Here is a 409,891-nt window from a genome sequence, read left to right as displayed (position 1 = left end):
AGCATGAAGGAAGGCCCCGGGAGCGATCCCGGGGCCTTCCGCTTTCCGGAACGGGGCGGGGGCGGAGCCGTTCAGCCTCCAGCAAATCTGGAGGATCCCATGCGACGCGCGCTGACCGGCCTGGCCCTGTGCTCACCCCTGCTGCTCGGCGCGTGCGCGTCGACGGGCGACGATTATGCGTCCCGATGCGAGCGCGACTACTGGGAGAACCGCCAGTACGCGACGGCGTCGGGCGCCGCTCTGGGGGCCATCGCGGGCGCGGCGATCGCCGGCGAGGGGAACCGGGAGCAGGGCGCCGCCATCGGGGCCATCGCCGGCGGCCTGATCGGCAATCAGCTGTCGGAGCGCGACGACCCCTGCGGTTACGGGTTCGGCGGCTACAACCGCGACGGGCGCTATGGCTATGAGCGCGTCCCGCGCCGGGGCGACTACGGCCATTATCGCCGCTGATCCGCGGGCCCGCCGAGGACGCCGGTCGGGCGCCGCGTCGTGGTGCGGGGGCCGATTGCGGCGCGCGGGACAGGAACCGTCGAACGGCGCGAGACGCGCCTGAGGCGTGGGACGCCGGTCCGCAGGCGCGCCCTAGCGGAATTCGACGGTCACGCCCGGCCGCACGGCGGCCGCCAGCTGCTCGGCGTCCCAGTTGGTCAGGCGGACGCAGCCGTTCGACGCCGTCTTCGCCACCTTCGACGGGTCCGGCGTGCCGTGAATGCCGTAGCTCTCCGCGGAGAGGTCGATCCACACCGTGCCGACCGGATTGTTCGGCCCCGCCGGCACGACCACTTTGCGATCGCCCCGGTCGTAGCTCAATTTCCTCGGGTCGTAGGTGTAGTCGGGCCGCGGGGCGACGCCCAGCACCCTCAGCGTGCCCGAGGGCGCGGGCCGTTCGGTCGATCCGATTGTCGCGGGGTAGAAGGCGACGAGCTGGCCGTCCACGTCGAAGGCGCGCAAGGACGTCTCCGACTTGTCCACCACGATGCGCGCGACCTCGGGCAGAGGGGCGTCGGACAAGGCGGGGACCACGAGCTCCACGCCCGCACGGCGGAAATCGACGACCGGGTTGAGGGCCTGCAGCAGGTCTTCGGTGACGTGGAAGCGCTCGGCCAGACGCTCGCGCGCGCTGGTGAAGCCCACGCCGTTCCGCGCCGTCTCCGAGAGGTTTTCGGACGCGGGCGGATCGAAGGGGCCCGCGACGTCCGCCTCGGTCAGGACGATCCGGCGCAGCACCGGCCCGCCATGGGCGCGGGTCAGGGCCTCGATCATGGCGGCGTCCGGAGCGTCGCCGTCCAGGGCGTGGGCGGCGCGCCACGCCGCCACGGCGCGGCGCGTGTTGTCGCCCGGCAGGCCATCGACGACGCCCGGCGAGAAGGCGGAACGGTCGAGCAGGATCTGCAGCCGGATCAAGCCGGGATCGGGGTGCGCGGACGACGCGTCCGCCGACGGAGGCGGCGCGTTCCAGACGCCCGCCGGCGGAACGGCGCGCTCCACGCCGGCGACGTCCAGACCCTGGGCCGTCGGTCCCGGCGCCGGGGCGGGCTCGACGGGGGCGGGATCCGGAGCGCCGCAGGCGGCGAGGGCGAGCGCGAGGGCGGAGGCGGCGCAGACGAAGCGGAACATGGGGAACCTAACCCGGTGATCCGGCGCGGCGTTCCCCGGAAGAACGAAGCACGCGGTTAATCCGCCGCCCGTGCGGGGTGACGGCTTGCGCGGAACCCGGGCGTCTGGCCTGACGTTGGCGATCGGCTCATTAGGAATTCGTCAACCATGATGAAGGCGCTGCGCCTCGGCCTGTTCATCGGCACCCTGATCGGGGCCAGCGCGTGCGCCATGGCGCCCTCGGCCGGGGGCGAGGGCGGCTGGTACGGCTCCGGCGACGTCGGACGGTCGGACCGGGACTGACCGCCTGCAGGAATCCGTGGCGCGACGCGCCGTTCGCCCCTATCATCTCGCCCGCGGACGCCGACCGTCGCGCCGCGCCGGGTTCCTCCCCCTAGATGTTAGCCGTCGCCATCGTCGTCGTTCTGCTCCTCGTGGTGCTCAACGGCCTGTTCGCCATGACCGAGCTCGCGGTCGTGTCTTCCCGCAAGTCGAAGCTGCAAAGCCGGGCCGAGAAGGGCGACCGCGGCGCGCGGGCCGCGCTGAAGCTGGCCGAGGAGCCGACCCATTTCCTCTCCGCCGTCCAGGTGGGCATCACCCTGATCGGCATCCTGGCCGGCGCCTACGGCCAGGCGGCCATCGCGGGCGAGCTGAACCGCATGATCGAGGCGGCCTTCCCCGCCGCCGCCGCCTGGTCCGAGATCGCGTCGACTGCCCTCGTGGTCATCCTGATCACCTATGTGTCGCTGATCGTCGGCGAACTGGTTCCGAAGCGTCTCGCGCTGATCTTTCCGGAATCCATCGCGGCCAAGATGGCGGCGCCGATCTCGACGCTGGCGATCGTCCTGCACCCCTTCGTCACCCTGCTGACGGCGTCGACGTCGGGCATCCTGAAGCTTCTCGGGGTCAAGGATCGCGACGGGTCCGACGTGACCCAGGAGGAGGTGGAGACCATGATCGCGGAGGGCACCTCCGCTGGTCTGATCGAGCCGGAAGAACAGGAGATGATCGAGGAGATCCTGACCCTGGGAGACCGGCCGATCCGCGTGGCCATGACGCCGCGCCACGAGGTCTTCTGGGTCGCCCTGGACGACACCGAGGCGCAGCTCAGGGAAGAGGTTCGCACCTGTCCCTACTCCCGCATCGTGGTGGCCAAGGAGAACGACGTCGACAACCCGCTGGGGGTGGTTCACAAAAAAGATCTGCTGGACAGTCTGTTGGACAACGGCGAGTTCAACATCGAGAAACACGTCCAGATTCCCGCCTTCATCCCCCAGTCGACCAGCGTGCTGAAGGCGCTGGAGATCATGAAGTCGTCCAGGGTCCACATGGCGTTCCTGGTCGACGAGTTCGGCGCCTTCGAGGGCGTGGTGACCGCCACCGACCTGCTGGAGATGATCGCCGGCGACTTCGACGAGGGACACGACGAAGTCGACGACATGATCCGCCGACGCGAGGACGGGACCTGGCTGGTCGACGGCCAGACGGATCTGGAGGAGCTGGCCGACGAACTGGGCGAGGATTTCGGCGAGGCCGAGGGATTCCACACCGTCGCCGGTCTGGTCCTGCACCAGCTGTCGCGCGTGCCGGACGAGGGCGAGGTTCTGCAGCTGGGCCGGTTCGAGGTCGAGGTCATCGACATGGACGACCGCCGCATCGACAAGTTGCTGTTCAGGCAGGTCGTGAGGCCGGAGGACGAGGCGCGCGCGGTCGCGGAACATCAGGAATGAGCCGCACGAAGCGCGCCCTTCGCCCTTGAAATGGCGGGCGGGGTGGGGCATAGCCCCCCGTCTGGCGAAGACCGCACCCGATCCGTCGGGACGGCGCGATTTGTCTAGGAGTTTAGCTCAGCTGGTAGAGCACCGGTCTCCAAAACCGGGGGTCGTGGGTTCGAGTCCCCCAACTCCTGCCATTCCCCCTGTTCCCGCAGCCTGGGCCTCCCCATCTGCGGGGACAGGCTCCAGCGTTCGAGAAAGACTGAACTCCAGATGGCGAAACCCAAGTTCCCCGGCCGACGCACCGGCAACCCCGCCGCAGGCGCCAAGGCCTCGGCCGGCGCGTCCGCCGCGACCGTGACCGTCGAGCCGGCGACGCCGAAGGTCCGCACCTCGCCCGTGCAGTTCTTCAGCCAGGTGCGCGCCGAGGGGCGCAAGATCGTGTGGCCGTCCCGCAAGGAGACCTGGATCACCTCGGTGATGGTCTTCATCATGGTGGCGATCGCCGCGGCCTTCTTCTGGATCGTCGACCTGCTGCTGGGCATGGGCTTCGAACGCATCATCTCCTTCGGATCATAAGAAGAAACGCCGCCATGACCGACGCCGCGCCCGAAGCCGCCGCCAATCCGCGGCACAAGTGGTACATCGTCCACGCCTATTCGAACTTCGAGAAGAAGGTCGCCGAGCAGCTGCGCGAGCAGGCCGCGCGCCAGGGTCTCGCCGAGAACTTCTCCGAAATCCTGGTCCCGACCGAGGACGTCGTGGAGGTCCGCCGCGGCCGCAAGGTGAATTCCGAGCGGAAATTCTTCCCCGGCTACGTGCTGGTGAAGATGGAGATGACGGACGACGCCTATCACCTGGTCAAGAACACGCCGAAGGTGACCGGCTTTCTGGGCGCCGCGGGCGGCACCAAGCCCCTGCCGGTGTCCGAGCGCGAAGTGAAGAACATCATCGGTCAGGTGGAAGAGGGCGTGGAGCGTCCTAAGCCCACCATCCGCTTCGACATCGGCGAGACGGTCAAGGTCGTCGACGGTCCGTTCGCCAGCTTCGACGGCCAGGTCGAGAGCGTCGACGAGGACAACGCCCGTCTGCGCGTGGCGGTGTCCATCTTCGGTCGTCCGACCCCGGTCGATCTGGAGTACGGCCAGGTGGAGAAGGTCTCCGGCTAGGGGGCTCGCCTTCCGGTAGAACCGTGCTAGGCATGCCTTCATGCGGAGGTGGATCGGCGCAGCGGCGGTCGGACTGACGGCGGTCCTCGCCTCGCCCACGCTCGCCCAGGACGCCGAAACGCCCACCCGTGTTGACGACGTCGTCGTCGAGGGGCGCCCGCTGGAGTCCGTCGCGCGGTCCTTCGTCGAAGAGGTCTCCGCTCCGGCGCGCACGCGGGGTCTGGCCCGGTGGGACGGCGTCGTCTGCATCGGCGTGGTCAACTTCGAGGCCGAGGCGGCCCATCTCATCATCGACCGCATGTCCGACGTGGCGCGCGATCTGGGCGTGGACCTGGGCGAACCGGGTTGCGATCCCAACCTGGTCGTCGCCGGGACGACCGACGGCCGGGGAATGGCTGAGTCCATGGTCAGCCGGCACCGGCAGCAATTCTTCCGTTTCGGCTACACCCGGTCCAACGCAGGCTCCGGGGCTCTGGAGCGCTTCCGGACCTCGGATGCGGCGGTGCGCTGGTGGCATGTCAGCCTGCCCATCGTCGTCACGACGGGGGAGGTCGCGGTCAGGCTGCCGGGCCGCGGCCCGTGGGCGCCGCCTCCCGAATGCACATCGCGCCGGCACGGTCTGGACTTCCGGGGTTGCGACCTGATCAGCGACCGGCTCATGCGGCTGATCATCATCGTCGACGTCGACGCGCTCCCCTCACTGACCTACGCGCAGCTGGCCGACTACCTGACCATGATCGGCCTCGCCCAGATCGACGACCAGGGTGAATGGGACCGTTTCGACACCGTCCTGAACGTCCTCGAGGATCCCTCCGGCGTGTCGGGTCTCACGACCTGGGATCTGGCCTATCTGGACGGGCTGTATTCGGGCGAGGACGAACGCATCAGCGCCCGCGATCAGGCCGATCGGCTGGTGACGCGACTGCGCTGACCGCGTGTTTGCCTTCCCCGACGCCTTCCTCTATACGCCCGCCTTCGCGTCACGGGACCCGTCCCGCGGCGCGCAAATCCGTGGAAGGCAGCCATGCCGCACCACGGCTCATCCGTTCCGATTGAGTTCGGGGCTTCACAGGAGAGACCAATGGCCAAGAAGATTCTCGGCTACATCAAGCTGCAGGTGCCCGCCGGCTCCGCGACCCCGTCGCCGCCGATCGGCCCGGCCCTGGGTCAGCGCGGCGTCAACATCATGGGCTTCTGCAAGGAGTTCAACGCGCGGACCGAAAAGGAAGGCAAGGGCACCCCCCTGCCGACCGTGATCACCGTCTACCAGGACAAGAGCTTCACCTTCATCACCAAGACGCCGCCGGCGACCTGGTACCTGAAGCAGGCCACGGGGCTGAAGTCGGGCTCGGCCAAGACCGGCCGCGAGACCGCCGGCAAGATCAAGCGCAGCCAGCTGCGCGAGATCGCCGAGAAGAAGATGAAGGATCTGAACGCCAACGATCTCGATCAGGCGACCAAGATCATCGAAGGCTCGGCCCGCGCGATGGGCCTGAACGTGGTGGAGGGCTGATCACATGGCCAAGCAAGCCAAGCGCATCCAGGCCTGGACCGGCGATCGTGAGACGCCGATGGCCTACGCCGACGCCATCAAGGCGGTGAAGGACAACGCCAAGGCCAAGTTCGACGAGTCGATCGAGATCGCCGTCAACCTGGGCGTCGACCCGCGTCACGCCGACCAGCAGGTCCGCGGCGTGGTCAACCTGCCGTCGGGCACGGGCCGCGACGTCCGCGTCGCCGTCTTCGCCAAGGACGCCAAGGCCGCCGAGGCCACCGCGGCCGGCGCCGACATCGTGGGGGCCGAAGATCTGTTCGAGAAGATCAACGGCGGCTTCATGGACTTCGACCGGGTCATCGCGACGCCGGACCTGATGGGTCTGGTGGGCCGTCTGGGCAAGGTGCTGGGCCCCCGCGGCCTGATGCCGAACCCCAAGGTCGGCACCGTGACCCCCAACGTCGGCCAAGCCGTCAAGGACGCCAAGGGCGGCGCCGTGGAGTTCCGCGTCGAGAAGGCTGGCATCGTCCACGCCGGCATCGGCAAGGCCTCGTTCGACCAGGCCGCCCTGGAAGCCAACGTCAAGGCGATCGTCGACGCCCTGGTCAAGGCCAAGCCGTCGGGCGCCAAGGGCACCTACGTGAAGAAGATCAGCCTGTCGTCCACCATGGGCCCGGGCTTCAAGGTGGACCCGGCCTCGCTGGGCGCCTGATCGGTCTTCGGATCGTGACCGGGGAAGCGGCGGCTCCATGAGGGGCCGCCGTTTTCGTTTGGGGCGTGGCCGAACCCTGCTTGTCCAGCTCCGCGAGGGGCGACACAATGTTCCCCGGAGGGTCGTTCCATGCGCATCATCTTGATTCTGGCCGCCACGTTGACGGCTCTCATCGCCTCCGCAGAGCCGGCCTCGGCGCAGGACAGGGAGCTGCTGCGACGGACGGAGCTGGCCGAGCGATACGTTCGCCTGTCGTTCGGCGACGACCTTCGTCCGATGATCGAAGCGATCATCGAAGAGCAGTTGGCCGGCGACATGAGCATGACGACGGAACAGCGGGCCTGGTACCGGAACAACGTGCCGGTCTTCTTCGACGGCTTCATGGACACGCTGATCGACCTGATCGTTCCTCGCTACGTGGCCAGCATGACCGACGAGGAGCTCAATGCGGGCATTGAGTTCTACAGTTCCCCTATCGGGCGGTCTCTCGCGCGAAAGGAAGTCGCGCTGCAGATCGACATGAACGACGAATTGTACGCCGCCGCCGACGCCATGGCGGCGGACATGGAAACCAAATACTGCGCCGCCTTCGACTGCCCGGACCTTTCCGTCATCGTGCCCTCCGGTAAATGACGCCGCGCCCTTGAGTTTCCAGGCACGCCTGTGTATGCAGCGCGCCTTGCCGTGACGGGTCCGCCCGTGACGGTCCTGTCCGAGAACTTCGGGGCGTGGGGGCCACCCACGCCGTAAATGTCGGGGAGCCCCCCGGCGCCGTGGGGAGATGGGTCGCAGACGATCCCCTTCGCCTTCGTGCGGAGAGGGCGTGAGCTTCCTTCGGACATCGCTACCGGCTTGAACGTCTCGCGGCGACGCGCGGCGCTTTGGCCAATCGGCGCCGGGAATAAGCCCGGCCTCGAACCTTAAGACTGGAGACCGCAATGGACCGCGCACAAAAGGCCGAGTCGATCGAGACGCTGAAGGGCGTCTTCGCCGACGCCGGCGCCGTGGTCGTGACCCACAACCTGGGTCTGACCGTTGCGGAAATGGAAGACCTGCGTGGCCGGCTGCGTACCGCCGGCGGCGCGTTCAAGGTGGTCAAGAACCGCCTGGCGCTGAAGGCGCTCGAAGCCGAAGAGGGCAGCGATTACCACGGCCTGTTCAAGGGCCCGGTGGGCATCGCCTACGCCAACGACGCGGTGACGGCCGCCAAGGTGACCGCCGAGTTCGCCAAGGGCAACGACAAGTTCGTGGTCCAGGGCGGGTTCATGGGCGACAAGGTGCTGGACGCCAAGGGTGTCGAAACCCTGTCCAAGCTGCCGTCGCTGGACCAGATCCGCGCCTCGCTGCTGGGTCTGCTGAACGCCCCCGCGACCAGGATCGCCGGCGTCGTCCAGGCCCCGGCCGGCCAGCTGGCCCGGGTGTTCAACGCCTACGCCACCAAGGACGCGGCGTAAGCCGCCCCTCCATCTCCGCATCTCCTCAAACCAACATCCTCCGAAGGAACTGAAAAAATGGCCGATCTCGCCAAAATCGTCGAAAACCTGTCGTCCCTGACCGTCCTGGAAGCCGCCGAGCTGTCCAAGCTGCTGGAAGAAAAGTGGGGCGTCTCCGCCGCCGCTCCGGTGGCCATGGCCATGCCCACGGGCGGCGCCTCGGGCGGCGAAGCCGCTCCGGCCGGCGAAGAGCAGACCGAGTTCACCGTCGTCCTGGTCGACGGCGGCGACAAGAAGATCAACGTGATCAAGGAAGTCCGCGGCGTCCGTTCGGACCTGGGTCTGAAGGAAGCCAAGGACCTGGTCGAAGGCGCTCCGCAGAACGTCGTCGAAAACGTCTCGAAGCAGCAGGCCGACGAAATCGCCAAGAAGCTGACCGAGGCCGGCGCCAAGGTCCAGATCAAGTAAGATCCGACTTCTCGCGAAGACACGGACGGGCCGGGGAGCGATCCCCGGCCCGTTTCGTTTGCGCGTTGCCTGCGCGCTGCGTAGCGTTGGCGCGGGAGGGCCTTCCATGATCCGGACCATTCTCGCCGCCGCGCTGCTGTCCGTCGCAGCCTGCGACCAGGGCGTGGAGACGCCCGATCCGGCGGCCGTCGAGGTTCCGAAACGGGCGCCCCTGCCCGAGCCGCCGATGACCTCGGCAAAGGCGATCCAGGTGCTGGACGGCCTGCCGCTGCAGTGCAGGGCGATGGCCGTCGTCCTGTTCGACATGAGCCGGTGTCTGGACAAGACCCCCGAAGGCCTGCCGGACGACCGGAAGCTGATCGACGACCTGATCGCCCTGCGCGCGGAGCTGGAGGCGCTGGATCCCGACGTCGTCGAAACGACCTGTTCGACCCGCTACGCCGAGCTGGAATCGACTCCCATGCCCCGGCAGTGTTGGCCCAAATAGGCCCGCGTCAGTCCGCTCGGGGCGTCAGGATCTCCGTCAGGCGATCGCGCGTGCCGGGGATGCGTTCCAGACGGGGGTAGCGCAGACCGTCGTGGTAGTCGAACTGCACGGTGCGCTCCCGCTGACCGTTGCGGACGACCACGCTGATCGGCTGGCGGTTCCCCTTCGACGCCGTGATCGCGGCGGCGAGGTTGGCGGCGTTGCCGGGCTGGCCGTTGACGCTGACCAGGCTCCAGCCCGCGCCGATGCCCGCTTCCCACGCCGGGCCGCCCCACTGCACGCCGGTGACCCGCGCGCCCGACAGATTGAAGCCCAGCGAATACTGGAAGTCGCCGCCGCCCGAGCCGTTGACGTACTGCTCCACCTCCGTGGGCGCGTCCGTCCAGACCAGCCGCCATCCGGCGCGCTCCAGTCCGCCCAGCGGGGCTTCCGCCTCCGGTCCTGCGGCGTCCAGCCGCTGGCGCAAAAAGCCGGTCCAGTCGTAGGGCGCCACCTCGTTCAGCGCCTCGACCAGGCCGTTGAACGTATAGGGCGTCGCCTCCCAAACCCCGTCCTGGATGCCGAAGAAGCCCTTGGCGAAGTCGTCCAGGGAGCGGCGGTCGCCCGTCAGCTCGCGAATCTTCGTGTCCACGTCCAGCCAGATCAGCAAGGATTCGCGGTAGTAGTCGCCCGTCCCGCGCATCCACGACCCCCACGGGTTCGTCGTGCGGTAGCCCAGCAGGTTGTGGTTGGTCGTGTCCTGAAGCGGCCGCCAGCCGCGGCCGGCCTGGGCGTCGTAGAAGCCGGCGATGCCGGCGATGTTGACGATCGTCTCCTCCGGCGTGACCAGCCCGGCTCGGGTGGCCAGGACCTCGCCCCAGTATTCCGTCTGGCCTTCATAGACCCACAACAGGGTGTTCTGGACCGGCGTGTTCAGGTTCGGCGTCATCTGGTCAGCCGGGCGGCGGAACTTGCCGTTCCAGCTGTGCACGTACTCGTGCGGCAGCAGGGTGCGGGCGCCGTGATAGGCCTGCCAGTTCCGGAAGAAGTCGGCGGGCACCGCGTTCTCGCTGGACCGGTGATGCTCCAGCCCGATGCCGCCCAGCTGGTTCGAGTTCGCCAGCAGGAAGTCGTACCTGTCGAAGTGGCGCGATCCGAACAGGAGGTCGGCCTGCCTCACCATGTTGCGGAAGCCCGCCAGCTGGTCGTCGGTGATGGCGATCGCCTCCGCCGTGTCCCCGACGATGTGCAGGCGCACGGGCGAGCGGCCGCCCGGATCCAGATCCTCGACGCGGTGATGGCGCCCGGCGAACATCGGACTGTCTGCCAGCATCTCCAGGTCGATCGGTTCGAACACAGCGACGCCGTCCTCGAACGACCGGGTGTCCAGCGCGACGCCATAGTTCCAGCCCTCGGGCAGCTTCACGGTGGTCTGGACCATGATGCCGGAGTGCCGATAGCCGGCGGGATACAGGATGGCCTTCTCGAACTGCAGGTTCGACACGTCGGGCGTCATGACCACGCGCCAGGTCGCGTTGTCGGGCTGGGTCAGCCACTGGAACTCGACCTCCATTTCGCGGACGCCGGCCGGGACGTCGACGTGGAAGGCATAGGGGTCGAGCGTGTCGCGAAGCCACTCGATGCGCTGCCCGTTTCCGGTGACGGTCAGGCCACCGATCAACTGGATGGGGCCTGTCGGGGCGTGGTTGCCGGGCAGGAATTTGGGGTACAGCAGCGTCATCGGTCCGGACGCGGGCACGGGGATGGTCTGCTTCACCCAGACGATCTTGCGGTCCAGATCCGTGGCGTCGACCTCGTGCCGGATCACGCCCGGGAAAGCGTCGGCGGTCGGGGCCGGAATGGCGGGAAGGTCGCGCGGCAGGCTCTGTATGCCCGCCTGGGCCCAGACCGGCCCGGCGACGCAGGCGGTCAGAAGGGCGGCGGCGCAGGCGGCGGCCATGCGGGCATGGGGGCGGACGCGCGACATCGGATCACTCTCGGACTGGGAAAGGGGCAGGGCGGCGACCTTCACCGCGCCCGTCCGGAGCGTCAAGCTTGACCGGAAATCAGTCGGGGCGGACCACCTGGCAGGTGACGTTGCGGGCGTCCAGCGCGGCGCAGGCGGCGCGGGCCGCCTCCTCGGTCATGCCGGTGAAGCGCGAGCGGAACCAGCCGGAGGCGTTCATGACCCGACGATCGGCGCCCCTGAAGTGGGCCCGGAAGCGGCGATCGACTTCGTCCAGCCAGTCGCGGGCGACGGATTCGTCGCGGAAGGCGCCGACCTGAACCGACCAGAGGCCGGCGGGAACGGGCGGGGCGGTGCGTCGGGTCGACGGCGCGGGCGCGGACGGCTGGCGGTTGAGCTCGCCGGTTCGGTCGGACCGCGGCGCCGGCGCCGAGACGAGGCGCACGTCGGAATCTTCCGGCTCGGCGCGGCTGCCGGCGGCGGCGTCGCCGGGCAGCGACGCATACATCACGCCGCTCTCGCCGGTGTCCGGGCCGATGCCGAAACCGCGCTGTTCGAAGAACGTCTGGGCCACCTCGATGCGTTCGCCGCCGCGGCGGCGCGCGGCGACCTCGAAGCCCGTGCTCATCAGTTCGGCCACGTGCTCGTTGCGCGTGGCGGTGGAGCGCCCGCCCAGCACGACGGTGATGATCCGCCGGCCGTCGCGCACGGCCGAGGCGGCCAGATTATAGCCTGAGGCGTTGGTGAAGCCGGTCTTGATCCCGTCGTACCCCTGGCCCGTCGACAGCAGGCCGTTGGTGTTCCGGTACTCGCGGCCGCCGTAGAACCAGCTGTTCACGCCGAAATAGCGGTAGTGCTGGGGGAAGTCGCGCAGAAGGGACCGGCACAGCACGGCGAGGTCGCGCGCGCTGGTCAACTGGCGGCTGTCGGGCAGGCCGTTGGCGTTGGCGTAGCGGGTCTGGGTCATGCCCAGCTCCTCGGCCTTCAGCGTCATCATGGCGGTGAAGCGCGATTCCGAACCGGCCACATGCTCCGCAAGCGCTACGGCCATGTCGTTGGCCGAGCGGATGGCGGTGGCGTGGATGGCGTCCTGCACCGTGATGGTCTGGCCCGCGGCGAGGCCCAGTTTGGACGGCGGCTGGCTGGCGGCGTGGGGCGAGACGCGGATCACGTCGTCCAGCTTGATCTTGCCCTGCTCCAGCGCCTCGAAGACCAGATACAGCGTCATCACCTTGGTGATGGACGCGGGATAGCGACGGGCGTCCGCGTGGCGGGCGAACATCACCTCGCCGGACTCGGCGTCGATCACGATCGCGGCGTAGCGCAGGTTCTCCTGGGCGACCACCGGCGTGGCGGCCGGCGCGGCCGTCAGCGAGAGGGTCAGCAGAATGGAAAAGACCGCCAGCGTCCGACGCAGGATCAAAGCCATCGCAAACTCACTATCAGTTGCTTCCGGTCGCCCGGACGCCCCCCGGCCACGTGAGGCCTAACATGATCCGGGGCAGTTTCGCGGTCGTTAACGCCGCGTCAACGGAGAATTGAACGACTTCGCCGGGGGCGCGATTGTGCGGTGCACAAAATCCCTTGACCTTTGTTCGCACATGCACCATATGAGCCCCGCGAGCGGGTTTGCCCCGTTCGGAACCTCATCAGCGGCGATCAACGCCGCACCCGCCGTTCAGGAGAGATCGTCATGGCCGACGCCGCCGAAACCATCACCGCCGCCGCCAAGAAGAACGTCGAGACCGCCACCGCCCAGGTCAAGGCCAACGCCGAAAAGGCGCAGGCCCAGGCCGAGAAGTTTCAGGCCGCCGGCGCCCAGGCGTTCCGCGAAGGCGTCGACAAGTCGGTCGCCTCGCTGACCGAGATCAACGCCCAGGGCAAGAAGAACCTGGAGGCCATGGTCGAGTCGGCCACCGCCGCCCAGAAGGGCGCCGAAGCCCTTTCGCAGAACGCCTTCGCCTACGGCAAGAAGACCTGGGAAGACGGCGTGGCCGCCGCCCAGTCGATGGCCCAGGCCCGTTCGGTGCAGGAGCTGATCGAGCTGCAGACCAACTGGGCCAAGTCGGCCACCGAGGCCTATCTGTCGGAAGTCACCAAGGCTACCGACCTCTTCACCGCCTCGGTGAAGGACAGCTTCAAGCCGATCAACGAGCGCGTCACCGCCTCGGTCGAGAAGTTCCAGGCCGCCCGCTGATCTCCAGCGACGCCTGAAGACGACGAAGGGCCCCGGCGGAGACGCCGGGGCCCTTTCCGTTTGCGCGCAAAAACCTGTGACTTGCCGCGTCTTCAAATCAGGCCATCATTCCCCATCTAGTCCATCGACTCCCCACCGGACGACGAATGCCCACCAGACGTTCAGGAGAGACGGGAAGCGGCCAGGGCGTCGCCACCGTCACCGAGACGAAGCCGAAGCTTCAGAAGCCCTCGCTGTACCGGGTGCTGATCCTGAACGACGACTACACGCCCATGGAATTCGTCGTCTACGTGCTGGAGCGGTTCTTCCAGAAGGACCGCGAGGCGGCCACCCGCATCATGCTGCATGTGCACCAGCATGGCGTCGGAGTGTGCGGCGTCTTCACCTACGAGGTGGCCGAAACCAAGGTCGCCCAGGTGATCGAGACGGCAAGGCGCCACCAGCACCCCCTGCAATGCACGATGGAAAAGGACTGAGCGGCCCATGCCCTCGTTTTCGCGTCCTCTCGAAGAGACCCTGCACCGGGCGGTCCATTACGCGAACGCCCGCCGCCACGAATATGCCACGCTGGAGCACCTGCTGCTCGCGCTGATCGACGACCCGGACGCCGCCAACGTCATGGGCGCCTGCAACGTCGATCTGGACGCCCTGAAGGCGGCGTTGACCCTTTACGTCGACAATGACCTGGCCGCGTTGGCCACGGCCGACGGCGACGACGCCAAGCCGACCGCCGGCTTCCAGCGCGTGATCCAGCGCGCGGTGATCCACGTGCAGTCGTCGGGCCGCGAGGAGGTGACAGGCGCCAACGTGCTGGTCGCCATCTTCAGCGAGCGCGAAAGCCACGCCGCCTATTTCCTGCAGGAGCAGGACATGACGCGGTACGACGCGGTCAATTTCATCGCCCACGGCATCGCCAAGAAGGCGGGCTCGGGCGAGACGCGACCCGCGCGCGCCGCCGGACAAAGCCCTGAGGACGCCGAGGACGCCGCCGCCGCCAAGACGGGAGGCGAGGCTCTGGAGGCCTACTGCGTCGACCTGAACGAGAAGGCCAAGAACGGAAAGGTCGACCCGCTGATCGGCCGTCAGGCCGAGGTCGAGCGGTCCATCCAGATCCTGTGCCGGCGCACCAAGAACAACCCGCTGCTGGTCGGCGACCCGGGTGTCGGCAAGACCGCCATCGCCGAAGGCCTGGCCCGCAAGATCGTCAAGGGCGAGGTGCCGGACGTGCTGAAAGGCGCGACCATCTATTCGCTGGACATGGGCGCCCTGCTGGCCGGCACCCGCTACCGCGGCGACTTCGAGGAGCGGCTGAAGCAGGTCGTCAAGGAACTGGAGACGCACGAGGACGCGATCCTGTTCATCGACGAGATCCATACGGTGATCGGCGCCGGCGCGACCTCGGGCGGGGCCATGGACGCCTCCAACCTGCTGAAGCCGGCGCTGGCCTCAGGCACGCTGCGGTGCATGGGCTCCACGACCTACAAGGAGTACCGCCAGCATTTCGAGAAGGACCGCGCCCTGGTCCGCCGGTTCCAGAAGATCGACGTCAACGAGCCGACGGTCGAGGACACGGTGAAGATCCTGAAGGGGCTGAAGACCAGCTACGAAGGGCACCACAAGCTGCGTTACACCGACGCCGCCATCCGCACCGCGGTGGAGCTGTCGGCGCGCTACATGACCGACCGCAAGCTTCCGGACAAGGCCATCGACGTGATCGACGAGGCGGGGGCGTCACAGATGCTGCTGCCTGAGTCCAGGCGGAAGAAGGTGATCGGCCAGAAGGAGGTCGAGGCCGTCATCGCCAGGATGGCCCGGATCCCCCCGAAGTCGGTCTCCAAGTCCGACACGGAGAGCCTCAAGGAGCTGCAGACCGACTTGAACCGCGTGGTCTTCGGCCAGTCTGCGGCGATCGAACAGGTGTCGGCGGCGATGAAGCTGGCGCGCGCCGGTCTCCGCGATCCGCAGAAGCCGATCGGCTGCTTCCTGTTCTCCGGTCCCACGGGCGTCGGCAAGACCGAGGTCGCCAAGCAGCTGGCGGCGACGCTGGGGATCGAGATGCTGCGCTTCGACATGTCGGAATACATGGAGCGCCACACCGTCAGCCGTCTGATCGGCGCCCCTCCCGGCTACGTCGGGCATGACCAGGGCGGCCTGCTGACCGATGCGGTCGACCAGCATCCGCACGCCGTCGTCCTGCTGGACGAAATCGAGAAGGCGCACCCCGACGTCTACAACATCCTGTTGCAGGTGATGGACAACGGCATGCTGACCGACGCGGTCGGGAAGAAGGTCGATTTCCGCAACGTCGTCCTGATCATGACCACGAACGCGGGGGCCGCCGACAACGCCCGGGCCGCCATCGGCTTCGGCCGCGGCAAGGTGGAGGGCGAGGACGACAAGGCCATCCAGCGCCTGTTCGCGCCGGAGTTCCGCAACCGCCTGGACGCCATCGTGGCCTTCAAGGCGCTGGACTCCGAGACGATCAAGTCGGTGGTGACCAAGTTCATCCTGCAGCTGGAAGCGCAGCTGGCGGACCGCAACATCACCATCGAACTGACTGACGAGGCGGCCGACTGGCTGGCCAAGAACGGCTTCGACGAACTGTACGGCGCGCGTCCGCTGGCGCGGGTCATTCAGGAGAACATCAAGAAGCCGCTGGCCGACGACATCCTGTTCGGCCGACTGACCAAGGGCGGGCACGTGAAGGTGGAGCTGAAGGACGGCAAGATCGCCTTCGACGTCGCGCCCCTGACCGGCGTCGTCGCCAAGGCGGCCGAGAAGGCCGACGAAGCGGCCGACTGACGTTCTCTATCGCTCAAGCAAGAAGGAGGCCCGGACGGCGACGTCCGGGCCTTCGTCGTTCCGGGGCGGGCCGGTCAGTGGCGGCGGCGACCCAGGCCGCCCAGCACGATCGCCAGACCGGCCACGATGCCGGTGGTCAGCAGCGGCTTGCGGCGGGCGAAGTCGATGCCCTTGCGGCCGTACTCGCGATATTCCGCCGGGGCCTTGGCCACCAGGCCGTCCAGACCGTCGACCACGCGGCCATAGGCGTCGCGCGCCTTGCCCTTGTACTCGTCGAAACGGCCGTCGAACTGCAGCTTCGCATCGCCGGTCAGCTTGCCGAGGCCCGTCCTGGCCTTGCCGCCGAACTGATCGGCCGCGCCCTGGATGCGTTGATCGGTCATGAGAAATCTCCTGATGCGAGGGGAATGGGGGAGGAGACCGTGAAGCGCTTCCGACCCGGTCGAGGTTCCCGCGCACGGCCCACTTGGGTTAGGGCTGCGGCATGACGGACACGTCGCCCCGTATCGGACTGGCGCCGCTGTTCCTGAAGTTCCTGGGCTTCGGCTGCCTGGCCTTCGGCGGGCCGGTCGCGCAGATCGCCATGATCCGCCGCGAACTGGTGGAGCGCGAGGGCTGGACGACGGGCGCGCGGTTCAACCGCCTGCTGGCCGTGATGCAGATCCTTCCGGGGCCGGAGGCGCATGAGCTGTGCGTGCATCTGGGCGTCGGCGCGCGGGGCCGGATCGGCGGCCTGCTGGCCGGGCTGGGGTTCATGCTGCCGGGCACGATGCTGATGTTGGGGCTGGCGTGGCTCTACGTCCGCTTCGGCGTCGGGTACGCGTGGGCCCCGGCGTTTCTGGGCGTGCAGATCGTGGTGCTGGCCCTGATCGCGCGGGGGGGCGAGCGGATCGGGCGGCACCTGCTGGAGACCCGCCTGCTGGCGGCGGTGGGCGGCATCGCCTTCCTGGCCTCGATCGTGGGCGTCCCGTTCTGGATCGTCCTGCCCGTCGCGGGCCTGTTCGTCGCGATGTGGGGGCGGCGGCGGCCGGCCGCATGGCTTGGGCTCGGCCTCGGTGTCGCGGTCGCCGTCGCTCATCAGGCATGGGCCGGGCCTGAACCGGGCATGGCGCCACCCCTCGCTCCGACCGGTGTTGCGGAATGGCCGTGGCTGCTGCTCGCCGGGCTGAAGGCCGGGCTGCTGACCTTCGGCGGAGCCTATGCGGCCATCCCGTTCGCCCGGCAGGATCTGGTGGGCAGAGGTTGGGTCGAGGATGGGGCCTTCCTGGACGGCGTCGCTTTCGCAGGAATGCTGCCGGCGCCGCTGATCATCTTCTGCACCTTCGCCGGCTATGTCGCTGGGGGGCTGCCGGGCGCCCTCGCGATCACCCTCGGCGTCTTCCTGCCCGCCTTCGCTTTCTCCCTGCTGTTCTACGAGCGGCTGGAGCGCTGGGTCGAAACGCCGGGTCTGCACGCCCTGCTGGCCGGTGTCGGCGCGGCCGTCGTGGGCCTCATCGGCGCCACCCTGATCGGGCTGGGCCGCGCCGTGGCGGGATCGGTCGGGACCGGAGATCGCGTCGTCGCCCTGCTGATGTTCGCCGCCGCCCTCGCCTTCGTCTGGACCTTGAAGGGCCGCTGGGTCGCGCCAGCCGCGGTGGTTCCGGGCGGTCTGGCCGGATGGGCGGCGTTCGGCTAGCGTCGTCTGATGCCCGCCGCCGGCCTGACCGAACGCCAGAGGAAATGGTTCGCCTCCGTGCAGGCCAGCCTGGAGGCCGGCACGGGCCGTTCGCTGGCGCAGTGGCGCGAGGTGATGAAGGGCTGTCCGGAGACTAGGCATCGGGCCCGTCTGGGCTGGCTGAAGGCCGAGCACGGCGTCGGCGTGAACTACGGCTCGACCATCCTGGCCGCCTGCGCGCCGGACGGTGAGCCCGGCTGGGACGACCCCGAGGCTCTGCGGGCCGCGCTGTGGAAGGACGCCGGGTCGCTGGCGATCCTGGATGCCGTCGAGCGAGCCACGGCGGGCGTCGGAGGCGTCGTGCCGACCCAGCGCAAGGGCTATACCGCCTTCTCTCGCGCGGTTCAGTTCGCGGCCATGCGACCGCTGAAGGGCGGGAAGGCGTTGCTGGGACTGAGGCTCGGTCCGGCGGCCTCGCCCCGCCTGTCGCCGTCGGTGCGGCGCGAGAGCTGGTCCGAGCGGCTGATTGCCGTGGTCGAACTGTCCGGGCCGGCCGACGTGGACGGCGAGATCGCGCGTCTGTTCGCCGACGCCGCCGAGAACGGCTAGGCCGTCGATCCCGCGATCAGCGCCGCGCGCTCGTCAGGCGTCAGCATCCGCCACCGGCCTTCCGGCAGGTCGCCGAGATTCAGCGGGCCGATGCGGATGCGGAGCAGATCCGCGACGTCCAGCCCGACCAGATCGCACATGCGCCGGATCTGGCGCTTGCGGCCTTCCTTCAGGACGAAACGAAGCCGCTGGGGCTCGACCTGGGTGACCCGGGCCGGCTTCAACGTGCGGCCGTCCAGCTCCAGCCCGTGGCGCAGCCGGGTCAGGGCGGATTCGGTGATCCGGCCATCGACCAGCACCAGATATTCCTTGTCCAGTTCCGACCCCGGACCGATCACCGCCCTGGCGACCACCCCGTCGGACGACAGCAGCAGTAGACCGCGGGAATCCTCGTCGAGCCGCCCGATGGGGGGCAGGGAGGCATCGCGCGCGGGAACCTCGCCCTCGCCGACCCGGTTCGCCGCCGTCAGCAAGCGCACGGCCGGGGTCTTGCCCGGCTCGGGCTGACCGGAGACGTAGCCCACGGGCTTGTTCATCACGATCGTCAGGCCCTCGGCCAGCACCGCCTGGGCTTTGCCGCCCAGCGTCAGGGTCTGGCCCGGCTGGATCTTGCGGCCGGCGTCGGTGACCGTCTCGCCGTCGATCGCGACCAGCCCTTCGGCGATCAGGGCGTCCGCCTCGCGCCGCGAGCACAGGCCGGCCTGGCCCATGAATTTGTTCAGCCGAACCGCCTCCGGTCCGTCGTGGGTGCGCGAGACGCTCACGGCCATGCCCGGAACAGCAGCATGAGATTGTTCGCCGGCATGGCCTTTCGCAGGGTGAAGGCCAGCCCGTGCCGGCGCGCCGCCTCGATCACCGAGTCACGGTCGCGGATGCCCCAGTCCGGATCCCGGGCCTTCAGGCTCTCGTCGAACGCGAGGTTGCCCGGCGCCGTCTGGACGTCCGCTTCCAGGAACGGGCCGTACAGCGCCAACAGGCCGCCCGGTCGTGTCAAAATCCGGCCCGCCAGCCGCATCAGAGCCTCGGTCGCGGCAGCCGGGGCGATGTGGATCATGTTGGCGCAGAACAGGGCCTTGAACCCGGTTTCGGGCCACGTCGTCTCGTCCAGCACGTCCAGCGGCAGGCAAGCTTTGAGGTTGGCCGGTCCGCGCGCGCGCCACGCCTCGACGCTGGCGCGCGCCTCGGTCGACGGGTCGCTGGGCGTCCAGTCGACGCCGGGCAGGGCGGCGGCGAAGGCGGCGGCGTGCTGGCCCGTGCCCGACGCCACCTCCAGCACCGGCCCGGAAGCCGGCAGATGGGCGCGAAGGACCTCCAGAATGGGCTCCAGGTTGCGTCCGGCGGCGGGCGAGGTGCGGGCGCCGTCGGGACTCGGCAGGGCGGGATCGAGGGTGTGCACGGGGGTGAGATAGCGCGCCCGACCGCGCTCCGCGACGGCCGAATTGCACGTCCGATCCTCCGGCCGCCTCGCGCAAGGTTGAAACGTGCGGCGGTTGACGTCGCGTCGCCTCCCGTGTTCCTCCTGCCTGAAACATTGCGTGAAGAGCGCATCGAGGAGGCGCCCGAGGCGACGCAGAGCGTCCGGGCCGTTCAGGAGAGTAGCATGACGTTTCCCGTTCCCGGCCTGCACCCGGCCCCGACCGCGCACGCCGGCCTGGTGGCCTGGGTCGACCAGATCGCCGCCCTCACCAAGCCGGCCCGCGTTCATTGGTGCGAAGGATCCGAAGCCGAGAAGCAGGCCATCACCGCCGACCTGATCGCCAGGGGCACCCTGCGCGCCCTAGACCCCGTGAAGCGCCCGGGCAGCTTCTACGCCGCTTCGGATCCCAAGGACGTGGCGCGCGTCGAGAGCCGCACCTTCATCTGCTCGGGCAACGAGAGCGACGCCGGACCGACCAACAACTGGGCGGATCCGGTGGAGATGCGCACTCGTCTAAACGGCCTCTTCGACGGCTGCATGGCCGGCCGCACCATGTACGTCGTGCCCTTCTCGATGGGCCCCCTGGGCTCGAAGATCAGCGCCCTGGGCGTTGAGATCACCGACAGCGGCTACGTCGCCGTGTCGATGGGCATCATGACCCGCATGGGCAAGGCGGCGCTGGAGGTCCTCGGTTCGGACGGCGACTTCGTGCCCTGCGTCCACACCCTCGGCGCCCCGCTGGCCGAGGGACAGGCCGACGTGCCGTGGCCCTGCAACGAGGAGAAGTGGATCGTCCACTATCCCGAGACGCGCGAGATCTGGTCGTACGGTTCGGGCTACGGCGGCAACGCCCTGTTGGGCAAGAAATGCTACGCCCTGCGCATCGCCTCGGTGATGGCCCGCGACGAAGGCTGGCTGGCCGAGCACATGCTGATCCTGAAGCTGACCCCGCCCCGGGGACAGCCGAAGTACGTGGCCGCGGCCTTCCCCTCGGCCTGCGGCAAGACCAACCTCGCCATGCTGCAGCCGACGCTGCCCGGCTGGAAGGCCGAGACCGTGGGCGACGACATCGCCTGGATGCGCTTCGGCGACGACGGTCGCCTGTACGCCGTCAACCCCGAAGCCGGCTTCTTCGGCGTGGCTCCGGGCACCAGCCGCAACACGAACCTCAACGCGCTGGAGACGCTGGCGAAGAACACCGTCTTCACCAACGTCGCCCTGACCGAAGACGGCGACGTATGGTGGGAGGGCCTGACGAAGGACGCTCCACCCAATCTGACCACCTGGACGGGCGAGCGCCACGATCCGGCGTCCGGCAAGCCCGCGGCCCACCCCAATGCCCGCTTCGCCGCGCCGGCTCACCAGTGCCCGACCATCGCGCCGGAATGGGAGGATCCGAAGGGCGTGCCGATCGACGCCATCCTGTTCGGCGGCCGCCGCGCCTCGGCCGTGCCGCTGGTCACCGAGGCCTTCGATTGGGAGCACGGGGTCTTCATGGGCTCGACGGTCGCCTCCGAAGGCACCGCCGCGGCCGAGAACGCGATCGGCGAGCTTCGCCGCGATCCCTTCGCCATGCTGCCGTTCTGCGGTTACAACATGGGCGACTACTTCGCCCATTGGCTGCGGATGGGCGAAGGCCGCGACGCGTCCAAACTGCCCCGCATGTTCTTCGTCAATTGGTTCCGCAAGGATCAGGACGGCAAGTTCGTGTGGCCCGGATTCGGCGACAACGCCCGCGTCCTGAAGTGGATCGTGGAGCGGCTGGAGGGCACGGCCTCGGCCGTCGACACGCCGGTGGGCCGGTTGCCCACGGCGGAGTCCCTCGACCTGACCGGCCTGGCCCTTACCGAGGACCAGCTGACCACCCTGCTGGACGTCGACCCCGACGTCTGGGCTGAAGAAGCCTCGATGATCCCGGCCTTTTACGAGAAGTTCGGCGATCGTCTGCCGAAGGCTCTCTGGAACCAGCACGCCGCCCTGACCGCGCGTCTGGAGGAGACCCGCGCCGCCGCGGTCGCGGCGGAGTAGGGCGGACGCCTTGCAAATGGACCACGGGCGGTCGATCTGACCGCCCGTGAGCCTCTCTTCGGACGTCATCGTGATCGGAGCCGGCGTTTTGGGGCTCGCCTCGGCCGCCGAGCTGTCAGCGCGCGGCCTTTCGGTGATCGTGATCGATGCGGGCGGTCCAAACGCTTCGTCCGTCGCGGCGGGCATGATCGCGCCGGCGATGGAGTCCGCGCTTGACGATCCACCCGCCGAGACCGTCGAACTTCTCAAGACCGCCCGCGCGCTGTGGCCCGCGTTCGCCGCTCGTCACGGCCTGACGCTGATCGAGGACGGCGCCGGCTGGCGTGGTCCGGACGCCGAGGGCATCGAGGCTCGTCTTCGTGCGCACGGGTTCCGGACGGTTCGAACGAAAAATGGCCTCCGCGCGCCCGACGACGCCCGGATCGACGCCGTCGCCGCTCTGGAAGCCCTCGGTCACGGCTCGAGGCGAGTCCCGTCCCGCGCGCGGTCGGTGATCCGCGTCGACGGCGGCTGGGTCGTGACGACGGAGGACGGCCGGGAGACGACGGGCCGTCGTCTGGTGCTGGCGACGGGCGCGGGACGAGCGCTCGGCGGCCTGCCGGCCCGCGTCGCCGGGTTGATCCGTGCCGTGACCCCGGTTCGCGGCCAACTGGCCTTCGTCCCCGGCGCCGCCCCCGACGTTCCGACGCGGACTCGAGCCGGCTACGCGGTGCCTGTCGCGGGCGGCATGCTGATCGGGGCGAGCATGGAGGCGGGCCGCCGCGACCTCACGCCCGACCCGGCCGCCGCGCGATCGCGGATCCGTGCCGTCTGCGAGGTGCTGGAGCTGCCGGCCGGGGACGCCGAGCCCCGCGTGGGGATTCGCGGCGCCCTGCCGGATGGTCTGCCGGCCGCAGGAGAGCTCGACGGCGTCGTCGTGGCGCTGGCGCCGCGACGAAACGGATGGCTGCTCGCACCCCTCGTCGCGGGCGTCGTCGCCGACGCGGTCCAGGGGACGCCGCCCGGTCCCCATGCGGCGTCCCTGGACCCGACCCGGCCGGGGCTTATCGCTCCGGCAGGGTGAAGCGCAGGGTGACGTTCACCCGCGCGCCCTCCACGGCCCGTCCGTCGACGGTCCGGGGGGACATCCGGAAATCGCGCGAGAGTCTCAGGGCGGCCCGGCCGAAGCCCTGACCGCCCGGCGACTCCTCCGCCACGGCGCAACCCGTCAGCGTGCCGTCGACCCGCACCACGCAGTTCAGCCGCACCGAGCCGGTGATCCCTGCGTTCAGCGCCCGGTCGGGGTAGGCGTTCATGAGGGCTTGCCCGGACGGCTTGCGGATCCAGTCGGGGTTGGTGACGACGCCCAGAGGCGCTGGCTGCGCGACTTCCACCGCCCCGGTTCCGTCCGGTGACGCCTCCGGGAGCGGCTTCAGGGTGATCGGGCCCGTGGGGGCCTCGGTGACTTCCCCGGGCACGAAGGTGATGATCTCCGTCGGCGTGCGGGGAACGGGAGTCTCGTTCAACGGCGTCTGTTGGGCGGGCTTGGCCTCGCTCGGCTCCGCCGGTTTCGGCGGGGGCGGCTTGGGCCGTTCGAAGAAGACGTCGATCACCTCGGGATCCGGATCCTGGATCACTAGGGGCGGCGTCCACCTCTGGCTCATCAGCCAGACCCCGGCCCCCACGTGCGCGCCGATCGACAGAGCCGCCGCCGCCCAGACCCAGGCCGGAAGCCTGGGGCCTCGGGCCTCCCGGGTCCAAACGGGCGCAGGGGCTCCTCCCGCCGTCCGCATCATCATCATGGCCGTCACTCCCTGTCAGAAGCGCCCCCGGCCTTTCCCCAGGAAAGAGTGCGCGCTCACCTTGCGGCAAGTTTGCGGCGGGGAACCGGGGGCGTCGGCCCATCGTCATGTCGCGTCAGGAATTTCGGCGCCGGCGCCACACCCCCGGCGCGAGCGTGACGTCGGCAAACGTAAATTCCATCCAAAGGCCCGATGCGTTCGTTAAGGTCTCGTTAACCGCGTTCTTCGACGCTCAGATCGTGACCTTGTCCGCGATTCGAGCATCCGGAGGCGTGGAGGCGGCTATCCGCCGCGCGTCGGATTCCACCGGGGTGGACTTCGATTTTCTGATGCGCACGGCGCGCCGCGAAAGCGGCATGAACCCCGCGGCCAAGGCTCCGACCTCATCGGCCTCCGGCCTGTTCCAGTTCATCGAACAGACCTGGCTCGGCACGCTGAAGGAGCATGGCCGCAAGCACGGCTACGGCCAGTATGCCGATCTCATCTTCCGCGGAGACGACGGACGCTGGCACGTCAGCGGCTCTGCCCGGAACGTGGTGCTGGACCTGCGCTTCGATCCGGTCGCGGCCTCGACCATGGCCGCGGAACTGACGGCGTCGAATGCCGCCTATTTGCGCGGCCGGACGGGCAGGGAGCCGACGGCCACCGACCTGTACGCCGCCCACTTCCTCGGCCCCGCGGGCGCCGCCTCCCTGATGCAGGCTCTGGATCGGAGGCCGGGCTCCAGCGCCGTGGCGCTGTTTCCGCAGGCGGCCGCGGCCAATCGCACCATCTTCTACCGGGACGGCCGCCCGGCGACGGTCGAGGAACTCTACGCCAATCTGGGCAAGCACGCGGGGGGAGGGGCGCCCGCCTCGGGGGTCGACGCCGGCAGCGCGGGCTTCGTCCGCGACGCGCGCGGGGATCTGGACGCTCTGACTCTCGGACGGATGGAGCAGAATCGCGCTTTGTTGGCGCTGTTGCTGGGGCAGGGCGACGAGGACGGTCAGGACGCCTTTCGCGCCGCGTTCGGAGGCCTGGATCGCGCCGCCTCATAACCACGGTAAACCGGCCGTTAAGCCTGTCGGAGCACCTTGCCCAGCATGACCGCCATCCGCTCCCGCCTGACCGAAGCCGACGTCCGGCGCCTGGTGAAATCCACCGACGAGGACGAGCGCGCCGCGGCCGCCCACAAGCTGTGTCGCAGCATGGATCGCGGCGAACTTTCGCCACTGGATCGTGAGGCGGCGCAGAAGATCTTGCGCCTGATGGCCCAGGACGCCGCCGAGATGGTGCGCCGCGCAATGGCGGTCACTCTGAAGGCCTCCGATCTGATTCCGCATGACGTCGCCCGCCAGTTGGCCGCCGACGTGGATGGCGTGGCCTTGCCGATGATCGGCTTCTCTCCCGCCTTCACCGACGAGGATCTGGTCGAGATCGTCCGCGCCGGTTCGGCCGTCCGGCAGGTGGCGGTGGCCGCCCGCCCGTTCGTGTCGCGCGACGTCGCCGAAGCCGTCGCCGAGGTCGCCTGCGAGGAGGCCGTCAGGACGCTGGCCGCCAATGACGACGCCGATCTGAGCGAACGCGGGCTCAACCGGATCGTGGACCGGTTCGGCGCCTCTCCGGACACGGTCGCCGCGGTCGCCTACCGGCAGGCCCTTCCGTTGTCGGTGACGGAGCGTCTGATCGAGCTGGCGTCCGACGCCGTGCGCGAGCACCTGATCTCCCGCCATTCGCTGGCCCCGGAGACGGCGATCCGGCTCGCGGCCCACGCCCGCGAGCGGGCCACGGTCGACCTGATCGACCAGGCCGAGAGGGAGCCTGATCTGGCCCAGTTCTGCGCCCGCCTTAATGCGCGCAAGGCGCTTACGGCGTCGCTGCTTCTGCGCGGATTGGCGAGGGGGCAGATGACCTTCCTCGAGCACGGCCTCGCGGAACTGGCAGGGGCCACGCCGGCGCGCGCCGCATTGATGGTCCACGACGCCGGGCCGTTGGGGCTGAAGGCGCTCTATGATCGCGCCGGCCTGCCGCCGCGCCTGTTCCATGCCTTCCGCGCGGGCGTCGACACCTTCCGGGGCATGCAGGCCGAGGGCAGCGACACCACCGGCGAAGACTTCCGCCAGCGCATGCTGGAGCGGTTCCTGACCCAGCGTCCCGGCGCGCCGCGCGATGATCTGGCGTATCTCATGGAACGCCTCGACCGGGCGCCGGAAACGCATCAGGCGGCTCGCGCCGCCTGATCCTTCGTTTCGCGATGACGACGCCTCAGGCCAGGTGCTCTGCCGTGCGGGCTTCCAGTTCCTCGACCAGAGCCTTGCCGACGGGGTGATCGTCGGTCTGAATCCGGTCGCGCACCACCGCCTTGATGGCGTCGATGTGGGCGTCGACCAGCACCATGGGCGCGTGCAGGCGCTTCTCGGCGTCGTCCAGCAGCTTGCACAGCGAGCCGGCGATGCGCGTCACCAGCGGATATTGATACGTGCCGCCCAAGCCCTTCAGGTCGTGGGCCCGAAAGTACAGAGCCTCTCCCGTCTCGGGGTTCAGGCCGTTCGCGCGCACGGCCAGCCGCGCGGCTTCCAGCTTGTCCAGCTCGTCCTGCAGCCACTGGCTGAACTGTCCGGCCATGGCCGCGAGGGCCTGTTCGGCCTTGGCGATCGCGCTGGCGTCGATGGCGCCCAGTCCGCCGCCCACCTTCAGGCGCAGGGTGTTGGGCGGTTGGATGACCTGGGCGGGGTTGCTCACGCGGAACTCCTCACGACGTTCACGCCAAGCCTGCCTGCCCGGCGTTAAGAACCCGTGTGCGCGGCGAACGTCTCCGTCAGGCGGCGAACTGCTCCGCCAGCACCCGCTCCTCGAACGAGCGTCCGGCGTCGAACAACATCGTCAGGGCGACGTCCCGGCGCTCCCGGATTTCCACACGCGTCACGCGGCGGACCTCGAACCCGTCCGCCGTGGCGCTGACGGGCCGCTTCTCCGGTTCCAGCACTTCGAACGCGACCTTGGACTTGTGCGGCACCAGGGCCCCCCGCCACCGCCGGGGACGGAACGCGCTGATGGGCGTCAGGGCCAGAACGTTGGCGTCCAGGGGAATGATCGGTCCGTGGGCCGACAGGTTGTAGGCTGTCGATCCGGCGGGCGTGGCCAGCAGGCAGCCGTCGCAGGACAGCTCCTCCATCCTCACCCGGCCGTCCACCTCGATGCGCAGCTTGGCGCTTTGACGCGTCTGGCGCAGCAGGGACACCTCGTTGATCGCGAGACCGGAGTGAACCCGCCCGTCCTCGGTCCAAGCGTCCATCTGCAAGGGATGGATCACCGTGGCCACCGCCTGCGCCACCCGCTTCGGCAGGTCGTCCTCGACGTAGTCGTTCAGCAGGAAGCCGACGGAGCCCCGGTTCATCCCGTAGACGGGCGTGCGCCGCTCCAGATTGCGGTGCAGGGTTTCGAGCATCAGGCCGTCGCCGCCCAACGCCACGATCACGTCGGCGCGCGCCTCGTCGACCTGTCCGTAGCGCGCCGTCAGGCGGGCCAGGGCCGTCTGGGCCTCGGGGCGGTCGCTGGCGGAAAAGGCGAGGACGGGAAGGACGGTCACGCCTCAGGCAAGCCGCAGCGACGCAAGGTTGTCAAACGGCTGCCTTGCCGGGCGCGCGCAACAGGGTGCGGAAGGCGCGCTGGGCCGCCGGCGCCGGCATGGCGGGGCCGCGGTTCCACACCTCGCCGCCCGCGTGGCCGGGCAACCCGCCGTTCAGCTGACGGATCTCGTGGATCAGGGCGGGGAAGACGGCACGGTCGATTCCGACCGAGACGCAGGCGCAATACAGGGCCTCAGGCGAATCGTGCCGCAGGGCGGCGTCGACTTCGGAAACCGTGAAGCCGCTCAGGGTCGCGAGGGCGTGTCGGAACAGGGACAGCCGCTTCTCGCGCGCCGCACGGACCAGGAAGCCGGCCCGCAGCTGGCCGGAGGCGTGCAGCTTGTCGACCAGTCGCCGCTCCATCTCGTCGCGCTCGGCGTTCAGCGGCTCGCCCGTCACCGCGCCCTTGGGGTGTCCGGGGATGACGGCCGTGGCGGCTTCCTCGACGGCGGCGGCCAGTCGGGTCTCGTCCACTTCGAACCGCTCGCCGATGGCCTGACGCAGGGCCGAGCCGACCCACATGTACATCTGCGTGGCCAGCGCCTCGTTCATGCGGGGGTGGCGGGTCAAGGGCAGACGCAGAGCCGCGATGCGGCGCGAATGGTCCACCAGCCGCCGCATGCCCTCGACGCTCACGTCCGCCGTTGAGTTTCCGGCGAGGGCCGTCAGGGTGGCCGGCTCTCCGCGTTCTATGATGACGTCGCTGACGCGGCCGCTCAGGCGCGGGCGTCGCGCCACCTCCACCTGATGCTCCAGACTGGCCTCGACCAGCAGCCGGATGAGGTCGTCGTCCTTGAGCAACGGGCTTCCGGCGATGACCGGGCGGGCGATCTCGACCTCGTCGAGGGCCAGCATGTGCACCAGCGCCGCCGGCGCCCAGTCCGCCACCGCGAGGCGCGTCGAAAGGACCTGGCGCATGTCGCGCTCGGCCTGCCGCGCGAGCGTAAGGAAGATCTCCTCCAGCACCGGGGACAGGCCTTCGGGCGGATTGGTCTCGCACAGCGACAGGACGCCCAGCAGAAGGCGCTGGCGATCGTCGACCGCCCGGCTGTGCGCCAAAGCCATGAGTTCCGTTGCGGACGGGGCGGACGACGGGGCAGGGGCGATCCGGGCGACGGCGGTCACGGCGAACTCCGCATCTGGCCAAGGCTTGGCCGTTCGCGTCGCATCAAATGCATTTACGGTGAAGACCGGGTTAACCAGACCTTTCCGGCCCCCGGGGCGGACGCTTGACGCCTCGCCCTCCCGGCGCGACGGTCGCCGCCCGGTCAGCTCAGGAGGTCGTCATGGCCGACGGTCACGCCCAGTCCCTGAAATCGCGCGTCTCGGAGGCCGAATGGCAGGTGCGGGTCGATCTGGCCGCCCTGTACCGGCTGGTCGCGCTCCACGGCTGGGACGACATGATCTTCACCCACATCTCTGCGCGCGTTCCCGGTCCCGAGCACCATTTCCTGATCAACCCGTACGGCTGGTATTTCGAGGAGATCACCGCCTCTTCGCTGGTGAAGGTGGATCTGGACGGGAACATCGTCCAGGACACGACCAGCTTCATCAATCCGGCGGGGTTCACGATCCACTCGGCGATCCACGGCGCGCGCGAGGACGCGCACTTCGTCATCCATCTGCACACCGTCGCCGGCGTTGGCGTGGCGGCCCAACAGGAAGGGCTTTTGCCGATCGGCCAGAACGCCTGTCTGCTGCAGCATCAGGTCGCCTACCATGGCTATGAAGGTCTGGCGTTGAACCACGACGAACGCGAACGTCTGGTGGCGGATCTGGGCGACAAGCCGCTGATGCTTCTCAGGAACCACGGCACGTTGGCGGTCGGACAGACCGCCGCTGCGGCCTGGGTCGGCATGTTCTTCCTCGAACGGGCCTGCGCCCAGCAGGTGGCCGCCCTGTCCGGCGGGCGCGAGCACGTGCTGATCGCCCCCGAGGCGGCCCAGGCGGAGACGCGGGAGCAGGGCAAGGGCATCGGCTTCATTTCCGGCCTGGCGTGGCCGGGCGCCCTGCGGCTGCTGGACCGCAAGTCGCCGGGTTACGACGCGTGAGGGCGGTTCCCGGCCTGATCGTGGCCGGGGCCTTCACCCTGGCCGGGCTTCCCGCCTGCGCCCAGGCCTGGGTCACGCCGCGCGGCGATGGCCAGCTCATCCTGAAATTCGAGGCGATGCGCGCGGACGAGGGCTTCGATCCCGTCGGGGACAGGGCGCCGCTCCCGGCCGCACGGCGCGACGAAGCCGCTTCCCTCTTCGCCGAGTACGGCGTCGCCGACCGGTTCGCCGTCCTGTTCAAGGGCGACTGGCAATCCGGCGAGGACGCCTTCGTCGACTATGACGGCCGGGGACCGCTGGAGTTGGGCGTCCGCTGGCAGGTCTGGCGCGACGAGCGCGGCGCCGTCTCGCTGCAGGCGTCGGTCGCCGACGGCGGCGAGGGGCGCAACGCCGGCTATGCCGCGCCGGGCGAGGGAGAGCGAGACTGGGAGGTCCGATTGGCGGCGGGCCGAAACTTCAGCGTGACGGGCCGCCCCGTCTTCGTCGAGGTGCAGTCTGCCCGCCGCATGCGCGAGGGCCTGCCGGACGAGACCCGCGCCGACCTGACCGTGGGCATCCGTCACGGCAGGAACTGGACGCTGCTCGCCCAGGTCTTCGGCGGCGCTGCCGACGACGACGGCCCGCGATGGGTCAATCTCGAGACGTCGCTGGTCCGCGGCTGGGACGACTGGAGCCTGCAGCTCGGCTGGCGCACGGCCGTCTGGGGTCGCGAGACGCCCGCGTCCTCCGGTCCGGTCGTGGGGATATGGCGCCGCTTCTGACACACAGGTTGTGACGAAATGGCGCGACGGGATTCGCCTGTCGCAGCGTTAAGTGGACATCCGGCGCGAGATGGCCCAGTCGTGCGCGCCGTTTTCGGCATGACTCCAATCGCCCGAGGCTCCGCCGCGTGTTCAAGCGCCACTTTTTTCTCGTCGCCGCCGCAGTTCTGGTGGGATTGATGGCGATAGCCGCCGTCATGCGCATCGCCTTCGCCGAGGAGGGCGGCGGCGGCGGACCCGGCGGTCCGGGCGGCGGGCGCGGCGGCGGCCAGGCGGTGGCCGTGGCGGTCGTCGGTCCGCGGGAGTTTTCGGATCAGATCCGCGTCCTCGGCGTCGCCCGGGGGCTGCGCTCCGTCAACATCACCGCCCCGGCAAGCGAACTGATCACGCGCGTCATGTTCCGGGATGGTCAGTACGTCCGCGCCGGTCAGCCTCTCGTCGAGCTGCAGGCCCGCGAGGAGGACGCCGACATCATCGACGCCCGCGCCCGCCTCGCTCAGGCCGAACGCGACTACGAGCGGACGAAGACTCTCGCGGACCGCGGGATCGCTCCGCGCGTGCTTGCGGAACAGGCCGAGGCCGACCTCGAGGTGGCCCGCGCCGGTCTTCAGGCGGCGCAGGCGCGACTGGGCGACCGCGTGATCCGGGCCCCGTTCAGTGGTTTCCTCGGGCTGACCACAGTCACGGCGGGAACCCTCGTCGGGCCCAACACCGTCATCACCACGCTGGACGACGTCTCGACGGTACGGGTCGATTTCCCGATCCCGGAGCGTTTCGTCGGCGTGCTCCGTCCCGGCACGGCCATCACGGCTCGATCTGACGCCTTCGGGCAGGAGACTTTCGGGGGGCGCATCGCCCTGCTCGACACGCGCGTCGACGAGACCACACGGGCGGTGATCGCCCGGGCCGAGATTCCGAACCCCGGCGGTCGGATCCGTCCCGGCATGTCGATGAACGTCTCGGTGGCGCAGGGCGTCCGCACCAACCTCGCCGTGCCCGAGGCGGCCGTCCAGTACGAGGGCGAGAACGCCTACGTCTTCCGCATCGCCCAAGGCGAGCGGGGCGCGACGGCCCAGCGCGTGGCCGTGGAGACCGGCGCGGTCGAGGGCGGCTTCGTGGAAATCCTTTCCGGCATCGACGCCGGCGACCGACTGGTCGGCTCGGGCCTGAACCGCATTCAGCCGGGCGCTCCGGTTCGCCCGGTCGGGCAGGCCGGCGCCGCGCCGGCCGCAGCCCCCGCCCGGAAGGCCGCCCGCTGATGATGCTGTCAGACGTCGCCGTCCGCCGCCCCGTCTTCGCCGCCGTGGCGGCGATCGTCCTGTGCGTCGTCGGCGCCGCCGCCTTCTTCTTCCTGCCGGTGCGCGAGCTGCCGGACGTCGACCCGCCGATCGTCTCGGTTTCGACCAGCTACGCCGGCGCCTCGGCCGAGGTGATCGAGAGCCGGATCACCGAGCCGATCGAGCAGCAGGTCGCCGGCATTCCCGGCATCGAGCGCATCACCTCGACCAGCCGCGACGGTCGCTCCAACGTGTCGATGGAGTTCAGCCTCGACCGGAACATCGACGACGCCGCCAACGACGTGCGCGACCGCGTCTCCCGCGTGCTCGGGCGGCTGCCGGATCAGGCGCAGCCGCCCGAGGTGTCCAAAGCCGATTCGGACAGCCAGCCCGTCATCATCCTGTTCCTCCGTTCGTCGACGATGGATCGGCTGGAGCTGACCGACTACGCCGACCGCTATCTGCTCGACCGCCTCGCCACCGTGCCCGGCGTCGCCCAGGTCCAGATCTACGGCGAGCAGCGCTACGCCATGCGCATCTGGCTGGACCCCGCCGCGCTGAGCGCGCGCGGGCTTACCGTCACGGACGTCGAATCCGCCCTGACGACGCAGAACGTCGAACTGCCCGCGGGCGCGCTGGAGTCCGGCGAGAAGGACTACACGGTCCGCGTCGCCCGCAACTACGCGACCCCCGAGGAATTCGCCCAGATGCCGATCGGCGTGGCAGGCTCGGCGTCCCAGCCGGGGTCGACCAATGCGGTCCTGGGGCCGGCGACCTACGTCACCCGCCTTGGCGACGTGGCCCGGATCGAGGAAGGACCGACTGAGGACCGCCGCATGTTCCGCGGCAACGGCCTCGACCAGATCGGGCTGGCTGTGACCCGACAGGCCCAGTCGAACGACCTCGAAATCTCCAAGGGCGTGCAGGACATGATCGAGCAGGTCCGCTCGAGCCTGCCGCCGGGCACCGAACTGGTGGTGGGATCGGACAACTCGGTCTTCACCAAGCACGCCATCGAGGAGGTCTGGATCACCATCGGCATCTCGCTGGTGCTGGTCGCCCTGGTGAACTTCGTCTTCCTCGGCAGCTTCCGGGCCGCCCTCATCCCCACCGTCGTCGCGCCGATCTGCCTGCTGGCGACGTTCATCGTGCTGGCTCCTCTGGGCTTTTCGCTGAACCTGCTGACCTTGCTGGCGCTGGTGCTCGCCATCGGTCTGGTGGTCGACGACGCTATCGTGGTGACCGAAAACATTCAGCGGCGACTGGACCACGGCGAGCCGCCGCTGGTCGCCGCCGAAAGGGGGGCGCGCCAGGTCTTCTTCGCCGTGGTCGCCACGACCGTCGTGCTGCTGGCGGTGTTCGCGCCGCTCCTTTTCCTGCCCGGCTACGTCGGCCGCCTGTTCGTCGAGCTGGCCGCCGCCATCGCCGCGGCCGTGGCCTTCTCGGCCTTCCTGGCCCTGAGCCTGTCGCCGATGCTGGCGTCCAAGATCCTGCGGCCCGCCACCTCATCCGGCTGGTTCGTGCGCAAGGTGGACGGAGCCATGGACGCTCTGCGTCGGTCCTACGAGCGGTCGCTGAACGCGCTCGTCGGCCGCCACGTGGCGGCGATCGGGGTCGGCGTGCTCGTCGTGGGCGTGGGCCTCGGCGCTTTCCTCATGTTCAAGAGCTTGCCGAACGAACTGGTGCCTGACGAGGACCGCGGCCGCGTCACCATTCGCGTCCAGGGCCCCGAGGGCGCGGGCTTCGACTACACCCGCCGCATCATGCTGGGCCTGGAGCCGACGCTGGCGGAGTACCGCGCGGGCGGCGAGGTGGATTCCTACCTGATCTCGGCACCCGGCTTCGGCGGGGGCAGTTTCAACTCCGGCAACGCCGTGCTCGTCCTCAAGGACTGGAGCGAGCGTGATCGCGCGGCGGACGAGATCGCCCAGGAGCTGAACGGCAAGCTGCGCGGCCAGACCGACGCCCAGGTCAACGCCTCGGTGCCGGGCGGCTTCCAGCGCGGCGCGGGCAATTCCAACTCGATCGAGATGGTCGTGACCGGGTCCGATTACGGCGACATCTTCGCCTGGCTGCAGCCCATCCTGGCGGCGGCCCAGCAGAACCCGGGCTTCTCGCGTCCGCGTCTCAACTACGAGCCGAACGCCCCGCGCCTGCTGGTCGACGTCGATCCCGAGAAGGCGGCGGCGCTCGGGGTTTCCGCCCAGCAGATCGGCCGCACGCTGGAGACCATGTTCGGTTCCCGTCGTTCGACCACCTACATCAAGGGCGGTCAGGAGTATGACGTGATCCTCCAGACGAGGCGCGACGAGCGCCGCTCCGTCACCGATCTGGAGTCTCTCTATGTGAAGACGGGTTCGGGCGCGCTGGTGCCCTTGTCCGCGGTGGTGCGGACCCAGACCTCGGGCGACACGCCGGATCGTCGGCGTCTCGATCGCCAGCGCGCCATCACCCTGTCGGCGGATCTCAATCCCGGCACGACGTTGGCCGACGCAATGGCCTTCCTCGAGGCCGAGGTCGCGAAACAGCCTACCGGCGTGGGCGCGGTCCAGTGGGGCGGCGCGGCGCGCGACCAGAACGAGGCGGGCGGCGCCGTGGCCGCGGCCTTCGGCTTGGCCCTCCTCCTGGTCTTCCTGGTGCTGGCGGCCCAGTTCGAGAGCTGGATCACGCCCGCCGTCATCATGCTGACCGTGCCGTTGGCCGCGGCCGGCGGCCTGTTCGGCCTCGTCATGGCGGGCTCAAGCCTCAACATCTATTCCCAGATCGGCCTGATCATCCTCATCGGCGTGGCGGCCAAGAACGGCATCCTGATCGTGGAATTCGCCAACCAACTGCGGGATCAGGGCCGATCGGTGCGCGAGGCCATCGTCGAGGCGTCGGCCCTGCGCCTGCGCCCCATCATCATGACCTCGATCGCCACATCGTTCGGGGCGCTGCCGCTGGTGCTGTGGCAGGGGGCCGGCGCCGGAAGCCGCCAGACGATCGGCGTGGTCATCTTCGCCGGGGCGCTGTTCGCCACCGTCCTGACGCTCTTCGTGGTGCCGGTGATCTATGGCCTGCTGGCGCGCTTCACCCGTTCGCCCGAGTATACCGCCCGCAAGATCGAGGAGTGGGAGGCGAAGGAGGTCACGGCCAACGACGCCGTGCCGCAGGCGGCGGAATAGGCCGTCAGGCGGCGGGCGGCGGCGCCGTCTCGACCATCAGCCAGGCGATCAGGTCGCGGCGGTCCGTCGGGTCCGGCACGCCCGCGAAGCTCATCTTGTTGCCCGGCAGGAACTGCTTCGGGTTCTCCAGCCAGTGGTCCAGCCGCTCTCCGTCCCAGGCGAAGTCGGCGGCCTTCAGGGCGTTGGAATAGTTGTAGCCGCCCTTGCCGCCCGACTTGCGGCCGAACACGCCGTGCAGGTTCGGCCCCGTCATGTTCGGGCCTCCGGGCGTGAAGGTGTGGCAGGAGCGACAGCGCGCGGCCGCGCGACGGCCGTTGTCCAGATCCGCCGCGGACCAGGGCGCGGGCAGGCTCTCGAAGACGGCGACCTTCTGGGCCTCGGTCAGCGGCGGGGGAGGGGGCGCTTCGGCCTCGCCCGAGGCCCCGTCGCTTCCTGATGAGCAGCCGCCCAGCAGGGCGGCGGACGCGGCGAACAGGACGGCGGTGCGGATCATGTCGGTCTCCCGGGATGCGCCTGTGATGGCCCGGTCCGCAGCCGCGGGCAAGGGTGCTGGACGCCGCGCCGCTGCGGCTGTTACCCGGATGCATGGCCTTCATTACGGCGCTGGATCCCGTCGTCGTCGCCGCCCTTCTGGGTGGAACGGGACTGATCGTCGGCAGCTTCCTGGCGCTGGCCTCCGTGCGGTTGCCGGAGGGCGAGGGCGTGGTCGCCGGCCGCTCGCGTTGCCGGTCCTGCGCTGCGCCGGTCCGGCCGCGGCATCTGATCCCGGTGATCTCATGGTTGACGTTGCGGGGCCGCTGCGCCGATTGCGGCGCCGCGATCTCACCGCGCCATCCGCTGATCGAGCTCGCCGCCGCCGGTCTCGGCGTCTGGGCGGGCCTGGCCGCGCCCGGCCCGACGCTGGCGCTCGCCGGGGCCGTGCTCGGCTGGCAGCTGCTGCTGATCGCGGCGATCGACGCCGAGCGGTTCCAGATGTTCGACGTGCTGCTGATTCCCCTGATCCTGACCGGCCTGCTGCAGGGGGCGTCGCAGGGTTGGGACGTTGCGGCGCTGCGCCTTCTGGGCGCGACCCTCGGCTTCGGTCTGCTGTGGGGGATAGCCTTCCTCTATGCCCGCCTGCGGGGGCGGACGGGCTTGGGGGACGGCGATCCCATTCTTCTGGCCGGCTCGGGCGCCTGGGTCGGAGCCGTCGGCCTGCCCTCCGTGCTGCTCTGGGCCGCGTTGGCGGGGCTCAGCGTGGTGGCGGCCCGGCTGATGCTGCGAAAGGCCGTGCGCGGCGACGACCGCATGCCGTTCGGGGTCTTCCTCGCCGTCGGGACGTGGCTGGTCTGGCTGCACGGCCCCATCGGGCTCTAGCGTCCCGTCGTCAGGCGCACCACCATGTGGGCCGTGGTGTCCAGAATGGCCGTGTCGTCGTCGGCCCGGCGCAGCAGTCCGAATCCCGCGCCGACCGATTCCACCAGGCTGACGACTTCATAGCTGGCCAGCCGCGGCTCCAGGCCCGCGGGGTGAAATCCCGCCGCGCGCGCGCGGGCGATGCGCCGCTCCAGCGCGAGGTGCAGCCGCCGGAGGCGTCGGATGCGGCTTTCGGCGAAGGCGGCGTCGCCCCGATCGGCCATCAGACGTTCGACCCGCAGTGCCGCCCCGTGCACCCTCCAGACCTCGGCCATGGCCTCCACGAAGGCGCGGCAGGCGCGAAACGCCTCATCCCCCGACCAGTCGCCTTCCAGAAGGGTCGCCAGCGCTTCCGTGTCCGGGGCCGCGGCCTCGCAGAGCGCCAGCGCGGCCTCGTCCACGGTCCTGAAATAGGTGTAGACGCTGGGCGCGGAGACGCCGGCGCGCTGGGCGACGTCGGCGATCCGGACGGCGCCCGGCCCCCGCTCCTCAAGCAACTCCCTCACCGCCGCCAGCAGCGCCTCACGAGTCCGCGCGCCGCGTCTGCGGATCCTGTGACCCAGCTTGTTGGTCAGCGGTTCTGACATGCGGCCCCGGGGGAGCGGAGGGAAGCTGGTGCCGGCTGCAGGGATCGAACCCGCGACATCCAGTTTACAAAACTGGCGCTCTACCAACTGAGCTAAGCCGGCCCGGGAAAGGCGTGCCGCCTTATGCCGAGCGCTGCGCCCTCAGTCCATGGCCGCCGCGATGCGTCCCGCCAGCGCCTTCAGCGTCTCCGCATCGGCCATGGGCGCGTGGCCGTGCCCCTTGAGGGCCCGGTCGGCCCACCGGGGCACGACGTGGAAATGCAGGTGGAAGACCGTCTGGCCGCCGGCGTCGCCGTTGTACTGCATGACCGAGATCCCGTCCGGCGTCAGGGCCCTCGCGGCGGCCCGGGCGGTGCGCCTGACGCCCTCCGCCAGTTCGGCCAACACCGCCGGCTCCACCTCCAGCAGGTTGCGCGCCGTCGAGACCTTCGAAACCAGCAGCACGTGCCCTTCCGACTGCGGGAACACGTCCATGAAGGCCAGCACGCGGTCGTCCTCCCACACCTTCACGCAGGGCAGATCGCCCCTCAGAATCTTCGCGAAGACGTTGTCGGGGTCATAGGCGCCGGTCAGGCTCATGGGCGTCTCCTTCGTCGTCCTGCGTAGCAAAGTCCGCGCGGGGAGGGGAGCGGAAGCCGGTCTCATGCGCTATCGGAAGCGTGACCGTATCGGAGGACCGCCCATGATCCGCTTCATCGTCCAGGCCCTTGTGACCATGCTCGGCCTGTGGCTGTCGGCGCAGGTCGTGCCGGGCGTCGGCTTCACCTCGACCGGCAGCCTGATCGCCGCCGCCGTCATACTCGGGCTGGTCAACGCCGTGGTGCGGCCGATCCTGGTCGTCGTGACCTTTCCGATCACCGTGATCACCCTCGGGCTGTTCCTGCTGGTCGTGAACGCCGCCATGATCGGGCTGACCGCCATGTTCCTGGGCGGATTCGCCGTCGACGGCCTGTGGGCGGGGATCGGCGCGGCGATCGTCACCGGCGTGGTCAGCTGGCTGGCAGGCGCCTTCATCCCGGACGGCGCGAAACGGGACTGAGCTGGACGGCGGGGTTCGTGCGGTCCAGCGTGGCCGCATGACCGACTCGACGCCGCGGCCGCCCGGACGCTTCACCCTCATCGGCCCCGGCATCGTCGTGGCCGCGACGGGCGTGGGGGCCGGCGACCTCGTCGCGACCCTGGTGGCCGGGTCCCGCTTCGGCCACGTCCTCCTGTGGGCGGCGATCCTCGGGACGGTGCTGAAGATCGCGCTTGCCGAAGGCGTCGGACGGTTCACGCTGACGTCGGGCAGGACGATGTTCGAGGGATGGTCGGACCTGCCGGGCCCGCGCTTCGGTCGGGTGAACTGGGCCGGCGGTTATTTCGGCCTCTATGTCGTCGTCTGGGGCTTCGTCTACGGCGCGGCGGCGATGACGGCGTCGGCGCTGCCGTTGACCGCGCTCTTTCCCGTGATGGATCTCAAGTCCTGGGGCATGGCCATGGGCGTGCTGGGGCTGGGCCTGACCTTCCTCGGCGGCTACGGCCTGTTCGAGAAGATCATGGCCGGACTGGTCGGGATCATGTTCGTGACGGTGGTGGGGCTGGCCCTGATCGTGGCGCCCGACGTGCCGCGCCTGCTGACCGGGCTGTGGCCGACGTTGCCGGCCGGCTCCGGCTTCTACGTGCTGGGTCTGATCGGCGGCGTGGGGGGCACCATCACCACCGCCGCCTACGGCTACTGGCTGGCGGCGAAGGGCTGGCGCGGACCGGAGTTCGTCCGGACCATGCGGATCGACAACCGCGTCGCCTACGGCATGACGGGGCTCTTCGTGGTCGCCATGCTGGTCGTCGGCGCGGAGTTGCTGCACGCCTCGGGAACGGCCCTTCAGAGCGGCGACCGGGGCCTGCTGGACCTCGCTCAGGTGCTTGAGGACCGCTTCAACCGCCCCGTCGCCATCGCCTTCCTGATCGGGTTCTGGGCGACGGCCTTCTCCAGCCTGATCGGAGTCTGGCAGGGCGTCAGCCTGATGTTCGCCGACTTCGTCGCCCACCTCGCGGAGCGGTCCGACGACCCGGCGGCGAGGGGATCGCGCAGTCCTGCGTTTCGGGCCTATGCCTTGTGGCTGACCTTCCCGCCGATGGCCTTGCTGTTCCTCGAGCGTCCCTATGCCCTGATCATCGCCTACGGCGTGCTGGGAAGCCTGTTCATGCCGTTTCTCGCGGGCACGCTGATCTGGCTCCTGAATTCGGTCCGGACCCCGGCCGAATGGCGCTCCGGCCTCGTGTCGAACGCCCTTCTCATCCTCTCCGCGATCCTGTTCGCCGTGCTGGCGGTCAGGGAGATCGTGGGTCTGGCATGACGATTTCTGTGGGTATTGCCCGGCCGCGACGATCCGCCTAGGGAGCGCCCGACATGAACCGGTTACAGGGGGCTTCATGACGACCGCATTTCTCTTCCCGGGCCAAGGCAGCCAGGCCGTCGGCATGGGCGCGGCGCTGGCCGACGCCTTTCCGGCCGCCCGCGAGGTCTTCGCCGAGGTCGACGACGCCCTGGACCAGCGCCTGTCGCTGCTGATGCGCGAGGGGCCGGAGGATCAGCTGACCCTGACCGAGAACGCACAGCCCGCGCTGATGGCGGTCTCCGTCGCCGTCATGCGGGCGCTGAAGGCCGAGTTCGACGTGGCCGTGACTTCGGCCTCCTTCGTCGCCGGGCATTCGCTGGGCGAGTACTCCGCGCTCTGCGCCGCCGGAACCCTGTCTCTGGCCGACGCCGCCCGCCTTCTGAAGCTTCGGGGGCAGGCCATGCAGCGCGCCGTGCCGGTCGGCCGGGGCGCCATGGCCTCGCTGATCGGGCCGAAGACCGATCTGGCCCTTGCCGAGGCCGCCGCGGCGGCCGGCGCCGAGGTCGGCGTCTGCGTCGTGGCCAACGACAACAATGCCGGCAACGTCGTGATCTCGGGCGAGAAGGCCGCCGTCGATCGCGCCATCGAGAAGGCCAAGGAGCTGGGAGCCCGCGCCATTCCGCTGAACGTCTCGGCGCCCTTCCACTGCCCTCTGATGGCGCCTGCGGCGGAAGAGATGGCCGCCGCCCTCGCCGGGGCGGCCCTGAACGCGCCCGTCGTGCCGGTGGTCGCCAACGTCACCGCCCGGCCTGAGACCGATCGGGAGACGGTCCGCCGCCTTCTGGTCGAGCAGGTCACCGGCCGCGTTCGCTGGCGCGAGTCGATGGAGTGGATGGCCGGCGAAGGCGGCGTGACCCGCTTCGTCGAGGTCGGCTCGGGCAAGGTGCTGGTCGGCATGGCGAAGCGCATCGCCCCCGACGCCGAGAGCCTGTCCCTGAACGGGCCCACCGATCTTGAGGCCTTCATTCGCGTCTGAAATCGCAGCGTTTCCGCATCTGTCCGTGTAGTCAGTGAGTTCGAAAGTTGAGCGCACGCGTCACCACCCATTCCGCCGCCGTGACCTGGGGCTGGGCCCGTTGGTTCGTCTTCGCCGGTCTGATCGCCGCCGCCCTGTGGGTCGGCGGCTGGTTCCATGACGGGAACCCGCTGGATCATCTGCTGTCCGGTGCCACGGGCGCCGTCGTCGCCGTCGCCGCCGCCTTCGCCTTCCCCCGCTGCCCGCGCTGCAACCACCATCTGTTCGGCCGGAACGAGGACGGCTCGCGCCGTTTCCTTCGGCCCCGCCAGCGGTGCGGAAAGTGCAATCTGGACCTGACGCGCTACGCGCCCGGCGATCCGCGCGCGAAGAAGGAGTGATCTCCGGTTTGCCCCGCGCCGCTCACGGGCGGTAAGGACGGGATCGACATCTGCGGAGACTCTCATGTTCGACCTTTCCGGCAAGACCGCCCTCGTGACCGGAGCGACCGGCGGCATCGGCGGCGCGATCGCGCGTGCCCTGCACGCCCGGGGAGCCGCCGTGGTCCTTTCCGGCACGCGTGAGGCGGTTCTGGCCGATCTGGCGAAATCGCTGGGGGACCGCGCCTTCGTGGCTCCCGCCAACCTTTCGGACCCCGAATCGGTCGACGGCCTGATCGGTCGGGCGGAAGAGGCGGCGGGCGCGCCGCTGGACATTCTCGTCGCCAACGCCGGCATCACGAAGGACGGCCTTCTGATGAGGATGAAGGACGAGGACTTCGCCGAGGTGCTGAAGGTCAATCTGGAAAGTTACTTCCGGCTCTCCCGCGCCGCCATGAAGGGCATGATGAAGCGCCGGGCCGGCCGCATCATCGGCATCACCTCCGTGGTCGGCGTCACCGGCAATCCCGGCCAGACCAACTACGCGGCCTCGAAGGCCGGCATGATCGGCTTCTCGAAGTCGCTGGCGCAGGAAGTCGGCAGCCGCGGCATCACGGTGAACTGCATCGCCCCGGGCTTCATCGCCTCGCCCATGACGGACGTGCTCAACGACCAGCAGCGCGAGACGATCCTGCGCAACATTCCGGCGGGCCGTCTGGGCACGGGAGACGAAATCGCCGCCGCCGCCGTCTTCCTGGCGTCGGACGAGGCCGCCTACGTGACGGGGCAGACGCTGCATGTGAACGGCGGCATGGCGATGATCTGATCACGGCCTGCAACAGGCTGTTTCCACCTTTGCAGCCTGTGCTAAACCCAATCCGAGCTTCGGCGTTGAGTCCCCGACGGACTTGCGCCGTCGTCGCCGTCGTGAGACGGCAGGCCTGACCGAAGACCCCGCCGCTCGCGGCGCTTAGAGAACAGAGACACCCATGTCCGACACCCTGGAACGCGTCCGCAAGATCGTGATCGACCACCTGGACGCCGACCCCGACAAGGTCACCGAGAAGGCCTCCTTCATCGACGATCTCGGCGCCGACTCGCTCGACAACGTCGAGCTGGTCATGGCCTTCGAAGAGGCCTTCGACATCGAGATCCCCGACGACGCGGCCGAGCACATCCAGACGGTCGGCGACGCGGTGAAGTTCATCGACGAGAAGCTGGCGGGCTGATCCGCCCGTCACTGACGGCTTGATGGCCGCCGCGGCGCGTCCCTGTAGGGCGGGTCCGGCGGCCATCGGCGTTTCTGCCGTTTCGCTTTCGACAGGAGTTTTCGCATGCGCCGCGTCGTCGTCACCGGACTGGGCCTGCTCACCCCGCACGGCGCGGGGGTGGAGCACGCTTGGAAGAGCATTCTGGACGGCAAGTCCGCCATCCGGCCGATCACCGCCTTCGACGCGGAAGGCTTCGCCTGCTCGATCGCCGGCGAGGTGCCCCAGGTCGACGGCCGCGGCCATGGCGCGCCGGGGCAGCCGGGCGTCTTCGATCCCGAGGCCGTCATGTCGGCCAAGGACCGCAAGCGCGTCGACGACTTCATCGTCTACGCCATCGCCGCCGCCGACGAAGCCTTGGCCGACGCCGGCTGGAAGCCGGAAAGCGAAGAGGACAAGTGCGCCACGGGGGTCATGATCGGCTCCGGCATCGGCGGCCTCGGCCCCATCGCGGCGACGGCGCTGGAGATGCAGGAGAAGGGTCCACGGCGCGTCAGCCCCTTCTTCATCCCCATGTCGCTGATCAACCTCGCCTCGGGCCAGGTGTCGATCCGTCACGGCCTGAAGGGACCGAACCACTCCGTCGTCACCGCGTGCGCCACGGGCGCCCACGCCATCGGCGACGCGGCCCGGATGATCGCGCTCGGCGATGCGGACGTCATGGTGGCGGGCGGGGCCGAGAGCTCGGTCGTGCCCATCGGCATCGCCGGTTTCCTTGCCTGCCGTGCGCTCTGCACCGACTTCCAGGACCAGCCCGAGAAGGCCAGCCGACCCTACGACAAGGACCACGCCGGATTCGTCATGGGCGAGGGCGCGGGCATCATGGTGCTGGAGGAGCTGGAGCACGCAAAGGCGCGCGGGGCTAAGATCTATGCCGAGGTCGTGGGTTACGGGATGTCCGGCGACGCCCACCACATCACCGCGCCGAGCGAGGACGGGGAGGGCGGCTATCGCGCCATGCAGGCGGCCCTGAAGCGCGCCGGCCTGCAGCCTTCGGACGTCGACTACGTCAACGCCCACGGCACCTCCACCATGGCGGACTGGATCGAGGCCAAGGCGGTCGAGCGCCTGATGGGCGACCACGCGCCCAAGGTGGCCCTCTCGTCCACAAAGTCGATGATCGGCCATCTGCTCGGCGCCGCGGGGGCGGTGGAGTGCGTCTACTGCGTGCTCGCCATCCGCGACCAGATCGCGCCGCCGACCATCAATCTCGAGAACCCGGAGCAGGAAACGGCCCTGAACATGGTCAAGGACAAGGGCGAGCCGATGAGGATCGACGTCGCCATGTCCAACTCTTTCGGCTTCGGCGGCACCAACGCGACCGTCGTCTTCCGCAAGGTGGACTGAGGTGCGGCTTCCCCGGTTCGGCGGCGGCGACCGCAAGCCCTTCGCCATCGCCATGCTGGCGGCAACGGCGACGTTCAGCGTCTTTCTGATCGGCCTGCTGGCGGTGGTCTGGAGCGTCTTCTACGCGCCCGGCCCTTCGGCCCGCACGGGGGACGCCACCATCGTGACCCTGCCGTCCGGCGCGGGCGTCTCGGCAATCGCCCAGCAGCTCAAGCAGGCGGGCGTCATCCGCTCCACCGACATGTTCAAGGCGGCGGTGACCCTGACGGGGGCCGACCGGCGCCTGCGTGCAGGCGAATATGAGGTGCCCAGCCGGGCCTCCCTGCGCTCGGTGGTGAGCCTCCTCGTTTCCGGCCGCGTCGTCCGCCACTACGTGACCCTGCCGGAGGGCTGGTCCTCCGCCCAGGCCGTCGACATCCTGATGCGCAACCCGCTGCTGACCGGCGAGGTCGAGACCCCGCCCGAGGGCAGTCTGTGGCCCGACACCTACGAGATCAGCAGGGGCGAGACGCGGGATTCGGTCATCCGGCGCATGCGCCTGGCCCACGACCGGAACCTCGCCGAGCTGTGGGCCCAGCGGGGGCCCAACAGCGTCGTCTCGTCGCCCGAAGAGGCGGTCATCCTGGCCTCGATCGTGGAAAAGGAGACCGGCGTGGCCGCCGAGCGACCGCGGGTGGCCGCCGTCTTTTCCAACCGCCTCCGCATCGGCATGCGGCTGGAGAGCGATCCGACCATCGTCTACGGCATCACCCAGGGGCGTCCGCTGGGCCGCGGTCTGCGTCGCTCCGAGATCGACGCGCCGACGCGCTGGAACACCTACCAGATCGACGGCCTCCCCCCCACGCCCATCGCCAACCCGGGCGGAGAAGCGATCAAGGCGGTGCTGAACCCTCCGGTGACGCAGGATCTGTTCTTCGTGGCCGACGGAACGGGGGGGCACGTCTTCGCGCCGACCTACGAGCAGCATCTTGAGAACGTCGCTCGCTGGCGGGCCATCGAGCGTCGCCGCGCCGGTCTGCCGCCGGAGCGCGCGCCCGAGGCGGCCGTCGGTGAGGCGGCCTCGGCCCCGACCGGCGAGATGGCGCCGGACGCCGGCGCCGAGGTCACCATCCTGCCGCCCGGGCAGGCCCCGCGATGAGCGCGGACCGGCAGTTCTCCGGCATGACCGGCTTCGGCCGCGCGGAAGGCGCGGGTCACGGCTGGACGTGGTCGGTGGAGGCCCGCTCGGTCAACGGGCGGAACCTTGAAGTCCGCCTCCGGGGGCCCTCCGGCTTCGACGATCTGGAACGGCTGACCAAGGCGGCCGCGCAGGGGCGCTTCGCGCGCGGGCAGGTTTCGCTGACGGTGCAGGCCCGACCTGAAGCCGGGGCCGTTTCCGTAGGCGTCGATTCCGCGGCGCTCGACCGCTATCTGACGTTGGCCCGTCAGCTCGTCGAGGCCGGTGCCGCCCCGCCCACGGCCGACGGACTGCTGGCGCTGCGCGGCGTGATCGCGGCGGACGAGGCCGGCGTCGACCCGGACGTGCAGCAGACCGTCCAGGCGGACATGGCCGCGACGGTGGACGAGGCGCTGGACGCGCTCCAGGCGTCGCGTCGGCACGAGGGCGAACAGCTCCTCCCCGTCCTGGGAGGCCTGATCGACCGCATCGAGGGATTGGTCGGCGATGCGGAGCGCGAGGCCGCCGCGCAGGTCGATGCCGTCCGCGACCGCTTCACCCGTCGGATGGCCGATCTGGCCCCAGACGCTCCGGGGCTGGAGGAACGGGTTTTTCTGGAAGCGGCGTCTCTGGCCGCGAAGGCGGACGTGCGTGAGGAGCTGGACCGGCTGACGGCCCACGTCGCCTCCGCTCGCAAACTGCTGACCACGCCTCCCGCGGGCCGCAAACTGGACTTTCTGATGCAGGAGTTCATGCGCGAAGCGAACACCCTTTGTTCCAAGTCCGCGACCGTCCCCCTGACCGCAGTCGGGCTGGACCTGAAGGCCGCGGTCGAACAGCTGAGAGAACAGGTTCAGAATGTCGAATGAGCGTACCCCGCGCCGGGGCGTCCTGCTGATCGTGGCCAGCCCGTCGGGGGCCGGCAAGACCAGCCTGTGCCGCCGTCTGATGGCCGATCATGGGGCGCTGGAGCTGTCGGTGTCCGTCACCACCCGCGGCATTCGCCCCGGGGAAGTGGCCGATCGCGACTACCACTTCGTCGACCACGCCGAGTTCCAGCGCCTCATCGACGACGACGCCTTCCTCGAATGGGCCGACGTGCACGGCAACCGGTACGGCTCCCTGCGCGGTCCGGTGGACAAGGCTCTGGCCGAGGGCAGGGACGTGCTGTTCGACATCGACTGGCAGGGTGCGGCCGAGGTGGCCCGGAAATGTCCCGACGACGCCGTGCGGGTCTTCATCCTGCCTCCCAGCCTTGCGGAGCTGCGCCGCCGGCTGGTCACCCGCAGCCAGGACGACGAGGACGTGATCGAGCGCCGCATCCAGAACGCCAAGGGCGAGATCGAGCACTGCGACGCCTTCGACTACGTCTTCGTCAACGACGACTTCGACCGCAGCTACGCCGAGCTGGCGCACATCTACCACGCGGAACGCAGCAAGCGTCGCCGCAACCTCTGGGTCTCGGCATACCAGAAGGCCCTGCTGGACGAGGTCGTCTGACGGCCCCTTGCGCCGGTCGGCGTGCTTCCCACATCGGACTCATCGTCGAAACAGCGAAAGGAGGTGGTCGAATGTCTCATTGTCTCACGCCCTCAGCGGCCCTGACGCACGCGACCTCCGCCCTCCCGGGGGCGCGCGCCTGAACGGCCGTCAAGGCTGAACAATGGAAGGGCCGTCCCACCGGGGCGGCCCTTCGTCGTTTCAGGACCGCTTGCGCCGCGCCAGCGTCGGGCCTTCGGGCGTCTCTGGCGGCGTCGGCCGCGCCTGACCCACCGTCGCGCGCGCCAGTCTCAGGAACCCGGCCAGGTCGATCACCTCGGCCCGGTCCTCGGGATTGATCCCCGCCTCGTCGCACAGGCGTGCCCCGCCAAGCTGCTTCAGGCTCGAACGGAGCATCTTCCTGCGCTGGCCGAACGCCGCCGCCGTCACCCGTTCCAGCGCCTTCAGCAAAGGCTTCTCCGGCCGGTCCGAGCGCGGGACCAGGTGGACCACGGCGCTGGCCACCTTGGGCGGCGGAGTGAAGGCCGCGGCGGGCAGGTGCATCACCAGCCTCGCCTCCGCCACGGCCTGGGCGATCACCGCCAGGCGGCCATAGGCGTCCTCGCCCGGCCTCGCGACGACGCGCTCCGCCACCTCCTTCTGGAACATCAGCGTCAGGGCATGCGGGGTCCATGGCCCCGTCAGCCACTTGATCAGCAGCGGGGTGCCGACGTTGTAGGGCAGGTTCGACACCAGATGCGCCGGTCCCTCGACCAGCTGATCCTCGCGCACGTTCAGCGCGTCGCCCTCGACGATCGTCAGTCGCCCCGACCCGTCATCCAGGTCCGACAGAAGAGGGACGAACCGGGGATCTTTCTCGACGAGAACGACCCGCCCCGCGTCGCTTTCCAGCAGCGCCCGGGTCAAGCCGCCCGGACCGGGGCCGACCTCGATCACCGGCCGCCCCTCGAAAGGCCCGGCCAGCCGTACGATCTTCCGCGTGACGTTCAGATCGAGCAGGAAATGCTGGCCGAAGCTCTTCTTCGCCGACAGCCCGTGGGCGTCCAGCTGTTCACGCAGGGAGGGAAGTTCGTCGGTCACGCCCGGTCATAGCGGCGTCGGAGCCGCGAGGGGAGGGGCGTCAGTGCGCCTTCTCTCCGGGCCTGAGCGTCAGCACCCGCACGCCGGTCGCCGTCACCGCCACCGTGTGCTCGAACTGGGCCGACAGTTTTCCGTCCTCGGTGACCACCGTCCAGCCGTCTTCGAGGGTCACGGTGCGCGCCCGGCCCTCGTTGATCATCGGTTCGATGGTGAAGGTCATCCCTTCCTTCAGCTTCAAGCCCATGCCCGGCTTGCCGAAGTGCAGCACCTGCGGCGCCTCATGCATCTCGCGCCCGATCCCGTGGCCGCAGAAGTCACGAACGACGGAATAGCCGGCCTTCTTCGCATGGCGCTCGATCGCATGGCCGACGTCGCCCAGCGTCGCGCCCGGCCGGACCGCGCGAATGCCTTTCCACATCGCTTCCTGCGTCGTGCGCACCAGCCGACGGGCGTGCGGCGGCACGTCGCCGATGAGATACGTCTTGCTGGAGTCGGCGATCCAGCCGTTCTTCTCCAGGGTCACGTCCAGGTTCAGGATGTCGCCGTCGCGCACGATCTCGTCTGCGCTGGGCACGCCATGACAGACGACTTCGTTGCGCGAGCAGTTCAGAACGAAACCGTAGTCGTACTGACCCTTGCTGGCGGGCCGCGCCTTCAGGTCCTCGACGATGAAGCGCTCGACTTCGTCGTTGATTTCCAGCGTGCTCATCCCGCCCAGCGTCAGTCCGTCCAGGTGAGTGAACACCGACGCCAGCAGCCGGCCGGATTCGGCCATCGCGTCGATCTCCGCGGGGGTTTTCGTCACCTTGCCGACGTCCTCACTTCAGACCGCGCCGCCTGGCGGCCATTTCCGCGCCCAGCCGGATCGCGGCGATCAGGCTGTCTGCGCGGGCGACGCCCTTGCCGGCGATCTCGAACCCCGTGCCATGGTCGGGCGACGTCCGCACCACCGGCAGGCCCAGGGTGACGTTGACCCCTCCCCAGAAGTCGATCGTCTTGACCGGGATCAGCGCCTGATCGTGATACAGGCAGATCGCGGCGTCGTAGGCCGCCCGCGCTTCTTCATGGAACAGGGTGTCGGCGGCCAGCGGATCCGTGATCTCGATCCCCTCCGCGCGCAGGGCGGCGGCCGAGGGGCCCAGCACCTCCACCTCCTCCAGACCAAGGGATCCGCCCTCGCCCGCGTGGGGGTTCAGGCCCGCCAGCGCCAGCCGGGGCCGGGCCACGCCGAAGTCGCGGCGAAGGGTCTCGTGCACCACGCGCGCGGTGCGGATGACCCGATCCGCAGTGATCAGTTCCGGGACCTCGGCGAGGGGCGTGTGGATCGTGACCAGCGCCACCTTCAGGTCGCGCGCCGTCAGCATCATCACCGGCCCGCGCGTGCCGTCGTACGGCAGATCCCCCGTCAGGTCGGCGATGAACTCGGTGTGCCCGGGGAAGGGAAATCCCGCCGCATACAGGGGCGCCTTGGCGATCGGAGCGGTCACGACTCCCGCGGCGCTGCCGTCCATGGCCAGATCGACCGCGCGGGCGATCCAGTCGGCGACGCAGCCGGCATTGGCCGGATCGGGGCGCCCCGGCGTCGCCGGAACCGCCGTCGGCAGGTCGATCACGGGCACGGCGCGAGGAAAGGCCGACCTCGCCTCCGCGGGGTCGAAGACGGCGGCGACGGGCGCCCCGCCGGCCTCGACCAGCCGCGCGTCCCCGATCACCACGAAGGTGGGGCCGCCGTCTCTGAGGGCCGCCCATGCCCTGGCGACGATCTCGGGCCCTATGCCCGCCGGCTCTCCCAGCGAGAGGGCCAGCGGCGGAGTCATTTCTGTTCGATCAGGGCGTCCGCGCGCAGGTCGCGGATGTAGCGCCGCTCCAGCATGGCCAGTTGCGAGCGCTGCAGCCGCGACTCGACCTCGTCGCGCGACGGCAGGGCGGCCGAGCCCACGCGCCGGCCGCAGACCCCGACCAGGTGCACGCCCAGCGGGGTGCGGACCGGGCCGACGATCGCGCCGTCGGGCGCCTGGGCCACGGCTTCCTGGAATTGCGGAATGACGCTCTGCAGGTCGCCCTCGCCCAGATCGGTGCCCAGCAGGCCCGTCTCGGACGTGGCGCGCGTCAGCATGTTGTCGCAGGTCAGTTCGGGCTGCAGGGCGGTCAACCGCTGGCCCGCGGCCGTCACGGCGGCGGCGTCGGCGGTCTCGGGCAACTCGACCATGATCTGGCGCAGGCTGATCAGTTGCGTGGCCGAGCCCTGGCGCTTGTCGCGCATGTAGATGATGTAGACGCCGCCCTCGACCACGATGGGATTCGACAGCTGGCCGACCTCGAGGTTGTCCATGGCCTGCTGCAGCGCCGGAGAGACCGTCCCCTCGACCACCCAGCCGGCGTCGCCGCCGCGGACGGCCGACGGCGCGTCGGAGAACTGCTGCGCCACGGCCTGGAAAGGCGCCCCCTGGATCATCTGGCGGATCAACTGCTGGGCGCCGTTGACCGCGCCCTGCATGCCGCCCTGGGTCTGGGCCGCCTCGATGTAGATTTCGCCGATCAGGTACTGGCGCTTGCTCGCGGCCTCCTCGGCCTGCCGGATGGCCTGATCGACCTGGGCCTTGGAAACCCGCGCACGGCTGGCGAAACGCCCGCCCACCAGGCGGCGCCAGCCGATGGAGACGCGCACCTGTTCGCGCACGGTGTGGGCCTGGATGCCGACCTGCGAGAGGATGTTGAGATAGGCCTCACCCGTGGTCCGCAGCTCGGCCGCCATGGCCTCGATCTCCTGGTTCACCTCCTGGTCGGTGACTTTCAGATCGGGATAGCGGGCGATCTCCTGCGCCTTCAGGCGGTCGTCGATCAGGCTGTCCAGCGCCTGTCGCTCGATCTGGGGAAGGTCTTCGGGCGTGGGCTCGACCTCGCTCATGGCGATGATCATCAGCATGCGCTGCCGCAGATCGAAGCCGGTGATGATCTGGTCGTTGACGGTGGCCACCACGCCGTCTGCGATCTGGAACTCGGCCCGCTCCAGCATCCGCGGCTCCCGGCGCACCTGGGTCGGCTGCAGGGTGCCGGCCGCCGTGGCGCTCTGGGCCGGCGGGTCCTGCCGCGTCGGCGCCGTCTGGGCCGTCGCGGTACCGGCCATCAGCGCGGTCATGGCCGCGGCCGTCGCAAAACGCATCACTCGCATCGTTCGTCCTGAACCCTCATGCGGCCTGGCCGCTCGCCGATCACGGAGAATCGGCCGGTCGCGCCCCTCACCGGCGCCGGTCGCCCCGCTATTAGCGTGTACCGCCGAAAGTGGCGAGCGTTAGGCGGACATAGGCGCCTTCGGACGCGCCGCTGGGCCTCACGCGCGTGTTGTCGCGCCGATAGCCGATCTCGAACCGTACGCAGTCGTCGTCGAACAGCAGACCGACCTCCGACCGCACGAACAGGTCGCGGTCGAGATCGTAGACCCCCCGGCCCACCACGCCCCAGTCGTCGACGATGAACTGCTGCACCGAACTTTCCACGAAAGCGTAGTTCCGGTTCAGCGGTCCTTCGACCGGATTGCTGTCATCCATGACGTAGATCAGCGAGCCGGCGTTGCGGCGGCCCCAGCGCCCCTCGACGGCCGCTTCGGCCCGCCGGACCTCGCCGGAACCGTCGATGGTGGCGCGACCCCAGGCCCGCACGCCGTCGTGCGGCTCGAACGTGCCCTGCACCACCCAGTCCGAAGTCTCGTCGGCCAGTCCGGTCGCGTCGTACAGGACCGAGGGCATGTCCGCCGACGCCGTCAGCAGACCCGGCTCGGCGTCGGAGCGCCAGCTGCGGCCGACGAAGAGCGACGCCTCCCGCCCTTCGTCCCAACGCAGCGTGGCCCGCGCCCCGCCGGTCAACCTCAGCCCGCCCTCGTACAGGTCGAGACCCGGGAAACGGTCGATGCGGAACAGGCTGGTTTCGTCCAGGTCCAGCACCTGGCTGTCCTCATTGGGCACCCGCGGGTCCAGATCGGCGTCGGTCGAGGCCGAGATCTGGCCCATCGGCTCCAGAACCAGATCGGCGCCGCCCGAAAGGGGGCGGATCAGCGGCCAGCTGACGTCGAGCCCGGCCGTGAACCGCCCGCGCGTCACCGTTTGTTCGGCTTCCAGTCCCGGCGCGGGAAGATCCGAAATCGAATAGAGGTCCACGCGGCCGTCGACGAAAGGCGCCCACCGCACCCCGGCCGGCGAAATCATCGTCCGGCGCCATTCGGCCCGGCCTGTCACCCGGCGGCCATCCACGCCCTGCGTCGGCGCAGGGCCGACGGGCAGCACCTCGGGGCGCAACACCGGCGCGCCGGCGAACTCCTCGCGGTACAGGGCGACGGCCGACCCCGTCAGCCTCAGGCGGCCGCCGAACACCGGCCCGTCGGGCTCCCAGCGTCCTTCGACGATCGGCGCGGCGACGGGCAGGGCGCCGTCGCTCTCGAACACATTGAGACCCGGCGCCGTGTCGTTGAACTGAACGACCCGAAGGCTCTGGATGGCGAAGGCTCCGAACGACAGATACGACCGCTTCGTCTGCCGCTCGGCATAGACCTGACTGATCAGGCGGCGCTCGTCGCCGTGATACAGGCCGTTGTCGGCATAGGGGTCCCGCACGTCGTAGCGGTCGAACAGGGTCTTGTCCGACGTCCGCTCGGCCGTGAAGCCCCAGCGCCACGGTCCCGTGGGATCGAAGGTTCCGTGGGCGAGCAGATAGCTCCGGTGTTCGCGGTCCAGCGGCTGGGGCACGTCGTCCACGCCGTCGTCGTCCGCGTCGAAGTCCCCGAAGTTCCGGGCGTAGGTGTAGCCGCCCCTCGCCACCACCGTCCCGTCGGCGAACCGCCGCCGCCACTGCAGGTTCAGGAGCGGCTCGACCTCGCTGTTGAACTGCGGGCTGATCAGCCAGTCCTCGGACGGCGAGACCACGATCAGATAGGGCTGTTCCCAGCTCAGTCCCCGTTCCTGGTCGAAGCCGATCTCCGGCACCAGGAACCCGGAGGCCCGCTCCACCGTGGGATCCGGGTGGGCGAAGAAGGGGAGGTAGAGGACCGGGACGCCCTTCACCTTGAAGACGGCGTTCCGGTACAGGACGGCGCGCAGGTTCTCGTCCTGGATCACCCGCTGGGCCTGGATCGAGACCGTCGGTTCCTTCGGGCCGTCCTCGTCGCAGATGGGGCAGGGCGTGAAGATCGCGTAGTTCAGTTCGTTGACGGTCTCCGACCGGCGAACGGCGGTCGCGGCCATCAGGCTGGAGCCGTCTTCCAGCCGCGTCGCGAAATTCACCGCCACCCCGGTCTGGGCGCCGTCCGTCAGTTCCAGATAGTCGGCGAACACGGTGCTGCCGTCCGGCGCGGTCAGTTCGACCTCACCGTCGGCCGTGGCGATGCCGGTCGCCAAGTCGTACGTCAGGCGCCGCGTGCGCAGGGCGTGATCCTGGAACCGGGCGTAGAGGCGATCTCCCTGTTCGCGTGACGCTTCCAGCCGGTCGCCGATCCGCGCGACTTCCGCGGCGTCCAGATACAGCGCCCGCTCCTCCAGGCCGTCGTCGACGGGCGGCGTCGCCTCCTGCGCCTGCGCGGCTCCAGCCGCCAGCAGGCAGGCCCCGGCGCCCGCCAGGAGCAGCGACTTGAGGGTCCGGATGTGGAGTGGGCCGGCGCGCATCTGGGTGGTCTGGTCCGTAATCCTGTCCGCGTCGCCCCCTCGGCTTCCCTAAGCGGTGTTGCGACGCGGCGCTAGCCGTCCTCGGTGTAGACCAGCAGGGTCAGGGCCGCGAGCAGGGCCAGCAGCGGCGGCAGCCAGGCCGCCACCCAGGGCGCGATCACTTCCGCCGAGCCGAATGCGGCCGACATCTGGTTGACGAAGAAGAAGGCGAAACCCAGCACCACGGCGGCCGCGCTCATGCGCGCGAGGTCGCCCAGCCGCATCAGGCGGAGCGAGAAGGCCGCCGCGAGAATCGACATCGCAGCCAGCACCAGGGGCGTCGCCACCAGCTGGTGCAGTCTCAGCCGGTAGGCGGTGGTGGAGAAGCCCGCGGCCTCCACCCGTGCGATCTGGGCGGGCAGCGACCAGATCGGCGTCGACTGCGGACGGGCGAAGCGGTCGAACGCCTCCTCGTCGGCCAGACTGGACCGCAGGTCCAGGGTCGCGTAGCGCACGCCGCGCTCTCCGATCCGCGCTCCGACGGCGTCGACCAGCCGCCAGCTGCCGGCGCTCAGGCTGGCGGAGGCCGCGTCGATGCGCTCGGCGAAACGTCGGCCGCCGCGGGGATCATTGGTGTAGATGAAGAAGCTCACGCCCAGCAGTCGCCCGCCCGCCCGGTCCTGCCGGTCGGCACGAATGATGATCTGGCGCTGGTCGTCGCCTTCCCGCAGCCACACGGCTTCCGGGGCGCCGACGCCGACGGCCTCGCCCGACAGCCGGGTCCGCTCGCGCTGGAACACCCCGTCGGCATAGGACGCCAGCGGGCTCAAGGCCGCCACGATCACCACGCCCGAAACCAGCGACATCAGCGCTGCGGGCAACACGAACCGCCACGCCGACACCCCGGCCGCCCGCATCGCAACCAGTTCGCTCCGTCGGTTCAGCGCGACGTAGGCCCCCAAGGTGCCGAACAGGAAAACGAACGGCGTCAGTTGCAGGATCACGGCCGGCGACTTCAGCAGCATCAGCCCCAGGATGCGGACGCCCGAAAGGTCGACGTCCGATCCCACGCCGCGCGAGATCTCGACGAAGTCGATCAGCATGATCAACGCCGAAATGACGCCCAGCGCCGTCAGCAGCGAGCGGGCCTGCTGGGTCAGCACGTACCGCTCGATGCGGCCCACCCTCAGTCGCGACGGAGCGGTCATGTGCCTGCGCCCGCGGTCACGGCGATCCGGCGCGCCTTGCGGCGCCGGGGCTTGAGGGCCCGGAACAGCAGCCTCAGCGCCACCGCGGAGGCGATCAGCGGCAGGAGATACTGCAACACGTTGACCCAGGGATTCCACGCGCTCGCCGCGACCACCCCGTACCCGACGATCCGGACCGTCAGGAATGCGCCGGCGGCCTTGGCGACTCGCAGTCCGTAGCCCGTGCGGCTGAAGGCCCCGCCGAGAATGGCGGTCAGGGCCATGGCCATGGCCATCACCGCATAGAGCGGCGAGGACAGGCGCGAATGTCCTTCCGCCAGCAGCTCTCCGCGGGTCCCGGCCGTCTCCAGCATCTGCGGCGTCGGGTCGAACAGTTGATGCAGGTACAGATCGGAAGGCTTGTAACGGACCGCCTGATCCGCCTCGTCCATGAAGCCGGCCAGAGGAAAGGCATGGTTGTCGAACGACAGGTAGTTGAGCACGCCGTCCGAGGAATAGCGCTGCCACGACCCCTGACCCAGCAGCAGGTAGGGCTCGCCGGCGATGCGGCTGAACCGGGCCTCCGCCGCGTCCCAGGTGGAAACCGACTTGCCGTCGTCGATGTGGACGAACAGGTTCGTCATCAGCCCGTTCTGCTGGATTTCCTGGACGTAGACCGTCAGACCGTTCGGCCCCTTCTGGAACCGCCCTTCCTCAACCAGCAGCGCCGCAAGGTCGGATCGCACGGCGAAGGCCTCGTCGCGCGCCGCGCGCTGGGCCCAAGGCTGCACCGCCACGTTGATGACCAGCGTCAGGCCGGCGACGATCAAGGCCAGAAGCGCCGCTGGTCGGATGGCCGCCCAGCGCGTCATGCCTCCCGCGAAGGCCGCGATGAGCTCCTGCTCCCGCTGGAGCCGGGTCAAGGCGATCAGCGCGCCGACGAACAGGCCTATGGGCAGGATGACCGCCAGCAGCTGCGGCACGGCGAGGCTGGTCAGCTTGACCATCACCCACAGACTGGCGCCGCGCTCGACCACGAATTCCAGCTGCTCCAGCGATTGGCTGAGGATGCCGATTCCGGCCAGAGCCGCGCACGCCCCGACGACGGGACGGGCGATCTGTCGGAAAAGATAGCCTTGAATCAGCGTCATGGACGAAAGGAAATCGCCCCGTTGCGGGCGGCGTGGGGATCGCCCTAATACATGGCCATCGTTTCCCGCGACAGTCCGCGGGCCGTGTCGCATCAAAGCCGGGCGTGTTTTTCCGGCAGGAGTATCCGATGAAGATCGAGTTCGCCGCGTCCGCGGGCGCCGCTCCGGTTCTGGCCGTGCTGGCGCACGAGGGCCGCAGTCTCGCCGGCGCCGGCGTGCAGCTGGATGCGGCCACCGGCGGCGCCCTGTCGCGCGCCATGAACGCGGGCCGCTTCACGGGCGCGAAGAACTCGACCCAGCTGGTCGCCGGCGTCTCGGGCTGCGACGCCGCCACGATAGTGATCACGGGGGCGGGCGAGGCCGGACAGGTCGACGACCTGGCGCTGGAGGCCGCCGCCGGCGCCGCCTATCACGCGGTCAAGATGTCGGGCGCGGACGCCTTGGCCATCGACGTCTCGCACCTGTCGGCCGAACAGGCCGCCCGCGCCGCCTTCGCGGCCCGTCTGGCCGGCTACCGCTTCCTCAAATACCGCACCACGCTGAAGCCCGAGAAGACGCCGTCGATCCAGACGATCCGCATCGTCGCGGCCGACCCGAAGGCGGCGCAGAAACTGTACGACGCCGAGTTCGCTCCGGTCGCCGAGGCCGTCGAATTCAGCCGCGACCTGGTCGCCGAACCGGCCAACGTGCTCTACCCGGAAGAATACGCCCGGCGGGTCAAGGGCTTGGAGAAGCTGGGCCTCGAGGTCGAGGTCATCGGCGAAAAGGAACTCGCCAGACTTGGTTTCCGCACCCTGCTGGCCGTCGGCCAGGGCAGCGTGCGCGACAGCCAGGTCGTGGTCATGAAGTGGAACGGCGGGGCCAAGGGCGCCCAGCCGCTCGCCTTCGTCGGCAAGGGCGTCTGCTTCGACACCGGCGGCATCTCGATCAAGCCCGCTGAGGGCATGGAGGAGATGAAGTGGGACATGGGCGGCTCAGCCGCCGTCGTCGGCCTCATGCACGCCCTCGCCGGGCGCAAGGCCAGGGCCAACGTCGTCGGCGTCATCGGTCTGGTCGAGAACATGCCCGACGGCGCCGCGACCCGTCCGGGCGACGTCGTCGAAACGCTGTCGGGTCAGACTGTCGAGATCCTGAACACCGACGCCGAGGGCCGCCTCGTCCTCGCCGACTGCCTCTGGTACACGCAGGAGCGGTTCAAGCCGAAGTTCATGGTCGATCTGGCCACCTTGACGGGCGCCATGATCATCTCGCTGGGCCTGGAATACGCTGGCGTCTTCTCCAACTCGGATGAACTGGCCGGGAACATCGGCAAGGCCGCGCCCAAGGTCGGCGAGAACGTCTGGCGGATGCCGATCCCGGAGATCTACGAGCGCCACATCGACAGCCCGATCGCCGATGTGAAGAACATGGGCAACGGCCGCGCCGGCGGATCCATCACCGCCGCCCTGTTTCTGCAGCGCTTCACCAACGGCGTGCCGTGGGCCCACATCGACATCGCGCCGACGGCGTGGGTCAAGGATTCGAAGAACCCGACCGTGCCCGACGGCGCCGTGGGCTGGGGCGTGCGCACCCTCGATCGCATGATCCGGGATTCCTACGAGGCCTGAAGGCAGGCCGCGACGGCGTCAGTCCTCCAGGGTCGCCGAGATGCGGAGGACGGCGTCGGGGGCGGGGTGCGGCTGTTTCGCGCCGACCCAGACGTCGTACCGCCCTGCCGGCGGCCGATGGATCACGATGCCCGGATTCGGATCTCCCTCGCCCCCGTCGTCGTTGCACGCCCATGACCCGTCCGGAAAATTGAGCAGCAGCGTCGTATCCGCCCGTGAGGTCGCCGTGATGATCAGCGGCGCCTCGCCCGGCGTGTAGTTGAAGACGAAGTCGGGGTAGTCAGCGACCATTCCCACGCAGCCCCGGCCCACCCGGCTGGCGTCTTCATGGCCTCCGGCCTTGAGTTCGATCCGGTGGTCGTCCGCCGCCGAAAGGTCGGCGCTGCCATAGGCCGGCTCAAATCCCGGCTGCTGGGCCAGGGCCGGCCCGGACGAGGCAAGCAGCGCCACCACGGCGCCGGCGGCGATTCTGAGCATGTCTTTCTCTCCTGTTTCAGGTCCGACGCTTGTCCGTCCGCCTTGTGCTGACCAAGTCTCGATTCCTGACGTTCGCATGTGGCTGCCCGGACGTCAGGCGTAGTTGAAGCTGATCGAGATCCGCTCGGTCCTCGCGGCGTTGGGCGGCACCTCGTGCCGCAGCCAGCTTTCCCACATCAGCACCGTTCCAGGGCGCGGGGTCAGATAGACGAACGGCCGCTCCGCCTCCGGCGCGTCGGGCCGCACGCCCGGCCGGGCCATCATCATGGGCAGCCGGGGATCCTCCAGCTTGAGGGCCGAGGCGCCGTCCGGCACCTCGACGTAGACCGTGCCGCTCAGGAAGGCGTGCGGGTGGATGTGGCCCGAGTGCGCGCCGCCGGGCTTCAGAAGGTTGACCCAGAGATTGTCGAGACGCGGCTTGCGCGCCAGATCAAAATTCAACGCGCTGGCATAGGCTTGTGCGTGTTTGTCGAGGCGGCGCTTCAGCTCCGCGAACTCCGGCAGCCGTTGCGGCAGGTCGTTCAGGGATCCGTAGGAGGTGTAACCGCGATAGCCATGGTTCCGGCACCACGCGCGGCCGGCTGCGTCCTCGGCCGCCAGCATGCGGCAGGCGTGCGCCAGCTCCGCGTTGAAGACGTCGAATCCGGCGGCGCCCGCCAGGCTGGCCTCATAGACATGGGTGATGAACAGCGGGCGCAGGGTCATGGCCCCTCCCTTACCGCGCCCCGCTCACCGGCGCGACAGGGTCCGCCGTCTCTCGTCATAGGGTCGCTGCGAGGCGTTACGCCGCTTCCACGGCCGCCAGGAGTCCGCCGGGGACCGCGGATCGCCCAGCTGCCACTCCGCGATCAGGCGCTCCACGGCTGACGGCGGCGTGGCGCCCAGCGACGACATCCGCCCCTGGTTCAGTTTCTCGATCGCCTTGCCCATCGAGCCGAACAGCGCCTCCGCCGCCGCGAATGCCTCTGCGTCCACGCCCAGAAAATGGGCGATCGAGCGATGCCGGAACGCCTCGATCGCCGCGCGGCCGTCGGCCGTGTCCGGCTCCAGAGACAGGTCGCACTCGGTGTCGAAACCCATGGACCGGTTGTTCAGATTGGCCGATCCGATCCGCAGCAGCACGTCGTCGATCACAGTCACCTTGGCGTGCACGATGATGCTGTCGCCCCGCCGCGTGTTCGGACTGAAGGCGTAGAACCGGTCGTGAGCGTCAGCCTGCTCCAACCGGTACAGGACCTCCGACCTTGCCGTGTCCATGGTGATGCCGTCGAACCAGCTGGGGCTGGACCCGGTCGACACCACGACGATCTCCGGCCCGTCGGGCTCCTTCAGCCGTTCGGCGAGGGCGGCCGCGATGGCCGGGGAGGTGAAGTACTGGTTCTCGAAATAGATGCGCCGCTCCGCGCTGCGGATCGCCTCCAGATGCAGGGCCTCCACCTCGCGCGCCTCGCCGCGCCCGCCCCATTTCGGCTCGGTGCGCGAGACGCCGACCGGCACGTCGCGGAACTGGGGCTCGACGCCGTCCGGCCAGGGATCCGAGACTCCCTCGGGGTCGGGCAGGGTCCGCTCCCAGGTCGCGCGGAACCAGCGTTCCCGCGCGAGATCGCCCAGCGCCCGGGCTGCGGGGCCCTCGACCACGCACATGGTCTCGTGCCGCGCGGGCGCGAGGGCGCCGTTGGGCTGCACCCGTCGCGGGTCGGCGTCCCTGTGATCCTGCGTGTCCCAGCGATCGGGGCCCAGATCGCCGCTCCCGCAGTAGGCGACGGCGTCGTCGATCACCACCATCTTCTGGTGGTGACAGGCGCCGAGGGGCCCCGGCCGGTCGAGGCGAAACTCCACGAACCGCTTGCGGAACCAACGTTGGGCGCGATGAGGGAAGAAGCCCTGCGAGGCGGCGATCAGGATCGGCGAGTTCCAGATCAACAGGCGCACGTCGAGGTCCGGCCGCGACTTCACCATCATGCGCAGCTGGTGCCCGATCTCCGCATGCCGGTCGCCGTGACGGCTTTCCGCATCCAGCCGCGTGCGCGGGTCGAACTGCCACCCGAGGATCACCACCGAGCGTCGGGCTTTCTCAAGCGACGAGGAAAGAGCGTCGAACCAGGCCTGGCCGTCGATCAGGGTCGCGGCCCGCGTCGCATGCGTCGTGCGCCAGCACAGCCCCGGACGGGCGAGAAGGGGGGCGTCGTCGGCGGGCACGGGTTCAGTGGTCATGGCTGCGCCTAACGGCCCGAAGGGGGATTCGTGCCGTGTCCTGCGTCACACAAGCGAACGGCGATCGTCAATCGTGACGCATTGTTCATTGCGGCGGCGATTGTTCGGCGGCCTGAAAAGGCGCATAACGCCGCTCGCAGTCAGGGGAGAAGGTCGGCGAATGCACGCGCTGATCGAGTTCATCGCAAGCATCGTCGCCGCCCTCGCCATGGCGGCGCTGTCGCAGTTCGGCGTCGAACTGCGCGACCAGCGCGCGGACGAGCCCGAGGTGCGGCGCGTCAAGGACGACTGCCCGCCCAAGCCGTCCGGAACCATCCTGATCTCCGCCGCGTCGCGGAAGTGCTGAATCGCGGATTCGACCGCCTTCGCCTTTTCGGTGAACGGATGACGCTCTAGGGTCTCGCGTCCGCGACCCAGAGCCTGAAATCCGCATCCGATGAAGAACCGCCAACGGCCGCCGCTCAACCTCACCGCTCCCGAAGCGGAGACGGCCGCAGAAGCGCCCGCGGCGGAAGAGGTCGCCTCGGAGGCCGCGCCTCAGCTGGAACCCGCGTCTGCGTCTCCGGAGCGTCCCATGTCGGAGCGACGTCGGCGCCGTCTTGCGGAGGAAGCCGCCCGTCGAGAGGCGGATGAGGCCGAGCGCGCCCGCACCGCCGAAGCGCGCGCCGAGGTCGCCGTGGACGCCGGCCGGCCGCCGGCGCCGGTCGAACCCATGCCGATCCAGCCCGCGGCGCCTCCGCCCGCCGTCGCTTCGACGCCGGCCGCCACGCGTCCCACTGCGGCCCCGTACTGGATCGCCGGCGTCGCCTCCGCCCTGTGGGCCGCGGGGGTCGCCGCTCTCGTCGCCTATGAGACCGGCTTCGGCACGGTGCAGCTGGAGCCACTGCGCCTCGCCGTCTACGCCCTTATCGCCGTGGCGCCCGCCGGACTGGCTCTGCTGCTGGCTCGATCGCTCACGGATTCCGCGCGCCTCGCCGCAGAGACCCGCCGCGCCCGCGACCTGTCCGAGGCCCTTCTGGCGCCCACGGCGCTGGCCGCACAGGAGGCGGGCGGCGTGCTGAGCCTGTTGCGTCAGGACGTCGATCAGGCCGCGCTGGCGGCCGAGCGCGCCCGTCGCGACATGACCCTGTTGCGCGAGGCCTTGTCGGAAGAGACGCAGCGCCTGAACGTCGCGGCCGAGACGGCCGCCGCCACCGCCCGCCGGCTGTCCGAAGCCCTGTCGCAGGAGCGGCAGGCCATGGACCAACTGAACCAGAAGCTGGACGGTCAGGCCTTGGTGGTCGTCGAGGCGGTCGAGCGCCAGTCGCGCATGGTCATGGACGCTTCCGACCTCGCCCAGACCCAGCTGCGCGAGGCCGAGGCCGCGCTGGCCGCCCGCGCCGCGGATCTGGCCGCGGCCGCGGGTGAGGCCCAGGACGCCGCCCGCGCCGCCGCCGACGACCTGTCGCGTCAGACGATCCGGCTGGAGAACGCCGGGGCCGGCGTCGCCGAACAGATCCAGTCGGTGGAGGAGGGATTGGGTCAGCAGCGCGCCGCCCTGGTCACCGCCGCCTATGCCTTGCGCACCGATCAGGAGGATTTCTCCGCCCAGGTCGAAAGCCAGCGGGCCCAACTGGTCGAGCAGCTGTCGGCCGCCCGCGCCGCCGGCGGCGAACTGTCCGAGACTTCGGCCGGCGCCGTGGAAACGGTGCGCGATCTGATCGAGGCGGCCACCGACCAGTTCCGCGCCCTGATCGAGATGTCCCAGCGTGAGGCCGACGGCTTCGACGCGGCGACCAAGGTCGCGCTCGACAGGTTCGAGGCCCTGGCCGCCGAGGCCCGGGACGTTCAGATCGAGGAGACCCGCCGCGCTCTGGAGGCACTGCAGGCCACGGCCGAAGCCGCCCGCACGACCGCCCGGACCGCCGCCGAGGAAGCCCAGCACCGCGCGGACCGTCTGGGCGAGGCCCTCTTCGCCGCCGCCCAGCAGGCCGACGAGGCGGCCGACGCCCGGATCGAGGGTGCCCGCCGGCTCGTCACGGAAAGCGCCGGCCTCGTCGACGAGGCCGGTCAGAGGGCCCAGGAGAGGCTGGAAGCCCTCGCCGACCGCCTTGGCCTCATGCTGGAACAGGTCGAGGGCGCACTGGTCGAACTGGACGGAAAGGCGGCCGAACTGCCCGAGGCCGCCCGCCAGCGCGCGGAATCCGTGCGCGCCGTGGTGGAGGACGGGCTGAAGGCTCTGTCGGACGCCTCGCGCAAGGCCGCCGAGGACACCGAAGCCCTCGACGCCGCCTTCCAGGAGCGCGTCCGCCGCAACTACGAGATGCTGACCGAGGCGGTGCGCCTCATGGGCGTCGTCTCCGGCGACGCGCAGGGCCGCCGCCGCGAGCCCGAACCGCCGCGGCCTGCGCCGCCGGTCGCCGAAGCTCCGCCGGCCGATCCGGCCGCGCCGCCGGCCGGCCGCACCTTCGGCCTGCGTCGGCTGCAGCTGAACGCCGGCAAGGCCGCGCCGCCCGCTCCCGCCGCGCCGCTGGACTGGGCCGATCTGGAAGGCGACGCGCCACTGGATCTCGACACGCCGATGATGCCGGCCGCCGAGGCCGAGGGTCTGGCCGCGCGCATCGTCGACTCCATCCGACGAATGGGCGTGGATCCCAACGCCCTCCTGCCGCGGGCGAGGATCGAGGAGGCGGCGCTCGCCATCGGCCGCGGCGATCCCGCCGCCGCGCGCGCCGTGGTGCGTCGCGTGGCGCCCGCCGCCGTGCGCAGCGTCTCGCGGCGCGTCATGAGCGATCCCGCCCTGCGCGTCGACGCCGAGGCCTATGTGCGCGAGACCGCGCGACTGCTTCAGGACCACGCCCGCTCCGGCGACCCGGCGGTGGTCCTGAATCGGCTCGCGTCCGACGCCGGACGCGCCTTCATGTTGCTGGACGCGGCGGTGGGCGACCTCGCCTGAGCGGGGAAACGTGCGCGGCTTTGGCCGCTTCGGACCGTTTCCCGCTTGACGGCGGAGGGGACGGCGGGAGAGGGTCCGGCTCGCCGTCACACAACCGTCATGGTCCGCGCCCATGCCCGACCTCTCGTCCGACGCCCGTCCGGAGATCGTCGTCTGCGTCTGCGATCCGGAAGTGGACGCCGCGCTTGGAGCCGCGTCCGCGCTCACCGACGGCCTCGCTTCGGCCCGCGCCCGCCGCGTCGAGGCGACCGAGCCCGAGGCGATCGCGAGCGAACTGGAGGGCCGCCTGCGTGATCCTGCCTGTCGCGCCCTGCTGATCCTGGGACGCGCGCGGGCAGACGGCTTCCGCGTCCAGACCCGGGCCGAGAACCGAACCCTGAACGGCAAGGGCCGCTTCGCCCCGACCGGACCCGGCGTGGTCCGCGCGACCGCTTCTGCGCAGGAGATCGTCCGTGCCCTGACGGATGCCGGCCAGTCCGCCGAAATCTCATCCCAGTCGGACGGGGACGCGGCGAGCTACATGTTGTTCCGGGCCATGTGCGGCCTGCCGGACGGCATCGACGCGCCTGCCGTGGCCCTGCTCCGTGTGCCCTCGGACCCTGCGCGGGCCGGCGCCGGACTGGAAGCGGCGATGGGCGCCATCGCCCGCCACCTTTCGCCGGCGGCGCGCGGGTCGGCTCACTGAGCCGTCAGGCCGGCGCCCGGCGTCGCATCACCAGAGCAACGAGCCCGCCACTCAGAGCCAGTGCCGTCATCGCCCAATAGCCCTGCGCACCGTGCGCGTCGTAGAGCGGACCCGACACCAGCGTCGCCACACCGATCACCACGCCCGACGACAGGGCCGAAGACAGCGTCTGCGCCGCCGTGTGCGACTCCGGCGGGCTGAACCGGTCCACCAACTCCAGCCCGGCCAGATAGGAGGCGGCGAAGCTGAGCGCATGCAGCGCTTGCAGCGCCACCAGCCAGCCAAGGCCCGGCTCGGTCGTGAGAGCCGCCCATCGCACGGCGCCTGCGCCCGCCGCGATCAGGATCAGGGTCCAGGGACTGACGCCCAGACGTCGTCGCCAGGGTTCGATCACCCACATGAAGGCGATCTCCATCACGACGGCGAAGCCCCACAGCGCGCCGGTGACCGTCGCGCTCAGACCTTGCGCGGTCCAGAGCACGGCCGAGAAGGCGTAGTAGAAGGCGTGCGACGCGTGCAGGGCCGCCGTCGCGGCCACGGCACCCACGAAAGGGGCGGACGCCAACAGCGCCCCCAGTCCTCTGAACCTGTCCCGTGCGCGGGTTCTCGGCCCGTCCCCCACGGCTTCGTCGGGCAGGCCGGCGAGGGCGAAGACCGCCAGCAGCGCGGCGCCGCATGCGATCCACACGCCGACGGCCTGCGACGACGTCCGCGTCAGGATCGCCCCCATGACGACGTTGGCGGCGACGAAGGCGGCCGATCCGAAGCCGCGGGGCAGGGCGAAGGTGAAGCCGCTGCGCCGCGCCAGCCTGAGGGTCAGCACGTCGCTGAGCGGCAGCAGGGCCGCCGCAGCGGTCGCGCCCACGAACCAGCAGACCATCCACGGTCCGAAGCCGTCGACGAACAGCGCGCCGCCGTATCCAAGGGCGGCCGCCGCCGCCAGCAGGGCGATCGGCGTGCGTCGGTGCGCGAAGCCGTCCGCCCAGACGGCCAGCGCCGGCCCGGTGATCAACCGCGCCAGCATCGGGGCGGCCAGCAGGATGCCGATCTCGGCCCCTGACAGACCGCGGTCCCGCATCCACAGGCCGGCGTAGGGCAGGCTCACCCCGGTGACGCCGAACAGCAACACATAGCCGATCGAAAGCCTAAGCTGAGCCGTTCTTGCGGTTGGGGCGGGAGACTCGGCCATGAGGGCCGGTCTAGCGTGGCCTCGGGTCGTCGTCGCGGGCCGATTCCGTTTCCGAACGGGCCGGCCGCCCGCGCGTTGGGCCCATGTCGGTCACATCGCGTTAACCGTGGCCGCGCGACAGGTAGGAAAAATCAGGATCTCCATGGCCTTCCCCGCTTCCGACCCTCCCCGCCGCGACCTGTACCCAGAGCTTGAGCCCTATGCGTCGGGCTGGATGTCCACGGGCGGCCCGCATGAGGTCTGGTACGAGGAATCCGGCAATCCGCAGGGACGTCCCGTCGTGGTCCTGCACGGGGGCCCCGGGGGAGCGGTCAATCCCGGCATGCGGCGCTTCTTCGACCCGAGGAAGTGGCGGATCGTCATGTTCGACCAGCGCGGCTGCGGCAAGTCGAAGCCCAACGCTTCCCTAGAGGACAACACCACCTGGACCCTGATCGAGGACATCGAGCGACTGCGGGAAATGCTGGGCATCGACCGGTGGGCCGTGTTCGGCGGCAGCTGGGGCTCCACCCTGGCCATGGCGTACGCCATCACCCACCCGGAGCGGGTGCGGTCCCTGCTCCTGCGCGGCATCTTCCTGCTCACCCGGCCTGAGCTGCGCTGGTTCTACCAGGAAGGGGCGTCGAACATCTTCCCGGACGCCTGGGAGCGCTTCGTCGCTCCCATTCCGGAGGACGAGCGCCATGACCTGATGGGCGCCTACTACAAACGCCTCACGGGCGCAGACAAGGCCGAGCGCGAGCGCTGCGCGGTCGCCTGGTCCAGCTGGGAAGGCGAGACCGTCAGCGTCCAGGGGCCCGACGCCCGCCCCGACAAGTTCGCCGATCCGGAATTCGCCCTCGCCTTCGCCCGCATCGAATGCTGGTATTTCATGAACGGCGGCTTCTTCCCGGAGGAGAACTGGATCCTGCGCAACGTTTCGCGCATCCGGCACATTCCGGCGTGGATCGCCCAGGGCCGTTTCGACGTCGTCACGCCGATGTCGGGGGCCTGGTCGCTGCACCGCGCCTGGCCCGAGGCGAGGCTGGACGTCGTCGCCGACGCAGGCCATGCCTCCACCGAACCCGGGATCGTCGACAGCCTGGTGCGCGCCACCGACTGGGCGGCGGAGCTCTGAGGCGGCGATGGCCCGGCTGAAGGTTTTCAGCTGGTCCAACGGCTTTCACCGCTTCACCGTGGCCACGACGTCGAAGCCGAAGGCGCTCGAGGCCTGGGGTTTGTCGCAGGACATCTTCAAGACGGGGCTCGCCGCCGAGGCTCCGGACTCCCCTGACGCCGACGCCGCCGTCGCCCGGCCCGGCAAGGTCATCCAGCGGGGCGAGGCGATCGAGGTGGGCAAGGTCGCCGCGGCGCCGCGGGAGGCGAAGACCGCGAAGCCGCCGAAGCCCAAGGGGCCGTCACCCGCCGACCGCAAGCGCGTCGCGAAGCTTGAAGCGGAGCTCGAAGCGCTGGACGCCCGGCACCAGACGGCGTTGGCCGACGTCGAACGGAAGCGCGCGGCGCTCGAGGACGGGGCCGCGTCGCTGCGCGAGGCGCACCGAACGGCACGCGCGGAGCTGAGGAAGAAGCTTGAGGCCGCCCGTGCCCGGCTATGACTTTCTGGCCTTGGCCCGGGGCCTGGGATTGGTCTTCTGCACCAGTTCCGACAGTTGGAAGCCGATGCGGCGCGCCTCGCGCTCCTCGGGCTTCCTTGTGGAACTCAGGGTCACGTTCAGCGCCGCGTAGTGCTGGATCACCCGCACGGGTTTGCCGTCCGCGTTCTTGCCGCTGAACAGCAGCAGGTCCGGGGCCCAGAAGCCCACCTCGTCGAACTTCAGCGTCGCGTCGCCGGGCAGGCCGACGATGGTCGCGCCGATCTCCTCGTCCCGGTCCAGACCCTTCTCGAAGTCCTCGATGAGTTTGGACAGGCGCACGAAGGCCCATTCCGCGGGGCTCTCGCGCATGCTGACGCCGTCCGTCATGGCCTTCAGCCGGTCGGGCGGAGCTCCCGGCATTACCGGCTCGGGGCAGGGCTTGTCCGCGCAGTCGTCGAACATGTCGGGCGGCGCCACGATGGGGGCGGTCTCGGTCATGCTCAGAAAAGCCCGTGGCCCTTGGGCAGTTCCGAATAGCGGTGCACGCGCGTCGACAGCACCAGGCCGAAGCCGAACATGATCGTCATCATCGAGGAGCCGCCGTACGACAGCAGCGGCATCGGCACGCCCACGACCGGCGCCAGTCCCATCACCATCGCTCCATTGATCAGCACGAACAGGGCGAAGAAGGCCACCATGCCGCTGGCCGCGATGCGCCCGAAATGGCTGTGCGACAGGCTGGCGATGCGCAGGCCGATCAAGATGATGGCGGCATAGCAGATCAGCAGCGAGAACGAGCCGACGAAGCCGAATTCCTCGGCGACCGTCGAGAAGATGAAGTCCGTCTGCCGCTCCGGCAGGAACTCCAGTTGGCTCTGACTGCCCAGCCCGTAGCCGCGGCCCAGAAACCCGCCGGATCCGAGCGCGATCTTGGACTGGATGATGTTGTACCCCGTCCCCGACGGATCCTTGGTCGGGTCGAGGAAGGTCAGCACGCGGTTACGCTGATACTCGTGCATGCCGAAGATGACGAACAGGGGCGTGCCGACGGCGGCCAGAACGCCCGTAGGCACGATGATCTTCCAGCTCAGACCGGCCACGAACATCACCGCCGCGCCCGTCAGGCCGATGATCATCGCCGACCCCAGGTCCGGCTGCTTGGCCACCAGCAGGAAGGGGAGGCCGATCATCGCCGCCGGGATCAGCAGCTTCCAGCTGAGCCGCGCCTCCTGCGCCGTGTGGTTGTGGTACCAGCGGGCAAGGGCCAGCACGAGACCCAGCTTCATGAACTCGGCCGGCTGAATCCGGATGAAGCCGAGGTTCAGCCAGTTCCGCGCACCGCCGGCCACGTACCCCAGCGGCGTGAACTCGATCATCAGCACCAGCACCAGCAGCACACCGTACATCGGATAGGCGGCGCGGAACCACCACTTGGGGTGCACCAGCGCGAGGACCAGGGCCATCACCAGCACGGCGCTGTAGCGCACCAGTTGATCCGCCGCCCACGGCTGCCACTCGCCGCCCGCGATCGAGTACAGCATGGCGACCCCGACGCCGGCGACGACCGAGAGGAGCACCACCAGGGTCCAGTCGATCTCGCGCACCTTGACCGACAGGCGGTCGCGTTCGCCGGGACGGGTCAGGGCGGAGGCGGTCATTGCGGGGCCTCCGACGTGGAGGCGGGCTGCGCGCCGGCGGCCGGCGGGGCCTCTTCCGTCGCCGGTGCGGGGGCGCCTTGAGGCCCCGCGGCGCCCAGGGCGTTGGCCTCGTGCGAGCCGGGGTCCTCCGTGTCGGCGAAACCGGACTGTTCGATGCGCCGACGGATGTCCGGATCCTTCAGAAGGGCGACCTTCATGACCTCGCGCGCCCGCGGGGCGCCGGCCGTGCCGCCGCCCATTCCCCCGTGTTGCACGATCACCGAAACGGCGTAACGCGGCTCGTCGATCGGGGCGTAGGCGATGAACAGGTTGTGGTCCTTCTGGGACCAGACGTTCGACTTGCGAGATCCCGTTCCATAGTTCCGGACCTGGGCCGTGCCGGTCTTGCCCGCCATCCGCACGGCGCCCAGACCCAGCTGGCTGTTGCGGAAGCCCGTGCCGCCAACGTCGGTCACCCGGTTCATGCCCTCGCGGAGGATGGCCAGCAAGGCCGGGTCATACGGAAGGTCCCGGACGTCGCCCGCGGGCGGCTGCTCCCTGCCGCCGATCGACTTGATCAGGCGCGGCTGGATCGCCTTGCGACCGTTCGCCAGGCGCGAGGTGTAGACCGCCAGCTGGAGGGCGTTCACCGTCAACGCGCCCTGGCCGATCGCATAGCTCGGCGTCTCCCCCGGATACCATTTGCCGTCGCCGCGCACGGGATTGCGTCGACGCCAGCCCGTGTCGGGAACCAGTCCCGGGTTCTGGTTGCCGATGCCCAGATCGAACGTCTGGCCGAATCCCATGGTGCGCGCGACTTCGGCGATGGCGTCGGGGCCCATCTCGACCGCCAGCTGCATGAAATAGACGTTGCACGAGTTCTTGATCGCGTCCCGCATGTCCTGCGAGCCGTGCGTGGCGTGGCAGGCGAAGCGTCGACCCAGGTAGAAGCCGCCGGTGCACGTGATGCGGCGGTCGGGGTTGGCCCCGCGGACCAGGGCGGCCAGACCCGTGACCGGCTTGAACGTGGAGCCGGGCGCAAACACGCCGTTGATCGCCTTGTCGGTCAGGGGGCGCCGCTCATAGTCGGCCCAGGCGCGGTACACGGACGTGGGCACGCCGCTGACGAAAAGGTTCGGGTCGAACGAAGGCGCCGAAACCATGCACAGGACGTCGCCGTTGCGCACGTCCATGACCACGCAGCTGCCCGCTTCCTCGCCGAACACCTCCAGCGCCTTGTTCTGGATGTCGGCGTCCAGCGTCAGAACGACTTCTTCGCCAGGAACCGGCGGTCTGGAGTTTTCCGCGTCCTCGCCCACGACCCGACCGCGCGCGTCGACCTCGACCCGATTGCCGCCGGGCTCGCCCCTCAACCGATCCTCCAGCGATCGCTCAATGCCTTGGCGGCCGATGCGGAAGCTGGGATTGAACAGCAGGGTGGGCACCTCTTCGCCCGCCTCGCGATAGGCCTCCACGTCGCGCGCATTGGGTTTGGCGACGTATCCGACCACGTGGGCGAAGGCGCCGCCGTGCGGATAGAACCGCGCCTCGTGCATGTCGGCCATCACGCCGGGCAGCTCGTTGGCGTAGAGGTTGACCCGGGCGAACTCATCCCAGGTCAGGTCGCTCTTGACCGGCACGGGGGTGAACCGGGGCGCCGCGTTGACGTCGCGGATGATGCCCCGTCGCCGCTCCAGCGTGTCCGGCAACAGTCGGCCCAGCAGGTCCAGCGTGCCGTCCAGGTCCTTGGTTTCGTCGCGCACGACCAGCACGCGGAAGCTTGGCCGGTTTCCGGCGATGACGACGCCGTTGCGATCCTTGATGAGTCCGCGCGGAGGCGGCACGAGGCGGAAGTTGAACTGGTTCTCGGCCGCCAGGGTGGCGAACTCCCGGGCCTGGACCACCTGCAGCTGGCCCAGTCGCAGTCCGAGACCCATCACGCCGAGGGCCGTCAGCCCGCCGACGACGAGCGTGCGGCGCAGGAACGAGCCCTGTCGCTCGTTCGGGTCGCTGAAGAAGATGGAGGGCTCGGAACTCATCTGTAGCGGACGTCGACGTCGTCGAAGCGCTGGATCAGGGCGTTCGACAGGGGAAACAGAAGCAGGGTGGGGACCACCTGTCCCAGCAGGGCCAGAAGACTGGGCGGCCGCCCTCCCGTCAGTGTGACGATCAGATAGGCCAGAAGGAAGGCGGCGGCGCTGGTCAGACTGAACCAGAAGAACAGCACCCGCGTCTCCTGTCCGGCCAGAAACGACCGCGACACCAGCACCACGCCATAGGGCGCCAGCAGACACAGCGGCCACAGGCCCAACGGAGCATAGAGCATCACGTCCAGCAGGAGCCCGAGGGCGAACAGCACTGCGGGCGCCATCAGCGACGGCCGGATCAGCGGCCAGGCGAAAGCCAGCAGCAGGGGCAGGATGGGCTCCGGCAACTGAAGGCCGAACAGCTCGACCGGCGTGGCGAGGATCAGGGTTCCGGCGGCCGCCGCCAGCGCTGGCCACCCGATCCACTGCATGGCCCCGCCGGTGCGCACGGTGACCGCGGCGCGTCTCACTCCGTCGCCCCCCGGGCCGGCTGATCCGCCGGCTGCGCGGCCGCCGGCGGCGGGGTCGCGGGTTCGGGCGGGCGGGCGGCGGGATTGGTGTCCAGAGCGGCCAGCGGGGGCGCGTTCAGCGCCTCCGGCGCGACCAGCTGGCCGAAGTCCTCGAACTTCAGCACGCGGACGTAGTCGATCGCGCCGCGGTCGCTGAACAGCTTGACCCGCCAGGATCCGTCGACGCCGCGCGCGACGACTCCGACCGGCATGCCGCGCGGCATGCCGCCGCCGTCGCCCGAGCTCAAGACCCGGTCGCCGACCTTCAGCGCGTCCTCGCCGCGCACGTATTCCAGCCTCGGATTGCCGCTGCCGTCTCCGCTCAGGATCGCGCGGGCGTCCGAGCGGTCGATCAGCACCGGCACCTGACTGGCCGCGTCGGTCAGCAGGACCACGCGCGAGACGTTGGGCGAGGTCCCGGCGACGCGCCCGACCAGTCCGTGCTCGTTGATGACGGGATTGCCGATCTTCACACCCTGTCGTGAGCCGACGTCGATCAGCCGGGCATTGGCGAAGGGGCCGCGCGCGTCCGAGATCGACCGTGCCGACGCCATCGGCACCGGGGGTTGGGTTCGGATCCCCAGCAGCGCCTCATAGCGACGGTTGACGTTCGTCAGGGCGATGTTGGCGTCGCGCACGGCCTGCAGCTCGGCGATCTCCGCCTTGAGCTTGCGGTTCTCCGAGACGGCGAAGAAATAGCCGCCGATCCAGTCGCTGACGTGGCCGACCCAACGCACGGGATAGGCAAGGACGCCGTTGATGGGCCCCAGCGTCGCCTCCGCGCCCGCCCGAACCGGCGTCAGGGGGCTGGCCTCGGCCCGACGATCGGTCACCAGCAGCAGGATCGCGGCGACGACGGCGGCGATCACGGCGACGCCGGCGCCCAGCATCGCCGGCACCCTGAGATTTTCGAACGGTCCGTCGCGAAACGCCACGGCGCGCCTTCCGGAAAAGGGGTTTGAGAATCGACGGACCGACGCCGCCGATCCGTCCAGCCTATCGCAAAATCCGTGCCGCGTGGGAACCGCCGGAACGGTTCAAATCAGAGCGCGGAATCCAGCACGCCCTTCATCCAGCGAGGGTGCTCCAGCACGCGGCCGCAGCCGATGGCCACGCAGCTCAGCGGATCGTCGGCGACCGACACCGGCAGGCCGGTGTGATCGCGGATTTCCGCATCCAGACCGCGGAGCAGCGCGCCGCCGCCGGTCAACATGATGCCCTTGTCGGCGATGTCGGCGGCCAGTTCCGGCGGAGTGGCCTCCAGCGCGACCTTCACGGCCTCGATGATCTGGCTGACCGGTTCGGCCAGGGCTTCGGCGGCCTGGCGCTCGCTCATGCGAACCTCGCGCGGCACGCCCTGCATGAGGTCGCGACCCTTCACTTCGATCGACAGGCCTTCGCCGTCGGCCGGGATGCGGGCGGTGCCGATGTCCTTCTTGATGCGCTCGGCCGTGGTTTCGCCGATCAGCAGGTTGTGGTTGCGGCGCATGTAGCTGATGATCGCCTCGTCCATCTTGTCGCCGCCCACGCGCACCGAGCGTGAATAGACGATGCCCGACAGCGACAGCACGGCCACCTCGGTGGTGCCCCCGCCGATGTCGACGACCATCGAACCGGTCGGCTCGTGGATCGGCAGGCCGGCGCCGATCGCGGCGGCCATCGGCTCGTCGATCAGGCCCACGCGGCGGGCCGAGGCGTTCAGGCAGGAGTCGTTGATGGCGCGGCGCTCGACCGCCGTGGCCCCCGACGGCACGCACACGATCACCTTCGGGTTCACGAAGCCCTTGCGGTTGTGAACCTTGCGGATGAAGTGCTTGATCATCTCCTCGGCGACTTCGAAGTCGGCGATGACGCCGTCGCGCATGGGGCGGATGGCCTCCATGTGGCCCGGCGTGCGGCCCAGCATCTGCTTGGCCTCGATGCCCACCGCGTGCACGATCTTGCGCCCGCCCACGTTCCTCAGCGCCACGACGGAAGGCTCGTTCAGGACGATCCCCTTGCCCTTCATGTAGATCAGGGTGTTCGCCGTCCCGAGGTCGATGGCGATGTCGTTCGAAATCATGCCGAAAAGGTGCATGGGCGTGGGATACCGTTCGGATTGGGGCCTTTGAGGGGCGGACAGCGAAACCGGCCCGCTGCGACGACGCCCCGTCCCGCACGCATCCCCTCGCGCGATCCGTTCCTGATCGATTTCGTCGAGCCGACCTGCGGCCCGTTTGCCCGTGTGCGCCGGGGATTACAACCCCCGACGCACCGCGCTTCCGCCGACCCGCGGCCGTTGGGCCTAGACGGGCTGCAGACCCTCGACGGTCAGCATCTTCTTCACGGCGTCGCGCGACTGCACGAGGTCGAGATGAGCGTTCAGTTTGGGGTAGCGCGCCTTGTCCAGCAGGCCCGCCTGACGCGCCCAGCGCTCGAACACCATCAGGTAGCCGTCGGACAGCGTCCACGTCTCGCCGAACACCCACGGCCCTTCGACGAGATGCTGTTCCGCCAGGTCCAGCTTGCCCAGCGCGAACTCGACCGCGTGCGCCCTCGCTTCGCCTTCCAGGGCCGGCCGGCTGAACAGCACCTTGCCCAGCGCCGGATGCAGCGACGACGAGAGCCAGCCGTTGAAGGCGTTGAACCGCGCGTACTCGAACGGATCGTCGACCGGGGCCAGGTCCCGTTCGCGGAAGGTTTCCGCGACCCAGCCGAGGATGGCGGCGTTCTGGGTGATCACGCCCCTGTCCGTCCGCAGCGCCGGCGTCGATCCGGCCGGATTCACCGACAGATACTCCGGCGTCCGCTGCTCGCCCTTCTTCAGATCGACGACCGTGGTCTCGTGTGGCGCGCCGGCTTCCAGCAGGGCGACGTGCGAAGCCATGGCGCAGGCGCCGGGCGAGATGAACAGGGTGGTGGTCATTGCGGGCCTCCTTGCCGGTTGAACGGCCCGCATGTGGGACAGGTTGCGCCTTAATGCAACCGACCTAGTTGCGATTCGATTCCCGTCGCTTCACCCACTCGCGCACCAGCAGCATGACGCCCAGCCAGACCACCGCCACACCCGCGAGGATCAGGCTCGTCCACGTCCCGTCGCCGCTCGCCGCCGCCGCCACCGCCCCGCCGAAGAAGGCCACCAGCGCCGTCTTGGGCAGGACGCCCAGCGCGCAGCCGATCAGAAACGACCAGAAGTTCGCTCGCGTGGCCCCGAACGCCATGTTGACGACGATGAAGGGCGCCGACGGCACGTTCCGGATCATGAAGCTGGCATAGAAGGCGTTCTTGCCCACGAAGCGCTTCAGCCGCGCCGCCGTGGAGCCGCCCAGCCGCTCCAGCGTGCGTGCGGTCGGGCCACGCCCCAGCCAATAGGTCACGCCCGCGGAGATCACCGTCGCGGCCCAGCTGTACCAGAACCCCAGAGACGGCCCGAACGCCACCACGCAGGCGGCGATCAGAATGAACTGCGGCGCGCCGACGAAGGCCGCGACCACAAAAAGTGCCATCGTCGCCGCAAACGCCCAGGGACTGCCCGCATACCCCTCCAGCCAGTGACGCAGCTTCTCTTCGGCGTGCAGCCCCAGCGCCTGCTTGCCCAGCAGGAACAGTCCCACGACCGCCAGCAGCAGCACTGTCGTGGCCGCCACGGCGCGCCATCGCGCCGCCTCCATGTTCAGGACGAAGTCGAGGACGCGGCGGATCATCCCCCCATTTGCCCTCACGCCCCCCCGCCCGTAAACAGCCGGGGCCTCCCCGCACGCATGAGATCGCCGACATGAGCCAGCTTCAGTCCTCAGCCCTCGCACGCGTGAAGCCGTCGGCGACGCTGGCGGTCACGGCGCGGGCGCGTGAGCTGAAACGCGAGGGGCGCGACGTGATCGGCCTCGGCGCGGGCGAGCCGGACTTCGACACGCCGGAGAACGTCAAGCGCGCCGCCATCGACGCCATCACGCGCGGCGAGACGAAGTACACCGATGTGGACGGCATCCCCGAACTGAAGGCCGCCGTCGTCGCCAAGTTCGCGCGCGAGAATGGTCTGGCCTACGAGACGAACCAGATCCACGTCGCCCCGGGCGGCAAGGCGGTGCTCTACAACGCCCTGGCGGCCACTCTGTCGCCCGGCGACGAGGTCATCGTGCCCGCGCCCTATTGGGTCAGCTACCCCGACATGGTCCTGCTGGCGGGCGGCGAACCTGTGACGGTCGTCGGGCACGAGGTCGACGGCTTCAAGCTGCGGCCTGAGGCGCTCGAGGCGGCGATCACGTCGCGGACGAAGTGGCTGATCCTCAACAGCCCGTCGAATCCCACCGGCGCCGCCTACACCGGGCCGGAGCTGGAAGCCCTGGCCGCCGTCGTCCGCCGTCACCCGCACGTCTGGGTGATGACCGACGACATGTACGAGCATCTGATCTACGGCGACTTCGACTATCTGACCTTCGCCCAGGTCGCGCCCGACCTGATCGACCGCACCCTGACGGTGAACGGCGTAAGCAAGGCCTATGCGATGACCGGCTGGCGCATCGGCTACGCGGGCGGACCCAGGCCGCTGATCGACCTGATGCGCAAGGTCGCCGGGCAGACCACGTCGAACCCGTCGTCGATCAGCCAGTGGGCGGCCGTGGAGGCCCTGAACGGCCCGCAGGACTTCATCAGGGAGCGCGCCGCCGCCTTCGAACGCCGCCGCGACCTCGTCGTGTCCATGCTGAACCAGGCCACCGGCCTGCGCTGCCCGACGCCTGAGGGCGCCTTCTACGTCTATCCGTCGGTCGAAGGCCTGATCGGCAAGACCGCGCCGGACGGCTCGGTGATCGATTCCGACGACGCCTTCGTCTCGGCCCTGCTCGACGCCGAGGGCGTGGCGGTGGTCCAGGGCTCGGCCTTCGGCCTGAGCCCCTATTTCCGGATCAGCTATGCGACGTCCGAGGACGTGCTGGAGGAGGGCTGCCGCCGCATCCAGCGGTTCTGCGCCAGCCTGCGTTAAGCCGCCCGGCTGACGGCGAAGTCGGCCAGGTCTTCCAGTGCGACCCGCCAGTCGGACGCGGGCAGGGCGCCCAGCGCCGCCTTGGCCCGGTCGGCGAAGGCGCCGGCCTCGTCCAAGGTCGCGCCCAGCGCGCCCGTGCCGATCACCAGCTCGCGCGCACGGCGGAAGTCGTCCTCGGTCCGCTCGCCTTTCGTGATGGTGCGCTCCCAGAAGGCGTCCTCGCGACCCCTCGTGCGTGCGGCCGCCAGCAGCAGGGGCAGGGTGGCCTTGCCCTCGCGGAAGTCGTCGCCGGCGTTCTTGCCCAGAGCTTCGGCCGTGCCGCCGTAGTCAAGAGCGTCGTCCGCCAACTGGAAGGCCAGCCCCAGCGCCATGCCGTAGTCGCGCAGCGCCGCCGATGCCTCGCCCGACGCGCCCGCGCCGACGGCACCCGATTCCGCGGCGGCGGCGAACAGCTCGGCGGTCTTGGCGCCGATGATCTTCAGGTAGGTGTCGCGGTCCAGGTTCAGGTCATGCGCCCGAGTCAGCTGCAGCACCTCGCCTTCCGAAATCACCGACGAGGCCTTGGCGAGGATGCCCAGCGCCCGCATGTCGTCGGTTTCGACCATCAGTTCGAAGGCGCGCGCGAACAGGAAGTCGCCGACCAGCACGCTGGACGGAGCCCCCCAGATCAGGTGCGCCGCCACCTTGCCCCGCCGCAGTTCCGACACGTCCACCACGTCGTCGTGCAACAGCGTGGCGGTGTGGATGAACTCCACCGCCGCCGCCAGCTTCAGCGGCGCATTCAGTGGACCGTCGGCGCCCGCCGCGCGCGCCGCCGCGACGGTCAGCAGGGGGCGCAGTCGTTTTCCGCCGGCGCCGACCAGATGCTCGGCAAGCATCGGAATCACCGGCACGTCGGACTGCATCCGGTCGATGATCAGGGCGTCGACCGCCGCCATGTCCGGCCCGGCCATCCGCACCAGGTCGTCGACCTGTCCGGCGGGGCGGTGAAGGGGCGCGGTGACGGCGTCCAAAGGCGGCACTTTCAGGCGTGAGGGCGGGGAAACACGGACGCCGCCTTGCCTCATGACGACGCGGCGCACAATGGTGACCGCCCATGAACGGGTCAAGCGCGTGACCGTCGCACCTGAGGTCGAGGAAACCCCGCTGCTCAACGGCCGCGTCCGGCTGTTGCAGCCGCGCGACGGCTATCGCGCGGGGATGGACGCCGCGATTCTGGCGGCCGCGATCGCCGCGGCGCCGGGAGACACGGTGCTGGAGGCGGGGTGCGGGGCGGGCGCGGTCCTGTGTCAGGTCGGCGTCCGTCGGCCCGGCGTCCGCCTGCTGGGCGTCGAGCGCGACGCGCCGACGGCCGTCCTCGCCATGCGAAACCTCGCGCTCAACCGGCTTGACGGCGAGGTGCGGGAATTCGACGTGGCCGCAGGCTTCACGGCGCTCGAGCGTCCACGCGCCGACTGGGCCGTCAGCAATCCGCCCTTCTTCGACGACGCCTCGGCGCTGCGCGCCCCGTCGCCGGGCAAGCGGGCGGCGTGGATGGCCGACGCCGGGCTGGAGGCGTGGACCGAATTCCTGTTGGCCGGGGTCCGGGACGGAGGCACGATCCTGTTGATCCACCGGGCCGACCGGCTGGCCGATCTGCTGTCTCTCCTGGGCCGCAAGGCGGGCTCCTTCCGCATCCTGCCCATTCATCCGTATGCGGATCGGCCGGCCAAGCGCGTGCTCGTGAAGGCGGTGCGGCTCGGCAGGGCGCCTCTGGTGCTGCTGCCCCCGTTGGTGCTGCATGATCAGGGCGGCGCACATTCGCCGCGCTCCGAGGCGATCCTCCGCGGTGCGGCCCACCTCGATCTCGGCTAGCCGTCGACCTCGAAATCGAACGCCAGCGGCAGGTGGTCGGAGGCCATTCGGGCAAGCGGGGAGAAGGGGGCGTGCGCGCCCGTCACCCGAATCTCGCGGCTGACGAAGGCATGGTCGATGCGGATCGCCGGATAGGCGGAGGGGAAGGTCTTCACCGAAGGCCTGACGCCCAGTTTGCGCTGGGCGTCCTCCAGACCCGTTCCGCAAAGGGTCCGATAGGGCCGGGTCATCGACGTGGCGTTGAAGTCGCCGCACAGGATGGTCGGGCCCACGCACAGGTCCGACCCCAGCCAATCCCTGCCCGCCAATGCCGCCGTCTGCAGCCTCTGCTCGCGCGGCACGAGGCCCAAATGGGTGTTGATCACGTTCACTGTCGCCGCGCCCATGTCGATCTGGGCCCAGAGGGCCCCGCGGGGTTCCAGCCCCGGCACGTTCGGGAGCGTGGGCAGAGGGCCGGCGCGGACCAGCCGCTCGGGGTGGGGCGTCAGGATGGCGTCGCCGTAAAGCTCCGCCTCCACGCGCATGGCCGGATGAAAGCGGACCGCCATGGCCAGCTTGTCGGCGATTGATTGGGCCTGATCGACGTGGCCCGTCCGCGCCCGACCGACGTCCAGCTCCTGCAGGCAGACCACGTCCGGCTCCAGCTCGGCGATGACCGCGACGACGCGGTCGACGTCGAGCCGGCGGTCGACTCCGACGCATCGATGGACGTTGTAGGTGACGAGACGGGGCATGAGGCATGCGTCGCCTAAAGGCCGATCATGGCCGTCAGGGGGCGCTCAGATCTCCACGAGCCGGTCGGGCACTTCGTTCGGATTGGCCGGGCGCGGCGGGAAGTGTTCCGCCAGCACGCCTCCGCACAGCTCCACGGCCCGGACGAATCCGTCCGCAGGCGCCTTGCGCTTCATCCCCGCGACCAGCGCCGCGGCCGCGTCGGCCCAGACGTCCTCCGGCACCTTCTCGTGGATGCCCTTGTCGGCGATCACCTCGACGCGATGGTCGGCGTCGGCGGCGAAGATCAGCACGCCGGTCCTGGCTTCGGTCACGTGCAGCCCATGGGCCAGAAACTGGTTCAGCGCCGCGCGCCGCACCCGGTCGCGGCGTATGGCCGACGGCGTCAGCCAGCGGCGCACCGCGGGGATCAGGCCGAGCAGCAGCACCGCTACGAAGGTCGCCAGCTGCAGCACCGCGTGAACCGCGATCGCCGTTCCGGCTTCGGATCCGGCGGCCGCCGCATGTCCCACGCTCCAGCCGTGAGCGAAGCTGGGCAGGTCGCTCGGATCCAGGCCCAGCGGAATCGCCAGCAGGGGCAGGATCAGCGCCGCCGCGGCCGCCCAGCCGAGCAGCACGTCCCAGTAGCCGGACACCCTGCGGGCGAAGACGCAGAAAATCTCGCCGCTGGTGGCCTTCTCCGCTTCGGCGATGGCCGCCGCCACGCGGGCGTGATCGTCGGGGGTCATCTTCATCACCAGCCTCCCGAGGCGCCGCCGCCGCCGAAGCTGCCGCCTCCGCCCCCGAATCCTCCGCCCCCGAATCCTCCGCCGCCCCAGCCCCCGCCGCGTCCCCCCCGCGCAGCGCCGCTCAGGGCCTCGGCCGCCGCCCAGATCAGGATCGGCGTCATGCCGTCCCCGTCGTCGTCCTTGCCGCCGCGCCCCTTGCGCCGTCGGCCGGCGCGCGACACGGCGCTGACGAAGCTGATGAAGACCATGAAGACGACGAACAGGATGAACAGGATGATGGCGACCGGCACCTCGGCGTCGGGCGATTCCGCCGCCGCGGCGCGCGCCTGGGCCTCCTCCGGATCCAGCCGCAGCTGGCTCTCGATCGCCTCCACCCCGTTGGTGATCCCGCGCTCGTAGCCGCCCTCGCGGAAGGCGGGCAGGATCCGTTCGTGGATGATCAGGGCCGACAGGGCGTCGGTCAGGATCGGCTCCAGTCCGTAACCGACCTCGATACGCACCTTTCGTTCGTTCGGCGCGACGATCAACAGGACGCCGTTGTTCTCTTCGGACTGCCCGATGCCCCAGGCCCGGCCCAGCTGATAGCCGTAGTCGGCGATGTCGCGGTCCTGCAGGCTGTCGACCGTGACCACGACCAGCTGGTCGGACGTGTCCCGCTCCAGCGTCTCCAGCCGGGTCGCCAGCTCGGCTTCTTTCGCCGGCGACAGCAGGTTGGCCTGATCGACCACCCGCCCCGTCAGGGCGGGGAACTGCAGCTCCTGCGCGACCCCGGGGACGGCGGCGCACAGCCAGGCGAGGGCGACGACCAGCGCCGCTCCCGCCGCTCTCGGCGAGCGGATCACCGGGCCGGGGTCGGCGCCGGCGGGGCCGAGCCGGGAGCTGCCCCCGGCGCGACGTCGAAGGTGACCGTCGGCGCGCTCTGCGCCGCCTCATTGGCCTGGAACGGCTGCATCGGCCCCGAGCCCGCATGGATCGTGTTGGCCCAGATCACCGTCGGGAAGGTCCGCAGCGCCGTGTTGTGCGCGCGCACGGCCTCGTTGTAATCGCGCCGCGCGATGTTGATGCGGTTCTCCGTGCCTTCCAGCTGGCTCTGCAGGGCGATGAAGTTCTGGTTCGACTGGATCTGCGGATACTGCTCCACCACCAGCATGAGCCGGCTCAGGGCCTGCGTCAGCTCTCCCTGCGCGGCCTGATACCGCTGCATCGCCGCCGGATCGTTCAGCATCTCGGGCGTCAGCTGGATCGACGTGGCCCGCGACCGCGCCTCGATGACCTGCGTCAGCGTGGTCCGCTCGGCGATGGCGGCCGCCTGCACCGTGGCCACGAGGTTGGGGATCAGGTCGGCGCGTCGCTGGTAGGCCGCCTGCACGTCGGCCCACTTGGCCCTCGCGTTCTCCTCGTTCGTCGGAATGGCGTTCACGCCGCAGCCGGACACAGCCGGCGCCAGCACGACGACCGCCGCGACCGCGGCGAGACGGGGGTTAACACGCATCATCGAGACAGCCCTTCCCGAACGCGGCCGGATCGCCGCTTCCTTGATATATCAGCCCTTCATGACGCCGCTTCAAGCGTCCAGCGGCTCGGCCTCCACGCCTGCCGCCGCGCACGCGGCCGCATAGGTGTTGGCCAGCAGCACGGCGATGGTCATCGGGCCGACTCCGCCCGGCACCGGCGTGATCGCGCCGGCCACCGCCGCCGCCTCGTCGAACGCCACGTCGCCGACCACGCGGGTCTTCCCTTCCGCAGCCCTCGCAGGTTCCTTCGAGGGCACGCGGTTGATGCCCACGTCGATCACCGTCGCGCCGGGCTTGATCCAGTCACCGCGGACCATCTCCGGTCGCCCGACGGCCGCGACCAGAATGTCCGCGCGGCGGCACACCTCCGGCAGATCGCGCGTCCGGGAATGCGCCACCGTGACCGTGCAGCTCTCGCCCAGCAGCAGCTGGACCATCGGTTTGCCGACGATGTTGGAGCGCCCCACGACAACGGCCTCCAGCCCGGACAGGTCCCCCAGCTCATGCTTCAGAAGCATCAGGCACCCCAGCGGCGTGCAGGGGACCAGCCCGCGCCCGCCCGTGGCCAGCCGCCCGGCGTTGACCACATGAAAGCCGTCCACGTCCTTGTCCGGATCGATCGCCGCCAGCACGGCGTCGGCGCCGATTTGCGGCGGCAGCGGCAGCTGCACCAGAATGCCGTGGATCGCCCTATCTCCGTTCAGCCGCTCGACGACCGCCAGCAGTTCGGCCTGCGTCGTTTCCTCGGGCAGGCGCACGGTCTCGGAGTGGAAGCCCGCCGCTTCGGCCCGTTCGCCCTTCGACTTCACATAGATGCGGCTGGCCGGATCGTCGCCGACGATCACCGCCGCCAGCCCCGGCCGCACGCCGGTCTTCCCGCGGAGCCGCTCCGCCGCGGCGGCAACGCGGTCCACCAGCCCCGAGGCGAACGCCTTGCCGTCGATGATGCGCGCGGGAACGGAGTCGGACATGAGCCGGGCCTCGGGGGAAAGTCGCTTGGGGGACGGCGCGCGATTTACAGGGCGGGGGGGCTGGCGTCTATGATCGGGACCGTCTCGGGGAGAAGTCCGCCATGAACCGTCTTCAAACGCTCGCGGGGGTCGCCCTTTCCGGCCTGCTGCTGGCCGCGACGCCCGCTGCGGCCCAGGAGGCCCTTTCCTTCGGCCGCGTCGCGTCCGGCGAGTTGACGGCCGAAGACGCACGCGTCGAGGACGGCGGGTATCGCTACGACGCCTGGAGGTTCACCACCCGGGAGGGCCAGCGGGTCGAGCTGACCCTGACCTCCACGGCTTTCGACGCCTACCTTGAGGTCTGGCCGGCCGACGGCGAAGCCGACGGGCCCGAATGGTCCGACGACGATTCGCTGTCCGGCACCGACGCCCGCCTGCGGTTCACCGCCCCGGCCGGCGACTGGATCGTGCGTGCCCGTGGCTTCGAGAGCGAGGCGCTGGGACCCTATTCGCTCGCACTGACCGAGCGCCCGCCGGCTCCGCGCGCGCCGCGCCCGACCGGGGCGCGCATCGGACGGTCGGTGAACGGCGACCTGTCAGACCGTGACCCGGAGACCGAGGACGGCGTCCGCTACGATGCGTACTCGCTGCGCCTGCGGGAAGGCGAGCGCGTCCTCATCACCTTGAGGTCCGATGCCTTCGACCCGATGCTCCAGGTGGGGCAGGGCACTGGCGGGGACTTCGTCGAACTGGCCGTCAACGACGACGACGGTCAGGGACTGAACTCGCGTCTGGTGTTCCAGGCCCCGTCGTTCGGCGAGTTCCTGATCCGCGTCACGCCGGTCGGAAATGACGACGGCGCCTATGTCCTGACCCTGGCCGAGGCCCCGCCCGTGGCTCCCGCCGTCGCTCTGGACTGGGGCGCGACCGTCCAGGGCGACCTCGCCCTGACCGACGGCGTCAACGCCGACGGCACCGTGGTCGACGTGTACCGATTCTCGGGCGCGAGCGGTCAGCGCGCGCAGATCGACGTGACCTCGTCGGCCTTCGACGCCTACGTCGAGCTGCGGGCGGAGACCGACCCGTCGCAGGTCCTTGCCGAGGACGACGACGGCGGACCGGAGGGAACGGATTCCCGCCTGCTCTTCACCCTTCCTGCCGACGGCGATTACCGCGTCGAGGTCCGCGCCTTCGCCCCGGGCGGCGTGGGCGCCTATTCGGTGTCGCTGACCGAGGCCGCGCCCGAGCGGCCGGCCGTGCCTCTGGCCTTCGGCGCGCGGATCGAGGGGGAGATAGACGACTCGGATTCCCGCGACGCCGAGAACCGAGGCTACGATTCCTACGTCTTCTCCGGACTGGAGGGGCAGCGCGTCCAGGCGATCCTCCGCTCCGGCGACTTCGACGCCTTCCTGCGCATCGGCTCCGCGGAGGGCGAGTTCACCGACCTGGCTTCCGACGACGACGGGCTCGGAGAAGGCACGGACTCCCGTCTCAACTTCTCACTTCCGGCCGACGGCGACTACATCCTTCGCGTGTCGCCGCTCGGGCCCGAGGCGGACGGGCTTTACGCCGTCGAGCTGATCGACCGGGGCCCCAAGCCCGAGCCCGGCAGCTTGCTGGTCGGCGCCTCGGTGCGCGGCGCCCTGTCCGAGAACGACGACGCGGCGGCCGACGGAAGCTGGTTCGACAGCTATCGCGTCCACGCCAAGGCAGGCGAGCCGCTGCGCATCGAACTGGCGTCCAACGCCTTCGACGCCTTCGTCATGATCGGGCGCGAGAAGGACGACGGCGGATTCGAAGTCCTCGGCAGCGACGACGACTCCCTCTCGGACACTCACGCCCGTCTCGACTGGGAAGCGCCCGAGGACGGCGACTACGTGATCCGCGCCGGCAGCTTCGGCGCCCAGGAGGCCGGCCGCTACGTGCTGACGGTCAGGCCGCAGCCCAAACCCTGATCGCCCGTCAGGCGGCGTCAGATGACGGAGTGATGCGGACGATGTAGCGTCCCTCCATGGCCGCTTCCGGCCGGGGGAATCTCAAGCATATGCGCCGCAACGCTCTCTTCGCCGCCGTCTCGCTGACGGCCGTCCTCGCCGCCGGCGCCGCTTCGGCGCAGTCGATCTCGGTCGGCCAGACCGTTCGCGGGACGATCGCCGCGTCCGACCCTGCCCTGGACGACGGCAGCCATTACGACTGCTGGGTCTTCAACGCGCCGGCCGGCGTCTACACGGTCGATTACGGTTCCGAGGACTTCGACGCCTATCTGGTCGTCGGCAAGGGGCGCGACTGCCAAGGCGCCACGCACGTCAGCAACGACGACTGGGGCGACGGCCTGAATTCGCACGCCGAGTTCCGCACCGACGGCGGGCCCTGGTTCATCCGGGCCAACACGCTGGGCGGCGGCGAGACCGGCGCATACACCCTGACGCTGGTTTCCGGGGGTGACCCGTCGGTGATGGATGACTTCGACGACGACCATCACGACGACGGCGGTGACGAGGAGCTGGATCTGGCCTGGCTGGACGAGCTGGAAGGGCGCGACGGCGGCGAAGAGCACCTGATGAACGTCCTGTGCGCGGCGGTCGACACCCTCGATCTGATCGTGACCATGGAGAACATGACCGACGAACAGCTCGAGGCCCGGATGGCCGAGGGCATGCAATTCACCGAGCGGTCCTACGTGACGGGCGCCGCCCTGGGCTTCAGCCAGGACGAGGTCGAGACCCAGGTCGCCGAGCTCGGCGTCACCCTGCTGATGGACCCGGAGAGTTCCGGCGATTTCGCGGACGCGCGCCGGGAATGCATGTCCATGCTCTGACCTGACGGCTCAGGTCAGCAGATCTCCGACGAACGGCCGCCACCGCCCCTCACGGACGGTGGCGGTCGCGCGCGCTATGTCGGGCGCGAAATAATGGTCCTCGGCGTACTCCGCCGCCGCCTCGCGGACGACGGCCCATGCCCGTTCCAGCGGCTCCGACGACCTCAGCGGGCGCTGGAAGTCGATGCCCTGCGCCGCGGCGAGCAGTTCGATCCCGACCACCGTCGCGGCGTTCTCCGCCATGTCCAGCAGGCGCCGGGCTCCGTGGGTGGCCATCGACACGTGATCTTCCTGATTGGCGCTGGTCGGCACCGTGTCGACGCTGGCCGGATGGCTGAGCATGCGGTTCTCCGCCACCAGGGCCGCGGCCGTCACCTGGGCGATCATGAAACCGGAGTTCAGCCCGCTTTCGCGCACGAGAAAGGCCGGCAAGCCGCTCATCTTGGGGTCGACCAGGATCGACGTCCGCCTTTCGGAGATGTTGCCGATCTCGCAGAGAACCAGGGCGATCTGATCCGCTGCGAAAGCGACGGGCTCCGCATGGAAGTTCCCTCCGGAAATGACGTCGCCCTCGGCGAAGAAGACCAGCGGATTGTCCGTCACCGCATTGGCCTCGCGCACCAGGGTGGCCGCCGCGGCGCGCAGCACGTCCAGCCCGGCGCCCATCACTTGCGGCTGGCACCGGAGGGAGTAGGGATCCTGCACCTTCTCGCAGTCGTCGCGGTGGCTGTCCCGGATCGCCGACCCGGACAGCAGTTCGCGCAGCACCCGCGCCACCTCGATCTGACCCGGCTGGCCGCGCAGGGCGTGGATGCGCGGATCGAACGGCGCGTCCGACCCCTTCAGCGCGTCGACCGACAGCGCCCCGGCCACCAGCCCCGCCGCGAACGCGTCCTCCGCCGCGAACAGCCCCGCCAGCGCCAGCGCCGTGGAACACTGCGTCCCGTTCAGCAGCGCCAGCCCCTCCTTGGGCCCCAGCACGACGGGCTCGCGACCGACGCTCGCCAGCGCCTCGACCGCCGCCACGACGCGACCGCCGACGACGGCCTCGCCGACGCCGATCAGCACGCAGCTCATGTGCGCCAGAGGCGCCAGGTCGCCCGACGCCCCCACCGACCCCTTGGCCGGGATGACCGGCAGAACCTCGCCGTTCACCAGGTCGATCAGCGCCTGCAGCGTGTCGCGCCGCACCCCCGACGCCCCTTTCGACAGGCTGGCGATCTTCAGCGCCATCAGCAGCCGGGTCACGCCCGGCGACAGCCGATCGCCGACCCCGCAGGCATGGCTCAGCACCAGATTTTTCTGCAGCGTCTCAAGGTCTTCCGCCGCGATCCGGGTGTTGGCCAGCAGGCCGAAGCCGGTGTTGATGCCATAGACCGTCCGGCCCTTGGCCAGAATGTCCGCCACCGTCGCAGCCCCCGCGTCGACGTCGGCCCAGGCCGCATCGGTCAGGGAAAGCGTCACCGGCCCTTCCAGGGCGGCACGCAACTGGGACAGGGTCAGGGGGGATCGACCGATCTGGATGTGGGTCATCGTCAGCGTTCCACGCTCGGCAGGTTGAGCCCGTTTTTGCGCGCCGCATCCTTCGCGATCTCATAGCCCGCGTCGGCATGGCGCATGACGCCCGTCGCCGGGTCGTTCCACAGCACCCGCTCCAGCCGCTTCGCCGCCTCGGGCGTGCCGTCGGCCACGATCACGACGCCTGAGTGCTGGGAATAGCCCATGCCGACCCCACCCCCGTGGTGCAGCGACACCCAGCTGGCCCCCGAGGCCGTGTTCAGCAGGGCGTTCAGCAGCGGCCAGTCCGACACCGCGTCCGAACCGTCCATCATCGCCTCCGTCTCGCGGTTCGGGCTCGCCACCGAGCCGGAGTCCAGATGATCCCGCCCGATCACGATCGGCCCCGACAGCTCGCCCGACGCCACCATCTCGTTGAACATCAGACCCGCCCGGTGCCGGTCGCCCAGACCGATCCAGCAGATGCGCGCCGGCAGGCCCTGGAAGGCGATCCGCTCGCCCGCCATGTCCAGCCAGCGATGCAGTCCCGTGTTTTCCGGAAACAGCCGCTTCATCGCCGCATCGGTCTTGCGGATGTCCTCAGGATCTCCCGTCAGCGCCGCCCAGCGGAACGGCCCGATTCCGCGGCAGAACAGCGGACGGATGTACGCCGGCACGAACCCCGGGAAGGCGAAGGCGTCGCTCACGCCCTCGTCGAAGGCCACCTGCCGGATGTTGTTGCCGTAGTCGGTCGTCGGCACGCCCGCAGCGTGGAAGTCCAGCATGGCCTGAACGTGCACGGCCATCGACGCCCGCGCCGCGGCCTCGACCGCCGCAGGATCGCTCTCGCGCTTCTCCTCCCACTCCCCCACGGTCCAGCCCGCGGGCAGATAGCCGTTCACCGGGTCGTGGGCGCTGGTCTGATCGGTCACGAGGTCGGGCCGGACGCCACGCCTCACCAGTTCAGGCAGAACCTCCGCCGCGTTCCCCAAGAGCCCGATCGAAAGCGGCTTTCCTTCCGTGAGCGACCGCTCCAGCAGCTTCAGCGCCTCGTCCACGCTCTCGGCCATGACGTCCAGGTAGCGGGTGCGGATGCGGAACTCGATCCGGCTGCGCTGGCACTCCACGGCGATGCACGAGGCGCCGGCCATGGTCGCCGCCAGCGGCTGGGCCCCGCCCATGCCGCCCAGCCCGGCGGTCAGGATCCACTTGCCCGACCAGTCGCCGCCGTGGTGCTGGCGCCCGGCCTCCATGAAGGTTTCATAGGTGCCCTGAACGATGCCCTGGGTGCCGATGTAGATCCACGACCCGGCGGTCATCTGGCCGTACATGGCCAGGCCCTTGCGATCCAGCTCGTGGAAATGCTCCCAGGTGGCCCATTTGGGCACCAGATTGCTGTTGGCGATCAGCACGCGCGGCGCGTCGGTGTGGGTGCGGAACACCCCCACCGGTTTGCCCGACTGCACCAGCAGGCTCTCGTCCTCGCCCAGTTCGCGCAGGCTCTGCACGATCCGGTCGAAGCTGGCCCAGTCCCGTGCCGCCTTGCCAATTCCGCCATAGACGACCAGGTCCTGCGGCCGCTCGGCCACCTCCGGGTCCAGATTGTTCATCAGCATCCGCAGCGCGCCCTCGGCGGCCCAGGTGCGGCAGGTCTTCTCCGGTCCGCGCGGGGCGCGGACGATGCGGGCGTTGGTCATCTGTTGTTCGCTCATGTCCGCGTCTCTACGCTGGCGACCCATGAGCATGGAAGCCTCCGAAGCCCTGTCCTGGCGCTCCGTCGCCGACCTGGTCGGCGATCACCCGGACGCGCGCGCCGCGCTCATCGGCGCGCCGCTGAACGAACGCTCCCTGACGCCAGGCCGCTGCGACCTCGCGCCCAAGGCCCTGCGCGCCGTGCTGCCGCGCTTTTCGACCTACGACGTCGAGACGGGGCTGGACTTGACGACGGCCGTCCACGACGCCGGCGACGTCCCGCTCAGGGCCGTCTCGCCGTCCGACGCCTTCGCACCCCTCCGCGACGCCGTCGCCGCGCAAGCTCGTCGCGACCTGACCGTCCTGATCGGCGGCAACAACGCGGTCACCCGCCCCGGCGTCCATGCGCTGGGCCTCGACAGCGTCGGCGTGCTGACGCTGGACGCCCATTTCGACCTGCGCGACACGGATCAGGGCCTGACAAACGGGAATCCCATCCAGGCCCTGCTGGACGACGGAGTGGACGGGCGCCGCATCAGTCAGGTCGGCCTCGCCCCCTTCGCCAACACCCGCCGCGCGCATGAGAAGGCCAAAGTCGCCGGCATCTCCGTCCGCACCGCCGCCGAATGCCGCCGACTGGGCCTCGCCGCCGCCGTCGCTCAGGAGCTGGACCGCCTCTCCGCCCTTTGCGACGTCATCTACGTCGACTTCGACATCGACGTCATCGACCGCGGCCAGTGGCCCGCCAGCCCCGGCGCCCGCCCGGGCGGCGTCCCGGTCCAGGATTTCTTCCAGGCCACGCGCGTCGTCGGCGCCCACCCCAAGGTCCGCGCGGTCGACCTGACCGAATACGACCCCTCTCTCGAAATCGGCGACCTCGGCTCCCTCACGGCGGGTCGCTGGTTCTGCGAATTGCTGGCGGGATTTGAAGCGCGTGGCTGACCGCTTCGATCTGCTGATCGCCGACTGCCGTCTCGCCACCATGGCGGAGGGCGGCCTGGCCTACGGCGCCGTCGAGGACGGCGCGCTTCTGGTCCGCGACGGCCGCCTCGCCTGGGTCGGTCCGCGCGCCGAACTGCCCGCGCACGACGCGGAGCGGACCCAGCGCCTGGGCGGCCGGTGGGTCACGCCCGGCCTGATCGACTGCCACACCCATCTGGTGTTCGGCGGCAACCGCTCGCACGAGTTCGAGCGCCGCCTGGCCGGGGTGCCCTATGAGCAGATCGCGCGCGAGGGCGGCGGCATCGTCTCGACCATGACCGCCACCCGCGCCGCCGACGAGGACGCCCTGGTCGCCTCGGCTCTCCACCGCCTGCGTGGCCTCACGGACAGCGGCGTCACCACGGTGGAGATCAAGTCCGGCTACGGCCTCGACGCCGACAACGAGCTGAAGATGCTGCGCGCCGCCCGCCGCGTCGGCGTCGAGGGCCGCGTGCGCGTCTCGACCAGCTTCCTGGGCCTGCACGCCCTGCCGCCCGAGCATCGTCAGAATCGCACCGCCTACCTCGACCTGATGATCGATCAGGTCCTGCCCGCCGCGCACGCGCAAGGCCTGGTCGACATGGTCGACGCCTACTGCGAGCCCATCGCCTTCACCGCGGACGAAATCGCCCGCCTGTTCGAGCGCGCCCGCGACCTCGGTCTGCCGGTCAAGCTGCACGCCGACCAGCTTTCGAACGGGGGGGGAGGGAGTCTGGCCGCCGCGCACGGCGCCCTGTCGGCAGACCACGTCGAGCATGTGGACGAAGCGGGCGTCGTCGCCATGGCCGCCGCCGGGACCGTCGCGGTGCTTTTGCCCGGGGCCTACCTCATGCTGCGAGAAACGACGCCGCCGCCGATCGACCTCTTCCGTCGCCACGGCGTGCGCATGGCCGTGGCCACGGACTGCAATCCCGGCACCTCGCCGGTCGCCAGCTTGACCGCCGCCCTCAACCTCGCCTGCGTACAGTTCCGCCTGACGCCGGAGGAGGCCCTGACGGGCGCCACGCGCCATGCCGCGGCCGCACTTGGCCTTTCGTCGGAGATTGGCACGCTCGAGCCCGGCAAGGTCGCCGACATCGCGGTCTGGAACGTCGAACGCCCTGCGGAGCTTTGCTATTGGCTGGGCGCCCCGCTGCTGCACCAGCGATGGGTCGGCGGCTACCCAAAGTAGGCGTGAAACAACCAAAGATTGGGACCTGCCCGAATCGTGACATCCTCGACGATCCCGGAGGATGCCATGCCGCGCCGCCCCAGCCGCACCGAGCTCGTCATGGTCGCCGCCCTGGCCTTCTGCACGCTCGCCCAGATCGGCCTGACCGTGCTGGACCTGCTGTCCGCCTGATCCCGCCGTGCTAGACGCGCTTCCGAAAGGGAGCGTCCATGGCCGCCATCGAAACCGACGTCGTCATCCTCGGTGGGGGCCACAACGGGCTTGTCTGCGCCTTCTATCTGGCGCGGGCGGGACTGAAGGTGACCGTGCTGGAGCGTCGATCCGTCGTCGGCGGCGCCGCGGTGACGGAGGAGTTTCAACCCGGCTTCCGCAACTCCACCGCCAGCTACACGGTCAGCCTGCTCAACCCGCAAGTCATCGCCGACATGGACCTGCGCCGTCACGGACTGCAGGTCGTGCTGCGCAAGGTCGCCAATTTCCTGCCCCTGCCGGGGGGCGACCGGCTGCTGGCCGGGGAGGGGATCACGCAGCGCGAGGTCGCCCGGTTCTCGCAAAAAGACGCCGACCGTCTGCCGGAATACGAGCGCCGGCTCGAGGTCGTGGCCGACGTCCTGCGCGACTGGATTCTGCGTCCGCCGCCCAACATGACCCCAGGCGGCTGGCTGCACGCCCTGCCGGACCTGCTCTCGGCCGGGGCCCTGGGGCGTCAGGCGGCGGCTCTGGACGTCCAGGGCCGCCGCGACCTGCTGGACCTCTTCACCAAGTCCGCCGGCGACTGGCTGGACGGCTGGTTCGACAGCGAGCCGATCAAGGCCCTGTTCGGCTTCGATGGCGTGGTCGGCAACTACGCCGGCCCCTACACGCCGGGCAGCGCCTATGTCCTGCTGCACCACGTCTTCGGCGAGGTGAACGGCAAACGCGGCGCCTGGGGGCACGCCGTCGGCGGCATGGGCGCGATCACCCAGGCCATGGCCCGGGCCTGCGCCGAGCGCGGCGTCGACGTCCGCCTCGACGCGCCCGTGGTCGAGGTGCTGACGGAAAAGGGCAGGGCGGTCGGCGCGGTGACCGAGGCGGGCGACGTGTTCCGCGCCCGGGCGGTCGTCTCCAACCTGCACCCGCGCCTGCTGTTCGACCGGCTGGTCGATCCGGCCGCCGTGCCCCACGACTTCCGCGAGCGGATGACGCGCTACGCCTCCGGATCCGGCACTTTCCGCATGAACGTGGCGCTCAGCGAACTGCCGCGCTTCACCGCCATGCCCGAACCCGGCGACCACCTGACCGCCGGCATCATCATGGCGCCTTCGCTCGCCTATATGGAGCGAGCCCACGCCTCGGCCCGGCTGGACGGCTGGTCGCGCGAGCCGATCATCGAGATGCTGATCCCGTCGACGCTGGACGACACGCTCGCCCCGCCGGGCCGGCATGTCGCCAGCCTGTTCTGCCAGCACGTCTCGCCCGACCTTTCCGACGACGACCGCGAGACCGTCGCCGACCTGATGATCGAGACCGTCGACCGCTGGGCGCCGGGCTTCAAGGCCTCGGTGCTCGGCCGTCTGGCGCTGGGGCCGCGCGATCTGGAGCGGCGCTTCGGCCTTGTCGGCGGCGACATCTTTCACGGCCGCCTGACGCTGGATCAGCTGTTCAGCGCCCGTCCGGTGCTCGGCCACGCCGATCACCGCATGCCCGTGCCCGGCCTCTACCTGTGCGGCTCCGGCGCCCACCCGGGCGGCGGCGTCACCGGCGCTCCGGGTCACAACGCGGCGAAGATCGTGCTTAAGGATATGCGCTGATCCCCAGCCCTCGGACCGGTCACGCTTGAACGCGTACGGTTCCGGACCACATACTTCCGCGAAGGCCGCCACAAGGCGGGTCGAGTCGAAACGGTCGGGCCCCTTGCCCCCCACGCCGGCGCGACGGGTCCGGGATCAACCCGGACTCCAGGAAGTTCGCATCATGTCCGAGTCCAAAGTCCTCCCCGTCCTGCCGCTCCGGGACATCGTCGTGTTCCCGCACATGGTCGTGCCGTTGTTCGTCGGCCGCGAGAAATCCGTGCGCGCGCTCGACGAGATCATGAAGGGCGAGAAGCAGATCCTGCTGGCGACCCAGAAGAACAGCGTCGACGACGATCCCGCCGCCGAAGCCATCTATCCGATCGGCGTGCTGGCGACCGTTCTGCAGCTGCTTAAACTGCCCGACGGCACGGTGAAGGTGCTGGTCGAGGGCAAGCGCCGTGCCCGCCTGACCCGCTTCACCGACCAGACCGAGTATTTCGAGGCAGAGGCCGTCGTGCTCGACGACGAGATCGCCGATCCGGCGCGCGCCGAGGCCCTGTCGCGCGCGGTGATCGAGCATTTCGAACACTATGTGAAGCTGAACAAGAAGGTCCCGCCCGAGGCGCTCAGTTCCATCCCCCAGATCACGGACGCGTCCAAGCTCGCCGACAGCGTCGCCGCCCACCTGTCGGTCAAGATCGCCGACAAGCAGAAGCTGCTGGAGACGTTCGACGTCGCGGGCCGCCTCGAGCAGGTCTATGGCCTGATGGAGGGCGAGATTTCCGTCCTGCAGGTCGAGAAGAAGATCCGCTCGCGCGTCAAGCGCCAGATGGAGAAGACTCAGCGGGAATACTACCTGAACGAGCAGATGAAGGCGATCCAGCGCGAGCTGGGCGAGACCGACGACAGCCGTGACGAGATCATGGAGCTGGAGAAGCGCATCCGGAAGACGAAGCTGTCGAAGGAGGCGCGCGCCAAGGCGGACGCCGAGGTCAAGAAGCTGCGGAACATGTCGCCGATGTCGGCCGAGAGCACGGTGGTGCGGAACTATCTCGACTGGCTGCTGTCGATTCCGTGGGGCAAGGCGCGACAGAAGCCCATCGACCTGCAGAAGGCCGAGGACATCCTCGAGGAGGATCACTACGGCCTGGAGAAGGTGAAGGAGCGCATCGTCGAATACCTGGCCGTCCAGGCCCGGACCGGTTCGCTGAAGGGCCCGATCCTGTGCCTCGTGGGACCTCCTGGCGTGGGCAAGACCTCTCTGGCCAAGTCGATCGCCAAGGCCACCGGGCGTGAGTACGTCCGCATGTCGCTGGGCGGCGTGCGGGACGAGGCCGAAATCCGCGGCCACCGCCGCACCTACATCGGCTCCATGCCGGGCAAGATCATCCAGTCGATGAAGAAGGCGAAGACCACCAACGCCTTCATCCTGCTGGACGAGATCGACAAGCTGGGCGCCGACTGGCGCGGCGACCCGTCCTCGGCCCTGCTGGAGGTGCTGGACCCGGCCCAGAACTCGACCTTCGGGGACCACTATCTGGAGGTGGACTACGACCTGTCGAACATCATGTTCGTGACCACGGCCAACAGCATGAACATGCCGCAGCCGCTGCTCGACCGGATGGAGGTCATCCGCGTCAGCGGCTACACCGAGGACGAGAAGGTCGAGATCGCCAAGCGTCACGTCCTGCCGAAGCTGCTGGTCGACCACGGCCTCAAGGACGGCGAACTGGTCGTGCCCGACGCCATGCTCCGGGACCTGATCCGTTACTACACTCGCGAAGCCGGCGTTCGCTCGCTGGAGCGGGCGCTGGGCGGTCTGGCGCGCAAGGCCGTGCGCGAGATGGCGAAGACGGACGTCGCCTCCATCACCATCGACGCGGCCAAGCTGGCCGAATACGCCGGGGTGAAGAAGTACCGGTACGGGGAGACCGACGAGACCGATCAGGTCGGCATCGTCACCGGCCTTGCCTGGACCGAGTTCGGCGGCGACATCCTGACCATCGAGGCCATCAAGATGCCGGGCCGCGGCCGCATGACCGTGACCGGCAACCTGAAGGAGGTGATGAAGGAGTCGATCTCCGCCGCCGCCTCCTACGTCCGGGCGCGGTCTCTGGCCTTCGGCGTCAAGCCGCCGGTGTTCGAGAAGACCGACATCCACGTGCACGTGCCGGACGGCGCCACGCCCAAGGACGGCCCGTCCGCCGGCGTCGCCATGACGGTGGCCATGGTCTCGGTCCTGACCGGCGTGCCGATCCGCAAGGACATCGCCATGACCGGCGAGATCACCCTGCGCGGCCGCGTCACCGCCATCGGCGGCCTGAAGGAGAAGCTGCTGGCGGCCCTGCGCTCCGGCATCAAGACGGTGCTGATCCCGCAGGAGAACGAGAAGGACCTGGCCGACGTGCCCGAGAACGTGAAGTCGGCGCTCGAGATCGTCCCCATCTCGACCGCGGACGAGGCGCTGAAGTGGGCCCTGACCGGCACGCTGACGCCGGTCGAGTGGGACGAGGCCGCCGAGCCCCTCCCCGCCGCCGCGCCGCCGGCCGACGGCGCCACGGCGACGGTCAGCCACTGATCCGGACGGGTCGTCGCCCTTGCGGCGGCGGCCCGCGCCCGGCAAGGGGAACAGGCGGGCAGGGCGGCTAGCTCAGCTGGTCAGAGCACCTCGTTTACACCGAGGGGGTCGGGGGTTCGAACCCCTCGCCGCCCACCGCCCGACGGCTGCACATCCCTGGACAATCCCATGGAAACTCCTTGGAGAATCCCTGGAGAGGGTCCGGGAACGACCGGACACGAAAAAGGGGCCGCCGGATCGTCCGGCGGCCCCTTCTCGTCTTTCGGATCGTGGGCCCGGTCCTAGAACCGGAAGCTGGCCCGCAGCAGCAGCATGTAGCGGACGTAGTCCTCGATCAGTTCGGCGTCCGCGCTGACCGACAGCATGCCCAGCTCGTTGCCGACGTTCAGACGGAATCCGACGATCGGGCCGCCGCCCTCGATGCCGTCCGGCGCGATGGCGAAGTCCGGGCCGCCGCCGACGAACCGGCCCATGGTCACGCCCGGATCGACCGAGATGTTCTGGCGCCAGCCGATGCGGAATTCCGGCTTCAGCCAGCTGTTCTGGCCCATGCCCATGGCGATGTTCATGGCCGCCGTCGCCGAGAACATGTGGCCCTCGCGCTCGTCGATCTCGAGGTCGAAGCCCTGGCCGCCCCCCGCCTCGACGTGGGCGTCCTCGCTCAGCGAGAAATACTCGGCGTAGATTTCCGGACGAATGGTGAAGCGGCCGTAGGTGCGCTCGTACGAAGCGCCGCCGGCCAGGGCCACGGTCCAGCCGTTCCAGCTGGAGGTGTTCGACAGATTCAGGCCCGAGCCCACCAGGCGCCGGGTGGAGTCGAAGGTGGCGTAGCCCCCCGCGGCCCGCGCCCAGGTCGTCCAGTACTGGCCCTGGGCCCGCCAGTAGAGGCCCAGTTCGATCAGATTGGCGGAAATGACCTCCTCGGCCTCGGACTCCGGATCCTCGAGGTCCGACGAGGTGAAGGCCAGGCTGACGCCCAGGTTGCCGTAATCGGTGCCCATCTCGAAGCCGCCGGCCACTCCGAAGCCTTCGGAGCGGAAGCCGTAGGTGTCGGTCTTGTCCTTGTCGGCGTAGAAGGTGATCTCCTGCAGCCAGGCGCTGCCCTGACCGGGGGCCGCCGAGGCGTTGCGGCCGACCAGGGCGCGGGTCACGGCGTCCACGCCGCCCGACAGCGACAGGAGCGGCCCGCCCGAGTGCTCGGGCAGGAGTTGCTCGTACAGATTGATGAAATCTTCGCGCCCCGTCTGGCTGATGAAGGCGTCCAGCAGGTTCGGGTTCGACCCCAGGGCGCCGTAGAAGGCGTCGAAGATGCCGGCTTCCGCGGAGATCAGCCCCGCCTCCTCAGCCGTGCGGCGCCGCACGTCGAGATAAACCTCGCCCGCCGCGGCGTCGGCCGAGGCGTCCACACGGAAGAGGTAGGGCGAGTTGGATTCGGTCGCCTCGAAGTCGACGTTGCCCAGCGTGAGGGTGTTGGCGTCTATGACCGTGAAGCGCGTCGGCGCGGCGATCAGGGAGGTGAAGCGCACCCCGAGCTGGGATCCGTCCTGCAGGTTCGCCGTTCCCGACACCGCATAGCCGCCGGCCGTGCCCGCGGCTCCGTCGACCGTGAAGATGAGGCGGCCGTCCCCGCCGACGGTCAGGTCGGTGACGCCCAGCGTAGAGGTCTGACGCCCGTCAAGGGTGCCGTCCTGAACGTCGATCGTCAGTTGCCCGTCGGAGTCGGCCAGGCGGCCGGTGACGGTCGCCCCGCCGGTGATCGACAGGCTGTCCGCTCCGGCCCCGAAGTCGATCGCGCCCGTGATCGTGCCATTGCGCACGTCGACGACGTCGGCTCCCGACCCCAGCAGGACGTCTCCGAAGATGGAGGGTTCGGACGCGTCGGCGACGCCGTCGCCGTCTGAGTCCGGATTGCCGTCGCCGGGCGCCGGGTCGGCCGGGTCGGCGTCCTGGATGAAGACGACGCCCGTCGTGTTCGCGCGAAGGTCGACGGCGGCGGACGTGCCCGTGACCGGGTCGCCGTCGGCGTTGGGCGTCAGATTGGCCTCGATCACGCCCATGTTGGTGAAGGAGGTCAGCGTGCCGCTCAGATCGCGGACGGCGGTGACGTCGGCCGTGCCGCCGCCGCTGGTCGCGAGAATCGTCCCCCGGTTGGTGAACGTCGCGACGTCGGCGCCGGCTTCGAACAGGATCGTCGTGACTTCGCCTCCGGCGTCGCTGGCGCTGGCCGCGGTCACGAAGCCGGTGTTGGTGAAGCGCGGGGTCGTCACTCCGGCGCCGAAGCGGAAGGCGACGGCGTCGGCGTCGTAGGCGAGCACCGACACGGGTCCGGCGTTCAGCACGCCGCCGTCGATCGTGACGGCGCCGCCCCCGTCCACGCCGAATCGGACCGCCTGGGCGTTCACGCCGTCCAGAATGCCCTGGGCGTTGACCGTGCCGCGATTGATGAAGCCGTAGTTCAGATCGCCGGTTCCGACGGCGCCGAGGGTGATGTCCTGGGTCGTCGAGCCGACCAGGATGGCCGGCGCCGAGCCGAAGGTGGACACGCGCGACGCGGTCTCTTCCGAGTCCGTCACGCCGTCGCCGTCGTCGTCCGTGCTGTTCGAATCGGACTCGGTCGGCAGGACGTCGAACAGAACGCCGCCCGCGACGTTCCCGGCGATGATGACGGCGGGCCCGCCCTCAAGACGATCGTCGGCATCGATGTCGTCGATCACGTCCTGGGCGGGGCGCGAGCGGTAGCGGAACCCGGTCGCGGCGATGTCGCCCTGGAAGATCAGGCGGCCCGTGACGTCGCCCTCGACCACCACGGCCGAGGCGTCCTCGCCCGTCGAGTCGATCGAGCCGCCGATGTAGGCGTTGCCGTCCAGGAGGCCGGCCAGCCGAACCGCCACGCTCCGGTCGCCCAGGGTGCGGATCTCGGCCTGGCTTCGGAAGTTTCCGGTCAGGCCGTCGTCGATCGAGATGCCGAAAGAGTCGTTGCCTTCGACCTGGATGAAGCCGGATCGGTTCAGCAGCAGATCGCCCGTGACCGGACCGGCCAGACGGACCCCGTAGCGTCCCGACCCCGTCGCCCACGGGCCATCCGGGTCCAGGTCGTCGTCCGGATTGGGCTGGGCGCCCAGGGAATCGCCGATGACGATCCGGTCGTTGATGGTGATCGTGGTGTTGACGCCGCCGTTCACCAGAACGCCCGTCGCGCCGTCGGCGGCGTTGGTGAAGGTGATCGCCCCGCCGGTCGACAGGGTGAAGGTGTTGTTCGAATCGACCGTCACGGCGGTGCCGGAGGTCAGATTGATCGCCCCGCCGGACGCGATCTGGACGTCGGCCGCGGCGCCGTTGTTGGCGTTGGACGTCAGGATCGGCGTCGTGCGCGCCGTGTTGATCACGACCTGGGCCTGGGCGCCGGCGGCGAAGAGCAAGGGCGCGAGCGCCGCAGCGGTCGCATAGAAAAGACGCATAACCGGGATCACCCCTCGACGGCGCACGAGACGAATTTGGGGGCCGTTTAGCAGCCCCGTCGGACGTTTGTCCCAAGTTTCCCGAATTTGAGGCGAATGCAAGGCCGCACGCCCGGATCCGGCCTTGCATGTGGCGATCACAAAGTGATATCACTTCGACATCGACACAGGGGGTTTTCATGACGGAAAAGAGAGAACGATCCACCGAGCGGGCGGCCAGGGCCGCGGGCGGCATACCGATCCTGCTGGTTTCGCTGGCGATGGTGATCGGCGGCCCGGTGCTGGTGGCCCAGAATCCCGACGCCTGGCCGTTCCTGGCCGGCGGCGCCGGACTGGCCGTCGTCGGCCTGTTCCTGATGTGCGGCTTCTACGCCCTGCAGCCCAACGAGGCGGCCGCCATCCTGCTGTTCGGCGACTATCGAGGCACCGACCGGACGACCGGTCTGCGCTGGGTGCTGCCCTGGTACACGCGCAAGAAGATCAGCCTCCGGGCCCGCAACCTGACCAGCGACAAGCTGAAGGTGAACGACAAGCGCGGCAATCCGATCGAGATCGCCGCCAACGTGGTCTGGCGCGTCGAGGACTCGGCACAGGCGCTGTTCGACGTCGACGACTACCAGGCCTTCGTGAACATCCAGGTCGACACGGGCCTGCGCGACCTGACCTCGCACTACGCCTACGACCACGGCGAGGAGCACGAATTGACCCTGCGGGCCGACGCCGAGGACGTGGCGGATCGGCTGCGTCAGGAGCTGGCTTCCCGCGTGGCGGTCGCCGGCGTCGTCGTCGACGAGGCGCGGCTGGCGCACCTTGCCTATGCTCCGGAAATCGCCCAGGCGATGCTGAAGCGTCAGCAGGCCGAGGCCGTGCTGGCCGCCCGTCGCCTCATCGTGAAGGGCGCCGTGGGCATGGTCGAGAACGCCCTGACCGATCTGGGCGAACGCGGGGTGGTCGATCTGGACGAGGACCGCAAGGCGGCGATGGTCTCGAACCTGCTCGTCGTGCTGTGCGCGGACCGCGAGGCACAGCCCGTGGTCAACACCGGCACCCTCTACGGCTGATGGCGGGCAAGGCGAAGAAAGCCTTCCTGCTGCGGGCCTCGCCCGAGGTGATGGCGGCGGTCGAGCGATTGGCCGCCGCCGAGCTGCGCTCGGTGAACGCCCAGGTCGAGATGCTGCTGCGCGAGGCCCTGTCCCGACGCGGCCGGGCCGTTCCGGAATCCCGTCCGTCGGGCGGCGGCGTCGACGACGCTTGAGCTTGATCGCGGGCGGCGCTACGGCGCGGCATGGTCAAGTCGCACATGTCGAGGGTCCGCAAGGCCCGGCGCATCCAGAAGAAGGTCCGCAAGGGCCGCATCGGCGTGAGCGCGGCCGAGCGCGAACTGGTCAGCCTGGCCGGGCTTGAGGTGCAGGAAGGCGAGCTCCGCCTCTTTCCCGGCTGGGACGAGGAGGTCTCGGACACCCTGCGCGCCGCCCGGGCGGCGTCGGAGGATCCGAGGCCCCGCATGGTGGACACCACCATGCTGTATGCGCCGAAGTCGGGCGGGGTGAAGCGGTATCTTCTGTCCAAGAAGGCCTGGCTTGAGGCCCATCGTCCGGAGGTCGCCCACACCCTGGTCGTGCCGGGTCCGCACCATAAGGCGGGCGAGGACGGCATCGTGCACCTGCACGCGACCAAGCTGCCGTTCGGCGACGGCTACCGCTGGCCGCAGTCGGTGCGCCGCTGGGCCGCGTGGGTCGCCTCTCTGGAGCCCGACCTGATCGAGGCGGGCGACCCCTACACGCCCGGCCAGGGCGCCCTGGAGGCCGGGCAGCGGGTCGGATGCCCCGTCGTGGGCTTCTGCCACTCCGATCCGGCGGGCCTGGCCGCCCTGCATTTCGGAGAATGGGCCAAGAAGCCGGTCGAGAAACGCTGGGCCCAGCTGTTCGGCCAGTTCGACCGCGTCGTCTCGCCGAGCCGCTACATCGCGCGGCGGCTTGAAGAGGCCGGCATCCGCGACATCGTCATCCAGCCGCTTGGCGTGGAGGTCGAGACCTTCCGCCCCGACCGGCGCGACCGCGACTGGCTGCTCAAGCGGCTGGGCCTGCCCGCGTCGGCGCGGCTGCTGTGCTTCGCCGGCCGTCCGGCCCGCGAAAAGAACATCGACGTGCTGATCGAGGCGGTCCAGAAGCTGGGCGATCCCTATCATCTGGTCCTGGTGGGCGCCGGGCAGGGACTTCCGCATGAAGACCGCGTGATTTCCATGCCTTATGAGGCGAACCCGAAGACGGTGGCGAAGATCATCGCCAGCTGCGACGCCTTCGTGCACGCCAACGACAAGGAGCCCTTCGGCCTGATCGTGCTGGAGGCCATGGCCTGTGGTCGGCCGGTCGTCGGCATCAATGCCGGCGGGGTGAAGGAGACGGTCGATCCGACCGTGGGTCAGCTGGCCGACCGGGCCGATCCCGCGGCCTATGCGGCGGCGGTCGAGGCCCTTTTCGCGCGCGACGTCGAGGCGGTCGGCGCCGCGGCGCGGGCCAAGGCGGTGGACCGCTTCGCCTGGGATCGGGTGTTCGAAAGCCTGTGCGAGACCTATGCTGACGTCAGCGGCAAGGCCGAGTTCCGGTCGGCTCGGGGAGGGGACGGATGAGTGCGTTGATGAGGGCCGCGCTGGCGGCCGGGCTCTGGGCTCTGGCTTCCGCGGCCTCGGCCCAGACCGTGGTTCTGGTTCGGCATGCGGAGAAGGCGGACGCCTCGCGCGATCCGGTGCTGTCGGAGGCGGGGACGCAGCGGGCTCAGGCGCTGGCGGCGATCTTCGGACGGGAGGGACCTGATCTGGTGCTGGTCAGCCCGCTGCAGCGCACCGGACTGACGGCGGCCCCGACGGTCGCCGAGTTCGGCGCCCCGGTGCGGGCGTTCGCCCTGGACGCGGGAGTCGAGGCGCACGTCGGCGCGATCGTGGCCGAGATCGCTGCCCAGCCTGAGGACGCCGTGATCCTGGTGGTCGGCCACAGCAACACCGTTCCGCTGATCGCCCGGGCGCTGGGCGTCGATTCCGACGACATGCCCGAGTGCGAGTATGACCGCCTGACCCGCGTCGACCTGAGGTCCTTCGTCCCGCATGCCGCAGTGAGCCGCTACGGCGCGGCCTCGACCTGCTGAGCTGAGCCGTTCGGAACGGGCTCCGCGCCCGGCGCATTGCCCCTGCGAAGACCGCAGGAGGCAGACATGGACGACCGCTTCGATCCCCGCGCCGAAAAGGTGGCGGACCACGAGCGCGAGGTGCAGGCGCGCATCGACGCCAAGGACGCGAAATCGGGCGACGGGGTCGACGACGGCGCGGTGCAGGCGGGCGCCCGCCGCTATCCGGAGCCGCCGTTCCCGAAGCAGCACCAGACCAAGCCGGGCGACGAGGCCGCGCTGGATCCGGCGCCGATGTACGACGCGCCGTTCTGGCAGGGCTCGGGCAAGCTGGCGGGCTTCGCGGCGCTGGTGACCGGGGGCGACTCCGGCATCGGCCGGGCCGTGGCCGTCCTGTTCGCGCGCGAGGGCGCCGACGTCGCCATCTGCCACTTGGACGAGGAGCGCGACGCCGAAGACGCGAAGGCTGCGGTCGAGGCCGAGGGACGCAGGGCGATCGTGCTGAAGGGCGACGTCGCCGATCCCGAGTTCGCCAGGGCGGCGGTGAAGGCGACGCTGGACGCCTTCGGCCGGCTGGACGTGGTGGTGCCCAACGCCGCCTTCCAGGAGCATGTGCAGGCCTTCGAGGATCTGAAGTTCGACCACTTCGACCGGACGCTGAAGACCAACCTCTACGGCTACTTCAACATCTGTCAGGCGGCCGTGCCGCACATGCAGGCCGGCGGGTCGATCGTCATGACCGGGTCGGTGACCGGGATCATGGGCAACAAGGACCTGCTGGACTATTCGCTGACCAAGGGCGGCATTCACGCCTTCGCCCGGTCGCTGGGCACGCATCTGGCGCCCAGGGGCATCCGCGTGAACGTGGTGGCGCCGGGGCCGGTCTGGACCCCGCTGAACCCGGCGGACAAGGACGCGGAGAAGACGTCGAAGTTCGGCTCCGACACCGTGATGAAGCGCCCGGCCCAGCCGGAGGAGATCGCGCCCGCCTTCGTCTTCCTGGCGTCGCCGCAGATGTCCAGCTACATCACCGGCGAGGTGCTGCCGATAATCGGCGGCTACTCGGGCGGGTGATGAAGGGGGGATGGGCGGTGGCCATTCCGACGTCCGTCAGGAATGGCGCGAGTGACGGGGCTCGAACCCGCGACCTCCGGCGTGACAGGCCGGCACTCTAACCAACTGAGCTACACCCGCACATCCCGGCCGAAGCGCTGGTGCGCCGCGGCGAGGGGCGTCGTTTAGGCGGGGGCCGCGCGCCCGTCAAGCGCGGCCCCGACGCTTTTTTCGTCGGCTATCGGGCGGCCGCCTGGGGCCCGGTCGTTTCGCCGGCGATGCCCCCCTCGACGGGGGGCTGGGCGGCCACCGCGGGCGGCGGCGGCTCGTAGTGAACGCCCACGCCCGGGCCCAGAGGAAGATCCAGCGCCACCCACATCGCCACCATGACCAGACCCGAGATCAGGAACACGCCCGCATAGGGCAGCATGGTCGACATGAGACTGCCCAGGCCGAACTTCGGATCCCAACGCTGGGCGAAGGTCAGGATGAGCGGGAAGTAGCTCATCAGCGGGGTCGCGATGTTCGTCACCGAATCGCCCATGCGGTAGGCGGCGGTGGTCATCTCCGGACTGATCCCCAGCAGCATGAACATGGGCACCACGATGGGCGCCAGCGCCGACCATTTGGCCGAAGCCGAGCCGATGAACAGGTCGAAGAAGCAGGACACGAGCACGACCGCGATCAGCAGCAACGGCGCGGGCAGGGCGATGGTCTTCAGATACTCCGCCCCGCTGACGGCGAGGATCGGTCCCAGCCCGGACCAGTTGAACATGGCCACGAAGTGCGCGGCGAAGAAGGCCAGCACGACGTAGGGCGCCATCTGGGCGATGCCGTCGCGCATCATGACGACCAGGTCGCGGTGGCTCTTCACCGAGCCCGCGCCGACGCCGTAGGCCGCCCCGGCGAGAAAGAACAGGATGGCGAAGAAGGCGACCAGCGACTGGTACAGCGGGTTGAACCGCTGGTTCGGCTCCGCCTCGGCGTCGATGAAGGGCGAACCGGGCAAGGCGACGATCAGGGCCCACAGGGCGATCATGGCCAGAAGAGTCAGGCCCGCGAAGGCCAGACCCCGCTTCTCGGCCGAGGTCAGCGGCGTCTTCTCGTCGGCCTTGGGCCCCTCGATGTTCAGAGGCGCGCGGGTCTTCAGCCGGGGTTCGATGACCACGTCGGTCAGGAACCAGATGATCGGCGTGAACACCACGACCATGCCGATGGAGAAGAACCAGTTGCCGGCGATGGTGACGCTGTAGCTGGGGTCGATCAGCTGCGCGGCCGGCTCCGTGATGCCCAGGATCAGGGCGTCCGAGGCGCCCGGGAACAGGTTGCCGGCGAAGCCGCCGGACACCGCCGCGAAGCCCGCGGCCAGACCCGCCAGCGGATGGCGTCCCGCCGCGGCGAAGATCACCGCGGCCAGCGGAATGACCACGACGTACGACGCGTCCGACGCATGGTGAGAGACCATCCCGGTCACCGCCACGGCCGGCGTCAGGATGTAGCGGGGCGCGTTCAGGAGCATGCCCCGGAAGGCGGTGGTGAACAGGCCCGCCCGCTCGGCCACCGCCGCGCCGTAGACGACGGTCAGCACGATCCCCAGCGGGGGGAACGCGGCCAGGGTCTTCGGCATGTCGATGAAGAGCTTCTCCAGATTCGCCGGGGCCAGCAGGCTCTGGGCCTGCAGCACGTCGCCCGTGACCGGGTTGACGCTTTGCCAGCCGAGCCCCGCGCCCACCATGCTCAGGACGATGAGGGCGAGGATGAACCACAAGAACAGGAAGACCGGGTCGGGCAGCTTGTTGCCGACCCTTTCCACGGCGTCGAGGACGCGGGCGCCGAGCTTCATCGAGGGACTCCGGATGTGACAGGATCGCGCAGGGGAGACGGTCGCGGTCGATCACGCAATGCGACATCTCGTAACCTGCGAACGACTCGCAGAAAATCCCCTCCTCACGGGGTTTGAACGCGAGGGGGAGTGCGTCTAGAAAGCCGCGATTCCGCCCGGCTCCTCGCGGGCGACCGAGGTCCTCTCTCGATGAATGAATTCCTTCTGGAATACCTGCCGGCCGTCATCTTCCTGGCGCTCGGCGGCGTGATCGGCATCCTGTTCACGGTGGCTGCCCTGGTGGTCGCGCCGAAGAACCCGGACAGCGAGAAGCTGGCGGCGTACGAATGCGGTTTCAACGCCTTCGACGACGCGCGCATGAAGTTCGACGTGCGCTTCTATCTGGTGTCGATCCTGTTCATCATCTTCGACCTCGAGGTCGCCTTCCTGTTTCCGTGGGCCGTGTCCCTGTTCGATCTGTCGAAGGGCGGCATGATCTTCGCCTTCTGGTCGATGATGGTGTTTCTGGGGGTGCTGACCGTCGGCTTCATCTACGAGTGGAAGAAGGGAGCCCTGGAATGGGAGTGATCGTTCCCGGCGCGACCCCGCCGGCCCCCTCCAGCCCCTACGGCCTGTCGGCCCGCTCGTCGGTCGAGGGCTATGATCCCGCGCTCCACGACAAGTTCTTCGAACAGGTCAACATGGAGCTGGGCGAGCGCGGCTTCCTGACCGCCTCGCTGGACGATGTCATCACCTGGGCCCGCACCGGCTCGCTGATGTGGATGACGTTCGGTCTGGCCTGCTGCGCCGTGGAGATGATCCAGGCGTCGATGCCGCGCTATGATCTGGAGCGCTTCGGCATGGCCCCGCGGGCCAGCCCGCGCCAGTCGGACCTGATGATCGTGGCCGGCACCCTGACCAACAAGATGGCCCCCGCCCTGCGCCGGGTCTACGACCAGATGCCGGACCCCCGCTACGTGCTGTCCATGGGCAGCTGCGCCAACGGCGGCGGATATTACCACTACAGCTATTCCGTCGTTCGCGGCTGCGACCGCGTGGTGCCGGTGGACGTCTACGTGCCGGGGTGCCCGCCGACGGCGGAGGCGCTGGTCTACGGCCTGCTGCAGCTGCAGAAGAAGATCCGCCGCACGGGGACCATCGACCGATGAGCGCGCTGGACGTGATCGCGGCGACGGAAGCCGCCCTGACGCCGCTGGGCGCCGAGATGGTGGCCGAGCTGGACGTGGCCGCCGAGGTCGCCTTCGGAGAGCTTACGCTGGTCGCCGAGCGGGAGAGGATCGTCCAGGTCCTGACCGACCTGCGCGACCGCTTCGGCTTCCAGCAGCTGCTGGACGTCTGCGGCGCCGACTACCCCGACCGCGAGGAGCGGTTCGAGGTGATCTACCACCTGCTGTCGATGACCAGGAACGTGCGCGTGCGGGTCAAGGTGGCGACCGACGAGGTCCAGCCGGTGCCCAGCGTGATCGAGGTATACCCGTCCGCCGGCTGGTTCGAGCGCGAGGCGTTCGACATGTACGGCATGCTGTTCTCGGGCCACCCCGACATGCGCCGCCTGCTGACCGACTATGGCTTCGAGGGGCATCCGCTGCGCAAGGACTTCCCCATGACCGGGCACGTCGAGGTGCGCTGGGACGAGGAGCAGCGCCGGGTGGTGTATGAGCCGGTCCGCCTGCAGCAGGAGTTCCGCAACTTCGACTTCCTGTCGCCCTGGGAGGGCGCGGAGTATCCGGCGCCGGTCCTGCCCGGCGACGAGAAGGTGAAGGGCTGATCATGGCCGACGGAACCCACACCCCGGCGCCCAAGCCGACCGCCGTCCTGGGCACGGACGTGTTCGACGATCCGAACGACGGCCGCACCGCGCACGCGCGCGAGATGGACGACCGCAAGTTCACCATCAACTTCGGCCCCCAGCACCCCGCCGCGCACGGCGTGCTGCGTCTGGTGCTGGAGCTGGACGGCGAGCTGGTCACCCGCGTCGACCCGCACATCGGCCTGCTGCACCGCGGCACCGAGAAGCTGATGGAGGCGCGCACCTATCTCCAGAACGTGCCGTATCTGGACCGGCTGGATTACGTCTCGCCGATGAATCAGGAGCACGCCTTCTGCCTTGCCATCGAGCGGCTGCTGGGCATCGAGGTTCCGTACCGCGCCCAGCTGATCCGGGTGCTGTACTCCGAGATCGGCCGCATCCTGTCGCACATGCTGAACGTGACGACCCAGGCGATGGACGTGGGCGCCCTGACGCCGCCGCTGTGGGGCTTCGAGCAGCGCGAGAAGCTGATGGTGTTCTACGAACGCGCCTCGGGCGCGCGCCTGCATGCCAACTACTTCCGCCCGGGCGGCGTTCACCAGGACCTGCCGGGCGAACTGATCGACGACATCGCCCGCTGGTGCCAGGAGTTCCCGGCGGCGATGAAGGACATCGACGCCCTCGTCACCGAGAACCGCATCTTCAAGCAGCGCAACGTCGACATCGGCGTGGTCTCGAAGCAGCAGGCCCTCGACTGGGGCTTCACCGGCGTGATGCTGCGCGGCTCGGACATCGCCTGGGACCTGCGCAAGAACCAGCCGTACGAGTGCTACGCCGAACTGGAGTTCGACATTCCCGTCGGCAAGAACGGCGACTGCTGGGACCGTTATCTGTGCCGCATGGAAGAGATGCGCCAGTCGGCGCGGATCATGGAGCAGTGCATCCACCGTCTGCGCAACTGCCCCGGCGCGCCGGTGATGATCGAGGACAACAAGATCGCCCCGCCGCGCCGCGGCGAGATGAAGCGGTCGATGGAAGCTCTGATCCATCACTTCAAACTGTACACCGAGGGCTTCCGCACCCCGGTGGGCGAGGTCTACGCCGCCGTCGAGGCGCCCAAGGGCGAGTTCGGCATCTATCTGGTCTCGGACGGCACCAACAAGCCGTACCGGGTCAAGATCTCGGCGCCCGGCTTCCGGCACCTGCAGGCGATGGACTGGATGAACCGCGGCCACATGCTGGCCGACGTGTCGGCCATCCTCGGCTCCCTGGACATCGTCTTCGGCGAGGTCGACCGCTGATGCTGTTCGACTGCGATCCGGTGGAAGTGGTGGAGCGCCAGTTGCAGGCCTTTCAGGCCGGCGACCTGAACGCGTTCGTCGCCATGTACGCCCCGGACGCGGTCGTTTCGAACTTTCCGGGCACGCCGGTGATGACCGGCCACGACGAGATGCGGGCGGGCTACGCCTCCAGCTTCGAGGACCGGCAGTTCACCCTGACCCTGGGCGAGCGGATCGCCAACGGCCAGTTCGTCATCGACGAGGAGGTCATCGCCGTCGGCGCCGCCGAGGTGATGCGCGCGGTGGTGATCTATCAGGTCGAGGGCTGCACCATCGCGCGGTCGTGGATTCTGCCTGACGCGGGGGAGGGGCAATGAGCGCCTTCGTCGTCGAGCCGGTGTTCACCCAGCTGCAGCTGCTGGCCTTCGCCGGGCTGCTGGCGTTCGGGCTGGCCATCGAGTTCGCCTTTTCGCCGCGCCGCCGCGAACGGCTGGGCGCCGGGGGCTTCCTCCTCGGAGCCGGCCTGATGCAGGCCCCGGCCGTCGCCGGCGTGACGCTGGTGCGCGGCGCGTACCGGCTGGGCTATCTCGAAGACGGTCGCGGCTTCCTCGAAGCCAACCTGCGCAGCATCCCGTGGATGATCGGCGCGATCGTCCTCGGTCGGCTGGCCGTGCGCCGCCTGCCGCCGTTTTCGTTCGCCACCGGCGCCCTGATCCGCGCCGACCGGGCGATCTGGTCCGAGCGTCTGGGTCGCTGGTTCGGGGGGCGCCGATGATCGCCGCCGCCCTGGTCTCCGCGCTGACCGTCTGCGAGCCGGGCGCCGTGACGCGCACGCCGGTCGAGGCGGTCGACGCCTTCGTGGCCGCCTACAACGCCCGCGACCTCGAGGCCGTGGGAGCCGTGCTGGCCCCGCAGGCCCGGGTGTTCGACGGTCAGGGCGACCTGACCGGGGCGCAGGTGATCGCCAACTACCGCACCCGCATCTTCGTCATCGAGCCTCCCTACGTCATGCGCCCGCTGCAGCGCCTGGCCGCCGGCGACATGGTGGCCCAGACCGAGGCCTACACGGGCGGCGAACTGGGCACCTTCGACGGCCTGACCGTCTATCGCGTCGAGGGCGGCTGCATCGTCGAGATGAGCGTGAACCGATGACCGATCGCGCGCTCACCGCATGGCTCTCGCAGGGGTGGGAGCTGGAAAACTATTCGGCCACGGCGCCCTATGGCGAGACCGTGCATCACTGCTTCCTGCTGCGCCGGCATGGCCAGAGGAAGATCGTCAGCATCAGGAAGAAGATGATGGGCAAGGGCGTCGTGGTCACGGAGATGGACGTCTGATGGGGGTGCGTCGTCTCGCCAAGGTCCAGCCGGAATCCTTCGCCTTTTCAGAGGAGACGAAGGAGAAGGCGTACTGGTGGATCAACAAGTATCCGGGCGACCGTCGGCAGTCGGCGGTGATCCCGATCCTTTGGCTGGTCCAGAAGCAGGACGGCTGGATCTCCGAGCCCGCGATGCGCGCCATCGCCGAGCTGCTGGGCATGCCGGTCATCCGCGTGCTGGAGGTCGCGACCTTCTACACCATGTTCATGCTGGAGCCGGTCGGGAAGACCGCCCTGATCCAGGTGTGCGGCACCACGCCGTGCATGCTGCGCGGCTCGGGCGATCTGATGAAGGTCTGCGAGAAGAAGATCGGCCCGAAGGACAAGCTGAGCGCCGACGGCCGCTTCACCTGGCAGGAGGTCGAGTGCCTGGGCGCCTGCGCCAACGCGCCGATGGCCCAGATCAACGACTACTACTTCGAAGACCTGACCGCGAAGGACATGGAGCGGATCATCGACGACTTCGCCGCCGGCAAGTCGCCGGAGCCGGGACCGCGCGTGGACCGCGTAAACTCGGCGCCCGAGGGCGGCGCGCTGACCCTGACCGATCCCGCGCTCTATGACGGCTCGGCCGCGAAGCCGATCAGGACGCTGCCGAACTCCCAGCCGGTGAAGGCATGACCAGGCCGGACTTCAGCACCGACGCGGGCGTGGCCGCCTATCGGGCCGAGCTGCGCGCCGTCGCGCGCAAGCCGCGCCTGATCGGCTTCGCCCTGGTCGTGCTGGGGGCGATCGCCGTCTACGCATCGCCGCAGGCCGGCGGCGCGGCGCAGGCGGTGCAGTGGATCGGCTATGCGGCCCTGGCCGGCGGCTGGGCGCTGATGCTGGCCGCCATCTTCATCCGCACCCGCCATCACCGCCGCCGCATGCGGGAGGAGGGGTGATGGCCGAACCGCAAAAGACCGAAGGCTGGCGCGTCATCATGTTGGTGGGCATCGGCGACGTCGTGCTTGGCGCCGGCCTTGCCCTGGGGGGGCACATGGGCTGGCTCGGACCGGATCTCGGCATCCTGGTCCCCGTCGGCGGACTGGTGGCGCTGGCGGGCGCAGGCATGGCCCTCTGGGCGAAGAACAAGATGAACGCGGCCGAGAGCCGCCGCGGGGACCTGAACTGACCATGGTCGGAATCCTGGAAGACAAGGATCGCATCTTCACCAACCTCTACGGGCTCCAGGACTGGACGCTCGAGGGGGCGAAGACGCGCGGCGCGTGGAACGCCACCAAGGACATGCTCGACCTCGGTCGGGACTGGATCATCGCCAACGTCAAGAATTCGGGCCTGCGCGGCCGCGGCGGGGCCGGATTCTCGACGGGGCTGAAGTGGTCCTTCATGCCCAAGGAAGTCCGCCCGGACCGGCCGCACTATCTGGTCGTCAACGCCGACGAGTCGGAACCCGGCACCGCCAAGGACCGGGAGATCATGCGCCACGATCCGCAGCTGCTGATCGAAGGCTGCCTGATCGCCAGCTTCGCCATGCAGGCGCACGCCTGCTACATCTATCTGCGCGGCGAATACGTCTTCGAGCGCGAGCGGATGGAGGCGGCGGTCGCCCAGGCCTATGAGGCCAGGCTGATCGGCAAGAACAACGTCCACGGCTGGGACTTCGACGTCTACATCCACCATGGCGCCGGCGCGTACATCTGCGGCGAGGAGACGGCCCTGCTGGAGTCGCTGGAGGGCAAGAAGGGCCAGCCGCGCCTGAAGCCGCCGTTCCCGGCCGGCGCCGGCCTGTACGGCTGCCCCACCACGGTGAACAACGTCGAGTCGATCGCGGTGGTCGGCACCATCCTGCGCCGCGGGGCGGACTGGTTCGCGGGCTTCGGCCGGCCGAACAACACCGGCACCAAGCTGATGACGATCTCGGGTCACGTGAACCGCCCGTGCAACGTCGAGGAGGCGATGTCGATTCCGCTGAAGCAGCTGCTGGAAGAGCACTGCGGCGGCGTGCGCGGCGGCTGGGACAACCTGAAGGCCGTGATTCCGGGCGGCTCGTCCGTTCCGCTGATCACCCGAGAGATGTCGGAAGTCGCCCTGATGGACTTCGACAGCCTGCGCGACATGCGCTCGGGCCTGGGCACGGCGGCGGTCATCGTCATGGACCAGTCGACCGATCTGGTGAAGGCGATCGCCCGCATCAGCTATTTCTACAAGCACGAGAGCTGCGGCCAGTGCACGCCGTGCCGCGAGGGCACCGGCTGGATGTGGCGCGTGCTGGAGCGGATGGCCGTGGGCGAGGCCGATCCGTCGGAGATCGACCTGCTGCTGGACGTCGCCGGTCAGGTCGAGGGCCACACCATCTGCGCCCTGGGCGACGCCGCGGCGTGGCCGGTGCAGGGCCTGATCCGTCACTTCCGCCACGAGATCGAGGACCGCATCTCGTCGTACCGGACACGCCGCGCGAACTTCGCCGGCCACGCCGTGGCGGCCGAATGATGCGCGCGCTTCCCCTCATCCTGCTGGCGTCGCTGACGCTGGCCGCCTGCGGGCGGGACGAGAAGGCCGAGGCGCCGCCGCCCTCGCCGCCGCCGCCGGCCAAGGACGGCACGGCGCCGGCGCCCGTGGCGCTCACCGAGGCGCGCCTTCGTCAAGTCTGCCGCGCCGGCGTCGCCGCGATCCATGGCCAGCAGATGGAGGCCGTGACCATCGCCGGCGTGCGCGACGGCATCGTCGACGCCACCTGGCGCGCCCCGGTCGACGGCGGCGAGCGCCGCGCCCAGTGCCGCGTGGACGGCGACATGATCATCTGGAAGCCGCTGGACCGCCCGGAAGAGGCGCAGAACCGCTGGATGAACCAGGCCGGGGATCCGCTGGTGCGCTTCGTCGTCACCGCGCGCGAGATCACCGTCACGACGACCCTGCCCGACGGCGCCGTCTCCGCCGAGACCTTCCCCGTCGCCGCCGAACCCGAAGAAGAGGCCGCCTGATGCCCGTCGCCAAGGTCAATGGCATCGAGACCGAGTTCGAGCCCGGCATGACCGTGCTCCAGGTCGCCGAGCGCGCGGGGCACGAGATCCCGCGCTTCTGCTACCATGAGCGGCTGTCGATCGCCGGCAACTGCCGCATGTGCCTGGTCGAGGTGAAGCCCGGACCGCCGAAGCCGCAGGCCTCGTGCGCCCTGCCGGCGGCCGAGGGACAGGAGATCTTCACCGACACGCCGATGGTGAAGAAGGCCCGCGAAGGGGTGATGGAGTTCCTGCTCATCAACCACCCGCTGGACTGCCCGATCTGCGACCAGGGCGGCGAATGCGACCTGCAGGACCAGGCCATGGGCTATGGCCGCGACGGCTCCCGCTACGCCGAGAACAAGCGGGCCGTCGAAGAGAAGTACATGGGCCCGACCATCAAGACCTTCATGACGCGGTGCATCCAGTGCACCCGCTGCGTGAGGTTCATCACCGAGGTGGCCGGCGTTCCCGACATCGGCATGATCTCGCGCGGCGAGGACGCCGAGATCACGACCTATCTGGAGAAGGCGGTCGACAGCGAGCTGTCGGGCAACGTCAACGACCTGTGCCCGGTCGGCGCCCTGACCCACCGGCCGTGGCAGTACCAGTATCGCCCGTGGGAACTGCGCAAGACCGAGACCGTCGACGTCATGGACGGCCTGGGCTCGGCCATCCGCATCGACGCCAAGGGCGCCGAGGTGATGCGCGCCCTGCCGCGGGTGCATGAAGGCATCAACGAGGAGTGGCTTTCGGACGCCTCGCGCTACGCCGTCGACGGGCTGAAGCACCGCCGGCTGGACCGTCCGTGGGTGCGTCGTGACGGCAAGCTGGTCGCCGCGACGTGGGACGAGGCGCTGGACGCCGCGGCCCAGGCGATCACGGCCGCCGCCGCGGAGCGTATCGGCGTGATCGCCGGCGACCTTCAGGACGCGGAGTCGATGAAGGCGGCGCTGGACCTGTTCCGCGCCCTGGGCTCAGCCAACACGGACTGCCGTCAGGACGGCTCGGCGCTGGGCCACGGTCCGCGCGAGGGCTGGCTGTTCAATTCGGGCATCGCCGGGATCGAGGCGGCCGACGCCGTGGTGCTGATCGGCACGGATCCGCGCGTCGAAGCGCCCATCCTGAACGCGCGGCTGCGCAAGTCGTGGCTGAACGGGTCTTCGCAGATCGCCGTGGTCGGCGAGACCGGCGACCTGACCTATGAGGTGGAGCGTCTCGGCGCCTCGGCGGCGACGCTGGCGAAACTGCCCAGGGCGGCGACGGACGCCCTGTCGAAGGCGGAACGTCCGGCCTTCGTGATCGGCGCGGGCGCTCTGGCGGGCGAGCAGGGGCCGGCGGTGCTGAACGCGCTCGGCGCGCTGGCGAAGAAGCTGGGCGTCGTGAAGGACGGCTGGAACGGCTTCAACGTCCTGCACCACGCCGCCGCGCGCGTGGGCGGCCTCGACATGGGCTTCGTGCCCGGTCAGGGCGGCCTGTCGGCGACCGACATGGTCAAGAAGGGCGCGCTGGACGTGCTCTTCCTGCTGGGCGCCGACGAGATCGACGCCTCCGCGACCGATGCCTTCAAGATCTATCTGGGCAGCCACGGGGACCGCGGCGCGCACGGCGCCGACGTGATCCTGCCGGGCGCGGCCTTCACCGAGAAGTCGGGCCTCTACGTCAACACCGAGGGTCGGGTCCAGATCGCCGAGCGCGCGGTCTTCCCGAAGGGCGAGGCCAAGGAGGACTGGGCCATCCTGCGCGCCCTGTCGGAGCGCGTGGGCCAGACCCTGCCGTACGACAGCCTGACGCAGCTGCGCGACAAGCTGATCGCCGAGCGTCCGACCTTCGGTCAGATCGGCTGGCGCCCGACGCCGGCGCCGTTCGATCCGTCGGCGCTGGGCAAGAAGGGCGAGCTGTCGGCCGCGCCCCTGCGCTCGCTGGTGCGCGACCCCTACCTGGCCAATCCCATCGGCCGCGCCAGCCCGACCATGGCCGATCTGTCCGACCGCCGGGTCGGCGGCAAGCTGGCCCTGGCGGCGGAGTGAGAGCATGACCGAGTTCTGGACCTCTCCCCTCGGCTGGACCCTGGCCACCGTCGGCGCGATCCTGCTGGTGACGGTCGGCGTGCTGCTGGCCGTGGCCTTCCTGCTGCTGGCCGACCGCAAGATCTGGGCGGGCGTGCAGATGCGCAAGGGCCCGAACGTGGTCGGCCCCTTCGGCCTGCTTCAGTCCTTCGCCGACTTCTTCAAATTCGTGCTGAAGGAAGTCGTCGTTCCGGCCGGCTCGGACAAGGCGGTGTTCCTGCTGGCCCCGGTGCTGACCGTGATCGTGGCCTTCGGCGCCTGGGCGGTGATGCCGTTCGCGCCGGGCTGGGTCATCTCCGACCTGAACGTCGGCATCCTGTACGTCTTCGCCATCAGCTCCCTGGGCGTCTACGGCATCATCATGGGCGGCTGGGCGTCGAACTCGAAGTATCCGTTCCTCGGCTCGCTGCGGTCCGCGGCGCAGATGGTGTCCTATGAGGTGTCCATCGGCCTGGTGATCATCAACGTGATCCTGCTGGCCGGCACCATGAACCTGACGACCATCGTCACCGAGCAGGAAGGCTGGATCTGGAACTGGTTCGCCTTCGGCGGCGGCGCGGGCACCTGGCCCACCGTCCTGATCATGTTCCCGATGGCGATCGTCTTCTTCGTCTCGGCCCTGGCCGAGACCAACCGCCCGCCGTTCGACCTGCCCGAGGCGGAGTCGGAGCTCGTGGCCGGCTATCAGGTCGAGTACTCGTCGACGCCGTACCTGCTCTTCATGATGGGCGAGTACGTCAACATCGTCTTCATGTGCGCCATGATCAGCCTGCTGTTCTTCGGCGGCTGGAACCCCGGATTCGACGTCGCCCTGATCGGCCTGCCGGACTGGCCGCAGTGGCTGGCCAACCTGTTCTATCTTCTGGTCTTCTCGGCCAAGATCGTCTTCTGGTTCTTCATGTTCGCCATGGTGAAGGCCTTCGTGCCCCGCTATCGCTACGACCAGCTGATGCGTCTGGGCTGGAAGATCTTCCTGCCGACCTCTCTGGTCGCCGTCGCCGGCGTCTCGGCGTGGCGCGTGTTCATGGTGGGGGCGTGATGCGCGCGATCCTGATCCTGACGCTGGCGCTGACGTCCGCCGCGTGCAACTGGACGCGGCCGATCCAGCCGAACCCGAACGAGACCGCCCAGCAGCGGGTGGAGCGCGCCGACCGCCAGGCCGAGCAGGACCGACGCTGTCAGGCCGCCGCCAACCGCAACGCCGACCGCGACTATGACCGCGACATGCAAGCCTGCCCGCGGAACTGACCATGTTGACGATGACCCCGATGACCCGAGGATCGACCCGATGATCGCCCGCATGAGCCAGACCCTGCGCGGCGCCCTGCTGGTCGACGTCGTGGGCGCCTTCTTCCTGACGTTCAAGCACCTGCTGCGTCCGAAGATGACGGTGAACTATCCGTTCGAGCGCAATCCGCAGTCGCCGCGTTTCCGCGGAGAGCACGCCCTGCGCCGCTATCCGAACGGGGAAGAGCGCTGCATCGCCTGCAAGCTGTGCGAGGCCATCTGCCCGGCCCAGGCCATCACCATCGAGGCCGAGCCTCGCGAGGACGGCAGCCGCCGCACGACCCGCTACGACATCGACATGGTGAAGTGCATCTACTGCGGCCTGTGCCAGGAGGCCTGTCCGGTCGACGCGATCGTCGAGGGGCCGAACAGCGAGTTCGCCACCGAGACGCGCGAGGAGCTGTACTACGACAAGGCCCGCCTGCTGGACAACGGCGATCGCTGGGAACGGCAGATCGCGAAGAATCTGGAGATGGACGCGTCGTGGCGCTGATCGTCTCCGTCAACCTTGTCGCCGCCGAAGGCGCAGGTCTAGAAGGGCGCCGCGCTGCGTCGGGTGACTCGTGCGCGCAGTCCGCAACCTGGGGAGCCCGCGCGTGATCGCTGCCGTCGCCTTCTATGTGCTGGCCGCCGTGACGGTGGTTTCGGCCCTGCTGGTCGTCACCGCGCGCAACCCCGTGCACTCGGTTCTGTGGCTGATCATGGCCTTCTTCTCGGCCGCGGGGCTGTTCGTTCTGCTGGGCGCCGAGTTCCTGGCGATGCTCCTGGTCGTGGTCTACGTCGGCGCCGTCGCCGTGCTGTTCCTGTTCGTCGTCATGATGCTGGACGTCGACTTCGTGAAGCTGCGCGAGGGCTTCGCCCGCTATCTTCCCATCGCGATCATCGTGGCCGGGGTGCTGCTGGCCGAGATGATCATGATCACCGTCGCCGTGGCCAACGGCGGCGCGGCGGCCGACGCCGTCGGGCCCGCGGCGGCGACGGCCGACAAGACCAACATCGAGGCCATCGGCCGGGTGCTCTACACGGACTACGTCTACTTCTTCCAGGCCGCCGGCATCGTGCTGCTGATCGCCATGATCGGCGCCATCACCCTGACGCTGCGCCACAAGCCGGGCATCAAGCGTCAGGACGTCGGCGTCCAGGTGGGTCGCAATGCGAAGACCGCCATGGAGCTGAAGTCCATCGAGACCGGCGCCGGCCTGAACCCCGAGGATCTGCGCTGATGGTCGTGACCCTGGCCCACTATCTGGCGGTCGCCGCCATGCTGTTCACCATCGGCGTGTTCGGCATCTTCGTGAACCGCAAGAACGTCATCATCATCCTGATGTCGGTCGAGCTGATCCTGCTGGCCGTGAACATCAACTTCGTCGCCTTCTCGACCCACCTGAACGAGGTGTCGGGTCAGATCATGGCCATGTTCGTGCTGACCGTCGCCGCGGCCGAGGCCGCCGTCGGCCTGGCCATCCTGGTGACCTTCTTCCGCAATCGCGGCGACATCGCCGTGGACGACGCCTCGGTGATGAAGGGCTGACCGTGGACATCCAGCTTCTCGTCACCCTGGGCGTCTTCGCCCCCCTGCTGGGCGCCGCGATCGCGGGACTGTTCGGCCGGCGCATCGGAAACTTCGCCTCGCAGGCCGTCACCACGGGCCTGCTGTTCTTCTCGTGCTTCGTCGCCTGGACGGTCTTCATCCAGCACACCTGGGGGCACATGGAGGCCTTCACGGTCCAGATCGCGCCCTTCATCAACGTGGGCGACTTCCAGTCGAACTGGGCCATCCGCATCGACGCCCTCTCCGCCGTGATGCTGATCGTGGTCACCAGCGTGTCGTCGCTGGTCCACCTGTATTCCTGGGGCTACATGGCCGAGGACGACAGCCGGCCGCGCTTCTTCGCCTATCTGTCGCTGTTCACCTTCGCCATGCTGGCGCTGGTCACCGCCGCCGACTTCATGCAGCTGTTCTTCGGCTGGGAAGGGGTGGGCCTGGCGTCCTATCTGCTGATCGGTTTCTGGTACAAGAAGCCCACGGCCTCGGCCGCCGCCATCAAGGCCTTCGTCGTCAACCGCGTCGGCGACTTCGGCTTCGCCCTCGGGATCATCACCGTCTTCTGGATGTTCGGCACGATCCAGTTCGCCGAGCTGTTCCCCATGATCGCCGACCGCGCGGGCACGGGCTGGGAGTTCCTGGGCCACACCTGGTCGGCGCTGGACCTGGCGGGCGCCCTGCTGTTCGTCGGCGCCATGGGCAAGTCGGCGCAGTTCTTCCTGCACACCTGGCTTCCCGACGCCATGGAGGGCCCGACGCCGGTGTCGGCCCTGATCCACGCGGCGACCATGGTGACCGCCGGGGTCTACATGGTCTGCCTGCTGAGCCCGATCTACGAGTACGCGCCGACGGCGTCGTTGCTCATCGCCATCACGGGCGCGGTCACGGCCCTGTTCGCCGCGACGGTCGGCCTGATGCAGAACGACATCAAGCGGGTGATCGCCTATTCGACCTGTTCGCAGCTGGGCTACATGTTCTTCGCGGCGGGCGTGGGCGTCTACGAATCCGCCATGTTCCACCTGTTCACCCACGCCTTCTTCAAGGCGCTGCTGTTCCTCGGCGCGGGTTCCGTGATCCACGGCATGCACCACGAGCAGGACATGCGGAAGATGGGCGGCCTGTGGAAGCTGCTGCCCGTGACCTATGCGGTCATGTTGATCGGCACCATCGCGATCACCGGCCTGGGCATCCCGGAGATCGGCGGCTTCGCCGGCTTCTATTCCAAGGACTCGATCATCGAGAGCGCGTACGCCGCGGCAACCACGGGGCACTCGGCGGCCGGGTACTTCGCCTTCATCGTCGGCCTGCTGGCCGCCGCCCTGACCAGCTACTACTCGTGGCGTCTGATCTTCATGACCTTCCACAACAAGCCGCAGTGGACCGAAGAGGCCCACGCCGCCCACGCGCACGGTCATGACGATCACGCGACCGACGCCCAGCTTGAGACCCACTCCGAGCCCCTGCCGGACGCCCACGACGATCACGCCCACGACCACCACGGCCCCCTGCACCCGCACGAGAGCCCGTGGGTGATGCTGGTCCCGCTGATCCTGCTGTCGGTGGGCGCGGTGGCGGCCGGTTTCATCTTCGCGCCGCACTTCATCGGCCACCACGAGAACGAGTTCTGGCGCGGGGCCATCTTCTCCGGCGCGGGCAACCACGTGCTGCACGACAGCCACGAAGTGCCGAAGTGGGTGAAGTGGGCGCCGCTGGTCGTCACCCTGATCGGCGCCGCCTTCGCCCTCTACTACTACGTGCTGCGCGAGGGGCTGGCGAAGCGGATGGCCGAGGCGAAGGGACCGCTGTGGACCTTCCTCTACAACAAGTGGTTCTTCGACGAGCTGTACGACGTGGTCTTCGTGCGCGGCGCCAGGGCGCTGGGCGACCTGTTCTGGAAGGTCGGCGACGTGAAGATCATCGACGGCCTCGGTCCCAACGGCGCGGCCTGGGCCTCGCTGAAGTCGGCCGCGCGGCTGGGCAAGATCCAGTCCGGCTACGTCTACCACTATGCCTTCGTGATGCTCCTGGGCGTGGCGGGCCTGCTGGCCTTCGTCATCGCGACCTTCGGAGCCTGAGCCCATGGCCGTGACCGATCACATCCTCAGCCTCGTCACCTTCCTGCCGCTGGTCGGCGCCGCCGCGATCCTGCTCGCGCGCTTCGTCGCGAAGGGTGAGGGGGCCGCGAACGCCGCGCGCTGGATCGCGCTGGGCACGACCCTGGCCACCCTGGGCGTCGCCGCCTGGCTGACGGCGGTCTTCGATCCGTCGCAGGTCGGCTACCAGTTCGTCGAACGCTACGAATGGTTCCGCGCGGCCCAGTATCATCTGGGCGTCGACGGGGTCTCGATCCTGTTCGTCCTGCTGACGGCCTTCCTGATGCCGCTGTGCATCGCGGCCAGCTGGACCACGATCAAGGACCGCGTCGTCGACTACATGATCGCCTTCCTGGTGCTGGAGACGCTGGTCATCGGCGTGTTCACGTCGCTGGACCTGTTCCTGTTCTACATCTTCTTCGAAGGCACCCTGGTGCCGATGTTCATCATCATCGGCGTCTGGGGCGGACAGAACCGGATCTACGCGGCCTACAAGTTCTTCCTCTACACCCTGCTCGGGTCCGTCCTTATGCTGCTGGCCATGCTGTGGATGGCCTTCGAGGCGGGCACCACCAGCATTCCGGCGCTCAAGGAATATGCGTTCAGCGCCCAGGCCCAGCCGTTGCTGTGGCTGGCGTTCTTCGCCTCGTTCGCGGTGAAGATGCCGATGTGGCCCGTGCACACCTGGCTGCCCGACGCCCACGTGCAGGCGCCGACGGCGGGATCGGTGATCCTGGCCGGCATCCTGCTGAAGCTGGGCGGCTACGGCTTCATCCTGTTCAACCTGCCCATGTTCCCGCAGGCCTCGCAGCAGTTCGCGCCGCTGGTCTTCGCCCTGTCGGTGATCGCCATCGTCTACACCTCGCTGGTCGCCTTCCGGCAGACCGACATCAAGAAGCTGATCGCCTATTCGTCGGTGGCGCACATGGGGTTCGTCACCATGGGCATCTTCGCCGGCAACGAGCAGGGCGTGCAGGGCGCGGTGTTCCAGATGCTGAGCCACGGCCTGATCTCGGGCGCGCTCTTCCTCTGCGTCGGCGTGGTCTACGACCGCATGCACACGCGGGAGATCGCCTTCTACGGCGGCCTGACGTCGAAGATGCCGTGGTTCGCCGCCATCTTCCTCATGTTCACCATGGCCAACGTCGGCCTGCCGGGCACCAGCGGCTTCATCGGCGAGATCCTGACCATGACGGCGGTCTATGAGGTCTCGACCTGGGCCGCCCTGTTCGCCGCCTCGGGCGTGATCTTCTCGGCGGTCTACGCCCTGACGCTGTACCGCAACGTCATGTTCGGCGAGATCACCAACCCCGCCCTGAAGACGATCACCGACATCGACCTGCGCGAGCTGGCGATCTTCGTGCCGCTGATCGTCGGCACCCTGTGGCTGGGCGTCCAGCCCGGCCTCGTTCTGGACGTGACCGCCGCGTCGGTCGAAGGCGTGACCACCGCCTATCGCGCCGCGATCGGGGGCTGAGATGATGATGGACCTTACGGGCGCGCTGCAGATCGCGGCTTCCGAACTGACCCTGGCCGTCGGCGCCATGGTGCTGCTGATGCTGGGCGCCTTCATGGGCGAGAAGTCGGCGCGGCTGATCTCGATCCTGTCGGTCGGCCTGCTGATCGGCGCCTCGGCCGTCGCCGCCACCTCGCCGCTGGGCGTCGCCTTCGACGGCGCCTTCGTGTCGGACCGGCTGGCCGTGTTCGCCAAGGTCGCCATCTTCCTGTGCTCGGCCGTGGCCATCGTGCTGGCCGACGGCTGGATGCACCGACAGCGCATCGCCCGGTTCGAGCTGCCGATCCTGATCGTCCTGGCCTCGGTCGGCATGGCCATGATGGCCTCGTCCGGCGACCTGATCTCGCTCTACGTCGGCATCGAGCTGCACTCGCTGGCGCTCTACGTTCTCGCCGCCTTCCACCGCGACGACCTGAAGGCGTCGGAGGCGGGCCTGAAGTATTTCGTTCTGGGCGCCCTGTCTTCAGGGCTCCTGCTGTACGGCGCCAGCCTGGTCTACGGCTTCACCGGCTCCATGCGGTTCGACGACATCGCGGCGGTGGCCTCGGCCGACCCGGGTCCGGGCCTCATCTTCGGTCTGGTGTTCCTGATCTGCGGTCTGGCTTTCAAGGTTTCCGCGGCGCCGTTCCACATGTGGACGCCCGACGTCTACGAGGGCGCGCCCACGCCGGTGGTGGCCCTGTTCGCCACGGCCCCCAAGCTGGCCGCAATGGTGCTGATCGCCCGCGCTCTGGACCAGGGCTTCGGCGGCATCCACGACCAGTGGGCCCAGGTTCTGGTGCTGATCTCGCTCATCTCGTTCGCCGTCGGCGCCTTCGGCGGTCTGGTGCAGAGGGACCTGCAGCGGCTGCTGGCCTATTCGTCGATCGCCAACATCGGCTACGCCCTGCTGGGCCTGACCGCCGGCACCACGGCGGGCGTGCAGGCGATGCTGATGTTCATGACGCTGTACGTCATCGACCAGTTCGGCTTCTTCGCCATCCTGCTGAGCCTGTCGCGCGGCGGCCGTCCCATCCGGCGCATCGCCGATCTGGCGGGGCTGAAGAAGGACAGGCCGCTGACGGCCATCGCCCTGACGGTGCTGTCGCTGTCGGTGCTGGGCATGCCGCCGTTCTCGGGCTTCTGGGGCAAGTACTACGTCTTCGGCGCGGCCGCCGACGCCGGCTACTGGCAGGTCGCCGCGGCCGGTCTGGTCGCCTCGGTCGTGGCCGCCTTCTACTATCTGCGCATCATCAAGCTGATGTGGTTCGACCCGGCGCCCGAGGGCGTGGAGGCCACGGACAGGGCCCCGATCGAGGCGAAGACCGTCGCCCTGGCCAGCGCCGCCTTCGCCTTCCCGCTGGTGATCGTCGGCCTGACCTGGCTTGAGCCCCTGACCCGGATCGCCGCGACCGGCTACGGCGCGGGATGACCGCGGCGCAGGTCGAGATCCTGCGTCTCGACGAGGTCGACTCCACCAATGCCGAGGCGCGTCGTCTGGCCGAGGCCGGGCGCCTGGCGCCGGTCTGGATCACCGCGCGTCGCCAGACCGCGGGGCGGGGACGGCGCGGCCGGGCCTGGTCCAGCGAGACGGGCGACCTGGCCGCGACGCTGCTGGCCGTCACGCGCCGCCCGCCGGCCGAGGCGGCGCAGGTCACCTTCGTGGCGGCGCTGGCCGCGCATGAGCTGATCGCCGCCTTCGTCGAGCCGGAGCGCGTCCGCATCAAATGGCCCAACGACGTCATGATCGACGGGAAGAAGGCGAGCGGAATTCTGCTGGAGAGCGGGGCGCATCCGGCGGGCGGCCTTTGGCTCGCGGTCGGGATCGGCGTGAACCTGACGCATGCGCCCGACGACGTGGAACGTCCGGCGGTCGCCGTCGCGCAGGCACTTCGGCCCGACGTGGCCTATTCCCCGTCGCCGGGCGCGGCTCTGGACCTTCTGGCCCAGGCCTTCGACGCCTGGTGGGAGCGGTGGGAGCGTTACGGCTTCGCGCCGATCCGCGACGCCTGGGCCGCGCGGGCGCAGGGACTGGGCGGGCCGGCGGTCGCGCGGCTGGGGCATGAGACGGTCGAAGGCATCGCGGAGGGGCTGGCCGACGACGGCGCGCTGCGGCTGCGGCTGGCGGACGGGACCCTGCGCCTGATATCTGCGGGCGACGTCTTCTTCGGAGAGGCCGGCTGATGCTTCTGGCGATCGAGCAAGGCAACACCAACACGCTGTTCGCCGTGCATGACGGCAAGGACTGGATCGCCCAGTGGCGCACGGCGACCGAAAGCACGCGGACGGCCGACGAGTACGCCGTCTGGCTGGCCCAGCTGCTGGGCATGCGCGGACTGGCGCTGAAGGCGCTGAACGCCTGCATCATCTCGTCCGTGGTGCCGCAGTCGATCTTCAACCTGCGCAACCTGTCGCGGCGCTGGCTGAACGCCGAGCCGCTGGTCATCGGCGATCCCGGCGTCGACCTGGGCATCCAGGCGCGGATCCTCAAGCCGACAGAGGCGGGCGCGGACCGGCTGGTCAATGCGGTCGGCGCGCATCTGAAGTATCCCGGCGACCTGATCGTCATCGACAGCGGCACGGCGACCACGTTCGACGTGGTCGCCGCCGACGGCGCCTTCGAGGGCGGGGTCATCGCGCCGGGCATCAACCTGAGCCTTCAGGCCCTGCACGAGGCGGCGGCGATGCTGCCGCGCATCGCCATCCAGAAGCCCGACCGCGTGATCGGCAAGGACACGGTTTCGAACATGCAGTCCGGCGTCTTCTGGGGCTACGTCGCGCTGATCGAGGGGCTCACGGCGCGCATCAAGGCCGAGTGGGGCAAGCCCATGACCGTCATCGGAACCGGCGGCGTCGCCAGCCTGTTCGAAGGCGCGACGCCGGCCATCGACGTCTTCGATTCCGACCTCACCATCCGCGGGCTGCTCGAAATTCACCGCCGCAACACCCACATGGGCGCATGACGAAAAACAAGAACGACGAGCTCGTCTTCCTGCCGCTGGGCGGGTCCAACGAGATCGGAATGAATTTCAACGCCTACGGCTTCGGCCCGGCGCACGGCCGCAAATGGATCATCGTCGACGTCGGCGTGACCTTCGGCGACCTGACCACGCCCGGCGTGGACATCATCGTGCCGGACCCGACCGCGCTGGAAGGCGAGACCATTCTGGGCATCGTGGTCACCCACGCGCACGAAGATCACATCGGCGGTCTGCCGTGGCTGTGGCCGCGTCTGCAGGCGCCGATCTACGCCACGCCGTTCACCGCCTATCTGGTGCGGGAGAAGCTGCGCGACGCGGGGATAGACGATGCGCCGATCCATCTGGTCGACGTCGGCGGCACGGTCGACCTGGGCCCGTTCCACATCGAGATGGTCACCATGACCCACTCGATCGCCGAGCCCAGCGGGCTGGCGATCAGGACGCCCTTGGGCACCGTCTTCCACACCGGGGACTGGAAGTTGGACGACGACCCCGTGCTGGGGTCGAACACCGACGTCGAGGCGCTGAAGCGGCTGGGCGACGACGGCGTGCTCGCCATGGTCTGCGACTCCACCAACGTCTTCCAGGACGGCGTCGCAGGGTCCGAAGGCGAGGTCCGCACCGCCCTGGCGGCATTGATCTCGGACCTGAAGGGCAAGGTGGCCGTCGGCTGCTTCGCCTCCAACGTCGCGCGCATGGACAGCGTCATCCACGCGGCGGAACAGGCCGGCCGCCGGGTGGCTCTGGCGGGGCGGTCGATGCATCGCATCACGGCGGCGGCGAAGTCGGTCGGCATGCTGGCCGACGTGAAGCCTTTCCTGACCGAGCAGGAGGCGCGCATCTGGCCCGCCGACGAGATCCTGTATCTGTGCACCGGGAGCCAGGGCGAGGCGCGCGCCGCCCTGTCGCGCGTGGCCGACGGCAGCCATCCCTTCATCAAACTGGGCCCGGGGGACCACTGCATCTTCTCGTCGCGGATCATCCCCGGCAACGAGGTGCCGATCGGCCGCCTGCAGGACCGCCTGTCCGAGCGCGGCGTGCGCATCTACACGGACAAGGACCACCCGGGCATCCACGTCTCCGGCCACCCGTGCCGGGACGAGTTGAAGCTCATGTACCAGTGGGTGCGCCCGCAGATCGCGGTGCCGACCCACGGCATGCGCCGCCACATCGCCGAGCACGCCTTGCTGGCCAAGGACATGCAGGTCCCGCAGGCCATCACCCCCCGTGACGGCGACCTGGTGCGCCTGGCCCCCGGCCCGGCGGTCATCATCGACGAAGTGCCGTCCGCGCGCCTGTTCGTCGACGGCGGCATGCTGGTCGAGGAGGCGGGCGAGGCGCTGCGCGAGCGCAGGCACGCGTCGAACAACGGCGTCCTGATCGTCAGCTTCGCCCTCGACAGGCGCGGCAAGATCGTCAGCGACATCGACGTGCGCGGCCTGGGCCTGCCCGGCGACGCGGACCGCCCCTTGGGCGACATCCTGGACGACATGGCCGAGCGCGTCGAACAGACGGTGCGAAAGCTGAAGGGCGAGGCGCTGGAGGACGAGATGGTCGTCGAGCAGGCCGTCGCGCGCACCCTGAAGAAGGCCAGCCAGCACATCTGGGACCGCCGTCCGATCGTCGAGACGATCGTGCTGCGGCTATGACTTCCGCTCATCCCGGCGAAAGCCGGGATCCAGTGCTTTGACCCCACGGCCGTTGACGATGTGCCGCCCTGACATTCGTCAGCGGCTGTGCTTCTAGGACAGGACTGGATCCCGGCTTTCGCCGGGATGAGCGGAGTTTTCTGGTTCGATGATCGGACGCCTGAATCACGTCGGGGTCGCCACCCCCTCCATCGAGGCCTCGGTGGCCCTGTACCGCGACCTGCTTGGGGCGACGAGGGCGCACGCGCCGTTCGACCTGCCGGCGCAGGGCGTGCGGGTCTGTTTCGTCGACCTTCCCAACAGCCAGATCGAACTGATCGAGCCGCTGGGCGAGGACAGCCCGATCCACGGCTTTCTGGCGAAGAACCCGAAGGGCGGCCAGCACCACGTCTGTTTCGAGGTCGAGGACGTCCTGGCCGCGCGCGACGCCCTGAGGGCCAGGGGCGCGACCATCCTGGGCACGGGCGAGCCCCGCATCGGCGCCCACGGCACGCCGATCATCTTCGTGCACCCCAGGGACATGGGCGGGGTGCTGGTCGAACTGATGGAAAGCCCGAAGGAGGGCGCGCACTGATGGACTTTCCGATCGGCCCGATCACCATGACGGCGATCTACATCACGTGCTGGTGGACCGTGCTGTTCGCCGTCCTGCCGCTGGGCATGAACCAGAGCGATCAGGAGCGTCCGACCGACGGCGGCCAGTGGGGCGCGCCGGCCAATCCGAACCTGAAGAAGAAATTCCTCACCACCACCTGGGTTTCGGCCATCGTCTGGGCGTTCATCATGGTCCTGATCGGCACGGGCTGGCTGCCGCTGCCCAACCTGCGGTGACGGCGGCCTAGCTTTCGCCCCGCCGACCCGGCTAAAGCTGGCGGCCCACCTCCCGCCTGCCCGGATTCCCAGACCATGCGCCTGTCGCGCTATTTCCTGCCCACGCTGAAAGAGGCGCCTTCGGACGCCCAGATCGTCTCGCACCAGCTGATGCTCCGCGCCGGCCTGATCAAACAGGAGGCCGCGGGCATCTACGCCTGGCTGCCGCTGGGCCTGCGGGTGCTGAAGAAGATCGAGCAGATCGTCCGTGAGGAGCAGGTCCGGGCCGGCGCCGTCGAGCTTCTGATGCCGACGCTGCAGCTGGCCGATCTGTGGCGCGAGAGCGGCCGCTACGACGCTTATGGCCCGGAAATGCTGCGCATCACCGACCGGCACGAGCGCGAGCTGCTGTACGGCCCCACCAACGAGGAGATGATCACCGACATCTTCCGGGCCTATGTGAAGAGCTACAAGGCGCTGCCGCTCAACCTCTTCCACATCCAGTGGAAGTTCCGCGACGAGCGCCGCCCGCGCTTCGGCGTCATGCGCGGCCGCGAGTTCCTGATGAAGGACGCCTATTCGTTCGACATTGACGAGGCCTCGGCCCGCAAGGCCTACAACCGCATGTTCGTGGCCTATCTGAACACCTTCGCCCGCATGGGCCTGAAGGCCGTGCCGATGCGGGCGGACACCGGGCCGATCGGCGGCGACCTGAGCCACGAGTTCATCGTTCTGGCCGACACCGGCGAAAGCCAGGTGTTCTGCGACCGCAAGCTGGTCGAGATGCCGGCACCCGGCGCCGACGTGGACTGGGACGACCTGCAGGCCCTCGTCGACGGCCGCACCTCGCTGTACGCCGCCACCGAGGAAATGCATGACGCCGCCGCCTTCGAAGCCCAGACGGCCGAGGCCGACCGCCTGACCGCGCGCGGCATCGAGGTGGGCCACATCTTCTACTTCGGGACCAAATACTCGGCGCCGATGAAGGCGAAGGTCGCGGGGCCCGACGGCGCCGACACGGAAGTCCACATGGGCAGCTACGGCGTCGGCGTGTCGCGGCTGCTGGGGGCCATCATCGAGGCCAGCCATGACGAGGGCGGCATCATCTGGCCCGACGCGGTCGCGCCGTTCGACGTCGTCGTCATCAATCTGCGCGCCAATGACTCGGCCTGCTCCGCCGCCTGCGAAGACGCGGTGAAGCAGCTGGAATCGCTGGGCAAGGACGTGCTCTACGACGACACCGACGAACGGCCGGGCGGCAAGTTCGCCACCGCCGATCTGATCGGTGTGCCCTGGCAGTTGACCATCGGGCCCAAGGGGCTGGCCGACGGCGTGGTCGAGCTGAAGCGCCGGGCCACCGGCGAGAAGGTCTCCGTGCCGCTGGCCGGGGCGATCGAAAGGCTGACCGCGTGAAGGGCGCGGGTCCCTTCTCCGCCTGGGAGATCGGCCTGGCGCTGCGCTACCTCCGCGCCAAGCGGAAGGAGGGGGGCGTCGCCCTGATCGCCTGGATCAGCTTCGTCGGCATCATGCTGGCCGTCACCGTGCTGATCTCGGTGATGAGCATCATGGCCGGCTTCCGGTCGGAGCTGCTCAGCCGCATGCTCAGCTTCAACGGCCATCTCTACGTCCACGGTCAGGTTCTCACCGCCGACGACCGCGAGCAGCGGCTGGCCTCGCTGGACGCCTTGCCGCAGGTGGTCAGCGTGACCCCCCTGATCGAGAGCCCGGCCATGTTCCGCGCCGGCGGTCAGATCACCGGCGGGCTGGTGCGCGGCATCCGGCCGGGGGACCTGGATTCCATGCGTTTCGTCTTCGCCAGCCTGGACGATCAGGCCAAGGCCACCTTCGGCCAGGGCGACTGGGGCGGCGACCGGGTGCTGGTCGGCAAGGCGCTGGCCCAGCAGCTGGGACTGGGCGTCGGATCGCCCATCACCCTGTACTCGCCCACCGGCGCCGACAGCGCCTTCGGCAATCTGGGCGGTCAGGAAAAGACCTACGTGGTCGGCGGGATATTCTCTTCCGGCGCCGCGGACTTCGATCGGGCCTACGTCTTCATGCCGCTGGAACAGGCCCAGCTCTTCTTCGGCAAGGAGGGCCTGTGGGACGTGGTCGAGCTGAAGGTCACGGAGCCCGACAGGGTCGAGCGGATCCTGCCGGCCGTGCGCGAAGCCGCGGGGCCCGGCACGCTGGTCACCGACTGGCGCCAGAGCCTGGCCGCCTTCTGGGGCGCCCTGCAGGTCGAGCGCGTCGCGATGAGCATCATCCTGGGCATGCTGGTCGTCATCGCCACCCTGAACATCATCAGCGGCATCGTCATGCTGGTGAAGAACAAGACGCGCGACATCGCCGTGCTGCGGACGGTGGGGGCCAGTCCGTCGTCCATGCTGCGCGTCTTCTTCATCGCCGGAGCCACGATCGGCATCGCGGGCACCGCGGCGGGGATCACGCTGGGCCTGCTGTTCTGCCTGAACATCGCGGCGATCCAGCACTTCCTCGAGGGCCTGCTCGGCGTGCAGCTGTTCAACGCCGAGGTCTACATGCTGGACGCCGTGCCGGCCCTGGTCGACATGGGCGACGTCTTCTGGGTGGCCGTGCTGGCCGTCGGCGCCTCGTGCCTCGCGGCCTTCCTGCCCTCGTGGCGGGCCAGCCGGCTCGATCCGGTGGAGGCGCTTCGCTATGAGTGAACCCGTCCTCTCGGTCCGTAACCTGACGCGCACCTACGTCACCGGCTCGGGCGGCCTGACTGTGCTGAAGGGCGTCGATCTGGACGTCATGCCCGGTGAGATCGTCGGCCTCATCGGTCCGTCGGGCTCGGGCAAGTCGTCCCTGTTGCATGCCGCCGGCCTGCTGGAGAAGCCCACCGAGGGCTCCATCGCCATCGACGGAGAGGACGTCGGCGGGCTGGACGAGCGGGCCCGGACGAAGCTGCGCCTGTTCAAGATCGGCTTCGTCTACCAGTTCCACCATCTGCTGCCGGAGTTCGACGCCCGCGACAACGTCGCCCTGCCGATGCGCATCGCCGGCGTGGGCGAGGCGGAAGCCCGCCGGCGCGCCGAGGAGACCCTGACCTCGCTGGGCCTCGGCGAACGGCTGACCCACCAGCCGGCCCAGATGTCGGGCGGCGAGCAGCAGCGCGTCGCCATCGCCCGCGCGCTCGGCAATGCGCCTCGTCTGCTGCTGGCCGACGAGCCGACCGGAAACCTGGACCCCACCACCAGCCAGGCCGTCTTCGACGACCTTCGCGCCCGGGTGAAGGCCACCGGCGTCGCCGCCCTCATCGCCACCCACAACATGGAACTGGCGGGCCACATGGATCGCGTCTTCGCCCTGAAGGATGGCCATCTGGAAGAGCGCCCGGCGGAGAGCCACGCCTACTGAGGCCCGCCGGCCCGCCGGCGCGGGGAGGGCGGGACGCCTACCGCTTGCCGGGCGGCTGGGTGAACGGCGAGGTTCCCACCTGGATCGCCGGCTTCGGCTTCTCCGCCTTGGGTTTGCGGACTTCCTTGTTCTTCCGAACCTGCCCTTTGGCCATGGCCGGGCTCCTGGCGACGCCTGTCGCCGGGTCGGCGGGTGCTGGTCGGCGCGCCGCTCTTTCTGCCAGAGGTCGCCGGCGGACGCGAGCGATTGCTTGGTGACGGCCTTGACGGGAACAAAGCGACAACATAGAACATTACCGGAACATCATTTCTGGGGACGGTCCTATGGCTCGGTGGATGCGGGAGGCGATGGCGCTGGCGTCGTGCGGCGGTTTCGTCTGGATGGTGTGGCAGGTGGCGTTGAGCGCGCACGGGGTCTGACGGAGACCGAGTGGGAGTAATGGGAGTCTTTTTTCCGGACTCTCACTCTCATGCCGACGTCGTGGACCGGCCGGGCGAGTCGCGGTCTGATCGAGCCATGAAGCGGGTGACGGCGTGAGCGAGGCGGCGACGGGTTCGGGGTTCGTGCACCTTAGGGTGCGGTCGGCCTATTCGCTTCTGGAAGGCGCGCTGAAGGCCGGGAAGATCCCCAAGATGGCGGCCGAGGCCGGCATGCCCGCCGTGTGCGTGGCCGACCGGGCCAACCTGTTCGGCGCGCTGGAGTTCAGCCAGGCCGCGCGCGACGCCGGCGTGCAGCCGCTGATCGCCTGCGCCTTGCCGGTCAGCGGCATCGGCGGCCAGGTGAACGCCCGCTGGGCCCGGTGCGCCACCGTGGTGCTGATCGCCCAGGACGAGACCGGGTGGCTGAACCTGTGCGACCTGTCCTCCGCCGCCTACCTCAGCGCCGACGACGCGGTCGAGCCCTGTGTGCCGTGGTCGCGCGTCGTGGAGCGCAACGCCGGGCTGATCCTGCTGTCCGGCGGCCCCGACGGCCCGATCGATCCCCTGTTCGTGCAGGGCCGCGACGCCGACGCCCATGCCGCCCTGGCCGAGATGTCCCGCGTCTTCGGGGACCGCTTCTACGTCGAGCTTCAGCGCCACGGCCGCCCGGAGGAGTCCCAGGCCGAGGCCGGTCTGGTCGCCTGGGCCTATGCGAACGACGTGCCCCTCGTCGCCACCAACGACGTCCACTACGCCAAGGCCACGCAGGCGCGCAGCCACGACGCCCTGCTGTGCATCGCCGACGGCGCCTTCGTGGGTCAGGAGGACCGCCGCCGCATCACCGACCAGCACTGGTTCAAGCCGCCCGCGGCCATGCGCCAGCTGTTCGCCGACCTGCCCGAGGCCTGCGACTCCACGCTGGAGATCGCCCGCCGCTGCGCGTTCCTGGTCAAGACCCGCGCCCCCATCCTGCCGCGCTTCGACACGGGCGACGGCCGCACCGAACCCGATGAGCTGATGCATCAGGCCCGCGAGGGGCTGAAGGCGCGGCTGAAGCAGGTCGTCCCCGCCGCCCCGGAGGAGGACTACTGGGGCCGGCTGGAGTGGGAGGTCGGGATCATCACGCAGATGGGCTTTCCCGGCTACTTCCTGATCGTGGCCGACTTCATCAAATGGGCCAAGGCGCACGGCATCCCCGTGGGTCCGGGACGGGGGTCGGGCGCGGGCTCTCTGGTGGCCTGGGCCCTGACCATCACCGACCTCGACCCCCTCCGGTTCGGGCTGCTGTTCGAGCGCTTCCTGAACCCCGAGCGGGTCTCCATGCCCGACTTCGACATCGACTTCTGCCAGGAGCGGCGGGAGGAGGTCATCGCCTATGTGCAGGAGCACTACGGTCAGGACCGTGTGGCCCAGATCATCACCTTCGGCACCCTGCAGGCGCGCGCCGTGCTGCGCGACGTCGGCCGCGTGCTGCAGATGCCGCTGGGCCAGGTCGACCGCCTCTGCAAGATGGTCCCGAACAACCCGGCCAATCCGACCACGCTGGAACAGGCGATCGAGATCGAGCCGCGCCTGAAGGAGGCGCGCGACGCCGAGCCCGCCGTCGCCAACCTGCTGTCCGTCTCGCTGGAGCTGGAGGGCCTGTACCGTAACGCTTCCACCCACGCCGCCGGCATCGTCATCGGCGACCGGCCGCTGACCGAACTGGTGCCGCTCTACAAGGACCCGCGCTCCGACATTCCGGCCACCCAGTTCAACATGAAGTGGGTCGAGCCGGCCGGTCTGGTGAAGTTCGACTTCCTGGGCCTGAAGACCCTGACGGTGCTGGACCGCGCGCGCCAGTTCCTGGAGCGGCGCGGGGCGGCGCCGGACTGGAACGGCCTGCCGCTGGACGACGCCCCGACCTATGAGCTGATGGCCTCGGGTCAGACGGTCGGGGTGTTCCAGCTGGAATCCCAGGGCATGCGCGACACCCTGCGCAAGATGCGCTGCGGCTCCATCGAGGAGATCACGGCCCTGATCTCCCTCTATCGGCCGGGGCCGATGGAGATGATCGACACCTACATCGACCGCAAGTTCGGGCGGCAGGAGGTCGACTACCTGCACCCCACGCTGCAGGAGACGCTCAGCGAGACCTACGGCGTCATCATCTACCAGGAGCAGGTGATGAAGATCGCCCAGATCCTGGCGGGCTACAGCCTGGGCGAGGCCGACCTGCTGCGTCGCGCCATGGGCAAGAAGAAGAAGGAGGAGATGGACTTCCAGCGGGCCCGCTTCATCGCGGGCGCGTCGGAAAAGGGCGTGCCGGAGGCCCAGTCCGGCGGCATCTTCGACCTGGTGGCCAAGTTCGCCGGCTACGGATTCAACAAGTCGCACGCCGCCGCCTATGCCCTGATCAGCTTCCAGACCGGCTGGCTGAAGGCCAACCACCCGGTCGAGTTCATGGCCGCGTCCATGAGCCTGGACCTGTCCAACACCGACAAGCTGGCCGTCTTCTACCAGGACGCCCGGCGCTTCGGCGTGAAGGTCGAGCGGCCCGACGTGAACCGCTCTTCCGCCGACTTCGACGTGGCGTGGACGGACGGGGAGGGCGCGGTGCTCTACGCGCTGGGCGCCGTGCGCAACGTCGGTCTGGAGGCCATGCGCCACGTGGTCGAGGTGCGCGAGGCAGGCGGCCGGTTCTCCGACATCTTCGACTTCCTGGAACGCGTCGATCCGCGCGCGGTGAACAAGCGCGCGCTGGAGAACCTGGCCCGCGCCGGCGCCTTCGACGGCATCCATCCGAACCGTCGTCAGCTGGTCGAACAGGCCGACGTCCTGATCGCCTATTGCCAGTCGGTGGCCGCCGAGCGCGCCTCGAGCCAGGTCAGCCTGTTCGGCGCGGATCAGGCCCACGCCGCTCGCCCCCGACTGAAGGCCGTCGAGCCCTGGAGCGGGCCGGACGCGCTGGATCAGGAGCTGGCCGCCGTCGGCTTCTACCTGTCCGGCCACCCTCTGGAGGACATGGCCTCGGCCCTGAAGCGCCGCCGCGTCACCTTCGCCGCCGAGGTGCAGGCCCTGGCGGAAAGCGGCCATGAGGCCTTCCAGATGGCCGGCGTCGTCCGCCGCCGTCAGGAGCGGGCCAGCGCCCGGACCGGCGAGAAGTTCGCCTTCGTCACCTTCTCCGATCCGACGGGCGAGTTCGAATGCCTGTTCCCGCCCGAACAGCTGCGCAAATGCCGCGACAGGCTGGAGACGGGGGCCACCGTGCTGGTCAAGGTCCGCGCCAAGGCCGCGGACGGAGAGGTGCGCTACTTCGGCGACGACGTCTCGCCGCTGGACCGGATCATCGACGACGCGGCGGCGGGCCTGCGCGTGCACGTCTCGTCCCGCGCCGCCGACGCCGAGGCTTTGAAGGCCCGGCTGGACCGCGCCCGCGCCGACGACCGGGGCGGCGAAGTATGCATCGTCGCAGCGCTGGAGGGCCGCCGCGAGGTCGAGATCCGCCTGCCCGGCCGCTATCGCCTCGACGCCGCCGTCCGCGGCGCGCTGAAGACCGCGCCGGGGGTCACCCTGCTGGAGGACGCGTGATGCCTCTTCGGAGGTGGTGGCTGTTCTGGTCTGGCCTCGGCCTGACGGGCCTGTGCGCCTTTCTCGGCTTCACGCCGACGGTCTGGATTCTGGAAGGCCGTCCGGACGAGAGCTACCCGGAGCTGTTCTTCGCGTTCATCGCCCTGCCGGCGGCCTTGCTGGTGGCGGTGGTGGGGCTGGTCATGGCCCTGCGATCCGGCCGGGGCGAACGGAAGAAGGGGACGGACCGATGACGGCCACCCACACGGGCTCCTGCCACTGCGGCGCGATCGCCTTCGAGGTCGAGAGCGATCTGAAGGACGTGATGGAGTGCAACTGCAGCCACTGCTTTCGCACCGGCGTCTGGCTGACCTTCGTGCCCACCGACAAGTTCCGGATCACGAAGGGCGAGGGGGTGGCGCAGGAGTACCTGTTCAACACCCGCAAGATCCGTCACTTCATCTGCCCCACCTGCGGGGTCGAGACGCACGGCTTCGGCGCCGGGCCGGACGGGGTCGAGAACGCCGCGGTCAACGTCCGCTGCCTGACCGACGTGGAGCCGTTCAGCGTGACGCCGACCATGCGGTTCGACGGCCTGCACAAGCTCTGACGGTCAGGTCTCCGGCGCCGGCGGTGTGGCCTGCAACAGGCGGCCGTAGCTGTCGGTCAGGCTGGAATAGGTCGGCACAAAGATGACGCCCAGGTCGTCGGAGCCCGACACCACCGGCGCCTTGATCTCGAAATGCAGGTGGATGGTCGTGGCCGAACCGCCGAAGTCGTCGGACACCCGGCCGATGCGCTGGCCGCGCGTGACCCGCTGACCCTCGGTCAGGATGGTGACGACGTGCGCCCGATCCATGTGCAGGTAGCGGTACAGCCGTCCGCTGTCGCCACGGATGAAGACGGAGTAGCTGCCGATCGAGGTGACGACGCCGTTCTCCGCCGCCACGACCCAGTGCACCTTCTTGACGCAGGTGGCCGGGCGGATGTCCTGGCCCTGATGGCCTTTCCCGGCCGGGCACATGCCGTTGGTCCACGACCGCGTCTCACAGAAGTTGTCGCGCCACGGATAGGCGTAGTTGCGGGCGTCGCACTGGCCACCCGGCCCCGGGGCCATGAAGCCTCCGTAGCCGTAGACCTGCGAGTTGGCGTAGGCGGGGGCCGCCTCCATCGGGAAGCGCATGCCCGGCGCCCAGATGGTCGGGTCCGTCGCGCCGGAGCCCGAGCCCGGGTACAGCGACCCGCCCGGTTCGTGGGGCCAGCTGACGGGTTCGGGCGCCGGCGGCTCCGGCTCCGTCGGAGGCGAGGGCTCGCCGGGCGGCACGACCTCTCCGGGGGGAACCGGGTCAGTCCCGTCCGGCCCGGCGTCGGCGGGCGTGCAGCCGGAAGGCGAGCAGGCGGTGAGCAGCAGCAGGCCCAGCAGGGGCAGGGCGCGTCTCATTGCCCGTCTCCCAGCAGCACCATCGACGCGGCGAAGGCGATGGCCCGAGCCTCGGTGCAGTTGCCGCCCCCCGGGGCGCCGCAGATGAAGCTGACGTTGTAGGCCGCGCCGAAGCGGCCGAAGCTCACGTCGACGCCGTACTCGGTCCTCTCGGCCCTGACCTGGTCCAGCCCGGCCTGGCCGGCCTGCGTCAGCGACCGCTCCAGCGCCGTCGGCCCGCGCGTGGCGGTGCGCGCCTGCGGCGGCGTCATCGGCGGGGGGAGGGGGCCGGCCGCCGGGCTGCGCAGGGCACGCGTCGTGCCGTAGATCTCGATGACGTCGTCGCCGTCGCGCACCACGAGCGTGTACTGGCGGTCTCCCGGATGGAACCGGGCGGTCGCCAGCAGGGTCGGATCGGAGGGACCCAGAACCGGCACGGTCGAGGCCTGGATCTCCGGCGCCTCCGCCCGGGCGGGGCTCCGGGCCAGAACGCCGCGCAGGCGCGTCGCCAGCGGGTCCTGCCGGGCCCGGGCCAGAGCGGCCGCCTCGGCGCGGTCGGGCGTCAGGACCACGGCCGCCGGCACGGGCGGCGCATTCGGCTCGGCGGGCGGTTGCGGCCGAGTCTGGGTCAGGGCCGTCCCCGCCAGCAGGCCCGCCGCCAGCAGGCCCACGCCCACGATCAAGGATTTCCGCATCGTCGCCCTCCCCGGACCGACCGAGCGTTCCACATATCACCGGTCGGCGGATCGCGCGACCTCGCCCTTGCCATCGGCGCCGGTTTCCCCTACACGCGCGCCCACTTCACACGCAGGCGTGGCGCGTGCCGGGAGACATCCGGTCCGCTCCGTTCCGAGGCTTCGGCTTTAAAGCGCCTGCGGCGGATCAATCGGATAAAGGACTGAACGCAGATGGCTCTGCCTGAATTCTCCATGCGCACCCTGCTCGAAGCGGGCGCCCACTTCGGTCACCAGACGCACCGCTGGAACCCGAAGATGGAGCGCTACATCTTCGGTTCGCGCTCGAACATCCACATCATCGACCTGTCGCAGTCGATCCCGCTGCTGCACCAGGCGCTGGTCGCCGTGCGCGACGTGGCGGCCAAGGGCGGCCGCGTGCTGTTCGTCGGCACCAAGCGTCAGGCCTCCGAGCCGATCGCCGAGGCCGCCAAGCGCTCGGCCCAGTACTACATGAACAACCGCTGGCTGGGCGGCACGCTGACCAACTGGAAGACCGTGTCGGGCTCCATCGCCCGCCTGCGCGAGCTGGACTCGCTGCTGGAGTCGGGCGGCGAGGGCCGGGTCAAGAAGGAACTGCTGACCCTGCAGCGCGAGCGCGACAAGCTGGAGCTGTCGCTGGGCGGCATCAAGGACATGGGCGGCCTGCCGGACATCATGTTCGTGATCGACACCAACAAGGAAGCGATCGCGATCCAGGAAGCCCGCAAGCTGAACATCCCGGTCATCGCCATCCTGGACACCAACTGCGATCCGGACGGCATCACCTATCCGATCCCGGGCAATGACGACGCCGCCCGCGCCATCCAGACCTACTGCGACCTGATCGCCGACGCCGTCCTGGACGGCCTGGCTTCGGGCGCCTCGGCCTCGGGCGTGGATCTGGGCGCTTCGGAAGCCCCGGTCGAGCCGATGCTGCGCGAAGCCAAGGCCGTCCCGGCCGAGGCCGAAGCCGCTCCGGCCGGCACGGAAGACGTGGCCGCCGAGATGGAGGCCGCCGCCGAAGCTGCGCCGACCGCCGACGCCGAGGCCCAGGCCGCGACGACCGAGGCCCTGGACGCCGTCGAAACCGAGAAGGCCACGGGCTGATCGCCCGGCGGTCTTCGCCCGAAGGCCGCGCCTGACGCCTGAGCGCGGCCGGGCCCTCCAGGGGTCCGGCCGTTCCCGCATACGAAGACCCAAGGAGACTGAACATGGCCGAGATCACCGCCGCCCTCGTCAAGGAACTGCGCGAGCGCTCCGGCGTCGGCATGATGGACTGCAAGAAGGCCCTGCAGGAGAACGACGGCAACATCGAAGCCGCGATCGACTGGCTGCGCGCCAAGGGCCTGTCCAAGGCCGCCAAGAAGGCCGACCGGGTCGCCGCCGAGGGCCTGGTCGCCGTCGCGTCGAAGGAAGTGGGCGCCGGCGAGGTGGCCTCGGCCATCGAGTTCAACGCCGAGACCGACTTCGTCGCGCGCAACGACCTGTTCCAGAACGCCGCCAAGCGCTTCGCCGAGCTGGGGCTGGAGCATGCGACCGTCGAGGGCCTGCACGGCGCCGAGCTGGAGTCGGGCAAGACCGTCCAGGACGAAGTCACCAACATGATCGCCACCATCGGCGAGAACATGCAGCTGCGCCGCGCCGCCCGCCTGTCGGTCGACGAAGGCGTCGTGGCCACCTACGTGCACAACGCGGTGTCGCCGGGCGTCGGCCGCATCGGCGTGCTGGTCGCCCTGCATGGCGCGGGCGACAAGGCCAAGCTGCGCGAGCTGGGCCGCAAGATCGCCATGCACGTGGCCGCCACCAGCCCGCTTTCGCTGAACACGGACGACCTGGACCCGGCCGCGATCGAGAAGGAACGCGCCGTGCTGATCGAGAAGGCCAAGGAAGAAGGCCGTCCCGAGAACATGATCGAGAAGATCGTCGAGGGGCAGATCAACAAGTTCCAGAAGGACGTGGTGCTGACCAAGCAGCCGTTCGTCATGAACCCCGACCAGACCATCGAGCAGCTGGTCGCCGAGGAGGGCAAGGCTCTGGGCAACCCCGGCCTGCACATCGGCGGCTTCGTCCGTCTGGCGCTGGGTGAAGGCGTCGAGAAGGTCGAGGGCCCTGACTTCGCCGACGAAGTCGCCTCGATGATGAAGGGCTGATCGGCCGAAAAGCCGAACGCCGAGGGCGCGCCGGGCTTTGAAGCCGGGCGCGCCCTTCGTCTATAAGGGACCGCCGATTCCGGCGTCTCTCCGCCCACCGATGGATTTCCCATGCCAGACGCGCCCAGCGAGTTCCGATACAAGCGCGTCCTGCTGAAGGTCTCCGGCGAGGTCCTGATGGGGGACCAGGGCTACGGCATCGACATGGCGACGGTCGCCGAGGTGGCCCAGGCCGTGGCCGAGGTGGCGCGCGAGGGCGTCGAGATCTGCCTGGTCATCGGCGGCGGCAACATCTTCCGCGGGCTGTCCAAGGCGGCCGGCGACATGGACCGCGCCTCGGCCGACTATATGGGCATGCTGGCCACCGTCATGAACGCCTTGGCCATGCAGGCGGCGCTGGAGAAGATCGGCGTCCAGACGCGGGTGCAGAGCGCCCTGGTCATGAACGCCGTGGCCGAGCCCTATGTGCGTCGTCGCGCCCTGCGGCACCTCGAGAAGGGCCGCGTGGTGATCTTCGCCGCCGGCGTCGGCGCGCCCTTCTTCACGACCGACTCGGGCGCCGCCCTGCGCGCCGCCGAGATGGGCTGCGACGCCCTGTTGAAGGGCACCAGCGTGGACGGGGTCTACACGGCCGATCCCAAGAAGGACCCGACGGCGACCCGCTACGACGAGCTGACCTATCACGACGTCCTCGCGCGCGACCTGAAGGTCATGGACGCCTCGGCGGTCGCCCTGATGCGTGACTCCGGCATCCCGATCGTGGTGTTCTCCATCCGCGAGAAGGGTTCGTTCCGGCGGACCCTCCGGGGCGAGGGCGCGTTCACCGTCATCCACAACGCCAAGACCGCCTGACAAGATCAAGAAGACTCGAGAGAAGTTTCCATGGCCAAGCCAGACCTCAAGACCTATCGCGACCGCATGGACAAGGCGGTGGACGCGCTGAAGAGCGAGTTCAACGGCCTGCGCACCGGCCGGGCCAACGCGGGGCTGCTGGATCCCGTCATGGTGGAGGCCTACGGCTCCACCTCGCCGCTGAACGCCGTCGCGGCGATCAGCGTGCCGGAGCCGCGCATGATCTCCGTCAACGTGTGGGACAAGGGCATGGTGGTGTCGGTCGAGAAGGCCATCCGCGCCGCCGGTCTGGGCCTGAATCCGGTGGTCGACGGCCAGACCCTGCGCATCCCGATCCCGCCGCTGACCGAGGAACGTCGCCGCGATCTGGCCAAGCTGGCCGGGAAGTACGCCGAGCAACAGAAGATCGCCGTGCGCAACGTGCGCCGTGACGCCAACGACGACCTCAAGAAGGCCGAGAAGGCCTCGGACATCAGCCAGGACGAACAGAAGAAGATGGAGACGGAGGTCCAGAAGGACACCGACGCCGCCATCAAGCGCATCGACGAGGCCCTGAAGGCCAAGGAAGCGGAGATCATGCAGGTCTGAGCCGACCGCATCCGCGCATGAGCGATCCTGACCCCGACCAGGCCCCCGGGCCCCGCCACGTGGCGATCATCATGGACGGCAACGGCCGCTGGGCCGCGCGCCGGGGCCTGCCGCGCGCCGTCGGCCACCGTGAGGGCGTGCAGGCGCTCAAACGCACGATTCAGTCGGCGCCGAAGCTGGGCGTCCGCTGCCTGACGGTGTTCGGCTTCTCGACCGAGAACTGGAACCGCTCGGCGGAGGAGGTGTCCGACCTGATGGGCCTGGTCCGCGCCTACGTCGGCAGCGATCTCGCGCGGTTGAAGAGGGAAGGGGTGAAGGTCCGCATCCTGGGCCGTCGCGAGGGTCTGCCGCCCGACATCGCCGACATCGTGGCCCGGACGGAGCGCGAGACGGCCGGCAACGAGCAGTTCCGGCTGCAGGTGGCCTTCAACTACGGCGGCCGGGCCGACATCGTCGACGCGGCGCGCAAACTGGCCGCCTCGGGCGAAGCGATCGACGAGGACGCGTTCGGGCGCGCCCTGTCGACGGGCGACGGCCCGCCCGTCGACCTGATCGTGCGCACCTCGGGCGAGACGCGGCTGTCCAACTTCCTGCTGTGGGAGGCCGCCTACGCCGAGTTCGTCTTCCAGGACGTGCTTTGGCCCGACTACGGCGAGGCGCATCTGGCCGAGGCGGTGAACGCCTTCCGCAGCCGCGACCGACGTTACGGCGGGCGCCCCGCGGTGCCCGCCTGATGGCGTCGCTGAAGGATCTGGGCCTGCGGGCCGTCTCGGCCCTGGTGCTGGCGCCCCTGGCCGTCCTCGCCATCTGGGCCGGCGAGAGCTGGTTCCTCGCCATCATGCTGGCGGCCTGCGTCCTGCTGGCGCGAGAATGGGCCCAGATGAGCGCGCCGACGCGCGCGACCCCGATCGCCTGGGCCGTCGGCGCGGCCCTGTTCGCGGTGACGGTGACCGCCCACGTCGGCGCCATGTCGCCGGCGCTGGTCCTGCTGGTCTTCGCCGCGGCCGCGGCGGGCGTGTTCGCCAGGCGCGTCGGTCAGGAAGGCGTCGACGCCGCCTATGGCGTCCTCTACCTCGGCTGGCCGGCCATCCTGCTGATCTGGCTGCGCGACGGGAACTCGAGCCTCGGTCTGAGCTGGACCATCCTGGTCTTCGTCGTGGCCTGGGCGTCGGACGTCATGGCCTTCGTGGTCGGCAGCCTGCTCAAGGGGCCCAAGCTGTGGCCCCGCTACTCGCCCAACAAGACCTGGTCCGGCTTCATCGGGGGCCTGGTCGCAGGGGCGCTGGCGGGGTGGGTCATCGCCGCCTTCATCCCCGGCGGGCTGGGAGTTCCGGACCCGATCTGGGGCCTGGCGCTGGGTCTGGCGGGGGCATCGGCGACCATGGCGGGCGACCTGTGGGAATCGGCCCTGAAGCGCCGTTTCGGCGTGAAGGACGCCGGCGGACTGATCCCGGGCCACGGCGGCCTGCTGGACCGGGTCGACGGCCTGATGTTCGCCGCCGTGGTGCTGGCCGGATGCCGCCTTCTGACGATGTCGCTGGCGGTCCCATGATCCGGCGCAAGGTCACCGTTCTGGGGTCGACCGGATCGGTCGGCGTGTCCACGCTGGACCTGATGGCGCAGACGCAGGCGGCGGGCGCGGCGGTCTATGAGGTCGAGGCCCTGACGGGCGGCGCCAACGTCGCCCTGCTGGCGGAACAGGCGCGACGCTGGAAGGCGAAGGTGGCGGTCACCGCCCACGAGGACCGGCTGGCCGAGCTGCGGTCGGCGCTGGCCGGGTCCGGCGTGGAGGCTGCGGCCGGCGAGGGGGCGCTGGCGGAGGCGGCGGGGCGTTCCTCCGACTGGACCATGGCGGCGATCGTCGGCGCCGCGGGGCTCCGCTCGGCCTGGGCCGCGGCCGGCCGCGGCGGGGTGCTGGCTCTCGCCAACAAGGAAAGCCTGGTCTGCTGCGGCCGCGCCCTGATCGACCGCGTCCGGGCCGCCGGCGGGCGGCTGATTCCGGTCGATTCCGAGCATTCCGCCATCTTTCAGGTGTTCGACGCGGTCCGTCCCGAGGGCGTGGAGCGGCTGGTGCTGACCGCCTCGGGCGGGCCCTTCCGGGGGCGGCGCCGTGAGGATCTGGCCGGCATCACGCCAGAACAGGCCGTGGCGCACCCGAAATGGTCCATGGGGGCCAAGATTTCGGTCGACAGCGCCACCCTGGCGAACAAGGGGCTGGAGACGATCGAGGCGGCCTATCTGTTCGACATGCCCGCCGACCGCATCGACGTGGTGGTGCATCCGGAGTCCATCGTGCACAGCCTGGTGGAGCACCGGGACGGCTCAACCCTGGCCCAGCTCGGGCCGCCGGACATGCGGACGCCGATCGCTGTGGCCCTGGCCTGGCCCGAGCGGCTGCCGTGGCCGGCGCCAAAGCTGGACCTCGCCGCGCTGGGACGCCTGACGTTCGAGGCGCCGGATTTGGAGACGTTTCCGGCGCTGGGGCTGGCGCGGGACGCGCTGAAGGCGGGCGGTGCGGCGCCCACGGTGTTCAACGCCGCGAACGAGGTGGCCGCGCTGGCCTTCCTTGACCGCCGACTGGCGTTTCTCAATATTGCCGCAGTCGTCGCCGAAACGCTCGAGGCGGCGACGACGGGGGGCCTGCTCACCGCCGGCGGCGACTGCGACGGGGCGCTGGCCGTGGACGGCGAGGCGCGACGCCTGGCCCGGACGGTCGTCGACCGTCTTTCGGCCTGAGCGGCGGAGGAGCGATGAACGCCATTCTGGACCTGCTCGGCGCGTTCCTGCTGCACATCGTGCCGTTCGTGCTGGTGCTGAGCCTGATCGTGACGATCCACGAACTGGGCCATTTTCTGGTGGCCCGGGCCTTCGGCGTGAAGATCGACCAGTTTTCGCTGGGCTTCGGCAAGCGCCTGTGGGGCCGCACGGACCGGCACGGCGTCGAATGGCGCGTCGGCGCGCTGCCGCTGGGCGGCTACGTCAAATTCTCCGGCGATCTGGACGCCTCCAGCGTGCCCGACCAGGCCGGTCTGGCCGAGCTGAAGTCGCGACTGATCGCGGAGCACGGCCCGGGCGCCGAGCGCGACTATTTCCACTTCAAGCCGATCTGGCAGCGGGCCCTGATCGTCGCGGCCGGTCCGGCGGCGAACTTCATCCTGGCGGCGGTCCTGTTCACCGTCCTGTTCTCGGTGGTCGGGGAGCAGATCGCGGCGCCCCGCGTGGCCCAGGTGACGCCGGGCACCCCCGCGGCAGAGGCGGGCTTCCGGCGGGGCGACCTGATCACCTCGATCAACGGCCGGCCGGTCGTGGAGGCGTCGGAGGTGACGCAGAAGGTGGTGCTCAGCGCCAACGAACCCCTGACCTTCGGTGTCCGGCGCGGCGAGCAGACCCTGACCCTGACCGCCACCCCCCAGCGGGTGATCGAGCAGGACCGGATCGCAGGACGGGTCCGCATCTCCCGCATCGGCATGGGCCTGGCCCCGCTGAGCGCGGCGGATTTCAGCTACCGGCCGTTGAACCCTCTGGAAGCGCTCGGGCGCGGGGTCGCCGCGATCGGCGACACGCTCGAGACGACGACGACCTATCTGGGCCGCATCTTCGCGGGACGGGAGTCCGGCGACTTGCTGAGCGGCCCCCTCGGCATCGCCAAGGCCGCCGGCGGGGTCACCCAGCAGGCTCTGGAGGGCGACGGCGACGTCGGTCTCAAGAGCGCGAACCTCGCGCTGACGCTTCTTCAGTTCGCCGCCTTAGTTTCGATCGGAATTGGCTTTGTAAATCTGCTTCCGATTCCGGTTCTCGATGGGGGGCACCTGGTGTTCTACGCCTATGAAGCTGTGGCCCGGCGGCCAGTCCCCGCGCGCGTTCAGGAGGCGGGGTTCCGCGTCGGTCTTGCCTTGCTCGCGGGATTGATGTTGTTCGCGACCTGGAACGATCTGCAGAAACAGAACCTCTTCGCCTTCCTCGGCGGGCTCGCATCGTGAGCCGACGCCAGCCCCCGACGGTAAAAAGCATGACCCCTACCCAAGTTCGCGGCCCCTTCCGACCGCTCGGCCGCGCCAGCGCCCTGGCCCTGGTGGTCGCGGCCGGGCTGGCCGGACCGGCCTTCGCCCAGCAGACGCCGCCCGCGCCCGCCATCCAGCCCGCCCCGATCCAGACGCAGGATCCCACGGGCCAGGAGCGCGTGCAGATCACGCGCATCGAAGTGCGCGGCGCTAACCAGCGGATCGAGGACGCCACCGTCCTGTCCTACCTCCCCATCCGGCCCGGCGACGTCGTCGATCCGGTGGTTCTGGACGTGGCCGTGCAGGCCCTGTCGCGCACGGGCCTGTTCGCCGACGTGCAGATGGGCGTGCAAAACGGCGTGCTGATCGTCGAAGTGGTCGAGAATCCGATCGTCAATCAGGTGATCTTCGAAGGGAACGGCGCGGTCGGCGACGACAAGCTGCGCGAAGAAGTCACCATCCGGCCGCGCGGCATCTACACCGCGGCGCGCGTGCAGGAGGACGTCGGCAAGATCGTCGAACTGTATCGTCTGTCGGGCCGCATCTCGGCGACCGTCTCGCCCAAGATCGTGCGTCTCGAACAGAACCGCGTCGACGTGGTGTTCGAGATCGACGAGGGCCCGGAAACCGGGCTGCAGTCGATCACCTTCCTGGGCAACAAGGCGTTTTCCGACAGCGACCTGCGCGAGGTGATGGTCACCAAGCAGTCGGTCTGGTGGCGCATCTTCACCCAGAACGACAACTACGACCCCAACCGCCTGGATTACGACCGGGAGCAGCTGCGCGACTTCTACACCAACCGCGGCTATTACGACTTCCGGGTGGTGTCGGCGGTGGCCGAGCTGACGCCGGGCGGCGACGCCTTCGCCATCACCCTGACCGTCGACGAGGGGGACAAGTACACTTTCGGCGAGGTCAAGGTCGTCACCGAGAACGACAAGCTGAACGCCGACCTGCTGACGCGCATCCTGCCGTTCCGCTCGGGCAGCCTGTACGAGAGCGACAAGATCGAGGCGGCGACCGACTCCCTGACCTACGCCGCGGGATCGGCCGGCTACGCCTTCGTCGAGATCGAGCCGACGTTCGCGGTGAACCCGGACACCGACACCGTCGACGTGACCTTCAACGTCCGCGAAGGAGAGCGGGTCTACGTCGAGCGCATCAACGTCATCGGCAACACGCGCACGATCGACCCCGTGATCCGGCGCGAGTTGGTCCTGACCGAGGGCGACGCCTTCAACCGTCAGCTCCTCGAGCGGTCGCGCAACAACCTTCGCGGCCTCGGCTTCTTCAAGGAGGTGACGGTGGAGGAGGTGCGGGGATCCGAACCCGACCGCTCGATCGTCAACGTCACCGTCGAGGAGCAGCCGACCGGCGAGCTGTCGGTCGGGGCGGGCTTCAGCTCCTACGATTCCTTCGTGCTGAACCTCGGCATCTCCGAGAGCAACTTCCGCGGCCGCGGCCAGAACCTGGTCGCGCGGGCGGAATGGGGCTCGCTGCGCCAGAACATCGACTTCCGTTTCACCGAGCCGAAGTTCCTCGGCCGCGACCTGCGGGCGGGCTTCGACCTGTTCCACTCGCGCTATGACCTGAGCGAGTACTCCAGCTACGACTACCGGTCGACGGGCGCCGGCCTGCGGATCTCCTATCCGCTGAACGGCTACACCGCGATCAGCGCCCGCTATTTCCTGCGCGAGGACGAGATCATCGTGCCGTTCGGCTTCTGCGGCACCGCGGCGGGCGGCACGTCGGCCCTGTGCGACCAGATCGGCGCCTTCGTGAACTCGTCCATCGGCTACACCCTGCTGGTGGACCGCCGGAACGATCCGATCCGCCCGACGCGCGGCTGGACGGGCACGCTGCGGCAGGATCTGGCCGGCGTCGGCGGCGACGTGAACTATCTGAAGACCGAGGGCGAGATCTCGGCCTTCCACGGCTTCGCGCCGGAGTGGGTGGTGACGACGCGGCTGGAGGCGGGCTACGTCACCGGTTGGGCCGGCGACCCCATCCGCATCAACGACCGTTTCTTCAAGGGCGGCAACAGCTTCCGCGGCTTCGAAACCGCCGGCATGGGGCCGCGCGACCTGCTGACCACGGACGCCCTCGGCGGCAATTTCTACGTCGTCGGCACGGTCGAGCTGACCATTCCGAACGGCCTGCCGGAAGAGTACGGCATCCGGACCTCGGCTTTCGTGGACGTGGGCACCCTCGGGATGCTGGACGATCGCTACACCACCGATCCGGCGACGGGCCTGCCCAGCACCCGGATCAACGACGAGCTGGACTTCCGCGGCGCCGTCGGCGTCAGCATCCACTGGCGCTCGCCGATGGGGCCGATCCGCTTCGACCTGGCCCAGCCGTTCTCCGAAATGCCGTTCGACAAGACCGAGAACTTCCGCTTCTCGACCTCCACCCAGTTCTAACTCCCCTCGACAGGGGGCGTACCAAAGGCTGAATGACATGAAGACCCTCGCTTACGGCGCCTTCGCCCTGACTCTCCTGTTCGCCGGCCAGGCCGCCGCCCAGGCCCAGGGTCCCGCCAACCCCGGCCCGGTGATCCCCGGCGTCTGCGTGTTCCACAACGAGCGCCTGCTGGCTCAGTCCACCGTCGGCCAGTCGGTGCAGACGGGCATGCGGACCCTTTCCCAGCAGGTTTCGGGTGAACTCGAGCCCTACGCCCAGTCGATCCAGGCCGAAATCACGGCTCTGGAGCAGGGCCGCGGCACCATCCCGGAGCAGGAATTCGCCCAGCGTTCGCAGGCCCTGCAGCAGCGCATCGCCGAAGCCCGGCAGCTGGAGGCCCAGCGCCAGCAGGAGCTGGAGTACACGCTGAACATGCAGCTCCGCGCCATCGCGCAGGCGACCGACCCGATCCTGGTCGCCGTCTATCAGGAGCGCGGCTGCGGCCTGCTGCTGTCCCGCGAAGCGGTCATCGAGATGAACCCCGCCATGGACATCACCGACGTGGTGATCCAGCGCCTGAACGCGGCCCTGCCGTCGCTCAGCTTCTCGCGCATGACCCCGCCGGTTCAGGTTCCGAACCAGTAAGGACGCCGTTGCCGGATCTCCGCTTCTTCGAGGCCCTGCCGCCGCGCTCCGTGCAGGAGCTGGCCGAACTGGTCGGCGGCGAGGTCCTGAGGGGCGGGGACCGGATGGTCTCCGGCGTCGCGCCGCTGGCGTCGGCCGATCGGGACGCCGCGACCTTCCTGTCCGACCGCAAGCTGAAGGCCGCCTTGGCGCAAACCCGCGCCGGGGCGGTTTTCGTGCGGGCCGAGGCGGCGGACGACGCCCCCGCCGACGCGGCCGTCATCGTGACGCGCACGCCGCACGCCGCCTGGTCGCGGGCGGCCGACGTACTGGTGCGGGCGCGAGCCTTCCGCGCCGTCGACCCTGCCGCGGCGGTCGAGGACGCGACGGTCGAGCTCTCGCCCGGCGTCGTGGTCGGAGACGGGGCGCGCATCGGCCGCGGCACGCGCATCGGGCCCAACACCGTGATCGGCCCCGGCGTGCAGATCGGCCGCGACTGCGTGATCGGCGCCAACGTCAGCGTCTTCTTCGCCCTGATCGGGGACCAGGCGAAGCTGTCGGCGGGCGTGCGCATCGGCGAAGCCGGCTTCGGCGCGGCCGTCTCGGCGGACGGGCCTGTGGACGTGCCCCAGCTGGGCCGGGTGATCATCCAGGATCGCGTCACCATCGGCGCCAACTCGTGCGTCGACCGCGGCGCCTTCGACGACACGGTGGTGGGTGAGGGCACCAAGATCGACAATCTGGTCATGATCGCCCACAACTGCGTGATCGGCCGCAACTGCCTGATGGCCGGTTTCACAGGCATCTCCGGCTCGGTGAAGGTGGGCGACGGAGCCGTCTTCGGCGGCCGCGCCGGCGTCGGCGACCACATCACCATCGGCGAAGGCGCCCGGATCGCGGCCGGCGCCGGCATCCTGAAGGACGTGCCGCCGGGGGAGACCTGGTCCGGCTATCCGGCCAAGCCGCTGCGGGAATCCTTGCGCGAAGCGGTCTGGCTGGCCAAACAGGCCTCGGGAAAGGCACGCGGGAAAACGGACGGATGAGCGACGAGGCGACCATCGACTATGCCGAGGTGATGCGGCGCCTGCCGCACCGCTATCCCTTCCTGCTGGTCGACAAGGCCGAGGATTTCGTGCCCGCGACCTCGATCACCGGCATCAAGAACGTCACGCACAACGAGCCCTTCTTCCCGGGCCACTTCCCGATCGATCCGGTCATGCCGGGCGTGCTGATCGTCGAGGCGATGGCCCAGACCGGCGCCCTGCTGATGTCCAAGACCATGGACGTCGCGGTGGCCGACAAGGTCATCATGTTCATGTCGATCGACGGCGTGCGCTTCCGCAGGCCGGCGCGCCCGGGCGACCAGCTGCGGATGGAGGTCAAGGTCACCCGCGCGCGCGGCGACGCCTACAAGTTCCGCGGCGAGACCTACATCGACGGCAGGCTGGCGGCCGAGGCGGAGTTCATGGCCATGGTCGTGACCGTGGATCAGCCGGCGACCTGATGGCCATCCATCCGACAGCCCAGGTGGACGCCTCGGCGCGACTGGCCGACGGCGTCGAGATCGGCGCCTGGTCCATCGTCGGCCCGGGCGTGACGCTGGCCGCCGGCGTGCGCGTGGCCAGCCATGTGGTGATCCAGCAGGACACCTCCGTGGGCGCGGGCACCACGATCCACCCGTTCTGCGTGATGGGCGGCGACCCGCAGCATGGCGGCTACAAGGGCGAGCCCGTCGCGCTGGAGATCGGCGCGAACTGCACCATCCGCGAGCATTCGACCTTCAACCGCGGCACGCCGGGCGACCGCAAGCTGACCACCGTAGGCGACGGCTGCCTTTTCATGACGGGCGCGCATGTGGGCCACGACTGCGTGGTCGGCAGCCACGTCACCTTCGCCAACAATGCGACGCTGGGAGGACATGCGCGGATCGGCGACAGGGTGTTTCTGGGCGGCCTCTGCGCAGTCCATCAGTTCGGTCGGGTGGGGCAGGGCGCGATCGTCGGCGGACTGTCGGCGGTGACGCGCGACGTCATCCCGTACGGTTCGGCCTGGGGCAACCACGTGCGGCTGCACGGGCTGAACCTGATCGGGTTGAAGCGGAAGGGCTACGGCAAGGCCGAGGTGCGGCGGCTGCTGGCGGCCTATCGCGACATCTTCGAGGCTCCGGGTCTGTTTTCCGAGCGTCTGGACGCGGCGCAGGCGGCCTATGCCGACCTGCCGGAGATCCAGGAGATCATCGCCTTCATCCGCGAGGACACGCGGCGGCCCGTCGCGCTGCCGGGCGAATGACCGGGCCGAAGCTGGCCCTGATCGCGGGCGGAGGCGACCTGCCGCTGGCCGTGGCCGCGCGGTGCGAGGCCGAGGACCGCCCGCTGTTCGTCGTCCGGCTGGCGGGCTTCGCCGATCCGGCGCTGGAGGCGTGGGACGGCGTCGACATGGGCATGGCCCGGATCGGCGGCATCCTGTCGGCGATGAAGAAGGCGGGATGCGGGGCCGTGTGCCTGGCGGGCACCGTCAGCCGCCCTGACTTCAAGAACCTGAAGCCCGATCTGAAGGGCGCGACCCTCTTGCCGGGGATCGTCAAGGCGGCCAGCCAGGGCGACGACGCCCTGCTGCGCAAGATCCTGTCCGTGTTCGAGGCCGAGGGCTACGTCGTGGAGGGGGCGGACGACATCCTGGGCGGGGACACCCTGACGGCCGGGGCGCTGGGACGGGTGACGCCGGATCCGGCGCAGCTGGCGGACCTGCGCAAGGCGCTGCACGTCGCCGAGAAGTCGGGCGAACTGGACGTGGGACAGGGGGCGGTCGTGTGCGACGGCCTGGTGCTGGCGGTCGAGGCGCAGGAGGGGACGGACGCCATGCTGACGCGCGTCGCCGGTCTGCCCGCCGACCTGCGCGGGGCGCCGGGCGCGCCGAAGGGCGCGCTGGGCAAGGCGCCCAAGCCGATCCAGGACCTGCGGGTGGACATGCCGGTGATCGGGGCGCGGACGATCGAACTGGCGGCGGCGGCGGGGCTGGCGGGCGTCGGCGGCAAGGCGGGACGGCTGATCCTGATCGACCGGGCGGCGATCGTGGAGGCCGCGGACCGGCTGGGCCTGTACGTCTGGGGCGAAGCGTGAGCCGGCCGCTGAAGGTGATGCTGGTGGCGGCCGAGGCGTCGGGCGACGCGCTGGGCGCGGGGCTGGCCCGGGCTCTGAAGGCGCGGCTGGGGCCGGACGTGACCTTCGTCGGCGTGGGCGGGGCCGCCATGGCGGCCGAGGGCGTGGCCAGCCCGTTCGACATCGCCGAGCTGTCGATCCTGGGCTGGCTGGAGGGGCTGAAGGCCTACGGCACGGTCAAGCGTCGGGTGGCGGACACCGTGGCGCTGGCGCAGGCGGAGCGGCCGGACGCCGTGGTGCTGATCGACAGCTGGGGCTTCACCATCCGCGTGGCCAAGGCGATCCGGCAGGTCCTGCCGGACGTGCCGCTGATCAAGTACGTCGGCCCGCAGGTTTGGGCGTCGCGGCCGGGGCGGGCGAAGACGCTGGCGGGAGCGGTGGATCATCTGCTGGCGTTGTATGCCTTCGACGCGCCCTGGTTCGAGCGGGAGGGCCTGGCGACGACCGTGGTCGGGTCGCAGGCCCTGCACGTCGACATGGCCGGGGCCGATCCGGCGGCATTCCGGGCGGCGCGGGGGATCGGGGCGGAGGCGCCGTTGCTGCTGGTCCTGCCGGGCAGCCGGCCCAGCGAGATCCGGCTGATGACGCCGGTCTACGGCGAGGCGGTCGAGCGGCTCAAGGCGGCGCGGCCGGAGCTGGAGGTCGCCGTCGCGGTCGCCGGGACCGTGGCGGAGCTCGTGCGGGACGAGCTGGCCGGCTGGAGCGTGCCCGTCCACGAGGTGGACGAGGCGGAGAAGTACGCCGTGATGAAGGCCGCGACGGTGGCGATGGCGACCAGCGGGACGGTGTCGACCGAGCTGGCGCTGGCCGGGGCGCCGATGGTCATCGGCTACCGGTTCCAGCCGCTGAGCTATGCGATCATGCGGCCGTTCTTCACCGGGAAGTACGCGACGCTGTTCAATCACGCCGCCGACGAGGAGATCGCCCGCGAGCTGATCCAGAAGGACGCGACGCCGGAGGCCTTCGCCGCCGAGGTCGGGCGGCTGCTGGACGATCCGGCGGCGCGGGCCGATCAGGCGGCGCGGCAGACGGCGGCGCTGGATCTGATGGGCCGGGGCGGCCGCGACCCGTCGGAGATCGCGGCCGAGGCCGTGCTGAGGGTCATCGTCGAGCGCAACGGCTGACCCTCAGCGTTCAAGCTTAACCCACCACCGCCGCGATGCCGGTCAGGGTCTCCTTCAGGCCGCGCAGGCGCTTGGCCGTCTGGTCCGTGCCGCGCGGCGAGATGGCGTCGGCCAGACCGCGCAGGCGGGCGGCGACGGCCGGATCCTTGCGGCCGGCGTCCATCAGCGGCTGGGCCTGATCCAGGGCGGCCGTGATCTGGGCCATCTGGGTCGCGTCCATGCCGCCGTCGCGGGCGAACTGGTCCAGATAGGCGCGGGCCACGACCGGGTGGGCCGGCCAGCGGACCGGATACTGCTGCTGCGGGTTCACCGTGCCGCCCTCGTCGGCCATCTGGGCCGCCGCGATCTCGTTGGCGGTCAGATGCTCGCTGGGGGTCAGGGCGAAGACGTCCAGACCGCGACCGATCTCCGAGCCGTAGATCTTGCCGTTGTACCAGTAGACCGACCAGTAGCCGCCCGAGCCCTGACGCTCGGCGTTCACCGGGCCGCGGTCGAAGTAGGCGATCTCGTGGGCGTTGGACGAGTCGGTGAAGTCGCTGATCGACAGGCCGCCCTGGTACCAGGCCTGGACGAACAGGTCGCGGCCGGGGACGGGGATCAGCGAGCCGTTGTGAGCCACGCAGTTCTCGAGGTCGGTCTGGGCGGCCGGCAGCTTGTAGTAGCCGCGGTGAACCAGCTTGCCGTCGACGATGTCGTAGATGGCGTTGGCGCCCCAGGTCATCGGGTCCTGGACGCGGCAGCGCGGGCGTCCGCCGCCGCCCCACTCGTCGGTGAACAGCACCTTGTCGCCGTCGTTGTTGAACGTGGCCGAGTGCCAGTAGGCGAAGCCCGCGTCCGTCACGGCGTCGATCCGCTTCGGCGCGCGCGGGTCCGAGATGTCGAACAGGATGCCGTTGCCGGAGCAGGCCCCGCCCGCGATGTTGCGGGTCGGGAACAGGGTGATGTCGTGGCAGTGGTTGGTCTGGGCCGTGGTCTGGGTGCCCGGGCCGTGATCCCCGCCCGCCCACAGGCCCGCGACCGCGCCGGTGCCTTCGTCGGCGAAGACCGTCGGGCTGTCGATGATGCGCGAGCGCGACGGGTCCGCCAGCGGGATCTCGATCACGTCGACGCGGAACAGGGCCGTGCGCGGGTCGCCCGGGGCGCCGGTGACGCAGCCGGCCAGCTCCTCCTCGGCGCGGACGCCGGCGGTGCCCGAGTTGTAGACGATCAGGCGGTCGGCGTCGGCGGAGACCACCGAGTGGGTGTGCGAGCCGCGGCAGGTCTGGACCTGGCCCACCTGGACCGGGCGGACCGGGTCGGAGATGTCGAAGATGCGCAGGCCGCGGAAGCGCTCGGCGCTGGGCTCGGGGCCGACGCCCTCGCGTCCGCAGTCGACGCGGCCCTGCGTCGATTCCACCGACATAAGCATCAGGTTTCCGACGATCGACACGTCGCCCTGGCCGCCCGGGCAGACGATGGAGCTGATCAGGGTCGGGGCCGGATCGTCGCCGATCCGGTACAGGTTGATGCCGTGGTAGTTGCCGACCGCCAGCAGGTCGCCCTGGAAGGCCATGTCGGTGTTGGAGAAGCTGAGGAAGGGCGCGCGGCGGCCGACGTCCTCGCCGGCACGGGGCGGCAGACCCTCGGGATTGGTCGGATCGAAGAAGCCGGTCGGCTTGGGCAGGCTGGCCAGCAGGGTCATGTTGGACGCGGCCTCTTCCGCGTCGCGGAAGCCGGCGCGAAGATTGGTGCGCGGGTCCGGCGAGGCGGCGCGGGCCAGCGCCGTCATGCGGTTGATCTCGGCCTGCTGCTCGTTGGTCACGTCGTTGACGAAGCGGAACAGGACCGGGTCGTAGGCCGAGCCGCCGCGCGACAGCAGGTCCGACACCATGGTGACGGCGCCTTCGTGGTGGCGGATCATCAGCTGCAGGAACAGGCGGTCGAACTCGGCGCCCCGGGCGGCGGCCAGTTGGGCCATCTGCTCGGGCGAGGCCATGCCGGGCATGCCGGCGTGCCCGGCGCCGTGGGCCGAATGGTCCATGCCGGCGTGGCCGGCGTGGTCGCCCGCGGTCGGCATGGGCATGGGCGCCTCTTCGCCGCGCTCGGTGAGCCAGCCGCGCATGAAGGCGATCTCGTCCTCCTGCGAGGCGTCGATGCGGCCGGCGAGGGCGACGATCTGCGGGTTGTTGGTCCGCGTCGGAACCAGCGCGGCCATCTCCAGCGCCTGGCCGTGGTGCAGGATCATGCCCTGCATGAAGGCGACGTCGGCGTCGGAATAGCGGTTGTCGGCGATGCGCGCGGCCTCGCGGCCTTCCAGCGTCCGGCTGGCCTGACCGGGCGCGCCGGGCTGGATCAGCGGCGCCTCCTGGGCCCAGGCCCCGGCGGCGAACAGGACGACGCCGAGGGCGGCCGAGCCCCCCAGCAGCTTGCGGATCGACGGGGCGTTCTGACGCACGGGCTCACTCCGGACAATGTAACGGGTGCGGATGGCTAACATGCGAGCCCCCGTGCCGTAAGCCCATTGTGCGAGAACCGGCGCCCGCCGGACACGGCAGAGCCCTCCGCCGCGTGACGACGGAGTTGGAAACGGCGGGCGGAGCGCCGGGCGCGGAGCCCGGAGGCTGTGAGGTTTGACCGTTTCGGCTTCGCGACGACGCTCCGCGCGGTCCGTCTGATCGAAAGCCGTCCGGAATGACCCGCAGGTCGCCGCATGGGGCCGCTGCTTCGCGACTGACGGACGCGCCTTCGGCGGGCGGGCGGGAGACTTGCGAACCCCGGCCCCGGACCCTGTCCTTCCCGTGAACCGGCATGACCGCCGCGTCCCCCGACCCGCCCGAAGACGGGGCCGCGCGACGCCCGACGCCTCGCCGCCCCCCGGTCCGGCGAGACGCCCCTCGTCCCGCGACGGAGCCGCCCCGAGGTTGGCACGGGATCGGACCGGTTGGGAAATCCGGCGCGGGTCGTCGCAATCGGGCGGGGTCGGCCGCCACGTCTTGCGCGGCGGGCCGCGCTTTTCAGACCCGCCTCATGTCCCGCTCATGGCGGTCACGGAGAGAGGGGGGGAAGGTGCGGCCTGGACATGGAGGCGCCGCGCGATGGTGGATCTGATCCTGCCCGGGAGGGGACGGCCCCTGGTGCGGCTTCTGGCGGCGCGACGCGGCCGGGCCACGACGTTGCGGCTGGCCGACGGGCGCGAGCTGACGGCCTACAACTGCGTGTGGGGGAGAGGCTGGGGCGCGGAATGGGAGCACCTGACCCTCAACCTCTCGCCGCGCGTGCCCGGAGCCGAGGTGCGCACGGTCTCGGCGGACGAGGTGGAGGAAGCGCGCGACGCGGACGGCCGGCTGCTGCACCGGCGGGCGGCGCATGAAAAAGGGGCGCGACCTGCGCCGCGCCCCCTGATCTTCAGTCCGGCCTGCCGGCTCAGCCGCGCTGGCTGATCGGCACATAGTCGCGCTCGGTCGGGCCGGTGTAGAGCTGACGCGGGCGACCGATCTTCTGGGACGGATCCTCCATCATCTCCTGCCACTGGGCGATCCAGCCGACGGTGCGGGCAAGCGCGAACAGGACGGTGAACATGGTGGTGGGGAAGCCCATCGCCGACAGGGTGATGCCCGAATAGAAGTCCACGTTCGGGAACAGCTTGCGCTCGATGAAGTACTCGTCGTTCAGGGCGACCTTCTCCAGCTCCTTGGCGACCTGGAACAGCGGGTCGTTGATGCGGCCGGTGGCGGCCAACACCTCGTCGGCGCTCTCCTTCATAACGCGGGCGCGCGGGTCGTAGTTCTTGTACACCCGGTGACCGAAGCCCATCAGCTTGTGACGGCGGTCCTTCACCCCGGCGATGAAGTCCGGAATGTTCTCGGGCGTGCCGATCTCCTTGAGCATGTTCAGCGCCTCCTCGTTGGCGCCGCCATGCGAGGGGCCCCACAGGCAGGCGATGCCCGCGGCGATGCAGGCGAAGGGATTGGCGCCCGACGAGCCGGCCAGACGGACGGTCGAGGTCGAGGCGTTCTGCTCGTGGTCGGCGTGCAGGATCAGGATGCGGTCCATGGCGCGGGCCAGGGCGGGGTCGATGACGTAGTCCTCGGCCGGTACGGCGAAGCACATGCGCAGGAAGTTCTCGGCGTAGTTCAGGTCGTTGCGCGGCGACACGAAGGGCTGGCCGACGTGGTACTTGTAGGCGCGCGCCGCGATGGTCGGCATCTTGGCGATCAGGCGGATGGCCGAGATGTTGCGCTGGACCGGGTCATGGATGTCCAGGCTGTCGTGGTAGAAGGCCGACAGGGCGCCGACGGTGCCGACCATGATCGCCATGGGGTGGGCGTCGCGGCGGAAGCCCTCGAAGAAGCGGTCGAACTGCGAGTGCAGCATGGTGTGCATGGTCACGCTGCGCTCGAAGCTCTCGAACTCGGACGCGCTGGGAAGTTCGCCATGCAGCAGCAGATGGCAGACCTCGACGAAGGTCGACTTCGACGCCAGCTGGTCGATCGGATAACCGCGGTGCAGCAGAATCCCCTCGTCCCCGTCGATGTAGGTCAGGGCGCTTTCGCACGAGGCGGTCGAGGTGAAGCCCGGGTCGAAGGTGAAGGCGCCCGTGGCGCCGTACATCTTGCGGATGTCGACGACGTCGGGACCGGTCGAACCGGACAGCACCGGAAGCTCCACGCTCTTGTCGCCGAGGGTCAGGGTGGCGGTTCCGGCGGTCTTGGGAGCTTCGGTCATGTGCGGCCTTTTTCCGTACGCCTCACCGCGGCGCGAGACGCGCCGGCGGGAAGCGAAAGCTTGAGGTGAACGTCATTTAGTCTGTTGCAGCGCATCATCCAAGCGCCCGAGGGCCTCTTCCCGCCCCAAAGCCGCCAGGGTGCGGGCGATGTCGGGCGAAACGCCGTCGCCGGTCAGGGCGGCGCGGACGGCGGGTCCGACCTTGCCGAAACCGACCGCCTCCTCCTCGACGAAGGCCTTCAGCTCGGCCTCGAGCGCGAAGACGTCCCAGCTTTCGAACAGACGCAGGCGGTCGCGCAGGCGGCCGATGCGCTCGCCCGACTCTCCGGCCAGCATCGGCAGGGCCTTGTCGTAGACGACGAGCGGGCGGCGGCGCAGGACGAAGGCGGTCTGGTCGGCGAGTTCGAGCAACGTCTTCGCCCGGTCCTTCACGAAGGGAATCGCGCGGGTCAGGCGGGCCTCGTCGCCCTCGGCCAGGACGTGGCCGCGCGACAGGTGCACGTCGAGCGCCGCCTTGGCCAGGCGGTCGTCGTCGGCCAGCCGGATCCAGTGGGCGTTGACGTGGGCCAGCTTGTCGAAGTCCAGCCGGGCCGGGGCCTTGCCGATGCCGTCGAGGTCGAACCAGGCGATGGCCTGTTCGTCGGAGAACAGTTCGTCGTCGCCGTGGGCCCAGCCGAGACGGGCCAGATAGTTGCGCATCGCCTCGGGCAGGTAGCCCATCGCCGCGTATTCGTGCACCGCCTGGGCGCCGTGCCGCTTGGACAGCTTGGCGCCGTCGGGGCCGTGGATCAGCGGGATGTGGGCGAAGGTCGGTCGGGACCAGCCCAGGGCGTCGTAGATCAGCGACTGGCGCGCGGCGTTGTTCAGGTGGTCGTCGCCGCGAATGACGTGGGTCACGCCCATGTCGTGGTCGTCGACCACCACCGCCAGATTGTAGGTCGGAGCCCCGTCGGAGCGCAGGATGACCAGGTCGTCCAGCGCGGCGGTGTCCCAGCGGACCTCGCCCTGCACGGCGTCGGCGACGACCACGGGGGCCTCTCTGGGCCGCCTGAAGCGGACCGTGTGCGGCTTCATCAGGTCGTCGACGGACGGCTCGCGGTCGCGCCATGGGCTTTCGAAGGTCCGGCCCTCGGCCTTGGCCGCGTCGCGCAGGGCGCCGGTCTCTTCGGCCGAGAGGAAATCGCGGTAGGCGTGGCCGCCCGCCAGCAGCTGGTCGACCACCTCGCGATGGCGCCCGGCGCGGCTGAACTGGAAGACGGGCTCCTCGTCCGGGAACAGGCCGAGCCAGCTCAGGCCGTCGAAGATGGCCTTCACGGCCGCCTCGGTCGAGCGCTCGCGATCGGTGTCCTCGACGCGGACGAGGAACTTTCCGTTGTGGCGTCGTGCAAACAGCCAGTTGAAAAGCGCCGTTCTTCCACCGCCTATGTGCAGGGAGCCGGTGGGCGAGGGGGCGAAGCGGGTGACGACGGGGCCGGAAGGCGGGGTCGAGGAGGTCATGGGGGCGGGGTCCAGCAAGGCCGCCCTTATAGCGTCCGTCGCGGCCAAGCCCAGCCTGCGCGAGCGGGCCGCGACCTTCCTGCACGATCAGGCCGCGGCGCAGGCCCTGAGATGGGGGCTGTGGGCCCCCGTGGCGTTCGGCGGCGGATGCGCGGCATACTTCATGCTGAAGGTCGAGCCGCCGGCGTGGCCGCCGGTGCTGGCGGCGGTCGTCCTGACGGGCGCATGGCTGGCCATCAGGCGGCGGGCGGTCGGGAGGAAGGCGACCTGGCCGCTGATGCTGCTGGCCTTCTTCGCCCTGGGCACGGCGAACGCCAAGCTGAGGAGCGACCGGGCGGCCGCGCCCGTCGCCCCGGCCATGGCCGGGCCCGCGCGGATCACCGGCTGGGTCACGGACGTGGAATCGCCGGGCGGGAGCGGCGGGGCGCGGGTGATGGTGGCGCCGGTGCGCGTCGACGGGCTGCCGCCCGAAGAGACGCCGCTGCGGGTGCGGGCGACGTTGCGCGGCTCCGCGCCGATCGCTCCGGGCACGCCGGTCGACCTGTTCGCCCTGCTGAACCCGCCGCCGGCGCCGGCCTCGCCGGGAGCGTACGACTTCGGACGAGGCGCCTGGTTCCAGCGCATGGGCGGCGTGGCCTTCGTGCTGACCGATCCGCGACCCGCCCGGCTGGATCGGCCGCCGTGGAGGCTGCGGTTGACGATGGCGGTCAACGCGGTCCGAGTCGATCTGGCGCGGCGCATCGTGGAACGGCTGGGCCCCCGGACCGGCGGCATCGCGGCGGCCATGACCACGGGGGTGGAGGCCTGGCTGGACCCGGACGAGGTCGAGCGGATGCGCGATTCGGGGCTGGCGCACATCCTGTCCATATCGGGCCTGCACATGGCGGTGGTCGGCGGGTTCGCCTTCTTCGCCGCGCGGCTGGGGATCGCGCTGGTCCCGCCGCTGGCGCTGAGGATCAACGGCAAGAAGGCGGCGGCGTGGACGGGGCTGGTCGCGGTGGGGGTCTACCTGGTGATCTCGGGCGCGCCGCCGCCGGCGGTGCGCGCGGCGGTGACGGCGTCTATCGCCTTCCTCGCCGTCCTGATGGACCGGCCGGCGATCACCATGCACGGGCTGGCGGTGGCGGCCTTGGTCGTGCTGGCGATCCAGCCGGAGGCGATCGTCACGCCGGGCTTCCAGATGTCGTTCGCGGCGACCGCGGCGCTGGTCGCGCTGGTCGAGGCGTGGCCGCACCGGCCGCGCGAGATCCAGGCGCCGGCGGTGATCCTGGCGGTGCAGCAGACGGGGCAGTGGATCGCGCTGGCCGCGCTGGCCAGTCTGGTGGCCGGGGCCGCGACGGCGCCCTTCGCCATGCAGCATTTCAACCGAGCGGCCATGTACGGGCTGGTCTCGAACATGACCGTGGCCCCGATCAGCGACTTCCTGATCATGCCGACGCTGGCCTTGGGTGCGCTGCTGGAGCCGGTCGGGCTGGGCGGGCCGTTCCTGTGGCTGGCGGGGCTCGGGATCGAGGCGATGCTGGCGGTGGGCGCGTGGACGGCCGGGCTGCCGGGCGCGGTGAGGACCTGGGCCAGCGCGCCGACGGCGGCGCTGCCGGTCGCCTTTCTGGGGGTGATGATCTGCTGCCTGGTGCGGGGGCCGCTGAGGTGGATCGGCCTGCCGCTGGCGTGCGCCGTGCTGGTCTGGCCGAGGGGGCCGGCGCCGGACGTGTGGATCGGCGACGGGGGCGCGAAGGCGGCGACGGTCGCGGGCGGTCGCGCGACCGTGGTGCGCGGCGGGCTTGAGGACTTCGGCGTCGAGGTGTGGAGCCGGCGGCGGGGGCTTACGGTCGAGGCGCGGTCGGAAGAGGGCTGGACCTGCGGCCGGACGGACTGTCGACCGGAGGCGGAGGCGCTGGGGCCGGCGCTGCTGTGGGGGCGGCGCGCGCCGGAGATCGGGCGGCTGGCGGCGGCGTGCGCGACGGCGGAGGTGGTGGCGGTGCGGGCGGTCGTGGACGAACTGCCGCCGGAGTGCGCCTCGCGGCTGGTGCTGGACGGGCGGGACTTCGCCGAGAAGGGCGCGGTGGAGCTGTGGCGCGAGGGCGACGGCTGGCGCGCGCTGTGGGTCGCGGACCTGCGCGGCGACCGCCCGTGGGCGCGGTACGGGGAGGGGGAGTGACCCCCTCCGCCGCCGTCAGTGGTAGCGGCGGATCAGGCCGACCAGCTTGCCCTGCACCTCGACCTGGTCGGGGCCGAAGATGCGGGTCTCGTAGTTGCGGTTGGCGGGCTCCAGGGCGATGGAGGCACCCTTCTTGCGGAGACGCTTGAGGGTCGCCTCCTCGCCCTCGACCAGGGCCACGACGATGTCGCCGGACGTGGCGGTGTCGCTGGATTTGATGATGACCAGGTCGCCGTTCAGGATGCCGGCCTCGATCATGGAGTCGCCCTCGATCTCCAGCAGATAGTGCTCGCCGGAGCCCAGCATGGCCTCGGGCACGGGATACCGGGCGGTCTCGTGCTCGATGGCGGCGATGGGCGTGCCGGCGGCGATCTTGCCCATCAGGGACAGTTCGCGCGTGTCGTTGGCGGGTTCCGCGGCGATGGGGCGGCCGCCCCCCTGCACCACCTGCGGCTTGAAGGCCCGTCCGCCGGGCGCGGCGGCGTCGGGCAGCTTGGTCACCTCCAGCGCGCGGGCGCGGTGGGCCAAGCGGCGGATGAAGCCGCGCTCCTCCAGCGCCGTGATCAGGCGGTGGATGCCGGACTTGGACGCCAGATCCAGCGCCTCCTTCATCTCGTCGAACGAGGGGGAGACGCCCGTCTCCTTGATCCGTTCATGGATGAACATCAGGAGCTCGTGCTGCTTCTTGGTGAGCATGGCGTCGAATCTTTCAGGAACAAGCCGTGAACCGATGGCGATGTTCTGTAAGTGTTCTTGCCTAATGTCAACTTAACGGGGAGGGGGCGTGGATTGCACCATCGCGGCACGCACGCGCTTGGCGAACCTCGTCGGCGCCGCAGGCAACAGCGAGGATGGCAAAAGCTGAACCGCTCCCGATCTCAGAAGCAGCGAAACCTGCATCTTGTGGCCGCCGTGTAGTGCGGGCTCGCGCTTCAACAGGACGCGCTCGATCTCGGCGAAGGGGATGGGGCGCCGCCAGCTCGGGTGGTGCAGGCCGTCACCCAGAACCTCAATGGGCCGCCCCTTGCTTGCGACGCGATAGACGTTTGCGATGAGAAGCGCCGCCATCGCAAAGTTCACGATGACGCCGAGTTCCCAAACGTTGAACAGCCTGCGGCTTCGGAAGCCGGCTCCGTCCGTCGCCAGAAGCCTGAGCGCCAGATAGATCAGGAGCGCGGCAGCAGCGGCCGACAGAATCGCCTCGAGATTGCGTCGGCCGGGTGTGGCCGGCTTCATCCCATCAGCTCCCGCGTCGCCGCCTCCACGTCGGCTTGACGCATCAGGCTCTCCCCCACCAGCACGGCCTGGGCGTGGGCGGCGGAGACGCGGGCGACGTCGTCGGGGGTGAAGATGCCGCTTTCGGCGACCAGCAGGGCGTGGACGGGGCTGAGCAGGGCCAGTTCCTCGACGCGGGCCAGGTCGACGTCGAAGGTGCGCAGGGACCGGGCGTTGATCCCCACCAGCGCCGTCTCCCGATCCTGAACCAGGCGGCAGGCGCGGGCCATCTCGGCCTCGTCGTGGGTCTCGATCAGGGCGTCCATGCCGAAGCGGTCGGCTTCGGCCAGCAGTTCGGCGGCCAGGCCGTCGTCGATCATGGCCAGGATGATCAGGATGCAGTCGGCCCCCAGCGCCCGGCTCTCGGCCGCCTGCCACGGGTCGACCAGGAAGTCCTTGCGCAGGCAGGGCAGGGCGGTCGCGGCGCGAGCCTGACGCAGGAAGGCGTCGTCGCCCTGGAAGCTGGGGCCGTCGGTCAGGACCGACAGGCAGGTCGCGCCGCCGCGCTCATACGCACGAGCCAGTTCGGGCGGGTCGAAGTCGGGGCGGATCAGGCCTTTGGACGGGCTGGCCTTCTTGATCTCGGCGATCAGGCCGGGACGGCCCGTGTCGTCGAAACGACGTTGCAGGGCCGCGTGGAAGCCGCGAGGAGCCGAGGCGAGGGCGGCGCGGGCCTCGACGGCGGATTGCGATTCGGCGGCCTTTCGGGCGGCGACTTCCTCGCGCTTGTAGGCGGCGATGCGGGCGAGGACGTCGGTCATTCTTCCGGCTCCTCGATCGGCGTGTTCGTCGCCTCGACGAGGCGGGCCAGCGCTTGCGCGGCGCGGCCGTCGTCGATGGCGGCGGCGGCCAGTTCGGCGCCTGCGCGCAAGGTGTCGGCGCGGTCGGCGACGAGCAGGGCGGCGGCGGCGTTCAGCAGGACGACGTCGCGATAGGCGCCGGGCGCGCCGTCCAGCAGGGCGCGCAGGGCGGCGGCGTTCTCCTCGGCGTCGCCGCCGCGCAGGTCGTCGATGGTGGCGGTCGGCAGGCCGGCGTCGGCCGGGGCGACGGCGAAGCGGCGGACGGCGCCGTCTTTCCATTCCGCGACCTCGGTCGGGCCGGTCGTGGTGAGTTCGTCCAGACCCTGGCCGTGGACGGTCCACGCCCGGCGAGCGCCCAGTCGGCCCAGCACCTCGGCCAAGGGCTCGAGCAGGCGAGGATCGTAGACGCCCATGACCTGACGCCGGGCGCCGGCCGGGTTGGACAGGGGCCCAAGCAGGTTGAAGACGGTGCGGAAGCCGATCTCGGCCCGCACCGGCCCGACGTGGCGCATGGCCCCGTGATAGTGGGGGGCGAACAGGAAGGCGATGCCGGCGTGGTCCAGCGACCGGCGCTGCTGTTCCGGCGTCGCCGCCAGATTGACGCCCAGGGCGGCCAGCACGTCGGAGGATCCGGATTTCGAGGAGAGCGCGCGGTTGCCGTGCTTGGCGACCTTCAGCCCCGCGCCGGCCAGAACGAGGGCGGCCGCGGTGGAGATGTTGAAGGTGTGCTGACCGTCGCCGCCGGTGCCGCAGGTGTCGATGGCGTCGTAGGGATGATCCAGCGTGCGCGCCGCGTCGCGCATGGCGGTGGCGAAGGCGGCGATCTCGTCCACCGTCTCTCCGCGCACGCGAAGGGCGGTGACGGCGGCGGCGACCTGGGCCGGCGTCGGCTCGCCGCGCAGGCAGGCGGCGAAGAAGTCGCGCGCCTCGTCGGTCGACAGGATGCGGCCGTCGACCAGTTTGGCCAGCAGGGGCTTGAAGGAATCGGCCATCAGACCGTCGCGGTCCGCTTCACGTTCGCGAGGTCGAGGAAGTTGGCCAGCAGCTCGTGGCCGTGTTCCGTGGCGATCGATTCGGGATGGAACTGCACGCCGTGAATCGGGCGGGTGCGGTGGGCCAGGCCCATGATCTCGCCGTCCTCGGTCCAGGCCGTGACCTGCAGCACGTCCGGCAGGGTGTCGCGGCGGACGGCCAGCGAGTGGTAGCGGGTGGCGGTGAAGGGCGAGGGCAGGCCGCGGAAGACGCTCCGGCCGTCGTGCAGGATCGGGCTGGTCTTGCCGTGCATCAGCGTCCTGGCGCGGATCACCTCGCCGCCGAAGGCCTGACCCATGGCCTGGTGACCCAGGCAGACGCCGAAGACCGGCATGTCCTCAGGGGCGGTGGCGAGAAGAGGCAGGCAGATGCCGGCCTCGTTGGGCGAGCAGGGGCCGGGGGACAGCAGGACGGCGTCGGGCTTCGAGGCCCAGGCCTCTTCCGGCGTGATCTCGTCGTTGCGCACCACGCGCGTCCCGGCGCCCAGTTCCGCGAGGTAGTGGACCAGGTTCCAGGTGAAGCTGTCGTAGTTGTCGACGACGAGGATCATGCGGGCGTCATAGGGCCCGGCGCGACGGGGGGGAAGCGGGCAGGCCGCCGCAAGGGTTCGTTAACCATGAGTGCGGGATCGTCCGCCCATGAGCGACGCCCGCATCGACACCGCCCGCACCGCCATCGGCCAGGCGAAGGCCCTGCTGACCGGCGAGGCCGCGCCGGACAGGGCCGCGCCGCTGAAGGCGCTGGGCGCTTCGGCGCTGGCGGCCATCGGGGCCGTGCTGATGGCCGGGGCCTTCATCCTGGGTCCGGGCGTCACCTTCACCCCTTAAGAGAACCGCCAGGCCTCCTGCGCCGCGCGCATGGGAGCGCGCGCCTTGGCGCGGGTCTCCTCGTATTCGGCGACCGGATCGCTGTCGGCGACGACGCCGGCGCCCGCCTGCACGTGGATTCGGCCGCGGGCGAACAGGGCGGTGCGCAGCACGATGCAGACGTCCGCCTCGCCCTGCGACGTGATGTATCCGACGCCGCCGCCGTAGCCGACGCCGCGCTTGGTGGTCTCCAGCGCGTCGATGATCTCCATGGCCCGGACCTTGGGCGCGCCCGAAAGCGTGCCGGCGGGGAGGGCGGCCAGCAGGGTGTCGACCGCGTCCAGATCGGGGTGGGCGTCGCCCTCCACGTTCGAGACGATGTGCATGACCTGGCTGTAGCGCTCGATGGTGAAGCTGTCGGTGACGCGGACGCTGCCGGGGGCGGCGACGCGGCCGACGTCGTTGCGGCCGAGGTCCAGCAGCATCAGGTGCTCGGCGCGCTCCTTGGGATCGGCCAGAAGCTCGGCCTCCAGCGCGCGGTCGGCCTCCGGCGTCTCGCCGCGGGCGCGGGTGCCGGCCAGCGGGCGGATGGTGACGCGGCCGTCCTTGCGCCGGACCAGGATCTCGGGGCTGGAGCCGGCCAGCTGGAAGTCGCCCATGTCGAGGAAGAACAGATAGGGCGAGGGGTTCTGGCGACGGAGCGCCCGGTAGAAGGCGAACGGGTCGGCCGACCACGGCGCGTCGAAGCGGTGGCTGAGCACGACCTGGAAGATGTCGCCCGCCGCGATCCAGTCCTTGGCCCTGACGACCATGGCGGTGAACGCCGCCTCGTCGACCGGAGAGGCGAAGTCGACTTCGGCCGGCGCGGCCGGCTTTCGGGCCGGCAACGGCGCGCGCAGGGCGGCCTCGAAGGCGTCGACGCGGGCCTCGGCGGCGCCGCGGTCGCCGTCGCGGGCGGGGGCCACGACCACGATCTCGTGCTTCACCGAATCGAAGACGGCGATCAGGCCGGGCCGGGTGAGGACGGCGTCGGGCAGGTCCAGCGGGTCGGGATTGGCCGCCCCGAGGGGCTCCAGAAGGCGGACCATGTCGTAGCCGAAGACGCCGAACAGGCCCGCGGCCATGGGCGGCAGATCGTCGGGCAGGTCCAGCGCGGAGTCGGCGATCAGGGCGCGCAGCGAGACGAGGGCGGGGCGGTCGTCGCGGACGAAGTCGCCGCCGTCGCGCGCCACCCCGGCCACGCCGTCGCGGCAGCGCCAGACGACGTCGGGGTCCAGCGTCAGGATGGAGAATCGGCCGTTGCTCTCCCCGCCCTCGACCGATTCCAGCAGGCAGGCGTGAGGACGCCCGTGCGCCACCTTGAGGAAGGCCGAGACGGGCGTCTCCAGATCGTCGATCAGCCGCCGGACGACCGGCCCGGCGCCGGCTGTCGTCATTGCGGGCCGGCGGCGGCCGGGGCCTCGCGCGGCAGACCGAGGGCCTCGCGCGCCAGACCGACGTCGAACTCGGCCTTCACGCGCGCCTGACCGGCGGCGATGGCCAGATCGCCCAGGCCGTTGGCGAGATCCTGACCGATGCGCGGACGCACCCGCTCGGCGATCGGGCCGACGAGGGCGGGCGCGGGCGCGCGGACGGCGTCGGTGACGCCGACCACGAACTCCGACTCCGAGTTCACCTCGGCGAAGGCCTGGCCCTTGGCCTGACCGAACAGACCGGTCAGGGCGCCGACGCCCAGCGCCGCCTGGGTCTCCTCGTCCTGCCGGACTCCGGTGCGGACGATCAGCTCGGCGCCGACGGAGCGGGCGACGGCGACGATGTCCTCGCCGGCGCGCAGACGGCCGGCCAGCTCGTCGGCCTTGGCGCGCAGCAGTCGGTTGTTCTCGCGCTGGATCCAGGCGCGGGTCAGGTCCTCGCGGACCTCGTCCAGCGGCGGCAGGGCCGCCGGCTTCACCGCGTCGACCCGGACGGCGAAATACTGGCCGTTGCCCGCGTCGACGACGTCGCTGACGCCGCCCTGCTGCAGGCTCCAGGCCGTCTCGAAGACGGGGGGCGGAGCGTTGACCTGCTGGCCGGACGCGGTGCGTCCGTCGCGGGAGACGTCGGGGATCGGCAGGATGCGGGCGCCGACGTCGGCCACGGCCTGCTCCAGCGTGCGGCCCGAGTCGCGAGCGGTCTCGAAGCGCTGGACCCGGTCGAACACCAGCTTGCGCTCGGCCTCGCCGCGCAGCTCCTGCACGATGGCCTCGCGGACGCCTTCCAGCGTGGCGGGCTCGGCGGCCTGGATGCCGGTGACGGCCACGACGGCGAAGCCGACCCTGGCCTGGACCGGATCGCTGACGCCGGCGGCGGGCAGACCGAAGGCGGCCTGGGCGATCGCGGGGTCGGGCACGGCCGAACGCGGCGTCTCGTCATAGCGGGTGGGCTGCAGGCCGGCGGCCGCGGCGGCGGCGTCCGGCGTCTGGCCGCCGCGCATCGCCTGCGCCACGGACTGCGCCTGCTGCTGGTTCGGCGCGGTGATGACCACGAAGCTGCGGCGCTCGGGCAGGGACAGGGCGTCCTTGCGGAACTCGAACCGCTCCTGAACCTGCGCCTCGGTCACCTCGACCTGCTGGCCGGGAGGATTGCCGAAGACCACGATGGACAGGGTGCGCAGCTCGGGGCGGCGCAGCTGGTCGCCGTTCTCGGCGAGGAAGGCGTTCAGCTGGGCGTCGGTCGGAGCGCCGGCGCGGCCGGCCATCTCCTGGGTGACCTTGAACCAGCGGCCGTCGCGCTGTTCCAGCGCCTGGGTCGCGACCAGGGCCCCGTAGACGCGCGGGGTGCGGGCGCCGGCGAACAGGGCGGCGCCGAAGTGGTTGCGCATGTATTCGTCGCGCACTTCCTGCTCGGCCTGGGCCGGGGTCAGGCCAAGCTGGGCCAGCTGGGCGGCGTAGCGCTGCTCATCGAACTTGCCGGTGACTTCGCTGAAGAAGGCGGGGATCTGGCGGATCTGCTTGGCGATCACGTCCTGGCCGGGGCGGATGCCGGCCTTCCAGGCCCAGGCGAGGAAGCCGAGGCGCTGGGTCTGGCTTTCCAGATAGCGGACGTGGACGTTCTGATCGACCAGCTCCTGCGCCGTGACGGGCCGACCCTGCTGCTCCTCGATGTTCTGGCGGACGCGGTCGAAGTCGGACCGGAACTGGGCCTGATCGACGCTGCGGTCGCCGGCCGAGATCACGTGCTTCGGCCCCAGCTGGGCGAAGACGTCCATCTGGGTCCCGCCGGTGATCAGCAGGCTGAGCGCCAGCACGACCAGCAGGGCCATGGCCCACTTGGACTTGGCGAAATCACGGAAGCTGGAAATCATTCGAAGAAGCCCGACGGGTTGCGGCGCAGATCGCCCGACTGCGCGTATAGGCGGCGCGGGCGCGAGGGGGCAAGCGGGGAAGCGCCCGACGCGCTCCCCCGTCGCGGACCGACAGGCCGGGCGTCAGTCGACCTTCAGGCGCAGGAACACCATGCCGCCGTCGGGATCGCCGCCGTAGGCCGCGTCCAGACCCGCAGGCACCCGATTCGCCGCGTAGAGCGCGCCGAGGCCGAAGCGGACGTTCGGGGACAGGCGCCAGTCGTGCACGACCCCGACCGAAGCCTTGGAGACGGTGAAGACGTCCCCGTGTCCGCCGCCCACGGCCGGCAGCAGTTCGTCCGTCTCGGTCCGTTCGATCCGGCCGAAGATCGTCCAGCGGTCGTCCGGACTGAATGCCGTCTCGGCCAGCCAGGCGTCCTTCGATTCGTCGTGATCGTTGGTCTTCCGGCCCCAGGCGAGGGTCGAGCCCCACCAGCCTTCGGCGCCGATCGGGCGCGCGTGCAGGACGCTGGCCGACCATTTCGTCTCATCCTCGTCCGGCTCCAGCTGTTCGGGCGCCGTGACGTCCGCATAGGAGACCTGCAGGGACCATTCGGGCGCCGGGTTCCAGCTGGCGCGCACGGCCCAGCTGTCGAACTCCGGACTCTCGAGGTCGTAACGGTCCTCGTCGGGCTCCCGTCCGCGGAAGGAGGAGGCTTCCAGCTTCACCCCGTCCCTGACCCAGCCGAGGGTGGCCACGCCGAAGACGATGTGGGTCGAATCCAGCCAGTGATGGGTGATGGGCGCCTCGGGGCTGTCCATGGCGCTCATGCGGTGCATGAAGGCCGGGGGGCCGAAGGCTGGCTCGCCGGGCAGGCCGACGTAGCCGAAGACGCTGGAGCCGTCCGAGAGGCGACGCGCGTAGCTGGCCGAGAGCTCCATCACCAGCTCGTGCGGATGCTGGCGGTCGATCAGGGGATCGACGCCGTTCGCCGTCTCGCCCGCGGCGAGCAGCAGCGGGTAGCCCTCCTTGCCCATGAAGGGGTCGGGGCTGAACATGCCGCGGAAGTTCAGGGTCGAGCCGTCGGCGAAGTCGCGCCGGGCCTCCGGATTGGCTTCAACCGGCTCCGATCAGGGCCAGCCATTCGTCCTCGGTCAGCACCGTGACCCCGTGTTTCCGGGCTTCGGCCAGCTTGGACCCCGCGCCGGGGCCGGCGACCAGATAGTCGGTCTTCTTCGACACCGAGCCCGACACCTTGGCGCCGAGGGCTTCGGCCCGGGCCTTGGCCTCGTCCCGGGTGAAGCGCTCCAGGGCGCCGGTGAAGACCACGGTCTTGCCGGCCACGGCGGTGTCCGTCTTCGGGCGTTCGGCGTCCTCGACGCGGTCCAGCTGATCGATCAGGGCGTCGACGACGGCGCGGTTGTGGGGCTCGTGGAAGAAGGCGGCGACGGCGCGTGCGGCCACGGGGCCGACGCCCGCGATGCCGGCGATCTCGCCGAGCGTGGCCGAAGGGCCATCCTCGCGAGCGACGCGGGCCAGTTCGACGATCGCGGGCCAGTCGGGCGCGAGTTCGGCCAAGGCGCGGCGGGCGGGCGCGGCGACGCCGGGGAAGACGAGGGCCAGCTTCTGGTCGATCGGCGCCTCAGGCCATGGATCGGCGGCGGGCAGGTCGGCGGCGGCCATGACGGACAGGGTGCGGGGCGAGACGCCGTGGCCTTCGGCGAGGCGGGTCCATTCCGGCGAGGGCATGCCGGACGCCGCCTCCAGCGCGGCGGCATGAAAGGCGTCCCATGCGCCGAAGTGGCGGGCGAGCAGCAGCGAAGTCTGCTCGCCGATCTCGCGGATGCCGAGGGCGAAGATCAGGCGGTCGAGGGCGATGACGCGGCGCGCGTCGATGCCGGCCACGAGGTTGGCGACGCTGGTCTCGCCATAGCCGTCCTCGGCGCGCAGGGCGTCCAGCTTTTCGGCGTCGCGGGCCAGACGGAAGATGTCCGCGGGCTCCTTCAGCCAGCCGCGCTCGTGGAACGCAACCAGCTGCTTTTCGCCAAGCCCTTCAACGTCGAAGGCGCGGCGGCCGACGAAATGCTTCAGGCGTTCGACCAGCTGGGCGTCGCAGATCAGGCCGCCGGTGCAGCGCCGGCGCACCTCGCCCTCGGGCCGTTCGGCCTCCGACCCGCAGACGGGGCAGTGGGTGGGGAAGACGTAGGGCTTCGCGTCGGCGGGGCGCTTTTCCAGCACGACCGACAAGATCTGGGGGATGACGTCGCCGGCGCGCTGAAGGATCACCGTGTCGCCGATGCGGACGTCCTTGCGGGCGATCTCGTCTTCGTTGTGGAGGGTGGCGTTGCGGACGACCACGCCGCCGACGGTGACGGGATGCAGGCGGGCGACGGGGGTCAGCGAACCGGTGCGGCCGACCTGGACGTCGATGCCCTCCAGCACCGTCTGGGCCTGCTGCGCCGGGAATTTGTGCGCGACGGCCCATCGCGGGGTGCGGGAGACGAAGCCGAGACGCTGCTGCCAGTCCAGCCGGTCGACCTTGTAGACGATCCCGTCGATGTCGTAGCCGAGCGTGGCGCGGTCGGCCTGGAGCCGATCGTAGAGGCCGAGCAGGGCCTCGGCGCCCTCGACGCGGGTCGAGCGGGGGTTGACGGGAAATCCCCAGCTTTCCAGGGCTTTCAGCGCGTCGCTTTGGGTTTCGGCGAAAGGGTCGGACGTCTCGCCCCAGGCGTAGGCGAAGAACTTCAGCGGGCGGGAGGCGGTGATCGCCGGGTCCTTCTGGCGCAACGATCCGGCGGCGAAGTTGCGGGGATTGGCGTAGGTGCGCCGACCCTCGGCCTCGGCCGCCTGGTTGAAGGCGTCGAAGCCGTCGTTGGGCGCGTAGACCTCGCCGCGCACCTCGATCACGGCGGGCCAGCCGGACCCCTTCAGCTTCTGCGGCACGTCGCTGAGCGTGCGCAGATTTGCGGTCACGTCCTCGCCCGTCCGACCGTCGCCGCGCGTGGCGCCGACGACCAGCACCCCGTCCTCGTAGCGCAGACTGGCCGACAGGCCGTCGATCTTGGGCTCGACCGCAAAGGCGACGCGCTCGTCGGCGGGCAGCTTCAGGAAGCGGCGGATCCGGGCCTCGAAGTCGCGGACGTCCTCGGCGGCGAAGGCGTTGTCCAGCGACAGCATGGGCACGCCGTGGCGGACCTCGGCGAACTGGCTGGAGACGGCGGCGCCGACGACCTGCGAAGGGCTGTCGTCCTGGGTCAGTTCGGGAAAGCGGTCCTCGATGTCCAGCGCCCGACGCTTCAACGCGTCGTAATCGGCGTCCGAGATTTCCGGCGCATCCTGCTGATGATACAGACGATCATGATGCGCCAGCTCGGTGGACAACCGGGCCAGCTCCTCGCGGGCCTGGTCCAGGGTCAGGGCGTCGACGGCGATCTCGCTCATGGCGGCGATGGCTAGCAGGCGACGCGACGCCCCGCCACGGTCATGATGCCGGCGGATGACGCGAACTTAAGCTGACGCCGACGCGCGCCCGGTCTAGCGTCGTCGGAATCTCTTCAAGGAGCCTGCATGCGCCTGCACGTCTCGTCCGCCGCCCTGATCGCCGCGCTCGTCCTGAGTGGGTGCATGACCGCCGCGGAGGCTCCCGCGGCGCCTGAGGCCGCGCCTGCGGTCGATTCGCAGTTGTGGGAAGACCTGTCGATCCTGGCCGCCGACGACATGGAGGGGCGCGGCCCCTCCACCCCGGGCGGAGAGAAGGCGCGCGCCTACATCGTCTCGCGTTTCGAGGAGATGGGGATCGCCGCGCCCGCCATGGGGCGGCTGCAGCCCTTTCAGGCCACGACCCGACGCGGCGCCGTGGTGAACGGCGTCAACGTGCTGGGCGTGATCCCCGGGACGCGCCGCGGCGACCGCTACATCGTGGTGACGGCCCACTACGACCACGTCGGGATCGCCGATGGCCAGATCCACAATGGGGCGGACGACAACGCCTCGGGCGTGGCGACCATGCTGGCGCTGGCGGCCGATCTGAAGCGCCAGGCGCCCGAGCACAGCGTGATCTTCGTCGCCTTCGACGCCGAGGAGAGCGGGCTGCTGGGCGCCAAGCACTTCGTCGAGGCGCCGCCGGTGCCGCTGGAGTCCATCGCCCTGAACCTGAACTTCGACATGACCGCACGGGCCGAGACCGACGGCAAGCTGTGGGTCACGGGCACCTATCAGCACCCGACCTTCCGGCCGCTGCTGGAGGGGATCGCGCCGGTGGGCGGCATCTCGCTGGCGTTCGGCAAGGACACGCCGGAGGACACGGGCGCGAACAACTGGGTCGAGGCGTCGGACCACGGCGCCTTCTTCCGCGCGAACGTGCCCTTCCTGTACCTGGGCGTGGAGTTCCATCAGGACTATCACAAGCCGACGGACGACGTGGACCGCGTCCAGCCGGCGGTGTTCCAGTCTTCGACGACGCTGGCGATCCGGAGCTTCCGCGCCCTGGACGCGGGCCTGAGCCGCTAGGCCCTCACAGCTTCGGCCGACGGTCCGGGCGGGCGATCAGCCAGAAGCCGAGACCGCCCGCGGCGCCGGCGGCGACGCCGATCAGCACCGTCTGCCAACCGTCCGGGCGCAGCCCCGAGAACACCAGCCCCATGACCAGGCCGGCCAGCAGGCCGGCCAGCACATAGGGCGCGCGCCGCGTGCGGCCCATGCGGCTGAGCGTCATGTGAGCGGGAAGGCCGAAGACCGCGGCGGCGGCCAGACCGACGATCGAGAAGACGGCGGTGAAGGTGACCAGGCCGGACGTGGGGTCCCCGACCCCGCCCGACGCCCCCTGGACGACGGCGTTCAGGACGAAGGATCCCACGAGTCCGGCCAGCATGCCGGACACCATCACCGCCAGCATGAGGGTGAGGACGCGCCCCATGCCGGCCTCAGCTGACCGTGGCCTTGACGATCTTGCCGGGGCTGCGCGGCGGCTCGCCCTTCGGCAGGGCGTCCACATGCTCCATGCCCGACGTCACGTTGCCCCACACCGTGTACTGGCGGTCGAGGAAGGTGGCGTCGTCGAAGCAGATGAAGAACTGGCTGTTGGCGCTGTTGGGATCCGACGTGCGGGCCATGGAGCAGGCGCCGCGCACGTGCGGCTCGGCCGAGAACTCCTGCTTCAGGTTCGGCTTCTTCGATCCGCCCGTGCCGGTGCCCGTCGGGTCGCCGCCCTGGGCCATGAAGCCGGGGATGACGCGGTGGAAGACGACGCCGTCGTAGAAGCCTTCCGAGGCCAGTTCGCTGATGCGCGCGACGTGGCCCGGGGCCAGATCGGGGCGCAGCTTGATGACCACGTCGCGGGCCTCGCCGTCGCCGACGTCGAGGGTGAGGGTCAGGGTGTCGGCCATGGAGGGCTCCTTCGTGAACTGCGGGGGGTCTTACAGGCCGACCGGCGCGGGGGAAAGGGCGTCCCCTGCCGTCACGGCCCGGTGGGCGGAAAGGTCCTGCGGGCGGCGAGGCTGCCCTCCGGCAGAGCGCGGAGAAGATCGGATTCGGAGCGCGTCAGGTCCAGCCATTCCGCGCCGAGGTCCGGCGGAAGCACGACGACCTGTCGACCGTGAAAGGGCGCGACGTCGGGACCGGGCTCGGTGGTGAGAAGGGCGAAGCCGCCGTCACGGACCACCCCGGCCATCCAGAACCAGTCCCTTCCCGTCAGCGTGAAGAGCCACTGGGTCTTGCGCTTCTGCCCCGCCTGAGGATCCGTGAACTCGTAGAAGCCCGAGGCCGGAACCAGGCATCGGACCGCGCCGTCGAAGCGGCGGCCTTCCGAGCGGAAGTTGAAGACCGGGCGGCCGGACGGCCCCTTCCAGCCGAAACGGACCTGACCCAGCTCAGGACCTTCGACGCCGGTCACGACCGGCGCGACGTCGCCGATGGTGATCCGGTCGGCGGGTTCGAAGTTGGGCCGCCCCAGGGGAAACCGCAGCGGGAAGCGGGTATGGCTGAAGGCCTGCTCGACGACGTGGAGCGGCAGCTTCATCTGATACTGGCTGCACATGGGAGGCTCCGGCGCGGGAAGGCGCCAGACTGTCCGACCGGACGCCTTTCGTCGATGGGCCGCCGGTGACATAAGCCCCCATGGCCGGAAACGACGACACGCCGCAGGAACGCCGCCGCATGGTGCGCCCGCCCTCAGGCGGAACCGCCGCCGGGCGCGGCATGGGCGGAAAGATCAAGACGGCCGACACCAAGTCCATGTCCAGCCAGCAGTGGATCAAGCGGCAGCTGTCGGATCCGTGGTCGGAGCGCGCCCGGGCCGAGGGGTGGCGCAGCCGGGCGGCCTTCAAGCTTATGGAGATCGACGACCGGCTGAACCTGATCCGGCCGGGCTCGCGCGTGATCGACCTGGGCGCCGCGCCGGGCGGCTGGGTGCAGGTGGCGCTGCAGCGGGGGGCGAAGGCCGTGGTCGGCGTCGATCTGCTGATGATCGAGGACATTCCGGGCGCCCAGTTGATCCAGGCGGACTTCACTCATCCGGGCGTGGACCGGCAGCTGATCGAGGCGCTGGGCGGGGCGCCGGACCTGGTGCTGTCGGACATGGCCCATAACACGGTCGGCCACCGGCAGACCGACCATCTGAAGATCATCGCCCTGATCGAGATCGCGGCGGATTTCGCCATCCGCACGCTGAAGCCGGGCGGCGCCTTCGTGACGAAGAATTTCCAGGGCGGCGACGCCGGCGGCGTGCTGGCGCGGCTGCGGGCCGAGTTCGACGACGTGCGGCCCATCAAGCCGAAGGCCAGCCGCAAGGACTCGTCGGAGGTCTATCTGGTTGCGCGGGGACGGCGCGGCTGAATCGAAAGGGCCGGGGCTTCGCGCCCCGGCCCCTGGAGTTTCAGAAGACCTGATCTCAGCGCTTGCCGAAGATCATGTCGCTGAGCTTGCCGAAGAAGCCCTTGGGCTCGGCCTTCTTCGCCGGAGCGGGCGCCGCGGCGGCGGGCTTCGAAGCCTCGGCGGGCCTCGGCGCCGGGGCGGCGGCGGGCGCGGGCTTCGGCGCCGCGGCGGGCCTGGCGGCGGCCGGCTTCTTCGCGGCGGGCTTGGCGGCGGGCTTCTTCGCAGCCGGTTTGGCGGCGGCCTTCACCGCCGGCCGGGCGGCCGGCTTCGGCGCGACGGCCTTGGGCGCCGCCGGCTTCTTCGCGGCGGCGGGTTTGGCCGCGGCCTTCGGAGCGGCCTTGGCGGCGGGGGCGGGCTTCGGTCTGGCGACGGCCTTCGGCGCGGCGGCCTTGGCGGTCGACGCCTTGGGCGCGGCCGGCTTCTTCGCGGCCGTGCTCGACTTCGCGGCCGGTTTCGGCTTGGAAGCGGCGGTCGTCGTCTTCGACGCGGCGCTGGACTTGGACGGTGCTTTGGCCATGAACTCCCCGACCCCTCGGATGTGTGTTCGGTCGACGCGGAACCCCTCGTCCCGCGCCTGCTCGATTCGGCATGATAACGAGGTTTGAGAAATGTCCGAGTCCGCCCTGCAAATCGTCGCCAGAGGCCCGCGCGAGGCGGCGGAGGCCGCGGCCGGTCGCCTCGACGCCGACCCGCTGCTGGAAGGCGCGACCTATTCGATCCTGGAGGAGGACGAGGACCTCGGCGTCTGGCGCATCGACGCCTTTCCGACCACGACGGAGGAGGCCCAGGGCATCGAGGCGACGCTGCGCGCGTCCGCCGACCTGGAGGTGACGGTGGAGAAGCTGGCCGACGCCGACTGGCTGGCCATGTCGCTGTCGGGCCTGCCGCCGGTCGAGGCGGGACGCTTCTTCGTCTACGGGGCGCACGACCAGGGCAAGGTGCCCGAGGGCCGGGTGACGCTGAAGATCGACGCCGGCGCGGCGTTCGGCACGGGGCATCACGGCACGACGGTGGGGTGTCTGGAAGCGTTCGACGAGCTGCTGAAGACCGAGACGTTCGACAAGGTGCTGGACGTCGGCTGCGGCACGGGCGTGCTGGCCATCGCGGCGGCGAAGACGGGGTCGGCCGTGGCGGTGGGCACCGACATCGACGAACCGTCGGCCCGCATCGCCAATGAGAACGCCGAGATCAACGGGGCCAAGTGCGACTTCTATTTCGCCGACGGCTTGAGTGATCCGCGCATCGCGCAGCACGTGCCGTATGATCTGGTGTTCGCGAACATTCTGGCGGCGCCCCTGGTGGAGCTGGCGCCGGAGATCGCGGGGGCGTTGAAGCCGGGCGGGACGGCGATCCTGTCGGGTCTGCTGCGGACGCAGGAGGAGCGGGTTCTGGACGCCTATCGACCGCTGGGGTTCGTGGTGGAGCGGACGATCCATCACGACGCCTGGAGCGCGCTGGCGCTGCGCAAGCAGGGTTAAGGAACGCGCAGGCCAGCGGAGCCGTTTCGCCTCCCGAACTGGAGGAGATTCCGCGTGACCTACGTCGACCCCAACGATCCGAACCGCACGACCGTCGTGGTCGAGCCGGCGCCCGTCGTGACCGAGACCACCGAGACGGTGGTGGTGCGCGAATCGAACGTCGGCTGGTGGATCGCCGGCATTCTGGGCGGTCTGGTGATCATCGCCGTGATGTTCATCCTGTTCAGCCGCCAGGCGCCGGAGACCGACGACCAGATCCTGGCCGCCGAGGTCGCGGCGGCCGAGGCCGAAGCCCAGGCGCTGCAGGCCGCGGCGGCCGGCCAGATCGCCGGCGCCCAGGCCAGCGTCGAGGTCGCCCGCGCCAACGCCGCCCGTGCCGAGGCCGACGCCCGGGCCGCCGCCGCGCGCGCCGCCGAGCCGGTGGTCATCGAGCGCGAGGTGCCGGTCCCGACCCCGGCGCCGACCGGCGGGGCCGCCGTGGTCACGCCGACGACGCCGCAGGGCTGATCGCGGGTTTGCGATGAGGCGGGGCGCCGTTAGGTTCCCCGCCATGCGCCAGTCCTTCGACGAAACCACCGATCCGTCCTTCGGGGCGAAGCACCTTCCGCTGGTCCGCGCCCGCATGGCGGAGCAGGGGCTGGACGGCTTCCTGGTCCCGCACGAGGACGAGCACCAGAACGAGTATCTGCCCGAAGCGAACGACCGGCTGGCCTGGCTGACGGGCTTCACCGGCTCCGCGGGCGCGGGCGTGGTGCTGAAGGACCGGGCCGCCGTGTTCGCCGACGGGCGCTACACCGTGCAGGTCCGGGCCCAGGTCGACGCGGGCCAGTTCGAAATCCTGGACCTCGTCGAGGGCGGGGTGCCCGCCTACCTTGAGAAGGCCCCGGAGGGCGCGGTGATCGGCTATGATCCGCGGCTGCACAGCCCGGACGCGCTGGCCGTCCTCAAGCGCTCGGCGGCGAAGGCGGGGGCGGACCTGAAGCCGGTGGAGGTCAATCCGCTGGACCTGGCCTGGGGCGACGCGCGGCCGTCGCAGCCGACGGCGCCGGTCGTGCCGCACCCCGATCGGTATACGGGCGAAAGCGCGGCGTCGAAGCGCAAGCGGATCGGCGCGGCGATCGAGGCGAAGGGGGCCGACTGCGCGGTGCTGACGGCGCCGGCGTCGATCGCCTGGCTCTTCAACGTCCGGGGCGGGGACGTGATCCGCACGCCGCTGCCGCTGGGACAGGCGATCGTGCACGCCAACGGGACGGCGAAGCTGTTCCTCGATCCGCGCAAGGTCACCAACGAACTGCCCGGCTGGCTGGGCGAGGACGTGACGCTGGAGAACCCCGCGTCGGTCGAGGCGTCGCTGGGCGACCTGAAGGGCCGCCGCGTGCTGATCGATCCGGCGCAATCCAGCGCATGGTGGTTCGACCGGCTGGAGGCCGCGGGGGCCGAGATCGTGCGCGGCATGGATCCGTGCGCCCTGCCGCGCGCGGCCAAGAACCCGGTCGAGATCGAGGGATCGCGTCAGGCGCACATCCGGGACGGGGCCGCGCTGGCGCGCTTCCTCCACTGGGTCGACACGGTCGCGCAGCGGACCTTGCCGGACGAGCGCGCGGTGGCCGAGGCGCTTGAGCGGTTCCGTGAGGAGACCGGCGCTCTGAAGGATCTGTCGTTCGACACCATCGCCGGGGCCGGGCCGAACGGCGCCCTGCCGCACTACAAGCCCGTGGCGCGGACGATCCGGCGCATGGAGAAGGGCTCGCTGCTGCTGGTGGACGGCGGCGGCCAGTACCTGGACGGCACCACCGACGTGACGCGGACCGTGGCGGTGGGCGAACCCTCGGTGGACCAGCGGCGCATGTTCACCCTTGTGCTCAAAGGACACATCGCGATGGCGACGGTGCGGTTCCCCGCAGGGACGACGGGGCACCAGCTGGACGCGCTGGCGCGTCTGCCGATGTGGATGCAGGGCTTCGACTACGACCACGGCACGGGCCACGGCGTCGGCAGCTATCTGGGCGTGCACGAAGGACCGCAGCGGATCGCCAAGCTGGTCAACAGCCAGCCGTTGCTGACGGGCATGATCCTGTCGAACGAGCCCGGCTACTACCGGGAGGGGCACTGGGGCATCCGCATCGAGACGCTGCAGGTGGTGACCGAGCCGACCGCCATCGAAGGCGGCGAGCGGCCGATGCACGGGTTCGAGCAGCTGACCTTCGCGCCGCTGGACCGGACGCTGATCGACGTCGACCTGCTGACGGCCGACGAGCGGGCCTACGTGGACGCGTATCACGCCGAGACCCTGACCAAGGTCGGCCCGCTGCTGGACGGCGAGGTGCGGGGCTGGCTGGAGCGGCAGTGCGCGCCGCTCTGATCCTGTTTCTCGCCCTGGCGGCGACGCCGGCGACGGCGCAGGTCGACCGCCTGCCGCGCGAGGCGCTGGACGTCATCCCGCCGGAAAGCCGGGTCGAGGGTCGGCCGGGAGCGATGCGGATCGTCGAGGCGCGCTGCCGGCCCGGCGGCCTGCCCGGGGTGCGCCAGCGGATCGTGGACGTGGCGGCGGGGGAGTGGGGCGTCTTCGGCTTCCAGACCGTGGACGCCACCCAGATCCAGCGGCGGGTGCTGCCGGACGGCGTGGTGGGCGACGCGGCCAATCCCCAACTGGCCGCGCCGCGGCAGGCCCGCCCGCTGAGCCGCGTCGGGCGGTGGGAGAGCGACCCCGCCACCTACGCGATCGTGGCCGGATACTGGTCGGCGACGCCGGACGGTCCGGACGTGGTGGCGCGACAGAACCGCCAGTGGGGCGAGGGCGAGGGCGAGCTGAACTGGGTCGAGCCGTGGTCGGCGGCCTTCATCAGCTGGACGATGTGCGAGTCGGGGCTGGACACGCCGGCGCTGTTCCGGCGCGACATCTCCCACCGGGTGTATGTGGATCAGGCCATCCGCGCGGCGGACGGGGGCGAGCCCGGCGCCGCCTATGAGGCGCACGACCCCGGGGAGCGGCCGCTGCTGCCCGGCGACCTGCTGTGCAACAGCCGGGGCCGCTGGCGCTATGAGACCGTGGCCGACCGCAGGCCGGACGTCGGCGAGTACGCGGGCATGCACTGCGACGTGGTCGTGCGGACTTTCGACGACCGGGTGGCGGTGATCGGCGGCAACGTGATCCAGGGCGTCACCCTGACCCTGATCCCGCTGACGCGGGAGGACGGCCGCCATCCGCGGCCCGTGGGCGCCGGGGATCTGGCGGGCGCGCGGACGCTGTTCGCGCATCTGGTTCTGCGCAGCGACCCGATCCCGGGGGACGCGCTGGACCGGACGCCGACGGTGCGGGCGCTGTCGGCGCCTTGAAATGAGGCCGAACGGCGCCCAACTGACCGGGCGTCCGGCGAGGCGCCGGCTTCCTCACATTTTCAGGAGACGGCGCATGAAGACGCGCACGCTGGGCCCGCGCGGGCCGGAGGTCTCGGCCATCGGGCTGGGCTGCATGGGCATGGCCAGCTTCTACGGCACGCCCTCGGATCAGGCGGCGGCGACGGGGGTTATCCACCGGGCGCTGGAGCTGGGGATCACCTTCTTCGACACGGCGGAGATGTACGGGCCGCACACCAATGAGCGGCAGGTAGGCGAGGCGTTGAAGGACCGGCGCGACAAGGCCTTCGTGGCCACCAAGTTCGGCGTCTACTACGGGCAGGAGCGCGTCAACGACGGGCGGCCGGAGAACGTGCGCCGCGCCATCGAGGGCAGCCTGAGCCGGCTCGGGATGGACCACGTCGACCTCTATTACCTGCACCGCGTGGATCCGGCCGTGCCGATCGAGGAGACGGTCGGCGCGATGGGCGAGCTGGTGAGCGAGGGCAAGGTGCGGTTCCTGGGCCTGTCCGAGGCCGCGCCGGACACGCTGCGCCGGGCGCACATGACGCATCCGATCACGGCGCTGCAGACCGAATATTCGCTGTGGAGCCGCGAGCCGGAGGACGAATTGCTGGCCACGTGCGAGACGCTGGGCGTGGGCTTCGTGCCCTACAGCCCCCTGGGGCGCGGTTTCCTGACGGGACAGATCACGAAGCCGGAAGATCTGGAGGAGGGCGACTTCCGTCGCACGAACCCGCGCTTCAGCGGCGAGAACTTCCAGAAGAACCTCGATCTCGTCGAGGCCGTGAAGGCGATCGCCGCCGACAAGGGCGTGACGGCGGCGCAGCTGGCGCTGGCCTGGGTGCTGGCACAGGGCTCCAACCTCGTCCCCATCCCCGGCACGCGGCGCATCGCGACGCTGGAGGAGAACGCCGCGGCGGTCGACCTGGAGCTGACCGCGGAGGATCTGGCGCGGATCGACGAGGTGTTCCCGAAGGGCGCGGCTTCAGGGACGCGCTATCCGGAAGCCGGGATGAAGGCGGTGAACCGCTGACGGCGGTTGAGCCGGACGGGGCGGGGCGCTAAGCCCCGCTCCATGCATGACGTGAAAGCCATTCGGGACCGGCCCGACGACTATGTGGCCGGGTGGACGCGGCGCGGGGTCGAGGACGCCCGCAAACTGGTCGACGACGTCCTGACGCTGGACCGCGAGCTGCGCGCCGCGCAGACGGCGGGGCAGGAGGCGCTGGCCGCGCGCAACGCCGCGTCCAAGGCCATCGGCGCCGCCATGGGCCGCAAGGACACGGCCGAGGCCGACCGGCTTAAGGCCGAGGTCGAGGGCCTGAAGTCGAAGATCGCCGAGGCCGAGGAGGCGGAACGGACGGTCGGGGCGAAGCTGCGCGACCTGCTGGCGGGTCAGAAGAACCTGGCCGCCGAAGACGTGCCGGACGGCGAGGACGAGAGCGGCAACGTCGAGGTCTCGACCTGGGGCACGCCGCGCAAGACCGGCCCGGCCAGGGATCACGCCGACCTGGGCGAGGCGCTGGGCCTGCTGGACTTCGAGGCGGCGGCGAAGATGTCGGGCGCGCGGTTCGCCGTCCTGAAGGGCGGGCTGGCGCGGCTGGAACGGGCGATCGGCCAGTTCATGCTGGACCTGCAGACGGACACGCACGGCTATCAGGAGGTGAACCCGCCGCTTCTGGTCCGTGACGAGGCGATGTTCGGCACGGGGCAGCTGCCGAAGTTCGGAGAAGATCTCTTTTCCGGTGTGTTCGGCCTGTCGCCTGTGGCAGATTTCGCCGACAGGCAGGCCGAGGAAGCCAGTCTGAACGACTACATCTTGAGCGTCTTGGAGTCGGTCGCAAACGACAGTGACAATGTCACAGCCGAAGCGCTCGACTCTGCCATGCAGCGCGTCAACTTTGCCGACTACGTTATTCGCGGTCGCCGGGGTGACGTTACATATATCGTCGAGACAAAGCGGTTTGCTCGGGACCGGATGGGCTCGTTCGAAGGAATGGCCGCCCGACAGGCCGCTCACTATCTCGAGGGCCTGCTCGCGATGGACCGCGCCGATCCCGTGAGGCGCGTTCAATCCGGAATTCAGGAACGCCGCTGGCTCATCCCCACCGCTGAGGTCTCCCTGACCAACCTCGTGCGCGAGACGATCCTTTCAGAGGACGAACTAGCCCAGCCCATGCGGCTCACGGCGCTGACGCCCTGCTTCCGTGCGGAGGCGGGCTCCGCCGGGCGGGACACGCGGGGGCTGATCCGGCAGCACCAGTTCTCGAAGGTCGAGCTGGTGTCGATCACGCGGCCGGAGGATTCCGAGGCCGAGCACGAGCGGATGACGGCCTGTGCCGAGGCGGTGCTGAAGGCGCTTGAGCTGCCGTTCCGCCGGATGCTGCTGTGCGCCGGCGACATGGGCTTTTCGGCGAAGAAGACCTTCGATCTGGAGGTCTGGCTGCCGTCGCAGGGGACGTTCCGCGAGATTTCGAGCTGCTCGAACTGCGGCGACTTCCAGGCCCGGCGGATGGATGCGCGGTTCAAGCGCGCCGGCGAGAAGAAGACGGAGTTCGTGCACACGCTGAACGGCAGCGGTCTGGCGGTCGGCCGGACGCTGGTCGCCATCATGGAGAATTATCAGGACGAGGGCGGGCGCATCGCCGTGCCCGCCGCTCTGCAGCCTTACATGGGCGGGGTCACGCACGTCGGATGAGGATCCTGCTGACCAACGACGACGGGATCGACGCCGAGGGTCTGGCGTGTCTGGAACGGATCGCGCGCCGGTTCTCGGACGACGTCTGGACCGTGGCGCCGCTGTTCGAGCAGTCGGGCAAGGGGCGGGGGATCACCCTGACGGAGCCGCTGCGGGTGCACGGCTTCGGCGACAAGAGGTTCGCGGTCACCGGCACGCCGACCGACTGCGTCGTGCTGGCGGTCAACGAGATCATGGACGCGCCGCCGGATCTGGTGCTGTCGGGCGTCAATCGCGGGCATAACGTCGGCGAGGACTGCAGCTACTCCGGCACGGTGGCGGGGGCGCTGCAGGGCATGGCCTTCGGCATCCGCTCGATCGCGCTGAGCCAGTCGCTTGAGCGCTTCCACGACGAGGTGACGGCGCACTGGGAGACGGCGGAAGAGTTCGCGCCGGGCATCATCTCGCGCCTGCTGGAGTCGAAATGGTCGCCCGGCGTGGTGATGAATCTGAACTTCCCCGCCCGCCCGCCCGAGCAGGTGAGCGAGGTCGAGGTGACGACGCAGGGCTTCCGCGTCGCCGGCGAGATGGCGGCGGTGAAGCGCACCGACCTGCGCGGGCGCGACTACTGGTGGATGAGCTTCCGCGGGACGAAGCAGGACCACGCGCCCGGCACGGACCTGAGGGCCATGGACGACGGGAAGATCAGCGTCACGCCGCTGCACATCGACCTGACGCATCACGCCAGCGTGCACGACCTCAAGGGCATGCTGGGCGGGGCGCCGCCGAAGCGGGTCGAGGCATGAACCTGCGCGACGACCGGGCGGGGCGTCTGATCCTGCATCTGCGCCAACAGGGGGTCACCGATCCCCGCGTGCTGGCGGCGATGGAGTCGATCGACCGCGCGGTCTTCGTGCACGAGCGGTTTCTGGATCAGGCGTGGGAGGATCAGGCCCTGCCGATCGACTGCGCCCAGACGATCAGCCAGCCCTACATCGTCGGCCTGATGACCCAGGCGCTGGAGGTGCAGCCGCGCCACCGGGTGCTGGAGATCGGCACGGGCAGCGGCTACCAGTGCGCGGTGCTGAGCCGGCTGGCGCGCTACGTCTATTCCGTGGAGCGATATCGGAGCCTGCTGACGGAGGCGGAGCACAAGCTGCGGCTGCTCGGGATCGACAACGTCATCACACGCCACGGCGACGGCGGTCTGGGCTGGCCGGAGCAGGCGCCCTTCGACCGCATCATGGTGACGGCCGCAGCGCCGCACGAGCCGACCGAGCTGCTGAAGCAGCTCAAGCCGGGCGGGATCCTGGTCTGCCCGGTGGGGCGGACCTCGGTGCAGATGCTGAACCGCTACGTCGGCCAGCCGGACGGCAGCTTCAGCCGCGAGAGTCTGGCCGAAGTCCGCTTCGTGCCCCTGGTCGAGGGCGCGGCGAAGGAAGGCTGAGCCGCGGCCGCGTTCATCGGGGCGCCCCAAAATGGCGCCGATTGACGGCTTGGCTGACGGTCGGCTTCCGGGCATTCAGGGGCGACCGGAACCGCAGGCCAAGGGGAGATCCATGACCGCAGGACACGGGATGCGACGGGCCGCCGCGCTGGCGATGCTGGCGCTGGGCGCCGCCGCCTGCTCCACCTATCCGACCGAGCCCCGCTACTCGACCCGGCCGATGCCGATCGCGGTCCAGCCCGCCCCGTCGGGATACGTCGAACCCGCGCCGCAGCCGCAGGCCTACGAGCCGCCGCCCAACGCCGTGGTCCCGCGTGAGGACATCCAGGGCGGCGGTCTCGCCCCGGTCGGCGTGAGCCCGGCCAATCCCTATGATTCGCCGCCGGCCCAGCCCGAGCCGGACTACGCCGACCCGCCGCCGCCCGCGGAGCCGACCTACGCCGCGCCGCCGCCCGCGGCCGGGCCGGCCTATGCGCCCCCGGCGTCCGACCCGCCGCCCGCGCCGGTCGCCGTCGCGGCGGGCGCCAGCTACGAGGTCCAGCCGGGCGACACCCTGTACGGCATCGGCCGACGCTTCCAGGCGCCGATCCAGACCCTGGTCGACCTGAACGACCTCGGCCCGCGCGCGGCGATCCGGCCGGGCATGAGGCTGACCCTGCCCGACAGCGCCGTCGATCTGGGGCCGGAGGAGCGGGCCAGCGGACCGTCGCCGCGCGGCGTGCGCGTGCCGGCCGGCAGCGCGCCGCCGCCCCCGCCGCCGCCTTCGGGCAACGCCGCCACGCCTCGCCCCATGCCTGCGGCGCCGGGCGTTCTGAGCTGGCCGGTGCGGGGCGAGATCCTGAGCCGCTTCGGCGCCACGGGCGTCAGCCAGAGGAACAGCGGCGTCGACATCGGCACCGCCGAGGGCGCCGAGGTCCGCGCCAGCGCGGCCGGGCGCGTCTACTACGTCGGCAACGTGGTGGCGGATCAGGGCCTGACCGTCCTGATCGTGCATCCCGACGGCTGGCGCACCGTCTATGCGCATCTCGGCTCCGAGCGCGTGACCGAGGGGCAGGACGTCGCGGCCGGAGAGGTGATCGGCACCGCCGGGCGGACGCCGGGCAACGGTCCCAGCATGCATTTCCAGGTCTGGCGCATGTTCGGCGACGAGCCGCGGCCGGTCGATCCGCTGACCGTTCTGCCACGGTAGTTTGACGAACGCGCTTCGTCGCGTTGCATCCGGGCGAGGTCGGCCCTAGGTTCCGCGCCTCTTGATTTCGACGGGCCGACAGCGCCCGCACGCCTGGAGTGCGCATGACCGACGCCGCCTCGACCGACCTGATCCTGATGGCCGCCGCGGCCGACCCCGGCATGCTGGGACTGGCGATGCAGTTCCTGCCGTTCATCGGCATCTTCGTGCTGTTCTACTTCCTGCTGATCCGCCCCCAGCAGAAGCGCCAGAAGGAGCACCAGGCCATGATCGGGGCCGTGAAGCGCGGCGACACCGTCGTCATGTCCTCGGGCATGATCGGCAAGGTGACGCGCGTCGAGAACGACGAGGTCATGGTCGAGATCGCCCAGGGCGTGAACGTGCGGGTGGTGAAGGCGATGATCGCCGACGTCCGCAACCGCACCGCCATCGCCGCCAACGACGCCAAGTCCTGAGCGTCTGACCGTCCGACCGGGGCCCTGAAGCCATGATCCATCTGTCCCGCTGGAAGGTGATCCTTCTGGCCCTGTCCGTGGCGTTCGGCGTGCTGTTCGCCTTCCCGAACCTGCTGACCCCCGCGCAGCGCGAGGCGCTGCCCGGCTTCCTGCCGAAGAGCGGCGTCAACCTGGGCCTCGACCTTCAGGGCGGCAGCTATCTGCTGCTCGAGGTCGACGTTTCGGAAATGCAGGCCGCGCGTCTGGAGAACCTGCGCGAGGACGTGGCCGCGAGCCTGCAGACCGCCGGCGTGACGCCAGTCACCACCACGCCGGACGAGGCGGGCGTGACGGTGACCTTCGTCGACCGCGCAGGTCAGGACGCGGCCTTCACCGCCCTGCGTCCGTTGACGCAGTCCGGCGGCCTGAACGCCGTCTCGGAACGCACGATCCAGCGGCTTTCCGACAACCGCGTTCGCGTGGCCTACACGGAGCAGGCGCTTCGGACGATGGGACCGGACGCGGTGACCCAGTCGATCGAGGTGGTGCGCCGCCGGGTCGACGCGCTGGGCACGCGCGAACCGTCGATCACCCGTCAGGGCGCGAACCGCATCGTCGTCCAGGCGCCCGGCGAGAGCGACCCCGCCGCGCTGGAGCGCGTCATCGGCCAGACGGCGCAGCTGACCTTCCAGATGGTCGACGTCGAGAACAGCGTCGAGCAGGCGCTGGCCGGCATCGTGCCGCCTGACGCCGAACTGCTCTACGACGATCAGCAGAACCCCTATCTGGTGAAGCGCCGCGTGCTGGTGTCGGGTGAGAACCTCACCCGCGCCGGCGTGGGCGCCGACCAGAGCGGCCGTCCGGCCATCGACTTCCGCTTCGACGGCGTCGGCGCGCGCCGTTTCGGCGAGGCGACGGCCGCCAACATCGGCAAGCCGTTCGCCATCATCCTGGACGGACGGATCATCTCCGCGCCGACGATCCAGGGCGCGATCCCGAGCGGTGACGGCCAGATCACCGGCAGCTTCTCGATCCAGACGGCGGCCGAACTGGTCACCCTGCTGAACGGGGGCGCCCTGCCGGCGCCGCTGGAGGTGGTGGAGCGCCGGACGGTCACGGCCGAGCTGGGCGCCGACGCCGTTCAGGCGGGGATGATCTCGACCGCGGTCGGCTTCGCCATCATCGTGCTGTTCATGTTCCTGGCCTATGGCTTCCTGTTCGGGGGCATCTCGGTGCTGGGCCTGCTGCTGAACGGCCTGCTGATCATCGCCGCCATGTCGATGACGGGCGCGGCGCTGACGCTGCCGGGCATCGCCGGTCTGATCCTGACCTTCGCCGTGGCGGTGGACGCCAACGTGCTGATCTATGAGCGGATGCGCGACGAGGCCCGACAGGGCCGCAGCGTCATCGCCAGTCTGGACGCCGGCTTCAACAAGGCCATGGGCACGATCATCGACGCCAACCTGACGACCCTCGTCGCGGCCCTGATCATGTTCATCTTCGGCGCGGGCCCGGTGCGCGGCTTCGCCTGGACGCTGACGATCGGCGTCTTCACCTCCATGCTGTCGGCCGTCCTGGTCGCACAGGTGGGTCTGGCCTGGTGGCTGAAGGTCGCCAAGCCCAAGAAACTGCCGATCGCGGAGTGATGGCGATGCGTGGATGGCCCCTGATCAAGCTGCTGCCGACCAAGACGGACTTCAAGTTCGTCAAATATGCGCGCGCCTTCGGCATCCTGTCGGCGGTGCTGTGCGTCGCCTCGATCGTCGGCTGCTTCTATCCCGGCCTGAACCTGGGCATCGACTTCCGCGGGGGTGCCTCGCTGGAGGTCGCCAAGCCCGCCGGACAGGTGCTGGAGCTGGACCAGATCCGGTCGGCGGTCGGTGAACTGGGGCTGGGCGACGTGGGCGTGCAGGGCATCGCCCGGCGCGACACAGGCGTGGTCGACGGCTCGACGGCCATCGTCCGCTTCCAGGTTCCGGAGGAGCAGGATCAGACCGAAGTGGTCCGGAACGTGGAATCCGCGATCAGCGGCGCGGTCGGGCAGGTCACCTATTCCGACGTGGCCGTCGTCGGCTCCAAGGTGTCCAGCGAGCTGTTCATGTCGGGCATGATGGCGCTGGGCGTCGCGACCCTGCTGATGTTCGTCTACATCTGGTTCCGGTTCGAGCCGCAGTTCGGCTTCGGTGCCATCGTCGGTCTGGTGCACGACGTGATCCTGACCTTCGGCCTCATCGCCCTGTTGCGGCTGGAGTTCAGCCTGAACATGGTCGCGGCGATCCTGACCGTCATCGGCTATTCGATGAACGACACCGTCGTGGTCTTCGACCGCCTGCGGGAGAACCTGCGCAAGTACAAGGCCATGCCGCTGCGCGAGGTGATCGACCTGTCGATCAACGAGACGCTGAGCCGCACCATCGTGACCGGCGTCACCGCCATCATGGTCCTGGCCGTTCTGGCCATCTTCGGCGGCGAGGCGCTGTTCGGTTTCTCGATCGCCCTGATGTTCGGCATCATCGTCGGCACCTACTCCTCGATCTACGTCGGCGCGCCGGTGATCCTGCTGTGGGGCGTCAAGCGCGGTGGCGAAGAAGACCCGACCCCCGTCAAGCTGGGCATGGCCAGCCGTCCGTGAGGCGAAACGCTCTCTCCCCATCGCGGGGAGGGAGCGCTACGGTGCCCCATCTCGATTCCCTGGGGAGGGGCCGTCATGGGCAATCTGCTTTCGAACTTCCGCAACACGGTCGTGCTCAGCCTGGTGCTGGCCGGCCTGATGATCTTCGCCTTCGGCCGGGTGTCGGGCGGCGGGTTCGACCTGATCTTCTGGCAGGCGACGCTGCGCTGGGTGCACGTGGTGGCCGGCGTGCTGTGGATCGGCCTGCTCTGGTACTTCAACTTCGTGCAGATCCGGGTGATGCCGTCGATCCCGGTCGAGCTGAAGCCGGCCGTGGGCAAGCACATCGCGCCCGAGGCCCTGTTCTGGTTCCGCTGGGCGGCCTTCGCCACGGTGCTGGCCGGCCTGGCCGTCATGTTCCTGCGCGGCCACGCCTATGCGCTGGAGGTGTTCAGCTTCGGACTGGCCGGCGGACTGGTGCAGGGCGACCAGGGCTACATGCTGATGGGCGTCGGCGTCTGGCTGGCCATCGTCATGTTCCTGAACGTATGGGGCATCATCTGGCCGAACCAGAAGCGGGCGCTGGGCATCGTCGCGGTCGACGACGAGACGAAGGCGAAGGCCGCGCGCGTCGCCATGCTGGCCAGCCGCACCAACCTGCTGCTCAGCTTCCCGATGCTGACCTCCATGGCGATGTACCAGACCCTGTTCGGGTGACGGATCTCGACGCCCAGGTCCGCGCCGCCGACCCGGACCGCTGGCTGGCCAGCCGGTTCGTCGGCGACGTTCAGGCCCGGGCGGACCTGATCGCGCTGCACGCCTTCGAGGCCGAGCTGATGGCCATTCCGACGCGCGTCAGCCAGCCGCTTCTGGCCGAAATGCGCTACGTCTGGTGGCGCGAGCAGCTGGACGGCGTCTTCGCGGGCGACCCACGAAAGGGGCATCCGGTGCTGGAGGCGCTGGCCGGCGTCGTGGCGCGGCGTGCGCTCGACCGGGCGGCGCTGGATGTGCTGATCGACGCGCACGTCGATCGCGCGCACGGGCGGCCCCACGATCTGGAGGCCCTGTTCGTCGGGCCGATGCAGCAGGCGGCGCAGGTGCTTGCGGGGCCGGGGCACCAGCATGCCGTCGCTCCGGCGGCCCGGGTCCGGGGGCTCACGCAGACGGGCAGGTTCGACGAGGCCCGGGAGCTGCGGCGCAAGGCCAACGCCGCGCTGAAGGCCCTGCCCGTCGCGGCGTTTCCGGCGGTCGCCCCGGCCGCTCTTGCGCGGCCGGACGAGCCGGAGGCCATGAAAAGGCTCCGCCTGACGTGGGCGACCCTCAGAGGGCGGATATGACGCCGGACGACGTCGCCGTCTGGCTGGCGGCGCAGGACGGTCCGAACCGGCGCCGCATCGACCGGCTGCGCGCGCTCGTCCGTTCGGTGAAGGCGCAGTGGGTCGAGACGATCAAATGGAATGCGCCCAGTTTCGCCCTGAAGGGCGAGGATCGGGTGACCCTAGGCGTGGAGCGTCGTGGCGGCTGGCGCCTCGTGCTGCATCGGGGCGCGGCGGTCCGGGGCGACGGGTTCGCCTTCGAAGATCCGGCCCGGCTGGCGAGATGGCCCTCGCCGGATCGCGGTGTGGTGCAGCTTCGCGACCTTGCCGAACTGGACTCCCGGTCGACCGCCCTGGTCGACCTGGTCCGGCGCTGGGTGGAGGCGACGGCCTAGGCGTCCCGCCACGCCTTCAGGGCTTGCAGCGCCCGCACGCTCATCAGCCGCTTCTTCGCCCGCCCGCGGTCCCTGGGCGGGATGCGTTCGCCCTCGGCGTCGACGCGCGGCGCTTCCAAAGGCGGGAGCAGTCCGTAGTTGACGTTCATGGGCTGGAATTTCGACCCGTCCAGGTGGCCGCCGGTGATGTGCTCGACCAAGGCGCCGATCGCGGTCTCGGGCGGCGGGGCCTCAAGCGGGCGCCCGAGACGCTCCGCGGCGGCGAGGCGGCCGGCCAACAGGCCCAGGGCCGCGCTTTCGACGTAGCCTTCGACGCCCGTGACCTGACCTGCGAAGCGCAGGCGGGGCAGGGCCTTGAGGCGCAGCTGGCGGTCCAGCAGCCGGGGGGAGTTCAGGAAGGTGTTGCGGTGCAGGCCGCCCAGTCGGGCGAACTGGGCGTTCTGCAGCCCGGGGATCATGCGGAAGACCTCGGTCTGGGCGCCGTGCTTCAGCTTGGTCTGGAAGCCGACCATGTTGAAGAGCGTGCCGAGCGCATTGTCCTGGCGCAGCTGGACGATGGCGTGCGCCTTGGTCTCCGGACTGCGCGGGTTCGTCAGGCCGACCGGCTTCATCGGGCCGTGGCGCAGGGTGTCGCGGCCCCGCTCGGCCATCACCTCGATGGGCAGGCAGCCGTCGAAATAGGGGACGTGCTCCCAGTCCTTGAACTCGGCCTTGGGCCCGGCCAGCAGGGCGTCGATGAAGGCCTCGTACTGCGCCTTGTCCATCGGGCAGTTGACGTAGGCCGCAGCGTCCCCGCCGGGGCCTTCCTTGTCGTAGCGCGACTGACGCCAGGCGACGTCGAAGTCGATCGAGTCGGCGTGGACGATGGGGGCGATGGCGTCGAAGAAGCTGAGCGATTCCTCGCCGGTCGCCTTCAGGATGGCGTCGGCCAGGGCGGGGGAGGTCAGGGGGCCGGTCGCCACGATGACGCTGTCCCACGCCTCCGGCGGCAGGCCGGCGATCTCTTCGCCGACCACGGTGATCAGCGGGTGCTCCGTCAGTCGTTTCGTCACGGCGTCGGAAAAGCCGTCGCGATCGACGGCCAGGGCGCCGCCGGCCGGCACCTGATGGGCGTCTCCCGAGGCCATGATGAGCGAATCCAGTTCGCGCATTTCGGCATGAAGCAGGCCGACGGCGTTGTATTCCCAGTCGTCCGATCGGAAGGAGTTGGAGCAGACCAGCTCGGCCAGGCCGTCGGTCCGGTGCGCGTCGGTCTTCACGCCGGCGCGACGCATCTCGTGCAGGATCACCGGCACGCCCGCGCGGGCGATCTGCCAGGCGGCTTCGGAGCCGGCCAGGCCGCCGCCGACGACGTGAACGGGGAAAGGGGAGGGAGAGGCGCTCATCGCGGCCTTCTAGCCACAGTCGCGGCCCGCGTCAGCCCGTGCGGTGGCGGCGGGCCACGGCCGCGACTATGGTCGCGCCGCTTTCGGGGGATCGCACCATGCGCGCGCCGGCGCACCTCAGACGTTTTCATGTGAGCGCCGCTCTGATCGACGGTCTGCGCGCCGTTCCGGCCGTATGGGGCAGATGCTGGGCGGCGCTGGCGTTGCTGTCGGCGGTCGGCGCGCTGAGCACGGCGTACGTGGACGGCGGGGCGCCGGGCGTCGTCCTCGCCGGCCTGCTCGTTCTGGCGGCGCTGATGGCGTGGGGCGCGGCGAACCGGGCGACGGTGCTCGGCGACGGGGCCGCGTCCGCCGGTCTGGGCGCAGGCGGGCTGCAGTTCGGACGGATCGAGGCGGCGATGGTCGTCGCTCTGCTGCTGAACCTGCTGTTCCTCGTCATGATCGCCGCGGTGCTGGCGCTGGTGGCGCTGGCCCTCTTCGGGGCGGCGGGGCTGGATCCCGAGGCGGTGCGCGCGCGGGACTGGGCCGCCGTCGGTCCCCCGTGGAAGCTCGCCGTGCTGGCGGCGGTGAGCGCGGTCGTCCTGGCGGTGCCGGTGCTGCTGATCGTCCGTCTGTCGCTGTTCAGTCAGGCGACGGTGGGGCGCGGCCAGGCGGTGTCGTTGAACACCATGGGCATCGCCACCGGCAGCTTCTGGCGGCTGTCGATCCTGCTGGTCCTTGTCTTCGCGCCGCTGCTCGGCTTGTCGGCGGCGGCCGGGCATGGGACGGTCTTCGCCGCGGGGGGCGCCGTCGCCGCCGCCGCGCTGTGGCTGCCGTTCGCGGCCGGGGCGCTGGGCGGCGCCTATCGGCGCCTGGAGTACTGGAAGCCGGGGGGCTGACATGGCGAGAAGATTTTCGATCGGCGAGGCGATCGGCGAGCCGTTCCGGCTGGCCTTCGGCAGGCCGCTCACCACCATGGTCTGGGGCCTGCTCAGCATCGTGCCGTCCTTCATCGTCTTCGCGGCGATGGGGCCGATGCTGGCGGAGATGATCGAGACCGGCGGCATGGCCGCGGCGGGCGCCCATCCGGGGATGAACGACTTCGAGTCGTTCGACCAGTTCATGATCTTTCAGGCGTGGAGCAACCTCTCCACCCTTCTGAGCTTCCTGGCCCTCCTTCTGGTGACGACCGCGATCATCCGGGCGGTGATCGGGGCGCGCCGGCGGGACCGCACCGCCTTCCTGCGGCTGTCGAAAGACGAATTCCACGTCGCGGTGATCGGCATCGCCATCGTCGCCGGCGTCGCCACGATCTTCGCGCTCGGGGCCGCGGTGATCGCGGGATTCGGCATCGCCGGCGCCGCTACGGGGGCGGCCTGGGCCATGTGGACGGCGGTGCTGATCGGGTTCGCCCTGGTTCTGGGCCTGCTGGTGCTCTGGGGCCGGCTGGCCCTCATGGCGCCGACGGCGGTGATCACCGGCGAACTGGCGTTCGAGGCTGGCTGGAGGGCCGGACGCGGCCAGACCGGGAGGTTGTTCCTGCTGATGCTGGGTCTGATCGGCGTGTCGATCCTGATCGGAATCGCCATGATGGTCCTGTTCATCCTCGCGGCGATCATGTTCGGCGGCGGGCTGGAAGCCTGGGCCGACGAGGCGGCGGTGGAGGCCTGGCTGCTGGCGCAACTGGAGGACCCCGGCCTGATTCTGGCGATCGGCGCCGTCCTGCTGATCCCCATGTCATGGGTGCAGGGCTTCAGCTCCGCCTTGTGGACGGCGCCCTATGCCGTGGCCGCGCGCGACCTCGCGCCGAAAGCCGACCCGACCGGGGCTGACGCCGACGGCGGCGCGGTCTAGGGTCGGCCCGGGCCCGGGGCTCGGGGCCCAAGGGGAGGGAACGATGACCTTTTCGGCGACGGAGGCGGCGTTCGAGGGATTCCGCGTGGTGCGGCGCAAGCCGATGGTGCTCGTCTGGTGGACGGCCGCCTATCTGGGCTTCATGGCGTTGATGGTTCTGATCGGCATCGGGCCGATCGTCGCCCTCGTCGGCGCGGCCGAGGCGCTCGAGGGCGTGGCCTCTCCGACGCCCGAGGACCTCGCGCCCCTGATGGCGGCGTGGGGCTCGCTGATGCTGCTGCTCTTTCCGTTGGGGCTCCTGTTCGGCGCGATGCTGAACGCGGCCGTGGCCCGCTCGGTTCTGGAGCCGGGCAGGTCGGCGTTCGGCTACCTGCGTGTGGGCGCCGACGAGCTGCGCGTGCTGGCGGTGACCCTGGCCCTGGCGGTGCTGGCCATGATCGTCTTCGGCGGGATGGGGCTGGCGGCGGGGCTGATCGGCGGCGTCGCGGCGGCTGCCATGGGCGACGCGGGATGGATGGTGGCCGTGCTGGTCGGCCTGGGCATGATCGTCGTCGGCGCCTGGCTGGCCGCGCGCTTCAGCCTGGCCGTCCCCATCACGGTGGCCGAGAAGAAGATCGCCGTGTTCGACAGCTGGCGGCTGACGAAAGGCAGGGCGCTGCCGATCATCGGCATGGCGGTCCTCGCCTTCATCATGACCATCGTGGTCTCGATGCTGTTCAGCTTCGTGCTGTTCCCCCTCATGCTGATCATGGGCATGACCGGAGGCTGGTCCGAACTGGCGCAGCTGGAGGGGGCGGCCCCGGCCGAAATCTTCGCGACGATGGGGCCGTTTCTGGCGGTGACCATCGTGTTCCAGGCCATCGGGGCGGCGCTCCAGCTGGCCGTCGCCTATGCCCCCTTCTCGGCGGCGTACCTGGGCATCAAGGGCGCTCCGGCGACGGAGTGATCCCCCGCCAGGCCGTCACGCGCGCTTCCTGAGGGCCGCCACGCGCGCCTTGCGGCGCGCCTCGTGGCGGTCCAGCACCTCCTTCAGGTACTTGCCGGTCCAGCTGGCGGGGTTCTTCGCCACCTCCTCCGGCGTGCCGACGGCCACGATCTCGCCGCCGCCGTCGCCGCCTTCCGGACCGAAGTCGAGCAGCCAGTCGGCGGCCTTTATGACGTCGAGATTGTGCTCGATCACGACGATGGTGTTGCCGGCCTCGACCAGCTCCTGCAGCACCTCCAGCAGCTTGCGCGTGTCCTCGAAATGCAGACCCGTGGTGGGCTCGTCGAGGATGTAGAGGGTCCGGCCCGTCGCCCGCTTCGACAGCTCCTTGGACAGCTTGACCCGCTGGGCCTCGCCGCCCGACAGGGTCGTCGCCGGCTGGCCGACCTTGACGTAGCCCAGCCCCACCCGCTCCAGGGTCAGCATCTTGTCGCGGATCGACGGCACGGCCTTGAAGAACTGCGCGGCTTCCTCGACCGTCATGTCCAGAACGTCGGATATGCTCTTGCCCTTGAAGACGATTTCCAACGTCTCGCGGTTGTAGCGCTTGCCCTTGCAGACGTCGCAGGTGACGTAGACGTCGGGCAGGAAGTGCATCTCGATCTTGATGACGCCGTCGCCCTGACAGGCCTCGCAGCGGCCGCCCTTGACGTTGAAGCTGAAGCGGCCGGGGCCGTAGCCGCGGGCCCTGGACTCCGGCAGGCCCGCGTACCAGTCACGAATGGGGCCGAAGGCGCCTGTGTAGGTGGCCGGGTTCGAGCGTGGGGTGCGGCCGATCGGCGACTGGTCGATGTCGATGACCTTGTCGAACAGCTCCAGCCCCTCGATGCGGTCGAAATGCGCGGGCGCGTCCGAGGCGTTGTGAAGGCGGCGGGCGGCGGCCTTGTAGAGGGTCTCGATCGTGAACGTGGACTTGCCCCCGCCCGACACGCCGGTGACGCAGGTGAACAGCCCGACGGGAATCTCGCCGGTGACGTTCTTCAGATTGTTGCCGGTGGCGCCCGAGACCTTCAGCATCTTCTTGCGGTTGACCGGACGCCGGCCCTCGGGCGGCAGTTCGATCTCGCGCTCGCCGGTGAGGTACTTGCCGGTGAGGGAGCGGGGGTTGGCCATGACCTCGGCGGGCGTGCCCTGGGCGCAGATCTCGCCGCCGTGGACGCCGGCGGCCGGGCCCATGTCGATGACGTGGTCGGCCGTCAGGATCGCCTCCTCGTCGTGCTCGACGACCAGCACGGAGTTCCCGAGGTCGCGCAGGCCACGCAGACTGTCCAGCAGACGGGTGTTGTCGCGCTGGTGCAGGCCGATCGACGGCTCGTCCAGCACATAGAGCACGCCGGTGAGGCCCGAGCCGATCTGCGACGCCAGCCGGATGCGCTGGCTTTCGCCGCCAGACAGGGTGCCGGAACTGCGCGACAGGTTCAGATAGTCGAGGCCGACGTTGTTCAGAAAGCGCAGGCGGTCGTTGATCTCCTTCAGGATCCGCCGGGCGATCTCCATCTGTTTTTCGGTCAGCTTGCCGTCCAGGCCGGTGAACCACTCGTGGGCGTGCTTGATCGACAGCCACGACACCTCGGCGATGTCCTGACCGGCGATCTTGACCGCCAGGGCCTCGGGCCTCAGACGCTTGCCGCCGCAGGCCTCGCACGGCGTCTCGGACTGGTAGCGGCCCAGCTCCTCGCGCACCCAGGCGCTGTCGGTCTCGCGCCAGCGACGCTCGAGGTTCGGCAGGACGCCCTCGAACGGCTTTGTGGTCTCGTACTTGCGGGCGTTGTCGTCGTAGACGAAGCGGACCTTCTCGCCGCCCGAGCCGTGCAGGATCACCTGCTGCGCCTTCTCCGGCAGGTCGCGCCACGGCTTGTCCATCGAGAAGCCGTAGTGGGTCGACAGCGACTGCAGCGTCTGGGTGTAGAGCGGCGAGGGGCCGCGCGACCACGGCGACACGGCGCCGGCGTGCAGGGTCTTGTCGCGGTCGGGCACGACCAGGTCGGCGTCGAACGCCAGCTTGACCCCCAGACCGTCGCAGACCGGGCAGGCGCCGAACGGGTTGTTGAACGAGAACAGCCGCGGCTCGATCTCGCTGATCGTGAAGCCGGAGACCGGGCAGGCGAACTTCTCGGAGAAGGTGATGCGGCGCGGCTCTTCCCCCTCCGGCGCGTTCGCCCACTCCGCCACGGCGATGCCGTCGGCGAGGCTCAGCGCGGTCTGCAGGCTGTCGGCATAGCGTCCCTCAAGGCCCGGCTTGGTGACGATGCGGTCCACGACGATGTCGATGTCGTGCTTGAACTTCTTGTCGAGCTGCGGCGCGTCCTCGATGGCGTAGAACTGGCCGTCGATCTTCAGGCGCTGGAAGCCCGCGCGCTGCCACTCGGCGATCTCTTTCCGGTACTCGCCCTTGCGTCCGCGCACGACGGGGGCCAGCAGCAGCAGGCGCTCGCCCTCCGGCAGCTCCGTCAGCTTGTCGACCATCTGGCTGACGGTCTGGCTCTCGATCGGCAGGCCGGTCGCGGGGGAATACGGCACGCCGACCCGCGCCCACAGCAGACGCATGTAGTCGTGGATCTCCGTCACCGTGCCGACGGTCGAGCGCGGGTTCTTCGACGTCGTCTTCTGTTCGATGGAGATGGCGGGCGACAGGCCCTCGATCAGGTCCACGTCGGGCTTGCCCATCAGTTCCAGGAACTGGCGGGCGTAGGCGCTCAGACTCTCGACGTAGCGGCGCTGGCCCTCGGCATAGATGGTGTCGAAGGCCAAGGACGACTTGCCCGAGCCCGACAGGCCGGTCATCACGACCAGCTTCTCGCGCGGGATGTCGACGTCGACGCCCTTCAGATTGTGTTCGCGCGCGCCACGCACGCGGATGAAGTCGTGTTTCTCGGTCATGGAATCCGGGAACGCCAGGAAGCCGGAGGCGGGTCCGGCGCAACGGCGTCATATGGGGATCAATTCGGCCAGTTCAGCAAGAACATATTGGGAACCTTCGTCGGCGTCCGCCAACCTGCTGCCGCCGGTTGGCAGCAGGGGGCGCCGGCGCCGGGCGGCGGTTGTCAGAGCGATCTCCACCTGACAGATTTCGGTTGAAGGGGAGGGACTCCATGGTTCGATGGATCACGCCGCCGGCCGTCTGCGCGGCGCTGGCGACGGCCGCGTGCGGCTTGCCGGCGAAGACCGCCAGTCCGGAACGCGAGGCAGAGGCGCGGGCCCTGCTTGAGGAACTCGCCGCCGGACAGGACGACCGGTTGACCGCGCGCATGTCGGCAAGGGTCGACGGGGCCCAGATGGCCGCCCAGCTGCCCTTCCTCAAGTCCCTGGTGCCGCAGGGGCCCGTGCCGGAGGGCGAGACCGTGGGCTGGCACGCCAACGCCGGCACGGCCGGATCGACCTATGAGGTCGTGCGGACGTACGACTATCCGGACCGGGTCCTGACGGTGAGCACCATGTTCATGAAGGAAGGCGCCCAATGGAAGGTGGTGGGCTTCCACCTGGCGCCGACGATGAAGGCCGGAGCCACGCCCGTCACGATCGCGCCTCCGGATCCAGGTTGACGTCGCCTGCGGACGGAGAGGTCTCACTCCCCGATGAAGGCGCCGAGGTTCAGGTTGAAGACGCAGACGTGGGCGGCGCCGTCGCGGCGACAGACGTCGAGGCCGTAGAGGTCTTCCTGCATGCGCTCCGTCGACCGGTGCACGACGCCGTCCTCGACCCATTCGGAGCCGATGGCGGCGCTGCGGGGGGCCAGCGCCCCGAACAGGGCTTCGGCCGTGGCCCCGGTGCAGGTGAACCGGATCATCCGTCCCTCGCCGTCGTCGGCGATCATGTCCACGCCGGCCGAAGTCTGCGCCTGGTCGACGCAATCGAGCACGAGCCGGGCGGTCTGGGTGAGGGGCCGACCCGGAATCGGGGTGAGATCCGGCGGGCCGGAAGCCTCTCCTCCGCCGCCGTGGCCGGCGCAGGCGGCGGTCGTCAGGCTCATCGCGAGGGCGATCAGGACGCGCATGTTTTCTCCCCTTCGGCCCAGCCTCTCACCGTTGCGGCGAAATGACCATGCGTGAAAATCCTTGCGCGGGCCCGGCTTCGTCCGCATCTTCGCAGGACACGAAGTGGCGTAGGAAGCGTCGAACATGATCGGACCGGTCGAAATCGCTCTGGGGCTCACGGCCGCGGGTCTGGCCGGCGTCTGGATCGCGGCCCAGCCCAAGCCTCGCCCGGCGCCCGTCCGCGCGCGTCGCCGGCGTCGCTGAGCCGGCTCAGCCCCAGGCTTCGACGGCGCCCACGCGTTTGAGACGGGGTTCGCGCAGCCGGAGCGTCGGTTCCGCCTCGGCGCGGCCGAATAGCCAGCCCTGCCCGAAGCGGACGCCGAGGTCCTGGAGCATCACGGCCGTCTCTTCGGTTTCGATCATCTCGGCCACCACATCGACCTTCAGCGAGGCGCACAGGGCGGCGAGGTGGGCGATCAGCGTGGAGGCGCGCGAGTCCGTCTCGAGCCGTTTCACGAACCCGCCGTCGATCTTGACCATGTCGACCTTGAGGCGGCCCAGCCAGTCGAAGGATGCGGCCCCGGCGCCGAAGTCGTCGATGCAGACGCGGACGCCGGCCGCCCGCAGCCAGGACAGCCGCGTGTTCGCGGCTTCGAGATCGGCCAGCGCGGCCGTCTCGGTGACTTCCACCATCAGGCGGCGGCGCAGCGAGGGATCCGCCTGGGTCATCCGCAGCAGCCCGTTCACATAGGCGTCGCCGGCCAGCGAGGCGGCCGAGGCGTTGACGGCGACCTCGAGCGTCCCGCCTCCGGGCCGACGCAGGCGTCCCAGCGCCTTCTCCGCGACCGCGAGATCGAAGGCCTCCACCAGCCCCAGTTCTTCCGCCATGCGTATGATGGGCGCCGGCCCGCCGACGGCGCCGAAGCGGGCCAGGGCCTCGAAATGATGGACGGCGCGGGTCGAGAGGTCGACGATCGGCTGCCAGTGAAGCTCGAACTCGCGGGTCCGGACCATCTCGGAAAACCTGTCGGCGTCGCGCAGGGTCTGATTCAGATGAGCGCCGAAAGTCTGTTCCGGATCGAACGCGCCGCCGTCCTTCAGGCAGGACTCGATGGTGAAGCGCAGGGCGCGGAGGGCGTTCACGGGCGCGGCGCCGGGCGAGAGCGAGACCCGGGCGACGCGGGGCTCCAACTCGCAGCCTTCGGCGGCGGCGGCGGCCGCGGCCTTGACGGCCTCCGAAAGATCCTGCGCGACGTCCCCCCGAAGAAGGGCGAAGCGGTCGGGCGCGAGGCGCGCGGCCGAGCGGCCGTCCAGAGAGGCGGTCTGCAGGGTCGCCTCCACCCGCTCGGTGACCGATCGCCCGGCCTCGCCCAGTCCCGGCACGTCCACGAACGCCAGGTCGACGGGGTGGCCGCGTCCGGGCGCCTCGAGGACTTCGCGGGCCCGGTCGAGGAAGCCGGCGGGCGAGGCGAGAGGCGGGACTTCGGGGAGCTCGAGGGCGAAGGGCTCACCCTCCCAGGTGACGGCGCAGGAGGGGAGCGAGATCGGGAAGGCGGAAGGCGCGCAGGGTGGCGCGCCGGACCCGACCGTCCGCGCAGCTGAAGAGCAGCGAGACGGGGGTCGACCGGAGTCCGGGGCGCAGATCATGGAGCGCCGCATTCAGCTCCGTGCGGCTCGCGGCCCTCACCAGGTCCGTCGGCGGCTTGCCGCGCCAGCCGGACAGGTCGTCGGAGTCCGGACCCGCGCCCGCGCAGAACGCGACGGTTCCGTCTCCGGCGATTTCGATCAGGGCGTCGGCCGAGGCGAAGGCGAGGCCGAGGAGGCGAGACCTGGTCTGCATGAGGTCAGGATTTCACCGATCGGTGAAGACTCCTGCCAACGATCACCGTTAATGCGGCGCCGTCGGGCCTTGTTTCGGCCCGGTCCCGAGGGCAGTCTGCCCCTCGACGTTCAACGGGAGTGCCCACGGTCATGATCAGCGCGCTGGAAATCGGTTTCGCCCTTTCCCTGCTTGCCCTGGTCTGCGCCCATGTCCTCTCCGTCCGCCCACAACCCGTCCGCGTCCGCGCTCGTGACGCTCGCCGGCGTCGCCGCCCGCACGCCTGACGGCCGGAGCCTCTTCGACAATCTGACGCTCGCCTTCGGGCGCGAGCGGACCGGAGTGGTCGGCCGCAACGGCGTGGGCAAGACCACGCTGCTGCGCCTGATCGCCGGTCTGGCCGATCCCGTCGACGGCGCCGTGTCGCGGGCCGCGCGGGTCGGCTGGCTGCCCCAGCGCGACGACCCCAGACCCGGCGAGACCGTGGCGGACCTGCTGGGCTGCGCCGCGGCGCTGGCCCGGATCGCGCGGATCACCGTGGGGCAGGGGAGCGAGGACGATCTGGCGCTGGCGGACTGGACGCTGGAGACCCGTCTCGGCGTCGCATTGGCGGACGTCGGACTGACGGACCTGTCGCCCGCCCGGCGGGCCGGGACGCTGAGCGGCGGGGAGCGGACGCGGGTGAGGCTGGCGGCGCTCCTGCTGGCCGAGCCGGAGCTGCTGGTCCTGGACGAGCCGACCAATCATCTCGACGCCGACGGGCGCGCCGCCATCGCGGAGTTGCTGAATCGCTGGAAGGGCGGGGCCGTCGTGGTCAGCCACGACCGGACCCTGCTGCGGCGGATGGACCGGATCCTCGAGCTCTCCAGTCTGGGCGCCCGCATGTTCGGCGGCGGTTGGGACGCCTACGTCGCGCGCCGCGACGCGGAACGGGCGGCGGCCGTGCGGAGCCTGGACGTCGCGGAACGCGCGGTCGACGCGGCGACGCGCGAGGCCCGACGCGCGGTCGAGAAGAAGGCGCGCCGCGACCGTGCGGGACGAGCGTTCGCGGCCAGCGGCTCCGCGCCGAAGATCGTGCTGGGCATGATGGCCGAGCGGGCCGAGAACTCCGGCGGCGCCGAACGCCGACTGGCCGAGCGGAAGACGGCCCGGGCGGAAGCCGACCTGACCGAGGCTCGCGAGCGGGTTGAGCGGGTGCGGGCGTTGTCGATTCCCATGCCGTCGACGGGTCTGGCCGCGGGCCGCACCGTGCTGGAGCTGACGGAGGCGACATGGGACGCGCCGGGCGGGCGGCGCGTGCTGCACCCGACCTCCCTGCGGATCACGGGGCCGGAGCGCGTGGCGGTGACCGGGCCGAACGGCGCGGGAAAGACGACGCTGCTGCGGATCGTCGCCGGCCAGCTCATCCCGACGGCGGGTACGGTCTCACGTCCGGTCGAGGCCGCCCTGCTGGATCAGGAGGCGGCGATCCTGAAGCCCGACGAGACCCTGCTGGAGGCGTGGCGGCGGCTGAATCCGGAAGGCTCGACCAACGACGCCCAGGCGGCGTTGGCCCGCTTCCTGTTCCGCAACGTCGTCGCGCAGCGGACGGTCGGCACGCTGTCGGGTGGCGAGCGGCTTCGCGCCGCCCTGGCCTGCGTCATGACGGGCGCGGCGCCGCCGCAGCTGCTCGTGCTGGACGAGCCGACTAATCACCTCGATCTGGAGTCGATCGAGGCGGTGGAGGCGGCGCTGGCCGCCTACGACGGCGCGCTGGTGGTGGTCAGCCACGACCGTGACTTCCTCGACGCCGTCGGCGTGGAGCGGGAGGTCGCCCTCTAGGCCGTGCGGTTGAGGGCGACGGCGGTCGCGTTGGGGGCGTTGGCGTGTCCCGCCGCGCCGTAGGCAGACGGATTGCCCCGCTGCGCGGCCACCTCGGCGGCGATGGTGCGGACCAGTCCTTCCGAAACGGTGCGGGCGGCCTCGACGACGCGCGAGTGGGCCGACAGGGCGACCTCGAACAGCTCGGTCGCGTGGACCAGCTCCATCCGGTCGGCGACGGTGGCCGCCTTCAGCACGTCGGGTCGGGCCTTCAGCTGGGCGGACTCGCGGCGATAGACGTTGGCCATCTCCTGCGTCTCGGCCTGCCCGGCCAGCAGGTCCCGCGCGCGGTGCTCGCGGAACGCCTCCGTTTCGGTCTCCAGCCGCCCCGTCAGGCGGCGGGTCAGGTCGATCAGGCGACGGACGTGGAAGGCGGCGGTCTGCGGGTCGGCGCTCATGCCTGCATCTCCTGCATCTGGATCATCTGGGCCATGACGTGGTCGGCCAGACCGACGCCGCCGGCGCGGGCGACCTGCTTGCCCATTTCGTCGAGCAGGAAACCGCGCCACGTGGCCTCCGCCTCGCCGCCGCCGAACGGCGCCTCGGTCGAAACGCCTTCGAACATCGGCCGCAGCATCTGGGCGATGAAGGAGGCCTCGAACGCTTCGGCGGTCTGCTTGATGCGGTCGGGAACGACGCGCGGCGGCGCGGCGGAGCGCAGCAGGTCGGGGGAGACCACGAGAGGATCGCTCATCACATCACCTCGATGTCGGCCTGGAGGGCGCCGGCGGCCTTGATGGCCTGCAGGATGGAGATCAGGTCGCGCGGCGAGACGCCCAGCGCGTTCAGGCCGGCCACGAGGCTGGACAGGGAGGCGCCGCCGTCGACCATGCGGATCTGGGTCCCGCGATCCTCCTCGACCGTCACGTCCGACTGGGGCACGACCACGGTCTCGCCGTCGCTGAAGGGTTCGGGCTGGCTGACCCGCGGGTTTTCCTGCACCGAGACCGTCAGGTTGCCGTGGGCGATGGCGACGGTGGAGACGCGCACGCTCTCGCCCATGACGATGACGCCGTTGACCTCGTCGATGATGACCTTGGCCGGGGCGTCGACCGCGACCGACAGGTTTTCGACGCGGCTGAGGAAGTTGGCCGTGCCGTAGCCGGCCGGCGGGCGCAGGACGACCACCGTGCCGTTTTCGGCCCAGGCCGTGTTCGGGAACATCTGATTGACCGCGCCGGCGACGCGCTGGGCGGTGGTGAAGTCCGGGTTGCGCAGGGTCAGGCGCACCGCGTCCTGACCGTTCAGGTCGAAGCCCGTCTCACGCTCGACCACGGCGCCCGAGGCGATGCGGCCGGCCGTCGGCACGCCGCGCGTGACCGAAGAGCCCGAGGCGCCCGAGGCCGAGACCGCGCCGGTCTGGATCGAGCCCTGCGCCACCGCATAGACCTGACCGTCCCAGCCCTGCAGCGTGGTGACCACCACCGTGCCGCCCTGCAGGCTCTTGGCGTCGCACAGGGTCGAGACCGAGACGTCGATGCGCGAGCCCGGCGCGGCGAACGGCGGCAGCTCGGCGGTGACCATGACGGCGGCCACGTTCTTGGTGTTGGCCTGGGCGCCGCGGATGTTGACGCCCTGCCGCTCCATCATGCTGTCCAGGGACTGTCGCGTCAGGGGGCAGTTGCGGAGGTTGTCGCCCGTGCCGTTCAGCCCGACCACCAGGCCGTATCCGACCAGCTGGTTGGAGCGCACGCCCTCGATCGAGACGATGTCCTTGATCCGCGACTGGGCCAGGGCCGGCGTCGAGGCCAGGGTCACGAGGCCCGAGACGGCGAGGGCGGTGAGCAGATTCTGCATGCGCGGCGAACTCCCGGAGTGCGGTCGCTCATCCCCTTGCGAGGATCGTGCCGGGCGGAAATGCGTGTGAATCCAGCGCTCCGGCCCCGCGAGGCCGGGCCACGGGCGGCAAAGTCTGCCGGGGCGTTAACCAAACGGTGACGGCGCGCCGCCATGGTCGCCCCATGAAGCGGAGCGCCCACCGATGAAGGTGACCGGACCCAGCGGGCCCAGGCCCGTCGACGCCGCCCGTCCCCAACGTTCCGGCGCGGGCTTCGCCCTGCCGGGCGCGCCGGCCCCGGCTTCGGCGGGCGCGGCCGCCGCCGCCAGCGCCGCGGCGGGAGTGGCCGGGGTGTCCGCATTGATGGCGTTGCAGGGGGTCGAGGACGCCACGGAGCGCAAGCGCCGCGCCATGCGCCGGGGGCGCGGCCTGCTGGACGGTCTGGACGCCTTGCGGCTGGCCGCCCTGGAAGGCGCGGACGACGCGCCCGCACTGCAGCGCCTGTCGAGGGCGGTCGGAGAAGCGGCCGCCGAGGTCGACGACCCCGGCCTCGCCACGGTTTTGACCCAGATCGACCTTCGCGCCGCGGTGGAGCTGGCCAAGCGCGAGGTTCGCCGCACTGCAGCATGAACCGCCGGAAAACATGACGAAATGTTCACGTCAGGCGGGAAGGTGAGGAAGAAATGTCACGCCATGACGCAGACGTGAAGCGTGACCGCATTGTGGCCTTCACAACACCGTTGTCGCGACTCTCTTGCCCGGTTAATGGGGCGGCCATGCGCCGCAGGGGGGCGCGACTAGTCGAGCGTGAGTGAAATGACCGCGTTGGCTGCCAAGACGCCAGAAGTCGAACCGGCCTATAGGCCTTCGGACGACGAACCCTTCATGAACGAGCGGCAGCTGGCCTATTTCCGCGGCAAGCTGCTGGCCTGGAAGGAGGACATCCTCAAGGAGTCCAAGGGCACCGTCGTCAACCTGAAGGCCGAGACGGAGAACCACCCCGATCTGGTCGACCGCGCCTCGTCGGAATCCGACCGGGCGCTGGAGCTGCGGACGCGCGATCGTCAACGCAAGCTGATCTCCAAGATCGACGAGGCCCTGCGCCGCATCGACGACGGCTCGTACGGCTATTGTGAGGAGACGGGCGAGCCGATCAGTCTGGGCCGTCTGGAAGCCCGTCCGACCGCGACGCTGTCGGTCGAGGCCCAGGAGCGCCACGAGCGCCGCGAGCGGGTCCACCGCGACGACTGAAACCCGGGGGAGGGACCATGTTCCGCATCGCCCCGGTCCTGACCGCGCTGATCCTGCTCGCCGGGTGCATTCCGGGGCCGGCGCCGGGCGTCCTGCCGCTGAACCACCTGCCGGCGCTGCGCGGCGACTATTTCCCCCTGGAGTCCCGGGAGGTCGGACGCGCCTTCCACATCTACGTCCGGCTGCCTGACGGCTACGATCCCGGCGCCGCGGCGCGCCACCCCACCGTCTATCTGACCGACGGGGACAGCCTGTTCCCCATCCTGGCCGCCAATCACCTGTTCCTGACCTATGACGACGGCCTGCCCGAAGCGATCGTGGTCGGCATCGCCTATGGGGGCTTCGATCCGTCGGTGAACCGTCGCAACGTCGACTTCCAGACGCCGGGCGACGGCGTGGCGGCCGAGGCGGCCGGCGCCGCCGCGTTCAACCGGTTTCTGCGGACCGAGCTCATCCCCGAGATCGAGCGCCGGTTCCGCGCGGACCCGGCGCGCCGCGTCCTGTTCGGCCAGTCGCGCGGCGGAGCCTTCGTGCTGTGGTCGGCGATCCACGACCCGGACCTGTTCCAGGGCCGCATCGCCAGCAACCCCTCCCTGACGCCCGGCATCGAGTCGCTGATGGGCCCGGCGGCCCCTGCGGCCCGGAACGACCTCGGCATGGTGATCGTCAGCGGCACGCGGGATCGGGCCGACCTGCAGGAGGAGGCGGCCCTTTGGGGCTCGACGTGGGAGGCGCGCCCGGACCGGCCATGGCGACTCCATCGCGCCCGGGTCGAGGGCGGCACCCATGCGGCAAACGCCGGCGACGCCTACCGGATCGGCATGAACTGGCTGTTCGGGCGCGCGGGTCCGCCTTGACTTCGCCCGGTCGGGGCGCGACCTAGCCGCCTCCCGTTTCGAGGTCGCCCGAGCCCATGTCCGTCAAGGTCCGTTTCGCCCCGTCGCCGACGGGGAAGCTGCACGTCGGCAACGTCCGCACCGCCCTGGTGAACTGGCTGTTCGCGAAAGGTCAGGGCGGCGAATTCGTGCTGCGCATCGACGACACCGACCTGGCGCGGTCGACGCCTGAGTTCGAGCGGGGCATCGAGGACGACCTGCGCTGGCTGGGTCTGGTCTGGGACGAACGGCACAACCAGTCGAAGCGGTTCGACCGCTATGAGGCGGCCGCCGAGGCGCTGAAGTCCGCCGGTCGGCTGTACGCCTGCTACGAGACCGCCGAGGAACTGGATCGGCGTCGGAAGGTGCAGCTGTCCCGCGGCCTTCCGCCGATCTACGACCGGGCCGCCCTGAGCCTGACGGACGCCGAAAAGGCCGCCTATGAGGCCGAGGGCCGCCGCCCCCACTGGCGCTTCAAACTGGATGGTCGTCGGGTCTCCTGGGAGGATCTCTCGCGCGGCCACGCCGAGGTCGACACGGCCTCGATGTCCGATCCGGTGCTGATCCGCGAGGACGGCCTGTTCCTCTACACGCTGCCGTCGGTGGTGGACGATCTGGACATGGCGATCAGCCACGTGATCCGCGGCGAGGACCACGTCACCAACACGGGTGCGCAGATCGAGATTTTCGAGGCCCTGATCGCCGCCGGGTGGGGCGGACGGGTCCCGGGCTTCGCCCACATGCCGCTGCTGGTCGGCGCGGACGGGCAGGCGCTGTCGAAGCGGCTGGGCTCGCTGTCCATCAGCGAGATGCGCGAGCAGGGCTATGAGCCGATCGCCATCGTCAGCCATCTGGGCCGCATCGGCACCAGCGATCCTCTCGAGGTCGGCGAGTCGATCGAGGCGCTGGGCGCGGGCTTCGCCTTCTCGAAGATGGGCCGTTCTCCGGCCCGCTACGACACGGCCGATCTGGATCGGTTGAACGCGCAGGCGCTGCACGCCATGCCCTATGAGGCGGCGCGACCGCGGCTGGCCGAAGTCGACGCCGATCTGGGCGAGGACTTCTGGAACGTGGTGCGTGCCAACCTTCAGAAGTTCGGCGACGTCGTTGAAATGGCGCGACTCGTCCGGGGTCCCGTCGTGCCGGTGATCGAGGATCCGGCGTTCGTCGCGACGGCGGCGCGGCTGCTGCCCGAGACGATCGACGCCGGCGCATGGTCGGTCTGGACCGAAGCGGTCAAGGCCGAGACCGGCGCCAGGGGCGGCGCCCTCTTCAGGCCGCTGCGGCTGGCGCTCACCGGCCAGACCCACGGTCCGGAGATGGCGGCGCTGATTCCGCTGATCGGTCGCGACGGGATCATCGCCCGGCTCGGCTCGGTCGCCTGAGTCCCTGCGAAAAGGGCCGCCCCGAAGGAGCGGCCCTTTCAGTCCTCGAACCTGAACGCGATCAGGCGTTGCAGGTCGCCAGTTGCTCGGCGGAGAGGACCTGACCCTTCCAGGTGAAGGCGGTGACCTTGCCCACGCGGGCGACGACGCGGCGGCAGGCGCGCGCGGCCGGCTGGTTGGCGCCGCCCGTGGCGGTGCAGGTCGCGCCCTCGCAGGTCCAGCCGGCGCCGTCGATGATGGTGCGGCCGGCCGGCGCCGTCGAGGCGTCGGCGAGGGTCAGGGAGTTGGCGGGCGTCTGGGCGACCGCGGGGGCGGCGAGGGCCAGGACGGCAGCGAGGACGAAAGCGCGCATGGGAGGGCTCCGTGAATGATCAGGCATGTGCCGACGGTGGAGGAACGCCTCGCCGCGGCGGCCGTCAAGGTGCGTATCGTTTAAAAACGCACTATGGCCTGATCATTGATCACTTATCGGCGATCATGTTGCAACGGCGCCGCATCGCGACCCGTCGCCACAGCCCTGACCACCTCCTCGAGGTCCGCGTGGATCTCGTAGGCCCCGAGGAAGGATTCGGGCGTCATGCCGGTCTCGATGCTGTGTCGCATGAGGGCGTCGAAGGCGTTCCAGAAGCCGTCGGGGCTGTGGAAGACCACCGGCTTGGGATGCAGGTCCAGCCGCTTCCACGACAGGACCTCCACCGCTTCCTCAAGCGTGCCGACGCCGCCCGGCGCGACGATGAAGGCGTCCGAGGCGTCGTACATCAGCGTCTTGCGCTCGTGCATGGAGGTGACGACGACCGTCTCGACGTCGTCGAACAGCCGCTCCCGGCTGCGGAGGAAGGCCGGCATGATGCCCACCACCCGGCCGCCCGCCGCGTGCGCGGCCCGCGCCGCCGCGCCCATCAGGCCGACCCCTCCGCCGCCGTAGACCAGGCGCCACCCGCGTTCGGCGATCATCCGCCCCAGTCGCGCGGCGCCTTCGGTCAGGGCCGGATCCGCGCGCTCCGAGGAGCCGCAGAAGACGCAGACGGAGAACCCGTCGAAGGGTCGGAGATCGGAAAGGGCGGCCATGGGTCCTCGACAAGGGGGTGCGCCCATGGACATAGCGGAGGACCGATCCCCGCCATAGGCCCCCGATGCTTCGATCCGCCGTCCCCGTCGTCCTCGTCGCCCTGCTGGTCTCGGCCTGCGACCGACCGGAGTCCGCGCCGGGCGACCCGGCGCCGCAGGAGGCCTCGTGGCGCGCGCCGCCCCGCGTGGACCGCGTGGTGGTCACGGGGGGAAGCATCTCGCTGACCGGACAGGCCCAGCCGGGCGGCCGCGTCGTGATGCGGGACGGCGAGGGCCGCGCGCACGCCGCCACCGCGGGGCCCGACGGCGGGTTCGAGCTGGGCCTGCCCGCGTCCCCGCAGCCCATCCTGCTGCGTCCGGAGGATCAGGACGGGCAGCGCGGCTTGCCGGGGCCCGACGCGGTTCTGGTCCTGCCCGACGGCGCCGCGCTGGCGCTCTCTCCCGGCGCCCCCTCACGTCGCCTGGACGGGGGAACGGGCCTGTCCGCGATCGACTACGACGGGCGCATGGTTCTGGTTTCGGGCCGCAAGGACCGCGGGCCCGCGGTCGTGCGGATGGGCGCGGGGGCGGGCATGGAGGTTCAGGTGGACGCCGCCGGCGTCTGGACGGTGCGCACGGACCTCGCGGGCCTCGGCGGATCGATCGTCGTCGACGGGGTCGAGCACGCCCCGGTGCTGGCCCGCGTCGCGCCCGGAACCGTCTCGGCGGCCGGCGGAGGCGCCTTGATCGGCTGGGCCGCCCCTGACGGCGCCCCGCTGTCGACCTGGATTCCGGCGCGTTAACTTCCCGGCAACCAATTCAGCGGAACGAGGGTATCGGACGCCTTTCGCGAGGTCGCCCACCATCACCAGACCCTTCAGGCCCGGCCCTCAACAGGTCGGGTCTTTTTTCGTCCGAAGGTCGGGGAGGTCGAGAGTGGCTCCGCGGGTAGGATTCGAACCTACGACCAGCCGATTAACAGTCGGCTGCTCTACCACTGAGCTACCGCGGAACGGAGGCCCCTCTCGAGAGGGCGGCTCCATAGCAGTGGCCGCGCGCGTCGTGCAACGGTAAATCCGCCGCGATGACCCCCATCCGCGTAGAAGATCCCGACGATCCCCGCGTGGCGGGCTTCCGCGACGTGCGGGAGCGCGACCTGACGGGACGGCGCGGCCTGTTCGTCGCCGAGGGCGCGGTGGTCCTGAGGGCGCTCGTGGCGCCGGGGAGTCGGTGCGCGGTGGAATCGGTGCTGGTCGACGAACGCCGGGTCGGCGCGCTCGCCGACGTCTGGTCGGCCCTGGCCGATTGCGCGCCGGTGCACGTCGCCGCCCAAGGCGTGCTGGACGCGGTCGCCGGCTTCCATCTGCATCGCGGCATTCTCGCGCTGGGGCGCGTGCCGCCACCGGTTTCGCTGGACGAGGTCGCGGCGCCCGGGCCGAGGACGCTGCTGGTCGCGGGCGGCGTCGGCAATCACGACAACATGGGCGCTCTGATGCGCAACGCCGCGGCCTTCGGCGTCGACGCCGTGGTGCTGGACGACCGCTGCTGCGATCCCTTCTACCGCAAGGCGCTGCGGGTGGCGGTAGGAGCGACCCTCAGCCTGCCGATCGTCAGGGCAGGGGGGCTGGACGCCCTGCTGGAAGAGCTGACCCGGAGGGAGGTGGAATGCCTCGCCCTCAGCCCCGCGGGGCGCGAGAGTCTCAAGGACGTCCGCACCGCGCCGCGCCGGGCGGTGGTGGTCGGAACGGAGGGGCCGGGCCTGCCGCCGGAGATCGTCGCGCGGCTGCGCGCGGTGCGGATCGACATGCGGCCCGGGTTCGATTCCCTGAACGTCGCCACCGCCGCCGCGATCGCCCTGCACCAAATCACGCAGCCGTGAAGCTTCTTAACCCTTTGTACACCTTGATGGCCGGCCCGGAATGTGGCGGAGATGCGGCGTCCGGGGAGTTGGGTGTCATGTTCGTCAACATTGTCGGGGCCTTGGGTCGTCATTCGCGCGTGATCATCGGCTTGGCCGTGGTCGTCGCCGCCGTCAGCGCCGCGGGCGCCATCGGCTGGATCACCGCGCCCATCGCCTGAGGGCGGCCGCGGCGGGTTGTGGCCCGCCGGCCCATCTGCGAAGCCGGGCGGGAGCCGCCCGCGCCCGTGCGCGTTCGGCCCGCGTCCACGACCGCCGCCGGAGCCGCAATTGCCCATCGCCGTCCACGCCGTCACGCCCTTCGACGACCAGAGGCCCGGCACGTCCGGACTGCGCAAGTCCACGCGCCGGTTCATGCAGCCCGGCTATCTGCAGGCCTTCGTCCAGGCGATCCTGGAGTGCGATCCTCCGGACCCGGGCGCGACCCTGATCGTCGGCGGGGACGGTCGGTTCTTCGGCCGTGAGGCGGCGGAGACCGTCGTCCGCATGGCCGCGGCGGCCGGATACGCCCGCGTGAAGGTGGGGCGCGGCGCGCTCCTGTCCACGCCGGCCGCGTCGAATCTGGTGCGCGCGACCGGGGCCCAGGGCGCGGTGATCCTGTCGGCCAGCCACAATCCCGGCGGCCCGGACGGCGACTTCGGGGTGAAATACAACACCGCCTCCGGCGGCCCCGCGCCCGAGAGCCTCACGGAAGCGATCTTCGCGCGGTCGAAGGCCCTGGCCGACTGGCGCGTCGAGACGGACGGCGAGATCGATCTGGACCGTCTCGGCGAAACGCGCGTCGGCGGCTGTGCGGTCGAGGTGATCGATCCGGTCACGGCCTACGCCGATCTGATGGAAAGTCTGTTCGACTTCCCGGCGATCCGGGGACTGCTCGCCTCGGGCTTCCGCATGCGGTTCGACGCCATGCACGCGGTGACGGGCCCCTATGCGACCGAGCTGCTCGAGCGCCGGCTGGGCGCCCCGGCCGGAACGGTGATGAACGCGACGCCGCTGCCCGACTTCGGCGGCGGCCATCCGGACCCCCATCCCGAGCATGCGCCCGGGCTGATGGCGGCGATGACCGGGCCAGACGCCCTGGACTTCGGCGCGGCGTCGGACGGCGACGGCGACCGCAACATGATCGTCGGCCCAGGCGGCTTCGTGGTCTCGCCGGGCGACAGCCTGGCGATCCTGACGGCGCTGGCGGACCGCGTGCCCGCCTATGCGGGCGGCGTGGCGGGGGTGGCGCGCTCCATGCCGACCGCGCGGGCCGCGGATCGGGTCGCGAGGGCGCTGGGCGTCGACTGCTTCGAGACCCCGACCGGCTGGAAATGGTTCGTCAGCCTGATGGACGCCGGCCGCATCACCCTGTGCGGCGAGGAGAGCTTCGGCACGGGCTCGAACCATGTGCGCGAAAAGGACGGCCTCTGGGCCGTGCTGTTCTGGCTTAACCTTCTGGCGGCCGAAGGCGTGGGCGTCCGCGAGCTGGTGATGCGTCACTGGACCCGCTTCGGCCGCGACGCCTACCGCCGGGAGGACTACGAGGGGCTGGAGACCGGCCCGGCCGAGGCCTTCATGCAGGCCCTGAGGGGGCGGCTGGACGACGCGGCCGGACGGGCGTCGGGGCCGTTCAGCGTCGTGCGCGCCGACGACTTCGCCTACGTCGACCCCGTCGACGGGGCCGGCGCGGCCGGGCAGGGCGTGCGCGTCATGCTGAGCCCCGACGCGCGCATCACCTACCGCCTGTCGGGCACCGGGTCCTCGGGCGCGACGCTGCGGGTCTACCTCGAGACCTACCTGCCGCCAGAGCGGGCGGACGCCGATGCCGCGGCGGACCTAGACGCCCTGTCGGCGACGTCGCGCGCCTTCGCCGACGTCGGGGACCTGCTCGGGCGAGAGGCCCCCTCGGTCGTCACCGGCTGATCAGTCGGCCGGCAGCGCCTTCAGGTCGGCGTCGATCGCGTCGATCATCTCCTGGGTGACCTGGCCGTCGGACAGCGGCGCGACCTGCTCCAGCGTCATGCCCTCGAACTGGGGCCGGGCCGGATGGTCGGCGATGCCGGGAAGATGCTTCTCCAGCACGGCGGCGGCCTTCTCGTTCTCCAGCAGCTCGCCGATGGTCCAGCCGATGTTCGGCTTGGCGTCCTGGACGGCGGGCACGGCCGGAAGGGCCTGGGCGGCGGGCGCGGCGCCGGCCAGAACGGCGAGCGCGGCGAAGGCGGCGGCGATCTTGGTCATGATGGTCTCCCCGATGGTGGTCCAAGATTGAGCGCGGATATGCGACGGGCTCAAGACGAATGTTCCCCTTCGTCGCCGGGGACGCTAATCAGCGGCCATGACCGACGCCGCCGCCAAATCCAAACTGATCCAGGGCCGCACGGGCCCGTGGGAAATCGTCATGGGGCTGGAGATCCACGCCCAGGTGGCGTCGAACTCCAAGCTGTTCTCGGGCGCCGCCGTCGGCTTCGGGGCCGGGCCGAACGAGCAGGTGTCGCTGGTCGACGCGGGCTTCCCCGGCATGCTGCCGGTCCTGAACCGCTTCTGCGTCGAGCAGGCGGTGCGGACGGGGCTGGGCCTGCGGGCCAGGATCAACACCTTCAGCCAGTTCGACCGGAAGAACTATTTCTATCCCGACCTGCCGACCGGCTATCAGATCAGCCAGCTGTTCCACCCGATCGTCGGCGAGGGCGTCGTCGAGGTCGAGGGCGAGGACGGCGAGTTCTTCGACGTCGGCATCGAAAGGCTGCACCTGGAGCAGGACGCCGGCAAGCTGATCCACGACCTGTCGCCCAGCGAGAGCTACGTCGACCTGAACCGTGCGGGCACGGCGCTGATGGAGATCGTCTCCAAGCCCGACATCCGCACGCCGGAGCAGGCGGTCGCCTACGTCAAGAAGATCAGGACCATCCTGATGTACCTGGGCACCTGCGACGGCGACATGGAGAAGGGCAACCTGCGCGCCGACGTGAACGTCTCGGTCTGCCGCGAAGGCGGTTACGACCGGTTCAAGGCGACGGGCGACTTCTCGCATCTCGGCACGCGCTGCGAGATCAAGAACGTCAACTCGTTCCGCTTCATCGCCCAGGCCATCAACTACGAGGCGCGCCGCCAGATCGAGATTCTGGAGGACGGGGGCAAGGTCGATCAGGAGACGCGGCTGTACGACCCCACCGCCGGCGAGACGCGGTCGATGCGGTCCAAGGAGGAGGCGATGGACTATCGCTACTTCCCCGATCCGGACCTGCTGCCGCTGGAGATCGAACAGGCGTGGATCGACGGCATCAAGGCCTCGCTGCCCGAGCTGCCGGACGACAAGCGCCGCCGGCTGATGAGCCAGTACGGCCTGTCGCAGTACGATGCGGTGGTGCTGATCTCCGAACAGGCCAAGGCGGACTATTTCGAGGAGGCCGCCAGGGGGCGCGACGCCAAGCTGGTCGCCAACTGGGTCACGAACGAACTGTCGGCGCGTCTGGCGGCGGACGGGCGCGATTTCTCCGAGAACACCCTGCCGGCGGCCCACCTGGCGCAGCTGGTCGAGCTGATCGAGACGAGCGTCATCTCGTCCAAGATCGCCAAGGAGGTGTTCGACCACGTCTGGAACGGCGAGGGCTCGCCCGCCGAGGTGGTCGAGAAGCACGGCCTGAGGCAGGTGACCGACACCGGGGCGATCGAAAAGGCCGTCGACGACATCATCGCCGCCAACCCGGACAAGGCCGCCGCCGTCGCCGAAAAGCCCCAGGCCGTCGGCTGGTTCGTCGGTCAGGTCATGAAGGCCACCGGCGGCAAGGCCAACCCCGCCGCGGTGAACGAGATCCTGAAGGCGAAGCTGGGGCTATGAGCCCGCACGGGCGCAAGATGTTGTGGTGAACGACGGCCGGGCCTAGAAAGCCTGACCGTCGATTTCTCCCCAGGATTTCCGCCCGTGACCGCCTCCGCCCGCGACGCCTTCTTCTCGACCGATCTGGCCGCCGCCGACCCGGAGATCTTCAAGGGCATCGAGGGCGAGCTCTCGCGTCAGCAGGAGCAGATCGAGCTGATCGCGTCGGAGAACATCGTCTCCAGGGCGGTGCTGCAGGCGCAGGGCTCGGTCCTGACCAACAAATACGCCGAGGGCTATCCGGGCCGCCGCTACTACGGGGGCTGCGAGTACGTCGACGTGACCGAGAACCTGGCGCGCGAACGGGCCAGGGAGCTCTTCGGCTGCGCGTTCGCCAACGTGCAGCCGCACTCGGGCGCCCAGGCCAATCAGGCCGTGTTCATGAGCCTGCTTCAGCCGGGCGACGTCTTCCTGGGCATGGACCTAGCCTGCGGCGGGCACCTGACGCACGGCAGCCCGGCCAACCAGTCGGGCAAGTGGTTCCGGCCGGTCACCTACAAGGTCCGCGAGGACGATCACCTGATCGACTACGATCACGTGGCCGAGATGGCGCGGGCCGAGAAGCCGAAGCTGATCATCGCCGGCGCGTCCGCCTATTCGCGTCAGATCGACTTCAAACGCTTCCGCGAGATCGCGGACGAGGTGGGCGCATATCTGATGGTCGACATGGCACACTACGCCGGCCTGATCGCCGGCGGCGCCTACGACAGCCCGATCCCCCACGCCCATGTGGTCACCACGACGACCCACAAGACCCTGCGCGGCCCGCGCGGCGGCATGATCCTGTCCAACGACTTGGAGCTGGGCAAGAAGATCAACTCGGCGGTCTTCCCCGGACTGCAGGGCGGGCCGCTTGAGCACGTCATCGCCGCCAAGGCCGTGGCCTTCGGCGAGGCGCTGAAGCCGGAGTTCAAGGCCTATGCCCGCCAGGTGGTGGCCAACGCCCGGGCGCTGTCGGCCGTGCTGATCGAGCGCGGTCTGGCGGTCGTCTCGGGCGGCACCGACAGCCACATCGTTCTGGTCGACCTGCGCCCCAAGGGCGTGACGGGCAAGGCGACCGAGCTGCAGCTCGAGCACGCCCTGATGACCTGCAACAAGAACGGCGTGCCGTTCGACACCGCGCCCTTCACCGTGACCTCGGGCGTCCGGCTGGGCACCCCCGCCGGCACCACGCGCGGCTTCGGCGAGGCGGAGTTCAAACAGGTCGGCCACTGGATCGCCGACGTGGTGGACTCGATGAAGGGCGGCGACGAGGCCGATCCGGCCGTGTCGCGGCGCGTCGCCGGCGAGGTGCGGGCCCTGACCGCGCGCTTCCCGATCTACGGATGAGCTGACGATGAAGTGCCCCTTCTGCGGAAACGCCGACACCCAGGTGAAGGACAGCCGGCCGTCCGACGACGGCGCGGCCATCCGGCGCCGTCGGTCGTGCCCGTCGTGCGAGGGGCGCTTCACCACCTTCGAGCGCGTGCAGCTTCGCGAACTGATGATCCTGAAGCGCAACGGGCGCCGCACGCCGTTCGACCGCGACAAGCTGGAGCGCTCCCTGCGCATCGCCCTGCGCAAGCGGCCGGTCCAGCCGGAGCAGATCGAACAGCTGGTCAGCCGCATCACGCGCCAGCTGGAGAGTCTGGGCGAGACGGAAATCGCCTCCAGCGTCGTCGGCGACTTCATCATGAAGGCGCTGAAGGGCGTCGATGAGGTGGCCTACGTCCGCTACGCTTCGGTCTACAAGGACTTCCGCCACACGGGCGACTTCGCCCGCTTCCTCGGCGACGAGGGACTGGACGAGGGCTGATGCGCCCGCGCGTCACCCTGAAACTGGCGACGTCACTGGACGGACGCATCGCCACGGCTTCCGGCGAGAGCCGCTGGATCACGGGCCCCGAGGCTCGAAACCTCGGCCACCGGCTGCGCGCCGGAAGCGACGCCATTCTCGTCGGCGTCGAGACGGTGCTGGCCGACGATCCGCGTCTGACCACCCGTCTGCCCGGGGATGAGCCAGGTCCTGATCCAGTCCGTGTTGTGCTGGACAGCCGCTTGCGCACGCCCGCGGGGGCCAATCTCGCCCGCGAGGGGACGCTGATTCTGACTACGGCCGAGCCCCGGCCACTCGGTGGCGCCGAGGTCGTGCGCGTGGCGGCCGACGCGCAGGGACGCCCCGCCGTCCCGGCGGTGCTCGACACCCTTGCCGAACGCGGCGTCCGGACGCTGATGGTCGAGGGGGGAGGGCGCGTGGCCGCCGCCTTCGTGGCCGCCGGCGCGGTCGACGCCCTGTGGTGGTTCCGCGCGCCGATCCTGCTGGGGGCCGAGGGGCGGCCCTGCGTCGCGGCGCTGGCGCTTGCAAACCTGGCCGACGCCCCCAAGTTCCGACGCCTCGACGTCCAGTCCGTGGGCGACGACCTGTGGGAACGGTACGAGGCGCTGCGATGACTGGATCCGGACTCTCCGGACTGTCCGGACCCTGTTCTTTCAGTCCGGATCGCTGATGTTCACCGGCATCGTCACCGACGTCGGCAGGGTGCGTGCGGTTTCGCAGACCGATCGCGATCGTCGCTATGAGATCGAGACCGCCTGGGACGTCTCCGGCATCGATCTGGGCGCCTCGATCAGCCACGCGGGCTGCTGCCTGACCGTGGTGGAGAAGGGCCAGGGCTGGTTCGCCGTCGAGGTCTCCAACGAAACCCTGTCGAAGACCACGCTGGGGGCCTGGGCCGAGGGCGATCGCGTCAATCTGGAGCGCGCGGCGCGGCTGGGCGACGAAATGGGCGGGCACGTGGTCTCGGGCCACGTCGACGGCGTCGGCGCCGTCGTGTCCGTGGAGCCCGAAGGCGGGTCGCACCGGGTCACCTTCGAGGCGCCGCCGCCGCTGCACCGCTATGTCGCGGCCAAGGGCTCGATCACCGTCGACGGGGTGTCCCTGACGGTCAACGAGGTCGAGGGACGCCGGTTCGGCGTCAACCTGATCCCGCACACCTGGGATCACACGACGCTGGGGGGGCTGAAGGCCGGCGATCGCGTCAATCTGGAGATCGACATGCTGGCGCGATACCTCGCGCGGTGGCAGGAGACCGCGTGATGACTTCCGTCCTGGCCGCAAACGTGAACGACAGCCCCATCAGCCCCATCGAGGACATTCTGGAGGACGCCCGCAACGGGCGGCCCTACATCCTCGTCGACGCCGAGGACCGGGAGAACGAGGGCGACGTCATCATCCCGGCGCAATTCGCCACGCCGGACCAGATCAACTTCATGGCCCGCCATGCCCGCGGGCTCATCTGCCTCGCCATCACCCAGGAGCGGGCCCGGCAACTGCGCCTCCCGCCCATGTCGGCCGAGAACCGCGAGAGCATGGGCACGGCCTTCACCGTCTCGATCGAGGCGAAGGATGGGGTCACGACCGGCATCAGCGCGGCCGACCGCGCGCGCACGGTTCAGGTCGCGTCGGACCCGACGAAAGGCCCCGACGACATCGTCACGCCCGGCCACGTCTTCCCGCTGGTGGCGCGCGACGGCGGCGTGCTCGTCCGGACCGGCCACACCGAGGCGGCCGTCGACATCAGCCGCATGGCCGGCCTGACCCCCGCCGGCGTGATCTGCGAGATCATGAACGACGACGGCACCATGGCGCGGATGCCCGACCTGGTCGCCTTCGCCCAGCTGCACGGCCTGAAGATCGGCACCATCGCCGACCTGATCGCCCATCGCCGCCGCACCGAGCGGTTCGTGGAACGGGTGATGGACGCGCCGTTCGACAGCGTCCACGGCGGGCCGTTCCGGCTGATGCTGTACCGGAACGCCATCGAGGGGACCGAGCACATCGCTTTGGTCAAGGGCAAGGTCGAGGCCGGCAAGCCGACGCTGGTGCGGATGCATCAGGTCGACTTCGCCGCGGACATCCTGGGCCACGTCGAGGCGCGCCAGAACTATGTGCCGCAGGCGATGCGCGCGCTGAGCGACCATGCCGGCCCCGCCGTCATGGTCTTCCTGCGCGATCCAGAGCTGCAGGGTCTGGCCGAGCGGCTGGCCAACGTCGAGAAGCCGAAGGCGGTCGAACGGTCGCTGCGCAACTACGGCGTCGGGGCGCAGATCCTGCTGGATCTGGGCGTGCGGGACATGGTGGTGATGAGCTCCACCCGCCCCAATCCCACCGCGCTGGAGGGCTACGGCCTGCGCATCGTCGGTTGGCGCGACATGGACGGAGAAGACCGATCGTAAGCGAACCCCTGCGCGTCCTCGTGGTCGAGGCGCGGTTCTATGGCGACCTGGCCGACGCCCTGCTTGATGGGGCGACCGACGCCCTGCGCGCGCGCGACGTGGCGTATGACGTGATCACCGTGCCGGGCGCCCTGGAGATCCCGCCCGCCATCGCCCTTGCCGAAGAGGCCGGCCGCTATCCGACGGCGCCGCGCTATGACGGCTACGTCGCGCTCGGAACCGTGATCCGGGGCGAGACCTATCATTTTGAGATCGTGGCGGATCAGTCCGCCGCGGGGATCATGCAGCTGGGTCTGAAGGGGCTGTGCGTCGGCAACGGGGTGCTGACGACCGAGGATGAGGATCAGGCCTGGGCCCGGGCCCGGCGCAGCGAGGGCGACAAGGGCGGCTTCGCCGCGCGCGCCTGCCTGGACCTGATCGACCTGAGGAGGCGGCTGCGCGTGGGACTGAACGGATGAGCGAACCCAACAGCCTTTCGGCCGTCATGGCCCAGTTGGAAGAGGCGGAGAAGGCCAAGGCCGAGAAGGGTCTGACGGGGCGTCAGCGGCGCGCGCGCACCGTCGCCCGCCTCGCGGCCGTGCAGGCGCTCTACCAGATGGAACTGGCGGGAGAGGGGGTCGAGACCGTCATCGACGAGTTCACCCGGCACCGCTTCGACCGCGACATCGAGGGCCTGACCCTCGCCGAGGCGGACGAGGAATGGTTCGCCGACCTGCTGCGCGGCGTCGTGTCCGGACAGTCCGCGATCGACGCCGCGGTGACGAAGCGTCTGGCCAGCGGCTGGAAGCTGGAGCGGCTCGATTCCACGGTGCGGGCGCTGTTGCGCGCCGGCGCGTGGGAGCTCCGCGAGAAGACGGAGGTGCCGCGCGAGATCGTGATCGACGAGTACGTCGAGCTGGCCAAGGCCTTCTTCGACGAGGCCGAGGCGAGGTTCGTCAACGCCGCTCTGGACGGCGTCGCCCGCGATGCCCGCGATTGACGTCGCCGGCGAGTTCGAGACGATCGAGCGGCTGCTCCGGCCGCTGGCCCACCCTGACTACGCGCGCGGCCTGACCGACGACGTCGCGGTGCTGCCGTCACGGCCGGGCCACGACCTGGTCCTGACCCAGGACGCGATCGTCGAGGGCGTGCACTTCCTCGCCGACGACCCGCTGGAGGCGGTCGCGCAGAAGCTGCTGAGGGTGAACCTGTCGGATCTGGCCGCCAAGGGGGCCGAGCCGTTCGGATACCTGCTCACCTGCGCCTGGTCGCCGCGCTGCGGCTGGCCTGAGCGGATGGCCTTCTGCGACGGGCTGCGGGCGGACCAGAAGACGTTCGGCGTCGCCCTGATGGGCGGAGACACCGTGTCGACGCCGGGGCCGCTGAGCTTCTCCGCGACCCTGCTGGGCTGGACGCCCAAGGGCAGGGCGGTCGGCCGCGCCGGGGCCCGGCCGGGCGACCTGCTCTTCGTCACCGGCACGATCGGCGACGGGAGGCTCGGATTGCTGGCCGCGCAGGACCGCCTTCCTCTGGAGGTCGAGCGGGTCGCCGCCCTGGCCGACCGCTATCGCCGCCCGACGCCCCGGCTTGAGTTCGTCGACGCGATCCGCGCCCACGCCACCGCCTCGGTCGACGTCTCCGACGGCCTGATCGCCGACGTCGGCCGCGTCGCCGCGGCCTCCGGGTTGGCCGTCGAGCTGGACCTGGAGCCGCTGCCGCTGTCGGCCGCCGCCGACGCCTGGTTCCAGGGGCGGGTGGATCCCGAAGGCGCCCTGGTCGACCTGGCCACGGGCGGCGACGACTACGAGATCGCCTTCGCCGCCCCGCCGTCGGCCGAGACCGCACTGCGGCGGGAGGCGGAGCGGCTGCACCTGCGGCTGACGAAGCTGGGGCGGTTCACGCCGGGCCGGGGCGTGACCGCGCGCTGGGGCGGCAGGCCGGTCGGAATCTCGAAGCCCGGCTTCACCCACGGGTGAGTCAACGGAATTGCAACGCGCGCCGGTCAAGCTGCGCCGCATGATCCGCCGCAGCCTCCTGACCGCCGCCGCCGTCCTGGGCCTCGCCCCGCCTGCCCGCGCGGGAGGCGAGGAGGAGAGCGCGAACGTCAGCATCGCCGGCGTGGGCCTGCCGGTCATCTCGGGCGGAAGGGTGCGCAACTACGTGTTCGTCAGTCTGCGCCTCCACCTGTCGCGCGGCGCGGACGCGGCGGCGATCCGCAACAAGGACGCCTTCTTCCGCGACGCGCTGGTCCGCGCGGCGCACCGGACGCCCTTCACCCTGGCGGACGACTGGACCCGCCTGGATTCCCGCGCCATGTCCGCCTCCCTGCTCCAGTCCGCAACCCGCATCGCCGGCGCCCGGCAGGTCGCGCGGGTCGAGATCGTCAGCCAGTCCCCGCGTCGCCGCACGGGCGTGCGGCCCTCCTGAACGGCGTTCATCCGGCGGCTTGCGCGCCGCGTTCCGTGATGGCACGGTTTCGCCGCAATTCCCCAAGGACGCATCGTCCGCGTCCGTCGCGCACGGGGGGACCGGAAGGCGGAAGAAGGTCCTGAGGACCCGCCGCGCCAAGGGTCCGGGCGCTTTGCATCACAGGACTTGGAAACGCCATGACGAACTATCTGTGGCTGGTCATAGCCGCAGGCGCGCTGGGGGTGCTTTACGGCGCCGTCCAGACCGCCAGTCTTCTCAAAGCCTCGACCGGCAACGACCGGATGCGCGAGATCGCCGCGGCCATCCAGGAAGGCGCGAGCGCCTATCTGCGCCGCCAGTACATGACCATCGGCATGGTCGGGGTGGTCATCCTGATCGCCGCCTGGCTGCTGATCGGCCAGTGGGCCGCGATCGGCTTCCTGATCGGCGCCGTGCTGTCGGGCGCCGCGGGCTTCGCCGGCATGCTGATCTCGGTTCGCGCCAACGTGCGCACGGCGCAGGGCGCCAGCGAGAGCCTCGCGCGGGGTCTGGATCTGGCGTTCCGCTCGGGCGCGGTGACCGGCATGTTCGTGGCCGGCGGCGCCCTGCTTGGCGTGGCGGGCTACTATGCCCTGCTGACCGTCGGCATGGGCTTCGAGGGCACCAGCCGGGAGGTCATCGACGGTCTGGTTGCGCTGGGCTTCGGCGCCTCGCTGATCTCCATCTTCGCCCGACTGGGCGGCGGCATCTTCACCAAGGGCGCCGACGTGGGCGGCGACATGGTGGGCAAGGTCGAGGCGGGCATCCCCGAGGACGATCCCCGCAACGCCGCGACCATCGCCGACAACGTGGGAGACAACGTCGGCGACTGCGCCGGCATGGCCGCCGACCTGTTCGAGACCTATGCGGTGACCACCGTGGCCACCATGGTTCTGGCCGCCATCTTCTTCCGCGGCCAGCCGTACGTCGACGTCATGATGCTGCTCCCGCTGCTGATCTGCGCGGTCTGCATCGTCACCTCGATCATCGGCGCCTTCTTCGTCCGTCTGGGCAAGAGCCAGAACATCATGGGCGCCCTGTACCAGGGCCTGATCGTCACCGGGGTGCTGTCCGCGGCGGCCGTGTTCGGCCTGTTCCAGTTCCTGCAGGGGCAGGACCTGCTCGGCCCGGTCACCACGTCGGGCGGGCTGGTCATCGAGCCGATGAACCTGTTCTGGGCCGGCATGGTCGGTCTGGTGGTGACCGCCCTGATCGTGGTCATCACCGAATACTACACCGGCACCAACTATCGCCCGGTGAAGTCGGTGGCCAACGCCTCGGTCTCGGGTCACGGCACCAACGTGATCCAGGGCCTGGCCATGTCGCTGGAGGCCACGGCGCTTCCGGCCCTGGTCATCATCGTCGGCATCGTCGTCACCTACCAGCTGGCCGGCCTGTTCGGCATCGCCATCGCCACCACGACCATGCTGGGCGTGGCGGGAATGATCGTGGCGCTGGACGCCTTCGGCCCAGTCACCGACAACGCCGGCGGCATCGCCGAGATGGCGGGCCTTCCGCCGGAAGTGCGTCATTCGACCGACGCCCTGGACGCCGTGGGCAACACCACCAAGGCCGTGACCAAGGGCTATGCCATCGGTTCGGCCGGCCTGGGCGCCCTGGTGCTCTTCGCCGCCTACACCGAGGATCTGAAGCACTTCTCGGCGGAGGCCCTGCCGGGCAGCTTCTTCGACGGTCTGGGGCCTGTCGCCTTCGACCTGGCCAACCCCTACGTCGTCGTGGGCCTGCTGTTCGGGGGCCTGCTGCCCTTCCTGTTCGGCGGCATGTCGATGACGGCGGTGGGACGCGCCGCCGAATCGGTCGTGGCGGAGGTCCGTCGCCAGTTCCGCGAGAACCCGGGCATCATGACCGGTGAGGTGAAGCCGGAATACGGCAAGGCCGTGGACATCCTGACCTCGGCCGCGATCAAGGAGATGATCGTGCCCTCGCTGCTGCCGGTGCTGTCGCCGATCGTGCTGTTCACGGTCGTGCTGATGCTGCCCGCCACGGAAAAGGCCGACGCCTTCGCCGCCCTGGGCGCCATGCTGATGGGCGTGATCGTGACCGGTCTGTTCGTGGCCATCTCGATGACCTCGGGCGGCGGCGCGTGGGACAACGCCAAGAAGGTGATCGAGGAGGGCTTCACCGACCGCAACGGCGTGGTCCACGGCAAGGGCTCCGAAGCCCACAAGGCCGCGGTCACCGGCGACACGGTGGGCGATCCCTACAAGGACACCTCCGGTCCGGCGGTGAACCCGATGATCAAGATCACCAACATCGTGGCCCTGCTGCTGCTTGCGGTTCTGGCCAGCGGCAAGCTGGGGATCTGAGCCACCGCTCAAACAGGAAAGAGGCCCCGGAGAGCGATCTCCGGGGCCTTCTGCCTTGCGTTGACGGCAAGGGTGGAGGCGGCCCGGATCAGTCCGGGCGGCGTTGGCCGGGCGCGTCCTGGTCCGTCCGCGGCAGCTGGCCGCGGCCGACGTTGCCCAGCAGCTGTTCGAGAATCGTCAGCTCACGGCCGCGGGTCGGCGTCTCGTTGCGGTTCATGCGGACGTCGCGGCCGTCATCCAGGCCGAGAACGCGGACGGCCGCGACCTGATCGCCCTGGAAGACGATCTCGGTCACCGAGCGCTGGGACACCTGCGGCAGATTGAAGGTGTATTTCTCGGTCGTCTGGCTGATGTAGTACCAGATGTCGTCGCCCTCGAAGAGGGAGGTGGCCGAGGGCGTGCCGAGACGGTCGCGGACGCTGGTCTTGGTGTCCGTGCCCACGACGACGTCGGCCGGGACGGCGTCGACCGCCTGATAGCCGTGGACGCCGATCACCGGCGCGCACGCGGAAGCGGTCAGGGCCAGAGCGCCGAGGGCCGAAGCGGTCAGGATGCGGTACATGAAACGTCCATGTGCGGAGTTGCAGGCTTTGACCTAGCCCGTGCGCCGTCCTAGTTCAACGCCGCGGCGGAAAAGGGGCCGCCGACCATGCTGAAGAGACTTCTGGGGCTGAAAAGCCGACCCGACGCGGCCGATCGACTGTACGCCCACGCGGTGGCCCAGGCCCGTGATCCGCGGTTCTACGCCGTCCTGGGCGTCGCGGACCGCATCGACGCCCGGTTCGAGCTGTACGTGCTTCACGTCCAGTTGCTGATCCTGCGTCTGCAGGAACACGGCGAGGAGGGCCGCGAGCTTGCCCAGCGGCTGTTCGACGTCTTCGTCTCGGCGCTGGACAACGACCTGCGCGAACTGGGCGTCGGCGATCTGTCGGTGGCCAAGAAGATGCGCAAGCTGAGCGAACAGGTGTACGGCCGGATGTCGGCCTATGAGCCCGGACTGAAGGGCGAGGCGGGCGTCGACCTGGGGGCCGCCCTGGCGCGCAACGTCGCGCCGGAGACCGCGACGGCCGGTGAAGCTTTGGCGAGCTATGCCCTCGCCGCGCGTGACGCTCTTGCGGCGCAGGAGTTGGGTTCGCTGATTCAGGGGCCCGACTGGCCGGAGGTCGTCCCGTGAGCCAGCAACATCCCTTCAGCCGCCCCGTTCGCCTCCACCAGGTCGGCGTCGGCGTGACCCGTGTCCTTGAAGCCGACGAGGCCGAGCGCAAGGCGATCGCCAGATGGCTGGATCTCCAGGCGGTGGACGCCTTCTCGACGGAACTCACGCTGGCGCCCGCCGAGTTCGGCTGGCTGCTGAAGGGGAGGGTGAAGGCGGAGGTGATCCAGCGCTGCGGCCTGACGCTGACCCCGCTGCCCGCGACGGTCGACGAAGCCTTCACCGTCCGGTTGGTCGAGGCCGACGAGGCGGGAGGCGGCGAGGTCGAGGTGTCCCTGGAGGACGACGGGGCCGACGTGATCGAGGGCGGACAGATCGATCTGGGACACCATGCCGTCGAACAGCTGAGTCTCGCGCTCGACCCCTTCCCGCGCGCGCCCGGCGCCGAATTCGTGCAGCCGGAAGAGTCGGCGGAAATATCGCCCTTCGCCGTCCTGAAGGGCTTGAGGACCGGCGGCGACGCGTCGGAAACTTGACCTCGCGTCGCACGCTTGCATACAGCGGGCGCGCCGGTATCGTCCGCCGCCCGCGCCGGACACGAGCCGAAGGAGGCTCAAAGGCTTGCCTGACATGCTGACCATTTCCGTCGATGCCATGGGCGGGGACCACGGACCGTCCGTGACGGTGCCCGCGGTCGTGGCCTGGCGGCGCCGTCACCCGGCGACGGAGGCGCGCTTCCTGCTGCATGGCGACGAGGCGGCGATCCGGGCCGAGCTGGACAAGGTCGGCGAAGCCGCCGGCGCGGTGGAGGTCCGGCATTCCGACAAGGTCGTGGCCATGGACGAGAAGCCGGCCCAGGCCATGCGTCGGGGCAAGGGCTCCAGCCTGTGGAACGCCATCGAGGCGGTGAAGTCCGGAGAGGCGCACGCCGTCGTGTCGGCCGGAAACACCGGCGCCCTGATGGCCATCTCGAAACTGATCCTGCGCATGTCGGCGCATGGCCTGGAGCGACCGGCCATCGTGGCCAGCTGGCCGAACATGAAGGGCGGCATCACCGCCGTGCTGGACGTGGGCGCCAACGTCGAGAGCGACGCCGAGCAACTGGTCGAGTTCGCCATCATGGGCGAGGCGTTCGTCGGGGCGGTCCACGGCGTGAAACGCCCCACCATCGGCATCCTGAACGTCGGCTCCGAGGACATGAAGGGTCATGAGTCGGTGCGCGAGGCGGCACGCCTGCTGCGAGAGGGCGGCTTCGGTCTCGCCTACAAGGGCTTCGTCGAGGGCGACGACATCGCCAAGGGCACGGTGGACGTGGTGGTCACAGACGGCTTCACCGGCAACATCGCCCTGAAGACGGCCGAGGGCGTCGCCCGCTACATCTTCGCCCAGTTCAAGGGCGCCCTGACGTCCGGCGTGATGGCGCGGACGGGCGCTCTCCTCGCGCTGCCGGCGCTGAAGCGCATGCGCCAGCGGATCGACCCCAGCGCCATCAACGGCGGGCCGCTCCTGGGCCTGAACGGCATCGTCGTGAAGAGCCATGGCGGGGCGGACGCAAAGGGTTTCTCGAACGCCGTGCGGATCGCCGTCGATCTGGCGCGAAGCGATTATCTCGAGAAGGTCGGTCAGAACCTGAGCCAGTTGACCTCCGTGCTCGCCGCGCCGGCCGCCGATGCCGAGGAGAAGTCCCAGTGAGCGTCATCCGCAGCGCCGTGACCGGCGTGGGCGCCTATCTGCCCGAACGGGTCGTGACGAACGCCGAACTGTCGGAGATCGTCGACACCTCCGACGAGTGGATCCAGGAACGGACCGGCATCCGGCAACGTCATCGCGCGGCCGACGATCAACCGACCAGCGATCTGGCCGTCGAAGCCGCCAGAAAGGCGCTGGCCGCCGCCGGGAAAACTCCGGCGGACGTCGATTTGATCATCGTGGCCACGACGACGCCGGACATGACCTTCCCGTCGACGGCGTCGATCGTGCAGCGCAAGATCCTCGCCCCGACGTGCATCGCCTTCGACGTGCAGGCCGTGTGCACGGGCTTCGTCTACGCCATCAGCGTGGCCGACGGCTTCGTCGCGCGGGGTCATGCGAAATGCGCCCTGGTCATCGGCGCCGAAGAGATGTCCCGCCTGATGGACTGGACCGACCGGTCCACCTGCGTCCTGTTCGGCGACGGCGCGGGCGCCGTGGTGCTGGAGCCGGTGGAAGGTCAGGGAACGCCGGCCGACCGCGGCATCCTGGGCTTCTCCCTGCGAAGCGACGGCACCAAGACGGACCTGCTGTACGTCGACGGCGGGCCCTCGACCACCGGGACGGTCGGTCATCTGAGGATGGCCGGCAATCAGGTCTTCCGCCACGCCGTCGTGAACATCGCCGAGGCGGTGACCTCCGCGGCCGCCGCGGCGGGCGTCGAGGTGTCGGAGGTCGACTGGTTCGTGCCGCATCAGGCCAATCAGCGGATCATCCGCGGTGTGGGCGAGCGATTGGGGCTGGACGAGAACAAGGTGGTGTCGACCGTGGCCGACCACGCCAACACCTCCGCCGCGTCGATTCCGCTGGCGCTGGACGCGGCGATCCGGGACGGTCGCATCAAGCGGGGAGACCTGGTGCTGCTTGAGGCGATGGGGGGCGGGCTGACCTGGGGCGCCTGCGCGTTTCGCCTCTGAAACGAAGATTGGCCTTTGAAAATCAGTCCGCATGGCTCTTTATGTCGGCGGACCTGAAGGGCCGAGGGAGGGAAGATGTCCACGCCTGAGACCGTCACCCGCGCCGACCTGTGCGACGCCGTCCATGACGCGGTGGGCCTGTCGCGGGCCGAATGCGCCCAGTTGGTCGAACGCACTCTGGAACTGATCGTCGAAGCTCTGGAACGGGGTGAAACGGTCAAGCTGTCGGGCTTCGGCGTGTTCCAGGTCCGGGACAAGCGCGCCCGCATGGGCCGCAACCCGAAGACGGGCGTGCCGGCGGCGATCAACCCCCGCCGGGTCATCAGCTTCCGCGCTTCGCAGATCATGAAGAGCCGGGTTCACGACGCCCATCTGGCGGTCTGACCATGGCCAAGGCGCCGGACGCCTTCCGCACCATCTCCGAAGCCGCCGAGGACGTCGGCGTGCCTCAGCACGTGCTGCGCTTCTGGGAGACGAAGTTCGCCTTCGTGACGCCTTTGAAACGGGCCGGCGGCCGGCGATTCTACCGGCCCCAGGACCTCGCCGTGCTGCGCGGACTGAAGCGTCTGCTGCACGACGAGGGCATGACCATTCGCGGCGTGCAGAAGCTGCACAAGACCCGGGGCCTCAAGGCCGTCGCTGACGGAGCCGTGCCGGAACCAGAGGTCGGGGCGGCGCCCGAACCGCCGGGCCACGCGCCGGTGAAGGCCTCGACGAACCTGTCCATTCTGCGGGTGGCCCTGGCCCGCGTGGAGGCCGCGCGGGCGCGCTTGGACCGGGCGCTGTCAGCCTGAGGATTTTTCCTCCGATCGGGGTTTGCGCCGGACGCGGCCCCGTCTATAGGGAGCCCCTCTCGGAGCGTGGCGCAGCCTGGTAGCGCACTTGACTGGGGGTCAAGGGGTCGCAGGTTCGAATCCTGTCGCTCCGACCATCTTCCCTTGACCCTTCCGGCCCCATCGCTCGCCACGCGGCGGCTCGACGCTTGAGGCGGTTCGCGAGGCGGTCGCTCGCGACGTTCGCCGTCAGTCCTTTTTCCCGCCCTCGGCCCACTTGAGCAGCGGCAGCAGGGGCACGCCCCAAAGCGTGCCCACGAGGATGAAGTAGAGGGCGTCGATCCAGGCCCCGTCGGGCAGGCGATCGGCGATGAAGATCGCCAGCCAGACGTAGAGCGCGAGGAAGACGACGACGCCCAGGCTGGCGACGGCGCGGCGCGCCCGCGGCGGCATCAGCGCTTCCCCCGGAACAGGAAGTGGGCGAGCAGGCACAGCACCGCGCCGATCAGGCTCCACAGCACCCAGCCCCAGCCGTCCATGCTCCCCAGCGCGAAGACGCGCACGTGCAGGAAGCCGCCGCAGATCGCGCCGACCCCGCCGGCCAGAAGCGCCTGGTCGAGGCTGCGGCGGCCGGTCAGCTGATCGGCCACGACGGCCAGACCGAGCACGGCCAGCAGGGCGACGACGACATCCAGGTGCTGCACGCGGACCGATCCTTCTGCGACATGACGCCCGGCGACTCGCGCTCGACCCAAAGGGCGGGCATACCGCTCCGGGTCGTGTCGCCCGCCGGGCGGACCGCCTTGTACAGTGACGGACGTCGAGCGTCGAATGAACCGTATTTTCACGCCGGACCGCGCGCCCGCGGTGGCCATCTGGCTGTTCACCGTCGCGGCCCTGGTCTTCGCCATGGTCGTCGTCGGGGGAATCACCCGTCTGACCGGCTCGGGCCTTTCGATCACCGAGTGGAAACCGATCATGGGGGCCCTGCCGCCGATGAACGACGCCGACTGGATGGAAGCCTTCCGAAAGTATCAGGAGATCCCCCAGTACCGGGAGGTCAACGCCGGCATGAGCCTGGCGGAGTTCCAGGGCATCTTCTGGTGGGAATGGATCCACCGGCAGCTGGGGCGGTTCATCGGCGTGGCCTTCGCCGTGCCGTTCCTGGTCTTCGTCGCCCTGCGCCGTCTGCCTCGGCGGCTGCTGTGGCGCTGCGCGATCTTGCTGGCGCTGGGCGGGCTGCAGGGCCTGATCGGCTGGTGGATGGTCTCGTCAGGACTGTCGGAGCGCGTCGACGTGGCGCCGGAGCGGCTGGCCACGCACCTGGGCCTCGCCCTGTTGATCTTCGCCGGCCTCATCTGGACGGGGCTGGAGGCGCTCTACGGGGAGGAGACCTCACGCTCTCCGGTCGGATGGAGCCGCGGGGCCGCCCTGCTGCTGGGCGCCGTCTTCCTGCAAAGCCTGCTGGGCGGGCTGGTCGCGGGCGGCAAGGCGGGGCTGGTCTACACCGACTGGCCGATGATGAACGGCGCTGTCTTTCCCCCCGTGGACTGGGCGCAGGGCGGGCTGGCCTTCCTGCACGATCAGGGACTGGTGCAGTTCAACCACCGGGCGGTGGCCTATGGCCTGCTGATCGGCGCGCTCGTCTATGCCGTTCAGGCGTGGCGCTGGCGGCTGGCGGAAGGACTGGGCGCGGCGGCCTTCGCCCTGCTTGGCGTGATCTGCCTGCAGGCCCTGGTCGGCGTCCTGACGCTGGTCCACGCCGTGCCGATCGGTCTGGGCGTCCTGCACCAGGCGGGGGCGGCGATCGTGCTGGGCGTCGCGACGTGGAACCTGTGGCTGGTGCGGCGGTCGCAGCCGCGGCTGTTCGTCAGCGGGCCCGCGCGGCTGCTCTAGCCGCGGACCGTCTCCCACGGGCCGCGGATGGCCAGGGTCAGGCCGGGATACATGATGTTGACGAACAGGGTCTGGTCCGGCGCGAAGCAGGCGCCGGCGAACTCTGCGTTTCCGCGGAAGACGTTGCGGGCGATGGTGTAGACCTTGCCCTTCGGCGTCACGCCCTTGAGGTGGTTGCGGGTCGTCTCCGAGTAGTTGTCCTCGCAGAGGATGAGGTGGCCCCACGGCGCGATCGTGATGTTGTCGGCCATGTTCACCGTCTTCTCGTCGGCGCTCTCGACGAACAACTGCAGGCGGCCCGGCCGGCGGCGTTCGCCCCGCTTGCCTTCCTCGGGCGAGGGCACGTAGCGCAGAACCTGTCCGCGCTTCAGCGGACCGCCCGAGGTGGCGGTCATGTACAGCTCGTCCTTGCCCCACCAGATGCCCTCGCCGCGCGCCACGAGGGCCGCGCCGGCGGCGTGGCCACGCAGACGCAGGTCGCCGTCGGGGGACTCGACGTCTTCCATGTCGATCCAGTCGACCTGGACCCAGTCGCCGACGGCCCAGGTGCGGGCGTCGTGGTTGCGGGTGTCGGTCGCGCCGCGCACGACCATGGCCTGCAGCTTGCCGCCTTCCGCCAGCTTGCCCGGCACGTTCGGGATGAAGCGGTAGAACAGGCCGTCGGCCTTGTCCTCGGTCAGGTAGACGATGCCCGTGCCGGGGTCGACGCAGACGGCTTCATGCTCGAAGCGGCCCATGGCCTTGAGCGGGACGGGATCGACCAGACCCGGCGCGCCGGCGGGCACCTCGAAGACGAAGCCGTGAGGCTTGGTCACGTCGGCGGTCGCGGAGGTCTCCTCCGTTTCCTCGCAGGTCAGCCAACTGCCCCACGGCGTGATGCCGCCGCAGCAATTGGTGGAGGTGCCGGCGAGCGACAGGTGCCGGCGGATCACCTTGCGGGTCCTGAGGTCATAGACGGTCGTCGTCGTGCCGCCCGGCAGGACGCGGCCGTCCTTGTAGGTGTCGTAGGCGCGGTCCGCCGTCAGCAGGTGCAGGCGTTCCTGATGAAAGCCGCCCGGACCCAGGTTGCGGTGCAGCGCGCCGGAGCCTTTGAGCTCGTGGTTGCAGACCAGGGCCACTTCGCGGTCCGACAGGGGGAAGCAGCCCATGCCGTCCGGCTGGCCGGGCATGAACAGGCCGTCGTCCATCGTGTCGCCCGCCTGGGACACGACCTCGTAGGTGAAGTCGGCCGGCAGATCGAGCACGCCGTTCGGGTCCTTGATCAGCGGACCATAGCCCTCGACCTCGTTGACGTAGGTTTCGCCCTCCTGGGCCCGTGCATGGCGAGCGAGTCCCGAGAAGGCGACGCCGGCGGCGCCGGTGGCCATAAGCTGGCGACGGTCGATCAGGTCGAAGGGCATGCAGGACTCCGCGTATGGCGCGCTTATGCCGCGCGGGGAGGCGGGGATCATCACGTTTCCATGAAAGCTGTGGTCCGGACGGAGCCCTGAATGCCGCACGGCGCGGGGTAATTTAATACCGTAATCCAAAAGGGTCGTATATACAGCTAGATAGTGCCGCATCGGCGACGCAGATGGCGTTGACGTCCGCCGGGGCTTCGTCTATCAGCGCGCCTTCCGTCGGCGGTCCTCTCCGGTCAGCCGCATCCCGATCACTGGACCCTTCGTCATGCTGAAGAGCACCACGGCTTCGCTGAAGCCGGCCGAGGTCGAGAAGAAGTGGATCCACATCGACGCCGAAGGCGTCGTGGTGGGCCGCCTCGCGACCTTCATCGCCAACCGTCTGCGCGGGAAGCACCTGCCGACCTACACCCCGCACGTGGATTGCGGCGACTACGTCGTCGTGACCAACGTCGACAAGGTGGTGTTCACCGGCAAGAAGAACACCGACAAGGTCTACTATCGTCACACCGGTCACCCGGGCGGCGTCAAGGAGACGACCCCGGCCAAGGTGCTGGGCGGCCGCTTCCCCGAGCGCGTGCTGGAGAAGGCCGTCGAGCGCATGCTGCCGAAGGAAAGCCCGCTGGCCCGCAAGCAGATGACGCACCTGCGCCTGTTCGCCGGCGCCACGCACGACCACGAGGCCCAGAAGCCCGAAACCATCGACTTCAAGGCGAAGTCGACCAAGAACGTCCGGAGCGCCTGAGCATGACCGACGCCACCACCGAAGCGCCGGCCGCGACCGGCTTCGACGCCCTGAAGGGCATGGGCACGGTCGAGGCCGAAGCCCCCGTCCACGTCCAGAAGCTGGACGCCCAGGGCCGCGCCTATTCGACCGGAAAGCGCAAGAACGCCGTCGCCCGCGTGTGGGTGAAGCGGGGTTCGGGCAAGATCACCGTCAACGGCAAGGAGCTGAACGCCTACTTCGCGCGTCCGGTGCTGCAGATGATGGTCGCCCAGCCGCTGAACGTCACAGACCGCGCCACGCAGTACGACGTGGTCTGCACCGTCGAGGGCTCGGGCCTGTCGGGCCAGGCCGGCGCCATCCGTCACGGCCTGTCGCACGCCCTGACGCACTATGAGCCGGAACTGCGCAAGGTCCTGAAGCCGCACGGCTTCCTGACCCGCGACAGCCGCGTCGTCGAGCGCAAGAAGTACGGCCGCGCCAAGGCCCGCCGCAGCTTCCAGTTCTCGAAGCGCTAAGCCGTCTCACGCGGTTTGGATTTCAGGGGCGCTTCGGGAAACCGGAGCGCCCTTTTTCCGTCCGGCCTTCGGGCGAGAGGGACGACATGACCCACACCATCTTCATCGACGGCGAGGCCGGGACCACGGGGCTGGAGATCCGGGAGCGGCTGGAGGCGCGCGCAGATCTGGAACTGATGCTGCTCGGCGACCGGCGGCGCGACGTCGAGGCGCGGCGCGAGGCGCTGAACAGCGCCGATCTGGTGATCCTGTGCCTGCCGGACGACGCGGCCCGCGATGCCGTGGCCATGGTCGAGAATCCCGAAGTCCGGGTGATCGACGCCTCGACCGCCTTCCGGGTCGATCCGATGTGGGCCTATGGCTTTCCGGAGCTGTCGCCGGAGCGGCGCGAGCGGATCATGGCGGCGAAGCGGGTGTCGAACCCCGGTTGCTATCCCACCGGCTTCCTGGCCCTGATCGCGCCGCTGGTGCGGGCGGGCATCGTGCCGGCGGACCACCCCGTCACCGTCAACGCCGTCAGCGGCTATTCCGGCGGCGGCAAGGCGATGATCGCGGAGTTCGAGGCCGGCACGCCCGATCCCTTCCGGGCCTACGGCCTGACGCTGACGCACAAGCACGTGCCGGAGATGACGAAGCATGCGGGCCTGTCGCGCCCCGTGCTGTTCGCGCCCGCCGTCGGAAACTACCGCCAGGGCATGCTGGTCGAGGCGCCGCTGCATCTGGAGGCCCTGCCGGGCTCGCCCTCGATCGAGGTGGTCCACGGCCGTCTGACCGAAGCCTATGCCGGCGCGCGTTTCGTCGAGGTGGCGTCGCTGGAGGAGACGGAGGCGATGACCGGGCTGACGCCCGAGGGGCTCAACGGCACCAACCGCCTGCGGCTGCACGTCTTCGGCGACCGTGCCGGCGGGCAGGCCCGGCTGGTGGCCCTGCTGGACAATCTCGGCAAGGGCGCTTCGGGGGCGGCGGTGCAGAACCTGAACCTGATGCTGGGTCTGGACGAAGGCGCCGGGCTGACCTGAAACCCCCCACGCGATGCCGACGTATCTGGGGCATGAGCCCGACCCTGACCGATCGCCGCCGACTGCTCGCCGGCGCCTCCGCCCTGACCGTCGCGGCCTGCGCGCCGGGCGGAGCGGACGCCCAGGACGGCCGGTACGCCGACTCGCCGTGGCGGGATCTGACCGAGGCGGAATGGCGTCGCCGCCTGCCGGGCATCAGCTACGACGTGCTGCGCCGTGAGGCGACGGAGCGGCCCTTCACCAGCCCGTTGAACGACGAGGCGCGCGCCGGGACCTATGTCTGCAAGGGCTGCGAACTGCCCCTGTTCCGGTCGGACTGGAAGTACGATTCCGGCACGGGCTGGCCCAGTTTCTTCCGCGCGATGGAGGCGAACGTCGGCACGAAGACCGATTACGCCCTCGGCGTCCCGCGCACCGAGTATCACTGCGCCCGCTGCCTGGGGCATCAGGGGCATGTCTTCGACGACGGGCCGCGCCCGACGGGCAAGCGCTGGTGCAACAACGGCGCGGCGCTGAACTTCCGGCCCAGCTAGATCCGACGGGCCTTCAGCGCGCTCTCCGCCGTCGCGCCGAACAGTACGGCCGCGATGATGACCAGCAGGCCGTAGTCGCGGCCGGGCCAGAAGATCGGCACGGCGGCGCAGATCAGGATCATCATCGGGAACAGCGCGGCCCAGACCGCCGTCGCGGGGTTCCGGGGCGAGATCAGCGGCGCGCGGACGGGCCGCTTCATCATCCGGTCGAACACGGGGTTCAGCAGCAGGAAGCCGCCGGCGCAGATGATCGCCAGCAGCGGGTTCCGGATCAGGGCGACCGGTGGGCCGTAAACCGCCGTGGTCAGCACGACCAGCAGCAGGGCGAATGCGGCGGACAGGGCGAGGAGGGCGTTCGGCTCCAGACGGTTCAAGACTTCACTTTCACATACGATCCCGGAGCGGACTCAAGAGGGGGGAATGCGCCCTTTTCGGGGTCGCGGGCCTTCACCCAGCCGCCCGAGCGGTCGTGCAGCCAGCCGGACCAATGCTCCCACCAGCTGCCCGGACGCTCCTCGGCCCCCGCCTGCCATTCGGCCAGGGTCTCGGGCAGGTCGGGGTTCAGCCAGTGTTGGTACTTCTTCGCAGACGGCGGATTGACCACGCCCGCGATGTGGCCGGATCCCGCGAGCGTCAGGGTCACGTCGGCGTTCGAAAAGGCGCGGGCCGAGCGATAGACCGAGTTCATCGGGGCGATGTGATCCTCGCGGCTGGCCTGAAAATACAGAGGGATCTGCACGTTCGACAGATCGACCTTGATTCCTCCGATTTCGAATTCGCCTTTGGACAGAAGGTTCTGGCCGTACATGCTGCGCAGATAGTTCAGGTGCAGGGCCTTGGGCATCCGCGTCTGGTCGGCGTTCCAGAACAGGAGATCGAAGGCCGGCGGATCCTTGCCCATCAGATAGTTGCTGACGAAGAACGACCAGATCAGGTCGTTGGCGCGCAAAGCGTTGAACGTGTCGGCCATGGCCGCGCCGGGCAGCACGCCGCCGGCGGCGTCCATCTTCTTCTCGATCTCGGCCAGCCAGTGCTCGTCGGTGAACAGCAACAGGTCGCCAGCCTCGGCGAAGTCGTGCTGGGCGGCGAAGAACGTGGCGGCATTGACGCGGTCGTCCCCCGTGGCCGCCATGTGCGCCAGCGCCGCGCCCAGCAGGGTGCCGCCGATGCAGTAGCCCACGGCGTTCAGGCTGTCGGCTCCCGACTGCTCCAGCGCCTTTTCGACGGCGCGGTAGATGCCCTTCTCCAGATACTGGTCGAAGTCCCATTCGGCCTTGTCGCGGTCCGGATTGACCCACGAACAGACGAAGACGGTGAACCCCTGGGCCGACAGCCAGCGGATCATCGAGTTCCCGGGCTGCAGGTCCAGGATGTAGAACTTGTTGATCCAGGGCGGGAAGATCAGCAGCGGAATGGCGCGCTGCTTTTCCGTGGCGGGGTCATACTGGATGAGTTCGAACAGCTCGTCGCGCCAGATGACCTTGCCCGGCGCGGTGGCCACGTTCACACCGACCTCGAACCGCCCGTAGTCGGCCTGGCTGATTTTCAGCTTGCCCATGCCGCGTTCCAGATCCGCGGCGAAGTTCTGCATGCCCTTCACCAGGCTCTCGCCGTTAGTCTCCGCCATGGCCTTCAACGCGGCGGGGTTGGAGGCGAGGAAGTTGGACGGGGAGAAGGCGTCGGTCAGCAGCCTGGTGAAGAACTCGGCGCGGCGCTTCGTCCTCGGATCGACGTCCTCGACGGACGAAACCAGGCCATTCATCCAGTCGGAGGTGATCAGATACGACCGCCGCATGACGTCGAACATGGGATTCTCGGACCAGGCCGGATCCTTGAACCGTTTGTCGGCGGGCGGCGGGGCCGGGGTCTCGCCCGCCGCCTGCCGCGTCGCGCCGGCCCACAGGTCGAGGTAGCGGTTGAACAGATCGGCTTGGGCGGCGAAGAGCTTCTCGGGTCGTGAGGCCAGGCCGGTCATCACCTGCGTCATGGCCGGCCCCACGTTGAAGGGGTCGGGCGACAAGGCGGCGGGGCGATCGGCCTGGTTGAGCGCCGCCTCGGCGATCGCCGCCTGCGCCGTCATGGCCGCCCGGGCGATGTTCATGGACAGGGTCTCGAGCATCTCCCGGGAATTCTCCGCCGACGGCTGCCGAGGCGGCGGAGCGGCCGGCGGAGCCTCGTCGGCGGTGGCGGTGGCGTCGGGGGAAGGCCCCCGCCGGGCGTCGGCGGCGGCTTTCGCGCTCTTCCCGCGCGGCTTTGCTGACGTCGGGCGCCCGGGCTTCCGCGGACCGGCCGCTGGGGGGGGCGTCGTCCCCGTCGGTCGCCTGGCCATCGTCGCTTCCCCGTCCTGATCTTCCGCCGGCGCCGATCATGGCATATGACCGGGCCCGAAATGAACGCGTCGGCATTGAAAAAGACGGGCGCCCCCATCGCCGCCGCGGCGTTGATGGCGCTGGGCGGTTGCGAAACCGCGCTCGACACGGCGGAAAGCGCGGATCCCGCAGAAACCGCCCGCATCGCCGAGATCGTCAACGCGAATCGCGCCTATCCGCGCTGGGAGGACTTTCCCAGCGTCGGGACGGACGGGCCGACGCCGGGTGAGGTGCGCGCCGAGGTCGCGGCCCTGCGCGCGGACGGCGCGGCCTTGCAGGCCCGGATGGCCGCCCTTCCGCCCGTGGACGACGCCACGGGATTGGAAGCCGACGTCCGCGCCCGCGTCGAGGCCGTGCCGGTCTCGCCGGACACGCAGCGCACCCGGGAACAGCTGGACGCCTTCGCCCGCGATCTGCGGGAACGTGCCCGCCCGCCCGCGCCCATTCCGCGACGCTGAGTCGTCGCCGACGTCTGAATCTGCGAGCCTGTTCTCGCCAAGGAGAATCGCCCATGGCCGAAACGGCCCACGCTTCCAACCTCGCCGCCGACGCCGCGCGCGTCACCGAGCTGGCGGCCATCGCCTCGTACGACCAGATCGGCCGCGGCGACGAGAAGCACGCCGACCAACTGGCCGTCGACGCCATGCGCACCGCCCTGAACACGCTCGACATCGACGGCAAGATCGTGATCGGCGAGGGCGAACGCGACGAGGCGCCGATGCTGTACATCGGGGAGAAGGTCGGCACCGGCAAAGGCCCCGCGATCGACATCGCGTTGGATCCGCTGGAAGGCACCACGCTGACGGCCAAGGCCATGGCCAACGCCCTGTGCGTGCTGGCCATGTCGCCGGGCGGCGGGATGCTGCACGCCCCGGACACCTACATGGACAAGATCGCCGTCGGTCCGGGCTATCCGGCGGGCACGGTCGATCTGGACAACTCGCCCCAGGACAACGTGCTGTCGCTGGCCAAGGCCAAGGGCGTGGCGACGGACCAGATCACGGTCTGCGTCATGGACCGCCCGCGCCACGCGGAATTGATCGCCGCCCTGCGCGAGGTCGGCGCCAAGGTGGTGCTGATCACCGACGGCGACGTGGCGGGCGTGATCCATACGACCCAGCCCGAGACGGGCATCGACATGTACCTGGGCTCCGGCGGAGCGCCCGAGGGCGTGCTGGCCGCCGCGGCGCTGAAGTGCGTGGGCGGGCATTTCCAAGGGCGCCTGATCTTCCGCAACGACGAGGAGCGGGCCCGTGCGGCGCGCACGGGCGTGACAGACTTCTCCCGGAAGTACGACCTGCATGAGCTGGTGTCCAAGGACGCCGTCTTCGCCGCCACCGGCGTCACCAAGGGCGCCCTTCTGGATGGCGTGCAGATGGGCGAGGGCTACGTCTCGACGCACACGCTGGTCATGGATTCGTCTGACGGGACCGTCCGGCGCATCCGCACGACGCGGCGTCTCTGATGGCCGATGGGGCCCCGCACGGAGCCCTGACCGCCTTCATGGGGGTGGAACGCTCGCTATCGGGCCGCGCCTGGCGACAACGCGCGGCGGACGCAGAGGTCGTGCGTGGCCTCATGCAGGCGCACGGCCTGACCGAACCGCTGTCCAGGGCGCTTGCGGCGCGCGGGCAGGACGCGGCGGGCGCGGCGGACTTCCTGGAGCCGACGCTGCGGACATGGTTCCCCGATCCGTCCTCCTTCCTCGACATGGACGTGGCTGCCGAGGCGATCGTGGACGCCGTCGCAGGCGGCGCGGCGGTGCACGTGTTCGCCGACTACGACGTGGACGGGGCGTCCAGCGCCGCCCTGCTTGTGCGATGGTTCAGGGCCATGGGGCGCGATCTTCCGATCTACGTCCCCGATCGTCTGACCGAGGGCTACGGCCCCAGCCCGGCGGCCTTCGACGCCCTGAAGGCCCGGGGCGCCGATCTGGTCGTGACCGTGGACTGCGGCGCCGCGGCGGTGGCGGCGCTCGAGCATGCGGCCGCGATCGGACTGAAGGTCGTGGTGATCGACCATCACCTGATGCGGGCGTCGCCCCCGGCCGTGGCCGTCGTCAATCCGAACCGGCCGGGATGCGGCTCCGGTCAGGGCAATCTGGCGGCGGCGGGCGTGGTCTTCGTCTTGCTGGCGGCGCTGAATCGCGAGGCACGTCGGCGTGGCCTGTTCACGTCGAGGCCGGAACCGGACCTGCGGCGATGGCTGGACCTGGCCGCGCTGGGCGCCATCTGCGACGTGACGGCCCTGACGGGGTTCAACCGGGCATTGGCCATGCTCGGGCTCCGCGTCATGTCAGGATGGGCCAATCCGGGGCTCAGAGCGCTTCTGGAAGCGGCCGGGTCGGAACCGGGGCCGGCGGGAACGAACCATGCCGGCTTCATCCTGGGACCGCGGATCAATGCGGGCGGCCGGATCGGCCGCGCCGATCTGGGCGCACGGCTCCTGTCGACCGACGACCCGATCGAGGCGCGCTCGCTCGCGGCCGAGCTTCATTCCCTGAACCTCGAACGCCGGGAAGTGGAACGGCAGGTCACCGAAGCCGCCGTGCGCCGGGTCGAGGCCACCGGCGCCCATGCCGACGACCGCGCCGTCGTCGTGGTGGCCGGCGAGGACTGGCACCCCGGCGTGATCGGCGTCGTCGCGGGCCGGCTTCGCGAGCGTTGGCGCAAGCCGGTGATCGTGATCGGCCTGGACGCCGTCAACAACGTCGGCAAGGGCTCGGGGCGATCTCAACCCGGCATGGACCTGGGGCGCGCGGTGCAGGCGGCCTGGGACGCGGGCGTCGTGTTGGCCGGCGGGGGGCACCCGATGGCGGCGGGGCTGACGGTCGCCGCCGACCGGGTGGGCGAGTTGTCGGCCTTCCTGAACGAGCGACTCAGGGACTCGCGCGCCGACGCGGTCGAGCTGGACGCCCTGGAGATCGACGCCCTGGTCGAGCCGCGGGCGGTCGATCGCGCCCTCTTCGACGGGTTCCAGAGGCTGACGCCGCACGGCCCGGGCAACCCGGAGCCGATGTTCGCGCTGGAAGGCGTGGTCGCGCGGGAGCCGGCGCCGATGGGGCAGGGACACGTGCGGTGCCGTCTGACCGGCCCTGACGGCGCGTCGGTCCGGGCCGTGGCGTGGCGCTGCGCCGACCTGCCGCTCGGCCGCGCGTTGCTGGCGGGGCAGGGGGGGCTGATGGTGGCGGGACGTCTCAGGGCGGACGACTGGAACGGCCGCCGCGGGGTGCAATTCGAGATCGAGGACGTCGCCGATCCGCGGGCGGTTTGAGGGGGTTGCACCCATCGGAATCGGCGGCTATATCGCCGGCTCCCCGCGCAGCGGTCCCTTCGTCTATCGGTTAGGACGTCAGGTTTTCAACCTGAAAAGAGGGGTTCGATTCCCCTAGGGACTGCCACGCGGGGCCTTCCTAAAAAGTTGGCGACGCTCACCCGTCCAAACGCGCGACTACGCCGTGATCGCGCGTGCGCAAGGCTTCGTCGCGCTCGGAAAAGCAGCGTTTTTTCCCTTTTCAGTCATTCACGGAACGGTGATAAATGAGCCGCCCCGCGTGTCGCGGAGGGGGGGCTCAAGGCTGTGTCGGAATTGGAGGAAGCGGGCGCGTCCGCCACGGTGCGCATCGCGGGCAAGATCAAGTGGTTCGATCCCGGCAAGGGATACGGTTTCATCGTTCCGGACGACCCGTCGCAGACCGAACTCCGCGATGTGCTTCTTCATGTCTCCAGCCTGAGGCAGAGCGGACTTGAAGAGGCGGCGGAGGGCGCGGCGATCAGTTGCGACTGCGTGCGGCGCCCCAAGGGATGGCAGGTGGTGGAGGTGCTGACGCTCGACGCCCCTCCGGCCGAGACGCCCCGGCGCGGCGGCTACGACGCCCTGCGTCAGGCTTCGGACGCCGGCGTCGAGGTCGACGGCCCCATGGAACGAGCGGTGGTGAAGTGGTTCAACCGCACCAAGGGCTACGGCTTCGTGGTCCGCGACGGCGCGGCCGGCGACATCTTCGTGCACGTGGAGACGTTGCGTCGATGCGGGCTTGACGACCTCGCGCCCGGTGAGGCCGTATCCGTGCGGTTCGCCGAGGGTCCCAAAGGGCTCGTGGTGGCGGAGATTCGGCCGGGCGGCTGACTGGCGTCGCCCCGCGCAGTGCGAGGCGAGCATGTTCGATCGAAGACTGGTTTTGACGGCGGCGCTGGTGACGGCGCTCGGCGCCTGTGCGGGCGATGCTGCGGTTCCGAAGGACCAGGACGGCAATCCGCTCGAGAAGTTGACCGTCGTGACGACGTCGGGCGAGCACGAGTTCTGGGTCGAGATCGCCGACGACGATGAGGAACGTCAGCGCGGCCTCATGTTCCGCCAGCCCCTCGCCGACGACCGCGGCATGCTGTTCGAGTTTCCGGAGGCCGCGGAGCGTGGCTTCTGGATGCGCAACACCCCGAGCTCGCTGGACATCGTCTACATCGGGGCCGATGGCCGGATCGTCTCGATCGCCAAACACACCACGCCCTATTCCGAGAGCACCTATCCCTCGAACGGCCCGGCCAAGGGCGTTCTGGAAACCCGCGCCGGGCGGATGGACGAGATCGGCGCCAAAGCGGGCGATCGCGTGGTGCATCCGTTCTTCGGCGGCTGATCTCGTTGCCGGATTCCACGGAGCGTGGCAGAAGGCCCTCCCTTCCGTCGGGGTGTGGCGCAGCCTGGTAGCGCATCTGCTTTGGGAGCAGAGGGTCGGAGGTTCGAATCCTCTCGCCCCGACCAAGGGACAAGTGATCGGAGACCGTCATGTTCGCGCGCATCTATCGTCCCGCCCGCACCGCCATGCAGTCCGGCAAGGCCAAGACGCGCGAGTGGCGGCTGGAATTCGAGCCCGCCTCGGCGCGCTTCCTGGATCCGCTGATGGGGTGGACCGGTTCCACCGACATGAACGGCCAGGTCCGCCTGACCTTCGACACCCAGGAAGAGGCCGTGGACTACGCCCGGCGCCACGGCATCGCCTTCCGCGTGCAGGAGCCGAATGAGCCCGCGCCGGTGCTCAAGGCCTATGCCGACAACTTCGCCACGGGGCGGAGACAGCCCTGGACGCACTGACGTCTTGCGGGCGGCCGCCGCTCGCGACCCGGTCGCTCGCCGCTTGAGCCGCGTGGCGAGCACGCGTATCGCCGGAACAGGCGCCCGTAGCTCAACCGGATAGAGCATCCGCCTTCTAAGCGGACGGTTGCAGGTTCGAGTCCTGCCGGGCGCGCCATGATCGGACCCGGCGGGTTGCGATGCGGGCGTGGGGGGCTATGGTCCGCCCGCGATGCTGCGCCGCCTGGTCCCCATCCTCTTGCCCCTCGCCCTTGCCCTCCCGGCTTGCGGCGATCGCGCGCGGGAGCCGGACCGGACCGGACGGGACGGCGTCACCGCGCCCTCGACCGGCGGCCGCGTGGTGGCGCTGGAGAGCCCGACCCTGCAGGCGGTCAAGCGGCGCGGCCGGTTGAACTGCGGCGTCCATGAGGGACTGGTCGGCTTCGCCTTCACCGACAATCGCGGGCAATGGCGAGGCTTCGACGTCGATTTCTGCCGCGCCTTGGCCGCAGCCGTGCTGGGGGATCCGAACGCGGTCCGGTTCGTGCCCCTGAGCAATCGCGACCGCCTCGCCGCCGTCCAGGACGGGCGAGTGGACGTCCTGTGGCGGAACACCAGCTGGACCATGACCCGGGACGTCAGCGAGGGGGTGGCGTTCGCCGGCGTCAATTACTACGACGGTCAGGGCTTCATGGTTCGTCGGGCGCTGAACCTGACCAGCGCCACCGAACTGAACGGCGCGCGCGTCTGCGTGCAGGGCTCGTCCACCTCGCAGCTGAACCTGGCCGACTGGTTCCGGGTTCGCGGCCTCGACTACGAGCCGGTCGTGCTGGCCGGCGAGGAAGAGGCGCGGCAGGCCTATGCGCGGGAGGATTGCGACGCCTTCACGGCCGACGTCTCGGCTCTGGCGGCGGCGCGGACGACGCTCGCCAATCCCGAGCAACACGCGATCCTGCCGGACGTGATCTCCAAGGAGCCGCTGGGGCCGGTCACCCGGCGCGGCGACGAAGGGTGGACCGCCGTGGTGCGGTGGACGCTGAACGGACTCGTCCTCGCCGAGGAGCTGGGCATAACCCAGTCGGCCGCACGCGGCGACGACGAGCCGCGCGATCCCCGGGCGCGCCGCCTGCTGGGGCTCGACGGCGAGTTCGGCCCCATGCTGGGCCTCGACCGCGATTGGGCCCGCGCGGCGATCGCCGCGGGCGGAAATTACGGCGAGATCTTCGAGCGGAACGTGGGTGCGGATTCGCCCCTCGACCTCGCCCGGGGTCTCAACGCACAATGGAACGCTGAACCGGGCGGGCTGATGTACGCCCTTCCGATTCGATAGGCCTCGGCGAGAAGGTCGACAGGGGGACGCATGGACACGGTCAAGCGCGGCGGAATTCCGCTCTACGTCTGGATGCTGCTGGGCTTCACGCTCGGCCTGGCGGGCGGGCTCTACGTCAACCAGAACGACCTGGTGGTGATCCCTTGGGTGATGGAGATCGTCCAGGCGGTCGGACAGATCTTCCTGCGCCTGCTGTTCATGCTGGTACTGCCCCTGCTGTTCGCGGCCCTGGCCGTCGGCGTGGCCGAGATGGGCGATCTGAAATCGCTGGGGCGCGTCGGGTTCAAGACGCTGCTGTTCACCGTCCTCGTGTCGGCCATCGCCGTGGGCATCGGCCTGCTCATGGTCAACTATTTCCGACCGGGCGACGGGGTCGATCCGGTGCTGGCGCAGCAGCTGCTGGCCGAGGGCGCGGAGGGCGCCGCGGGAATCGTCGGAAACGCGCCGACAAGCATCGAGGCGGGCAAGTTCTTCCTCGACATGATCCCGTCGAACGTCGTCACGGCCGCGGCGGAGAACCAGATCCTGCCGGTCATGGTCTTCGCCCTGATCTTCGGCATCGGCATGGTGATGGCGAAGTCGCCGGCTACGGACCGGCTGCAGGAGAGCCTGCAGGGGCTGTTCGAGGTGATGATGAAGCTCATCAACCTCGTCATCAAACTGGCCCCGATCGCGATCGCGGCGCTCATGTTCAACCTGGCCGCGCTGTTCGGCTGGGAGCTGCTGGTCCGGCTGGGCGCCTATGCCGGCGTGGCCCTCGGCGCCATGGCGATCCACATGTTCGTCGTCTACCCGCTGCTGGTGATGATCTTCGGCGGCATGAATCCGCTGAAGTTCGCCAACGGCGTGAAGGAGCCGTTCGTGGTGGCCTTCTCCACCGCCTCCTCCAACGCGACCCTGCCGATCGCCCTGAAGGCGGCGGAGGAGAAGCTGAAGCTGCCGCGCCGCATCTCCCGCTTCGTGCTGACGGTGGGCGCCACCGCGAACCAGAACGGCACCGCCCTGTTCGAAGGCGTCACCGTGCTGTTCCTCGCCCAGTTCTTCGGCGTCGAACTGAGCCTGTATCAGCAGTTGGTGGTCATGCTGGTCTGCATCCTGGGCGGCATCGGCACGGCCGGCGTGCCTGCGGGATCGTTGCCCGTCGTGGCGCTGATCCTGGTGATGGTGGGCGTTCCGCCGGAGGGGATCGGCCTGATCCTGGGCGTCGACCGCTTCCTCGACATGTGCAGGACCACCCTGAACGTGACCGGCGACCTGGTCGCCGCCACCGTGGTTTCCCGCGGCGAGACCGACGCCGTGGTCCCTGCCGACGAGCCGGACCCCGTCGCCCCGCCTGCCTGATGCGGGTCAGCCCGTCTCGACCGGCAGGTCGGGGCGGGCGCCCCATTCGGACCAGCTGCCGTCATACAGGCGGGACGGTCGGCCCAGGATCTCCAGCCCCAGCGACAGGATCGCGGCCGTGACGCCGGAGCCGCAGGTGGTCACTACCGGCCGGGAGAGATCGACGCCGGCGGCCTGGAAGACATGCTCGAGCTCCGCTCCGGTCTTTACCGTGCCGTCGGAACGCAGCAGGTCGGAGTAGGGTAGATTGGTCGCTCCGGGCATGTGACCCGGGCGCACGCCGGGCCTTTCCGCCGCCTGTCCCCGAAATCGCGCCGCCCCGCGGGCGTCGATCACCTGGGTCTCGCCGGCGAGCGCCGCCCGGACTTCCGGCACGCCCACGACCCTTCCGTCGTCGAACCTCGCCCGGAACACCTCAGGCGGCGTCGGCCGCTGGGGCCCGTTCTCCATCGGCCGGCCTTCGGCGCGCCACTTCGGCAGGCCGCCGTCCAGCAGGCGCACGTCGCGCGCGCCCATGATCTTCAGCATCCAGCGCACCCGGGCCGCGGAGAACAGGCCGACGGCGTCATAGACCACGATCGGCGCCTCGACGGTCAGCCCCAGAGACCCCGCATAGGGGGCGAAGTCCGGCGGATCGGGAAGCATGTGCGGCAAGGGCGACCCCGCGGCCGAGGCGGCTTCCAGGTCGAAGAAGCGCGCGCCGGGAATGCGCGCCTGCTCGAATTCCGCCCGGCCGTCGCGCGAGCCGAGATGCCAGCTGGCGTCGAGGAGGCGCAGAGCGGGGTCGTCGAGTCGGTCGCCCAGTTCCCGTGTCGAGATCAGCGGAGAGTCCATGCCGACATCCTATCACGCCCGGTCGCAGCCTCGCGGCGGGCCGTCCGGATGACCGGAATGTAATGCGCGGCGGCGTGACTTCGCGGGTCGCACGATGTTAGCTGGCCGGCATCGAGATCGAGGAAACCTCACCATGTTCAAACGCGTGTTCGTCGCCGGCCTTTCGGCCCTCCTGCTGGCGGGCGCGTCGTCCGTGGCCCTCGCCCAGACGGTCGACGCGCAACTGGGCGACCGGATGAAGGGACACATCACCTACCTGGCGTCGGACGAGCTGGAAGGCCGCGACACCGGATCGGCCGGGCACATCCTGGCCGCCGAGTACGTCGAGCGTCACTATGCCGAGTTCGGCCTGAAGCCGCTGGGGAACGCCGAGGGCTCCAGCTGGCGCCAGCCGATCACCTTCGCCAACATCACCACGACCGGCGGCACGATGCGCGTCGGCGACCAGACCTTCACCCAGGGCCAGCACGCGGCCCTGTACAGCACCGTCATCGGCGAGCAGGCGTTCGATGCCGAGATGGTCTTCGTCGGCCATGGCGTCGTCGCGCCGACCGAGGGCATCGACGACTACGCCGGCCTGGACGTGCGCGGGAAGGTCGTGGTGGTTCTGTATGACATGCCGCAGGGCCTGCCGAGCGAGCTGAGCGCCCACATCCAGTCTTCGAAGGCGACGACGGCGGCGGAGCGCGGCGCGATCGGCGTTCTGACCCTGTTGCCGGCGCAGGCGCGCCCGGCTCCGTGGGCCTATCTGATGACCTTCCTGGGCGAACCCCAGATGAAGTGGACGGACGCCCAGGGGCGACCGCAGTCCGACGCGAAGGGCCTGCAGTTCGAGGGGTATCTGAGCACGCCGATGTCCGACGCCCTGTTCGCGGGCGCGCCGATGTCGGCTCAGGAAGTCCAGACGAAGGGCGCGGCGGAGCGGGTGCAGGGCTTCGCCCTGCCGGGTCGCATGAGCGGCACGATCTCGACCTCCGCCGAGCTGATCGAGAGCCCCAACGTCGTCGGCGTGCTCGAAGGCTCCGACCCGGAACTGAAGAATGAGTACGTCGTCGTTCTGGGCCACCTGGATCACGAAGGCGTCGATCCCGAGCAGGAAGGCGACGACAAGATCTTCAACGGCGCCATGGACAACGCCTCCGGCATCGCGACGATGATCGAAGTCGCCCGCGAGCTGTCGAAGAATCCGCCGAAGCGCTCGGTGATCTTCCTCGCCGTGACCGCTGAAGAGAAAGGCCTTCTGGGGTCCAGCTATTTCGCCGCCAATCCGACAGTGCCGCTGCAGAACATCGTCGCGGCGGTCAACCTGGACATGCCGATCCTGACCTACGCCTTCGAGGATCTGGTCGCCTTCGGCGCGGAGCACTCGACGCTGGGGGTTGTGGTCAAGGCGGCGACCGAGGCGGTGGGCGTGGGCCTGACGCCCGATCCGACGCCCGAAGAGGCCTTCTTCGTCCGCTCCGACCACTATGAGTTCGTGAAGGCGGGCGTGCCTTCGGTCTATCTGGACCCGGGCCCCGCCGGCCCGGGCGCGGCGGCCAGCGCCGACTTCCTCGAGAACCACTATCACAAGGTTTCCGATGAAGTGACCCTGCCCATCGACTGGAACGCCGCGGCCCGCTTCGCCGTGGTCAACACCTCGATCGCCCGCACGATCGCGGACGGCGAGCGGCCGCTGTGGTACGCCGACAGCCCCTTCGCCTCGCCGGACCGTCCGACGGCCCAGCGACCGGCGAACTGATCCACAGTCCAGCACGCGTAAATGCCGGAACGGGACGCTAGACTGGCGTCCCGTTTTCGATTCTGAGCCCGATGACCATCCACGCCCCGCCGCCGGAAGGCGGCCGCATCGTCGAAGAGCCCATGGGCGAGGCGCTGAGCCGACGCTACCTGGCCTATGCCTTGTCGACGATCACCAATCGCGCCCTGCCAGACGTGCGCGACGGCTTCAAGCCGGTGCACCGCCGCATCCTTTACGCGATGCACCAGATGCGGCTGAACCCACAGGCGGCGGCGCGGAAGTGCGCCAAGGTGGTGGGCGAGGTGATGGGGGGCTATCACCCGCACGGCGACGCCTCCATCTATGACGCTCTGGTGCGGCTGGCGCAGGACTTCGCCCAGCGCTACCCGCTGGTGGACGGTCAGGGCAATTTCGGCAACATCGACGGCGATAACGCCGCGGCCATGCGCTACACCGAGTGCAAGCTGACCGCGGCCGCGACCCTGATGCTGCAAGGCATCGACCAGGACGCCGTCGACTTCCGCCCCACCTATGACGACCAGGACACCGAGCCGGTCGTCCTGCCGGCGGGCTTCCCCAATCTGCTGGCCAACGGGTCTTCCGGCATCGCCGTGGGCATGGCGACCTCGATTCCGCCGCACAACGCCGCGGAACTGATCGACGCGTGTTTGGACCTGCTGAAGCGGCCCGAGACGACGACGGAGGGACTGGTCGCGCGGGTCCCCGGGCCGGATTTCCCGACCGGCGGCGTGGCGGTCGAGGGACACGCCAGCCTGCTGGAGGCCTATGAGACCGGCCGCGGCGGCGTGCGCCTGCGGGCGCGCTGGGAGACGGAGGATCTGGGCCGCGGCATGTGGCGGATCGTCGTCACCGAGGTGCCGTACCAGGTTCAGAAAGGGCGGCTGATCGAGCAGCTGGCGGATCTGATCGAGCAGAAGAAGTCGCCCCTTCTGGCCGACGTGCGCGACGAGTCGGCCGAGGACGTCCGCATCGTGCTCGAGCCGAAGAGCCGCACGGTGACGCCCGACGTGATGATGGAAAGCCTCTTCCGGCTGTCGGATCTCGAGATCCGCTTCCCCATCAACATGACGGTGCTGGACGCCGACGGCACGCCTCGCGTCATGGGGCTGAAGGCGTGCCTCGTCGCCTTCCTCGATCACCGTCGCGAGGTTCTGCTCCGCCGCTCGCGCTGGCGGGCGGACAGGATCGAGGCGCGGCTGCACCTTCTGGAAGGCCTGCGCATCGTCTTCCTGAATCTGGACGAGGTCATCCGCATCGTCCGCGAGGAGGAGACGCCGAAGGCCGTGCTGATCGCTCGCTTCGGCCTGACGGAGACCCAGGCCGACTACGTCCTCGACACCCGACTGCGCCAGCTGGCGCGGATCGAAGAAATGGCGATCGAGAACGAGTTCAAGGAGTTGTCGGAGGAGCTTGCGGGTCTGAACGAGATGTTCGCCTCGCCCGCCAAACAGACGAGGCTGCTGGCCATCGGTCTGGAGGACGTGCGCAAGGCGCTGGTGTCGCCGCGGCGGACCACGATCGCGGAAGCGGTGGACGTCTCGGCTCCGCCGCCGATCGACGCCTTCATTCCGCGCGAAGCCATCACGGTGATCCTGTCGGAACGCGGCTGGATCCGCGCCGCCAAGGGAAAGGTGGAGGATCCGTCCGAACTGAAGTTCAAGGAGGGAGACGCCCTGGCCTTCCTGGTCCCGGCCTTCACGACCGACAAGCTTCTGGTGGCGGCGTCGGACGGGCGCATCTTCACCGTGGGGGCCGACAAGCTGGCGTCCGGGCGCGGGCACGGCGAGCCGCTGCGGCTGATGATCGATCTCGACGAAAAGGCCGACATCGTGAATCTGCTGGCCCATCGGCCCGGGGGCAGGCTGCTGGTCGCGTCGAAGGCCGGCTACGGGTTCATTGCGCCCGAAGACGACCTGTTGGCGCAGAAGCGGGGCGGCAAGCAGGTTCTGAACGGCGAGATGCTGGTCGCCGTCCGGGTCGCCGGAGACCATGTCGCCACCATCGGGGAAAACATCAAGGCGCTGGTCTTCCCCCTTGAAGAGCTTCCGGAAATGGGCCGTGGCAAGGGCGTGAAGCTGCAGGGCTTCAAGCAGGGCGGACTGGCCGACGTCACGGTCTTCGCGGCCGAGGCCGGGCCGGAATGGGTCGACGGCGGCGGACGCCGCCGCAGCTGGCCGGACTGGAAGGACTGGTTGGGCAAGCGCGCCCAGGCCGGGCGGCAGGGCCCCCGCGGCCTAAGGAAGTTCCGGTAGTTCGGGAAGGGGCGCCCAGCCGAAGCGGGTGAGCGCCTCGAGCGGGCGGAAGCGGGCCTTGTAATCCATGGTCCGCGAGCCTTCGACCCAGTAGCCGAGGTAGACGAACGGCAGGCCGAGGTTCCGCGCCTGCACGACGTGGTCCAGAACGGCGAAGACCCCGAGGCCGCGCTTTTCCTCGGACGGGTCGAAGAAGCTGTAGACCATGGACAGGCCGTCGGAGAGCACGTCGGTGAGGGCCACCCCCATCAGCCGGCCCGGCCCGCCGTCCAGGGAAGGCAGGCGGTACTCGACCAGATGCGTCCGCACGGCCGTGTCCTCGACCATGGCGACGTAGTCCAGCCAGCCCATGTCGCTCATGCCGCCGGTCGGGTGCCGCGCCGTCAGGTAGCGGCGGAGCAGATCGAACTGCTCGACCGTGGCCTCGGCCTCGACGAAGTGCCGGACCAGATCAGCGTTTCGGCGCAGCGTGCGGGCGCGGTTCCGCGACATGTCGAAGCGATTCAGGGGAATGCGGACCGACACGCAGGCGTCGCAGGCGTCGCAGGCGGGGCGATAGGCGATGTTCTGGCTGCGCCGGAAGCCCGCCTGGGTCAGCTCGTCGTTGACCCAGGCGCCGTCGGAGAAGGGCAGGTTGGCGAAGACCTTCCGCTCCGTCCTGCCGGGCAGGTAGGGACAGGGCGCCGTCGCCGTCATGTAGAACCGCAGCTGACGACGGGGGACGTGCTGGGTCACGGCCGCTTCCGTGAGGATCCGCGAGAAGAGACGCCGCTCATGGGCGGATTTGAACGCCGCCTCGTGGCGCCCGCAAGGCGATTCGCTCCGCGGGCGGCGGGGATCACAGACTGGTGTCCCGCGGCAGGACCGGCGCTTCCCTGAGCAGCACGATCGAGATGCGGCGATTGCCCGCGAGGGTGGGATCGTCGGGGTACAGCGGATCCGACCCCGCCTTGCCGGACACCGAATAGACGCGGTCCGGGTCGACGCCCGCCGCCTGCAGGATCAGGCGCGAAGCGTCCGCGCGCTGGGCCGACAGCGCCCAGTCGCCCGGTGCGCTGGCGCGGCTGGAACCGGCCACCGCGCTCGTGTGGCCGGTGATGGAGATGCGGTTGGGCAGCTGGACGATGACCTTGGCCACGGCGCGGAGCAGCAACTGGGCGCGCGCGTTCGGGCGGGCCGAGTTCTGGTCGAACATGGACCGGCCCTCCTGATCGACGATCTGGATGCGCAGGCCTTCGGGCGTCTGGTCGATGATCAGCTGCTTCGACAGCTCGGCCAGTTCCGGCATCGACTGCATGGCCTGGCGCAGGGAGGCGGCGGCGGAGGCGAACTCCGCGGCCTCGCGGCGCGCGATTTCCTCGCGCAGGGCCTCCTCGCTGGCGGCGGCGAGGTTGGAAGACTGACCGGCCTCCTGCGGCGCGTCCTGCGGCGCCTCCGGGGCCAGTTCAGTGATCACCGACATCGACCCGGAGCTCTTGGCGCCGTCGTCTCCGAGCGACGTCCCGCCGAGGATGCCGCCGGAGCCGGACGTGGTGGCCGAGACGCTGGCCGGGGCGAAATACTCGGCGATGCCGCGCTTCTGCTCCGGGTCCGTCGTGTTGATCAGCCACATCAGCAGGAAGAAGGCCATCATGGCGGTCACGAAGTCCGCGTAAGCCACCTTCCACGCCCCGCCGTGATGGCCATGGCCGACGACCTTCTTGACCTTCTTGATCAGGATCGGGCGGTCGGCGTTGGACATGGAAACCTGCGAGCGAGGAACATCCGCCGAAGGATCGGGGAGACAGGGTTAAGGTGGCGTTTCCCATGAGCGGCGAGCCCTGCGGCCTTGTGCTCGGGCGCCGCTGCTTGAGGTGCGGAGCGAAGACCCTTAGGTGCGGGTCATGTCCCTCGAACCCGTGCCCGACGATCTGGCGGCCGCTTCCATGGCCTACCGCCGCGCCCTGGGCGCCTTCGCGACGGGCGTCTGCGTGATGACGGTCGACGGCCCCGGCGGACCGGTCGGAATCACCGCCAACTCCTTCGCGTCGGTGTCGTTGGAGCCACGCCTCATTCTGTGGTCGATTGCCCTGACGAGCGAGCGCATGCCGGCCTTCGCCGCGGCGGAGCGGTTCGCGGTGCATGTCCTGCGCGCCGACGACGCGAAACGGGCTGACCGCTTCGCGCGGGGCGACTGTCGCTTGACGCCCGAGGACGCGACGTTCGCGCCCGGCTTCGCACCGCGCCTGGCGGACGTGCTCGCGCGTCTGGACTGCGCCGTCCATGCGCGGTCGGAGGTGGGAGATCATCTGCTCGTCATCGGACGCGTCGAGGATTTCGACACCTCCGACGGCGACGCCCTGACCTATTTCCGTGGCCGCTACGGGCAGGCCTCGTCGGAGATCCGGGAATGAAGATCGCTTTCGTGGGGCTGGGCGTCATGGGCGCGCCGATGGCCGGGCATCTGGTTCGCGCGGGACATGAGGTGACGGGCTTCAACCGGTCTCCGGAGAAGGCCGCGCGTTGGGCCGAGGCGCACGGAGGACGCGCTGCGGCGTCGGCGGCCGCGGCGGCCGACGGCGCCGAACTGCTGATCCTGTGCGTCGGCGACGACGACGACGTGCGGCGGAGCGTGACGTCCGGGCTCGAAGCGACGGCGTCGGACGCGGTCGTGGTCGATCACACGACGACTTCGGCCGTGGTCGCCCGGGAGATGGCGGCGCTGGCCGAGGCGTCCGGCCGTCGTTTTCTGGATGCCCCCGTGTCCGGCGGGCAGGCCGGCGCCGAGGCCGGCAAGCTCAGCGTCATGGTCGGGGGCGATGCGGCGGCGCTGGAGACGGCCCGGCCCGCGTTGGGCGCCTATTCCAAGGCGATCCGCCACATGGGCCCCGCCGGATCCGGTCAGCTGACCAAGATGGTCAACCAGATCTGCATCGCCGGGGTGGTCCAGGGCCTCGCGGAAGCGGTGCACTTCACGGAGCGGGCGGGGCTGGACCCCGAGGCGGTGCTGGCCGCCGTGTCGCAGGGCGCGGCGCAGAGCTGGCAGATGGACAATCGCTGGGCGACCATGTGTCGGGGCGAGTTCGACTTCGGCTTCGCGGTCGACTGGATGCGCAAGGACCTCGGTCTGGTGCTGGACGAGGCGCGGCGGAACGGCAGCCGGCTTGCCCTGACGGCGCTGGTCGATCAGTTCTATGCCGAGGTGCAGGCGTTGGGGGGATCGCGATGGGACACGTCGAGTCTGGCGGCGCGGCTGAGCGACCGCATCGCGAGCGGCTCTGGGAGCTCTGGCGCGCCCTGAAGAAGCCTTTCGGCGTCTGGAGCCTGATCCCGTCGGGCTTCGTCACGCCGGGGGCGTGGGGGTACGTGGGGGTCGACTTCCTGACGGGCTTTCGCGCGAACAGGTCGACGCAGGACAGCTTCGACTTGTTGGCGGACGTCGACGGGCCCACGTTCGACGCCCTGTCGGCGCTGGCGAACCTGAACGTCCGCCGCCAGGAGCAGATGCTGAAGGCGGTCGTGATCGCCTATCTGACGGTGCCGATTTCGGTTCTCGCCATCGTCGCCGAGGTGGCGGGCGACAGCCTGGTCAGCTTCGCGCGCGACAACCTGCAGCACGTGGTGGCGATCGGCGCCGGGCTGACCCTCGGGGCGTTGGCCTATTACCTCAGCACCTGGCGGGCACATCAGATCGTGGGCGTGCTCGACCTGATCCGGATCGAGCGCGGACAGGCTCCCTACACGGCGCTCGAGCTCCGCGACGAATAAGCCTCAGGCGTCGAGGAATTTCACCTCACCGGAGTGCATCTGCTTCACGGCGGCGACGATCTTCAGCGTGCCGGCCTCGACCGCGTCGGCCAGGCTGGCGTCGGCGGTGGCCAGCTTGCGCGCGACCCAGCGGGCGTTCTCCTCGACGGGCGATCCGTTCCCTGCGCGCGCGGCGAGCACCGGCGGGATGATCGGCACGATCATCTCCTCAAGCGAGGGGTCCAGCGCCGCGCCGTCGACGATGGATTCCGCCGCCGCCACGGCGCCGCAGCCGGTGTGACCCATGACGACGACCAGCGGGCACTTGAGGTGCTTCACCGCATAGACGATCGACGACAGGCCGCGCCGGTCGACGGTGTTGCCCGCGACGCGGATGGAGAACAGACGGCCGAAGCCCTGGTTGAACAGGATGGTCGGCGGCGTGCGGCTGTCGGCGCAGCCGACGATGGTGGCGATGGGGTTCTGGCCGCCCTGCAGGTCGTCCAGGTCGTTCGCCTTGACGTGCCCCAGATTGTTCTCGCCGCGCAGGAAGGCGGCGTTGCCGTCGCGCAGCTGTTGCAGCGCCTCGTCGGGGGTCGGTCCGCGCGGGGCGGGCGTGACCGCGGGCTCCGTGGCGGCCGGGGCGGGCGCGGTCTCAATCGGAGCGGGCGGCGGGGAGCCCCCGGTCTTGTTCTTGCCGAACCCGAACATGGCGCATCCCCCTGCGTCAGACCTGAGCGAGCGCCGTATGCCCAGCGCGGCCGTTAACCGTCAAGTCGGGAGCTCATGCGCCCAAAAGCCGCGCCGCCTGGGGCGCGAAATAGGTCAGCACGCCCGCCGCGCCGGCGCGTTTGAAGGCGTGCAGGCTTTCGAGGATGGCGCGGTCCTCGTCCAGCCAGCCGTTGGCCGCGGAGGCCTTCATCATCGCGTACTCGCCGGACACCTGGTAGGCGAAGGTGGGGACGCGGAAGGTCTCGGACACGCGCCGGACGACGTCGAGATACAGCATCCCCGGCTTGACCATCACGGCGTCGGCGCCCTCGGACAGGTCCATGGCCACCTCGCGCAGGGCCTCGTCGCCATTGGCGAAGTCCATCTGATAGGTCTTCTTGTCGCCGGTCAGCTGCTTCGCCGAGCCGACCGCGTCGCGATAGGGGCCGTAGAAGGCCGAGGCATATTTGGCGGCGTAGGACAGGATCAGGACATCCTGAAATCCATTCGCTTCCAGGGCCTCCCGGATCGCCTGGACCCGGCCGTCCATCATGTCTGAGGGGGCCACCACGTCGGCGCCCGCGTGGGCCTGGATGAAGGCCTGCTCGGCCAGCCGCTCCAGACTGGCGTCGTTGACGATGCGCCCGTCCTCCAGCACGCCGTCGTGGCCGTGGTCGGTGTAGCAGTCCAGCGCGACGTCGGTGATCACGCCGACCTCGGGCGCCGCGTCCTTGATGGCCCTGATGCAGTCGGGGATCAGGCCGTCCGGGTCGGTCGCGCCCGTGCCGACGCCGTCCTTGATCGCCGGGTCGACGTTGGGGAACAGGGCGACGGCGGGGATGCCGAGGTCGCGTGCCTCCTTCGCCGCCTCGGCCGCCGCCCTGGGCGACAGGCGGAACACGCCCGGCATGGACGGCACCGGGATGCGGTCGTCCTTGCCGTCGTGGACGATCAGCGGCCAGACCAGATCGGCGGGCGTCAGCGTCGTCTCGGCGACCAGACGACGCACCCACGGGGCGGCGCGCAGCCGGCGGGGGCGGGCGAAGGGGAAGGCGGCGGGCAGGAACGGCTGGGTCATGACGGCGTCATAGGCGGCTTGGCCGCATTGGAGAACAGGGACCGGTGACTTCCGGGCGCCGGGGGCGCCGTCCGGACTCAAAAACAGGGTCCGGAGAGTCCGGAGAGTCCGGATCGGGCCGGCGACCGACGCAGACTGGCACGGCCCGACGTCAGACGCGGTCGTCAGCCGGCGAGGGTGACGACGCGCGACGGCTTGGATAGAAGCACGGCGTGCGAGCCGGCCCTGACGGCCGACCACGCGGGAGCAACATATGGACTTCGCCCTCACCGACGACCAGCGCGCCATCCAAGACGCGGCGCGCGCTTTCGCGGAGGCCGAACTGGCCCCGCATTCGGCCGAGTGGGACGAGACCAAACACTTCCCCGTCGACGTCATGCGCCAGGCGGCCGAGATGGGCTTCGCGGCCATCTATGCCGGCGAGGAGCACGGCGGCATGGCGCTGGGACGCGTCGAGGCGGCGGTGATCTTCGAGGAGCTGTCGCGCGGCGACGTCTCGACGGCGGCCTTCATCTCGATCCACAACATGGCCACGTGGATGATCGACGGTTTCGGCTCCGACGACCTGCGCGCCCGCTACGTGCCGGCGCTGACGACCATGGAGAAGATCGCCAGCTACTGCCTGACGGAGCCGGGCTCGGGCTCCGACGCGGCGGCGATGCGGACCACGGCGACGCGCGACGGCGACCATTGGGTGCTGAACGGGTCCAAGGCCTTCATCTCCGGCGCAGGGACCAGCGACGTCTATGTGGTCATGGCGCGGACCGGGGAGGCCGGGCCCAAGGGCATCTCGGCCTTCGTCGTCGACCTGGGCACGCCGGGCCTGTCGTTCGGGGCGCAGGAGAAGAAGATGGGCTGGAACAGCCAGCCCACGGCCATCGTCAGCTTCGACGACTGCCGCATTCCGACGTCCAACCTGCTGGGCAAGGAGGGCGACGGCTTCCGCTACGCCATGATGGGTCTGGACGGCGGGCGGCTGAACATCGCGGCCTGCTCGCTGGGCGGGGCGCGGCTGGCGCTGGAGACGGCGCAGGCCTATGTCGCCACACGAAAGCAGTTCGGCAAGTCGCTGAACGAATTCCAGAACATCCAATTCAAGCTCGCGGACATGGCGACCCAGCTGGAGGCCTGCCGCCTGATGGTCCTGCGCGGCGCCTGGGCCATCGACACGGGGCATCCGGAGAAGACCAAGTGGTGCGCCATGGCCAAGCGCATGGCCACGGACCTGTGCTTCGAGATCGCCGACGAAGCCCTGCAGATGCACGGCGGCTACGGCTATCTGAAGGACTATCCGCTTGAACGGATCGTCCGCGACCTGCGCGTCCACCGCATCCTGGAAGGCACGAACGAGATCATGCGCGTGATCACGGCGCGGGAGATGATGCGGCAATAAAGAGGCGTCAGCTTTCGTCGGCATACGGCGACGCCGGAACGTGGCGGGATGGCTTTGACAGAACGGAGCCACCGCCATGCGTCTCATGATCCCGCTCGCCGCCGTCGCCTGCCTGCTCGCCGGTGCGGTCCAGGCCCAGGAATTCCGCTTCAGCGCCAATTCCAGCCGCGGCTATTCCAGCCAGGCCGAGTTTCCGAACGTCCAGGTGTCCCGCCGAGCCGACAATCTGGTGGTGTCGGTCCGCGTGGCCTGCGACACCCGCGAGGCGGCGCAGCGGCGCAGCGAGATCACCCAGACGCTGGCCGCCATGGCGCGGGCGGCGGGACTGGACGCCTCGATCGAGCTGGGGCTGGATTCGGGCGGCAACGTCGCCGACTTCGACGCGCGCATGATCCCGACCCTGCGCTTCCACAGCGACGACGGTCGGCCGGACACCAGCGCCGTGACCCTGGTCATCAAGACGCCGATCGCGGAGGGCGACACGCTGGAGGCCGCCTCGGCCCGCATCCGCGCCTTCGTCGAGGCGACCCAGCGGGTCGGCCGCACGGAGCTGCGTCTGATGGACGACTGGGAGCCGACCGTGATCCGGCCCGACCAGTATCGCCCGGTCGTGCTGGCCGCGATCGCGGCGGACGCGGGGACCACGGCGGCGGCGTTCGGCCCGGCCTATGGCGTCGAAGTGACGGGCCTGTCGCGGCAGGTGACCTGGCGTCAGGCGGGGCCGCTGGAGCTGATGCTCTACATTCCCTACCAGCTGAGCGTCACCCCGGCCGGCTGAGCCTTTACCGTTCCGGCGACGCCGCCTATTCCGGCGCGCATGATCGACGAGCCTGAAGTCCTGACCCGCGTCCAGTCCGGGGTCGGACGCCTCACCCTGAACCGGCCCAAGGCGCTGCATGCGCTGAACAAGGCCATGTGCGAGGCGATGACGGCGGCGCTGCTGGCGTGGCGTGAGGATCCTGCGGTCAAGTCGGTGCTGATCGACCATGCGGGCGAGCGCGGCTTCTGCGCCGGCGGCGACATCCGCATGATCGCCGAGAGCGGGGCGGGGGACGCGGCGGAGGCCCGGGCCTTCTTCCTGACCGAGTACCGGCTGAACCACCTGATGTTCGAGTACCCGAAGCCGATCACGGCCATCGTGGACGGCATCGTCATGGGCGGAGGCGTGGGAATCAGCGAGCCGGCCGAGGTGCGCATCGCCACGGAACGGACGACCTATGCCATGCCGGAGACGGGGATCGGCCTGTTCCCCGACGTCGGCGGCGGCTGGTTCCTGTCGCGCCTCCCGGGCGAGACGGGGACATGGCTGGCTCTGACGGGGGCGCGGCTGAAGGCGGCGGACACGGTGTTCCTGGGCATCCACAGCCATTACCTGCCGTCCGACGCGATCGAGGCCTTCCATGCCATCCTGAAGACGGATCCGGCGCATCCGGCCGACGTGGCCGACGGGCTGGAGGACGATCCCGGCGAGCCGACGGTGGGCCCGCACGTCGAGGCCATCGACCGCCTGTTCGCCCACAACACGGTGGAGGCGATCTTCGCCGCGCTGGAGGCCGAGGGGACGGAGTGGGCCCTCGCACAGCTGGCGACGCTGAAGACCAAGTCGCCCCAGTCGCTGAAGGTGACCCTGCGCCAGCTGCGGCTCGGCCGCGGCATGGCCGACTTCGCGGCGAACATGGCCATGGAGTACCGGCTGGGGGGCCGCGTGGTGCGTACGCATGACTTCCAGGAGGGCGTGCGGTCGGTGATCGTCGACAAGGACGGTCAGCCGAGGTGGAAGCCGGAGACGCTGGCGGACGTGTCGGACGCGGAAGTGGAGGCGCTGTTCGCGCCGCTGCCGGCCGATCAGGAGTGGACCCCGCTGGGCTGAGGCTTGCTCCGAACTGCGTTCCGCGCGCAGATGGCGCGGGCCGTTCAGGAGACCTCGATGCGCACCCTCATCCTCGCCCTCGGCGGAGCCATGGCCCTTGCGGGCTGCATGGTGATCAACGTGACCGGTCACGACGGCGGGTCCGGAGTGCACGTCTCGCACTTCGACTCGGACGCGACCTATGCCGCTGCCCTGGCCGATCCGCGCCGCCCCGCGGACGAGGTGGCGCGGGACGCGGCGCGGGAGCCCGTCGCCATGATGGATCTGGTCGGGATGAAGCCCGGCGACCGGGTCGCCGACATCCGGCCGGAGGAGGGGTACTTCACCCGCCTGTTCGCCAATGTCGTCGGGCCGAACGGTCGGGTCTACGCCTTCGTCCCGACGCGGACGGCGACGCGCGAGACGCCGCTGGCGCAGGGTCTGGCCGCCGCCTATCCGAACGTGGTGGCGATGGAGGGGGCGCTGGACGCCATGACCTTCCCGGAGCCGCTGGACGCGGTCTTCATGGTGCAGGAGTACCATGACTTCCACATCCCGGCCTTCGGCGTGGACGTGAACCGGATGAACAAGGCCGTGTACGACGCGCTGAAGCCGGGCGGATACTACGTCGTCATCGACCATGCGGGTCGTGACGGCACCGGAAACACCGAGGTCCAGTCGCTGCACCGGATCGAGGGCGAGTTCCTGAAGCGCGAGGTCGAGGCCGCGGGCTTCGTCTTCGACGGCGAGAGCGACGCCATCCGCAATGCGGAAGACGACCGGACCATCAACGTCTTCGACGAGCGCATCCGCTATCGCACGGACCAGTTCGTCTATCGCTTCCGCAAACCGGGCTGAGCTCAGCCGGGCCGCGTGGCGAACAGGGTGAGCGTCGCGCCGCCGGTCGCGAAGTTGGCGACGTCGGCGGCGGCGGCCTGACCCTCCGGGCTGGCCATGGCCGCCTGAAGCGCGGCCATGTCCGCGAAGGTCAGGATGGCGATGAAGTGGGCGTCGGACGGGCCCGCCGGGGTCATGATCGGCCCCTCGCTCACCTCGAAGGCCTGGAGGCCCGGAATGCGGCGGGCGAGCGGGGCGTGGACCGCCTCGTAGTGCGCGGCGAAGACCTCCGGATCCGTGGGCGTTCCGTAGGTGGCGATCAGCTTTGCCATGACGGCCTCCATGCCATGCCCTTGAACGTCGGGCGCGGACCGTGTGATCTGACGTAACGAGGATCGGAGAATGGTCATGAAGACCCTGATGGACGCAAGAGCCGGGCTGGTCGCCGTCGCGTTGACGCTGACGGCATGCTCAGGCCTGATGGGCGGCCCGTCGCCGGAGACCTATTCGGCCGCCTTGGCCGGCCCGCCGCGCACGGAGGAGGATCGAGGCCGCGACGCCGCGCGGATGACCGCCGGGACCCTGGCCTTCGCGAGGGTCGAGCCCGGCGATCACGTGATCGACATGATCATCGGCGGCGGCTTCTTCACCCGGGCCTTCGCAGCGGCGGTGGGGCCGGAGGGTCACGTCACGGCATGGCAGCCGCAGGAGTTCGTCCAGTTCCAGGCCAGCTATGGCGAAGCGGTGACGGCGGCGGACGCCCTGGCCAACGTCGACGGCGTCACCTCGCCGATCGCGGCGCCGGTCTGGCCGTCGGGCGCGGACCTGGTCTTCACGGCCCAGAACTATCACGACCTGCATCTGGACCCGTTCGCGGACGACACGGCCCGGCGCGTCAACGCGGCCGTGTTCGCGGCGCTGAAGCCGGGCGGCCACTACGTCATCGTCGATCACCATTCGACGGCCGGTTCGGGGCTCTCGGCCGCCAACGCCCTGCACCGCATCGACGTGGAGCAGGTGAAGCGCGAGGTTCAGGCCGCCGGTTTCGTTCTGGAGGCCGAGAGCGATCTTCTGGAGCGCGCCGACGATCCGTTGACGGCCAACGTCTTCGATGGGTCGATCCGCGGGAAGACCAGCCAGTTCATGCTGCGGTTCCGCAAGCCGGGCTGAACGGTCGCGCTGGCGACCGGGCGTCGAACCCGCTAACCCTCCCGCCGAGTCAGACAGGGAGAGTTCGCCATGACGCAGACCGTCGCCTTCATCGGCCTGGGCAACATGGGCGGGGGCATGGCCGCCAATCAGGCGAAGGCCGGTCACGTCGTGATGGCGTTCGACCTGTCGAAGGAGGCCGTGGAGCGGGCCGTCGCGGCGGGCTGTCAGGCGGCGTCTTCCGTGGCCGAGGCGGTGAAGGACGCGGACGTGGTCATCACCATGCTGCCTGCGGGGCCGCACGTGCTGAAGGTCTATTCCGAGCAGATCATCGGCGCGGCGCCGACCGGCGCCCTGCTGCTGGACTGCTCCACCATCGACGTGGAGACCTGCCGCAAGGTGGCGGGGCTGGCGGCCGAGGCGGGCTACGTCTTCGCCGACGCGCCGGTGTCTGGCGGGACGATGGCGGCGGACGCGGGCACGCTGGCCTTCATGGTCGGCTGCGACGAGCCGGAGTTCGCGCGCATCGAGGCCGCGCTGGAGCCGATGAGCCGCGCCACCTTCCGCGCCGGCGACCACGGCGCCGGGCAGGCGGCCAAGATCTGCAACAACATGATCCTGGGCATCACCATGCTGGGGACCTGCGAGGCCATCGCCCTGGCCGAGAAGCTGGGGCTGGATCCGGTGAAGATGTTCGACATCGTCTCCAAGGCGTCGGGGCAGAGCTGGTCGGTCACCACCTACTATCCGTGGCCCGGTCCGGTGCCGACCGCCCCGTCGAACCGCAACTACGACGGCGGCTTCGCCACGGCGATGATGCTGAAGGACCTGAAGCTGGCGCAGCAGGCCGCCGCGGCGGCCGGGGCCACGACGCCGCTGGGAGCCCAGACGGAGGCGCTGTACCAGATGTTCGACCGACTGGGATTCGGCGGCCGCGACTTCTCGGCCATCCTTCAGCTGCTGCGCGGAAAGCTGGACGATCTCCCCACCGATTGATCGATCTCAAAGACGCGGGCGGACCCGGCGTCGAGACGTCGGCGGATGAGCCGCGCAGTCCTTGAGAACCGTTATCAATTAAGACCTTGCGACGATTTAACCGGCGTCCCGCATGGACTTTGCCGGGGTCCGGGCGCAAAACCCGCCGCGAAGGCAGAGTCCAGGCAGGCACCCGGATTGTACGACTACAAGGCCGCATTCGAGACCGCGATCGAGCAGGTGAAGGGGGAGGGGCGCTATCGCGTCTTCGCCGACCTGAAGCGCGTGCGCGGCCGGTTCCCCCGGGCGGTGCGCCGTCGCGCCGACGGGACCGAGCAGGACGTCGTCGTCTGGTGTTCGAACGACTATCTGGGCATGGGGCAGCATCCGGTCGTGCTGGAGGCCATGAAGGCCGAGGTCGACGCCGCGGGAGCGGGGGCCGGCGGCACGCGCAACATCTCGGGCACCACGCGCTCGGCCGTGGATCTGGAGGCCGAGCTGGCCGACTGGCACGGCAAGGAGGCCGCGCTGCTGTTCACCTCCGGCTATGTGGCCAACGAGGCGACGCTGGCGACGCTGCAGCGCATCCTGCCCGGGCTGATCATCTTCTCGGACAGCCTGAACCACGCGTCGATGATCGCCGGAATCCGCCACGGCGGCTGCGAGCGGCACGTCTTCCTGCACAATGACCTGGCGCACCTGGAGACGCTGCTGGCCGCCGCCCCGGCCGGGGCGCCCAAGCTGATCGCCTTCGAGAGCGTCTATTCGATGGACGGCGACGTCGCCGACCTGAAGGGCACGATCGCGCTGGCCAAGAAGTACGGCGCCATGACCTACCTCGACGAGGTGCACGCCGTCGGCCTGTACGGCGCGCGCGGCGCCGGCATCGCCGAGCGCGACGGGGTGCTGGACCAGATCGACGTCATCGAGTGCACCCTGGGCAAGGCCATCGGCGTGATGGGCGGCTACATCGCCGCCGACGCGGTGATCGTCGACGCGATCCGCAGCTGGGCCTCGGGCTTCATCTTCACGACGTCTCTGCCGCCGGCGCTGACGGCGGGCGCCCTGGCCTCGGTGCGTCACCTCAAGGCGCATCCGGAACTGCGCGAAAGGCATCAGGAGCGGGCGGCCGCGCTGAAGGCGCGGTTCGAGGCGGCGGGGATTCCCGTCATGCCGTCCGAAAGCCATATCGTGCCGGTGTTCGTGGGCGACCCCGTGCACACCAAGATGATCTCGGACATGCTGCTGGAAGAGCACGGCATCTACGTCCAGCCGATCAACTATCCGACCGTGCCGAAGGGGACGGAGCGCCTGCGCTTCACGCCGTCGCCGGACCACGACGACGGCATGATGGACGCCCTGGTCGCGGCCATGGACCGGCTGTGGACCCACTGCAACGTCGCCCGGCTGCCCGCCGTCGCCTGATGTTCCGCCGGTGCGGCACGAAAAAGGCCCCGGATCGCTCCGGGGCCTTCTCCGTCGCTGCGGCGACTACCAGCGCCAGGCGCTGTGGATCGCCTCGATCACGTAGCCGTCGAAGCGGTCGACCAGGTAGATGTTGTTGTCCACCCAGACCCACATCGTGCCCGGTTGCGGCCAGGGCAGGCCCCAGTAGGCCGGATCGGTGATCTCGTACCGCCAGAAGATCGAGGGCAGGTAGTCGCCCTCGCGATAGGTGCGGCCCCAATACGACCGCGGCACGCTGTAGTAGCCGTAGCCCGGCGAGAAATAGAAGCCGACGCGCACGCCCGACCAGCCGCGGAAGTGACGGTCGTTGCGCCACCAGTCGCTGCGGCCATGACGACGGTTCCAGTCGCGCTGCCAGTTGTCGCGGTTCCAGTTGCGGCGGAACTCGCGATAGTCGCGACGGTCGTCCCGCCGTTCGAACCGGTCCTCGCGGCGATCCTGACGACGGTCCTGACGGTCGTCCCGGCGTTCCTCGCGACGATCCTGGCGATCTTCCCGCCGATCCTGGCGGCGGTCGCGCTGCTCCGGGGTGGGCGGCGGGCGGTCGGCGCGACGCTCGCGCCGGTCCTCGCGACGGTCCTGCCGGTCGTCGCGACGATCCTCGCGCCGGTCCTGACGGTCGTCACGCCGCTCCTCGCGACGCTCCTGGCGACGGTCCTGGGTCGGGGGAGGGGGCGGGGGCGGCGTGACGTCGGGACGACGGCGTTCGCCGCCGCCGCCGCCGGCGTTCCCGCCGCCGCGCTCTTCACGCGCCTCGCGACGCTGTTCGCGGCGCTCGGACTGCACCTCGCCGCGATCGCGGCGGCGGTCGGGGTCCTGGGCCAGGGCGATCGCCGGGGCCGCCGCCGGCACGGCGAAGGCCGTGAGGGCGGAGAAGACCAGAAGGGTTCTCTTCATTCTCGTGGTTCCTGCACGCCCTTCTGCGGGCGGCTTGGGTTCGAGGCTGTGCCCCGCAAGCTGAACGGCGACTGAACCGTCCGCGTGAGAAGGGCCCCGCGACGCCGGTCGCGGGGCCCTGCCCCAGGCGGGCGGCCCGTCGCGTCAGAAGACGTCGAACAGCACGTCCGCGATCAGGCCCGTGGCCAGGGCGACCAACAGGATGTCGTTGTCGGCGTGCACCCAGCGGTGGCCACGCGGCGCCGGACGCAGACCGTAGAAGTACGGATCGTTGACGTAGTAGCGGTGATAGCTGGACGGCAGATAGGCGCCACGGCTCCAGCGATAGCCGTAGTAGCGCGGCTCGACCCGGTAGTAGCCGTAGCCCGGCGCGTACCAGTAGCCGTTGCGGGCTCCGCGGTAGTCGCGGAATTCCGACCGGCCGCGCCACCAGTCGCGATTGTTGCGGTCCCAGCGGCGGTCGTTGCGGAAGTCGCGACGATCGTCCCGGCGTTCGGCGCGGAAATCGCGGCGATCGTCGCGGCGGTCCTGCCGGTACTCCCGGCGGTTGTCGTATTCGCCGCGGCGCCAGTCGCGCCGGTCGTCCCGGCGTTCCTCGCGGAAGTCGCGGCGATCGTCGCGGCGGTCCTGGCGATAGTCGCGGCGGTCGTCCCGACGCTCATCGCGGTCGCGGCGGCTCTGGGCTTCTGCGGCCAGCGGCACCGCGGTCGTCGACAGAGCGACGGCGACGACGGCGGCCTTGGTCAGACGGTTCATGAACGGGCCTCGTTGGAATCGGGCGAGAACTCCGCCCGGAACAGGGTGATGACGGACGGTCGGCCCCGCCGCATGAACCGTCCCTGAATGGGACGGTCAGGTTGGGCCATTGCGGAGGCGTGCTCCGCCGCCCACTTCCGCAGCGTCCCGCAAGGAGCCCGCAGATGTCCCGACCGATCCAGCTCTGGTACTGGCCCACCCCCAACGGCTGGAAGATCTCCATTGCCCTGGAGGAGATGGGGATCCCGTACGAGCTGAAGCCGGTCAACATCGGCGTGGGCGAGCAGTTCGAACCCGCGTTCCAGGCGATCAGCCCCAACGGCCGCATGCCCGCGATCGTGGATCCCGACGGACCGGACGGCCTGCCGCTGTCGATCTTCGAGAGCGGGGCGATCCTGCAATACCTCGGCGCCAAGTCCGGGCGCTTCTATCCGCGCGACGCGCGGGGCAGGGCGGAAGTCGATCAGTGGCTGTTCTGGCAGGTCGGCGGTCTGGGGCCGATGGCGGGGCAGACGCACCATTTCCGGCAGTACGCGCCCGCGCTGACCGAAGACCAGCGCCATCTGGCCTATGGCGTGCGTCGCTACACGGATGAGACCCATCGGCTCTACGGGGTGCTGGATCGCCGTCTGGCGGACCGTGAGTTCGTCGCCGGCGACTATTCCATCGCCGACATGGCCATCTGGCCATGGATCGTCCCGTGGGAGCGACAGGGGCAGAATCTCCGGGAGTTCCCGAACGTGAAGCGCTGGTTCGAGGTCGTCGGCGACCGCCCGGCGGTGCGGACCGGCCGCTGGCTGGGCAAGGATCTGGGCAGGGATCTCGCAAGGGCGGGGCGGGAGGCGGACGCCCAGCGGGCCGTCCTGTTCGGGCAGCGGGCGCGAAAATCCTAATCAGAGATTATCCAATGGTTTCGCGAGGTTGAACGCGGCGCGGAGTATTCATTCTTCCTTGTCGAAAAACTTCCGGCCGGCTTTTCGCCATTAACTTTAACTTCAAACCGCGGGTATTTGATCGCGTCATCAAGCGGGGCCAGAACGGCCTGGAGGACTGGTGATGAACGCGCAAGAAGCGGCGCAGGACGTTGCGGAAGCGGGCGCTCTGCCCTTGCCCACCCCGGACATGGACGGCGACGCCCTGTTCCAGCTGGGGCTGCGATATTCGACCGGCACGGGCGGGTGCCCGATGGACCGGGTCTCGGCCCACATGATCCTGAACCTGGCGGCAATGAAAGGCTCGGAAGAAGCCCGTGAGTACCGTCGCGAGCTGTCGCAGGAAATGGATCGCGAGGAGATCGGCGAGGCCCAGCGCGCGGCGCGTCGCTGGATCGACGCCGGCACGAGCCGGCTGGCGGCCTGAACCCGGTCGCCGTCAGAACTGCTGATACTGCCCGTTGATCGTGTAGTTGAAGCCGATGGGCAGGGCGTTTCGGATCTGGGTGAAGAAGTTGGCCAGCTCGCCCAGCGTGGAGCGCGGCACGAAGATGACGTCGCCGCGCCGCACCGCCACCGCCATGCCCCGCCGGGGCCTGAGGTCGAGGACGCGCAGCATGCGGCGTCCGCCCGGCCCGCGCCGGATCAGCGCAACTTCCTGCGTCCGCGCCGTCGGCAGGAAGCCGCCGGCCTGGATCACCGCCTGGTAGGCGTCGATGTCGCCGGTCATCTCGTAGACGCCGGGCGTGCGGACTTCCCCGTCGACCCAGACCCGGATCGGCCCGGCCTGTTTCAGCGTGATCTCCACCACCGGGCGCACCAGCTGGGAGGCGTAACCGTAGGAGACGTCCTGCTCCAGCTCGGCCAGGGTGCGGTCCGCCGCCATGACCTGACCCAGGAGGGGCAGGGAAATGCGGCCGTCCGGTCCGACCTTCAGCGTGCGGGTCAGTTCCGGGGCGGTCGGGGTCGCCACTTCGATCTCGTCGTTGGGATAGAGGACGTACTCCGGCTCGGCGTCGGTCCAGTCGGCGAAGGGGATGTCAGGAAAGCCGCGGCTCGTTTCCGGGCCCGACAGGGGCGTGGACATCCGGGGAACGGCCACGCCTCCGCATGCCGCCAAGGGAAGGGCGACGAGGCCAAGCATCAAATGCCGGCGGCTGAAGGTCATGGGCGAATCCCGACGCGACGGATCACGGTGAGGGCAGGGTGGCGGCGTCATGGGTAACCGATGGTTAACGCCGAGGGGCGAAGGCTGAGGCTCCGGTTCAGTCTCACGGATTCGCGTCCAGGCCCATGCGCACGACGGCCACAGTCATCGCCCGACCGCGCTACGGCCTTCTGGACGTGATCGGCCTGCTGTTCCGCGAATTCTGGATCATGCTGGTGATCTTCCTGGCCGTGGTGGCGGTCGGAACCGCGGTCGTCCTGACCCTGGGCAAGACGTACACGGCGCGCGGAAGCGTCTACGCCGGCGTGGGGCAGGAGTACGTCTATCAGCCGCGCGTTGGGGCGACGGAGAGAGGCCAGACGCCCGACGTCGACACCGTCACCCAGTCCGAGGCGGCGCTGCTGAACAGCCGGGCGGTGAAGGAGCGGGTGGTCGACGCCCTGGGCGCGCCGGCCATCCTGGGCGACAAGGCGACGGGCACGCCCGCCGAGATGCGGATCGCCGCGATCAAGGCGCTGGAGGGCGGGCTGTCCGCCGGGGCGGTGACCGGCAGCCCGATCATCGGGATCACCTACGAAGCGGACGATCCGGAGCGGGCCGCCACGGTGCTGAACGCCGTGATCGACCAGTATCTCATCCATCGCCGGGAGGTCTTCGCCGACGCCAGCGCCCCGGCGCTGAGCGCGCAGCGGCTGGTGTTCGAGGACGCCCTGGCCGAGGCGGACGCGGCCTATGAGCAGTTCCTCCGCACCGAGAACATCGGAGACTTCGCGGCCACGAAGGCGGCGCTGGCCGCCAACTGGCAGACGGTGTCCGCCGACAGGCTGTCGACCCAGGCCCAGGTCAACCAGCTGACCCGCCAGCTGGCGACCCTGGAGACCCAGCTGGCGTCGACGCCGCCCGAGATCGCCCTGCAGCAGGACCTGAACGTCGCGGCCCGGGACCAGATCCTGCAGCTGCGGACGGAGCGGGAGCAGCTGCTGGCCCGCTATCTGCCCGACAGCCAGCCCATCCAGGACATCGAGGCCCGCATCGCCGGGCTGGAGCAGTACGTGGCCAGCGGTCAGGGCGTGGGCGTCAAGGAAGTGCGGACCGGCCCCAACCCCATCTGGGTCGAGCTGGAGACGACGCGGGCCACGACGCTGGCGCAGCGGGATTCGCTGATGGCGCGGCTCGGCGTGCTGGACGCCCAGCTGGGCGAGCTGCGCGCGCGGCAGGCGCGGCTGACGGCGGTGGAGTCCGAGAACGCCACGCTCGCGGGCGCCCGCGACGTCCAGAGCGCGACGGTGAGGGAGTTCCAGCAGCGCGAGGCGCAGGCGCTGGCCGATCAGGGACTGGTCAAGGCCGGCGCCGACGACGTGCGCGTCATGGAGCGGGCCGCGCCGCCGCTGCGGGGCAGGAGCCTGAAGCTGCCGCTGCTGGCGGCCGTGATCCTGTTCGCGGCATTCACGGCGCTGTCGGTCGGTCTGATCCGCATCTTCTCCCGGCGCGGCTTCACGACCCCGGCGTCGGTCGGACGCACCCTGGATCTGCCGGTTCTGGCCGCGGCGCCGGTCAAGGTCGCGCGGTGAACGGGCAGGGCGTGTTAGCCTTCGCGTCGTGCGCGAGCGTTCCAGCGATTCGATGATCGACCTGACCTCCGAGATGGCCGCCCTGTGGTCCGCCCTCGGCCCCGCGCCCGCGCGCGGCGGCCGCATGGTGCTGATCGTCTCGGCCCTGTCGGGGGAGGGCGCCTCGACCGTCTCGCGCGAGTATGCGCGGCTGGCGGCGGTCCGCGCGCGCCGGCCGGTCTGGCTGATCGACGCCGATCTGGACCAGCCCGGCCAGCAGGAGGCCGTGGCGGCGGCGCCCGACCGGTTCGGGACCCTGAGCCGTCCCGCGTTCGCCTCGCCCGACGGCTCGTGCTTCTTCGACGTCCATCCCCCGGCGAAGAGCCGGGACGGCCGGATCGTGCCGCCGGCGCGTCTGCTGACGGCGCGGTCCTGCCTCGGGGGACGGCTCTGGGTGTCGCGCTTCGCCGCCGAGGCGATCCGGGTCGGCCAGCGCGTCGAGGCCTCGCCGGATCCGGCCTACTGGAACGCGCTCCGCCCACACGCCGAGATCGTGGTCGTCGACTGCCCGGCGGCCGAGCGCTCGGACACGGCGCTGGTCCTCGCGCCGCTCGCGGACGCGGTCGTGCTGGTCGTGGCGGCGGAATCCACAGGCGCCGACGAGGCTTCGGCGCTGCGCCAGGAGATCGAGGCCGTCGGCGGCCGCATCGCCGGCGTGGTGCTGAACCGCACCGCCTGGAAGCCGCCCGGCTTCCTCAGCCGTCTGACCGGCTGACGCGCTCCAGCCGGGCCAGCTCCCGGGCGCCATAGAATCTGGGTTCGAACAGCGGCGCCCACAGCACCTTGCCGAGGCCGCGGGCGGCTCGGTCCATGGCCCGGGCGCGCGACGGGCGGCGCAGCAGCCACAGGCCGGCCGACGCGGCGGCCCAGACGGCGGTCTGCACGGCCCCGACGGCCATCCACCCGAGGAGACCCGGCCAGTCGCCGCGCGCGCGGGCCTCCTGGCTCGGACCCTGACCGTAGGCGAAGGCGCGGCGCAGGGCGTAGGCCATGGTGGCGCGGTGGGGCGGAGCGATCTCGGACACCCGCGCCCTTGCCGCCCAGCCGAAGCGGCCGCCGGCGGCCTTTACCCGGGCGAACAGGGCGTCGTCCTCTCCGCCCAGCTCGTCGGCGGCGACGTCGAAGGGCGCGTCGCCGGGCAGGGCGGTGGCGCGGACCAGCAGGGCGTTGCCGCAGCCCCAGGGCTTGTCGATCAGACGGTCGTGGTCGGGGCCTTCGCGACCGAAGAAGGCGTCGAGGTGAGCCCGCGCCCACTCCGGTGCGCCCTCGGCCACGCCGGTGATGGGGCCGAAGACCACGTCGGCGCCCGTCCTCGCCTGTGCCGACAGCAGGGCCGCCAGCCAGCCGGCCGCGGCTTCCTGATCGTCGTCGAGGAAGGCGATCAGCGGGGCCGTCGTGGCCGCGAGGCCCGCGTTCCGGGCCGTCGCGACGCCGGGGCGGGGCGCGGCGACGTAGGTCAGCGGAAACGGGCTGACGGGGCGAAGGGTCCTGACGGGATCGGCGGCGGCGCCCGCAGGATCGTTGTCGACCACGACGACCTCGACCTCGTGCCCTTCAAGACCGGTCTGGGCGAAGGTCGAGCGCAGCGCGCGGGCCAGGCTGTCCGGGCGACGCAGGGTGGGGATGACGACGGCGACGCGGGCCACGTCACACCCGATCCGCGTAGAGGGCGGCGCGGTAGAGGCGCAGGGAGAAGGCGCGGACGGAGACGGGCGCGGCCTCGCTGAGCGCCAGCCGCCGGAACCATGGCCGGATCATTCCGAGTCCCGGCACGCGCTTGAGCCGGCGGGCGGCGCGATAGCTGGGGTAGGTCGAGACCACGTCGAAATGGCGATCGACGACCCGCGCGAAATTGGCTGCCGACTGCTCGTACTTGCCGGCGAGGGCGGCGGTCTCGTCCAGACCCATGTGCGTGGCCGGCACGTCCACGTGCCGCACGGACCAGCGGCGCGACGCGCGCATGGCCCATTCCACGTCCTCCCAGCCCCATCCGGTGAAGGCGGGGTCGAAGGCCTCGGCGTCGAACACGTCGCGGCGGACCAGCAGGTTGGAGGTGTAGACGTACTTCTCGGGCGCCAGCGACCGCGCGGCGGCGTCCAGCGTCTCGGAGCGTTCGGCCATCGCCCGGTGCACGGCGAAGCGCGGGTCGGTCGGCGCCTGCTTCAGGGAGAAGCCGCCGAAGGCGACGGCCGGATCCTCCGCGTCGATCAGGGCCAGCCAGTCCGACAGGAACGTCGGCGCGTCCGGCAGCATGTCGGAATCGAGGAACAGCAGATGCCGGCCCCGCGCCGCCTGCGCGAGCCGGTTGCGTCCGCGCGACCGTCCCTCGTTGGCGGGCAGGGTGATCAGGCGGACCGGCAAGGGAAGGGCGCCGGCCCGGGTCTTGAGGCGCTCGCCCAGATCCGCGTCGCCGGTGCCGTCGTCGAGCAGGACCAGTTCCGCGCCCGGCGTCGGGACGGCGGACAGGGCCTCGATCAGCCGTGAAGGGTCGTCGCGCAGGAAGGGGATGAGGACCGACAGACGGGGCGAAGCCCGGCCCCAGGCGGCGTTGTCGTCGATGCGCGCGCGGGGGCTCATGCCGTCGCCCTCGCCCGCTTGCGCCGTTCGATCAGGGACAGGGCGACGTCGCGCACGCCGGCCGCATTGAGCGTCAGGGCCAGGGCGGCGTAGACGGCCCCGCCGGCGCCGGCCTTCAGGATCAGTTCGGGGAAGCCCCCGATGGCCGGGAGCGCGGCCACGACGACGGCCATGCCGGCCGTCGCCAGGCCGCAGCGGGCCAGGGATTCCCAGGCCATGGGCAGGGGCAGGACGCGACGGCCCAGGGCCAGCGTGGCGACAAGGCCGATGCCGAAGCTCGCCGTGGTGGCCCAGGCCGCGCCGATGAGACCGAAGCGGGGAACGAGGATGAGGTTGAGGACGACGTTGAACAGCGCGGGGATCGCCATGGCCCCCAGCAGCGCCGTCGTCTTGCGCCCGAGCGTGAAGGCCTGCCCGAAGTAGTAGGCGGTGAGGCCGTAGAGCAGGGCCGACAGGGCGATCCACGGCGTCACCGTGACCGCGTCGGCGCGCAGGTCCTCGCCGATCAGCACCTGCGCCAGCGGCCGGGCGACCAGGGCGACCCCCGCGGCTGCGGGCAGGCCTATCAGCAGAAAGGTCGAGAGCTGCTCCCGGGCGGCGGTCGTCAGTCGGTCGCGCCCGCCGCGCTCCAGCGCCATGACCAGCGCCGGTTGCCCCGCCGTGCCGAGCCAGAGGAACAGCACGTCCAGCGTCCTGTTCGCGATCGAATAGCCGGCGTGATAGGCGCCGACGGCGGCCTCGTCGAGGAAGACGGCCAGCAGGAAGCGGTCCGTGGAAGCGAGGACCACGGTCAGGGCCAGCGACGCGGCGATCGGATAGCCGTAAGCCGCGTAGGCGCGCATCCTTGTGGGATCGAGCCTCGCGCCGCGTCCCCGTCGCCATTCGCCCGGGAAAACGAACGGCAGGACCAGCAGCGGGCCGAGGCCGAGTCCCAGCAGGGGCGCCGCGCCGCCGGCGCCGCCGAGCGCGAACCCGACGCCGATCAGCAGACCCGCGGCGGTCACCGTCATGTCGATGCCGGCGGATTTCGAAACCTCGCCCTCCGCCCGCAGCCGCTCCTGCGCCAGCTTGACGAGGCAACGGACCGGACAGCCCATCAGACCGACCGCGACGGCGATGCGGAAGAGAGGATCGGCGGGCCAGAGCCAGACGGCGAGCAGGGCCAGAGGCACGAAGGCCGCGGTCAGCAGCAGGGCGGTCCGGTACAGACCCGCGAAATGCCCCTGCAGGTCGGCGCCCGGCTTCGACGCGGCCCAGAAGCGCGCCATGGCCGCCTCCAGCCAGGTGAAGACGGCGACGTGGGCGAGGGTGAAGACGGAGAAGGCGAGCGCGTAGCGGCCGAACTCTTCCGGCGACATTAGGCGCGTGAACAGGACGATGGCCAGGAAGCCGACCACGCCCTGCACGACGTTGGCCGGAAGATAGCCCCAGACGCCCCGCCAGAACACGTCAGCGCACCGCGGCGCGGTCGCCGAGCAGGACCGGGACCGTGACGAGCATGATCCAAAGATCCAGCCAGACCGACTGGCGTTCGACGTATTCGACGTCCAGCTGGACGCGGCGGCGCACGTCCTGGGCGGAGTGAAGCGGGCCGCGGGAGCCCTTGATGGCGGCCCAGCCCGTCATGCCCGGCTTGATGCGGTGGCGATGGGCGTAGTCGGCCACCAGCCGCGCGGACTCGACCTGGCCGGTCTTCATGCCGACGGCGTGAGGACGGGGGCCGACCAGGCTCATCTCGCCGGTCAGGACGTTCAGCAACTGCGGCAGCTCGTCGAGGCTGGTGGAGCGCAGGATCCGGCCCAGCCGGGTGATGCGGTCGTCGTCGTGGGTCACCTGCCGGCTGGCCGTGGCGTCGGCGCTGGCATGCTTCATGGTCCGGAATTTCCAGACGACGATCTCTTCCTGATTGAAGCCGTGCCGGCGCTGGCGGAACAGGGCGGGGCCGGGACTGTCCAGCTTCACCAGCGCGGCGATCAGGGCCATCACCGGCAGGAGCGCGAGGAAGGCGAGTCCCCCGACCGTCAGGTCCAGCAGCCGCTTGTTGAAGGCGCGCCGGTCGTCGTCCTTGCGGCCGTTCAGCGGCGCCAGCCGGCTGTCGGCGAGGCGATTCAGGGCGTCCTCGCGGTCGCCGGGGCGGACGGGATCGACCAGCAGGGTCACCTCGTTCGGCAGGCTTCCCAGACGGCCCATGAGGTGCCGGACACGCGCCTCCGCCTTCGGATCGATGGCCACCATGATGCGGTCGACGAAGGGCAGGATGCGGTGACTCAGGAGGGCCCCGGAATCGCCCAGCACCGGGACGCCCTCGACGGCGTCGGGGCTGCGGGCCAGACGGTCGTCGAACACGCCCAGCACGTTGACGTCGCGCCGCTCCAGCGCGGCCCGGATCAGCGCCTCGGCATGTCGCGTCGCGCCGACCACGACGACGTTGGGCGTCAGGGCGCCCGAGCGACGCCATGCGCCCACCCGATCCAGCCAGACGAGGTGCAGTCCGTAGAGCGACGCCAGCGACACGCCGCCCCACACGACGAGGGCGGAGAGGGGGCCGCCGCCCAGCGCGACGGCCAGGGCGACCGCGACCAGCGTCGACGCGGCGGCGACCCCGGCCAGGGCCCCCAGATGCATCACGGCGGGCCGGCCGGAAGGAAATCTGTACAGATCGAGCGATCTGAGCAGCGCCAGCAGCACGAGGGCGCCGGCGCCGAAGGGCGCGGCCTCGGCCACGGTGGCCTGCGCCAGGTCCGTGGGCGAGCCGGCCCAGGCGCACAGCAGGGTCACGGCCAACACCACGGAGACGTCGATGGCGCGGAAGTAGTGGGCGGCCAGCCGCGCCGCGTGCCGCTGGCGTGCATTGAGCCAGACTTCGGGGCGGAAGGGGCCTCGCCGGGCGGCCCCCTCGCCCAAGCCGCGTTCCGCCATCTCGCGAAGGCCGCGGGCGTCGAGCGACGGCCCGGCGACGGCGTCGTCCGGTTCGGCGGGAGAGAGCAGGGCGGCGGTCGGGGTCATTCGGGCCGTCGGTCCGGTTCCAGGGTCGCCGAACCCTGTCACATCGGGACTGACCATCCCCTTAATGCTCCTGCCGGAATGGGCCGGTTGCGCCGCCCGCGCGCCTCCGCTATCGACGCCGTCTGCCGGAGACGTGGCCGAGTGGCTGAAGGCAACGGTTTGCTAAATCGTCGTACCGGGTAACCGGTACCGAGGGTTCGAATCCCTCCGTCTCCGCCAGATCCCTCCGGCCCTCCAGCCACCCGCCTGGCCGGCGACCGGACAGGTGGCCGAGTGGTTTAAGGCAGCGGTCTTGAAAACCGCCGTGGGTGGAAGCCCACCGTGGGTTCGAATCCCACCCTGTCCGCCATTTTCCGGAACGCCCTCGGCCGTCGCGGCTTCTCTTCGCGTCAGCAGAGGAGCGCTGCATGACCCAAGGCAAATTGACCGGAAAGAAGATCGCCGTCCTGGCCACCGACGGGTTCGAACAGGTCGAACTGACCCGGCCGGTCGAGGCGCTGAAGGCGGCGGGCGCCGAGGTGGAGGTGGTCTCGCCGAAATCCGGGTCGATCCAGGGGTTTAACCATCACGACAAGGGCGACCGGACGCCGGTGGACCGCACCCTGTCGGAGGCGTCTTCGGACGACTACGACGGGCTGGTCCTGCCGGGCGGCGTCATCAACCCCGACGCCCTGAGGCTGGAGGACGAGGCGGTCGCCTTCGTCCGCGATTTCGTGGACGCGTCCAAGCCGATCGCGGCGATCTGTCATGGTCCCTGGACCCTGATCGACGCCGGCGGCGTGGAAGGCCGCCGGGTGACGTCGTGGCCGTCGCTGAAGTCCGACCTATCAAATGCGGGGGCGACGTGGGTCGACGAGGAAGTCGTGGTGGACGACGGTCTGGTCACCTCCCGCAATCCCGACGATCTGCCCGCCTTCTGCGCGAAGATGGTCGAGGAGTTCTGCGAAGGGCGGCACGCGGGGTGATCTCCCGTTAACCAGGTTCAAACGGTCGGGCCGCATCCTGCCGGACCATGCAGGGCAGGGCGCTTCGACTTCTCACGCTCGCGGCGATCGGGCCGCTGGCGTCCGGGTGCGCCCTGATGGGGATGGGCCCGAACCGGGGGCCGAACGCGCCCGTGGTGCGGGATCCCGCGCCGATCGTCGGCGGGACGATGCGGCCCTATCAGATCCGCGGGCGCTGGTATCACCCGCGGGAGGACCCGGACTACGAGGAGGTCGGCATGGCCTCCTGGTACGGCGACCGCTTCGACGGACGCCCGACGGCGACGGGCGAGATCTTCGACATGAACGCCCTCACCGCGGCGCACACGACGCTGCCGCTGCCGGGGCTCGTCGAGGTGACCAATCTCGAGAACGGGCGGAGCGCGGTCCTGCGCGTCAACGACCGGGGGCCGTTCGTGGACGGGCGGATCATCGACCTGTCGCGGGGCGCCGCGCGGGAGCTGGGACTGCTGGACCGCGGCGTCGGCCGCGTGCGGGTGCGCTACCTGGGACGGGCGCCGCGATTGGGCCGCGAGCGCGCGGCGGCCGAAGCCGGGTTCGAGGTTCTGGCGCGGGTCGTCGAAGCCGCTGGGGAAAGCCCGGCTTTCTGACGTCGCGGGCCTTGGCCGCGCCGCCCGCGCCCGCCATACAGGACCGGTGTCGCGCGGTCGGTTCATCACGTTCGAAGGCGGGGAGGGGGCCGGCAAGTCCACCCAGGCCCGACTGCTGGCCGAGGTCCTGCGCGAACGCGGCCACGAGGTCGTCCTGACGCGCGAGCCGGGCGGATCGCCCGGCGGCGAACGCATCCGGGCGCTGGTGGTCTCGGGCGACGCGGCCGACTGGTCCGCCATGACCGAGACCCTGTTGATGTTCGCGGCCCGCGACGATCACCTGAACGCGGTCATCCGCCCCGCCCTGGCGGCGGGCAAATGGGTCGTCTGCGATCGGTTCAGCGATTCCACGCGGGCCTACCAGGGCGCGGCGGGCGGCGTCGACCCGGCCTTCGTCGAGTCGCTGGATTCGGCCGTCGTCGGCGCGGATCAGCCGGATCTGACCCTGATCTTCGACCTCCCGGCGGAGCGCGGTCTGTCGCGCGCGCTGGCCCGGGGGGCGGCGGAGACCCGCTTCGAGGGCAAGGGCGGCGCGTTCCACGACCGGCTGGCCGAGGCCTTTCGCACGATCGCCGCCGCGCATCCGGACCGATGCCGCCTGATCGACGCCGACGGCGACGTGGAAACGGTGGCCGCCCGCGTGCGCGCGGCGGTGGAGACGGCGGGCCTGTGAGCGAGCACCCGCGCGACCGGTTCGACCTCGTGCCCGACGTCGAGGCCGAGACCGCCTTCCTGGACGCTCTTGACCGAGGACGGCTGCACCACGCCTGGCTGCTGTGCGGACCGGAAGGGCGCGGCAAGGCGACCTTCGCCCACCGTGCGGCCCGACGGCTGCTGGGCGCCGCGCCGGACCCGTCCCGGGGACCTCTGGGGGCGCGGCCGGAGGACCCGGTCAGCCGTCTGGTCTCGGCCCAGTCGCATCCGGACCTGCTGGTTCTGGAACGCGCCGTCGAGGGTGGCCGGACGAAGCGCAACATCTCGGTCGACCAGGCGCGCGACCTGCCCGAGTTCTTCTCCAAGAGCCCGGCGCAGGCCGGACGGCGCGTCGCCGTCATCGACGCGGCCGACGATCTGAACGCCAACGCCGCCAACGCCATCCTGAAGACCCTTGAGGAGCCCCCGCCCAACGGCGTGCTGCTGCTGGTGTGCCATGCGCCCGGCCGGCTGATCTCCACGATCCGCTCGCGATGTCGTCGTCTGGTGTTCAAGCCGTGGACGGACGCCGCCGTCGCCGACATGTTGCGGCACCGCGTCGGGCTGGACGCCTCGGAGGCGCAGGCCGTCGCGGCGGCGTCGGGAGGATCGCCCGGCGCGGCGCTCGCGGCCGTGGGCGACGACGCCCGGGCGGCCGACCGGCTGGCGCGTCGCTGGGTCGGGGCGCCCGGCCCGCTGGACCGGTCCGAGCGCCTGGCCCTGCAGGGCTCCCTGCGCGGGCAGGAGGGCGCGGCCCGCTTCGACGACATGATGCATCACCTGGCCGCCGCCGTGCGCGACCGCGCCCTGGCGGGCGGGGAGGGGGCCGCCGACTGGGCGGATCTGTGGACCCGGCTGGCCGAGTGGCCCGACCGGGCGGCCGGCCTGAACCTGGATCGCGGCGAGGTGCTGGCGTCCGCGTTGAACGATCTCGAGCGGACCAAGGCCCGGGCATGCTGATCGACAGCCACGTCAATCTGCATGCGCCGCAGTTCGACGAGGACCGTGACGAGGTCATCGCCCGCGCGCGCGCGGCGGGGGTCGGCCTGATGGTCGAGATCTCCGACAGGCTGTCGACGTTCGAGGCGACGCACGCTCTGGCCATGGCGCACGACGACGTCTGGTGCACGGTCGGCGTCCATCCGCACGAGGCACGGCACTACGCCGATCTGGCCGCCCCGCGACTCGTCGAGCTGTCGAAGCTGAAAAAGGTCGTCGGAATAGGGGAGTGCGGCCTCGACTTCCACTACGACCTCAGCCCACGGAACATCCAGGAAGCGGTCTTCCGCCAGCATGCGCGGGCGGCTCGCGCCACCGGTCTGCCGCTCGTGGTGCATACGCGCGAGGCCGACGACGCGATGGGCCGGGTGCTGCGGGAAGAGATGGCGGACGGGCCCTTCAAGCTCCTGATGCATTGTTACACGTCCGGGCCGGAACTCGCGAAAGACGCAGCCGAAATGGGGGCCTGGTTCTCGGTTTCAGGGATCGCCACCTTCAAGGCGGCGGAGGACGTGCGCGCGGTGATCCGGGACATGCCGGCCGACCGGATCATCGTCGAAACCGACTGCCCGTACCTCGCGCCCGTGCCGCACCGGGGACGGCGCAACGAGCCGGCCTATGTGATCCATGTTCTCGACAAGCTGGCGGAGCTTCGCGGCTGGTCGCGGGAAGAGGCGGAGGCGCGCACGACCGACGCCTTCTTCGCGCTTTTCGACCGGATTCCGAGGCCGGCGGGCGCATGAGCGACGCGCTGGAGGTGGTGATTCTGGGCTGCGGCTCTTCGGGCGGGGTGCCGCGCGGCGACGGCGACTGGGGCGCCTGCGATCCCTCCGAACCAAGGAACCGGCGGACGCGCTGCTCGGCCCTGGTGCGGCGGCGGGGCGCCGAGGGCGTCACCAACGTGCTGATCGACACCTCCCCGGACCTCAGGGAGCAGGCGCTGGCGGCCGGGATCACCCACGTCGACGGGGTGATCTACACCCACGACCACGCCGACCAGACGCACGGCATCGACGACCTGCGGGTCTTCGCTATGCGGAAGCGACGGCGGATTCCGGCCTGGATGGACGACGCGACCCGCGCGGCCCTGACGTCGCGGTTCGGCTACATCTTCGAAAGCGTGCAGGGGTATCCGGCGATCCTTGAGTGCCGCGACCTGCCGACGCACGGCGCGCCGTGGACGATCGACGGCGCCGGCGGCCCGGTGCCGGTCCGGACCTTCGATCAGGGGCACGGGCCGATCCGCAGCCTCGGCGTGCGCTGCGGACCGATCAGCTATTCCAGCGACGTCGACGAGCTTGACGGGGCCGCGCTCGACGCGGTGCGCGGGAGTGCGGTCTGGATCGTCGACGCCTTGCGGTTCACGGCTCATCCCACGCACGGTCATCTTGACCGGGCGCTGGAGTGGATAGCCGCGGCCGAGGTGGAGCGCGCGGTGTTGACGAACCTCCATATCGACATGGATTACAAGGTTCTGGCGGCGCTTGTTCCGGCCAACGTCGAGGTGGCCCATGACGGCTGGAGCGCCGTGGTCGCTCCGTAGAGCCTGACCGGATTTCGCATAATATGTCTTAGGCGATGACGGGAGGCTGCTGGTCCCGTCGTGCGCTCGCGTCGCCGGGCCGGCGCGGCTACCCTCCTGACGCAGCGAACAGGAGCACTCATGGCCGGTCTCAAGGACAAACGCGGCTTCATCGACAAGGAGCGGCTCGACCTCTCGGAACGTCAGGCCGTCGAGTACTGGATGAAACGCTGGGGCGTGACCCGCGACCAGATCACCGCGGCGCACCGCAAGGTCGGGCGCCTGACCAGGGACATCGCCGCGGAGCTGGGCAAGAAGCGCTGAGCCCGAACGACGACGGCGGGAAGGACCTGCGCCCTCCCCGCCGCCTGCTGGTCGTCAGGACGACCCGATTAGCCGATGCGCTCGAACACGCCGGCGAGCGCCCGCATGCGACGGGCGTCGACCGCGCTGACGCCGCGTGCGCCCGCCGCCTCGGTCAGACGCGCCGCGACGGCGTCCGCGGTGGCGGCGTCGGCCGAGCCGGCCCGCCAGCCGTCGACCACGGCCCTGGCTTCACGCATCAGGGCCGCATCGGCGCCCGAGCGGGTGAGCTGGTCGACGTAGGACATGGCCACGTCAGGCGTGTCGGCCCATTCGACCCGCGTCTGGGTTTGCGGGTTGATCACGTCCATCCGGACCGCCTCGGCCGCGGCGATTTCTGCCGGCGACAGCATGTCGGACGGCACCAGCTTCAGAACGTCGACGCCGCGCGCGATCTCGCTGGAATAGATGCGGCCGTTGAACCAGTAGGCCGACCACGAACCGCCCACCATCAGCCGATCGGCGTCCAGCGGGCCGCGGTCGAAGTACGCGATTTCGACCGGCTTCATCGGATCGGAGAAGTCCATCACGGAGATGCCGCCCTGGTACCAGGCCTGCACCATCAGGTCGCGTCCCGGGACCGGAATCAGGTTGCCGTTGTGGGCGACGCAGTTCTCGCTGGCGTTCTGCGCCGACGGCAGCTTGTGGAACGCGCGGCCGCGCAGCTTGCCGTCGCCGCCGACGGTGGCGATCAGGTTGGCGCCCCAGGTGGCGGGATCCTCAAGCTGGCAGCGGGCGCCGATGCCCCCGCTCCACTCGTCGGTGAAGACGATCTTGTCGCCGGTGTTGTCGAACGTCGCCGAGTGCCAGTAGGCCATGTCCGGGTCGAACAGGTCCGAAATGCGCTTCGGGTTCTCCGGATCGGAGATGTCCAGGAAGATGCCGTTGCCCGCGCACGCGCCGGCCGCCCGGTTGATGCCCGGGAAGACGGTGATGTCGTGACACTGGTTGGTCTGGGCCGTCTCCTGGCTGGTCACGCCGATGCGGCCACCGGTCCAGAGGCCGTCGATGCGGCCGTTCTCGTCGGCGAAGATGCGCGGACGATTGACGATGGCGGCGTCCTGCGGACGGTCCAGCGGCACCTTGATGACGTCGATCGAGTACAGCGCCGTGTCGGCGTTGCGGCCCGGTTCGCCCGACGAGCAGATCGACAGCTCCTCGGCCCGGCGCACGCCCGAGGTGCCCGAGTTGTAGACGTAGAGGACGTTCGGATCAGAGCTCGGGACCAGGGTGTGGGTGTGCGACCCCCGGCAGGTCTGGACCGCCGCCACCTGGCGCGGGTTCTGCAGGTCCGAGATGTCGAAGATGCGCACGCCGCGGAAACGCTCGGCGTTGACCGCGCCCCCTGCCCCGCTGGCTCCGCAGTCGACGCGACCGCGGTTCTCTTCCACCGACATGAACAGCAGGTCGCCGTGGACCGACAGGTCGCCCTGCCCGCCCGGGCAGACGACCGAGAGGATCAGCTCCGGCTTGCCCGACGACACGTCATAGGCATTGAAGCCGTTGAAGTTGCCGACGAAAAGGCGATTTCCTGAAAGCGCCATGTCGGTGTTCGACAGGGCGAGCGGGCTGAAGGTGTCCGGGCTGGCCTGGATGCGCGCGTTGAGGGCCTGGCCCTCTTCCTGCGTCGTCGGCGGGGCGAAGATCATGGCCGGATCGAAGAAGCCGGGCGGAGGCGCGACGGCATGCTCCAGCGCCAGGCCTTTCGCCGCCTGACCGGCGTCCATGATGCCGTCCGACAGGCGCGTCCGTTCGTCGACGGCGACGACGGGGACCGAGGCCTGCTGGGCCTGGGCGGCGACGGCGCCGGACAGGACCGCAAGGGCGGCGGCTGAGGAAAGCAGGGTCTTGCGAACGAACATGGCCGCTCCTTCAGGTTCAGAGTTCAGCGAGAAGACTGCGCATGCGCAGGATTTCGGAGGATTGGTCGGCGACGACCGAGGTCACGAAGTCGGACAAGAGGGTGTCCTCGGCGGAGTCCGGCAGCGCCAGCAACTCCTCGACCATGTCCAGCGCGCCCTGGTGGTGCTGGATCATGCCTTCCAGAAACAGGCGGTCGAACTCGACGCCTTCCGCGGCGGCGAGACGCGCCATCTGGGCCGGCGACAGCATGCCCGGCATGATCGGCGTTTCGGAAGGCGCGGCCGCATGTCCCGCATGATCGGCGTGTCCGGCATGGGCGTCGTGGCCGCCTGCGGCCGGGGCGCCGTGCCCGGCGTGGAGGTCGTGCGCCTCGACGGGCTGGCCGCGGGCCTGCAGCCAACCGCGCATCAGGTCCATCTCGGACGCCTGTCCGATGGCGATGCGCCGGCCCAGCGCCTTGACCCGCGGGGAGTGTCCGCGCACCTCCAGCAGCTTGACCATGTCCACCGCCTGGGCGTGGTGGACGATCATGTGCTGCATGAAGCGCACGTCCGCCTCTGTGTAGGTCGTGCGCGCCAGCTCGGCGGCCTGCTCGGCCGTCACCGTGCGCGTCGGCTGACCCGGCGCACCCGGCTGGAAGATCGGCGGCGACGCGGGCGGATCCTGACGCGCGGGCGTCGTCGGATCCTGTGCCGTCAGCGACAGGATTCCCAAGGCGATGCCCAGCGGATGCGGCAAATCACGAACTCCCCACGCGACTTAGGCCGGGACACTAGGGCGAGCGAAGCCGTCCGGGCAAGCGCGAAGGGGTGTCTAATCCGTAATGTAGCGGGGGGTCAGACGTGGATCACGCGGCCGTACGCGTCGAGCGCCGCTTCGTGCATGGCCTCGGACATGGTCGGGTGCGGATAGACAATGCCGTGGACGTCTTCCTCCGTCGCCTCCATGGTCATGGCGGTGACGTAGCCCTGGATCATCTCGGTCACCTCGGCGCCGATCAGGTGCGCGCCGATCAGGGCGCCCGTCTTCGCGTCGAAGATGGTCTTCACGAAGCCCTCGGTATCACCCGACGCGATGGCCTTGCCGTTCACCTTGAAGGGGAAGCGGCCGATCTTCACCTCGCGCTTCTCGGCCTTCGCCTGCTGTTCGGTCACGCCCACGGAGGCGACCTGGGGCTGGGCGTAGGTGCAGCCGGCGATGGGCGACTGCACGGTCGGCGTCTTGAAGCCGGCGATGTGCTCGGCGGCGTGGATGCCTTCGTGCGACGCCTTGTGCGCCAGCCACGGCGCGCCGGCGCAGTCGCCGATGGCGTAGAGCCCCTTTACGTTCGTGGCGCAGTGGCCGTCGATGGTGACGTGGCCGCGGTCCATGTTCACGCCCAGCGCCTCCAGCCCGATGCCGTCGGTGTTGGCGGTGATGCCGACGGCCGAGATGCAGACCTCGGCCTCCAGCGTCTCGGCCTTGCCGCCGGCCTCGATCGACACCTTCACGCCGGACTTGTCCTTCGCCACCCTGGTGACCTTGCAGCCGGTGCGGAACTTCATGCCGCGCTTCTCGAACGCCTTCTGCGCCGCCCTGGACACCTCCTCGTCCTCGACCGGCATGATGCGGTCGAGGGCCTCCACCACGGTCACCTCGGCACCGAGCGCGCGATAGAAGCTGCCGAACTCGATCCCGATCGCGCCGGACCCGATCACGACGATGGATTTCGGCATGAACTTCGGCGCCATGGCCTCGCGATAGGCCCAGATGCGGTCGCCGTCGGCCTCCAGCCCGATCTGGGGGATCGCCCTGGCGCGGGCGCCGACGGCCAGCATCACCGACTTCGCCTCGACCGTGCGCGATCCGCCGGCCTTGAGCGCGATCACGACCTTGGGCGCGTCCTTGCCCTTTTCCAGCTTCGCCGTGCCCTCGATGACCTCGACCTTGTTCTTCTTCATCAGGAAGCCGACGCCGCCGTTCAGCTGTTTGGCGACGTTGCGCGAGCGCTGGATGATGGCGTCGAAGTCGAATCCGATCTTCTCGGCCGACAGGCCATAGTCCTTGAGGTGCGACAGGCTTTCGTACTTTTCGCCCGACTTCAGCAGGGCCTTGGTCGGGATGCAGCCCCAGTTCAGGCAGATGCCGCCCAGGTTCTCGCGCTCCACGATCGCGGTCTTCAGGCCCAGCTGGCTGGCTCGGATGGCGGCCACATAGCCGCCGGGGCCCGAGCCGATGACGATCAGATCGAATTCAGCCACGGTCTCGTCCTCAGGCCAGCATGGTCACGGGGTCTTCGATCATCGCCTTGAAGACCTGCAGGAAGCGCGCGCCCACCGCGCCGTCCACGACGCGGTGATCGCAGGTGAGGGTCACGGTCATGACCGTGGCCACGGCCAGCTGGCCGTCCTTGACGACCGGGCGCTGTTCTCCCGCCCCCACGCTCATGATCGCGCCCTGCGGCTCGTTGATGATCGAGGCGAAGGCCTTGATGCCGAACATGCCGAGGTTGGAAACCGAGAAGGTGCCGCCCTGGAACTCGTCGGGCTTCAGCTTGCGGTCGCGGGCGCGTTTGGCCAGATCCTTGGCTTCCGTCGCGATCTGCCGCAGCGACTTGGTTTCGCAGGCGCGGACGATCGGGGTGATCAGGCCGCCGTCGATCGCCACCGCCATCGCCACGTCGGCGTGGTGGTGCATGGCGATGCCCTCCGGCGTGTAGCTGGCGTTCGCCTCCGGCACGGCCTTCAGCGCCATGGCCGAGGCCTTGAGCACGAAGTCGTTGACCGAAACCTTGACGCCGTCCTTCTCCAGCATCGCATTGACCCGGGCGCGCGCGGCCAGGAGGCCGTCGATCTCGCAGTCGATGGTCAGGGGGAAATGCGGGACGTCGCGGAAGCTGTCGGTCAGGCGGCGCGCGATGGCCTTGCGCATGCCGTCCAGCGGGATCAGGTCGTAGCTGCCGGCCGGAATGCCCTGCTGCTCCAGCGACAAAACCTGGCGCGGCTCGCCCTTCGGCGGCGCGCCCGCGGCCGCCGCGGTTCCCGCTCCGCCCTTCACGCCCTCGACGTCGCGGCGGACGATCCGGCCGTGCGGGCCGGTCCCCTTGACGGTCGACAGGTCGACGCCGTTCTGCGCCGCGATCCGGCGGGCCAGCGGCGAGGCGAAGATGCGCTCGCCGGCCGCCGTCGCCGGAGCCGGAGCCGGAGCGGCTTTCGGCGCCTCCGTGGCGGGTTCGCTCGCGGGGGCGGCGGCGTTGGCAGACCCGGCCTTGGTCTCGTCTTTCGGCGCCTCGGCCTTCTTCGGCGCGGGCGCGGCGTCGTCGCCGGCGAGACGGGCGATGGGCGTGTTGACCTTCACGCCCTCGGTTCCTTCCGCGACCAGGATTTCCAGCACCTCGCCCTCGTCGACGGCCTCGACCTCCATGGTCGCCTTGTCGGTCTCGATTTCGGCGATCACCTGGCCGGCGGAGACCACGTCCCCGACCTTGACGTGCCACTTGGCCAGCACGCCCTCTTCCATGGTGGGCGACAGGGCGGGCATCAGGATGTCGGTCATTGCACGCTCCCCTTCGCCGCTTCGGGCTCGGCCACCGTGCGCACGTCGTCGGCCGCGATGACCTCCGACAAGCCCTTCAGGATCTGGTTATAGGCCTGCTTCTCGTCCATGCCGTGCCGCACGCCGTAGCCGTGGGCCATGTGACGGGCGGCGTAGGCCAGCATGCGGCCGAACTGGGTCGGGTCCGAGAAGGCCGGCTTGATGGCCATGACCGGCTCGCGCCTCGACCACCACATGCGCAGGATCTCGATCGCCTCGGGATCGGCCGCGACGCTGTCGGGAACGTTCAGGCGATGTTCGACCGGCTCGCTCATGCCATGACCGCCTTCACGGCGGCGACGACCTTGTCGACGCCCGGCAGGGAGAGCGCCTCCAGGTTGGCGGCGTAGGGCAGCGGCACGTCTTCCTGATGCACCCGCAACGGCGGCGCGTCGAGGTAGTCGAAGGCGTGCTCGATCACTCGCGCCACGACCTCGGCGCCGACGCCCATCGGCCCCCAGCCTTCCTCGGCGGAGACCAGACGGCTGGTCTTTTTCACACTCTCGACGATGGTGTCGGTGTCCAGCGGGCGCAGGGTGCGGATGTCCACGACCTCGCAGCTGATGCCTTCCTCGGCCAGTTTCTCGGCGGCCTGCAGGGCGAAGCCGACCATTCGGCTGTGGGCGGTGATGGTGACGTCAGTCCCTTCGCGGCGAACCTTGGCCTTGCCGATCGGGACGATCCAGTCCTCGACGTCGGGCACGTCGAACTCGAGCCCGTACATCATCTCGTGCTCGAGGAAGACAACGGGGTTCGGATCGCGGATCGCCGCCTTCAGCAGGCCCTTGGCGTCGGCGGCGTCGTAAGGCGCGATGACCTTCAGCCCCGGCACCTGGGCGTACCAGGCGGAATAGTCCTGGCTGTGCTGGGCGCCGACGCGGCTGGCGGCGCCGTTGGGCCCACGGAACACGATGGGCGCCCGGATCTGCCCCCCCGACATGTACAGGGTCTTGGCCGCCGAGTTGATGATGTGGTCGATCGCCTGCATGGCGAAGTTGAAGGTCATGAACTCGACGATGGGCTTCAGGCCCGACATCGCCGCGCCGACGCCGACGCCGGCGAAGCCGTATTCGGTGATCGGCGTGTCGATCACCCGGCGCTCGCCGAACTCCTGCAGCAGTTCGCGGCTGACCTTGTAGGCGCCTTGGTACTGGGCGACTTCCTCGCCCATCAGGAACACGCTCTCGTCGCGGCGCATCTCCTCCGCCATGGCGTCGCGCAGGGCGTCGCGGATGGTGGTCTTGACCAGCTTGGCGTCGGCCGGGATCTCCGGGTCCCTGAGCTCGACCTTCGGCTTCACCGGCTCCTCGGCCGCTCCCCCCGTCGGCGGGGCCTTCTCAGGATCGCCGGTCTTGCCCTCGACGGCCGCCTTGGCGGCAGATTCGGCCTTCGGCGCCGACGCGCCCGCGTCGTCGCCCGAGAGGCGCGCGATCGGCGTGTTGACCTTCACGTTCTCGCTGCCCTCCGGGACGAGGATCTCCAGCACCTCGCCCTCGTCGACGGCCTCGACCTCCATGGTCGCCTTGTCGGTCTCGATCTCGGCGATCACCTGGCCGGCCGACACCGTGTCGCCCGCCTTGATGTGCCACTTGGTCAGCGTGCCCTCTTCCATCGTGGGGGACAGCGCCGGCATCAGGATGTCGGTCAACGGTCAGGCCTCCACGTAGACGTCGGTGTAGAGCTCGGACGGGTCCGGCTCCGGGCTTTCCTGGGCGAACTGCACGGCCTCGGCGACGATCGCCTTGATCTCGGCGTCGATGGCCTTGATCTCGTCCTCGGTCGCCTTGGCCTGGTCGAGCAGCTTCTTCACGTGCTCGATCGGGTCGCGGGTCGTCTTGACCTCGTCGACCTCCTCCTTGGTCCGGTACTTGGCCGGATCCGACATGGAGTGGCCGCGATAGCGGTAGGTCTTCACTTCCAGGATGAAGGGGCCGCCGCCTTCGCGGGCCCGCTTCACCGCCCGCGCCGTGGCGTCGCGCACGGCCAGCACGTCCATGCCGTCGACCTGTTCGCCCGGAATTCCGAAGCTGGCCCCGCGCATGTGGAGATCGGTCGTCGCCGAGGCGCGCTCGATCGAGGTGCCCATGGCGTACTGGTTGTTCTCGATGATGAAGATGGCCGGCAGCTTCCACAGCTGGGCCATGTTGAAGCTCTCGTAGACCTGGCCCTGGTTGGCCGCGCCGTCGCCGAAGTAGATGAAGCTGACCGAATCGTCGCCGCGATACTTGCCGGCGAAGGCCAGGCCGGTGCCCAGGGCGACCTGGGCGCCGACGATGCCGTGGCCGCCGTAGAAGCCGGTCGGCACGTCGAACATGTGCATCGACCCGCCCTTGCCCTTGGACGAGCCGCCGATGCGGCCGGTCAGCTCGGCCATGACCTCCTTCGGGTCCATGCCGGCGGCCAGCATGTGGCCGTGGTCGCGATAGCCGGTGATGATCTTGTCGTGGCCCTGCCTGACGCTCTCCTGAACGCCGACCGCCACGGCCTCCTGACCGATGTACAGGTGGCAGAAGCCGCCGATCAGACCCATGCCGTACAGCTGGCCCGCGCGCTCCTCGAAGCGGCGGATCAGCAGCATCTCGCGATAGAAGCGGAGAAGGTCCTCCTTCGACGCCTGCGGCGCGTTCGGAAGCTTCTTCGGGGCAGTCTTTTCGGAGGGGGCTTTCGCCATCCGCCATCTCCCGGCTGGACCCCAAAGCCGGGGCCTTCTGACTTTACGGAAAGGGGCTTTAGCAGCCTTGGTTCCGGAAAGGCAAAGCCGGGATCACGCGCTGTAACAACAGTTCAGGCGGCGGACCGGCGCCCGTCCCCGGGCGTGGCCGGCGCCTGCACCTCGACCACCACGTCGCGGGGATCGGAATAGCCCAGAAGTGCCCGCGCCCGCTCTTCGAGCAGGTCGCGCGACAGATTGTCGTCGCTCAGATGGCGCACACGCACCTCGAGGTCCGCCCGCTCGCGTTCCAGCCGCAGCGCCTCAGCCTCCTTGGCTTCCAGGGCCTCGGCGCGCGCGTGCGCCGACAGCAGGCCCAGCTGGCCCGTCAGCGCCTGGATGGACAGGTAGACGACCGCCAGGAACAAAGCGGCGGTCACGCGATACGGCTTCATGCGGTCCAGCAAGTCGGACGCTCCTTCTGAGCGCGGGGGATTCCCTATTCAGGGATGACCGAAAATGCCTAACGAACCGTAGCTTGGCCGGAGAAACTAGCGCAGCAGCATGCCGTCGCCGTAGTACTGGCCCTGGTCGCCCAGCATCTCCTCGATGCGCAGCAGCTGGTTGTACTTGGCGGTGCGGTCCGAGCGGGCCAGCGAGCCGGTCTTGATCTGCCCGCAGTTGGTGGCCACGGCCAGGTCGGCGATGGTCGAGTCCTCTGTCTCGCCGGAGCGGTGGCTCATGACGGCCGTGTAGCCGGCGCGATGAGCCATATCGACCGCATCCAGCGTCTCGGAAAGCGTGCCGATCTGATTGACCTTGATCAGGATCGAGTTGGCCAGACCTTCGCCGATGCCGGCCGCCAGGCGCACCGGATTGGTCACGAACAGGTCGTCGCCGACCAGCTGGACCCGGTCGCCGAGCCGCTCGGTCAGAGCCTTCCAGCCGTCGAAGTCGTCCTCGGCGCAGCCGTCCTCGATCGACACGATCGGGAAGCGTTCGCACAGATCGGCCAGGTAACCGACCATGGCCTCGTGGTCGAGGACCTTGCCCTCGCCGGTCATGTGGTACTTGCCGTCCCTGAAGAATTCGGTCGAGGCCACGTCGAGGCCGAGGTGGAAGTCCTCGCCGGCCAGATAGCCGGCGGCCTGACCCGCCCTGGTGATGAATTCCAGGGCTTCCTGCGCGGACGCCAGATTCGGCGCGAAGCCGCCCTCGTCGCCGACGTTGGTGTTGTGTCCCGCGTCCTTCAGCGCCTTCTTCAGCGCGTGGAAGATCTCCGTGCCCATGCGCAGGCTCTCGGAGAAGCTCTCCGCGCCGGTCGGCAGGATCATGAACTCCTGGATGTCGATCGGATTGTCGGCGTGGGCGCCGCCGTTGATGATGTTCATCATCGGCGTCGGCAGGATGCGCGCCGAGATGCCGCCGACGTAGCGGTGCAGCGGCAGTCCGGCCGAGATCGCGCTGGCCTTGGCGCAGGCCAACGATACGCCGAGGATGGCGTTCGCGCCCAGCCGGCCCTTGTTCTCCGTGCCGTCCAGCTGGATCAGGGCCTCGTCGATCCGGCGCTGATCCTCGGCGTCCATGCCGGACAGGGCGTCGAAGATCTCGCCGTTGACGGCGTCGACCGCCTTCAGCACGCCCTTGCCGCCCCACAGGTCCTTGTCGCCGTCGCGCAGCTCGACGGCCTCATGCGCGCCGGTCGAGGCGCCGGAGGGAACCGCCGCCCGGCCGAAGCTGCCGTCGTCCAGGATCACGTCCACCTCGACCGTCGGATTGCCGCGGGAATCGAGGATCTGGCGGGCGACGATGTCGGCGATGTCGGTCATGGTTCGGTCCGGTGGCTGAAAGGTCCGCGCGGTGTAACGCAGACCCTCCGCATGCGCCACCGGCCCGCGTCAGGAACAGCCTTCGACGTACTGGATCGACGGACCGCCGCCCCGCATCGCGGAGACACGGCCGTCCATGCCGATCTCGTAGACCAAACCGCGCGCGTCCGGGTCCTGAACATAGGCCGTGCCCGAGGTCGGCGGGCTCCACACCGTGACGTATTCCGCCGGGGCCGAGCTGTACTTGTGCGGACTCGCGACGGCGGCGGGGCCATAGGCCGTCTTCACCGCCGACGCCTCGTCGCCCAGGCCGAAGCCGCGGTCGGATTTCAGGGTGGAGCCGCGGATCAGCGAGATGCGCGTCAGGCGGTCGTTCTCGATCATCACCAGAGTGCCTTCCGGCGCGCGAGCGGGGCGGAACTCGTCGCACTGGGCGGGGTCGGCGCCGCCGACGGCGTCCGGGTTCGCGTCCTCGCCCCAGGCGGCGACCACCTCGGCGCGGGTCATGCCGATGCGCAGCGGACCCAGGCCGGTGGCCGTCAGGGCGTTGCCGTCCGCCGGCGCGGCCGGCGTGGTCCGGGGCGCAGTGGGCACTGTCGGCTCGGCGGGGGCCGTGGCTTCCTCGGCGGGCGGCGCGCCGCAGGCGGCGAGGGCCAGGGCGGAAGCGGCGACGGCGGTGATCAGGATCAGGCGCATGAACGGCTCCGGATGTTGAGGAAGCCGACACAACGCACGAAAACGGCGCGCGGGGCTACCCGCGCGCCGTCAAAGCTCGGCATTCGCCGGACTTGTCGGGACTATTCGTCCTTGGGCGTCAGCACCTGACGACCGCGATAGGTGCCGGTCTTCAGGTCGATGTGGTGCGGGCGCTTCAGCTCGCCGGTGTCCTTGTCCTCGACGTAGGCGTTGGTGCCGAGGGCGTCGTGGGCGCGACGCATGTTGCGACGCGACGGCGATACTTTGCGCTTGGGAACGGCCATGTCCGTCTCGATCTTCAGGCTGGGCGCCGCCGGAAAGGCCGGAGGACGCGGAAATACGACTGCGGCGGCCGAACCGGGCCGCTGCGGGAGGCGGGCTTATGCCGGAACGTCATGGCGATTTCAAGCCTCGCCGCGCGCGCGCCAGGTCTCCCGCGAAAGGCCGTAGAAAAAGCTGTCCTTCCACGCCCCGCCGACGTTCCAGGTCCGCGCCGCGAACCCCGTCCGAACGAAGCCCAGCTTCTCCAGCACGCGAATCGACGCGGCGTTGTCGGGATCGACGTCCGCGGTGGCGTCGGCATGATCCGTCGTGGCGAACAGGTGGTCGAGGGCCGCCGCGCACGCTTCCGACGCCATGCCCCTGCCCCAGACCTCGGGATGCAGGATGTAGCCGATCTCCGGCGGCGCGAAGAAACCGGCCTTGCCGACGACGCGTCCTTCGAACTCCACCACGAAGTCCGGATTGCCGGGACCCTTCGCGATCATCGACTCCAGCCAGACCCGCGTCTGGTCATGATCGGCGTGTGGCGGCGTGGACCACCAGCGGGTCGCCTCGACGCTGGACAGGACGGCGTGCATCGCCGCCAGATCGTCCGGACGGGCGGTGCGCAGGGTCAGACGGGACGTCCGGATTTCCATGCTGCGCCGATGCTCCCGCGTCCCACCGCGGTCAAGTCAGCCGCCGCTCCAGCACCGTGAAGGCCAGATCGTCGCGCCTGGGCAGGCCGAACCGGGGATCGGTCGCGGGGAACGGCCGCGTCTCGCCGGTCGGGGCGTAGTCCAGCCGCCCGTACCAGGCGATGAGCTCGGTCCGCTGGACTATGACGGTCATCTCCATCCGGTCGGCGCCGAACCGCTCGACGGCGACGCGCTCGGCTTCGCGCACCAGCCGGCGGCCCAATCCCGAGCCCTGCAGCTCCGGCTCGACGGACAGCATGCCCAGATAGGCCAGGCCGCCCCCCTTGTCCGTCACCTGCACGCAGCCGACCGGCGCGCCGTCGCGCTCGGCCATCACCACGACCTGCGCCGGATCGGCGACGATGGCCACGACGCTCTCCACGTCGATGCGATCGCCGTCCAGCAGATCGGCCTCGTGGGTCCACCCCTTTCGCGCCGCGTCGCCGCGATAGGCGCGGTGCACCAGCGGCTGCAGTCGCGCGGCGTCCTCGGGCGTCGCCAGCCTCAGCGTCGTCTCAGGCATCCAGCAGGTCCGCGACGGCCTCGCCGATGGCGAGGGAGCTGGTCAGGCCCGGACTTTCTATCCCGAACAGGGCGACCAGCCCCTCGATCCCGTGGTCTTCGGTCCCGCGCAGCTGAAAGTCGGGCTGAGGCTCCCCGGGCCCATGCAGCTTGGGCCGGATGCCGGCGTAGTCGGGCGTCAGCCGGTCGGCGTCCACGCCGGGCCAGAAGCGCCCGATGTAGCGCACGAATTCGTCGCGCCTGGCCGGATCGACCGAGTAGTCCTCGGTCTCCACGAAGGCGAGGTCGGGCCCGAACACCCCCTGCCCGCCCAGATCCTTGCGATAGTGCGTGCCCAGAGCGCCCGGGATCGGCGGCGGATAGACCAGACGGTTGAAGGGCGCCGGTCCGGTCAGCCGAAAGTAGACGCCCTTGCCGAAATGGCCTTCGGGAATGCGGTCCGCCGGGAAGCCTTCGATGCGCGCGGCGACGTCCTGCGCTTGCAGCCCGGGCGCCGTGACCAGCAGCCGGCAGGTCAGGGTCGCGCCGCCCTCCCCGCCCGCCGTGACCGAAAATCCGCCGCCCGGAAGGGCTTCGGCGCGCTCGAACGGCGTCGAGACCACGACCGTCCCGCCCGCGTCCTCGATCTCGCCCTGCAGCGCCAGCATGTAGCCGTGGCTGTCGAAAACGCCGCTCTCGGGCGACAGGATGGCGGCGTGCACCTTCAGCTCGGGCTCGAGCGCGAGCGCCTGCGCGCCGTTCAGCCGCTCGATCTTCTCGACGTCGTTGGTCGTGGCCTGCCGGAAGATCGCCTCGAGCCGTTCCGCCTCGCTCTCTTCGGTGGCGACGACCAGCTTGCCGCACTTCCAGTGATCGACCTTGTGACTTTCCAGGAAGGCGTACAGGGCCCGTCGCCCCGTCACGCACAGCCGGGCCTTCAGCGATCCGGTCGGGTAATAGAGGCCGCCGTGGATGACCTCGCTGTTGCGGCTGGAGACGCCCTCGCCGATGTGCCCGTTCCGCTCGAGCACCAGCACGGTCAGGCCCCGCTTCGACAGCGCGCGCCCGCAGGCCAGGCCGACGGCGCCGGCCCCGACGACGACGGCGTCGAAGTCGAAGCTCATGCCGGCCGCCCGTAACGTCGCGACGCCTCGGCCTCGAAACAGCCGATCAGACGGCCGACGGCGCGGTCGAAGTTGGCGTGCAGCATGGCGTCGAGGATGCGGCTCCTGAAGGCGAAGTCGATCATGAAGTCGATGCGCGTGCCCTGCTGGACCGGGACGAATTCCCAGCGGTTCCTCAGGTGTCTGAAGGGGCCGCTCAGCAGCCCCACCTCGACGACGTGACGGTTCCGGTCGTGCCGCACCCAGGTGGCGAACCGCTCCTTCAGGAAGCTGAAGCCGACCTGGGCCTCGGCGTCAATCAGGTCGACGCCCGGCGCCTCCTCGCGCGAGTTCCACGTCCGCATCGCCGTGACCCAGGGCACGAAGTCCGGATAGGCGCGGACGTCGGCCACCAGCGCCGCCAGCTGGTCCGGGGCGTAGGGGAGGATGCGGCTGACCCGATGGACGGCCAAGCGGCGATCAGCGCCCGGTCTTCGACAGCCGCGCCGCCTTCAGCCGCGCGAAGTCCTCCCCGGCGTGGTGCGAGCTGCGGGTCAGCGGCGACGAGGACACCATCAGGAAGCCCTTGGCCCGGGCGATCGCCTCGTAGGCCTTGAACTCCTCCGGCGTGACGAACCGCTCGATGGCGGCGTGCTTGCGGGTCGGCTGAAGGTACTGGCCGATGGTGATGAAATCGACGCCGGCTGAGCGCATGTCGTCCATGACCTGCATGACCTCCTCCCGGGTTTCGCCGAGACCGACCATGATGCCGGACTTGGTAAACTGGTGAGGGTCGCGCTCCTTGACCATCTGCAGCAGGCGCAGCGAGTGGAAGTAGCGGGCGCCGGGCCGGATCTTCAGATACAGCCGCGGCACGGTTTCCAGATTGTGGTTGAAGACGTCGGGACGGGCGTCGATCATCACCTCGGCCGCCCCCTCCTTGCGCAGGAAGTCGGGCGTCAGGATCTCGATCGTCGTGCCCGGCGCCTGCAGGCGGATCTGCCGGACGACCTCGGCGAAATGGGCGGCGCCGCCGTCATGCACGTCGTCGCGGTCCACGCTGGTGACGACCACGTGGTTCAGGCCCATCTGCTGAACGGCCAGCCCGACCTTGGCGGGCTCTTCCGGGTCCAGCGGCTGCGGCAGGCCGGTCTTCACGTTGCAGAAGGCGCAGGCCCGCGTGCAGGTGTCGCCCATGATCATCAGCGTGGCGTGCTTCTGGCTCCAGCACTCGCCGATGTTGGGGCAGGCCGCCTCCTCGCAGACGGTGTGAAGGCCCTTCTCCTTCACGATCGCGCGCGTGGCGTTGTACTGGCCCGACCCCGGCGCCCTGACGCGCAGCCAGTCCGGTTTGCGCAGCACCGCGGTGTCGGGCCGGTTGGCCTTTTCCGGGTGACGCAGTTCGGCCGGCGACTTCGTCAGGCTGTCGATCAGGGTGACCATTTCCCGGCTATGTCGTCCCTGCGGCGGATCAAGGCAAGCCCGGCCGGAACCTCACGCCCCGTTACGCATCTTTTCAAGGTCCGCGCCCGCCCCTAGTTTGCGCCGCGTAAACCAGACCGGCGACCGGCCGGCGGGGAGGATTTCGACTTGCGCATGCCGCTGAACGCCAAGGGTCAGGAGACCGTCTTCGACGCCCTGATCGCCGCGCGCGACACCTTTGGCGACAAGGAGATTCTGGAGGACCAGGACCGCAAGCCGCTGACCTACACCGGTCTGATCCGGGCCGCCTTCGTGCTGGGTCGGAAGATCGCGGCCATGACCGAGCCGGGCGAGCGGGTCGGGGTGCTGCTGCCGTCGTCGGCCGGCGTGGTGGTGACCTACTATGGCCTGCACGCCCATGGCCGGGTGCCGGTGATGATCAACTTCACCTCGGGCGAGCGGAACATAAAGGCCGCCATCCAGGCCGCCGGCGTGAAGCGGGTCCTGTCCGCAAGGCGTTTCGTCGATCAGGCGAAGCTTGACGAGCTTTTGGCCGAGATCGCCACGGTGGCCGAGATCGTCTGGCTGGACGACGTGCGCAAGACGATCGGCCTGCCCGACAAGCTGTACGGTCTCATGGCGGGACTGATGCCGAAGCGGTTCCGCGTGAAGACGGAGCCGTCCTCGCCGGGCGTGATCCTGTTCACCTCCGGCAGTTTCGGCGCGCCGAAGGGCGTCTTCCTCAGCCAGTGGAATCTGGTGTCGAACTGCCGGCAGGTGGCGCAGCACATCGACCTGAACCCCGACTGGGTGGTCTTCAATCCCCTGCCGACCTTCCACTGCTTCGGCCTGACCGGCGGGGTTCTGCTGCCGATGCTGACGGGCATGAAGGCCTTCCAGTACCCGTCGCCGCTGCACGCCAAGCAGATCGTCGAACTGCTGCCCGAGGTGAAGGCGTCCATCCTGTTCGCCACCGACACCTTCCTGAACCAGTGGGCGCGCGTCGCGGCGCCGGACGACTTCGCGACCCTCGAGTTCGTGGTCGCCGGCGCGGAGAAGGTGAAGGACGAGACCTATCACCTCTACAACACCAAGTTCCGCGGACTGAAGCTGCTGGAGGGCTACGGGGCCACCGAGGCCGCGCCGGTCGTGGCGGTCAATCACCCCGACCGCAACCGGCCGGGCACCGTCGGTCAGATGCTGCCGGGCATGGAGTGGCGGCTGGACCCGGTGGACGGCATCGACGAAGGCGGGCGCCTGTTCCTGCGCGGCCCCAACGTCATGAAAGGCTACCTCTCGCCGGATGATCCGGAGAAGGTCGACCCCCTGCCCGGCGGCTGGCACGACACGGGCGACATCGTCGACATCGACAAGGACGGCTACGTCTGCATCCTCGGCCGGGCCAAGCGCTTCGCCAAGATCGGCGGCGAGATGGTCAGCCTGACCGCCGTCGAGGGCCTGGCCGGCGCGGTCTGGCCGGAAAACCGGCACGCCGTCGTCGCCGTGGCCGACGCCCGCAAGGGCGAGAAGCTGGTCCTGGTCACGGACCGCCAGGACGCCGACGTGGCCCGTCTGGCCGAGTGGGCCCGCGATCACGGGGCTCCCGAACTGGCGGTTCCCAAGAAGATCGTCCGGGTGGGAGAGGTGCCGGTGCTGGGAACCGGCAAGACCGATTACGTCCTGATCCAGCAGATGGTCGAAACCGACCGGGCCGCCGCTTGAATTGAAACCTTGACCGTTCCAGTCTCCGACTCTCATCGAGAGGGAGGTTTGAATGTTCGACCGGTTCTCCGCCTGGCAGCCGCAGCTGCTCAGCGTCCTGCGCATCATGTCGGGCGCGCTGTTCCTGCAGCACGGAACGGCCAAGGTGCTGGGCTTTCCCGTCGTCGAGGGCGTCCCGCCCCCCGGTCTGAGCCTGGCCGGGCTGTCCGGACCGCTGGAGCTGATCCTCGGCGTGCTTCTGGTCCTCGGCCTGTTCACCCGTCCGGCGGCGTTCCTCGCGGCCGGCTTCTGCGCCGTCGCCTACTGGATGGTTCATGGGGTCAACGGCTTCTTCCCCATCCTGAACGGCGGCGAGCTGGCGGCGCTGTACTGCTTCGTCTTCCTGTACATCTGCGCCGCGGGTCCGGGACCCTGGAGCCTCGACGCGGCCATGCGTAAGCGCGCCTGACGCCGGCCCGACGGGCGGCGCGGGCCTTGCCTGGGCCGCCCGTCGCCGCCATCGTGGCCGCGGATTTCCGACGGGAGCGAATCAGTTGCAGGACCTGGCCGTTCCGGCCCTGACCACTCTCGGCCTTCTGGCCGTCGGGGGCTATCTGCTGGGCTCGATTCCTTTCGGCGTCCTGCTCACCCGCGCCGCGGGCGCCGGGGACGTGCGCAAGATCGGCTCGGGCAACATCGGCGCGACGAACGTCCTGCGCACCGGCCGCAAGGACCTGGCCTTCGCCACCCTGATCCTCGACGCCGGCAAGGGCGCCGTGGCCCTGCTGGTCGCCCGCGCCCTGATTTCGGGCGACGCGGGCCAGGTCGCCGGGGCGATCGCCGGGGGCGCCGCCTTCCTGGGGCACCTCTTCCCGGTCTGGCTGGGCTTCAAGGGGGGCAAGGGCGTCGCCACCTTCTTCGGTCTGCTGATCGCCGCCTGGTGGCCTTTGGGCCTGATCGCCGGCGTGATCTGGATCCTCGTCGCCTTGCTCTTCCGCATCTCGTCCCTGTCCGCCCTTGTCGCCTCGGCCGCTGCGCCCCTGCTGTCCCTGGCCCCGCTGCCCGCGCTGAATCTGCCCGCTCCGGCCCCGATCACGATGCTGGCGGCCTTCACCGCGACGCTGATCTGGATCCGCCACTCGGCCAACATCGGGCGGCTGCTGAGGGGCCGGGAGCCGCGCATCGGGGCCAAGGCCGCGTGAGCCTGTCGGCCGGCGAACGCTTCGCCCGCCTGCGCCTCGCCCGCACGGACCGCGTCGGTCCCGTCGCCTTTCGCGAACTGATTCGCCGGTTCCGCTCGGCGGAGGCCGCCGTCGAGGCGTGGCCGCGCCTGACCGCCCGGGCCGGCACGGCCTCGCCCCTGTGCGATCCGGCGCGAGTCCGGGCGGAGATCGACGCCGGCGAGGCGGCGGGAGCGCGACTGATCGTTCTCGGAGAAGAGGGTTTTCCGACGGCGCTGGCCGCCGTCGACCCGCCGCCTCCCGTGCTCTGGACCCTGGGCGATCCGTCCCTGCTGGCGCGGCCTTGCATCGCGATCGTCGGGGCTCGCGTCGCCTCGGCGGGCGGCATCCGAATCGCCCGCGGACTGGCGGCGCAGCTGGGCGAGGCGGGCTGGACCGTGGTGTCCGGCCTGGCGCGCGGCATCGACGGCGCGGCGCATGAAGGGGCGCTGGCGACCGGCACTGCGGCCGTCCTGGGCGGCGGCGTCGACGACGTGTATCCGCCCGAGCACGCCGACCTGCATCGACGGCTGGGCGAGCGGGGCTGCGTCGTGTCCGAACGCCCGCCCGGCGCCCGGGCCCAGGCCCAGGACTTTCCCCGCCGCAACCGCATCATCTCCGGCCTGTGCCGCGGCGTCGTGGTGGTCGAGGCCGAACTGCGCTCCGGTTCGCTGATCACGGCCCGCCTCGCGGCCGAACAGGGGCGCGAGGTCTTCGCCGTGCCGGGCTCCCCGTTGGATCCCCGCTCCCGCGGAACGAACGACCTGATCCGCAACGGGGCCGCCCTGTGCGAGGGGCTGGACGACGTGGAGCGGGCCTTTTCCACCCTGCGGACCCTGTTCGAGCCGCCGGCCGACGTCCCGGACTACCAGGAGCCGGATGACGCCCTGATCGAACGGGTCGCCGCCCTGCTCTCGCCGACGCCGGCGCCGCGCGACGAACTGGCCCGGGCCGTGGGGGCGCCGGCCGGGGCGGTGGCCGCGGCTCTGCTGGAACTCAGCCTCGTCGGCCGTGCGACGCTTCTTCCCGGCGGACTGGTCAGCGCCTGAGCGAGGCGCGGCGAAAGCGCCGATTTGACATGCCGCGCGAGGCGAACCACGTTCCCGCCCCCTCCCGAGACCCGGACCGCATGAATCTCGTCATCGTCGAGAGCCCCGCAAAGGCCAAGACCATCAACGGCTACCTGGGCTCGGACTACACCGTCCTGGCCTCCTACGGCCATGTCCGCGACCTGCCTTCGAAGGACGGCTCGGTGAAGCCCGACGAAGACTTCGCCATGAGCTGGGAGGTGGACGCCAAGGCGTCCAGGCGCCTGGCCGAAATCGCCGAGGCCGCCAAGCGCGCCGACCGCGTCGTGCTGGCCACCGACCCCGACCGCGAGGGCGAGGCGATCAGCTGGCACGTGCTGGACGTCCTGACGAAGAAGAAGGCGCTGAAGGACAAGACCGTCCAGCGCGTCACCTTCAACGCCATCACGAGATCCGCCGTGCAGGCCGCCATGGCCGCGCCGCGCGAGCTCGACATGCAGCTGGTCGAGGCCTACCTGGCCCGCCGCGCGCTGGATTATCTGGTCGGATTCACCCTGTCGCCGGTCCTTTGGCGCAAGTTGCCGGGCGCGCGCTCGGCCGGCCGCGTGCAGTCCGTCGCCCTGCGCATCGTCGTCGACCGCGAGATGGAGATCGAGCGGTTCAAGCCGCAGGAATACTGGTCGATCGAGGCGGACGTCACCGCCGACAGCCCGCCGTTCGTCGCCCGACTGGTCAAGCACGCCGGCAAGCGCGTCCAGCGTCTGGACGTGAAGGACGAGGCCGCGGCCTCCGCCGCCCGCGCCGCCATCCAGTCCGGCGCCTTCACGATCCGGTCGATCGAGAAGAAGCCGGTCAGGCGCAACCCAGCGCCGCCCTTCACCACCTCGACCCTGCAGCAGGAGGCGGCGCGCAAGCTCGGCTTCACCGCCCAGCGCGCCATGCAGGCGGCGCAGAAGCTCTATGAGGGCGTCGACGGCACGGGCGGCCTGATCACCTACATGCGGACCGACGGCGTCCAGGTCAGCCCGGAGGGCATCGCCCAGGCGCGCGAAGTGATCAAGGACCGCTTCGGCCCCGCCTACGTCCCGGCCGAGGCCCGGCATTACAAGACCAAGGCCAAGAACGCCCAGGAGGCCCACGAGGCCATCCGCCCGACCAACATCGCGCGCCACCCCGACAGCCTTCGACTCGAGGGTGACCTTCAGCGGCTTTACGAGCTGATCTGGAAGCGCATGGTCGCCAGCCAGATGGAGGCCGCCCGCCTGGACCGCACGGTGGTGGAGGTCGAGAGCGCAGACGGCCAGACGGGCCTGCGCGCCACCGGCCAGGTCGTGGCGTTCGACGGCTTCATGGCGGTCTATGAAGAGGGCCGGGACGAGAAGCCGAAGGACGGCGACGACGACGAGGACGACGACGGCGCCCGCCTTCCCGCGCTGAAGGAAGGCGCGATCGCGGCCGTGCGGGACGTGCGCGCCGACCAGCACTTCACCGAACCGCCGCCGCGCTATTCCGAAGCCACTCTGGTCAAGAAACTTGAAGAGCTGGGCATCGGCCGCCCCTCCACCTACGCCTCGATCCTGACCACCCTGCGCGACCGCGAATACGTGCGCATGGACAAGAATCGCTTCTATCCGGAGGACAAGGGCCGCCTGGTCACGGCCTTCCTGGAGCAGTTCTTCGCCAGGTGGGTGGAGTACGACTTCACCGCCGCGCTGGAGACGCGTCTGGACGAGGTCTCGGCCGGCGATCTGGACTGGAAGGCGCTGCTGCGCGAGTTCTGGACGGACTTCCACGCCGCCACCCAGGCGGCGGGCGAGCTGCGCACCACGGCGATTCTGGACGCCTTGAACGAGTCGCTGGGGCCGCACATCTTCCCGCAGAAGGAAGACGGGTCCGACCCGCGCGAATGCCCCCTGTGCCATCAGGGCCAGCTCAGCCTGAAGACCAGCCGCTTCGGCGCCTTCATCGGCTGCTCGCGCTATCCCGAGTGCAAGTTCACCCGTCCCGTGGCGTCTCCCGACGCGGTCGAGGGCTCCGCCGACGGCGGCGACCGCGAACTGGGCGTCGATCCGGTCACCGGCCAGCCCGTGCATCTCAAGATCGGCCGCTTCGGCCCCTACGTCGAAACCGCGGGCGACGGCGACAAGCCGAAACGTTCGTCCCTGCCCAAGGGCTGGTCGCCGGCCGGCCTGGATCTGGAGCGGGCGCTGCGCCTGCTGTCGCTGCCGCGGGAGGTGGGGATGCACCCGGAGGACGGGAAGCCGATCTCCGCGGGGCTCGGCCGCTACGGACCCTTCATCCTGCACGCGGGGACCTATGCGAACGTCTCTGACATCGAAGAGGTTTTCGACATCGGTCTGAACCGCGCGGTGACGCTGTTGGCCGAAAAGCGGGCGGGCGGCGCGCGCGGGCGCGGGGCGGCCACCACGCCGCTGAAGGACCTGGGCGTCCACCCGGAAACGGGCGACCCCGTCCACGTCATGGCCGGCCGCTTCGGTCCCTATGTGAAGTCGGGCAAGGTCAACGCCACCCTGCCCAAGGGCACGGCGCCGGAGGAGATGACGCTGGAGGCGGCCCTGCCCCTGCTGGCCGCGCGTGCGGCGGCCGCGCCCAAGGGCAAGGCCAAGGCGGCGCCGAAGAAGGCGGCCGCCAGGAAGGCTCCGGCGAAAAAGGCCGCGAAAAAGCCGGCGGTGAAAGCCAAGGCCGCGGATTGACGGCCTAGAGCGCGGCGGCGCGCTCGATCCGTTCCGTCAGGTCGCCGTCCCAGACCTCGACGTGGGTCGCCTGGGGGCGCTCTACGAGCAGGCCCTGCGCCAGCGCCATCGCGCCTGCGCGATCCTCGGCGTCCAGGGGCATCATCAGCGGCATCTCTTCGCCGATGTGCACGTAACAGAACCACTGCGTGGCCATGAGGCCCTCCCGGAGCCCGCGCCCGTCGGAGCTGAATGCGGTCGCCCAAGGGTTGACCCCGCCGACTGCAGGACGGACTCTTAGCACACGAACTTGCCCCAGGCCAACGTACGCTGCCGGACGAAACGAACACATTTTCTCGAAGGACTGATTTCATGGAAGTTCTTTACCGCGCTCACGCCACGGCCAGCGGCGGCGGCCGCGACGAGGGCCGCTCCACGACCGACGACGGCAAGATCGACGTGCGTCTGTCGGTGCCGCCCGAAATGGGCGGCAAGGGCGGCGACGGCACCAATCCGGAACAGCTCTTCGCCACGGGCTACGCCGCCTGCTACCTCGGGGCCCTGCGGCTGGTCGCGGGCAAGGCCGGAAAGCCGGTGGCGCCGGAGACGAAAGTCAACGCCACCGTCGGCTTCGGCCCCAATCCGAACGGCGAGGGCTTCAACCTCGACATCGATCTGACGGTCGTCGACCACGGCCTCGACCCTGTGGCCATCCACGACCTCATCACCCGGGCGCACCAGGTCTGCCCCTACTCGAACGCCACGCGCGGCAACGTCGACGTGCGGCTGGGGGCGGCCTGAGCGACGCCCCGCAGGTCCTGATCGCCGGGGCCGGGCCCACGGGTCTGGCAGCGGCGCTGTTTCTGGTCCGCGCGGGAATCCGCGTCCGCATCGTCGACGGGGCGCCCGCCCCGACCCGCACCTCGAAGGCGCTGGGGGTCAATCCGCGCACCCTGTCGCTGCTCGAGGAGACCGGCGTCACGGCGCGGATCGTCGCGGAAGGGCAGTCCATCAGACGACTGAGGGTGAACCGCCGCGGCCGTCCGCTGGCGACCCTCGCGCCCGACTGGGCCCGCCTCGGCGCCGACCGCCCGATGACCATCCTGCCGCAGGCCCGCACCGAGGCGCTGCTGGCCGAGGCTCTGGCGACGCTGGGCGTGGCCGTCGAACGCGGCCTGGGCGTCGCCACGATCGAACAGGATGCGGTCGGGGTCGCGGCGACGCTGACCGACGGCGGCACGGCGCGAACGCCCGTCCTGTTCGCCGCCGACGGGGCCCACTCCACGGTGCGCAAGGCGCTGGGACTCGACTTCCCCGGCGACGCCTGGCCCGAACCGTGGCGGCTGATGGACGTCGATCTGGAGGGCCCGCCGACCGACGAGGGCTGGGTCGACCTGCGCCCCGACGGTCCGCTGATCTGCCTGCCCTTCTCCGGCCGCACGTTCCGGCTGATCACCTTCGGCGCCGATCCCCTGTCGGCGCTGTCCGCGGACTGGCGGGTCGGTGAGGTCCGGTGGAGTTCGGAATTCCGCGTTTCGCACCGTGTCGCGGAGCGCCTGAACGTCGGCCGCATCTGTCTGGGGGGCGACGCGGCGCACATCCACTCGCCGATGGGCGCGCGGGGGATGAACCTCGGCATCGAGGACGCCTTCGTCTTCGCCGCCTGCGCCGCCGACTTTCTGAAGGGCGAACCGGCGCGCCTCGACGACTACGGGCGTCTGCGCCATGCGGTCGACGCCAAGGTCGTGAACGGAGTGCGGTCGGTCACCTCCATGATCCGCGCGTCCTCGCCTGCGGCCGACCTGGCGCGGCGCCTGCTGCTGCCGGTCGCCGCCCGCCTGCCCTTCGTGATCGACCGCGCCCTGCGCGTCGGCATGGGCCTCGACCACCCGGTGAGGGTGCGCTAAGCGCGCGACATGACTTCTCCCCTCGACGCCACGCCCGATCCCCTGCTGACGCTGGAACCGCACCGCAAGGTGACGGTCAGGGAGGCGTTCGGCGTCGACAGCGACATGACCGTGCCGTGCTTCGACGTGAAGGACAGCCACGTCCCGGACATCGACGACGCCTATCGCTTCGACCCGCAGACCACGCTCAGCATCTGCGCCGGCTTCGCCTTCGACCGCCGCGTCATGGTCCAGGGCTATCACGGCACCGGCAAGTCGACCCACATCGAGCAGGTGGCGGCGCGGCTGAACTGGCCGACCATCCGCATCAACCTGGACAGCCACGTCAGCCGGATCGACCTGATCGGCAAGGACGCCATCGTCCTGAAGGACGGCAAACAGGTCACCGAGTTCCGCGAGGGCCTGCTGCCCTGGTCGCTGCAGCGCCCCGTCGCCCTGGTGTTCGACGAGTACGACGCCGGCCGTCCGGACGTGATGTTCGTCATCCAGCGCGTGCTGGAGGCGTCGGGCCGACTGACCCTGCTGGACCAGAACCGGGTGATCCGGCCGAATCCCTGGTTCCGTCTGTTCGCCACGTCCAACACCGTGGGCCTCGGCGACACCACGGGCCTGTATCACGGGGCCCAGCAGATCAATCAGGCCCAGCTGGACCGCTGGTCCATCGTCACCACGCTGAACTACCTCGACCACGACGTGGAGGCCGAGATCGTGGCCGCCAAGGTCCCGGCCTGGCAGGACGCCGAGGGCCGTCGCCGAATCGCCGCCATGGTCCGCGTCGCCGACATGACCCGCAACGCCTTCATGAACGGCGACATCTCCACCGTCATGTCGCCGCGCACGGTCATCACCTGGGCCCAGAACGCCGAGATTTTCGGCGGCGACCTTGGCCTCAGCTTCCGCCTGACCTTCCTGAACAAGTGCGACGAACTGGAACGCCCGACCATCGCGGAGTTCTACCAGCGCGCCTTCGGGGAAGATCTGCCGGAGGCGGCGACGCGGGTGAAGGTGGGTTAGGCCAGCCCGCCCCCCAGCCTCAGCCCCTCCGCCGTCGGCGGCGCGCCGTCCGGCGACAGGTCCAGCTGCATCAGCGTGACGTCCAGCCAGCGGTCGTGCTTCCAGCCGACCTGGCGGTAGACGCCGGCGGTGTCGAACCCCAGCGACCGGTGCAGGGCGATGGAGGCGTCGCTGGTGGCCGACTGGCTGATGGCGGCGATGACGTGGCGCAGCCCCCTGTCGCGCGCCGCGTCGATCAGGGCGGTCATCAGGGCGCGGGCCACGCCCCGGCCCCGCGCCGCCTCCTCGACATAGACAGAGACCTCCACGCCGTAGCGATAGGCCGCGCGCGGGCGGAACGGCGACAGATAGGCGTAGCCGGCGAAGGCGCCGTCGATCTCGGCCACCAGCCACGGCAGGTCCTTGTCGCGCACGGCCAGAAAGCGCGCCGTCATCTCGGCCGGCGTCGGCGGCTCCAGTTCGAAGCTGGCCGTGCCGCCGGCGACTTCGCGCCCGTACAGCCGGGCCACCGCGCCCATATCGGCGGGCGCGGCGGGCCTGACCGTGGGGCTCACGCCGCCTCCCACCCCTTCTCCACCGACCAGATGGCGAAGGCGTAGACCAGGGCGACTTCCTTCAGATAGTCGAACCGGCCCGAAGAACCCGCGTGGCCGGCTTCCATGTTGATCTTCAGCAGCACGGGCTTGCCGGACGTCGTGGCCGGGCGCAGACGGGCCACCCACTTCTGGGGCTCCCAGTAGGTCACGCGCGGGTCGGACAGGCCGCCGGTGGCCAGCACGGCCGGATATGCCTGGGCCTTCACCTGGTCGTACGGGCTGTAGCTGAACATGTAGTCGTAGGCCTCGGGGTCCTCGATCGGATTGCCCCATTCGGGCCATTCCGGCGGAGTCAGCGGAAGCGACGTGTCGGACATGGTGTTGATCACGTCGACGAAGGGCACGTCGCCGATAACGCCGGCCCACAGATCGGGCCGCATGTTGTTGACCGCCCCCATGAGCATGCCGCCGGCAGAGCCGCCGTGCGCCACGATGTTTCCCGCCTTGCCGTGGCCGGTCGAGATCAGATGCTCGGCGGCCGCGATGAAGTCGGTGAAGGTGTTCTTCTTGGTCATCCGGCGCGCCGCCAGGAACCAGCCCCAGCCCTTGTCCGATCCGCCGCGGATGTGGGCGATGGCGTAGATCCAGCCGCGGTCGACCAGGCTCAGCCGGTTGGTGGAGAAGCTGGCCGCCATGGGGATGCCGTAGCTGCCGTAGCCGTACAGCAGCAGCGGCGCCGTGCCGTTCACCCGCGTGTCCTTGCGGCGCAGGATGGTGACCGGCACCAGCTCGCCGTCGGGCGCCGGGGCGTTGACCCGCTCGACGACGTAGTTCGCCGGATCGTGGCCCGACGGGATTTCCTGCACCTTGCGCAGGGTCCGCTCGCGGGTCTTCAGATCGTAGTCGTAGGTCGAGGTCGGCGTGGAGGGCGAGTTGTAGCCGTAGCGCATGACCGTGGTCTCGAACTCCGACGCGCCGCCCAGGTTCAGGGCATAGGCGGGTTCGTCCACGGCGATCTCGTGCTCGGCCCCGGCGCGATCGCGGATGACGATGCGCGTGTTGGCGTCGGCTCGCTCCTGACGGGCGATGAAGTCCTTCACCAGCGCGACGCCCTCGACGTAGCGGCCCGGCGCATGCGGGATCAGGTCCTTCCAGTTGGCCTTGCCCGGCGCGTCGGTCGGCGCCTCGCAGACCTTGAAGTCCTGCGCGCCGTCGGCGTTGGTGTGGATGATCCAGCGGTCGCCCCAGTGGTCGGCGTCGTACTTGCGTGCCTCGACGCGCGGCTCGATCACCCGCGGCGCGGCCGTCGGGTCGTCGCCGGGGATGAAGCGGCTTTCGGAGGTCTCCTGGTTCTGGATGCCGACGATCAGGAAGCGGTCGTCGGACGTGCGCCCGACGCCGATGAACATGCCCTCGTCCTCTTCCTCATAGACCAACGTCGTCTCCCCGCCGCGTGCCGGGCGACGGAAGATCTTGTCCGGGCGGCCGTTGTCATTGCGGTTGGTCCAGAAGATCCACCGGCTGTCGGGGGAGAAGGTGAAGCCGCCGGTCGCCGATTCGATGGGCGCTCCGACCAGCTCACCGGTCGCCAGATCCTTGACGTAGATGCGGTAGACCTCGGATCCCTGCGCGTCCTCGGAATAGGCGAACAGGGCGTGGTCCGGGCTGTGCGACGCCTGCCCCACGTCCGAATAGGCCTTGCCCTCGGCCAGCACGTTGGCGTCCAGCAGCAGCTGCGGCGTGGGTGCCTGGACGAAATTCCTCGTCACGATCTGCCCGTCCTGCGTCCACGTGCCCTGGCGCTCGACGCGCATGTAGCGGGGATGCTGCTCGCCGGTGCGGAATTCGGTGAAGTACTCCCACGGGCCGTCGGCGTTCGGCACGGACGAATCGTCCTGCTTGATCCGCCCCTTCATCTCCTCGAACATCTGGGTCTGCAGGGGCACGGTCGAGGCCATCATGGCTTCGCGATAGGCGTTCTCGGCGACCAGATTCTCCTTCACGTCCGCCTTGATGAGGGTCGGATCGCGCAGCACCGCCTGCCAGTTGTCGTCCTTCATCCACTGGTACTCGTCCACCCGGGTCCGCCCCAGCTGCTCGATGGTGACGGGGATCTTCTTGGCGACGGGAGGAGTGGGCATCTGCGCTCCGGACGGGCGTGACAGGACGGGCCCCGCGACGGCGAGGCCGGCGGCGGCGGCGGTGGAAGCGATCAGGTCGCGGCGGTTCATGACGGAAGTCCCCCGAGGATGTGGCCTCTGGTTTCCGCCCGGCAAGCGACGCCGTCAAATGAAGAAAGGGAAAGCCGCGTCGCCGCTCAGGTCAGGGCGCAGTTGGCGATGTTCCGGGCCCGGGCCGGTCCGGGCAGATGGCCGACGGGCGAACCCGGCAGGCTGGCCAGTTCCCGTGCGAACTGGTCCAGTTGCCAGTAGGAATGCAGCAGGCCCTGTTGCCGCATCACCTTCACGCCCCAGCAGTCGGCGTTGGTTTCGGAATTGTACGGCCCCAGCGCGTGGTGCCCGCACTCATGGGCGAACCACCAGACCTGCACCGTGGGGCTGAACCGGGCGAAGACGTCGGGGTTCAGGACGACGATGGGCTGGCCCTGCTGCGTGCGTGCGGCTATCCCCACGTTGTTCAGGCCGTTGGTCACGTAGATGCGGACCGGCGTGCCGTAGTGGTCCACACAGGACAGCGGCACCCCCGCGACGTTGACCTGCCACATGCCTCCGTCCTGGGCGCGGGCGGATGCGACGGGCGCGGAGAGCGCCAGGGCCGCCGAGAGCGCGCCTACGCAGAGTCTCCGGAACGACATGGCAGGGCCTCCTCCGTTGCGCGCAGCAGGCCACGCGCGCCCGGCGCGCTCAACCCACGACTTCTGACGGAGGGGAAAGGCGGATGGCTGGGGAACTAGGACTCGAACCTAGAATGACGGTACCAAAAACCGGAGTGTTACCATTACACCATTCCCCAGCAGGTCCGGCGCAACCCGCCTCGCGGCGGGGAGGCGGTGAGATACGCCAAGCCTTTTTCGGATGCAACAGGGCGCCGGGCGCATCTTTTTCGGACCGCCGCGAACAAACTCCAAAACGGGCCGAAAGGTCGCTTGCGGGCCTTGGGGGGCGTCGCTATAAGCCCGCCTCCAAGTCGGAGTGTGGCTCAGTCTGGTAGAGCACTGCGTTCGGGACGCAGGGGTCGCAGGTTCGAATCCTGCCACTCCGACCATCTTTCCCGCCCCATCGCCCGGCGCGCGGCGCCGCGCTGTCTTGGGGGCGGATTTCCCGAGAATCATCTTCGGTCGCCCCGCCGTTCGCGCGGCCGCACCTTTGCGATCATCTCTTGCGATCAATTCGCAAAAGCCCTAGTCGATCGTCAGCAAAGGAGATGCCCATGACGCTGCGTCGGACCCTGATGGCCTGCATGGCCGCCCTCGCCCTGCCGCTGGCCGCCTGCGGCGACCAGTCGGACGCGGCGAAGAAGGACGGCGCCTCGGGCGAGCGCGTCCTGAACCTCTATACGGCGCGGCACTACGACGGGGATCTGCAGGTCTACGCCGCCTTCGAGAAGGCGACGGGCATCCGCGTCAACCGCATCGAGGGCAATCCGGACCAGCTGATCGCGCGCATGCAGGCGGAGGGAGCGGCGAGCCCCGCCGACGTCTTCATCACCGCCGACGCGGGTGCCCTGTGGCGCGCCCAAGACGCGGGTTTGCTGCAGCCGATCACGTCGGAGGTCCTGACCTCGGCCATCCCCGCCGCCCTGCGCGAGCCTGAAGGCCATTTCTTCGGCACCAGCCGACGCGCCCGCGTCGTCGCCTACGACTCCACCAAGGTGCGTCCGGAAGAGGTCGACACCTACGAGGAGCTGGCCTCGCCGCGCTTCCGCGGCAAGCTGTGCGTCCGGTCTTCGGACAGCGTCTACAACCTGTCTTTGGTCGGCGCCCTGCTGGAAGCGTGGGGACCGGAGAAGACGAAGGCCTGGGTCGAGGGCGTCGTCGCCAACATGGCGCGCCCGCCCGAGGGCGGCGACCGCGACCAGATCCGCGCCGTCGGCGCCGGCGTTTGCGAGGTCGCCATCACCAACAGCTACTACTTCATCCGCATGGACCGCTCGACCGATCCCGCCGACGTGGCCCTGACGGACAAGGTCAAGCTGGGCTTCCCGTCGCTGAACGGTCAGGGCGCCCACGTGAACGTGTCGGGCGGCGGCGTGGCCAGGAACGCGCCGCACCGCGCCGAGGCCATCGCCTTCCTGGAGTTTCTGGCCTCGCCCGAAGCCCAGGTCCTGAACTCCGAGCAGAACAACGAATTCCCCGCGGCCGTCGGCGTCCAGGCCCCGGCGGGCGTGCGCGAGTTCGAGAGCTTCACCGCCAATCCGATGAACGTCTCGGTCTATGGCCGCCGTCAGGCCGAGGCCCAGTCGATCATGTCCGCGGCCGGGTGGCGCTGAGCCCCACCGTTTCGGAACCCGGCACGGCCCTCGCTTCGCGGCGAGGGCCGTCGCCGTTGCGCCTGATCGGCGTGCTGGCGGCGCTGGTCGCCGTCCTGCCCCTGATCGGCGTCGTCGCCGCGGCCCTGTCCGGCGCGACCGCCGACATCGCGGCGACGGACCTGACGCGTTACGCCCTGACCTCGGTCGCCCTCGCCGGGATCGTCGCGGCGGTCACCGGGGTTCTGGGCTCGATCGCGGCCTGGCTCGTGGTCATGCATCGCTTTCCGGGCCGGGGGGCCTTCGAGTGGGCGTTGGCGCTGCCCTTCGCCATGCCGGCCTTCGCCGTCGCCTATGCCTATGCCGACCTGTTCGACGTGGCGGGCGAGCTCAACTCCTGGCTGAGGGCCGCCGCCGGTGTCGCCCTGCCGTTCCAGATGCGCAGTCTGTGGGGCGCGGGCTTCATCCTGGGCTTCGCCTTCTTCCCCTACGTCTATCTCGCCATGCGGGCCGCCTTCACGAACCTGCCGGTGCATGCGCTGGAGGCGGCGCGGAGCCTGGGCGCCTCGCCCCGTCGTGCCTTCCTGTCGGTCGCCCTGCCCATGGCGCGTCCGGCGTTGGCGGCCGGCGTGGCGCTGGCGGTGATGGAGACCCTCGCCGACTACGGCGCCGTCCAGTTCCTCAGCGTCCAGACCCTGACGACGGGCGTGGTGCGGGCGTGGTTCGTCTACGGCTCGCTGGCCTCGGCCGCCCAGTTCGCCCTGCCCCTCCTCGGCGCCGCGGCGTTGCTGCTGTGGATCGAGCGCGCCGGTCGACGCCGCCGCGCCTACGGCTCGCCCGGCGCGAAATGGCGGCCCCTGCCGGTCACCGCTCTGACGGGCTCGAAGGCATGGCTCGCCTTCGCCTATTGCCTGCTTCTGCTGACGCTGGGCCTGCTCCTGCCGGCTGGCTGGCTGGCCTGGTCTTCGATCGACGTTCAGCCGGACTGGCCGCGCCTGATCTCGGCGGCGCGCAACACCGTGACCCTCGGCGTCGGCGGCGCCGTCGTGACCGTGGCGCTGGCCACCGCCCTGGCCCTCGCGGCGCGCAGCCTTCCCCTGACCGCGCGGGTCGCCAGCATCGGCTACGCCACGCCCGGCGCGGTGATGGCCATCGGTCTGTTGCTGCCCGCCGCCTGGATCTGGAGCGTCGTGCCCGGCGGCTCGGCCAATGTGGTGGCCGGACTGGCCCTGCTGCTCTACGCCTATGCCGCGCGCCTGATGGCCGCGGCCCTGGAGCCGGTCGACGCCGGCCTGTCGCGCGTCACCCCGTCGATGATCCACGCCGCGCGAGGGCTCGGCGCGAGCGAAGGCGCGGCCGCCTGGCGCGTTCAACTCCCCATCGCGGCCCCGGCCCTGTTCACCGCCGCCATCGTGGTGCTGGTCGACGTGCTGAAGGAACTGCCGGCGACGCTGATCCTGCGCCCGTTCAACTTCGACACCCTGGCCGTCATCGCCGACAACTATGCGCGGGACGAGCGGCTGGCGAATGCGGGCTGGCCGTCGCTGATCCTTGTGGCGCTGGCCCTGCCGCCCGTCATATGGCTGAGCCGCAAGGCCGCACACGCCCGACCGGGAAGCGAATGACCGAGACCTCCACCATCACCGTGCGCGGCGTGGCGCGCCGCTACGGCGCCACGGCGGCGGTGCAGGACGCCGGGCTCGACCTGCGCGCGGGACGCATAACATGCCTGCTGGGACCTTCGGGCTCGGGCAAGAGCACCCTGCTGCGCCTTATCGCCGGACTGGAGCCGGTCGACGCCGGTGAAATCCGTGCCGGCGACCAGGTGCTTTCGGCCCCCGGCCGCACCGTGCCGCCAGAAGCCCGCGACGTGGGACTCGTGTTTCAGGACTATGCCCTGTTCCCGCACCTGTCCGTGGGGGACAACGTCGGCTTCGGCCTTCGAGGTCTTCCTGCCGCGGAACGCAAGGCGCGGGTGCTGAAGGCGCTGACCGACGTCAGGCTGAACGATCGGGCGAAGTCCTGGCCTCATTCCCTGTCGGGCGGCGAACAGCAGCGGGTGGCCCTCGCCCGCACGCTGGTCCGGGAGCCCCACACCGTGCTGCTGGACGAGCCCTTCTCGGGCCTCGACGCCCATCTCAAGTCGGAGGTCCGCGAGGGCCTGCTGGAAACGCTGAAAGCCGCCGGGGCCGCCGTTCTGCTGGTCACCCACGACGCGGGCGAGGCCCTGATGATGGCCGACGATCTGGTGCTGATGGACGGCGGCCGGGTGATCCAGTCGGGCGATCCGCAGGAGTGCTGGGCCCGCCCGGCCTCGACGGCGGCGGCGCGTCTGCTGGGCGAGGTCAACCGTCTGCCCGCCCACGTCGCGGGCGGCGTGGCGCGGACGCCGCTGGGACAGGTGCCGGCGCCCGGCCTGCCCGACGGACCCGCCGCCCTGCTGATCCGGCCGCAGTATCTGAGACCTGGCGGCGAAGGGCTGGAGACCACGATCGAGACGACCCGGTTCGGTGGGCATTTCAGCGAGGTCGGCGCCCGCCTCGGCGACGACCGCGTCCATCTGCACGTCCCCGGGGCGAGCGCGCGCCCCGGCGACGTCGTGAGGATACGTGCCGACCTGTCGAAGGCGACCGTGGTTCCGGATTGACGTTGACCGCCCGTCGCCGGCGACCCCAGATGGGGCGATGGCGACGTCGCTCTACGACCTCAGCGTTCCGACCTTCCTGCAGACGCTCCGGGCCCTTCGCAACGTGCTGGCGCGGGCCGCGCGCCGTTGTGCGGAAACGGAGGCGGACGCCGACGACTTCGTCGTGGCGCGGCTGATCGACGACATGGCGCCCCTGCACTTCCAGATCGAGGCCCTCAGGCACCACGCCGTCTGGGGGATGGAGGCCGCGCGGACCGGCGTCTTCGACCCGCCGCCCCTGCGCGGCCCGATGCCGTTCGCCGATCTTCAGGCCCTCGTCGACACGGCGATCACGGAGCTGGAGGCCCTCGCCCCCGCGGAGGTGAACGGCTGGGCGGGCCGGAGCTTCGAAATCGACATCCACCGTCCGACCGACCCCGGGAACGCTCACCGCTCGGCCTGGGCTCCGCGAACCTTTCTTCTGACGCCTGAGACCTATCTGCTCAGCTACGCCCTGCCGAACTTCTACTTCCACGTGGTGACCGCCTACGCGATCCTGCGGACGCGCGGCGTGCCGATCGGCAAGGGGGACTACGAAGGCGAGCTGCGGGTCGGGGCGACCTAGTCCTTCGCGCGGTCCGCCACGGCCTTCAGGTGCGCCCCCACGGTCTCGATCCGCCGCCGGCCCAGCGCGGCGCGGCGCGCCAGCAGATCGGGCGAGCCGGCGTCATGATCCCGCATCAGACGACGCACGAAGTCGCCCGACTGAACCTCCTGCAAAACATCATCCATCGCCGCCCGAGACGGCTCGCCGACGACGCGGGGTCCGGTCAGGTAGGCTCCGTACTCGGCCGTGTTGCTGATCTTCCCGAACGCCCCGGCGACGCCGAGGTCGAACATCAGGTCGGTGACCAGCTTGACCTCATAGAAGCACTCGAACCACGCCACCTCGGGCGGATAGCCGGCGTCGACCAGCTTGTTGAACGCCGCGTCGATCAGCTCGGCCACACCGCCGCACAGCACCACCTGCTCGCCGAACAGGTCGCTCTCGCACTCGTCACGGAAGGTCGTCTGCAGAATGCCCTTGCGGCCGCAGCCCAGCGCCGCCGCATAGGACAGGCCCAGGGCGTGCGCGCCGCCCGTTGCGTCCTGATGGACGCCGAACAGGCAGAAGACCCCCTCGCCCGCCTCGTAGAGATCCCGGATGCGCGGCCCGATGCCCTTGGGCGAGGCGAGGACGACGTCCAGATCCGGCCGAGGCTCGACCAGGCCGAACCGCACCGACAGACCGTGCGCGAACACCAGCGCGGCGCCCGGCTTCATGGCCGGGGCCAACTCGTTCCGCCACAGGTCGCGATGCGCCTCGTCCGACACCATCACGGCGACGACGTCGGCGCCGGCCGTCGCCGCTCCGGCCGTCATGACCGTGAATCCGTCCGCCTCGGCCTTCGCCCGCGTCGCAGACCCGGCCTTAAGCCCCACGACGACGTCCGCCACGCCGGAGTCGCGCAGGTTCAGCGCATGGGTCCGCCCCTGACTGCCGTAGCCGACCACGGCGACGCGCTTGCCCCGGATGATCGAGAGATCGCAGTCGCGGTCATGGAAGACGGGTAGGGGCGTGCTTAGGTTCTCGGACATGACCCAAGACATATCGCCTTCCGACGTCGTCGCCTTCTGGAAAGAGGCCGGGCCGCAGAAATGGTTCGCCAAGGACGACGCCTTCGACGCCCTGTTCCGCCGCCGCTTCCACGACGCCCACGTCGCCGCCGCCCGGCGCGAGCTGGACGGGTGGGCCGAGACCGCCGAGGGGTCGCTGGCCCTGCTGATCCTGCTGGACCAGTTCCCGAGGAACGCGTTCCGCGACACCGGCCACGCCTTCGCCACCGATCCGCTGGCCCGCATGTTCGCGCGACGGGCCTTGGACGCCGGCCACGATCTGGAGATCGAAGGCGACGTCCGGCGCTTCTTCTATCTGCCGCTGCAGCACTCCGAGGACATGGCCGATCAGGACCGTCAGGTGGAGCTGTTCCAGACCCGCATGGACCGGAAGCCCGACGACCGCTGGGCCGAGCATCACCACGGCGTCGTCGCCCGCTTCGGCCGCTTTCCCCACCGCAACGCCGCGCTCGGCCGCGAGACGACGGCGGAAGAGGCGGCGTTTCTGGAGGCGGATGGGTTCACAGGCTGATCCACAACCTGGACCGGCCGCCGGTCGATTCGGCTCGCCGCGAATCGGGTTTGGGGGTCAGTCTGGGAGGATGAACGCCCTCGCCCACCGCGCCCTTCTGGAAGCCGAGACGCAGGCCGCGCCGGCAGACCATCCCGAGTGGCAGTACCTCAACCTGCTGCGCGACATCCTGGAGAACGGGGCCGAGCGCGGGGACCGGACGGGCACCGGCACGCTGGGCGTCTTCGGCCGTCAGATGCGGTTCGACCTGTCGAAGGGCTTTCCGCTGCTGACCACCAAGAAGCTGCACCTGCGCAGCATCATCGTGGAGCTGCTGTGGTTCCTGCGCGGCGAGACCAACATCGCCTGGCTGAAGCAGAACGACGTGCGCATCTGGGACGAGTGGGCCGACGCCGAGGGCGAGCTGGGCCCCGTCTACGGCAAGCAGTGGCGCTCGTGGTCGGCGCCCGACGGGCGCGTGATCGACCAGATCGAGAAGGTGGTCGAAAGCCTGACGCGCAATCCCAACAGCCGGCGTCACATCGTGACGGCGTGGAACCCGGCCGACGTCGACGACATGGCCCTGCCGCCCTGCCATTGTCTGTTCCAGTTCTTCGTGGCGGACGGCAAGCTGAGCTGCCAGCTGTACCAGCGCTCGGCCGACGTCTTCCTGGGCGTGCCGTTCAACATCGCCAGCTACGCCCTGCTGACCCACATGATGGCGCAGGTCGTGGGGCTGGAGCCCGGCGAGTTCGTCCACACGTTCGGCGACGCCCACCTGTATCTGAACCATGTCGAGCAGGCGCGCGAGCAGCTGTCGCGCACGCCGCGCCCCCTGCCCCGCCTGACGTTGACACCCCGGGACGACCTGTTCGCCTTCACCCGCGAGGACGTGACGCTTGAAGGTTATGAAGCTTGGCCGCACATTAAGGCGCAAGTTTCAGTCTAGGGTTGATGAAATATGGCTAAGCCCCCCTCCAAGCCGCCGAGTTCTGGCTCTTCGAGATCTGGGTCGGCTGGCTCGCGCACCGTCACGGGCTCGGTTCGCACAAACAGTGGTTCTCCGAAGGGAGCTACTCGCAGCGTGTCGACAACAAATCACAATGTTAAGCCGCCGACGAAGAAGTAGCTTGATCATCACCGTCGTCGAAAATGGCGGGCCACCCCTTTGGGTTACGCTCTTGGCGCCGATCGCAGCGCTGCTTTCGTTTTGTGTAGCCGCATACGCTCTTTTGAGGAACTCTCGGGTTGCCGAATTTCAACATTGCGCCAAGTTATCTGAAGAGATCGACGCCAAATTTGAAGAACTATCACGCATAAAGAGAATAAACCCGTATCGAAGCAAATTGATAGATATACTAAACCACTACGAGCGCTGCGCTATGTTTGCGAACGATTTTCGCATAATAAGAGGGCGATCTGTCAATAATTTGGAGCAGCAGATCAGCGAGTGTTTCGAGCGCATCTGGAAGGAACCTTTTGTTCGGGAAACATTCCAAGGCGCTAAGACATCTGAGCAGACGTATTGCGAACTTAAGCGAATGCTGAGCCGGCGTGGGTTCAAATTTCCTCGATGCACGTGATCCCCCGCCTGTCCCTGGTCGTCGCGCGCGCCCGCAACGGCGTGATCGGGCGAGACGGCGGGCTGCCGTGGCGGCTGCGCAGCGACCTGCAGCGGTTCAAGGCGCTGACGATCGGCAAGCCGTGCCTGATGGGTCGGGCGACGTGGGAGAGCCTTCCGCTGAAGCCCCTGCCCGGCCGGCTTAACATCGTGCTGACCCGCGACGAGGGCTGGGGCGAGGACGGGCAGGCGCGGACCGCCATGGGCCAGGCCCTGGTCAGCCGTTCGCTGGAAGAGGCGCTGGAGATCGCGCGCGAACAGGCGACCGAGGACGGCGTGGACGAGATCTGCGTCATCGGCGGCGCGAGGCTGTACGCCGAGACCCTGCCGCGCGCGCGGGTGCTGCACATCACCGAGGTGGACGCGGCGCCCGACGGCGACACCTTCTTCCCCCCGTTTGACGAAGCCGGCTGGACCGAAGTCTTCTCCGAGCGGCACGAGCCGGGCGAGAAGGACGACCACGCCTTCACCTTCCGCACGCTGGAACGCCGCTAGAGGCCCAGCCGATCGGCCAGCGCCCTGGCGAACCCGGCGAAACGCCGCGCGGTCTCCCCCTCCGGCTCGGTCGTGACCGCCGGAGTCCCCGCGTCGCTGGCCCGGCGCAGGGCCCCGTCCAGCGGCAGGTCGCCGAGGAAGGGAACGCCCAGCCGTGCCGCCTCGGCCTCGGCCCCGCCCCGCCCGAACACCTCGCCCGTCATGTTCTCGATCAGGCCCAGCGTCGGCACGCCGACCTTCTCGAACAGGGCGTGGGCCCGACGCGCGTCGGCCAGCGCCAGTTCCTGCGGCGTCGCCACGATCACCGCCCCGTCCAGCGGCGTCTTCTGGATCAGCGTCAGCTGGACGTCGCCCGTGCCGGGAGGCAGGTCGACGACCAGCAGGTCCAGCGGTTCGGCCTGCGTGCCCCAGCGCGTCTGGGTCAGCATCTGGGTCAGGGCCTGGGACGCCATCGGCCCGCGCCAGACCATGGCGTCAGACGCCTGGGTCAACAGGCCGACCGACATGGCCTTCAACCCATGCGCCCGGTGAGGCTCGATGGCGCCGTCGACGTAGGCCGGCTTGCCGGAGATCCCGAGAAGCGTCGGCAGCGAGGGGCCGTAGACGTCGGCGTCCAGCACCCCCACGGAGAGACCGCGCGCGGCCAGGGCGGCGGCCAGATTGACCGCCACGGTCGACTTGCCGACCCCGCCCTTGCCGCCGGCGACGGCCAGCACCTTGCGGACGTGGGCGGGTCTTTCGGTCGGCACGGGGGCGCGCGGGCGCGTCTGGTCCATGGCCTGCGGCGACAGGGACGCGGTGCGGCGCGGTGCGACCGGCGGCGTCTCGGACGTCAGCACGACGGACGTCCGCGCCATTCCCGGCAGCGCCCTCAGCGCCGCCTCGGCCGCGTCGCGCACGGGCGCATACAGGGCCGCGTCCGCTGCGGGGACGTCGAGGGCGAACCCCGCCCTGTCGTCGGCGACGACCAGCCCCTGCACCCGCCCTGACGCGACCAGTCCCCGACCGGTCTTCGGGTCGATGATCCGGTCGAGGGCGGTCAGGACGTCGTCTTTGCTGGGCATGGGCCGCATCTACGACTTTCCCCGCCCGGGCGGGAGGGGCTAAGCGGGCCGGATGAGCGCCCTCGTCACCCTGATCGCCGGCCCCACGGCCTCGGGCAAGTCGGCCCTCGCGCTGCAGCGTGCCCGGGAGACGGGCGCGGCGATCGTCAACGCGGACAGCCAGCAGCTCTACGCCGACCTGCGAATCCTCTCGGCGCGGCCCTCGGCGGAGGATGAGGGCCAGGCGGAGCACCGGCTTTACGGCGTGGCCGACGCGGCGGACGCCTGGTCGGTCGGCCGCTGGGCCCGCGCCGTCGCTCCCCTGCTGGCCGAGCTCAGGGCGCAGGAGCGGCCCGCCCTGATCGTCGGCGGCACGGGTCTGTACTTCACGGCCTTGACGAAGGGGATCGCCGACATTCCCGACGTGCCGGCGTCCGCGCGCGATGCGGCGCAGGAGACCTACGACTTTCTGGGCGAGGACGCCCTGCGAGCGCGCCTGTCCGAACGCGATCCGCGCGCGGCGGCCGCCATCGCTCCCGGTGACCGCCAGCGCCTGACGCGCGCCTGGGCGGTGCTCGAAACGACCGGCCGGGCGCTCTCGGACTGGCAGGCGGAGACGCGGCCGCTGCTGACACCCGGAACCTACGACCGGCTGGTGATCGAGCCCGAGCGCGCCGCCCTCTACGCCAACTGCGACCGCCGCGTGGGCCTGATGGTCGAACAGGGCGCGCTGGACGAGGTGCGGGCGCTGACGCGACGGCGCCTCGACCCCGACCTGCCCGCGATGAAGGCGGTCGGCGTGCGGGATTTCGCGGCCCACCTAGAGGGCAAGGTCACGCTGGACGAGGCCATGGACGCCGTCCGTCAGGCCACGCGCAACTACGCCAAGCGCCAGCTGACCTGGTTCCGCAACCAGACGCCCGACTGGCCGCGGACGGCGCCCTAGTCCTCGACGATCTCCATCGTGCCCTTCGGGAACCCGACGTCCCGGAACTCGGGATAGACCTCGCGCAGGACGGCAGCCTGCTCGGCTTCCTCGACGTTCATCATGTACCAGACGCCGTCGACCTCGAACGCGAGGGTCGGCGAGTAGGCCTTCGCCGTCAGGCCCGGCATCCGCATCGTCATGTGCAGCGGCACGATCAGGTAGGTGCGGGTCCCGTCCGGGGTCCGCTTCACCTCGGCGCCGTCGACGTCGACGCGATATTCCGTGACCTCGACGCCGCTCATGACCTGGGCCGCCACCTCCCGGGCCGCCTCTCGCGCCTGCTCCGGGGTCACGCCGTAGCGCGCCGCCATGGCGTCGATCACACCCGGCGGCAGCATGTCCATCGCCGCCGACATGTCCCCGCCCACGACCTTGTCGTGCAGGGTCTCGAAGCGGGCGGAGACCGTCGCCCGGTCCTCGGCCGACAAATCCTGCGCCAGGGCGGGCGCGGCGGTGGCGAACGCCAGGGACGCGGCAATCAGGAGGGCGCGGAAGAGGGGGGACATCAGAAGAAAATCCTGTGCTGAAAACCGGCTCAATCAAGCCCGCGAGCCTTGACCCCGCCAGTGCGCGAACGCCACGCCGGCAGGAAACTTGGAATGAACCTTTCGCGCGCCTATATTGGGTCCGTCCGGGTTCGCCCGGACTATGGCGATAAACGTGCCTGCAATAAGCGGACCGGACCCGGGTGCGATTCCCGGCGGCTCCACCAATCTCCCTTCCGTTATCAGCGGGGAGCGCGGGGCCGACCAGCATCGACGGACGTGTAAAGAGGTTGCTTTCGCCCGTCCTGGCCCACCGTATCGGGCCTTTGACTAACTGCGAACGATAACTTCGCTGGAGAAGTCGCTCTCGCCGCGTAAGCGGTTCGGGTGATTTCGAACACTTAAGTCCTCGGGGTTCAGATCCCGGGGCGGGGCTCCCCGGGCGCCTGGCAACAGAAGCCCGGGACTTTCTCGCCCCATTGACCTTCTCTGCCGCTTCCTTCGTCGTGCGCGGGCCGCTATGTCGTGCCCATCCCAGCCGAGGTGAGCATGGCCGACCAGACCCCGCCGGTCGACGAGATGAACTACGAGGCTCTCGCCCAGGACGCCCTTCGAGGCGTCGTGCGCGCGGCCCTGGAACGCGCCGCGATGCCCGAGGGCATCCCCGGCGCGCACCACTTCTACATCACCTTCGTCACCCGGGCGCCGGGCGTCAGCCTGCCGCCGGACATCCTCGCCAAGTACCCGGAGGAGATGACCGTCGTCCTCCAGCACCAGTACTGGGACCTGGCGGTCGAGCCGGACCGCTTCACCGTCATGCTGAAGTTCGGCGGCCTGCCGAAGGTCATGACGGTGCCCTACGCCGCCGTGACCCGATTCTACGATCCGTCCGTCCAGTTCATCCTGCAGTTCGAGGCGCGCGCCGCCGCGCCGGAGCCGGAGCCGGAGCCGACCCCGGCGCCGCCGCCACCGTCGGGCGACGACGGTCCCAAGGTCGTCTCGCTGGACCAGTTCCGGAAGAAGTAGGCCGTCAGGTCCGGACGGGTTGACCCCCGCCCCCGCGTCGCGATCAATGGTCCCGGAAGCTGAAGGGGCCCTTTCATGATCCGCACGCTCGTCGCCGCCACCGTCGCCGCGCTGACCCTGTCCGCCTGCGCCACCACGCCGTCTTTCCCGCAGCAGCCGCGCTCGCCCTTCGACGGCTGGGCCGCCGCCGTGGTCGCCGCCGACTGGCGCACCAGCCGCGGCGATCCGATCGTGGCGTTCGACAACTCGCGCCGCGACCTGACGGCGGCGTTCAAGGCCGAGGGATTCGAGGCGCGTCACTTCGTCGACTTCACGCTCCGCCCGGACGCCGCGGACGCCTCGACAGGCGCCCAGGTCCTGGCCGGAATCGGCGAGACGGCCCGCCGGGCGACGGTCGGCTGCTTCCTGTATTTCACGTCGCACGGGAACACGCGAGGCATCACCTGGGGGACTGAGGGCCAGCTGAGCCCCGCCCGCATGGGCCAGCTGGTCGACGAATGGTGCGGAGAGCGCCCGACGGTCGTCGTCGTCTCCGCCTGCTTCTCCGGCGTCTTCATCCCCGAGCTGCAGGGCCCCAACCGCATGATCATGACGGCCGCCCGCCGCGACCGCTCCTCGTTCGGCTGCAGCCAGGACGCCGTCCATCCCTATTTCGACGGCTGCGTGCTCGAAAGTCTGCCGAACGCCACCGACTTCATCCACCTGTCCGAACTGGCGCGAACCTGCGTGGCGCGCCGTGAGACGGCCGAAGGCCTCCGTCCGGCGTCCGAGCCCCAGGTCTTCATCGGCGGCGACATCCGGCCGTTGCTGACGACCACTTACGCCTTCCGCGGCTGACCGTGACGCGGGGCTTGACGCACCGCGCCCGCTTTACGAACATAGCGAGAACATTCGGGAGGCGAAGGCGCTGGAAGGCGGATGTCACTGCGGCGCGGTCCGCTATTCGATGCCGTCTGAGGCACGTCATGCCCTGTGCCACTGTGAGGACTGCCGCAAGTGCGCCGGCGCGCCCGCGGTTTCCTGGGCGCTGGCGCCGGCGGCGGAAGTGCGCATCGACGGCGAGACGCGCGAATACGCCTCGTCGGAACACGGGCGCCGGCATTTCTGCCCCGCCTGCGGGACGGGGCTTTTCTACACCAATGCGCTGATCTTCCCCGACCAGATCGACGTCCAGACGGCCACGCTCGACGACCCGTCAGCCCTGCCCTTGCAGGCGCAGATCCAGACGGCCGAGAGGATCGGCTGGATGGCGGATCTGCAGGCCTTGCCCCAGTTCGAGCGCTATCCGGGCCCCTGAGATCCGCGCGGAAAGACCCGGATCGTGATCCGCTCGCGCTCGCCTTCGTGCCGTTCGACGAGCAGGCGCGCCACCTGGGCGTCGTCGTGGAACAGATAGCCCTTGATGGCGTCAAGCAGGGCCTTGGCCAGGTTGTCCAGATCCATCCACGGCGGCTCGCCCACGTGCTCCATCCGGATCTCGACGACGTGGTCGCCCCACGACGGCCGCGCCCCGCGCCACTCCTTGCGCATGAACTCGTAGACCAGCGGCTTGTAGTATTTCGCCTGGGTCGTCAGGCCGTCGATGGTGATCTCCACCACGTCGCCGACTTCGCGCGCCCGGACCTTGCCCGTCCCGATCCAGCCGGGGGTCAAGGAGCGCAGACCTCGGGCGGCGGCGCCAGCATGACGGCGGCGTTGATCCGCACCGGAGGCGTCAGTTGCTCCTGTCCATCCGTCGGGCGCATCTGGATCGCCCGCGCCACGTCCAGCCCGACCGCCACGCGTCCGAAGACGGCGAAGCCCTGACCGTCGGGGTTGCGACCCCCGCCGAAATCCAGCGAGGGCGCGTCCTGCGTCACGATGAAGAAGCTCGAGGTCGCCGTGTCCGGCCCGTCGCGCGCCATGGACACCGCGCCGGCGACATGGCTGAGCCCCGTCAGCGACGTCCGCTCAAGCGGGATGGGCGGGCGCAGGGCGTCGTCCGAACCGCGCGGCGTGGCCGCCTGGATCACGTCGATCGGATTGGGGTTGTCGTTGGTCGCGGCCACGACCGAGCGGAAGAAGCCGCCATGGCCATAGTCGCCCCACTGGACGTAGCGGGCGAAGTTGCACGCGGTGATGGGTGCGCGGACATAGTCGAGATCGAGGATCATCACCCCCGCCTCGGTGTCCAGCAGCACGTCGTGCGGCGCGTCGGGGGTCTGGCCCGCCGCCGCCGTCGCGCCCAGCGCCGCCGCGACCGCCGTCACGACCATGATCCCCGCTCTCATGTCCCGTCCCTCGCCTTGCCCGTCCATCCGTCCGTGCTACACCCGCCCGCACCTTCCCGCCACGCCTGACGAGCCCGCCGCGCCATGACCGACGTCCGCACAGAAACCGACACTTTCGGCCCCATCGAGGTCGCGGCCGACCGCTACTGGGGCGCGCAGGCCCAGCGCAGCCTCGGCAACTTCAGGATCGGCTGGGAGAAGCAGCCGCTGCCGATCGTCCGTGCGCTGGGCATCGTCAAGCGCGCCGCGGCCGAGACGAACATGGCGCTGGGCAGGCTGGATCCGAAACTGGGCGCGGCCATCGTGCAGGCCGCGAACGAAGTCATCGAGGGCAAGCTCGACGAGCACTTCCCGCTGGTCGTCTGGCAGACGGGCTCGGGCACGCAGTCGAACATGAACGCCAACGAGGTGATCTCGAACCGGGCGATCGAGCTCCTGGGCGGGGAGATGGGGTCGAAGACGCCGGTCCATCCCAACGACCACGTCAACATGAGCCAGTCGTCCAACGACACCTACCCCACGGCCATGCACGTCGCCTGCGCGGAAGAGGTCGTCCACCGCCTGCTGCCCGCGCTGCAGAAGCTGCACAACGCGCTGAACGACAAGGCGCAGGCGTGGAAGGACATCATCAAGATCGGCCGCACCCACACCCAGGACGCCACGCCGCTGACGCTGGGCCAGGAGTTCGGCGGCTACGTCCAGCAGGTCGCCAAGGGCATCGAGCGGATCGAGAGCACCCTGCCCGACCTGACGCAGCTGGCGCAGGGCGGCACCGCCGTGGGGACCGGTCTGAACGCCCCGATCGGCTTCGCGGAGGGCGTCGCCGACAAGATCGCCCAGATCACCGGCCTGAATTTCACGACGGCGCCGAACAAGTTCGAGGCCTTGGCCGCCCATGACGCAATGGTCATGAGCCACGGGGCGATCAACACGGTGGCGGCCAGCCTGTTCAAGATCGCCAACGACATCCGCTTCCTGGGATCGGGACCGCGCTCGGGCCTGGGCGAACTGGCCTTGCCGGAGAACGAGCCGGGGTCGTCGATCATGCCGGGCAAGGTCAACCCGACCCAGTGCGAGGCGCTGACGCAGGTGTGCGTGCAGGTGTTCGGCAACCACGCCGCCGTCACCTTCGCGGGATCGCAGGGGCACTTCGAGCTGAACGTCTTCAACCCCGTGATGGCCTACAACTTCCTGCAGTCGGTGCGCCTGATGGCCGACGCGGCTGTGAGCTTCACCGACAACTGCGTGGTCGGCATCGAACCCCGCCGCGACAACATCGAACGCGGCCTGAACAACTCGCTGATGCTGGTCACCGCCCTGAACGGCAAACTGGGCTACGACGCCTGCGCGAAGATCGCCAAGGCCGCGCACAGGAACGGCACGACCCTCCGGGAAGAAGCCGTCGGCGGCGGCTATCTGACCGACGCCGAGTTCGACGAGGCGGTGCGGCCGGAGAAGATGATCGGCCCCGGTTGATCATTTCTCCCGGATCGTCCGGCCCACCGGGGCGAAGGCAAGCTTGGCCAGTTCCAGGTCCTTCAGGGCGAAAGGTATGCCGATGATGGTGATGGCCTCGAAGAAGGCCGAGATCAGGTGCGCCAGCGCGATCCACCAGCCGGCGAAAACGATCCAGATCACGTTCAGCACCGCGCCCAGGGGCCCGCGGCCGGGGTCCATGCCGTCGTCGTCCCGCCACACCACCTCGCGCCCGAACGGCCAGAAGGTGTAGGCGGCGATGCGCCAGGCGGCGAAGGTCCACGGCAGGCCGACGATCGTCAGCGCCAGGATCGCCCCGCCGATCAGCCAGCCGATGCCGGCGATGAGGCCTCCGAAGATGAGCCACAGGACGTTCAGGATCAGCGCGATCAACTCGGTCTCCTCATGCACGCCCGGATGGCCCGCAATGGACGAATACGACCCAGCCCCCCGGGGCGGCAGTGAATTCGCCGACACTTTGGTCTAGATTTCGCCGCATGGCGGAGATCGTGAACCTCAACAAGGCGAGGAAGGCCCGCGACAGGGCGGCGGCGAAGGCGAAGGCGGTCGAGAACCGCGCCGTCCACGGCCGGCCGAAGCCGGAGAGGCAGCAGACGCTGCTGGAACGGCTGGCCCGCGACCGTGCGCTGGACGGACACCGCAGGGACCGAGACCCGGAGCGCCCCGATGACGACTGATCCTCGCCGTGACCCCCGCATCACCCACGGCCTGATCCCGCTGATGGCGGTGCTGCGCAAGAAGCGCTTTCTCGAGGAGCAGCGGCGGCGTGAGGCCGCGGAAGTCCCGCTGCCCGAGGGCGAGGAGAAGCCCCGGCCGAGGAAGAAGCGCGGCTGGATCTGGTGAGGCGATCTCAGGCGGCCTTGGCGCGGGCCGCCCGGATCATCAGCGCCTGTCCGGCGATGACCACGGCCAGCCCGACCAGGGCCCAGATTCCGAACCGCGCGTTCTCGAACGTCACCGACACCAGCATGGCGATCGGCGGCGTCAGCGCCGAGATGTAGCTGGCCAAGGCATACCCTCGCGTGCGGGCGATCCAGAAATAGACCACGAAGGCGACGACGGAGCCCAGGACGGCGAGGTATGTCAGCGAGATCAGGTATCCGGCCGTCGGCTCGATCCGGAACTCCGCGCCCGTCGCCACGCCGTAGATCGCCAGCATCCCCGTGCCGTAAGCCATGGCCCAGGCGGTGGAAGCCAGCAGGGGCGCGCCGGCCTTCTGCGCGCGCCATGCGAACAGATTGCCGAAGGCCGAACTGGTCACGGCGATCACGGCGAATCCTATGCCCAGCGCCGCCTGCGGCCCCAGCCGCGCGCTCAGCAATTCCGATCCCGACAGCACCGCCACCCCGACCACGCCCAGCGCCGCGCCGGCCCATGACAGGGCATGCGCCTTCTGGCTCGCGGCGACGCGGAAGAGGCTGAGGTTCAGAAAGGCCAGGGCGGCGAAGATCACCGCCACGATGGCCGACGGCACGTGCTGCTCCGACTGGTAGGTGAAGGCGTAGGACACCGCGAAGGTGAAGGCCCCCTGCCCCGCCGCCTCCAGATGCTGGCGTCGCGTCAGCCCCATCGGTCGCCGGGCCAGGGCGATGCCGGCGAACAGCACCAGCGCAGCCAGTCCGAAGCGCCAGGTCACCGAGACGATCGGCTCGACCACGCCCAGCTGCCACGTGATGCCGTACCACGTCGTGCCCCAGATGACGGCGCACAGGGCCACCGCCCCGATCGAGATCAGTGTCGCCCTGGTGAGGGTCGATCCGGGGCGCGGGGCAAGCTTTTCGGTCACGGAGGTCATGCGCCAGAAGTGCGCCGCGGGTGCAAGGGCCGCAACGAGGATAGGAAGACCAAACGCATAAGGAGACCTTGTGATTACGACCTCGGCGAAACGGCGTCGTCGACGCCCGTCCACCTTCCACCTAATCTGCCGGGATGCTTCGCAAACGCTCCGTCCTGCTGTCCGGCCACGCGACCTCGGTGGCGCTGGAGCCTGAATTCTGGGCCGTCCTCGACGGGATCGCGACCGAGATGTCGCTGCCCGTCTCCGGTCTGATGAAGCGGATCGACCAGCGGCGCGGCCGGACGCCCCTCGCCTCTGCCTGCCGGCTGCTGGCCCTCGCCTGGGCTTCCGGAGACCGCCGTTTCGCGGACGATTGACGGCCGCGCCTTTCGGGCGCTTCCTCTCGGCGTTTTCGGGGAAGCCATGACATGCCGACAGATCCGCGTCTGATCCCGGCCCTCGCCGTCGGCGGGGCCATCGCCCTGGGCACCGCGGTGGCGGGGGGCCTGATCGGTCAGGGGCTCGTCAACGCGAGGGTGGGCGACCGCACCGTCACCGTGCGCGGTCTGGCCGAGCGCGACGTTCGCGCCGATCTGGCGGTCCTGCCGCTGAAGTTCACCGCGTCCGGCGACGTCCTCGGCGACGTGCAGGCGCGGATCGACGCCGATCTGAGCACGGTCCGCGCCTTTCTGGCTCGTCAGGGCTATCCGGCCGACGCGGTGACCCTGGGCCAGCTGTCGGTGGCCGACACCCAGTCGCGCGAGTGGGGCAGCCAGCAGAACGGCCCCCGCTACATCCTCAGCCAGACCGTGGTCGTTCGGACCGGGGACGTGGCGCGCGTTCAGTCCACCAGCCGCGCGCTGAGCGAGCTCGTGCGTCAGGGCGTGGTGTTGCAGGACTACGTCGGACCGACCTACGTCTTCACCGGCCTGAACAAGGTGCGGCCGGAGATGATCGGTCAGGCGACGGCCGCCGCGAAGACCGGGGCCCAGCGCTTCGCCCAGGATTCGGGCGCGGCGCTGGGACCGATCAGGCAGGCGACGCAGGGATCGTTCGAGATCCTGGCGCGCGATGAGGTCGACGCCGAGGGGTCGACTCCGGACAAGAAGGTCCGGGTCGTCACCACGATCACCTACGGGCTTCGCTGATCCCTACCCCTGAGGCGAGGGCGCCGGGGTGGTCGGCGGCTCGACCGTCGGAAGCTCGGGAGCCTCCGGCAGCTTCGGTTCCGGCAAATCCGGCATGCTGGGGGCCGGGACGTCCACGTCCAGATCGACCTTGGTTTCGTCCACCGATCCCATGCCGCCGCCGTTGAACAGCACCACGGCGACGATGATGAGCACGATCACGATGCCGCCGATGAGGAAGGCCAGCCAGCCGCCGCCTCCGCCCGAGGGCGGGGGATTGTTGATCGTCGTATGATGGACGACGTCGGGCCGGTCGTCGCGAGGGGGCAGGTTCGGATCCGTCATGGGTCAGTTCCCGCCGGGGACGGCCGGGGCGGACACCTCGGGCAGGTCGACGTCGACGTTCACTTCCTTGGTTTCGGCGCCGCCCATGCCGCCCCGCGCGAACACGAAGTAGGCGACGATCGCGAGCACGACCACGATCGCGCCGACGATGAAGGCCATGCCGGTGTTTCCGCCGCCGCCGCCGTTGTTGTTGATGTTGTCCGCCATGGGACCCTCCCTCCGGGTGAGTGACTGTCGGCCGTAACGGCGGGGAACGGCCACGGTTCCGCCGGCTTCCCCGGGCCGGGCGGCTGACATTCGCCCGCGTGCTCCTTATGTTCCGGGATCCGCATGACCGAATCCGCCCCCCGCATCTCCGACCTCGCCCGCGCCCGTGCGCCCGAAAGCGCCCTTCAGAGCGGGCCGACCGACTGGCTCTCGGGGCTCAACTCCGAGCAACGCGAGGCCGTGGAGACGACCGAGGGCCCGGTTCTGGTCCTCGCCGGCGCCGGCACCGGCAAGACGCGCGTGCTGACCACGCGACTTGCGCACATTCTGGCCACCGGCCGCGCGCGTCCGTGGGAGCTGTTGGCCGTCACCTTCACCAACAAGGCCGCGCGCGAGATGCGCGAGCGGATCACCCATCTGATCGGTCCGTCGGCCGAGGGGCTGCGCTGGCTGGGCACCTTCCACTCCATCGCCGCCCAGATCCTGCGCCGTCACGCCGAGCTGGTGGGGCTGAAGTCGACCTTCACCATCCTGGACACCGACGATCAGGAGCGCCTGATCAAACAGGTGCTGGAGGCCGAGAACGTCGACACCAAGCGCTGGACGCCCCGATCCTTCGCCGGCGTGATCGACGGCTGGAAGAACCGCGGCTGGACGCCCGGGAAGCTGCCGCCGGGCGAGGACTTCGCCGCCGGCAAGGGGCAGAAGCTGTACGGCCTCTATCAGGCCCGCCTGCGCACGCTGAACGCCTGCGACTTCGGCGACCTGTTGCTGCACAACCTGACGATCCTGTCGCAGCATGCGGACGTCGCGGACGAATATCGCAAGCGCTTTCGCTACATCCTGGTCGACGAATACCAGGACACCAACGTCGCCCAGTATCTGTGGCTGCGCCTGCTGACCTCCTCGACCGGCAACGTCTGCTGCGTCGGCGACGACGATCAGTCGATCTACGGCTGGCGCGGGGCCGAGGTGGACAACATCCTGCGCTTCGAGCGCGACTTCCCGGGCGCGAAGGTGATCCGGCTGGAGCGCAACTATCGTTCCACGGCCCACATCCTGGGCGCGGCGTCGGGCCTGATCGCCGCCAACAAGGGCCGGCTGGGCAAGACCCTGTGGACGGAGGACCAGACCGGCGACAAGGTCCGCGTGCGCGGCGTCTGGGACGGCGAGGCCGAGGCCCGCCTGATCGCCGACGAGATCGAGACCGCGCGCCGGACTGGCATGAATTACAAGGACATGGCCGTCCTCGTTCGCGCGTCCTTTCAGATGCGGGCGTTCGAGGAACGCTTCGTCATGCTGGCCATCCCCTATCAGGTGATCGGCGGCCCGCGCTTCTTCGAGCGCGCCGAGATCCGCGACGCCCACGCCTATCTGCGCCTGATCCTGTCCGAGGACGACGACCTGGCCTTCGAGCGGATCGTCAACGTGCCCAAGCGCGGCATCGGCGACACCAGCGTGCAGAAGATCCTGCACATGGCCCGCCTGTCCGGCGTCCCGGCCATGACGGCGGTGCGCGAGCTGATCACCTCCGACGAGCTGCAGGCTCGCACCCGAACCGCGCTGGCCGGCTTCGTCCGGGACCTGGACCGCTGGCGCGCCCTGGCCCAGGACACGCCGCACTGGACGCTGACCGAGACCATTCTGGAGGAGAGCGGCTACACCGAGATGCAGAAGGCGGACCGCACCTCGGGCCAGACGCGTCTGGAGAACCTGAAGGAGCTGGTGCAGTCGATGCAGGGCTTCGACAGTCTGCTGGCCTATCTGGAGCACGTGTCGCTGGTGCTCGACCTGGACCGCGGCGCGGGCGAGGACGCGGTGCAGGTCATGACCCTGCACGGCGCCAAGGGGCTGGAGTTCCCGCTGGTCTTCCTGCCGGGGTGGGAAGAAGGCGTCTTCCCCAGCCAGCGCAGCATCGACGAGAAAGGGGAGAAGGGCCTGGAGGAGGAGCGCCGTCTGGCCTACGTCGGCGTCACCCGCGCCAAGCGAGACGCGCGGATCAGCTTCGCCGCCAACCGCCTGGTCTACGGCCGCTGGACCAGCCAGCTGCCCAGCCGCTTCGTCGACGAACTGCCCATCGACCACGTCGAGCCGGAGAGCCAGACCGGCTACTACGGCGCCTCCGCCGGTCTGAAGGAGGCCAAGAGCCGCTGGGACGAGGCCCCCAGTTTCGGCAGCGGCTATTCCAGCCCCGGCTGGAAGCGCGGCCAGGCCTTCGCCGCCGCCCGCCAGCCGACCGACCGCCCCGCCCGTCAGGCCCTGATCGAGGGCGACGGCCGCCTGATCGCCACCGCCGACCCCTCGGCCGGTTCGGGCTGGACCCGCGGCACGCGCGTGTTCCACCAGAAGTTCGGCTACGGACTGGTGAAGGCGGTCGAGGGCAACAAGCTGGTGGTGGCCTTCGACAAGGCGGGCGAGAAGAAGGTCATCGACACGTTCGTGGAGCGGGCGTGATGCGCGTCGTCTGGTTTCTCACAGGTCTCTTGCTGGCGGCCACGGCTTCGCCGTCGCGGGCATACTGTGAGCGATACCCCACCGTGGCTGAGGAGTTCGCTGAAGCCGAATACGTGTTCCTCGCTCAGGTCACATCAGCACGGCTCGATCCCGCCGACGACGATCCCGATGGCTTCGAGGGCATCGAGTATTCCGTCCGCGCCCTGCGAAGCTACAAAGGCGAGCCGCCCGCCAACCTCCTGCTGTTCAGTGAGAACAGCACGGGCCGCTGGCCGATGATGGTCGGCGGCTGGTATCTGGTATTCGTAGGCTCGAAAAGACCAGTCGGCTTCGATGATCCCGCGCGGCGGGAATATGCCGTAAGCAACTGCGGCAATTCCTTTGCTGTCAGCCACGTGCCGATGGCCCTGCAGGCACCGCCGACAGACCTCTCTTTCGAGGCCCTCATGGCGTTAGCTCCCCCGACAGACTAGCCATCGCGCCGCGCCAAACGGTTCGTTAAGCGCACCCCGCCACCCTGCCCCGGTGCGCGATTCCGCCCTGACCGCCGCTCCGCTCGAGCCCGCCCCCGCGTGGTGGGAGACGGCGGCGTGCGTGTTCATCCTGTTCATGCTGACCGGAGCCCTGATCGGGCCGATCTTCGCGCCGACGCAGGAGGAGACGCCGGTCCTGCGCCTCGCCTGGCTGCCGGTCTATGCGATGACGGCGGGGCTGCTCATCTACAGGATCGACCGCCTGTGGCGCGCGTGGCCGGCCATGGTCGTCATCGGCCTGCTGGTGCTGTGGGCCTATGCGTCCAAGTGGTGGTCGCTGTTCCCGGAGGTGACGTCGCGCCGCGCCATCGCCCTGGCCATCTCCTGCGGCTTCGCCCTGTACCTCGGCGCGGCCTTCCGCGGCCCGCACCTGCCGCGCCTGTTGATGCGGACCGGACTGATCATGGCGGTCGGCAGCCTGATCATGGTCTTCGCCTTCCCCGCCTATGGCGTGCACCAGGCCGACAACGCCGGCCTGTGGCGCGGCCTCTGGTACGAGAAGAACCAGATGGGCGCGGTCATGGTCATCGTCGCCACGGCCTCGGCCGCCTGCCTGGCCTCGCCCGACCGGCGGCGCCTGATCCCCGCGCTCGCCCTCGTCCTCGCCTCGGCGCTGGTGCTGGCGACCCAGTCCAAGACCTCGCTGCTGTGCCTGGTGCTGGGCGTCGGCATGATCGCCGGTTTCTGGACCATGCGGCAGGGCGGCGCCGCCTTCGCCGTCTTCGCCGTCTGGGCCGCCGCGGCCGCCGGCGGCGTGGGCTTCCTGATCTGGGACAGCCACTCGGTCGAGATTCTGGAGGTGCTGGGCAAGGATCCGTCGCTGACCGGCCGCACCGAGATCTGGGAGGCGCTGATGACCCGCGTGGCCGAGCGTCCCTGGACCGGCTGGGGCTACGGCGCCTTCTGGGAGCGCGACAGCGTCCCGGCCGACTGGATCCGCGTCGAGACCGGCTGGCTGGTCCCCAACGCCCACCACGGCTGGATCGACGTCCTCGTCCAGCTGGGCTGGCCCGGCGCCCTGCTGGTCGGCGGCATGGCGGTCTTCGCCGTCGTCGCCTCCGTCCTGCGTTCGGGCCGCGCCGGGGCTCAGGAGGGCTGGTGGGCGCTGGGCTTCCTCGCCGCCTTCCTGATGCTCAGCCTGTCCGAGAGCATCATAATGGCGCACCAGGGCCTGCCCTGGGTCCTGTTCCTCGCGGTCGTGACGCGCTCGGTTCTGCCCGATTCCGTCCCCGTTCCGCTTGCCGCCGACCCGCACGGGGTCTACCGGAGCCGTCCCCGAATCGTCTCATCATCGGCCCATGTCGTCCGCCGCCCCGTCCCTGTTCGATCTGCCCGAGCCCGAGCCGCGGCCGGAGCCCACGCCGCCGGTCAAGGCCGCCGCGCCTGAACTCCCGCGCGCGCCGCAGGCGCCGTCGAAGCCGGCCCCGACCGCCGCCGCCGTCGATCCCGGCTATTCCGCCAGCTCGATCGAGGTGCTGGAGGGACTGGAGCCCGTCCGCAAACGCCCCGGCATGTACATCGGCGGCACCGACGAGCGCGCCCTGCACCACCTGTTCGCCGAGGTGCTGGACAACGCCATGGACGAGGCCGTGGCCCGGCATGCGAAGCACATCCGAGTGGAGCTGGACGCCGACGGCTTCCTGTCGGTGTTCGACGACGGTCGCGGCATCCCCGTCGATCCGCACCCGAAACATCCGGGCAAGTCGGCGCTTGAAGTGGTCATGACCGTGCTTCACTCCGGCGGCAAGTTCTCCGGCAAAGCCTATGAAACCTCAGGCGGTTTGCATGGCGTGGGCGTGTCCGTGGTCAACGCCCTGTCGGAGCGGCTGGACGTCACGGTCTGGCGCGACGGCTTCGAATGGAAACAGTCGTTCAGCCGCGGCCACGTGCTGGCGCCCATTGAGCGGGTCGGCCCGTCGCGGAAGAAGGGCACCCTGATCCGGTTCAAGCCGGACGAGGAGATCTTCGGCGTCGGCGCCGCCTTCAAGCCCGCCCGCCTGTTCCGCATGGCGCGGTCCAAGGCCTATCTGTTCCGCGGCGTCGAGATCCGCTGGACCTGCGCGCCGGAGCGGATCACGGATTCCACCCCGGCCGAGGCCGTCCTCCACTTTCCCGGCGGCCTGGCCGACGCCCTGGCCGACCGGATCGGCGACGTCGAGACCGTCACCCCCGCCTTCGCCGGCCGGGTCGAGAAGAAGGGCGAGGCGGGCGCGGTCGAATGGGCCGTGACCTGGACGCCGGCCGGCTTCGGCGACGCCGACGGCTTCGTGTCCTCGTACTGCAACACGGTTTCGACGCCGGACGGCGGCACGCACGAGGCCGGATTCCGGGCGGCTCTGGTCAAGGGCCTCAAGGCCTATGGCGAGCTGATCAACGAGAAGCGCGCGGCGCAGATCACGGCCGAGGACGTCATCGCCAACGCCGGCGCCCTGATCAGCGTCTTCATCCGCAACCCGGAGTTTCAGGGCCAGACCAAGGACCGCCTGTCCTCGCCCGAGGGCGCGCGTCTGGTCGAACAGCTGATCCGCGATCCGCTGGACCACTGGCTGACCGAAAGCCCGAAACAGGCGAACACGCTTCTGGGCTTCGTCATCGAGCGCGCGGAGGACCGGCTGCGCCGCCGCAAGGACAAGGAGGTCCAGCGAGCCGCCGCCACGCGCAAGCTGCGTCTGCCGGGCAAGCTGGCCGACTGCACGCGTCAGGCGGCCGAGGGCACCGAGCTGTTCATCGTCGAGGGCGACTCGGCCGGCGGCTCCGCCAAGCAGGCTCGCGACCGCGCCACCCAGGCCATCCTGCCCCTGCGCGGCAAGATCCTGAACGTGGCCTCCGCCACGGCCGACAAGCTGCGGGCCAACGTCGAGCTCTCGGACCTGACGCTGGCGCTGGGCGTCCAGCCCGGCGCGCGGTTCAACATCGACGACCTGCGGTACGAACGCGTGGTCATCATGACCGACGCCGACGTCGACGGCGCTCACATCGCCGCCCTGCTGATCACCTATTTCCACCGCGTCATGCCCGACGTGATCCGTCAAGGGCGCCTCTTCATGGCCCTGCCCCCGCTCTATCGCATCCAGGCGGGCGCCCTGTCGGAATACGCCCGCGACGATGCCCACCGCGACGAGCTGCTGGCGACCACCTTCAAGGGCAAGAAGGTCGAGATCGGCCGCTTCAAGGGCCTGGGCGAGATGATGGCGTCCCAGCTGAAGGACACCACCATGAACCCCCGGACCCGCACCCTCGCGCGCGTCACGGTGCCCGACGACGTGACGGACCTGGCCGACGTCGAGGATCTGGTCGAGCGGCTGATGGGAAAGAAGGCCGACGCCCGCTTCCGCTTCATCCAGGACAATGCCCGGTTCGTGAAGGAAGAGCTGGACGTCTGATCCGCGCCGGTTTCAGGCGAGTCCGGCGGCCCTCAGCCGCTCGACCATCCGGTCGCGCGCCTCCGGCAAGGGACGGTTCAGCGGGTCGAAGACGCAGCGCTGGAGAAAGTGGGCCGTCAGGGCGAGCCCGTCGCGCACGTCGCCCTCACCCAATCCGGCCTGCGCCCCCAGAAGGAAGGGCGGCAGGCGCAGCAGGCGATCGGCGTAGGGGGCGCCGGCCTCCGCCGAGACCGCGCGGCCCGTGCGGGGACTGACCCAGGCCAGATCGTCGACCGTCCCCGTGACGGCGCAGCTGGCCAGATCCAGGCCGAAGCCCAGCTCTTCCAGAAGACCGCTTTCAAACCGCACGTAGACCGCCGGCCAGAGATCGCGCAGCGCCAGCGCCGACGTCAGCGCCTCGAAGGCCAGAAAGGCCCCGGGGTGCGCCTCGCGTTCGGGCAGGGCCGCCTGCGCCACGGCGGCGGCCGAAGACAGCCCCAGCAGGGCCAGGGCGTCGTCGAACAGGGCGCTTGGCCCCTCGCCCACAGGCTCCAGCCGCGCCGAGCCAAGCTGGTCGGCCGTGCGCGCCCTCAGCTCGACCTCGACCCGCGCGCCGGGCTGGAGGAACGGTTTCATCCGTCGCGAGGCGCCGCCGGCCACATAGGCCATGCGACGGCCGTGTTCACGGGTCAGCAGGTCGACGACCGCCCCCGTGTCGCCGTGCGCCCTGGCGGCCAGAACCACGGCCTCGTCGGTGAATTCCATGCTCCCGGCTTAGCGCCCGCCCACCGGGGCGCAAGGCCCCTTGCGCGGCCCCCGGTTCCCCGGCTTATCCTGCGCACGGGGGAGTTGAAGCACATGGACAAGTTCTCAGGATCCCGTCGTCGCGCCTGGCAGGCGAAGGTTCCCAGCTGGCCGTTCCTGATCGCGGGGGCCGCCCTCGTCGCCGGCGCCGCGTGGTGGACCTCGGGCGTGCTCGAAGCCGAGGCGTTCGGGGACGGCACCGACGGCGCCAGCGTGACCATCTGGATCACCTCGATCGGGGCCCTCGTTCTGACATCCCTGCTGATGGCGGCCGCGGTCGGCGGAGCCGTCAACGCCCTGATCCTTCAGCCGGCGAACCGACGGCACGGGCTGGCCTATGCCGGCGGTCTTGCCATCGTGGCTCTGCTGGTCGGGGCGCCGCAAACGGTCGCTCGCACACTGGAGGCGGATCGCGCCGGCTATGCGGTGCGGCTGGTCGAGGCGCTGACCGACTCGCGCAACAAGCAGACATGGGCCCATCAGGCGGTCCACCGCCAGCTGGCCTTCACCATGGGGCGCAGTTCGTTCAGCCCGCGCGGACTCGATCGGGACGGCGGCTTCGACGAGGCGCGAGAACGGCTTGTCCAGGCCCGCCGGCTGGTCACCGAGGCGCCCGCGCGCCTCGCCGAAGCCGACGCCACGGCCCGCAAGGTGCTGGAGGACAATGTGGTGGATCGGGACTCACGGTCGGCCGTGCTGGAGCGGTTCGACATCGGGGCCGGCGACAAGGCGCCGTTGCTGAAGCGCTATTGGGAGGTGCAGGCCGGGCTGCTGGACCTTCTGGACGCGCACCTGGACATGCTGGAGGCGAGCAAGGGCGCATGGCAGCCCATGGGCGGCATGTTCATGTTCAGCGACCGCGGCGTCTTCCGCCGGTTCGAGGCGCGCCGGATCGAGGCCTTGAAGCTGATGGACGAGGGCTATGAGCTCGAGCGGCAGATGCTCGCCATCGACGCCCGCACCAATGAAGGCATCGATCGTGTGATCGAGGCTGAGTCCGACGGCGCCCTCATTCGCCGGGAGCGGCGATCACCTCAACGACGCGAGCCGCTCGATCGTTCGGTACGGACAAGCTGAGCACGTACTGCTCGATCTTCCAGCCGTCGTCCGTCAGACGCAGCACGCCGGATCCTCGAAGGTCGCCGTAGCTTTCGTTGGTCAGCTTCTCGTCGAACCAGGCCACGCAACGGCAGGCGATCGGGGCGATCGTCACCACCCGGTCGCGGGGCACGTAGGTCCAGCCACGGCCCCGCGCGAAGTACGGCTCCGCATAGGCGCGAAAATCGGTCAGCGGCCAGTGCTCCGTCGCGTCCGTTCCGACGAAGCGCGCATCCGGGGTGAACTGGCCGAAGTATGCCGCGCCGTCGGCCTGAGAAGCCGCCTGGTGCATGCGGTCGATCACGGCCTCGACGGTGGCGGTTTCCGGATCCGCGGACAGGGCCGCGACGAGGGCGAGGACGACGGACATGGTGGGCTCCTTTGACCGTCGATCCTAGAGCGGCTCCTCGTATTTAACCGAACGGTTGACAAGGAAACGGGCGTTCCGTATTTAACCGAACAGTTCAACACCGGTCCGCCATGTCCGCCGATCCGCTCAGCCTCAAGTTCGCCGCCCTCGCCGACCCCACCCGTCGCGCCATTCTGGCGCGACTGTGCGAGGGCGAGGCGTCGGTGAACGAGCTGGCCGAGCCCTTCGACATCAGCCTGCCGGCCGTGTCGAAACACCTGAAGGTCCTGGAAAAGGCGGGTCTGATCAGCCGCGGCAGGGACGCCCAGTGGCGCCCGGCCCGCCTGGAGCCCATGGCCCTGAAGGGCGTCGCGGAGTGGATCGAACACTACCGCCGATACTGGGACCAGAGCTTCGACCGGCTGGAAGATTATCTGCGCAAGGTTCAGAAAGGAAAAGACGATGGCGAACGAAACTGAGACCAATCCCTGCGACACCGACGGCGTGGCCCACGCGTTCGATCTGGTCCTGGAACGCGTCATCGACGCCCCGCCCGAGAAGGTGTACCGCGCCTACACGGACCCCGCGATCCTGTCGCAGTGGTTCGCCCCCAGGCCGTGGAGCATCACCGACGCGGTGATCGAGCCGCGCCCGGGCGGGCGGTTCAACTTCGTCATGCACGGCCCCGACGGCGAGCGCTTCCCCAACTCGGGCGTCTTCCTGGAGGTGGTGCCGAACCGCCGCCTGATCTCGACCGACGCCTTCACGCCCGACTGGAAGCCGGCCGGCGCCCCGTTCATGGTGGCCCGCGTCGAGTTCGAACCGACCGCGGACGGCAAGACGCGTTACAAGGCCACGGCCAGCCACTGGAACGAGGCGACGATGAAGCAGCATGTCGAAATGGGCTTCCATGAAGGCTGGGGTCAGGTCGCCGACCAGCTGAACCAGATCGTGAAGTCCTTCTGACATGGTCCCCGCCGCCACCCTGCCCGTCCTCCCCGCTGTGCTGCCGCATCGGCTGCGCCTGAGCCGGACGTTCGACGCGCCCCGCGCCCTGGTGTGGATGGCGTGGACCCGTCCGGAGATGCGGGTGAACTGGATGGGGCCGGTCGAGTGGCCGATGGTGTCGGGGACCAACGACCTGAGGGTCGGCGGCGAATGGCGCGCGTGTCTTCGCTCGGTCGAGACCGGCGAGGATCTCTGGCAGGGCGGCCACTACCGCGAGATCGTCGAGCCCGAGCGGCTGGTCTTCACCTTCAGGTGGGACGAGAGCCATGAGGACGGCCCGCCGGCCGACACCCTCGTCACGGTCCTGCTCCACGAAACCGACGACGGCCGCACCCGCATGGACTTCACCCACGAGGGCCTGAAGTCCGAACGCAGCCTGACCGGCCACGAATACGGCTGGAACTCCACCCTCGATCGGCTGGAAGCCTGGCTGGCGGCGAATCCCGACTGAATCCCCTTCCCGCGAGGAGACGACCATGAAGATCGTGACCAGCCTCAGCTTCACCGGCGACTGCCGCGAAGCCTTCGAGTTCTACGCCCGCGTGCTGGGCGGAAGGATCACGGCCGCCATGACCTACGGCGACGGCCCCCCGGACATGCCGGTCGACCCGAAGTACCGCGACCAGCTGATGCACTGCTGGCTGGAGGTGGGAGACCAGGCGATCATGGGATCCGACGGCATCCCGGAGTTCGCGCCCAGCTACGGCAAGCCCCGCAACGGCTTCGACGTCACCCTGCACACGGCCGACAAGGCCGAGGCCGAGCGCTGGTACCGGGAGCTTTCGCAAGGCGGCGTGGCCGGCATGCCGTTCGGCGAAACCTTCTGGTCCCCCGGCTTCGGCATGCTGACCGACAGGTTCGGCGTGCCGTGGATGGTCAACACCATCCCCGCCGAGGGCTGGACCCCCGCCCAATGAGCGGCCTGACGATCTGGACCTATGACTGGGTCCCTGGCATGCCGCGCGGCTTCGTTCGGGATCTGCGTCTGCGCTGGGCGTGCGAGGAGGCGGGCCTGCCCTACGTCGTCCGCACGGTGCCGCTCACCGACAAGGGGCCCGACCATTTCGCGCATCAGCCGTTCGGGCAGATCCCGTTCCTTCAGGATGGTGAGGTGGAGCTGTTCGAGAGCGGCGCCGGCCTGCTGCATCTGGCGAAGAAGAGCGAGGCCCTGGCGCCGCGCGACCCGGCCGGCGAGGCGGCGACCCTTCAGTGGGTGATCGCCGCCCTCAACTCTCTGGAGATGGTGACCGTCCCCTGGTGGTTCCTCGGTCTGTCGGGCACGGCGGACAACGGTCTGGACGGCTGGCTGAAGAGTCGGCTCGACCACATGGAAGGCGTGCTGAACGGGCGCGCGTGGCTGGCCGCGGACCGGTTCACCGTCGCCGACCTTCTGATGGCCGACGTCCTGCGCGTTACGCAGGTGCGGGCCTTCGGTGACCGGCCCGCGACCGAAGCCTACGTCGCCCGGGTCACCGACCGCCCGGCCTTCCGCAAGGCGCACGCCGACCAGATGGCCCATTTCGCCGCGGCGGACGCCGGCCGCGGGGAGGCCTGACGATGCGCAAGCTTCGACTGTCGACCTTCGTCACCCTTGACGGCGTGATGCAGGCGCCCGGAGGCCCCACCGAGGACTGGACCGGCGGCTTCTCCTACGGCGGCTGGCTGGCGCCTCACTTCGACGAGACGGTCGGCGAGATGATGGAGGGCTGGATCGGGCGCGACTACGACCTGCTGCTGGGCCGCAAGACCTATGAGATCTTCGCCGCCCACTGGCCGGAGCAGGACGACGAGATCGGCCGGACCTTCAACGCCATCGAAAAGTTCGTGGTCGCCGGCCCGGCCACGCCGCTGACCTGGGCCAACAGTCACCGCCTGGAGGGAGAGCCCGGCGAGGCGGTGCGGCGGCTCAAGACGTCCGGCGATCGGGATCTGCTGATCCAGGGCAGCGGCGAGCTTGTGCAGGCCCTGCTGGCCGCGGACGTCATCGACGAGATCTCGCTGATGGTGTTTCCGGTCGTGCTCGGTCAGGGCAAGCGTCTGTTCCGCGACGGCGTGGGCGCGTCGGCCTGGCGGATGATCGGGACGCGCCACTCCCCGTCCGGCGTGACCTGCAGCCGCTATGTCCGTGCGGGGCAGGTCGAGACCGCCGCCATCGCCCCCCAGGCGCAGAACGATCGCGAGGCCGCACGGCAGGAGCGGATGCGCCGCGAGGGCTAGCGGAGCAGCGCGGTCGGGAAGGGCCGCCCCAACGCCTCGGCCAGCGCCTGCTGGCTGATCAGCATGACCTCCGGCTGGCGGTGATAGTTGTTCGCCAGCACGATGACCGTCACGTCCTCGTCCGGCTGATGCAGGACCAGATTACGGAAGCCGGACCAGCTGCCTGTGTGATAGATCTGGCGATCCGGAAAAGCCGGCGTGACCCGTTCGCCCAGCCGGTTGGCGAACAGGCCAAAACCCCAGTCCCGGCGAGGTCGGCCACGCTCGGGCGGCGCGTCCGCCGGGCCATGGTCGCGGATCATCTCGGCGTAGCTCTGGTCCGTGAGCAGACCGCCGCCGTGCAGGGCGCGGTTCCAGACCAACAGGTCGTCGACCGTCGAGTACAGCGCGCCCGCGCCGGTGATGACGCTGACGTTGGCGTTGGGCTGGGGCGTGAGTCCGCCCGCCAGGTCGGCGTATCCCATCACGATCGTGCCGGACCCGTCATACCCCGTGTCGTGCATGCCCAGCGGCGTGAAGAAGTTTGCCTGCAGCCAGGCATGAAACTCCACCCCGCTCGCGGCCTCGACCACGGCGGCCAGCAGGTTGTAGCCGGCGTTGGAGTAGCGGATCTTCGTCCCCGGCTCGAACTGCAGACGATAGAAGCCGGAAGCCGTCGTCAGGTCGGCCAGCGTGGTCGGGGCCACGCGCCGCCGGCCCCAGTTGGCCTGCGCCATCAGGTCCGGCACGCCCGCCGTGTGCGACAGCAGGTGACGCAGCCGGATCGGCGCCCACGCCTCCGGGCACGGCCGGATCCAGCGGCACAGCGGATCGTCGACCGACAGCACGCCTTCGTCCTGAAGCCGCAGGATCGCCGCCGCGGTGAACTGCTTGCTGACCGAGGCGAGCCGAAATCGGGAGGTCAGCTCGACCGGTGAGCCCGCCTCGCGGTCGGCGAAGCCGTAGGCCTGCCGGAACAGGACGCGGTCGCCTTTCGCCACCAGCACCGCGCCCGAGAAGCGCCCTCGCTCGGCCTGGGCCTCCAGCGCGTCCCTCAGCGACGGGAGATCTTCGACCACCACGACCGGGGGCCGTTCGGGCGCGCCCGGAACCGCCGCGGCAGTCTTGTCCTGGGATGTCCACCACCAGGCGCCGCCGGCGACCGCGGCGAGGGCCAGCGCCATCCCCAGAGCCGGGCCGGCCCAGCGGGCCGCCGGGCTAGGCGTCATAGTCCAGTCCGAATTGGGCGTAGAGCGCGCGGCTGTCCTGCCACTTCGGGTCGACCTTCACCGTCAGGAACAGGTGCACGGGGCGGCCAAGGATCTCGGTCAGGTCCTCGCGCGCCTTCTGGCCGATCCACTTGAGCGTCTGACCGCCCTTGCCCAGCACGATGGGGCGCTGGCTGTCGCGCTCCACGTAGATGGTCTGCTCGATCCGGGCCGAGCCGTCGGCGCGATCGTCGAAGGCCGTGGTCTCCACCGCCGCCGAATAGGGCAGCTCCTCGTGCACGCGCAGATAGACCTTCTCGCGCGTGATCTCGGCCGCCAGCACGCGCATGGGCACGTCGGCGGCCTGATCCTCCGGGTACATCCAGGGCCCCTCGGGCATGGCGGCGGCGAGGCGCGCCTTCAGGTCGTCCACGCCGTCGCCGGTCGCCGCCGAGATCATGAAGACCTCGGAATAGGCGCCTGTGGCGTCCAGCTTCTGCGCCAGAGCCAGCAGGGTGTCGCGGCGCATGCCGTCGATCTTGTTCAGCGCCAGGATCACCTGCTTCCCGGCCGCGGTCAGGGCCTTGATGATCGTCTCGGTGTCCTCGGCCCCTCGTCGGTCCGCGGCCGTGCCGTCCTTCGTCTCCGAGGCGATGTGCGAGGCGGCGTCTACGAGATGCACCACGACGTCCGCGTCGTCCGCCCCACCCCAGGCCGAAGCCACCATCGCCCGGTCCAGGCGCCGGCGCGGGTTGAAGATGCCGGGCGTGTCGACCAGCACGATCTGGGCGTCGCCATGCATGGCGATGCCGCGCACCGGAAAGCGCGTCGTCTGCACTTTCTGCGTGACGATCGACACTTTCGACCCCGCCAGCCGGTTCACCAGCGTGGACTTGCCGGCGTTGGGCGCGCCGATGATGGCGGCGAAGCCGGCGCGGGTCTGGGATTGGTCTTCGGTCAACTCACGCCTTCACGGGACAACAGGGCGACGGCGGCCGCCTTCTCCGCCTCCTGACGCGAGCGCCCCCGCCCGGTCAAGGGTCGCAGACCCGGAACCGAGACTTCGACGGTGAAAGTCGGCGCATGGTCCGACCCCGTGCGCTCGACGATGCGATAGGAAGGCAGGCCGCGGCCGCCGCCCAGCGACCATTCCTGAAGGGCCGACTTGGGATTGCTCAGGCTCCGGCGCATCGGCGTCGCCAGTTCTTCCGCCCACGCGCGATCGAACACGGCGCGGGCCGCCTCCAGACCCCCGTCCAGATACGCCGCGGCCAGGATCGCCTCCATGGCGTCGCCCAGCACGCCCTCCCGACGACGACCTCCCTGTTTCGTCTCCCCCGACGACAGGCGCATGGCCGGGCCCACCCCCAGCCGTTCGGCGGCGCGGGCGCAGGCGGCCTTGTCGACGAGGGCGTGCAGCCGCGACGACATCTCGCCCTCGTCGGCGTCCGGCAGATCGCGCATGAGCCGCTCGGCGACGAGCAGGCCCAGCACGCGGTCGCCGAGAAACTCCTGCCGCTGGTTGTCGGCGAACGGACGGCCGCGCGAGTCGCGCTCGTTGCCCTCCCCCACGCTGGCGTGGGTCAGGGCGATCTCCAGCAGCTCGGGCCGGGCGAAGGCGTGGCCCAGGCGCGCGGTCAGGTCGCGGACGGCGTCCGCGCGACGGTTCTGCCGCGCGTCAGTCAAGGTCCGTGAAGAAGCGGCTGGGCCGCACCTTGCTGAACCAGCTGACGGGGTTGAACAGCGACGCGCCCGGCGACCACGAGAACAGGATGATCTCGGCCTTGCCGATCAGGTTTTCCTCGGGCACCAGGCCGACGCCCTGCGAGGACTGGTCACGGCTGTCCACCGAATTGTCGCGGTTGTCGCCCATCATGAAGTAGTGCCCTTCCGGCACCTGAAACTCCGGCGTCGAATCCAGCATGCCGCCGGGGCCGAAATCCTGGATGGTGAAGGTGCGGCCGTTGGGCAGGGTCTCGCGCAACTGGGTCGCGGGGCGGGCGCCGAAGGTCTCACCGACTTCCGTCGCGTCCAGCACCACGTCGCGCACCGGTTCGCCGTTGATGTGCAGGGTCCCGTCGATCATCTGCACCCGGTCTCCCGGCAGGCCGATGACCCGCTTGATGTAGTCGACCTTGTTCGGGCCCGTGCCAGCGTCCCGCGGCAGCTTGAACACGGCGATGTCGCCGCGCTCGGGCGCCTTGTTGAAGAGACGTCCCTCGAAGATCGGCGGGCTGAACGGGATCGCGTGCTTCGAATAGCCGTAGGACCACTTCGACACGACGATGTAGTCGCCTTCGTAAAGGTTCGGCTCCATCGAGGCCGAGGGGATGGTGAAGGGCTGGAACAGCACGACGCGGAGGACCACGGCGATCAGCAGGGCGAAGAACACCGTCTTCAGGATCTCGGCGAACTCATTGCCCGAACCACCTGACTTCCTGTCTTTCTTCGCCTTCCGCTCCTTATAGATCGGCGTGGGCGTCGCATGGTCGGGCGCGTCGCCTTGATCGCTCCAGATCGGCGAGGCGGCGTCGACGCGACCGGCGGATGCGGCGGCCGCCCCGGCGACGGCCGCGGCGGCCAAGGGTTCGGCCGGCGGCGTCGGCTCAGGGTGGTGGACCGCCTCGTCATGAGCCGTGGCCCCGGTCGCGGCCGGCGCCGGCTCGGCGCCTTCGTGCGTCGGCGCCCCCCCTGCCTCCGCGTCGGCCGACGCATCCGCTGCGGGGGCGCCGTCGGCGTGCCCTTCCGGCTCGACCTGCGCGTTCGCCTCGCCGCCTCCGGCGGATTCCGCCTCGGTCGCCGGATGAGGCTCGGCGTGCGGCTCGTGGCCCGTTTCGTCGTGTTCGTGCGGCTTGTCGGCGTCGCTCATCTCGAGGGTCCCCCACCCGCACTGCGGCGAGTTTTCTTGGCGTCGCAGGCGTATCGTCTCATTTTGTGACGGGCAAGGCCTCGATCACCACGAAGGCGAGCGCATAGGGGTGCTCGTCGCTCAGCGTCAGATGCACCGTCGCCTCGTGCCCCGGGGGCGTCAGCCGACGCAGGTGCTGCGCCGCGTGCCCCGTCAGGGCCAGGGTCGGCCGCCCGGACGGCAGGTTCACCACCCCCATGTCCTTCCAGTAGACGTCGCGCCGCATGCCCGTCCCCAGCGCCTTGGCGCAGGCTTCCTTGGCCGCGAACCGCTTGGCGTAGCTCCAGGCCGCGTCCGGCTTGCGGTCGGACCGGATGCGTTCGATCTCGGTGAAGCACCGCAGCTTGAACCGATCGCCGAAGCGGTCCAACGAGTCCTGGATGCGGCGGATGTCGCACAGGTCGGCGCCGACCCCGACGATCATGCGGCGGCGTCCATGGCGGCGCGCATGCGGGCGATCGCGGTGGCGAGGCCGACGAACACCGCCTCGCCGATCAGGAAGTGGCCGATGTTCAGCTCCCGCACCTCCGGAATGGCCAGCATGTCGGCGGCGGTGACGTAGTCCAGGCCGTGGCCGGCGTGAACTTCCAGCCCCAGTTCCACGGCGCGCGTGGCCGCCGCCTGCAGGCGCTCGAATTCGATCAGACGGTCGTCGCCGGAAAGGTGGCAGTAGCGGCCGGTGTGGAATTCCACGACCTGGGCCCCGACGGCGCGCGCGGCGTCGACCTGCGCGAGGCTCGGCTCGATGAACAGGGACACCCGCACGCCGGCGGCGTCCAGAGCTTTCACGACGGGTGCGATCCGCGCCTCGTGGCCCGCCACCGCGAGTCCGCCCTCAGTCGTCACTTCCTCGCGCCGCTCGGGCACCAGGCAGGCGGCATGGGGCCGGTGACGCAGGGCGACGGCCAGCATCTCTTCGGTGACGGCCATCTCCAGGTTCAGCGGCCGGCCCGCCTCGGCGCACAGGTCGCTCAGGGCGGCGATGTCGGCGTCGGTGATGTGCCGACGGTCCTCGCGCAGGTGCGCCGTGATCCCGTCCGCCCCGGCCGCCAGGGCCTCCCGCGCCGCGCGGACAGGATCGGGATGCGCCCCGCCTCGGGCGTTCCGCACCGTCGCCACGTGGTCGATGTTGACGCCCAGTCTGATCCGCGCCGCGGCCATCGCCCTCTCCTACCTGGCCAGCCGCCGGCTGCCGGGATCCTCGACCGGCAGGGCCGCCAGCTCCGGCGGCAGGGCGTCGGCCGGATACGCGGGCACGTCCAGCGTCGCCAGGGCCACCATCGGCACGCCCACGTCCGCCCTGCCGCCCGAGCGGTCGACGATGCAGGCGGCCGCGACGACCTCCCCGCCGTCGGCCCGGATCGCGGCGATGCATTCGCGGGAGCTCAGGCCCGTCGTGACGATGTCCTCGACCATCACCACCCTCTGGCCGGGTTCGAGGTGGAAGCCGCGACGCAGTCTGAACTCTCCGCCCTCGCGCTCGACGTACATCGACGGCACCTTGAGCCAGCGCGCCGTCTCATAGCCCGGGATGATGCCGCCGACAGCCGGCGAAATGGCCACGTCCACCGCCCCGACGGCCGCCGTGATCTTCTCCGCCAGGGCTCTGCACAGCCGGGCGCAGCGCTCCGCGTTCATGAAGACCAGGTTCTTCTGCAGGAACACCGGGCTGTGCAGGCCGGAGGACAGGACGAAGTGGCCTTCGCGCAGGGCGCCGGCGGCGCGGAACTCGTTGAGAACGTCTTCGGAGGTCATCCCTCCCGATTAGACCTGACCTTCGTGTGCGGCAACGCCGGCTTGTCGATGCTCTCGTGCGGTTTCAGGCCACACTCGAGCAGGCATCGCCACACCGCATCCGCGTCGTCGGCGTAGCGAAACAGATTCAGGTCGTCCGGCCTGACCATTCCATGGGCGATCAGGACGTCGAAATTGATCACGCCCTGCCAGTAATCGCGATCGAACAGGACGATGGGGATTTCCGGCGCCTTGCCCGTCTGGCGCAGGGTCAGGATCTCGAACAGCTCGTCCAGCGTCCCGAACCCGCCCGGGAACACCACCAGTGCGTTCGCGCGCATCGCCAGGTGCATCTTCCGCATCGCGAAGTAGTGGAACTGGAACGTCAGCTCCGGCGTCGACCAAGGGTTCGGAAACTGCTCGTGCGGCAGGGTGATGTTGAAGCCGATGGACGGCGCCCCGGCCTCGAACGCGCCCTGGTTGGCGGCCTGCATGATGCCCGGGCCGCCCCCCGTGGCGATGACGTTGTCGCGCGGCTGCCCGACCTCGCCCCTGATCGCGCCGCCCCTCTCGGAAGCCAGCCTGCCGAATTTCCGCGCCTCTTCGTACCAGTGCGAATGCCGTCCCCGGCCGTCGGCGCCCACGCGCGCCGAGCCGAAGACGACGATCGTCGACCGGACTCCCCAGGCCTTCAGCGCGCTTTCGACCTTTTCGTACTCAAGCTGGAACCGCACCCCGCGCAGGGCTTCGGACAGCAAGAAATCCTGGTCGAGGGCCGCCAGCCGGTAGGAGGGGGAAGCCATCTGGGCGGCGGTGTGGGGATGGTGGTCGGTCATGGAATCCGGAACGACGAGCCTCAGCCGCGGATGCGTTCGACGGTGTCGACCGCCGGGTTCGCGCGCAGGGCCGCCATGATGCTGGTGGCGTGGCGGGCGTCCAGCACCTCCACGTCGATGTCGACGTCGAAGAAGTCCTGCTGCCGCCGCGTCATGTTCAGGTTCAGAATGTTGCCGCCCGCCTCGCCGATCAGGGTTGCGACGGCGCCCAGCACGCCCGGCGCGTTGCGGATGGTGGTGCGCAGGCGCGTGGCGGCGAGGCCGCTGGTCTCCGCCCTCGGCGTCCACTGCAGGTCCTGCCAGATCGTGTCGTCGTCCGCCGCGTCCGCCAGGCGGTTGCAGTCGATGGTGTGCACCGTCAGGCCCTGCCCGGGCTCGAGGATGCCGACGATCCGGTCGCCCGGGAGCGGCGAACAGCAGGCGCCGAAATGGATGCTGACGCCCGGCGTCAAGCCGCCGCCGTTGACGAACAGGCGGGCCTCCTCGTCGTTGATCCGCTTGCGCGCCTTGACCGACTTCACCGTGCCCTTCAGCGCAGGGAACAGGGTTTCCGCCACCTTGGCCGGCGAAACCTTGCCCTGGCCGACGGCGGTGAACAGTTCGTCCTCGCTGGCGATGGCCAGCGTCTCGAGGGCCGGCGCGAGGGCGACCTCCTTCAGGCTCTTGCCGACGCGACCCAGCGTCTGCTCCAGCGTGGCCTTGCCCAGCTTCTGGTACTCGGTGCGCTCGGTCGTCCGGATGTTGCGGCGGATCGCCGAGCGCGCGCGGCCGGTCACGGTCAGGCTGCGCCAGTCCGCCGGCACCTCGCGCTTGGCGCCGCGCACGATCTCGACCACGTCGCCGTTCACCAGCGGCGTGCGCATCGGCTTCAGCTCGCCGTTGATCTTCACGCCCACGGCCGTTTCGCCGATGCCGGTGTGGACCGCATAGGCGAAGTCCAGCGGCATCGCCCCGCGCGGCAGGGTGATCAGCGCGCCCTTCGGCGTGAAGACGAAGACCTGGTCGAGGTACATCTCCAGCTTGGCGTGCTCGACCCAATCGTCGTTCGCCTCATGCCCCTCGCCGCTCTCGACCACCTGGACCAGGTGGCGGAGGTTCTGCAGGGGATCGCGCCCGCCGTCCTTCTCCATGGCCTCCTTGTCGAAGCCATAGGCGTGGTTCTTGTAGGCCCAGTGCGCCGCCACCCCGTCCTCGGCGACGCGATCCATGGCCCCCGTGCGGATCTGCATCTCGATGCGCAGGCCGCCCGGCCCCACCACGGTCGTGTGCAGGGACCGGTAGTTGTTCGATTTCGGGGTGGAGATGTAGTCCTTGAACCGATCCGGAACCATCGGCCAACGGCGGTGGATCACGCCCAGCGCGGCGTAGCAGTCGGCGTCGTCCTCCACGATCACGCGGAAGGCGTAGATGTCCGACAGGGCCGAAAAGCCGACGGACTTGCGCTGCAGCTTGCGCCAGATCGAATAGGGCGTCTTCTGCCGGCCGGTGACCTGGGCGTCGATGCCCGCCTCGGCCAGCACCGCGCCGACCTCGCGGGTGACCTTGTCCAGCGCCTCTCCATGCTCCAGCTTCAGCGCGTCCAGACGGCGCTGCAGGGCGTTTCGAGCCGTCGGATTCAGGTGCTCGAAGGACAGTTCCTCCAGCTCCTGGGCGATCGAGTGGATGCCGATCGACCGCCCCAGCGGCGCATAGACCTCCAGCGTCTCGCGGCTGATGCGTTCGCGCTTCTCCGGCTTCACGTACTGAAGCGTGCGCATGTTGTGCAGGCGGTCGGCCAGCTTCACCAGCAGGACGCGGACGTCCTTGGAGATGGCCAGAATGAACTTGCGGAGATTCTCGGCCTGACGCGTGTGTTCCGCTTGGAGTTCCAGCCGGCTGAGCTTGGTCACGCCCTCGACGAGGCCGGCGATCTCCTCCCCGAACATCTGCGCGATGTCGTCCCGCGTGGCCGTGGTGTCCTCGACGACGTCGTGCAGCAGGGCCGTGACGATCGTCGCGGTGTCCAGTCGATAATCCGTGAGGATGCCCGCCACCTGGATCGGATGGGCGAAATAGGGATCGCCCGAGGCCCGCAGCTGCGAGCCGTGCATCTTCATCGCGTAGACGTAGGCGCGGTTCAGCAGCGCCTCATCGGCCGAGGGGTCATAGGCCTTGACCGCCTCGATCAGTTCGAACTGGCGCAGGACCTTGCTGCGCGGGGGCGCGGGTTCGGCCGTCTCAGTCTGTGAGGCCGGCGCGTCGTGACGCGCCGGAAGGATTGTGACGCCGCTGTCGCCGTCCGGCGTCAGTAGCGCTCCTCCTGGCCGCCGTCCCGGTCGCTCTGCAGCGCGCGGATCAGTTCGGCCTCGGCCATGTTCATGTGCTGCGGCTCGGCCAGCAGGGCGACGGTCTCCGCCTCGTCCTCGGCTTCGGTGCGCTCGTCGACGCGTTGCAGGGTGGTGACGATGGCCTCCGACAGCTCGTCCGGCTTGACCGCGTCCTCGGCCAGCTCGCGCAGGGCCACGACCGGGTTCTTGTCGTTGTCGCGATCCAGCATCAGCGGCGCGCCGTTGGCGATGTTGCGGGCGCGATGGCCGGCCAGCAGCACCAGGCCGAAGCGGTTGGGAACCTTCTCGATGCAGTCTTCGACGGTGACGCGGGCCATGAAATCCTCGGGCGGCGGAGAGAACCGCGGAAAATAGCGGTTCGCGACTCATTGTGCAACGCGGCGAAGGCGAAAACGGGGCGTTACAGCGGACGCGCGTCGCGCCCCACGGTCACGGCCTGCGCCAGAACCGCCGCGGCCTCCGCCGACGTCGGGTGTCGCCAGTGCGGGGCGATCTCCGTCAGCGGTCCCATGACGAAGCCGCGCTCCGCCGCGCGGGGATGCGGCAGGATCAGGCCGTCGAGGTCTCCGGTCCGCCGGCCGTAGGCGATCAGGTCGAGATCGAGAGTGCGCGGCGCGTTCCTGCCTTCCCCCCGCGTACGGCCGAACGATTCCTCGATCCGCCCGAGGGCGGCCATCAGATCGTTCGGCGACATCTCCGTGCGGACGATCACCACGCCGTTCAGGAAGGGCGGCTGGTCGGGATCGGGCCATGCGGCCGACCGCCACCACGAGGACCGCGCGATGACGTCGATCCCCTCCGACCGGAAACGCGCCAGGGCCGCCTCCAGCGCCTGCCGGCAATCCGACCAGGCGCCCTTGTCATTGCAGCCGAGGGCGACGATGACGGCCTCGTCCAGATCGAGGTCGGTCACCGATTCCGGACCGGAAGCGCCACGTCTGACCTGATCATTCTCGCCGGAAGACGGATCCATGCCGGACATCATGCCAGAACGCGTGGCGCTTTTCATCGACGGCGCGAACCTGCACGCCACGGCGCGCGGCCTTCACGCCGAGCTCGACTTCAGGAAGCTGCTCGAGCTGTTCGCGGCGAGAGGCCGTCTGCTGCGGGCGCTGTACTACACGGCCGTGGTCGAGGGAGAGGAGTTCTCTCCTGTCAAACCCCTGATCGACTGGCTGGACTATAACGGATTTTCCGTCGTGACGAAGCCGGTCCGGCGCTTCACGGACGCCGAAGGGCGCTCGCGCATCAAGGGCAACATGGACATGGAGATGGCGGTAGACCTGCTCGAACTGGCGCCGCGGCTGGACCACGCCGTTCTGTTCACCGGCGACGGCGACTTCCGGCGGGCCGTGGAGGCGGTGCAGGCCAGGGGCGTGCGGGTGACCGTGGTTTCGACGCTCAGGACCCAGCCGCCGCAGATCGCGGACGAACTGCGTCGCCAGGCCGACGTCTTCCTCGATCTCGCCGACCTGCTGCCCGAGATCGCGCGGCCCCGCTCATGATCCCTTTCCCGCCCGAGGCGCCGCGCGGCTGCCCGCTCTGCCCCCGACTGGTCGCCTATCGGGCGGAGAACGCGCGGCGCGAACCGACCTGGTTCAACGATCCCGCGCCGTCGTTCGGGGATCCCCACGCGCGTCTGCTGGTCGCCGGCCTGGCCCCCGGCCGCACCGGGGCGAACCGCACCGGGCGACCGTTCACGGGCGACCATGCCGGCTGGCTGCTCTACGAGACCTTGCTCGCCACCGGCTTCGCGACGGGAACCTACGACGCCCGACCCGACGACGGGCTCGAGCTGGTGGACTGCATGATCACCAACGCCGTCCGCTGCGCCCCGCCGGGCAACAAGCCGACTCCGGAGGAAGAGCGCACCTGCCGTCCCTTCCTGATCTCGCGCCTCGGCGCCCTGCCCCGGCTGAAGGTGATCGTCACCCTCGGCGACGTCTCCCGCCGCAACGTGCTGAAGGCCCTCGGCAAGCCCGCCTCGGCCATGCCCGCCGGGCACGGCGCGGAGGGGCGCGTCGGCGGCCTGGTCCTGCTGAACAGCTACCACTGCTCCCGCCTGAACACGAACACCGGCCGCCTGACCCCGGAGATGTTCCGCGGCATCTTCGAACGCGCGCGTCAGCTCATCGAATCGTGATCGCCGGAACGGGGCATTCACGCTCCCTGTGGCGCCCTCGCCACGCGAATCGCGGACGGAGGGGCGTAAGCTTCCTCGCGTGCAACCGGGCTCGTCCGCGTCGCGTTTTCGGGCCTGGAGGAGGCTCGCATGCGCAGGTCGAATGGAGTGTTCACGCCGTCCGAACGTCGGGGGGCTTTGTGGCTGGTGATCGGATGCCTGATCGTCGCGTCGCTGGGGGCGGCGGCGGACCGGTTCATGAGCCCGTCGCTGGGGTGGTACGCCGACACGGGCGTGTCCCGGACGCTGGACGGGGTCGTCGAGGCTCAGCCGCTGGGCTGACGCCGGTTCATCCCCGGTCGCGCAGCAGGCGCGCCTTGTCGCGCGCCCAGTCGCGGTCGGCTTGGGCCTCGCGCTTGTCGTGCAGCTTCTTGCCCTTGGCCAGGGCGATCTCGATCTTCGCCTTGCCCGCGTCGTTCAGGTACAGGCGCACCGGAATGATGGTCTGGCCGTCGCGCTGAACCGCGCCGATCATGCGGTCGATCTGCTTCCTGTGCAGCAGCAGCTTCCGGTGCCGGCGCGGCTCGTGGTTGAAGCGGCTGGCCTGTTTGTACGGCGGGATGTCGGCGTTGATCAGCACCAGCTCGCGCCCTTCCGGCGCCACGTAGCTCTCGGCGATGTTGGCCCGACCTTCCCGCAGCGACTTGATTTCCGTGCCCAGCAACTGGATGCCGGCTTCGGTGAAGTCCTCCAGGAAATAGTCGAAGCGCGCCCGGCGGTTCTCCGCGAGCGTCTTCGCCTGCGACGTCTTCTCGGCCATCAGGCCACGCCCGCGGCCGCCATGGCGCGGTCGATCGACGGGCGCACGGCCTCATCGGTCCGCGCCAGCGGCAGGCGCACGTCCTCGCCGCACAGGCCCAGCTTCGCCAGGGCGTATTTGGTCGGCGCCGGCGAGTTGTCGAGGAACAGCGCCTTGTGCAGGGCGATCAGCCGGTCCTGCCACAGGCGCGCGGACTCCAGGTCGCCGCGCTGCACGGCGTCATACAGCGCCACCATGCCTTCCGGCGCGACGTTGGAGCTGACCGAGATCACCCCATGCCCGCCGTGCGCCAGATAACCCAGAAAGCTCGGGTCGTCGCCGCTGATCAGGGCGAAGCCTTCGCCGATCCCGGCCCGCATGCGGCTGACCCGACCCATGTCGCCGGTCGCGTCCTTGATGCCCACCACGTTCGGATGCTTCGCCAGGGCGATGGTGACGTCGTCCGCCAGGTCGACTCCCGTGCGTCCCGGCACGTTGTAGAGCAGGATCGGGAGCTGGACGGCGTCGGCCACGGCCTCGAAGTGCGCCTTCAGACCCGCTTGCGAGGGACGGTTGTAGTAAGGCGTCACCACCAGAGCCCCGTCGGCCCCGACGGTCTTGGCGTGCCGGACCAGCTCGATCGCCTTGTCCGTGGACGGCGAGCCGGCCCCGGCGATCACGCGGACGCGACCGGCGGACTTTTCGACGCACAGAGCGACGACGCGCTTGTGCTCGTCGACCGTCAGGGTGGCGCTCTCGCCCGTCGTCCCCATGGGCACGACGCCGTGAACCCCGGCCGCGATCTGGCGTTCCAGCAGGGCCGTGAAGGCGGCTTCGTCGACGGTTCCGTCACGAAGAGGTGTGATCAGTGCGGTGATCACGCCCTTGAACAAGGGGGCGGTCATGGTGACGATGGGTCCTGTCAGGGGGCGCGGCGTGCGCCGCCGTCCGATCGAATGAAGGTTTAGGGATGGGCCCGCGCGGTCGCAACCCGGTCCGGAGAAGCATGGCCCAGAACTTCCTCGCCTCCCTGCTGGCGGCCGTCACCGCCCTGTTCGCGCCCGCGCCCGAGAGGATCGCCGCGGCGGTCGCGCCGGCGCAGGACGTGCCCTACTCCCGTCAGGCCCGGATTCTCTCGGCCGCGGACGCCGAAATCTTCCCCCGCGCCCTCACGGCGGCACGCAACCGCGACGTCGCCGGCGCAAGGGCCCTGGCTCGGCAGATGGCCGACCCCACGGCGCGCAAGCTGATCGAATGGGCCGTGATCGACGTGTCGGGCCGGGATCTGAGCTTCGCCGAGCTGGAGGCCGCCGACCGCGTCTTCGCCGCATGGCCCCGCGCCGAATCGCGCCGTGCCGAAACGGAGGCCGCATTGGCCCGCGCCTATGCGCCGCCGCCGACGGTGATCCGCCACTTCGACGGTCGCGAGCCGGTCACGGCGGCCGGAGCCTTCGCCCTCGCCGACGCCCTGTCCGCCTCGGGCCGCGAGCAGGAGGCCGTCGATCTGGTCCGGCGCTGGTGGACCGGCCAGTCGTTCGAGGCCGACGTCCAGACCCGCGCGCTCGGTCGCTGGGCCCAGGCGCTGACCACGGCCGACCACGACCAGCGGCTCGGCATGTTGATCCTCGGCCCGCACGGACCTGCGACGCGGGCGATGCTGGACCTCGCCTCGCCCGAGACCCGCGCCGTCGCGCAGGCCGTCATGAACCTCCGCACGGCCTATGCGCCGGACGCGATCGTCGCGGGCCTCACCCCGTCGCAGGCGTCCCACCCGGCCGTCGTCCTGGAGCGGGTCCGCCTGCTCCGGTCCCAGAACCGCCAGTCCGAGGGCTTCGCCCTGCTCGCCGGCCTTCCGCCGGCCCCTTCGCATGAGGCGGGCCAGAACACGCTGTGGAGCGAACGCCGCAACTGGTTCCTCGACGCCCTGCAACGCAACGACTGGCGCGGCGCCTACGGCGCCATGGCCGGCCACGGCTTCCCGGCCGGCGAGCGCAAGGTCGACGCCGAATTCTTCGCCGGCTGGGTCGCCCTGACCAAGTTGAACGACCCGGCGCGGGCCGCCGGTCATTTCGAGGCGCTGCGCTCGTATTCCTCGACCCCCATCACGCAGGGGCGAGCCCTCTACTGGCTGGGCCGCGCGGCCGAGGCCCAGGGAGACGCCGCCCGCGCCCGCGGTTTCTATGAGGCGGGCGCGCAGCACATCCAGACCTTCTACGGCCAGCTTGCCGCCGAGAAGGCCGGCGTCACGACGCTCACCCTGCCCGCCGACCCGGTCGTGAGCGACGCCGACCGCACCCGGTTCGAGGCGGACGAGGTGGTCCGCGCCACCCGCATCCTCGGAGAAGCGAACGAGCAGGGCCTGATGCGGGTGTTCGCCTATCACCTCGACGACCGCCTGCCCGAGGCGTCCGGCCTGGCGCAGCTGATGGACATGCTGCTCGCCTACGGCGACCGTTTCGGCTCGATGATGGTGGGCCGCGCCGCCAGCCAGCGCGGCTTTCTGATGCCCGAGCGCCAGTATCCGATCCGCATCCCGCCGGAGGTGCCGGGCGCCGCGCCCCTCGCCTTCACCCTGGCCATCACGCGCCAGGAATCCAGCTTCGACCCCATGGCCCGCTCCAGCGCCGACGCGCGCGGCATGATGCAGTTCCTGCCCTCCACGGCCTCGGGCGTGGCGCGACGACTGGGCCTGACCTACTCGGCCGACCGCCTGTGGGACCCGGACTTCAACATGCAGCTCGGCAGCTATCACCTCGCGGAGCTGACCGGCCAGTTCGGCGGCTCGATGCTGCTGGCCACCGTCGGTTACAACGCCGGCCCGGCGCGCCCGCCCCAGTGGATCGCCCGCTGCGGCGATCCACGCGGCCGTCAGGTCGATCCGGTCGACTTCATCGAGTGCGCGCCCTTCACCGAGACGCGCAACTACATGATGCGGGTGATGGAGAACATGGGCGTCTACAAGGCCCGGCTGGCGGGCGGGTCGGCCCCGCTGACCCTGTCCGACGATCTGGCCCGCGGAGCGGGCTCGGGCCCGATCCCCTACGAGCAGCTCACCTGACGGCCAGTCTGTCGAAACGCGGGCGGCCGCCGGTCCAGTCGGCGGTCAGGCCGAAGACCTCGCCCAGCACCGCGTCGGTCAGGGCCTGACGCGGCGCGGCGTCGGCGTGGATCCGGCCGCCGTGGAGGACTACGACCCGATCCGCCCAGCGGACGGCCAGGTCGAGATCGTGGAGACTGACGAGCACGGCCTGCCCCGACCGCGCCCGTCCCGCCAGTCGCTCCATCACCAGAAGCTGCCCGTCCGGATCCAGCCCGGCCGTCGGCTCGTCGGCCAGCAGGGCCGTCGCCGGCTGGGCGAGGGCCCGCGCGATCAGCACCCTCGCCCGCTCTCCGCCCGAAAGGTCGTTGATCCCCCGGTCTGCGAAGGCGGTCGCCTGCATTTCCGCCAGCGCGGCGGAAACGCGGGTCTCCGAGCCGGGAGGGGAGCCGAGGCCGGCCACGGCCTCCGCCCTCAGATTCCACGCCACCGTCCGCTCCTGCGCCAGATAGGCGACCCGACGCGCCCGCTCCGCGGGAGAGAGCCCCTCGACGGGGTCGCCGCCCAGCCGCGCCTGCCCCGCGTCCAGCCTCACCAGCCCGGCCAGCGCCCGGATCGCCGTCGACTTGCCCGCGCCGTTCGGTCCGCACAGGGCCACCAGTTCGCCCGCCGCCACCGCCAGACCGACGCCGTCCAGCACCGTCCGGTCTCCCAGCCTCACCCGCGCCCCGATCAGCTCCAGTCCGCTCATGACCGCCAGCTCCGCGCCGCGCGCGCGGCGATCAGGGCGAACAGGGGCGCGCCGACCAGCGAGGTCACCACGCCCAGCTTCAGCTCCTGCTCCGTCGGGATGATCCGGACCGCCAGATCTGCGACCATGAGGATCAGCCCGCCCGCCAGCGCCGATGGCGCCCACAGCCGTCCCGGATCGTCCCGCACGAAACGCCGAACCAGATGGGGAGCGACGAGGCCGACGAAGCCGATGGCGCCCGCCACCGCCACCGCCGCCCCGGCCGCCAGGGAGGCCGCCAGCAAGGCGAGGGTTCTCAGCCGCTGCAGCCTCAGGCCCAACGTCCGCGCCGTGTCCTCGCCCAGCGCCAGACCGCGGAGACCGGGACCGCACAGATGCGCCAGCCCCGCCGCGAGGGCGGCCGGCGCGACGATCCACGCGACCTCCGCCCAGCCCCGGTTTTCGACCGAGCCCATCAGCCAGGCCATGACCTCGGCCGCGGCCAGCGGCGTCGGCGCGAGGTTGAACACCAGGGCCGTCCCCGCCGCGCCCAGCGCAGAGAGCGCGACCCCAAACAAGATCAATCCGGCGGGCGACGGCACACGTTGAACGAAGGCCAGCAGCGCCAGCGCGGCCAGACCGGCCCCGGCCACGGAGGCCAGTTCGACTCCGCCCGGCACGGACGCCAGACCCAGCACGATGGCCAGGGCCGCCGCGGCCCCGCCGCCCGCAGACACGCCCAGCACGCCCGGTTCGGCCAGGGGATTTCGCAACAGCCCCTGCATCACCGCGCCGCCCAGCCCCAGCGCGGCGCCCACGAACAGGGCGCATGCCGCCCGGGGAGCGCGGATGCGCCACAGCACGTCGGCCGGGCCCGACGTCGGGTCGACGAAGGCCTCTCGCCACTGGTCGGCGCTCAGGGTCGTCTCGCCCAAAGCCACAGCCAGCGCCAACGCGGCGGCGCAGGCGATGCCGAGGGCCAGATTCAGCCGGGCGAAAGCGTTCACCGCGCCAGCATCCCGGCCGCCTCGGCGGTGAACCACGCCGGGCACGACAGCAGGGCCGCCGGGATCTCCGTCGCCTCGCCCTTCGCCACCGCGCGCCGCACGATCTCATGGCGCCCGATCCCATGGCGGTCCGAGCCCGGCCGGTCGAAGAAGCCCAGCACGAACCGACTCGGCGGGTCGAGCGCCAGTCGCTCGAGAGCGACCGGACCGAACCCCGGCGCCCGGGTCGCGTTCTCCAGCCCTCCTGCGGCCATCACCGCGTCCACGAGGGTGCCCGGCCCGGACGTCCAGCCGGAGGCGGTGAGGTACAAGGCCTGTTGACGCGGTCCGGAGCGGCCCGCCGCCCTCGCCAGCACGAGGTCCATCCCCCGCGCGAGCCGCGCCCCGACGTCCGGTCGCCCCAACTCTCCGGCCACGCGCACCACGTTGGCCCGCACGCCCGCCAGGTCCGAGGCGTCGCCGATCTCGACCACCTTGACCCCTCGCCGCTCCAGCGCCGCCAGCAGCCGCGCGTCTCCGCCCCACTGGCGAACCACCACGTCGGGCCGAAAGCCGACGGCGGCTTCCAGACCCGGCCGGACCCGGCGACGCCGCCGCGCCTCCGCGGCGAAGTAGGAGTCCGCGTCGTCCGCCCGCGGCGACAGGGCCAGCTCGGCGTCGGGCAGCATGGCCATCACGTACTGGTCCGCGCAGCCGTCCAGGGACATGACCCTCAGCCGGCCGTCGTCTCCCTCCGGCGCAACCGCGCACCCCGTCGCCGCCATGGCCGCGGCCAGCGCCGCCGCCCGGATCATGGACGGAACAGGCCCTCGAACAGGCCGTCCAGCACGGTCGCGGTCAGCGTCTCGCGGGAGGTCCAGTCGAAGTACGGCTTGGTGATCATCAGGGAGACCACGCCGTGCCCTCCCGCCCACAGGGCCTGCGCCGTCTCGCGCGCTCCCCGCTTCAGTTGGCCTGCGGCCTCGGCTTCGCGCACCACGTCCTCGAAGGCGCGGAACAGGCCGATCCCGACCTCCTGCGCCGCCGTCTCGGCGCCGTCGCGCGCCTCCACCGGGCGGGTCAGATAGATCAGGCGATAGGCGTTGGGGTTGGCGAAGCCGAAGTCCACATAGGCCTGAATCATCCTGCGCAGCCGCTCGACCGGCGGCGCCGGCTCGACGATGACGGCGGCGTTGGCGGCTGTCAGGGCCTCGAACGCGCCCCGGCAGATTTCGTGCAGGATTTCGGCCTTGTCGGCGAAGTGCATGTACAGCGCCGTCGACGACAGGCCGACCTCGTCCGCGATCTTGCGGATCGTGGCGCCTTCATAGCCGTGCTCGACGAAGATGCGCTCGGCCGCGGACAGGATTTCCGCCCTTCGTTCGTGACCGCCGCCCTTGGGCTTGCGGATCGATCGCGCGGCCGGTGCGGGGGCGACGGACAAGGGCTCGGCTCCGTGAATCCTCCTGCGACATAGCGGCATTCGACCCGGGGTCACAACCGGCGGCGGCCTTGCCCGCCCCGCGCACTCCGCCTAACCGTGTTCCCCGGGACCGGGAGGACAGCACTTGGGCGCCGACGGCGAGGACCGCCTGCCGCACGCCTTCGCCCTTGCGGCGGGAGACGCCGCACGTCTGCGCCGCCCGTCGCCCTTCCAGTGGTTCGTGCTGATCCTCGCGGCCGGGACGGTGGGCCTCGGTCTGTGGCGAGCGCCCGGGCTCACGGCCGGCCTCGCGATCATCGCGGTCCAGGTCGCCTTCGCCGTGTGCGCGGCCTGGCGGATCCTTCTGGTGCTGACGAGCCTGAGGCCGACCCCGGCCGGCGTCACGCCCGCCGAGCTCCCGACCTATTCCATCCTCGTCGCCCTGCACGACGAGGCCGAGGTCGCGCCGCAGCTGGTCGCCGCCCTGTCCGCGATCGACTATCCCCCGGATCGGCTTGAGGGCTTTCTATTGCTCGAGGCTCACGATCAGACGACGCTTTCGGCCCTCGAAGCCGTCGACCGGCCCGCCTGGCTCCGCATTCTGATCGTGCCGCCGGGCGCGCCGACCACCAAGCCCCGCGCGCTCAACCATGGACTCTCCCGCTGCCGCGCGGAGCTGGTCACCGTCTACGACGCCGAGGACCGACCGGACCCGCTGCAGCTGCGAGAGGCCGCCGCGCGCTTCGCCGCCGATCACGACGGTCGGCTGGCCTGCGTCCAGGCGCCCCTGCGCGTCGTCCGGCTGGGCCGCACCCGCTCGCCGTTCCTCGATCGGCAGTTCGCCCTGGAGTACGCCGCCCTGTTCGAGGTCACCCTGCCCGGTCTCGCCCGCCTCGGCATGCCGTTCCCGCTTGGCGGCACCAGCAACCACTTCCGCGCCGAGGTCCTGCGCGCGGTCGGGGGCTGGGACGCCTGGAACGTCACCGAGGACGCCGACCTCGGATTTCGCCTGCACCGCCACGGATGGCGCCTCGACGTGATCTCACGGGCCACGCTGGAGACGCCGCCGGGCGACCTTCACGACTGGCTGCCCCAGCGCACGCGGTGGATGAAGGGCTTCATGCAGACATGGGGCGTTCATACACGTCGCCCGTGGACCCTGGGACTCAAGGGAGGGATCAGCCTGCTCATGACGCTGGGCATGGCTCTCGCCTCCGCGGCCGCGCACGCGCCGTCGGTGGCATGGGTCGCGGCGTCCGTCCTCGCCGCCGCCGCGATGGGGCTGACGCCCGCGACGCCGCCGACGGCCCTCTTCGTCCTCGGGTCGGGCGTCGTCTGCGCCTGGCTGACCGCCGGGATCGGCGCCCGGCGCGCCGGGATCCGGTACGGGCCCGTCGCCATGGCGGAGTCGCCGGCCTACTGGTCGCTGCTGTCGATCGCCTTCGCTCACGCCGCCTGGCGCCTGGTGACGGAGCCCTTCGCCTGGGACAAGACGCGGCACAGTCCGGACGTCGCGGCCGACTCTGGACCCGGGGGGCTCGCCCGGCCTATCAGCGGCGCATGACGCCCGCGCTCACGTCCGCCCCGACCACGCTGATCACCCGTCCCTGGGAAGATTTCGGCCTGCTGGACTGCGGCGACGGCAGGAAGCTGGAGCGTTACGGCCGCGTCTCCGTGGTTCGGCCCGAGCCCCAGTGCTTCTGGGCGCCGCGCGATCCGGCGGCCTTCGACCGCGCCGACGCCGCGTTCGATCCGCAGGGCGAGGACGACGAGGGCCGGTGGCGCTTCAAGCGCGGGCCGATCGAGCCGTTCGTGATGTCGTGGCAAGACGTGAGCTTCACCGCCCGGCTCACCGCCTTCCGGCACCTGGCCGTCTTTCCCGAGCAGGCGGCGAACTGGGAGTGGCTGGACGCGCGCGTCCGCGCGCTCGGCCGCCCACGCGTCCTGAACCTTTTCGGCTACACCGGCGTCGCCAGTCTGGTCTGCGCCGCCGCCGGGGCCGAGGTCACGCACGTCGACGCCTCAAAGAAATCCGTCGCCTGGGCGCGCGAGAACGCCGAACTGTCCGGCCTTTCGGACGCCCCCGTCCGCTGGATCGTCGACGACGCCCGCAAATACGTGGCGCGGGAGGTCCGGCGCGGGTCCAAGTATCACGGCATCATCCTCGACCCGCCCAAGTACGGGCGCGGCCCGACGGGCGAGGTCTGGCGTCTGTTCGAGGACCTGCCCGGCCTGATGGCCGACTGCGCGCGGCTGCTGGCCGACGACGCCGACTTCCTGCTGCTCAACGCCTATGCGGCGCGGATTTCGGGCCTCTCCCTCGCCCACCTGACCTCCGACGCGCTCAGGGGACGGTCCGGCGCGATCGACTGGGGCGAACTGGCTCTGGGCGAGGCCGATACCGAAGGCCGTTCCATTGGCCTCAGCTTCTTCTCGCGGTGGACGGCGTGAGCGAGAGGCTGATCACCAGCCTGACGAACGAAACGGTCAAGGCCGTGCGCGCCCTGCACATGCGCAAGGAGCGGCAGCAGACCGGCCGCTTCCTCGCCGAAGGTCTGAAATCCATCGGCGAAGCCCTCGACCTCGGCCGCGCGCCCAGACTGCTGCTCGTGGGCCAGGACGCCCGCCCCCATCCGCTGCTGGACCGGGCCCGATCAGAGACCATCAAGACCGGCGGCGAGGTGGTGATCGTCACCCACGCCATTCTCGAAAAGATCAGCCGGCGCGAGAACCCACAGACCGTGCTGGCCGTGTTCGACCAGACCTATCTGCCCCTGACCGGGATCCGACCGGAAAGCGCGCCGTGCTGGGTGGCATTGGAGCAGGTCCGCGACCCCGGCAACCTCGGCACCATCATCCGCACCGCCGACGCAGCCGGGTGCGGCGGCGTGATCCTGATCGGCGACTGCGTCGACCCCTTCTCGACCGAGGCCGTGCGCGCCACCATGGGCTCGATCTTCGCCGTCTCGATCTCGAGGGCGACCGTCGAGGATTTCCTGGCCTGGCGCGCGACCTGGCCCGGCGCCGTGGTCGGCACCCGACTGGACGCGACGGTCGATCACCGGGCCGCCGCGCTGACCCGCCCGGCCCTGATCCTGATGGGCAACGAGCAGGCCGGCCTGACCGACCGCCTCGCCGCCGCCTGCGACGTCAACGTCAAGATCCCCATGCGCGGCCGCGCCGACAGCCTGAACCTGTCGGTGGCGACGGGGATCATGATCTATGCGGCGACGGAGGGGCTTTAGGTCCGAGCGACGGCGCCCAGTTCCGTTCGGCACGCCTCCGCCTCCACCACCACCTCGCGACGCCGCTCGGCGCTCCAGCCGTCCAGCGTGCGGTACGGCATGGCGAGGCGGACGTTGTCGCGGAGGCGCCTCCGGTTCCGCTCCAGAAAACCCCAGTAGAGCCGGTTGAAGGGACACGCCCCCTCCCCCGACTTCGCCTTCACGTCGTAGCGGCAGCCCGCGCACCAGTCGCTCATCCGGTCGACGTAGGCGCCGGACGCTGCATAGGGCTTGGACCCCACGATCCCGCCGTCGGCGAAAGTCGCCATGCCGCGGGTGTTGGGCATCTCGACCCACTCATAGGCGTCGGCGAAGACGACCATGTACCAGTCGTCGACCTCGTCGGGATGGATGCCCAGCAGCATGGCCAGGTTGCCGGTCACCATCAGCCGCTCGATGTGGTGGGCGTAGGCGTGGTCGCGCGTGCGAGCCACCACGTCGGCGACGCAGGCCATGTCCGTCTCGCCGGACCAGTAGAACCACGGCAGGGTCCGGTCCGCGTCCAGGAAGTTGCGCTTCCGATACTCCGGGACCTTCAGCCAGTAGGCCCCGCGCACGAACTCGCGCCAGCCCAGGATCTGGCGGATGAAGCCCTCCACCGCGTTCAGCGGCGCCCGACCGGCCGTGAACTCCGCCTCAGCCCGGCGACAGACGTCGAGCGGATCCAGCAGGCCCAGGTTGATCGAGGTGGACGTCAGCGAGTGCCACATCCACGGCGCGCCGTCCTTCATCGCGTCCTGCCAGTCGCCGAACCCGGGCAGGCAGTCGCGCAGGAAATGCTCCAGCGCGACCTCAGCCTCCTCCGCCGTCGTCGGCCAGTCGAAGGCGTCCAGCGTGCCGAAATGGTCGGCAAACAGGCGCGCCACGTGCGCCATGGCCTCTTGCGTCACGGCGTCCGGCGGAAATCGCTTCCGCCCCGGCGGCGTCACCCCCTTCGGCAGCTTCTTCCGGTTCTCGGCGTCGAAGTTCCAGCGCCCGCCCACCGGCTCGTCGCCGTCCATCAGCAGGCCGGTCTCGCGTCGCATCTCGCGATAGAAGAACTCCATCCGCAGCTGCGTCTTGTCCGCCGCCCACCGCCGGAAGCGGTCGTGCGAGCAGATGAAGCGCCGGTCCTCGCACACCTCGACCGGGACGCCGGCCTCCGCAGCCCACGCCTTCAGCGCCTCCACGAGCCGCCACTCGCCGCATTCGGTGACGACGACGCGGCCGGGCCTCAGCGCCTCGACCGCCCGCGTAAGTTCACCGGGGATCGAGCCCGTGTTCTCCGGCGCGTCGATCCGGACGTACCGAACCCGCGCCCCGCGCTCCTGCAGTCGCGCCGCGAACTTGCGCATCGCGGCGAAGACCAGGGCGATCTTCTGCTTGTGGTGCCGGACGTAGGTCGCCTCGTCCCGGACCTCGGCCATCAGCACGACGTCCCGCTCAGGATCGAGATCGGCCAGCGCCGACAGGGCGTCCGAAAGCTGGTCTCCCAGCACCAGTCTCAAGGCGTGCGTCAAGTTCAGCCGTCGACGTCGCGGCACATCAGCATCGGGCCGATCTGGGCTTCCTTCTCCGGGGCGAAGCCGCACTCGACCTGCCCTTCGCGCGGATTGCGCCACGTCCCGAAGATCAGATCCCACAGCGGCAGACCATAGTTGCCGCGGTGGGCCCCGCGCTCATGGTGCAGCCGGTGCATCTCCGGCCTCTGAATGAAGACGCCCATCCACCTTGGCGTCCTCTGATCCGCGTGCGCGACGAGGTTGAACAGGGTCACACCGACGAGCGACAGTCCCGCCGACAGGCCACCGACCCCCAGGATCACGTAGGCGACCAGGGCGTTCAGCAGCGTGGCGGCCAGCGCGTCGAAGGGGTGCACGTAGAACGCCGTCAGGGCTTCGATCCGCGACGGGCTGTGATGCAGTTGGTGGGTCCACCGCCAGAGCCGATCGGACTTGTGGATCAGGCGATGCCACCAGTAGGCGACGAAGCTTGAGACGAGGAAAGTCAGGATCGCTCCACTCACCACGTCCAGTCTTCCGGACAGACCCAGCAGTGACGATCCGGATATCCATCCCTCGAAGAGGAAGCCGGCCGCGACGACCACCCCCAGATTGGCCGCGTTCAGCCCACCGGCGTACAGTCGCCAGCGCTTGTCGCACGACGCCCCGGAGGCCGGCGCGACGACCTCTCTCGTGAAGATCACGACGAAGGCGGCGAAGGTGATGAAGTAGACCAGCAGGGCCATGCTGGGACGCTAGTCCACGGCCGTCCTCAAGGCGAGGACGCTCTTGTCGCGGTCACGTCCCGCGCGGTTTGGCGCGCGTGGTCGCCTCGGCCTTCGACGGATCCTCCGGCCAGGGATGTCGGGGATAGCGGCCGCGCATCTCGGCCCTCACCGCGCTCCACGAGCCGGCCCAGAATCCCGGCAGGTCCTTCGTCACCTGCACCGGCCGGCGCGCCGGCGACAACAGGGCCAGCGTCAGCGGCACGCGTCCGCCGGCCACCGTCGGATGGGTCGTCACCCCGAACACTTCCTGCACCCTTATGTCCACGCGGGGACCGCCCTCGGCGGCGTAGTCGATGGCGGCGGACCCCAACGGCGTCTCCAGGCGGCCGGGGGCCAGCCGCTCCAGCTCGCGCTGGCGGTCCCAAGGCACGAGCGACTTCAGCCCCTGCTCCAGAGCCGCGTCAGGAATCGCCTCCAGCGCCTGCACCTGATCAAGGAGAGGCCACAGCCAGGCTTCGCGCGCTTCAAGCAGGCCCGTATCCGACGCGTCGGGCCACCCTTCCTCAAGACTTGCGAGAAAGGCCAGCCGCGCCCGGAGCGCCGACGACCGCTCGCCCCAGCGCAGAGTCTTCAGACCCCGCCGCTCCACCTCGGCCTGCAACGCCGCCGTCACCTGCGCCCGGTCGGGGGCGCCGATCACGGTCTCATCCAGAACCAGCGCCCCGATCCGCCGCACCCGCCTCAGCTCCAGCCTGCCCCCCGGATTCCGCGCCAGCCGGTCCTCCTCCTCCACGCGATGCGCGAGATCGGCCGGGTCCACGGGCGCCGCCAGCCGCACCCGGTCCCCCGCTTCACCGCCCGACAGGTCCGCCACCGCCAGCCACGGTTCGCGCGCCAGCGGGTCGGTCGGGTCCAGATGCACGCCCCGCCCGGACGCCAGCTGCGCTTCCCCCGCCTTGCCGCGCGCCCGAGCCACCCTTTCCGGAAACGCCTCGACCACCAGTCGCCCCGGCTCCAAGGTCTCGCCCGTCCCGCCGCCCGCCGCCCGCGCCCAGCGCTCGGCCAGCCTCAACGCGTCGCGCGCCCTCGGGGACCTGTCCCGCTCCAGCTCCCGCAGTCGGTCGCGCAGGTCGGTCGACCCGCCTCCCAGTCCCGGCTCCGACAGGATCGCCGCGATCCGCGCCCCCGTCGTCGCATCGCCGCGGTCGGAGGCGAAGGCGACCATGTGCGCCAGCCGCGGGCTCAGCGGGAGGGTCGCCAGCCGGCGCCCATGCGCCGTCAGCGCTCCGACTTCGTCCAGGGCCCCAAGCCGCGCCAGCACGGCCCTCGCCTCGGCGAAGGCCCCCTTCGGCGGCGGATCGAGCAGGTCCAGCCCCCCGGCGTCGCGCGCGCCCCATCGCGCCAGATCCAGCGCGAGACCGGTCAGGTCGGCCTGCGTGATCTCGGGCGGCTGATGCGGGATCAGACCGCGCGACTGCTCCTCGTCCCACAGCCGCAGGCAGACGCCCGGTTCCGTCCGTCCCGCCCGGCCGCGCCGCTGCTCCGCCGACGACCGGCTGACCCGCACGGTCGCCAGTCGCGTCAGCCCGGCCGCCGGGTCGAAGCGCGGCACGCGCGACAGGCCGCCGTCGACGACCACGCGCACCCCCTCGATGGTCAGGCTGGTTTCCGCGACCGACGTCGCCAGCACCACCTTGCGCAGGCCGGGCGCCGCCGGCTGGATGGCCCTGTCCTGCTCCGCCTTGTCCATGGCGCCGAACAGGGGCGCGATCTCGACAGCAGGGTCGCGCACCCGCTCCGCCAGAAGCCGCGCCGTGCGGTGGATTTCGCCCTGCCCCGGCAGGAAGGCGAGGATCGAGCCGCTCTCCTCGGCGAGGGCCTGCCGGATCGCCCGCGCCATCGCCTCCTCGACACGTTCGCGCGGATCGCGCCCCAGATGCCGGGTCTCGACCGGAAACGCCCGCCCCATGGCCTCGATGACCGGCGCATCGCCCAGCAGCCGGGACACGCCGGCCACGTCCAGCGTCGCCGACATCACGACCAGCCGCAGATCGTCCCGCAGCAGCTTCTGGCTCTCCCGGGCCAGCGCCAGACCCAGATCGGCGTCCAGACTCCGCTCGTGGAACTCGTCGAACAGGACCGCGGCGACGCCCTCCAGACCCGGGTCGTCCAGGATCATCCGCGTGAAGACCCCCTCGGTGATCACCTCGACCCGCGTCGTCGGCCCGATCCGGCTCTGCAGCCGGGTGCGATAGCCGACCCGGCCGCCCGGCGCCTCGCCCAGCGTCGTCGCCATCCGCTCGGCCGCGGCGCGCGCCGCCAGCCGCCGCGGTTCCAGAACCAGCACCCGCCCGTCCCCCCGCCACGGCGCCTCCAGCAGGGTCAGCGGCACGACCGTGGTCTTCCCCGCGCCCGGCGGCGCGGCCAGCACGGCGACGTTCGACGCCTCCAGCGCCGCGGTCAGCTCGCTCAGCACGTCGTGAATGGGCAGGCGCATGCCCGGTCCCTAGCGCGCTCGCGGCGCCACGGCCAACCGTGGCGCGCCGTCACGCCGCATTCACCAAACGGAAACCGCGTTGCCATGGGGGACGGGCGCCGCTAGCGTCCGCGCCAGCATCAAGCTGTCCCATAGGGGGGAGGAGTTCATATGTGGCGCGTTAAGTCACTCGACGCCATTCTGGCCACGGCCGAGAAGAAGTCTCTACATCGCTCGCTGGGCCCGCTGCAGCTGACGCTGCTCGGCATCGGGGCCATCATCGGCACCGGGATCTTCGTGCTGACCGCCGCCGCCTCCCAAAAGGCCGGCCCGGGCATGATGTACAGCTTCGTCATCGCCGGCGCCGTCTGCGCCGTCGCGGCGCTCTGCTATTCCGAGCTGGCGGCCATGGCCCCGGTCTCGGGCTCCGCCTACACCTACACCTACGCCGTCATGGGCGAACTGCTGGCCTGGATGGTCGGCTGGGCGCTGATCCTCGAGTACGCCGTCGCCGCCTCGGCAGTGTCGGTCGGCTGGTCCGGCTACTTCATGGGGCTGCTGGAAAGCGCGCTAGGGTTCGACTGGCCGGACATGTTGTCCGCAGGCCCCGTCTGGACCCTGAACGGCTTCGTTCCTTCCGCCAGCTTCACCGCCGACGGCGCCGGCTACATCAACGTGCCCGCGATCATCGTGGCCATGGCCGTGACCCTGCTGCTGATGCGGGGCACGACCGAGTCCGCGCGCGTCAACGCCATCCTGGTGGTGATCAAGGTCGCCGCCCTGACCGCCTTCATCGCCCTGACGATCCCGGTCATCAACACCGGCAACTTCACGCCCTTCGCGCCGAACGGCTGGTTCGGTCCGGAAGGCACGACCGGCATGGGCATCGTCGGCGCCGCGGCGTCGATCTTCTTCGCCTACGTCGGCTTCGACGCCGTTTCGACCGCCGCCGAGGAAACCAAGAACCCGCAGCGCAACGTGCCCATCGGCCTGATCGGCTCGCTGGCCATCTGCACCATCTTCTATCTGCTGGTCGCGGTCGGCGCGGTCGGCGCCATCGGCGCCCAGCCGGTCGTCGGCGCCGACGGTTCGGCGGTCCAGCCGGGCTCCGCCGCCTTCGCGGCCGCCTGCGCCCTGGCCCAGAACGCCGACCAGCTGGTCTGCTCGAACGAAGCCCTCGCCCACGTCCTGCGTGAGATCAACTTCCCGGCCGTCGGCAACGCCCTGGGCACCGCCGCCATGGTCGCCCTCCCCTCGGTCATCCTGATGATGATCTACGGCCAGACCCGCATCTTCTTCGTCATGGCGCGCGACGGCCTGCTTCCGGAAGCCTTCTCCAGGGTTCACCCGAAGTGGAAGACGCCGCACATCGTCACCCTCTTCACGGGCATGGCGGTGGCCACGGCCGGGGCCCTGTTCCCGGTCGGTCAGCTGGCCGACATCTCGAACTCCGGCACCCTGTTCGCCTTCTTCATGGTGTCGATCGCGGTGCTGATGCTGCGCGTGAAGGATCCCAACCGGCATCGCCCGTTCCGCACCCCGCTGGTGTGGATCATGGCTCCGCTGTCGGCCGCCGGCTGCGCCTTCCTGTTCTGGAACCTGCCGCACGACGCCAAGATGGTGCTCCCGATCTGGGGCGGCATCGGCCTGGTCGTCTACCTGCTCTACGGCATCCGCAAGAGCCATGTCGGCCGCGGCATCGTGGACGTGCCGGAACTGCATCCCGACGCGCCTCCCGGACCGGTGCCGCCCATGCCGGGCGCTCCGTCCCCGACGGACGACCACGACAAGCGCTGATCCGCAGGGATCACGAGAAGAAGGAAGGGCCCGGGAGCGATCCCGGGCCCTGTCTTCTTGCGGCGTCCATAAACAAAGCGCCCGGGGCCGCGGCCCCGGGCGTTTCTTCGACGCCGCCGGAACGGTCAGGCGCCTCGGGCCAGCTCCGCGGTGACGGCGCCGTTGCGCTGCTGCACCTTGCCGATCGGCCGAGCGGTGCGCGTCGTCGTCGCCTCGCAGTCCGAGGCCAGCACCCGCGTCGAGATGTTCGCCTCGCAGTGAGAGGAGGACTCCGCCCTCATCTCGGTCGAGGCGCAACCCGCCACCCCCAGAAGCGCCGCGGCGCCCAGAATTCCGATCACCTTCATCAGCCCGTCTCCTCGTGTGAAACGCAATCTGCGCACGAATTTCGTGGTTCTGCGAGCGGAGATGTGCGGCCGCCCCGATCTGGGCCGTTGCGTGGCGCACTCCAACCGTTAGAACCGCCCGCGGACCTGCGGATGTGGCGGAACTGGTAGACGCACTGGATTTAGGTTCCAGCGCCGCGAGGCGTGGAGGTTCGAGTCCTCTCATCCGCACCACCCACCTCGCAGGCCGCGCCCCTCAAGCGGCGACCTGGGCGGACCGGCATACAGCCTGCGGCCAGCTTCCCTCCATCGCGTCGCACCGCTATAGTTCTTGCTTTGTTCTCTTTCTGCGCTATTCTCTTGGGATGGGCGAGACGAAGGGCAGAGGCGCGCGATCCAATGCGACCGGGCGATACGAACCTCAAAAGGTGCACGACTTCGACGACGGCTGGACGGCCCACGACGCCGGCGTCGCGCCCCTCCGGACCCGGCTCACCCCCGAGCGGGCTCGCACGATCATCGCCCGCAACCAGAGCCCGGACATCGGCTTCGACCGCTCCATCAACCCCTACAAGGGCTGCGAACATGGCTGCATCTACTGCTACGCCCGTCCGTCCCATGCTTGGATGGGCCTATCCCCGGGCCTGGATTTCGAGAGCCGCATCTTCTGGAAGCCGGACGCCGCACGTCTCCTGGAACAGGAGCTCTCCAGGCCCCGGTATGTCTGCAGGCGCATCCACATAGGCGGCAACACCGACCCCTATCAGCCGGTCGAACGCGAGCTGAAGTCGACGCGCGCCATCCTCGGAGTGATGCGCCGCTTCAACCACCCCTTCTCGATCATCACCAAGTCGGTGCTGATCGCGCGCGACCTCGACGTCCTCGGCCCGATGGGACGTGAAGGACTGGCTTCGGCCTTCGTGTCCATCACCACGCTCGATCGCGGGTTGGCCCGCGCCATGGAGCCCCGCGCCTCGACCCCCGCCAGACGGCTGGAGGCGATCTCCCGCCTGGCCGACGCCGGCGTGCCCGTCGGGGTCGGCTTCGCGCCCGTCATCCCCGGTTTGAACGACCACGAGCTGGAGGCGGTGCTCGAGGCGGCGAAGAAGGCCGGCGCCTGCACCGCCATGTACGTCACCCTGCGCCTGCCGCTGGAGATCAAGGATCTGTTCCGCGAATGGCTGGCCGAGGCCCGCCCCGACCGGGCCGCGCGCGTCATGTCCCTCGTGCGCCAGACGCGCGGCGGCCGTGACTACGATCCTGACTGGTCCCGGCGCATGAAGGGGACCGGCCCCGTCGCCGCCCTGATCGCCGCGCGCTTCAAGGCCGCCGTCAAACGGCTGGGCCTCGACGGCCTCCGCCATGAACTGGATGTGACGAAGTTCCGGCCGCCGCCGGATCTGCGGCCTCAGATGGACCTGTTCGACGCGGCGTGATGCCGATGTGGCGGTTTCGCGCGACGCAATGTGGAAGAAACGGGAGTCTTTTTTTGTCCGACTCCCACATCCGTCAGCGGCGGAACGTCGCCACCAGCTCCACGTGGGCCGACCACAGGAACTGGTCCACCGGAAGCACGCGCTCAAGCCGGTAGCCGCCGGCGACCAGCGCGGCCGCGTCGCGGGCGAACGTGGCGGGGTTGCAGCTGACGTAGGCGACGCGTTCGATCTTGCGGGCGTCCACGAGCTGGCGGATCTGCTCGATCGCCCCGGCGCGCGGCGGATCGATCACGGCGACGTCGACGCCCTTCAGGTCGAACGGCGAGAGCGGCCGCCGGAACAGGTCGCGCGTCTGCGCCTCGATGCCCTTCAGTCCCGATGCGGTCCTGCGGCCCGCGTTCAGCGCCGCCACCGCGTCGCCGCCCGCGTCGGCCGCCAGCACCGGAGCGATCTCCGCCAGGGGGAAGGTGAAGGTTCCCGCCCCGCAGAACAGGTCCGCGATCCTCCTCGCCCCCCTCGCCGCCCCGGCGACCTCCGCCACCATGATCGCCTCGGCCTGCGGCGAAGCCTGCAGGAAGCCGCCGGGCGGCAAGACGACCCGGGCCCGCCCGAAGGTCACGACCGGCGGCCGGCGCATGACCAGCACCTCGCCGGCCAGGCTCAGGCGCGCCAGATCCGCCGCCTGCGCCGCCGCGATCGCCCGCGCCCGAGCGTCCCCCGACAGGCCTCCGCCCGTCCGCCGCTCCACGCCCGTCACGTCCACGTCCAGCCCGGCCTCGGTCGCCGTCACGTGCAGGCTGGGAGCCGACTTTGGGTGCTCGAACAGCGCCGCCGCCAAGTGGGCCAGCGCCGGCAGGGCGGCGACGATGCGCGGGTCGGCTATGACGCACGTCCGCAGGTCTACGACCCGCCACGACTTCCGCGCCTTGAACCCCAACGCCACCGTCCCGTCCGCGCGCCGCCGGGCATGCAGGGCCACCCGCCGGCGGGCATGCGGGGGCGTCGCCGCGGTTCGCGCGACCTCGGCCTCCAGCCCCTCGCGCCCAAGGGCGTGGATCACCTGCTCCCGCTTCCAGTCCAGATACGCTCCGTCGGTCCAGTGCTGGAGGGCGCATCCGCCGCAGTCGCCGAAGTGCGGACAGGGCGGCGTCGCCCGATCTGGGCTGGCCGCGATCACGCCGACGAGGTCGCCGCGGCCGTCCTCGACGTCCGCCTCCACGACCTCGCCCGGGAGCGTCAGGGACACGAAGACCGCGCCCCCCGCGCCGCGCGCGACGCCGTCGCCCTGCCCCGCCACCCGCTCGATGTTCAGCCGCGTCCTCATCGGCGGCTTCTCGCCGGGGCGCAGCCCGCGCGCAAGGGACCTTTCCTGAACGAACATGAACGGCGCGCTCAACGGCCGTTCAGGCCGGCCCCTTCATAAGGACCCCATCGGCGATCCCGCCCCAAGATCCACGAGAGAATTCCATGGCCCGTCCGAACCGCCCCCTCGCAGCCCTCGCCTCCGCCGCCGTCGCGGCCGGCACGCTGGCGACCATGGCCGTCCCGGCCCAGGCGCAGGACTATCGCTACGGCGGCTACGGCTACGATCCTGACTACGCCCAGCGGTCGTACCCTGGCTACTGCGACCGTGACCGCAGCCAGCGTCAGGCCGCCGGCGCCACCTTCGGCGCGGCCATCGGCGCCGTCGCCGGGTCCCAGATGGCCGCCCGCGGCCGTCGCACCGAGGGCAGCGTTTTGGGTGGCGTGGTGGGCGCCATGATCGGCGCCGGCGTCGGCTCCGGGTCTTCGGACTGCCGCGCCTACGACGATCGTTACGGTTACGACGACCGCTATGACGACCGCCGCTACGGCTACGGCTACCAGCAGCCCTACCGCGACGACTACCGGCGCGATCCCTACGCCCGCTCCGACTATGGCTACGGCTACGACGCCTACGGTCGCGATTCCGGGTGTCGGACGGTGCAGGTACAGGAGCGCGATCGCTGGGGCCGCACGGTGATCACCCGCCGCGAGGTCTGCGACCGCTACGGCTACTGACGAGATCCCGTCGCCGCTCTTTTCCAGCCCCCCTGTCGATCGGCGACGGGCCGGAAGCCCCCGGTGGAGCAATCCGCCGGGGGTTTTTCCTTGTCGCGCGGCTAAGGCTCGCCGCCGGGCTGCTCGCTGAGTGAGGTCCGCGCCCACAGCAGCCATTCTCGATTGCCGTCACCGCCGACGACGGGACTCTCGACCGTCTCACGCACAGTCCAGCCCACGCCTTCCAGCCAGGCGACGACGCGGTCCAGCGCGGCACGGCGGGCCTCCCCGCCGCGCACCACGCCCTTGCGCCCGACCTCGGCACGGCTTTCCATCTCGAACTGCGGCTTCACCAGCGTCACCAGATCGGCGCCCGGCGCGGCGAGGGCCAGCGCCGTCGGCAGCACCTTGGCGAGGCCGATGAAGCTGGCGTCGCAAACGATCAGCTCCGGCGCCCGCGGGATCAGGTCGCGCGTCAGTTCGCGGGCGTCGGTCCCTTCCAGGTTCACGACGCGCGGATCCGCGGCCACCGTCGGGTGCAACTGCCCGCGTCCCACGTCGACGGCATAGATGCGCGACGCGCCGGCCCTCAGGCACACTTCGGTGAAGCCGCCGGTCGAAGCGCCGACGTCCAGCACCGTTCGCCCTTCGACCGCGACGGGCCAGATCTCCAGCGCGTGAGCGAGCTTCAGCGCTCCGCGTCCCACCCAGTCGTGGGCCTCGCGCACCGTCAGTTCGGCGTCGTCGCGCACCTTCCGCGCCGGCGAGGTGGCGGCGACGCCGTCCACCGTCACCCCGCCTGCCTCGATCGCCGCCCGGGCGCGCGCCCGGCTGGCCACCAGACCGCGGGCGACCATCAGCTGATCCAGCCGCGTCGTCACCCCAGCGCGGCCAGACGCTGGCGCGCCGCTTCCAGACGCGCCCGGTCGGCCTGGGCCGCAGCCAGCTTGTCTCGCTGCTCCTGAACCACCTCCGGTGCGGCGCGCGCGACGAAGTTGGGATTGTCCAGCTTCTTCGAGAACAGGGCCAAGTCGGACTCGATGGCCTTGACCTCCTTGTCCAGCCGCGCGCGCTCCGCCGCCACGTCGACGAGGCCGGCCAGGGTCAGCGCCGCCGCCCCACCGCCGGCGACGAAGGCCACCGCGCCCGCCGGCGCCTGATCGGCCACGGCGACCTCGGACACCCGGGCCAGTCCGGCCAGCAGCTCGCGGTGCCGCTCCACCCGCGCCGACGTCGTCGCGTCCGGCGCGACGAAGGTAAGCGGGGGCTTCGTCGTGGCCACGCCCATCTCGCCCTTCAGCGCCCGGATGGCCTCGACCACCTCGATCAGCCAGCCCATCTCGGCTTCCGCGTCCGCGTCGACGAAGGCGTCGGGCAGGTCCGGCCAGGCCGCGCCCAGCAGAATCCCCTCGTCGCGCGGCGCGCCGGTCTTGCCCAGCTCGGCCCACAGCTCCTCGGTGATGAACGGCATGACGGGCGCCAGCAGCTTGATCGTCTGATCCAGCGTCCAGGCGGTCATGGCCCGCGTCTCGGCCTTGGCGGTCTCGTCCGCGCCCTGGAACACAGGCTTGGCCAGTTCCAGATACCAGTCGCAGAAGACGTTCCAGACGAACCGGTACAGCGCCTGCGCCGCCTCGTCGAAGCGCCCGGCCTCCAGCGCCGCCGACACCTGACGCTCGGCCTTGGCCAGCTCGCCGCGGATCCACAGGTTCAGCGTCGACGTCACGCCCGCCGGGTCGAACCCGGCCACGCGCGCGCAGTCGTTCATCTGGCTGAAGCGCGCGGCGTTCCACAGCTTGGTGCCGAAGTTTCGGTAACCTTCAATCCGCTGCTTCGACAACTTGATGTCGCGCGTGCCAGACAGGATGGCCATGGTGAAGCGCAGGGCGTCGGCCCCGACCTCGTCGACGATCTCCAGCGGGTCGATGACGTTGCCCTTGGACTTCGACATCTTCTGGCCCTTCTCGTCGCGGACCAGGCCGTTGATGATCACCCGTTTGAAGGGCGCCTCGCCGGTGAAGTGCAGGCCCATCATCATCATCCGGGCCACCCAGAAGAAGATGATGTCCGCCGCCGTGACGAGGTCGCTGGTCGGATAGAACCGCTCCAGATCCGACGTCCTCTCCGGCCACCCCATGGTCGAGAACGGCCACAGCGCCGAGCTGAACCAGGTGTCCAGCACGTCCTCGTCCTGCGTCAGCGGCAGGTCGCCGGCCTGGGCCCGCGCCTCCTCCTCCGTCTCGGCCACGAAGACTTCGCCGTTCGGGCCGTACCAGGCGGGGATGCGATGCCCCCACCACAGCTGGCGCGAGATGCACCACGGCTCGATGTTGCGCAGCCATTCGAAGTAGATTTTCTCATAGCTCTTCGGTTCGAAGACGGTGTCGCCCTGCTCGACCGCCGTCAGCGCCGGCTGGGCCAGCACCCTGGCGTCGACGTACCACTGGTCCGTCAGCCACGGCTCGATGACCACGCCCGACCGGTCGCCGTGCGGCACCATGTGGCGGGTCTTCTCGATCCGCTTCAGCCAACCCTCTTCCTCGGCCCGCGCGACGACGGCCTTGCGCGCGACGAAGCGGTCCATGCCTTCGTACTCGGGCGGCACGTCGGGCGTGTCCACCGCGGTGATCCGTCCGAAGCCGTCCATGACGTTCAGCGCGCCCAACCCCGCCCGCTTGCCGACGCCGAAGTCGTTGAAATCGTGCGCCGGCGTGATCTTCACCGCGCCGGAGCCCTTGGTCGGGTCGGCGTAGTCGTCCGCCACGATCGGGATGCGGCGGCCCGTGATCGGCAGGATCACCGACCTGCCGACCAGGCCCGCATAGCGCGCGTCGTCCGGATGCACCGCCACGCCGGTGTCGCCCAGCATCGTCTCGGGTCGCGTCGTGGCGACGACGATGTAGTCGCGCGTCTCCCACTCCGTCGCCGTTCCGTCCTCGTCGAACGCGATCGGGTGCTCGTAAGTCACCCCGTCGGCCAGCGGATAGGAGAAGTGCCAATAGGCGCCGTCAACCTCCTTCTGCTCGACCTCCAGATCCGAGATCGCGGTCTGGAAGTGCGGGTCCCAGTTCACCAGCCGCTTGTCGCGGTAGATCAGCCCTTCCTTGTGCAGCTGGACGAAGACCTTGCGCACCGCCGCCGACAGGCCCTCGTCGAGGGTGAACCGCTCGCGCGACCAGTCGCAGCTGGCGCCCAGCCGGCGAAGCTGGCGCACGATCGTGCCGCCGCTCTCGGCCTTCCACTTCCACACCGTCTCGACGAAGGCGTCCCGGCCCATGTCCCGGCGGCCGACGTTGCCTGAGGCCGCCAGCTGACGCTCCACGACCATCTGCGTGGCGATGCCCGCGTGGTCCGTGCCGGGCAGCCACAGCACCGCCTTGCCCCGCATCCGATGATACCGCGCCAGCACGTCCTGTAGCGTGTTGTTCAGGGCGTGCCCGATGTGCAGGCTGCCCGTCACGTTCGGCGGCGGGATGACGATCGAATAGGTCTCGGCCGCGTCGTCACGCGGGGCGAACAGGCCGGACGCCTCCCACATCTGGTACAGGCGCGGTTCGGCGGACTTCGGGTCGAAATTCTTCTCAAGCATTCGGGTCGTCTCGGTCATGGGGGCGCGTCTGTCCAGCGCGCAAAGGAAAAGGGCGGCCCCGCCCCGGGAGCCGCCCTTGAAGGGTTGGCGAAGGTGCGAGGGGGCTCAGCCGGCGTTCCGGGCGATGCGTTCGACTTCCTTGCGTACTTGGGTCTCGACGATGGCCGGCAGGTTGGCGTCCAGCCACTCCTTGAGCATCGGCCGAAGCAGAGAGCCCACCAAGGCTTCCAGCGAAGTCCCGGCGCCCGCCGGCAGATCCGGCTCGGCCGGCTTGCGGACGGCGGCGGTCAGGCCGGCGAAGGCGGAGGCGGCGGCGCCCGCCGCGGCGGCGCCGATCAATCCGTCGCCAGACGGCGCGGGCGCGGCTGCCGCCGGGAACGGCTCCGGCTCAGGAGCCTGGACAGGTTCGGGCGCGGAGGGGGTCACGTCCAGGTCGCCGATGGTCTCGGCGGCCGGCTCTTCGTAGCGGTCGGTGAGTTCCAGAACGTCATCGTCCTGCGTCGACGGCGTCTCGTCCATCATCGCCGGCGAAACGTCGACCGGCTCGGGCTCCGGCTCATAGGCGGGCGCGACCTCGGGGGCCGCCGCCTGGGCCGTCTCGGCCGGGGCATCGTCTTCGGAGATGATCCGGCGGATCGACGCCAGGATCTCCTCCATCGTCGGTTCCTGAGCGGTCTGATCGGTCATGGTTCAACCTTGGACGGAGCGTCGCGACGGGCGGTCGGCGGCGTGAAGGGACGTCCTGTCGTCGCACCATCGGCAGGCGGAATCAACGGACGTTTTCGCCTCTCAGGTTAATACGGACGCAGCTCGCCCGGCGCCGTCCGGATCACGTCGCCCTTCAACCGCTGATCGATCGGCGCGTCGGGCGCATCCGGCGTGGCGGTGATCGGAGGGGCCGCGATGCGGTCCAGCGCCTCGATCGCGCCTTCCCACGGCAAGGCGCCCCGGTTGCGCACGCGGTCGTAATTCGCGGCCGGATCATAGACCTCCGCGCCCGGAGCCAGCACGGTGATGTCCAGCCGGCCCATGGCCAGAAGCAGGTTGGCCTGGGCCACGTACTCGTTGCGCCGCGCGGTGGCCAGGGCGACCTCGGCGTTGCGGAGCTCCAGCTCGCCGTTGAGCACGTCCAGGGTGGTGCGCAGGCCGACCTGCGCCTCCTGACGCACGCCTTCTGCCGCGACGGTGGCGGCGCGCACCGCCTCCTCGCCCGCCAGCACCGTGGCGCGTGCCGAGACCAGCTGGGCATAGGCGTTGGACACCGACTGCAAGACGCCGCGGCGTTCGCCCTCGATGGCGATCTGGGCGACGTTGGCCTGCTCCAGCGCCTGGGCGACGCGCGAGCCGTTCAGCCCGCCGGTGAAGATCGGCACCGACAGGGTCGCGCCGGCGCGGAACGAGGTCTCGTCCGCCAACTGGCCCAGGTCGCCCAGATCGTTGGTCGAGCCGCCGTAGGACGCGGTCGCGCGCACCGACGGCAAATATTCGGCGCGCGCCAGGGCGACGCGGCCCTCCGCAGCGGCCAGACCATAGACCGCGGAGCGGATGTCCGGATTCTCGTCAAGGGCCACGGCCAGGGCCGAGTCGAAGTCCGCCGGGACGCCGGGAAGCTGCGGCAGAGGGGTCAACGTGCCCGGCGCCTGACCGACCACGGCGGCGTAGGCGGCGCGGCTCACGGCGAGTTGGGCGCGGGCATTGGCCAGATCGGCCTGCGACTGGGCCAGTCGCGCCTCGGCCTGCGCAACGTCCGTTCGGGTGATCTCGCCGACCTCGAAGCGGGCGTTGGCTTCATCACGCTGGCGCTCCAGCACGGTCAGGTTCGACTCGCGGATGCGCAGGATCTCCTCGTCGCGCAGCACGTCGGCATAGACCTGGATCACCGAAGCCAGCACCTGTTGCTCGACTCCGCGAAGGTTCTCGCGGCCGGCCATGACGTTGGCCTCGGCGACCGAAATGCCCAGACCGATGCGGCCGCCCGACCACAGGGTCTGGGACAGGCCGATGCTGACGCTTCCTGAGGTCGAGTCGTTGTTGGACGCCGGCACGTTGATGGTGGTGTCCGGGATTCCGTCGCCGTCGGTGTCGATCTCGCGGGCGCCGCCCGCGCTGTCGGAGAAATTGTAGTTCGCGCTGGCCGAGACGTCGATCGACGGGCGCAGCCCCGCCCGCGCCTGGGGCACCGACTCGTCGAGGGCCCGCTGGCTGGCCCGCTGGCCCAGCACGGTGGGATTGGTGCGGTAGGCGAGGTCGGCTGCGCTCCCCAGCGTCTCCTGCGCGAAGGCGGGGGCGGCCAGACCGGCCGCGACGGCCAGGACGGCGGCGGAAACCAACGCTCGGGTGTGGTTCAGCATGTTCAGACCTTGAGACCCGCGCCGGGGGAGCGGCGCCGTATTGTGACCGAGGTAAGTGCGGAAACCCTCTGCCGCACGCCAGTTAAGTTTTATTCACGCGCGACGCGCCCCGATCCGTCGTCACAGCGCGAAGGCGGGGGCCGGTCGCAGGGCGTCCAGCACCGGCGGCGCCGCGTCGAACAGCTCGCGCCGCGAAATGCCTCCATGCTCGCCCCGCACGTACAGGACGGCCCGACCCACGGGTCCGGCGCGCTCCACGAACACGGCACGTCCGCCGGGCTGCAGCGCCCCCAGCCACGCGTGGGGCGCCGTCGGCACGCCGCCCTCGCTGACGATCAGGTCCCAGCCCTCGCCATGCGGTTCGGCCAGCGGCGCGACGACCGGAGTCACCCCCTGTTCTTCCAGGGCCGCGCCGACCACGTCGAACACCGCGGGATCCGCTTCCTGGGCCGTGACCGTCAGTCCCATCCGCGACAGCACGGCCGCGGCGTACGGGCCGGCGATCGCCAGCGCCCGTTCGCCCTCGCGCGGCACGGCGAACTGCAGCATCTTCGCGACCTCCCGGACCTCCATCAGGCTGCGGCCCGGGACGATCTCGACCTCGACCTCGGCGTAGGCCGAGAACTCGCGGCCCGGGGCGCAGAACTTCTCGCGCGGCACGGCCAGCAGAGCCGCCTGCAGCGCCCGGTCGGTGACGTCGTTGACGCGGACCTGGCTGTCCACCATCGCCTTGCGCGCCGCGGTCATGTCCATGTTTGTCACCAGCTGTTGATTTGCAGCGCGCTTATAGGCGAAGGCGCGCCCTTGGGGAACCGTCAATACGGTCACGGCGCGTTGATTTCAAAGTCGCGTTGCGGCGCGTCATCCGATCTGATAGCTGACGCCCCTCGCGATGACGCGGGCCCCCGAAAGGCCCCGCGGCCTGATGGCGGAGTGGTGACGCAGCGGACTGCAAATCCGCGTACCCGAGTTCGATTCTCGGTCAGGCCTCCATCGCGATCCTCAGATCACCACCACGGATCCGGACGCGCCGTGAACCCGGCGGCGCGTTCCAGCGCGTCGGCCACCTGGAAAACCGTCGCCTCGTCCAGCGCCTTGCCGATGACCTGCAGCCCCAGCGGCAGGCCGCCCGAATCCACGCCGGCGGGAACGGAGATTCCCGGCAGGCCCGCGAGATTGGCGGTCACCGTGAAGATGTCGTTCAGATACATCTGCAGCGGGTCGATCTGCTTGTCGCCCAAGGCGAAGGCCGCCGACGGCGTCGACGGCGTAAGGATCGCGTCCACCCGACCCCAGACGTCGTCGAAGTCCTGGGCGATGCGGCGGCGCACCTTCAGAGCGCGGACGTAATAGGCGTCGTAGAATCCGGCCGACAGGACATAGGCGCCGATGGTCAGGCGACGCTGGACCTCCTTGCCGAACCCCTCGGCCCGGCTGGTCTCGTACAGATCCGTCAGCGACTTCGCCTCGGCCGCGCGATGGCCGAAGCGCATGCCATCGTAGCGCGCCAGGTTCGACGACGCCTCGGCGGGAGCGATGATGTAATAGGCCGGAAGGGCGTATCTGGTGTGTGGCAGGCTGATCTCGACGATCTCGGCGCCGCCGTCCTTCAGCCACTGGACGCCCTGATCCCATAGCTTCTGGATCTCGGCCGGCATCCCGTCGACGACGTATTCCCTGGGCACGCCGATGCGCAGGCCTCTGACGCCCTTGTTCAGCGACTGCGTCCAGTCGGGCGTCTCGACGTCCAGACTGGTGGAATCCTTCGGATCGAACGAGCACATCGACCGCAGCAGGATCGCGGCATCCTCGACCGTCTTCGTGATCGGCCCGGCCTGATCCAGCGAACTGGCGAAGGCGACCATGCCGAAGCGGCTGGCCCGGCCGTAGGTCGGCTTGATGCCGACCGTCCCGGTGAAGGCCGCCGGCTGGCGGATCGACCCGCCCGTGTCCGACGCCGTCGCCGCCAGGCACAGGTCCCCCGCCACCGACGACGCGGAGCCGCCGGACGAGCCGCCGGGCGTGAGGTCGGCGTTGGACGTCTTCGACTTCCACGGATTGACCACGGGGCCGAAGGCGCTGGTCTCGTTGGACGAGCCCATGGCGAACTCGTCCATGTTCAGCTTGCCCAGCATCACCGCCCCGTCGCGCCACAGGTTGGCGGTGACGGTGGATTCATACGGCGGCACGAAGCCGCGCAGCATGTTGGAACCCGCCGTCGTCTGCACTCCGTCGGTGCAGAACAGGTCCTTGATCCCCAGCGGCGCGCCCTGCAGCGGCGCCGCCTCGCCGGCCTTCAGCCGTGCGTCGGCGGCGCGCGCCATGCCCAGCGCCTTGTCGGCGGTCACCTCGACGTAGGCGTTCAGCGTCGGGTTGGCCGCCTCGATGCGGCCAAGGAACGCCGTGGTGATCTCTTCCGAGGAAAACTTGCGCGCCTTCAGCCCGTCCAGCGCGGCCTTCAGCGTCAGGGTGGTCAGCTCGCTCATTCCACCACCTTCGGCACCACGAAGAATCCGTCCGCCGACTTCGGCGCGTTCGACAGCACGGCGTCGACCTTGGCGCCGTCGGTCACGACGTCATCGCGCAGGCGCAGCGGCTGGGCGACGTTTGACGTCATCGGCTCCACGCCCTCCACGTCGACCTCGTTAAGCTGCTCGATCCAGGCCAGGATGCCGTTCAGCTCGGCGGCCAGGGGCTCCAGCCGGTCCTCGGGCGTCTTGATCCGGGCGAGATGCGCGACCTTGCGCACCGTCGCGGCGTCGATGGCCATGCGGCCCTCCTGCACGTGCGGTGAAGGCGCGGGATTAGCCGCGCGATGGTCAAATCTCAAGGACGGTACGCGATCAGGAGGACCCAGTCCGCCTCGCGGCCCTCGATCCCGTGCCACGAAACGATCTCCAGCCCGCCCCGCTCGACGGCGTCGCGCATCTCTTCCTGACTTCGCCGCACCGGCTCGGAGATTCCGCCTTCAGCCCCCGCCCGCTCGTCTTCTGCCTCTCCTTCCTGAAAACTGATCAGCAGCACGCCGCCGCGACGAAGGGCGGCGGCCATGCGGGCGACGACCTCGTCGGTCCGGACGCGCGCGACGTGTTGAAGCACATACAGGCCGACGAGGCCGTCCCACGGCCCGCCCAGATCGTCGTCGAGCAGATCGAGCCGCTCGACGGTCTTTCCCCGCGACGTCTGAAACCCGATGAAGCCCTCCGACAGATCGGTGCGCCGCACCGTCACGCCGCGCGACTCCAGAAAATCGGCGTCCCAGCCGGGGCCGGACGCCACTTCCAGCACCCGCGCTCCTTCGCCGACCGCGTCGGCGAACCGCCTCAGGGCCTCCCGGGTCTCGGGATGGCCGTTCCGCGTGATCTCAGCATAGGTCCCGGCACAGGAGTCATAGGCCTCGACCGACCGGCGGCGGTCCTCGCTCACCTGGCCGGCGTGACCGTGACGGCCACCGGCGCCGCGCCGTCCGCGCCCGGCGCCCAGCCGACGATCAGACGACGGGTCGTGGAACCGATCTCGCTGGTTTCGGGATCCATGGTGCTCTCGTCGATCTCCAGCTCCACGCGGCCGGGTCCGGCCGACAACACCCGGTAGTCCAGAAAGTCGCCGATCCTGAAGACGCGCCAGCCCTCGGCCGGATCGATGAAGAAGGCGACGTAGGTGTAGAGGCCGTTCATCGCCGGATCGCCGCCGGCCGTGCCGAACATCTTGACCGTCAGCGCGCCCTGCCCCTCGACCGGCGTCAGTTCGACCACGGCCGCGGCCTGCTGCAGGTTCGGGTCCGCATCGGCCGACAGGGTCTGGGCCGGGCCGGTCGGCGTGAGCGGCCCGGTCGCCGGACGTTCAGGGGGCGTCTTGTCCTTCACGGGGCCGTCCTGCGTCGCGTCGCAGCCGGCCAGCATCAGCGTCGCCACGGCCGACATGATGATGGATCTCATGTGTCCCACCCCTCGGTTTCGCGGCAGCTTGCGCCTTGACTTGCGGCCGCGCCAGCCCCACCGCCGCAAGGTGATCGACCTGACCCTTGAGCAGCTCCGCGAGCAGACTCCCCCGAACACGCCGTGGTTCGGCCTGGACCTCGGCGAGAAGACCATCGGCGTGGCCACGTCCGATCCCGGTCGCGTGATCGCCAGTCCGCTGCAGCTGATCCGCAAGGCGAAGTTCACCGACGACGCCAACGCCCTGCTGAAACTGATGGACGCCCGCCAGGCCTCCGGTCTCGTGATCGGCCTGCCGCTGAACATGGACGGCAGCGAGGGCCCGCGGGCCCAGTCCTGCCGAGCCTTCGCCCGCAACCTCCAGCGCCTGCGCGCCGTGCCGGTCGCCTTTCAGGACGAGCGCCTGTCGACCAGCGCGGTGGAGCGCTTCCTGATCGAGGACCTCGACCTGAATCGCAAGCGTCGGGCGCAGGTGATCGACCGCACCGCCGCCGCCTGGATCCTGCAGGGCGCGCTGGACCGGCTGAGGGGCTGATGGGCGCCCTGCTCGCCGGGGTCCTGCCGGTCTTCGTCCTGATCGCCGTCGGCTACGGCCTGCGCAAATCGGACTTCCTGCCGGACGCGACGTGGCGGCCGATCGAAAAGCTGTCGATCAACCTCCTCTATCCCGGCTTCCTGATCCCCGCGATCTGGAGCGCCGACATCTCCGGCGGCGGCGCGGGCGCGGCCGGGTTGGCGGCGGTGACCTCGGTCCTCGTCATCGCCACGATCACCCTGCTGCTGAAGCCGCTGATCCGGCTGGAAGGCCCCGCCTACACCAGCGTCTTCCAGGGCGTGATCCGCTGGAACAGCTTCGTCTTCCTGCCGGTGATCCAGTCGGTCTACGGGCCCGACGGCCTGGCGCTGGCCGCCGTCGTCATCGGCGCGATGATCCCGGTGACCAACATCCTGTGCGTCGTCGTGCTGGAGCGCTGGGGCGCCGACCGCAAGCCGATGTCGCCGCTGACGCTGGCGCGCGCGATCCTGACCAACCCCATCCTGGTCGCCTGCCTGATCGGACTGGCCTTGAACATGGCGGGCGTGCCGCGCCTGCCCGGTCTGTCCGACACGCTGGAGTTGCTGGGCGCAGCCGCCCTGCCGCTGGGCCTGATCGTGGCCGGCGCCGGCCTCAGCTTCGCCGAGGTGGCGCGGCGCAAGATCACGATCGCCGCGGTGACCTTCGTCAAGCTGGGGATCACTCCGCCGCTGATGTGGGGGCTGTGCGTCCTCTACGGCGGCGACGCGACGGCCCAGGGCATAGCCCTGATGTGCGGCGCGGCCCCCGGCGCGGCGGCCAGCTACATGCTCGCGCGGCAGATGGGCGGCGACGCCCCCCTGATGGCCGGAGTCGTCGCCCTGACCACGGTCGCCGCCGCCGCCGTCATCCCGATCCTGCTGGTGCTGTTCCATCTGGCCTGAGTCTGGCCTATGACGCGGCTTTGATGACCGAAGCCGCCGTCCCCGACGCGATCGCAGAGCGGCTGACGCCGTTTCCGACCGACCATTTCCTGTCGGCGACCGACCTCAATCCTCCAGCCGCCCACGCGCTGCTGGACCTCGCGGACGCCTTCGCCGAGCACAATCGTCAGACCTCATCGCGCCCGCTGGACCTGATGGCGGGGCGCACGGTGGTGAACCTGTTCTTCGAGAACTCGACCCGGACCTCCTCCTCCTTCGAGATCGCGGCCAAGCGCCTGGGCGCCGACGTCGTCACCATGCCGGTTCAGGCCTCTTCGGTGGCCAAGGGCGAGACCCTGATCGACACGGCGGTGACCCTGAACGCCATGGCGCCGGAGATTCTCGTCGTGCGCCACGGCGCGTCCGGCGCGGCGCATCTGTTGTCGCAGAAGGTCGGCTGCGCCGTCGTCAACGCCGGCGACGGCCGTCATCAGCACCCGACCCAGGCCCTGCTGGACGCCCTGACCATCCGCCGCACCTTCGGCGACGTGGGCGGCCTGACCGTCGCCATCTGCGGCGACGTGGCCCACAGCCGCGTGGCGCGGTCCAACATCGCGCTTCTGTCCATGCTGGGCGCCCGCGTTCGCCTCGTGGGGCCGCCGACCCTGATCCCCTCCGCCGCCGCCCGGTGGGGTTGCGAGGTCTTCCACCACATGCGCGAGGGCCTGGCCGGCGCCGACGTCGTCATGATGCTGCGCCTGCAGCTGGAGCGGATGGAGGGCGCCCTGATCCCCTCGACCCGGGAATATTTCCGCTTCTGGGGCCTGGATCGCGAGAAGCTGGCCTGGGCCGCGCCGGGGGCCAAGGTCATGCACCCCGGGCCGATGAACCGGGGGGTCGAGATCGATTCCGACGTCGCCGACGATCTGACCGTCTCCCTGATCCAGCAGCAGGTCGAGATGGGGGTGGCCGCGCGCATGGCGGTGCTGGCCGCCCTGACCGAGCGCCGTCATGGAGGTGGCCGATGACCGCCTTCGCCGTCGTCAACGCCCGCCTGCTGGACCCGGCGTCGGGCCTGGACGCGACGGGCGCCCTGCTGGTCGAGGACAGCCGCATCGTCGACGTGGCCGCCGGCGGCTCCGCGCCCTCCGGCGTCGAGATCGTCGAGGCCGAAGGGCTGTGCCTGGCGCCCGGACTGATCGACGTGCGCGTCAAGACCGGCGAGCCCGGCGCCGAGCCCAAGGAGACGCTGAAGTCGGCGAGCCTCGCGGCCGCGGCCGGAGGCGTCACGACCATCGTCGTCCAGCCCGACGTCGACCCGGCGGTCGACGATCCGGCAATGGTGGACTTCATCCACCGGCGCGGGGCGGCCCTCGATCTCGTCCGGGTCCTTGCGGCCGGAGCTCTGACCCGGGGCTGCTCGGGCGAACGCATGGCCGAGATCGGGCTGATGGACGAAGCCGGCGCCGCATACTTCACCGACGGCGACCACACGATCGTCAACAGCCGCGCCCTTCAGCGCGTCATGACCTATGCCGCCGCCTTCGACGCGCTCGTCGCGGTTCGTCCCGTGGAGCCATGGCTGAACGACGGCGCGGTGGCCACGGCGGGAGACGCCGCGGCGTGGGCGGGCCTCGCCGCCGCTCCGGCCCTGGCGGAGCGGATCCAGCTGCATCGCGACCTCACGCTGGCCGAGCTCACCGGCGTCCGGATTCTGGTCGATCTGATCTCGACGGAGGCGGCGCTGGACTCGCTGGACCGGGCACGTGCACGCGGCCTGCAGGTCGCCGCCAGCGTCTCGATCAATCATCTCTGTTTCAACGATCTCGACGCCGGCGACTGGCGCACGTTCTACCGGCTCGATCCCCCGCTGCGGGCAGAGAGCGACCGGCTGGCGATGATCGAGGGCGTGCGCGACGGAAGGATCGAGGTCATCACCTCGGCCCACACGCCGGCGCCTGCGGAAGACAAGCGCCGCCCCTTCGCCCAGGCCGCGCCCGGCGCCGTCGGGTTGGAGACCCTGCTCGCGGCGGCGCTGACGCTTCACCACGAGCACGAGCTGACCTTGCTGGAGGTTCTGCGCCCCCTGACGCTCGGCCCCGCAGAGCTGCTGGGACTGGACGGAGGCCGATTGACGGCCGGCGCGCCCGCCGATTTCGTGCTGTTCGACCCGAACGCGCCGGTGGTGATCGACGCCGACGCCCTGCGCTCCAAATCCCGCAACTCGCCCTTCGACGGTCGGCGACTGCAGGGCAAGGTCGCCGCGACCTGGGTCGGCGGTCGGAGGATCTTCGGCTAGCCGATCCTGACGCCCGTCATCGAGATGGATCCGCCCTCGATCACGTCGTTGAAGAACTCCACCGCGTCGTCCCTTCGACGCTGCGCGGCCACATAGAGCAGCGGCAGAAAGTGCTCGTCGGTCGGCACGCTCAACTGCGCCTCCTCGGCGAGGTCGATCCAGTTCGTCAGGGCTTCGACGTCGTCGCGCAGAAGGGCTGCCTTCACCGCCTCGTTGAACGACGCAGCCCACGGATAGGCGTCGCCGCCGTCGCGCTTCCAGGTCCGCAGATTGTGGACGAAATCGCCCGAACCCGCGATCGCCACGCCTTCGTCACGCAGGACCGTGAGCCGGCGCGCGGTCTCGACGTGGCCCGCCGCGTCCAGACCACGGTCCAGAGACAGCTGCACGACCGGCACGTCGGCTTCCGGCCAGACGTGGGCCAGGACGGACCATGTTCCGTGATCGAGGCCCCACTCCTTGACCGGCGTCGCGCCCGTGAGGGCTGCGACGCGCTCCGCCAGCGCCGGAGAGCCGGGCGCCGGATACCGGTAGGCATGAAGCTCGGCCGGGAACCCGCGGAAGTCGTGGATCGTCTCCGGATCCGCCTGCGCCGTCACGCGCAACCCTTCGGTCTCCCAGTGGGCGGAGATCATGACGACGCCCTTCGGCTTGCCGATCTCCCGGCCCAGCCTGCCCCACGCGTCGGCGTGGGGCCCGCCCAGGGCGTTGATCGGGGAGCCGTGGCCGAAGAAGACCGCGGGCTGGCTCACGCCCTGCCCTTCTCCAGCTTCGCCGCCGTCTCCGCGACGTAGCGGCCCTGCCAACGCGCGCCTTCCAGCTCATTGTCGGACGGAAAACGCGAGCCGTCGCCGCCGGTGATGGTGGTGGCGCCGTAGGGGCTGCCGCCGGTGATCTCGTCCATGCGCGACTGACCCTGCCAGGCATACGGAAGGCCGGCGATCAGCATGCCGTGGTGCAGCAGGGTCTGGATCAGGCCGATCAGGGTCGTCTCCTGTCCACCGTGCTGGGTCGCGGTGGAAGTGAAGGCCGAGCCGACCTTGCCGACCAGCGCGCCCTTGGCCCACAGCGGACCGGTCTGGTCGAGGAAATTGCGCATCTGGCTGGCCGCCGTGCCGTACCGCGTGCCCGCGCCGACGATCACGGCGTCATAGTCGGCCAATTCTTCCGGCTTCGCGATCGGGGCCGCCTGATCCAGCTTGTAGCCGCTCTTCTTCGCCAGCTCCTCGGGCACCAGTTCCGGCGCCCGCCTGACGTCCACGGTCGCGCCCTCGACCGACCGCGCCCCTTCGGCCACGGCCTCTGCCATCCGCTCGGTGTGGCCATAGGTGGAGTGATAGAGAACCAGGATCTTCGGCATAGTCGCCCTCCGTCTGCGCTGGTGACGCACATTCGTCACCGTAATGGTTACGGAAATGGCGAACAGATCCGGGCCTTCAAGCCCCGTGCGTCAAAAAGGACAGACCCGGTCATAGAAGGCTCGGTCGGCCGGCACGGTTCCACCCTCTTCAAGGCGATAGCGGTGCTCCACCACCATTGCCTGTTGCTCGATGTTCAGCCCATCCCAGACGCAGTCGGGCACGGGGACGTAGGCATAGGCCTGGGGCCCGTCTCCGGCCCTCAGCTTGGCGAACAGCAGGTTGGTCCCCGCCTGTGCCTGCCAGACGTGCACCAGCTCGTGGACGAACGTCGCCCGCACGGACAGCGGGCTCGCGCTCAGATCGTGAGACAGCGTCGCGCGCGGCCAGCAGATCCAGTCGACCCCGAACCAGCGTCCGGGCACGAATGCGCGGGGAAACGGCGTCGCCAGCACGCGCACCCGCGCCACGTCCAGCGCCGTGCCGAACACCCGCGCGGCCAGGGCCGCTTCGCCCTCAGTCAACCGGGTGAGAATAGGCCTCGGTCTCGGGTGTGGGTCCGGTCCATTCCCAGTGCCAGGGTTCGAAGACATAGGGCACGAATCCAAATCGGTGGGCGTTCTGCACCAGCCAGCGATAGGTCGCCCCCCGGCTCATGTACTGGCGGCTGACCGGACTGGTCGAGTCGACGCCCAGACCCTCGACGTGGCCGACGTACAGATCGACCGCCGTGCCGGTGCGGTGCGGCGAGCAGACCGCGCGCCTTTGACCATCGCAGTTGCCTTCCGCCGCGCAACGCGCGGCGTCGGCCGCCGGGTCCCGCCAGCCCGAGAAGATCTGCAGCAGCTCGGGATCGGCCGCGATCTCCGGCACCTCGCGCCGCGCCGCCGCCCGCATGGCGCGATAGGCGTGCAGCACGTCATAGCGCAGCAGCCGCGTGATCCGGTCCGCGTGCTCCTCGTCCAGTTGAAGGTAGCCCAGATCCCGCTGCGACGCGGCCTCCGGACACTCCTCTCCGCGCACACGGGCCATGATGAAGGGTCGCCGCTCCTGCCAGATGCCGCGAAACACCTGGAAGGTCGCGCCGTCGAACTGTCCGGTGACCGTCAGGTCGTGCCGCTCCTGGAAACGCGCCAATGCCTCGGCGAAAGCCGGCGTGCCGGGGCCGCACGGCGTGGACAGCTCGCGCTGGATCAGGGGCAGATAGGTCTCCCAGCCGTATTCCACCGTGCCGAACGGCGACCAGGTCATGCCCCAAAGCGAGTTGCCGTTGGTTTCCGCCGAGCCGCCCCACATGCCGGGGTGAGAGGCGGCGCAGACGTCGTCCTGCGCCCGCGCGGCGCCGGCCGTCGCCAGGCCGGCCGTCGCGGCAAGAAGGAGCAGGGTCCGCCTCATGGCCGCAGAAGGCCCGACTCCCCCGTCCGCATCAAGTGCGCGCTCCCGTCGCGGCGAAAAGGCTGGCAAGGTTTCGGCGGCCGACTCGCGGCCCGGAGCCCTCCATGACGACCGCCGCCCCGCGCCGCTCCAACGCGACGCTCGCCGCCTTCGCCGCCTCGTGCCTGCCGTATGCGTCACTGGGCCTGCCGGTCTACGTCACCCTGCCCGAGTTCTACGCCAGCCACGTCGGCGTGCCGCTGGCCGCCGTCAGCCTGATCTTCCTGATCGTCCGCCTCGCCGACATCGTGGTGGACCCCTTCCTCGGCATGGTCATCGACCGCACTTCGACGAAGTGGGGCCGCTATCGGGTCTGGATGGCGATCGGCGCGCCCATCCTGATGATCTCGGTCGCCATGCTGTTCTTCGTCGGCCGGGGCGCCGACGCGACCCACCTCGCGGTCTGGCTGGTCGTCATGTACCTCGGCTACTCGATCAGCCTGCTCAGCCAGATGAGCTGGGCCGCCGTCCTGTCGCCCGACTATGACCAGCGGTCGCGCATCTACGGCTGGTGGCAGGTGGCCAACATCGTCGGCGTGCTGGCGGTGCTGCTGATCCCCGTCGTGGCGCAGGAGATGCTGGGCAAGTCCTACGTCGAAGCCGTGCGCATGCAGGGCGGCTTCATCGTGGGCCTGCTGCCGATCGCCCTTCTCGTCACCTTCCTGTTCACGCCCGAGCCCCGCAACGTCGCCCCGCCGCCCCACGGGGGCGTGGGCGCGACGCTGAAGCTGATCCTCAAGCCCGTCCTGCGTCGCTTGCTGCTGTCCGACCTGCTGCTGGGCGCCGCGCGCGGGCTGATCGGCGTGCTGTTCTTCTACTTCTTCGAGCAGGCGCGCGGGTTCGAGCGCGACCAGACCTCGATCCTGCTGCTGGTCTATTTCGTCGCCGGTCTGGTCGGGGCGCCCCTCTGGGCCTGGCTGGCCACGCGCGTGGGCAAGCACCGGGCGCTCGCGGTCGGCAGCGTCTATTTCGCCGCCAGCTTCGCCGCCGCCACACTGCTGGTGCCGGCCGGAGACTTTCCCTCCGCGCTGGCCGCCATCTTCGGCACGGGACTGGCCTTCGGCGCGGCCGACCTGCTCCTGCGCGCCATGATGGCCGACGCGTCGGACGCCGTGCGGCTGGACGACGGCGCCGACCGGACGGGCCTGCTGTTCTCCATCCTGAACGCCACGTCCAAGCTGGGCTATGCGTTTTCGGTCGGCGCCTTCGCCGTGCTGGAATGGATCGGCTTCGATCCCGCGCCGGGCGCGGTGAACGAACCCGGCGTGATCCTGGGCCTGCAATGGCTGTTCATCGCCGCGCCGGTCGTCCTGTTGCTGGTCTCGGCGCTGGTGCTGCGCATCTATCCGCTGACGCCGGAAGCCCACGCCGAGGTCCGCGCCAAACTGGCCGCCCGCGACGGGGAAGCCGCATGACCGCCCCGATCGAGCGCCTGAAATCGATCATGGTCCGCCTGCGCGACCCCGTCGGCGGCTGCCCGTGGGACGTGGAGCAGACCTTCGCCACCATCGCGCCCTACACGCTGGAAGAGGCCTATGAGGTCGCCGACGCCATCGACCGCGGCGACTTCGACGACCTGCGCTCCGAGCTCGGCGATCTGCTGTTCCAGGTGATCTTCCACGCCCGCATGGCGGAAGAGAAAGGTCTTTTCGCCTTCGACGACGTCGCCGCCGCCATCGCCGACAAGCTGGAGCGCCGCCATCCCCACGTCTTTGGGGAGGAGGCCGCCCGCCCCGACGGCGCCTCGCAGAAGCTGCGATGGGAGGACATCAAGGCCGCCGAGCGCGCCGAGAAAGCCCAGCACGGCGTGCTGGACGACGTCCCCGTCGGCCTGCCCGCCCTGCACCGCGCCGCCAAGCTGACCAAGCGCGCCGCCCGCGTCGGCTTCGACTGGCCGTCCACCGACGAGGTGTTCGCCAAGCTGGAGGAGGAGATCGCCGAACTGAAGGCCGAGATCGCCGCCGGCGACGCGCGCAAGGCCGCCGAAGAAATGGGCGACCTCCTCTTCGTCGTCGCCAACTTGGCCCGCAAACTGGGCGTCGAACCCGAGGACGCCCTCCGCGGCGCCAACGCCAAGTTCGTCCGCCGCTTCCACTTCATCGAGGCGGAGCTGGCCAAAGGCGGACGCACCCCGGACCAGAGCGATCTGGCCGAGATGGACGCGCTGTGGGATGCGGCGAAGGCGGCGGAGCGCCGTTGACGTCTCCTCCCCGTTCCGCAGGAATGGGGAGGGGCACCGCGAAGCGGTGGAGGGGACTCTTGGCCACGCGGCAACTGGTCGAACGCGCCCGCAAGATGCGTCGCGCCCTCACGCCACCGGAAGCGCGCCTCTGGAGTGCGGTGCGGCGGGGCCAGATCGAAGGACTGAAGTTCCGTCGCCAGCCTCCTGTCGGCTTCCACATCCTCGACTTCTACTGCGCCGAGACGAAGCTGGCCGTTGAAATGGATGGACAAGGCCACGACCGCCCGGATCAGATGCGACACGACGCCGAGCGCACCCTATGGCTCACCGGTCAGAGCATTCGCGTAATCCGGATCGCGGCCGAGGACGTTCGCACCGAACTCGATGGGGTGGGCGCGTTCATCACGCAGGTCGCGGCCGAACGGAGCTCGCGGTAGGCGCCCCTCCACCGCTTCGCGGTCCGCCTCCCCACCGTTCCGATGGGGAGGAGACGGGTCAGCCGAACGCCCGCTCCCACCGCCCCAGCGCCGCGGGGTGCAGCCGCACCGTGACCCGCGTCCGCCCCTCGGCGTCCGTCTCGCGCCCCGTCACGCGGCCGTTCTCGTACAGCCAGGCCAGCGCCTCGCCCTGCGAGGGTTCCAGCGTCAGCTCCATCTCCGGCTCGTCGTCGATGCGGTCGGCGATCGCCCGACGCAAGGCCTCGATCCCCTCGCCGGTCCAGGCCGAGACCGGCACGGCCCCACCCTCGCCCGCCCGCGCGGCCTGCCCCTCGGCCAGCTCGCGCGCCTCGGGCGTCAGCAGGTCGATCTTGTTCCAGACCTCCAGCACGCGCCGCGCCTTGCCCTCGACCGGCGGGATCTGCTTCAGCACCGCCTCGACGTCCTTGGCCTGCGCCTCGGTGTCCTCCGACGCTATGTCCCGCACATGCAGGATCAGGTCGGCCTCGCCCACCTCCTCCAGCGTCGCGCGGAAGCTGTCGACCAGTTCGTGCGGCAGGTCGGAGATGAAGCCCACGGTGTCGGCGATGATCGCCGGCCGCCCCTGCGGCAGCTTCAGCGTCCGCTGGGTCGTGTCCAGCGTGGCGAACAGCAGATCCTTGGCCAGCACCTCGGACCCCGTCAGCCGGTTGAACAACGTCGACTTGCCGGCATTGGTGTAGCCGACCAGCGCCACGGTCGGATGCGGGGCCTTGGCCCGCTGCTTCCGCTGCAGGCCGCGCGTGCGCCGCACCTCCTCCAACTCGCCCTTCAGCTTGACGATGCGGTCGGCGATCAGTCGGCGGTCGATCTCGATCTGGGTCTCGCCGGGGCCGCCGGTCGACCCGGTGCCGCCGCGCTGACGCTCCAGATGGGTCCAGGTCCGCACCAGCCTCGAGCGCTCGTACTCCAGCCGCGCCAGCTCGACCTGCAGCTTGCCTTCCCGCGTCCGCGCGCGGCGGCCGAAGATTTCCAGGATCAGCCCGGTGCGGTCGATGACCTTGGCGTCCCAGGCCTTTTCAAGATTGCGCTGCTGCACAGGGCTCAGCTGGTCGTCGACCACCACGGCCTCGGCCTCGGCCGCCCGCACCAGCGCCGCCAGCTCCTCGACCTTGCCCGATCCGAACAGGGTCGCAGGCACGGGCTTGCGCACGCGCACGATCTCCTGGGCGCGGACGTCCAGGTCCAGCGCGCGGGCCAGACCTGTGGCCTCCTCCAGACGTTCGGCCGCCGCCCGGTCCGCGCCCTCGCGCCGGTCGGGATGGACGACGACGGCCCGGATCAGCGGGACGGCATGATCGATGTGTTTGGACAATCAGTCTTCTTCGGCGTCGGGCTCGTACAGCTGCACGGGCGCCGACGGCATGATGGTCGAGATGGCGTGCTTGTAGACCAACTGGGACTGGCCGTCCCGGCGCAGCAGCACGCAGAAATTGTCGAACCAGGTCACGATGCCCTGCAGCTTGACCCCGTTGACCAGGAAGATGGTCAGGGGCGTCTTGGTCTTGCGGACCGCGTTCAGGAAGGTGTCCTGCAGGTTCTGGCGTTTGTCTTGCGACATGGCGGGTTGGCCCCTGTTCTTGTTGTTTCCGTCCGGTCGGGCGGTGCGGCACCCTAGCGGTCGATGACGCGCCGGAGCAACGGCTAGATGGCCTCTTCGCGCGCCCGTTCAAGATACAGTTTGCGCAGCCGCCTCGTGATCTCGCCCGGCTTGCCGTCGCCGATCTTCGCGCCGTCGACCGAGATCACCGGCATCACCCAGGCGCTGGCGGCGGTGTAGAAGGCCTCCTTCGCCCTCTTCGCCTCCTCGACGGTGAAGGCCCGTTCGTCGAAGGTGATCCCCGTCTCGCGCACGAGTTCCAGCAGCGCCGCGCGGGTGCAGCCGCGCAGGATGTTGGCCTGAACGTCGCGGGTCCGAAGGACGCCATGCTCGTCCACGATCCACGCGTTGGTCGATCCGCCCTCGGTGACCAGACCCATCTCGTCGACCATCCACGCCTCGGCCGCGCCCGCCTCGCGCGCCGCCTGCTTGGCCAGCACGTTCGGCAGCAGACCCACCGTCTTGATGTCGCATCGGCCCCACCGGATGTCCGGCTGGGTGATCACCGCCACGCCCTTCCTGGCCGAGGCTTCGGCCTTGCGCATGTCCATCGGCCGGGCGGTCACCACCACGCTGGGCGCCGTCTCCTCGCCCGGAAAGACATGGTCGCGCCGCGCCGTGCCCCGCGTCACCTGGATGTAGACCAGGCCGTCACGCACCCGGTTGCGTCGCACCGTCTCGCGCAGCACCTGCGTCAGCGCCTCGCGCGTCATCGGGATTCGGATCCTCAATTCGTCGAGGCTGCGATGGAGCCGGGTCATGTGCGCGTCGAAGTCGGCGAGCCGGCCCTCGAATACCGACCACACCTCATAGACGCCGTCGGCGAACTGGTAGCCCCGATCCTCCACATGGACCACGGCGTCCCGATGCGGACGATAGACGCCGTTGACGTAGGCGACTCGCGACATCAGCCCTCGCCCTCCCCGCCCGTCCCGTCCAGATCCTCGTCCCCGCCGCGAGAGGGCGAGACCCCCAGCGACTTCAGCTTCCGGTGCAGCGCCGACCGCTCCATCCCGATGAATCCGGCGGTGCGGCTGATGTTGCCTCCGAAGCGCATGATCTGCGCCGACAGATACTCGCGCTCGAACACCTCACGCGCCTCGCGCAGCGGCAGGGCGATGATCCTGTCGGCCCCCAGGCCGCCGCCGCCCGACGACGTCGACGCCTCCTGCGGCAGCATGTCCGCCGTGATCGGCTCGTCCGCCTCGCCGGAGGCAAGGATCAGCAGCCGCTCCACGTTGTTGCGCAGCTGCCGCACGTTCCCCGGCCACGGGTGAACCTGCATCACCGCCACCGCGTCGTCGGCGATGCGACGACGCGTCAGGCCCTGGGCGGCGCAGATCGACTCCACGAAATGCTCGACCAGTTCGGCGATGTCCTCGCGACGCTCGGACAGCGGCGGCACCCGCACCGGCACCACGTTCAGGCGGTGGAACAGATCCTCGCGGAACCGGCCCTGCTCGATCTCCACCTTCAGATCGCGGCTGCTGGACGACACGACGCGGACGTCGACCTGCACGTCCTGTTCGCCCCCGACGCGGCGGAATCGCTGCTCGACCAGCACGCGCAGGATGCGGCTCTGGCTCTCGCGCGGCATGTCCGCGACCTCGTCCAGATACAGGGTGCCGCCATGGGCGCGCTCGAACACGCCCACCTTGTGCGGGCGGCCCTGGTCGCCCTCCTCGCCGAACAGTTCGACGTCCAGCCGCTCCGGCGTCATCCCGGCGGCCGAAATGGCCACGAACTCGCAGCGCGCGCGAGGGCTGGCGTCGTGAATCTGGCGGGCCACCAGCTCCTTGCCCGATCCCGGAGGGCCCGAGATCAGCACCCGGCTGTTGGCGGGCGCCACCTTGGCGATGGTCGCGCGCAGCGTCTGGGCCGCCGCCGACTTGCCGATCAGCCCCGGCGGGGCCATCACCTGCGTCCGCAGCCGCCTGTTCTCGCGCTTCAGCGCCGCCGCCTCCAGCGCCCGCTGGATCACGACCACCAGACGGTCTGACTTGAACGGCTTCTCGATGAAGTCGTAGGCGCCGCGCTTCAGCGCGCTGACGGCCGTTTCGATGTTGCCGTGGCCGGAGATCATGACGACCGGCAGGTCCTCGTCGACGCCCTTGATGACGTCCAGCAGTTCCAGCCCGTCGAGGCCGCCGCCCTGCATCCAGATGTCCAGCAGGGCCAGCGAAGGCCGCCGCGCGCGGATGGCGGCGATCGCCTCGTCGGAGTTGGACGCCACGCGCACGGCGTGGCCCTCGTCTTCCAGCAGGCCGGACACCAGTTCCCGGATGTCCGCCTCGTCGTCCACGACCAGAATGTCAGCGCCTGTGGGTCGCATCTCGCCTCGCTAGCTCGCCGTCGCGTTTGCAGTCGCAGGGGTCCGGGTCACGCCCGGCTTCAAGGGAAACACCAGGGTCATCCGCGCCCCGCGCAGGGTCTCGGCGTCGCCCAGCTTCAGCTCGCCGCCATGGTCCTCGCAGATGCGCCGCACGATCGCGAGGCCCAGGCCGGTGCCCTTCTCGCGCGTCGTCACATAGGGTTCGGTCAGCCGGTCCCGGTCCTTCTCGGGCAGCCCGATGCCGTCGTCCTCGACGATGAAGCACGCCTGATGGTCCTCGACCGTCAGCCGCGCGACGATGGCCGTAGCCTCGGGATCGCCGGGGCCCTCGACGGCGCGCCGCGCCAGCACGGACTCCCCGGCGTTCTTCAGGATGTTGGTCAGGGCCTGGCCGACCATGCGGCCGTCCCAGTGGGCGACGACCTTCGCCGGCGGCTTCGGCATCTCCACCGCCACGTCCGGATGCGCCACCCGCTGGGCGAACACCGCCTCGCGCAGCAGTTCGGCCGGATTCGCGGCCGTGAAGCGCGGGGTGGGCATGCGGGCGAAGGACGAGAACTCGTCGACCATCCGGCCGATGTCGCCGACCTGCCGGATGATCGTCTCGGTGCAGCGGTCGAAGGTCTCGACGTCGTCCTCCACCCGGCTGCGGTAACGACGGCGCAGGCGCTCGGCGGACAGCTGGATCGGCGTCAGCGGGTTCTTGATCTCGTGAGCGATGCGGCGCGCCACGTCCCGCCACGCGGCGTTTCGCTGCGCGGTGACCAGCCGGGTGATGTCGTCGAAGGTCAGCACCATCTCGCCGCCCAGACCGCCCTCGATCCGCACGCGCAGCCGTCGCGTCTCGCCCTCGCGCGTGACGTCGACGTCCTCCTCGATGTGCGCCTCGCCCCGCTTGAGCAGGTCGCTCAGTTCTGGCGACACCTCGGCCAGGGTCATGCCGATCAGCTCGGTCTCGGCGATGCCGAGCAGCAAAACCGCGCTTTCGTTCACCGCGGAGATCCGCCCCTTGCGGTCAAGGCCGATCACCCCCGCCGACACGCCGGACAGCACCGTCTCGATGAACCGGCTGCGCCCAACCGCCTCTTCGCTGGCGGCCAGCAGGGCCGTCTGCTGCGCCTGAAGGTCCCCCGTCATGCGATTGAAGGCGTTCGACAGCGCGGCCAGATCGTCGACGTCCGACGGCTCGTCGACGCGCGCCGACAGGTCGCCGGCCGCCACCTGGTCCGCGGCTGAGATCAGCCGCCCGATCGGCGCCGAAATGGCGCTGGCGGCGGCCATGCCCAGTCCGACCGCCCCCACCAGCACCAGAAGCGCCGTCTCCAGATAGCTCAGCGCGAACGCCCACTGGAGGCGCTCGCGGCTCTGCTCGGCCTGGCGGTAGGCGACGATCGACTGCTCGCTGTTGCGCATCTGGGAGATCAGGCCCGGCTGCAGCGGCCGGACGGCATAGAGGTAGGCGTCGCCATAGCCCGTCAGCGGATACAGGGCGCGGACCGCGTCGGGCCCCTCGGTGACCCCGCTCGGCGCCTCCTCTCCGGCGGCGGCCAGCTCCAGATCCGCGGGCGGAGGAACGCGGTAGGGCGGCGCCCCGGGCAGTTCACCGCGGGCCAGGACCTGCCCCTCGCCGTCGATGATGTAGAGGGCGGGATAACCGAAGATTCCCGCGGTCTGCGCCAGCAGGGTCGAGAACCAGATCCGGTTCTCCCGGAAGCCGGAAGTCGCCTCGGGAGCCGTGAGCTCGTTGGCCATGGTCGACAGGTCCGCTTCCAGCGTCCCGCCGACATCCTGCAGATAGGCCCGGGCGATGTCGGCGCCGTTCTCGACGGCGTCGCTCACGTTCTTGCTGAACCACTGGTCGACCCCGCGGCTGACCAGCACGCCGAAGACCAGGGCGATGACGACGGCCGGCGCCACCGCGACCAGCGAGAACAGGGTGACGAACCGCAGGTGCAGCCGCGCCCCGGCACGCGATCGGTCCCGCACCAGCGCCAGCACCTGGCGCGCCACCACGATCGCAAGGGTCCCGATGATCAGCAGATTGCCGATCAGCGCCGCCAGCACGATCTGACTGGTGAAGTTCCGGTCCGCCTCCACGCCCGGGGCCGACGGGGCGGTCGCCACCACCCAGATGGCGCCCCCGACGATCAGGAAGGCGACGACGTAGGCCAGGGCGAACAGGGGGCGGCCGCTCATGCCCGAGAGCAGCGGAAGCAGGGGCGCCCGCGCGGTCAGCGCGGGGCTCGGGGCGTCCTGCGGGGTCGTCGACGAGCTCATGCGGACAGGCACTCTCCCCGAGCTGTTGCGCAAAATCAACAGGTCAGTTGCCGAACCGCGTCACTTCAGCCGCCAAAGTATGGCCAACTCCTCCTCAACCTCTTCCGGCCGTTCCAGGCGGCAAAGCCTCGCCTTGGCCGTACGTCGGTCCCCCGGATCCGCCGGCCAGGGCGCCTGTTCGACGTACCAGCCGAGATGCTTGCGGAACATGCGCAGCCCCAACACTTCGCCGTAGAACTCCAGCACTGCGCGGAAATGCTCCACCACCAGAGCATGCCGCTGCGCCGCTCCCGGCTCCGCCCCGGCCGTGCGCCCGTCCAGGGCCGCCTGCATGTCGGCCGCCAGCCACGGGCGTCCGTACACCCCCCGCCCCAGCATCACCGCGTCCGCGCCGGATCGGTCCAGCGCTTCCCGAGCGTGGCCCGCCGACGTCACGTCGCCGTTGACGATGACGGGCACGTCCACTGCGGCCTTGACCTCGGCCACCGCATCCCAGTCGGCCGTCCCGGTGTAGAACTGGCACCGCGTGCGCCCATGCACGGTGACGGCCTTGACGCCCACGTCGCGCGCCCGCGCCGCGATCGTCGGCGCGTTCCGGTCGCGATCGTCCCAGCCCAGACGCATCTTCACCGTCACCGGCCGCGACGTCGCCTTCACGACGGAGTCGATGATCCGCACCGCGAGTTCAGGATGCCGCATCAGCGCCGAACCGGCCGCCGCGCCGGTGACCTCCTTGGCCGGACAGCCGAAATTCAGATCGATCAGGTCGGCGCCCGCCTGTTCGGCCATGCGCGCCCCCTCGCCCATGCTGGTCGGGTCGCGTCCCACCAGCTGGATCACCGTCAGCGGCAAGCCTTCGCCCACGGCGGCGCGCCGCACCACGTCCGGCCGACCGCGCGCGAGCTCGGTCGAGGCCACCATCTCCGTCGCCACGTAGGGCGCGCCCAGCCGGCTGGCCAGCCGCCGGAACGGCAGGTCGGTGATGCCGGTCATGGGCGCCATCAGCACCCGGCCGGGCACCGTCACGTCGCCGATCTGAAGGGTCTGGGTCGTCACGCGGCGCCTCATACGGCGCCCGGAGGATTCAGAACACCCGCACCGCCGCCCGGACCGCCAGAACGACCAGCACCCCGCTCGCCGCCATGAACAGCGCCCACCGCAGCAGGATGACGTTGACCAGCGCCTGCACCAGGCTGTGCGCGATCCTCAGCCCGACGTAGGTCCACGCCAGCCAGAGGTTCAGTCCGCCGCCAGACCCCGCCACCGCCAGCGCGAGCGCCGTCGCGTAGAAGATCGTCGGCTGCTCCATCAGGTGGTTGTAGTTGTCGGCCTTCCACCGCACCCGCGGCGGCAGCGACTGGGTCAGCGCTCCCGTCGGCGCCTCGGGATCCAGCTTGATCCGCGCCTTCCGCATCGCCGGGATGCGCGTGACGTAAAGCCACGCCCACATCACCAGCGACCAGAGCACCAGCGTCATCACCGGCGCGAGAATGGTCTGCGTCATGGAATGCCCTCTCCCTCAAGGGGATGCTGCGCCCGCGACGCGCCGCGCGCAACGCCCCTCGCCAGCCGGCCCGCGCCTGACTAGAAGCCCAGCCATGACCTTCTCCGCCATCGTCGTCGCCGCCGGGACCGGAAGCCGCGCGGGCGGCGCCAAACAATGGCGTCTGCTGGGCGGGATGCCCGTGCTGCGCCGCTCGGTCGCCGCGCTCAGGGACGCGGGCGCGGATCCGGTCGTCGTCTGCATTCCCGCCGACGCGCGCCAGGAGGCGGATCGCGCCCTCGCCGGTCTCGCCGGCTGGATCGCCGTGGCCGGAGGCGCCGATCGCGCCCGCTCGGTCCGGGCCGGTCTGGCGGCACTTTCCGACCAGCCGGCCGACCGGGCGGTCCTCGTCCACGACGCCGCGCGGCCGCTGCTCCCCCGAGCGGTGATCGACGCCCTGCTGGACGCCCTCGCGACGGCGGACGCCGCCGCCCCGGTCCTGCCGGTCGCCGACAGCCTGCGCCGCGACGATCAGGGCCGCGTCGGCGAGACCGTCACGCGCGACGGCTTGCTGCGCGTCCAGACCCCGCAGGCGGCCCGGGTCGGCGCCCTCACCGCCGCCCTGGACGCCTGGCCGGACGCAGTCTCGCCGACGGACGAGAGCGAAGCCCTGCGCCGCGCCGGCCTGACCGTGGCCCAGGTCCCCGGCGACGCGCGCCTGATGAAGCTGACCCATCCTGAGGATTTCGCCATGGCGGAAGCCCTTCTCGCGTCGACGGAACGTCGAATCACCCGCGTCGGCCACGGCTACGACGTGCATCGCTGGGGACCCGGCGGCGCGGTCTGGCTGTGCGGCGTCGAGATCCCGCACGACAGGAGCCTGATCGGGCATTCCGACGCCGACGCCGGCCTGCACGCCCTGACCGACGCCATTCTGGGCGCTCTGGCCGAAGGCGACATCGGCGACCACTTTCCGCCCTCCGATCCGCGCTGGAAGGGCGCGGCGTCCGACGCGTTCCTCGCCCACGCCCGCGACCTGGCCGCGGCGCGCGGCGGCCGCATCGTGCATGCGGACGTCACCCTGATCTGCGAGCGGCCGAAGGTGAAGCCGCACCGTCAGGCCATGCGCGACCGCATCGCGACGATTCTGGAACTCCCGCTCCACGCCGTCAGCGTGAAGGCGACGACGACCGAAGGGCTCGGTTTCACCGGCCGCGACGAAGGCCTGGCGGCGATGGCGACGGCGACGCTGGATCTGCCGGAGTGAGGACCTAGAAGGTCGCCCGCACGAGCGACCCGAACAGGTTGACGTAGTCGTCCGTCCACGGCCGCACCTCGGTCGGGGCCAGCACGCGCCAGCGGGGATCGGCGGCGAAGTCGGCCATCCCCGCCTCGGTCGGCGACAGGATCATGGCCTCGGTCGACGCCTCGGCCATGTCAGGGGCGTTCCGGTCCTCGATGTAGATCTGGTGCCGCTCCGGCACCCCCAGCGCCCGCGCCGCCGCCAGCGCCGGCAGGGTGATGTCCAGGTTGCGGTTCGACAGGTGCAGCAGCACCACCCCGTCGGGTTTGAGCAGCTGCAGGTAGCCGTCGATCGCCTCCTGCGTCAGCAGGTGGGTCGGCACGGCGTCCGACGAGAAGGCGTCGATGATCAGCAGGTCGTACGACCCGGCCGGCTCCTCCTCCAGGGTCAGGCGCGCATCGCCCAGCACCGTCCGCACTGGACCCTGCGCGCAGTCGCTGATGTAGGTGAACCACCGCGGGTCACGCGAAAGTCGGTCCACCATCGGGTCGATCTCGAAGAAGGTCAGGGTGTCGCCGGCTCGCTTGTAGGCGGCCATGGCGCCGGAGCCCTGCCCCACCACGCCGATGTTCACCGCCGGGCCTCGATTCTGCACCATCACCGCCGCCTGTCCGATCGGCGTCGTCGGCGCGTAATAGGTCATGGGTGAGCAGGCGTAGCGCGGATCCCGCGCCTGCGCCCCGTGCAGGGTGGTGCCGTGCATCAGGGCGTGAACGTCGCCGCCCAGCCGCTCGTCGGGCTGGTTGGCCACCTGCATGACGCCGAAGAAGCTGCGCTCCGTGTAAGCGGAATCGGCGCCCTTGTTGATCCACTGGGCCGACAGGGTCATCGCCGTCAGCAGGGCCACATAGGCCAGGGCCCGGTCGCGGATCAGGAAGGCGCACACCGCCGCCGCGCCCAGCAGAAGGACGGTGATCTGGCGGAAGATCGCGGGCGACTGGAACAGCGGCCACAGCATCTCGTTGGCGTGCACCACCATGTGGATCACAGGCGGAAGGGCTGCGATCACGACGCCCGCCAGCAGGAAATAGGCGTCGCGGTAATCCAGCTTCCAGCCACGCCCCCACGGTCGGGCGAAGCCGACCAGGACCAGCATCAGCGGATACTCCCAGACGTCGTTGAAGATCACCGGCGCCAACAGGGCCGTGAAGGCCCCGCCGACGACGCCGCCCAGCGACATCAGAAGGTAGAACTCGGTCAGCCGATCCGGAGCCGGCCGCCGCGCCGCCAGCAGCTGGTGGCACATCAGCGTCGTGAAGAAGAAGGCGAGGATGCTGATGCCGAACAGGACCAGCCATTCGTCGCTGCGGAACGCCGCCAGAGTCACGGCCACGGCGCCGACCGCCGCCTGGACGACCAGGGTGACGGGCAGCGGGATCCACGGCCTGGACTGGAAGGCGATGACGAAGGTCAGCAGATACAGCGCCAGCGGAATGACCCACAGGAAGGGCGCCGAGGCCACGTCGGTCGACAGATGGGCCGTGACCCCCAGCATCAGGCTGGACGGCGCGGCCGCCAGACCGATCAGGATCAGCCGGTCCTTCCAGCTCAGCGGCGCGCTGCGCTCCAGCGGCGCGGGTTCGGCCGCGGCCGCCTGACGCCGCCAGACGGTCAGGGCCATGACCACGATCAGGGCCACGAACACCGCATAACCGCCGGTCCACCCCCAGCGTTGGCCGGACAGCGTGGCCAGCGGCTCGATGAGAACCGGATAACTCAGCAGGGCCAGGAAGCTGCCCAGGTTGGAGGCGGCATAAAGCACGTAAGGGTTCTTGCCGTCGGCGTGGCCGACCCTGACCCGCGCGTACCAGGCCTGCAGCAGCGGCGCCGTGGCCGACAACACCGCGAAGGGCGCCCCGATCGACAGCGTCAGCGTGCCCAGCAGCCAAAGGATCGGCGCGGCGGGATCCGGGTTCCCCAGCGCGCCGCTGACGCCCAGCGGCAGAAAGAGCGCGGCCACCAGCAACAACGCCAGATGCACGATCACCTGCGTCCGCAGGGATCCGATCCGCTGGAGCAGGTGCGCATAGCCGTATCCGGCCAGCAACGCGGCCTGAAAGAAGACCATCGCCGTGTTCCACACCTGCGGCGAGCCGCCCAGCATGGGCAGAACCAGCTTCGTCACCATCGGCTGGACCACGAAGACCAGCGAGGCGGAGGTGAAGATCGCGAGGGCGAACAGGGCGGGCGTCAGCCGGTCGCCCGTCTGGGCGGCTCCGGCGGGAACGTCGGCTGCGCTCATGAAGGCTCCGATGGAATTCGGGCGCGCCGTCGACACGCGGCCCCTGTCGGGCGCAGGTTAAGACGACTCGCCCGCCGCTTGGAAAGCCTCATGTTCGACCGCGACGTCGTGACCCGCGCCGAAGCCGTCCTCGCGGCGGCCCGCGCCCGTGGGCTGACTCTCGCCACCGCCGAAAGCTGCACCGGCGGCCTCGTGGCCGCGGCCCTCACCGCCGTCGCCGGCTCCTCCGACGTGGTCGACCGCGGGTTCGTCACCTATTCGAATGCGGCCAAGACCGCATTGGTGGGCGTCCCGGCGGCCCTCATCGACGCGCACGGCGCCGTTTCGCGCGAGGTCGCCGGGGCCATGGCGCGCGGAGCGGCCGGGGCCGCCGGCGTCCCCCTGACCGTCGCCGTCACGGGCGTCGCCGGGCCAGGCGGCGGGTCGGTCGACAAGCCGGTGGGGCTGGTGTGGTTCGCCGCGCAGGGGCCCGCGGGTCTGATCGAGGTGGAGCGCCGGTTCGGCGATCTCGGGCGAGACGGCGTGCGGCGCGCGGCCCTGCTTCAGGCGCTCGACCTGCTGCTGGATCGGGCCACGGCATGAGCGGGCTGGTGGTGGATGCGAGGGGCCATCGCTGCCCGGTTCCCTCCCTTCGCCTGCGCAAGGCCCTGGAGGCGTCCGCCCCCGGCACGACGGTCACCCTGCTGGCCGACGATCCCATGGCCCGCATCGACGTGCCGCACCTGATCGGCGCGGGTCCGCACAGGCTGGTGTCGGTTCATGAGGCGGACGGCGCCTTGCGCTTCAGCGTCGAGACCGGCGCGCCGCCAGGTTGACCACTTCGGCGGAGGGCGGATCGTCCTCGTCGAAGACGGGCGCTCCGCGCGCGCGGTCGGCGATCTCCATCTCGGTGGCGAACGCCCCGCCGTAGAAGATGGCGTTCACGTTCCAGGACAGCCAGATCAGAAGCACCACGATGGCGCCGACCGAGCCGTAGGTCGCGCCGAGCGGCGCGATCTGCTCGACGTAGATGGCGCACAGCCACGAACTGACCATCGACAGCACCGTCGCGATCAGCCCGCCCACGATCGACGGGCCCCAGGCGACGCGCGTCCGATGGCTCATGGCGTAACGATAGAGCAGGGTCAGCCCCAAGCCGAGGCCCAGCGCGGGCAGAAGGCCGTCGAACGGCAATCCCACGCCCCCCGACGCGCCGCCCCCCGACGCGTGCGACATCAGGCGGAACGTCACCACCGCTCCCGACACGACGGTGAACAGGGCGAAGGCGAACAGGGCGACGAAGAAGGCCAGAAGGTTGAACTTGAGGAAGCCATGCGGCTCCTGCTCGTCGTGTATCAGCTGAAGACCGGCCAACAAGGCCTTGAATCCACGGTGAGCAGCATAGGCGCCCACGATCAGGGCGAAGGCCGACTGCGCTGACACGGTCCGCGCGGAAGCCGAGGCCAGACGCTCGATCTCGGTGAGGAAGATCGACCGCGCCGCGGTCGGCAGCAGGTCGGCCAATGCCGCCGCCTGGGCGCTTACCTCACTGATCGACAGGCCGACCTTGTACAGACCGATCAGGATGGCGATGGCCGGAAACACCGCCAGCAGGGCGAAGAAGGAGACGCCGCCCGTGTAGAGCATGACGTCCCGACCCCAGCTGCGCGCGAAGGCCCTTCCGGAAAGCTTCAGCCACCACATCGGCGTCCTGCCGTGCTCGTTGTGCAAACCGTCGGTTCCCCGCGCTCCGGATGCGGCGGAACGTAACGGAATATTTCGGATGCGGAAGACCTGATCCGGGTGCGGCGTTCAGGCGAATGCGTCGTTGCGGCGCTCGGGCGGCCGCGTCTATGGTCCGCGCGCTTTGGGCTGGGGAAGTTGGTGGCGTGAAGGCGGAACCGCGCATTCTGGTTCTGGCGGCCGAGGATTCGGTCGTCGGCCCCCTGTGTCAGGGGCTGGACTCGATCGGATGGCGCACGGTGACGGCGCGCAGCCTCGGCGGGGCCCTCTCCGCCCTCGGCGACCTTCCGGTCGAAGCCCTGATCGTCGACGCCCGGCTGCCCCAGGCCGCCGAATGGGTGGAGGCGCTGAAGGCGGCAGCCCTGCCCCGCGCCTTGCCGACCCTGGCCGTCGCGGCCGGCGCGACAGCTTCGGAACGCGCGCCATTCGACCTCGCCATGTCCGGCGCAGGCCATCCGGCCCAGGTCCGGCTGCGGCTGGAGAGCCTGATGCGCGGCGCCGTGGCGGAAGAAGAGATCGCCCTGCGGGCCGCGACCTTCGGTGCGCGCGGCGTTCATCTACAACCTGACGAGCCGGACGCCTCCCCGCTCCGGGTGCTGGCCGCCGGCCCGCCGGACCGCCGGGTGCTGGCCCTGAGCAACGCGCTCGAGGCCCAGGGCTGCGAGGTGGTGGCCGCGCCCACCCCGTACACCGCCTTCGACTATCTGCATGAACGCGCCTTCGACGCCGCGGTCCTGTGGAGCGGGCCGGACCGCGCCCCGGCCCAGTCCATCGCCGCCGGCATGCGCCGCAACACCCGCCTGCAGCAGATCCCCGTCGTGCTCTACCTGTCTGGGGAGGACCCCGTCGATCTGACCGATCTCTACGGACGCGGCTTCGCCGACGTCGCCGAAGCCACGGTGCCCGAGCTCGAGACCGCCGCCCGCATCGTGTCGCTGGCCCGCACCTATCGCGAGCACCAGGCCGTGCGCCGCGCGCTGGAGGCCGCCCGCGCCTCCGGCCTAACGGACCCCGCGACCGGTCTGTTCACCGACGACCTGTTCGCCGCCCATCTGGGCCGCGTCGTCGAGGCGGCGACGGCCCGCCGCCGCCCCATGTCCGTCTGCGTTCTGCGGGTGTCCCAGAACCAGGAGTTGCGGCTGGCGCGCGAGGGCGGCTGGTTGACCCGGGCCCTGCCCCAGATCGGCGCCATGATCTCGCGCCTGATCCGCATCGAGGACACCGCCGCCCGTCTGTCGCCCGAAGTCTTCGCCCTCGCCCTGCCCGCGACCGACGCGGTCGAGGCGCGGCTGGTCGCGGACCGCATCGCCGCCGTGGTGGGCTGCACCGCCTTCGACGCCGGCCCGGGCGCCCGGCCCTTCACGGTCGCCTTCGACGTCGGCGTCGCCCAGCAGCAGGGTCAGGAAAGCCCGTCCTCCCTGCTGGAGCGGGCCGCCCGCGACGCCGTCCCCGCCGCCGCCTGATCCTGCTCAGCTGCGGACTCATCCGTCCGCGCGGTCTATTTGACATTTGTTTTTGTCCAATGGACAACGGCGCATGGCCTCCAAGCCCACAGCTCTGCTCGACGATCTGGACGCGGCGCATCTGGCGCTCGCCCCGCTCCGGCGCCGCATCCTCGCCAGCCTGGTGGAGCCGGCCTCCGCCGCCGGCCTGGCCGACCGGCTGGACATGCCGCGCCAGCGGATCGGACATCACCTCCGCGCGCTTGAGGCGGCCGGCCTGGTCAAACCTGCCGGCGAGCGAAAGAAGCGCGGCTTCGTGGAACGCCTGTTCGTGGCCGCGCCGAACCTGGTGCTGGATCCCTCCCTGCTGCAATCGCCCGCCGATCCGGCCGCCGTCGCCGCGCAGGACCGTCACGCCGTCGACCACCTGATCGGCGCGGCTTCCGCCACCGTGCGCGACGTCGCCCGGATGAGACAGGCGGCGGAAAGCCAGGGCTCCCGTCTGCTGACCCTGACCGTGGAGGCCGACGTCACCCTGGCCACCCCCGCCGACTTCGACCGCTTTTCGGAACAGGTCGCCGCAGTCGTCGCCGACATCGCGAGAGCCTATGCGGCCCCCGCCGGGCGTCGCTTCCGGCTCACCGCCGTCGCCCATCCCGCCGTACCGACCAATCCCCACCCAGCCGGAACTGAGCCATGACCGAAAAGCCGTTGCAGGACCGCGTTCTCGTGGAAGTGACCGTCCCCGCGCCCGCCGACGCCGTCTGGGCCGCGCTGCGCGACAAGGACCAGATCATGAGCTGGTTCGGCTGGGAGTACGAAGGCCTCGCGGGCGAGGTCGACTTCATCTTCTTCCAGTACGCCCGGCCCGACGAAGTCCGGCGGGTGCTGGACTTCGAGGGGGTCCCGGACCGCTATGAGGTCGAGGATCGCGGCGACCATTCCATCGTCCGTCTGGTCCGCTCCGCCCCCACGACCGATGAGGACTGGCAGGGCGTGTTCGAGGACATGACCGAGGGCTGGATCGCCTTCACCGAACAGCTCCGCTTCATGATGACCCACCATCCGGGGCAGGCGCGGCGCACGCTCTACTTCGGCGGCGAGCCGAAGACCGAGGCGCTCAACGGCGCCGCGGCGCTTGATCTGACCGAGATCCCCGCCGTCGGCGAGCCGTGGGCCGCGACGCTGCCCGCCGGAGACGCCGTGTCCGGCGAAGTCTGGCACCTCGGGCGGCATCAGGTCGGCCTGACGGTCCGCGAATGGGGCCACGGCCTGCTGGTGGCCATGGGCCGCCCGCCGAACGACAGATGGCCGCGCGGCGGCACCCAGCTGATCATCACCACCTACGGCCTCGACGACGCGGCCTTCGCCGATCTGCGGTCGCGCTGCGCGGCGTGGTGGGAGGCGCGTTTCGACAAGCGCGATCCGTCGCCGGAGGACGGCTGCGCCTAGCCTCCCGCCTTCGCGACGCGCGCCAGATCGGCCGTCACGCGCTCCGCCGCCTTCAGCCGCTCGTCGGCGTCGGGCCAGTCGCCCTTGACCACGACCTTCTGATCGGGCCGCAGCTTCCAGCTGGCGTGGTTCTTCTGGATCAGGCCGACCAGTCCCGCAGGATTGGGGAACCTGTTGTCGCGCAGCGTCAGCACCGCCCCCTTGGGTCCCACGTCGATGCGCTCGATGCAGGCCTCGCGGCAGTTCGCCTTGATGCCCACGATCCGCAGCAACTGCTTCGCCTCGTCCGGCAGGGGGCCGAACCGGTCGATCAGCTCCGCCGCGATCGCCTCCCGATCCTCGCCCCTCTCCGCGTCCGACAGGCGGCGGTACAGGCTCAAACGCACGTTGAGGTCCGGCACGTATTCCTCTGGAATCAATACGGCCGCGCCGGTGTTGATCGTCGGCGACCAGCCCCGGTCCTGAACCTCCCCGCCCGCCTCGCGCAGGCTGGCGACCGCGTCCTCCAGCATCTGCTGATACAGTTCGACGCCCACCTCCCGGATGTGCCCGGACTGTTCGTCGCCCAGCAGGTTGCCGCCGCCGCGCTGATCCAGATCGTGGCTGGCCAGCTGGAAGCCGGCGCCCAGGTTGTCCAGCGACTGCAGGACCTGCAGCCGCCGCTCGGCCGACAGGCTCAGCGGCTTGTTCGGGTCGGTGGTCAGATAGGCGAAGGCCCGCGCCTTGGCCCGCCCGATCCGGCCTCGGATCTGGTGCAGCTGGGCCAGGCCGAACATGTCGGCGCGATGCACGATGAGGGTGTTGGCGGTCGGAATGTCGATGCCGCTCTCCACGATCGTGGTCGACACCAGCACGTCGTAGCGCCCGTCGTAGAAGGCGCTCATCACATCCTCCAGCTGGGTCGGGCTCATCTGCCCGTGGCCGACGGTGAACGTCACCTCCGGCACCTGCTCGCGCAGGAACCGCTCGACGCCCTCCAGATCCTTCAGCCGCGGCACGACGTAGAAGGCCTGCCCCCCACGATACTTCTCGCGCAGAAGGGCCTCGCGGATCAGCACCGGATCCTGAGGCGTCACATAGGTCCGCACCGCCAGACGGTCGACCGGCGGGGTGGCGATGATCGACATCTCCCTCAGGCCCGACAGCGCCATCTGCAGCGTGCGCGGGATCGGCGTGGCCGTGAGCGTCAGCAGGTGCACGTCGGCGCGCAGGGCCTTGAGCTTCTCCTTGTGCTTGACGCCGAAGTGCTGCTCCTCGTCGACGATCACCAGGCCCAGGTTCTTGAACCCGACCTGGTCGCTCAGCACCGCATGGGTGCCGACCACGATCTCGATCGAGCCGTCCTTCAGCCCCGCGCGGGTCTCCGCCGCCTCCTTCGCCGTCACCATCCGCGACAGGTGCCGCACCTTCACCGGCCAGCCGGCGAAGCGCTCGCTGAAAGTCTTGAAATGCTGCCGCGCCAGCAGCGTGGTCGGGCACACCACGGCCACCTGCATGCCCGACAGCGCCACCACGAAGGCCGCCCGCAGCGCCACCTCGGTCTTGCCAAAGCCCACGTCGCCGCAGACCAGCCGGTCCATCGGCATGCCCTTGCCCAGGTCCTCCAGCACGTCGCCGACCGCGTTCAGCTGGTCGTCCGTCTCCTCGTACGGGAAGCGGGCGCAGAACTCGTCGAACAGCCCGTGCGGCGGCGTGACGGCGTCCGACGTCTTCAGGGCGCGCTTGGCCGCCAGCGCGATCAGGCCCTCGGCCATCTCGCGCAAGCGCGCCTTGGCCCTGGCCTTGCGCGCCTGCCATCCCGCCCCGCCCAGCCGGTCCAGCTGCACGCCGTCCGCGTCCGACCCGTATCGAGTCAGAAGATCTATGTTTTCGACGGGCAGATACAGCTTGCTCTCGCCGGCGTAGAGCAGCTCCAGGCAGTCGTGCGGCGCCTCCTGGATCTCCAGCGTCCTCAGGCCCTCGTACCGGCCGATCCCGTGGTCCAGGTGCACCACCAGGTCGCCCGCGGTCAGAGCCGAAGCCTCGGCAAGGAAGTTCGCGGCCCGCCGCTTGCGCCGCGGACGGGCCAGCCGGTCGCCCAGGATGTCGGTCTCGCTGATGACGGCGAAGCCCGGCGCGACGAAGCCGTGGTCGATCGGCACGACCGCGCGCAGGATCATCTCCTTCGACGCCTTGGCCACGTCCCCCCAGTCGCGCACCGCGACGACCGGCTGGACGCCATGGTCGCCCAGCATGGCGGCGAGCCGCTCGGAACTCCCTTCGGTCCAACTGGCGAAGATCACCTTGCGCCCCTCCGCGCGCAGCGCCTTCACGTGCTGCGCCACCGCCTCGAACAGGTTGACGCTGTCCTGCGCCCGCTCGGCCGCGAAGGTCCGTCCCAGGCGCCCGCCGGCGTCCACGCCCTGCCCCGCGAAGGGCGACAGCCGCCGCACCTTCCGCCCCGCCAGCGCGGCGTTCCAGTCGCTCTCGGGCAGATACAGCCGCTCCGGCGGCAACACGCGCCACGCGCCGGACGACTTCGACGGCCCGTCTTTGGACGCCTTGCGCGCGTCATGGGCGTCGGCGATCAGCGACCACCGCTCCGCCCGCGCCGCCTCGACCTGCGGGTCCAAGAACACCGGCGCGCCGTCCGGCAGATGGTCGAACAACGTGTCGAGCCGCTCGTGCAGCAGAGGCAGCCAGTGCTCCAGCCCCTGCCGCCGCGCGCCCTCGCTGACGGCGGCGTACATCATGTCGTCGCCCGCCGCCCCGAACAGGTTCAGCCAGCCCGTGCGGAACCGCGAGATGCTCTCCGGCGTCAGCAGCGCCTCCGACACCGGCGCCAGCGTCAGGCTCTCGCGCTTGCCGGTGGATCGCTGCGTCTCCGGGTCGAAGGTGCGGATCTGCTCCAGTTCGGACCCGAACAGGTCCAGGCGCACCGGCTCCTCGAAGCCCGGCGGGAACACGTCCACCACCCCGCCCCGAACCGCGAACTCGCCGCGTTCCGACACGGTCGAGGCGCGGACGTAGCCGTTGGCCGCGAAATGCCGCTCCAGCTCGGCCAGGTCGACCTCGTCGCCGATGGATGCCTCGAAGGCAGCGTCCTGCGTCAGGCTCCTCGCCGGCACGCGCTGCGTCGCCGCCGATACGGTGGTCACCACCAGCAGCGGCGTCGGGTCCTTCGGATCGCGCCGCCCAAGCCGGCTCAGCGCCGCCATCCGCTCCGCCGACACGGCCGGCGTTGGGCTCAGCCGGTCGTACGGCAGCACGTCCCACGCGGGGAAGGTCAGCGTCTCGACGTCCGGGGCAAAAAAGGCCATGGCCTGGGCGAACTGCGTCGCCCGAGACAGGTCCCGCGCCACGAACAGGGCGATCCCGCCCTCCTCCTTCAGCGCGTCGGCCACCACCAGGGCGTCCAGCCCCTCCGGCGCGCCGCCGATCTCGGCCTCGCCGGCCTTGAGCGTCGATCCGTCCATCAGCCCGCCCCCTGCGCGACCGCGGCGGACACGTGGTCGCGCATGAAGGTCCGCAACCGCGCCATCAGCGGCGTCTCATGCTCCGCCGGCGTCTCGGCCCCGCCGATGATCCAGGCATAGATCCGGTGGTCGTCGTCCACGTCCAGCAGGGCCTCGAACGCCGTCAGCTCCGTGTCGGACAGCGCCGGTCCGACCTGCTCCACGAACGGCCCCAGCACCAGGTCGGCCTCGCGGAAGCCTCGCCGCCAGGCGCGGAAGGTCAGCCGGCGCAGCCGTTCTGAAGGCTCGGATTCGGAACGCACGACGTGTTCGGTCACAAGAATTCTTGCCCGGTCTCGATGATCTGGTTGGAGCGTCCAGATAGACGCCCCGGGCCGATTTCGCCACCCGCGCGGCGGCCGTATGCTGACAAGGATGCGACCGGAGATTCTGTTCCCCCTCTTCGCCGAGGTCTCCACCCTCAAGGGCGTGGGCCAGAAGGTGCTGCCTCTGGTGCGGAAGGTCGCCGGGCCCCTCGTCCGTGACCTCGTCTTCCTGCCGCCCGCCGGGCTGATCCTGCGTCGCCCCATGACCGCCGCCGAGGCGGTGGAGGATCAGGTCGGCGTCTTCACCGTCGTGGTCGACCGCGTCATCGCGCCGGGAAAGCCGGGCGTGCCGTTGAAGGTGCGCGCTTCCGACCACACCGGCTTCGTGCACCTGGTCTGGTTCGGTGGCTCGGCCCGGCACGTCGAACGCCTGTTGCCGCGCGGCGAGGCCCGGCTCGTTTCCGGAAAGGTCGAACGCTTCAACGGCGAGGTGCAGATCGTCCATCCGGACGTCTACCAGGTCGACGGCGAGGATCAGCCGGCGGCCTCCGAGCCCGTCTACCCGGCGACGCAGGGCCTGACCTCGCGCCAGATCCGCAAGTTGGTCCAGCAGGCCCTGAGCGCGGTCGCCGACCTGCCCGAGTGGCAGGATCCGGCCTGGTTGGCGCGCAGCCGCTGGGCCTGCTGGCGAGAGGCGGTCGAGGCCCTGCACGCGCCCCGATCCTTGCCCGAGCTGGAGCCCGACGCCCCGGCCCGCCAACGACTGGCCTACGACGAGCTGCTGGCCCACCAGCTCGCCCTCGCCCGTCGCCGCGCCGCGCGCCAGGCTCAACCGGCCCCGGTGATCGCCGCGGGCCCGGCGTCGGAGGCGCTTCAGGCCGCCCTGCCGTTCCGGCTGACGGGCGCACAGGTGCGGGCGGTGGCGGAGATCCGCGCCGACCTCGGCTCCGGCACGCGCATGGCCCGCCTGCTCCAGGGCGACGTGGGCTCCGGCAAGACGGCCGTCGCCGCCCTGGTTATGGCCGACGCCGCCTCGTCCGGCTTCCAGTCGGCCCTGATGGCTCCGACCGAGATCCTCGCCCGCCAGCACTGCGAGCGACTCCGGCCGTTGCTGGCATCGGCCGGCCTCACCGCCCTGCTGCTGACCGGCCGCGACGCCGTCTCCCACCGCCGCGCCGCGCTCACGGCCCTGGCCGACGGTTCCGCCCACGTCGCGATCGGCACGCATGCCCTGTTCCAGGACGCCGTGGCCTTTCGCCGGCTCGGTCTCGTCGTCGTGGACGAGCAGCACCGCTTCGGGGTCGAACAGCGCGCCCGGCTTCAGGCCAAGGGCGAGGGCGTGCACATGCTGACCATGTCGGCCACGCCGATCCCGCGCACGCTGGAGCTGACCAGGTTCGGCGATCTGGAGGTCTCCCGCCTCGAGGAGAAGCCGCCGGGCCGCACGCCCGTGACCACCGCCGTCCTGCCCGTCGAACGGCTGGACGAGGTCGCCGGGCGTCTCGGCCGGGCCGTGGCCGACGGGGCCCAGGCCTACTGGATCTGCCCGCTGGTCGCGGAGTCCGAGACGGGAGACCTCGCGGCGGCCGAGGCGCGCGCGGCCGATCTGTCGAAACGGCTGGGTCTCGAAGTAGGCCTCGCCCACGGCCAGATGCCGGGACCGGAGCGTGAGGAGGTCATGCGCCGCTTCGCCGCCGGCTCGCTGCCGGTGCTGGTCGCCACCACCGTCGTCGAGGTCGGGGTCGACGTGCCGAACGCGTCGATCATGGTCATCGAACGCGCCGACCGCTTCGGTCTGGCCCAGTTGCACCAGCTCCGCGGCCGCGTCGGGCGCGGGGCCAAAGCCAGTTCCTGCATCCTGCTCTATGCGACCGGCGAGCAAGGTCTGGGCGGGTCCGCGCGGGAAAGACTGGAGATTCTTCGGAACACCGACGACGGCTTCGAGATCGCCGAGGCGGATTTCCGCCTGCGGGGCGGCGGCGATCCCATCGGCCTGCGCCAGTCAGGTTTCCCGGCCTATCGCTTCGCCGACCCGATCCGGCACCGCGACCTGCTGCGCGCCGCGGCGGACGACGCGCGCCTGATCCTCAGCCGCGATCCCAGGCTGGAAAGCCCGCGCGGCCGGGCGGTTCAGGTGCTCGAGGCGCTGTTCGACTGGCGCGACGGCCGCACGTCCGATTGACCCGGCCACGCCGTGATCCGCGCCTGCACGTCGCGCTCAAGATCGCCATAGAACAGGTTGTAAGGCATCGCCTTTCTGCGATCCGCCCATGATCCTCCTCGCCGGAAGGACTCGCCGCGGGCGCGCGCGTGCCGCAGCAGACCGTCGCGGCACTCGGCGGTGATCAGGCCGCCCTGCAGCGCCGGGTGCGCCTCCCATTCCAGCCCCGTGGCGTTGGTCGCGCCGCCGTGGGCCCGGATCTCCGTCCGCCCGCCGTCGACGACGCCGGAGATGGGGTTCACGCACAGGGCGTCGCGTCCGTCCAGATCCACAAGCCGCTCGCCGTCCCAGACGAGCGCACGCCTCAACCTCCGCCGGCCCGCGCCGTCGCCGTCTTCCCCGACCGCGGAGAAGGCCACGAGACAGCCCGCCTGATCGCGCGCCGCGCAGGCCGGAACGGCGGGAGGCACGTCGTCGACCGCCACCACCGCGTCGATCAGATAGACCGCGACGAGTCGACGCCTCAGCGCCGGATCGGTCGCCACCCGCGCCTTCACCAGCCGGTCCACCAGCTCGGCGCCCTGCTCCATCCCGGCCAGCACCAGCGGCCCTTCGGGATGCCGCGCCAGCCAGGCGTCGAACGCGGCCTCCACGTCGCGCCAGGCGAACGCCCGCGCCTCCCGCGCGTCGTCCCTCAACGTCAGCCGCGTGTAAAGGCTCGCCTGCCGGTACCTCGGCGCGCTGACCGGACCGGCCCTGGCGAACGGCCCGGCGTGATTGGGCAGGACCACCCTGCGAAGATAGGCGTCGGCCTTGCGGTCCCCGATCGGCGCGTTCCAGTGCGCGCCGCCGTCATAGGTCGTGGAATGCACGAAGAAGACCGGCACGTCTCCGGCCCCGGGGGCGCGGGCCTCCCACAGCGCCCACGCGTCGCGCGCGGCATAGTCCGGGGCCGGCGGCGGCTCATAGGTCTGGAACGGCACCTGCGGGTCCAGCCCCGCGCGCAGGATGTCGCCCCGCCACACCAGGGCGGCCGCCGTCAGCACGAAGACGACGGCGAACCCCGTCAGACCGACCCACTGGCGCCAGGTCAGCCGGGGCCCCTTCATCTGTACGGGTCCGCCGTCATCAGGAAGTCCTGCACGTAACGCCGCACGCCCTCTTCCAGCGGCGTCGACTGCCCGGGAAAGCCGGCCTCGCGCAGCCGGTCCATGCGCGCCTCGGTGAAGTACTGGTACTTGTCCCGGATGCTCTCGGGCGTGTCGACGTACTCGACCGCCGGCGCCACGCCCGCCGCTGCGAAGGTCGCGTTGGCGAGGTCCAGGAACGATCGCGCCGTCCCCGAACCGGCGTTGAATATTCCCGAGACCTCGGGCCTCTCCAGCAGCCAGGCGATCACGTCGACGACGTCGTCCACATAGACGAAGTCCCGCATCTGGCCGCCGTCCGGATAGTCCGGGTTGTGCGACCGGAACAGGGTCACCGGCTCGCCCGCCGCGACCTTGGGCCAGATCTGCGCCACGACCGACTTCATCGTGCCCTTGTGGCCTTCGTTCGGCCCATAGACGTTGAAGAACTTCAGCCCCGCCCACTGGCTGGGCGCGTGGCCCTCTTCCGCCTGCCGAACCGCGTACTGGTCAAACAGGAATTTCGACCATCCATAAGCATTTAGCGGGCGCAGTGCCGACAGACTTTCAAGATCATCGTCGTCGTCGAAGCCCTCTTCCCCGTCGCCGTAGGTCGCCGCCGACGAGGCGTAGATCAGCCGCGCGTCCCGCAGCGCGCACCAGTCCCACAGATCGCGCGACAGGCTGAAGTTCGTGCGCAGGATCAGGTCCGCGTCGGGCTCCGTGGTCGCCGAGATCGCGCCCATGTGCACCACCGCCTCCACACGGTCGGCGTGCCGTTCCAGCTTCTCGAACAGCTCCTCCGGCTGCCAGAAGTCGGCCAGCCGGTGCTTGGCCAGGTTCTTCCACTTGCCCGACGCGGCGTCTTCCAGCCGGTCGCAGACGACCACGTCCCGCCGGTCCTCCGCGGACAGGCGCGCGACCACGTTCGAGCCGATGAAGCCCGCGCCGCCCGTCACCACGATCATCCGTCGCGCCATCAGCGGTCCTTCATCTTCTCGATCGTGCGGGTGGTGGAAAACCCGTCCTCGAACGTCGCCAGCCTCACCTCGCCGCCCCAGCTTTCGACCAGATCGCCGCCGACCACGCCTTCGCGGGTGTAGTCCGCGCCCTTGATCAGCACGTCGGGCCTCAGCCGCTCGATCAGCGCCAGCGGCGTCGGATCGTCGAAGCTGGTCACCCGGTCCACGCTGCCCAGCCCGCCGATGACCACGGCCCGGCTGTCCAGATCGTTGATCGGCCGGCCTTCGCCTTTCAGTCGCCGCACCGAGGCGTCGGTGTTGAGCGCCACGACCAGCCGGTCGCACCACGACCGCGCCTGCGCCAGATAGGCCACGTGCCCGCGGTGCAGGATGTCGAAACAGCCGTTGGTGAAGCCGACCTTCAGTCCCTGCCGCTTCCAGCCCTCGACCACGTGCGCCAGTTCTTCCAGCGGCATGACCTTGGCGTGGGCCCCGGCCGCGTGCTGGCTCATCTCCGCGTCGATCAGCTCGGCGGGCGACACCGTCGCCGTCCCGGCCTTCCCGACCACCACGCCGGAAGCCAGAATGGCGAACTCCACCGCCGTCTCCAGCGTCGCACCGGCGCCCAGCGCCAGCCCCAGCGCCGCAAGACCGGTGTCCCCGGCCCCCGACACGTCGAACACCTCGCGCGCCCGGCCGGGGAAATGCCTCGCCGCCTCGCCGCGCCGCATCAGGCTCATGCCCTTGCCGGCGCGCGTGACCACGACGGCCCTGGCCTCGGTCGACGACAGCAAGGCTCCCAGGGCGGCCTCGACCTCCTCGTCCGTGCCGACCGGCAGCCCCGTGGCGCCCGCCAGCTCGCTGGCGTTCGGCTTGATCAGATCGACCGCCCCGTAACGTGCGAAATCCCGGCCCTTGGGGTCCACGATCACCGGCACGCCCCGCTCCCGTGCCGTCTTCAGGGCCTGTCCGATCATCAGATCGCTGACGACGCCTTTCGCATAGTCTGAGAGAAGAATGACAGATACGCCGGAAAACGCGTCGCTTTCTGTTCCCATAAGAGGCGCGGTTTCCTCATCCAGCCGCAGCAGCTGCTGACCGGCGGCGACGAACCGAGTCTTCACGATGGTGTCCGCACCCTCGCGCCGTTCGACCGCGTCCTCGACGCCGCCCCCGGCCGCGATCAGGGCGGCCAGTTCGTCGCCGGCTGCGTCCCGACCCGACACCGCGCCGAGACGCGCGAGCCCGCCGAGCGCCGCGACGTTGCGCGCCACGTTGCCCACACCGCCGGGCATCGCGACGCGCCGCCTCACCTTCAGCACGGGAATGGGCGCCTCCGGGGAGATGCGGTCCACCTCGCCATAGACGTAGCGGTCCAGCATCAGGTCGCCGACGCAGGCGACCTTCAACCCGCGCACGCGCTCCAGCAGCGCCTGCAGTCCGCCCAGATCCAAAGTGCGCTCAGCCATGCAGGTCAGCTAAAGCGCGACGCGCGGGGACACAACCGCATGGCCTCGCCGGTCGAGCGGCGGCCGGACCGCCCGGACCTGAAAAACACAGTCCGGAGAGTCCGGAGAGTCCGGATCGGATCCTGAAGGCGTCGCGCGTCATCTGCCCATCCTGAAGGCGCATCGCGTCAAAATCGGTCGTGTGCCGCGCCGTATCAGGCGGCCGCCGCCATCCGGCTCTTGGTCAGGTCGTCATAGGCGATGAGTTCGGCCGCCAGGGCCTCGAACTGGTCGAGCGGCACCATGTTGGGGCCGTCCGACGGGGCGTTGTCGGGGTCCTGGTGCGTCTCCATGAAGACCGCGTCCACGCCGACGGCCACGGCGGCGCGGGCCAGCACGGGCACGAACTCGCGCTGGCCGCCCGACGACGTGCCCTGCCCGCCCGGCTGCTGCACGCTGTGCGTCGCGTCGAACACCACCGGGCAGCCGATCTCGCGCAGCACCGGCAGCGCCCGCATGTCGCTGACCAGGGTGTTGTAGCCGAAGCTGGCCCCTCGCTCGCACGCCATCACGTTCGGATTGCCGGCCCCGGTGATCTTGGCGACCACGTTCTTCATGTCCCAGGGCGCCAGGAACTGACCCTTCTTGACGTTGATCGCCTTGCCGGTCGCGGCGGCGGCCAGCAGCAGGTCGGTCTGGCGGCTCAGGAAGGCGGGGATCTGCAACACGTCGACCACCTCGCCGGCGATGCGGCAGTGTTCCTCGGTGTGGACGTCGGTCAGCACCGGTAGGCCGAGGGACTCGCGGATCTCGGCGAAGATCGGCAGGGATCCTTCGAGGCCGAACCCGCGTGCGGCCGTCGCGCTGGTGCGGTTCGCCTTGTCGAAGCTGGTCTTGTAGATGATGCCGACGTTCAGCCGCTCGCCGATCTCCTTCAGCGCCGAGGCCATCTCCAGCGCGTGCTGACGGCTCTCCAGCTGGCAAGGGCCGGCGATGAAGACGATCCGCCGTCCGCCGCCGATGGAGACGGGACGGCTCAGGCCTTCCTTGATGTCGATGACGGCGTTCGGCTTCACGGTGCGACCTTGTGACGAGAGCTTGGGCGTTGGCGCGCGCTCATGCCGCGCCTATGCGGCGAACAGGTGGCGCGCGGGGGCGTTCGCCGCAAGATGCCACGACGCGAGGGGACGTGACCACACCGACCGACAAGCCCGTGATCCTGTGGTTCCGGCAGGACCTCCGACTGGGCGACAACCCGGCCCTGAACCGGGCCGCGGACACCGGCGCGCCGATCGTGCCGGTCTACGTGCTGGATCAGGGATCGCGCGTGCGCCCGCCGGGCGCGGCGTCTCTGTGGTGGCTCGACAAGTCCCTGCGGGCCCTGGACGCCGACCTGCGTGAGAGGGGCTCGCGGCTGATCCTTCGCCGCGGCGACTCCGAGGCCGAGCTGCGCCGCCTGATCGAGGAAACGGGGGCCGACAAACTCTACATGAACCGCCTTTGGGAGCCGGACGCCGCCGCCCGCGACGCCGACCTCGCCCACGCGCTGAAGGCCGAAGGCGTGGAGGTGAAGGGCTGGAACGCCTCCCACCTGTGCCCGCCGGGCTCGGTGAAGAACGGATCGGGCGGTCCCTACAAGGTCTTCACCCCCTTTTCGAAGGCCTTGCTGGATCAGGCCGAGCCTCCGCCGCACACGCTCGGCCCGCGCGCCATCGAGTCGCCGAAGGGTCTCAGATCCGACGACCTCGACGACTGGGGCCTGCACCCCACCCGTCCCGACTGGTCGACCGGGTTCGAGGGCGCGCCGGGCGAGGCGGGCGCGACCGAAGCCCTGTCGCGCTTCGTTCGCGACGCCCTGTCCGACTATGCCGACGGTCGCGACCGGCCGGGCGATCCGCTGACCAGCGGCCTGTCGCCCCATCTGCACTTCGGCGAGATCAGTCCCTGGCGCGCCGTCGCCGCCGCGCGCAGGGCCGGCCCGGCGGCCCAGGCCGCCAAGTTCGTGTCGGAACTGGTCTGGCGAGACTTCTCCGCCCACCTGCTTCACGCCTTCCCGCAGATTCCGGACAAGGCCTTCCGTCCCGAATACGACGCCATGCCGTGGCGCGACGATCCGCAAGGTCTCGAGGCATGGAAGCGCGGCCTTACGGGCTACCCGTTCGTCGACGCCGGCATGCGCGAACTCTGGGCCACGGGACGCATGCACAACCGCGTCCGCATGGTCGTGGCCAGCTTCCTGATCAAGCACCTGCTCATCGACTGGCGCGAAGGCGAAAAGTGGTTCTGGGACTGCCTCGTCGACGCCGACCTGGCCTCGAACGTGCAGAATT

The 409,891-nt window shown here is 70.0% G+C and carries 421 protein-coding genes, 15 tRNA genes and 1 other RNA gene (1 of these 437 cut by a window edge); 261 read left to right on the top strand and 176 right to left on the bottom strand.

What is annotated here, in order from left to right; all coding sequences use genetic code 11:
- Positions 1 to 99: 99 nt before the first annotated feature.
- Positions 100 to 450, top strand: a complete 351-nt coding sequence (locus EFJ44_RS12120) for a glycine zipper 2TM domain-containing protein (protein ID WP_125257443.1) — start codon at positions 100 to 102, stop codon at positions 448 to 450.
- Positions 451 to 582: 132 nt separating this feature from the next.
- Here EFJ44_RS12120 and EFJ44_RS12115 read toward each other — a convergent pair whose 3' ends face one another.
- Positions 583 to 1,617 carry a L,D-transpeptidase gene (locus tag EFJ44_RS12115; protein WP_125257442.1) on the bottom strand — a complete coding sequence of 345 codons (1,035 nt, stop codon included), beginning with the start codon at positions 1,615 to 1,617 and terminating at the stop codon, positions 583 to 585.
- Positions 1,618 to 1,764: 147 nt separating this feature from the next.
- On the opposite strand from EFJ44_RS12115, the gene EFJ44_RS14090 reads away from it, so the two are divergent.
- The 12 genes from EFJ44_RS14090 (at position 1,765) to EFJ44_RS12060 (ending at position 9,075) form a co-directional block, all read left to right on the top strand.
- Positions 1,765 to 1,899: a hypothetical protein gene (locus tag EFJ44_RS14090; protein WP_277596091.1), complete on the top strand. Its 135-nt coding sequence runs from the start codon at positions 1,765 to 1,767 to the stop codon at positions 1,897 to 1,899.
- 95 nt (positions 1,900 to 1,994) lie between these two features.
- Positions 1,995 to 3,326 (top strand): hemolysin family protein, encoded by a 1,332-nt coding sequence (locus EFJ44_RS12110; protein WP_206426908.1) that lies wholly within the window; start codon positions 1,995 to 1,997, stop codon positions 3,324 to 3,326.
- Between the two features lie 106 nt (positions 3,327 to 3,432).
- Positions 3,433 to 3,508, top strand: a tRNA-Trp gene (locus EFJ44_RS12105).
- A 76-nt stretch (positions 3,509 to 3,584) separates the two neighbouring features.
- Complete coding sequence (gene secE, locus EFJ44_RS12100) at positions 3,585 to 3,890, top strand: preprotein translocase subunit SecE (protein ID WP_125257441.1); 306 nt, start codon at positions 3,585 to 3,587, stop codon at positions 3,888 to 3,890.
- 14 nt (positions 3,891 to 3,904) lie between these two features.
- Complete coding sequence (nusG, locus tag EFJ44_RS12095; RefSeq protein WP_125257440.1) at positions 3,905 to 4,480, top strand: transcription termination/antitermination protein NusG; 576 nt, start codon at positions 3,905 to 3,907, stop codon at positions 4,478 to 4,480.
- Positions 4,481 to 4,520: 40 nt separating this feature from the next.
- The gene (locus EFJ44_RS12090; protein ID WP_125257439.1) at positions 4,521 to 5,411 is read left to right on the top strand and encodes a hypothetical protein; all 891 of its coding nucleotides are present in this window, start codon (positions 4,521 to 4,523) and stop codon (positions 5,409 to 5,411) included.
- Between the two features lie 150 nt (positions 5,412 to 5,561).
- On the top strand, positions 5,562 to 5,993 hold the full coding sequence (gene rplK / locus EFJ44_RS12085; RefSeq protein ID WP_125257438.1) for a 50S ribosomal protein L11: 432 nt from the start codon (positions 5,562 to 5,564) through the stop codon (positions 5,991 to 5,993).
- A 4-nt stretch (positions 5,994 to 5,997) separates the two neighbouring features.
- Positions 5,998 to 6,687, top strand: coding sequence for a 50S ribosomal protein L1 (rplA, locus tag EFJ44_RS12080; RefSeq protein ID WP_125257437.1), 690 nt, complete (start codon positions 5,998 to 6,000; stop codon positions 6,685 to 6,687).
- A 129-nt stretch (positions 6,688 to 6,816) separates the two neighbouring features.
- Complete coding sequence (locus tag EFJ44_RS12075) at positions 6,817 to 7,320, top strand: DUF2059 domain-containing protein (RefSeq protein WP_125257436.1); 504 nt, start codon at positions 6,817 to 6,819, stop codon at positions 7,318 to 7,320.
- Between the two features lie 305 nt (positions 7,321 to 7,625).
- A complete protein-coding gene (gene rplJ, locus EFJ44_RS12070) occupies positions 7,626 to 8,141 on the top strand; it encodes a 50S ribosomal protein L10 (protein ID WP_125257435.1) in 516 nt (171 codons plus the stop codon).
- Positions 8,142 to 8,198: 57 nt separating this feature from the next.
- Complete coding sequence (gene rplL, locus EFJ44_RS12065; protein WP_125257434.1) at positions 8,199 to 8,588, top strand: 50S ribosomal protein L7/L12; 390 nt, start codon at positions 8,199 to 8,201, stop codon at positions 8,586 to 8,588.
- Between the two features lie 106 nt (positions 8,589 to 8,694).
- On the top strand, positions 8,695 to 9,075 hold the full coding sequence (locus EFJ44_RS12060; RefSeq protein ID WP_125257433.1) for a hypothetical protein: 381 nt from the start codon (positions 8,695 to 8,697) through the stop codon (positions 9,073 to 9,075).
- A gap of 7 nt (positions 9,076 to 9,082) precedes the next feature.
- On the opposite strand, the gene EFJ44_RS12055 is transcribed toward EFJ44_RS12060, so the two are convergent.
- Complete coding sequence (locus EFJ44_RS12055; protein WP_338142289.1) at positions 9,083 to 11,107, bottom strand: M61 family metallopeptidase; 2,025 nt, start codon at positions 11,105 to 11,107, stop codon at positions 9,083 to 9,085.
- Positions 11,108 to 11,120: 13 nt separating this feature from the next.
- On the bottom strand, positions 11,121 to 12,449 hold the full coding sequence (locus tag EFJ44_RS12050; protein WP_125257432.1) for a D-alanyl-D-alanine carboxypeptidase family protein: 1,329 nt from the start codon (positions 12,447 to 12,449) through the stop codon (positions 11,121 to 11,123).
- Positions 12,450 to 12,713: 264 nt separating this feature from the next.
- Here EFJ44_RS12050 and EFJ44_RS12045 point away from each other — a divergent pair, with 264 nt between their 5' ends.
- The 3 genes from EFJ44_RS12045 (at position 12,714) to clpA (ending at position 16,019) form a co-directional block, all read left to right on the top strand.
- Complete coding sequence (locus EFJ44_RS12045) at positions 12,714 to 13,217, top strand: phasin family protein (protein ID WP_125257431.1); 504 nt, start codon at positions 12,714 to 12,716, stop codon at positions 13,215 to 13,217.
- A gap of 146 nt (positions 13,218 to 13,363) precedes the next feature.
- Positions 13,364 to 13,693: an ATP-dependent Clp protease adapter ClpS gene (gene clpS, locus EFJ44_RS12040; RefSeq protein ID WP_125257430.1), complete on the top strand. Its 330-nt coding sequence runs from the start codon at positions 13,364 to 13,366 to the stop codon at positions 13,691 to 13,693.
- A 7-nt stretch (positions 13,694 to 13,700) separates the two neighbouring features.
- A complete protein-coding gene (gene clpA / locus EFJ44_RS12035; protein WP_125257429.1) occupies positions 13,701 to 16,019 on the top strand; it encodes an ATP-dependent Clp protease ATP-binding subunit ClpA in 2,319 nt (772 codons plus the stop codon).
- A gap of 74 nt (positions 16,020 to 16,093) precedes the next feature.
- Here the strand turns inward: clpA and EFJ44_RS12030 are convergent, their stop codons facing one another.
- The gene (locus EFJ44_RS12030) at positions 16,094 to 16,402 is read right to left on the bottom strand and encodes a CsbD family protein (protein ID WP_125257428.1); all 309 of its coding nucleotides are present in this window, start codon (positions 16,400 to 16,402) and stop codon (positions 16,094 to 16,096) included.
- Between the two features lie 101 nt (positions 16,403 to 16,503).
- Here EFJ44_RS12030 and chrA point away from each other — a divergent pair, with 101 nt between their 5' ends.
- Positions 16,504 to 17,694 carry a chromate efflux transporter gene (chrA, locus tag EFJ44_RS12025; protein WP_125257427.1) on the top strand — a complete coding sequence of 397 codons (1,191 nt, stop codon included), beginning with the start codon at positions 16,504 to 16,506 and terminating at the stop codon, positions 17,692 to 17,694.
- Between the two features lie 9 nt (positions 17,695 to 17,703).
- Positions 17,704 to 18,282: a DUF4287 domain-containing protein gene (locus tag EFJ44_RS12020; protein ID WP_125257426.1), complete on the top strand. Its 579-nt coding sequence runs from the start codon at positions 17,704 to 17,706 to the stop codon at positions 18,280 to 18,282.
- On the opposite strand, the gene EFJ44_RS12015 is transcribed toward EFJ44_RS12020, so the two are convergent.
- Together EFJ44_RS12015 and EFJ44_RS12010 are read right to left on the bottom strand one after the other, a co-directional pair.
- Entirely contained in the window at positions 18,279 to 19,052 is a 774-nt protein-coding gene (locus EFJ44_RS12015; protein WP_420897390.1) for a pseudouridine synthase, read from the bottom strand. The genes EFJ44_RS12020 and EFJ44_RS12015 overlap by 4 nt on opposite strands.
- Positions 19,043 to 19,678, bottom strand: coding sequence for a DUF938 domain-containing protein (locus EFJ44_RS12010; protein WP_241209789.1), 636 nt, complete (start codon positions 19,676 to 19,678; stop codon positions 19,043 to 19,045). The genes EFJ44_RS12015 and EFJ44_RS12010 overlap by 10 nt, the downstream gene beginning before the upstream one ends.
- A 204-nt stretch (positions 19,679 to 19,882) precedes the next feature.
- On the opposite strand from EFJ44_RS12010, the gene EFJ44_RS12005 reads away from it, so the two are divergent.
- Together EFJ44_RS12005 and EFJ44_RS12000 are read left to right on the top strand one after the other, a co-directional pair.
- On the top strand, positions 19,883 to 21,727 hold the full coding sequence (locus EFJ44_RS12005) for a phosphoenolpyruvate carboxykinase (GTP) (protein ID WP_125257424.1): 1,845 nt from the start codon (positions 19,883 to 19,885) through the stop codon (positions 21,725 to 21,727).
- Between the two features lie 46 nt (positions 21,728 to 21,773).
- Entirely contained in the window at positions 21,774 to 22,790 is a 1,017-nt protein-coding gene (locus EFJ44_RS12000; protein WP_125257423.1) for an FAD-dependent oxidoreductase, read from the top strand.
- Here the strand turns inward: EFJ44_RS12000 and EFJ44_RS11995 are convergent.
- A complete protein-coding gene (locus EFJ44_RS11995) occupies positions 22,771 to 23,370 on the bottom strand; it encodes an energy transducer TonB (protein WP_241209788.1) in 600 nt (199 codons plus the stop codon). The genes EFJ44_RS12000 and EFJ44_RS11995 overlap by 20 nt on opposite strands.
- 377 nt (positions 23,371 to 23,747) lie before the next feature.
- On the opposite strand from EFJ44_RS11995, the gene EFJ44_RS13930 reads away from it, so the two are divergent.
- Both EFJ44_RS13930 and spbR read left to right on the top strand, forming a co-directional pair.
- Entirely contained in the window at positions 23,748 to 24,545 is a 798-nt protein-coding gene (locus tag EFJ44_RS13930) for a transglycosylase SLT domain-containing protein (protein WP_125257421.1), read from the top strand.
- Between the two features lie 45 nt (positions 24,546 to 24,590).
- Positions 24,591 to 25,727, top strand: coding sequence for a SpbR family protein (spbR, locus tag EFJ44_RS13925; RefSeq protein WP_125257420.1), 1,137 nt, complete (start codon positions 24,591 to 24,593; stop codon positions 25,725 to 25,727).
- Between the two features lie 25 nt (positions 25,728 to 25,752).
- On the opposite strand, the gene EFJ44_RS11980 is transcribed toward spbR, so the two are convergent.
- The 3 genes from EFJ44_RS11980 to EFJ44_RS11970 all read right to left on the bottom strand — a co-directional run bounded on the left by EFJ44_RS11980 (position 25,753) and on the right by EFJ44_RS11970 (position 28,241).
- The gene (locus EFJ44_RS11980; RefSeq protein ID WP_125257419.1) at positions 25,753 to 26,229 is read right to left on the bottom strand and encodes an Hpt domain-containing protein; all 477 of its coding nucleotides are present in this window, start codon (positions 26,227 to 26,229) and stop codon (positions 25,753 to 25,755) included.
- Positions 26,230 to 26,305: 76 nt separating this feature from the next.
- Positions 26,306 to 27,076 (bottom strand): NAD kinase, encoded by a 771-nt coding sequence (locus EFJ44_RS11975; protein WP_125257418.1) that lies wholly within the window; start codon positions 27,074 to 27,076, stop codon positions 26,306 to 26,308.
- A gap of 31 nt (positions 27,077 to 27,107) precedes the next feature.
- Entirely contained in the window at positions 27,108 to 28,241 is a 1,134-nt protein-coding gene (locus EFJ44_RS11970) for a DUF2336 domain-containing protein (RefSeq protein WP_206426907.1), read from the bottom strand.
- A 161-nt stretch (positions 28,242 to 28,402) separates the two neighbouring features.
- Here EFJ44_RS11970 and EFJ44_RS11965 point away from each other — a divergent pair, with 161 nt between their 5' ends.
- The 4 genes from EFJ44_RS11965 (at position 28,403) to EFJ44_RS11950 (ending at position 34,369) form a co-directional block, all read left to right on the top strand.
- Complete coding sequence (locus EFJ44_RS11965) at positions 28,403 to 29,167, top strand: class II aldolase/adducin family protein (RefSeq protein WP_125257417.1); 765 nt, start codon at positions 28,403 to 28,405, stop codon at positions 29,165 to 29,167.
- Complete coding sequence (locus EFJ44_RS11960) at positions 29,164 to 29,928, top strand: hypothetical protein (protein WP_241209786.1); 765 nt, start codon at positions 29,164 to 29,166, stop codon at positions 29,926 to 29,928. Before EFJ44_RS11965 ends, EFJ44_RS11960 begins: the two co-directional genes overlap by 4 nt.
- 179 nt (positions 29,929 to 30,107) lie before the next feature.
- Positions 30,108 to 31,187 carry an efflux RND transporter periplasmic adaptor subunit gene (locus tag EFJ44_RS11955; protein ID WP_241209785.1) on the top strand — a complete coding sequence of 360 codons (1,080 nt, stop codon included), beginning with the start codon at positions 30,108 to 30,110 and terminating at the stop codon, positions 31,185 to 31,187.
- A 2-nt stretch (positions 31,188 to 31,189) separates the two neighbouring features.
- Positions 31,190 to 34,369: an efflux RND transporter permease subunit gene (locus EFJ44_RS11950; RefSeq protein ID WP_206426915.1), complete on the top strand. Its 3,180-nt coding sequence runs from the start codon at positions 31,190 to 31,192 to the stop codon at positions 34,367 to 34,369.
- A 4-nt stretch (positions 34,370 to 34,373) separates the two neighbouring features.
- Here EFJ44_RS11950 and EFJ44_RS11945 read toward each other — a convergent pair whose 3' ends face one another.
- Positions 34,374 to 34,862, bottom strand: coding sequence for a c-type cytochrome (locus EFJ44_RS11945; RefSeq protein ID WP_125257414.1), 489 nt, complete (start codon positions 34,860 to 34,862; stop codon positions 34,374 to 34,376).
- Positions 34,863 to 34,954: 92 nt separating this feature from the next.
- Between EFJ44_RS11945 and EFJ44_RS11940 the strand changes: the two genes are divergently transcribed.
- Complete coding sequence (locus EFJ44_RS11940) at positions 34,955 to 35,725, top strand: prepilin peptidase (protein ID WP_125257413.1); 771 nt, start codon at positions 34,955 to 34,957, stop codon at positions 35,723 to 35,725.
- Here EFJ44_RS11940 and EFJ44_RS11935 read toward each other — a convergent pair.
- From EFJ44_RS11935 to EFJ44_RS11925, 3 genes are all read right to left on the bottom strand, one after another.
- Positions 35,722 to 36,351 (bottom strand): TetR/AcrR family transcriptional regulator, encoded by a 630-nt coding sequence (locus EFJ44_RS11935; protein ID WP_125257412.1) that lies wholly within the window; start codon positions 36,349 to 36,351, stop codon positions 35,722 to 35,724. The two genes, EFJ44_RS11940 and EFJ44_RS11935, sit on opposite strands and share 4 nt — an antisense overlap.
- 26 nt (positions 36,352 to 36,377) lie before the next feature.
- A tRNA-Thr gene (locus EFJ44_RS11930) sits at positions 36,378 to 36,453 on the bottom strand.
- A gap of 39 nt (positions 36,454 to 36,492) precedes the next feature.
- Positions 36,493 to 36,930, bottom strand: a complete 438-nt coding sequence (locus tag EFJ44_RS11925) for an HIT family protein (protein WP_125257411.1) — start codon at positions 36,928 to 36,930, stop codon at positions 36,493 to 36,495.
- A 103-nt stretch (positions 36,931 to 37,033) separates the two neighbouring features.
- On the opposite strand from EFJ44_RS11925, the gene EFJ44_RS11920 reads away from it, so the two are divergent.
- The 10 genes from EFJ44_RS11920 to gmk all read left to right on the top strand — a co-directional run bounded on the left by EFJ44_RS11920 (position 37,034) and on the right by gmk (position 45,338).
- On the top strand, positions 37,034 to 37,390 hold the full coding sequence (locus tag EFJ44_RS11920; protein ID WP_125257410.1) for a phage holin family protein: 357 nt from the start codon (positions 37,034 to 37,036) through the stop codon (positions 37,388 to 37,390).
- 37 nt (positions 37,391 to 37,427) lie between these two features.
- Positions 37,428 to 38,690: an Nramp family divalent metal transporter gene (locus EFJ44_RS11915; RefSeq protein WP_125257409.1), complete on the top strand. Its 1,263-nt coding sequence runs from the start codon at positions 37,428 to 37,430 to the stop codon at positions 38,688 to 38,690.
- A 76-nt stretch (positions 38,691 to 38,766) separates the two neighbouring features.
- The gene (gene fabD, locus EFJ44_RS11910; RefSeq protein ID WP_125257408.1) at positions 38,767 to 39,708 is read left to right on the top strand and encodes an ACP S-malonyltransferase; all 942 of its coding nucleotides are present in this window, start codon (positions 38,767 to 38,769) and stop codon (positions 39,706 to 39,708) included.
- Positions 39,709 to 39,755: 47 nt separating this feature from the next.
- On the top strand, positions 39,756 to 40,088 hold the full coding sequence (locus tag EFJ44_RS11905; RefSeq protein ID WP_125257407.1) for a hypothetical protein: 333 nt from the start codon (positions 39,756 to 39,758) through the stop codon (positions 40,086 to 40,088).
- 64 nt (positions 40,089 to 40,152) lie between these two features.
- Positions 40,153 to 40,893, top strand: a complete 741-nt coding sequence (gene fabG, locus EFJ44_RS11900) for a 3-oxoacyl-[acyl-carrier-protein] reductase (RefSeq protein WP_125257406.1) — start codon at positions 40,153 to 40,155, stop codon at positions 40,891 to 40,893.
- A gap of 163 nt (positions 40,894 to 41,056) precedes the next feature.
- Positions 41,057 to 41,296, top strand: a complete 240-nt coding sequence (locus EFJ44_RS11895) for an acyl carrier protein (RefSeq protein WP_125257405.1) — start codon at positions 41,057 to 41,059, stop codon at positions 41,294 to 41,296.
- Between the two features lie 105 nt (positions 41,297 to 41,401).
- On the top strand, positions 41,402 to 42,682 hold the full coding sequence (fabF, locus tag EFJ44_RS11890) for a beta-ketoacyl-ACP synthase II (RefSeq protein WP_125257404.1): 1,281 nt from the start codon (positions 41,402 to 41,404) through the stop codon (positions 42,680 to 42,682).
- A 52-nt stretch (positions 42,683 to 42,734) separates the two neighbouring features.
- Positions 42,735 to 43,820: an endolytic transglycosylase MltG gene (mltG, locus tag EFJ44_RS11885; protein WP_125257485.1), complete on the top strand. Its 1,086-nt coding sequence runs from the start codon at positions 42,735 to 42,737 to the stop codon at positions 43,818 to 43,820.
- Positions 43,817 to 44,707 (top strand): YicC/YloC family endoribonuclease, encoded by an 891-nt coding sequence (locus EFJ44_RS11880; protein WP_125257403.1) that lies wholly within the window; start codon positions 43,817 to 43,819, stop codon positions 44,705 to 44,707. Before mltG ends, EFJ44_RS11880 begins: the two co-directional genes overlap by 4 nt.
- Complete coding sequence (gene gmk / locus EFJ44_RS11875) at positions 44,697 to 45,338, top strand: guanylate kinase (protein ID WP_125257402.1); 642 nt, start codon at positions 44,697 to 44,699, stop codon at positions 45,336 to 45,338. Before EFJ44_RS11880 ends, gmk begins: the two co-directional genes overlap by 11 nt.
- 201 nt (positions 45,339 to 45,539) lie before the next feature.
- Here gmk and rsmA read toward each other — a convergent pair whose 3' ends face one another.
- The 7 genes from rsmA to EFJ44_RS11835 form a co-directional block, all read right to left on the bottom strand.
- The gene (gene rsmA, locus EFJ44_RS11870; RefSeq protein WP_125257401.1) at positions 45,540 to 46,418 is read right to left on the bottom strand and encodes a 16S rRNA (adenine(1518)-N(6)/adenine(1519)-N(6))-dimethyltransferase RsmA; all 879 of its coding nucleotides are present in this window, start codon (positions 46,416 to 46,418) and stop codon (positions 45,540 to 45,542) included.
- A gap of 40 nt (positions 46,419 to 46,458) precedes the next feature.
- Entirely contained in the window at positions 46,459 to 47,223 is a 765-nt protein-coding gene (gene map, locus EFJ44_RS11865) for a type I methionyl aminopeptidase (protein WP_125257400.1), read from the bottom strand.
- A 13-nt stretch (positions 47,224 to 47,236) separates the two neighbouring features.
- A complete protein-coding gene (gene pdxA, locus EFJ44_RS11860) occupies positions 47,237 to 48,235 on the bottom strand; it encodes a 4-hydroxythreonine-4-phosphate dehydrogenase PdxA (RefSeq protein WP_125257399.1) in 999 nt (332 codons plus the stop codon).
- Complete coding sequence (locus EFJ44_RS11855) at positions 48,232 to 49,581, bottom strand: peptidylprolyl isomerase (RefSeq protein ID WP_241209784.1); 1,350 nt, start codon at positions 49,579 to 49,581, stop codon at positions 48,232 to 48,234. The genes pdxA and EFJ44_RS11855 overlap by 4 nt, the downstream gene beginning before the upstream one ends.
- Before the next feature lie 100 nt (positions 49,582 to 49,681).
- Positions 49,682 to 52,069, bottom strand: a complete 2,388-nt coding sequence (locus EFJ44_RS11845; RefSeq protein ID WP_125257398.1) for an LPS-assembly protein LptD — start codon at positions 52,067 to 52,069, stop codon at positions 49,682 to 49,684.
- A gap of 71 nt (positions 52,070 to 52,140) precedes the next feature.
- Positions 52,141 to 53,256: an LPS export ABC transporter permease LptG gene (gene lptG, locus EFJ44_RS11840; protein ID WP_125257397.1), complete on the bottom strand. Its 1,116-nt coding sequence runs from the start codon at positions 53,254 to 53,256 to the stop codon at positions 52,141 to 52,143.
- Positions 53,253 to 54,386: an LptF/LptG family permease gene (locus tag EFJ44_RS11835; protein WP_125257396.1), complete on the bottom strand. Its 1,134-nt coding sequence runs from the start codon at positions 54,384 to 54,386 to the stop codon at positions 53,253 to 53,255. Before EFJ44_RS11835 ends, lptG begins: the two co-directional genes overlap by 4 nt.
- Positions 54,387 to 54,514: 128 nt before the next feature.
- Between EFJ44_RS11835 and EFJ44_RS11830 the strand changes: the two genes are divergently transcribed.
- On the top strand, positions 54,515 to 55,993 hold the full coding sequence (locus EFJ44_RS11830; protein ID WP_125257395.1) for a leucyl aminopeptidase: 1,479 nt from the start codon (positions 54,515 to 54,517) through the stop codon (positions 55,991 to 55,993).
- Between the two features lie 18 nt (positions 55,994 to 56,011).
- Here EFJ44_RS11830 and EFJ44_RS11825 read toward each other — a convergent pair whose 3' ends face one another.
- The 3 genes from EFJ44_RS11825 to EFJ44_RS11815 form a co-directional block, all read right to left on the bottom strand.
- The gene (locus EFJ44_RS11825; protein ID WP_125257394.1) at positions 56,012 to 56,470 is read right to left on the bottom strand and encodes a peptidase S1; all 459 of its coding nucleotides are present in this window, start codon (positions 56,468 to 56,470) and stop codon (positions 56,012 to 56,014) included.
- A 93-nt stretch (positions 56,471 to 56,563) separates the two neighbouring features.
- Entirely contained in the window at positions 56,564 to 57,175 is a 612-nt protein-coding gene (locus EFJ44_RS11820; protein WP_125257393.1) for a TIGR02466 family protein, read from the bottom strand.
- A gap of 24 nt (positions 57,176 to 57,199) precedes the next feature.
- Positions 57,200 to 58,684 carry a phospholipase D-like domain-containing protein gene (locus EFJ44_RS11815; RefSeq protein WP_125257392.1) on the bottom strand — a complete coding sequence of 495 codons (1,485 nt, stop codon included), beginning with the start codon at positions 58,682 to 58,684 and terminating at the stop codon, positions 57,200 to 57,202.
- A gap of 160 nt (positions 58,685 to 58,844) precedes the next feature.
- Here EFJ44_RS11815 and EFJ44_RS11810 point away from each other — a divergent pair, with 160 nt between their 5' ends.
- From EFJ44_RS11810 to EFJ44_RS11800, 3 genes are all read left to right on the top strand, one after another.
- The gene (locus EFJ44_RS11810) at positions 58,845 to 59,030 is read left to right on the top strand and encodes a hypothetical protein (protein WP_125257391.1); all 186 of its coding nucleotides are present in this window, start codon (positions 58,845 to 58,847) and stop codon (positions 59,028 to 59,030) included.
- A 228-nt stretch (positions 59,031 to 59,258) separates the two neighbouring features.
- Positions 59,259 to 61,619 (top strand): coiled-coil domain-containing protein, encoded by a 2,361-nt coding sequence (locus tag EFJ44_RS11805; RefSeq protein WP_241209783.1) that lies wholly within the window; start codon positions 59,259 to 59,261, stop codon positions 61,617 to 61,619.
- Between the two features lie 112 nt (positions 61,620 to 61,731).
- Positions 61,732 to 62,304: a hypothetical protein gene (locus tag EFJ44_RS11800; protein ID WP_125257389.1), complete on the top strand. Its 573-nt coding sequence runs from the start codon at positions 61,732 to 61,734 to the stop codon at positions 62,302 to 62,304.
- 4 nt (positions 62,305 to 62,308) lie between these two features.
- Here EFJ44_RS11800 and EFJ44_RS11795 read toward each other — a convergent pair whose 3' ends face one another.
- On the bottom strand, positions 62,309 to 63,493 hold the full coding sequence (locus tag EFJ44_RS11795; RefSeq protein WP_125257388.1) for an MFS transporter: 1,185 nt from the start codon (positions 63,491 to 63,493) through the stop codon (positions 62,309 to 62,311).
- A gap of 142 nt (positions 63,494 to 63,635) precedes the next feature.
- Here EFJ44_RS11795 and pip point away from each other — a divergent pair, with 142 nt between their 5' ends.
- Both pip and EFJ44_RS11785 read left to right on the top strand, forming a co-directional pair.
- Positions 63,636 to 64,610 (top strand): prolyl aminopeptidase, encoded by a 975-nt coding sequence (pip, locus tag EFJ44_RS11790; protein WP_125257387.1) that lies wholly within the window; start codon positions 63,636 to 63,638, stop codon positions 64,608 to 64,610.
- Positions 64,611 to 64,617: 7 nt separating this feature from the next.
- The gene (locus EFJ44_RS11785; protein WP_125257386.1) at positions 64,618 to 65,088 is read left to right on the top strand and encodes a hypothetical protein; all 471 of its coding nucleotides are present in this window, start codon (positions 64,618 to 64,620) and stop codon (positions 65,086 to 65,088) included.
- Here EFJ44_RS11785 and EFJ44_RS11780 read toward each other — a convergent pair.
- The 8 genes from EFJ44_RS11780 to EFJ44_RS11745 all read right to left on the bottom strand — a co-directional run bounded on the left by EFJ44_RS11780 (position 65,083) and on the right by EFJ44_RS11745 (position 72,983).
- On the bottom strand, positions 65,083 to 65,565 hold the full coding sequence (locus EFJ44_RS11780) for a DUF6173 family protein (RefSeq protein WP_125257385.1): 483 nt from the start codon (positions 65,563 to 65,565) through the stop codon (positions 65,083 to 65,085). The genes EFJ44_RS11785 and EFJ44_RS11780 overlap by 6 nt on opposite strands.
- A 2-nt stretch (positions 65,566 to 65,567) precedes the next feature.
- On the bottom strand, positions 65,568 to 66,725 hold the full coding sequence (gene rodA, locus EFJ44_RS11775) for a rod shape-determining protein RodA (RefSeq protein ID WP_125257384.1): 1,158 nt from the start codon (positions 66,723 to 66,725) through the stop codon (positions 65,568 to 65,570).
- Positions 66,722 to 68,743, bottom strand: a complete 2,022-nt coding sequence (gene mrdA, locus EFJ44_RS11770; RefSeq protein ID WP_125257383.1) for a penicillin-binding protein 2 — start codon at positions 68,741 to 68,743, stop codon at positions 66,722 to 66,724. The genes rodA and mrdA overlap by 4 nt, the downstream gene beginning before the upstream one ends.
- Positions 68,740 to 69,261 (bottom strand): hypothetical protein, encoded by a 522-nt coding sequence (locus EFJ44_RS11765; RefSeq protein ID WP_241209782.1) that lies wholly within the window; start codon positions 69,259 to 69,261, stop codon positions 68,740 to 68,742. Before EFJ44_RS11765 ends, mrdA begins: the two co-directional genes overlap by 4 nt.
- Positions 69,258 to 70,235 (bottom strand): rod shape-determining protein MreC, encoded by a 978-nt coding sequence (gene mreC / locus EFJ44_RS11760; protein ID WP_125257382.1) that lies wholly within the window; start codon positions 70,233 to 70,235, stop codon positions 69,258 to 69,260. The genes EFJ44_RS11765 and mreC overlap by 4 nt, the downstream gene beginning before the upstream one ends.
- 107 nt (positions 70,236 to 70,342) lie before the next feature.
- Complete coding sequence (locus EFJ44_RS11755; RefSeq protein ID WP_125257381.1) at positions 70,343 to 71,377, bottom strand: rod shape-determining protein; 1,035 nt, start codon at positions 71,375 to 71,377, stop codon at positions 70,343 to 70,345.
- A 207-nt stretch (positions 71,378 to 71,584) separates the two neighbouring features.
- Complete coding sequence (locus EFJ44_RS11750) at positions 71,585 to 72,205, bottom strand: glutathione S-transferase family protein (protein WP_125257380.1); 621 nt, start codon at positions 72,203 to 72,205, stop codon at positions 71,585 to 71,587.
- Positions 72,206 to 72,269: 64 nt separating this feature from the next.
- The gene (locus EFJ44_RS11745; protein ID WP_241209781.1) at positions 72,270 to 72,983 is read right to left on the bottom strand and encodes a TVP38/TMEM64 family protein; all 714 of its coding nucleotides are present in this window, start codon (positions 72,981 to 72,983) and stop codon (positions 72,270 to 72,272) included.
- A gap of 71 nt (positions 72,984 to 73,054) precedes the next feature.
- On the opposite strand from EFJ44_RS11745, the gene EFJ44_RS11740 reads away from it, so the two are divergent.
- Positions 73,055 to 74,260 (top strand): pyridoxal phosphate-dependent aminotransferase, encoded by a 1,206-nt coding sequence (locus EFJ44_RS11740; RefSeq protein ID WP_125257379.1) that lies wholly within the window; start codon positions 73,055 to 73,057, stop codon positions 74,258 to 74,260.
- Here EFJ44_RS11740 and EFJ44_RS11735 read toward each other — a convergent pair.
- Complete coding sequence (locus tag EFJ44_RS11735) at positions 74,257 to 75,273, bottom strand: polyprenyl synthetase family protein (RefSeq protein WP_420897394.1); 1,017 nt, start codon at positions 75,271 to 75,273, stop codon at positions 74,257 to 74,259. The two genes, EFJ44_RS11740 and EFJ44_RS11735, sit on opposite strands and share 4 nt — an antisense overlap.
- 100 nt (positions 75,274 to 75,373) lie before the next feature.
- Here EFJ44_RS11735 and EFJ44_RS11730 point away from each other — a divergent pair, with 100 nt between their 5' ends.
- Complete coding sequence (locus tag EFJ44_RS11730; RefSeq protein ID WP_241209780.1) at positions 75,374 to 76,114, top strand: tRNA1(Val) (adenine(37)-N6)-methyltransferase; 741 nt, start codon at positions 75,374 to 75,376, stop codon at positions 76,112 to 76,114.
- On the opposite strand, the gene EFJ44_RS11725 is transcribed toward EFJ44_RS11730, so the two are convergent.
- The 5 genes from EFJ44_RS11725 to folD form a co-directional block, all read right to left on the bottom strand.
- The gene (locus EFJ44_RS11725) at positions 76,111 to 76,848 is read right to left on the bottom strand and encodes an endonuclease/exonuclease/phosphatase family protein (RefSeq protein ID WP_125257376.1); all 738 of its coding nucleotides are present in this window, start codon (positions 76,846 to 76,848) and stop codon (positions 76,111 to 76,113) included. The genes EFJ44_RS11730 and EFJ44_RS11725 overlap by 4 nt on opposite strands.
- A gap of 45 nt (positions 76,849 to 76,893) precedes the next feature.
- A complete protein-coding gene (locus EFJ44_RS11720) occupies positions 76,894 to 77,580 on the bottom strand; it encodes a TPM domain-containing protein (RefSeq protein WP_241209779.1) in 687 nt (228 codons plus the stop codon).
- Positions 77,580 to 78,416, bottom strand: a complete 837-nt coding sequence (locus tag EFJ44_RS11715) for a TPM domain-containing protein (RefSeq protein WP_125257375.1) — start codon at positions 78,414 to 78,416, stop codon at positions 77,580 to 77,582. The genes EFJ44_RS11720 and EFJ44_RS11715 overlap by 1 nt, the downstream gene beginning before the upstream one ends.
- Complete coding sequence (locus tag EFJ44_RS11710) at positions 78,413 to 79,069, bottom strand: LemA family protein (protein ID WP_125257374.1); 657 nt, start codon at positions 79,067 to 79,069, stop codon at positions 78,413 to 78,415. The genes EFJ44_RS11715 and EFJ44_RS11710 overlap by 4 nt, the downstream gene beginning before the upstream one ends.
- Before the next feature lie 69 nt (positions 79,070 to 79,138).
- Complete coding sequence (folD, locus tag EFJ44_RS11705) at positions 79,139 to 80,059, bottom strand: bifunctional methylenetetrahydrofolate dehydrogenase/methenyltetrahydrofolate cyclohydrolase FolD (protein WP_125257373.1); 921 nt, start codon at positions 80,057 to 80,059, stop codon at positions 79,139 to 79,141.
- Between the two features lie 101 nt (positions 80,060 to 80,160).
- Between folD and EFJ44_RS11700 the strand changes: the two genes are divergently transcribed.
- Entirely contained in the window at positions 80,161 to 81,993 is a 1,833-nt protein-coding gene (locus tag EFJ44_RS11700; protein ID WP_125257372.1) for a PPC domain-containing protein, read from the top strand.
- 89 nt (positions 81,994 to 82,082) lie between these two features.
- Positions 82,083 to 82,856: a hypothetical protein gene (locus EFJ44_RS11695; protein WP_125257371.1), complete on the top strand. Its 774-nt coding sequence runs from the start codon at positions 82,083 to 82,085 to the stop codon at positions 82,854 to 82,856.
- A gap of 9 nt (positions 82,857 to 82,865) precedes the next feature.
- Here EFJ44_RS11695 and hutH read toward each other — a convergent pair whose 3' ends face one another.
- Positions 82,866 to 84,389 (bottom strand): histidine ammonia-lyase, encoded by a 1,524-nt coding sequence (hutH, locus tag EFJ44_RS11690; RefSeq protein WP_125257370.1) that lies wholly within the window; start codon positions 84,387 to 84,389, stop codon positions 82,866 to 82,868.
- A gap of 2 nt (positions 84,390 to 84,391) precedes the next feature.
- Positions 84,392 to 86,050: a urocanate hydratase gene (gene hutU / locus EFJ44_RS11685; RefSeq protein WP_420897393.1), complete on the bottom strand. Its 1,659-nt coding sequence runs from the start codon at positions 86,048 to 86,050 to the stop codon at positions 84,392 to 84,394.
- A gap of 40 nt (positions 86,051 to 86,090) precedes the next feature.
- Between hutU and EFJ44_RS11680 the strand changes: the two genes are divergently transcribed.
- The 5 genes from EFJ44_RS11680 (at position 86,091) to EFJ44_RS11660 (ending at position 92,682) form a co-directional block, all read left to right on the top strand.
- A complete protein-coding gene (locus EFJ44_RS11680; protein WP_241209778.1) occupies positions 86,091 to 86,987 on the top strand; it encodes an agmatinase family protein in 897 nt (298 codons plus the stop codon).
- A gap of 40 nt (positions 86,988 to 87,027) precedes the next feature.
- Positions 87,028 to 88,197 (top strand): imidazolonepropionase, encoded by a 1,170-nt coding sequence (gene hutI / locus EFJ44_RS11675; protein WP_125257480.1) that lies wholly within the window; start codon positions 87,028 to 87,030, stop codon positions 88,195 to 88,197.
- Between the two features lie 209 nt (positions 88,198 to 88,406).
- A complete protein-coding gene (locus EFJ44_RS11670; protein WP_125257367.1) occupies positions 88,407 to 89,987 on the top strand; it encodes a phytoene desaturase family protein in 1,581 nt (526 codons plus the stop codon).
- Positions 89,988 to 90,150: 163 nt separating this feature from the next.
- Positions 90,151 to 92,547, top strand: coding sequence for an endopeptidase La (gene lon / locus EFJ44_RS11665; protein WP_125257366.1), 2,397 nt, complete (start codon positions 90,151 to 90,153; stop codon positions 92,545 to 92,547).
- 61 nt (positions 92,548 to 92,608) lie between these two features.
- A tRNA-Val gene (locus EFJ44_RS11660) sits at positions 92,609 to 92,682 on the top strand.
- A 146-nt stretch (positions 92,683 to 92,828) separates the two neighbouring features.
- Here EFJ44_RS11660 and EFJ44_RS11655 read toward each other — a convergent pair.
- Positions 92,829 to 96,005 (bottom strand): autotransporter outer membrane beta-barrel domain-containing protein, encoded by a 3,177-nt coding sequence (locus EFJ44_RS11655; RefSeq protein WP_125257365.1) that lies wholly within the window; start codon positions 96,003 to 96,005, stop codon positions 92,829 to 92,831.
- Between the two features lie 179 nt (positions 96,006 to 96,184).
- Here EFJ44_RS11655 and EFJ44_RS11650 point away from each other — a divergent pair, with 179 nt between their 5' ends.
- The 5 genes from EFJ44_RS11650 to EFJ44_RS11630 all read left to right on the top strand — a co-directional run bounded on the left by EFJ44_RS11650 (position 96,185) and on the right by EFJ44_RS11630 (position 100,199).
- Positions 96,185 to 97,066: an SPFH domain-containing protein gene (locus EFJ44_RS11650; RefSeq protein WP_125257364.1), complete on the top strand. Its 882-nt coding sequence runs from the start codon at positions 96,185 to 96,187 to the stop codon at positions 97,064 to 97,066.
- Positions 97,066 to 97,260, top strand: a complete 195-nt coding sequence (locus EFJ44_RS11645; RefSeq protein WP_125257363.1) for a type II toxin-antitoxin system antitoxin — start codon at positions 97,066 to 97,068, stop codon at positions 97,258 to 97,260. Before EFJ44_RS11650 ends, EFJ44_RS11645 begins: the two co-directional genes overlap by 1 nt.
- 30 nt (positions 97,261 to 97,290) lie before the next feature.
- Positions 97,291 to 98,634 (top strand): glycosyltransferase, encoded by a 1,344-nt coding sequence (locus EFJ44_RS11640; protein WP_241209777.1) that lies wholly within the window; start codon positions 97,291 to 97,293, stop codon positions 98,632 to 98,634.
- A gap of 8 nt (positions 98,635 to 98,642) precedes the next feature.
- On the top strand, positions 98,643 to 99,146 hold the full coding sequence (locus tag EFJ44_RS11635; protein WP_241209776.1) for a SixA phosphatase family protein: 504 nt from the start codon (positions 98,643 to 98,645) through the stop codon (positions 99,144 to 99,146).
- A 66-nt stretch (positions 99,147 to 99,212) separates the two neighbouring features.
- Entirely contained in the window at positions 99,213 to 100,199 is a 987-nt protein-coding gene (locus EFJ44_RS11630) for an SDR family oxidoreductase (protein ID WP_125257361.1), read from the top strand.
- Between the two features lie 43 nt (positions 100,200 to 100,242).
- Here the strand turns inward: EFJ44_RS11630 and EFJ44_RS11625 are convergent.
- A tRNA-Asp gene (locus EFJ44_RS11625) sits at positions 100,243 to 100,319 on the bottom strand.
- Between the two features lie 97 nt (positions 100,320 to 100,416).
- Entirely contained in the window at positions 100,417 to 102,021 is a 1,605-nt protein-coding gene (locus EFJ44_RS11620) for an AbgT family transporter (RefSeq protein ID WP_125257360.1), read from the bottom strand.
- Between the two features lie 189 nt (positions 102,022 to 102,210).
- On the opposite strand from EFJ44_RS11620, the gene EFJ44_RS11615 reads away from it, so the two are divergent.
- From EFJ44_RS11615 to EFJ44_RS11470, 30 genes are all read left to right on the top strand, one after another.
- Positions 102,211 to 102,588: an NADH-quinone oxidoreductase subunit A gene (locus EFJ44_RS11615; protein ID WP_125257359.1), complete on the top strand. Its 378-nt coding sequence runs from the start codon at positions 102,211 to 102,213 to the stop codon at positions 102,586 to 102,588.
- Positions 102,558 to 103,169 (top strand): NuoB/complex I 20 kDa subunit family protein, encoded by a 612-nt coding sequence (locus EFJ44_RS11610; RefSeq protein ID WP_164511904.1) that lies wholly within the window; start codon positions 102,558 to 102,560, stop codon positions 103,167 to 103,169. The genes EFJ44_RS11615 and EFJ44_RS11610 overlap by 31 nt, the downstream gene beginning before the upstream one ends.
- A complete protein-coding gene (locus tag EFJ44_RS11605; protein WP_125257357.1) occupies positions 103,166 to 103,789 on the top strand; it encodes an NADH-quinone oxidoreductase subunit C in 624 nt (207 codons plus the stop codon). Before EFJ44_RS11610 ends, EFJ44_RS11605 begins: the two co-directional genes overlap by 4 nt.
- A 104-nt stretch (positions 103,790 to 103,893) precedes the next feature.
- Positions 103,894 to 105,072: an NADH-quinone oxidoreductase subunit D gene (locus EFJ44_RS11600; RefSeq protein WP_125257478.1), complete on the top strand. Its 1,179-nt coding sequence runs from the start codon at positions 103,894 to 103,896 to the stop codon at positions 105,070 to 105,072.
- The gene (locus EFJ44_RS11595; protein ID WP_125257356.1) at positions 105,072 to 105,428 is read left to right on the top strand and encodes a nuclear transport factor 2 family protein; all 357 of its coding nucleotides are present in this window, start codon (positions 105,072 to 105,074) and stop codon (positions 105,426 to 105,428) included. The genes EFJ44_RS11600 and EFJ44_RS11595 overlap by 1 nt, the downstream gene beginning before the upstream one ends.
- Positions 105,425 to 105,826 (top strand): hypothetical protein, encoded by a 402-nt coding sequence (locus EFJ44_RS11590; RefSeq protein ID WP_125257355.1) that lies wholly within the window; start codon positions 105,425 to 105,427, stop codon positions 105,824 to 105,826. The genes EFJ44_RS11595 and EFJ44_RS11590 overlap by 4 nt, the downstream gene beginning before the upstream one ends.
- Positions 105,823 to 106,203, top strand: coding sequence for a nuclear transport factor 2 family protein (locus tag EFJ44_RS11585; protein ID WP_125257354.1), 381 nt, complete (start codon positions 105,823 to 105,825; stop codon positions 106,201 to 106,203). The genes EFJ44_RS11590 and EFJ44_RS11585 overlap by 4 nt, the downstream gene beginning before the upstream one ends.
- The gene (locus EFJ44_RS11580) at positions 106,200 to 106,388 is read left to right on the top strand and encodes an exonuclease/endonuclease/phosphatase family protein (protein WP_125257353.1); all 189 of its coding nucleotides are present in this window, start codon (positions 106,200 to 106,202) and stop codon (positions 106,386 to 106,388) included. The genes EFJ44_RS11585 and EFJ44_RS11580 overlap by 4 nt, the downstream gene beginning before the upstream one ends.
- Positions 106,388 to 107,050, top strand: coding sequence for an NADH-quinone oxidoreductase subunit NuoE (gene nuoE / locus EFJ44_RS11575; RefSeq protein ID WP_125257352.1), 663 nt, complete (start codon positions 106,388 to 106,390; stop codon positions 107,048 to 107,050). The genes EFJ44_RS11580 and nuoE overlap by 1 nt, the downstream gene beginning before the upstream one ends.
- A complete protein-coding gene (locus tag EFJ44_RS11570) occupies positions 107,047 to 107,313 on the top strand; it encodes a hypothetical protein (protein WP_125257351.1) in 267 nt (88 codons plus the stop codon). Before nuoE ends, EFJ44_RS11570 begins: the two co-directional genes overlap by 4 nt.
- Positions 107,313 to 107,543 carry a hypothetical protein gene (locus tag EFJ44_RS11565; protein WP_125257350.1) on the top strand — a complete coding sequence of 77 codons (231 nt, stop codon included), beginning with the start codon at positions 107,313 to 107,315 and terminating at the stop codon, positions 107,541 to 107,543. The genes EFJ44_RS11570 and EFJ44_RS11565 overlap by 1 nt, the downstream gene beginning before the upstream one ends.
- Positions 107,544 to 107,545: 2 nt before the next feature.
- Positions 107,546 to 108,862 carry an NADH-quinone oxidoreductase subunit NuoF gene (gene nuoF / locus EFJ44_RS11560; RefSeq protein ID WP_125257349.1) on the top strand — a complete coding sequence of 439 codons (1,317 nt, stop codon included), beginning with the start codon at positions 107,546 to 107,548 and terminating at the stop codon, positions 108,860 to 108,862.
- Positions 108,862 to 109,353 (top strand): hypothetical protein, encoded by a 492-nt coding sequence (locus EFJ44_RS11555; RefSeq protein ID WP_125257348.1) that lies wholly within the window; start codon positions 108,862 to 108,864, stop codon positions 109,351 to 109,353. Before nuoF ends, EFJ44_RS11555 begins: the two co-directional genes overlap by 1 nt.
- Positions 109,353 to 111,401: an NADH-quinone oxidoreductase subunit NuoG gene (nuoG, locus tag EFJ44_RS11550; protein ID WP_125257347.1), complete on the top strand. Its 2,049-nt coding sequence runs from the start codon at positions 109,353 to 109,355 to the stop codon at positions 111,399 to 111,401. Before EFJ44_RS11555 ends, nuoG begins: the two co-directional genes overlap by 1 nt.
- A 4-nt stretch (positions 111,402 to 111,405) precedes the next feature.
- A complete protein-coding gene (nuoH, locus tag EFJ44_RS11545) occupies positions 111,406 to 112,479 on the top strand; it encodes an NADH-quinone oxidoreductase subunit NuoH (RefSeq protein WP_125257346.1) in 1,074 nt (357 codons plus the stop codon).
- Positions 112,476 to 112,688: a hypothetical protein gene (locus EFJ44_RS11540; RefSeq protein WP_125257345.1), complete on the top strand. Its 213-nt coding sequence runs from the start codon at positions 112,476 to 112,478 to the stop codon at positions 112,686 to 112,688. The genes nuoH and EFJ44_RS11540 overlap by 4 nt, the downstream gene beginning before the upstream one ends.
- A 40-nt stretch (positions 112,689 to 112,728) precedes the next feature.
- Positions 112,729 to 113,220 carry an NADH-quinone oxidoreductase subunit NuoI gene (nuoI, locus tag EFJ44_RS11535; protein ID WP_125257344.1) on the top strand — a complete coding sequence of 164 codons (492 nt, stop codon included), beginning with the start codon at positions 112,729 to 112,731 and terminating at the stop codon, positions 113,218 to 113,220.
- A gap of 106 nt (positions 113,221 to 113,326) precedes the next feature.
- A complete protein-coding gene (locus EFJ44_RS11530) occupies positions 113,327 to 113,950 on the top strand; it encodes an NADH-quinone oxidoreductase subunit J (RefSeq protein ID WP_420897392.1) in 624 nt (207 codons plus the stop codon).
- On the top strand, positions 113,950 to 114,258 hold the full coding sequence (nuoK, locus tag EFJ44_RS11525) for an NADH-quinone oxidoreductase subunit NuoK (RefSeq protein ID WP_125257342.1): 309 nt from the start codon (positions 113,950 to 113,952) through the stop codon (positions 114,256 to 114,258). Before EFJ44_RS11530 ends, nuoK begins: the two co-directional genes overlap by 1 nt.
- An 8-nt stretch (positions 114,259 to 114,266) precedes the next feature.
- Positions 114,267 to 116,348: an NADH-quinone oxidoreductase subunit L gene (gene nuoL / locus EFJ44_RS11520; protein ID WP_164511908.1), complete on the top strand. Its 2,082-nt coding sequence runs from the start codon at positions 114,267 to 114,269 to the stop codon at positions 116,346 to 116,348.
- A 4-nt stretch (positions 116,349 to 116,352) separates the two neighbouring features.
- The gene (locus EFJ44_RS11515) at positions 116,353 to 117,843 is read left to right on the top strand and encodes an NADH-quinone oxidoreductase subunit M (protein WP_125257340.1); all 1,491 of its coding nucleotides are present in this window, start codon (positions 116,353 to 116,355) and stop codon (positions 117,841 to 117,843) included.
- A gap of 4 nt (positions 117,844 to 117,847) precedes the next feature.
- Positions 117,848 to 119,293 carry an NADH-quinone oxidoreductase subunit NuoN gene (gene nuoN / locus EFJ44_RS11510; RefSeq protein WP_125257477.1) on the top strand — a complete coding sequence of 482 codons (1,446 nt, stop codon included), beginning with the start codon at positions 117,848 to 117,850 and terminating at the stop codon, positions 119,291 to 119,293.
- Positions 119,290 to 120,045 (top strand): biotin--[acetyl-CoA-carboxylase] ligase, encoded by a 756-nt coding sequence (locus tag EFJ44_RS11505; protein ID WP_125257339.1) that lies wholly within the window; start codon positions 119,290 to 119,292, stop codon positions 120,043 to 120,045. Before nuoN ends, EFJ44_RS11505 begins: the two co-directional genes overlap by 4 nt.
- Complete coding sequence (locus EFJ44_RS11500; RefSeq protein WP_125257338.1) at positions 120,042 to 120,824, top strand: type III pantothenate kinase; 783 nt, start codon at positions 120,042 to 120,044, stop codon at positions 120,822 to 120,824. Before EFJ44_RS11505 ends, EFJ44_RS11500 begins: the two co-directional genes overlap by 4 nt.
- Positions 120,821 to 122,491: a ribonuclease J gene (locus EFJ44_RS11495; RefSeq protein WP_125257337.1), complete on the top strand. Its 1,671-nt coding sequence runs from the start codon at positions 120,821 to 120,823 to the stop codon at positions 122,489 to 122,491. Before EFJ44_RS11500 ends, EFJ44_RS11495 begins: the two co-directional genes overlap by 4 nt.
- 148 nt (positions 122,492 to 122,639) lie before the next feature.
- Positions 122,640 to 123,065: a methylmalonyl-CoA epimerase gene (gene mce / locus EFJ44_RS11490; protein WP_125257336.1), complete on the top strand. Its 426-nt coding sequence runs from the start codon at positions 122,640 to 122,642 to the stop codon at positions 123,063 to 123,065.
- Positions 123,065 to 123,322 (top strand): DUF1467 family protein, encoded by a 258-nt coding sequence (locus EFJ44_RS11485; protein ID WP_125257335.1) that lies wholly within the window; start codon positions 123,065 to 123,067, stop codon positions 123,320 to 123,322. Before mce ends, EFJ44_RS11485 begins: the two co-directional genes overlap by 1 nt.
- A gap of 75 nt (positions 123,323 to 123,397) precedes the next feature.
- A complete protein-coding gene (proS, locus tag EFJ44_RS11480; protein WP_125257334.1) occupies positions 123,398 to 124,714 on the top strand; it encodes a proline--tRNA ligase in 1,317 nt (438 codons plus the stop codon).
- On the top strand, positions 124,711 to 125,985 hold the full coding sequence (locus tag EFJ44_RS11475; protein ID WP_125257333.1) for a lipoprotein-releasing ABC transporter permease subunit: 1,275 nt from the start codon (positions 124,711 to 124,713) through the stop codon (positions 125,983 to 125,985). Before proS ends, EFJ44_RS11475 begins: the two co-directional genes overlap by 4 nt.
- Entirely contained in the window at positions 125,978 to 126,679 is a 702-nt protein-coding gene (locus EFJ44_RS11470) for an ABC transporter ATP-binding protein (protein WP_125257332.1), read from the top strand. Before EFJ44_RS11475 ends, EFJ44_RS11470 begins: the two co-directional genes overlap by 8 nt.
- A gap of 37 nt (positions 126,680 to 126,716) precedes the next feature.
- Here EFJ44_RS11470 and EFJ44_RS14040 read toward each other — a convergent pair whose 3' ends face one another.
- The gene (locus EFJ44_RS14040; protein ID WP_241209775.1) at positions 126,717 to 126,833 is read right to left on the bottom strand and encodes a hypothetical protein; all 117 of its coding nucleotides are present in this window, start codon (positions 126,831 to 126,833) and stop codon (positions 126,717 to 126,719) included.
- Positions 126,834 to 127,212: 379 nt separating this feature from the next.
- On the opposite strand from EFJ44_RS14040, the gene dnaE reads away from it, so the two are divergent.
- From dnaE to EFJ44_RS11455, 3 genes are read left to right on the top strand one after another with little or no spacing between them, the layout of a single operon-like run.
- Complete coding sequence (gene dnaE / locus EFJ44_RS11465) at positions 127,213 to 130,668, top strand: DNA polymerase III subunit alpha (RefSeq protein ID WP_125257331.1); 3,456 nt, start codon at positions 127,213 to 127,215, stop codon at positions 130,666 to 130,668.
- Positions 130,668 to 130,901 (top strand): hypothetical protein, encoded by a 234-nt coding sequence (locus EFJ44_RS11460; protein ID WP_125257330.1) that lies wholly within the window; start codon positions 130,668 to 130,670, stop codon positions 130,899 to 130,901. Before dnaE ends, EFJ44_RS11460 begins: the two co-directional genes overlap by 1 nt.
- Positions 130,898 to 131,257, top strand: a complete 360-nt coding sequence (locus tag EFJ44_RS11455) for a GFA family protein (RefSeq protein WP_125257329.1) — start codon at positions 130,898 to 130,900, stop codon at positions 131,255 to 131,257. Before EFJ44_RS11460 ends, EFJ44_RS11455 begins: the two co-directional genes overlap by 4 nt.
- Before the next feature lie 3 nt (positions 131,258 to 131,260).
- Here the strand turns inward: EFJ44_RS11455 and EFJ44_RS11450 are convergent, their stop codons facing one another.
- Together EFJ44_RS11450 and EFJ44_RS11445 are read right to left on the bottom strand one after the other, a co-directional pair.
- Positions 131,261 to 132,088 carry a M23 family metallopeptidase gene (locus EFJ44_RS11450; RefSeq protein WP_125257328.1) on the bottom strand — a complete coding sequence of 276 codons (828 nt, stop codon included), beginning with the start codon at positions 132,086 to 132,088 and terminating at the stop codon, positions 131,261 to 131,263.
- Positions 132,085 to 132,762 carry a hypothetical protein gene (locus tag EFJ44_RS11445; RefSeq protein WP_125257327.1) on the bottom strand — a complete coding sequence of 226 codons (678 nt, stop codon included), beginning with the start codon at positions 132,760 to 132,762 and terminating at the stop codon, positions 132,085 to 132,087. Before EFJ44_RS11445 ends, EFJ44_RS11450 begins: the two co-directional genes overlap by 4 nt.
- 213 nt (positions 132,763 to 132,975) lie before the next feature.
- Here EFJ44_RS11445 and rpsB point away from each other — a divergent pair, with 213 nt between their 5' ends.
- The 15 genes from rpsB to lpxB all read left to right on the top strand — a co-directional run bounded on the left by rpsB (position 132,976) and on the right by lpxB (position 147,683).
- Complete coding sequence (gene rpsB, locus EFJ44_RS11440; protein ID WP_125257326.1) at positions 132,976 to 133,890, top strand: 30S ribosomal protein S2; 915 nt, start codon at positions 132,976 to 132,978, stop codon at positions 133,888 to 133,890.
- A 104-nt stretch (positions 133,891 to 133,994) separates the two neighbouring features.
- Positions 133,995 to 134,933, top strand: coding sequence for a translation elongation factor Ts (tsf, locus tag EFJ44_RS11435; RefSeq protein WP_125257325.1), 939 nt, complete (start codon positions 133,995 to 133,997; stop codon positions 134,931 to 134,933).
- A 111-nt stretch (positions 134,934 to 135,044) separates the two neighbouring features.
- Positions 135,045 to 135,785 (top strand): UMP kinase, encoded by a 741-nt coding sequence (gene pyrH / locus EFJ44_RS11430; protein WP_125257324.1) that lies wholly within the window; start codon positions 135,045 to 135,047, stop codon positions 135,783 to 135,785.
- 30 nt (positions 135,786 to 135,815) lie between these two features.
- Positions 135,816 to 136,373: a ribosome recycling factor gene (gene frr / locus EFJ44_RS11425; protein ID WP_125257323.1), complete on the top strand. Its 558-nt coding sequence runs from the start codon at positions 135,816 to 135,818 to the stop codon at positions 136,371 to 136,373.
- A gap of 17 nt (positions 136,374 to 136,390) precedes the next feature.
- Positions 136,391 to 137,107 (top strand): polyprenyl diphosphate synthase, encoded by a 717-nt coding sequence (gene uppS / locus EFJ44_RS11420; protein WP_125257322.1) that lies wholly within the window; start codon positions 136,391 to 136,393, stop codon positions 137,105 to 137,107.
- A complete protein-coding gene (locus EFJ44_RS11415; protein ID WP_125257321.1) occupies positions 137,107 to 137,925 on the top strand; it encodes a phosphatidate cytidylyltransferase in 819 nt (272 codons plus the stop codon). The genes uppS and EFJ44_RS11415 overlap by 1 nt, the downstream gene beginning before the upstream one ends.
- Positions 137,922 to 139,109, top strand: a complete 1,188-nt coding sequence (gene dxr / locus EFJ44_RS11410; RefSeq protein WP_125257320.1) for a 1-deoxy-D-xylulose-5-phosphate reductoisomerase — start codon at positions 137,922 to 137,924, stop codon at positions 139,107 to 139,109. Before EFJ44_RS11415 ends, dxr begins: the two co-directional genes overlap by 4 nt.
- Positions 139,110 to 139,123: 14 nt before the next feature.
- A complete protein-coding gene (locus EFJ44_RS11405) occupies positions 139,124 to 140,353 on the top strand; it encodes a M50 family metallopeptidase (protein ID WP_241209774.1) in 1,230 nt (409 codons plus the stop codon).
- Between the two features lie 29 nt (positions 140,354 to 140,382).
- Complete coding sequence (gene bamA, locus EFJ44_RS11400; protein ID WP_125257319.1) at positions 140,383 to 142,797, top strand: outer membrane protein assembly factor BamA; 2,415 nt, start codon at positions 140,383 to 140,385, stop codon at positions 142,795 to 142,797.
- Between the two features lie 37 nt (positions 142,798 to 142,834).
- Positions 142,835 to 143,422: an OmpH/Skp family outer membrane protein gene (locus EFJ44_RS11395; RefSeq protein WP_125257318.1), complete on the top strand. Its 588-nt coding sequence runs from the start codon at positions 142,835 to 142,837 to the stop codon at positions 143,420 to 143,422.
- Positions 143,423 to 143,430: 8 nt separating this feature from the next.
- Positions 143,431 to 144,444 carry a UDP-3-O-(3-hydroxymyristoyl)glucosamine N-acyltransferase gene (gene lpxD / locus EFJ44_RS11390; protein ID WP_125257317.1) on the top strand — a complete coding sequence of 338 codons (1,014 nt, stop codon included), beginning with the start codon at positions 143,431 to 143,433 and terminating at the stop codon, positions 144,442 to 144,444.
- On the top strand, positions 144,441 to 144,905 hold the full coding sequence (fabZ, locus tag EFJ44_RS11385) for a 3-hydroxyacyl-ACP dehydratase FabZ (RefSeq protein WP_125257316.1): 465 nt from the start codon (positions 144,441 to 144,443) through the stop codon (positions 144,903 to 144,905). Before lpxD ends, fabZ begins: the two co-directional genes overlap by 4 nt.
- The gene (lpxA, locus tag EFJ44_RS11380) at positions 144,905 to 145,690 is read left to right on the top strand and encodes an acyl-ACP--UDP-N-acetylglucosamine O-acyltransferase (protein ID WP_125257315.1); all 786 of its coding nucleotides are present in this window, start codon (positions 144,905 to 144,907) and stop codon (positions 145,688 to 145,690) included. Before fabZ ends, lpxA begins: the two co-directional genes overlap by 1 nt.
- Positions 145,687 to 146,520, top strand: a complete 834-nt coding sequence (lpxI, locus tag EFJ44_RS11375; protein ID WP_125257314.1) for a UDP-2,3-diacylglucosamine diphosphatase — start codon at positions 145,687 to 145,689, stop codon at positions 146,518 to 146,520. Before lpxA ends, lpxI begins: the two co-directional genes overlap by 4 nt.
- Positions 146,517 to 147,683, top strand: a complete 1,167-nt coding sequence (gene lpxB, locus EFJ44_RS11370) for a lipid-A-disaccharide synthase (RefSeq protein WP_125257313.1) — start codon at positions 146,517 to 146,519, stop codon at positions 147,681 to 147,683. The genes lpxI and lpxB overlap by 4 nt, the downstream gene beginning before the upstream one ends.
- Before the next feature lie 16 nt (positions 147,684 to 147,699).
- Here lpxB and EFJ44_RS11365 read toward each other — a convergent pair whose 3' ends face one another.
- The gene (locus EFJ44_RS11365; protein WP_206426905.1) at positions 147,700 to 150,117 is read right to left on the bottom strand and encodes a DUF305 domain-containing protein; all 2,418 of its coding nucleotides are present in this window, start codon (positions 150,115 to 150,117) and stop codon (positions 147,700 to 147,702) included.
- Positions 150,118 to 150,757: 640 nt separating this feature from the next.
- Here EFJ44_RS11365 and EFJ44_RS11360 point away from each other — a divergent pair.
- On the top strand, positions 150,758 to 151,102 hold the full coding sequence (locus tag EFJ44_RS11360; protein ID WP_125257311.1) for a hypothetical protein: 345 nt from the start codon (positions 150,758 to 150,760) through the stop codon (positions 151,100 to 151,102).
- Here EFJ44_RS11360 and gltA read toward each other — a convergent pair.
- Positions 151,086 to 152,387, bottom strand: a complete 1,302-nt coding sequence (gltA, locus tag EFJ44_RS11355) for a citrate synthase (RefSeq protein WP_125257310.1) — start codon at positions 152,385 to 152,387, stop codon at positions 151,086 to 151,088. The genes EFJ44_RS11360 and gltA overlap by 17 nt on opposite strands.
- A 72-nt stretch (positions 152,388 to 152,459) precedes the next feature.
- Positions 152,460 to 153,884, bottom strand: coding sequence for a glutamate--tRNA ligase (gene gltX / locus EFJ44_RS11350; RefSeq protein ID WP_125257309.1), 1,425 nt, complete (start codon positions 153,882 to 153,884; stop codon positions 152,460 to 152,462).
- Between gltX (EFJ44_RS11350) and EFJ44_RS14085 the strand changes: the two genes are divergently transcribed.
- Complete coding sequence (locus tag EFJ44_RS14085) at positions 153,847 to 156,042, top strand: ComEC/Rec2 family competence protein (RefSeq protein WP_277596086.1); 2,196 nt, start codon at positions 153,847 to 153,849, stop codon at positions 156,040 to 156,042. The genes gltX (EFJ44_RS11350) and EFJ44_RS14085 overlap by 38 nt on opposite strands.
- A gap of 15 nt (positions 156,043 to 156,057) precedes the next feature.
- On the opposite strand, the gene lexA is transcribed toward EFJ44_RS14085, so the two are convergent.
- The 5 genes from lexA to EFJ44_RS11320 all read right to left on the bottom strand — a co-directional run bounded on the left by lexA (position 156,058) and on the right by EFJ44_RS11320 (position 159,699).
- Positions 156,058 to 156,738 (bottom strand): transcriptional repressor LexA, encoded by a 681-nt coding sequence (gene lexA, locus EFJ44_RS11340; RefSeq protein ID WP_125257308.1) that lies wholly within the window; start codon positions 156,736 to 156,738, stop codon positions 156,058 to 156,060.
- Between the two features lie 72 nt (positions 156,739 to 156,810).
- Positions 156,811 to 157,278: a hypothetical protein gene (locus EFJ44_RS11335; protein WP_125257307.1), complete on the bottom strand. Its 468-nt coding sequence runs from the start codon at positions 157,276 to 157,278 to the stop codon at positions 156,811 to 156,813.
- The gene (gene trpC / locus EFJ44_RS11330) at positions 157,275 to 158,078 is read right to left on the bottom strand and encodes an indole-3-glycerol phosphate synthase TrpC (RefSeq protein ID WP_125257306.1); all 804 of its coding nucleotides are present in this window, start codon (positions 158,076 to 158,078) and stop codon (positions 157,275 to 157,277) included. Before trpC ends, EFJ44_RS11335 begins: the two co-directional genes overlap by 4 nt.
- Complete coding sequence (gene trpD / locus EFJ44_RS11325; protein ID WP_125257305.1) at positions 158,075 to 159,109, bottom strand: anthranilate phosphoribosyltransferase; 1,035 nt, start codon at positions 159,107 to 159,109, stop codon at positions 158,075 to 158,077. The genes trpC and trpD overlap by 4 nt, the downstream gene beginning before the upstream one ends.
- Positions 159,109 to 159,699, bottom strand: coding sequence for an anthranilate synthase component II (locus tag EFJ44_RS11320; RefSeq protein WP_125257304.1), 591 nt, complete (start codon positions 159,697 to 159,699; stop codon positions 159,109 to 159,111). Before EFJ44_RS11320 ends, trpD begins: the two co-directional genes overlap by 1 nt.
- A gap of 88 nt (positions 159,700 to 159,787) precedes the next feature.
- Here EFJ44_RS11320 and EFJ44_RS11315 point away from each other — a divergent pair, with 88 nt between their 5' ends.
- Positions 159,788 to 159,976 carry a hypothetical protein gene (locus tag EFJ44_RS11315; RefSeq protein ID WP_125257303.1) on the top strand — a complete coding sequence of 63 codons (189 nt, stop codon included), beginning with the start codon at positions 159,788 to 159,790 and terminating at the stop codon, positions 159,974 to 159,976.
- Here EFJ44_RS11315 and trpE read toward each other — a convergent pair.
- The 4 genes from trpE to ligA all read right to left on the bottom strand — a co-directional run bounded on the left by trpE (position 159,973) and on the right by ligA (position 166,719).
- Positions 159,973 to 161,391: an anthranilate synthase component I gene (trpE, locus tag EFJ44_RS11310; protein WP_125257302.1), complete on the bottom strand. Its 1,419-nt coding sequence runs from the start codon at positions 161,389 to 161,391 to the stop codon at positions 159,973 to 159,975. The genes EFJ44_RS11315 and trpE overlap by 4 nt on opposite strands.
- Positions 161,388 to 163,298 (bottom strand): peptidylprolyl isomerase, encoded by a 1,911-nt coding sequence (locus tag EFJ44_RS11305; RefSeq protein ID WP_125257301.1) that lies wholly within the window; start codon positions 163,296 to 163,298, stop codon positions 161,388 to 161,390. Before EFJ44_RS11305 ends, trpE begins: the two co-directional genes overlap by 4 nt.
- 123 nt (positions 163,299 to 163,421) lie before the next feature.
- The gene (locus tag EFJ44_RS11300; protein ID WP_241209773.1) at positions 163,422 to 164,336 is read right to left on the bottom strand and encodes a hypothetical protein; all 915 of its coding nucleotides are present in this window, start codon (positions 164,334 to 164,336) and stop codon (positions 163,422 to 163,424) included.
- A 58-nt stretch (positions 164,337 to 164,394) separates the two neighbouring features.
- Positions 164,395 to 166,719 carry an NAD-dependent DNA ligase LigA gene (gene ligA, locus EFJ44_RS11295; RefSeq protein WP_125257300.1) on the bottom strand — a complete coding sequence of 775 codons (2,325 nt, stop codon included), beginning with the start codon at positions 166,717 to 166,719 and terminating at the stop codon, positions 164,395 to 164,397.
- A gap of 126 nt (positions 166,720 to 166,845) precedes the next feature.
- On the opposite strand from ligA, the gene EFJ44_RS11290 reads away from it, so the two are divergent.
- Complete coding sequence (locus tag EFJ44_RS11290) at positions 166,846 to 167,787, top strand: M20/M25/M40 family metallo-hydrolase (protein ID WP_125257299.1); 942 nt, start codon at positions 166,846 to 166,848, stop codon at positions 167,785 to 167,787.
- A 4-nt stretch (positions 167,788 to 167,791) separates the two neighbouring features.
- On the opposite strand, the gene EFJ44_RS11285 is transcribed toward EFJ44_RS11290, so the two are convergent.
- The 3 genes from EFJ44_RS11285 to EFJ44_RS11275 all read right to left on the bottom strand — a co-directional run bounded on the left by EFJ44_RS11285 (position 167,792) and on the right by EFJ44_RS11275 (position 169,312).
- Positions 167,792 to 168,193, bottom strand: coding sequence for a hypothetical protein (locus EFJ44_RS11285; protein ID WP_125257298.1), 402 nt, complete (start codon positions 168,191 to 168,193; stop codon positions 167,792 to 167,794).
- A 7-nt stretch (positions 168,194 to 168,200) separates the two neighbouring features.
- Positions 168,201 to 168,662, bottom strand: coding sequence for a peptidylprolyl isomerase (locus EFJ44_RS11280; RefSeq protein ID WP_125257297.1), 462 nt, complete (start codon positions 168,660 to 168,662; stop codon positions 168,201 to 168,203).
- Between the two features lie 71 nt (positions 168,663 to 168,733).
- On the bottom strand, positions 168,734 to 169,312 hold the full coding sequence (locus tag EFJ44_RS11275) for an SOS response-associated peptidase family protein (RefSeq protein ID WP_125257296.1): 579 nt from the start codon (positions 169,310 to 169,312) through the stop codon (positions 168,734 to 168,736).
- Between the two features lie 80 nt (positions 169,313 to 169,392).
- Here EFJ44_RS11275 and EFJ44_RS11270 point away from each other — a divergent pair, with 80 nt between their 5' ends.
- Positions 169,393 to 170,109, top strand: a complete 717-nt coding sequence (locus EFJ44_RS11270) for an RlmE family RNA methyltransferase (protein WP_125257295.1) — start codon at positions 169,393 to 169,395, stop codon at positions 170,107 to 170,109.
- A gap of 55 nt (positions 170,110 to 170,164) precedes the next feature.
- On the opposite strand, the gene EFJ44_RS11265 is transcribed toward EFJ44_RS11270, so the two are convergent.
- Complete coding sequence (locus tag EFJ44_RS11265) at positions 170,165 to 170,665, bottom strand: hypothetical protein (RefSeq protein ID WP_206426904.1); 501 nt, start codon at positions 170,663 to 170,665, stop codon at positions 170,165 to 170,167.
- A gap of 91 nt (positions 170,666 to 170,756) precedes the next feature.
- Here EFJ44_RS11265 and EFJ44_RS11260 point away from each other — a divergent pair, with 91 nt between their 5' ends.
- The 15 genes from EFJ44_RS11260 (at position 170,757) to EFJ44_RS11190 (ending at position 185,055) form a co-directional block, all read left to right on the top strand.
- Positions 170,757 to 171,626 carry a 50S ribosomal protein L11 methyltransferase gene (locus tag EFJ44_RS11260; RefSeq protein WP_125257294.1) on the top strand — a complete coding sequence of 290 codons (870 nt, stop codon included), beginning with the start codon at positions 170,757 to 170,759 and terminating at the stop codon, positions 171,624 to 171,626.
- 54 nt (positions 171,627 to 171,680) lie between these two features.
- Complete coding sequence (locus EFJ44_RS11255; protein WP_125257293.1) at positions 171,681 to 172,133, top strand: hypothetical protein; 453 nt, start codon at positions 171,681 to 171,683, stop codon at positions 172,131 to 172,133.
- Positions 172,134 to 172,176: 43 nt separating this feature from the next.
- Positions 172,177 to 173,988 carry an aminopeptidase P family protein gene (locus EFJ44_RS11250; protein ID WP_125257292.1) on the top strand — a complete coding sequence of 604 codons (1,812 nt, stop codon included), beginning with the start codon at positions 172,177 to 172,179 and terminating at the stop codon, positions 173,986 to 173,988.
- Entirely contained in the window at positions 173,973 to 174,962 is a 990-nt protein-coding gene (locus EFJ44_RS11245) for a DUF2272 domain-containing protein (RefSeq protein ID WP_125257291.1), read from the top strand. The genes EFJ44_RS11250 and EFJ44_RS11245 overlap by 16 nt, the downstream gene beginning before the upstream one ends.
- A gap of 76 nt (positions 174,963 to 175,038) precedes the next feature.
- Positions 175,039 to 176,019, top strand: a complete 981-nt coding sequence (locus EFJ44_RS11240) for an aldo/keto reductase (RefSeq protein ID WP_125257290.1) — start codon at positions 175,039 to 175,041, stop codon at positions 176,017 to 176,019.
- Between the two features lie 42 nt (positions 176,020 to 176,061).
- Positions 176,062 to 177,684 carry a serine--tRNA ligase gene (serS, locus tag EFJ44_RS14035; RefSeq protein WP_241209772.1) on the top strand — a complete coding sequence of 541 codons (1,623 nt, stop codon included), beginning with the start codon at positions 176,062 to 176,064 and terminating at the stop codon, positions 177,682 to 177,684.
- Positions 177,681 to 178,469, top strand: coding sequence for a 5'/3'-nucleotidase SurE (gene surE, locus EFJ44_RS11225; RefSeq protein ID WP_125257289.1), 789 nt, complete (start codon positions 177,681 to 177,683; stop codon positions 178,467 to 178,469). The genes serS and surE overlap by 4 nt, the downstream gene beginning before the upstream one ends.
- Positions 178,466 to 179,110: a protein-L-isoaspartate(D-aspartate) O-methyltransferase gene (locus EFJ44_RS11220; RefSeq protein ID WP_125257288.1), complete on the top strand. Its 645-nt coding sequence runs from the start codon at positions 178,466 to 178,468 to the stop codon at positions 179,108 to 179,110. The genes surE and EFJ44_RS11220 overlap by 4 nt, the downstream gene beginning before the upstream one ends.
- Before the next feature lie 112 nt (positions 179,111 to 179,222).
- The gene (locus EFJ44_RS11215; RefSeq protein ID WP_241209771.1) at positions 179,223 to 180,299 is read left to right on the top strand and encodes a M23 family metallopeptidase; all 1,077 of its coding nucleotides are present in this window, start codon (positions 179,223 to 179,225) and stop codon (positions 180,297 to 180,299) included.
- Between the two features lie 137 nt (positions 180,300 to 180,436).
- The gene (gene yajC / locus EFJ44_RS11210; RefSeq protein WP_125257473.1) at positions 180,437 to 180,754 is read left to right on the top strand and encodes a preprotein translocase subunit YajC; all 318 of its coding nucleotides are present in this window, start codon (positions 180,437 to 180,439) and stop codon (positions 180,752 to 180,754) included.
- A gap of 32 nt (positions 180,755 to 180,786) precedes the next feature.
- Positions 180,787 to 182,379 (top strand): protein translocase subunit SecD, encoded by a 1,593-nt coding sequence (secD, locus tag EFJ44_RS11205; protein WP_125257287.1) that lies wholly within the window; start codon positions 180,787 to 180,789, stop codon positions 182,377 to 182,379.
- A complete protein-coding gene (secF, locus tag EFJ44_RS11200; RefSeq protein WP_125257286.1) occupies positions 182,379 to 183,365 on the top strand; it encodes a protein translocase subunit SecF in 987 nt (328 codons plus the stop codon). The genes secD and secF overlap by 1 nt, the downstream gene beginning before the upstream one ends.
- A 75-nt stretch (positions 183,366 to 183,440) precedes the next feature.
- Positions 183,441 to 184,061 (top strand): hypothetical protein, encoded by a 621-nt coding sequence (locus tag EFJ44_RS14030; RefSeq protein WP_241209770.1) that lies wholly within the window; start codon positions 183,441 to 183,443, stop codon positions 184,059 to 184,061.
- Entirely contained in the window at positions 184,058 to 184,681 is a 624-nt protein-coding gene (locus EFJ44_RS11195) for a squalene/phytoene synthase family protein (RefSeq protein WP_241209769.1), read from the top strand. Before EFJ44_RS14030 ends, EFJ44_RS11195 begins: the two co-directional genes overlap by 4 nt.
- The gene (locus tag EFJ44_RS11190) at positions 184,678 to 185,055 is read left to right on the top strand and encodes a DUF1801 domain-containing protein (RefSeq protein ID WP_125257284.1); all 378 of its coding nucleotides are present in this window, start codon (positions 184,678 to 184,680) and stop codon (positions 185,053 to 185,055) included. Before EFJ44_RS11195 ends, EFJ44_RS11190 begins: the two co-directional genes overlap by 4 nt.
- On the opposite strand, the gene trmFO is transcribed toward EFJ44_RS11190, so the two are convergent.
- A complete protein-coding gene (trmFO, locus tag EFJ44_RS11185) occupies positions 185,052 to 186,440 on the bottom strand; it encodes a methylenetetrahydrofolate--tRNA-(uracil(54)-C(5))-methyltransferase (FADH(2)-oxidizing) TrmFO (protein WP_125257283.1) in 1,389 nt (462 codons plus the stop codon). The two genes, EFJ44_RS11190 and trmFO, sit on opposite strands and share 4 nt — an antisense overlap.
- Before the next feature lie 131 nt (positions 186,441 to 186,571).
- Here trmFO and EFJ44_RS11180 point away from each other — a divergent pair, with 131 nt between their 5' ends.
- From EFJ44_RS11180 to EFJ44_RS11170, 3 genes are read left to right on the top strand one after another with little or no spacing between them, the layout of a single operon-like run.
- Positions 186,572 to 187,318, top strand: a complete 747-nt coding sequence (locus tag EFJ44_RS11180; protein WP_125257282.1) for a hypothetical protein — start codon at positions 186,572 to 186,574, stop codon at positions 187,316 to 187,318.
- 1 nt (position 187,319) lies between these two features.
- Positions 187,320 to 188,273: a hypothetical protein gene (locus EFJ44_RS11175; protein ID WP_125257281.1), complete on the top strand. Its 954-nt coding sequence runs from the start codon at positions 187,320 to 187,322 to the stop codon at positions 188,271 to 188,273.
- Positions 188,274 to 188,316: 43 nt separating this feature from the next.
- Positions 188,317 to 189,219: a hypothetical protein gene (locus EFJ44_RS11170; protein ID WP_125257280.1), complete on the top strand. Its 903-nt coding sequence runs from the start codon at positions 188,317 to 188,319 to the stop codon at positions 189,217 to 189,219.
- Between the two features lie 15 nt (positions 189,220 to 189,234).
- Here EFJ44_RS11170 and uvrA read toward each other — a convergent pair whose 3' ends face one another.
- Positions 189,235 to 192,138 carry an excinuclease ABC subunit UvrA gene (uvrA, locus tag EFJ44_RS11165; protein WP_125257279.1) on the bottom strand — a complete coding sequence of 968 codons (2,904 nt, stop codon included), beginning with the start codon at positions 192,136 to 192,138 and terminating at the stop codon, positions 189,235 to 189,237.
- A gap of 212 nt (positions 192,139 to 192,350) precedes the next feature.
- On the opposite strand from uvrA, the gene EFJ44_RS11160 reads away from it, so the two are divergent.
- Positions 192,351 to 192,800: a hypothetical protein gene (locus EFJ44_RS11160; RefSeq protein WP_125257278.1), complete on the top strand. Its 450-nt coding sequence runs from the start codon at positions 192,351 to 192,353 to the stop codon at positions 192,798 to 192,800.
- A gap of 23 nt (positions 192,801 to 192,823) precedes the next feature.
- Here the strand turns inward: EFJ44_RS11160 and EFJ44_RS11155 are convergent, their stop codons facing one another.
- The 3 genes from EFJ44_RS11155 to EFJ44_RS14025 all read right to left on the bottom strand — a co-directional run bounded on the left by EFJ44_RS11155 (position 192,824) and on the right by EFJ44_RS14025 (position 195,072).
- Complete coding sequence (locus tag EFJ44_RS11155) at positions 192,824 to 193,252, bottom strand: hypothetical protein (RefSeq protein ID WP_125257277.1); 429 nt, start codon at positions 193,250 to 193,252, stop codon at positions 192,824 to 192,826.
- 250 nt (positions 193,253 to 193,502) lie between these two features.
- Positions 193,503 to 194,621, bottom strand: a complete 1,119-nt coding sequence (locus EFJ44_RS11150) for an EAL domain-containing protein (RefSeq protein ID WP_241209768.1) — start codon at positions 194,619 to 194,621, stop codon at positions 193,503 to 193,505.
- A gap of 118 nt (positions 194,622 to 194,739) precedes the next feature.
- Positions 194,740 to 195,072, bottom strand: coding sequence for a hypothetical protein (locus EFJ44_RS14025; RefSeq protein ID WP_241209767.1), 333 nt, complete (start codon positions 195,070 to 195,072; stop codon positions 194,740 to 194,742).
- A gap of 189 nt (positions 195,073 to 195,261) precedes the next feature.
- Here EFJ44_RS14025 and EFJ44_RS11145 point away from each other — a divergent pair, with 189 nt between their 5' ends.
- On the top strand, positions 195,262 to 196,872 hold the full coding sequence (locus tag EFJ44_RS11145; RefSeq protein WP_125257276.1) for an ABC-F family ATP-binding cassette domain-containing protein: 1,611 nt from the start codon (positions 195,262 to 195,264) through the stop codon (positions 196,870 to 196,872).
- On the opposite strand, the gene EFJ44_RS11140 is transcribed toward EFJ44_RS11145, so the two are convergent.
- From EFJ44_RS11140 to EFJ44_RS11130, 3 genes are read right to left on the bottom strand one after another with little or no spacing between them, the layout of a single operon-like run.
- Entirely contained in the window at positions 196,869 to 197,309 is a 441-nt protein-coding gene (locus EFJ44_RS11140; protein ID WP_125257275.1) for a flagellar basal-body protein FlbY, read from the bottom strand. The genes EFJ44_RS11145 and EFJ44_RS11140 overlap by 4 nt on opposite strands.
- Entirely contained in the window at positions 197,306 to 197,605 is a 300-nt protein-coding gene (locus EFJ44_RS11135; protein WP_125257274.1) for a rod-binding protein, read from the bottom strand. The genes EFJ44_RS11140 and EFJ44_RS11135 overlap by 4 nt, the downstream gene beginning before the upstream one ends.
- Positions 197,605 to 198,708 (bottom strand): flagellar basal body P-ring protein FlgI, encoded by a 1,104-nt coding sequence (locus EFJ44_RS11130; protein WP_125257273.1) that lies wholly within the window; start codon positions 198,706 to 198,708, stop codon positions 197,605 to 197,607. The genes EFJ44_RS11135 and EFJ44_RS11130 overlap by 1 nt, the downstream gene beginning before the upstream one ends.
- A 184-nt stretch (positions 198,709 to 198,892) precedes the next feature.
- Here EFJ44_RS11130 and EFJ44_RS11125 point away from each other — a divergent pair, with 184 nt between their 5' ends.
- The 4 genes from EFJ44_RS11125 (at position 198,893) to gltX (EFJ44_RS11110) (ending at position 202,199) form a co-directional block, all read left to right on the top strand.
- Complete coding sequence (locus EFJ44_RS11125; RefSeq protein WP_125257272.1) at positions 198,893 to 199,318, top strand: flagellar assembly protein FliX; 426 nt, start codon at positions 198,893 to 198,895, stop codon at positions 199,316 to 199,318.
- Positions 199,319 to 199,504: 186 nt separating this feature from the next.
- A complete protein-coding gene (gene dksA, locus EFJ44_RS11120) occupies positions 199,505 to 199,939 on the top strand; it encodes an RNA polymerase-binding protein DksA (RefSeq protein ID WP_125257271.1) in 435 nt (144 codons plus the stop codon).
- 17 nt (positions 199,940 to 199,956) lie between these two features.
- Positions 199,957 to 200,796, top strand: a complete 840-nt coding sequence (locus tag EFJ44_RS11115; protein WP_125257270.1) for an alpha/beta hydrolase — start codon at positions 199,957 to 199,959, stop codon at positions 200,794 to 200,796.
- Positions 200,797 to 200,852: 56 nt separating this feature from the next.
- The gene (gene gltX / locus EFJ44_RS11110; protein WP_125257269.1) at positions 200,853 to 202,199 is read left to right on the top strand and encodes a glutamate--tRNA ligase; all 1,347 of its coding nucleotides are present in this window, start codon (positions 200,853 to 200,855) and stop codon (positions 202,197 to 202,199) included.
- 61 nt (positions 202,200 to 202,260) lie between these two features.
- On the opposite strand, the gene EFJ44_RS11105 is transcribed toward gltX (EFJ44_RS11110), so the two are convergent.
- Together EFJ44_RS11105 and EFJ44_RS11100 are read right to left on the bottom strand one after the other, a co-directional pair.
- Complete coding sequence (locus EFJ44_RS11105) at positions 202,261 to 202,551, bottom strand: DUF8200 family protein (protein WP_125257268.1); 291 nt, start codon at positions 202,549 to 202,551, stop codon at positions 202,261 to 202,263.
- A gap of 113 nt (positions 202,552 to 202,664) precedes the next feature.
- Complete coding sequence (locus tag EFJ44_RS11100; protein WP_125257267.1) at positions 202,665 to 203,267, bottom strand: LOG family protein; 603 nt, start codon at positions 203,265 to 203,267, stop codon at positions 202,665 to 202,667.
- Between the two features lie 65 nt (positions 203,268 to 203,332).
- Here EFJ44_RS11100 and EFJ44_RS11095 point away from each other — a divergent pair, with 65 nt between their 5' ends.
- Positions 203,333 to 204,049, top strand: a complete 717-nt coding sequence (locus EFJ44_RS11095) for a hypothetical protein (RefSeq protein ID WP_125257266.1) — start codon at positions 203,333 to 203,335, stop codon at positions 204,047 to 204,049.
- A gap of 134 nt (positions 204,050 to 204,183) precedes the next feature.
- Here the strand turns inward: EFJ44_RS11095 and EFJ44_RS11090 are convergent.
- Positions 204,184 to 204,258, bottom strand: a tRNA-Asn gene (locus EFJ44_RS11090).
- Between the two features lie 72 nt (positions 204,259 to 204,330).
- On the opposite strand from EFJ44_RS11090, the gene EFJ44_RS11085 reads away from it, so the two are divergent.
- The 3 genes from EFJ44_RS11085 to EFJ44_RS11075 all read left to right on the top strand — a co-directional run bounded on the left by EFJ44_RS11085 (position 204,331) and on the right by EFJ44_RS11075 (position 207,069).
- Positions 204,331 to 205,125 (top strand): TrmH family RNA methyltransferase, encoded by a 795-nt coding sequence (locus EFJ44_RS11085; RefSeq protein WP_125257265.1) that lies wholly within the window; start codon positions 204,331 to 204,333, stop codon positions 205,123 to 205,125.
- Complete coding sequence (locus tag EFJ44_RS11080) at positions 205,122 to 205,325, top strand: hypothetical protein (protein ID WP_125257264.1); 204 nt, start codon at positions 205,122 to 205,124, stop codon at positions 205,323 to 205,325. The genes EFJ44_RS11085 and EFJ44_RS11080 overlap by 4 nt, the downstream gene beginning before the upstream one ends.
- A gap of 109 nt (positions 205,326 to 205,434) precedes the next feature.
- Positions 205,435 to 207,069: an alpha-D-glucose phosphate-specific phosphoglucomutase gene (locus tag EFJ44_RS11075; protein WP_206426903.1), complete on the top strand. Its 1,635-nt coding sequence runs from the start codon at positions 205,435 to 205,437 to the stop codon at positions 207,067 to 207,069.
- Here EFJ44_RS11075 and EFJ44_RS11070 read toward each other — a convergent pair whose 3' ends face one another.
- The gene (locus EFJ44_RS11070; protein WP_125257263.1) at positions 207,070 to 207,384 is read right to left on the bottom strand and encodes a hypothetical protein; all 315 of its coding nucleotides are present in this window, start codon (positions 207,382 to 207,384) and stop codon (positions 207,070 to 207,072) included.
- A gap of 97 nt (positions 207,385 to 207,481) precedes the next feature.
- Between EFJ44_RS11070 and gatB the strand changes: the two genes are divergently transcribed.
- From gatB to EFJ44_RS11015, 11 genes are all read left to right on the top strand, one after another.
- Complete coding sequence (gene gatB, locus EFJ44_RS11065; protein WP_125257262.1) at positions 207,482 to 208,984, top strand: Asp-tRNA(Asn)/Glu-tRNA(Gln) amidotransferase subunit GatB; 1,503 nt, start codon at positions 207,482 to 207,484, stop codon at positions 208,982 to 208,984.
- Positions 208,985 to 209,068: 84 nt separating this feature from the next.
- Positions 209,069 to 210,352, top strand: coding sequence for a serine hydroxymethyltransferase (gene glyA / locus EFJ44_RS11060; protein ID WP_125257261.1), 1,284 nt, complete (start codon positions 209,069 to 209,071; stop codon positions 210,350 to 210,352).
- Positions 210,353 to 210,359: 7 nt separating this feature from the next.
- Entirely contained in the window at positions 210,360 to 210,818 is a 459-nt protein-coding gene (gene nrdR / locus EFJ44_RS11055; RefSeq protein WP_125257260.1) for a transcriptional regulator NrdR, read from the top strand.
- Positions 210,818 to 211,453 (top strand): RibD family protein, encoded by a 636-nt coding sequence (locus tag EFJ44_RS11050; protein ID WP_125257259.1) that lies wholly within the window; start codon positions 210,818 to 210,820, stop codon positions 211,451 to 211,453. Before nrdR ends, EFJ44_RS11050 begins: the two co-directional genes overlap by 1 nt.
- Before the next feature lie 55 nt (positions 211,454 to 211,508).
- Positions 211,509 to 212,099, top strand: coding sequence for a riboflavin synthase (locus EFJ44_RS11045; protein WP_125257258.1), 591 nt, complete (start codon positions 211,509 to 211,511; stop codon positions 212,097 to 212,099).
- Positions 212,099 to 213,238 (top strand): 3,4-dihydroxy-2-butanone-4-phosphate synthase, encoded by a 1,140-nt coding sequence (gene ribB / locus EFJ44_RS11040; protein WP_125257471.1) that lies wholly within the window; start codon positions 212,099 to 212,101, stop codon positions 213,236 to 213,238. The genes EFJ44_RS11045 and ribB overlap by 1 nt, the downstream gene beginning before the upstream one ends.
- A 20-nt stretch (positions 213,239 to 213,258) precedes the next feature.
- The gene (gene ribH, locus EFJ44_RS11035) at positions 213,259 to 213,696 is read left to right on the top strand and encodes a 6,7-dimethyl-8-ribityllumazine synthase (RefSeq protein WP_241209766.1); all 438 of its coding nucleotides are present in this window, start codon (positions 213,259 to 213,261) and stop codon (positions 213,694 to 213,696) included.
- On the top strand, positions 213,693 to 214,217 hold the full coding sequence (gene nusB / locus EFJ44_RS11030; RefSeq protein WP_125257257.1) for a transcription antitermination factor NusB: 525 nt from the start codon (positions 213,693 to 213,695) through the stop codon (positions 214,215 to 214,217). The genes ribH and nusB overlap by 4 nt, the downstream gene beginning before the upstream one ends.
- Positions 214,204 to 215,193 carry a thiamine-phosphate kinase gene (thiL, locus tag EFJ44_RS11025; protein ID WP_125257256.1) on the top strand — a complete coding sequence of 330 codons (990 nt, stop codon included), beginning with the start codon at positions 214,204 to 214,206 and terminating at the stop codon, positions 215,191 to 215,193. The genes nusB and thiL overlap by 14 nt, the downstream gene beginning before the upstream one ends.
- A 40-nt stretch (positions 215,194 to 215,233) precedes the next feature.
- The gene (locus EFJ44_RS11020) at positions 215,234 to 215,644 is read left to right on the top strand and encodes a hypothetical protein (RefSeq protein ID WP_125257255.1); all 411 of its coding nucleotides are present in this window, start codon (positions 215,234 to 215,236) and stop codon (positions 215,642 to 215,644) included.
- A gap of 179 nt (positions 215,645 to 215,823) precedes the next feature.
- Positions 215,824 to 217,992 carry a sodium-translocating pyrophosphatase gene (locus tag EFJ44_RS11015; protein WP_125257254.1) on the top strand — a complete coding sequence of 723 codons (2,169 nt, stop codon included), beginning with the start codon at positions 215,824 to 215,826 and terminating at the stop codon, positions 217,990 to 217,992.
- 88 nt (positions 217,993 to 218,080) lie between these two features.
- On the opposite strand, the gene bamE is transcribed toward EFJ44_RS11015, so the two are convergent.
- Complete coding sequence (gene bamE / locus EFJ44_RS11010) at positions 218,081 to 218,554, bottom strand: outer membrane protein assembly factor BamE domain-containing protein (protein ID WP_125257253.1); 474 nt, start codon at positions 218,552 to 218,554, stop codon at positions 218,081 to 218,083.
- An 87-nt stretch (positions 218,555 to 218,641) separates the two neighbouring features.
- Between bamE and EFJ44_RS11005 the strand changes: the two genes are divergently transcribed.
- The 7 genes from EFJ44_RS11005 to EFJ44_RS10975 all read left to right on the top strand — a co-directional run bounded on the left by EFJ44_RS11005 (position 218,642) and on the right by EFJ44_RS10975 (position 222,742).
- Positions 218,642 to 219,166 (top strand): ubiquinol-cytochrome C chaperone family protein, encoded by a 525-nt coding sequence (locus tag EFJ44_RS11005; RefSeq protein ID WP_125257252.1) that lies wholly within the window; start codon positions 218,642 to 218,644, stop codon positions 219,164 to 219,166.
- The gene (locus tag EFJ44_RS11000) at positions 219,163 to 219,681 is read left to right on the top strand and encodes a YceD family protein (RefSeq protein WP_125257251.1); all 519 of its coding nucleotides are present in this window, start codon (positions 219,163 to 219,165) and stop codon (positions 219,679 to 219,681) included. Before EFJ44_RS11005 ends, EFJ44_RS11000 begins: the two co-directional genes overlap by 4 nt.
- Positions 219,682 to 219,775: 94 nt before the next feature.
- On the top strand, positions 219,776 to 220,837 hold the full coding sequence (gene plsX, locus EFJ44_RS10995; protein WP_125257250.1) for a phosphate acyltransferase PlsX: 1,062 nt from the start codon (positions 219,776 to 219,778) through the stop codon (positions 220,835 to 220,837).
- Positions 220,834 to 221,811, top strand: a complete 978-nt coding sequence (locus EFJ44_RS10990; RefSeq protein WP_125257249.1) for a beta-ketoacyl-ACP synthase III — start codon at positions 220,834 to 220,836, stop codon at positions 221,809 to 221,811. The genes plsX and EFJ44_RS10990 overlap by 4 nt, the downstream gene beginning before the upstream one ends.
- A 75-nt stretch (positions 221,812 to 221,886) precedes the next feature.
- On the top strand, positions 221,887 to 222,195 hold the full coding sequence (locus tag EFJ44_RS10985; protein WP_125257248.1) for an integration host factor subunit alpha: 309 nt from the start codon (positions 221,887 to 221,889) through the stop codon (positions 222,193 to 222,195).
- A gap of 2 nt (positions 222,196 to 222,197) precedes the next feature.
- On the top strand, positions 222,198 to 222,605 hold the full coding sequence (locus EFJ44_RS10980; protein ID WP_125257247.1) for a MerR family transcriptional regulator: 408 nt from the start codon (positions 222,198 to 222,200) through the stop codon (positions 222,603 to 222,605).
- Positions 222,606 to 222,665: 60 nt separating this feature from the next.
- A tRNA-Pro gene (locus tag EFJ44_RS10975) sits at positions 222,666 to 222,742 on the top strand.
- Between the two features lie 91 nt (positions 222,743 to 222,833).
- Here EFJ44_RS10975 and EFJ44_RS10970 read toward each other — a convergent pair.
- Positions 222,834 to 223,037, bottom strand: a complete 204-nt coding sequence (locus EFJ44_RS10970) for a DUF2842 domain-containing protein (protein ID WP_125257246.1) — start codon at positions 223,035 to 223,037, stop codon at positions 222,834 to 222,836.
- On the bottom strand, positions 223,037 to 223,288 hold the full coding sequence (locus EFJ44_RS10965; protein WP_125257245.1) for a transglycosylase: 252 nt from the start codon (positions 223,286 to 223,288) through the stop codon (positions 223,037 to 223,039). Before EFJ44_RS10965 ends, EFJ44_RS10970 begins: the two co-directional genes overlap by 1 nt.
- A gap of 127 nt (positions 223,289 to 223,415) precedes the next feature.
- Between EFJ44_RS10965 and EFJ44_RS10960 the strand changes: the two genes are divergently transcribed.
- Positions 223,416 to 224,480, top strand: a complete 1,065-nt coding sequence (locus tag EFJ44_RS10960) for a COX15/CtaA family protein (protein WP_125257244.1) — start codon at positions 223,416 to 223,418, stop codon at positions 224,478 to 224,480.
- On the opposite strand, the gene EFJ44_RS10955 is transcribed toward EFJ44_RS10960, so the two are convergent.
- Entirely contained in the window at positions 224,477 to 225,880 is a 1,404-nt protein-coding gene (locus tag EFJ44_RS10955; protein ID WP_125257243.1) for an alkaline phosphatase PhoX, read from the bottom strand. The genes EFJ44_RS10960 and EFJ44_RS10955 overlap by 4 nt on opposite strands.
- Positions 225,881 to 226,151: 271 nt before the next feature.
- Here EFJ44_RS10955 and rplM point away from each other — a divergent pair, with 271 nt between their 5' ends.
- The 4 genes from rplM (at position 226,152) to msrB (ending at position 228,674) form a co-directional block, all read left to right on the top strand.
- Positions 226,152 to 226,625 (top strand): 50S ribosomal protein L13, encoded by a 474-nt coding sequence (gene rplM / locus EFJ44_RS10950; protein ID WP_206426913.1) that lies wholly within the window; start codon positions 226,152 to 226,154, stop codon positions 226,623 to 226,625.
- A 2-nt stretch (positions 226,626 to 226,627) separates the two neighbouring features.
- Positions 226,628 to 227,122: a 30S ribosomal protein S9 gene (gene rpsI, locus EFJ44_RS10945; RefSeq protein ID WP_125257241.1), complete on the top strand. Its 495-nt coding sequence runs from the start codon at positions 226,628 to 226,630 to the stop codon at positions 227,120 to 227,122.
- Positions 227,123 to 227,208: 86 nt separating this feature from the next.
- Complete coding sequence (argC, locus tag EFJ44_RS10940; RefSeq protein ID WP_125257240.1) at positions 227,209 to 228,141, top strand: N-acetyl-gamma-glutamyl-phosphate reductase; 933 nt, start codon at positions 227,209 to 227,211, stop codon at positions 228,139 to 228,141.
- A 32-nt stretch (positions 228,142 to 228,173) separates the two neighbouring features.
- Positions 228,174 to 228,674 carry a peptide-methionine (R)-S-oxide reductase MsrB gene (gene msrB, locus EFJ44_RS10935; RefSeq protein ID WP_125257239.1) on the top strand — a complete coding sequence of 167 codons (501 nt, stop codon included), beginning with the start codon at positions 228,174 to 228,176 and terminating at the stop codon, positions 228,672 to 228,674.
- Here msrB and EFJ44_RS10930 read toward each other — a convergent pair.
- Positions 228,671 to 229,048, bottom strand: coding sequence for a hypothetical protein (locus EFJ44_RS10930; RefSeq protein ID WP_125257238.1), 378 nt, complete (start codon positions 229,046 to 229,048; stop codon positions 228,671 to 228,673). The two genes, msrB and EFJ44_RS10930, sit on opposite strands and share 4 nt — an antisense overlap.
- Entirely contained in the window at positions 229,045 to 231,003 is a 1,959-nt protein-coding gene (gene phaC / locus EFJ44_RS10925; RefSeq protein WP_125257237.1) for a class I poly(R)-hydroxyalkanoic acid synthase, read from the bottom strand. Before phaC ends, EFJ44_RS10930 begins: the two co-directional genes overlap by 4 nt.
- 75 nt (positions 231,004 to 231,078) lie before the next feature.
- On the opposite strand from phaC, the gene EFJ44_RS10920 reads away from it, so the two are divergent.
- From EFJ44_RS10920 to EFJ44_RS10870, 11 genes are all read left to right on the top strand, one after another.
- Entirely contained in the window at positions 231,079 to 231,501 is a 423-nt protein-coding gene (locus tag EFJ44_RS10920; RefSeq protein ID WP_164511903.1) for a hypothetical protein, read from the top strand.
- Positions 231,502 to 231,554: 53 nt separating this feature from the next.
- Positions 231,555 to 232,508: a class II fructose-bisphosphatase gene (gene glpX / locus EFJ44_RS10915; protein WP_125257235.1), complete on the top strand. Its 954-nt coding sequence runs from the start codon at positions 231,555 to 231,557 to the stop codon at positions 232,506 to 232,508.
- Entirely contained in the window at positions 232,508 to 234,316 is a 1,809-nt protein-coding gene (gene recJ, locus EFJ44_RS10910; protein WP_125257234.1) for a single-stranded-DNA-specific exonuclease RecJ, read from the top strand. The genes glpX and recJ overlap by 1 nt, the downstream gene beginning before the upstream one ends.
- A 52-nt stretch (positions 234,317 to 234,368) precedes the next feature.
- A tRNA-Glu gene (locus EFJ44_RS10905) sits at positions 234,369 to 234,443 on the top strand.
- Between the two features lie 179 nt (positions 234,444 to 234,622).
- The gene (locus EFJ44_RS10900; protein ID WP_125257233.1) at positions 234,623 to 235,168 is read left to right on the top strand and encodes a cold-shock protein; all 546 of its coding nucleotides are present in this window, start codon (positions 234,623 to 234,625) and stop codon (positions 235,166 to 235,168) included.
- Positions 235,169 to 235,199: 31 nt separating this feature from the next.
- Complete coding sequence (locus tag EFJ44_RS10895; protein ID WP_125257232.1) at positions 235,200 to 235,673, top strand: DUF192 domain-containing protein; 474 nt, start codon at positions 235,200 to 235,202, stop codon at positions 235,671 to 235,673.
- A 48-nt stretch (positions 235,674 to 235,721) separates the two neighbouring features.
- A tRNA-Pro gene (locus EFJ44_RS10890) sits at positions 235,722 to 235,798 on the top strand.
- A gap of 24 nt (positions 235,799 to 235,822) precedes the next feature.
- Positions 235,823 to 236,128 (top strand): ETC complex I subunit, encoded by a 306-nt coding sequence (locus tag EFJ44_RS10885; protein WP_125257231.1) that lies wholly within the window; start codon positions 235,823 to 235,825, stop codon positions 236,126 to 236,128.
- Positions 236,129 to 236,208: 80 nt separating this feature from the next.
- Positions 236,209 to 236,285: transfer RNA gene (locus EFJ44_RS10880), tRNA-Arg, on the top strand.
- Between the two features lie 54 nt (positions 236,286 to 236,339).
- A complete protein-coding gene (locus EFJ44_RS10875) occupies positions 236,340 to 237,437 on the top strand; it encodes an amino acid ABC transporter substrate-binding protein (protein ID WP_125257230.1) in 1,098 nt (365 codons plus the stop codon).
- A gap of 30 nt (positions 237,438 to 237,467) precedes the next feature.
- Positions 237,468 to 238,778 (top strand): dicarboxylate/amino acid:cation symporter, encoded by a 1,311-nt coding sequence (locus EFJ44_RS10870; protein ID WP_125257229.1) that lies wholly within the window; start codon positions 237,468 to 237,470, stop codon positions 238,776 to 238,778.
- Between the two features lie 6 nt (positions 238,779 to 238,784).
- On the opposite strand, the gene sseA is transcribed toward EFJ44_RS10870, so the two are convergent.
- Positions 238,785 to 239,612 carry a 3-mercaptopyruvate sulfurtransferase gene (sseA, locus tag EFJ44_RS10865; RefSeq protein ID WP_125257228.1) on the bottom strand — a complete coding sequence of 276 codons (828 nt, stop codon included), beginning with the start codon at positions 239,610 to 239,612 and terminating at the stop codon, positions 238,785 to 238,787.
- A 133-nt stretch (positions 239,613 to 239,745) separates the two neighbouring features.
- Here sseA and EFJ44_RS10860 point away from each other — a divergent pair, with 133 nt between their 5' ends.
- Both EFJ44_RS10860 and parC read left to right on the top strand, forming a co-directional pair.
- Positions 239,746 to 241,353, top strand: coding sequence for a M28 family metallopeptidase (locus EFJ44_RS10860; RefSeq protein WP_125257227.1), 1,608 nt, complete (start codon positions 239,746 to 239,748; stop codon positions 241,351 to 241,353).
- Between the two features lie 71 nt (positions 241,354 to 241,424).
- The gene (gene parC, locus EFJ44_RS10855) at positions 241,425 to 243,626 is read left to right on the top strand and encodes a DNA topoisomerase IV subunit A (protein ID WP_125257226.1); all 2,202 of its coding nucleotides are present in this window, start codon (positions 241,425 to 241,427) and stop codon (positions 243,624 to 243,626) included.
- Here parC and EFJ44_RS10850 read toward each other — a convergent pair.
- Positions 243,609 to 244,361: an arginyltransferase gene (locus tag EFJ44_RS10850; protein WP_125257225.1), complete on the bottom strand. Its 753-nt coding sequence runs from the start codon at positions 244,359 to 244,361 to the stop codon at positions 243,609 to 243,611. The two genes, parC and EFJ44_RS10850, sit on opposite strands and share 18 nt — an antisense overlap.
- A 103-nt stretch (positions 244,362 to 244,464) precedes the next feature.
- The gene (locus tag EFJ44_RS10845; RefSeq protein WP_125257224.1) at positions 244,465 to 245,367 is read right to left on the bottom strand and encodes a flagellar motor protein MotB; all 903 of its coding nucleotides are present in this window, start codon (positions 245,365 to 245,367) and stop codon (positions 244,465 to 244,467) included.
- A gap of 142 nt (positions 245,368 to 245,509) precedes the next feature.
- Between EFJ44_RS10845 and EFJ44_RS10840 the strand changes: the two genes are divergently transcribed.
- Genes EFJ44_RS10840 through EFJ44_RS10830 form a run of 3 tightly spaced genes read left to right on the top strand, consistent with a single transcriptional unit; the run spans position 245,510 to position 247,373 of the window.
- Positions 245,510 to 246,019: a flavin reductase family protein gene (locus EFJ44_RS10840; protein WP_125257223.1), complete on the top strand. Its 510-nt coding sequence runs from the start codon at positions 245,510 to 245,512 to the stop codon at positions 246,017 to 246,019.
- Positions 246,016 to 246,906: an NAD(P)-dependent oxidoreductase gene (locus EFJ44_RS10835; protein WP_125257222.1), complete on the top strand. Its 891-nt coding sequence runs from the start codon at positions 246,016 to 246,018 to the stop codon at positions 246,904 to 246,906. Before EFJ44_RS10840 ends, EFJ44_RS10835 begins: the two co-directional genes overlap by 4 nt.
- Positions 246,831 to 247,373, top strand: coding sequence for a hypothetical protein (locus EFJ44_RS10830; RefSeq protein WP_125257221.1), 543 nt, complete (start codon positions 246,831 to 246,833; stop codon positions 247,371 to 247,373). The genes EFJ44_RS10835 and EFJ44_RS10830 overlap by 76 nt, the downstream gene beginning before the upstream one ends.
- Positions 247,374 to 247,376: 3 nt before the next feature.
- Here EFJ44_RS10830 and EFJ44_RS10825 read toward each other — a convergent pair whose 3' ends face one another.
- The gene (locus tag EFJ44_RS10825) at positions 247,377 to 248,063 is read right to left on the bottom strand and encodes a carbonic anhydrase (protein WP_125257220.1); all 687 of its coding nucleotides are present in this window, start codon (positions 248,061 to 248,063) and stop codon (positions 247,377 to 247,379) included.
- A gap of 73 nt (positions 248,064 to 248,136) precedes the next feature.
- Positions 248,137 to 249,141, bottom strand: a complete 1,005-nt coding sequence (gene hemB / locus EFJ44_RS10820) for a porphobilinogen synthase (protein ID WP_125257219.1) — start codon at positions 249,139 to 249,141, stop codon at positions 248,137 to 248,139.
- A 253-nt stretch (positions 249,142 to 249,394) separates the two neighbouring features.
- Here hemB and EFJ44_RS10815 point away from each other — a divergent pair, with 253 nt between their 5' ends.
- From EFJ44_RS10815 to EFJ44_RS10800, 4 genes are all read left to right on the top strand, one after another.
- The gene (locus tag EFJ44_RS10815; RefSeq protein ID WP_125257218.1) at positions 249,395 to 250,534 is read left to right on the top strand and encodes an isobutyryl-CoA dehydrogenase; all 1,140 of its coding nucleotides are present in this window, start codon (positions 249,395 to 249,397) and stop codon (positions 250,532 to 250,534) included.
- A 76-nt stretch (positions 250,535 to 250,610) separates the two neighbouring features.
- Positions 250,611 to 251,312 (top strand): TonB-dependent receptor, encoded by a 702-nt coding sequence (locus EFJ44_RS10810; RefSeq protein WP_125257217.1) that lies wholly within the window; start codon positions 250,611 to 250,613, stop codon positions 251,310 to 251,312.
- A 39-nt stretch (positions 251,313 to 251,351) separates the two neighbouring features.
- The gene (locus tag EFJ44_RS10805; RefSeq protein ID WP_206426902.1) at positions 251,352 to 252,404 is read left to right on the top strand and encodes an enoyl-CoA hydratase/isomerase family protein; all 1,053 of its coding nucleotides are present in this window, start codon (positions 251,352 to 251,354) and stop codon (positions 252,402 to 252,404) included.
- A gap of 57 nt (positions 252,405 to 252,461) precedes the next feature.
- Positions 252,462 to 253,241, top strand: a complete 780-nt coding sequence (locus tag EFJ44_RS10800) for a class I SAM-dependent methyltransferase (RefSeq protein WP_241209764.1) — start codon at positions 252,462 to 252,464, stop codon at positions 253,239 to 253,241.
- A gap of 2 nt (positions 253,242 to 253,243) precedes the next feature.
- Here the strand turns inward: EFJ44_RS10800 and EFJ44_RS10795 are convergent, their stop codons facing one another.
- On the bottom strand, positions 253,244 to 253,552 hold the full coding sequence (locus EFJ44_RS10795; RefSeq protein ID WP_125257215.1) for an EthD family reductase: 309 nt from the start codon (positions 253,550 to 253,552) through the stop codon (positions 253,244 to 253,246).
- Positions 253,553 to 253,622: 70 nt separating this feature from the next.
- On the opposite strand from EFJ44_RS10795, the gene EFJ44_RS10790 reads away from it, so the two are divergent.
- The 3 genes from EFJ44_RS10790 to hemA all read left to right on the top strand — a co-directional run bounded on the left by EFJ44_RS10790 (position 253,623) and on the right by hemA (position 256,769).
- Positions 253,623 to 254,390 (top strand): class I SAM-dependent methyltransferase, encoded by a 768-nt coding sequence (locus EFJ44_RS10790; RefSeq protein ID WP_125257214.1) that lies wholly within the window; start codon positions 253,623 to 253,625, stop codon positions 254,388 to 254,390.
- 69 nt (positions 254,391 to 254,459) lie between these two features.
- Positions 254,460 to 255,365, top strand: coding sequence for a 3-hydroxyisobutyrate dehydrogenase (gene mmsB, locus EFJ44_RS10785; RefSeq protein ID WP_125257213.1), 906 nt, complete (start codon positions 254,460 to 254,462; stop codon positions 255,363 to 255,365).
- A 177-nt stretch (positions 255,366 to 255,542) separates the two neighbouring features.
- The gene (gene hemA / locus EFJ44_RS10780; RefSeq protein WP_241209763.1) at positions 255,543 to 256,769 is read left to right on the top strand and encodes a 5-aminolevulinate synthase; all 1,227 of its coding nucleotides are present in this window, start codon (positions 255,543 to 255,545) and stop codon (positions 256,767 to 256,769) included.
- Between the two features lie 66 nt (positions 256,770 to 256,835).
- On the opposite strand, the gene EFJ44_RS14020 is transcribed toward hemA, so the two are convergent.
- Entirely contained in the window at positions 256,836 to 257,708 is an 873-nt protein-coding gene (locus EFJ44_RS14020; protein ID WP_241209762.1) for an RcnB family protein, read from the bottom strand.
- Positions 257,709 to 257,852: 144 nt separating this feature from the next.
- Complete coding sequence (locus tag EFJ44_RS10765; RefSeq protein ID WP_125257211.1) at positions 257,853 to 258,464, bottom strand: RcnB family protein; 612 nt, start codon at positions 258,462 to 258,464, stop codon at positions 257,853 to 257,855.
- Between the two features lie 164 nt (positions 258,465 to 258,628).
- On the opposite strand from EFJ44_RS10765, the gene EFJ44_RS10760 reads away from it, so the two are divergent.
- Together EFJ44_RS10760 and EFJ44_RS10755 are read left to right on the top strand one after the other, a co-directional pair.
- Entirely contained in the window at positions 258,629 to 259,357 is a 729-nt protein-coding gene (locus tag EFJ44_RS10760; protein ID WP_125257210.1) for a glutathione S-transferase N-terminal domain-containing protein, read from the top strand.
- 163 nt (positions 259,358 to 259,520) lie between these two features.
- The gene (locus EFJ44_RS10755; RefSeq protein WP_125257209.1) at positions 259,521 to 259,823 is read left to right on the top strand and encodes a sel1 repeat family protein; all 303 of its coding nucleotides are present in this window, start codon (positions 259,521 to 259,523) and stop codon (positions 259,821 to 259,823) included.
- Positions 259,824 to 259,835: 12 nt separating this feature from the next.
- Here the strand turns inward: EFJ44_RS10755 and EFJ44_RS10750 are convergent, their stop codons facing one another.
- Positions 259,836 to 260,483: a polysaccharide biosynthesis/export family protein gene (locus tag EFJ44_RS10750; protein ID WP_241209761.1), complete on the bottom strand. Its 648-nt coding sequence runs from the start codon at positions 260,481 to 260,483 to the stop codon at positions 259,836 to 259,838.
- A gap of 206 nt (positions 260,484 to 260,689) precedes the next feature.
- Here EFJ44_RS10750 and EFJ44_RS10745 point away from each other — a divergent pair, with 206 nt between their 5' ends.
- Positions 260,690 to 262,135 carry a GumC family protein gene (locus EFJ44_RS10745; RefSeq protein WP_125257207.1) on the top strand — a complete coding sequence of 482 codons (1,446 nt, stop codon included), beginning with the start codon at positions 260,690 to 260,692 and terminating at the stop codon, positions 262,133 to 262,135.
- Between the two features lie 52 nt (positions 262,136 to 262,187).
- Complete coding sequence (locus tag EFJ44_RS10740; protein WP_125257206.1) at positions 262,188 to 262,889, top strand: P-loop NTPase family protein; 702 nt, start codon at positions 262,188 to 262,190, stop codon at positions 262,887 to 262,889.
- Here EFJ44_RS10740 and EFJ44_RS10735 read toward each other — a convergent pair.
- From EFJ44_RS10735 to EFJ44_RS10720, 4 genes are read right to left on the bottom strand one after another with little or no spacing between them, the layout of a single operon-like run.
- Positions 262,870 to 263,820 carry a glycosyltransferase family 2 protein gene (locus EFJ44_RS10735; RefSeq protein WP_125257205.1) on the bottom strand — a complete coding sequence of 317 codons (951 nt, stop codon included), beginning with the start codon at positions 263,818 to 263,820 and terminating at the stop codon, positions 262,870 to 262,872. The genes EFJ44_RS10740 and EFJ44_RS10735 overlap by 20 nt on opposite strands.
- A gap of 1 nt (position 263,821) precedes the next feature.
- Complete coding sequence (locus tag EFJ44_RS10730; protein WP_125257204.1) at positions 263,822 to 264,751, bottom strand: glycosyltransferase family 2 protein; 930 nt, start codon at positions 264,749 to 264,751, stop codon at positions 263,822 to 263,824.
- Entirely contained in the window at positions 264,748 to 266,199 is a 1,452-nt protein-coding gene (locus tag EFJ44_RS10725) for a lipopolysaccharide biosynthesis protein (RefSeq protein WP_125257203.1), read from the bottom strand. The genes EFJ44_RS10730 and EFJ44_RS10725 overlap by 4 nt, the downstream gene beginning before the upstream one ends.
- Before the next feature lies 1 nt (position 266,200).
- Entirely contained in the window at positions 266,201 to 267,757 is a 1,557-nt protein-coding gene (locus tag EFJ44_RS10720) for an exopolysaccharide biosynthesis polyprenyl glycosylphosphotransferase (protein ID WP_125257202.1), read from the bottom strand.
- A gap of 127 nt (positions 267,758 to 267,884) precedes the next feature.
- Between EFJ44_RS10720 and EFJ44_RS10715 the strand changes: the two genes are divergently transcribed.
- The 9 genes from EFJ44_RS10715 to EFJ44_RS10675 all read left to right on the top strand — a co-directional run bounded on the left by EFJ44_RS10715 (position 267,885) and on the right by EFJ44_RS10675 (position 272,889).
- A tRNA-Ser gene (locus EFJ44_RS10715) sits at positions 267,885 to 267,976 on the top strand.
- Positions 267,977 to 268,016: 40 nt separating this feature from the next.
- A tRNA-Ser gene (locus EFJ44_RS10710) sits at positions 268,017 to 268,106 on the top strand.
- A gap of 58 nt (positions 268,107 to 268,164) precedes the next feature.
- Positions 268,165 to 268,722 (top strand): type 1 glutamine amidotransferase domain-containing protein, encoded by a 558-nt coding sequence (locus EFJ44_RS10705; RefSeq protein ID WP_125257201.1) that lies wholly within the window; start codon positions 268,165 to 268,167, stop codon positions 268,720 to 268,722.
- Positions 268,723 to 268,838: 116 nt separating this feature from the next.
- Positions 268,839 to 269,351, top strand: coding sequence for a septal ring lytic transglycosylase RlpA family protein (locus tag EFJ44_RS10700; RefSeq protein ID WP_420897389.1), 513 nt, complete (start codon positions 268,839 to 268,841; stop codon positions 269,349 to 269,351).
- Between the two features lie 46 nt (positions 269,352 to 269,397).
- Positions 269,398 to 270,024 carry a dTMP kinase gene (gene tmk, locus EFJ44_RS10695; protein ID WP_125257200.1) on the top strand — a complete coding sequence of 209 codons (627 nt, stop codon included), beginning with the start codon at positions 269,398 to 269,400 and terminating at the stop codon, positions 270,022 to 270,024.
- Positions 270,021 to 271,004 carry a DNA polymerase III subunit delta' gene (locus tag EFJ44_RS10690; RefSeq protein WP_125257199.1) on the top strand — a complete coding sequence of 328 codons (984 nt, stop codon included), beginning with the start codon at positions 270,021 to 270,023 and terminating at the stop codon, positions 271,002 to 271,004. The genes tmk and EFJ44_RS10690 overlap by 4 nt, the downstream gene beginning before the upstream one ends.
- The gene (locus tag EFJ44_RS10685) at positions 270,998 to 271,786 is read left to right on the top strand and encodes a TatD family hydrolase (RefSeq protein WP_125257198.1); all 789 of its coding nucleotides are present in this window, start codon (positions 270,998 to 271,000) and stop codon (positions 271,784 to 271,786) included. Before EFJ44_RS10690 ends, EFJ44_RS10685 begins: the two co-directional genes overlap by 7 nt.
- Positions 271,783 to 272,586: an MBL fold metallo-hydrolase gene (locus EFJ44_RS10680; protein WP_125257197.1), complete on the top strand. Its 804-nt coding sequence runs from the start codon at positions 271,783 to 271,785 to the stop codon at positions 272,584 to 272,586. The genes EFJ44_RS10685 and EFJ44_RS10680 overlap by 4 nt, the downstream gene beginning before the upstream one ends.
- A gap of 120 nt (positions 272,587 to 272,706) precedes the next feature.
- Positions 272,707 to 272,889, top strand: coding sequence for a DUF3606 domain-containing protein (locus EFJ44_RS10675; protein ID WP_125257196.1), 183 nt, complete (start codon positions 272,707 to 272,709; stop codon positions 272,887 to 272,889).
- A gap of 68 nt (positions 272,890 to 272,957) precedes the next feature.
- Here the strand turns inward: EFJ44_RS10675 and EFJ44_RS10670 are convergent, their stop codons facing one another.
- From EFJ44_RS10670 to lipA, 16 genes are all read right to left on the bottom strand, one after another.
- Complete coding sequence (locus EFJ44_RS10670) at positions 272,958 to 274,790, bottom strand: LVIVD repeat-containing protein (RefSeq protein ID WP_125257195.1); 1,833 nt, start codon at positions 274,788 to 274,790, stop codon at positions 272,958 to 272,960.
- 16 nt (positions 274,791 to 274,806) lie between these two features.
- Complete coding sequence (locus EFJ44_RS10665; protein WP_125257194.1) at positions 274,807 to 275,529, bottom strand: DUF305 domain-containing protein; 723 nt, start codon at positions 275,527 to 275,529, stop codon at positions 274,807 to 274,809.
- Positions 275,530 to 275,627: 98 nt separating this feature from the next.
- Entirely contained in the window at positions 275,628 to 277,031 is a 1,404-nt protein-coding gene (gene lpdA / locus EFJ44_RS10660) for a dihydrolipoyl dehydrogenase (protein ID WP_125257193.1), read from the bottom strand.
- 10 nt (positions 277,032 to 277,041) lie between these two features.
- A complete protein-coding gene (locus EFJ44_RS10655) occupies positions 277,042 to 278,325 on the bottom strand; it encodes a pyruvate dehydrogenase complex dihydrolipoamide acetyltransferase (RefSeq protein WP_125257192.1) in 1,284 nt (427 codons plus the stop codon).
- Entirely contained in the window at positions 278,322 to 278,639 is a 318-nt protein-coding gene (locus tag EFJ44_RS10650) for a DUF5076 domain-containing protein (RefSeq protein ID WP_125257191.1), read from the bottom strand. The genes EFJ44_RS10655 and EFJ44_RS10650 overlap by 4 nt, the downstream gene beginning before the upstream one ends.
- Complete coding sequence (locus EFJ44_RS10645; protein WP_125257190.1) at positions 278,636 to 280,012, bottom strand: pyruvate dehydrogenase complex E1 component subunit beta; 1,377 nt, start codon at positions 280,010 to 280,012, stop codon at positions 278,636 to 278,638. The genes EFJ44_RS10650 and EFJ44_RS10645 overlap by 4 nt, the downstream gene beginning before the upstream one ends.
- A 3-nt stretch (positions 280,013 to 280,015) precedes the next feature.
- Positions 280,016 to 281,035 carry a pyruvate dehydrogenase (acetyl-transferring) E1 component subunit alpha gene (gene pdhA / locus EFJ44_RS10640; protein ID WP_125257189.1) on the bottom strand — a complete coding sequence of 340 codons (1,020 nt, stop codon included), beginning with the start codon at positions 281,033 to 281,035 and terminating at the stop codon, positions 280,016 to 280,018.
- Positions 281,036 to 281,148: 113 nt separating this feature from the next.
- Positions 281,149 to 281,481, bottom strand: a complete 333-nt coding sequence (locus EFJ44_RS10635) for an FtsB family cell division protein (protein WP_125257188.1) — start codon at positions 281,479 to 281,481, stop codon at positions 281,149 to 281,151.
- Positions 281,482 to 281,565: 84 nt separating this feature from the next.
- Positions 281,566 to 282,843, bottom strand: a complete 1,278-nt coding sequence (gene eno, locus EFJ44_RS10630) for a phosphopyruvate hydratase (RefSeq protein WP_125257187.1) — start codon at positions 282,841 to 282,843, stop codon at positions 281,566 to 281,568.
- Positions 282,844 to 282,912: 69 nt separating this feature from the next.
- Positions 282,913 to 283,539, bottom strand: coding sequence for a hypothetical protein (locus EFJ44_RS10625; RefSeq protein WP_125257186.1), 627 nt, complete (start codon positions 283,537 to 283,539; stop codon positions 282,913 to 282,915).
- Between the two features lie 101 nt (positions 283,540 to 283,640).
- Positions 283,641 to 283,823: a 50S ribosomal protein L32 gene (gene rpmF, locus EFJ44_RS10620; RefSeq protein WP_125257185.1), complete on the bottom strand. Its 183-nt coding sequence runs from the start codon at positions 283,821 to 283,823 to the stop codon at positions 283,641 to 283,643.
- A 120-nt stretch (positions 283,824 to 283,943) separates the two neighbouring features.
- Positions 283,944 to 284,459 (bottom strand): GNAT family N-acetyltransferase, encoded by a 516-nt coding sequence (locus tag EFJ44_RS10615; protein ID WP_125257184.1) that lies wholly within the window; start codon positions 284,457 to 284,459, stop codon positions 283,944 to 283,946.
- 31 nt (positions 284,460 to 284,490) lie between these two features.
- Positions 284,491 to 285,021, bottom strand: a complete 531-nt coding sequence (locus EFJ44_RS10610; protein ID WP_125257183.1) for a GNAT family N-acetyltransferase — start codon at positions 285,019 to 285,021, stop codon at positions 284,491 to 284,493.
- Positions 285,014 to 286,123 carry an NAD(P)/FAD-dependent oxidoreductase gene (locus tag EFJ44_RS10605; RefSeq protein WP_125257182.1) on the bottom strand — a complete coding sequence of 370 codons (1,110 nt, stop codon included), beginning with the start codon at positions 286,121 to 286,123 and terminating at the stop codon, positions 285,014 to 285,016. Before EFJ44_RS10605 ends, EFJ44_RS10610 begins: the two co-directional genes overlap by 8 nt.
- Positions 286,120 to 286,575: a type II toxin-antitoxin system RatA family toxin gene (locus EFJ44_RS10600; RefSeq protein WP_125257181.1), complete on the bottom strand. Its 456-nt coding sequence runs from the start codon at positions 286,573 to 286,575 to the stop codon at positions 286,120 to 286,122. The genes EFJ44_RS10605 and EFJ44_RS10600 overlap by 4 nt, the downstream gene beginning before the upstream one ends.
- 7 nt (positions 286,576 to 286,582) lie before the next feature.
- Positions 286,583 to 287,545 carry a lipoyl synthase gene (gene lipA, locus EFJ44_RS10595; RefSeq protein WP_125257180.1) on the bottom strand — a complete coding sequence of 321 codons (963 nt, stop codon included), beginning with the start codon at positions 287,543 to 287,545 and terminating at the stop codon, positions 286,583 to 286,585.
- A 153-nt stretch (positions 287,546 to 287,698) separates the two neighbouring features.
- Here lipA and EFJ44_RS10590 point away from each other — a divergent pair, with 153 nt between their 5' ends.
- The 5 genes from EFJ44_RS10590 (at position 287,699) to topA (ending at position 294,187) form a co-directional block, all read left to right on the top strand.
- Complete coding sequence (locus EFJ44_RS10590) at positions 287,699 to 289,246, top strand: AMP-binding protein (protein WP_125257467.1); 1,548 nt, start codon at positions 287,699 to 287,701, stop codon at positions 289,244 to 289,246.
- 52 nt (positions 289,247 to 289,298) lie between these two features.
- On the top strand, positions 289,299 to 289,694 hold the full coding sequence (locus EFJ44_RS10585; protein ID WP_125257179.1) for a DoxX family protein: 396 nt from the start codon (positions 289,299 to 289,301) through the stop codon (positions 289,692 to 289,694).
- Between the two features lie 85 nt (positions 289,695 to 289,779).
- Entirely contained in the window at positions 289,780 to 290,427 is a 648-nt protein-coding gene (plsY, locus tag EFJ44_RS10580) for a glycerol-3-phosphate 1-O-acyltransferase PlsY (protein ID WP_125257178.1), read from the top strand.
- The gene (gene dprA / locus EFJ44_RS10575) at positions 290,424 to 291,494 is read left to right on the top strand and encodes a DNA-processing protein DprA (protein WP_125257177.1); all 1,071 of its coding nucleotides are present in this window, start codon (positions 290,424 to 290,426) and stop codon (positions 291,492 to 291,494) included. Before plsY ends, dprA begins: the two co-directional genes overlap by 4 nt.
- Positions 291,495 to 291,574: 80 nt before the next feature.
- The gene (gene topA / locus EFJ44_RS10570) at positions 291,575 to 294,187 is read left to right on the top strand and encodes a type I DNA topoisomerase (RefSeq protein ID WP_125257176.1); all 2,613 of its coding nucleotides are present in this window, start codon (positions 291,575 to 291,577) and stop codon (positions 294,185 to 294,187) included.
- 4 nt (positions 294,188 to 294,191) lie between these two features.
- Here the strand turns inward: topA and EFJ44_RS10565 are convergent, their stop codons facing one another.
- Positions 294,192 to 294,383 (bottom strand): hypothetical protein, encoded by a 192-nt coding sequence (locus EFJ44_RS10565; protein WP_125257175.1) that lies wholly within the window; start codon positions 294,381 to 294,383, stop codon positions 294,192 to 294,194.
- Between the two features lie 155 nt (positions 294,384 to 294,538).
- On the opposite strand from EFJ44_RS10565, the gene EFJ44_RS10560 reads away from it, so the two are divergent.
- From EFJ44_RS10560 to cobS, 3 genes are read left to right on the top strand one after another with little or no spacing between them, the layout of a single operon-like run.
- On the top strand, positions 294,539 to 294,967 hold the full coding sequence (locus EFJ44_RS10560; protein WP_125257174.1) for an organic hydroperoxide resistance protein: 429 nt from the start codon (positions 294,539 to 294,541) through the stop codon (positions 294,965 to 294,967).
- Positions 294,910 to 296,073 carry an FAD-dependent oxidoreductase gene (locus tag EFJ44_RS10555; protein ID WP_338142291.1) on the top strand — a complete coding sequence of 388 codons (1,164 nt, stop codon included), beginning with the start codon at positions 294,910 to 294,912 and terminating at the stop codon, positions 296,071 to 296,073. Before EFJ44_RS10560 ends, EFJ44_RS10555 begins: the two co-directional genes overlap by 58 nt.
- A gap of 9 nt (positions 296,074 to 296,082) precedes the next feature.
- Complete coding sequence (cobS, locus tag EFJ44_RS10550; protein ID WP_125257172.1) at positions 296,083 to 297,087, top strand: cobaltochelatase subunit CobS; 1,005 nt, start codon at positions 296,083 to 296,085, stop codon at positions 297,085 to 297,087.
- Here the strand turns inward: cobS and EFJ44_RS10545 are convergent.
- The 4 genes from EFJ44_RS10545 to EFJ44_RS10530 all read right to left on the bottom strand — a co-directional run bounded on the left by EFJ44_RS10545 (position 297,084) and on the right by EFJ44_RS10530 (position 300,596).
- Positions 297,084 to 297,641 carry a GNAT family N-acetyltransferase gene (locus tag EFJ44_RS10545; RefSeq protein WP_125257171.1) on the bottom strand — a complete coding sequence of 186 codons (558 nt, stop codon included), beginning with the start codon at positions 297,639 to 297,641 and terminating at the stop codon, positions 297,084 to 297,086. The two genes, cobS and EFJ44_RS10545, sit on opposite strands and share 4 nt — an antisense overlap.
- Positions 297,638 to 299,854 (bottom strand): S9 family peptidase, encoded by a 2,217-nt coding sequence (locus tag EFJ44_RS10540; protein WP_125257170.1) that lies wholly within the window; start codon positions 299,852 to 299,854, stop codon positions 297,638 to 297,640. The genes EFJ44_RS10545 and EFJ44_RS10540 overlap by 4 nt, the downstream gene beginning before the upstream one ends.
- An 86-nt stretch (positions 299,855 to 299,940) precedes the next feature.
- Entirely contained in the window at positions 299,941 to 300,438 is a 498-nt protein-coding gene (locus EFJ44_RS10535; RefSeq protein WP_125257169.1) for a M48 family metalloprotease, read from the bottom strand.
- A gap of 84 nt (positions 300,439 to 300,522) precedes the next feature.
- Positions 300,523 to 300,596 (bottom strand) — tRNA-Gln (locus EFJ44_RS10530).
- A gap of 175 nt (positions 300,597 to 300,771) precedes the next feature.
- On the opposite strand from EFJ44_RS10530, the gene EFJ44_RS10525 reads away from it, so the two are divergent.
- The 5 genes from EFJ44_RS10525 (at position 300,772) to EFJ44_RS10505 (ending at position 305,302) form a co-directional block, all read left to right on the top strand.
- A tRNA-Pro gene (locus tag EFJ44_RS10525) sits at positions 300,772 to 300,848 on the top strand.
- A 165-nt stretch (positions 300,849 to 301,013) separates the two neighbouring features.
- Positions 301,014 to 302,072, top strand: a complete 1,059-nt coding sequence (locus tag EFJ44_RS10520) for an extracellular solute-binding protein (protein WP_241209760.1) — start codon at positions 301,014 to 301,016, stop codon at positions 302,070 to 302,072.
- A 56-nt stretch (positions 302,073 to 302,128) separates the two neighbouring features.
- The gene (locus EFJ44_RS10515) at positions 302,129 to 303,676 is read left to right on the top strand and encodes an ABC transporter permease (RefSeq protein WP_125257167.1); all 1,548 of its coding nucleotides are present in this window, start codon (positions 302,129 to 302,131) and stop codon (positions 303,674 to 303,676) included.
- A complete protein-coding gene (locus EFJ44_RS14080) occupies positions 303,673 to 304,698 on the top strand; it encodes an ABC transporter ATP-binding protein (protein ID WP_164511902.1) in 1,026 nt (341 codons plus the stop codon). Before EFJ44_RS10515 ends, EFJ44_RS14080 begins: the two co-directional genes overlap by 4 nt.
- Before the next feature lie 37 nt (positions 304,699 to 304,735).
- On the top strand, positions 304,736 to 305,302 hold the full coding sequence (locus EFJ44_RS10505) for a DUF1993 domain-containing protein (RefSeq protein ID WP_125257165.1): 567 nt from the start codon (positions 304,736 to 304,738) through the stop codon (positions 305,300 to 305,302).
- Here the strand turns inward: EFJ44_RS10505 and ilvC are convergent.
- Entirely contained in the window at positions 305,299 to 306,315 is a 1,017-nt protein-coding gene (ilvC, locus tag EFJ44_RS10500; RefSeq protein WP_125257164.1) for a ketol-acid reductoisomerase, read from the bottom strand. The two genes, EFJ44_RS10505 and ilvC, sit on opposite strands and share 4 nt — an antisense overlap.
- On the opposite strand from ilvC, the gene EFJ44_RS10495 reads away from it, so the two are divergent.
- The 3 genes from EFJ44_RS10495 (at position 306,314) to EFJ44_RS10485 (ending at position 308,960) form a co-directional block, all read left to right on the top strand.
- Positions 306,314 to 306,865 carry a DUF924 family protein gene (locus tag EFJ44_RS10495; RefSeq protein WP_125257163.1) on the top strand — a complete coding sequence of 184 codons (552 nt, stop codon included), beginning with the start codon at positions 306,314 to 306,316 and terminating at the stop codon, positions 306,863 to 306,865. The two genes, ilvC and EFJ44_RS10495, sit on opposite strands and share 2 nt — an antisense overlap.
- A gap of 70 nt (positions 306,866 to 306,935) precedes the next feature.
- The gene (locus EFJ44_RS10490) at positions 306,936 to 307,793 is read left to right on the top strand and encodes a thymidylate synthase (protein WP_125257162.1); all 858 of its coding nucleotides are present in this window, start codon (positions 306,936 to 306,938) and stop codon (positions 307,791 to 307,793) included.
- Positions 307,794 to 308,417: 624 nt separating this feature from the next.
- Positions 308,418 to 308,960: a dihydrofolate reductase gene (locus tag EFJ44_RS10485; RefSeq protein ID WP_125257161.1), complete on the top strand. Its 543-nt coding sequence runs from the start codon at positions 308,418 to 308,420 to the stop codon at positions 308,958 to 308,960.
- Here EFJ44_RS10485 and EFJ44_RS10480 read toward each other — a convergent pair.
- Positions 308,957 to 310,024 (bottom strand): Mrp/NBP35 family ATP-binding protein, encoded by a 1,068-nt coding sequence (locus EFJ44_RS10480; RefSeq protein WP_125257160.1) that lies wholly within the window; start codon positions 310,022 to 310,024, stop codon positions 308,957 to 308,959. The two genes, EFJ44_RS10485 and EFJ44_RS10480, sit on opposite strands and share 4 nt — an antisense overlap.
- Before the next feature lie 52 nt (positions 310,025 to 310,076).
- Between EFJ44_RS10480 and miaA the strand changes: the two genes are divergently transcribed.
- Positions 310,077 to 310,949, top strand: a complete 873-nt coding sequence (miaA, locus tag EFJ44_RS10475; protein WP_125257159.1) for a tRNA (adenosine(37)-N6)-dimethylallyltransferase MiaA — start codon at positions 310,077 to 310,079, stop codon at positions 310,947 to 310,949.
- On the opposite strand, the gene EFJ44_RS10470 is transcribed toward miaA, so the two are convergent.
- Positions 310,946 to 311,497, bottom strand: coding sequence for a hypothetical protein (locus tag EFJ44_RS10470; RefSeq protein WP_125257158.1), 552 nt, complete (start codon positions 311,495 to 311,497; stop codon positions 310,946 to 310,948). The genes miaA and EFJ44_RS10470 overlap by 4 nt on opposite strands.
- 84 nt (positions 311,498 to 311,581) lie before the next feature.
- Between EFJ44_RS10470 and ssrA the strand changes: the two genes are divergently transcribed.
- The 4 genes from ssrA (at position 311,582) to EFJ44_RS10450 (ending at position 313,799) form a co-directional block, all read left to right on the top strand.
- Positions 311,582 to 311,944: a transfer-messenger RNA gene (ssrA, locus tag EFJ44_RS10465) on the top strand.
- 81 nt (positions 311,945 to 312,025) lie between these two features.
- Positions 312,026 to 312,502, top strand: coding sequence for an SspB family protein (locus tag EFJ44_RS10460; protein WP_125257157.1), 477 nt, complete (start codon positions 312,026 to 312,028; stop codon positions 312,500 to 312,502).
- Positions 312,503 to 312,577: 75 nt separating this feature from the next.
- The gene (locus EFJ44_RS10455) at positions 312,578 to 313,339 is read left to right on the top strand and encodes a C13 family peptidase (protein ID WP_125257156.1); all 762 of its coding nucleotides are present in this window, start codon (positions 312,578 to 312,580) and stop codon (positions 313,337 to 313,339) included.
- Positions 313,340 to 313,391: 52 nt separating this feature from the next.
- Complete coding sequence (locus EFJ44_RS10450; RefSeq protein WP_478213078.1) at positions 313,392 to 313,799, top strand: GFA family protein; 408 nt, start codon at positions 313,392 to 313,394, stop codon at positions 313,797 to 313,799.
- Here EFJ44_RS10450 and EFJ44_RS10445 read toward each other — a convergent pair.
- On the bottom strand, positions 313,784 to 314,164 hold the full coding sequence (locus EFJ44_RS10445) for a RusA family crossover junction endodeoxyribonuclease (RefSeq protein ID WP_420897391.1): 381 nt from the start codon (positions 314,162 to 314,164) through the stop codon (positions 313,784 to 313,786). The two genes, EFJ44_RS10450 and EFJ44_RS10445, sit on opposite strands and share 16 nt — an antisense overlap.
- Complete coding sequence (locus EFJ44_RS10440) at positions 314,152 to 314,772, bottom strand: peptidylprolyl isomerase (RefSeq protein ID WP_125257153.1); 621 nt, start codon at positions 314,770 to 314,772, stop codon at positions 314,152 to 314,154. Before EFJ44_RS10440 ends, EFJ44_RS10445 begins: the two co-directional genes overlap by 13 nt.
- Positions 314,773 to 314,856: 84 nt before the next feature.
- On the opposite strand from EFJ44_RS10440, the gene fumC reads away from it, so the two are divergent.
- Positions 314,857 to 316,248: a class II fumarate hydratase gene (gene fumC / locus EFJ44_RS10435; protein WP_125257152.1), complete on the top strand. Its 1,392-nt coding sequence runs from the start codon at positions 314,857 to 314,859 to the stop codon at positions 316,246 to 316,248.
- Here fumC and EFJ44_RS10430 read toward each other — a convergent pair whose 3' ends face one another.
- The gene (locus EFJ44_RS10430; protein ID WP_125257151.1) at positions 316,249 to 316,641 is read right to left on the bottom strand and encodes a YccF domain-containing protein; all 393 of its coding nucleotides are present in this window, start codon (positions 316,639 to 316,641) and stop codon (positions 316,249 to 316,251) included.
- Between the two features lie 104 nt (positions 316,642 to 316,745).
- On the opposite strand from EFJ44_RS10430, the gene EFJ44_RS10425 reads away from it, so the two are divergent.
- Both EFJ44_RS10425 and EFJ44_RS13865 read left to right on the top strand, forming a co-directional pair.
- Complete coding sequence (locus EFJ44_RS10425) at positions 316,746 to 316,946, top strand: DUF4169 family protein (RefSeq protein ID WP_125257150.1); 201 nt, start codon at positions 316,746 to 316,748, stop codon at positions 316,944 to 316,946.
- The gene (locus EFJ44_RS13865) at positions 316,936 to 317,112 is read left to right on the top strand and encodes a hypothetical protein (protein ID WP_164511901.1); all 177 of its coding nucleotides are present in this window, start codon (positions 316,936 to 316,938) and stop codon (positions 317,110 to 317,112) included. Before EFJ44_RS10425 ends, EFJ44_RS13865 begins: the two co-directional genes overlap by 11 nt.
- Positions 317,113 to 317,119: 7 nt before the next feature.
- On the opposite strand, the gene EFJ44_RS10420 is transcribed toward EFJ44_RS13865, so the two are convergent.
- Positions 317,120 to 318,064, bottom strand: a complete 945-nt coding sequence (locus EFJ44_RS10420) for a DMT family transporter (protein ID WP_241209759.1) — start codon at positions 318,062 to 318,064, stop codon at positions 317,120 to 317,122.
- A 134-nt stretch (positions 318,065 to 318,198) separates the two neighbouring features.
- Here EFJ44_RS10420 and EFJ44_RS10415 point away from each other — a divergent pair, with 134 nt between their 5' ends.
- Together EFJ44_RS10415 and EFJ44_RS10410 are read left to right on the top strand one after the other, a co-directional pair.
- Complete coding sequence (locus tag EFJ44_RS10415) at positions 318,199 to 318,423, top strand: ribbon-helix-helix domain-containing protein (RefSeq protein ID WP_125257149.1); 225 nt, start codon at positions 318,199 to 318,201, stop codon at positions 318,421 to 318,423.
- A gap of 51 nt (positions 318,424 to 318,474) precedes the next feature.
- The gene (locus tag EFJ44_RS10410; protein WP_125257148.1) at positions 318,475 to 319,194 is read left to right on the top strand and encodes an SIMPL domain-containing protein; all 720 of its coding nucleotides are present in this window, start codon (positions 318,475 to 318,477) and stop codon (positions 319,192 to 319,194) included.
- Positions 319,195 to 319,197: 3 nt separating this feature from the next.
- On the opposite strand, the gene EFJ44_RS10405 is transcribed toward EFJ44_RS10410, so the two are convergent.
- Entirely contained in the window at positions 319,198 to 319,518 is a 321-nt protein-coding gene (locus EFJ44_RS10405) for a hypothetical protein (protein ID WP_125257147.1), read from the bottom strand.
- A 3-nt stretch (positions 319,519 to 319,521) separates the two neighbouring features.
- Positions 319,522 to 319,725, bottom strand: a complete 204-nt coding sequence (locus EFJ44_RS10400; RefSeq protein WP_125257146.1) for a hypothetical protein — start codon at positions 319,723 to 319,725, stop codon at positions 319,522 to 319,524.
- 123 nt (positions 319,726 to 319,848) lie between these two features.
- Here EFJ44_RS10400 and EFJ44_RS10395 point away from each other — a divergent pair, with 123 nt between their 5' ends.
- Genes EFJ44_RS10395 through parE form a run of 4 tightly spaced genes read left to right on the top strand, consistent with a single transcriptional unit; the run spans position 319,849 to position 326,095 of the window.
- Positions 319,849 to 322,179 (top strand): ATP-dependent helicase, encoded by a 2,331-nt coding sequence (locus EFJ44_RS10395; protein ID WP_125257145.1) that lies wholly within the window; start codon positions 319,849 to 319,851, stop codon positions 322,177 to 322,179.
- Entirely contained in the window at positions 322,176 to 322,652 is a 477-nt protein-coding gene (locus EFJ44_RS10390) for a hypothetical protein (protein WP_125257144.1), read from the top strand. Before EFJ44_RS10395 ends, EFJ44_RS10390 begins: the two co-directional genes overlap by 4 nt.
- 52 nt (positions 322,653 to 322,704) lie before the next feature.
- Positions 322,705 to 324,099 carry an O-antigen ligase family protein gene (locus EFJ44_RS10385; protein WP_241209758.1) on the top strand — a complete coding sequence of 465 codons (1,395 nt, stop codon included), beginning with the start codon at positions 322,705 to 322,707 and terminating at the stop codon, positions 324,097 to 324,099.
- Positions 324,011 to 326,095, top strand: a complete 2,085-nt coding sequence (gene parE, locus EFJ44_RS10380) for a DNA topoisomerase IV subunit B (protein ID WP_125257143.1) — start codon at positions 324,011 to 324,013, stop codon at positions 326,093 to 326,095. The genes EFJ44_RS10385 and parE overlap by 89 nt, the downstream gene beginning before the upstream one ends.
- Positions 326,096 to 326,107: 12 nt before the next feature.
- Here the strand turns inward: parE and recO are convergent, their stop codons facing one another.
- Complete coding sequence (gene recO, locus EFJ44_RS10375) at positions 326,108 to 326,839, bottom strand: DNA repair protein RecO (protein ID WP_125257142.1); 732 nt, start codon at positions 326,837 to 326,839, stop codon at positions 326,108 to 326,110.
- 93 nt (positions 326,840 to 326,932) lie between these two features.
- Between recO and EFJ44_RS10370 the strand changes: the two genes are divergently transcribed.
- The gene (locus EFJ44_RS10370) at positions 326,933 to 327,955 is read left to right on the top strand and encodes a hypothetical protein (RefSeq protein WP_125257141.1); all 1,023 of its coding nucleotides are present in this window, start codon (positions 326,933 to 326,935) and stop codon (positions 327,953 to 327,955) included.
- On the opposite strand, the gene EFJ44_RS10365 is transcribed toward EFJ44_RS10370, so the two are convergent.
- A complete protein-coding gene (locus EFJ44_RS10365; protein WP_125257140.1) occupies positions 327,888 to 328,346 on the bottom strand; it encodes a nuclear transport factor 2 family protein in 459 nt (152 codons plus the stop codon). The genes EFJ44_RS10370 and EFJ44_RS10365 overlap by 68 nt on opposite strands.
- Positions 328,347 to 328,456: 110 nt before the next feature.
- Between EFJ44_RS10365 and EFJ44_RS10360 the strand changes: the two genes are divergently transcribed.
- The 6 genes from EFJ44_RS10360 to EFJ44_RS10335 are packed head-to-tail and all read left to right on the top strand — an operon-like array spanning position 328,457 to position 331,550.
- A complete protein-coding gene (locus EFJ44_RS10360) occupies positions 328,457 to 328,804 on the top strand; it encodes an ArsR/SmtB family transcription factor (RefSeq protein WP_125257139.1) in 348 nt (115 codons plus the stop codon).
- Positions 328,788 to 329,291 (top strand): SRPBCC family protein, encoded by a 504-nt coding sequence (locus EFJ44_RS10355; protein WP_125257138.1) that lies wholly within the window; start codon positions 328,788 to 328,790, stop codon positions 329,289 to 329,291. The genes EFJ44_RS10360 and EFJ44_RS10355 overlap by 17 nt, the downstream gene beginning before the upstream one ends.
- Before the next feature lies 1 nt (position 329,292).
- Complete coding sequence (locus tag EFJ44_RS10350; protein ID WP_125257137.1) at positions 329,293 to 329,784, top strand: SRPBCC family protein; 492 nt, start codon at positions 329,293 to 329,295, stop codon at positions 329,782 to 329,784.
- A 25-nt stretch (positions 329,785 to 329,809) separates the two neighbouring features.
- Complete coding sequence (locus tag EFJ44_RS10345) at positions 329,810 to 330,250, top strand: VOC family protein (protein WP_125257136.1); 441 nt, start codon at positions 329,810 to 329,812, stop codon at positions 330,248 to 330,250.
- The gene (locus EFJ44_RS10340) at positions 330,247 to 330,888 is read left to right on the top strand and encodes a glutathione S-transferase family protein (protein ID WP_164511900.1); all 642 of its coding nucleotides are present in this window, start codon (positions 330,247 to 330,249) and stop codon (positions 330,886 to 330,888) included. The genes EFJ44_RS10345 and EFJ44_RS10340 overlap by 4 nt, the downstream gene beginning before the upstream one ends.
- Positions 330,889 to 330,890: 2 nt before the next feature.
- Positions 330,891 to 331,550, top strand: a complete 660-nt coding sequence (locus EFJ44_RS10335; RefSeq protein WP_125257135.1) for a dihydrofolate reductase family protein — start codon at positions 330,891 to 330,893, stop codon at positions 331,548 to 331,550.
- On the opposite strand, the gene EFJ44_RS10330 is transcribed toward EFJ44_RS10335, so the two are convergent.
- The 11 genes from EFJ44_RS10330 to folK all read right to left on the bottom strand — a co-directional run bounded on the left by EFJ44_RS10330 (position 331,547) and on the right by folK (position 341,455).
- Positions 331,547 to 332,758 (bottom strand): serine hydrolase domain-containing protein, encoded by a 1,212-nt coding sequence (locus tag EFJ44_RS10330; RefSeq protein WP_125257134.1) that lies wholly within the window; start codon positions 332,756 to 332,758, stop codon positions 331,547 to 331,549. The genes EFJ44_RS10335 and EFJ44_RS10330 overlap by 4 nt on opposite strands.
- Positions 332,748 to 333,698, bottom strand: coding sequence for a GTPase Era (era, locus tag EFJ44_RS10325; RefSeq protein WP_125257133.1), 951 nt, complete (start codon positions 333,696 to 333,698; stop codon positions 332,748 to 332,750). Before era ends, EFJ44_RS10330 begins: the two co-directional genes overlap by 11 nt.
- On the bottom strand, positions 333,695 to 334,423 hold the full coding sequence (gene rnc, locus EFJ44_RS10320; protein WP_125257132.1) for a ribonuclease III: 729 nt from the start codon (positions 334,421 to 334,423) through the stop codon (positions 333,695 to 333,697). Before rnc ends, era begins: the two co-directional genes overlap by 4 nt.
- Positions 334,416 to 335,207, bottom strand: coding sequence for a signal peptidase I (gene lepB / locus EFJ44_RS10315; RefSeq protein ID WP_241209793.1), 792 nt, complete (start codon positions 335,205 to 335,207; stop codon positions 334,416 to 334,418). Before lepB ends, rnc begins: the two co-directional genes overlap by 8 nt.
- Before the next feature lie 457 nt (positions 335,208 to 335,664).
- Complete coding sequence (gene acpS / locus EFJ44_RS10310) at positions 335,665 to 336,069, bottom strand: holo-ACP synthase (RefSeq protein WP_125257130.1); 405 nt, start codon at positions 336,067 to 336,069, stop codon at positions 335,665 to 335,667.
- Complete coding sequence (locus EFJ44_RS10305; RefSeq protein WP_125257129.1) at positions 336,066 to 336,806, bottom strand: pyridoxine 5'-phosphate synthase; 741 nt, start codon at positions 336,804 to 336,806, stop codon at positions 336,066 to 336,068. The genes acpS and EFJ44_RS10305 overlap by 4 nt, the downstream gene beginning before the upstream one ends.
- Before the next feature lie 9 nt (positions 336,807 to 336,815).
- Positions 336,816 to 337,400 carry an orotate phosphoribosyltransferase gene (gene pyrE, locus EFJ44_RS10300; RefSeq protein ID WP_125257128.1) on the bottom strand — a complete coding sequence of 195 codons (585 nt, stop codon included), beginning with the start codon at positions 337,398 to 337,400 and terminating at the stop codon, positions 336,816 to 336,818.
- Positions 337,397 to 338,215 carry an LOG family protein gene (locus EFJ44_RS10295; RefSeq protein ID WP_125257127.1) on the bottom strand — a complete coding sequence of 273 codons (819 nt, stop codon included), beginning with the start codon at positions 338,213 to 338,215 and terminating at the stop codon, positions 337,397 to 337,399. The genes pyrE and EFJ44_RS10295 overlap by 4 nt, the downstream gene beginning before the upstream one ends.
- A gap of 20 nt (positions 338,216 to 338,235) precedes the next feature.
- A complete protein-coding gene (locus tag EFJ44_RS10290; RefSeq protein WP_277596092.1) occupies positions 338,236 to 340,398 on the bottom strand; it encodes a RelA/SpoT family protein in 2,163 nt (720 codons plus the stop codon).
- A 101-nt stretch (positions 340,399 to 340,499) separates the two neighbouring features.
- Positions 340,500 to 340,859, bottom strand: coding sequence for a DNA-directed RNA polymerase subunit omega (gene rpoZ, locus EFJ44_RS10285; RefSeq protein WP_125257462.1), 360 nt, complete (start codon positions 340,857 to 340,859; stop codon positions 340,500 to 340,502).
- A gap of 83 nt (positions 340,860 to 340,942) precedes the next feature.
- Positions 340,943 to 341,455 (bottom strand): 2-amino-4-hydroxy-6-hydroxymethyldihydropteridine diphosphokinase, encoded by a 513-nt coding sequence (folK, locus tag EFJ44_RS10280; RefSeq protein ID WP_241209756.1) that lies wholly within the window; start codon positions 341,453 to 341,455, stop codon positions 340,943 to 340,945.
- 58 nt (positions 341,456 to 341,513) lie between these two features.
- On the opposite strand from folK, the gene EFJ44_RS10275 reads away from it, so the two are divergent.
- From EFJ44_RS10275 to EFJ44_RS10265, 3 genes are all read left to right on the top strand, one after another.
- Positions 341,514 to 342,047, top strand: a complete 534-nt coding sequence (locus tag EFJ44_RS10275) for a LabA-like NYN domain-containing protein (protein ID WP_125257125.1) — start codon at positions 341,514 to 341,516, stop codon at positions 342,045 to 342,047.
- Positions 342,044 to 342,685, top strand: coding sequence for a uracil-DNA glycosylase (locus EFJ44_RS10270; protein WP_125257124.1), 642 nt, complete (start codon positions 342,044 to 342,046; stop codon positions 342,683 to 342,685). The genes EFJ44_RS10275 and EFJ44_RS10270 overlap by 4 nt, the downstream gene beginning before the upstream one ends.
- A 129-nt stretch (positions 342,686 to 342,814) precedes the next feature.
- Complete coding sequence (locus tag EFJ44_RS10265; RefSeq protein WP_125257123.1) at positions 342,815 to 343,006, top strand: hypothetical protein; 192 nt, start codon at positions 342,815 to 342,817, stop codon at positions 343,004 to 343,006.
- Between the two features lie 7 nt (positions 343,007 to 343,013).
- Here the strand turns inward: EFJ44_RS10265 and smpB are convergent, their stop codons facing one another.
- Both smpB and dapA read right to left on the bottom strand, forming a co-directional pair.
- Positions 343,014 to 343,484, bottom strand: a complete 471-nt coding sequence (smpB, locus tag EFJ44_RS10260) for an SsrA-binding protein SmpB (protein WP_125257122.1) — start codon at positions 343,482 to 343,484, stop codon at positions 343,014 to 343,016.
- A complete protein-coding gene (dapA, locus tag EFJ44_RS10255; RefSeq protein WP_125257121.1) occupies positions 343,484 to 344,368 on the bottom strand; it encodes a 4-hydroxy-tetrahydrodipicolinate synthase in 885 nt (294 codons plus the stop codon). Before dapA ends, smpB begins: the two co-directional genes overlap by 1 nt.
- Positions 344,369 to 344,469: 101 nt before the next feature.
- On the opposite strand from dapA, the gene EFJ44_RS10250 reads away from it, so the two are divergent.
- Positions 344,470 to 346,521 carry a lytic transglycosylase domain-containing protein gene (locus EFJ44_RS10250; RefSeq protein WP_125257120.1) on the top strand — a complete coding sequence of 684 codons (2,052 nt, stop codon included), beginning with the start codon at positions 344,470 to 344,472 and terminating at the stop codon, positions 346,519 to 346,521.
- Here the strand turns inward: EFJ44_RS10250 and EFJ44_RS10245 are convergent.
- The 4 genes from EFJ44_RS10245 to EFJ44_RS10230 are packed head-to-tail and all read right to left on the bottom strand — an operon-like array spanning position 346,514 to position 349,660.
- Positions 346,514 to 347,251, bottom strand: coding sequence for an ABC transporter ATP-binding protein (locus EFJ44_RS10245; RefSeq protein ID WP_125257119.1), 738 nt, complete (start codon positions 347,249 to 347,251; stop codon positions 346,514 to 346,516). The genes EFJ44_RS10250 and EFJ44_RS10245 overlap by 8 nt on opposite strands.
- Positions 347,248 to 348,237 carry a FecCD family ABC transporter permease gene (locus EFJ44_RS10240; RefSeq protein ID WP_241209755.1) on the bottom strand — a complete coding sequence of 330 codons (990 nt, stop codon included), beginning with the start codon at positions 348,235 to 348,237 and terminating at the stop codon, positions 347,248 to 347,250. The genes EFJ44_RS10245 and EFJ44_RS10240 overlap by 4 nt, the downstream gene beginning before the upstream one ends.
- Positions 348,234 to 349,031: an ABC transporter substrate-binding protein gene (locus EFJ44_RS10235; RefSeq protein ID WP_125257117.1), complete on the bottom strand. Its 798-nt coding sequence runs from the start codon at positions 349,029 to 349,031 to the stop codon at positions 348,234 to 348,236. Before EFJ44_RS10235 ends, EFJ44_RS10240 begins: the two co-directional genes overlap by 4 nt.
- Positions 349,028 to 349,660 carry a TetR/AcrR family transcriptional regulator gene (locus EFJ44_RS10230; protein ID WP_241209754.1) on the bottom strand — a complete coding sequence of 211 codons (633 nt, stop codon included), beginning with the start codon at positions 349,658 to 349,660 and terminating at the stop codon, positions 349,028 to 349,030. The genes EFJ44_RS10235 and EFJ44_RS10230 overlap by 4 nt, the downstream gene beginning before the upstream one ends.
- Positions 349,661 to 349,784: 124 nt before the next feature.
- Between EFJ44_RS10230 and EFJ44_RS10225 the strand changes: the two genes are divergently transcribed.
- The 3 genes from EFJ44_RS10225 to EFJ44_RS10215 are packed head-to-tail and all read left to right on the top strand — an operon-like array spanning position 349,785 to position 352,884.
- Complete coding sequence (locus tag EFJ44_RS10225; RefSeq protein ID WP_241209753.1) at positions 349,785 to 351,203, top strand: glycosyltransferase family 2 protein; 1,419 nt, start codon at positions 349,785 to 349,787, stop codon at positions 351,201 to 351,203.
- The gene (locus EFJ44_RS10220; protein WP_125257115.1) at positions 351,200 to 352,090 is read left to right on the top strand and encodes a class I SAM-dependent methyltransferase; all 891 of its coding nucleotides are present in this window, start codon (positions 351,200 to 351,202) and stop codon (positions 352,088 to 352,090) included. Before EFJ44_RS10225 ends, EFJ44_RS10220 begins: the two co-directional genes overlap by 4 nt.
- A complete protein-coding gene (locus EFJ44_RS10215; RefSeq protein WP_125257114.1) occupies positions 352,087 to 352,884 on the top strand; it encodes a TrmH family RNA methyltransferase in 798 nt (265 codons plus the stop codon). Before EFJ44_RS10220 ends, EFJ44_RS10215 begins: the two co-directional genes overlap by 4 nt.
- Here EFJ44_RS10215 and EFJ44_RS10210 read toward each other — a convergent pair.
- The 3 genes from EFJ44_RS10210 to hrpB are packed head-to-tail and all read right to left on the bottom strand — an operon-like array spanning position 352,881 to position 357,629.
- The gene (locus tag EFJ44_RS10210) at positions 352,881 to 354,422 is read right to left on the bottom strand and encodes a cryptochrome/photolyase family protein (protein WP_125257113.1); all 1,542 of its coding nucleotides are present in this window, start codon (positions 354,420 to 354,422) and stop codon (positions 352,881 to 352,883) included. The two genes, EFJ44_RS10215 and EFJ44_RS10210, sit on opposite strands and share 4 nt — an antisense overlap.
- A gap of 2 nt (positions 354,423 to 354,424) precedes the next feature.
- Entirely contained in the window at positions 354,425 to 355,150 is a 726-nt protein-coding gene (locus EFJ44_RS10205; protein ID WP_125257112.1) for a sterol desaturase family protein, read from the bottom strand.
- Between the two features lie 52 nt (positions 355,151 to 355,202).
- Positions 355,203 to 357,629 (bottom strand): ATP-dependent helicase HrpB, encoded by a 2,427-nt coding sequence (gene hrpB, locus EFJ44_RS10200; RefSeq protein ID WP_125257111.1) that lies wholly within the window; start codon positions 357,627 to 357,629, stop codon positions 355,203 to 355,205.
- A gap of 150 nt (positions 357,630 to 357,779) precedes the next feature.
- Between hrpB and EFJ44_RS10195 the strand changes: the two genes are divergently transcribed.
- Positions 357,780 to 359,405 carry an amino acid permease gene (locus EFJ44_RS10195; protein WP_125257110.1) on the top strand — a complete coding sequence of 542 codons (1,626 nt, stop codon included), beginning with the start codon at positions 357,780 to 357,782 and terminating at the stop codon, positions 359,403 to 359,405.
- Between the two features lie 125 nt (positions 359,406 to 359,530).
- Here the strand turns inward: EFJ44_RS10195 and EFJ44_RS10190 are convergent, their stop codons facing one another.
- Positions 359,531 to 359,752, bottom strand: coding sequence for a hypothetical protein (locus EFJ44_RS10190; protein WP_125257109.1), 222 nt, complete (start codon positions 359,750 to 359,752; stop codon positions 359,531 to 359,533).
- Between the two features lie 128 nt (positions 359,753 to 359,880).
- On the opposite strand from EFJ44_RS10190, the gene EFJ44_RS10185 reads away from it, so the two are divergent.
- Both EFJ44_RS10185 and EFJ44_RS10180 read left to right on the top strand, forming a co-directional pair.
- A tRNA-Leu gene (locus tag EFJ44_RS10185) sits at positions 359,881 to 359,965 on the top strand.
- A 131-nt stretch (positions 359,966 to 360,096) separates the two neighbouring features.
- Positions 360,097 to 361,167, top strand: coding sequence for a PA0069 family radical SAM protein (locus EFJ44_RS10180; protein WP_125257108.1), 1,071 nt, complete (start codon positions 360,097 to 360,099; stop codon positions 361,165 to 361,167).
- Positions 361,168 to 361,240: 73 nt separating this feature from the next.
- Here EFJ44_RS10180 and EFJ44_RS10175 read toward each other — a convergent pair whose 3' ends face one another.
- Positions 361,241 to 362,491 carry a class I SAM-dependent RNA methyltransferase gene (locus tag EFJ44_RS10175; protein ID WP_125257107.1) on the bottom strand — a complete coding sequence of 417 codons (1,251 nt, stop codon included), beginning with the start codon at positions 362,489 to 362,491 and terminating at the stop codon, positions 361,241 to 361,243.
- A gap of 143 nt (positions 362,492 to 362,634) precedes the next feature.
- Here EFJ44_RS10175 and EFJ44_RS10170 point away from each other — a divergent pair, with 143 nt between their 5' ends.
- On the top strand, positions 362,635 to 363,207 hold the full coding sequence (locus EFJ44_RS10170) for a hypothetical protein (protein ID WP_125257106.1): 573 nt from the start codon (positions 362,635 to 362,637) through the stop codon (positions 363,205 to 363,207).
- A gap of 101 nt (positions 363,208 to 363,308) precedes the next feature.
- Here the strand turns inward: EFJ44_RS10170 and EFJ44_RS10165 are convergent, their stop codons facing one another.
- From EFJ44_RS10165 to EFJ44_RS10145, 5 genes are all read right to left on the bottom strand, one after another.
- Positions 363,309 to 364,067 (bottom strand): TlyA family RNA methyltransferase, encoded by a 759-nt coding sequence (locus tag EFJ44_RS10165; RefSeq protein WP_277596079.1) that lies wholly within the window; start codon positions 364,065 to 364,067, stop codon positions 363,309 to 363,311.
- Positions 364,064 to 366,775, bottom strand: a complete 2,712-nt coding sequence (locus tag EFJ44_RS10160) for a valine--tRNA ligase (RefSeq protein WP_125257459.1) — start codon at positions 366,773 to 366,775, stop codon at positions 364,064 to 364,066. Before EFJ44_RS10160 ends, EFJ44_RS10165 begins: the two co-directional genes overlap by 4 nt.
- 105 nt (positions 366,776 to 366,880) lie before the next feature.
- Positions 366,881 to 367,462 (bottom strand): DUF2497 domain-containing protein, encoded by a 582-nt coding sequence (locus EFJ44_RS10155; protein WP_125257105.1) that lies wholly within the window; start codon positions 367,460 to 367,462, stop codon positions 366,881 to 366,883.
- Between the two features lie 107 nt (positions 367,463 to 367,569).
- Entirely contained in the window at positions 367,570 to 369,126 is a 1,557-nt protein-coding gene (locus EFJ44_RS10150) for a TolC family outer membrane protein (protein ID WP_125257104.1), read from the bottom strand.
- Positions 369,127 to 369,246: 120 nt separating this feature from the next.
- Entirely contained in the window at positions 369,247 to 369,879 is a 633-nt protein-coding gene (locus EFJ44_RS10145) for a protein-L-isoaspartate O-methyltransferase family protein (protein WP_125257103.1), read from the bottom strand.
- Between the two features lie 166 nt (positions 369,880 to 370,045).
- Here EFJ44_RS10145 and EFJ44_RS10140 point away from each other — a divergent pair.
- Positions 370,046 to 370,119 (top strand) — tRNA-Cys (locus tag EFJ44_RS10140).
- A gap of 14 nt (positions 370,120 to 370,133) precedes the next feature.
- On the opposite strand, the gene gatA is transcribed toward EFJ44_RS10140, so the two are convergent.
- From gatA to EFJ44_RS10120, 4 genes are read right to left on the bottom strand one after another with little or no spacing between them, the layout of a single operon-like run.
- Positions 370,134 to 371,612 carry an Asp-tRNA(Asn)/Glu-tRNA(Gln) amidotransferase subunit GatA gene (gene gatA / locus EFJ44_RS10135; RefSeq protein ID WP_125257102.1) on the bottom strand — a complete coding sequence of 493 codons (1,479 nt, stop codon included), beginning with the start codon at positions 371,610 to 371,612 and terminating at the stop codon, positions 370,134 to 370,136.
- Entirely contained in the window at positions 371,609 to 371,896 is a 288-nt protein-coding gene (gene gatC, locus EFJ44_RS10130; RefSeq protein WP_125257101.1) for an Asp-tRNA(Asn)/Glu-tRNA(Gln) amidotransferase subunit GatC, read from the bottom strand. Before gatC ends, gatA begins: the two co-directional genes overlap by 4 nt.
- A 56-nt stretch (positions 371,897 to 371,952) precedes the next feature.
- Positions 371,953 to 372,552, bottom strand: a complete 600-nt coding sequence (locus EFJ44_RS10125) for a class I SAM-dependent methyltransferase (RefSeq protein ID WP_125257100.1) — start codon at positions 372,550 to 372,552, stop codon at positions 371,953 to 371,955.
- Entirely contained in the window at positions 372,549 to 373,064 is a 516-nt protein-coding gene (locus EFJ44_RS10120) for a hypothetical protein (protein WP_125257099.1), read from the bottom strand. The genes EFJ44_RS10125 and EFJ44_RS10120 overlap by 4 nt, the downstream gene beginning before the upstream one ends.
- Positions 373,065 to 373,134: 70 nt before the next feature.
- On the opposite strand from EFJ44_RS10120, the gene ruvX reads away from it, so the two are divergent.
- The 4 genes from ruvX to pyrC are packed head-to-tail and all read left to right on the top strand — an operon-like array spanning position 373,135 to position 376,800.
- Positions 373,135 to 373,599 (top strand): Holliday junction resolvase RuvX, encoded by a 465-nt coding sequence (gene ruvX, locus EFJ44_RS10115; protein WP_241209792.1) that lies wholly within the window; start codon positions 373,135 to 373,137, stop codon positions 373,597 to 373,599.
- Positions 373,599 to 374,522, top strand: a complete 924-nt coding sequence (locus EFJ44_RS10110; protein WP_125257097.1) for an AEC family transporter — start codon at positions 373,599 to 373,601, stop codon at positions 374,520 to 374,522. Before ruvX ends, EFJ44_RS10110 begins: the two co-directional genes overlap by 1 nt.
- A 23-nt stretch (positions 374,523 to 374,545) precedes the next feature.
- Positions 374,546 to 375,529, top strand: coding sequence for an aspartate carbamoyltransferase catalytic subunit (locus EFJ44_RS10105; protein WP_125257096.1), 984 nt, complete (start codon positions 374,546 to 374,548; stop codon positions 375,527 to 375,529).
- Positions 375,526 to 376,800 (top strand): dihydroorotase, encoded by a 1,275-nt coding sequence (pyrC, locus tag EFJ44_RS10100; protein ID WP_125257095.1) that lies wholly within the window; start codon positions 375,526 to 375,528, stop codon positions 376,798 to 376,800. The genes EFJ44_RS10105 and pyrC overlap by 4 nt, the downstream gene beginning before the upstream one ends.
- Here pyrC and ygiD read toward each other — a convergent pair.
- The 4 genes from ygiD to EFJ44_RS10080 all read right to left on the bottom strand — a co-directional run bounded on the left by ygiD (position 376,797) and on the right by EFJ44_RS10080 (position 379,553).
- Positions 376,797 to 377,552: a 4,5-DOPA-extradiol-dioxygenase gene (ygiD, locus tag EFJ44_RS10095; protein WP_125257094.1), complete on the bottom strand. Its 756-nt coding sequence runs from the start codon at positions 377,550 to 377,552 to the stop codon at positions 376,797 to 376,799. The two genes, pyrC and ygiD, sit on opposite strands and share 4 nt — an antisense overlap.
- Entirely contained in the window at positions 377,549 to 378,160 is a 612-nt protein-coding gene (gene wrbA, locus EFJ44_RS10090; protein ID WP_125257093.1) for an NAD(P)H:quinone oxidoreductase, read from the bottom strand. Before wrbA ends, ygiD begins: the two co-directional genes overlap by 4 nt.
- 90 nt (positions 378,161 to 378,250) lie before the next feature.
- Positions 378,251 to 378,682, bottom strand: coding sequence for a hypothetical protein (locus EFJ44_RS10085; protein ID WP_241209752.1), 432 nt, complete (start codon positions 378,680 to 378,682; stop codon positions 378,251 to 378,253).
- Complete coding sequence (locus EFJ44_RS10080; RefSeq protein WP_125257092.1) at positions 378,675 to 379,553, bottom strand: M15 family metallopeptidase; 879 nt, start codon at positions 379,551 to 379,553, stop codon at positions 378,675 to 378,677. Before EFJ44_RS10080 ends, EFJ44_RS10085 begins: the two co-directional genes overlap by 8 nt.
- A 104-nt stretch (positions 379,554 to 379,657) precedes the next feature.
- On the opposite strand from EFJ44_RS10080, the gene EFJ44_RS10075 reads away from it, so the two are divergent.
- From EFJ44_RS10075 to EFJ44_RS10065, 3 genes are read left to right on the top strand one after another with little or no spacing between them, the layout of a single operon-like run.
- Positions 379,658 to 381,007: an MFS transporter gene (locus EFJ44_RS10075; RefSeq protein WP_125257091.1), complete on the top strand. Its 1,350-nt coding sequence runs from the start codon at positions 379,658 to 379,660 to the stop codon at positions 381,005 to 381,007.
- Positions 381,004 to 381,792, top strand: coding sequence for a nucleoside triphosphate pyrophosphohydrolase (gene mazG, locus EFJ44_RS10070; RefSeq protein WP_125257090.1), 789 nt, complete (start codon positions 381,004 to 381,006; stop codon positions 381,790 to 381,792). Before EFJ44_RS10075 ends, mazG begins: the two co-directional genes overlap by 4 nt.
- 59 nt (positions 381,793 to 381,851) lie before the next feature.
- Positions 381,852 to 382,211 (top strand): endonuclease domain-containing protein, encoded by a 360-nt coding sequence (locus EFJ44_RS10065; RefSeq protein ID WP_241209751.1) that lies wholly within the window; start codon positions 381,852 to 381,854, stop codon positions 382,209 to 382,211.
- 58 nt (positions 382,212 to 382,269) lie between these two features.
- Here EFJ44_RS10065 and hflX read toward each other — a convergent pair whose 3' ends face one another.
- The 7 genes from hflX to EFJ44_RS10030 form a co-directional block, all read right to left on the bottom strand.
- Positions 382,270 to 383,565 (bottom strand): GTPase HflX, encoded by a 1,296-nt coding sequence (gene hflX, locus EFJ44_RS10060; RefSeq protein ID WP_125257088.1) that lies wholly within the window; start codon positions 383,563 to 383,565, stop codon positions 382,270 to 382,272.
- Positions 383,566 to 383,811: an RNA chaperone Hfq gene (gene hfq / locus EFJ44_RS10055; RefSeq protein WP_125257087.1), complete on the bottom strand. Its 246-nt coding sequence runs from the start codon at positions 383,809 to 383,811 to the stop codon at positions 383,566 to 383,568. It lies immediately after the preceding gene.
- An 83-nt stretch (positions 383,812 to 383,894) separates the two neighbouring features.
- Positions 383,895 to 384,758, bottom strand: coding sequence for a D-amino-acid transaminase (locus EFJ44_RS10050; protein WP_125257086.1), 864 nt, complete (start codon positions 384,756 to 384,758; stop codon positions 383,895 to 383,897).
- A complete protein-coding gene (ntrX, locus tag EFJ44_RS10045) occupies positions 384,758 to 386,182 on the bottom strand; it encodes a nitrogen assimilation response regulator NtrX (protein ID WP_125257085.1) in 1,425 nt (474 codons plus the stop codon). The genes EFJ44_RS10050 and ntrX overlap by 1 nt, the downstream gene beginning before the upstream one ends.
- Before the next feature lie 9 nt (positions 386,183 to 386,191).
- Entirely contained in the window at positions 386,192 to 388,459 is a 2,268-nt protein-coding gene (locus EFJ44_RS10040; protein ID WP_125257084.1) for a sensor histidine kinase NtrY-like, read from the bottom strand.
- A 60-nt stretch (positions 388,460 to 388,519) separates the two neighbouring features.
- On the bottom strand, positions 388,520 to 389,527 hold the full coding sequence (gene dusB / locus EFJ44_RS10035) for a tRNA dihydrouridine synthase DusB (protein WP_125257083.1): 1,008 nt from the start codon (positions 389,525 to 389,527) through the stop codon (positions 388,520 to 388,522).
- Between the two features lie 16 nt (positions 389,528 to 389,543).
- Entirely contained in the window at positions 389,544 to 389,963 is a 420-nt protein-coding gene (locus EFJ44_RS10030) for an MAPEG family protein (RefSeq protein WP_125257082.1), read from the bottom strand.
- Between the two features lie 94 nt (positions 389,964 to 390,057).
- Between EFJ44_RS10030 and EFJ44_RS10025 the strand changes: the two genes are divergently transcribed.
- The gene (locus EFJ44_RS10025; protein WP_125257081.1) at positions 390,058 to 391,209 is read left to right on the top strand and encodes a bifunctional 2-C-methyl-D-erythritol 4-phosphate cytidylyltransferase/2-C-methyl-D-erythritol 2,4-cyclodiphosphate synthase; all 1,152 of its coding nucleotides are present in this window, start codon (positions 390,058 to 390,060) and stop codon (positions 391,207 to 391,209) included.
- Between the two features lie 4 nt (positions 391,210 to 391,213).
- Here EFJ44_RS10025 and EFJ44_RS10020 read toward each other — a convergent pair whose 3' ends face one another.
- Complete coding sequence (locus EFJ44_RS10020) at positions 391,214 to 393,487, bottom strand: spermidine synthase (protein WP_125257080.1); 2,274 nt, start codon at positions 393,485 to 393,487, stop codon at positions 391,214 to 391,216.
- A 90-nt stretch (positions 393,488 to 393,577) separates the two neighbouring features.
- Between EFJ44_RS10020 and EFJ44_RS10015 the strand changes: the two genes are divergently transcribed.
- Complete coding sequence (locus EFJ44_RS10015) at positions 393,578 to 394,069, top strand: CinA family protein (RefSeq protein ID WP_125257079.1); 492 nt, start codon at positions 393,578 to 393,580, stop codon at positions 394,067 to 394,069.
- Complete coding sequence (locus EFJ44_RS10010; RefSeq protein WP_125257078.1) at positions 394,066 to 394,302, top strand: sulfurtransferase TusA family protein; 237 nt, start codon at positions 394,066 to 394,068, stop codon at positions 394,300 to 394,302. Before EFJ44_RS10015 ends, EFJ44_RS10010 begins: the two co-directional genes overlap by 4 nt.
- Here the strand turns inward: EFJ44_RS10010 and EFJ44_RS10005 are convergent.
- Positions 394,271 to 395,197 carry a YihY/virulence factor BrkB family protein gene (locus EFJ44_RS10005; protein ID WP_241209750.1) on the bottom strand — a complete coding sequence of 309 codons (927 nt, stop codon included), beginning with the start codon at positions 395,195 to 395,197 and terminating at the stop codon, positions 394,271 to 394,273. The genes EFJ44_RS10010 and EFJ44_RS10005 overlap by 32 nt on opposite strands.
- A gap of 158 nt (positions 395,198 to 395,355) precedes the next feature.
- Between EFJ44_RS10005 and EFJ44_RS10000 the strand changes: the two genes are divergently transcribed.
- From EFJ44_RS10000 to EFJ44_RS09990, 3 genes are all read left to right on the top strand, one after another.
- Complete coding sequence (locus tag EFJ44_RS10000) at positions 395,356 to 396,672, top strand: diguanylate cyclase domain-containing protein (protein ID WP_241209749.1); 1,317 nt, start codon at positions 395,356 to 395,358, stop codon at positions 396,670 to 396,672.
- Between the two features lie 73 nt (positions 396,673 to 396,745).
- Positions 396,746 to 397,351, top strand: coding sequence for an ArsR/SmtB family transcription factor (locus tag EFJ44_RS09995; RefSeq protein ID WP_125257076.1), 606 nt, complete (start codon positions 396,746 to 396,748; stop codon positions 397,349 to 397,351).
- Complete coding sequence (locus EFJ44_RS09990) at positions 397,348 to 398,103, top strand: SRPBCC family protein (RefSeq protein WP_125257075.1); 756 nt, start codon at positions 397,348 to 397,350, stop codon at positions 398,101 to 398,103. Before EFJ44_RS09995 ends, EFJ44_RS09990 begins: the two co-directional genes overlap by 4 nt.
- Here the strand turns inward: EFJ44_RS09990 and mfd are convergent.
- Together mfd and EFJ44_RS09980 are read right to left on the bottom strand one after the other, a co-directional pair.
- Positions 398,100 to 401,558, bottom strand: coding sequence for a transcription-repair coupling factor (gene mfd / locus EFJ44_RS09985; RefSeq protein WP_125257074.1), 3,459 nt, complete (start codon positions 401,556 to 401,558; stop codon positions 398,100 to 398,102). The two genes, EFJ44_RS09990 and mfd, sit on opposite strands and share 4 nt — an antisense overlap.
- A complete protein-coding gene (locus tag EFJ44_RS09980) occupies positions 401,558 to 401,860 on the bottom strand; it encodes an FAD assembly factor SdhE (protein ID WP_241209748.1) in 303 nt (100 codons plus the stop codon). The genes mfd and EFJ44_RS09980 overlap by 1 nt, the downstream gene beginning before the upstream one ends.
- A 112-nt stretch (positions 401,861 to 401,972) precedes the next feature.
- Here EFJ44_RS09980 and recG point away from each other — a divergent pair, with 112 nt between their 5' ends.
- Entirely contained in the window at positions 401,973 to 404,045 is a 2,073-nt protein-coding gene (recG, locus tag EFJ44_RS09975) for an ATP-dependent DNA helicase RecG (protein WP_125257072.1), read from the top strand.
- Here the strand turns inward: recG and EFJ44_RS09970 are convergent.
- The 4 genes from EFJ44_RS09970 to kdsA form a co-directional block, all read right to left on the bottom strand.
- Positions 403,994 to 405,133 carry a DUF3089 domain-containing protein gene (locus EFJ44_RS09970; RefSeq protein WP_125257071.1) on the bottom strand — a complete coding sequence of 380 codons (1,140 nt, stop codon included), beginning with the start codon at positions 405,131 to 405,133 and terminating at the stop codon, positions 403,994 to 403,996. The two genes, recG and EFJ44_RS09970, sit on opposite strands and share 52 nt — an antisense overlap.
- A complete protein-coding gene (rfaD, locus tag EFJ44_RS09965) occupies positions 405,130 to 406,131 on the bottom strand; it encodes an ADP-glyceromanno-heptose 6-epimerase (RefSeq protein ID WP_206426900.1) in 1,002 nt (333 codons plus the stop codon). Before rfaD ends, EFJ44_RS09970 begins: the two co-directional genes overlap by 4 nt.
- Positions 406,131 to 407,582: a D-glycero-beta-D-manno-heptose 1-phosphate adenylyltransferase gene (rfaE2, locus tag EFJ44_RS09960; RefSeq protein WP_125257070.1), complete on the bottom strand. Its 1,452-nt coding sequence runs from the start codon at positions 407,580 to 407,582 to the stop codon at positions 406,131 to 406,133. The genes rfaD and rfaE2 overlap by 1 nt, the downstream gene beginning before the upstream one ends.
- 194 nt (positions 407,583 to 407,776) lie before the next feature.
- Positions 407,777 to 408,637, bottom strand: a complete 861-nt coding sequence (kdsA, locus tag EFJ44_RS09955; RefSeq protein WP_206426899.1) for a 3-deoxy-8-phosphooctulonate synthase — start codon at positions 408,635 to 408,637, stop codon at positions 407,777 to 407,779.
- Between the two features lie 113 nt (positions 408,638 to 408,750).
- Between kdsA and EFJ44_RS09950 the strand changes: the two genes are divergently transcribed.
- A protein-coding gene (locus EFJ44_RS09950; protein WP_241209747.1) for a cryptochrome/photolyase family protein crosses the window boundary here: on the top strand, positions 408,751 to 409,891 show its 5' portion. Its footprint extends 305 nt past the window's final position; the window shows 1,141 of its 1,446 coding nt (coding positions 1–1,141); its start codon is at positions 408,751 to 408,753; its stop codon lies beyond the right edge, outside the window.

Source organism: Brevundimonas fluminis, assembly GCF_003934285.1.
Classification (GTDB): Bacteria; Pseudomonadota; Alphaproteobacteria; order Caulobacterales; family Caulobacteraceae; genus Brevundimonas; species Brevundimonas fluminis.
Note: the sequence above shows the minus strand (reverse complement) of the source record. Positions and strands in the feature narration are given on the sequence as shown.

What these genes read in the sequence shown, in the direction of transcription:
- EFJ44_RS10750 (WP_241209761.1), bottom strand. Translation starts at nt 260,483, where the DNA reads ATGTCCACGCCCCTGTCGGGCCCGGAAACGAGCCGCGGCTTTCCTGAC.
- smpB (WP_125257122.1), bottom strand. Translation starts at nt 343,484, where the DNA reads ATGGCCGAGAAGACGTCGCAGGCGAAGACGCTCGCGGAGAACCGCCGG.
- EFJ44_RS10015 (WP_125257079.1), top strand. Translation starts at nt 393,578, where the DNA reads ATGTTCGACCGCGACGTCGTGACCCGCGCCGAAGCCGTCCTCGCGGCG.
- EFJ44_RS10825 (WP_125257220.1), bottom strand. Translation starts at nt 248,063, where the DNA reads ATGTTCGGGTTCGGCAAGAACAAGACCGGGGGCTCCCCGCCGCCCGCT.
- EFJ44_RS11240 (WP_125257290.1), top strand. Translation starts at nt 175,039, where the DNA reads ATGAAGACGCGCACGCTGGGCCCGCGCGGGCCGGAGGTCTCGGCCATC.
- EFJ44_RS10765 (WP_125257211.1), bottom strand. Translation starts at nt 258,464, where the DNA reads ATGAACCGTCTGACCAAGGCCGCCGTCGTCGCCGTCGCTCTGTCGACG.
- mazG (WP_125257090.1), top strand. Translation starts at nt 381,004, where the DNA reads ATGACCGCCCCGATCGAGCGCCTGAAATCGATCATGGTCCGCCTGCGC.
- hutU (WP_420897393.1), bottom strand. Translation starts at nt 86,050, where the DNA reads ATGACCAACGCCCGCATCGTCCGCGCCCCGCGCGGACCGGAGAAGACC.
- gatA (WP_125257102.1), bottom strand. Translation starts at nt 371,612, where the DNA reads ATGAGCGAGCTGACCACCCTGACGCTGAAGGCCGCGCTGGACGGGCTG.
- clpA (WP_125257429.1), top strand. Translation starts at nt 13,701, where the DNA reads ATGCCCTCGTTTTCGCGTCCTCTCGAAGAGACCCTGCACCGGGCGGTC.
- EFJ44_RS10440 (WP_125257153.1), bottom strand. Translation starts at nt 314,772, where the DNA reads ATGAGAGCGGGGATCATGGTCGTGACGGCGGTCGCGGCGGCGCTGGGC.
- EFJ44_RS10180 (WP_125257108.1), top strand. Translation starts at nt 360,097, where the DNA reads ATGGGCGAGACGAAGGGCAGAGGCGCGCGATCCAATGCGACCGGGCGA.
- EFJ44_RS10245 (WP_125257119.1), bottom strand. Translation starts at nt 347,251, where the DNA reads ATGAGCGGACTGGAGCTGATCGGGGCGCGGGTGAGGCTGGGAGACCGG.
- EFJ44_RS11605 (WP_125257357.1), top strand. Translation starts at nt 103,166, where the DNA reads ATGAGCGCGCTGGACGTGATCGCGGCGACGGAAGCCGCCCTGACGCCG.
- EFJ44_RS11950 (WP_206426915.1), top strand. Translation starts at nt 31,190, where the DNA reads ATGCTGTCAGACGTCGCCGTCCGCCGCCCCGTCTTCGCCGCCGTGGCG.
- EFJ44_RS11620 (WP_125257360.1), bottom strand. Translation starts at nt 102,021, where the DNA reads ATGAAGCTCGGCGCCCGCGTCCTCGACGCCGTGGAAAGGGTCGGCAAC.
- EFJ44_RS11270 (WP_125257295.1), top strand. Translation starts at nt 169,393, where the DNA reads ATGGCCGGAAACGACGACACGCCGCAGGAACGCCGCCGCATGGTGCGC.
- fumC (WP_125257152.1), top strand. Translation starts at nt 314,857, where the DNA reads ATGACCGACGTCCGCACAGAAACCGACACTTTCGGCCCCATCGAGGTC.
- EFJ44_RS10840 (WP_125257223.1), top strand. Translation starts at nt 245,510, where the DNA reads ATGTCCCTCGAACCCGTGCCCGACGATCTGGCGGCCGCTTCCATGGCC.
- fabF (WP_125257404.1), top strand. Translation starts at nt 41,402, where the DNA reads ATGCGCCGCGTCGTCGTCACCGGACTGGGCCTGCTCACCCCGCACGGC.
- EFJ44_RS11780 (WP_125257385.1), bottom strand. Translation starts at nt 65,565, where the DNA reads ATGACCGAGACCGCCCCCATCGTGGCGCCGCCCGACATGTTCGACGAC.
- EFJ44_RS09970 (WP_125257071.1), bottom strand. Translation starts at nt 405,133, where the DNA reads ATGAAGGGGCCCCGGCTGACCTGGCGCCAGTGGGTCGGTCTGACGGGG.
- EFJ44_RS11740 (WP_125257379.1), top strand. Translation starts at nt 73,055, where the DNA reads ATGAGCCAGCTTCAGTCCTCAGCCCTCGCACGCGTGAAGCCGTCGGCG.
- EFJ44_RS10485 (WP_125257161.1), top strand. Translation starts at nt 308,418, where the DNA reads ATGCACGTGATCCCCCGCCTGTCCCTGGTCGTCGCGCGCGCCCGCAAC.
- EFJ44_RS10790 (WP_125257214.1), top strand. Translation starts at nt 253,623, where the DNA reads ATGGTCATGAAGACCCTGATGGACGCAAGAGCCGGGCTGGTCGCCGTC.
- fabG (WP_125257406.1), top strand. Translation starts at nt 40,153, where the DNA reads ATGTTCGACCTTTCCGGCAAGACCGCCCTCGTGACCGGAGCGACCGGC.
- EFJ44_RS11220 (WP_125257288.1), top strand. Translation starts at nt 178,466, where the DNA reads ATGAACCTGCGCGACGACCGGGCGGGGCGTCTGATCCTGCATCTGCGC.
- EFJ44_RS11670 (WP_125257367.1), top strand. Translation starts at nt 88,407, where the DNA reads ATGGCCGCCATCGAAACCGACGTCGTCATCCTCGGTGGGGGCCACAAC.
- EFJ44_RS11785 (WP_125257386.1), top strand. Translation starts at nt 64,618, where the DNA reads ATGGCCCGGCTGAAGGTTTTCAGCTGGTCCAACGGCTTTCACCGCTTC.
- EFJ44_RS11135 (WP_125257274.1), bottom strand. Translation starts at nt 197,605, where the DNA reads ATGAGCGATCCTCTCGTGGTCTCCCCCGACCTGCTGCGCTCCGCCGCG.
- ntrX (WP_125257085.1), bottom strand. Translation starts at nt 386,182, where the DNA reads ATGCGACCCACAGGCGCTGACATTCTGGTCGTGGACGACGAGGCGGAC.
- pyrH (WP_125257324.1), top strand. Translation starts at nt 135,045, where the DNA reads ATGCCAGACGCGCCCAGCGAGTTCCGATACAAGCGCGTCCTGCTGAAG.
- EFJ44_RS11395 (WP_125257318.1), top strand. Translation starts at nt 142,835, where the DNA reads ATGAAGACCCTCGCTTACGGCGCCTTCGCCCTGACTCTCCTGTTCGCC.
- EFJ44_RS10835 (WP_125257222.1), top strand. Translation starts at nt 246,016, where the DNA reads ATGAAGATCGCTTTCGTGGGGCTGGGCGTCATGGGCGCGCCGATGGCC.
- pdhA (WP_125257189.1), bottom strand. Translation starts at nt 281,035, where the DNA reads ATGGCGAAAGCCCCCTCCGAAAAGACTGCCCCGAAGAAGCTTCCGAAC.
- EFJ44_RS11020 (WP_125257255.1), top strand. Translation starts at nt 215,234, where the DNA reads ATGATCCGCCGCAGCCTCCTGACCGCCGCCGCCGTCCTGGGCCTCGCC.
- EFJ44_RS10425 (WP_125257150.1), top strand. Translation starts at nt 316,746, where the DNA reads ATGGCGGAGATCGTGAACCTCAACAAGGCGAGGAAGGCCCGCGACAGG.
- EFJ44_RS11125 (WP_125257272.1), top strand. Translation starts at nt 198,893, where the DNA reads ATGAAGGTGACCGGACCCAGCGGGCCCAGGCCCGTCGACGCCGCCCGT.
- EFJ44_RS11795 (WP_125257388.1), bottom strand. Translation starts at nt 63,493, where the DNA reads ATGGCCGAGTCTCCCGCCCCAACCGCAAGAACGGCTCAGCTTAGGCTT.
- pdxA (WP_125257399.1), bottom strand. Translation starts at nt 48,235, where the DNA reads ATGACTCCGCCGCTGGCCCTCTCGCTGGGAGAGCCGGCGGGCATAGGG.
- clpS (WP_125257430.1), top strand. Translation starts at nt 13,364, where the DNA reads ATGCCCACCAGACGTTCAGGAGAGACGGGAAGCGGCCAGGGCGTCGCC.
- EFJ44_RS11645 (WP_125257363.1), top strand. Translation starts at nt 97,066, where the DNA reads ATGGCGGGCAAGGCGAAGAAAGCCTTCCTGCTGCGGGCCTCGCCCGAG.
- EFJ44_RS10955 (WP_125257243.1), bottom strand. Translation starts at nt 225,880, where the DNA reads ATGCCCTTCGACCTGATCGACCGTCGCCAGCTTATGGCCACCGGCGCC.
- EFJ44_RS10340 (WP_164511900.1), top strand. Translation starts at nt 330,247, where the DNA reads ATGAGCGGCCTGACGATCTGGACCTATGACTGGGTCCCTGGCATGCCG.
- trmFO (WP_125257283.1), bottom strand. Translation starts at nt 186,440, where the DNA reads ATGAGCGCCTCTCCCTCCCCTTTCCCCGTTCACGTCGTCGGCGGCGGC.
- EFJ44_RS09990 (WP_125257075.1), top strand. Translation starts at nt 397,348, where the DNA reads ATGACCGAAAAGCCGTTGCAGGACCGCGTTCTCGTGGAAGTGACCGTC.
- EFJ44_RS11755 (WP_125257381.1), bottom strand. Translation starts at nt 71,377, where the DNA reads ATGCACCTTTTCGGCATGATTTCGAACGACATCGCCATCGACCTCGGG.
- acpS (WP_125257130.1), bottom strand. Translation starts at nt 336,069, where the DNA reads ATGATCGTCGGGGTCGGCGCCGACCTGTGCGACATCCGCCGCATCCAG.
- EFJ44_RS11170 (WP_125257280.1), top strand. Translation starts at nt 188,317, where the DNA reads ATGACCTTTTCGGCGACGGAGGCGGCGTTCGAGGGATTCCGCGTGGTG.
- EFJ44_RS10495 (WP_125257163.1), top strand. Translation starts at nt 306,314, where the DNA reads ATGACCCAAGACATATCGCCTTCCGACGTCGTCGCCTTCTGGAAAGAG.
- bamA (WP_125257319.1), top strand. Translation starts at nt 140,383, where the DNA reads ATGACCCCTACCCAAGTTCGCGGCCCCTTCCGACCGCTCGGCCGCGCC.
- nuoN (WP_125257477.1), top strand. Translation starts at nt 117,848, where the DNA reads ATGATGGACCTTACGGGCGCGCTGCAGATCGCGGCTTCCGAACTGACC.
- EFJ44_RS11830 (WP_125257395.1), top strand. Translation starts at nt 54,515, where the DNA reads ATGAAGATCGAGTTCGCCGCGTCCGCGGGCGCCGCTCCGGTTCTGGCC.
- EFJ44_RS10275 (WP_125257125.1), top strand. Translation starts at nt 341,514, where the DNA reads ATGCCGGACATCATGCCAGAACGCGTGGCGCTTTTCATCGACGGCGCG.
- gltA (WP_125257310.1), bottom strand. Translation starts at nt 152,387, where the DNA reads ATGACCGAAGCTCCCAAGACCGCCGGAACCGCCACCCTGACCCTCGGC.
- EFJ44_RS11655 (WP_125257365.1), bottom strand. Translation starts at nt 96,005, where the DNA reads ATGCGTCTTTTCTATGCGACCGCTGCGGCGCTCGCGCCCTTGCTCTTC.
- rplA (WP_125257437.1), top strand. Translation starts at nt 5,998, where the DNA reads ATGGCCAAGCAAGCCAAGCGCATCCAGGCCTGGACCGGCGATCGTGAG.
- EFJ44_RS11635 (WP_241209776.1), top strand. Translation starts at nt 98,643, where the DNA reads ATGAGGGCCGCGCTGGCGGCCGGGCTCTGGGCTCTGGCTTCCGCGGCC.
- EFJ44_RS10540 (WP_125257170.1), bottom strand. Translation starts at nt 299,854, where the DNA reads ATGAACCGCCGCGACCTGATCGCTTCCACCGCCGCCGCCGCCGGCCTC.
- EFJ44_RS11995 (WP_241209788.1), bottom strand. Translation starts at nt 23,370, where the DNA reads ATGAGCCAGAGGTGGACGCCGCCCCTAGTGATCCAGGATCCGGATCCC.
- EFJ44_RS11835 (WP_125257396.1), bottom strand. Translation starts at nt 54,386, where the DNA reads ATGACGCTGATTCAAGGCTATCTTTTCCGACAGATCGCCCGTCCCGTC.
- EFJ44_RS10700 (WP_420897389.1), top strand. Translation starts at nt 268,839, where the DNA reads ATGGGGATGGGCCCGAACCGGGGGCCGAACGCGCCCGTGGTGCGGGAT.
- EFJ44_RS11470 (WP_125257332.1), top strand. Translation starts at nt 125,978, where the DNA reads ATGAGTGAACCCGTCCTCTCGGTCCGTAACCTGACGCGCACCTACGTC.
- mltG (WP_125257485.1), top strand. Translation starts at nt 42,735, where the DNA reads ATGCTGGCGGCAACGGCGACGTTCAGCGTCTTTCTGATCGGCCTGCTG.
- EFJ44_RS10810 (WP_125257217.1), top strand. Translation starts at nt 250,611, where the DNA reads ATGCGTCTCATGATCCCGCTCGCCGCCGTCGCCTGCCTGCTCGCCGGT.
- EFJ44_RS11115 (WP_125257270.1), top strand. Translation starts at nt 199,957, where the DNA reads ATGTTCCGCATCGCCCCGGTCCTGACCGCGCTGATCCTGCTCGCCGGG.
- EFJ44_RS11285 (WP_125257298.1), bottom strand. Translation starts at nt 168,193, where the DNA reads ATGGGGCGCGTCCTCACCCTCATGCTGGCGGTGATGGTGTCCGGCATG.
- EFJ44_RS10650 (WP_125257191.1), bottom strand. Translation starts at nt 278,639, where the DNA reads ATGAGCGAGCCGGTCGAACATCGCCTGAACGTTCCCGACAGCGTCGCG.
- EFJ44_RS11955 (WP_241209785.1), top strand. Translation starts at nt 30,108, where the DNA reads ATGGCGATAGCCGCCGTCATGCGCATCGCCTTCGCCGAGGAGGGCGGC.
- EFJ44_RS11590 (WP_125257355.1), top strand. Translation starts at nt 105,425, where the DNA reads ATGAGCGCCTTCGTCGTCGAGCCGGTGTTCACCCAGCTGCAGCTGCTG.
- nuoK (WP_125257342.1), top strand. Translation starts at nt 113,950, where the DNA reads ATGGTCGTGACCCTGGCCCACTATCTGGCGGTCGCCGCCATGCTGTTC.
- EFJ44_RS10155 (WP_125257105.1), bottom strand. Translation starts at nt 367,462, where the DNA reads ATGACCGATCAGACCGCTCAGGAACCGACGATGGAGGAGATCCTGGCG.
- EFJ44_RS11250 (WP_125257292.1), top strand. Translation starts at nt 172,177, where the DNA reads ATGCGCCAGTCCTTCGACGAAACCACCGATCCGTCCTTCGGGGCGAAG.
- EFJ44_RS10040 (WP_125257084.1), bottom strand. Translation starts at nt 388,459, where the DNA reads ATGAGCTCGTCGACGACCCCGCAGGACGCCCCGAGCCCCGCGCTGACC.
- EFJ44_RS11940 (WP_125257413.1), top strand. Translation starts at nt 34,955, where the DNA reads ATGGCCTTCATTACGGCGCTGGATCCCGTCGTCGTCGCCGCCCTTCTG.
- EFJ44_RS11880 (WP_125257403.1), top strand. Translation starts at nt 43,817, where the DNA reads ATGAGCGCGGACCGGCAGTTCTCCGGCATGACCGGCTTCGGCCGCGCG.
- EFJ44_RS10360 (WP_125257139.1), top strand. Translation starts at nt 328,457, where the DNA reads ATGTCCGCCGATCCGCTCAGCCTCAAGTTCGCCGCCCTCGCCGACCCC.
- EFJ44_RS11155 (WP_125257277.1), bottom strand. Translation starts at nt 193,252, where the DNA reads ATGCGCGTCCTGATCGCCCTCGCGATGAGCCTGACGACCGCCGCCTGC.
- lpxI (WP_125257314.1), top strand. Translation starts at nt 145,687, where the DNA reads ATGACCGGGCCGAAGCTGGCCCTGATCGCGGGCGGAGGCGACCTGCCG.
- EFJ44_RS11720 (WP_241209779.1), bottom strand. Translation starts at nt 77,580, where the DNA reads ATGAAGATGACCCCCGACGATCACGCCCGCGTGGCGGCGGCCATCGCC.
- EFJ44_RS10455 (WP_125257156.1), top strand. Translation starts at nt 312,578, where the DNA reads ATGATCCGCACGCTCGTCGCCGCCACCGTCGCCGCGCTGACCCTGTCC.
- EFJ44_RS10105 (WP_125257096.1), top strand. Translation starts at nt 374,546, where the DNA reads ATGACCGAAGCCGCCGTCCCCGACGCGATCGCAGAGCGGCTGACGCCG.
- EFJ44_RS14090 (WP_277596091.1), top strand. Translation starts at nt 1,765, where the DNA reads ATGATGAAGGCGCTGCGCCTCGGCCTGTTCATCGGCACCCTGATCGGG.
- EFJ44_RS10175 (WP_125257107.1), bottom strand. Translation starts at nt 362,491, where the DNA reads ATGAGGACGCGGCTGAACATCGAGCGGGTGGCGGGGCAGGGCGACGGC.
- pyrE (WP_125257128.1), bottom strand. Translation starts at nt 337,400, where the DNA reads ATGACCTCCGAAGACGTTCTCAACGAGTTCCGCGCCGCCGGCGCCCTG.
- EFJ44_RS10110 (WP_125257097.1), top strand. Translation starts at nt 373,599, where the DNA reads ATGGGCGCCCTGCTCGCCGGGGTCCTGCCGGTCTTCGTCCTGATCGCC.
- EFJ44_RS11945 (WP_125257414.1), bottom strand. Translation starts at nt 34,862, where the DNA reads ATGATCCGCACCGCCGTCCTGTTCGCCGCGTCCGCCGCCCTGCTGGGC.
- EFJ44_RS11015 (WP_125257254.1), top strand. Translation starts at nt 215,824, where the DNA reads ATGACGAACTATCTGTGGCTGGTCATAGCCGCAGGCGCGCTGGGGGTG.
- uppS (WP_125257322.1), top strand. Translation starts at nt 136,391, where the DNA reads ATGAGCGATCCTGACCCCGACCAGGCCCCCGGGCCCCGCCACGTGGCG.
- EFJ44_RS10610 (WP_125257183.1), bottom strand. Translation starts at nt 285,021, where the DNA reads ATGCCTGAGACGACGCTGAGGCTGGCGACGCCCGAGGACGCCGCGCGA.
- trpE (WP_125257302.1), bottom strand. Translation starts at nt 161,391, where the DNA reads ATGACGACAGCCGGCGCCGGGCCGGTCGTCCGGCGGCTGATCGACGAT.
- EFJ44_RS11190 (WP_125257284.1), top strand. Translation starts at nt 184,678, where the DNA reads ATGACGCCGGACGACGTCGCCGTCTGGCTGGCGGCGCAGGACGGTCCG.
- EFJ44_RS11300 (WP_241209773.1), bottom strand. Translation starts at nt 164,336, where the DNA reads ATGTTCAGCCCCGACCCCTTCATGGGCAAGGAGGGCTACCCGCTGCTG.
- fabZ (WP_125257316.1), top strand. Translation starts at nt 144,441, where the DNA reads ATGAGCGACGAGGCGACCATCGACTATGCCGAGGTGATGCGGCGCCTG.
- rfaE2 (WP_125257070.1), bottom strand. Translation starts at nt 407,582, where the DNA reads ATGGCTGAGCGCACTTTGGATCTGGGCGGACTGCAGGCGCTGCTGGAG.
- EFJ44_RS11580 (WP_125257353.1), top strand. Translation starts at nt 106,200, where the DNA reads ATGACCGATCGCGCGCTCACCGCATGGCTCTCGCAGGGGTGGGAGCTG.
- dxr (WP_125257320.1), top strand. Translation starts at nt 137,922, where the DNA reads ATGATCCGGCGCAAGGTCACCGTTCTGGGGTCGACCGGATCGGTCGGC.
- rpsI (WP_125257241.1), top strand. Translation starts at nt 226,628, where the DNA reads ATGACCGACGCCACCACCGAAGCGCCGGCCGCGACCGGCTTCGACGCC.
- secF (WP_125257286.1), top strand. Translation starts at nt 182,379, where the DNA reads ATGGCGATGCGTGGATGGCCCCTGATCAAGCTGCTGCCGACCAAGACG.
- EFJ44_RS10885 (WP_125257231.1), top strand. Translation starts at nt 235,823, where the DNA reads ATGTTCGCGCGCATCTATCGTCCCGCCCGCACCGCCATGCAGTCCGGC.
- EFJ44_RS10250 (WP_125257120.1), top strand. Translation starts at nt 344,470, where the DNA reads ATGGCCCAGAACTTCCTCGCCTCCCTGCTGGCGGCCGTCACCGCCCTG.
- EFJ44_RS12110 (WP_206426908.1), top strand. Translation starts at nt 1,995, where the DNA reads ATGTTAGCCGTCGCCATCGTCGTCGTTCTGCTCCTCGTGGTGCTCAAC.
- argC (WP_125257240.1), top strand. Translation starts at nt 227,209, where the DNA reads ATGACCCACACCATCTTCATCGACGGCGAGGCCGGGACCACGGGGCTG.
- EFJ44_RS10985 (WP_125257248.1), top strand. Translation starts at nt 221,887, where the DNA reads ATGTCCACGCCTGAGACCGTCACCCGCGCCGACCTGTGCGACGCCGTC.
- EFJ44_RS11595 (WP_125257356.1), top strand. Translation starts at nt 105,072, where the DNA reads ATGCTGTTCGACTGCGATCCGGTGGAAGTGGTGGAGCGCCAGTTGCAG.
- EFJ44_RS10295 (WP_125257127.1), bottom strand. Translation starts at nt 338,215, where the DNA reads ATGACCGACCACCATCCCCACACCGCCGCCCAGATGGCTTCCCCCTCC.
- EFJ44_RS11265 (WP_206426904.1), bottom strand. Translation starts at nt 170,665, where the DNA reads ATGGCCAAAGCACCGTCCAAGTCCAGCGCCGCGTCGAAGACGACGACC.
- EFJ44_RS11700 (WP_125257372.1), top strand. Translation starts at nt 80,161, where the DNA reads ATGAACCGTCTTCAAACGCTCGCGGGGGTCGCCCTTTCCGGCCTGCTG.
- EFJ44_RS11640 (WP_241209777.1), top strand. Translation starts at nt 97,291, where the DNA reads ATGGTCAAGTCGCACATGTCGAGGGTCCGCAAGGCCCGGCGCATCCAG.
- secE (WP_125257441.1), top strand. Translation starts at nt 3,585, where the DNA reads ATGGCGAAACCCAAGTTCCCCGGCCGACGCACCGGCAACCCCGCCGCA.
- EFJ44_RS10795 (WP_125257215.1), bottom strand. Translation starts at nt 253,552, where the DNA reads ATGGCAAAGCTGATCGCCACCTACGGAACGCCCACGGATCCGGAGGTC.
- folD (WP_125257373.1), bottom strand. Translation starts at nt 80,059, where the DNA reads ATGTCCGACTCCGTTCCCGCGCGCATCATCGACGGCAAGGCGTTCGCC.
- EFJ44_RS11600 (WP_125257478.1), top strand. Translation starts at nt 103,894, where the DNA reads ATGGACGACCGCAAGTTCACCATCAACTTCGGCCCCCAGCACCCCGCC.
- EFJ44_RS10625 (WP_125257186.1), bottom strand. Translation starts at nt 283,539, where the DNA reads ATGCGCCTGATCCTGATCACCGCCGTCGCCGCTTCCGCCCTGGCCCTC.
- EFJ44_RS11050 (WP_125257259.1), top strand. Translation starts at nt 210,818, where the DNA reads ATGCGCCCGCGCGTCACCCTGAAACTGGCGACGTCACTGGACGGACGC.
- EFJ44_RS10400 (WP_125257146.1), bottom strand. Translation starts at nt 319,725, where the DNA reads ATGGCGGACAACATCAACAACAACGGCGGCGGCGGCGGAAACACCGGC.
- nrdR (WP_125257260.1), top strand. Translation starts at nt 210,360, where the DNA reads ATGAAGTGCCCCTTCTGCGGAAACGCCGACACCCAGGTGAAGGACAGC.
- EFJ44_RS11460 (WP_125257330.1), top strand. Translation starts at nt 130,668, where the DNA reads ATGCCTCTTCGGAGGTGGTGGCTGTTCTGGTCTGGCCTCGGCCTGACG.
- EFJ44_RS10080 (WP_125257092.1), bottom strand. Translation starts at nt 379,553, where the DNA reads ATGAGGCGGACCCTGCTCCTTCTTGCCGCGACGGCCGGCCTGGCGACG.
- EFJ44_RS10145 (WP_125257103.1), bottom strand. Translation starts at nt 369,879, where the DNA reads ATGGACATGACCGCGGCGCGCAAGGCGATGGTGGACAGCCAGGTCCGC.
- hrpB (WP_125257111.1), bottom strand. Translation starts at nt 357,629, where the DNA reads ATGCGCCTGCCCATTCACGACGTGCTGAGCGAGCTGACCGCGGCGCTG.
- EFJ44_RS10590 (WP_125257467.1), top strand. Translation starts at nt 287,699, where the DNA reads ATGCCGCTGAACGCCAAGGGTCAGGAGACCGTCTTCGACGCCCTGATC.
- lexA (WP_125257308.1), bottom strand. Translation starts at nt 156,738, where the DNA reads ATGCTCACCAAGAAGCAGCACGAGCTCCTGATGTTCATCCATGAACGG.
- EFJ44_RS11925 (WP_125257411.1), bottom strand. Translation starts at nt 36,930, where the DNA reads ATGAGCCTGACCGGCGCCTATGACCCCGACAACGTCTTCGCGAAGATT.
- EFJ44_RS11615 (WP_125257359.1), top strand. Translation starts at nt 102,211, where the DNA reads ATGAATGAATTCCTTCTGGAATACCTGCCGGCCGTCATCTTCCTGGCG.
- EFJ44_RS11140 (WP_125257275.1), bottom strand. Translation starts at nt 197,309, where the DNA reads ATGAGCGCCGACCCGCAGACCGCCGCCTTCCACGTCCGTCGCCTGATC.
- EFJ44_RS10705 (WP_125257201.1), top strand. Translation starts at nt 268,165, where the DNA reads ATGACCCAAGGCAAATTGACCGGAAAGAAGATCGCCGTCCTGGCCACC.
- hemB (WP_125257219.1), bottom strand. Translation starts at nt 249,141, where the DNA reads ATGACCCAGCCGTTCCTGCCCGCCGCCTTCCCCTTCGCCCGCCCCCGC.
- EFJ44_RS10355 (WP_125257138.1), top strand. Translation starts at nt 328,788, where the DNA reads ATGGCGAACGAAACTGAGACCAATCCCTGCGACACCGACGGCGTGGCC.
- plsX (WP_125257250.1), top strand. Translation starts at nt 219,776, where the DNA reads ATGCTGACCATTTCCGTCGATGCCATGGGCGGGGACCACGGACCGTCC.
- msrB (WP_125257239.1), top strand. Translation starts at nt 228,174, where the DNA reads ATGAGCCCGACCCTGACCGATCGCCGCCGACTGCTCGCCGGCGCCTCC.
- dusB (WP_125257083.1), bottom strand. Translation starts at nt 389,527, where the DNA reads ATGAGGCGCCGCGTGACGACCCAGACCCTTCAGATCGGCGACGTGACG.
- glpX (WP_125257235.1), top strand. Translation starts at nt 231,555, where the DNA reads ATGGCCGAAACGGCCCACGCTTCCAACCTCGCCGCCGACGCCGCGCGC.
- mrdA (WP_125257383.1), bottom strand. Translation starts at nt 68,743, where the DNA reads ATGAGTTCCGAGCCCTCCATCTTCTTCAGCGACCCGAACGAGCGACAG.
- EFJ44_RS10370 (WP_125257141.1), top strand. Translation starts at nt 326,933, where the DNA reads ATGGACAAGTTCTCAGGATCCCGTCGTCGCGCCTGGCAGGCGAAGGTT.
- EFJ44_RS10585 (WP_125257179.1), top strand. Translation starts at nt 289,299, where the DNA reads ATGTTCGACCGGTTCTCCGCCTGGCAGCCGCAGCTGCTCAGCGTCCTG.
- rpoZ (WP_125257462.1), bottom strand. Translation starts at nt 340,859, where the DNA reads ATGGCCCGCGTCACCGTCGAAGACTGCATCGAGAAGGTTCCCAACCGC.
- rplJ (WP_125257435.1), top strand. Translation starts at nt 7,626, where the DNA reads ATGGACCGCGCACAAAAGGCCGAGTCGATCGAGACGCTGAAGGGCGTC.
- chrA (WP_125257427.1), top strand. Translation starts at nt 16,504, where the DNA reads ATGACGGACACGTCGCCCCGTATCGGACTGGCGCCGCTGTTCCTGAAG.
- EFJ44_RS11515 (WP_125257340.1), top strand. Translation starts at nt 116,353, where the DNA reads ATGGCCGTGACCGATCACATCCTCAGCCTCGTCACCTTCCTGCCGCTG.
- rplL (WP_125257434.1), top strand. Translation starts at nt 8,199, where the DNA reads ATGGCCGATCTCGCCAAAATCGTCGAAAACCTGTCGTCCCTGACCGTC.
- EFJ44_RS12045 (WP_125257431.1), top strand. Translation starts at nt 12,714, where the DNA reads ATGGCCGACGCCGCCGAAACCATCACCGCCGCCGCCAAGAAGAACGTC.
- EFJ44_RS10415 (WP_125257149.1), top strand. Translation starts at nt 318,199, where the DNA reads ATGCTTCGCAAACGCTCCGTCCTGCTGTCCGGCCACGCGACCTCGGTG.
- gmk (WP_125257402.1), top strand. Translation starts at nt 44,697, where the DNA reads ATGTCGAATGAGCGTACCCCGCGCCGGGGCGTCCTGCTGATCGTGGCC.
- mmsB (WP_125257213.1), top strand. Translation starts at nt 254,460, where the DNA reads ATGACGCAGACCGTCGCCTTCATCGGCCTGGGCAACATGGGCGGGGGC.
- parE (WP_125257143.1), top strand. Translation starts at nt 324,011, where the DNA reads ATGTCGTCCGCCGCCCCGTCCCTGTTCGATCTGCCCGAGCCCGAGCCG.
- EFJ44_RS11815 (WP_125257392.1), bottom strand. Translation starts at nt 58,684, where the DNA reads ATGACCACTGAACCCGTGCCCGCCGACGACGCCCCCCTTCTCGCCCGT.
- EFJ44_RS11405 (WP_241209774.1), top strand. Translation starts at nt 139,124, where the DNA reads ATGAACGCCATTCTGGACCTGCTCGGCGCGTTCCTGCTGCACATCGTG.
- EFJ44_RS11570 (WP_125257351.1), top strand. Translation starts at nt 107,047, where the DNA reads ATGACCAGGCCGGACTTCAGCACCGACGCGGGCGTGGCCGCCTATCGG.
- cobS (WP_125257172.1), top strand. Translation starts at nt 296,083, where the DNA reads ATGACTTCTCCCCTCGACGCCACGCCCGATCCCCTGCTGACGCTGGAA.
- EFJ44_RS11820 (WP_125257393.1), bottom strand. Translation starts at nt 57,175, where the DNA reads ATGACCCTGCGCCCGCTGTTCATCACCCATGTCTATGAGGCCAGCCTG.
- EFJ44_RS10470 (WP_125257158.1), bottom strand. Translation starts at nt 311,497, where the DNA reads ATGTCCCCCCTCTTCCGCGCCCTCCTGATTGCCGCGTCCCTGGCGTTC.
- EFJ44_RS10815 (WP_125257218.1), top strand. Translation starts at nt 249,395, where the DNA reads ATGGACTTCGCCCTCACCGACGACCAGCGCGCCATCCAAGACGCGGCG.
- EFJ44_RS10270 (WP_125257124.1), top strand. Translation starts at nt 342,044, where the DNA reads ATGATCCCTTTCCCGCCCGAGGCGCCGCGCGGCTGCCCGCTCTGCCCC.
- EFJ44_RS12120 (WP_125257443.1), top strand. Translation starts at nt 100, where the DNA reads ATGCGACGCGCGCTGACCGGCCTGGCCCTGTGCTCACCCCTGCTGCTC.
- nuoE (WP_125257352.1), top strand. Translation starts at nt 106,388, where the DNA reads ATGGGGGTGCGTCGTCTCGCCAAGGTCCAGCCGGAATCCTTCGCCTTT.
- EFJ44_RS11680 (WP_241209778.1), top strand. Translation starts at nt 86,091, where the DNA reads ATGAGCATGGAAGCCTCCGAAGCCCTGTCCTGGCGCTCCGTCGCCGAC.
- EFJ44_RS10195 (WP_125257110.1), top strand. Translation starts at nt 357,780, where the DNA reads ATGTGGCGCGTTAAGTCACTCGACGCCATTCTGGCCACGGCCGAGAAG.
- EFJ44_RS10745 (WP_125257207.1), top strand. Translation starts at nt 260,690, where the DNA reads ATGCGCACGACGGCCACAGTCATCGCCCGACCGCGCTACGGCCTTCTG.
- lpxA (WP_125257315.1), top strand. Translation starts at nt 144,905, where the DNA reads ATGGCCATCCATCCGACAGCCCAGGTGGACGCCTCGGCGCGACTGGCC.
- parC (WP_125257226.1), top strand. Translation starts at nt 241,425, where the DNA reads ATGACCATCCACGCCCCGCCGCCGGAAGGCGGCCGCATCGTCGAAGAG.
- thiL (WP_125257256.1), top strand. Translation starts at nt 214,204, where the DNA reads ATGCCCGCGATTGACGTCGCCGGCGAGTTCGAGACGATCGAGCGGCTG.
- nusG (WP_125257440.1), top strand. Translation starts at nt 3,905, where the DNA reads ATGACCGACGCCGCGCCCGAAGCCGCCGCCAATCCGCGGCACAAGTGG.
- pip (WP_125257387.1), top strand. Translation starts at nt 63,636, where the DNA reads ATGGCCTTCCCCGCTTCCGACCCTCCCCGCCGCGACCTGTACCCAGAG.
- EFJ44_RS10535 (WP_125257169.1), bottom strand. Translation starts at nt 300,438, where the DNA reads ATGTCGTTCCGGAGACTCTGCGTAGGCGCGCTCTCGGCGGCCCTGGCG.
- EFJ44_RS11445 (WP_125257327.1), bottom strand. Translation starts at nt 132,762, where the DNA reads ATGCGGAAATCCTTGATCGTGGGCGTGGGCCTGCTGGCGGCGGGCCTG.
- spbR (WP_125257420.1), top strand. Translation starts at nt 24,591, where the DNA reads ATGACCGCCATCCGCTCCCGCCTGACCGAAGCCGACGTCCGGCGCCTG.
- EFJ44_RS10800 (WP_241209764.1), top strand. Translation starts at nt 252,462, where the DNA reads ATGCGCACCCTCATCCTCGCCCTCGGCGGAGCCATGGCCCTTGCGGGC.
- EFJ44_RS11710 (WP_125257374.1), bottom strand. Translation starts at nt 79,069, where the DNA reads ATGATGCGTGTTAACCCCCGTCTCGCCGCGGTCGCGGCGGTCGTCGTG.
- nuoI (WP_125257344.1), top strand. Translation starts at nt 112,729, where the DNA reads ATGATCGCCCGCATGAGCCAGACCCTGCGCGGCGCCCTGCTGGTCGAC.
- EFJ44_RS12060 (WP_125257433.1), top strand. Translation starts at nt 8,695, where the DNA reads ATGATCCGGACCATTCTCGCCGCCGCGCTGCTGTCCGTCGCAGCCTGC.
- hutH (WP_125257370.1), bottom strand. Translation starts at nt 84,389, where the DNA reads ATGACCCACATCCAGATCGGTCGATCCCCCCTGACCCTGTCCCAGTTG.
- pyrC (WP_125257095.1), top strand. Translation starts at nt 375,526, where the DNA reads ATGACCGCCTTCGCCGTCGTCAACGCCCGCCTGCTGGACCCGGCGTCG.
- EFJ44_RS10120 (WP_125257099.1), bottom strand. Translation starts at nt 373,064, where the DNA reads ATGAGATCCATCATCATGTCGGCCGTGGCGACGCTGATGCTGGCCGGC.
- phaC (WP_125257237.1), bottom strand. Translation starts at nt 231,003, where the DNA reads ATGGCCAGGCGACCGACGGGGACGACGCCCCCCCCAGCGGCCGGTCCG.
- EFJ44_RS10265 (WP_125257123.1), top strand. Translation starts at nt 342,815, where the DNA reads ATGCGCAGGTCGAATGGAGTGTTCACGCCGTCCGAACGTCGGGGGGCT.
- EFJ44_RS11095 (WP_125257266.1), top strand. Translation starts at nt 203,333, where the DNA reads ATGCTTCGATCCGCCGTCCCCGTCGTCCTCGTCGCCCTGCTGGTCTCG.
- EFJ44_RS10190 (WP_125257109.1), bottom strand. Translation starts at nt 359,752, where the DNA reads ATGAAGGTGATCGGAATTCTGGGCGCCGCGGCGCTTCTGGGGGTGGCG.
- EFJ44_RS12050 (WP_125257432.1), bottom strand. Translation starts at nt 12,449, where the DNA reads ATGGCTTTGATCCTGCGTCGGACGCTGGCGGTCTTTTCCATTCTGCTG.
- dapA (WP_125257121.1), bottom strand. Translation starts at nt 344,368, where the DNA reads ATGACCGCCCCCTTGTTCAAGGGCGTGATCACCGCACTGATCACACCT.
- EFJ44_RS11260 (WP_125257294.1), top strand. Translation starts at nt 170,757, where the DNA reads ATGTCCGAGTCCGCCCTGCAAATCGTCGCCAGAGGCCCGCGCGAGGCG.
- rodA (WP_125257384.1), bottom strand. Translation starts at nt 66,725, where the DNA reads ATGACCGCCTCCGCCCTGACCCGTCCCGGCGAACGCGACCGCCTGTCG.
- EFJ44_RS10205 (WP_125257112.1), bottom strand. Translation starts at nt 355,150, where the DNA reads ATGGCCCTGCTGGTCTACTTCATCACCTTCGCCGCCTTCGTCGTGATC.
- EFJ44_RS10335 (WP_125257135.1), top strand. Translation starts at nt 330,891, where the DNA reads ATGCGCAAGCTTCGACTGTCGACCTTCGTCACCCTTGACGGCGTGATG.
- EFJ44_RS12020 (WP_125257426.1), top strand. Translation starts at nt 17,704, where the DNA reads ATGCCCGCCGCCGGCCTGACCGAACGCCAGAGGAAATGGTTCGCCTCC.
- EFJ44_RS11800 (WP_125257389.1), top strand. Translation starts at nt 61,732, where the DNA reads ATGCCCGACCTCTCGTCCGACGCCCGTCCGGAGATCGTCGTCTGCGTC.
- EFJ44_RS10410 (WP_125257148.1), top strand. Translation starts at nt 318,475, where the DNA reads ATGCCGACAGATCCGCGTCTGATCCCGGCCCTCGCCGTCGGCGGGGCC.
- EFJ44_RS10875 (WP_125257230.1), top strand. Translation starts at nt 236,340, where the DNA reads ATGCTGCGCCGCCTGGTCCCCATCCTCTTGCCCCTCGCCCTTGCCCTC.
- gltX (WP_125257309.1), bottom strand. Translation starts at nt 153,884, where the DNA reads ATGACCTCCTCGACCCCGCCTTCCGGCCCCGTCGTCACCCGCTTCGCC.
- EFJ44_RS14080 (WP_164511902.1), top strand. Translation starts at nt 303,673, where the DNA reads ATGACCGAGACCTCCACCATCACCGTGCGCGGCGTGGCGCGCCGCTAC.
- EFJ44_RS12075 (WP_125257436.1), top strand. Translation starts at nt 6,817, where the DNA reads ATGCGCATCATCTTGATTCTGGCCGCCACGTTGACGGCTCTCATCGCC.
- EFJ44_RS10970 (WP_125257246.1), bottom strand. Translation starts at nt 223,037, where the DNA reads ATGCCGCCGCGGGCGCGCCGCGCCGTCGCCAGCCTGGGCGTCGTCGTC.
- EFJ44_RS11495 (WP_125257337.1), top strand. Translation starts at nt 120,821, where the DNA reads ATGACGAAAAACAAGAACGACGAGCTCGTCTTCCTGCCGCTGGGCGGG.
- EFJ44_RS10235 (WP_125257117.1), bottom strand. Translation starts at nt 349,031, where the DNA reads ATGATCCGGGCGGCGGCGCTGGCCGCGGCCATGGCGGCGACGGGGTGC.
- rfaD (WP_206426900.1), bottom strand. Translation starts at nt 406,131, where the DNA reads ATGGCGCGACGGATGATCGTGGTGACGGGCGGCGCGGGCTTCATCGGC.
- gatC (WP_125257101.1), bottom strand. Translation starts at nt 371,896, where the DNA reads ATGGCCATCGACGCCGCGACGGTGCGCAAGGTCGCGCATCTCGCCCGG.
- EFJ44_RS13865 (WP_164511901.1), top strand. Translation starts at nt 316,936, where the DNA reads ATGACGACTGATCCTCGCCGTGACCCCCGCATCACCCACGGCCTGATC.
- EFJ44_RS11005 (WP_125257252.1), top strand. Translation starts at nt 218,642, where the DNA reads ATGCTGAAGAGACTTCTGGGGCTGAAAAGCCGACCCGACGCGGCCGAT.
- eno (WP_125257187.1), bottom strand. Translation starts at nt 282,843, where the DNA reads ATGACCGACATCGCCGACATCGTCGCCCGCCAGATCCTCGATTCCCGC.
- EFJ44_RS10420 (WP_241209759.1), bottom strand. Translation starts at nt 318,064, where the DNA reads ATGACCTCCGTGACCGAAAAGCTTGCCCCGCGCCCCGGATCGACCCTC.
- yajC (WP_125257473.1), top strand. Translation starts at nt 180,437, where the DNA reads ATGGCCGCCGCGGCCGACCCCGGCATGCTGGGACTGGCGATGCAGTTC.
- EFJ44_RS10720 (WP_125257202.1), bottom strand. Translation starts at nt 267,757, where the DNA reads ATGACCCCGACCGCCGCCCTGCTCTCTCCCGCCGAACCGGACGACGCC.
- EFJ44_RS12090 (WP_125257439.1), top strand. Translation starts at nt 4,521, where the DNA reads ATGCGGAGGTGGATCGGCGCAGCGGCGGTCGGACTGACGGCGGTCCTC.
- EFJ44_RS10330 (WP_125257134.1), bottom strand. Translation starts at nt 332,758, where the DNA reads ATGACGCCTAGCCCGGCGGCCCGCTGGGCCGGCCCGGCTCTGGGGATG.
- nuoF (WP_125257349.1), top strand. Translation starts at nt 107,546, where the DNA reads ATGGTCGGAATCCTGGAAGACAAGGATCGCATCTTCACCAACCTCTAC.
- sseA (WP_125257228.1), bottom strand. Translation starts at nt 239,612, where the DNA reads ATGGACTCTCCGCTGATCTCGACACGGGAACTGGGCGACCGACTCGAC.
- EFJ44_RS11450 (WP_125257328.1), bottom strand. Translation starts at nt 132,088, where the DNA reads ATGAGACGCGCCCTGCCCCTGCTGGGCCTGCTGCTGCTCACCGCCTGC.
- EFJ44_RS11805 (WP_241209783.1), top strand. Translation starts at nt 59,259, where the DNA reads ATGTCGGAGCGACGTCGGCGCCGTCTTGCGGAGGAAGCCGCCCGTCGA.
- EFJ44_RS10730 (WP_125257204.1), bottom strand. Translation starts at nt 264,751, where the DNA reads ATGAGCCCCCGCGCGCGCATCGACGACAACGCCGCCTGGGGCCGGGCT.
- EFJ44_RS10615 (WP_125257184.1), bottom strand. Translation starts at nt 284,459, where the DNA reads ATGGAAATCCGGACGTCCCGTCTGACCCTGCGCACCGCCCGTCCGGAC.
- EFJ44_RS10655 (WP_125257192.1), bottom strand. Translation starts at nt 278,325, where the DNA reads ATGACCGACATCCTGATGCCCGCCCTGTCGCCCACCATGGAAGAGGGC.
- uvrA (WP_125257279.1), bottom strand. Translation starts at nt 192,138, where the DNA reads ATGACCGAGAAACACGACTTCATCCGCGTGCGTGGCGCGCGCGAACAC.
- EFJ44_RS11415 (WP_125257321.1), top strand. Translation starts at nt 137,107, where the DNA reads ATGGCGTCGCTGAAGGATCTGGGCCTGCGGGCCGTCTCGGCCCTGGTG.
- lipA (WP_125257180.1), bottom strand. Translation starts at nt 287,545, where the DNA reads ATGGTCACCCTGATCGACAGCCTGACGAAGTCGCCGGCCGAACTGCGT.
- EFJ44_RS10805 (WP_206426902.1), top strand. Translation starts at nt 251,352, where the DNA reads ATGATCGACGAGCCTGAAGTCCTGACCCGCGTCCAGTCCGGGGTCGGA.
- EFJ44_RS10870 (WP_125257229.1), top strand. Translation starts at nt 237,468, where the DNA reads ATGGACACGGTCAAGCGCGGCGGAATTCCGCTCTACGTCTGGATGCTG.
- EFJ44_RS11725 (WP_125257376.1), bottom strand. Translation starts at nt 76,848, where the DNA reads ATGCCCCGTCTCGTCACCTACAACGTCCATCGATGCGTCGGAGTCGAC.
- nuoG (WP_125257347.1), top strand. Translation starts at nt 109,353, where the DNA reads ATGCCCGTCGCCAAGGTCAATGGCATCGAGACCGAGTTCGAGCCCGGC.
- EFJ44_RS11045 (WP_125257258.1), top strand. Translation starts at nt 211,509, where the DNA reads ATGTTCACCGGCATCGTCACCGACGTCGGCAGGGTGCGTGCGGTTTCG.
- rpmF (WP_125257185.1), bottom strand. Translation starts at nt 283,823, where the DNA reads ATGGCCGTTCCCAAGCGCAAAGTATCGCCGTCGCGTCGCAACATGCGT.
- EFJ44_RS11160 (WP_125257278.1), top strand. Translation starts at nt 192,351, where the DNA reads ATGGTTCGATGGATCACGCCGCCGGCCGTCTGCGCGGCGCTGGCGACG.
- miaA (WP_125257159.1), top strand. Translation starts at nt 310,077, where the DNA reads ATGAGCGCCCTCGTCACCCTGATCGCCGGCCCCACGGCCTCGGGCAAG.
- EFJ44_RS11275 (WP_125257296.1), bottom strand. Translation starts at nt 169,312, where the DNA reads ATGTGCAGCCAGTATCAGATGAAGCTGCCGCTCCACGTCGTCGAGCAG.
- EFJ44_RS10150 (WP_125257104.1), bottom strand. Translation starts at nt 369,126, where the DNA reads ATGCTGAACCACACCCGAGCGTTGGTTTCCGCCGCCGTCCTGGCCGTC.
- bamE (WP_125257253.1), bottom strand. Translation starts at nt 218,554, where the DNA reads ATGTACCGCATCCTGACCGCTTCGGCCCTCGGCGCTCTGGCCCTGACC.
- serS (WP_241209772.1), top strand. Translation starts at nt 176,062, where the DNA reads ATGCATGACGTGAAAGCCATTCGGGACCGGCCCGACGACTATGTGGCC.
- EFJ44_RS11485 (WP_125257335.1), top strand. Translation starts at nt 123,065, where the DNA reads ATGGACTTTCCGATCGGCCCGATCACCATGACGGCGATCTACATCACG.
- EFJ44_RS12015 (WP_420897390.1), bottom strand. Translation starts at nt 19,052, where the DNA reads ATGGCCGTGAGCGTCTCGCGCACCCACGACGGACCGGAGGCGGTTCGG.
- EFJ44_RS11320 (WP_125257304.1), bottom strand. Translation starts at nt 159,699, where the DNA reads ATGATCCTCGTCGTCGACAACTACGACAGCTTCACCTGGAACCTGGTC.
- frr (WP_125257323.1), top strand. Translation starts at nt 135,816, where the DNA reads ATGGCCAAGCCAGACCTCAAGACCTATCGCGACCGCATGGACAAGGCG.
- EFJ44_RS10830 (WP_125257221.1), top strand. Translation starts at nt 246,831, where the DNA reads ATGGGACACGTCGAGTCTGGCGGCGCGGCTGAGCGACCGCATCGCGAG.
- tsf (WP_125257325.1), top strand. Translation starts at nt 133,995, where the DNA reads ATGGCCGAGATCACCGCCGCCCTCGTCAAGGAACTGCGCGAGCGCTCC.
- dksA (WP_125257271.1), top strand. Translation starts at nt 199,505, where the DNA reads ATGACCGCGTTGGCTGCCAAGACGCCAGAAGTCGAACCGGCCTATAGG.
- EFJ44_RS11585 (WP_125257354.1), top strand. Translation starts at nt 105,823, where the DNA reads ATGATCGCCGCCGCCCTGGTCTCCGCGCTGACCGTCTGCGAGCCGGGC.
- EFJ44_RS10460 (WP_125257157.1), top strand. Translation starts at nt 312,026, where the DNA reads ATGGCCGACCAGACCCCGCCGGTCGACGAGATGAACTACGAGGCTCTC.
- EFJ44_RS10490 (WP_125257162.1), top strand. Translation starts at nt 306,936, where the DNA reads ATGAACGCCCTCGCCCACCGCGCCCTTCTGGAAGCCGAGACGCAGGCC.
- EFJ44_RS11920 (WP_125257410.1), top strand. Translation starts at nt 37,034, where the DNA reads ATGATCCGCTTCATCGTCCAGGCCCTTGTGACCATGCTCGGCCTGTGG.
- hutI (WP_125257480.1), top strand. Translation starts at nt 87,028, where the DNA reads ATGGCGGAGGGCGGCCTGGCCTACGGCGCCGTCGAGGACGGCGCGCTT.
- EFJ44_RS11315 (WP_125257303.1), top strand. Translation starts at nt 159,788, where the DNA reads ATGAGCGACGCCCGCATCGACACCGCCCGCACCGCCATCGGCCAGGCG.
- EFJ44_RS11455 (WP_125257329.1), top strand. Translation starts at nt 130,898, where the DNA reads ATGACGGCCACCCACACGGGCTCCTGCCACTGCGGCGCGATCGCCTTC.
- gatB (WP_125257262.1), top strand. Translation starts at nt 207,482, where the DNA reads ATGACCGACGCCGCCGCCAAATCCAAACTGATCCAGGGCCGCACGGGC.
- EFJ44_RS10010 (WP_125257078.1), top strand. Translation starts at nt 394,066, where the DNA reads ATGAGCGGGCTGGTGGTGGATGCGAGGGGCCATCGCTGCCCGGTTCCC.
- EFJ44_RS11695 (WP_125257371.1), top strand. Translation starts at nt 82,083, where the DNA reads ATGCGCCGCAACGCTCTCTTCGCCGCCGTCTCGCTGACGGCCGTCCTC.
- EFJ44_RS11935 (WP_125257412.1), bottom strand. Translation starts at nt 36,351, where the DNA reads ATGTCAGAACCGCTGACCAACAAGCTGGGTCACAGGATCCGCAGACGC.
- EFJ44_RS10480 (WP_125257160.1), bottom strand. Translation starts at nt 310,024, where the DNA reads ATGCCCAGCAAAGACGACGTCCTGACCGCCCTCGACCGGATCATCGAC.
- EFJ44_RS11305 (WP_125257301.1), bottom strand. Translation starts at nt 163,298, where the DNA reads ATGATTTCCAGCTTCCGTGATTTCGCCAAGTCCAAGTGGGCCATGGCC.
- EFJ44_RS11070 (WP_125257263.1), bottom strand. Translation starts at nt 207,384, where the DNA reads ATGACCAAGATCGCCGCCGCCTTCGCCGCGCTCGCCGTTCTGGCCGGC.
- lon (WP_125257366.1), top strand. Translation starts at nt 90,151, where the DNA reads ATGTCCGAGTCCAAAGTCCTCCCCGTCCTGCCGCTCCGGGACATCGTC.
- EFJ44_RS10030 (WP_125257082.1), bottom strand. Translation starts at nt 389,963, where the DNA reads ATGACGCAGACCATTCTCGCGCCGGTGATGACGCTGGTGCTCTGGTCG.
- wrbA (WP_125257093.1), bottom strand. Translation starts at nt 378,160, where the DNA reads ATGCCGAAGATCCTGGTTCTCTATCACTCCACCTATGGCCACACCGAG.
- nuoH (WP_125257346.1), top strand. Translation starts at nt 111,406, where the DNA reads ATGACCGAGTTCTGGACCTCTCCCCTCGGCTGGACCCTGGCCACCGTC.
- EFJ44_RS11290 (WP_125257299.1), top strand. Translation starts at nt 166,846, where the DNA reads ATGCGCCTGCACGTCTCGTCCGCCGCCCTGATCGCCGCGCTCGTCCTG.
- EFJ44_RS10345 (WP_125257136.1), top strand. Translation starts at nt 329,810, where the DNA reads ATGAAGATCGTGACCAGCCTCAGCTTCACCGGCGACTGCCGCGAAGCC.
- EFJ44_RS12030 (WP_125257428.1), bottom strand. Translation starts at nt 16,402, where the DNA reads ATGACCGATCAACGCATCCAGGGCGCGGCCGATCAGTTCGGCGGCAAG.
- ligA (WP_125257300.1), bottom strand. Translation starts at nt 166,719, where the DNA reads ATGAGCGAGATCGCCGTCGACGCCCTGACCCTGGACCAGGCCCGCGAG.
- mce (WP_125257336.1), top strand. Translation starts at nt 122,640, where the DNA reads ATGATCGGACGCCTGAATCACGTCGGGGTCGCCACCCCCTCCATCGAG.
- EFJ44_RS11555 (WP_125257348.1), top strand. Translation starts at nt 108,862, where the DNA reads ATGCGCGCGCTTCCCCTCATCCTGCTGGCGTCGCTGACGCTGGCCGCC.
- EFJ44_RS10560 (WP_125257174.1), top strand. Translation starts at nt 294,539, where the DNA reads ATGGAAGTTCTTTACCGCGCTCACGCCACGGCCAGCGGCGGCGGCCGC.
- EFJ44_RS11565 (WP_125257350.1), top strand. Translation starts at nt 107,313, where the DNA reads ATGGCCGAACCGCAAAAGACCGAAGGCTGGCGCGTCATCATGTTGGTG.
- EFJ44_RS10680 (WP_125257197.1), top strand. Translation starts at nt 271,783, where the DNA reads ATGAGCGACGCGCTGGAGGTGGTGATTCTGGGCTGCGGCTCTTCGGGC.
- EFJ44_RS10860 (WP_125257227.1), top strand. Translation starts at nt 239,746, where the DNA reads ATGTTCAAACGCGTGTTCGTCGCCGGCCTTTCGGCCCTCCTGCTGGCG.
- EFJ44_RS11855 (WP_241209784.1), bottom strand. Translation starts at nt 49,581, where the DNA reads ATGCGTTTTGCGACGGCCGCGGCCATGACCGCGCTGATGGCCGGTACC.
- EFJ44_RS10505 (WP_125257165.1), top strand. Translation starts at nt 304,736, where the DNA reads ATGGCGACGTCGCTCTACGACCTCAGCGTTCCGACCTTCCTGCAGACG.
- EFJ44_RS14040 (WP_241209775.1), bottom strand. Translation starts at nt 126,833, where the DNA reads ATGGCCAAAGGGCAGGTTCGGAAGAACAAGGAAGTCCGCAAACCCAAG.
- EFJ44_RS11280 (WP_125257297.1), bottom strand. Translation starts at nt 168,662, where the DNA reads ATGGCCGACACCCTGACCCTCACCCTCGACGTCGGCGACGGCGAGGCC.
- EFJ44_RS10740 (WP_125257206.1), top strand. Translation starts at nt 262,188, where the DNA reads ATGATCGACCTGACCTCCGAGATGGCCGCCCTGTGGTCCGCCCTCGGC.
- EFJ44_RS11745 (WP_241209781.1), bottom strand. Translation starts at nt 72,983, where the DNA reads ATGATCCGCCGCGTCCTCGACTTCGTCCTGAACATGGAGGCGGCGCGA.
- EFJ44_RS11630 (WP_125257361.1), top strand. Translation starts at nt 99,213, where the DNA reads ATGGACGACCGCTTCGATCCCCGCGCCGAAAAGGTGGCGGACCACGAG.
- EFJ44_RS10685 (WP_125257198.1), top strand. Translation starts at nt 270,998, where the DNA reads ATGCTGATCGACAGCCACGTCAATCTGCATGCGCCGCAGTTCGACGAG.
- EFJ44_RS11175 (WP_125257281.1), top strand. Translation starts at nt 187,320, where the DNA reads ATGGCGAGAAGATTTTCGATCGGCGAGGCGATCGGCGAGCCGTTCCGG.
- ilvC (WP_125257164.1), bottom strand. Translation starts at nt 306,315, where the DNA reads ATGTCCGAGAACCTAAGCACGCCCCTACCCGTCTTCCATGACCGCGAC.
- EFJ44_RS14030 (WP_241209770.1), top strand. Translation starts at nt 183,441, where the DNA reads ATGGGCAATCTGCTTTCGAACTTCCGCAACACGGTCGTGCTCAGCCTG.
- rplK (WP_125257438.1), top strand. Translation starts at nt 5,562, where the DNA reads ATGGCCAAGAAGATTCTCGGCTACATCAAGCTGCAGGTGCCCGCCGGC.
- recJ (WP_125257234.1), top strand. Translation starts at nt 232,508, where the DNA reads ATGGCCGATGGGGCCCCGCACGGAGCCCTGACCGCCTTCATGGGGGTG.
- EFJ44_RS10670 (WP_125257195.1), bottom strand. Translation starts at nt 274,790, where the DNA reads ATGTTCGTTCGCAAGACCCTGCTTTCCTCAGCCGCCGCCCTTGCGGTC.
- EFJ44_RS10405 (WP_125257147.1), bottom strand. Translation starts at nt 319,518, where the DNA reads ATGACGGATCCGAACCTGCCCCCTCGCGACGACCGGCCCGACGTCGTC.
- EFJ44_RS10895 (WP_125257232.1), top strand. Translation starts at nt 235,200, where the DNA reads ATGTTCGATCGAAGACTGGTTTTGACGGCGGCGCTGGTGACGGCGCTC.
- rpsB (WP_125257326.1), top strand. Translation starts at nt 132,976, where the DNA reads ATGGCTCTGCCTGAATTCTCCATGCGCACCCTGCTCGAAGCGGGCGCC.
- EFJ44_RS10980 (WP_125257247.1), top strand. Translation starts at nt 222,198, where the DNA reads ATGGCCAAGGCGCCGGACGCCTTCCGCACCATCTCCGAAGCCGCCGAG.
- secD (WP_125257287.1), top strand. Translation starts at nt 180,787, where the DNA reads ATGATCCATCTGTCCCGCTGGAAGGTGATCCTTCTGGCCCTGTCCGTG.
- trpC (WP_125257306.1), bottom strand. Translation starts at nt 158,078, where the DNA reads ATGACCGACGTCCTCGCCCGCATCGCCGCCTACAAGCGCGAGGAAGTC.
- EFJ44_RS11145 (WP_125257276.1), top strand. Translation starts at nt 195,262, where the DNA reads ATGTCCTCTCCGTCCGCCCACAACCCGTCCGCGTCCGCGCTCGTGACG.
- EFJ44_RS10565 (WP_125257175.1), bottom strand. Translation starts at nt 294,383, where the DNA reads ATGGCCACGCAGTGGTTCTGTTACGTGCACATCGGCGAAGAGATGCCG.
- EFJ44_RS10025 (WP_125257081.1), top strand. Translation starts at nt 390,058, where the DNA reads ATGACCTTCTCCGCCATCGTCGTCGCCGCCGGGACCGGAAGCCGCGCG.
- surE (WP_125257289.1), top strand. Translation starts at nt 177,681, where the DNA reads ATGAGGATCCTGCTGACCAACGACGACGGGATCGACGCCGAGGGTCTG.
- EFJ44_RS10075 (WP_125257091.1), top strand. Translation starts at nt 379,658, where the DNA reads ATGACGACCGCCGCCCCGCGCCGCTCCAACGCGACGCTCGCCGCCTTC.
- EFJ44_RS10395 (WP_125257145.1), top strand. Translation starts at nt 319,849, where the DNA reads ATGACCGAATCCGCCCCCCGCATCTCCGACCTCGCCCGCGCCCGTGCG.
- EFJ44_RS10760 (WP_125257210.1), top strand. Translation starts at nt 258,629, where the DNA reads ATGTCCCGACCGATCCAGCTCTGGTACTGGCCCACCCCCAACGGCTGG.
- EFJ44_RS11085 (WP_125257265.1), top strand. Translation starts at nt 204,331, where the DNA reads ATGACCCCCATCCGCGTAGAAGATCCCGACGATCCCCGCGTGGCGGGC.
- EFJ44_RS11810 (WP_125257391.1), top strand. Translation starts at nt 58,845, where the DNA reads ATGCACGCGCTGATCGAGTTCATCGCAAGCATCGTCGCCGCCCTCGCC.
- EFJ44_RS10365 (WP_125257140.1), bottom strand. Translation starts at nt 328,346, where the DNA reads ATGTCCGTCGTCCTCGCCCTCGTCGCGGCCCTGTCCGCGGATCCGGAA.
- EFJ44_RS11650 (WP_125257364.1), top strand. Translation starts at nt 96,185, where the DNA reads ATGACGGAAAAGAGAGAACGATCCACCGAGCGGGCGGCCAGGGCCGCG.
- topA (WP_125257176.1), top strand. Translation starts at nt 291,575, where the DNA reads ATGAATCTCGTCATCGTCGAGAGCCCCGCAAAGGCCAAGACCATCAAC.
- nusB (WP_125257257.1), top strand. Translation starts at nt 213,693, where the DNA reads ATGAGCGAACCCAACAGCCTTTCGGCCGTCATGGCCCAGTTGGAAGAG.
- trpD (WP_125257305.1), bottom strand. Translation starts at nt 159,109, where the DNA reads ATGGCCGATTCCTTCAAGCCCCTGCTGGCCAAACTGGTCGACGGCCGC.
- mfd (WP_125257074.1), bottom strand. Translation starts at nt 401,558, where the DNA reads ATGGACGGATCGACGCTCAAGGCCGGCGAGGCCGAGATCGGCGGCGCG.
- EFJ44_RS11130 (WP_125257273.1), bottom strand. Translation starts at nt 198,708, where the DNA reads ATGCAGAATCTGCTCACCGCCCTCGCCGTCTCGGGCCTCGTGACCCTG.
- EFJ44_RS11750 (WP_125257380.1), bottom strand. Translation starts at nt 72,205, where the DNA reads ATGACCACCACCCTGTTCATCTCGCCCGGCGCCTGCGCCATGGCTTCG.
- EFJ44_RS10170 (WP_125257106.1), top strand. Translation starts at nt 362,635, where the DNA reads ATGGCCCGTCCGAACCGCCCCCTCGCAGCCCTCGCCTCCGCCGCCGTC.
- EFJ44_RS10350 (WP_125257137.1), top strand. Translation starts at nt 329,293, where the DNA reads ATGGTCCCCGCCGCCACCCTGCCCGTCCTCCCCGCTGTGCTGCCGCAT.
- recG (WP_125257072.1), top strand. Translation starts at nt 401,973, where the DNA reads ATGCGACCGGAGATTCTGTTCCCCCTCTTCGCCGAGGTCTCCACCCTC.
- fabD (WP_125257408.1), top strand. Translation starts at nt 38,767, where the DNA reads ATGACGACCGCATTTCTCTTCCCGGGCCAAGGCAGCCAGGCCGTCGGC.
- hfq (WP_125257087.1), bottom strand. Translation starts at nt 383,811, where the DNA reads ATGTCGCAAGACAAACGCCAGAACCTGCAGGACACCTTCCTGAACGCG.
- lptG (WP_125257397.1), bottom strand. Translation starts at nt 53,256, where the DNA reads ATGACCGCTCCGTCGCGACTGAGGGTGGGCCGCATCGAGCGGTACGTG.
- EFJ44_RS10020 (WP_125257080.1), bottom strand. Translation starts at nt 393,487, where the DNA reads ATGAGCGCAGCCGACGTTCCCGCCGGAGCCGCCCAGACGGGCGACCGG.
- EFJ44_RS11965 (WP_125257417.1), top strand. Translation starts at nt 28,403, where the DNA reads ATGGCCGACGGTCACGCCCAGTCCCTGAAATCGCGCGTCTCGGAGGCC.
- EFJ44_RS11505 (WP_125257339.1), top strand. Translation starts at nt 119,290, where the DNA reads ATGACCGCGGCGCAGGTCGAGATCCTGCGTCTCGACGAGGTCGACTCC.
- EFJ44_RS11335 (WP_125257307.1), bottom strand. Translation starts at nt 157,278, where the DNA reads ATGAAGCCGGCCACACCCGGCCGACGCAATCTCGAGGCGATTCTGTCG.
- EFJ44_RS10845 (WP_125257224.1), bottom strand. Translation starts at nt 245,367, where the DNA reads ATGTCCAACGCCGACCGCCCGATCCTGATCAAGAAGGTCAAGAAGGTC.
- EFJ44_RS14020 (WP_241209762.1), bottom strand. Translation starts at nt 257,708, where the DNA reads ATGAAGAGAACCCTTCTGGTCTTCTCCGCCCTCACGGCCTTCGCCGTG.
- EFJ44_RS10220 (WP_125257115.1), top strand. Translation starts at nt 351,200, where the DNA reads ATGACGCCCGCGCTCACGTCCGCCCCGACCACGCTGATCACCCGTCCC.
- EFJ44_RS11825 (WP_125257394.1), bottom strand. Translation starts at nt 56,470, where the DNA reads ATGCTCAGAATCGCCGCCGGCGCCGTGGTGGCGCTGCTTGCCTCGTCC.
- EFJ44_RS11360 (WP_125257311.1), top strand. Translation starts at nt 150,758, where the DNA reads ATGGTGGATCTGATCCTGCCCGGGAGGGGACGGCCCCTGGTGCGGCTT.
- EFJ44_RS10305 (WP_125257129.1), bottom strand. Translation starts at nt 336,806, where the DNA reads ATGGCCGCGGCGCGGATCAGACTGGGCGTCAACATCGACCACGTGGCG.
- EFJ44_RS10675 (WP_125257196.1), top strand. Translation starts at nt 272,707, where the DNA reads ATGGCCGGTCTCAAGGACAAACGCGGCTTCATCGACAAGGAGCGGCTC.
- EFJ44_RS12115 (WP_125257442.1), bottom strand. Translation starts at nt 1,617, where the DNA reads ATGTTCCGCTTCGTCTGCGCCGCCTCCGCCCTCGCGCTCGCCCTCGCC.
- recO (WP_125257142.1), bottom strand. Translation starts at nt 326,839, where the DNA reads ATGGAATTCACCGACGAGGCCGTGGTTCTGGCCGCCAGGGCGCACGGC.
- EFJ44_RS10755 (WP_125257209.1), top strand. Translation starts at nt 259,521, where the DNA reads ATGAACGCGCAAGAAGCGGCGCAGGACGTTGCGGAAGCGGGCGCTCTG.
- EFJ44_RS14025 (WP_241209767.1), bottom strand. Translation starts at nt 195,072, where the DNA reads ATGCAGACCAGGTCTCGCCTCCTCGGCCTCGCCTTCGCCTCGGCCGAC.
- EFJ44_RS10520 (WP_241209760.1), top strand. Translation starts at nt 301,014, where the DNA reads ATGACGCTGCGTCGGACCCTGATGGCCTGCATGGCCGCCCTCGCCCTG.
- EFJ44_RS11845 (WP_125257398.1), bottom strand. Translation starts at nt 52,069, where the DNA reads ATGCGCGCCGGCCCACTCCACATCCGGACCCTCAAGTCGCTGCTCCTG.
- EFJ44_RS10605 (WP_125257182.1), bottom strand. Translation starts at nt 286,123, where the DNA reads ATGAGCTTCGACTTCGACGCCGTCGTCGTCGGGGCCGGCGCCGTCGGC.
- EFJ44_RS11215 (WP_241209771.1), top strand. Translation starts at nt 179,223, where the DNA reads ATGACCGCAGGACACGGGATGCGACGGGCCGCCGCGCTGGCGATGCTG.
- EFJ44_RS10050 (WP_125257086.1), bottom strand. Translation starts at nt 384,758, where the DNA reads ATGTCGCGAGTCGCCTACGTCAACGGCGTCTATCGTCCGCATCGGGAC.
- EFJ44_RS10160 (WP_125257459.1), bottom strand. Translation starts at nt 366,775, where the DNA reads ATGCTTGAGAAGAATTTCGACCCGAAGTCCGCCGAACCGCGCCTGTAC.
- EFJ44_RS09995 (WP_125257076.1), top strand. Translation starts at nt 396,746, where the DNA reads ATGGCCTCCAAGCCCACAGCTCTGCTCGACGATCTGGACGCGGCGCAT.
- EFJ44_RS11100 (WP_125257267.1), bottom strand. Translation starts at nt 203,267, where the DNA reads ATGGCCGCCCTTTCCGATCTCCGACCCTTCGACGGGTTCTCCGTCTGC.
- EFJ44_RS11895 (WP_125257405.1), top strand. Translation starts at nt 41,057, where the DNA reads ATGTCCGACACCCTGGAACGCGTCCGCAAGATCGTGATCGACCACCTG.
- EFJ44_RS12005 (WP_125257424.1), top strand. Translation starts at nt 19,883, where the DNA reads ATGACGTTTCCCGTTCCCGGCCTGCACCCGGCCCCGACCGCGCACGCC.
- proS (WP_125257334.1), top strand. Translation starts at nt 123,398, where the DNA reads ATGCGCCTGTCGCGCTATTTCCTGCCCACGCTGAAAGAGGCGCCTTCG.
- EFJ44_RS10960 (WP_125257244.1), top strand. Translation starts at nt 223,416, where the DNA reads ATGAACCGTATTTTCACGCCGGACCGCGCGCCCGCGGTGGCCATCTGG.
- EFJ44_RS11105 (WP_125257268.1), bottom strand. Translation starts at nt 202,551, where the DNA reads ATGCGCGCTTTCGTCCTCGCTGCCGTCCTGGCCCTCGCCGCCCCCGCG.
- gltX (WP_125257269.1), top strand. Translation starts at nt 200,853, where the DNA reads ATGTCCGTCAAGGTCCGTTTCGCCCCGTCGCCGACGGGGAAGCTGCAC.
- EFJ44_RS11915 (WP_125257409.1), top strand. Translation starts at nt 37,428, where the DNA reads ATGACCGACTCGACGCCGCGGCCGCCCGGACGCTTCACCCTCATCGGC.
- ribB (WP_125257471.1), top strand. Translation starts at nt 212,099, where the DNA reads ATGACTTCCGTCCTGGCCGCAAACGTGAACGACAGCCCCATCAGCCCC.